The sequence below is a fragment of the Polaribacter sp. P097 genome, assembly GCF_036864555.1.
Classification (GTDB): domain Bacteria; phylum Bacteroidota; class Bacteroidia; order Flavobacteriales; family Flavobacteriaceae; genus Polaribacter.
The window spans coordinates 634388-973275 of sequence record NZ_JAZETJ010000002.1 but is presented as its reverse complement, the minus strand read 5'-3'; the positions used below and the strand labels follow the sequence as shown (position 1 = coordinate 973275).

310 protein-coding genes, 4 tRNA genes, 1 other RNA gene, 1 pseudogene and 1 riboswitch (1 of these 317 cut by a window edge) are annotated in these 338888 nt (G+C 30.2%); of the genes and pseudogenes, 130 read left to right on the top strand and 186 right to left on the bottom strand.

Annotated features, from left to right (window positions below):
• A partial coding sequence (locus V7R38_RS11730; protein WP_334058645.1) for a T9SS type A sorting domain-containing protein occupies positions 1 to 573 on the top strand: 573 nt, incomplete at its 5' end.
• Positions 574 to 649: 76 nt separating this feature from the next.
• On the opposite strand, the gene V7R38_RS11725 is transcribed toward V7R38_RS11730, so the two are convergent.
• From V7R38_RS11725 to V7R38_RS11700, 6 genes and pseudogenes are all read right to left on the bottom strand, one after another.
• Positions 650 to 1054, bottom strand: a complete 405-nt coding sequence (locus V7R38_RS11725; RefSeq protein WP_334058643.1) for a response regulator — start codon at positions 1052 to 1054, stop codon at positions 650 to 652.
• 15 nt (positions 1055 to 1069) lie between these two features.
• The gene (locus tag V7R38_RS13160; RefSeq protein ID WP_438825603.1) at positions 1070 to 2689 is read right to left on the bottom strand and encodes an HWE histidine kinase domain-containing protein; all 1620 of its coding nucleotides are present in this window, start codon (positions 2687 to 2689) and stop codon (positions 1070 to 1072) included.
• A gap of 18 nt (positions 2690 to 2707) precedes the next feature.
• Positions 2708 to 2857: pseudogene (locus V7R38_RS13155) on the bottom strand (GAF domain-containing protein); the annotation flags it as partial.
• Positions 2858 to 2868: 11 nt separating this feature from the next.
• Positions 2869 to 3621 (bottom strand): hypothetical protein, encoded by a 753-nt coding sequence (locus tag V7R38_RS11710; RefSeq protein WP_334058641.1) that lies wholly within the window; start codon positions 3619 to 3621, stop codon positions 2869 to 2871.
• The gene (locus V7R38_RS11705; protein ID WP_334058639.1) at positions 3581 to 4150 is read right to left on the bottom strand and encodes a hypothetical protein; all 570 of its coding nucleotides are present in this window, start codon (positions 4148 to 4150) and stop codon (positions 3581 to 3583) included. The genes V7R38_RS11710 and V7R38_RS11705 overlap by 41 nt, the downstream gene beginning before the upstream one ends.
• Before the next feature lie 188 nt (positions 4151 to 4338).
• Positions 4339 to 4412: transfer RNA gene (locus tag V7R38_RS11700), tRNA-Met, on the bottom strand.
• Positions 4413 to 4520: 108 nt separating this feature from the next.
• Here V7R38_RS11700 and V7R38_RS11695 point away from each other — a divergent pair.
• On the top strand, positions 4521 to 4904 hold the full coding sequence (locus V7R38_RS11695) for an START-like domain-containing protein (RefSeq protein WP_015479822.1): 384 nt from the start codon (positions 4521 to 4523) through the stop codon (positions 4902 to 4904).
• Positions 4905 to 5006: 102 nt separating this feature from the next.
• Positions 5007 to 5840, top strand: coding sequence for an aminotransferase class IV (locus tag V7R38_RS11690; RefSeq protein WP_334058636.1), 834 nt, complete (start codon positions 5007 to 5009; stop codon positions 5838 to 5840).
• On the opposite strand, the gene V7R38_RS11685 is transcribed toward V7R38_RS11690, so the two are convergent.
• The 5 genes from V7R38_RS11685 to V7R38_RS11665 all read right to left on the bottom strand — a co-directional run bounded on the left by V7R38_RS11685 (position 5837) and on the right by V7R38_RS11665 (position 10316).
• Positions 5837 to 6394 carry a YqgE/AlgH family protein gene (locus tag V7R38_RS11685; protein ID WP_015479824.1) on the bottom strand — a complete coding sequence of 186 codons (558 nt, stop codon included), beginning with the start codon at positions 6392 to 6394 and terminating at the stop codon, positions 5837 to 5839. The genes V7R38_RS11690 and V7R38_RS11685 overlap by 4 nt on opposite strands.
• 76 nt (positions 6395 to 6470) lie before the next feature.
• Positions 6471 to 6743 carry an HU family DNA-binding protein gene (locus V7R38_RS11680; protein WP_015479825.1) on the bottom strand — a complete coding sequence of 91 codons (273 nt, stop codon included), beginning with the start codon at positions 6741 to 6743 and terminating at the stop codon, positions 6471 to 6473.
• Between the two features lie 186 nt (positions 6744 to 6929).
• The gene (fmt, locus tag V7R38_RS11675) at positions 6930 to 7874 is read right to left on the bottom strand and encodes a methionyl-tRNA formyltransferase (RefSeq protein ID WP_334058632.1); all 945 of its coding nucleotides are present in this window, start codon (positions 7872 to 7874) and stop codon (positions 6930 to 6932) included.
• 4 nt (positions 7875 to 7878) lie between these two features.
• Positions 7879 to 9771 carry a RecQ family ATP-dependent DNA helicase gene (locus V7R38_RS11670; protein ID WP_334058630.1) on the bottom strand — a complete coding sequence of 631 codons (1893 nt, stop codon included), beginning with the start codon at positions 9769 to 9771 and terminating at the stop codon, positions 7879 to 7881.
• Positions 9768 to 10316, bottom strand: coding sequence for an ATP-binding protein (locus tag V7R38_RS11665; protein WP_334058628.1), 549 nt, complete (start codon positions 10314 to 10316; stop codon positions 9768 to 9770). Before V7R38_RS11665 ends, V7R38_RS11670 begins: the two co-directional genes overlap by 4 nt.
• Positions 10317 to 10455: 139 nt before the next feature.
• Here V7R38_RS11665 and V7R38_RS11660 point away from each other — a divergent pair, with 139 nt between their 5' ends.
• Genes V7R38_RS11660 through V7R38_RS11640 form a run of 5 tightly spaced genes read left to right on the top strand, consistent with a single transcriptional unit; the run spans position 10456 to position 15522 of the window.
• Positions 10456 to 10737: a DUF493 family protein gene (locus V7R38_RS11660; RefSeq protein WP_334058626.1), complete on the top strand. Its 282-nt coding sequence runs from the start codon at positions 10456 to 10458 to the stop codon at positions 10735 to 10737.
• 4 nt (positions 10738 to 10741) lie between these two features.
• Positions 10742 to 12376 (top strand): peptidylprolyl isomerase, encoded by a 1635-nt coding sequence (locus V7R38_RS11655; protein WP_334058624.1) that lies wholly within the window; start codon positions 10742 to 10744, stop codon positions 12374 to 12376.
• A complete protein-coding gene (locus V7R38_RS11650) occupies positions 12376 to 13224 on the top strand; it encodes a hypothetical protein (protein WP_334058622.1) in 849 nt (282 codons plus the stop codon). Before V7R38_RS11655 ends, V7R38_RS11650 begins: the two co-directional genes overlap by 1 nt.
• A complete protein-coding gene (locus V7R38_RS11645) occupies positions 13190 to 14569 on the top strand; it encodes a peptidylprolyl isomerase (protein WP_334058620.1) in 1380 nt (459 codons plus the stop codon). The genes V7R38_RS11650 and V7R38_RS11645 overlap by 35 nt, the downstream gene beginning before the upstream one ends.
• On the top strand, positions 14569 to 15522 hold the full coding sequence (locus V7R38_RS11640; RefSeq protein ID WP_334058618.1) for an AAA family ATPase: 954 nt from the start codon (positions 14569 to 14571) through the stop codon (positions 15520 to 15522). The genes V7R38_RS11645 and V7R38_RS11640 overlap by 1 nt, the downstream gene beginning before the upstream one ends.
• On the opposite strand, the gene V7R38_RS11635 is transcribed toward V7R38_RS11640, so the two are convergent.
• From V7R38_RS11635 to V7R38_RS11625, 3 genes are read right to left on the bottom strand one after another with little or no spacing between them, the layout of a single operon-like run.
• Positions 15519 to 16076, bottom strand: coding sequence for an RsmD family RNA methyltransferase (locus V7R38_RS11635; RefSeq protein WP_015479834.1), 558 nt, complete (start codon positions 16074 to 16076; stop codon positions 15519 to 15521). The genes V7R38_RS11640 and V7R38_RS11635 overlap by 4 nt on opposite strands.
• A complete protein-coding gene (locus tag V7R38_RS11630; RefSeq protein WP_334058615.1) occupies positions 16076 to 16906 on the bottom strand; it encodes a DUF3822 family protein in 831 nt (276 codons plus the stop codon). The genes V7R38_RS11635 and V7R38_RS11630 overlap by 1 nt, the downstream gene beginning before the upstream one ends.
• Positions 16878 to 17609 (bottom strand): hypothetical protein, encoded by a 732-nt coding sequence (locus V7R38_RS11625; RefSeq protein ID WP_334058613.1) that lies wholly within the window; start codon positions 17607 to 17609, stop codon positions 16878 to 16880. The genes V7R38_RS11630 and V7R38_RS11625 overlap by 29 nt, the downstream gene beginning before the upstream one ends.
• Positions 17610 to 17712: 103 nt before the next feature.
• On the opposite strand from V7R38_RS11625, the gene V7R38_RS11620 reads away from it, so the two are divergent.
• The gene (locus V7R38_RS11620; RefSeq protein ID WP_334058611.1) at positions 17713 to 19137 is read left to right on the top strand and encodes an ATP-dependent DNA helicase; all 1425 of its coding nucleotides are present in this window, start codon (positions 17713 to 17715) and stop codon (positions 19135 to 19137) included.
• Here the strand turns inward: V7R38_RS11620 and V7R38_RS11615 are convergent.
• Complete coding sequence (locus V7R38_RS11615; RefSeq protein ID WP_334058609.1) at positions 19134 to 20084, bottom strand: lipid A deacylase LpxR family protein; 951 nt, start codon at positions 20082 to 20084, stop codon at positions 19134 to 19136. The genes V7R38_RS11620 and V7R38_RS11615 overlap by 4 nt on opposite strands.
• 102 nt (positions 20085 to 20186) lie before the next feature.
• Between V7R38_RS11615 and ppk2 (V7R38_RS11610) the strand changes: the two genes are divergently transcribed.
• From ppk2 (V7R38_RS11610) to V7R38_RS11595, 4 genes are read left to right on the top strand one after another with little or no spacing between them, the layout of a single operon-like run.
• Positions 20187 to 21038: a polyphosphate kinase 2 gene (gene ppk2 / locus V7R38_RS11610; RefSeq protein ID WP_015479839.1), complete on the top strand. Its 852-nt coding sequence runs from the start codon at positions 20187 to 20189 to the stop codon at positions 21036 to 21038.
• Positions 21039 to 21044: 6 nt separating this feature from the next.
• Positions 21045 to 21830 carry a polyphosphate kinase 2 gene (ppk2, locus tag V7R38_RS11605; protein ID WP_015479840.1) on the top strand — a complete coding sequence of 262 codons (786 nt, stop codon included), beginning with the start codon at positions 21045 to 21047 and terminating at the stop codon, positions 21828 to 21830.
• Between the two features lie 54 nt (positions 21831 to 21884).
• Positions 21885 to 26615, top strand: a complete 4731-nt coding sequence (locus V7R38_RS11600) for an Ig-like domain-containing protein (protein WP_334058604.1) — start codon at positions 21885 to 21887, stop codon at positions 26613 to 26615.
• Entirely contained in the window at positions 26615 to 27568 is a 954-nt protein-coding gene (locus V7R38_RS11595; protein ID WP_334058602.1) for a PorP/SprF family type IX secretion system membrane protein, read from the top strand. Before V7R38_RS11600 ends, V7R38_RS11595 begins: the two co-directional genes overlap by 1 nt.
• Here V7R38_RS11595 and V7R38_RS11590 read toward each other — a convergent pair.
• On the bottom strand, positions 27565 to 28200 hold the full coding sequence (locus V7R38_RS11590) for a hypothetical protein (RefSeq protein WP_334058600.1): 636 nt from the start codon (positions 28198 to 28200) through the stop codon (positions 27565 to 27567). The two genes, V7R38_RS11595 and V7R38_RS11590, sit on opposite strands and share 4 nt — an antisense overlap.
• Positions 28201 to 28263: 63 nt before the next feature.
• Here V7R38_RS11590 and V7R38_RS11585 point away from each other — a divergent pair, with 63 nt between their 5' ends.
• Both V7R38_RS11585 and V7R38_RS11580 read left to right on the top strand, forming a co-directional pair.
• Positions 28264 to 28809 carry a Smr/MutS family protein gene (locus V7R38_RS11585; protein WP_334058598.1) on the top strand — a complete coding sequence of 182 codons (546 nt, stop codon included), beginning with the start codon at positions 28264 to 28266 and terminating at the stop codon, positions 28807 to 28809.
• 15 nt (positions 28810 to 28824) lie between these two features.
• On the top strand, positions 28825 to 29958 hold the full coding sequence (locus V7R38_RS11580) for a cysteine desulfurase family protein (protein WP_334058596.1): 1134 nt from the start codon (positions 28825 to 28827) through the stop codon (positions 29956 to 29958).
• A gap of 33 nt (positions 29959 to 29991) precedes the next feature.
• On the opposite strand, the gene V7R38_RS11575 is transcribed toward V7R38_RS11580, so the two are convergent.
• The 5 genes from V7R38_RS11575 to V7R38_RS11555 all read right to left on the bottom strand — a co-directional run bounded on the left by V7R38_RS11575 (position 29992) and on the right by V7R38_RS11555 (position 40208).
• Entirely contained in the window at positions 29992 to 32760 is a 2769-nt protein-coding gene (locus V7R38_RS11575; RefSeq protein ID WP_334058594.1) for an alpha-amylase family glycosyl hydrolase, read from the bottom strand.
• Between the two features lie 63 nt (positions 32761 to 32823).
• Positions 32824 to 34503 carry a SusE domain-containing protein gene (locus V7R38_RS11570; RefSeq protein ID WP_334058592.1) on the bottom strand — a complete coding sequence of 560 codons (1680 nt, stop codon included), beginning with the start codon at positions 34501 to 34503 and terminating at the stop codon, positions 32824 to 32826.
• A gap of 24 nt (positions 34504 to 34527) precedes the next feature.
• Positions 34528 to 35655 (bottom strand): SusE domain-containing protein, encoded by a 1128-nt coding sequence (locus tag V7R38_RS11565; RefSeq protein WP_334058590.1) that lies wholly within the window; start codon positions 35653 to 35655, stop codon positions 34528 to 34530.
• Between the two features lie 18 nt (positions 35656 to 35673).
• Positions 35674 to 37287, bottom strand: a complete 1614-nt coding sequence (locus V7R38_RS11560) for a RagB/SusD family nutrient uptake outer membrane protein (RefSeq protein ID WP_444359185.1) — start codon at positions 37285 to 37287, stop codon at positions 35674 to 35676.
• Between the two features lie 14 nt (positions 37288 to 37301).
• Positions 37302 to 40208 carry a SusC/RagA family TonB-linked outer membrane protein gene (locus V7R38_RS11555; RefSeq protein WP_334058588.1) on the bottom strand — a complete coding sequence of 969 codons (2907 nt, stop codon included), beginning with the start codon at positions 40206 to 40208 and terminating at the stop codon, positions 37302 to 37304.
• 198 nt (positions 40209 to 40406) lie between these two features.
• On the opposite strand from V7R38_RS11555, the gene V7R38_RS11550 reads away from it, so the two are divergent.
• The 10 genes from V7R38_RS11550 to V7R38_RS11505 all read left to right on the top strand — a co-directional run bounded on the left by V7R38_RS11550 (position 40407) and on the right by V7R38_RS11505 (position 56593).
• Positions 40407 to 41426, top strand: a complete 1020-nt coding sequence (locus V7R38_RS11550; RefSeq protein ID WP_015479851.1) for a LacI family DNA-binding transcriptional regulator — start codon at positions 40407 to 40409, stop codon at positions 41424 to 41426.
• Positions 41427 to 41609: 183 nt separating this feature from the next.
• The gene (locus V7R38_RS11545; protein ID WP_334058586.1) at positions 41610 to 42962 is read left to right on the top strand and encodes an MFS transporter; all 1353 of its coding nucleotides are present in this window, start codon (positions 41610 to 41612) and stop codon (positions 42960 to 42962) included.
• Positions 42963 to 43616, top strand: a complete 654-nt coding sequence (gene pgmB, locus V7R38_RS11540) for a beta-phosphoglucomutase (RefSeq protein WP_334058584.1) — start codon at positions 42963 to 42965, stop codon at positions 43614 to 43616.
• A gap of 59 nt (positions 43617 to 43675) precedes the next feature.
• Positions 43676 to 45982: a glycoside hydrolase family 65 protein gene (locus V7R38_RS11535; protein WP_334058582.1), complete on the top strand. Its 2307-nt coding sequence runs from the start codon at positions 43676 to 43678 to the stop codon at positions 45980 to 45982.
• A 10-nt stretch (positions 45983 to 45992) separates the two neighbouring features.
• Positions 45993 to 47621 carry a sulfatase family protein gene (locus V7R38_RS11530; protein WP_015479855.1) on the top strand — a complete coding sequence of 543 codons (1629 nt, stop codon included), beginning with the start codon at positions 45993 to 45995 and terminating at the stop codon, positions 47619 to 47621.
• An 18-nt stretch (positions 47622 to 47639) separates the two neighbouring features.
• Positions 47640 to 49568, top strand: coding sequence for a glycoside hydrolase family 13 protein (locus V7R38_RS11525; RefSeq protein WP_334058578.1), 1929 nt, complete (start codon positions 47640 to 47642; stop codon positions 49566 to 49568).
• 43 nt (positions 49569 to 49611) lie between these two features.
• Entirely contained in the window at positions 49612 to 50559 is a 948-nt protein-coding gene (locus V7R38_RS11520) for an alpha/beta hydrolase (protein ID WP_334058577.1), read from the top strand.
• 52 nt (positions 50560 to 50611) lie between these two features.
• Complete coding sequence (locus V7R38_RS11515; RefSeq protein ID WP_334058576.1) at positions 50612 to 53041, top strand: TIM-barrel domain-containing protein; 2430 nt, start codon at positions 50612 to 50614, stop codon at positions 53039 to 53041.
• A 9-nt stretch (positions 53042 to 53050) separates the two neighbouring features.
• A complete protein-coding gene (locus V7R38_RS11510) occupies positions 53051 to 54934 on the top strand; it encodes an alpha-amylase family glycosyl hydrolase (protein WP_334058574.1) in 1884 nt (627 codons plus the stop codon).
• A gap of 9 nt (positions 54935 to 54943) precedes the next feature.
• Positions 54944 to 56593 (top strand): alpha-amylase family glycosyl hydrolase, encoded by a 1650-nt coding sequence (locus V7R38_RS11505; protein WP_334058571.1) that lies wholly within the window; start codon positions 54944 to 54946, stop codon positions 56591 to 56593.
• Between the two features lie 165 nt (positions 56594 to 56758).
• On the opposite strand, the gene V7R38_RS11500 is transcribed toward V7R38_RS11505, so the two are convergent.
• Complete coding sequence (locus V7R38_RS11500) at positions 56759 to 56947, bottom strand: hypothetical protein (protein ID WP_041383244.1); 189 nt, start codon at positions 56945 to 56947, stop codon at positions 56759 to 56761.
• 182 nt (positions 56948 to 57129) lie between these two features.
• Here V7R38_RS11500 and V7R38_RS11495 point away from each other — a divergent pair, with 182 nt between their 5' ends.
• From V7R38_RS11495 to V7R38_RS11450, 10 genes are all read left to right on the top strand, one after another.
• Positions 57130 to 59931, top strand: a complete 2802-nt coding sequence (locus V7R38_RS11495; RefSeq protein ID WP_334058568.1) for a helix-turn-helix and ligand-binding sensor domain-containing protein — start codon at positions 57130 to 57132, stop codon at positions 59929 to 59931.
• Between the two features lie 220 nt (positions 59932 to 60151).
• Positions 60152 to 63196: a SusC/RagA family TonB-linked outer membrane protein gene (locus tag V7R38_RS11490; RefSeq protein ID WP_334058566.1), complete on the top strand. Its 3045-nt coding sequence runs from the start codon at positions 60152 to 60154 to the stop codon at positions 63194 to 63196.
• A gap of 11 nt (positions 63197 to 63207) precedes the next feature.
• Entirely contained in the window at positions 63208 to 64686 is a 1479-nt protein-coding gene (locus V7R38_RS11485; protein WP_334058563.1) for a RagB/SusD family nutrient uptake outer membrane protein, read from the top strand.
• 12 nt (positions 64687 to 64698) lie between these two features.
• On the top strand, positions 64699 to 66750 hold the full coding sequence (locus tag V7R38_RS11480) for a PKD domain protein (RefSeq protein WP_334058561.1): 2052 nt from the start codon (positions 64699 to 64701) through the stop codon (positions 66748 to 66750).
• 15 nt (positions 66751 to 66765) lie between these two features.
• Positions 66766 to 67686, top strand: a complete 921-nt coding sequence (locus tag V7R38_RS11475) for a glucan endo-1,3-beta-D-glucosidase (protein ID WP_334058559.1) — start codon at positions 66766 to 66768, stop codon at positions 67684 to 67686.
• 98 nt (positions 67687 to 67784) lie between these two features.
• Positions 67785 to 69113, top strand: a complete 1329-nt coding sequence (locus tag V7R38_RS11470) for a glycoside hydrolase family 2 TIM barrel-domain containing protein (protein WP_334058557.1) — start codon at positions 67785 to 67787, stop codon at positions 69111 to 69113.
• 34 nt (positions 69114 to 69147) lie between these two features.
• On the top strand, positions 69148 to 72573 hold the full coding sequence (locus V7R38_RS11465; protein ID WP_334058555.1) for a hypothetical protein: 3426 nt from the start codon (positions 69148 to 69150) through the stop codon (positions 72571 to 72573).
• A 4-nt stretch (positions 72574 to 72577) separates the two neighbouring features.
• Entirely contained in the window at positions 72578 to 73870 is a 1293-nt protein-coding gene (locus V7R38_RS11460) for a glycosyl hydrolase family 17 protein (RefSeq protein WP_334058554.1), read from the top strand.
• Between the two features lie 6 nt (positions 73871 to 73876).
• Positions 73877 to 75373: a glycoside hydrolase family 30 protein gene (locus tag V7R38_RS11455; protein WP_334058552.1), complete on the top strand. Its 1497-nt coding sequence runs from the start codon at positions 73877 to 73879 to the stop codon at positions 75371 to 75373.
• Between the two features lie 11 nt (positions 75374 to 75384).
• The gene (locus V7R38_RS11450) at positions 75385 to 76818 is read left to right on the top strand and encodes an MFS transporter (protein ID WP_334058550.1); all 1434 of its coding nucleotides are present in this window, start codon (positions 75385 to 75387) and stop codon (positions 76816 to 76818) included.
• Positions 76819 to 76890: 72 nt separating this feature from the next.
• Here the strand turns inward: V7R38_RS11450 and V7R38_RS11445 are convergent, their stop codons facing one another.
• The 9 genes from V7R38_RS11445 to V7R38_RS11405 form a co-directional block, all read right to left on the bottom strand.
• The gene (locus V7R38_RS11445; RefSeq protein ID WP_015479871.1) at positions 76891 to 77595 is read right to left on the bottom strand and encodes a DUF4369 domain-containing protein; all 705 of its coding nucleotides are present in this window, start codon (positions 77593 to 77595) and stop codon (positions 76891 to 76893) included.
• 39 nt (positions 77596 to 77634) lie between these two features.
• On the bottom strand, positions 77635 to 78942 hold the full coding sequence (locus tag V7R38_RS11440) for a DUF819 family protein (protein WP_334058547.1): 1308 nt from the start codon (positions 78940 to 78942) through the stop codon (positions 77635 to 77637).
• Positions 78939 to 79604: a DUF2490 domain-containing protein gene (locus tag V7R38_RS11435; RefSeq protein ID WP_334058545.1), complete on the bottom strand. Its 666-nt coding sequence runs from the start codon at positions 79602 to 79604 to the stop codon at positions 78939 to 78941. The genes V7R38_RS11440 and V7R38_RS11435 overlap by 4 nt, the downstream gene beginning before the upstream one ends.
• 1 nt (position 79605) lies before the next feature.
• Complete coding sequence (locus V7R38_RS11430) at positions 79606 to 82785, bottom strand: WD40/YVTN/BNR-like repeat-containing protein (RefSeq protein WP_334058543.1); 3180 nt, start codon at positions 82783 to 82785, stop codon at positions 79606 to 79608.
• 102 nt (positions 82786 to 82887) lie between these two features.
• Positions 82888 to 83052: a hypothetical protein gene (locus V7R38_RS11425; protein ID WP_015479875.1), complete on the bottom strand. Its 165-nt coding sequence runs from the start codon at positions 83050 to 83052 to the stop codon at positions 82888 to 82890.
• Between the two features lie 16 nt (positions 83053 to 83068).
• Entirely contained in the window at positions 83069 to 83980 is a 912-nt protein-coding gene (locus tag V7R38_RS11420; RefSeq protein ID WP_334058542.1) for an alpha/beta hydrolase family protein, read from the bottom strand.
• A gap of 1 nt (position 83981) precedes the next feature.
• Positions 83982 to 84479 carry a hypothetical protein gene (locus V7R38_RS11415; protein WP_334058540.1) on the bottom strand — a complete coding sequence of 166 codons (498 nt, stop codon included), beginning with the start codon at positions 84477 to 84479 and terminating at the stop codon, positions 83982 to 83984.
• Positions 84480 to 84638 carry a DUF4177 domain-containing protein gene (locus tag V7R38_RS11410; RefSeq protein WP_015479878.1) on the bottom strand — a complete coding sequence of 53 codons (159 nt, stop codon included), beginning with the start codon at positions 84636 to 84638 and terminating at the stop codon, positions 84480 to 84482.
• Between the two features lie 163 nt (positions 84639 to 84801).
• On the bottom strand, positions 84802 to 85662 hold the full coding sequence (locus V7R38_RS11405) for an SPFH domain-containing protein (RefSeq protein ID WP_334058537.1): 861 nt from the start codon (positions 85660 to 85662) through the stop codon (positions 84802 to 84804).
• A 121-nt stretch (positions 85663 to 85783) separates the two neighbouring features.
• Between V7R38_RS11405 and V7R38_RS11400 the strand changes: the two genes are divergently transcribed.
• From V7R38_RS11400 to V7R38_RS11390, 3 genes are all read left to right on the top strand, one after another.
• Positions 85784 to 86566, top strand: a complete 783-nt coding sequence (locus V7R38_RS11400) for a S1/P1 nuclease (RefSeq protein WP_334058535.1) — start codon at positions 85784 to 85786, stop codon at positions 86564 to 86566.
• Between the two features lie 83 nt (positions 86567 to 86649).
• Positions 86650 to 87186, top strand: a complete 537-nt coding sequence (locus tag V7R38_RS11395; protein ID WP_334058533.1) for a TlpA disulfide reductase family protein — start codon at positions 86650 to 86652, stop codon at positions 87184 to 87186.
• Between the two features lie 3 nt (positions 87187 to 87189).
• Positions 87190 to 87798, top strand: coding sequence for a thioredoxin family protein (locus V7R38_RS11390; protein WP_334058531.1), 609 nt, complete (start codon positions 87190 to 87192; stop codon positions 87796 to 87798).
• 56 nt (positions 87799 to 87854) lie between these two features.
• Here V7R38_RS11390 and V7R38_RS11385 read toward each other — a convergent pair whose 3' ends face one another.
• The 8 genes from V7R38_RS11385 to V7R38_RS11350 form a co-directional block, all read right to left on the bottom strand.
• Entirely contained in the window at positions 87855 to 89051 is a 1197-nt protein-coding gene (locus V7R38_RS11385) for a hypothetical protein (RefSeq protein WP_334058529.1), read from the bottom strand.
• 77 nt (positions 89052 to 89128) lie between these two features.
• Entirely contained in the window at positions 89129 to 90907 is a 1779-nt protein-coding gene (locus V7R38_RS11380) for an AMP-dependent synthetase/ligase (RefSeq protein ID WP_334058527.1), read from the bottom strand.
• A 76-nt stretch (positions 90908 to 90983) separates the two neighbouring features.
• Positions 90984 to 92747: an AMP-dependent synthetase/ligase gene (locus tag V7R38_RS11375; RefSeq protein ID WP_334058659.1), complete on the bottom strand. Its 1764-nt coding sequence runs from the start codon at positions 92745 to 92747 to the stop codon at positions 90984 to 90986.
• Positions 92748 to 92789: 42 nt separating this feature from the next.
• The gene (locus tag V7R38_RS11370; RefSeq protein WP_015479886.1) at positions 92790 to 93509 is read right to left on the bottom strand and encodes a YebC/PmpR family DNA-binding transcriptional regulator; all 720 of its coding nucleotides are present in this window, start codon (positions 93507 to 93509) and stop codon (positions 92790 to 92792) included.
• A gap of 138 nt (positions 93510 to 93647) precedes the next feature.
• A complete protein-coding gene (locus V7R38_RS11365; protein ID WP_334058524.1) occupies positions 93648 to 94835 on the bottom strand; it encodes an acetate/propionate family kinase in 1188 nt (395 codons plus the stop codon).
• A 2-nt stretch (positions 94836 to 94837) separates the two neighbouring features.
• Positions 94838 to 96931, bottom strand: a complete 2094-nt coding sequence (gene pta, locus V7R38_RS11360; RefSeq protein WP_334058522.1) for a phosphate acetyltransferase — start codon at positions 96929 to 96931, stop codon at positions 94838 to 94840.
• A gap of 93 nt (positions 96932 to 97024) precedes the next feature.
• Positions 97025 to 98668, bottom strand: coding sequence for an acyl-CoA carboxylase subunit beta (locus V7R38_RS11355; RefSeq protein WP_334058519.1), 1644 nt, complete (start codon positions 98666 to 98668; stop codon positions 97025 to 97027).
• Between the two features lie 37 nt (positions 98669 to 98705).
• On the bottom strand, positions 98706 to 100190 hold the full coding sequence (locus tag V7R38_RS11350; RefSeq protein ID WP_334058517.1) for a helix-turn-helix domain-containing protein: 1485 nt from the start codon (positions 100188 to 100190) through the stop codon (positions 98706 to 98708).
• A gap of 127 nt (positions 100191 to 100317) precedes the next feature.
• Here V7R38_RS11350 and aceB point away from each other — a divergent pair, with 127 nt between their 5' ends.
• Positions 100318 to 101913: a malate synthase A gene (gene aceB / locus V7R38_RS11345; protein WP_334058515.1), complete on the top strand. Its 1596-nt coding sequence runs from the start codon at positions 100318 to 100320 to the stop codon at positions 101911 to 101913.
• 84 nt (positions 101914 to 101997) lie between these two features.
• Entirely contained in the window at positions 101998 to 103629 is a 1632-nt protein-coding gene (locus V7R38_RS11340; protein WP_334058513.1) for an isocitrate lyase, read from the top strand.
• Positions 103630 to 103697: 68 nt separating this feature from the next.
• On the opposite strand, the gene V7R38_RS11335 is transcribed toward V7R38_RS11340, so the two are convergent.
• From V7R38_RS11335 to V7R38_RS11325, 3 genes are all read right to left on the bottom strand, one after another.
• Entirely contained in the window at positions 103698 to 104543 is an 846-nt protein-coding gene (locus V7R38_RS11335; RefSeq protein WP_334058512.1) for an ABC transporter permease, read from the bottom strand.
• Between the two features lie 19 nt (positions 104544 to 104562).
• Complete coding sequence (locus V7R38_RS11330) at positions 104563 to 105462, bottom strand: ABC transporter ATP-binding protein (RefSeq protein WP_334058510.1); 900 nt, start codon at positions 105460 to 105462, stop codon at positions 104563 to 104565.
• A gap of 89 nt (positions 105463 to 105551) precedes the next feature.
• Complete coding sequence (locus V7R38_RS11325; RefSeq protein WP_334058508.1) at positions 105552 to 106052, bottom strand: IS1096 element passenger TnpR family protein; 501 nt, start codon at positions 106050 to 106052, stop codon at positions 105552 to 105554.
• Positions 106053 to 106122: 70 nt separating this feature from the next.
• On the opposite strand from V7R38_RS11325, the gene V7R38_RS11320 reads away from it, so the two are divergent.
• The 3 genes from V7R38_RS11320 to V7R38_RS11310 are packed head-to-tail and all read left to right on the top strand — an operon-like array spanning position 106123 to position 108456.
• The gene (locus V7R38_RS11320) at positions 106123 to 106539 is read left to right on the top strand and encodes a PaaI family thioesterase (RefSeq protein ID WP_334058506.1); all 417 of its coding nucleotides are present in this window, start codon (positions 106123 to 106125) and stop codon (positions 106537 to 106539) included.
• A gap of 1 nt (position 106540) precedes the next feature.
• Entirely contained in the window at positions 106541 to 107392 is an 852-nt protein-coding gene (locus tag V7R38_RS11315) for an alpha/beta fold hydrolase (RefSeq protein WP_334058505.1), read from the top strand.
• A complete protein-coding gene (locus V7R38_RS11310) occupies positions 107389 to 108456 on the top strand; it encodes a chorismate-binding protein (protein WP_334058503.1) in 1068 nt (355 codons plus the stop codon). The genes V7R38_RS11315 and V7R38_RS11310 overlap by 4 nt, the downstream gene beginning before the upstream one ends.
• 87 nt (positions 108457 to 108543) lie before the next feature.
• Here the strand turns inward: V7R38_RS11310 and V7R38_RS11305 are convergent, their stop codons facing one another.
• Together V7R38_RS11305 and V7R38_RS11300 are read right to left on the bottom strand one after the other, a co-directional pair.
• Positions 108544 to 108909, bottom strand: a complete 366-nt coding sequence (locus V7R38_RS11305; protein WP_015479900.1) for a PUR family DNA/RNA-binding protein — start codon at positions 108907 to 108909, stop codon at positions 108544 to 108546.
• A 78-nt stretch (positions 108910 to 108987) separates the two neighbouring features.
• Complete coding sequence (locus V7R38_RS11300; RefSeq protein ID WP_334058501.1) at positions 108988 to 110742, bottom strand: ABC transporter ATP-binding protein; 1755 nt, start codon at positions 110740 to 110742, stop codon at positions 108988 to 108990.
• Positions 110743 to 110886: 144 nt separating this feature from the next.
• On the opposite strand from V7R38_RS11300, the gene nusB reads away from it, so the two are divergent.
• From nusB to V7R38_RS11260, 8 genes are all read left to right on the top strand, one after another.
• On the top strand, positions 110887 to 111825 hold the full coding sequence (gene nusB, locus V7R38_RS11295; protein WP_334058499.1) for a transcription antitermination factor NusB: 939 nt from the start codon (positions 110887 to 110889) through the stop codon (positions 111823 to 111825).
• A 50-nt stretch (positions 111826 to 111875) separates the two neighbouring features.
• Positions 111876 to 112337, top strand: a complete 462-nt coding sequence (locus V7R38_RS11290) for a DUF1573 domain-containing protein (RefSeq protein ID WP_015479903.1) — start codon at positions 111876 to 111878, stop codon at positions 112335 to 112337.
• 12 nt (positions 112338 to 112349) lie between these two features.
• On the top strand, positions 112350 to 112643 hold the full coding sequence (yajC, locus tag V7R38_RS11285) for a preprotein translocase subunit YajC (protein WP_334058497.1): 294 nt from the start codon (positions 112350 to 112352) through the stop codon (positions 112641 to 112643).
• A 100-nt stretch (positions 112644 to 112743) separates the two neighbouring features.
• Positions 112744 to 113682 carry a CdaR family protein gene (locus tag V7R38_RS11280; protein WP_334058495.1) on the top strand — a complete coding sequence of 313 codons (939 nt, stop codon included), beginning with the start codon at positions 112744 to 112746 and terminating at the stop codon, positions 113680 to 113682.
• Between the two features lies 1 nt (position 113683).
• The gene (gene coaE / locus V7R38_RS11275) at positions 113684 to 114274 is read left to right on the top strand and encodes a dephospho-CoA kinase (RefSeq protein ID WP_334058493.1); all 591 of its coding nucleotides are present in this window, start codon (positions 113684 to 113686) and stop codon (positions 114272 to 114274) included.
• Positions 114275 to 114386: 112 nt separating this feature from the next.
• Positions 114387 to 115955 carry a sensor histidine kinase gene (locus tag V7R38_RS11270; RefSeq protein ID WP_438825598.1) on the top strand — a complete coding sequence of 523 codons (1569 nt, stop codon included), beginning with the start codon at positions 114387 to 114389 and terminating at the stop codon, positions 115953 to 115955.
• A gap of 10 nt (positions 115956 to 115965) precedes the next feature.
• On the top strand, positions 115966 to 116667 hold the full coding sequence (locus tag V7R38_RS11265; RefSeq protein WP_015479908.1) for a response regulator transcription factor: 702 nt from the start codon (positions 115966 to 115968) through the stop codon (positions 116665 to 116667).
• A gap of 70 nt (positions 116668 to 116737) precedes the next feature.
• Positions 116738 to 117358, top strand: coding sequence for an L-threonylcarbamoyladenylate synthase (locus V7R38_RS11260; protein ID WP_015479909.1), 621 nt, complete (start codon positions 116738 to 116740; stop codon positions 117356 to 117358).
• A gap of 2 nt (positions 117359 to 117360) precedes the next feature.
• On the opposite strand, the gene V7R38_RS11255 is transcribed toward V7R38_RS11260, so the two are convergent.
• Positions 117361 to 118359 (bottom strand): glycosyltransferase family 2 protein, encoded by a 999-nt coding sequence (locus tag V7R38_RS11255; protein ID WP_334058488.1) that lies wholly within the window; start codon positions 118357 to 118359, stop codon positions 117361 to 117363.
• Between the two features lie 46 nt (positions 118360 to 118405).
• Positions 118406 to 118849, bottom strand: coding sequence for a type I restriction enzyme HsdR N-terminal domain-containing protein (locus V7R38_RS11250; RefSeq protein ID WP_334058486.1), 444 nt, complete (start codon positions 118847 to 118849; stop codon positions 118406 to 118408).
• A gap of 17 nt (positions 118850 to 118866) precedes the next feature.
• On the opposite strand from V7R38_RS11250, the gene holA reads away from it, so the two are divergent.
• Entirely contained in the window at positions 118867 to 119868 is a 1002-nt protein-coding gene (holA, locus tag V7R38_RS11245; protein WP_334058484.1) for a DNA polymerase III subunit delta, read from the top strand.
• A gap of 156 nt (positions 119869 to 120024) precedes the next feature.
• Here the strand turns inward: holA and V7R38_RS11240 are convergent, their stop codons facing one another.
• The 5 genes from V7R38_RS11240 to rlmH form a co-directional block, all read right to left on the bottom strand.
• Complete coding sequence (locus V7R38_RS11240) at positions 120025 to 121071, bottom strand: M28 family metallopeptidase (RefSeq protein ID WP_334058482.1); 1047 nt, start codon at positions 121069 to 121071, stop codon at positions 120025 to 120027.
• 67 nt (positions 121072 to 121138) lie between these two features.
• Positions 121139 to 121936, bottom strand: coding sequence for an ABC transporter ATP-binding protein (locus V7R38_RS11235; protein ID WP_334058481.1), 798 nt, complete (start codon positions 121934 to 121936; stop codon positions 121139 to 121141).
• 2 nt (positions 121937 to 121938) lie between these two features.
• Positions 121939 to 122967, bottom strand: coding sequence for a FecCD family ABC transporter permease (locus tag V7R38_RS11230; protein WP_334058479.1), 1029 nt, complete (start codon positions 122965 to 122967; stop codon positions 121939 to 121941).
• A 28-nt stretch (positions 122968 to 122995) separates the two neighbouring features.
• Positions 122996 to 123571 (bottom strand): non-canonical purine NTP diphosphatase, encoded by a 576-nt coding sequence (locus V7R38_RS11225; protein WP_334058477.1) that lies wholly within the window; start codon positions 123569 to 123571, stop codon positions 122996 to 122998.
• Between the two features lie 70 nt (positions 123572 to 123641).
• Complete coding sequence (gene rlmH, locus V7R38_RS11220; protein WP_015479918.1) at positions 123642 to 124115, bottom strand: 23S rRNA (pseudouridine(1915)-N(3))-methyltransferase RlmH; 474 nt, start codon at positions 124113 to 124115, stop codon at positions 123642 to 123644.
• Between the two features lie 59 nt (positions 124116 to 124174).
• Between rlmH and nadC the strand changes: the two genes are divergently transcribed.
• The 5 genes from nadC (at position 124175) to folE (ending at position 128833) form a co-directional block, all read left to right on the top strand.
• The gene (nadC, locus tag V7R38_RS11215; protein WP_334058474.1) at positions 124175 to 125032 is read left to right on the top strand and encodes a carboxylating nicotinate-nucleotide diphosphorylase; all 858 of its coding nucleotides are present in this window, start codon (positions 124175 to 124177) and stop codon (positions 125030 to 125032) included.
• Between the two features lie 8 nt (positions 125033 to 125040).
• Entirely contained in the window at positions 125041 to 125610 is a 570-nt protein-coding gene (locus tag V7R38_RS11210) for a pentapeptide repeat-containing protein (protein WP_334058472.1), read from the top strand.
• 6 nt (positions 125611 to 125616) lie between these two features.
• Positions 125617 to 126561 (top strand): YihY/virulence factor BrkB family protein, encoded by a 945-nt coding sequence (locus tag V7R38_RS11205; protein WP_334058470.1) that lies wholly within the window; start codon positions 125617 to 125619, stop codon positions 126559 to 126561.
• A gap of 100 nt (positions 126562 to 126661) precedes the next feature.
• The gene (hisS, locus tag V7R38_RS11200) at positions 126662 to 128026 is read left to right on the top strand and encodes a histidine--tRNA ligase (protein WP_334058469.1); all 1365 of its coding nucleotides are present in this window, start codon (positions 126662 to 126664) and stop codon (positions 128024 to 128026) included.
• Positions 128027 to 128164: 138 nt separating this feature from the next.
• Positions 128165 to 128833: a GTP cyclohydrolase I FolE gene (gene folE, locus V7R38_RS11195; protein ID WP_015479923.1), complete on the top strand. Its 669-nt coding sequence runs from the start codon at positions 128165 to 128167 to the stop codon at positions 128831 to 128833.
• Positions 128834 to 128888: 55 nt separating this feature from the next.
• On the opposite strand, the gene V7R38_RS11190 is transcribed toward folE, so the two are convergent.
• Positions 128889 to 129293 (bottom strand): hypothetical protein, encoded by a 405-nt coding sequence (locus tag V7R38_RS11190; protein ID WP_334058468.1) that lies wholly within the window; start codon positions 129291 to 129293, stop codon positions 128889 to 128891.
• Positions 129294 to 129426: 133 nt separating this feature from the next.
• On the opposite strand from V7R38_RS11190, the gene V7R38_RS11185 reads away from it, so the two are divergent.
• From V7R38_RS11185 to V7R38_RS11170, 4 genes are all read left to right on the top strand, one after another.
• Entirely contained in the window at positions 129427 to 129960 is a 534-nt protein-coding gene (locus tag V7R38_RS11185; RefSeq protein ID WP_334058467.1) for an RNA polymerase sigma factor, read from the top strand.
• Positions 129957 to 130568 (top strand): HEAT repeat domain-containing protein, encoded by a 612-nt coding sequence (locus V7R38_RS11180; RefSeq protein WP_334058466.1) that lies wholly within the window; start codon positions 129957 to 129959, stop codon positions 130566 to 130568. Before V7R38_RS11185 ends, V7R38_RS11180 begins: the two co-directional genes overlap by 4 nt.
• 4 nt (positions 130569 to 130572) lie before the next feature.
• On the top strand, positions 130573 to 131511 hold the full coding sequence (locus V7R38_RS11175; protein ID WP_334058464.1) for a hypothetical protein: 939 nt from the start codon (positions 130573 to 130575) through the stop codon (positions 131509 to 131511).
• A gap of 181 nt (positions 131512 to 131692) precedes the next feature.
• The gene (locus tag V7R38_RS11170; protein ID WP_334058463.1) at positions 131693 to 136435 is read left to right on the top strand and encodes a glycosyl hydrolase; all 4743 of its coding nucleotides are present in this window, start codon (positions 131693 to 131695) and stop codon (positions 136433 to 136435) included.
• Positions 136436 to 136522: 87 nt separating this feature from the next.
• Here the strand turns inward: V7R38_RS11170 and secA are convergent, their stop codons facing one another.
• From secA to V7R38_RS11150, 4 genes are all read right to left on the bottom strand, one after another.
• On the bottom strand, positions 136523 to 139861 hold the full coding sequence (gene secA, locus V7R38_RS11165; RefSeq protein ID WP_334058462.1) for a preprotein translocase subunit SecA: 3339 nt from the start codon (positions 139859 to 139861) through the stop codon (positions 136523 to 136525).
• A 141-nt stretch (positions 139862 to 140002) separates the two neighbouring features.
• Positions 140003 to 140224, bottom strand: a complete 222-nt coding sequence (locus tag V7R38_RS11160) for a DUF2795 domain-containing protein (RefSeq protein WP_015479930.1) — start codon at positions 140222 to 140224, stop codon at positions 140003 to 140005.
• 90 nt (positions 140225 to 140314) lie between these two features.
• Positions 140315 to 140890: a cob(I)yrinic acid a,c-diamide adenosyltransferase gene (locus V7R38_RS11155; RefSeq protein WP_334058459.1), complete on the bottom strand. Its 576-nt coding sequence runs from the start codon at positions 140888 to 140890 to the stop codon at positions 140315 to 140317.
• A gap of 58 nt (positions 140891 to 140948) precedes the next feature.
• Positions 140949 to 141431: a hypothetical protein gene (locus V7R38_RS11150; RefSeq protein WP_334058457.1), complete on the bottom strand. Its 483-nt coding sequence runs from the start codon at positions 141429 to 141431 to the stop codon at positions 140949 to 140951.
• A 79-nt stretch (positions 141432 to 141510) separates the two neighbouring features.
• On the opposite strand from V7R38_RS11150, the gene V7R38_RS11145 reads away from it, so the two are divergent.
• Both V7R38_RS11145 and V7R38_RS11140 read left to right on the top strand, forming a co-directional pair.
• A complete protein-coding gene (locus tag V7R38_RS11145; RefSeq protein ID WP_334058455.1) occupies positions 141511 to 142017 on the top strand; it encodes a DinB family protein in 507 nt (168 codons plus the stop codon).
• Between the two features lie 24 nt (positions 142018 to 142041).
• Complete coding sequence (locus tag V7R38_RS11140) at positions 142042 to 142266, top strand: hypothetical protein (protein WP_334058453.1); 225 nt, start codon at positions 142042 to 142044, stop codon at positions 142264 to 142266.
• Positions 142267 to 142325: 59 nt separating this feature from the next.
• Here V7R38_RS11140 and V7R38_RS11135 read toward each other — a convergent pair whose 3' ends face one another.
• Positions 142326 to 142670 (bottom strand): hypothetical protein, encoded by a 345-nt coding sequence (locus V7R38_RS11135; protein ID WP_334058451.1) that lies wholly within the window; start codon positions 142668 to 142670, stop codon positions 142326 to 142328.
• Between the two features lie 155 nt (positions 142671 to 142825).
• Entirely contained in the window at positions 142826 to 145030 is a 2205-nt protein-coding gene (locus V7R38_RS11130) for an endonuclease MutS2 (RefSeq protein WP_334058449.1), read from the bottom strand.
• Between the two features lie 37 nt (positions 145031 to 145067).
• Here V7R38_RS11130 and V7R38_RS11125 point away from each other — a divergent pair, with 37 nt between their 5' ends.
• The gene (locus V7R38_RS11125) at positions 145068 to 145733 is read left to right on the top strand and encodes a uracil-DNA glycosylase (RefSeq protein WP_334058447.1); all 666 of its coding nucleotides are present in this window, start codon (positions 145068 to 145070) and stop codon (positions 145731 to 145733) included.
• Here V7R38_RS11125 and V7R38_RS11120 read toward each other — a convergent pair.
• The 12 genes from V7R38_RS11120 to rlmD form a co-directional block, all read right to left on the bottom strand.
• Positions 145717 to 146730 (bottom strand): glycosyltransferase family protein, encoded by a 1014-nt coding sequence (locus V7R38_RS11120; RefSeq protein WP_334058445.1) that lies wholly within the window; start codon positions 146728 to 146730, stop codon positions 145717 to 145719. The genes V7R38_RS11125 and V7R38_RS11120 overlap by 17 nt on opposite strands.
• Positions 146727 to 147605 (bottom strand): UDP-2,3-diacylglucosamine diphosphatase, encoded by an 879-nt coding sequence (locus tag V7R38_RS11115; protein WP_334058443.1) that lies wholly within the window; start codon positions 147603 to 147605, stop codon positions 146727 to 146729. Before V7R38_RS11115 ends, V7R38_RS11120 begins: the two co-directional genes overlap by 4 nt.
• Positions 147606 to 147867: 262 nt before the next feature.
• On the bottom strand, positions 147868 to 148005 hold the full coding sequence (locus V7R38_RS11110) for a hypothetical protein (protein WP_015479940.1): 138 nt from the start codon (positions 148003 to 148005) through the stop codon (positions 147868 to 147870).
• A 17-nt stretch (positions 148006 to 148022) separates the two neighbouring features.
• Entirely contained in the window at positions 148023 to 148883 is an 861-nt protein-coding gene (locus tag V7R38_RS11105; protein WP_334058441.1) for a substrate-binding domain-containing protein, read from the bottom strand.
• Positions 148884 to 149753: a nucleoside phosphorylase gene (locus tag V7R38_RS11100; protein ID WP_334058439.1), complete on the bottom strand. Its 870-nt coding sequence runs from the start codon at positions 149751 to 149753 to the stop codon at positions 148884 to 148886.
• Complete coding sequence (locus V7R38_RS11095; RefSeq protein WP_334058437.1) at positions 149754 to 150695, bottom strand: DUF1835 domain-containing protein; 942 nt, start codon at positions 150693 to 150695, stop codon at positions 149754 to 149756. It abuts the gene before it with no gap.
• 41 nt (positions 150696 to 150736) lie between these two features.
• Positions 150737 to 151060, bottom strand: a complete 324-nt coding sequence (locus tag V7R38_RS11090; RefSeq protein WP_334058435.1) for a translation initiation factor — start codon at positions 151058 to 151060, stop codon at positions 150737 to 150739.
• A 33-nt stretch (positions 151061 to 151093) separates the two neighbouring features.
• Complete coding sequence (locus V7R38_RS11085; protein ID WP_334058433.1) at positions 151094 to 152041, bottom strand: isopenicillin N synthase family dioxygenase; 948 nt, start codon at positions 152039 to 152041, stop codon at positions 151094 to 151096.
• Between the two features lie 121 nt (positions 152042 to 152162).
• Positions 152163 to 152867 (bottom strand): DUF6048 family protein, encoded by a 705-nt coding sequence (locus tag V7R38_RS11080; protein ID WP_334058431.1) that lies wholly within the window; start codon positions 152865 to 152867, stop codon positions 152163 to 152165.
• Positions 152848 to 153303 (bottom strand): DUF6452 family protein, encoded by a 456-nt coding sequence (locus V7R38_RS11075; RefSeq protein WP_334058429.1) that lies wholly within the window; start codon positions 153301 to 153303, stop codon positions 152848 to 152850. The genes V7R38_RS11080 and V7R38_RS11075 overlap by 20 nt, the downstream gene beginning before the upstream one ends.
• 1 nt (position 153304) lies before the next feature.
• A complete protein-coding gene (locus V7R38_RS11070; RefSeq protein WP_015479948.1) occupies positions 153305 to 153595 on the bottom strand; it encodes a 4a-hydroxytetrahydrobiopterin dehydratase in 291 nt (96 codons plus the stop codon).
• Positions 153596 to 153662: 67 nt separating this feature from the next.
• Positions 153663 to 155114: a 23S rRNA (uracil(1939)-C(5))-methyltransferase RlmD gene (gene rlmD / locus V7R38_RS11065; protein ID WP_334058427.1), complete on the bottom strand. Its 1452-nt coding sequence runs from the start codon at positions 155112 to 155114 to the stop codon at positions 153663 to 153665.
• A 182-nt stretch (positions 155115 to 155296) separates the two neighbouring features.
• Here rlmD and rocD point away from each other — a divergent pair, with 182 nt between their 5' ends.
• Together rocD and V7R38_RS11055 are read left to right on the top strand one after the other, a co-directional pair.
• Complete coding sequence (gene rocD, locus V7R38_RS11060; RefSeq protein ID WP_334058425.1) at positions 155297 to 156577, top strand: ornithine--oxo-acid transaminase; 1281 nt, start codon at positions 155297 to 155299, stop codon at positions 156575 to 156577.
• 87 nt (positions 156578 to 156664) lie between these two features.
• Positions 156665 to 157117 carry a DUF5362 family protein gene (locus V7R38_RS11055; protein ID WP_334058423.1) on the top strand — a complete coding sequence of 151 codons (453 nt, stop codon included), beginning with the start codon at positions 156665 to 156667 and terminating at the stop codon, positions 157115 to 157117.
• A gap of 3 nt (positions 157118 to 157120) precedes the next feature.
• Here the strand turns inward: V7R38_RS11055 and V7R38_RS11050 are convergent, their stop codons facing one another.
• The 4 genes from V7R38_RS11050 to V7R38_RS11035 form a co-directional block, all read right to left on the bottom strand.
• The gene (locus V7R38_RS11050) at positions 157121 to 159727 is read right to left on the bottom strand and encodes an AsmA-like C-terminal region-containing protein (RefSeq protein WP_334058421.1); all 2607 of its coding nucleotides are present in this window, start codon (positions 159725 to 159727) and stop codon (positions 157121 to 157123) included.
• Between the two features lie 132 nt (positions 159728 to 159859).
• On the bottom strand, positions 159860 to 160177 hold the full coding sequence (locus V7R38_RS11045; protein ID WP_015479953.1) for a CCC motif membrane protein: 318 nt from the start codon (positions 160175 to 160177) through the stop codon (positions 159860 to 159862).
• Between the two features lie 9 nt (positions 160178 to 160186).
• Positions 160187 to 160474, bottom strand: a complete 288-nt coding sequence (locus tag V7R38_RS11040; protein ID WP_015479954.1) for a DUF2752 domain-containing protein — start codon at positions 160472 to 160474, stop codon at positions 160187 to 160189.
• Positions 160475 to 160477: 3 nt separating this feature from the next.
• Positions 160478 to 160801: a YbaB/EbfC family nucleoid-associated protein gene (locus V7R38_RS11035; RefSeq protein ID WP_015479955.1), complete on the bottom strand. Its 324-nt coding sequence runs from the start codon at positions 160799 to 160801 to the stop codon at positions 160478 to 160480.
• A 120-nt stretch (positions 160802 to 160921) separates the two neighbouring features.
• Between V7R38_RS11035 and V7R38_RS11030 the strand changes: the two genes are divergently transcribed.
• From V7R38_RS11030 to V7R38_RS11020, 3 genes are all read left to right on the top strand, one after another.
• Positions 160922 to 163021 carry a S9 family peptidase gene (locus V7R38_RS11030; RefSeq protein WP_334058415.1) on the top strand — a complete coding sequence of 700 codons (2100 nt, stop codon included), beginning with the start codon at positions 160922 to 160924 and terminating at the stop codon, positions 163019 to 163021.
• A 66-nt stretch (positions 163022 to 163087) separates the two neighbouring features.
• Complete coding sequence (locus tag V7R38_RS11025) at positions 163088 to 164086, top strand: PLP-dependent cysteine synthase family protein (protein WP_334058413.1); 999 nt, start codon at positions 163088 to 163090, stop codon at positions 164084 to 164086.
• Positions 164087 to 164172: 86 nt separating this feature from the next.
• Positions 164173 to 165420, top strand: a complete 1248-nt coding sequence (locus V7R38_RS11020; RefSeq protein ID WP_015479958.1) for an aminotransferase class I/II-fold pyridoxal phosphate-dependent enzyme — start codon at positions 164173 to 164175, stop codon at positions 165418 to 165420.
• Positions 165421 to 165544: 124 nt separating this feature from the next.
• On the opposite strand, the gene V7R38_RS11015 is transcribed toward V7R38_RS11020, so the two are convergent.
• Together V7R38_RS11015 and V7R38_RS11010 are read right to left on the bottom strand one after the other, a co-directional pair.
• Positions 165545 to 166417: an NmrA family NAD(P)-binding protein gene (locus V7R38_RS11015; RefSeq protein ID WP_334058410.1), complete on the bottom strand. Its 873-nt coding sequence runs from the start codon at positions 166415 to 166417 to the stop codon at positions 165545 to 165547.
• 37 nt (positions 166418 to 166454) lie between these two features.
• A complete protein-coding gene (locus tag V7R38_RS11010; RefSeq protein WP_334058408.1) occupies positions 166455 to 166925 on the bottom strand; it encodes a cupin domain-containing protein in 471 nt (156 codons plus the stop codon).
• A 285-nt stretch (positions 166926 to 167210) separates the two neighbouring features.
• Between V7R38_RS11010 and V7R38_RS11005 the strand changes: the two genes are divergently transcribed.
• Positions 167211 to 167543, top strand: a complete 333-nt coding sequence (locus tag V7R38_RS11005) for a winged helix-turn-helix transcriptional regulator (protein WP_015479961.1) — start codon at positions 167211 to 167213, stop codon at positions 167541 to 167543.
• Positions 167544 to 167572: 29 nt separating this feature from the next.
• On the opposite strand, the gene V7R38_RS11000 is transcribed toward V7R38_RS11005, so the two are convergent.
• The 22 genes from V7R38_RS11000 to V7R38_RS10900 all read right to left on the bottom strand — a co-directional run bounded on the left by V7R38_RS11000 (position 167573) and on the right by V7R38_RS10900 (position 185799).
• On the bottom strand, positions 167573 to 168109 hold the full coding sequence (locus V7R38_RS11000) for a hypothetical protein (RefSeq protein WP_334058405.1): 537 nt from the start codon (positions 168107 to 168109) through the stop codon (positions 167573 to 167575).
• A gap of 1 nt (position 168110) precedes the next feature.
• Complete coding sequence (locus V7R38_RS10995; RefSeq protein WP_334058403.1) at positions 168111 to 169022, bottom strand: helix-turn-helix domain-containing protein; 912 nt, start codon at positions 169020 to 169022, stop codon at positions 168111 to 168113.
• Positions 169023 to 169031: 9 nt separating this feature from the next.
• Positions 169032 to 169982, bottom strand: coding sequence for an SDR family NAD(P)-dependent oxidoreductase (locus V7R38_RS10990; RefSeq protein ID WP_334058401.1), 951 nt, complete (start codon positions 169980 to 169982; stop codon positions 169032 to 169034).
• A gap of 206 nt (positions 169983 to 170188) precedes the next feature.
• Positions 170189 to 170659, bottom strand: coding sequence for a hypothetical protein (locus V7R38_RS10985; protein WP_334058399.1), 471 nt, complete (start codon positions 170657 to 170659; stop codon positions 170189 to 170191).
• A 200-nt stretch (positions 170660 to 170859) separates the two neighbouring features.
• Positions 170860 to 171711, bottom strand: coding sequence for a DUF4437 domain-containing protein (locus V7R38_RS10980; protein ID WP_334058397.1), 852 nt, complete (start codon positions 171709 to 171711; stop codon positions 170860 to 170862).
• Between the two features lie 11 nt (positions 171712 to 171722).
• Complete coding sequence (gene nfsB / locus V7R38_RS10975; protein ID WP_334058395.1) at positions 171723 to 172382, bottom strand: oxygen-insensitive NAD(P)H nitroreductase; 660 nt, start codon at positions 172380 to 172382, stop codon at positions 171723 to 171725.
• Positions 172383 to 172763: 381 nt separating this feature from the next.
• Positions 172764 to 173201 carry a cupin domain-containing protein gene (locus tag V7R38_RS10970; protein ID WP_334058393.1) on the bottom strand — a complete coding sequence of 146 codons (438 nt, stop codon included), beginning with the start codon at positions 173199 to 173201 and terminating at the stop codon, positions 172764 to 172766.
• A gap of 139 nt (positions 173202 to 173340) precedes the next feature.
• Positions 173341 to 173469, bottom strand: coding sequence for a YdeI/OmpD-associated family protein (locus V7R38_RS13150; RefSeq protein WP_438825602.1), 129 nt, complete (start codon positions 173467 to 173469; stop codon positions 173341 to 173343).
• Positions 173430 to 173915 carry a YdeI/OmpD-associated family protein gene (locus V7R38_RS10965; protein WP_334058391.1) on the bottom strand — a complete coding sequence of 162 codons (486 nt, stop codon included), beginning with the start codon at positions 173913 to 173915 and terminating at the stop codon, positions 173430 to 173432. The genes V7R38_RS13150 and V7R38_RS10965 overlap by 40 nt, the downstream gene beginning before the upstream one ends.
• 153 nt (positions 173916 to 174068) lie before the next feature.
• Positions 174069 to 174485, bottom strand: a complete 417-nt coding sequence (locus tag V7R38_RS10960) for a hypothetical protein (protein WP_334058389.1) — start codon at positions 174483 to 174485, stop codon at positions 174069 to 174071.
• 49 nt (positions 174486 to 174534) lie between these two features.
• Positions 174535 to 174948 carry a hypothetical protein gene (locus tag V7R38_RS10955; RefSeq protein WP_334058387.1) on the bottom strand — a complete coding sequence of 138 codons (414 nt, stop codon included), beginning with the start codon at positions 174946 to 174948 and terminating at the stop codon, positions 174535 to 174537.
• Between the two features lie 157 nt (positions 174949 to 175105).
• Positions 175106 to 175618 (bottom strand): hypothetical protein, encoded by a 513-nt coding sequence (locus tag V7R38_RS10950; RefSeq protein ID WP_334058385.1) that lies wholly within the window; start codon positions 175616 to 175618, stop codon positions 175106 to 175108.
• 119 nt (positions 175619 to 175737) lie between these two features.
• Positions 175738 to 176379 (bottom strand): hypothetical protein, encoded by a 642-nt coding sequence (locus tag V7R38_RS10945; protein WP_334058383.1) that lies wholly within the window; start codon positions 176377 to 176379, stop codon positions 175738 to 175740.
• Between the two features lie 164 nt (positions 176380 to 176543).
• Positions 176544 to 177338, bottom strand: a complete 795-nt coding sequence (locus tag V7R38_RS10940) for a cation transporter (RefSeq protein WP_334058382.1) — start codon at positions 177336 to 177338, stop codon at positions 176544 to 176546.
• A 171-nt stretch (positions 177339 to 177509) separates the two neighbouring features.
• Positions 177510 to 178196, bottom strand: a complete 687-nt coding sequence (locus tag V7R38_RS10935) for a hypothetical protein (RefSeq protein WP_334058381.1) — start codon at positions 178194 to 178196, stop codon at positions 177510 to 177512.
• A 289-nt stretch (positions 178197 to 178485) separates the two neighbouring features.
• A complete protein-coding gene (locus V7R38_RS10930; protein ID WP_334058380.1) occupies positions 178486 to 179139 on the bottom strand; it encodes a hypothetical protein in 654 nt (217 codons plus the stop codon).
• Positions 179140 to 179373: 234 nt separating this feature from the next.
• Positions 179374 to 180090: a hypothetical protein gene (locus V7R38_RS10925; protein WP_334058378.1), complete on the bottom strand. Its 717-nt coding sequence runs from the start codon at positions 180088 to 180090 to the stop codon at positions 179374 to 179376.
• Between the two features lie 56 nt (positions 180091 to 180146).
• Entirely contained in the window at positions 180147 to 180638 is a 492-nt protein-coding gene (locus V7R38_RS10920; protein ID WP_334058377.1) for a hypothetical protein, read from the bottom strand.
• A gap of 336 nt (positions 180639 to 180974) precedes the next feature.
• Entirely contained in the window at positions 180975 to 181484 is a 510-nt protein-coding gene (locus tag V7R38_RS10915; RefSeq protein ID WP_334058375.1) for a hypothetical protein, read from the bottom strand.
• 325 nt (positions 181485 to 181809) lie between these two features.
• Positions 181810 to 182043, bottom strand: coding sequence for a hypothetical protein (locus tag V7R38_RS10910; RefSeq protein WP_015479997.1), 234 nt, complete (start codon positions 182041 to 182043; stop codon positions 181810 to 181812).
• 79 nt (positions 182044 to 182122) lie between these two features.
• The gene (xerA, locus tag V7R38_RS10905; protein WP_334058372.1) at positions 182123 to 183280 is read right to left on the bottom strand and encodes a site-specific tyrosine recombinase/integron integrase; all 1158 of its coding nucleotides are present in this window, start codon (positions 183278 to 183280) and stop codon (positions 182123 to 182125) included.
• 287 nt (positions 183281 to 183567) lie between these two features.
• Positions 183568 to 185799 (bottom strand): TonB-dependent receptor family protein, encoded by a 2232-nt coding sequence (locus V7R38_RS10900; RefSeq protein ID WP_334058370.1) that lies wholly within the window; start codon positions 185797 to 185799, stop codon positions 183568 to 183570.
• A gap of 226 nt (positions 185800 to 186025) precedes the next feature.
• On the opposite strand from V7R38_RS10900, the gene guaB reads away from it, so the two are divergent.
• Positions 186026 to 187501 carry an IMP dehydrogenase gene (gene guaB, locus V7R38_RS10895; RefSeq protein ID WP_334058368.1) on the top strand — a complete coding sequence of 492 codons (1476 nt, stop codon included), beginning with the start codon at positions 186026 to 186028 and terminating at the stop codon, positions 187499 to 187501.
• 268 nt (positions 187502 to 187769) lie between these two features.
• Here guaB and V7R38_RS10890 read toward each other — a convergent pair whose 3' ends face one another.
• The 3 genes from V7R38_RS10890 to V7R38_RS10880 form a co-directional block, all read right to left on the bottom strand.
• Positions 187770 to 188576 carry a carboxypeptidase-like regulatory domain-containing protein gene (locus V7R38_RS10890; RefSeq protein WP_334058366.1) on the bottom strand — a complete coding sequence of 269 codons (807 nt, stop codon included), beginning with the start codon at positions 188574 to 188576 and terminating at the stop codon, positions 187770 to 187772.
• A gap of 74 nt (positions 188577 to 188650) precedes the next feature.
• Positions 188651 to 188734 (bottom strand) — tRNA-Leu (locus tag V7R38_RS10885).
• A 51-nt stretch (positions 188735 to 188785) separates the two neighbouring features.
• Positions 188786 to 188858 (bottom strand) — tRNA-Lys (locus V7R38_RS10880).
• A 92-nt stretch (positions 188859 to 188950) separates the two neighbouring features.
• On the opposite strand from V7R38_RS10880, the gene V7R38_RS10875 reads away from it, so the two are divergent.
• Entirely contained in the window at positions 188951 to 189472 is a 522-nt protein-coding gene (locus V7R38_RS10875; protein ID WP_334058364.1) for a shikimate kinase, read from the top strand.
• Here the strand turns inward: V7R38_RS10875 and V7R38_RS10870 are convergent.
• Positions 189464 to 189967, bottom strand: coding sequence for a phosphoribosyltransferase domain-containing protein (locus V7R38_RS10870; protein WP_334058362.1), 504 nt, complete (start codon positions 189965 to 189967; stop codon positions 189464 to 189466). The two genes, V7R38_RS10875 and V7R38_RS10870, sit on opposite strands and share 9 nt — an antisense overlap.
• On the bottom strand, positions 189967 to 190341 hold the full coding sequence (locus V7R38_RS10865; RefSeq protein ID WP_334058360.1) for an RNA-binding S4 domain-containing protein: 375 nt from the start codon (positions 190339 to 190341) through the stop codon (positions 189967 to 189969). The genes V7R38_RS10870 and V7R38_RS10865 overlap by 1 nt, the downstream gene beginning before the upstream one ends.
• A gap of 79 nt (positions 190342 to 190420) precedes the next feature.
• Here V7R38_RS10865 and V7R38_RS10860 point away from each other — a divergent pair, with 79 nt between their 5' ends.
• On the top strand, positions 190421 to 191338 hold the full coding sequence (locus V7R38_RS10860; RefSeq protein WP_334058358.1) for an FKBP-type peptidyl-prolyl cis-trans isomerase: 918 nt from the start codon (positions 190421 to 190423) through the stop codon (positions 191336 to 191338).
• Between the two features lie 85 nt (positions 191339 to 191423).
• On the opposite strand, the gene folD is transcribed toward V7R38_RS10860, so the two are convergent.
• From folD to V7R38_RS10830, 6 genes are all read right to left on the bottom strand, one after another.
• Positions 191424 to 192302, bottom strand: coding sequence for a bifunctional methylenetetrahydrofolate dehydrogenase/methenyltetrahydrofolate cyclohydrolase FolD (folD, locus tag V7R38_RS10855; protein WP_015480006.1), 879 nt, complete (start codon positions 192300 to 192302; stop codon positions 191424 to 191426).
• 34 nt (positions 192303 to 192336) lie between these two features.
• Positions 192337 to 193665, bottom strand: coding sequence for a signal recognition particle protein (gene ffh / locus V7R38_RS10850; RefSeq protein ID WP_015480007.1), 1329 nt, complete (start codon positions 193663 to 193665; stop codon positions 192337 to 192339).
• Positions 193666 to 193731: 66 nt separating this feature from the next.
• On the bottom strand, positions 193732 to 194169 hold the full coding sequence (locus V7R38_RS10845) for a hypothetical protein (RefSeq protein WP_334058355.1): 438 nt from the start codon (positions 194167 to 194169) through the stop codon (positions 193732 to 193734).
• Entirely contained in the window at positions 194170 to 194694 is a 525-nt protein-coding gene (locus tag V7R38_RS10840; protein WP_015480009.1) for a DinB family protein, read from the bottom strand.
• A 139-nt stretch (positions 194695 to 194833) separates the two neighbouring features.
• A complete protein-coding gene (gene msrB, locus V7R38_RS10835) occupies positions 194834 to 195316 on the bottom strand; it encodes a peptide-methionine (R)-S-oxide reductase MsrB (RefSeq protein WP_015480010.1) in 483 nt (160 codons plus the stop codon).
• Complete coding sequence (locus tag V7R38_RS10830; RefSeq protein ID WP_334058352.1) at positions 195313 to 196188, bottom strand: alpha/beta hydrolase family protein; 876 nt, start codon at positions 196186 to 196188, stop codon at positions 195313 to 195315. Before V7R38_RS10830 ends, msrB begins: the two co-directional genes overlap by 4 nt.
• A gap of 100 nt (positions 196189 to 196288) precedes the next feature.
• On the opposite strand from V7R38_RS10830, the gene V7R38_RS10825 reads away from it, so the two are divergent.
• Together V7R38_RS10825 and V7R38_RS10820 are read left to right on the top strand one after the other, a co-directional pair.
• Entirely contained in the window at positions 196289 to 197104 is an 816-nt protein-coding gene (locus tag V7R38_RS10825; protein WP_334058350.1) for a M48 family metallopeptidase, read from the top strand.
• 77 nt (positions 197105 to 197181) lie between these two features.
• Positions 197182 to 198477 (top strand): MFS transporter, encoded by a 1296-nt coding sequence (locus V7R38_RS10820; RefSeq protein WP_334058348.1) that lies wholly within the window; start codon positions 197182 to 197184, stop codon positions 198475 to 198477.
• Here V7R38_RS10820 and V7R38_RS10815 read toward each other — a convergent pair.
• From V7R38_RS10815 to V7R38_RS10780, 8 genes are all read right to left on the bottom strand, one after another.
• Positions 198470 to 199237 carry a CDP-alcohol phosphatidyltransferase family protein gene (locus V7R38_RS10815; RefSeq protein WP_334058346.1) on the bottom strand — a complete coding sequence of 256 codons (768 nt, stop codon included), beginning with the start codon at positions 199235 to 199237 and terminating at the stop codon, positions 198470 to 198472. The two genes, V7R38_RS10820 and V7R38_RS10815, sit on opposite strands and share 8 nt — an antisense overlap.
• A 136-nt stretch (positions 199238 to 199373) precedes the next feature.
• The gene (locus tag V7R38_RS10810; RefSeq protein WP_015480015.1) at positions 199374 to 199916 is read right to left on the bottom strand and encodes a hypothetical protein; all 543 of its coding nucleotides are present in this window, start codon (positions 199914 to 199916) and stop codon (positions 199374 to 199376) included.
• Positions 199917 to 199928: 12 nt separating this feature from the next.
• Positions 199929 to 202295 (bottom strand): TonB-dependent receptor, encoded by a 2367-nt coding sequence (locus V7R38_RS10805; RefSeq protein ID WP_334058343.1) that lies wholly within the window; start codon positions 202293 to 202295, stop codon positions 199929 to 199931.
• 62 nt (positions 202296 to 202357) lie between these two features.
• Positions 202358 to 202642: a hypothetical protein gene (locus tag V7R38_RS10800; protein ID WP_334058342.1), complete on the bottom strand. Its 285-nt coding sequence runs from the start codon at positions 202640 to 202642 to the stop codon at positions 202358 to 202360.
• 37 nt (positions 202643 to 202679) lie between these two features.
• Positions 202680 to 203447 carry a TerC family protein gene (locus V7R38_RS10795; protein WP_334058340.1) on the bottom strand — a complete coding sequence of 256 codons (768 nt, stop codon included), beginning with the start codon at positions 203445 to 203447 and terminating at the stop codon, positions 202680 to 202682.
• Complete coding sequence (locus V7R38_RS10790) at positions 203448 to 203819, bottom strand: hypothetical protein (RefSeq protein ID WP_015480019.1); 372 nt, start codon at positions 203817 to 203819, stop codon at positions 203448 to 203450. It abuts the gene before it with no gap.
• Positions 203819 to 205162, bottom strand: coding sequence for an adenylosuccinate lyase (purB, locus tag V7R38_RS10785; protein ID WP_334058337.1), 1344 nt, complete (start codon positions 205160 to 205162; stop codon positions 203819 to 203821). Before purB ends, V7R38_RS10790 begins: the two co-directional genes overlap by 1 nt.
• 42 nt (positions 205163 to 205204) lie before the next feature.
• The gene (locus V7R38_RS10780) at positions 205205 to 205792 is read right to left on the bottom strand and encodes an adenylosuccinate lyase (protein ID WP_334058335.1); all 588 of its coding nucleotides are present in this window, start codon (positions 205790 to 205792) and stop codon (positions 205205 to 205207) included.
• A gap of 41 nt (positions 205793 to 205833) precedes the next feature.
• Here V7R38_RS10780 and V7R38_RS10775 point away from each other — a divergent pair, with 41 nt between their 5' ends.
• The 7 genes from V7R38_RS10775 to V7R38_RS10745 all read left to right on the top strand — a co-directional run bounded on the left by V7R38_RS10775 (position 205834) and on the right by V7R38_RS10745 (position 210864).
• A complete protein-coding gene (locus tag V7R38_RS10775; RefSeq protein ID WP_334058333.1) occupies positions 205834 to 206550 on the top strand; it encodes a toxin-antitoxin system YwqK family antitoxin in 717 nt (238 codons plus the stop codon).
• 2 nt (positions 206551 to 206552) lie between these two features.
• Entirely contained in the window at positions 206553 to 207263 is a 711-nt protein-coding gene (locus V7R38_RS10770) for a hypothetical protein (protein ID WP_334058332.1), read from the top strand.
• Between the two features lie 67 nt (positions 207264 to 207330).
• Positions 207331 to 208518 carry a tRNA 2-thiouridine(34) synthase MnmA gene (gene mnmA / locus V7R38_RS10765; RefSeq protein WP_334058330.1) on the top strand — a complete coding sequence of 396 codons (1188 nt, stop codon included), beginning with the start codon at positions 207331 to 207333 and terminating at the stop codon, positions 208516 to 208518.
• 18 nt (positions 208519 to 208536) lie between these two features.
• The gene (locus tag V7R38_RS10760) at positions 208537 to 209331 is read left to right on the top strand and encodes a toxin-antitoxin system YwqK family antitoxin (protein WP_334058328.1); all 795 of its coding nucleotides are present in this window, start codon (positions 208537 to 208539) and stop codon (positions 209329 to 209331) included.
• Between the two features lie 2 nt (positions 209332 to 209333).
• The gene (locus tag V7R38_RS10755) at positions 209334 to 210275 is read left to right on the top strand and encodes an NAD(P)H-dependent flavin oxidoreductase (protein ID WP_334058326.1); all 942 of its coding nucleotides are present in this window, start codon (positions 209334 to 209336) and stop codon (positions 210273 to 210275) included.
• Positions 210276 to 210390: 115 nt separating this feature from the next.
• Positions 210391 to 210582, top strand: a complete 192-nt coding sequence (locus V7R38_RS10750) for a cold-shock protein (RefSeq protein WP_015480027.1) — start codon at positions 210391 to 210393, stop codon at positions 210580 to 210582.
• Positions 210583 to 210666: 84 nt separating this feature from the next.
• The gene (locus V7R38_RS10745; protein WP_334058322.1) at positions 210667 to 210864 is read left to right on the top strand and encodes a YwbE family protein; all 198 of its coding nucleotides are present in this window, start codon (positions 210667 to 210669) and stop codon (positions 210862 to 210864) included.
• A gap of 3 nt (positions 210865 to 210867) precedes the next feature.
• On the opposite strand, the gene V7R38_RS10740 is transcribed toward V7R38_RS10745, so the two are convergent.
• The 3 genes from V7R38_RS10740 to mtaB are packed head-to-tail and all read right to left on the bottom strand — an operon-like array spanning position 210868 to position 213819.
• Complete coding sequence (locus V7R38_RS10740) at positions 210868 to 211770, bottom strand: lytic transglycosylase domain-containing protein (protein ID WP_334058320.1); 903 nt, start codon at positions 211768 to 211770, stop codon at positions 210868 to 210870.
• A 43-nt stretch (positions 211771 to 211813) separates the two neighbouring features.
• Entirely contained in the window at positions 211814 to 212479 is a 666-nt protein-coding gene (locus tag V7R38_RS10735) for an alpha/beta hydrolase (RefSeq protein WP_334058318.1), read from the bottom strand.
• A gap of 5 nt (positions 212480 to 212484) precedes the next feature.
• The gene (gene mtaB / locus V7R38_RS10730) at positions 212485 to 213819 is read right to left on the bottom strand and encodes a tRNA (N(6)-L-threonylcarbamoyladenosine(37)-C(2))-methylthiotransferase MtaB (RefSeq protein WP_334058316.1); all 1335 of its coding nucleotides are present in this window, start codon (positions 213817 to 213819) and stop codon (positions 212485 to 212487) included.
• A gap of 39 nt (positions 213820 to 213858) precedes the next feature.
• Between mtaB and V7R38_RS10725 the strand changes: the two genes are divergently transcribed.
• The 3 genes from V7R38_RS10725 to V7R38_RS10715 are packed head-to-tail and all read left to right on the top strand — an operon-like array spanning position 213859 to position 215207.
• On the top strand, positions 213859 to 214356 hold the full coding sequence (locus tag V7R38_RS10725; protein ID WP_334058314.1) for a GNAT family N-acetyltransferase: 498 nt from the start codon (positions 213859 to 213861) through the stop codon (positions 214354 to 214356).
• On the top strand, positions 214353 to 214670 hold the full coding sequence (locus V7R38_RS10720) for an antibiotic biosynthesis monooxygenase family protein (protein ID WP_334058311.1): 318 nt from the start codon (positions 214353 to 214355) through the stop codon (positions 214668 to 214670). The genes V7R38_RS10725 and V7R38_RS10720 overlap by 4 nt, the downstream gene beginning before the upstream one ends.
• A gap of 3 nt (positions 214671 to 214673) precedes the next feature.
• Positions 214674 to 215207 (top strand): DUF4442 domain-containing protein, encoded by a 534-nt coding sequence (locus V7R38_RS10715; RefSeq protein ID WP_334058309.1) that lies wholly within the window; start codon positions 214674 to 214676, stop codon positions 215205 to 215207.
• Here the strand turns inward: V7R38_RS10715 and V7R38_RS10710 are convergent.
• The 8 genes from V7R38_RS10710 to V7R38_RS10675 all read right to left on the bottom strand — a co-directional run bounded on the left by V7R38_RS10710 (position 215188) and on the right by V7R38_RS10675 (position 222549).
• Positions 215188 to 216330: a geranylgeranyl reductase family protein gene (locus V7R38_RS10710; RefSeq protein ID WP_334058307.1), complete on the bottom strand. Its 1143-nt coding sequence runs from the start codon at positions 216328 to 216330 to the stop codon at positions 215188 to 215190. The two genes, V7R38_RS10715 and V7R38_RS10710, sit on opposite strands and share 20 nt — an antisense overlap.
• Positions 216331 to 216357: 27 nt before the next feature.
• Entirely contained in the window at positions 216358 to 217368 is a 1011-nt protein-coding gene (locus V7R38_RS10705) for an endonuclease/exonuclease/phosphatase family protein (RefSeq protein WP_334058305.1), read from the bottom strand.
• A 9-nt stretch (positions 217369 to 217377) separates the two neighbouring features.
• On the bottom strand, positions 217378 to 218235 hold the full coding sequence (locus tag V7R38_RS10700; RefSeq protein WP_334058303.1) for a rhomboid family intramembrane serine protease: 858 nt from the start codon (positions 218233 to 218235) through the stop codon (positions 217378 to 217380).
• A complete protein-coding gene (locus tag V7R38_RS10695) occupies positions 218235 to 218966 on the bottom strand; it encodes a rhomboid family intramembrane serine protease (RefSeq protein ID WP_334058301.1) in 732 nt (243 codons plus the stop codon). The genes V7R38_RS10700 and V7R38_RS10695 overlap by 1 nt, the downstream gene beginning before the upstream one ends.
• Positions 218967 to 218968: 2 nt before the next feature.
• Entirely contained in the window at positions 218969 to 220783 is a 1815-nt protein-coding gene (mutL, locus tag V7R38_RS10690) for a DNA mismatch repair endonuclease MutL (RefSeq protein ID WP_334058299.1), read from the bottom strand.
• Positions 220783 to 221058 (bottom strand): hypothetical protein, encoded by a 276-nt coding sequence (locus V7R38_RS10685; RefSeq protein ID WP_015480041.1) that lies wholly within the window; start codon positions 221056 to 221058, stop codon positions 220783 to 220785. Before V7R38_RS10685 ends, mutL begins: the two co-directional genes overlap by 1 nt.
• 144 nt (positions 221059 to 221202) lie before the next feature.
• Positions 221203 to 221709: a 6,7-dimethyl-8-ribityllumazine synthase gene (gene ribH / locus V7R38_RS10680; RefSeq protein ID WP_334058295.1), complete on the bottom strand. Its 507-nt coding sequence runs from the start codon at positions 221707 to 221709 to the stop codon at positions 221203 to 221205.
• 72 nt (positions 221710 to 221781) lie between these two features.
• Complete coding sequence (locus V7R38_RS10675; RefSeq protein ID WP_334058293.1) at positions 221782 to 222549, bottom strand: tetratricopeptide repeat protein; 768 nt, start codon at positions 222547 to 222549, stop codon at positions 221782 to 221784.
• A gap of 114 nt (positions 222550 to 222663) precedes the next feature.
• Here V7R38_RS10675 and recF point away from each other — a divergent pair, with 114 nt between their 5' ends.
• On the top strand, positions 222664 to 223743 hold the full coding sequence (gene recF, locus V7R38_RS10670; RefSeq protein ID WP_334058291.1) for a DNA replication/repair protein RecF: 1080 nt from the start codon (positions 222664 to 222666) through the stop codon (positions 223741 to 223743).
• Positions 223744 to 223768: 25 nt separating this feature from the next.
• Entirely contained in the window at positions 223769 to 224065 is a 297-nt protein-coding gene (locus V7R38_RS10665) for a DUF721 domain-containing protein (protein ID WP_334058289.1), read from the top strand.
• Positions 224066 to 224254: 189 nt separating this feature from the next.
• Here V7R38_RS10665 and V7R38_RS10660 read toward each other — a convergent pair whose 3' ends face one another.
• A complete protein-coding gene (locus V7R38_RS10660) occupies positions 224255 to 224674 on the bottom strand; it encodes a nucleoside-diphosphate kinase (protein ID WP_015480046.1) in 420 nt (139 codons plus the stop codon).
• 51 nt (positions 224675 to 224725) lie between these two features.
• The gene (locus V7R38_RS10655; RefSeq protein WP_334058286.1) at positions 224726 to 225754 is read right to left on the bottom strand and encodes an alkaline phosphatase D family protein; all 1029 of its coding nucleotides are present in this window, start codon (positions 225752 to 225754) and stop codon (positions 224726 to 224728) included.
• A gap of 87 nt (positions 225755 to 225841) precedes the next feature.
• Between V7R38_RS10655 and V7R38_RS10650 the strand changes: the two genes are divergently transcribed.
• The 5 genes from V7R38_RS10650 to V7R38_RS10630 are packed head-to-tail and all read left to right on the top strand — an operon-like array spanning position 225842 to position 229842.
• The gene (locus V7R38_RS10650; protein WP_334058284.1) at positions 225842 to 226870 is read left to right on the top strand and encodes a DHH family phosphoesterase; all 1029 of its coding nucleotides are present in this window, start codon (positions 225842 to 225844) and stop codon (positions 226868 to 226870) included.
• Entirely contained in the window at positions 226860 to 227396 is a 537-nt protein-coding gene (gene gldI, locus V7R38_RS10645; RefSeq protein ID WP_334058283.1) for a gliding motility-associated peptidyl-prolyl isomerase GldI, read from the top strand. The genes V7R38_RS10650 and gldI overlap by 11 nt, the downstream gene beginning before the upstream one ends.
• A 6-nt stretch (positions 227397 to 227402) precedes the next feature.
• Positions 227403 to 228110, top strand: a complete 708-nt coding sequence (locus tag V7R38_RS10640; RefSeq protein WP_334058282.1) for an FKBP-type peptidyl-prolyl cis-trans isomerase — start codon at positions 227403 to 227405, stop codon at positions 228108 to 228110.
• Positions 228111 to 229268: a peptidylprolyl isomerase gene (locus V7R38_RS10635; RefSeq protein WP_334058281.1), complete on the top strand. Its 1158-nt coding sequence runs from the start codon at positions 228111 to 228113 to the stop codon at positions 229266 to 229268. It begins immediately after the preceding gene.
• Between the two features lies 1 nt (position 229269).
• On the top strand, positions 229270 to 229842 hold the full coding sequence (locus tag V7R38_RS10630) for a phosphatase PAP2 family protein (RefSeq protein WP_334058280.1): 573 nt from the start codon (positions 229270 to 229272) through the stop codon (positions 229840 to 229842).
• Here the strand turns inward: V7R38_RS10630 and V7R38_RS10625 are convergent, their stop codons facing one another.
• Together V7R38_RS10625 and V7R38_RS10620 are read right to left on the bottom strand one after the other, a co-directional pair.
• On the bottom strand, positions 229843 to 231504 hold the full coding sequence (locus tag V7R38_RS10625; RefSeq protein WP_334058277.1) for an ArnT family glycosyltransferase: 1662 nt from the start codon (positions 231502 to 231504) through the stop codon (positions 229843 to 229845). It abuts the gene before it with no gap.
• Between the two features lie 13 nt (positions 231505 to 231517).
• Positions 231518 to 232741 carry a peroxiredoxin family protein gene (locus tag V7R38_RS10620; protein WP_334058275.1) on the bottom strand — a complete coding sequence of 408 codons (1224 nt, stop codon included), beginning with the start codon at positions 232739 to 232741 and terminating at the stop codon, positions 231518 to 231520.
• Positions 232742 to 232849: 108 nt separating this feature from the next.
• On the opposite strand from V7R38_RS10620, the gene pheT reads away from it, so the two are divergent.
• The 3 genes from pheT to V7R38_RS10605 are packed head-to-tail and all read left to right on the top strand — an operon-like array spanning position 232850 to position 236980.
• On the top strand, positions 232850 to 235276 hold the full coding sequence (gene pheT / locus V7R38_RS10615) for a phenylalanine--tRNA ligase subunit beta (protein WP_334058273.1): 2427 nt from the start codon (positions 232850 to 232852) through the stop codon (positions 235274 to 235276).
• A gap of 43 nt (positions 235277 to 235319) precedes the next feature.
• Entirely contained in the window at positions 235320 to 236354 is a 1035-nt protein-coding gene (locus tag V7R38_RS10610; RefSeq protein ID WP_334058270.1) for a quinone-dependent dihydroorotate dehydrogenase, read from the top strand.
• A gap of 11 nt (positions 236355 to 236365) precedes the next feature.
• Entirely contained in the window at positions 236366 to 236980 is a 615-nt protein-coding gene (locus V7R38_RS10605) for a LysE family translocator (protein ID WP_334058268.1), read from the top strand.
• A 47-nt stretch (positions 236981 to 237027) separates the two neighbouring features.
• Here the strand turns inward: V7R38_RS10605 and V7R38_RS10600 are convergent, their stop codons facing one another.
• The 4 genes from V7R38_RS10600 to V7R38_RS10585 form a co-directional block, all read right to left on the bottom strand.
• Positions 237028 to 237546, bottom strand: coding sequence for an OmpH family outer membrane protein (locus V7R38_RS10600; RefSeq protein ID WP_334058266.1), 519 nt, complete (start codon positions 237544 to 237546; stop codon positions 237028 to 237030).
• Between the two features lie 91 nt (positions 237547 to 237637).
• A complete protein-coding gene (locus tag V7R38_RS10595) occupies positions 237638 to 238894 on the bottom strand; it encodes a DUF2254 domain-containing protein (protein WP_334058264.1) in 1257 nt (418 codons plus the stop codon).
• Positions 238884 to 239810: a tRNA (adenosine(37)-N6)-dimethylallyltransferase MiaA gene (gene miaA / locus V7R38_RS10590; protein WP_334058262.1), complete on the bottom strand. Its 927-nt coding sequence runs from the start codon at positions 239808 to 239810 to the stop codon at positions 238884 to 238886. Before miaA ends, V7R38_RS10595 begins: the two co-directional genes overlap by 11 nt.
• The gene (locus V7R38_RS10585) at positions 239807 to 240634 is read right to left on the bottom strand and encodes an ion transporter (RefSeq protein ID WP_334058260.1); all 828 of its coding nucleotides are present in this window, start codon (positions 240632 to 240634) and stop codon (positions 239807 to 239809) included. Before V7R38_RS10585 ends, miaA begins: the two co-directional genes overlap by 4 nt.
• 189 nt (positions 240635 to 240823) lie before the next feature.
• Here V7R38_RS10585 and V7R38_RS10580 point away from each other — a divergent pair, with 189 nt between their 5' ends.
• The 4 genes from V7R38_RS10580 (at position 240824) to V7R38_RS10565 (ending at position 245799) form a co-directional block, all read left to right on the top strand.
• Positions 240824 to 241474, top strand: a complete 651-nt coding sequence (locus tag V7R38_RS10580) for a DUF4331 family protein (RefSeq protein ID WP_334058258.1) — start codon at positions 240824 to 240826, stop codon at positions 241472 to 241474.
• A gap of 26 nt (positions 241475 to 241500) precedes the next feature.
• A complete protein-coding gene (locus V7R38_RS10575; RefSeq protein ID WP_015480063.1) occupies positions 241501 to 242052 on the top strand; it encodes a DUF4331 family protein in 552 nt (183 codons plus the stop codon).
• A gap of 202 nt (positions 242053 to 242254) precedes the next feature.
• A complete protein-coding gene (locus tag V7R38_RS10570; protein ID WP_334058254.1) occupies positions 242255 to 243550 on the top strand; it encodes a tetratricopeptide repeat protein in 1296 nt (431 codons plus the stop codon).
• 20 nt (positions 243551 to 243570) lie between these two features.
• Positions 243571 to 245799: a TonB-dependent receptor gene (locus tag V7R38_RS10565; RefSeq protein WP_334058252.1), complete on the top strand. Its 2229-nt coding sequence runs from the start codon at positions 243571 to 243573 to the stop codon at positions 245797 to 245799.
• A gap of 175 nt (positions 245800 to 245974) precedes the next feature.
• On the opposite strand, the gene V7R38_RS10560 is transcribed toward V7R38_RS10565, so the two are convergent.
• The 12 genes from V7R38_RS10560 to V7R38_RS10505 all read right to left on the bottom strand — a co-directional run bounded on the left by V7R38_RS10560 (position 245975) and on the right by V7R38_RS10505 (position 259955).
• Positions 245975 to 246685: an acetolactate decarboxylase gene (locus V7R38_RS10560; protein ID WP_334058251.1), complete on the bottom strand. Its 711-nt coding sequence runs from the start codon at positions 246683 to 246685 to the stop codon at positions 245975 to 245977.
• A gap of 13 nt (positions 246686 to 246698) precedes the next feature.
• Positions 246699 to 247370 carry an Lcl C-terminal domain-containing protein gene (locus V7R38_RS10555; RefSeq protein WP_334058250.1) on the bottom strand — a complete coding sequence of 224 codons (672 nt, stop codon included), beginning with the start codon at positions 247368 to 247370 and terminating at the stop codon, positions 246699 to 246701.
• 74 nt (positions 247371 to 247444) lie between these two features.
• The gene (locus V7R38_RS10550) at positions 247445 to 248227 is read right to left on the bottom strand and encodes an anti-sigma factor (RefSeq protein ID WP_334058248.1); all 783 of its coding nucleotides are present in this window, start codon (positions 248225 to 248227) and stop codon (positions 247445 to 247447) included.
• A gap of 3 nt (positions 248228 to 248230) precedes the next feature.
• Positions 248231 to 248761 (bottom strand): RNA polymerase sigma factor, encoded by a 531-nt coding sequence (locus tag V7R38_RS10545; RefSeq protein WP_334058246.1) that lies wholly within the window; start codon positions 248759 to 248761, stop codon positions 248231 to 248233.
• 45 nt (positions 248762 to 248806) lie between these two features.
• Complete coding sequence (locus V7R38_RS10540) at positions 248807 to 252196, bottom strand: caspase family protein (protein WP_334058244.1); 3390 nt, start codon at positions 252194 to 252196, stop codon at positions 248807 to 248809.
• Positions 252197 to 252203: 7 nt separating this feature from the next.
• Entirely contained in the window at positions 252204 to 253673 is a 1470-nt protein-coding gene (locus tag V7R38_RS10535) for a C1 family peptidase (protein ID WP_334058243.1), read from the bottom strand.
• 102 nt (positions 253674 to 253775) lie between these two features.
• Positions 253776 to 254855, bottom strand: coding sequence for an exonuclease domain-containing protein (locus V7R38_RS10530; RefSeq protein ID WP_015480073.1), 1080 nt, complete (start codon positions 254853 to 254855; stop codon positions 253776 to 253778).
• 27 nt (positions 254856 to 254882) lie between these two features.
• Positions 254883 to 255551, bottom strand: coding sequence for a YggS family pyridoxal phosphate-dependent enzyme (locus V7R38_RS10525; protein ID WP_334058241.1), 669 nt, complete (start codon positions 255549 to 255551; stop codon positions 254883 to 254885).
• 2 nt (positions 255552 to 255553) lie between these two features.
• Positions 255554 to 256789, bottom strand: coding sequence for a DUF1015 domain-containing protein (locus V7R38_RS10520; RefSeq protein WP_334058239.1), 1236 nt, complete (start codon positions 256787 to 256789; stop codon positions 255554 to 255556).
• Positions 256790 to 256817: 28 nt separating this feature from the next.
• Positions 256818 to 257768 carry a D-2-hydroxyacid dehydrogenase gene (locus V7R38_RS10515; RefSeq protein ID WP_334058237.1) on the bottom strand — a complete coding sequence of 317 codons (951 nt, stop codon included), beginning with the start codon at positions 257766 to 257768 and terminating at the stop codon, positions 256818 to 256820.
• A gap of 57 nt (positions 257769 to 257825) precedes the next feature.
• Positions 257826 to 258890, bottom strand: a complete 1065-nt coding sequence (gene serC, locus V7R38_RS10510) for a 3-phosphoserine/phosphohydroxythreonine transaminase (protein WP_334058236.1) — start codon at positions 258888 to 258890, stop codon at positions 257826 to 257828.
• 3 nt (positions 258891 to 258893) lie between these two features.
• The gene (locus V7R38_RS10505) at positions 258894 to 259955 is read right to left on the bottom strand and encodes an acyl-CoA reductase (RefSeq protein WP_334058234.1); all 1062 of its coding nucleotides are present in this window, start codon (positions 259953 to 259955) and stop codon (positions 258894 to 258896) included.
• A gap of 69 nt (positions 259956 to 260024) precedes the next feature.
• Between V7R38_RS10505 and V7R38_RS10500 the strand changes: the two genes are divergently transcribed.
• Positions 260025 to 260375, top strand: coding sequence for a 4Fe-4S dicluster domain-containing protein (locus V7R38_RS10500; protein ID WP_015480079.1), 351 nt, complete (start codon positions 260025 to 260027; stop codon positions 260373 to 260375).
• 53 nt (positions 260376 to 260428) lie between these two features.
• Here the strand turns inward: V7R38_RS10500 and V7R38_RS10495 are convergent, their stop codons facing one another.
• Positions 260429 to 261940: a carboxypeptidase-like regulatory domain-containing protein gene (locus V7R38_RS10495; RefSeq protein ID WP_334058231.1), complete on the bottom strand. Its 1512-nt coding sequence runs from the start codon at positions 261938 to 261940 to the stop codon at positions 260429 to 260431.
• A gap of 156 nt (positions 261941 to 262096) precedes the next feature.
• Between V7R38_RS10495 and ychF the strand changes: the two genes are divergently transcribed.
• Both ychF and V7R38_RS10485 read left to right on the top strand, forming a co-directional pair.
• Complete coding sequence (gene ychF, locus V7R38_RS10490; RefSeq protein WP_015480081.1) at positions 262097 to 263188, top strand: redox-regulated ATPase YchF; 1092 nt, start codon at positions 262097 to 262099, stop codon at positions 263186 to 263188.
• Positions 263189 to 263299: 111 nt separating this feature from the next.
• Positions 263300 to 263473, top strand: coding sequence for a hypothetical protein (locus V7R38_RS10485; protein ID WP_334058228.1), 174 nt, complete (start codon positions 263300 to 263302; stop codon positions 263471 to 263473).
• A 133-nt stretch (positions 263474 to 263606) separates the two neighbouring features.
• Here V7R38_RS10485 and gcvT read toward each other — a convergent pair whose 3' ends face one another.
• Positions 263607 to 264692, bottom strand: coding sequence for a glycine cleavage system aminomethyltransferase GcvT (gcvT, locus tag V7R38_RS10480; RefSeq protein WP_334058226.1), 1086 nt, complete (start codon positions 264690 to 264692; stop codon positions 263607 to 263609).
• Between the two features lie 132 nt (positions 264693 to 264824).
• Between gcvT and V7R38_RS10475 the strand changes: the two genes are divergently transcribed.
• Entirely contained in the window at positions 264825 to 266447 is a 1623-nt protein-coding gene (locus tag V7R38_RS10475; RefSeq protein ID WP_334058224.1) for an aminopeptidase P N-terminal domain-containing protein, read from the top strand.
• On the top strand, positions 266440 to 266661 hold the full coding sequence (locus V7R38_RS10470; protein ID WP_334058222.1) for a VF530 family protein: 222 nt from the start codon (positions 266440 to 266442) through the stop codon (positions 266659 to 266661). The genes V7R38_RS10475 and V7R38_RS10470 overlap by 8 nt, the downstream gene beginning before the upstream one ends.
• Positions 266662 to 266786: 125 nt before the next feature.
• Here the strand turns inward: V7R38_RS10470 and V7R38_RS10465 are convergent, their stop codons facing one another.
• From V7R38_RS10465 to lysA, 7 genes are all read right to left on the bottom strand, one after another.
• A complete protein-coding gene (locus V7R38_RS10465; protein ID WP_334058220.1) occupies positions 266787 to 269102 on the bottom strand; it encodes a type IA DNA topoisomerase in 2316 nt (771 codons plus the stop codon).
• A 48-nt stretch (positions 269103 to 269150) separates the two neighbouring features.
• On the bottom strand, positions 269151 to 270029 hold the full coding sequence (locus V7R38_RS10460) for a GIY-YIG nuclease family protein (RefSeq protein WP_334058218.1): 879 nt from the start codon (positions 270027 to 270029) through the stop codon (positions 269151 to 269153).
• Positions 270030 to 270043: 14 nt separating this feature from the next.
• On the bottom strand, positions 270044 to 270187 hold the full coding sequence (locus V7R38_RS10455) for a hypothetical protein (RefSeq protein WP_334058216.1): 144 nt from the start codon (positions 270185 to 270187) through the stop codon (positions 270044 to 270046).
• 21 nt (positions 270188 to 270208) lie between these two features.
• Entirely contained in the window at positions 270209 to 272332 is a 2124-nt protein-coding gene (locus V7R38_RS10450) for a Tex family protein (RefSeq protein ID WP_334058214.1), read from the bottom strand.
• Between the two features lie 82 nt (positions 272333 to 272414).
• Positions 272415 to 272930, bottom strand: coding sequence for a GNAT family N-acetyltransferase (locus V7R38_RS10445; RefSeq protein ID WP_334058212.1), 516 nt, complete (start codon positions 272928 to 272930; stop codon positions 272415 to 272417).
• A gap of 12 nt (positions 272931 to 272942) precedes the next feature.
• Entirely contained in the window at positions 272943 to 273554 is a 612-nt protein-coding gene (locus V7R38_RS10440; protein ID WP_334058210.1) for a fumarylacetoacetate hydrolase family protein, read from the bottom strand.
• Positions 273555 to 273645: 91 nt separating this feature from the next.
• Positions 273646 to 274890 carry a diaminopimelate decarboxylase gene (gene lysA / locus V7R38_RS10435; RefSeq protein ID WP_334058208.1) on the bottom strand — a complete coding sequence of 415 codons (1245 nt, stop codon included), beginning with the start codon at positions 274888 to 274890 and terminating at the stop codon, positions 273646 to 273648.
• 266 nt (positions 274891 to 275156) lie between these two features.
• Between lysA and V7R38_RS10430 the strand changes: the two genes are divergently transcribed.
• A complete protein-coding gene (locus tag V7R38_RS10430) occupies positions 275157 to 277016 on the top strand; it encodes a DNA topoisomerase IV subunit B (protein ID WP_015480092.1) in 1860 nt (619 codons plus the stop codon).
• Between the two features lie 3 nt (positions 277017 to 277019).
• Positions 277020 to 279758: a DNA gyrase/topoisomerase IV subunit A gene (locus tag V7R38_RS10425; protein WP_334058205.1), complete on the top strand. Its 2739-nt coding sequence runs from the start codon at positions 277020 to 277022 to the stop codon at positions 279756 to 279758.
• A 15-nt stretch (positions 279759 to 279773) separates the two neighbouring features.
• Here V7R38_RS10425 and V7R38_RS10420 read toward each other — a convergent pair whose 3' ends face one another.
• Together V7R38_RS10420 and guaC are read right to left on the bottom strand one after the other, a co-directional pair.
• Positions 279774 to 280901 (bottom strand): ABC transporter substrate-binding protein, encoded by a 1128-nt coding sequence (locus V7R38_RS10420; protein WP_334058203.1) that lies wholly within the window; start codon positions 280899 to 280901, stop codon positions 279774 to 279776.
• Entirely contained in the window at positions 280901 to 281938 is a 1038-nt protein-coding gene (guaC, locus tag V7R38_RS10415) for a GMP reductase (protein ID WP_334058201.1), read from the bottom strand. The genes V7R38_RS10420 and guaC overlap by 1 nt, the downstream gene beginning before the upstream one ends.
• A gap of 76 nt (positions 281939 to 282014) precedes the next feature.
• Positions 282015 to 282210, top strand: a riboswitch (cobalamin riboswitch).
• Positions 282211 to 282293: 83 nt separating this feature from the next.
• Between guaC and V7R38_RS10410 the strand changes: the two genes are divergently transcribed.
• The gene (locus V7R38_RS10410; RefSeq protein WP_334058199.1) at positions 282294 to 284198 is read left to right on the top strand and encodes a TonB-dependent receptor plug domain-containing protein; all 1905 of its coding nucleotides are present in this window, start codon (positions 282294 to 282296) and stop codon (positions 284196 to 284198) included.
• A 241-nt stretch (positions 284199 to 284439) separates the two neighbouring features.
• Here V7R38_RS10410 and V7R38_RS10405 read toward each other — a convergent pair whose 3' ends face one another.
• A complete protein-coding gene (locus V7R38_RS10405; protein ID WP_334058197.1) occupies positions 284440 to 284952 on the bottom strand; it encodes a DUF7935 family protein in 513 nt (170 codons plus the stop codon).
• A gap of 363 nt (positions 284953 to 285315) precedes the next feature.
• Between V7R38_RS10405 and V7R38_RS10400 the strand changes: the two genes are divergently transcribed.
• From V7R38_RS10400 to V7R38_RS10365, 8 genes are all read left to right on the top strand, one after another.
• Positions 285316 to 287640 (top strand): ATP-dependent helicase, encoded by a 2325-nt coding sequence (locus tag V7R38_RS10400; RefSeq protein ID WP_334058195.1) that lies wholly within the window; start codon positions 285316 to 285318, stop codon positions 287638 to 287640.
• 136 nt (positions 287641 to 287776) lie between these two features.
• Positions 287777 to 288427, top strand: coding sequence for a DUF4290 domain-containing protein (locus V7R38_RS10395; protein WP_334058193.1), 651 nt, complete (start codon positions 287777 to 287779; stop codon positions 288425 to 288427).
• 3 nt (positions 288428 to 288430) lie between these two features.
• On the top strand, positions 288431 to 289738 hold the full coding sequence (gene murA / locus V7R38_RS10390) for a UDP-N-acetylglucosamine 1-carboxyvinyltransferase (protein WP_334058191.1): 1308 nt from the start codon (positions 288431 to 288433) through the stop codon (positions 289736 to 289738).
• 87 nt (positions 289739 to 289825) lie between these two features.
• Complete coding sequence (locus V7R38_RS10385) at positions 289826 to 290377, top strand: NUMOD4 domain-containing protein (protein WP_015480101.1); 552 nt, start codon at positions 289826 to 289828, stop codon at positions 290375 to 290377.
• Between the two features lie 84 nt (positions 290378 to 290461).
• Positions 290462 to 291010 (top strand): nucleotide exchange factor GrpE, encoded by a 549-nt coding sequence (locus V7R38_RS10380; RefSeq protein ID WP_334058188.1) that lies wholly within the window; start codon positions 290462 to 290464, stop codon positions 291008 to 291010.
• A 56-nt stretch (positions 291011 to 291066) separates the two neighbouring features.
• Positions 291067 to 292200 carry a molecular chaperone DnaJ gene (gene dnaJ, locus V7R38_RS10375; RefSeq protein ID WP_015480103.1) on the top strand — a complete coding sequence of 378 codons (1134 nt, stop codon included), beginning with the start codon at positions 291067 to 291069 and terminating at the stop codon, positions 292198 to 292200.
• A gap of 194 nt (positions 292201 to 292394) precedes the next feature.
• Positions 292395 to 292701: RNase P RNA component class A (gene rnpB, locus V7R38_RS10370), an RNA gene on the top strand.
• Between the two features lie 170 nt (positions 292702 to 292871).
• Positions 292872 to 295139 carry an aconitate hydratase gene (locus V7R38_RS10365; protein ID WP_334058186.1) on the top strand — a complete coding sequence of 756 codons (2268 nt, stop codon included), beginning with the start codon at positions 292872 to 292874 and terminating at the stop codon, positions 295137 to 295139.
• Between the two features lie 45 nt (positions 295140 to 295184).
• On the opposite strand, the gene V7R38_RS10360 is transcribed toward V7R38_RS10365, so the two are convergent.
• Positions 295185 to 296351: an MFS transporter gene (locus V7R38_RS10360; RefSeq protein ID WP_334058184.1), complete on the bottom strand. Its 1167-nt coding sequence runs from the start codon at positions 296349 to 296351 to the stop codon at positions 295185 to 295187.
• Positions 296352 to 296433: 82 nt separating this feature from the next.
• On the opposite strand from V7R38_RS10360, the gene V7R38_RS10355 reads away from it, so the two are divergent.
• The 3 genes from V7R38_RS10355 to V7R38_RS10345 all read left to right on the top strand — a co-directional run bounded on the left by V7R38_RS10355 (position 296434) and on the right by V7R38_RS10345 (position 300948).
• Positions 296434 to 297291 carry a hydroxymethylglutaryl-CoA lyase gene (locus V7R38_RS10355; protein WP_334058182.1) on the top strand — a complete coding sequence of 286 codons (858 nt, stop codon included), beginning with the start codon at positions 296434 to 296436 and terminating at the stop codon, positions 297289 to 297291.
• Between the two features lie 167 nt (positions 297292 to 297458).
• A complete protein-coding gene (locus tag V7R38_RS10350) occupies positions 297459 to 299342 on the top strand; it encodes a CHRD domain-containing protein (protein WP_334058180.1) in 1884 nt (627 codons plus the stop codon).
• Between the two features lie 100 nt (positions 299343 to 299442).
• The gene (locus V7R38_RS10345; protein ID WP_334058178.1) at positions 299443 to 300948 is read left to right on the top strand and encodes a bifunctional metallophosphatase/5'-nucleotidase; all 1506 of its coding nucleotides are present in this window, start codon (positions 299443 to 299445) and stop codon (positions 300946 to 300948) included.
• Positions 300949 to 300997: 49 nt separating this feature from the next.
• Here V7R38_RS10345 and V7R38_RS10340 read toward each other — a convergent pair whose 3' ends face one another.
• Both V7R38_RS10340 and V7R38_RS10335 read right to left on the bottom strand, forming a co-directional pair.
• The gene (locus V7R38_RS10340; RefSeq protein WP_334058176.1) at positions 300998 to 302818 is read right to left on the bottom strand and encodes a DEAD/DEAH box helicase; all 1821 of its coding nucleotides are present in this window, start codon (positions 302816 to 302818) and stop codon (positions 300998 to 301000) included.
• A gap of 142 nt (positions 302819 to 302960) precedes the next feature.
• Positions 302961 to 304352: a hypothetical protein gene (locus tag V7R38_RS10335; protein WP_334058175.1), complete on the bottom strand. Its 1392-nt coding sequence runs from the start codon at positions 304350 to 304352 to the stop codon at positions 302961 to 302963.
• A gap of 182 nt (positions 304353 to 304534) precedes the next feature.
• On the opposite strand from V7R38_RS10335, the gene V7R38_RS10330 reads away from it, so the two are divergent.
• Positions 304535 to 306154: an ABC-F family ATP-binding cassette domain-containing protein gene (locus tag V7R38_RS10330; protein WP_334058173.1), complete on the top strand. Its 1620-nt coding sequence runs from the start codon at positions 304535 to 304537 to the stop codon at positions 306152 to 306154.
• Between the two features lie 95 nt (positions 306155 to 306249).
• On the opposite strand, the gene V7R38_RS10325 is transcribed toward V7R38_RS10330, so the two are convergent.
• Entirely contained in the window at positions 306250 to 307191 is a 942-nt protein-coding gene (locus V7R38_RS10325) for a hydrogen peroxide-inducible genes activator (protein ID WP_334058171.1), read from the bottom strand.
• A gap of 99 nt (positions 307192 to 307290) precedes the next feature.
• Here V7R38_RS10325 and V7R38_RS10320 point away from each other — a divergent pair, with 99 nt between their 5' ends.
• Entirely contained in the window at positions 307291 to 307764 is a 474-nt protein-coding gene (locus tag V7R38_RS10320; RefSeq protein ID WP_334058169.1) for a Dps family protein, read from the top strand.
• A gap of 48 nt (positions 307765 to 307812) precedes the next feature.
• Here V7R38_RS10320 and V7R38_RS10315 read toward each other — a convergent pair whose 3' ends face one another.
• The 3 genes from V7R38_RS10315 to V7R38_RS10305 form a co-directional block, all read right to left on the bottom strand.
• A complete protein-coding gene (locus V7R38_RS10315; protein WP_334058167.1) occupies positions 307813 to 308367 on the bottom strand; it encodes an acyloxyacyl hydrolase in 555 nt (184 codons plus the stop codon).
• Between the two features lie 86 nt (positions 308368 to 308453).
• The gene (locus tag V7R38_RS10310; RefSeq protein ID WP_334058166.1) at positions 308454 to 309341 is read right to left on the bottom strand and encodes a 3-hydroxybutyryl-CoA dehydrogenase; all 888 of its coding nucleotides are present in this window, start codon (positions 309339 to 309341) and stop codon (positions 308454 to 308456) included.
• Between the two features lie 17 nt (positions 309342 to 309358).
• Positions 309359 to 310342: a Gfo/Idh/MocA family protein gene (locus V7R38_RS10305; RefSeq protein WP_334058164.1), complete on the bottom strand. Its 984-nt coding sequence runs from the start codon at positions 310340 to 310342 to the stop codon at positions 309359 to 309361.
• A gap of 175 nt (positions 310343 to 310517) precedes the next feature.
• Here V7R38_RS10305 and V7R38_RS10300 point away from each other — a divergent pair, with 175 nt between their 5' ends.
• On the top strand, positions 310518 to 311159 hold the full coding sequence (locus V7R38_RS10300) for a protein-L-isoaspartate(D-aspartate) O-methyltransferase (RefSeq protein ID WP_334058163.1): 642 nt from the start codon (positions 310518 to 310520) through the stop codon (positions 311157 to 311159).
• Here V7R38_RS10300 and V7R38_RS10295 read toward each other — a convergent pair whose 3' ends face one another.
• From V7R38_RS10295 to V7R38_RS10285, 3 genes are read right to left on the bottom strand one after another with little or no spacing between them, the layout of a single operon-like run.
• A complete protein-coding gene (locus tag V7R38_RS10295; RefSeq protein ID WP_015480119.1) occupies positions 311160 to 311582 on the bottom strand; it encodes a DUF2147 domain-containing protein in 423 nt (140 codons plus the stop codon).
• A gap of 19 nt (positions 311583 to 311601) precedes the next feature.
• On the bottom strand, positions 311602 to 312126 hold the full coding sequence (locus V7R38_RS10290; protein WP_334058160.1) for a KdsC family phosphatase: 525 nt from the start codon (positions 312124 to 312126) through the stop codon (positions 311602 to 311604).
• On the bottom strand, positions 312116 to 312811 hold the full coding sequence (locus V7R38_RS10285; protein WP_334058158.1) for a Rossmann-like and DUF2520 domain-containing protein: 696 nt from the start codon (positions 312809 to 312811) through the stop codon (positions 312116 to 312118). The genes V7R38_RS10290 and V7R38_RS10285 overlap by 11 nt, the downstream gene beginning before the upstream one ends.
• A gap of 72 nt (positions 312812 to 312883) precedes the next feature.
• Between V7R38_RS10285 and V7R38_RS10280 the strand changes: the two genes are divergently transcribed.
• The 3 genes from V7R38_RS10280 to V7R38_RS10270 all read left to right on the top strand — a co-directional run bounded on the left by V7R38_RS10280 (position 312884) and on the right by V7R38_RS10270 (position 314882).
• Positions 312884 to 314041 carry a trans-sulfuration enzyme family protein gene (locus V7R38_RS10280; protein ID WP_334058156.1) on the top strand — a complete coding sequence of 386 codons (1158 nt, stop codon included), beginning with the start codon at positions 312884 to 312886 and terminating at the stop codon, positions 314039 to 314041.
• Entirely contained in the window at positions 314038 to 314754 is a 717-nt protein-coding gene (bshB1, locus tag V7R38_RS10275; RefSeq protein WP_334058154.1) for a bacillithiol biosynthesis deacetylase BshB1, read from the top strand. Before V7R38_RS10280 ends, bshB1 begins: the two co-directional genes overlap by 4 nt.
• Positions 314755 to 314806: 52 nt before the next feature.
• A tRNA-His gene (locus tag V7R38_RS10270) sits at positions 314807 to 314882 on the top strand.
• Positions 314883 to 315094: 212 nt separating this feature from the next.
• Here the strand turns inward: V7R38_RS10270 and V7R38_RS10265 are convergent.
• The 8 genes from V7R38_RS10265 to uvrA all read right to left on the bottom strand — a co-directional run bounded on the left by V7R38_RS10265 (position 315095) and on the right by uvrA (position 325206).
• Positions 315095 to 315472 (bottom strand): helix-turn-helix domain-containing protein, encoded by a 378-nt coding sequence (locus V7R38_RS10265; RefSeq protein WP_015480124.1) that lies wholly within the window; start codon positions 315470 to 315472, stop codon positions 315095 to 315097.
• Positions 315473 to 315534: 62 nt separating this feature from the next.
• Entirely contained in the window at positions 315535 to 316284 is a 750-nt protein-coding gene (locus tag V7R38_RS10260) for a LytR/AlgR family response regulator transcription factor (protein WP_334058151.1), read from the bottom strand.
• The gene (locus V7R38_RS10255) at positions 316284 to 318257 is read right to left on the bottom strand and encodes a sensor histidine kinase (protein ID WP_334058149.1); all 1974 of its coding nucleotides are present in this window, start codon (positions 318255 to 318257) and stop codon (positions 316284 to 316286) included. Before V7R38_RS10255 ends, V7R38_RS10260 begins: the two co-directional genes overlap by 1 nt.
• A 73-nt stretch (positions 318258 to 318330) precedes the next feature.
• Positions 318331 to 319419, bottom strand: coding sequence for a hypothetical protein (locus V7R38_RS10250; protein WP_334058148.1), 1089 nt, complete (start codon positions 319417 to 319419; stop codon positions 318331 to 318333).
• Between the two features lie 63 nt (positions 319420 to 319482).
• Positions 319483 to 319650: a hypothetical protein gene (locus tag V7R38_RS10245; RefSeq protein ID WP_334058146.1), complete on the bottom strand. Its 168-nt coding sequence runs from the start codon at positions 319648 to 319650 to the stop codon at positions 319483 to 319485.
• A 46-nt stretch (positions 319651 to 319696) separates the two neighbouring features.
• Complete coding sequence (locus V7R38_RS10240) at positions 319697 to 321619, bottom strand: sensor histidine kinase (protein WP_334058144.1); 1923 nt, start codon at positions 321617 to 321619, stop codon at positions 319697 to 319699.
• Entirely contained in the window at positions 321616 to 322317 is a 702-nt protein-coding gene (locus V7R38_RS10235) for a response regulator (protein WP_334058142.1), read from the bottom strand. The genes V7R38_RS10240 and V7R38_RS10235 overlap by 4 nt, the downstream gene beginning before the upstream one ends.
• A gap of 96 nt (positions 322318 to 322413) precedes the next feature.
• Complete coding sequence (gene uvrA / locus V7R38_RS10230; RefSeq protein WP_334058140.1) at positions 322414 to 325206, bottom strand: excinuclease ABC subunit UvrA; 2793 nt, start codon at positions 325204 to 325206, stop codon at positions 322414 to 322416.
• A gap of 215 nt (positions 325207 to 325421) precedes the next feature.
• On the opposite strand from uvrA, the gene V7R38_RS10225 reads away from it, so the two are divergent.
• Together V7R38_RS10225 and V7R38_RS10220 are read left to right on the top strand one after the other, a co-directional pair.
• A complete protein-coding gene (locus tag V7R38_RS10225) occupies positions 325422 to 326009 on the top strand; it encodes an RNA polymerase sigma factor (protein WP_015480131.1) in 588 nt (195 codons plus the stop codon).
• Positions 326010 to 326330: 321 nt separating this feature from the next.
• Positions 326331 to 326954 (top strand): SDR family oxidoreductase, encoded by a 624-nt coding sequence (locus V7R38_RS10220; protein ID WP_334058138.1) that lies wholly within the window; start codon positions 326331 to 326333, stop codon positions 326952 to 326954.
• A gap of 32 nt (positions 326955 to 326986) precedes the next feature.
• On the opposite strand, the gene V7R38_RS10215 is transcribed toward V7R38_RS10220, so the two are convergent.
• Complete coding sequence (locus V7R38_RS10215; RefSeq protein WP_334058136.1) at positions 326987 to 327649, bottom strand: endonuclease III domain-containing protein; 663 nt, start codon at positions 327647 to 327649, stop codon at positions 326987 to 326989.
• Positions 327650 to 327773: 124 nt separating this feature from the next.
• Here V7R38_RS10215 and bcp point away from each other — a divergent pair, with 124 nt between their 5' ends.
• On the top strand, positions 327774 to 328226 hold the full coding sequence (gene bcp, locus V7R38_RS10210) for a thioredoxin-dependent thiol peroxidase (RefSeq protein ID WP_334058134.1): 453 nt from the start codon (positions 327774 to 327776) through the stop codon (positions 328224 to 328226).
• Positions 328227 to 328286: 60 nt separating this feature from the next.
• Here bcp and V7R38_RS10205 read toward each other — a convergent pair whose 3' ends face one another.
• The 4 genes from V7R38_RS10205 to smpB all read right to left on the bottom strand — a co-directional run bounded on the left by V7R38_RS10205 (position 328287) and on the right by smpB (position 331038).
• On the bottom strand, positions 328287 to 328889 hold the full coding sequence (locus V7R38_RS10205; protein ID WP_334058132.1) for a porin family protein: 603 nt from the start codon (positions 328887 to 328889) through the stop codon (positions 328287 to 328289).
• 49 nt (positions 328890 to 328938) lie between these two features.
• Positions 328939 to 329892 (bottom strand): transketolase family protein, encoded by a 954-nt coding sequence (locus tag V7R38_RS10200; RefSeq protein ID WP_334058130.1) that lies wholly within the window; start codon positions 329890 to 329892, stop codon positions 328939 to 328941.
• 113 nt (positions 329893 to 330005) lie between these two features.
• Positions 330006 to 330584, bottom strand: a complete 579-nt coding sequence (locus V7R38_RS10195) for a Maf-like protein (RefSeq protein ID WP_334058128.1) — start codon at positions 330582 to 330584, stop codon at positions 330006 to 330008.
• Complete coding sequence (gene smpB, locus V7R38_RS10190) at positions 330577 to 331038, bottom strand: SsrA-binding protein SmpB (protein ID WP_334058126.1); 462 nt, start codon at positions 331036 to 331038, stop codon at positions 330577 to 330579. The genes V7R38_RS10195 and smpB overlap by 8 nt, the downstream gene beginning before the upstream one ends.
• Positions 331039 to 331143: 105 nt before the next feature.
• Here smpB and V7R38_RS10185 point away from each other — a divergent pair, with 105 nt between their 5' ends.
• Positions 331144 to 331878 carry a DUF6503 family protein gene (locus V7R38_RS10185; RefSeq protein ID WP_334058123.1) on the top strand — a complete coding sequence of 245 codons (735 nt, stop codon included), beginning with the start codon at positions 331144 to 331146 and terminating at the stop codon, positions 331876 to 331878.
• A 41-nt stretch (positions 331879 to 331919) separates the two neighbouring features.
• On the opposite strand, the gene V7R38_RS10180 is transcribed toward V7R38_RS10185, so the two are convergent.
• Both V7R38_RS10180 and clpB read right to left on the bottom strand, forming a co-directional pair.
• A complete protein-coding gene (locus V7R38_RS10180; RefSeq protein ID WP_334058121.1) occupies positions 331920 to 332417 on the bottom strand; it encodes a SixA phosphatase family protein in 498 nt (165 codons plus the stop codon).
• Positions 332418 to 332504: 87 nt separating this feature from the next.
• Positions 332505 to 335111 carry an ATP-dependent chaperone ClpB gene (clpB, locus tag V7R38_RS10175; protein WP_334058119.1) on the bottom strand — a complete coding sequence of 869 codons (2607 nt, stop codon included), beginning with the start codon at positions 335109 to 335111 and terminating at the stop codon, positions 332505 to 332507.
• Positions 335112 to 335275: 164 nt separating this feature from the next.
• On the opposite strand from clpB, the gene ytxJ reads away from it, so the two are divergent.
• Together ytxJ and V7R38_RS10165 are read left to right on the top strand one after the other, a co-directional pair.
• Positions 335276 to 335677: a bacillithiol system redox-active protein YtxJ gene (ytxJ, locus tag V7R38_RS10170; RefSeq protein ID WP_334058117.1), complete on the top strand. Its 402-nt coding sequence runs from the start codon at positions 335276 to 335278 to the stop codon at positions 335675 to 335677.
• Positions 335678 to 335735: 58 nt separating this feature from the next.
• Positions 335736 to 337286: a DEAD/DEAH box helicase gene (locus V7R38_RS10165; RefSeq protein ID WP_334058115.1), complete on the top strand. Its 1551-nt coding sequence runs from the start codon at positions 335736 to 335738 to the stop codon at positions 337284 to 337286.
• Positions 337287 to 337484: 198 nt separating this feature from the next.
• Here the strand turns inward: V7R38_RS10165 and V7R38_RS10160 are convergent, their stop codons facing one another.
• Positions 337485 to 338888, bottom strand: the 3' portion of a protein-coding gene (locus tag V7R38_RS10160; RefSeq protein WP_334058113.1) for a M1 family metallopeptidase. 798 nt of this gene lie beyond the right edge of the window; only the last 1404 of its 2202 coding nucleotides appear in the window; the start codon falls outside the window, past its right edge; the stop codon is at positions 337485 to 337487.

The window sequence follows — 338888 nt, the reverse complement described above, 5'->3', positions numbered from 1 at the left end:
AATGTATCAGTTGTAAGATTTAGTGTGTCAAATAGTATTGACGTATTAAGTAACGATGTTTTTGGATCTGATGGTCCAAGTTTAACACATCCATTAACTTTATCTAATGGTAGATCTACTGGAGTTTCTTCAGGAGGTAGATTCATTAGTGTAAATGGTAACAATACAATATCTTACTCACCAGGAAGTTTAATGTCAGATTCATTTGAATATACAATTACTGATAAGAATGGAGATGCAACTACAGGTACTGTTTATATTACAACTACAGCAAATAGAGAGGTGCCAAATAGTGTAACTATTGGAGATACTGAAATTTTTGTAGATAACTTCTTAAGTTATCCAAATCCTTCAGAAGGAAATGTAAACACAACTTTATTAAGTAGTGTAAATACAAAAGCAACAATGTTATTATTTGATGCTACAGGTAAAGTAGTTTCAAGTTCAACATTAGAATTACAAGAAGGATTAAATCAATTTGACTTTAACTTCAAAGTAAAAGCAGGATTGCTATTCATGAAAATTGTAAGTGCAGAAAAAGATTTTGGAACTAGTAAAATAGTTTTTAAATAGTAAATTAAAAGTCAACTAACTAAAAAGAGGAAAATCGTAAGATTTTCCTCTTTTTTAATTATCAGTAATTTAGATATTACTTGGGTATAGATGAACCTGCTTCTTCTATTTTTTCTAAAAGTTTATCAATATCAAAAGGTTTGCTTAAAAAGTAATTTGCACCTAAATTAAAAACAACAGTTTCAGTACTTACTGTTTTTCTATTATGATTGTACCCTGTTATTGCTACTATTTTTATATCAGGAAAACTTCTTCTTATTGGTCCTATAATTCGTATTCCATTATCAGATATTAAGCTGCCAAAATCATTTTTATGATATAAATCTACAACAACTATATCTGGTATTTCATCATTAATACTCACTAAACCTTCTGAACCAGTTGTTACTAAATTAACCGAATATTTGTTTGTTTTTGTTAGTGCTTCCTTCCATTCTTCAGCTAATATAAAATCATCTTCTATAATTAAAACGCGTAACATATTTATAAGTGTAATTTAATTGGTTAGTTTGTCTAAAATTTTAAATAATTGCTCATCTGATAGCGGTTTTATAAAAACAGGTGCATCAGGAAAAGATTTGTTTTGTAGAAATGTATCTCCATATCCCGTTAAATAATGAAAAGGAATACTCTTAGATTTACAAATTTGTGCAACTTTTAAAGAAGTTTCTTTTTTTAAGTTGACGTCTAAGAAAGCAAAATCATAAGTTTTATTTCTTAACGAATTTAAAGCTGCTTTTTGGTTAGAAAAAATATTTACTACAGAAGGTATTCTATTTTCAATAAGCTCTTTAAATTGATTGGCTATTATAAAATCGTCTTCAAGAACTAAAATATTTAAATCTTTAATTTCGGCTGATTTTTCATCATCTTTTAGTTTGATTTGTTCAGTAGCAAACATTTCTGTTTTTTCTCTTAAAATTGCATCCAAAGGTATTTGTATGGTTACCTCCAAACCAGATTCTTTAAAATTCATCAAAGAGCTTCCTCCAAACTCATAGCCAATAGCATTTTCAATAATTGTTCGTCCAAATCCTTTTCTATCAGGTTCTTCTACTTTTGGTCCATTTTCTTCTTTCCAAAATATAAAAAGATCATTCTTATTAGATTGCCAAGAAATGGTAAGTTTACCAGAATGTGTAGATAAGCAACCGTATTTGGCTGAATTTGTTGTTAATTCATGAAAGACCAAAACAATAATTGGTGCTACACTAGACGAAAGTTCTACAGTTTCTCCTTTAATTTCATAGTTTTTACCACTATGATCAAATGGAGCGAGTTCCTTTTCTAAGATATTTGTTAAATCTACACTACCAAAACTACTTTCGGTTAGCATGTTGTTTACATCAGCCAAGGCCGTAATTCTTTTTTCTAAGGCTATTACATAACTCTCAATAGATTTTTCTGTATTAGCAGTTTGTTTAGATACCGATTTTACCAATGCTAGTATGTTTCTAACTCTATGGTTTAATTCCTTAACTAAAATTTTTAATCGTTCATTTTCGGAAACAGCTTTATTTTCTTTATCAATTTCAAGAGCAATATATTTTTTAAAAGTATCTAGGGCATTCTTTGCTACAAATAAGTCTTGTGTAGTCCAAACATCAGAATCTTCAGAATTACTTTCAATATACTCATTAAAAGAACTTCTTGGATGTAGTCTAACTTTCTCTTTTTCAAAAACTAATTCTTTCTTTGGGCTTCCTGCCCATTGAATCTTTTTTGAGATTTTGTCTCTAAAGAATAATAAATTTATTTCAGGAAATTGAGAATTCAATTGCATAGAAATTAAACCACGAGTATTTTTAATTCCCTCAGAAACCAATTCACTTATATTGGTGTAATGTTGAATTTCATCTGCTTTTGCATTTACTTTTTCTACAATGGTTGTAATTGCAAATAATTCTGGACAATCACCCAAGGTTTTTATTTCTTTATCAATAACATAAGCAACACCATCACAAGGTATAAGCTTAAAAAGATTTTCTGCCTGTGAATCCCAAAATTTGTCTAGTTTAAAAGAATTACTATTTATGGCCACAAGCTCATTCCCATTTTCTAAAATATCTTTAATAGTTTTTTGAGCTTTAGACCTTGTTTGATGTTCTAGAACCATATTAATAGTTTGGCCTAAAATATCTGCAGAATAAGTTTCTTGAGGAGATAATTCTTTGATAGTGTTATGATGATGTGCGAATAATCCCCATAATTTATTATTGATAATAATAGGGATTGTCATAGAACTCTGTACTCCCATATTCCTTAAATATTGATTGTGCACAGGTGCTGCTGCTCTTAAAAAACTATAAGTAAGGTTAAGTTTATCTTCATTTTTTTATTAATTAAAATTTTAGAACCTTCATCACTAGTATTTTTAATATATCTAATAGGGTTTTTTAAGAATAATTCTCTTGCTTTTGGTGGAATATCAAACGCAGGAAATCTGAGGCCTAGAAAAGAATTCATAGAAGTAGAAACAGCTTCTGCAATTACCTCGCCAGAATTATCAGGCAAAAATTTATATGCCATAACTCTGTCAAAACCTGTAATTTTTTGCAGAGATTGCACAGCGTTTTTCAAAATATCTTCAATATTTTCATGACCATGTGTTCTTGCTAATGCCCATTTTATATTGTTATTGATATTTATGTATTTGAAATCTTCACCTGTAGGCATTAATTCTAATACCACAGAATTTTCGGTTCTAAAAAGAGAAATATCAATAGATTTATCTCCTTCACTTGTAACCTTGATGTGTTCTCTTTGAAACTTTGTAGAATTGTGTGATGCTATATTTAAAATATCGTGAACATCATCTTTATTAAAAACCTCTCTTATGGATTTTGATAAAGCTGCTTTCGCATCTAACTTTAGAATTGTATCTAAATTTTTGGATGCGTGAGTAACCATAAGAGAGTCAAAGTCAAAAGCTAGTAATACACCATGACTTTGAACACTTTCAATCCACTCAATAGGTTCGTTATTACAATTTTCTAAAGCTTGTTTCTCAAGCGCTTTCGATGCTTTTATGTTTTCTTTTGTACTCAAGATTTGCGTATTTATTAATTGTAGAAAATGCCTCATTAGCTCCTTCAATAACTTCTTTTTCAATTAGATTGTCATTGCTCAATAAACATCCTAGAGATTTCATTTGAGACTTAGAGGTATTAATAAGTTCAGTAATGTAATGTGAGTGTATTGGCGGGTTATGTTCTAAAGCCATTTTTCGAAGCAATCTGGCACCCATAGCAGAGCCAGCAAAAACATAAAAAACACCAATAGCAAAAGAATTACTATTTAATTCTTTATTTGGCTTAGCAGTTTCAATATCAGTATCAAAATCTTTTAAATCTTTTTGAAGCGAAGAAATTAAACTGCTATTAAACGTTTTTAATAATAGTTGTTTTTCTAATTCTTGGAATAATTTCTGATATTTAATTCTAGAATTTAAAATTGATTTGTAGAATACTTCTAGTTTAGAATTAGAAATACCTTCACTAAAATTAAACGCATTTTCTACTTTTCCGTGCTTCTCTTTAGTTTCTTCATACAGCTTCTTACGAAGTTCAGTTTTCATATATAATGTTTGAGAATACTTTACTAATATAAAGCTAACTTGTAGTATATCAAACAGTCACGTTTAGATTTTTTCTATGTTATTAAGTAGATTATTGGTTTAATGTATTACTATTTTATAATTAGGAAAAGTAAAGCACAAAAAAAACGAATTGTGAAACACAATTCGTTTTAATTCTATTTATTTTGTAGCGAAGACGGGATTTGAACCCGTGACCTCAGGGTTATGAATCCTGCGCTCTAACCAACTGAGCTACCTCGCCATTGACTTTGAGGATGCAAATATAATCGATTTTTACATACTGGCAAGTGGAGGTTTTAATTTTTTTTCTTCAAATTAATACCTATCTTGTGCATTAACTTTTTATATAATGGATAAAGTAAAATACGAAATAGAAATTCCTGTTCATGCATCTCCAAACATGCTATATCAGTATATTTCATCACCATCTAATTTACAAGAATGGTTTGCAGATACCGTGAATTCTAGAGGTAAAATTTATACATTTAGTTGGGATGGTACAGAAGAACAGGCAGAATTGGTAACAAAAAAGTCCGAAGAAAGAATTCGATTTAAGTGGTTAGAGAGCGAAGATGATGATAGTTTTTTCGAAATTAAAATTCAAGTTGATCCGTTAACCAAAGACGTTTCTTTAATTATTACAGATTTTGCAGATGATGAAGATGAAGTTGAGGAAGCGAAACAACTATGGGAGAATCAAATAGATGAATTAAAGCATACTATAGGAGCTTAATTCATATGATAATATTATATTTTAAAACTCAACCTGAAAGGTTGAGTTTTTTTATATTTTCTTTTTTAAAAGCCTTAATTTTGCATTTCTAAAAGAAGGAAAATGGTTAATTTGAATGGAGAATTGTTATTAGAGGAAAATTTTAAACTATCTAATCTAAATAGAGGTTTTAAATATGGAGATGCAATTTTTGAAACTATTAAAGTAGCTAATAATAAAGTAATATTTTGGGAAGATCATTATTTCAGATTAATGGCTTCTATGAGAATGTTAAGAATGAAAATTCCCTTAAAATTTACCTTAGAATATTTAGAACAAGAAATTTTAAAAACTGCTGAGGCTAATAAATTAAGTTCTTTATGTAGAATTAGACTTAATGTGTTTCGTAAAGATGGTGGTTTTTATACACCAAAAACCAATGAAATAGATTTTTCAATTGAGGCAAATCAAATTACTTACAGTACCCAAGAAAATTATAAAATAGACGTTTTTAAAGATTTCTATAATTATTCTGGCATGTTGTCTACTGTTAAGATCAATAATAGAATGATTAATACTTTAGCTAGTATTTATGCGAATGAAAATGATCTAGACAATTGTGTTTTAATTAATGAAAGAAAAGGAGTAGTAGAAGTTGCTAACGGAAATATTTTTGTTTTAAAAAATAACATAGTTAAAACACCTAGTTTAGAAGAGGGTTGTATTAAAGGGGTAGTTAGAAAGAAAATAATTGAAATGCTAACCAAGAATCCGGATTATACTATTGAAGAAACAAGTATTTCTCCATTTGAAATTCAAAAGGCAGATGAAGTTTTTATAACGAATGCAATTATAGGAATTCAACCTGTTACAAATTATAAGAAGAAATCTTTTCAAACAGAATTTGGTACAAAGTTGTCTAAAAGTTTAAAAGTATTGGAGGTTACCTCAAATTAATTAAGAGAAACGTCATTAGGTGCATTAGCCCATAACTTGTAATCTCCTCCTTTTTCTAGTAATTTTTTACGCCAGAACGTATCCTCGTTTTCTGAAAATATATTTTGGATATTGTTTTCAGAGATGAACCAAGAATTGATGTTGATTTCGTCTTTAAGTTGGTTCTTTCCCCAACCAGAGTAACCTAAGAAAAAGCGAATATCAGTAGATGACAATTCTCCTGAATTCAGCAACTGCTTTAAGGAATCGAAATTTCCTCCCCAAAAAATACCATCACTAATAGCAATACTATCTGGAATAAGTTCTGGAACTTTATGTACAAAGTACAGGTTATCTTGCTCTACAGGGCCTCCTTGATAAACTGTGAAGTTTGAGTCAATATCTGGAATTAGGTCTTTTAAAACATAGTCTAAAGGCCTGTTTAAAATAAAACCTACAGAATTATTTTCTGTGTACTCTGTAATTAAAATAATAGCCCTATTAAAAGAGCTGTCATTTAATATAGAGGGTTCTGCAATTAATAATCTACCTTTAAGTGGTTCTAAATGCGACATAAGTAAATGTAACGAAATTTGAGCAAAAAAAAAACTCTCTAAAAAAGAGAGTTTTATTTGTAATTTATTCTGTAAACTAGTTTACAGCATCACTTAATCCAGCTCCAGCTTTAAACTTAGCTACATTTTTAGCAGCGATTTGGATTGTTTTACCAGTTTGAGGGTTTCTACCACTTCTTGCAGCTCTATGAGAAACTGAAAAAGTTCCAAAACCTACTAAAGCAACTTTATCTCCACCTTTTAAAGCAGAAGTTACATTATCTGTAAAAGATTCTAATGCTGCTTTTGCTGCTACTTTAGAAATTCCTGCGTCTGCAGCCATTGCGTCGATTAAATCTGACTTGTTCATAATAAATAGATTTTTAAAAATTAATTGTTTATTTTTTGCTATTAAGCTTAACAAATATATACGTATTAAGGGCCTACGCAAATTACCACCCCTAAAAAGTAGGTATTTGTTAATAAATACATCTAAAATGTTAATAAAGGCAGTTAGGAAATTACAAAATCTCTATAAACCTTATCAATAAAGGGGTTAAAGCATTTTAGCGTTTTCAGAAAAAACAAAACCATTTAATAGACTTTTTGAATCTAGTTTTTTCTTACCTGCAATTTTAATTTCGTCTATAATAATGAACCCTTTTTTTACAGCAACTTTTAATTCGTTTTTTGAACTTATAATTTTACCAAATTCAAAACTATGCTCCTCAGTTACTTTACGAACTTTATAAAGTTTAGTTTTCAATTGCTCTTCATTATTGTTTATTACTGTCCAAGCTGCAGGAAATGGATTTAGCCCTCTAATTTGATTGTAAATTTCAGTAATTGACTTGCTCCAATCAATTCTTGTATTCTTAGGAAATAATTTGGGCGCTTGTTTTTCTTCTAAATCTGGTTGTTTTTTCGTCTTAATATCACCTTCTGAAATCGCATTTACTGTTTTGGCTACTAAGTCAGCTCCTAAATACATTAATTTATCATGCAAGGTACCTACAGTTTCATCTTCGGTAATATTAATTTCTTCTTGAAGAATGATTTCTCCAGTGTCTATCTTTTCATCAATAAAAAAGGTAGTAACTCCAGTTTTATTTTCGCCATTAATAATAGCCCAATGAATAGGTGCAGCACCTCTATATTCAGGCAACAGAGAAGCATGTAAATTAAATGTACCAAATTTAGGCAGTTGCCAAACCGATTTAGGTAGCATTCTAAACGCAACAACTATTTGTAAATCTACCTCTAATGAATTAATTTCATTTAAAAAAGACTCATCTTTTAAATTAGTAGGTTGTAATACCTTTAAGTTTTCTGATATGGCATACTTTTTAACAGCAGATTCATTTAGTTTTCTTCCTCTTCCTGCAGGTTTATCAGCAGCTGTTATTACACCAACAATATTATAATTATGGTCTACTAAATGTTTTAAAATTGTAACTGCAAAATCTGGAGTACCCATAAAAACAATTCGTAAATCTTTCATAATTTTATTTTAGTTGATATTTATTTTGATGGTTAATTTTGATAATATTTTCAGAAATTAACTCACGCAAATGTATTAAAATGTCTTTTTCATTTGCGCTAATAAATTGATTAATTTCCTGAGAAGTTAAACTATATTTTGATTTTAGGAGTGTAATTATTTCTTCTGAAATGTTTAATTTTTTATTTCTTTTTTCTGATAAACAGACATCACAAACTCCACATTTTTTAGTTGATTTTTCTTCAAAATAATTTAATAATTGAATGCTTCTGCAGATCGTATTATTGGAAATGAAGGATAAAAAATCCTTCGATTTTTTTTCTTTTTGAGTTAAATATTTTGATATATTTTTTGAAATAGAGTTAATGGTTTTGTCATCTTCTCTAGGTACTAAAAATTGAATTTCTAAATCAGTTTCTACTTGGTTGTAATCTACCAAATCATCTTGTTGTAAACGTTGTAATTGCTCTTTTACCTGTCCAGATGTCATGTTGTTTTTCTTTGCTATTGCAAATTCATCTATTTTAACTTCTTGTTCAAATAACCCTGAATAAGTTCTTAATAATGAGTTTATAAAGTTTTTAGTATAGATATTTCTTATGGCGTAAGAAAGTACATTTTTACTAGATGTTTTAAAAAATAATGTAGATTTTTGATTATAAGTATTCGATAAAATTATAATACCATTATTGGCAAGAATTTTTAAAATAGTGTCTACTTTGATAGGTGTAAATTTATATAATTTTGAAAATTCTAACAGGTTAAAACTATAAAAATCTTCTGTTATTTCACCTAAAGAAATTGTAAAATATTGATATAATTTTCGATGAACTTCTTTTATTTCTTTTAGACTTGGAATTGATTTTTTTACAGTTTCATTAAACACTAAAATATCACTATCGTTTTTAAGTAATACTGCAAATGATTTTTTTTCATTTCTTCCTGCTCTTCCAGATTCTTGGATGTAGTTTTCAATAGAAAATGGTAAATCAAAATGAATTACAATGCCAACATTAGATTTGTCAATTCCCATTCCAAATGCATTTGTTGCCACTATAATTGGAGTAGATTCAGAAAGCCAATTTTTAAAAGCTAAATCTTTATCTTTCGTAGAAAGTCCTCCATGATAAAAACTACTTTTAAAGTTATTGGCATTTAGAAAAGTTGCAATGTCTTTTGTTTTTCGTCTAGAATTTACATAAACAATTGCTGGTGTTTTTGTTTTGGTGAAGATTTGAAGAAGTTTACCCAATTTGTCTTGCACATCAAAAACTTGGTAAGCTAGGTTCTTTCTGTAAAAAGATTTTTTAAAAACTTTTGGATGTTGCAACTCTAAATTCAGAGCAATATCATTAATAATTTTATTGTTAGCAGTTGCTGTTAATGCAATAAAATTAGCATTCGGAATTATAGTTTTTAGAATGTTGATGTTTCTGTAGGAAGGTCTAAAATCATGTCCCCATTCAGAAATACAATGCGCTTCATCAATGGCAACTAGGTTTACATTCAGTTCTTTTATTTTTTGTTGAATTAATAGTGATTGCAATCTTTCAGGAGAAATATATAGAAACTTATAACTACCAAACTTAATATTATCAAACAAAGTAATAATTTCATTGTTGGAAGATCCAGATTTAATTGTGGCTGCTTTAATGTTTCTTTTTTTAAGGTTGGCAACTTGATCGTTCATTAAAGCGATCAAAGGAGAGATAACAATACAAACGCCTTCCATCTGCAATGCAGGTACTTGAAAACAAATAGATTTTCCACCTCCAGTTGGTAGTAATGCAATTACATCTTCTTTTTGAAGAACTGCATTTATAATTTGGTCTTGTGGTTCTCTAAAACTTGTGTAGTTCCAGTATTTTTTTAATATTTCTAAAGCTGTATTTATCATTCACAAGAAAGTGAATTAATAATAAAATCAGTTCTATCTTTTATCGATCCAAAAGGTACATTAATCAACTTATAGTTTAACGCTGTATAAGCTTCCTTTAGAAATTTGTCTATTTTAATTGACTCTTCAAAAGACTCATATCTTTCATTATCAGTAGTATGGATGTCTTTCCATGGAGCGAAATGAAAGATGAGATCATAGGTATACTCTAAACACTTATCTGTAAAATAGGAAGGATAATCAGTTTTAAAATAATCTAGATAGGCCTTTACATCAGGAATCCCTCTATCAAAAAAGACCAAATTTTCGCTACTATTTTGCGCTTCTAAAAATTGATTTTCTCTACCTTCTAATAATTTTTTGCTAAACAATAGTGGCTCTGTTAAAAAGAGTTGATCTATACCATCTTTTTGGGCTTGCAAAGTTACAGCCCTAGAAACTTCTTCTAAGCAAAAATAGCCGCTTGCTTTTAAAGCATTCAAAACACTTGTTTTACCAGTACCTGGCCCACCAATTAGAACAATTTTTAGTTGATTATTTTTCAAAAATTTTAGCTTAGAATTATTATTTTTGATTTTAAGAATACTGCATAATTTACAAAAATAAATCATTAGCATTATAAATCTAATTTTTAACGTAATTTTGTGGCCTACTATTTGTAAATAGTGCATAAACATTACAATGATGAGCGATAAAAAAGCATTCTATATAAAATTAAAAGGTCAGTTAGAAGATACAACAGAGTTTCCTTCAGATTATATGTACAAATTTATTGTGCCTGCAGATGGTAATCAGCAAAAAGAGGTGCAAGAAGTTTTTGATAATAAAGGAGCTGTAATCAAAACTAAAAAATCAAAAACAGGAAAATATATCAGCATTTCTATAGTTTTAAAATTAAGCAGTGCAGATGAGGTTATTAGTTATTACAAAAAAGTAGAAGAAGTAGAAGGTATTATATCATTATAAATTTATGAAAAAGCTAATCTTATTATTTTTTATTGTCTTTACAACAGCGAGCATAGCACAGAAGAAAGATAAAGTTTTAATTACTATTGGTGATGAGAAAATAATGGTATCTGAATTTAAAAGGGTTTACGAAAAAAATTTAGATGCTATAGATAATGAAGAAGCAAAAGATTTAGAAAAAAACCTTGACTTATTTATTAACTATAAGCTTAAGGTTAAAGAGGCTTATGATATTAAGTTAGATACCTTATCATCTTATGTAAAAGAGATGAAGACCTACAGGAATCAGCTTGCTGCACCTTACATGCAAGATTCAGCTTATGTGAGTGTACTTGTTAAAGATGCTTATTTTAGAACTAAGAATGAGGTAAAAGCCAAACACATTTTAATAAGAACGCCTAAAGTAGCCACACCTAAAGATACTTTAGAGGCTTATCAAAAAATAATGAAAATTAGAGATAGAATTTTAAAAGGCGAAGATTTTGAGAAAGTAGCAGAAGAGGTTTCAGAGGATGAATCTGCTAGGGCAAATGCTAAATCAGGTAGAGCAGGTAATAAAGGTAACTTAGGTTATTTTTCTGCTTTTAAAATGGTATATCCTTTTGAAAACGCTGCTTACACTACAAAAATTGATGAAGTTTCTATGCCTTTTAGAACTAGGTTTGGTTATCATATTTTAAAGGTTGACGGACTAAGACCTTCAAAAGGAGAGGTAGAAGTAGCTCATATTTTAATTACAGATAAAACTGCTAAAGGAGAAGAAATTATAAACACTGTTTACAATCGTTTAGAAAAGGATGAGCAATTTAAAATGTTAGCTCGTAAATATTCAGATGATACAGGCTCTAAATCTAAAGGAGGTAAATTAAGAAGGTTTGGTTCTGGAGTTATGGTTCAGCCTTTTGATGAAGTTGCTTTTAGTTTAACAAAAGAAGGTGAGTATTCTAAACCTTTTAGAACGCGATTTGGTTGGCATATTGTTCAGTTAATTAAAAAGCACCCAGTAAAATCTTTTGAGGAAATGAAAAAAGAGCTTACTAGTAAAATTAGATCTAGTGATCGATTACAGCTTTCTGAAAAAGCAGTTGTAAATAGATTAAAAAAAGAATATAAGATTAAAGAATTCGATAATGCTAAAAGCATTTTTAATAATCTAAAATTAAGAAGCATACCAAGTGATTCTCTACAATTACCAATTCTAAAAATAAATGAGAAAAACTATACTCAGTCTGATTTTGTAAACTATATAAAAAGAAGAAATAATAAGCCAGTTTTTGATTTGTTTAACGATTTTAAAAGTCAAGAAATTTTAGAATATTATAAAAGTAACTTAGAGAAAACAGAACCAGATTTTGCACATATATTGCAAGAGTATGAAGATGGTTTGTTGCTATTCGAATTAATGCAACAAAAAATTTGGGATAAAGCTTCTAAAGATACTTTAGGGCTTAAAAATTTTTACAAAAAGAATTTAACAAAGTACAATAACAAAGAACTAAATAAAATTAAAGGAGAGGTTATGAATGATTATCAAAATCATTTAGAACAACTCTGGATTGCAGATTTAAGAAATAAAACTGCAATTGAAGTCAACAAAAAACAACTTAAAAAACTCATTAAATATTACAAAAAGGAGTAATGAATAGAGGTCTAATTTTTATCGGAATTTTATTGCTTTTCGCTTCTTGTGATTATTTAACTGTGCAAGAAAAAGAAAGTACAGCTTCAGAAATTGTTGCTATTGTAAATACCGAAAAATTATTTAGAGAAGATATAAGAAAGTTTTTGCCCAAAAACATTAGCAAAGAAGATAGCTTAGTTTTGGTAAAGGGCTATATAAACGATTGGGCCATAAAACAACTATTACTTAAAAATGCAGAAAGTAATAGTTCTTTAGACGAAGTAAATAATATAGATGCTTTAGTAAGAGACTATAAAGAGAGTTTATTAATTAATAATTACAAAGAAAGATTAATAAAACAACAATTAGATACTACAATAGTAGACGAAGAAATAGAAGGTTTTTACGAGAAAAATAAAGAGAATTTTAAACTGAATGAAGAGTTATTAAAAATTAAATACCTTCATTTAGATGATAAAATTATCAATAAGAAGGAACTTACCAAGCTATTTAAGTCAGATGATATTGAAGATTTAGAAGAATTAGAAAAACAACAGTTAAGCTTTAAAAATTATCAGTTTAATGACTCTATTTGGACACCTTTAGATAAGGTTTTGTTAAAACTGCCATTTTCTAAAGAAAATCTGTTAAATAAAACTAAATTCCTTGAAAAACAAGACTCATTAGGTTTATATTTGGTGACCATAAAAGATGTTTTAGTGAGAAATGATACAGCACCATTAAGCTATATTAAGCCTACAATAAAACAAATGATTTTACACAGACGTAAAATCGAATTAATAAGAGATATAGAAAAAATTTTAGTACAAGATGCAACAAAGAACAACAATCTTAAAATTTATTAAATCAGCAATACTAGTCGCGTTTTTTGGCTTAGTTAGCACATATACATCAGCTCAAATTAAGATTGATGGAGTAGCTGTTGTAATTGGTAAAAACATTGTTTTAGATTCAGATATAGAAAAATTTAAGCAAGAAGTAGAAGTAAGATCAGAAGGAAAAATTAAAATTTCTGATTGTGAAATGTTAGAAGAGTTAATGCAACAAAAATTACTTGCACACCATGCAGTAATTGATAGTGTAACAGTTTCTGACGAAGAAATTTCGAGCAGAGTAGAAAGAAGTGTTGCTTTTTTTACAGAACAATTTGGCTCTGTAGATAAAGTGATAAAAGCTTACGGATTTAATGATTTAGATGATTTAAAAAAAGAACTTTATTCTGTTCAGTCAGAAAATGTGTTGATAGAAAAAGAGCAGTTAAAAATTACAGATAAAATAGATGTAACTCCAGAAGAAGTACGTTTGTATTATGTAGGTTTAAAAGAGGATGGTGAATTGCCAGAGTTTTCAGCAGAAATAGAATTGGCACAATTGGTCATTAAAGCAAAGCCAACAGAAGAAGAAAATCAACGAATTATTAATAAGTTGAATGAACTTAAAAAAGAAATTGAAGATGGGGCTAACTTTAAAATGAAGGCCATTATAAACTCAGATGATCCTGGTGTAACAAGTAATGGTGGTAGATATGAGGTTACTAAAGAATCTCAATTTATCAAAGAATTTAAAGAAATGGCTTTTTCTTTAGATGTTGGTCAGGTTTCAAAACCTTTTAAATCAGATTTTGGTTATCACTTAATGCAATTGCATGAAATTAAAGGTAATATGAGAATTGCGTCTCATATATTAATGCAACCAAATGTTCCTGAATCATTATTAACAGAAACTAAAGAAAAAGCGATAAAAATTGCTAATGACATTAAACTTGGTAAAATAACATTTACAGAAGCAGTTAGAAAATATTCTGATGATGAAGACACCAAAAATGATGATGGTTTATTAATGAATCCTTACACAGGTGAAAATACTTGGGATTTAACAAGAATGGATCCTGCATTATATGCAAGAGTAGCAGAATTGCAAAAAGGGGAACTATCTGATGTTTATTTTGATGAAAATAGAAGTGGTGAAAAGATGTATAAGTTTATCATAATGAGAGATAGAACTAATACGCACACTGCAGATTTAGTAAACGATTATGTAAAAGTGCAAGAATTAGCTTTGGCTAAGAAAAAAGAAGAGGCTATTACAAAATGGGCTAAAGAAAAAATTTCAGACACTTACATCAAAATGTCTGATGAGCATAGAAAATGTACTTTTGAAAAAAATTGGAAAAAAGAAACAGGTAGATAATGTCTGACGTTAAAGCTGTAAACGATTTAGTCGTAAAATACAATACATTAAAATCTGAAATTAGTAAGGTAATTGTTGGTCAAGAAGATGCTGTAAACTTTACCTTATTGTCTATATTTTGTGGTGGCCATTCTTTATTGATTGGTGTGCCAGGCTTGGCAAAAACCTTATTGGTAAATACAGTATCTAATGTTTTAGGTTTAAACTTTAAAAGAATTCAATTTACTCCAGATTTAATGCCTTCAGATATTTTAGGTAGTGAAATCTTAGATGAAAACAGACATTTTAAATTTATAAAAGGCCCAATATTCTCGAACATCATTTTGGCTGATGAAATTAATAGAACTCCGCCAAAAACACAGGCAGCACTTTTAGAGGCAATGCAAGAACGTTCTGTAACTGTATCTAATAATCATTATAAGTTAGAGTTGCCATTCTTTGTATTGGCTACTCAAAACCCTATAGAGCAAGAAGGTACTTACCCATTACCAGAAGCACAATTAGATAGATTCATGTTTTCTATTCATTTAGAATATCCTTCTTTTAAAGAAGAGGTACATGTTGTAAAAGCAACTACCAGTAATGTTTCTACAAGTGTAAATGCAATTTTATCGAGCGAAGAAATTATTGCTATTCAAGAATTGGTTCGTAAAATTCCAGTTACAGACAATGTAATAGAATATGCAGTAGGTTTGGTGGGTAAAACAAGGCCAAAATCTGATGCTGCTACAGAATTGGTTCAGAAATATTTAGATTGGGGAGCTGGTCCAAGAGCATCACAAAATTTAATTTTAGCAGCCAAAGCACATGCAGCTATAAATGGTAAATACTCTCCAGATATTGAAGATGTTAAAGCAGTTGCTGTTCCAATTTTATCTCATAGAATTGTAAAAAACTATAAAGCAGAAGCAGAAGGTATTACAATACAAGCTATTATAAAATCTTTGCTTTAATCTTCCTCTTCTAAAGCAGGATTTTCAAAGAAACTGAATACATTTCCTCCATATCTCTTATCATATGCATGATTATTGTGCGATGAAATATCTGTATGTTTGGAATGTTCTACAATTAAAACACCCTCTTCTTTTAATAATTCGTTTTTGAATATCAAGTCTACAATTTCTAAGAACTTTTCAGTAGTAAAATCATAAGGAGGATCTGCAAATATTATATCTGCTTGTAAGGTAGTTTTATCTAGAAATTTGTACACATCACTTTTATAGGTGTTAATGTTTAAATCTAGCTCTTTAGCAGTGTTGTAAATATAACGAATGCAGTTATGGTTTGCATCTATAGCATAAATGTTTTTAGTGCCTCTAGAAGCGAACTCGTAACTAATATTTCCAGTTCCAGAAAATAAATCAATTACATCAATACTATCAAAATAATAAGTATTGTTAAGCACATTAAACAAACCCTCTTTTGCCATATCTGTTGTAGGACGAACAGGTAAGTTTTTAGGCGCTTTTAAACGTCTTCCTTTTAATTTTCCTGATATTATTCTCATTATCCTAGTAAAATATAGTTAGTATGATGTGCCAGTTCTAAATTCTTAAAAATAGCATTAGTGTTTTTCACGAAGTCTACATTTCTTACATATTGATATGTAATTTTAAATAGCTCATCATCTTTTGCAATGATTCCACTAAAAAGAAGTTTAAATTCTTCTGGATTTAACGCTAATTGCTCAGCAGTAAATAAGATGTAGTAGATGAAATCTTCTTTAGTTTTAAAGTGAAATGAATTTAAAAACACAAGGTTATTATTGTGCAATACAATTACATCAAAATAATGTCTGGAAACATTTACATACATTATTTTATCTTCTGAATTAGGCAGCTTTAAAAGCTTTTCTAATAAAACCGTTTGATGATGTTGGTATTCAAATTCACCAAAACTATTAAATAAATAGTTATTGATATTTACATAAGGAATGTAAACATTATTGATTCCTAAAGATTCTATTTTATCAAAGGCAATAAAATCATTCTTATAGGTTTTTATTGATAGGTTTAAATAAGAAGCTAAAGCGCTTTCATCAAAATATTCATTGGGTACAATAGTAGATAAGTGATTTTCATGAATTACTTCAATAGAATCAAAATCATATTGTAAATGCTTATTTTCTTGAAAAATACGTTTTATATTTTCTAATAAACTTTGAGGCGTTTTTAAAGTTTCTTCAAAGTTGTAATTAGATAAATATAAAGACTCCTTAGTGTCTGTATTTCTTATACAAAAAGAAAATCCATCCAAACTAAATTGGATGGATAATGCTAAATTTTTTGTATTCAGTAAAGCTTTTGTACTATTCTTTATCTGCAATTTTTCTGTCATATGATGGTGGCCAATTACCTCCAGTAGTTACTTCTTCTAAAGAACCTACAGAAACATACTCACCTTTAATTTGATCTGTTTCAATCGCTTCTAGTTCTTGTTTTACTAAAGACTCATTCATACCTTCTAAAATTCCTCTTTTAGGAGTTCTAGCTCTGAATGTTGGTTGCATTAAACCAGGTACTTTTTCTACTTCACCAATTTCTAGTTCAAATTCAGTGTTAGGTACACCTGGTACATTAAACATTGTTTTATAGTCTCTATTTCTAAAGTACTTAATTACTGGCTCGTAACCAATAGTATCAGTAACTCTTTTTTCTTCATCTACAATAATACCACCACCTTTATTAACTTGCTCTACAATAGTTTTAGTTTCAGTTAACGCTAATTGTGCAGTATCTATAAACTGTATTAAACCAGCTTTATCTTTAGTGTACTTACCATAAACTTCATAATATTTTACCTCAGCATCTCTAATAATTTTTAAGCTATTAACAACTTTAGCATACTTTACTACTTTTTGTTCATTAAATTTAATTGGCTCCATTATTCCACCATAAATTTGAAAGCCTAAGAAAATTGCTAAGGCTAAAAGTAAAATAGAAGGAATCCATCTTAAGTTTAGAGGTAAAAATTTAACGATTACATAAGCTACTAGAACTGCTACTAACACAGCTCCTAAAATCATTAGTATTAAATTCATTATAAATTTGTTTTTAATAGTATTAACGCAAATCTACAATTTTTTTTCAATGATAAAAATTTTTCTTTATAAAGAAATGTATCTTTGATATTTTAAGATTTATATGATAAAAAACCCTGCTAAATTCAGTAAAGAGCTACATCAAAAGTTTCCTCATACACCAACAAATAAACAGGGTGAATTGCTTAATTTACTAAGCAATTTTATCTTTAATGAGGATAAGAATACCTTGTTTTTATTAAAAGGTTATGCAGGTACTGGTAAAACAACTACTATAAGTACGTTTGTAAATTCTTTATGGTCTGCACAAAAGAAATCTGTTTTGTTGGCGCCTACAGGTAGAGCTGCTAAAGTAATTTCTGTTTACTCAAAAAGACCTGCCTATACTATTCATAAAAAAATATATTTTCCTAAAAAGCAGGCTAATGGTGGTGTAGATTTTGTTTTGCAACAAAACAAGCATAGAAATACCATTTTTATTGTAGATGAATCTTCGATGATTCCAGACTCTAGACAGAATCAAAAGCTTTTTGAAAACGGCTCTTTGTTAGATGACCTAATAAATTATGTAGACAAAGGGCATCAGTGTAAATTAATATTTATTGGAGATACAGCTCAATTGCCTCCTGTAAAGCTTACCTTAAGTCCTGCTTTAGATGCAGATACTTTATCTATCGATTATCAAAAAAATGTAATTGAGATAGAGTTAGATGAAGTTATGCGTCAGCATGAAAACTCTGGAATTTTAGCAAATGCAACACAATTAAGGTTTTTAATTCAGAATGATGGTTTAGATTTTAAGTTTGATTTAGATTATCCAGACATTATAAGATTAGAGGATGGTTATGATATAGAGGATGCACTAGTTTTAGCATATGAAAATGATGGAGTAGAAGATACTGCCTTTATTGTACGTTCTAATAAAAGAGCAAATCAATATAACCAACAAATTCGAATGAATATTAGGGGTCAAGAAAATGAAATTTCTGCTGGTGATTTTGTGATGGTTGTAAAGAATAATTACTTCTGGTTAAAAGAATCTTCGGATGCTGGATTTATTGCAAATGGTGATATTTGTCAGGTTCTAAAAATCCTGTCAATAAAAGAGTTGTATGGTTTTAAATTTGCTGAGGTAGAATTAAGAATGATAGATTACCCTAACATGGCTCCTTTTGAAACGGTTTTGTTATTGGACACCATTTCTAGTGAAAGCCCTTCATTAACGTATGAAGAATCGAATAAGTTATATCAAGCTGTTAAGGAAGATTATGCAGATGAAAAATCGAAGTACAAGCAGTTTTTAGCTATTAAAAAGAACATATATTTTAATGCTTTACAGGTAAAGTTCTCTTATGCAATGACGTGTCATAAATCTCAAGGAGGACAGTGGAAAACTGTATTTATTGAGCAGCCTTATTTGCCAAATGGAGTTTCTAAAGAATATTTTAGATGGTTGTATACAGCTGTTACAAGAACTCAAGAAAAACTATACTTAATAGGTTTTAAAGATGAGTTTTTTTTAGATTAACGAATTAAATAACTTACGATTATCGTTCCATATTTATTACCATAAGTATATCTTAAATCTTCAGATTTACTAGTATTATAGTTAAAAGCATAGCCAAAATTAAAACGATTTGCGGTAAACTTTAGACCAACCTCCATATCAAAAACAACAGGAATCAATTCTTTAGTGACCTCACTACCTTTGTTTAAAAAGCTACCCTGTAAAGTAGCATCATAAAGTGCATACCTAACCATTGGTTTTATATAAAAGAAAGATTCGCCCTCTCTTTTATAAATAGTATTCTTGTTATTTAGGTTTGTGTTGTAAGCTATGGTATTCATTAAATCTTGAAGAGGTATAAAACCTAATCTTAGATTTAAACCAGCTGAGATATCTGTATAAATAGTTCCTATTTGTGCTTTTGTTTCTAAATTTAAGTCAAAAGTTTTGCTTTCGTTAGTGGCTAATCTCTGAATGTAAGATGCTCCTAAATTGAAACCTAATGCATTTTGAATTTGGTGTTTCCAGCCTTCAGCTTTCTGAAATCCGTAAATATTATGAATAAACTCTTGCAATTCTTGGCCATATGCATTTGGTCCTACAATACCAATTTGAACTCCGTAGTTTAAAATTTTATTTTCTTTGTATACATTTTTTATTGAAAATCCTCCATATAAATAGCCTGCAAAGGGTCTATCATGATCGCTAGTATCTGTTACAATAGCTTTATATGGTGTAAACATTTCATGACCCAATTGCCATTCAAATATTTTCTTGGCAAGTTTATCATTAGAAGTGTTTTTAATATATCTGTAATTTAAAAACATTCCATTTGTATAATATCGATCTCTTTTAAAAGAAACATAAAGGTCATTGTCTGTAACAAAACTAAATTCCTTAGAAAACTTATCTTGAGAAAAAATGAGAAATGGAATTAAGAAGAAGGCAATTGCAAAAGCGTTTTTCATAGGTTACAAATATAATTTTTACTATTTAAAATGATAAATATTTAACACGATAATAAAAAAAAGGTTTTATTTTTAGGGTTCTTAATTTTAAAGAAAAGATCTATGGGAAGATTAACGGAAGAAGATTTCGAAACCATTAGCACTAGCGAAGATTTATTAAAGCTAATAAAAGAAAAGAATGTTTCGTTTTCTAAGGTTAAAAAAACGCTTTCTTATAACGAGGAGTTACGTCTGTTACAAATAGAATTGGTTAAATTACAAAACTACATTTCTTTAAATAATAAAAGAGTTGCCATAATTTTTGAAGGAAGAGATGCAGCAGGTAAGGGTGGTAATATTCGTAGGTTTATGGAGCATTTAAACCCAAGATCTACTAGGTTAGTGGCTTTAAATAAACCTACAGAAGTAGAAAAAGGGCAATGGTATTTTCAAAGATATATTAAAGAACTTCCAAATCCTGGTGAGATTGTGTTTTTTGATAGAAGCTGGTACAATAGAGCAGTAGTAGAGCCTGTAATGGGTTTTTGTACAGAAAGTCAGTACAAGCAATTTTTAGTTCAAGTTCCTGAGTTTGAGCATATGATGTATGAAGATGGTGTAATTATTATCAAATTTTGGCTATCAATCACAAAAGAAGAGCAAGGAAAACGATTTGAAGGGAGAAAAGAAAATCCTTTAAAAAGATGGAAATTTAGTCCTGTAGATAGACAAGGTCAAATTTTGTGGGATAAATACACACATTATAAAGAAGAAATGTTTTCTAAAACCCATACTTCTTATAGTCCATGGGTTATTATAAAAACGAACGACAAAATGTCTGCTAGATTAGAGGCAATGAGACACGTACTTTCACAATTTGATTATGAAGGAAAATCAGAGGCAGGTACAGCAGTAAATCCAGATCCTAACATTGTAATGCGTTATTACAGATCTAGTATTCATAAAATAGATTAAAAGAGTATGAGTCATAAATTATCAGAATCAGATTTAAAAAAATTAAATTCTAAAAAGGGTTTACTTGCACTCTTATCTAAACAACCATTGAGTGTTGAAAAAGCCTTGAGATATGTCACCTATCAGAAAAAATTAAAAAAGCTTCAAGTAGAATTAATTAGAATGCAAACTTGGGCTATAAATAATGATGAAAGAATTATTGTAGTTTTTCAGGGAAGAGATGCAGCAGGAAAAGGTGGTGCTATTCGAAGAATTACAGAAAGAATTAATCCACGTTTTATGCGTATTGTGGCTTTACCAAAACCTACTAAAGATGAGCAGAGTCAATGGTATTTTCAAAGATATGTAGAGCAGTTGCCTAAAGCAGGAGAAATGGTTTTCTTTGATAGAAGTTGGTACAATAGAGCAGTAGTAGAGCCTGTAAATGGTTTTTGTACTTTAGAAGAGTACAATACTTTTATGAATCAGGTAAATGATTTTGAAAGAATGATTTTAGAATCGGGCATTCACTTGGTTAAAATATACATGTCAATTTCTAAAAAGGAACAAGCTAAGCGTTTTGCAGATATTAAGAGCGATCCTTTAAAACAATGGAAAATGACTAAATTAGATGAGAAGGCTCAAGATCTTTGGGATCAATACACAGAATACAAAAATGCCATGTTCGAAAAAACCAATACAGTTTTATCTCCTTGGAAAATTATAAGAGCAAATAGAAAGACAGAAGCAAGAATAAATGTCATTAATCATGTTTTAAAAAGTATTCCCTATGATAAAAATTTAGAAATTTAGTACATACTATTTTCTATAAAAATGAGTTATACTTTAGACCTTGAGTAAAGTTTTATGAAAAAAAACCAATCTAAATTACTTTTTTTTTTCTTATTCTTAGTACAATTTGCATGGGCTCAAACAGCTCCAGAAGCAAATAATGATAGCAATACAACAGAGCAAAACACTAATTTAACGGTCTCATCTCCAGGTTTATTAAGTAATGATACAGATCCAAATGGAGATACATTATTAGTAACTCAATTTGTAATTAATGGCACAAGCTATAACGCAAATGAAACTGTATCAATTGCAGAAGGTGATTTAACAATCAATGCTGATGGAAGTTATAATTACGAACCTGCACAAGATTTTTTAGGTAATTTTCCTACGGTTACGTATACCATTTCAGACGGAGTTGAAACAGATTCTGCTAATTTAAATATCACTGTAATTTTACCTCCAATAGCGCCAGAAGCTAACGATGATACTTACGAAACTGAAGTAAATACACCTTTAAATATATCATCTCCAGGAGTTTTACAGAATGATACAGATGCAAATGGAGATACATTATTAGTAACTGAATTTGTAATTAATGGTACAACCTATAATGCAACTGAAACTGCAGCAATTGCAGAAGGTGATTTAACCATAAATGCTAACGGAAGCTTAAACTTAAATCCGACTTTTAATTATGTAGGAGATTTACCAACCATAATTTATAGAATTTCAGATGGCTCACTTATAAGCGCAGCAAACATAACTATAGCTGTCGTTTTTCCGCCAACAGCACCAATTCCTATGGATGATTATGATACTGTAGAAATCAATACTACATTAAATGTTGCTGCTCCAGGTGTTTTAGCGAACGATACAGATATTAATAATGATGTTCTAACAGTAACAGAATTTGTTATAAATGGTATAGGATATCCTGCAGGTACTGTCGCTGTTTTTGCAGAAGGTAATTTTACTATAAATGCTGATGGTAGTTATCAATTTGTGCCAACACCAAACTATTTTGGAGATGTGCCTGTAATTACTTACAGAATTACAGATGGTACTTTTCAAGGACAAGCATTATTATTTTTTACAGTTGAACGTGTTACAGATTTATTAAATATTGCCAGTTTTAATAGTTGTAACCAAGGCTATACAGTAGATGGTACTTATAAAGTTCGTTATACCATGGTTTTGGAAAATACGAGTACAGCAAGAGATTATAACGAGTCTAGCTTATTAAGAAATATAGATATAGTTTCAGATTTACAAGGTACATTTGGAACGGGTTGTATAGTTGAAGTATCCGAATTTAATATTGAGAATAATACCTTTACTAGAGATTTTGTAAACGATGGTGCTTACCCTAGAGAGTTTACAAATGCAGCTATGAATGGAAGTTTTTTAAACAGTACATCTACTTCTGTTTTTAACCAGAATGCTATTGATAATCTAACTTTATACCCTAGACAAAATGTAACTGTTAGTTATTGTGTTACTATAGATCCTTTTTGTGATGGTAGATCAAATCCGACTCCTACAGGTGCTGGACTCGATTTTACCAACGATATTAACATTACAACAAATAGAGGTAATGATTCTGAATCTCTTACCTTAACCGATTTTCATACTACAGAAGCTATTGTTGCAGCAGGTTTATTTATTCCTGAATTTAATGATTCTTTAGATCCACCAGGTGTTATTAATTCAGATGGTACCTATGATTATATAAATTCTGTAATTATTACAAACGAAGGTACAGCTACTGCAAACAATATTAACTACAACATGGGTTTAGGTAATTTTATTGATAATGGAATTACCTTCACAGAACTTAGAATTCAACAAGCTTCAGGCCCAATTGTTACCATCAATCCTAATTATAATGGTGACACAGATACATTTTTATTAGCACCAAATAATTCATTAGCTCCAGGAGAGGTAGTAGTATTAGAATTATTTTATCTGATAGAACCATATGCATCCACTAGATATAGCTTTTTTTATCAAAATGGTAGGTCTTTTACTCAAGGAGCAGATGATAATTACGATGAAACAACTGCTGCAAGAAAAAGATCGGATTCTTATGTAACTTGGTCAGATAATTTAGGAGATCATTTAGATAGGTACTATGTAGTAGGTTCGCCTACAGAAATCCCATCATCAGCCAATCAATGTGAATGTGTTACAAGCAGCATGCGTTTTCTGTTTGATACAGATACTGATGTATCAAAAACAATTACCTCAGTAAATGAAATGCCAAATGATATTTTAGAACATGAAGAGGTTACTTTCGAAATTACTTTTGAGAATAGTAGTGAAGCTGTTCAATTAACCAATTTACAATTGGTAGATGATTTAACCAATAGTTGTGGAGGTAATATTGTATCTGTAAATCCACCAATAATTTCAAGTTCTACAGCTACTACAAACCCTACACTAAATGCCAATTTTAATGGTGTTTCAGATACTGATATTTTTATAGGTACAGATGGTGTTCTTATGGCAGACGAAACGATTACTGTACAATTTTCAGTAGTATATTCAGAAGCTTGTATTGGCGATAATATTGCTACATTTTCTGCAAGAGATCCTTTAGGTTCAGCTTCAACCTCTAGTGCAACCATTACTGTTGATGCTTCTACAGATTCAGATGGAGATTCTATTATAAATTCTATAGATTTAGATGATGATAATGATACTATTCCAGATACTGAAGAGTATAATGGCCTAGACCCTTTGCAAGATGATGATGCCGATTTTATACCTAATTATAGAGATACAGATTTTGATGTAGATGCAAACGCAGATGGAATTGTAGATCTTTTTGATTTTGATAATGATGGTGTACCTAATCACTTAGATTTAGATTCTGATAACGATGGAATTTTAGATATCAACGAAGCAGGAAATGCAACTGAAGATACCAATAACGATGGTGCAACAGACAATAATGTTGGTGCAAACGGATTAGATAATTCTCTAGAAAGCGATGATTCTGCAACAGCAACTATCAACTATACACTTTTAAATTCTGATACCGATATTAACTTTAATTATCTAGATATAGATTCTGATGGAGATGGAATTGTAGATAATATAGAAGCGCAATTAACCACAAATTACATCACCTTAAATGGTGTTGTAAATAATTTGGGTATAGATACTGCATATCCAAATGGTTTAAATCCCATTGATACAGAAAATGATGGAATAGCAGATTATTTAGATCTAAATTCAGATGATGACATTCGTGAAGATATCATTGAAGGATGGGATACTGATGCAGATGGAACAGCTGAAACTATTGCTTCTAATTCAGATGCTGATAATGATGGCTTAGATGATGCTTTTGATACTGATGATACTATAGTAAATCCTACCAATAATCAAAAACCACTTAGCTTTCCAAATGAAGATAATATAGATACTGAAGAAAGAGATTGGAGAGAAATAATTGCTATAGAAATATTAATTTCTGATGTAACAGAAACCGAAGGAAATATCTTTGATTTTGTGTTGACTTTGGTTACTAAAAGAGACAATTCTGTTTTAATAGAAAGTGCATCTCCAATAGTAATCAATTTTTCTACTGCAGATGGTATAGCAACAACAACTCAATTTGAAGTTGCTACAGCACCTTTTGATTTTACACCTGTAAATAATGTCGATTTTACAATTCCACCATTTACAAACACAACACAGTTTTCTGTAACTTCTTTAGAAGATAACATTGCTGAATTATCAGAATTATTTTCTTTGAATGGAGCTGTAACTTCCAACAATACAGATAATACTACAATTACAGGAATTGGAACTATTCTAGATAATGATGATCCTCCTTCAATTACCATGAACGATTCTAGAGAAGATGAAGGCATAGATTTGGTTCATACCATTACGATTAGCAATCCATCCTCAACACCCATTGCTATTAATATCAATACTAATGATGATTTAGCCATAAGTCCAGATGATTATACTGCGATTTCAGATGTTGTAGTGATTGAAGGTACAGTAGATCCTAACAATGCAAATACGCAAGTCTCCTTCTCAATAAGTTCTAACCTAGATAATTTAAATGAGTTAGATGAAGAAAGTTTAGCTGTTATAGGTGTAGTTACAAGTAATAATGTAGGTGTACAAGATTTATCAAAGGTGGCAATTATTGTTGATGTTGATCCAAATCCGTTTATAGAAATTACAAACCCTATAGTAGAAGAAGGGAATGTATTAGAATTTACCATCACTTTGCGAAATGCAAACGATGAACCTATGCAAAATTATTTACCAATCAATATCATTTTAGAAACGATAGATGATACTACTTTTGCAACAGAAGATTATGAACCTATAAATATTTTAACGAGCATACCTGCTTTTACATCAACAATAAGCCAAAATGTAATTACTGTAGATGATCGATTAAATGAAGAAACAGAACAACTGTTTTTACAAACAACCACTAATTTAGATAACATCGCAAATACAACTATGCCAAGAGGTGTAGGTACTATTAAAGATAATGATTATCCTAATTTGTTTTCTCCAAATGGAGATGGAGTAAGTGATGTTTTCAAAATTTCTGGAATCGTAGAAGATTATCCAAATTTTAGGTTGGTTATCGTAAATCGATTAGGAAATGAAGTGTATAACTACAGCAATAATGGAAATGTAAATCCTTCTTGGTGGGATGGAACTTTCAACGGAAACCCTGTTTCTACAGGAGTATATTTTTATACCTTAGATTATAATGATGGTGTTACCAAACCAAAATCTAACTTTATACAGCTAATAAGATAATGAGTAATGTAAAATTATTTATCGGAAAAATAAAATGCCAAAAGCAACCGTTTTTGAGTGTTCTGTTTTTGCTTATTAGTTCTTTTTGTCTTTCTCAACAACTGCCCAATTACACACAATATTTGTATAACATGCAAATTATAAATCCTGCTTATGTTGGTACAAGAGCAGAGTTAAGTATGTCTGCTTTGTCTAGAGAACAGTGGGTTGGCTTAGAAGGTGCACCAACTACAAGAACGTTTTCTGTAAACGGACGTACTAGAAGAGGTCTGGGTATAGGAGCTACCTTTGTAAATGATCAAATTGGTTTATCTACTACTAATAATGTAAATGTAGATGTTTCTTACACCTTAATAACATCGAAATACAGCAGATTGTCTTTCGGTTTAAAAGGGGGTGTCACTTTTTTTGATAACAATTTGGCTAACGCAATTACGCCAGATAATGAAATAAATGCATCCATTTCAGGCAACTATCCTAATGTTGGTTTTGGTGCCTTCTTTTACAATAGAAAGTTTTATGCAGGTTTATCTATGCCTTATATTTTAGAAACACCACAATTTTATATAGAAGAAAATTTTTCTGAGGCAAGGCTGGCTACAAATGCAAATTACTTTTTAACTACAGGTTATCTGTTCGAATTGAGGGAAGGCGTAATTTTTAAACCATCTACAATGATTAGGTACACAGCTAACTTACCTTTATCGATAGATTTAAATGCTAATATTTTCTATAAAGATAAAATTGAAGCAGGCTTGTCTTATCGTCATCAAAATTCTTTAAGTGCTTTGTTTGCCTTAATAATCAAAGAGAAGTTTAGAGTAGGGTATACTTATGACCACAGGTTTGAAGCTTTTGGAGGTAATTTTAGTACACACGAATTCATTCTTCATATAGATATCAATCTTAAAAGAAACACAAGGTGGTTGTTAAGTAATAAGTGTTATTTCTAAGAAATAATTTCTTTTACTGCAGCAAAAATATAACCAATTTCTGTAGCTACTTTTTCACTTATTGCCAAATAGTTAGCTTCTTGTTCATCTGTACCATCAGAAGATTTTAGCTCATTTAAAGGTAAATAATAACACTGAATTGCATTCGATATTAAAGGGCAATGTTCTTCAGCTTTCTTGCTAGTAGTAATGGCTATAAATGGCTCTTTATTTGCTGAATTATCATACAATTTAGAAAAAACAATAATTGAATTTCTAGAATCACTGTAAGAAATACTATATTTTGGATTTTGATGTGCAAAGTCTTCTAATTGAAAACTAAAACCAGTTTTCTGTAAGGTTTTAATTGTATTTCTATGAAAAGAAGATACCTCTAAACCACCAGAAAATGAATGTATATTCAGTCCATAATGATGTGCAGCTAAAAAAGCCCATGCTTGGCAAAGTTGACTTTCTCTAGAGTTGTCTGAACATATAAAATTAAGATTAACAATCTCATTTTTAGTATATTCTTTGGCCATAGACTCTGCAATTTGAAGCAATAAATTTCTTCTACCTTCTAAGAAATTATTTTTCTTGGTGGCATTGATAAAGAAACTTTTTGCAGAAATATTAGAAGTCCTCAACATCATTAATTATTTTTACTGCAAAAATAAGACTTACCATTATTTTTCGAAATTAAGATACAGTTAAGAATGCGTTTAGAAATTGGAAACAAAGTGGCTGTTTTAGATGATGTTTTAAAAGGCATTGTTGTTGCTGTTGATGGTAATTCTATAACCATTGAGACTGAAGATGGAATGCCATTTAAGTTTGCTGAAAACGAGTTGGTTAAAATAGAAGAAGATCAGTACGAATTGTCCAAATTTTCAGACATTAATAATCCACTTTTAAAAGAGAAAATTAGCGATTCAAAATCTAAAAAAAGCCTTTTTACAAAGACTAAAAATGAGGTGATTTTAGAAGTAGATTTACATATAAATCAACTTGTAAAATCTACTAGAGGATTAGATAATTATGATATGCTAAACCTACAGTTATCTACTGCAAAAAGAAAAATTGAGTACGCAATTTCTAAAAGAATTTCTAAAATAGTTTTTATTCATGGAGTAGGAGAAGGTGTTTTAAGGGCAGAACTTACTAGCCTTTTAAACAGATATCCTGTAAAATATTACGATGCTTCCTACAAAAAATATGGCTTAGGAGCTACAGAAGTTTATATCTATCAAAACGTGAATTAATTGTACTTTTGCAGTATGAATGCCATTTATTTAGACAATGCTGCTACAACCAAAATAGATGACGAGGTTTTACAAACGATGCATAAAAGTATGCAAGATGTTTTTGGGAATCCTTCTTCTACACACCAATTTGGTAGAAAAGCAAAATCGGCAGTAGAAACTGCTAGAAAAAATATTGCAAAATATTTAAACGTAACTGCTAGCGAAATTGTTTTTACTGCAGGAGGTACAGAAGCAGATAATCTAATCTTAAAAAATGCGGTGCTAAATTTAGGGGTAAAGACTATAATTACTTCTAAAATAGAGCATCATGCAGTTTTACATACTTGTGAGTTTTTAGAAAAGTCAGAAAATATTTGTTTAGAATTTGTTGATGTTAATGCAGATGGTACAATCGATTTAAATCATTTAGAGCAATTAATATCTAATGCTTCAACAAAGGTTCTTGTGAGTCTTATGCATATTAATAACGAAATTGGTACTATTTTACCGCTAAAAAAAGTTAGCTTACTTTGTAAGACTTACAATGCTTATTTTCATTCAGATACTGTACAAACTATTGGTCATTTTGCTTTAGATTTAGCTGAGGTAGAGATAGATTTCATTGCAGCAAGTGCACATAAATTTCATGGGCCAAAAGGTGTTGGTTTTGCTTATTTTAAAAAAGGATCTGGAATTTTACCTATGTTTCATGGTGGAAATCAAGAAAGAGGAGCAAGGTCTAGTACAGAAAACGTACACAGTATTTTAGGTATGCAGAAAGCAATGGAAATTGCTTACACAAATTTAGAGAATGATAAAAAACACATTATAGAATTAAAGCAATTTTTTGTTGATGGATTAAAAAATATCTCAAAAAATATTAGTTTTAATGGTGATTCTAATGAAGCTGAAAAATGTACTTATACTATTTTAAATGTGCGTTTTCCTATACAGAATGATATGTTGTTATTTAGTTTAGATATGTCAGGAATTGCAGTTTCAGGAGGTTCTGCTTGTCAAAGTGGAAGTAATAAAGGATCTCATGTTTTGGCAGAAATACTTTCTGATAAAGATGCAGATAATACTTCAGTGCGTTTTTCTTTCTCAAAATTTACTACAAAAGATGAGTTAGAGATTACCCTAAAAAAAATAGAAGAGCTACTATAAAGCAGCTCTTCTAAGGTTAAAAAGAATTTTAAATTAATTGATAATCAATTTCTTTAAAATTTTGCCCTCAACATTTTGAGACATTACAATATACAAACCTTTTTCTAAATCATTGATAGAAAACGCGTTATTTGGTTCAAAATTTCCAGTAAATTCTTTGATTTGCTTTCCATTAACATCAAAAATTAAAACTTTTGTTGCTGATACAGATAGACTAAAAGCTTCCTTTGCAGGATTTGGATATAATGAAACTGAATCATCAAAAAATAGATTTTCGGTAGATAAAACTGCTGCTTTATTACCATAAACCTTAAATTCTCCTGGAGCTAAGCTTATTAAATTATTGGTATTGCTAACATTTAAAGTTGCATTATCATCTAACAAATCATACCAAATACCTGTTTGTTGAAATACAGGATTGATATTCTGTGTAGTTAAACCAAAATTACCAACCACAGTAATGTATTGCATATCTGAAGCAGATGCATCAGAAAGTTGAATTTTTTTCAATCCATTTGAATTCGAAGCATCAATAGTAAAATCTGAAGTTTTGAAAACATCGTATTTTAATTTTAACTGAATTAACTTACTCCAAGTATTGTAGATAGATTTGCGATTTTCATCATCAAAATAGTTCCATAAAATAGGTTTGTTTCCAGTTCTTCCATTTTGGTTGATGCTGATATCATACCCTAACTCACCAAATTGCCAAATCATTTTAGGACCAGGTACTGTAAAGTAAAAAGCACCTGATAACTCCATTCTTTCTAAGGCAGTTGTAGTGGTTTTTATATTATAAGAACCATTAGAATACCCATTGGTTATTGCAGCATAGGTAAGTCTTTCTTCATCATGACTCTCCATATAACTAACGTTTGCAGGTACAGACCAACCTCTGTTTTTGTAAGAAATCCAATCAAAATTAGAAGCACCACTAGTATTGTTTCCAATAGTAGCATTGGTGTAACTTCCATGATGATTTCCCCAAACCATAATTCCTTTTCCTTCATTAAGTCTATAGTTAATCCATTTTGTTTCCTCAGAATTTTGACCTAAATGTTCAAAAATGATGTAAAAATCTGGATCAATTTCCCATTGATAATCTGCATACTCTTTTAACACTTCAACTCTATCTGCTTGTTCAGAGTTTGTACAACCTTCATCTGAGCTAGAGCAATTTTGTGTAAAACCTTTAGTTAAATCCCATCTGAAACCATCAATTTTGTACTCTTCAATTAGGTATTGAGTTGTTCTTTTTACATAGTCTTTTACACCTTGTTTTTGATGATTAAAATCGTTAAAAACACTATAACTATGTGTAGCTACTACATTAAAAAATGGGCTGTCTGCACTTGCTTGTCCTTGAGTACCTCCATTATCTGTATTGTACATTCTATAAAATGGATGCTGACCTGTTGCATGGTTATATACCACATCTAAAATTACAGCAATTCCTCTTTTATGACATTCATCTACCAATTGTTTAAAAGCAGTTCTAGAACCATAATATTTGTCTATTGCCATGTGAAAAGAAGGATTGTATCCCCAAGAAAGATTACCATCAAACTCGTTTATTGGCATAAATTCAATTGCATTAATACCTAAACCTTGTAAGTAATCTAGCCTTGCTTTCACAGCATCAAAACTATGTAGGTTATCAAAATCTCTAATAAGTAATTCGTAAATTACTAAGTCTGTTTTAGCTGGCTTCGTAAAATTAGTAGTTTGCCAAACATAATCTGTTTCGCCAGTCTTAAAAAATGTTACAGCATCTGTTGTTTTGTTAGAAGGGTAAGAAGGTAAATTAGGATAGGTTGTACTATCAATATAAATATCTTCTGAAGGATCTAAAATTTGCGTAGAATAAGGATCTGCAATTCGTATTTTAGCATCTACCAAATATTGATACATATGATTTGTATCTGGATTTAAGCCTGTTAGTTCTATCCAAAAACGATCTTTACTGCTGTCTTTTTTTAGTAAATAATTATTGTCTATTTCCCAATTATTAAAATCACCAATTACGTGCACAAATTCTTTATTTGGTGCATATAAAACCAATGTAGCTTTAGTATTTTCAGTAGGATTAATAGTTAAACCATCTTTTATATTTAATGGTAATGCAGCTTCTGTAACTGTTGGTTTTACAACCACATTAAATTCTTTGGTTTGAATATTACCATTATTGTTTGCTTCTAATACAAAATCTGTATTTTCTGTAGGCGTTAATGAAAAACTATAATTTGTATTATTCATTTGTTGATCTATAGAAACACCATTTGCTTTTAAATTAAAGTTAGCTTGTAAAGAGGTTGTGGCTGTAATTTGAAAATTGGTTCCACTATCTAAAATGGTTGTAGTTTCTGAAGGTGCAGTTAAATTAATTTGAAACTTTCCAACATCATACAATTGATCTTGAGATTTTTTATCTCCATCACCATTCTTTGCTTTTACCAAAAAACCGATTCTACCTATACCAGTTCTATTATAGAAATTTGCAGGAGTAAAGCTAATCGAATAAGTGCCATCACCATTATTGGTTAATTTTTGAGCTTCATTAGAGTTTGTCCAAGTACCATTTGTTGGAGAATCTGCAATGTTCTCAAAATTTGAATCGAAAGACCAAGCCCATAAATAAATATCTGAAACACCCCAAGTAGCAGGATTTACATTAGCTACAGTAATTGTAATTTCTTCGTTTTCTTCAAATGTTGCTGGGCTAACAGAGAAGTTAGCATTTTGAACTTGCGCAAATGCAAAAGATGAAATAAAAAAGAATAAAATGTATATATTTTTTTTCATAAGAATTTGATTAAAAAATAAGAGCTACCTAAAAAGATAGCTCCTAAAATTTTTAAAAGAATATTAATTCTTGGTATATGTTGGTGCATCTGGATCTGAAAAATCTAATACAAACGTATAAGTACCAGCAGTGGTATTTAAGTTACCACCATTTAATTCTAATACTCCATCACCATCAGAATCTCCATAATTAGTTCCCCAATCATTGTTAGCTCTGAATTTATATTCACCATCAATTAAAGTAACGTTTTCTAAAATCCAAACATCATTAAAAGGCTTAGACCAGTCTCTTCTAAACTGTGCATCTGCAGTAGCACCCCAATCATTATAAGCACCACCTACTAGACCCCAAACATTTGTTACAGGCTCTAAAGTGTATGTTAAATCATTTAGATTTACAGTAGCAAAATAAGTACCAGCTGTTGCAGCAATATTTGCTCCTCCAGGATCTAAAGTTCCATCTACACCATCATCACCCCAATTGGTTCCCCAATCGTTGTTTAATCTGAACTTCATTTCACCATCAGTTAAAGTAACCAAACCTCTAAAAACATCTGAATAAGGATCGTATTCTAGCATTAAATCTGGAGTAGCACCCCAATCATTAGCAGCAGAACCAACGATACCTAAAGAGAAATTCTCAATAGAATAGGTCATGTTATTTAAATCTAAGCCAATTTTATAAGAACCAGCAGAAACAGCAATGTTTGCTCCATTAGAGGTAACTGAACCTCCAGTTGCGCTATCACTACCTAAGTTGTTGCTCCAATCGTTATTTTCTCTAAACTTAAATTCACCATCAACTAAATTTACATAGGCTACTAACTCACCATCTACATCTGTTTTAAAGAATGGTAAATCTGGAGTAGCACCCCAGTCATTAGCAGCAGAGCCTACTATACCCCAAGTGGTTGATAAGTCTAAAACTGTTAAATAGGTAGTTACATTAATAGTTACAGTTTCAGTAGTTCTTTCTAAAACAGTACCTGATGCAGCATCAGTAATAACAGATCTTAATCTCATTTCTAAATCTCCAGCAGCATCTACAGCAATACCAGATTGGATAGCAACACTATTAAGTTGTGAATTAGTTAATGAAATAGCATTCATATTACGTACAGAACCAACCTCTATAACATCTGCAAAAGACGTATTTGGAGCTGCAGCTTCTAATGTGTAATCAATATCAATAGATAAAGTTGAATCTAAAATAGGGTCATCCCAAGTTACGTTTACGGCCTCTAAATCATTGTTATCTAAAGTTAAAACAAACGAATCTCCATCAGAAATACTAGCAAACGCTGGTGCATCTACTGGATAAGTTGTTACTAATAATAAGATAGAGTTAGAAGTATTACCACCTGATTGTACTCTCATATAAACTGCAACATCTCTAAAATTAGTAACGCCAGCATTATTTATGGCATCATTAAAATCACTAACAGTCATAGAGAAATTGCTGTTTGTAGTAGTTCCTAATGTTATAGGGCTTGTAAACTCAGCATCTGTAGCCATTTCTACAGTGTAATCTGACCCTGCTTTTAATTCATCTTGCCAAGAAATAGTAAAGGCAGGATTACTTGGAAGTGCAAAGTTTAAAAACACACTACTAATACCTGGTGTATCTAATGTAAATGCAGCTTCTGGGCTTGTTAATGTTAAGCTATCTTCAACTTCACAAGAACCTAAAAGTAAGGTTAATGAAAGTAGGAGGTAACTTACTCTTTTTAAATATTTTTTCATTTTATATTTTTTAAGATTTGTTTATTATAAGTTTAAAGGAATTAAAATATAACGTCCTGTTAAGTCATTAAACCAAACGTCGTAATCATCCTCTACAATAACAGGTATTGCACTACCTCCATTTGTAGCTACTCCAGAAAATGAAGATTCGCTACCCCAATTTGCACCACTATCTGTTACAAAAGAAACTTCTCCAGGAGTAAGTCTTACACTATTTGCATACCATAAGTGCCCATCAAAAGATAATTGGTTCATTGCTATGTTTGCTGTACTAGAACCTTGTAATGTTAAAGATCCAGGACTTGTAATTCCTGATACATCAAAACTATCAAAGCTAAAAGTGTTGCTAGCAAAATTTATTTTAAAAGTATAGAAACCTTCAGGTATTCCATCTCCTCCTGCATAAGGAAAACGTTCTGGGTCAGAACCACTTCCTAAGTTAGCACCAACATCTCCAGATGATGTTCCATCAGGATTTTTAGAAGCACTATCTGTACCATATTGTGGTTGCCATAAACCTTTGGTTGATAACACTTTGAAATGTCCATTTTCTGCAAATTTTCCAGTATAATAGTAAACATTACTATCACTAGCATCTCTAAAAAGAGCTGGGTTGTTGTTATTGTTTTCCCAACCTGGAGCAGTTGCATCACCTACTAAATAAAAGTCATTAAATGTGTAGTTAAAGTAAGGATACACATTAAACTGAATTGTATTTGAAACAGCACTTTCTGAGTTTTGAGAACCTAAAGTTGAAATTACACGTGTATACAATGGTGCCCACTCAAAAGGGTTTAACCCTGCATTACCTGCTGCTGAATTTACTTCGTTTACAGATAAGGTAACCGCTGTTCTACCTGTAACAGTAGCAGCTACAACTGGTGAAGTAAATGCTTCATCCATAGAAAACTCTATGTTGTAATTAATAGAGGCTTGTTGTCCATAATCTGCTTCCATCCAATTTAGAGTTAAAGCAGGATTGTTTGTGTTTACAGCATCTAATTCAAGTTCTGTAAAACCAAGCTCTGCCAAAGTTGGTGGAGTTGGATTTGTTATGGTAAATAATTCAGAATTATCATCACATGAATTAAAGATTAACATAAATAATCCAATAAACGTAATTGCTGAAAATCTTTTTATATTTTTCATCATTTGTAATTTATTTAATAGTTAGTACCCAGGGTTCTGAGTTAAATTTGGATTAGAAGCTAAACTTGCAGATGGAATAGGGTATAAGTTTAAGTTACTTGGTAAAGCAATTCCGTTTGTACCATTACCTTTCCAAACCCAATTATATGCACCTCCAGTAAATAAACCATATCTAACTAAATCTTGTCTTCTATGAGCTTCCCAATGCAATTCTCTAGATCTTTCATCTAAAATAAAATCTAAAGTAATGTCAGAGATTGTTAAATTATTCTGAGGATTATTTGCTCTACTTCTTAATGAGTTGATGTAAGCTGCAACATCTGCATCATTTGCACCAGAACCACCTCTTAAATGAGCTTCTGCATACATTAAATACACATCTGCTAATCTAAATAATGGGAAATCTGTATCTACAAATGTTTGATCTACACCAAAACTTCCTGTTGAAGTTGCATTAGAGTATTTCTCTAAAATGTATCCTTGATCTCTATCTGAAATATCTGTAATTTCTATATCTCTACCAGAAGAAATAATAGTATTTCTAGTATCGTTATTAAAAATACTTGGCTCAAAAAGTAAAGCTAATTGCTTTCTTACTCTTAGAGCTCCACCCCAACCACCAGCACTAACTCCTAAAGGAGCTCCATTGGCTTCAATGCTTCCAACAGAACCGTTAATCATAACAGTAGTTGGACCAAAATTTTGTGTGAAAGTTCCATCAGAAATTAGAGGGAAAATAATTTCATTAGCAGCTGAGTTTGTGTTGTTATCTGCCATAAAATTGTGCAAATAATTAGAGGCTAATGTATAGCCACCACCAATAATTTTATTACAGTAATCAATACACTCTGTATATTTAGCTTGACCAATATATACTTCTGCATTTAAATAGATTTTTGCTAAAATCATCCAAGCAACTCCTTTACTTGCTCTTCCATGCTCTACAGCCATAGGGTCAGCTAAATCTGCTTCAATAGCAGTTAATTCCTGCTCTATAAAATCAAATAATTGAGCTCTATCGTACACAACAGATTGTTGGTTTATAGCATCGTCTTCAGTTAAGAAGTTTGCTTGACCAAAAAGATCCATCATGTAGTAATAAGACATTGCTCTTAATAATCTTGCTTCTGCTCTGTATGATGTAATTTCTGCTCTTGTTGCTGCAGAAACATTTCTTTCGTCTAATTTTGCATCTGTAGTTTCTCTTAAGAAATTATTTGCGAATGCAATAGTTACGTGACTTCTACCAAACATTCCTAAAATGATAGGATCATCTGCATTCCAAATATTTCTTTGAATTTCACGTGTTCCTGGGTCATTTTCATAAGACCAAATCATTTGATCTGCAGATAATGTTTGTAGGTATAATAAAACTCTACCAAACTGACTTGTACCAGCATCTAAACCATCTATATTAGAAGAACCTGGGCCATCTACACCTGTTAAAGATAGGTTTGCATAAACACCTGCAAGTAATTCTTTGTAGGCAGTTTCATTGGCAAAGAAATCTTCTCCTAATAAATCTTGATCATCTTGAGGAGTAATATCTAAATCACTAGTACAAGAAGATAGCGCAATTACTAACACCAAAAGGAAGGTTGTAATTTTGTCTATTTTTAAAATTCTTTTCATCATTAATTCTTTATTAATTAAAATTTAATATTTGCACCTACCAAGAATGTTCTTGGTCTAGGGTAATTTGTGTTATCTATACCATTACCAGCTAATTCAGGATCTAAACCAGAATAGTTTGTAACTGTAAAAACATTTTGCATACCAGCCCATAAACGAATGCTATTTGATGCAAATTTTTTGATAGGTCTATCAAAAGTATATCCTAATGTTATATTGTCCATTCTTAAGAATGAAGCATTTTCTAAATAATAATCAGAAATAATAACGTCTGATGTACTGTTAAAGTTAGTGTCTAATACTGATGTTGGTATATTACCTAATACAGCATTGTCTTGTAATAAATCGTATTGAGCTAAACTTGAATTAACATTGTTGTAAACATAATTACCAACACTTGCTCTTAAGTTAAAGGCTAAATCGAAATTTTTATAATTGAAGTTAGACTGGAAACCAAAAGTAAAATCTGCTTGAGGGTTACCTTTTAAGTATCTGTCTTGTGTATTTATAATTCCATCTCCATTTAAATCTGCATAAGCACCCTCAATTGGGTTACCTGCATTATCATATAATTGTTTGAAAACATAGAATGAGTTTGGTGCAAAACCTTCTCTAAATAATTGAATAAAGTTTCCTGTACCACCTGCAATACCACCAACTGTAATATCTTGACCTAAAGCTAATTCTTTAATTTCTCTATCTAAATAAGTAGCATTGAAGTTAAAGTTCCAGTTCATGTCTTCAGTTCTTACTAAATCTGCATTTAAAGAGAATTCAAGACCATTTACTTGTAAATCACCAATGTTTTGTAAAACTCTGTTTGTAAAGTTAGATCCATCAGCAACTGGTGCATCAGAAATCAAATTTGTAGAGTTTTTCTGGAATGCGTTAATAGAACCTGTAAATTTATTGTCAAATAAACCAAAATCTACACCTACTTCTATAGTAGCAACATCTTCCCAACGTAAATTACTTCTTTCAGAAGGAATTGTAGATTGAATTGGGTTACCTCCAAAAATATAACCTGATCCTTGGTTTCCAAAACGATATCTATCTAAATATAAATCTCCACTAATACCTTCTTGCTGACCATTTAAACCATAACTGGCTCTTAATTTTAAATCAGAAAATACTTTGCTGTCTTTTAAGAAATCTTCATCGCTAATTCTCCAAGCTAAAGCAGCTCCTCCAAAATCTCCCCATCTGTTTTCTGGACCAAATCTAGAAGTACCATCTCTTCTATAGTTTAACGTTAATAAGTACTTTTCGTTAAACGTAAAGTTTGTTCTACCTATAAAACCGATTAAAACTACTGGTGTGTTTGTATATGTTGTAAAACCTGCATCATTAGGGTTTCTTAAATTTCCTGTATTGTTACCTGAACCATTAAAAGATTGATAGTTGTAACCAACCATTGCATCTAGTTTAACTTTACCAAAAGTATTGGTGTAGTTTAAGTAAGCATCTAAGTTTTCGTTATTAAATTCATTCAAAAACGTACCTTCTGCACCTACAAATAGATCTGTATAATTTGCAGGGCTATTTAATGGGTTAAAGAAAGAACCTTCTTCTGTAGATTTGTCAAAACCAACTAAAAAAGTAGCAGTTACTTCTGGTAAGAAATGTAATTTATAATCTACTTTAAAGTTACCAAATTGTCTGAAAGTGTTAGATGTGTTGTTGTTTTGTAGTAAAGCAGCAACAGGATTTCTAGTACCATTTTCAATTAATATTCCTCCAGGAGTTCTGTTAATGTGCTGATAAAAACCTCCAAAAGGAGAGCTAGAATCATAAACAGGTTGTGTAGGATCGTATCTTAAAGCAGCATTTATTTGACCTGCATCTGCAGATCTTGAGTTTACAAATGCTCTATTATAGTTTAAACTTACTTTTAAATGATCATCAAAAAATGATGGATTCATAGATAAAGAAACGTTAGCTCTATCAAACTGAGACGTTAAAATATTACCTTCAATTTCTGAAAAGTTAACAGATAGTCTTGTAGGTATTCTATTAAATACTTGACCTCTAACACTTAAATTATGTTGTGTAGATACAGATTTCTGTAAAACTTCGTCTTGCCAATTTGTATTAGCTGAACCTAATAAACCAACATCTTGTGGTCTTTGTTGTGCAATGATGTTTCTAAATTCATCTGCACTAAACACATTTATTCTGTCTTTTATTTCACCAAAAGCAACTTGAAAATCGTAATCTAAAGAATAATCACTTCTACCTTTTTTAGTAGTAATGATAATAACTCCGTTTGCACCTCTTGAACCATAAATTGCAGTTGCAGAAGCATCTTTTAGTACTGAGAAAGACTCAATATCATTTGGGTTAATACTAGATAAGTTAATTCCTGATAATGGTAAACCATCAATAACGATTAACGGATCATTAGAAGCATTTAAAGAAGAACCTCCACGAATTCTTATCTGAGAACCAGAACCTGGTGCACCACTAGTTGTAATGTTTACACCTGCAACTCTACCACTTAATAAGTTTTCTGGAGTAACAATGTTACCTTTTGTAAACTCTTTGGCTGTAATTGCCTCTACAGAACCTGTAGCGTCTTTAACAGTAGTTGTACCATAACCAACAACTACAATTTCTTCTAATTGTTCAGATGATTCCTCTAATAGTACTGTTAAATTAAAATTAGTACCTAATGTAACTTCTTTGTTGGCATACCCTAAATATCTAAACACAAGTACATCACCTGTATTTACTCTTTCAATACTAAAGTTCCCATCAAAATCGGTTTCTGTACCTCTTGTTGTTCCTTTAACTACCACACTAACACCAGGTAATATTTCTCCTGATGATTGTTCTTTTACAACACCTCTTACAGTTTGCTGCGCAAACGTTGCAAAAGACGTGGATAAAAGAATTCCAATTAACAATAATTTAAATTTTTTCATGTATAATTTGTTAAATAATAACTGTAAATTTGATTTGCTTAACAATAAATTTACATTCCACATAGTAAATATAGGTGACATGAGTTCATTTCTAATATATTTTAACTTACGAAAACGGTTTCGTGTTGACAACTTTTTTTATCTAAAAATCGTTAGATTAGCAATAAATAGATAACTATTATTTCTTATTAATAAAGAATGAAGCAAAAAATTACCATAAAGACAATTGCAAAGGAATTAGGGGTGAGTACATCTACTGTATCTAAGGCTTTAAAAGATAGTCATGAGATAAGTAAGGATACAAAAGATAAAATTCAGGCTTATGCTAATTTATACAATTACAAACCCAATCATTTAGCGCTACAATTAAGAAATCAAAAAACGAAAGTTATTGGAGTAATTTTGCCTAAAATTGTGCACCATTTCTTTTCGACAGTTATTAGTGGTATAGAAGATGGAGCCAATAAAAAAGGCTATAATATCATGGTTTGTTTTTCTAACGAATCTTACAAAAAAGAAGTAGAAACTTTAAAGGTTTTGTCTAATGGAAGTGTAGATGGTATTATACTATCTGTTGCAGGTGAAACCTTAGAAAATAAGGATTTTAATCATTTTAAAGGCTTGGTCTCAGAAGAGATTCCGTTTGTTTTATTTGATAGAGTAGTAGACGAAATTTTATGTGATAAAGTAGTGGTTGACGATGTTGGTGCAGGTTATAAAGCTACCCAACACTTATTAGAAAATGGCAGAAAAAATATTGCTTTAATTACTACTCCAAATCATGTGAATGTAGGTGCTTTAAGGAGGCAAGGTTATGAGAAAGCATTGATTGAGAATTATATTAAAACTGACAAAGATATTATTGTAGAGGTTGATGAAAAGCTTCCTTTAAAACCACAAATAGAAAAAGTGTTCGAAAAAGACATTGATGGTGTTTTTGCTGTAAATGAAATATATGCTGCAAATGCAATGAGAGTGGCCAAGGAGAAAGGTAAAACTGTACCTAAAGACATCTCTATAATTGGTTTTACAGATGGTTTAATTTCTGAATATTCTTCACCATCAATTACTACCATTGCTCAACATGGATTTACTATGGGGCAACAAGCTGTAGATTTATTAATTCAACGAATTGAAAATGAAACCACAGATTTTAAACCGAAAAAAATAGTGATTTCAAGCGATTTGAAACTCAGAGAATCTACGAAAACGTTATAGTAGTGTTTTTTAGCAATTTTTTACTACGAAATCGTCGTCGTAAAATAATAGTGCTATTTTTATCAACTATGTAAAAAAAACATATATTTGTTGCCATATTAAGATTTATCAATAAATTTCATTCCACACTTTTAATAATTGATAAGTCTAAAAACTTGTCGTAACTAATTAATAATTACGATAATGCAAAAGCGTAAACTAAGCTTCTGGCAAATTTGGAACATGAGTTTCGGATTTCTAGGAATACAAATGGGCTTTGCCCTCCAAAATGCTAACGCCAGTAGAATTTTACAAATCTTTGGTGCAGATGTACATGAACTTTCTTGGTTTTGGATTATTGCTCCTTTAATGGGCTTAATTGTGCAACCAATAATTGGTCATTACAGTGATAAAACTTGGAGTAAATTCGGTAGAAGAAAACCATATTTTTTAGTTGGAGCAATTCTGGCTTCTATAGGTTTAATTTTAATGCCACAAGCAGATTTATTTATTGCGTTTTTACCAGCTTTATGGGTTGGCGCAGGAATGCTAATGATTATGGATGCTTCTTTCAATATTGCAATGGAGCCTTTTAGAGCGCTTGTTGGCGATAATTTACGAACAGATCAAAGAACTTTGGGATTTAGTGTACAGACTGCTTTAATTGGTTTTGGAGCTGTTGCTGGGTCTTGGTTACCTTATGCACTTACAAATTGGTTTGGAGTTTCTAACGAAACTTCTTCTGGAGTTGTGCCACAGAATCTAATATGGTCTTTTGTAATTGGTGCTGTAATTTTAATGATATCAATTTTAATTACCATTTTTACAACTAAAGAATATTCACCAGAAGAATTGGCGAATTTTGATGATAATGCTTCTACCAATATTGAAATAGAAGAAGAGAGTTCTAGTTTAATGGATATTTTTGAAGATTTCAAAAAAATGCCAACTACAATGCGTCAATTAAGTTGGGTGCAATTCTTTTCTTGGTTTGGCCTTTTTGGAATGTGGGTTTTTGCAACACCAGCAATAGCACAACATATTTACGGTTTACCTTACACAGATAGCAGTAGTAAAACTTATCAAAATGCAGGAGATTGGGTAGGTATCCTTTTTGGAATTTACAACCTTGTATCTGCGTTTTATGCCTTTGCTTTACCATTTATTGCTAAGAAGATTGGTAGAAAAAGAACACATTCTCTATCTTTAATTATAGGAGGTTTAGGGCTTTTATCAATTTACTTTATGCCAAATGAAAACTGGCTAATTATTTCTATGATTGGAGTAGGTATTGCTTGGGCTAGTATTTTAGCTATGCCTTACGCAATTTTGGCAGGTTCAATATCTGCTAAGAAAATGGGAGTTTACATGGGGATTTTTAATTTCTTTATTGTAATTCCGCAAATTATTAACGCCTTAATTGGTGGTCCATTAGTAAAATACGCTTATAATAATCAAGCAATTTATGCGCTACTTATTAGCGGAATTAGTTTCTTATTAGCAGCAGCTTTAGTCTACAAAGTAAAAGATGTAGATGATATAGTAAATACAAATTAAATGAAAAAAGGATTTATTTTCGATTTAGATGGTGTAATCGTAGACACTGCAAAATACCACTATTTGGCGTGGAAAAAATTAGCCAATGATTTAGGTTTTGAATTTACCAAAGAGCAAAACGAATTGTTTAAGGGCGTTAGTAGAAAGCGCTGTTTAGAAATTTTATTAGAAATTGGTAATAGAGAAGCTACTCAAAAAGAATTTGATACTTGGATGATCGAAAAAAATATAGATTATTTAAAATATATAGAAAATATGGATGCATCAGAGATTTTACCAGATGTACCTAAAGTATTAGAATACTTAAAAGAAAATAATATACCAATTGCCTTAGGTTCTGCAAGTAAAAATGCAAGACCTATTTTAGACAAAGTAGGCTTATTGCCTTATTTTGATGCAATTGTAGATGGTAATAATGTTACCAAAGCTAAACCAAACCCAGAAGTGTTTTTACTAGCTGCAACTCAATTGAATGTAAAAACAGAAGATTGTGTGGTATTTGAAGACGCAGTTGCTGGCATACAAGCAGCAAACGCAGCTAAAATGCTAAGTATTGGTATTGGAGATAAAAATGTGCTGAATGAAGCAAATCATAATTTTAATGATTTTACAGAAATGAGCATCCAATTTTTAAAAGAAATAATAGAAAAATAAAAAGTTTTAAGAGTCTACATTATTATAATACAGTCTCTTTCCCTCTAAAAATAAAGAAAATGAATCAAGATTATATACAACCAAATGCATGGTCTATTCTTGAAGAAGGATTTAATGCAGAAAGAGTAAAATCTTCAGAAAGCTTGTTCAGTATTGGAAATGGAGCAATGGGTCAGCGTGCAAATTTCGAAGAAAAATATACAGGGCCAACGTTTCAAGGTAGTTATATTGCAGGAGTTTATTATCCAGATAAAACCAGAGTTGGTTGGTGGAAAAACGGATATCCAGAGTATTTTGCCAAAGTATTGAATGCACCAAATTGGATTGGTATCAATGTAAAGATTAATAATGAAGATTTAGATTTGCATACCTGTAAGTCTGTTTCAAAATTTAAGAGAGAACTCAACATGAAAGAAGGTTGGTTAGCTAGAAGTTTTGAAGCTGAACTACAAAATGGAATAAAAATTAAAGTTGATGCAAAACGTTTTCTAAGTTTAGAGTTAGATGAGGTTGGTGTAATTAGTTATAACATAACTTTATTAAATTCTGATGCTACAATTACATACACACCTTATTTAGATGCAAGCATTACTAATGAAGACACCAATTGGGATGACCAATTTTGGGATGTTTTAAAAGTAACTCAAAACAATCAACAATCATTCATAGAAGCAAAAACGATGAAAACTAATTTTCATACGTGTACTTTTATGCAATCAAGATTATTTATCAACCAAGAAGAAGTTTTAATTGATTGTGATAATTCTCAAACTGAAAAGGAAGCATTTTGTAATTATACACAAGAGGTTAAAGAAAATCAAACCTTTACAATCCATAAATTTGGAGGTTATGTTGTAGATAGAAATCATGATAAAGATGCATTAGTTTCAGCAGCAAAAAAAGCTTTAGATAAGGCAGTTAGTTTTGGTTTTGAAGCTTTGTTAGAAACTCAGAAAAATTCTTGGGCTAAAATTTGGCATACTTCAGATATTACTATTGAAGGCGATGTGAAAGCACAGCAAGGAATCCGTTTTAATATTTTTCAATTAAATCAAACTTATTTAGGTACAGATGCTTCTTTAAATATTGGGCCTAAAGGATTTACAGGAGAAAAATATGGAGGTAGTACCTATTGGGATACAGAAGCTTACTGTATACCATTTTATATGGCTACTAAAGACCAATCTGTGGCTAGAACATTATTAGAATACAGGTATAATCATTTAGAAAAAGCCATAGAAAATGCTGAGAAATTAGGTTTTACTAATGGTGCTGCATTATACCCAATGGTTACCATGAATGGTGAAGAGTGTCATAATGAGTGGGAGATTACCTTTGAAGAAATTCACAGAAATGGGGCTATCGCATTTGCCATTTATAATTATTTTAGATACACTAATGATTATTCTTATATTCCAGAAAAAGGATTAGAGGTTTTAATTGGTATTGCACGTTTCTGGCATCAAAGAGTAAACTTCTCTATGGATAAGAAGAAGTTTGTAATGTTAGGTGTTACAGGACCAAATGAGTACGAAAATAACATCAATAATAACTGGTATACAAATTATATTGCAAAGTGGTGTATAGAGTATGCTTTAGAAAATATAGAAACTGTAAAAATTGATCATATTTCTGATTATATCAGAATTAAAGAAAAAACCAATTTTACAGATGAAGAGCTAACTTCTTGGAGAAACGTTGCAGAGAATATGTACTTTCCTTACTCAGAAAAACACCAAGTATATCTTCAGCAAGATGGTTTCTTAGATAAAGAATTAATTACAGTAGAAGATTTAGATAAAAGTCAAAGACCTATAAACCAGAAATGGAGTTGGGATAGAATTTTACGCTCACCATACATCAAGCAAGCAGATACTTTGCAAGGTTTTTACATGTTCGAAGATCATTTTTCGAAAGAAGAATTAGAACGTCATTTTGATTTTTATGAACCTTTTACAGTTCACGAAAGTTCACTTTCACCTTGTGTTCACAGTATTCAGGCTGCTAAATTAGACAGAATGGATCAAGCCTATACTTTTTACTTAAGAACTTCTCGTTTAGATTTAGACGATTATAATCACGAAGTAGAAGAAGGATTACATATAACTTCAATGGCAGGTACTTGGATGAGTATTGTAGAAGGTTTTGCTGGAATGCGAATTGTAGATAATACACTATCATTTGCGCCAAAAATACCTAAACAATGGCAGTCATTTTCCTTTAAAGTAAACTTTAGAAATCAGGTTATTGAGGTAAACGTTAAGCAAGGAGAAACCTACTTTGAAGTTGAAGGTAATTCAGACGTAAATATTTTAGTAAATGGAGAGATTACTAAGGTATCACCAAATAACTTACAAACTGCATAAATTTTAAACAATGAAACCCATCAGAAACATTTTTTTTCTCATTGTAATTATAGTTTTATATTCTTGCATCAATCAAGAAAATTCTAAAAGTGTTTCTGAAGTTTCAGTTTTTAAAAAACCGAATTTCTTATTTATCATTACAGATGATCATGCTTACCAAGCTTTAAGTGCTTATGACAATAAGTTAATTAACACACCTCATATAGATAGATTAGCTAATGAGGGGATGTTATTTAAAAAAGCATTTGTTACAAACTCAATCTGTTCTCCAAGCAGAGCAGTGGCTTTAACCGGCAAATTTAGCCACCTTAATAGTGTTAGAGACAATCTTGATGTTTTTGACACACTTCAAGTTACGTTCCCAAAATTGCTTCAAAAAAATGGTTATGAAACAGCTATTTATGGAAAATGGCATCTAAAGTCTAAACCAAAAGGTTTTGATTTTTGGGAAGTTTTACCTGATCAAGGTCATTATTATCATCCAAATTTATTAACTAAAAATGGAATAAAATCTACTAAAGGTTATGTAACAGATGTAATTACGGATAGAGCAATTAATTATTTAGATTCGATAAGAAATATAGAAAAACCTTTTATGTTAATGTATAATCATAAAGCTCCTCATAGACAATGGTGGCCTTCTATGCATGATTTAGAGGATTTTAAATATCGTAAAATTCCTGTTCCAGAAACACTTTTTGATGATTATAAAACAAAAAGTAAAGCCTCTTTTGATGCTGAAATGAGAATTTCTGATCATATGGCTTTAAGTGCTGACAATAAAATTGATCCTAAAATATTAAAGAAATTAAACTACAATGAATTTTTAGATTGGTACGAATCTAGTTATATAGAAAGATTTAATAGATTAAATGCTGACGAACAAAAACAATGGAAAACAGTTTACGGACCAATAAATAAAGAGTTTGAAAAACTTAAACCTAAAAGCAAGGCTTTAACACTTTGGAAATACCAAAGATATCTTGAAGATTATTTGGGAGTTATAAAAAGTGTTGATAGGAATATAGGTAGAGTTTTAGATTATTTAGATAAAAATAATTTAGCTAAAAACACAATGGTTATTTATACATCAGATCAAGGTTTTTTTCTTGGTGAACATGGCTGGTTTGATAAGCGTTTTATGTATGAAGAATCTTTTAGAACTCCACTTTTAATAAAGTTTCCAAATAAAATTAAACCAAAATCTATTAATTATGATTTAGTTCAGAATATAGATTTTGCACCAACAATATTAGATGTTGCTAGAGTTGATATACCAAAAGAAATGCAAGGTAAAAGTTTAGTGCCTTTGTTTAAAAATAACAACTCGAATTGGAGAGACGCTTTATACTACCATTATTACGAATATCCAGGAATTCATATGGTAAAAAGACATTATGGCGTAAGAACAAATAGATACAAACTCATCAAATTTTATTATGATGTTGAAGCATGGGAAATGTATGATTTACAAGAGGATCCAAATGAAATGAAAAATATATATGGAGATTCTAATTATAAAGAGATTCAATTAGAATTACATAAAAAGCTTGAAGAATTAAGAGTTAAATACAAAGATTCTGATAGTTTAAATCAGAATTTTATTGAAAGCGATTTAAAACGTTTAAAAACATTATAAATATAAAAATCTACTCATATGAAAAAAATAATTTTCTTTTTAGGACTTGTTTTTATGATTTCCTGTAATACTTCTGAAGATAATATAAAAGTTACTCCAGCAGAAGTAAAAAATCAATTTTTGAATAGAGTGGAACCAACAAATTGGTGGGTTGGTATGAAGAATACAAAACTTCAATTGTTAGTGCATCATCCAAATATTTCTGAATATAATGCAGAAATTAATTATGCAGGAGTAACCATCAAGAATGCTACAAAAACTACAAAAAGTAATAATTACCTTTTTTTAGATTTAGAAATTTCAGAAACAACAACAGCTGGAAAATTTGACATCACATTTAAAAAAGAAAATTCTGAAACTTTAACACATACCTATGAGTTAAAATCTAGAGAAAAATCAGCAGATTCTTATAAAGGTTTTGATAGTTCTGATGCTATTTATTTAATTACCCCAGATCGTTATACAAATGCTGATGAATCTAATGATCGAATCCCAAATCTAAAAGACCAATCTTTAGACAGAACAGATGGTTACAAAAGGCATGGAGGAGATTTACAAGGTATTACAAATGGCGTAGATTATATTTCAGACTTAGGTTTTACAGCTATTTGGCCAACTCCTGTTTTAACCAATGATATGCCAAGAGGCTCTTACCATGGTTATGCAATTACAGATTACTATCAAGTAGATCCGCGTTTTGGAAATTTAGAAGATTATAAAAATCTATCTAAAAAATTACGAGAAAAGGATATGAAATTGATCATGGATCAAGTTGCAAATCATTGTGGTTTAGAACATTGGTGGATGAAAGATTTACCTTTTAATGATTGGGTGAATGACCAAGCATATTATGAGAAAAACAAAGAGAATTGGACTCAAAAAATCGTAAACAGATCCAATCATAGACGAACTACAAATCAAGATTTATACGCTTCAAAAGCAGATAATAAAGGAAATAATGAAGGTTGGTTTGTTTCTGGAATGCCAGATTTAAATCAAAGAAATCCGTTTATGGCGAATTATATTATTCAAAATAGTATTTGGTGGATAGAGATTTTAGGACTAGGAGGGATTAGACAAGATACTTATCCGTACCCAGATAAAAAATTTATGGCAAATTGGGCTGGTGCAATTATGAACGAATACCCTAATTTTTCGATTGTTGGAGAAGAATGGAGCTACAATCCATTATTAGTTGGTTATTGGCAAACTGGTTCAAAAAACAAGGATGGTTATGAATCTAATTTAAAATCAACTATGGATTTTCCAATGCAGAAAGCAATCATAGATGGTATTAATGAGGAGGAATCTTGGGGAACAGGATTGGTAAAAATCTACGAAGGTTTAGCAAATGATTTTCATTATGCTACCCCTAAAGATATTATGGTTTTTTTAGATAATCATGATGAAGGAAGAATGTTTACAGCTTTAAATGAGGATGCTACAAAAGCAAAAATGGCGTTAAGTTATATGCTAATGATGCCAAGAATTCCTCAAATTTATTACGGAACAGAAATATTAATGGATGATACTGCTAATCATGGAGATCATGGATTAATTAGAACTGATTTTCCTGGAGGTTGGAAAGGTGATACAGTAAATGCTTTTACAGGTGAAGGTTTATCATCGGATAAAAAAGAAATGCAATCTTTTGTAAAATCAGTTTTAAATTATAGAAAAGATAGTAAAGCAATTCAAGAAGGTAGAACATTGCATTTTGCACCCTTAAATGGTACATATTTTCTTTTTAGAATATCAAATTCAGAAACTGTTGTTCATATTATCAATAAAAATAACGAACCAGTTGTTATAGATTTGAATCGTTTTAAAGAAGTTGGTTTAACTAATAAAACATTAAAAAATATTGTAACTGGAGATGATTTTATTTGGCAAGATCAATTAGAATTAGCACAAAAAGGAAGTCTTATTTTAACTACAAAGAATTAGTTTTAATATAAAACCTCAATAAAAAAGAATTAAATCCAATCCAATGAAAAAAGTCGTATTTATTTTGATATTTCTAATATCAATTTCATGTAAATCTCAAGATCAAACAAAAGCTGTAATTAAGGTATATCAGTTAGAAAATGCTGTTTTAGCTGGTGGTAAATTATTGAGAATAGATTCTTTTCCATCTAAATTTATAACTCCAAGACCTGTAGATGTTTGGTTGCCAGATAATTATTCATCAAACAAAAAATATGCAGTTTTATACATGCATGATGGTCAAAATTTATTTGATGAAACTACCACTTGGAATAAGCAAGAATGGAAAATAGATGAAGTAGCAACCAAATTAATGAAAGATGGTGTTTCTAGAGATTTTATAGTGGTTGGTGTTCATAATATTCCAAAAATTAGATGGCAAGATTTGTTTCCTGAAAAAGCAATGAATTTTGTGCCAAAGGAAGAAAAAGAGGCTTTATATGCAGAAGCGAAAAAAAATAATTTTAGTGTAGATTTAAATGGTGACGATTATCTAAGATTCATCGTTAAAGAATTAAAACCTTATATAGATCAAACCTATGCTGTGCATACAGATAAACAGAATACGTTTGTAATGGGTTCATCTATGGGCGGTTTAATGAGTATGTATGCAATTGCTGAGTATCCAGAAATTTTTGAAGGTGCAGCCTGTGTTTCTACACATTGGGTAGGTGCTTCACCAAGTAAAACAAACCCATTGCCTGATGCTATTTTTAAATATTTAGAAGAAAATACTCCAAGCTCAGAAAAGCATAGAATGTATTTTGATTATGGTAATAAGACTTTAGATCAATTTTATCCTCAATATGCATCAAGAGTAGATAGTATTTTTCTAAAAGCGGCTTACAAAAAAAATAATTTTAAAAATTTGTTTTTTGAAGGCACAGATCACTCAGAAAATTCATGGCAGAAAAGAGTAGATATTCCTTTAACATTCTTACTTAAGAAATAGTTTAATATCACTACTAACATTTTAATTTTTAAGTAATACAACACTAATAATTATGAAAATATACAGGTTTCTAATTTTCTTTTTTTTAGGATCATTTGTTGCATTTTCTCAGAACCCCAATAGGGTTTATAAGTCACACAATGAAGAAAATGATGTTTTTACTGTAATAACCAATGATGGGAAATATTCTTTTGAATTCTATACGAATTCTATTTTAGAGACTACGTTTATTCCAAATACTGATAAGGTAATTAAAGATAGTCACGCAGTTGTATTAAAGCCAAAGAAAGTTAAAACAACTTATAAATATGTGGGTGATACCATTTCTTATTCTAGCAAATCAATAAGTATTCAAGTTGTAACAGAACCTTTTCAAATTATTTACAAAGACAATAAGAATAAAGTAATTACATCAGAGAAAAGAGGTTATTTTAACTCTAAGCATATTCCTTTAGAAATGGTTAAAGGAAATATTAAGTATGATACCTCAGACAAAATCGAATTTAATTTAACTGAGGACGAAGTTTTATTTGGTGGTGGAGCTAGAGCCTTAGGCATGAATAGAAGAGGTAATCGATTACCACTATACAATAGAGCTCAGTATGGTTATCAAAATCATGCACCACTTATGAATTATACAATGCCAATTGTTATTTCATCAAATAAATACATGTTTCATTTTGATAATGCACCTATTGGTTATTTAGATTTAGACAGCAAAAAAGACAATACTTTAACTTACGAAACTATTTCTGGTAGAAAAACGTATCAATTAATTGTTGGTGATTCTTGGGGAAATCTAATAGAAAATTATACAAATTTAACAGGGAAGCAACCTTTACCTCCAAGATGGACTTTAGGTAACTTTTCAAGCAGATTTGGTTATCATTCACAGAAAGAAACAGAAGCAACTATTGCTAAGTTTAAAGAAGATTCAATTCCTGTTGATGCTGTGATTCTTGATTTGTATTGGTTTGGAAAAACCATACAAGGTACAATGGGTAATTTAGAAGCATACAAAGATTCTTTTCCAGATTTAGAGGGTATGATTTCACGGTTTAAATCAAAAGGAATTAAAACAGTATTAATTACAGAGCCATTTGTATTGTCAACTTCAAAAAAATGGAAAGAGGCTGATGAAAAACAAGTTCTAGCCAAAGATACTATTGGAAATTCGGCTAAATATGATTTTTATTTCGGGAATACTGGTATTGTAGATTTATATAAAAAAGAGGGTAGAGATTGGTTTTGGAATATTTATAAAAACATATACGATTTAGGAGTTAAAGGTATTTGGGGAGATTTAGGTGAACCAGAGGTATTACCTTCTTGGGTTAATTTTGGGAATCAGAAAAAAGCTGATGAAATTCATAATATTTATGGACATGATTGGGCTAAATTGATTTTTGAGAACTATCAGAAAGATTATCCAAATGAAAGACCATTTATTTTAATGAGAGCAGGTTTTTCTGGCTCACAACGTTTTGGAATGATTCCTTGGTCTGGAGATGTTAGCAGAAGTTGGGGTGGTTTACAATCTCAGCCAGAAATTGCGCTACAAATGGGTATGCAAGGTTTAGGTTACATGCACTCAGATTTAGGAGGTTTTGCAGGCGCTAATTTAGATGATAACTTATATGTAAGGTGGTTGCAATATGGAGTTTTTCAGCCAATTTACAGACCTCATGCACAAGAAGATGTGCCAAGTGAACCTGTTTTTAGAAGTGATTATGCTAAGAAATACGCTAAAAGAGCAATAGAATTACGTTATAAAATGTTGCCTTACAATTACCATTTAGCTTTTGAAAATAATCAAAAAGGAACCCCTTTAATGCGACCTATATTTTTTGAAGAGGATAAAAAGGAGTTAATGGCTAATTCAGAAACTTATTTATGGGGAAAAGACTTTTTAATATCACCTATTTTAAAAGACTCTGTGAAATCTAAAGAAATTTATTTTCCAAAAACAGCAAATTGGTTTAATTTTTATTTCGATAAAGATAAGGTAGTTGGTGGCCAAACAAAATCTGTAAAAGTCAAGAATAAAGCCATTCCAACCTATGTTAGAGGTGGCGTAATTATACCAATGACGAAGGTAGTACAAACTACAGATGTTTATAAAGGTGATGTTCTAGAGCTGCATTATTGGTTTGATGCAACTGTAAAAAAATCTACAAGATCAATGTACAATGATGATGGCTTAACTGCAAATGCATTCGAGAAAGGGCAATATGAATTGTTAGATTTTGAAGTTGATATAGATAATAGATTTATTGAAATAGATTTAGAAGCATCTTTTGGAGACAATTGGAATCCCAAAGAAAAAGAAATTGAATTAGTAGTTCATAATATCGATTGGAATCCTAAGAAAATAAAAGTTGATGGTAAAAGAGTAAAAATCTCATCAGAAGAGAATCAACTTAGAATTCCAGTTCAATGGAATCCAAAAAAGGAAAAAGAAATAAAAATAACACTAAAATAAAAATCAACCATGAATAAAATACATAGCATTTTAGTGGTTTGTATCATATCATTAATTGTGGGCTGTACCACTAATAAAAAGGAGGATAAAAAAGTAATGCAAGTAACTTCTAATAGAAAAACAGTTGTTTATCAGGTATTTACGAGGTTATTTGGTAATACAAATACCAATAACAAACCTTGGGGTACAATTGAAGAAAATGGAGTAGGTAAATTCAATGATTTTACAGACAAAGCACTTCAAGAAATAAAAGATTTAGGTGTAACTCATATTTGGTATACAGGTGTTCCTCATCATGGGGTTATAACAGATTATACTAAATATGGCATTTCAAATGATGATCCTGATGTGGTTAAAGGTAGAGCTGGTTCACCTTATGCAGTAAAAGATTATTACAATGTAAATCCAGATTTGGCTGAAAATGTAGAAAACAGATTAGAAGAATTTGAAGATTTAATAGAAAGATCTCATAAAGCAAATTTAAAAGTAATTATAGATATTGTACCTAATCATGTTGCACGTAATTACCAAAGTTTAAGTAACCCTGAAGGTATAAAAGACTTTGGTGCAGATGATGACACTTCTGTTGAATATGCATTGAATAACAATTTTTATTATGTGCCAAACATACCTTTTGAAGTACCAGATTTTATAGACGATTACAAACCTTTAGGAGGTGATACTAATGCTTTAAGTGATGGTAAATTTGAAGAAAATCCTGCAAAATGGACAGGAAATGGAGCTAGAACGCCTAAACCAGGTTTTTACGATTGGTATGAAACTGTTAAAGTAAATTATGGTGTTACTCCTGCAGGAGAAAAGCAATTTGATGAATTACCCACTGGTTTTGAAAATGAAAATTATGAAACTCACTATAATTTTTGGAAAGATAAAAATGTACCAGATTCATGGGTGAAATTTAGAGATATTGCTTTGTATTGGACAGATAAAGGAGTTGATGGTTTTCGTTTTGATATGGCAGAAATGGTTCCTGTAGAATTTTGGAGTTATATGAATTCAGCTATAAAAACTAAAAATCCTGAGGCTTATTTATTAGCAGAAGTTTATCAACCACATTTGTATAGAGATTATATAAAGAAAGGTAAAATGGATTATTTGTACGATAAAGTTCAGTTGTATGATACCATTAAACACATTATGCAAGGTCATGGATTAACAGATAATATTCCACAAATTCAAGAAGATCTTAAAGATATAGAACATCATATGTTGCATTTTTTAGAAAATCATGATGAACAAAGAATTGCAAGTCCAGAGTTTGCAGGGAATGCATTAAAAGGAAAACCAGCAATGGTAGTTTCTGCAACAATTTCTACCTCACCAACTATGATTTACTTTGGTCAAGAATTTGGTGAAGATGGTTCTGAAAACGCAGGTTTTGGTGCACCATCTAGAACATCAATTTTTGATTATGTTGGTGTGCCTAGTTTACAAAGATGGGTAAATAATAAAAAATTCGATGGAGGTCAATCTACAGAAGAAGAATTGGCTTTAAGAGATTTTTACAAACGCCTATTAAATTTTACAATCAATAGTGATGCACTTATGGGTGAGTATCAAGATATTCATCAATTTAATAGAGAACATACAGAGTGGTATAATGATAAAGTGCTGTCTTACGTGCGTTATAAAGGCGATGAAAAACTTATTGTTGTATCCAATTTTAATGCAGATAATACTTATGGTTTTGAGTTGGCTGTTCCTAAAAACATTATAGAAAAATGGAATTTAACTGAAGGTGAATACCATTTAGAAGATCAGCTTTATAAAACGTACACAACTACTCTTAAAGTTACTGAGAATGAAGCTAGAGTAAGGGTTGATGTAAAACCATTAGAATCATTTATACTTAGAGTAAATACCAAAAAATAATTCCATTTTATGAAAAATTTATTAATCATTCTTTCGCTTTTCTTCATTTTTAGTTGTCAAGAAAAATCAGAATCAAAAAAGATTGCAAAATCAGATACTCAAGAGTTTGTTTGGGAAGGAGCAAACGTTTATTTCTTACTAACAGATCGTTTTAATAATGGCGATGTTTCAAATGATTTAAATTTTGACAGAACCCAAGAAACAGGTAAACTTCGTGGTTTTGAAGGTGGAGATATTAAAGGTATTACCCAAAAAATCAAAGATGGTTATTTTACAGATTTAGGTATCAATGCTATTTGGATGACACCAGTTGTTGAGCAAATTCATGGAGGTACAGATGAAGGTACAGGTATGTCTTATGGCTATCATGGGTATTGGGCTAAAGATTGGACAAATATTGATCCTAATTATGGTACTAAAGAAGATTTGAAAGAGCTAGTAGATTTAGCGCATAAAAACGGAATTAGAATTTTATTAGATGCAGTTATTAATCATACAGGTCCTGTAACAGAAAAAGATCCTGTTTGGCCCTCAAGCTGGGTTAGAACAGAGCCTCAATGTGAGTATAGTAACTACGAAAATACAATAACTTGTACCTTGGTTAAGAATTTACCAGATATTAGAACAGAGAGTAATGAAAATGTAGAATTGCCTCCTCAACTAGTAGCAAAATGGAAAGCAGAAGGTAGATACGAACAAGAAGTAAAGGAGTTGGATGCGTATTTTAAAAGAACAGGTCATCCAAAAGCACCACGTTTTTATATAATGAAATGGCTTACAGATTATATTACTGAGTTTGGTATAGATGGATATAGAGTAGACACTGTTAAGCATACAGAAGAATTTGTGTGGCAAGAATTTAAGCAAGAATGCGATTTTGCCTTTGAAGAATTTAAAAAGAACAATCCAGATAAGGTTTTAGATGATACTAACTTTTATTTAGTAGGAGAAGTTTATAATTATGCCATTTCTCATGGAAAAGCTTTTGATTTTGGCGATAAAAAAGTGAATTATTTTGATAATGCGTTTAATAGCTTAATCAATTTTGAGATTAAATGGAATGCAAAACAAATGGAAGCGAATAAAGTATTTAAAAAATACGATTCGCTGCTAAATACAAGTTTAAAAGGCTATGGCGTTTTAAATTATATGACATCTCATGATGATGGTCAGCCTTTTGATAAAGACCGTTCACAACCTTATAAAACTGCCAATATGCTGCTGTTAACACCAGGAACTTCTCAGGTGTATTATGGAGATGAATCTGCAAGAGACTTAACTATAGAAGGCACAGTTGGTGATGCTACCTTACGTTCTTTTATGAATTGGAATGATATCGATAAAAATGAAGACACCAAAAAGGTTTTAAATCATTGGCAGAAGTTAGGACAATTTAGAGCAAATCATATGGCTGTTGGTGCAGGTAGGCATCAATTAATTTCTAACGAGAATGGTTTGGTATTTTCAAGAGTAAGAAATGAAGATAAGGTTGTTATAGGTTTACATTTAACAAATAAGAATATTTCTGTTGATGTTTCAAATTTATATGAAGATGGAGATAAGATTAGCGATTTTTATTCAAATAAAGTTTTTGAAGTAAATAACGGAATGTTAGAAATTACAACAGACAACGATATTTTTCTGCTAGAAAAGAAATAATAGAAATACTAGAAAACAAAAGAGCGACTATCTAATTTTAGACAGTCGCTTTTTTAGTATATAAAAAGTAATTAGTTTTTTCTTACTCTATCAAACTCTCTTATCATAAAAAAGGCCCACAGAATAACGCAAACCCCTACAAAAAGAGAAAAGTATAACACTATATCATCTGCGCTCATTCTTAATAAGTTTTAGGTAAATTAAAACACCTAATAATGTTGGAGCCCAAAGCCCCAAAAAGATTCCATGTAATTTATCACCAGTTAAAAAAAGATACTCTGCAACTATAATTATTAGTAAGCATAACAACAGCATCAATAAGTTTGCTCTACCTATATTCTTAATAAAATTCATTCAATATATTAATCTGCTATAAAATTAAGTAATTAAATGAGATGACATAATAAATTAGAGATTAATAATATTGATACTTACATTATCAATAATTATTCTATGCAATTCTATTCCTATACATTTTTAATGATGAACTATACATTATAATAAATTCACTAAATTCGTAACCAAACAAAACTATTATGTCAAAAATTTTAAGAATTTTTATTATTTCTATATTTTTTGCTTCTTTTAATAGTTATGCTCAAGAAATTCCGCCTATAAATATTTTTACACCAGAAAATTACGGAGCAGAAAATCAGAATTGGGCAATTTCTCAAAGTGCCAATAAATATATTTATGTAGCTAACAATAAAGGTTTATTAGAGTTTAATGGAGCTTCTTGGCAGTTGTATGCTTCTCCAAATGAAACCATTATGCGTTCTGTAAAATGTCATGATAATTTGATTTATACAGGTTTGTATATGGATTTTGGTTTTTGGCAGAAAGATGAATTTGGGCAATTACAATATTCTTCTATTGTAGAAGACAACAAAATCACCATGTTAGAAGATGAGCAAATTTGGGAAATTTGTGAGTTAGATGGTTGGATGATTTTTAAATCGCTCGAAAGAATTTACCTATACAACATTGAAACTGGAGAATATAAAATAATAAATGCAACTGATAGTATTTTAAAAATTTCAAGGGTAGAAAACAGAATTTATTTTCAAGAATTAGGCAAAGGTATTTTTGTAATTGAAAATGGCCAGCCAAAATTAATTGCAGATAATATCATTCTTAAAGAAAGTAGGGTAGTAGAAATTTTAAAGAAAGAAGATGGTTTATTTTTCGTGACTCAAAAAGATGGCTTTTATTATTTAGAGAAAGATGTGCTTAAAAAATGGTCTACAAGTTCAGATGCACTGTTAACCTCTAAAACAATTTATAGTGCAAAACAATTAGAAAATGGTAATTTAATTCTGGGTACAATTTCTAGCGGAATTATTAAAATTGATAAAGCTGGTAATCTGTTGTATCATATTACTCAAGATGTTGGCTTAAGTAACAATACAGTACTATCTACTTTTGAAGATGTAGATAATAATATCTGGCTTGGTTTAGATAATGGTATAAACTCTATCAACTTAAAATCTCCTTTCAGACAGTACTTAAAAAATGAAAACTTTTGGGGTACAATTTATGCTTCCATCATTCATAAAGATTACCTGTATATTGGCACAAATCAAGGTTTGTATTCGAAAAAGAAGGACTCTAGAGATCCCTTCATGCTTGTCGAAAATACACAAGGTCAAGTATGGAGTTTACAGGAATTCAATGAAACACTATTCTGTAATCATGATTCAGGAACCTTTGTTATTAAAATTAACAAAGCTAAAATGATTGAAGGAACATTTGGTTCTTGGAGATTAAAACAAGTAGATGAAACCAAGCTCATATTAGGGAATTACGAGGGTTTATATGTTATTCAATACGATAAAGGAAATTGGCTTCTAAAGAATAAAATTCAAGGATTTTCAAATTCTAGTAGGTACTTTGAGCTGGTTGATAAGGATCGAATATTTGTTAACCATGAATACAAGGGGGTTTTTAAATTAAATGTAGATGAGAGTTTAGAGAAGATTAATAAAATAGTAAAAGATAATTCTGTAGAAAAGGGGATTCATTCTAGTTTAATAAAATATAATAATTCCATTCTTTACTCAAGTAAAAACGGAGTTTATAAATATGATAAGAAACAAGATAAATTTCTAAGAGATTCAATTTATAGCCAGTTAATACCAAAAGGTAAATTTTTATCTGCAAAATTAATTAATGATAAGGCTAACAATAAACTTTGGTCTTTTACAAAAGATGATATCAGATACCTAATTCCTGGAAAATTTAGTAATCAACCAGATTTAGAAATAATATCTGCAAAAGGTTCTTTATTTAAAGGTGCTTCTGGTTTTGAAAATTTATTAAACTTAAAAGATAAAGTTTATTTAGTAGGTACAACAGAAGGGTATTTAATCATCGATTTAAACTTGGTAAAAGAACCTTCTAAGTTCTATATAGCTATAAATAAAATTTTAAACAATGAAATAGATGCTCCACAGGAGTTAGTAACGTTGTCAGAAAATCAAACATTCAATAAAAAACAAAATAGTTTTCAGTTTTTCTACAGTGTTCCTAATTATAGTAAAAGTTCTTCAGTAAAGTATCAATACAAATTAGAGGGTTTAAATACAAAATGGAGTTCACTTTCAGATAGTAATAATTTTCTTTTCAAAAATTTAGATGCAGGTGATTATAATTTTAAGGTCAGAGCTTCAATAGATGGTAAATTGAGTGAAAATATAGCAAGCTATTCTTTCGAAGTTTTAAAGCCTTGGTATTTTTCAAATGCATTGATTTTATTTTATGTTATTCTATTTTTAATTTTTCTTTATGTGCTGCATTTATTCTCTAAAAGATACTACAAAAAGCAAAGAGAAGAGCTTATAGAAAAGGCTAGAATTGAGTTAGAACTGAAAGAATTAGAATCTTCTCAGAAAATTATTAAGCTAAACAATGATAAGTTAAGAAGTAATATAGAGAGCAAAAATAGAGAGTTGGCTACATCTACAATGAGTATTATTAAAAAGAACGAATTCTTAAATACTATTAAACAAGAACTTACTGCTAATGGAAATTCAGGAATTCCAAAGGTTATAAAATTTATAGATAAAAACCTAAACAATACAGACGATTGGAAAATGTTTCAAGAAGCGTTTAATAATGCCGATAAAAAGTTTCTGAAAAAGATAAAGGCAAAACATCCTGAGTTAACTCCAAATGATTTAAGACTGTGTGCTTACCTTAGATTAAACCTATCATCTAAAGAGATTGCACCTCTTTTAAATATATCTCCAAGAAGTGTAGAGGTGAAACGTTATCGACTTCGAAAAAAGATCAATTTGCCTCATGATGCAAACTTAACAAACTATATTCTGGAAATATAATACCTATATATAACTAAAAAGAGACACAACATTACCACAACATTTTAAATTATACTGGTTTTGAGAGTGTTAAAATTACTTTTTTAAAAATCCATTTTCTTAAGTATAGCAGCTGTTTGATGCGATGTATGTTTTTTGTTGAGGTTTATTTTACGATAATAACAAATTATTAACCCTAATTTTACAAAAAACATAATTATAAATAACTAAATTTTTGTTTATGAGTAAAAAGATAATATTGTTACTCCTTTTCTTATCACCGTTTTTGATGCAGTCGCAAACGATGAGTGTGAGAGGTGTTGTAAAAGATGCTTCGAATGGTGATGTTTTGCCAGGTGTAAGTATAAGTATTAAAGGAACCACTATAGGTACGCAAACAGATTTTGATGGTGTATATAGTCTTGCTAACGTAAAAAGCGGAGCAGTTTTAGTTTATAATTATTTAGGCTATGAGGTAAAAGAAGTTGTAGTAAATCAAGAAACAATAGATGTTTTCTTATCTCAAGCTACAGAATCTTTAGATGAGATTGTAGTAATAGGGTATGGTACTCAAAGTAAAAAAGAAGTTACTGGTGCAGTATCTGTAGTTTCTAGTGCTACTATTGAAGATTTAAATCCTACAAGAATTGAGCAAGCTTTACAAGGGCAAGTTGCAGGTGTAAATATTACACAATCTTCAGGTTCACCAGGTGCTGGTTCTAACATTCGAATTAGAGGGGTTTCTACAAATGGAGACAGTAGACCTTTAATTCTTTTAGATGGTAGGGTTATAGAAGATTTAAGTGTGGTGAATCCATCAGATATTGAATCTATAAATATTTTAAAAGATGCGTCTGCAGGTATTTACGGTGTTCGTGCTGCAAACGGAGTTATATTGGTAAAAACTAAGTCAGGAAGAAAAAATACAGATTTCCAATCTATATTAAATATTTCTGCAGGATTTCAAAATACAACAAGAGAAATCCCTCTTTTAAATGCAACAGAATATGCTTTGCTAGCTAATGAAGCTTATGCTGCAAATGGTGAAGCTTTGCCATTTGCTACTGTAAGTGGTTTGGGGCAAGGTACAGATTGGCAAAATGCTGTGTTTGAAACAGCACCAATTTATAGTATAGACTACACCTTAAATAAAGGTACAGAAAAATCTACGTATTCTTTAGGGCTTTCAGTTACCAGTCAAGATGGTATTGTAGGTGGTAGTAAAGCTAACTTCAACAGAAGAAATATTCGTTTTAATTTTGATACTGACTTAACAGATAATCTAAAATTTACTTCTTCTACTATTTACACAAATACAAATAAGAAGAATTTAATAGAAAATGCTTTAGGATCTATCTTATTTAATGCTTTAAATATGCCACCAACTACTTCTGTTAGAGATAGTAGTGGTAATTTTTCTTTGCCTCCAGCAATTGGTACAGGTATAGAAGTAGCAAACCCATTAGCGCAAATAGACAATGCGAATAATAGAACTTGGGTAAATAAAATTTCTGGTAGTTATGGTTTAAGCTATAAGTTTTTAAATTATTTCACAGCAGAAACTAGATATCAAGCAAATTATGCAGTTTCTACTGCAAATACTTATAATAAGGTAGCTAATTTTGGTAACAACAATGTATTTAATGTTGATTTAGGAACGTTTACAGATTTTAGCCAAAGCTTTTTTGATTATACTTTCGATGCTTTTATCAATTACGAAAGGGTATACAATGATGTACATAGTGTAAAAGCGATGATTGGTACTTCTGTGTTTAAAACTACTGGTAGATTCCAAACCATTTTAACAAGTAATGCAGAAGGAGATGATTTGAATAGCGTAATTATTGGAACTCCTGTTTTAAATGGAGATGGTTTAGAAATTTTTAGAAACAATAATAATGGAGATAATTTAGTGTATGATAGTAGATTATTATCATACTTTACAAGATTACAATATGCTTATGATAGCAAATACTTATTCTCTGCAGTTTTAAGAAGAGATGGTTCTACTAATTTTGGTCCGAAAAACAAATTTGGATTCTTCCCAACAGCATCTTTAGGTTGGGTAGCTTCAGAAGAAGATTTCTTACAAGATTCAGATATTATTAGTTTCTTAAAGTTGAGAGCAAGTTATGGTATTATTGGTAATGATAGAATACCAGGATTTAGATTTGTTTCTGTATTAAATGGAGAAGCAGAGTATGTTTTTGATAATCAATTAGCACAAGGTATTGCATTAGGGCCAATTGCAAATCCAGAAATTAAATGGGAGGAGCAAAAGCCTTTAGATATTGGAGTTGATTTAGAATTATTTGATAAAGTAAACATTACTATGGATTACTTTAAGAAAACAACAGAAGACTTATTAGTTTCTGCACAAACATCAGGTATTATTGGTGTTGCAGCTCCAGGTTCTTCAGTGCCTGTTGTAAATGCAGGTACAGTTGTAAACTCAGGTTTTGAATTTGCAATTGGCTATAGAGAATCAATTTCTGAAGACTTCGATTTTAACGTAAATTACAACTTTACAACATTAGATAACAATGTAACTTTTGTAGGTAATTCAACAGGAATTATAGAAGGAGGTTCATTTGGTGTAGGTCAAGATCCACCTTCAAGAATGGAGGCAGGTTTTCCAATTGGTTATTTCTACGGTTATCAAACAGATGGTTTATTCCAAACACAAGCAGATGTTAATGCACACGCAACACAAACAAATGCTGCACCTGGAGATTTAAGATTTGTAGATGTAAATGGTGATGGAGTTATTGATGCTGATGATAGAACTTATATAGGAGATCCTATTGCAGATGTAACAATGGGTTTAAACTTATCATTCAATTATAAAAATTTCGATTTTAATGCTTATGCATTCGCTTCATTAGGAAACGAAATTGTAAGGAACTACGAAAGAACACTACCATTAACTAACAGAGCCACTTATTTCTTAGATAGATGGACAGGTCCTGGAACAAGTAATACAGTACCAAGAGTTACAACAGGTGCTACTGGTAACAACTTATTCTCAGATTTCTTTGTAGAAGATGGTTCATTTTTAAGATTACAAAGTGTACAATTAGGATATAGTGTAGGAGATGCAGCTTTAGAAAAACTACAGTTCAATAAACTTAGATTCTATGTTTCTGCTAGTAACTTATTTACACTTACTAAATACAAAGGTTATGATCCAACAACATCAAATGGAGCTCCAATTGGTGGTGGTATAGATCAAGGTTTTTACCCAAGTCCAAGAACATTTTTATTCGGAATGAATGTTAACTTTTAATTAGATATAAGATGAAAACAATAAACATAAAAAAATATTTAGTCGCAATTTTATTTCTAGCAGTAACTATTTCTTGTAGTGATGATTTTGTAGATGTACAACCTACAGGAGATAATTCAGAAGATTTCTTTAATTCAGAAGAAGATTATCAAAATGCCTTAATTGGTGCTTATGATATGTTACAATCAAGCTACTTAAATGTAATGTTAGGTGAAATTGCTTCAGACAATACCTTAGCAGGTGGTGAGAGTGCTACAGACGTTTTAGGTATTCAGGAAGTAGATGATATGGTTCATACTCCACAAAACGTGCAGTTAAGAGATATCTGGAGCTGGATGTATGCAGGAGTTAACAGAGCAAACTATATCTTAGAATTTAAAGATAAAACTGATTTTGTTGGTAAGGAGCAAGTAATAGCAGAAGCTACATTTTTAAGAGCTTACTATTATTTTGAATTAGTGAAGTGGTTTGGAGATGTGCCTTTATCAGTAGATAAAAGAATCGAGTTTGGAGAGCAATTTACAATTGATAGAACTCCAAAAGCAGAAATTTATACGCAATTAGAAGCAGATTTAACTTTTGCTGCTGCAAATTTACCTTACGTGCAAACTCAAGCAGGCAGGGTAACTAAAGGAGCTGCACAAGCTTTATTAGGTAAAATCTATTTATTTCAACAAAAATACGATGAAGCTGCTACTGTTTTAGACGATTTAATTTTAAATGGTCCATATGATTTAGTAACAGATTACAATACCATTTTTGAAGAAGCTGGAGAAAACAATATAGAATCAGTATTCGAAGTTCAGTATTTTGAAGGTCAAGGAGCAGGTTTTGGCTGTTTACAGTGTTCAGAAGGTAATGTAGCAGTAGGTTTTAGCGGAATTAGAAACTACACAGGTCCAGAGTTTTCATCAGGATTTAGCTTTAACGTGCCAGTTCAAGAAGCTTATGATGCATTTGAAGCAGGAGATTTAAGAAGAGATGTTGCCATTTTAGATATTAATGCTTGGGCAGCTTCTACAGGAGCTACTTTTGGTGAAGGATATGAGCATACAGGATATTTTAATAGAAAGTATTTACCAAGAACTAGAAGTTCTAACGCTCAAGGAGATAGAAACTTAACAAATCCAAACAACTATAGAGCAATTCGTTTTGCAGATGTATTGTTAATGGCAGCAGAAGCTTTTAATAGAAGCTCTACTCCAGATGATACTAAAGCGCAAGCTTACTTAAACAGAGTAAGAGAAAGAGCTTTTGGAAACGCTACTAGAAATATTGTTGCAACAGGAGATAACCTGTACAATAATATTTTAGAGGAAAGAAGAACTGAATTAGTGGGTGAAGGTCATAGATTTTTTGATTTGGTAAGAACAGGTAGAGCTGCACAATCAATAAACGGATTCGTAACTGGCAAGCATGAAGTTTTTCCAATACCAGCAATTGAAATTCAATTGGCAGGAGATCGTTGGTCACAAAATCCTAATTATTAAAAAATTACAAGAATGAAAAAAATGAAAAATATTTATAAATTCTTCTTTCTATTATTGGTGGTTGTTGCCTGTGAAGAAGATTTAAGAGACACGTCTTTTGCAGATAATATGGCTCCTCCAACAGAGGTTACTGCTAGTTATGCAATTACACAAGACAATACAGGTTCTGTAACAATTACTCCAACAGCACAAGGAGCTGTTAGTTTCGAGGTTTTCTTTGGTGATAATTCAGATTCAGCCACATTAAGTCAAGGAGAAAGTGTAGAACACATTTATGCAGAAGGTACATATCAAGTAGTTATAGCAGCTTCTAACTTAGCAGGAGATGTGGTAGAAACAGTTCAACAATTAGTAGTTTCATTTCAAGCACCTCAAAATTTAGTGGTGGTTTTAGAAAATGATGTTGCAGTTTCTAAACAAGTTAATATTACAGCTACTGCAGATTTTGCTGCGATGTTCGAATTTAATTCTGGTGAAACAGGTGTTTCTCAACCAGTAGTTACAGGTAACATAGGCGAGACTATTTCTTACGTTTATGCTGCTCCAGGAACATATTCTGTTGTAGTTACAGCAAAAGGTGGTGCAATTGCAACTACAGATTTTGCAGTAGATTTCGAAGTAACAGAAATTCTTGCACCAACAGAAGCAGCACCTGTTGCTCCTGCAAGAAATGATTCAGATGTTGTATCTATTTTTAGTGATGTTTATACAGATGTAACTTTAAATGAGTTACCAACAACTTGGTCTGCAGGTAATTTTGAGGCAATTTCTATTGCTTCAGATAATGTTTGGAAACTTACAGCCTTAGACTTTTTAGGAATAGTTACAAACTACGATAATGGAATTGATCTTTCTGGAATGGAAATGATGCACATTGATTATTGGGTTCCAGAAGGAACTACTAATGAATTGTTCGTAAAGATTGTAAATACAGTTGATGGAGGTGAAGATATTGAGTCTTTAGGAACTACAGTTGGTGGATCTTGGCAAAGTGTAGATATTGACATGACTGGTTTTGATGGTGGTAACCTTGCTAACAAAGAAAAAATTACACAAATCTTAATTGATTCAGATGGAATTTCTGGTAATGTTTATGTAGATAACTTTTATTTCTACAAAGCACCTTCTAGCATTGTAACTTCATCTGTACAAGATTTTGAAGGTAATGCACCAACATTTACAGTATTTGGTAATATTGCAGCAACAGAAGTTATTGCAAATCCAGATGCTTCAGGTATTAATACATCTGCAAATGTAGCTAAGCTTACAAAAACTTCTGGTTCAGAAATTTGGGCAGGTACTTTCTTTGAAACAACTACACCTTTAGATTTTAATAATTACAGTAAAATAAGTGTAAAAACATGGTCTCCAAAAACAGGAGCTCAAGTTAAATTAAAACTAGAAAATGCAGATGCATCTATTACTCACGAAGTAGATATGAATACTACAGTTTCTAATACTTGGGAAGAGTTATTATATGACTTTAGTGCTGCACCAGCTGCAGATTATGTAAGAGTAGTAATATTCTTCGATTTTGGAAATGCAGGTGATGACTCTGTGTATTATTATGATGATATTAATTTAGTAGACGATTCTGGTGTTTCTGCAGGGTTAACTTTTCAAGACTTTGAAGGTACTGCACCAACATTTACAGTATTTGGTAATATTGCAGCAACAGAGGTTATTGCAAACCCAGATGCTTCAGGTGTTAATACAACAGCAAATGTAGCTAAGCTTACAAAAACTTCTGGTTCAGAAATTTGGGCAGGTACTTTCTTTGAAGTTGGTTCAGCTTTAGATTTAGATAACTATTCTTCTATAAGCGTAAAAACTTGGTCTCCAAAAGCAGGTGCTCAAGTAAAACTTAAGTTAGAAAATGCAGATGCATCTATTACCCATGAAGTTGATTTAAACACTACTGTGGCTAGTTCTTGGGAAGAGCTAACTTACGATTTTAGTGGAGCTCCAGCAGGTGATTATGTAAGAGTAGTTATTTTCTTCGATTTTGGAAATGCAGGAGATGATTCTGTTTACTATTATGATGAATTACAATTAAAGAATTAATTAAATAATTTAATTATGAAAAACATAAAAAATATATTCTTAAAAACATTTTTACTTTCTATGATTGTAACTTTCATAGGATGTCAAGAAGATGAATATTCTTTTGGTGAGATTATAGCACCAACTAATATTCAGATTACTGCAGAAATTGTTGGTGCAGATGCTGCTAATCCTAATGGAGATGGAAGTGGTGTAGTAAACTTTTCAGCATCAGCAGACAATGCAGTTTCTTATAAATATTCTTATGATGGTGTAGAAGTAGTTGCATTATCAGGTGAAACTTCAATAAGCTTTAGTGAGTTAGGTTTAAATACTTATACAGTTACTGTTGTTGCAACAGGTACTGCAGGTATTGCAACTTCAAAATCTATAGATGTAGAAGTTTTATCAACTTATGCACCACCTGTAGAATTAAAAACTAAATTATTTGGTTTTGACCCTGCAGATCCAACTGCGGTTACTTCTAGAACTTGGAAAGTTCATGCTGCTAAAGCTAAACATTTTGGTTTAGGTCCTGTAGCAGGTAGTACTATTGCAGAATGGTATGGAGCAGGTCCAGATGAAAAAACAGGTGTTGGTATGTATGATGATAGAATTACGTTTTCTTCAGATGGTACTTTTTCTTACGTAACAAACGGAACTATTTTTGGTAGAGATCCTTACATCGTAAATGATTTAGGCCCAAATATTTCAGGTACTCCAAATGGTGCAGATATTGAAAACTATGCATTTTTAGATTATACAGAAACGTATGCATTAACAGCTCCTGGAGGTGTAGAAACTATTAGCATTTCTGGAAACGGATTTATAGGTTATTACACTGGTGGTAGTCATAATTACGAAATTTTTGATAGAGGAACTCCAAATGAATTGGTTTTAAGAACAACTGATGGAAATGCAGAGTTCGATTGGTGGTTCATTATCACTTTAGAATAATATTTTGAATTAATTAATTGAAAGTTCGAAACCAGTAAAAGAATTTTTTTGCTGGTTTCATTTTTTAAAACTTTAATGAATAACAATTATTTATTTTCGTGAAGACATCAACTAAGTATTTATTAATCTTTCTTATTTGTCTGTTTGCGTATCAAACTAATGCACAAAAGCAAACAGAGGTTTCAATTGTTTCTAATGATATAGGAATGAAATTAAAAGTGAATGGAAAAGATTTTATGATTAATGGTATGAACTGGGATTATATTCCTATTGGTACTAATTATTCATTTAGCTTATGGAATCAATCAGACGATTTTATAAAAAAAGCCTTAGAAAGTGAAATGTCTTTATTACAGGATATGGGGGTAAATGCAATTCGTGTTTACACAGGAATTCAGCCTAAATGGATTTCTTATATCTATAAAACATATGGTATTTATACAATGCTAAACCATTCTTTTGGTAGGTATGGAGTAACTATAAACGAAGTTTATAAACCAGTTACAGACTACAGAGATAAAGCTACTAAAGAATTACTGTTGCAAGAAGTATCTAGCCTTGCAAACGAATATAAAAATACAGAAGGCTTATTACTTTATCTTTTAGGTAATGAAAATAATTACGGATTATTTTGGGCAGGTGCAGAAACAGAAGACTTTCCTGATGATGCAGAAATGAAAAAAGTGATGGGTGAAAAACGAGGTAGACCTATGTACAAACTTTTCAATGAAGCTGCATTGTTAATGAAACAAATAGATAAAAATCATCCAGTAGCCATGTGCAATGGAGATCTTTTATTTGTGGATATTATAGCAGATGAGTGCCCAGATGTAGATATCTATGGTACAAATATGTACAGAGGAAAATCGTTTGGAGATGCTTTTGAAGAAGTGAAAAATAAATTGAACAAGCCAATTCTGTTTACAGAATTTGGTGTAGATGCTTTTAATGCACTTGAGAAAAAAGAAGATCAACAAATGCAATCTTTTTATGTTTTAGAAAACTGGAAAGAAATTTATGCAAATGCTTATGGTTTAGGAAAATCGGGAAATTCTATTGGAGGGTTCACTTTTCAATTTAGTGATGGTTGGTGGAAACTTGGTCAAACTATCAATTTAGATAAGCATGATGAAGAAGCAAATTGGACAAATAATGGCTATACATTAGATACTAAAAATAATAGTCCAAATATGAATGAGGAATGGTTTGGAATTGCTGCCAAAGGTTCTTCTAATGAGGAAGGTTTGTATCAATTATACCCAAGAGCAGCCTACTATGTATTGCAGCAAGCACATCAAATTAATCCTTTTAGTAAAGGAATATCAGTAAAAAAAATAGAGCGTAAGATTTGTAAAATAAATCAAAAGAAAGCGCTTAAAAAAGGCTTAGCGAATAAAAAGCTTTTAGAAATTACACAAAAACAATAAACAACCAATATAAAAATATATTTATACTAATTATATGAATACAGATTTAAACCCTCAAGTTAAAGGTGAATTAGTAACCTTAGCCAACGAATCTTATTACAAAATTTCTAATAGTCACACAATGCGTCCTTTTTTTATGACGATTGTTTCAGACTCAAATCATTGGATGTTTATTTCAAGTAATGGTGGTCTTACTGCTGGTAGAAAAAATGCAGAATATGCACTTTTTCCTTATTATACAGATGATAAGATTACAGATTTAGCAGAAACTACAGGTTGTAAAAGTATATTTCATATTACTAAAAATGGTAAGAAAAACTTGTGGGAACCATTTTCTGAGAGACAAGCAGGAATCTACAATATCAAAAGAAATATTTACAAAAACATTTACGGTAACAAAGTTATTTTTGAAGAAATAAACGAGGATTTAGAAGTTTCATTCAAATATGAATGGAACTCAAGTGATGAATTTGGTTTTGTAAGAAAAGCAACTTTTGCAAATAATTCTTCAGATAATTTAGAAGTTTCTTTATTAGATGGTGTACAAGATGTTATACCTTATGGAGTAGGTTCAGATATTCAAGGTATTCGTAGTAATTTAGTCGATGCTTATAAAAAATGCGAACTAGAAAAAGATTCTGGTTTAGGTATTTTTAGTTTAAGTGCTATAATTGTAGATAAAGCAGAACCTAGTGAAGCCTTAAAAGCAAATTTAATTTGGTCTTTAGGGTTAGAGAATCCGAAACACTTATTGTGTTCATTACAATTAAACAATTTTAGAAGAGGTATTGACCTTAAAGAAGAGATAGATGTTAAGGCAGAAAAAGGTGCTTACTTATTAAATAGTTCAATTTCTGTTACTGGAAACTCAGAAAAATCTTGGTTATTGGTTGCAAACGTAAACCAAACTGTTTCTGATGTTGTTCGGATTTCTGAGCTGATTAAAAGTGATAAAGATGTAACTGATATCTTACAGCAAAGCATTAATTCAGGTACAGAAAATTTGATAAAATTAGCTGCAGCTTCAGACGGATTGCAACTATCTAATGATGCTCTTGTGAATACAAGACATTTTTCGAATACGCTTTTCAATATAATGAGAGGTGGGATTTTTGATGACAATTATACCATCGAAAAAGATGATTTTGTAACCTATCTAACAAAAGCAAACAAGCCATTAAGTGAACTTAAAGCTGATTTATTAGCCAATTTACCTGAAACTTTTTCATTACAACATATTAAAGAATTAGCAGATAATGATGCTAACAAAGATTTTAAAAGACTTTGTTTAGAATACTTACCATTAAAATTTAGTAGAAGACATGGTGACCCAAGTAGACCTTGGAACAGGTTTTCAATCAACACCAAAAGTGAAATAGATGGTTCTAAGGTTTTAGACTATGAAGGTAACTGGAGAGATATTTTCCAAAACTGGGAAGCATTAGCACATTCTTACCCTCAGTTTATTGAGAGTATGATTCATAAGTTTTTAAACGCAACTACTTTTGAGGGGTACAATCCTTACAGAGTTACTAAAGATGGTTTTGATTGGGAGGTAATTGAAGAGAATGATCCTTGGTCTTACATAGGTTATTGGGGAGATCACCAAATTATCTATCTATTAAAATTCTTAGAATTTATAGAAAAACATTATCCATCTAAATTAGCATCACTATTTAACGATGATATATTTGTTTATGCTAACGTTCCATATAAAATAAAATCGTTTAGCGATATTTTAAAGAATCCAAAAGATACTATTGATTTTGATCATAGATTAAACGAAAAAATAGAAGAAAGAAGAGCAGAAATAGGTGCAGATGGTTCTCTTTTAAGAGATAAAAATAATCAGCCTTATAAAGTGAATCTAATAGAAAAACTATTAGTAACAATATTAGCAAAGGTTTCAAACTTTATACCTGAAGGAGGTATTTGGTTAAACACACAAAGACCAGAATGGAATGATGCCAATAATGCTTTAGTAGGTAATGGTGTATCTATGGTAACTTTATTCTACTTAAGAAGGTTCATCAATTTCTTTGAGGGTGTTTTAAGTGATGCCACATCTAATGAAGTTCAAATTTCTGAAGAAGTTGCAACCTTATTTAACGAAGTGGTTTCTACACTAATTAATAATCAGAGCATATTAGATTCAAGTGTTTCTGATATGGATAGAAAAAGAGTTTTAGATGGCTTAGGAAATCCTGCTAGTGATTATCGCTTAAAAGTGTATAAAGACGGTTTTTCTACAGAAAAAACAACGCTATCTAAAAATGATTTAGCACATTTCTTAAAAATAACAAATGAGTACTTAGAGCATAGCATTAGAGCGAATAAGAGGAGCGATAATATGTATCATGCTTATAATTTAATGACGTTAGAAAATGATAAAGAGGTTTCTATATCTTATTTATCTGAAATGTTAGAAGGGCAAGTTTCTGTATTGAGTTCTGGTTATTTATCTCCAAAACAAGCGCTAGATTTATTAGATGGTTTAAAGGCATCTGCTTTGTTTAGAGATGATCAATACAGTTATATTTTATATCCAAATAAAGAGTTACCAAGATTTACAAAAAAGAATAACATACCAAATAACAAAGTGGATAACTCTGAGTTATTGCAAACTTTGGTTAATGATAATAATAAAGAAGTTATAGAAAAAGATGCTTTAGGTAATTATCATTTTAATGGTAATTTCAATAATGCAGATAGTTTAAAAGAAGCTTTTAAAAATTTACCAGAGTCATATCAAGAATTGGTGGTTAAAGAGCAAGATTATGTTTTAGGCGTTTTTGAAGAAATTTTCGATCACAAAAGTTTTACAGGTAGATCAGGAACCTTCTTTGGCTACGAAGGTTTAGGCTCAATTTATTGGCACATGGTTTCTAAATTGCTTTTAGCTGTTCAAGAAAACTGTTTACTAGCTATTAATTCTAATGAAGATGAAAAAGTAATTGGAAGATTGTTAGATCATTATTATGAAATAAATGCAGGGATTGGTGTTCATAAATCTCCAGATTTATATGGTGCTTTTCCTACAGATGCTTATTCACATACTCCAGCAAATAAAGGAGCTCAACAACCAGGAATGACAGGTCAAGTAAAAGAAGATTTGTTAAGTAGATTTGGTGAATTGGGTGTTTTTGTGAACGATGGTAAAATTGTATTTAAACCAAGATTATTAAAAGAATCTGAGTTTTTAACAGAAGCAAAAACGTTTAATTATATTTCAGTAGCAAATACAGAAGAAGCTATAGAGGTAAGGAAAAATCAATTGTGTTTTACTTACTGTCAAGTACCAATTTTGTATACAATTTCGGAAGAAGAAAAAATTGAAATCACTTTTGTTTCTGGAGATAAAAAAGTCTTTAATGCTTTAGCTTTAGATGAGGCTACAAGTAATGAATTGTTTAATAGAACAAATAAAGTACAACAAATAGAAGTATTTATTACAAAATAATTGAATGAAGAATAGCTTATTTACATATGTTTTTTGTGGTCTTATTTTGATATTATCTTCTTGTAAAAACGAAGTAAGATCGAAAGAGAGTTCAGGTTTACAACAAAAAAAAGAAGTAAACCTTAAAGCTAAAGATATTTTGGGTAACCCTAAATATTTAGCAATTTCTTATGGGGGCTATAGAGCTAAATCAAGAACAATTCAACCAACAATTACACAATTAAAAGAAGATTTGAAATTGTTGCATGCAATGGGTATTCGAATAATAAGAACCTACAATTTACAAACTCAATACCCTCATGCATCTATTGTATTAGAAGCTATTCATCAACTAAAAAAAGAGGATGATTCGTTTGAAATGTATGTAATGTTGGGTGCTTGGATAGATTGCTTAAATGCTTGGACAGACAAAGCTCCAAATCACAATGAAGAAAGTCCGCAAAACGAAGGTGAAATAGAAAGAGCTGTAGTTTTGGCAAATAAATATCCAGACATTGTTAAAATTATAGCAGTAGGTAATGAAGCTATGGTTAATTGGGCTGCAAGCTATTATGTGCAACCAAAAGTAATTTTAAAGTGGGTAAATCATTTGCAACAATTAAAGAAAGATGGTAAACTTTCTAAAGATTTATGGATTACTTCTTCTGATGATTTTTCTTCTTGGGGTGGTGGTCCTGATAGCTACAGAACTGAAGACTTAAGGCAATTAATTAGAGCTGTAGACTATGTTTCTATGCATACCTATCCTTATCATAACACCCATTATAATTCAGATTTTTGGACTACTCCAGAAGCCGATAAAAAATTATCTAAACAAGAAATTGTAGATAAAGCCATGGTTCGTGCTTTAAATTTTGCAAAAAATCAATACCAAAATGTGTCTGAATACGTAAAATCAATCGATTCTACAAAGACAATTCATATAGGAGAATCTGGCTGGGCAACAGTTTCTAATGGCCATTATGGATTTAATGGTTCTAGAGCTACAGATGAATACAAGCAAGGTTTGTATTATAAAAGTATGCGTGATTGGACCAATAAAAACCAAATATCATGTTTTTATTTCGAAGCTTTTGACGAACAATGGAAAGATGCTAAAAATGAAAATGGTTCAGAAAATCATTTTGGGTTATTCACCTTAAAAGGGGAGGCAAAATATCCAATTTGGGATTTAGTAGATGAAGGAATCTTTGCCAATTTAAAAAGAGATGGTCATCCTATTAAAAAAACGTTTAATGGCAATATAGATATGCTTTTGTCAACTGTGAATTTACCGAACACAGATTATAAAAAATAGTAGAATATGAAATTTAGTAAAAATGTTTGCCTCTTGTTATTTGCTATAAGTCTATTAGGCTGCAATAATGACTCTAAGGTGTTAGATGTTCAAGTTTTTGAAACATCAGTAGCTGGAAATAATTTAGTAGCATTAGAAACTTTATCAGACAATACTTCAGATAATCGATTTCAGGTGACCCTGAAACCAAATCAAACTAAACAAACTATTACAGGTTTTGGTGGTTCTTTTACAGAAGCGTCAGCTTATCTCTTGAATAGCTTAAGCAAAAAGAATAGAGATTCTATTATTGAAGCTTATTTTGGTGAATCAGGAGCAAAGTATTCTTTGACAAGAACTCATATGAATTCGTCTGATTTTTCATTATCTAACTATTCTTATGCTCCAGTAGAAAATGATATGGAGTTAGAGCATTTTAGCATTCAGGAAGATTTAGATGATATAATTCCGATGATTAAAGATGCCATGAAAGTATCTAAAGACGGATTCAAGATTTTATCTTCTCCTTGGACAGCATCACCTTGGATGAAGAACAATAAGGAATATGTAGGAGGTAAATTATTACCAGAATATCATGACACTTGGGCTTTATTCTTTTCAAAATATGTATCAGCTTATAAAGAAGTAGGAATTGATATTTGGGGGTTTACTGTTGAAAATGAGCCTTTAGGGAATGGTAATAACTGGGAAAGTATGCACTACACTCCAGATGAAATGACCAATTTTGTGCAAAATCATTTAGGACCACAATTAAGAAAAGATTATCCTGAGGTAAAAATTTTGGGATATGATCAAAATAGAGAACATTTAAAAGAGTGGGTAGACTCACAGTACAAAAACGAAGAAACCTCTTCTTATTTTGATGGTACAGCTATTCACTGGTATGCAAGTACCTATCATTATTATCCAGATGAGTTACAGTATGCTCATCAAAAAGCACCAAATAAATACTTAATTCAATCAGAAGCCTGTGTAGATTCTGAAATTCCAAAATGGAAAGATGATGCTTGGTATTGGTCTAAAGAAGCTACAGATTGGGGTTGGGATTGGGCTCCTGAAAAAGACAAACCAATGCATCCTAAATACGCGCCAGTTAACAGATATGCAAGAGATATTATTGGTTGTTTAAATAACTATGTTGATGGTTGGATAGATTGGAACATGGTTCTAAACAAACAAGGAGGTCCAAACTGGTTTAAGAATTGGTGTGTTGCACCAATTATTGTTGATGAAAATGCTGATGAAATTTATTTTACACCTTTATATTATGTAATGACTCACTTTTCAAGATATATAAGGCCAGAAGCGAAAATTTTTGAGGTAACTCATTCAGATAAAGATTTAATGATTACTGCTGCTAAAAATACAGATGGTTCTATTGCAGTTGTTGTTTTTAATGAAAAACAAAAAGATAAAAAGATAAGTTTAATGCTAAATAATAAAAGTATTAACATAGATATAAAAGGGCAATCGTTGCAAACAATTGTTATTTCACAATCATAAAAAAAATAAGTATGTCTAATCAAACAGCACAAATAAGAAGCAAGAAAGTTCCAATGGGTCAAAAGATTGCATTTGGGGTGGGTATGTTTGCCAACCAAATGTTTCCTGCAATTCTAGGTATTTTTATGGTAATTCTGGTAGAAGATTTGAAGTTTACTGGTTTAATGTGGGCTATGATTTATTTATTCCCAAGATTATTCGATGCTATTACAGATCCAATAATGGGTTTTATTTCCGATAATACAAAATCAAAATGGGGTAGAAGAAGGCAGTATGTTTTAATTGGAGGTATTATTATGGGAGTTGCCTATATTTTTATGTGGCAATTGTTTAAAGAAAACTCACTGCAATATAACTTTTGGTACTTTTTTCTTTGGTCTGTAGTATTCTATTTAGGGCTTACTTTTTTTAGTGTGCCTTATGTAGCTATGGGTTATGAAATGAGTGATGATTTTCATGAAAGAACAAGTATAATGGCTATTGCTCAATGGATTGGTCAATGGGCTTGGGTAATTGCACCTTGGTTTTGGGTATTTATGTATGACCCTGATTGGTTTCCTTCTGCAGAAGTTGCTGTAAGAGAACTAGCAGTTTGGGTGGCTATACCTTGTGCTCTTTGCGCAATTGTACCTGCTGTTTTTATAAAAAGTGAATCTACTCTAGACAAAGATTACGAACCATTAAACTTTTCGAATATTGGTGGTAGTTTAAAGAAAATATTACAAAGCTTTGTAGAGGCATTTAAAATTAAAGAATTTAGAAAACTGTGTGGAGCTACCTTTTTCATTTATAATGCATTTATGGCAGTTTCATCACTTACATTTTTTGTAATTGTTTACAAATTATTTAATGGTAATGCAGGCGATTCTGGTATTTGGGTTTCATTGTTTGGTTGTCTTGGAGCTTTAGGAACTACCTTCTTAGTGATTCCTATAATTACGAAGATGTCTAAAATGTTTGGCAAGAAAAAAGCTTTTTTAATTGCACAAGGAATTTCAATATTTGGTTATGTACTTCTTTACTTTTTATTTGTGCCAGGTAAACCTTGGTTATATATTGTTGCATTGCCCTTTTTCTCTTTTGGAATTGGTAGTTTATTTACAATAATGATGTCTATGACTGCAGACATTATAGATGTAGATGAATTAAACACAGGCTTAAGAAGAGAAGGTATCTTTGGAGCAATTTATTGGTGGATGGTAAAAGTAGGATTTGCAATTGCAGGTGCTTTTAGTGGCTTAATTATTTGGATTGTAGGCTTTAATTCAGAATTACCTACCACAGATCAAGTAGGAGCAGTTGATGGCTTACATGCTTTCTTTTGTGTGCTTCCAGTGTTAGGAACATTAGTTGCTATGTATATTATGAAAGATTATGATATAGATGAAGAAAAGGCAAACGAAATTAGAGCCCAGTTAGAAGCTAGAAAGGCCAAGCTAGATTAAATTGCAAAATTATATAAAACAAAAAAAACGAGCTAATTGCTCGTTTTTTTTGCTTTGAAATATCTTAAAATTCTATTGTGCTTCGTTTTTCTTGATGTTATCTAAATACTCTTGAAAACGCTTACCATATTCAGATTCTTTAATTCTTGGAGTAAGTGATGCATTTACAGTATCTAACATTTTTAAGCTAGCATCATACATTTCTGTTAATGCTAAATAAGGAGCTACTTCATAATCGGCATTTGTAATAGCAAAGTTTGTGGTGTACAAAACTCTTCTTTTTACCAATCTGTTGTAGTCATTCTCTAACTTCTCAATCAATTCTTGATCATTGGCTCTTTTGGCATCAAAATCCTTTTTAATAAATTCCAAACGCTCTGTTTGAAATCTACTTCTAACTTTATTAAATTGATCCAAAACCTCTTGATTTTTAGAACCTGTAATTTCTGGGTATAACCCAAATTCATCAACATTATCGTTAATAGTTATAGTGCCTTGTTCACCAAAAAATAAAATTCTTTTGTCAGTAGTATTACCATCAAAAGTTAAATAATATAATACAGGTGAATTTACATCATCTGTTAATCTAAAGGTATCAGAACCATTTAAAGCTACAGAATCTACAGAAACTAAAACTGTATCCTGCATTTTCTGTAAATAAAGTTTCCCCTTTTTTAAACCTTTTATTTGACCTTGAACAATCATGTTGCCATCTTTTTTAGATGAACAAGAATATAGTACGATTGCTAGTACTAAAACAGCTAAAACTCTTTTCATTTATCTCTTAAATTTACGATTGCAAATATGCTTAATTTTTTATAAAGTTGATGATAATTCCATTAAAATAGTACAAGCAATTGCGCCAATTGTACCAATTGCATAACCAAACACAGCTAGTAATACACCAACTGTTGCTAAAGAAGGATGAAATGCCTGTGCAACAATTGGGGCAGAAGCTGCACCACCAACATTTGCCTGGCTTCCAACTGCCAAAAAGAAGTATGGAGCTTTAATAATTTTAGCTACTATAATTAAAAGTACTGCATGAATGGTCATCCACACTAAGCCAATTACCATTAATCCTGGGTTCTCTAAAGCTTGATTTAAATCCATTTTCATACCAATAGTGGCCACTAAAATGTAAATAAAAACACTACCTAATTTACTAGCACCTGCACCTTCGTAGTTTTTGGCTTTGGTGTACGATAGTAGTATAGCAACAATTGTAGATACGCTTATTAACCAAAAGAAGCTAGAACCTAAGAAAGAGAAAATATTTCTCCATGTTTGCGATTCTATAGAAGCTACAAAATTCGAGAAGAATTCAGCCAGATATTTGGAACAAAAATGACCAAAACCTACAGTTCCAAATCCGATAGCTAGCATTATCATTAAGTCTGTTAAACTTGGATTTCTTTTTACTTTTTCAGAGAAATGAATTACTTTTTGCTTTAAATCTTCAATGGCAGAAGTATCTGCTTTTAACCATTTATCAATTTTGTCTTTTTTACCAATACCTATTAATAAAATAGCCATCCAAACATTGGCAACCACAATATCTACAATTACCATTCCTCCATATTTAGAAGGATTATATTGATAAATTTCTAACATTGCTGTTTGGTTCGCTCCACCACCAATCCAACTTCCTGCTAAAGTTGATAAGCCTCTCCAAACTGCATCAAAATCTGCACCACCAACTGTTTCAGGAGAGAAAATAGAGATTAATAGAATAGCTATAGGACCACCAATAATAATACCTACAGTACCTGTAAAAAACATAATTAATGCTTTAGAACCCAAGTTAAAAATGGCTTTTAAATCTATACTCAAAGTCATTAAAACAAGAGCTGCAGGTAATAAAAATCTACTTGCCACATAATACAATTGAGATTTATTTTTAATGATTTCTCCTACTTCGTTTTCGGTTTCCCATTCAGGAGCTATAACTCTAAAAGTTGTAAAAAGAGCAGGTATAAAATAGGCCATGAATAAACCTGGAACAATTTTATAAAATTTACTCCAAAAGCCAGTTTTGATGTTTTCTGTGTAAAAAACAAAACCTAATGAAAGCATAAGAATACCAAAAACAATGGCATCATTTGTAAAAATTGGTTCTATCATTTTTTATTCTTTAGATGATTTGTGTTTAAAATAATTCCGAATTGTAATCTATGAAAACCCTCATCAGGTAATTTCTGATAAAAATAGCCCAACTTAAGTTTTAGTTGTTGATTAATTTGATGTAAAAATCCTGCACCTGTCCAGTTTTGAACAAATCGTTTTGATTTATCAATATTTAAAAACAGTTCATTAAATGCATAAACAGACCAACTTTTTGTAATAGGATAATTGGCATTCAAATCGTAACGAAACCAGTGACTTGATGTTGAATTAAAAAATCGATGTTCAAAGCGCAAACGATGCCTTAGTTTGATATTGTTAAGTTTGCCTTTTAAGTTTAGGTCTTCGTACAATCTATGCTCTTCTAAATTGTTAGAATAAACCTTAAACTCAGTATTTGTATTAACATAGCTATAACCAACAGTAAAATTTATTTTTGGGTTTATGGTATAATTTATACCTAGTCTATAAATTTCTTGCTGAAATTCTCCTAAAACTTCATAATACCTATAATGAGCCATAGTTATAATAGCAATTTTATCTGCTATTTTATGAGAACCATTATACATGTACCAAGCACCTAGTTGCTGATCTGATTGCTGCGCTTTTGTTAAAGTGGCACTTAAAACAAAAACGCAGAGTAAAACTTTTTTTAAGCTCATTCTAATTGACCGCAAAAATTTTGGTGTCTTTAAATGGAGAAATTTTTATGTTTTCAACAGATTTCTTGTACTCCATCCAATCATTATTAAAGAAAGTATTGGTTTCTGCGACTGCCTTTTTAAATTCTTCTACAAACTGATTCATAAGAACAGTTTCTGTAGAAGTTTGCTCACCAAATCTAGATCTTATATATCTACTTGCTTGCCCAAATCTTTGGTTAACTGTAATTTCCGGATTTCTTGTAATACCTTGTCTTTTGTCAATTTTACCAAGATATAACGCAATTAATTCATCTATCTTCTTATCGATTTCTTTAGATGCTTTAATTTCGTTTTTAAATTTGGTTTTATCCTCTTTTGTTAAATCAGATTTTATTGAAGCAACTGTATTTTTACTTTCAACCAATTGTTTTACAACAGCAGCAATTTTAGCTTGATATTGTTCTAGCTCTTTACTGGCATTGTATTTTTGATTTATTGCTTCATCAGATATTTTTAACCTAGGATCGTATGCCACAATAATATCTTGTTCAGACGTTTCATCACCATAAGTCATTTTTAGTTTATAAACTCCTGGTTTTACAGTAACTCCTCCTGGTTCTCTTGTAGATTTACGAATTCTTCTAGAAGCTCTTGCAACACCTTTTTCACGCAAATACCAAGTCGTTTTATGTATCCCTGATTCTTTAGGAGCTTTAAATTTTAGGGTTCTAATTTTTGTTAATCCATTAAAAACTTCTAGCGTAATTGAGTCCTTCTTTACTTTCGATGTTTTATCTGTTTTTTCGTTTTTACTTTCATCAGTCTTTTTATCATCTATCTTTACGTAGTAAGAAAGTATTGCACCACCTTTTCTGTTTTCTCCTTGGTACATTGCATCTGCACCAAATCTACTTCCTGTAGGCTGTTGGCTGGCACTTTGATAAGCAACTGGAGGTGCAAATAATTGAATGTTCTTATTCAGACTATTTTTATCAGCCATTGCTCTTAAAGGTTTAATATCATCTAAAACCCACGCAGCTCTACCAAAAGTACCAATAACCAAATCATGTTCTCTTGGGTGAATTACCAAATCCTTTACTGGAACTGTAGGAAAACCATTCGTCCATTTTGTCCATTTATCACCTGCATTTAGTGATACATAAAGACCATCATCTGTACCTAAAAATAATAGATTTTTGTTTTCAGGATCTTCTACAATACATAAAGTATAGCTTTGCACGTCATTTTCATCTACAATACGTTCCCAAGTTTTTCCATAGTTTTTAGTTCTGTATGCATAAGGAGTATAGTTGAATCTTCTATAATCATTGGCTACTAACAATGCTTCTCCTTTGTTTTTATTTGATGCTTTTATTTGAGTTATCCAACTAAATTCTGGTAAGCCTTTAATGTTTTTGGCAACATTGGTCCAATTAGCACCACCATCTTTGGTGATATGCACTTGACCATCATCTGTAGCAGCCCATAAAACATCTTTTTCTAAAGAAGTAGGTTCAATTACTAAAATGGTACAGTGATTTTCTGCACCTGTAGCATCCATAGTTAAGCCTCCACTTTCAGATTGCTTTAATTTTTCTGGATTATTTGTAGTTAAGTCTGGTGAAATTACTTCCCAAGTTAAACCTTTATCAGTTGATTTGTGAACAAATTGACTTCCAAAATAAAGCGTGTTATTATCAAAAGGATCCATATTTATAGCTGCATTCCAATTGAAACGTAATTTTATATTTGGATCTTTATGTGTTGGTTTTACTGAATAGTTGTTACCTGTAATATGATCGTATCTTACTACAGATCCTTGCTGACTCATAGACCAACCATATCTTGAATCATCTTTGTCTGGCACTACATCAAAGCCATCTCCAAAAGAAATTTCTTGCCAATAAGAATTTCTAATTCCTTGTGCTTTCCATACATAGGCAGGACCTCTCCAAGAACCATTATCTTGCATTCCTCCATAAACATTATAAGGAAACTCATTATCTACATTTATATGATAGAATTGAGCTACAGGAATATTACCAATAAATCTCCAAGATTTACCACCATCTTTAGTAATATTTAAACCACCATCATTACCATCAATCATGAATTTACCATTGCTTGGGTGAATCCACCATGCATGATGATCTGGATGCACACCATTATCTACACCATAAGCTGGCATTAACTGTTTAAAGTTTTTACCACCATCATTAGATACATTCACATAAGTAAAAACGCTATAAACTCTATTCTCGTTTTGAGGGTCTACGTAAATCTCTGAATAATAAAAAGGTCGGTTACCTATACCAGGTTTGTCATTTACTTTCGTCCATTTAAAGCCACCATCTTCACTTTTATACAAAGCGTTCTTTTTAGCTTCTACTAAGGCATAGATTACTTCTGGATTATTTGGTGCAATAGCTACACCAATTCTTCCTAATTCGCCTTTTGGAAAACCTTCTTTATCTGTAATTTTTTTCCAATTATCTCCTCCATCATGAGTTATGTATAATCCAGAACCTTCACCTCCAGATTTAAAAAACCAAGGATCACGTTTGTGCTCCCACATAGCAGCAATAATTTTATTAGGATTTTTAGGATCCATAATTAAATCTGCAGCACCAGTTTTATCATTGTTGTATAAAATCTGTTTCCAAGTTTTTCCACCATCTGTAGTCTTGTAAACACCACGTTCTTTATGTTCTCCCCAAGGAGAGCCAATAGCACCCACATAAACAATATCTGGATTTGTTGGGTGAATTATAACTCTATGTATGTGTCTGGTTTTTTCTAAACCCATAGCTTGCCATGTTTTACCAGCATCTAAAGATTTGTAAATACCAAAACCACCATTTAAACTATTTCTTGGGTTACCTTCTCCTGTACCAGCCCAAATTACACTAGGGTTAGATTGTTGAATGGCAACTGCTCCTATAGAAGCTGTAAGTTCATTTTCGAAAATTGGCTCCCATTTAATTCCACCAGAAGTAGATTTCCAAATACCACCAGAAGCAGTACCTACATACATAATTTCTGGATTTGACTCTACAACATCTATAGAGGTTACACGACCAGACATACCACCTGGACCAATATTTCTTGGTTTCATGTTTTTAACCAAATCCATTGAGAATTCTTGTGAAAAGAGTAGAGTAGTAGCACTCAAAAATAAAATTGTTAGTAAATTTTTCATTCGGAAAAGTTTGTTGAATTTATTGAATTGGGAACAAGATACAAAATAGAAAACGCTCAATAAAAATTGAGCGTTCATTTTAACAAAATTGAATTTATAAATTTATTCGTCCTTTTTTTTAGGTGCCCTATTTGCGTCTTTTAATGCTTGCATAAGCATCCATTCTATTTGACCATTCGTAGAGCGAAATTCATCAGCAGCCCATTTTTCTATGGCTTTAATCATATCTTCATTAACTCGCAATGCGAAAGCTTTCTTTTTTGCCATTCTATATACTAATTCTTTATTTCTTGATGAATGCTACTATTGTATTTATTAAGTCTTCTGAAATAGGATAATCTGCACTCATATAAGATTTTAAATTGTCCTCATCTTTCTCAATATTCTTTAGTACGTGATTCATGTTTTTAATAATCACCAACCCAGCTTCAGGCTTAGCTTCTTTTAAAGCTTTTGCATCTACTATTGGCACTTGTATATCTTTATCACCATTAATGATGAGTGTAGGTATTTTTACCTTTGTAATTTCTTCAATAGGGTTTAAGGCAATCCATGATGCTAAAAATGGTTGATTTTGTTTTGCAAACAGTGGCATTAAATTAGGATCTACTTCTTTGATTGAGCCAGTTTCTTTTAATTCTTTCACGTATTCTGCTGTTAACTTGCCAAACTCTGCACTTTGTGCACTAATTTGTCTAACTAAAGTTTTATCTATAGTTTCACCTGCACCAGCTATAGAAATATATTTGGCCACATTATCTAAAGAAAGCATCGCAATTAAAGAGCCTTGACTATGGCCTGCCAAAATGATTTCAGAAAAACGATTATCCTCTTTAAAATGATTGATTACTTCTTTTAAATCGCTTACAAAATCTGAGAAATAGATACCATCTTCTTGAATAAATTTTGCATTTTGCGGATTTGAAGTTCGTTTATCATAACTAAAAAAGGCAATTCCTTTTTGTTTGATTTCTTCTCTAAACTGTTGAATATAATTTGGAGTATTTCCATTTCTATTCACACCTCCTGAACCATGTACCCAAATTATTAAAGGTTCATTTACAGAACTATAGCTTAAAGTTCCAGGTAATTGAATGGCCATGTTATTTATAGTAATGTCCTCAGATTTTACTTGACCAAAAAGTGAGGTAATACTATAAATTATTAAGCTGATGATTAGTAAAGTTTGTTTCATTTTATAATTTCTTAGTATAAGTTTCGATAACGCTTGTGGCTTCTTGTTTTTTCTGAGTGCCAATGAGTATTTTTTTTCCAGTTTTCAATTCTAATTGAATGCCAATATCCCCAGAAACATTAATGGCAATTCCTTTAGATTTATTCCATAAAAATCCACCTTTTAAACCCCAGCCTCCATAATCTCCTATAGGATCATATATTCTAACATAAACTTTTTCGATTTCTTGCCAAGTAATTCGTTTTGTTTTAAAGTGAAAAGGGAAAAAGCGATAATGAATGCCAACTTCGTCTATTCTAGTGATTAATTTAAAGAAAAAGATAGGAACAATACTGGCAATTAATACCCCAACTACGCCTAAAAATCCGCCCACAGTAAATTCTGAATTTTCTTTCAAGAATTCTCTAGTGATTAACACCAAGGGCACTACAAGGCTAAAGCCCATAAGTACAATTAGCCAAGTTTGTGTAAAACGTTGTTCTTCTTTAAAAACTTTCATTTATCTATTTTTATCTCTTTCAAAAACGACACTTGTCCATCCTTGAGAAATTTCTACTACTCTCCAACCTTCTCTGGCATATTGATTTAGTATATCTTCAAAATTTTGAAATCTATTTCTAAAACCCAATTTTGGTTGAATTACTCTGTATTCTTTCATTATTTAGTTTTTTTATTTTGAGTGGCATCATATGCAATACCAAGAGCAAGCCCTAAACTTATTCCAATAGCGATATTACCAAATATAACACCAAAGGCTGTACCAATGGCTATACCTATAGCAAGCCCTGAATTACTTTTATTATTTTTCTTATTATCCAGTATTAATGACTTAAGGTTCCTGCATTTACTACAGGAGATGCTTCTTTATCTCCACATAAAATTACTAATAAGTTACTAACCATTGCTGCTTTACGTTCTTCATCTAACTCTACAATATCTTTTTTATTCAGCTCGTCTAAAGCCATTTCTACCATTTCTACAGCACCTTGTACAATTTTATGTCTTGCAGCTACAATAGCAGTTGCTTGTTGTCTTTTTAACATTGCAGATGCTATTTCATTAGCATAAGCCAAATAACCAATTCTAGCTTCTAAAACCTCAATACCAGCAATGGTTAAACGTTCGTCTATTTCTTTTTCTAATGCCTCAGACACTTCATTTACACTAGATCTAAGAGTTATGTCCTCATCATGACCTTCGTCTGCAAAATTATCATAAGGATACATACTAGCTAATTTACGAACAGCTGCATCCGTTTGAACACGAACAAAATTTTCATAATTATCAACATCAAAAGCAGCTTTGTAAGTATTTGTAACTCTCCATACTAAAATTGTAGAAATCATTACAGGGTTACCTAACTTATCATTCACTTTTAAACGCTCACTATCAAAGTTGCTTGCTCTTAAAGATATCTTCTTTTTGGTGTAGAAAGGATTGGCCCAATACAAACCATTTGCTTTTATGGTACCAACGTACTTACCAAAAAGTACTACTACTTTAGAAGTATTTGGGTTTACTAGAATAAAACCAAATAATCCAAAAAAACTTAAAACACTAACAATAATATATAAAGGTTGTTCTTGTTGAATGCCAAGTACTATACTTCCTACAAATAGGGTAAGTACAATTACTAACATTAAATAACCATTTGCTGGCTTAATAATTTTTTCTGCTGTCATGATTGATTTTTTTTTGATATTAAAATGATATCATAAAGATATATAAAAGTTTTCTTATTTACCAAATATTTACGTAATTAATTTTTTACTTTAGCTAAAACTTAATCTAAAAGAGAATAAAATGAATATCAAAGTATTAGCTCTTATTTCTTTATTATTTGTAGCATCAACCCCTAAAGAAGATGTATATTTCTGGGGAAAAACTGGTCATAGAGTTACTGGCAAAATAGCTGAGAAACATTTAACTAAAAAAGCGAAACGAAAAATAGATAAGCTTTTAAAAGGGCAAAGTTTGGCTTTTGTGTCAACTTTTGCAGATGAAATTAAATCAGACAGAGCTTACAGAGCTTATTCTCCTTGGCATTATGTGAATATGGGGTTAACTGAAACTTATGAAAAATCAGCAAAAAATCCGAAAGGAGACTTGGTTACAGGTATTGCAAAGTGTATAGAAGTTCTTGAAGATAATGCTAGCTCAGAAGCAGACAAAAATTTTCATTTAAAAATGTTAGTTCATTTTATAGGAGATTTACATCAACCTCTACATATTGGTCGTAAAGAAGATAAAGGAGGTAATGATGTGCAAGTACAATGGTTTGGTAGAGGTACTAATTTACATAGTGTTTGGGATAGTAAAATGATAGATGATTATCAAATGAGTTATACAGATCTTGCTGATAATGCAGAGGAATTATCTAAAAAACAAATTGAGGTTATAGAGCAAGGTTCTGTGGTAGATTGGGTAAATGAAGTGCATCAAATTACAGATGATGTTTACAATTCAGCAAAAGTTGGAGAAAATTTAAGATATCGATATTCTTATGATCACTTTGCAACCGTAAGACAACAATTACAAAAAGGTGGAATTCGTTTGGCAAAAATTTTAAATGATATTTTTGATTAAAGTTGTCATTACAGAAGTTAAACATCTGTTAATGTAGTTTTTAAATATCGTTAAAGTTTCTGAAATTCTTAATTTTATCCATTATGAAAAAATACCTACTGGTTCTATTATCTATTTTAGCTTTGGTTTCTTGTAAAGAAAATGTTACTTCCAAGAAAGCTTCTGAAGTGTCAAATGTTGAGCCTTCATCACAAATAACTGAGGTTAAAACATATAATTATGCACAACTAAAACCACTTTTAGAAAAGAACGATGAAAAAACATATGTTGTTAACTTTTGGGCAACTTGGTGTGCACCTTGTGTAAAAGAATTACCATATTTCGAAAAGATTAATGAAGAATATAAAGATCAAAATGTTGAGGTAATTTTAGTGAGTTTAGATTTTCCTAAGCAAGTTGAAAAGAAGTTAATTCCGTTTATTAATAGAAAAAAGCTTCAATCTGAAGTAATTCTTCTAGATGATACTAACGAAAATGTATGGATTAATGCTATTGATGAAAGCTGGAGTGGGGCTATACCAGCAACTTTAATTTATAATAAAAAACAAAGGAAGTTTTACGAACAATCTTTTGAATACGAGAATTTAGAAAACGAATTAAAATCATTTTTAAATATATAAACTATGAAAACCATAAAAACAATTTTTGCATTAGTTGCAGTAGTAATGTTGGCAAGTGCGTTTACTTTAAAATCTTCATCTAGTTATAAAGTAGGTGATACTATAGCAGATTTTTCATTAATGAATATTGATGATAAAATGGTCTCTCTATCAGATTATAAAGATGCAAAAGGTTTTATTATTATTTTTACATGCAACACATGTCCTTATTCTGTTGCAAATGAAGACAGAATAATAGCTTTAAATGCAAAGTATGCATCTATAGGGTTTCCTGTAATTGCAATAAATCCTAATGATCCTGATGTAGTACCAGATGATAGTTTTGCAGCAATGAAGGTAAGAGCAGCTCAAAAAGGATTTAAATTTCCTTACTTGCTAGATAAAGGCCAGAAGGTATATCCTAAATTTGGAGCTACAAAAACACCTCATGTTTATATTGTTAGTAAGCCTAAAATGAAAGTAGAGTACATTGGTGCTATCGATGACAGTTCTAGAAATCCAGATGCTGTTAACGAGAAATATGTAGAAAATGCTGTAGATGCTTTACTAGCTGGAAAAAAGATAGAGAAGATTGAAACGAAAGCTATTGGATGTTCAATTAAGACAAAATAAAATATAAGTATTAAATAAAAAAAATCCTTGGTAATTTTACCAAGGATTTTTTTGTGTTATACAGTTTGTCTTTTTGTCACAAAGAATTCGATTAGAGCTCCTTTTGAGCTTTTGTATGGAATAATGGTGGTGCAAACTAAATTAGCATCTAACTTTAAGCCTCTTTTTTTAATATTTCCAGACCAGGTTTTCCCTGCATTTAAGGTATTCCAAATAGTGTCAAATTCTTCTGAACTAATCTCTAAATTAAGTTCAGAAAAAAGTTTATTCATTAGCTCATTGTCAGTCACATTTTCTTTAAAACGAAATAATTCATTTGTATACTTAATTTCCTTTTTAGCCTTTATTACTGAGTTGTTGATGGTATATGTATATTTTTTAAAAGTAGCATCATTGCTTTTTCTTAATTTACGCTCTATATTAAAGCTTAATATGTAAGCATACATAGATACCAAAATTAAAGTTCCTGTAAATACCCCAAAATTTGCATCAAATAAGTCTAAGTAAATTCCAATAAACATCATATTTACTAGAATTGCAGTAAAAAATAGTGTTTTTGGTAAAAGTTCAATTACAGTTTTACTTAAGCCATATCTTGCTTTAACTACGTTTAAATAGAATGATCCATAGTTATACATGGCTAAGAATATAGAAAAAAGGCAAAATAACACAGCTGTATGTATTGCCATTGAGCTAAATAATGTTGTTTTTTCTTCTAAAGGAATTGTAAGAACGTAAGATACAATTGCTAAAATAGATATGGAGAAAATTATAACATTGGCAGCTCTACCAATAAATTGTAGTTTTTTGTTTGCAGTACTAAATCCTAAAAAACCAATACCAATTAGTATACTACATATGGCTGTTGCAGGAGACATCATACCACTATTAACAATAGATAAATTATCTTTTACAAATAAATTATCTATACCCATATTAAGTGTAAAGGCATATTCTAATAAGGTAATTGAGCCAATTAAAATGCTTAGAATAGAAAAAACAACAAAAATGTTTTGAAGTGCTTTTTTATCTGAAAGTATAATTGCAGTATTAATGCTTGCCAAGAAAAAAACCAAAGCAGTGTTAAACTTCATTGTAGCACCTCCTGGTAAAATACTTAACATTTGAAGATTTCCTGTAAACCAAGAAATCATAACCCCAACACTTACAATTAATGCCAGAGAAGTTAATAAAATTTGAAAACCTTTACTTGTGTACTCTTTATGCTCTGAAATGTCTGCAGTATGAAACATATCGCTTGATTTTTAAGTTAGTTGATTTTTTTCAGGGGGTTTTCTACTAATTCTAAATCTGTTATAACTTAAAGGTACTAATTATATATCTTATCGTACAAATCTTTGTAAATGTTTTTTATAACTTCTCTCTTCATTTTCATGGTAGGTGTTAAATGTCCACCATCAATAGACCACTCATCAGGAGTTAATTCAAATCGTTTGATACGTTCCCATTTACCAAAATGCTCATTACACTTGTCAATAGTTCTTTGGTATTTAGCAATAACTTTTTCATTAGATACTAACTCTTCATTATTGCTAAATGAAATTCCTTTACTCTTAGCCCAGTCTGAAAGGTATTCGAAGTTCGGTTGAATAATAGCTGCTGGCATTTTTTCATTTTCACCAACTACCATTACTTGTTCTATTAAAAGAGATTGTTTTAGTTCACCTTCTAATAATGGTGGTATTACATATTTACCTCCAGAAGTTTTGAACATTTCTTTGGTTCTACCCGTTATTTTTAAATAACCTTCACTATCTAACTCACCTTTATCTCCTGTATGAAAATAACCATCTCTTAAAACCTCTGCAGTTTTATCTGGTTGTTTGTAGTAACCTTGCATAACATTAGGTCCTTTAACAAGAATTTCACCATTTCCTGCAATTTTTACTTCAACTCTATTGATTACTTTACCTACAGTACCTACTTTAAAACCTCTTTCTCCACCTTGATTTACAAAGTTTACAGAAATTACAGGCGATGTTTCAGTTAAACCATAACCTTCCATAATAGGCATTTCTGCTGCTGCAAAGATTCTAGTTAATCTTGGTTGTAAAGCAGCACTTCCAGAAACCATTAATTTTAATTCTCCACCTAAGGCTTCTTGCCATTTAGAAAAGATTAATTTTCTAGCCAAACCTAATTGTTTTTCATACCACCAACCATTGGCTCCATAAGGTTCATAACGCAAACCTAGTTTAACAGCCCAGAAAAATAAACTTTTCTTTACTCCAGATAAATCTTCTCCTTTTAGAATAATTTTATCATATATTTTTTCATACAATCTAGGTACAGCTGTCATTACATTAGGCTTAATTTCTTGAGCGTTCTCTGTCAATTTTTCTAAGCTCTCTGCAAAATAAATTTCAGTTCCACAAAGTTGGTATAAATATAAAATCATGCGTTCGAAAACGTGACAAACAGGTAAAAAACTCAAGGCTTTATCTTCGCCCTTTTCTAAAGGCACTCTTTCTTCACTAGTTAATACGTTAGAAACAATATTACTATGAGATAGCATAACACCTTTTGGTCTTCCTGTTGTTCCAGAAGTGTAAATTAGCGTAGCTAAATCTCCAGGCTTTACATCTTTTTTTCTAGCTTCAACTTCTGGTTGATTGCTATCATCTTTTCCTAATTCTAAAACTTCGGTCCAGCTTTTTTCACCCTTAATATCATCAAAAGTATACACCTCTTTTAACTTGGTGTTACCTTTAATTTTATTTAATTTTTCGATAATAGTTTCATCTGAAACAAAACAATAAGTAGCTTCTGAGTGATTTAAAACATACTCATAATCTTCTTTTGAAATTGTTGGATAAATTGGCACAGTTTGCGCACCAAGTTGCAAAGTACCTATATCACAAACATTCCATTCTGTTCTGTTTGTGGTAGATATAATTGCTATTTTTTCGTTAGGATTAATTCCTAATTTTAATAGACCTCTACTAAGTTGATTTGCTTTGTTTATGTACTCTTGGCTGGAAAGTGATTCCCATTTACCATTGTATTTTGTATTTAATGCTTTCTTAAGATTGTACTTTTCTAGTTGAAAATAAGGAAAATCAAAAATCCTCGAAATTTCTGTTGGCATATATTCTAATTTGTATATCGTAAATCTAATGAAATATCCTTGATTTTACAAATAGTTATTTTTTTATAGCTCAAAATTATTGATTGTATATTTTTTGATACAGGTTATTGTATTTATCGCGAATATTATTTCTTTTAATCTTTAAAGTTGGGGTTAACAATCCATCATCTATAGTCCATTCATCAGGTGTTAATTCAAATTTTTTAATTTTTTCCCATTTACCAAATCTGTTATTGTAAAAATCGATTTCTTTTTGAATTCTTGCTATCACCTTTTCATTGCTATGATAGTTTTCAATTTTTAATTGATGACGTTTTGCCCATTCAGCAATAAATTCAAAATTCAGCTGAATAATGGCTGCTGGCATTTTTTCGTTTTCGCCAACTACCATAATTTGTTCTATAAATCGTGATTGTTTAAACTCGCTTTCTAAAACAGCAGGAGCAATATATTTACCACCAGATGTTTTGAACATCTCTTTTTTTCTTCCTGTGATAGATAGAAATCCTTGCTCATCAATTTCACCAATATCACCTGTATGTAAATAATTGTCAATAATGGTTTGATTTGTTAACTCTTTGTTTTTAAAATAACCTTGCATTATGTTATCGCCCTTCATTAAAATTTCACCATCATTAGCAATTTTAACTTCTATACCTTTTAAAGGTTTACCAACAGAACCAATTTTTAATCCCTTGTCTCTTTCATCATTTAAGGTTCCTGCAGGAGAAGATTCTGTCATTCCATAACCTTCAAAAACAGGTATGCCTGCAGCAGTAAAAACTCTAATTAATTTGGGTTGTAAAGGTGCGCTTCCAGAAATCATAAATTGTAAATTATTACCTAGAGCTTCTTTCCATTTTTTAAATATAATTTTCCTTGCTATTTTTAGTTTAAAATGATAGAAAGATCCGTTTAAATGATAGGGCTTATAATTTTCACCCAATTCTAAAGCCCAAAAAAATAAGCTCTTTTTTAAGCCTTTAAGATTACTGCCTTTATCTACTATTTTATCGTAAATTTTTTCTAAAAGTCTTGGAACAACAGCCAAGTAATCTGGTTTTACTTCTTTTATGGTGTCACCAATTTGCTCTATGCTTTCTGCAAAATAGACTTGTACGCTCATGTACAAATTGTAGTAAAAAGCAGATCGTTCAAAAATATGGCAAATAGGCAAGTAGCTTATAATTTTATTATTTCCTCTTTGTAAGTTGAGTCTTTGTTCTATGGCAAAAACAGTAAAAACAATATTTTTATGCGATAACATAACTCCTTTAGGTGTGCCTGTAGTTCCTGATGTGTAAATGATTGTAGCTAAATCATCAGGTTTTATAGATGCTTTTAGTTCATCAATTTTAAGGCGATGATCAGTATTTTTACCTAATTCTAAAAAAGAACTCCAGCCATAATCTGTGGCTAACTCTTCTAATGAAAATACATTTTTTAGCTGAGTTTTATCAATAACAGATTTTACTTTTTCATAAAGTTCGTTGCTAGATACAAAACAATATTTAGAGTCTGAATGGTTTAAAATATAAGCATAATCATTTTCGGAAAGTGTTGCATAAAGAGGTACGTTTTGAGCGCCAATTTGTAAAATACCAATATCTAAAATATGCCAATTAGGATTGTTGTTTTCGGTAATTACAGCAATTTTATCGTTCGGTTTTATGCCTAAGGCTAGCAGTGAGCTACTTGCATTGTTTGCTTGCTGTATAAAGGTTTTGGTAGAAATTGGTTCCCAATCTCCTTTATTTTTAAAGTTTAAGCAATTATCTAAAGGATTGTTCTCTCGTTGATAGTAAGCAAAGTCGAAAATTCGAGTAATAGCATCAGGCATTTCAAAAAAATTTCCTGACAAGTTACTAAATTTGTTCGAAGTCTAAGATTCCTCCATAGAATGGTAAACAGAGTTTACATCATCATCTTCTTCTAATTTCTCTAAAAGCTTTTCCACATCTGCTTTTTGATCTTCATTCAATTTTACTGTAGTAGTTGGAATTCTTTCAAAACCAGAAGATAAAATTTCGATATTATTGTCTTCAAAATAACTTTGTAAAGCTCCAAACTGTTCAAAAGGAGCATAAATAATTACACCTTCTTCGTCATCAAAAACTTCTTCAACTTCAAAATCGATTAATTCAAGTTCAAGTTCTTCCATATCAATGGTAATGTCTTCTTTTTTGATAGTGAAGTTACAGGTATGGTCGAACATAAAAGATACAGAACCAGATGTTCCTAAATTTCCATCACACTTATTAAAAGCGGCTCTAACATTAGCAACAGTTCTGTTGTTGTTGTCTGTAGCTGTTTCAATAAGAACAGCAATTCCATGAGGTGCATAACCTTCAAACAACACTTCTTTATAGTCTGCAGTATCTTTGTCTGACGCTTTTTTTATTGCACGTTCAACATTGTCTTTAGGCATGTTTGCAGCTTTCGCATTTTGAATAACTGCTCTTAATCTTGAGTTTGTATCTGGGTTAGGACCTGCTTCTTTTACAGCCATAACAATGTCTTTACCAATTCTGGTAAATGTTTTTGCCATTGCTGACCAACGTTTCATTTTTCTTGCTTTCCTAAACTCAAATGCTCTACCCATTTCTGTTGATTTTTTTAATGCTCACAAATGTAAAAATTAGCAAATTGATTTGCAATTTTTTAATGTAAGGATTTCTAGTTCTCCTATTATAGTAACAATGTACTTTTAGAAGTTAAAAGTATTATGTTCAATTTCAATTTAGGCCAATAATTGATAAGCTTGTTTCGCGATTTCGATTTCTTCATTAGTTGGAATAACTAAGATTTTAACTTTTGCTTTTTTTGATTGAATTTCCCTTACCTCTTTAGATCTAATGTTATTTTGATCAGCATCTAAATCAATACCAAAGACTGATAAATTTTTACAAGCAAGCGCTCTCATTACAGCAGAATTTTCTCCAATTCCTGCAGTAAAAATTAGAGCATCAACACCATTTAATACAGAAATATAACTACCTATATATTTTCTAATTCTATAGCCAGCAAAAGCTAAAGCATTTTGGCAATCTTCATTTCCTTTATCTGCTTGTTCAGAGATTTCTCTTAAATCAGAAAAGCCTGTTAAGCCCATCATTCCAGATTCTTTATTTAGTAAGCTTGCTACTTCGTCTGCAGTTTTGTTCAGTTTGTTCATCATATAGAAAATTACAGATTGATCTATATCTCCAGAACGTGTTCCCATTATTAAGCCATTCATAGGGCCAAATCCTAATGAATTCTCTATACTTTTACCATCTTTTATTGCAGACATACTGCAACCATTTCCTAAATGAATGGTAATTAATTTTTTAGAATTTTCAGTACCCAAATACGCTCTTGCTTTCTCAGAAACATATTTATGGCTGGTGCCATGAAAACCATAAGCTCTTATGTTATGCGTTTCTAAATATTCATTTTTTATTGCATATTGATAGGCCTCTTTAGGCATAGTTTGATGAAATGCAGTATCGAAAATGGCAATCTGTTTTGCTTTAGTAAATATGGTTTCTGCAATTTCTATACCTGTTAAATTTGCTGGATTATGCAAAGGTGCAAGGCTAAACAGTTCTCTAATGTTATCTTTAACTTCTTGATTTACTATGGTGGTTTTATTAAATTTATTTCCTCCATGAACCACTCTGTGACCTACAGCTTCAATTTCATCTACAGAATTAATTACACCTATTTTAGCATCTAAAAGGGTGTTAGCTATTTTTTTTAATCCTGTTTTGTGATCTAAAACTGGTAAAGTTTCAGAGTATTCATTATTCTGAATTTCATGTGTAAAAATAGCATCATCCATACCAATTCTCTCCACTAAACCTACACATTCTACTTGTTCAGATGGCATCTCTATTACCTGGTATTTCAAGGAAGATGAACCTGCATTTAAAACCAAAATTTTCATAATTATCCTTGTTCTGCTTGAATAGCCGTTAATAAAACAGTATTAAAAATATCATCTACAGTACAGCCTCTACTTAAATCGTTTACGGGCTTATTTAAACCTTGTAACATAGGGCCAATTGCTAAAGCACCAGTTTCTCTTTGAATGGCTTTGTAAGTGTTATTACCAGTATTTAAATCAGGGAAAATTAATACAGATGCTTGCCCAGCAACAGCTGAATCTGGCATTTTAGTTTTTGCAACAGACATGTCTACAGCTGCATCATATTGTATTGGACCCTCTATCTTTAAGCTTGGTTGTTTTGTTTTTACAATTTCAGTAGCTTTTCTAACCTTTTCTACTTCTTCACCTTTTCCAGAACTACCAGATGAATAAGATAACATTGCAACTTTTGCTTCTATACCAAAGGCTTCTGCAGATTGTGCAGATGAAATTGCAATTTCGGCTAATTGTTCTGCATTCGGATTTGGGTTAACAGCACAATCACCCATAACAGAAACTCTATCTGACAAACACATAAAAAATACAGAAGAAACTACAGATACACCTGGTTTGGTTTTTATGATTTGTAAGGCAGGTTTTATAGTGTGCATAGTTGTGTGTACAGCTCCAGAAACCATACCATCTGCTAAACCATTTAGAATCATAAGTGTTCCAAAATAAGATACATCTCTTGTTAAATCTTTTGCTGTGGTTTCTGTCATTCCTTTATGTTTTCTAGCCTCATAAAGTGTTTTACCAAAAGCATCATTATGAATAGAATCTTCAGGATTTAAAACTTGAATTTGTTCGAGATCAATCTGAATTCCTAATTGATTACACTTGGCCTGAATTTCCCTTTTATCTCCTAATAAAGTTAAATCAACAATATTTAAAAGTTGTAATCTAGCTGCAGCTCTAATAATTCTTTCGTCATTTCCTTCTGGCAATACAATATGCTTTTTATGTGCTCTTGCGCTTTGCAGTAAATTGTATTGAAACATGCTTGGCGTTAATCTTTCAGAATTAAAATTAGAAAGCGTATTTGTTAATCCTGTTGCGTTTACATGCGCATCAAAAGTGTCTAAAGCTAATAAAATCTTTTTTCTGTTAGTTGCATAAATTTTAGGTTTTACAGCACCTATTTTGTTTGATATGCCAAATGTGCCTCCTTTTACAGAAATAATTGGAATGGTAGATTGTACTCCTTCAATCAGCTTGATAATTGAATCTTCAGGAATTAAGCCACCAGTTAAAATGATTCCAGAGATATTTGGGTAATTGCTAGATGCATTTGCTTGTAAAGCACCTAAGATAATATCTGCTCTATCTCCAGGAGTTATAACAAGTGCATTGTTTTTAATGTGAGTAAGGTAATTTCTTAGTTGCATTGCTCCAGTACTGAAACTTCCAATAGCATTGTCTAAAAATTGTTCACCAAATAAAACTTTACCCTCTAACTCTTCTACAACTTCTTTTACTGTTGGGTAAGCTAAAAAATCTACTTTCGGAATTACATCAATTTGTATATCTCCAGCAATTGATTTTGCTAGTTGATCTTTTACATACTCAATTTCGTCAGTTTCTGTTTTATTCGCAATTAAACCAATAACATCCACTTCCTTCTGAATGAACGAGTTGTAGGTTAGTTGCATTGTATTGATAAAATCCTTTTTCTTTTTACCATTTCCTGCACCAACAATTAAAACAGGAATTCCTAAATTTTTGGCAACCATTAAATTCACGTCAATTTCAGTAAAACCACCTTCACCTGAAAAATCTGTTCCTTCTACTAAAACATAATCGAATCTTTGTTCTAAGCTTTTGTATTTGCCAATTATTTTATGAATTATTTCATCTTCTTTTCCTTCGCTTAACAACTCTACAACTTCACTTTGTTCGTAAACATGGCAATCATTGTAATCTAGGTCTAAATTAAAAAAGTTAATAGCCGTGTTTGTGTGGTTATCAAAACTATCGGTTTTGCTTTTGTTGATAATTGGTCGGAAATATCCCACTTTTGTAGATTTAGTGAGCATCATTCTTAAAACGCCAAGTGATATTAAAGATTTACCACTATTGGGTTCTATGGTTGTAACGTAAATTGCTTTACTCATTTTGTGTAATTTGTGCTGCAAAAATAAAGCAAAAAAAAATGACTAATTCTGATATTAGTCATTTATTCTTTATGAAAATATAATTGGAATTGATTACACCTGTAAAACACCCATATTGAATTTTTTCTCAATAGGAGCGTGGTTTGCAGCTTCAATTCCCATAGAAATCCAAGTTCTTGTATCAAGAGGATTTATAACTGCGTCTGTCCATATTCTTGCAGCAGCATAATAAGGAGAAATCTGTTTGTCATATCTCGATTTTATTTCTTCGAACAATTCAGCTTCTTTTTCTGGTGTTATTTCTTCACCTTTCTTTTTTAGTGATGCTGTTTCTATTTGCAATAAGACTTTTGCTGCAGAATTACCACTCATTACAGCAAGTTCAGCACTTGGCCAAGCTACAATTAAATTAGGATCGTAAGCCTTGCCACACATTGCATAATTTCCTGCTCCATAAGAATTACCAATAACAATAGTGAATTTTGGTACAACAGAATTACTCACTGCATTTACCATTTTTGCACCATCTTTAATAATTCCTCCATGTTCAGATTTTGAACCCACCATAAAACCTGTAACATCTTGCAAGAATACCAATGGTATTTTTTTCTGATTACAATTGGCGATAAAACGTGTGGCTTTATCAGCAGAATCATTATAAATAACTCCACCAAATTGCATTTCAGTTGGTTTGGTTTTAGATGCTGTAGTTTTTACTAATTTTCTTTGATTAGCAACAATACCAACAGCCCAACCATCAATTCTTGCATAACCAGTTAAAATGGTTTGTCCATAACCCTCTTTATATTGTTCAAATTCAGATTTGTCTACCAAACGCTTAATGATTTCTAACATATCATATTGCGCATTTCTTTCTTTTGGTAATATTCCGAAAATATCATCTTGATTTTCTTTAGGCTCAAAAGATTCAGTTTTGCTAAAACCTGCTTTATCAAAATCACCAATTTTGTCTACGATGAATTTAATTTTATCTAATGCATCTTTGTCATCTTTAGCCTTGTAATCAGTAACTCCAGATATTTCACAGTGAGTTGTTGCACCTCCTAAAGTTTCATTATCTATACTTTCTCCAATTGCAGCTTTTACTAAATAACTACCTGCAAGAAAAATACTAGCAGTTTTATCTACAATTAAAGCCTCATCACTCATAATTGGTAAATAAGCACCACCTGCAACACAGCTACCCATTACTGCAGAAATTTGTGTGATGCCCATAGAACTCATAACTGCATTGTTTCTAAAAATTCTTCCAAAATGTTCTTTATCTGGAAAAATTTCATCTTGCATTGGTAGGTAAACTCCTGCAGAATCTACTAAGTAAATAATGGGTAGTTTATTTTCTATAGATATTTCTTGTGCTCTTAAATTCTTTTTACCTGTTATTGGAAACCAAGCACCAGCTTTAACTGTAGCATCATTGGCAACTACAATGCATTGTTTTCCTTTAATGTAACCAATTTTAACAATAACACCTCCTGAAGGGCATCCTCCATGTTCTTGGTACATGTCTTCACCTGCAAAAGCACCTATCTCAATCGATTTAGTATTGCTGTCTAATAAATAATCAACTCGTTCACGAGCAGTCATTTTTCCTTTTGCATGAAGTTTATCAATTCTTTTTTGACCACCACCTAATTTTACGTGGGCAAAACGTTTTTTTAAATCTGAAACTAAAAGTTTATTGTAATCTTCGTTCTTATTGAAGTTAATATCCATAAATTTCTAAAATTTTATCCTGCTAAATTAATGATTTTTAACTGTACGATTTTATAATTTCATTAACAGTTTTTGCAATTTCTTCGTACTTTTCTTTTTTGATTAATCGACTTGGAGAGGCAACTCGATCTGAACAATTTTGTACAGAACAAGTTTCGCAAGTTACACCCACAATTTGTTTCGGAAATGTGTTTTCTTTTAAGAAATTAATTTTCTTTTTTAATTGAGGGGATAGTAACACACCAATAGTTACACTTCTGCTAATGTTCTTTTTAAACGGATCTTGTGCTGCTGAGGATAGCACTAGATATTCATTTTTTTGATTTACATAAGAAGATATTTGTACGCCAAAAGTAGATCTATCTTTTTTAGAGGTTTCTAAGGCTTTTATTGTTTTTATTGATGCCCATCTTCTGCAATAATGCTCGTTATTTCTATTAGCATGAGGTGCTTGTTGTTGGGTAATGTGCAATTCTTTATTTAGTCTATATTCTTTAGAGTTATTAAAATGCGTAAAGCGTAAAAAGAATAGATTTTTAATATTGAAATACTTTGGAAGTATATTTGTTAATCGCTGATAGAATGTTTCTTGACTACAATTAAAACTTTTAATAATTTGATGCAGTTTTAAAGAGTTCCATTCCTCCTGAGCAAAGAAATTGGTTAATTTTTCAGTAAGATTTTTTCTCGGAATTATTAAAGCTCCAGCAAAATAAGAAGCTATAAAATTATTAAGAACTTGATCAAAACTTTCAAAGTTTATCCAAGGAAAAGTATATAAACGCTCTTCAATTTTTAAAAAATTGTAAGCTAATTCTTTTGCGTAAATAAAGGTTTTTTGTTCTTCGGATATTTTAGGGTCTATTAACAATATTTTTTTAGACGGAATGTAAATGTTACGTAAGCCTTCTAGATGTTTGTGTTTTTTTAACTCTGAAGTGTCAATCTCGTAATTAAATTCTTCAACTAAAATTTCTTCTAAATCCTTGGATTTTATTCGTTGAGACAAATTAATGTGATAAGCTTTTGCAAACTTCTCCACATCACTTTCTATATCATCAAAGTAATTATTGTGTGCTTCTTGGTAAGAACGCAAAGAGGCTAAGAAAAAGCTTTCTCTAGTTAAATTATAGTTCTGAGCAATTTTTATAATGGTGCTAATGAATGCGTTAACTTTAGCTGGTGCATTTGCTATAATATCAATAAGAACATTTTCTTTGATGCCAAATAAATCTAAAGGAATTTCTTTTAGAATTTTTGATTGTAAAATCTCTCCAATAGGGGCTAAATTTTTATCAAGTTTTAGTGATACTAAATTGTCATAAGAAACCTCTAAACTTTCAGAAAGTAAAAGAATTTTGTCGGTTTTTGGATATTTTTTTCCTTTCTCTATTTCATTTAAATAAGATTTAGATAAGCCAGAAAGCTTGGCCAAACCAAAAAGAGATAAGTTTCTCTCTGTCCTTATCTGTTTTAGTTTTAATCCAAAAATTAACCTTATGTATTCGTCTTCAATTGTCATAAATTCAAAGATATATAAAATTAGCGAAATCAAATAAAGTTTAATTTTATATAAATTTAGCGAACGTTCGCTTGTAGAGTTTAAAATTTATTTATATCATTGCAAAGTAAGTTTTAAATAAATAGTTATGTATGAACAAGTAATTTCTAGAACAATTGAGTTTGAAGGTTTCGAAACTGAAACGTACAAATCAATCTTAACCCCAGAAGCGCAAGCCTTTTTGATTAAACTTCATGATAAGTTTAATGATCAGAGGTTAAAACTGTTAGAAGACAGAAAAATTGAACAGGCATATTTTAATGCTGGTAATTATCCAACGTTTCCAAAAGAAACAGAATCTATTAGAAACTCTAATTGGTTGTGTGCTTCTTTGCCAAAAGATTTATTAGATAGACGTGTTGAGATTACAGGTCCTGTAGATCGTAAAATGGTAATTAATGCACTCAATTCTGGTGCTAAAACTTTTATGGCAGATTTTGAGGATAGCAATTCTCCTAGTATTCAGAATAATTTAAACGGTCAAATTAATCTAAGGGATGCAAATTGTAAAACCATAAGTTTTTATAATGAGAAAAAGAATAAAAGGTATCAATTAAATGATGAAACTGCCACTTTATTGGTTAGGCCTAGAGGTTTGCATTTGAATGAAAAACACTTTAAAATTGAAGGAGAGTCAATGTCTGGTTCATTAGTAGATTTTGGATTGTACTTTCTTCATAATATTAAAACATTGCAAGAACAAGGTTCTGCAACTTACTTCTACCTGCCAAAATTAGAACATTATTTAGAAGCTCGTTTTTGGAATGATGTTTTTGTATTTGCCCAAGACGAACTAAATATTCCACAGAAAACGATTAAAGCTACAGTTCTGGTAGAGACAATTACAGCTAGTTTTCAGCTAGATGAAATAATTTATGAATTAAGAAACCACATGGCTGGTTTAAATTGTGGTAGATGGGATTATATTTTTTCTTACATCAAAAAGTTTAGAAATCATGCCAATTTTATGGTGCCTAACAGAGATCAAGTTACAATGAGTTCACCTTTTATGAAGGCGTATTCTCTAAGAGTTATACAAAGATGTCATAAAAGAGGAGTTCATGCAATGGGTGGAATGGCTGCTCAGATTCCAATAAAGAATGATGAAATGGCCAATCAAGTTGCCTTTAGAAAAGTTATAAATGATAAGGAGTTAGAGGTAAAAAATGGTCATGATGGAACTTGGGTTGCACATCCTGGTTTGGTTAGTGTTGCTATGGCTGTTTTTAACGAAAATATGCCAACAAAGAATCAGATTCACGTAAAAAGAAATGATCTAAATATTTCTGAAGTAGATCTTGTAGAAATGCCTCAAGGAAGCATTACAGAAGAAGGAATTAGAAAAAACATTAACGTTGGTATTTTGTATATAGAAAGCTGGTTAAGAGGAAATGGCGCTGCTGCAATCTATAATTTAATGGAGGATGCAGCAACTGCTGAGATTTCTAGAACACAAGTGTGGCTTTGGTTACATAACAACATCAAGATTGATGGAAGTCAAGTTTTTAATACAGAGATGTATCAACAGTTAAAAACGGAAGAATTAGAAAAAATTAAAACTTTAGTGGGAGAAAATTCATTTAACAATGGTAAATTTTCTTTGGCTACAGAATTATTTGATGAATTGGTTTTATCGAAAGAATACAAAGAATTTTTAACCTTAGACGCTTATCAATATATTTAAAAAAAATGTCTCGCAACTACTGCAATAGTTAACGAGACCTAATTACTAAAATCGCAAAAACTTTAATAATCAAAAAACAAAATTATGAAAAATTTATCACAACCTAATTACAGCTCTGCATTAGAAACAGTTCAAAATTTAAAGAAGAAGTTTGGTGGATCTTGGCAATCAATTAATGCAGAGAATGCTGCAAGAATGGTTACGCAAAATCAATTTAAAACAGGTTTAGATATTGCAAAATATACAGCAAGTATTATGAGAAAAGATATGGCTGAATATGATGCAGATTCAAGCAAGTACACTCAATCTTTAGGTTGCTGGCATGGCTTTGTTGCTCAACAAAAAATGATATCTGTAAAGAAACATCATAAAACAACAAGTAAAAGATATTTATACTTATCTGGATGGATGGTTGCTGCTTTACGCTCTGAATTTGGGCCATTACCAGATCAATCCATGCATGAAAAAACTGCTGTTCCAGCCTTAATTGAAGAAATCTATGATTTTTTAAGACAAGCAGATGCTATTGAACTGAATGATTTATTCAGACGTTTAGAAAATGGTGAAGATGTGCAGTCTGAGATTGATAATTTCGAGTCTCATATTGTGCCAATTATTGCAGATATAGATGCTGGTTTTGGTAATGAAGAGGCAACTTATTTATTGGCAAAAAAAATGATTCAAGCTGGTGCTTGTGCATTACAAATAGAAAACCAAGTTTCTGATGCCAAACAATGTGGGCATCAAGATGGAAAAGTGACTGTGCCTCATGAAGATTTTATTGCAAAATTAAATGCAATTCGATATGCATTTATAGAATTGGGAGTGGAGGAAGGAGTAATAGTTGCTAGAACAGACTCTGAGGGTGCAGGTTTAACCCAGAAGTTACCTGTGAGCCAAGAACCAGGAGATTTAGCGTCACAATATTTAGCATTTGTAGATGCTGAAGAAATAACTTTGAATGAAGCTAAAGAAGATGAGGTTTTAATGAAAAGAGGAGGTAAGTTGCTAAGGCCAATTCGTTTAGCTAATGGTTTGTATAAATTTAAAGATGGATCTAATATAGATAGAGTAGTTTTAGACTGCATTACAAGCTTACAAAATGGGGCAGATCTTCTTTGGATAGAAACACCAACGCCTAATGTAGCGCAAATTGCTTCTATGGTAAACAGGGTTAAAAAAGTGGTTCCAGATGCTAAATTGGTTTATAATAATTCGCCTTCGTTTAATTGGACGTTAAACTTTAGAAAACAAGTGTATGAAGAAATGGCATCTACAGGTTTAGATATTTTACATTATGATAAAGAAAACTTAATGGATGAGAAATATGATGGTTCTTATCTTTGTAAACGAGCAGATGAAAAAATTAGAACGTTTCAAATGGATAGTTCAAGAGAAGCAGGTATTTTTCATCATTTAATTACATTGCCTACATATCATACAACAGCATTGCATATGAATGATTTAACAGAGGGTTATTTTGGTGAGCAAGGTATGTTGGCTTATGTAAAAGGAGTTCAAAGACAAGAAATAAGAAAAGGTGTTTCTTGTGTAAAACATCAAAGAATGGCTGGTTCTGATTTGGGTGATGATCATAAAACTTTTTTTGCTGGAGATAAAGCATTAAAGGCAGGTGGTACAAAGAATACGTCAAATCAATTTGAATCTGGTAAGGCAAATAAAAAAGCCAAAATAGAAGTATCTAAAGTGGCTTAGGTTAAGTAGTATTTTGAAAAAGAAAATTGTAAAATCTCTTTGAATTCGCGTTCAAAGAGATTTTTATTTTATAAATCTCTCTTTAATAATAATCTATAAGATAAGTAAATGAAGATAAAAGTCCATATTGAAACTATAAGCACGTTAGAAACTTCTACAGCATAACTTTTTGTAAATATTTCACCCATAGTATTTGCAGCAGATCTGACTGCGCCCAATCTAGAAAAAGGCTCTTTAATTAAATTAGCCATAGCTTCTAAAGGTAAAAATTGCATAATAGCATCTACTTTTTCGCCTGTATTTTCTGCACTTTGAAATTGCCAGTACAAATAACCTTTAAACATGCTTTCTATAATTAACCACACAAACATTGCACCAACAGCAAAAGCAGATCTTTTAACTAAAATCCCTAAGAATAAACCAAAAGAGAAAAAGCCAACAAGCTTTACAAAAAAGGCTAATAAGTAATCCAGATCAGAAACAATAATTGAAAATTCATCAAAATCTGAATAAACGAGACCTAGAATTAAAGAAACAATAAATACAAATAGGGTAGAAATAAGCGCAAAAGCAATTACTGTATAAAATTTAGAAAGAATAAATTCCTTTTTACTTAAACCATCTATCAAGTTTTGTTTTAAAGTTTTATAGCTGTATTCGTTAGACATCATTGATACTATCACCAACAATAAAAAGAATTTTAAAATTGCAGCTATGTAAGTGTTAAAGTGCCAGATGTAAGGAAAATTAAAAATACCAGCATCTGCTAAATGTAATTTAAAATCGCCAAACTCAAATTTAATTGCGGCTATTAAAGCGATTGAAGTTAAAAGTCCGAAGTAAATTATAGACAATACTTTACTGGCTTTATTATATCTTAATTTATGAAATTCTATAGTAAGAAGTCTTAACATGACTGTGTTTTTTAGTTGATTAGTTGTTTTTTGTTAAATCTAAAAATTGTTGCTCTAAACTTGGTTTACGTTTTACCAAATGGCTTAAAACCAATCCGTTTTTAAACAACAAACTGTTTATTTCAGAAGCAGAAATTTCATCATTTAGCGTAGCAATAATTTGATCTTGTTCTTTTGTCACTTTTAATATTGCCTCATGATTTTCTAATAAAGAAATTAATTTCTCTTCATCAGTATCTACTTTCAATTCAAATAAACCTTTAGAAGCGGTCATTTCATCAACCCTACCAGAATATAATTTTACTCCTTTTCTAATTACAACTACATGGCTACAAACTTTTTCTACTTCGTCTAACAGGTGCGATGCTAATAAAATAGTAGTGCCATTGGCAGCAATTTTTTTTATAATTTCTCTAATTTCATGAATTCCTTGAGGATCTAAACCATTTGTAGGTTCATCTAAAATTAAAATTTCAGGATCGTTTAACAATGCAGATGCAATTGCCAAACGTTGTTTCATACCTAAAGAAAACGTACTAAACTTGCTGTTTCTTCTCTCAAAAAGATTAACCGTTTGTAATTTCTCATCTATTTTTTCTGTAGATATTCCTTTTATTCTACAGATTAATGATAGATTTTGAGTGGCTGTCATGTATGGGTAAAAATTAGGTCGCTCAATTATAGCACCTACTTTTTTTAAAGCTTCATGTGTAGATAATTTGCCATCAAACCAAGAAAACTCTCCAGAAGTTCGGTTAACAACATTTAAAATGATGCCTAAAGTGGTAGATTTTCCACTTCCATTTGGGCCAAGAATTCCGTAAACATTACCTTTTTGAATATCAAAAGATAAATCGTTTACGGCATGAACTTTGCCATATTTTTTGTCAAGATTTTTGAGTGATAAGATAGTTTCCAATGCAATTGATTTAGTCAGTTATAAAAAGTAAGACGACTAAAGTACAATTTTGTTACGAAAACTTTTAAAGTGCTCTCTAAGAAAAACCGTTAATAATCATTATAATCAAAGTCATCATAATGCCCGAATTCGTCATCTAAATCATCTTCATCTTGAAATTCATTACCCATTTTATCTGCAACAAATTCCTTTTCTGGAGCCTCATTAGGTATTTCACCAACTTCTAAAATAGTCTGTGGCAAATCTTCTCTTTTGTCATTATTTATTTCTACAACGTCAACATAGAATGTCCACATATTTAGAAAGTCGTACACATAAATAAGTTTATTGTTTTCTTTTGGTAAAGTTTCGTTTAAGATACAGGTTTGCATAGAGATTGCTTCACCTGCTTCTGCCATATTAAATAGCGGAATTTCTTCACCTTGATTCCATTCATCATCAGTTCTGTAAAAAGAAGCCATTTCTTGCCCTTCAAAACCAAAAGCTTTAGCAATTGTGTAGTGTAAACTTTCTAGATTAATTGTATCATCAACCAAAACAGTTCTTAAAACATCTTCTTTTGTGTCTAAAATAATTCTTATTTTGTACATAAACTTACATCATTTTCAGTGGCAAAAATACGACAATTTATACGTATTTTTACATCACAAATACTTAGAAATGGATACAGAAAGTCTTTTAGCTGCTTTTAATGCGCGTAATAAAAATACGTTAATGGAAACACTTGATATTGAATATGTTGCTATTGGCGATGATTTTTTGACTGCTAAAATGCCTGTTTCACCAAAAGTACATCAACCTTATGGGCAATTGCATGGAGGTGCAACGGCTGCTTTAGCAGAAACTGTGGGTAGTGCAGCATCTAATTTTTTTATTGATAATAAAAATCAGTTTATAAACGGAATTCAACTCTCTATAAATCATATAAAAAGTAAAAGAGAAGGTACTGTTTTTGCAACTGCAAAAAATATTCATAAGGGAAAAAGCACGCATTTATGGGAAGTTACCATTGTAGATGAAAATGATAATTTAATTTCTGTTGCTAAAATGACAAACATTGTTTTAGCGAGAAAGTAGTATGAAAAAATTAAAGAAATTTTTAAAATACTTCTTTATCTTGTTTGGCTTGGGCCTAGTTTTAGGCTATTTTTCGTTTTATTATTTTACAAAACCTAAGTCTGATAATCAAATTCTAACAGCGTTTTCTGAGTTAAATATTCAGCCACAATTAACCTATGAAGATTTTAAGGGATTTTCTTATCGTAAAATTAAAATTACAAATGGTAAGAATTTACCAACCATGGTTTTTGTGCATGGCACAATTGGCTCTTCTGTAGATTTTATTGGTTATATGAGCGATCCTGTTTTGGCTAAAAAGGCTAATTTTATTAGTTATGATAGAGTTGGCTACAATTATAAAGATGAGAATGAAACTCAAGAATCGATTGCTTTTGAAAGAGATTTATTGCAAAATATAACCAAAGATTTAGAACCAAAAGAAACAATTGTGGTTGGGTATTCTTATGGAGGCCCAATTGCATTGGCAGATACCAACAATTATAAAAAAACAATTCTTATTGCGCCAGCAGTGTATCATAAGGTAGAGCCACAATTTTGGTTTATAAATATTTATAAATGGCAACTTACAAGATGGTTGGTTCCTAGAGTATGGAAACAAGCAGGTAAAGAAAAGTTGTCTCATGTAGAAGATTTACAAAATTTTGATGATAATTGGACAGCTAATAAGAATGCATTACTTAGCATTCATGGTACAGCAGATGTAATTGTACCTTTCTCTAATTCTGAATATTTAGAGAAGCAATTTCCGAAAAATCAGTTTGATTTAGTAAAAATTCCTGGTGGAAGACACTTTCTAATTTGGGAAGATTTTGATATTATAAAAGAAGAATTCTTAAAAAGTTTAAATTGATTATTTTTAATAAAATACAAGAATATTTTACAAGTAATATGCCATTTGTGGCCTACAGTAAGCCAAATGAAAATTTGTTATCTGCTTTTTTTATGCAGAATGATGATTTGCAATTGATTGAAAATTTTGAAGTGTCAGGTTTTGTATTTGCGCCTTTTAATGAAGTTGATGATGCTGTTCTGTTTCCTATTGAAGAAGCTGAATTCTTAAGTGAAAATATAAATTTCAATCTACTAGAAACTCAAAATAAATCTATCTTAGAAAGCGATTACCTTGATGAAACTAGAGATACTCATATTGCAATAGTAGAAAAGGCGATTCATAAAATAGAAAATACGGATCTAGAAAAAATTGTTATTTCTAGAGAAGAGCTAGTTCGTATTTCTAATTTTGATTTATTAACGGTTTATAGATCTTTATTAAAAAAATATCAAAACGCTTTTGTATATGTATGGTTTCACCCTAAAGTTGGTTTATGGTTGGGTGCAACTCCTGAAACTTTGTTACATGTGGAAGAAAATCATTTTAAAACCATGTCTTTGGCAGGTACACAATTGTATCAAGAAAATGTAGCACCTGTTTGGAAATCTAAAGAATTGGAAGAGCAGCAACTTGTTACTTATTTTATCAAAAGTCAATTGAGTACTATTTCATCAAATTTAAAAATTGATGATACAGAAACTATTAAAGCAGGTAATTTATTGCATTTAAGAACTAAAGTAGAAGGGAAGCTCAAAAGTAATTCTAGTTTAGAGGTTTTAATTAGAGCCATTCATCCAACTCCTGCTGTATGCGGTTTACCAAGAAAAGAGGCTAAAGAATTTATACTTAAAAACGAAGGTTATAATAGAACCTATTATACTGGATTTTTAGGGGAACTAAATTTGGTAAAACCAGCTAATTCTAATGAGAAAACGCAACTTTATGTAAATTTAAGATGCATGTCTGTAAAAAATGATGTTGCAACAATTTATGTAGGAGGTGGAATTACAAAAGATAGTATTGCAGAAAAGGAATTTGAAGAAACAGTTTCTAAAAGTAAAACCATGAAAACTGTTTTGTAAAAATACAAAACCGTAACTAATAAAAGTTACGGTTTTGCAAGTGTAAAATTGAATTTGAATTAAAATCGTTTAAAAAGAGTTCTCTTTTTAAATATCGTCGAAAGAAACATCAGTAAAACTCTTTGCAGAGGTAGTTTCTTCTTTATTTGAATTATCTTCTTTCTTAAAGTCTTTCTGATGACGTTCAGAAATTACTTCATCTCCTTTTTCTGCAACAATATAATCTGTTGCTTTTTTTAACATCTCATGAAAATCTGAGAAATCTTCTTTGTAAAGATATATTTTGTGTTTTTGATAATGGAAAGAGCCATCATCATGTGTAAACTTTTTACTTTCAGTTACTGTTAGATAATAATCATCTGCTTTGGTTGCTCTTACATCAAAAAAATACGTTCTTCTACCAGCTCTAAGTACTTGTGAAAAAATTTCTTCTTGTTCAACTCTCTCTGCCATAATCTTTAAAATAGTTGTTATCTTCTAATTGTTGTTGTTACAAATCTAATAAAATATTTTACTTAGCAATGATAAACATTAATTTTCTTTTTCTAAAAGTTGCTGTTCATAAAGGTCTTTGTAGTAGCCTTCTGTTTCTATTAGTTGATTATGAGTTCCTTGTTGTGAAATTTTACCATCATCTAAAACTATAATTTTATCAGCATTTTTTGCAGATGAAACTCTATGGCTTATAATAAAGGTTGTTTTATTCTTTGAAATCTTTTCTAAATTAGACAGTATTTTTTCTTCAGTTTCAGTATCTACAGCAGATAAACAGTCATCAAAAATTAAAATCTTCGGATTCTTTATAATCGCTCTAGCAATAGAAACTCTTTGTTTTTGTCCTCCAGATAAAGTTACCCCACGTTCACCTAAAATAGTGTCATAACCATTTGTAAATTCTACAATATTATCATGCACAACTGCATTTTTTGCAGCTTCAATAATTTCTTCTTTACTTGCTTCTTCTTTACCAAATTTAATGTTGTTACCAATAGTATCTGAAAACAAGAATGGATCTTGAGGTACAAAACCAATTTGGTTTCTAATGTCATTAAGATTGGCATCTATAATTGGTTTATCATCCATTAAAATAACTCCATCTGTAACATCATATAATCTAGAAATTAGTTCTATTATAGTAGATTTACCAGAGCCTGTTTTACCTAAAATAGCTAAGGTTTCACCTGCGTTTACAGTTAAATCTATATTTTTTAAGGCTGTAATATTTGTGTCTTCATAAGTGAAAGAAACATTTTGAAATGTTACTTTTCCATTAATAGGAGTTGGGCTTTCATTCTTATTCTGAATAGCTGGAACTTCATCTAAAAATTCATTAATTCTAGCTTGCGATGCTTCTGCTTGTTGCACCATTGATGTAACCCAACCAACCACAGCAACTGGCCAAGTTAAAATGTTTACATACATTATAAATTCAATGATTACTCCAGACTGAATTTCGCCATTTATGTAGCGTAAACCTCCAACATAAATTACAATCAAATTACTAATACCAATTAGTAAAATCATTAAAGGAAAAAAAAGCGCATTTGCTTTTTGTAAATCGATGTTCTTCTCTTTACTTTCATCAGCAATTTCGTCAAAATCTCTAATGATTGAGCGTTCTATTCCATAAGATTTTACTACATCAATTCCAGAAAAGAATTCTTGATTAAAGGTGGTAAGTTTCGATAGGTATTGCTGAACAATTGTACTTCTTTTATGAATTACTTTAGATAAAATAAAGATTGAAATTGACAGTAAAGGAAAAGGAATTAGTGTATATAAAGTAAGTTGCTTATCAACCTGAATCATTTGAGTAAAACCAACAGCAAAAAGCACAATCATGTTCATAGTGTACATAATTGCTGGCCCTACATACATTCTTACTTTAGAAACATCTTCGCTAATTCTATTCATTAAATCACCAGTTCTGTTTTGTTTGTAAAAACTCAACGATAATTTTTGATATTGTTGGTAAATCTCATTTTTTAAATCAAACTCAATTAACCTAGAAGTAACAATTATGGTTTGTCTCATTAAAAAAGTGAAAAATCCACTTAATAAAGCTACACCTATTATTATAAGAACATTCATTAAAAGCTCATGTTTAACAGCAGCTAAATCTTTAACTGTGTTGTCTAAATAATCTTCTACTATATTAAAAGAGTTACCAATAATTCTAGGTACTTGTAATGCAAGTAGTTTAGAAAGTATGGTAATAAGCAAACCTATTATAATTCGCCATTTATATTTCGAAAAGTATTTATTAAGATATTGTAATGCTTTCAATGAAAATATATTAAAAAGAAAGCACGAAGATACGAGTTTCAAAAAGATAAATTTTCTTAAAAAAGAATTAAAAAGAGAGTTGTTAAAAGTAAAATAATACTACTTTTGCAGAGCAACCAAAGCAAATTATTTAAGTTCTTTACAATGATTAACAGAAGACATATTCGAGTTAAAGTAATGCAATCTGTATATGCCATGCAACAGTCTCATAATGATGATATGGTAAGAGAAGAAAAGTTTTTAAAACACAGTATTTTAAAAATTTTCGATTTATATGTTTTAAACATACAGCTGCTTGTAGAAGTGCAAAAATTAGCCTCAAAAAAGATTGAGTTGTCTAAAAAGAAAATTTTAGCAACTTCAGATGATCTCAAACCAAACACAAAATTTATTGACAATAAAGTAATTAATTCCATTGCAGAAAGCATAAGCATGGAAAGTTATTTAGAAGTGAATAAACTAAACAATTGGTCTTTAGATGACGAGTATGTAAAAATTATTTTTGATGAACTTCAAAAAAGTGATTTATACAAAAATTACTTAGAAAATAAAGAAGACTCGTTTAAAGTTGATAAAACTTTTGTGCACGATTTTTATAAAGAAATAATAGCTCCAAACGAAAAGTTGGCAGATTATTATGAAGATAAAATGATTTCTTGGGTAGATGATATTCCTTTTGTGAATACTTGGGTTTTAAAAACTTTAAGTAAGCAAAAAGAGTCTAAAAGTTTTATTTTAGGCAATTTATACAAAGATAAAGACGATGAAGATTTTGTTGCAGATTTGTTTAGAAAAACAATGTTAAAGCACAAAACTTACGAACAAGATATTACAGACAAAACTCCTAATTGGGAAACAGATAGAATTGCTGATATTGATATGATCTTAATAAAAATGGCAATTACAGAATTTGTAAATTTTCCATCAATACCTGTAAGAGTAACTATTAATGAATACATAGAAATAGCAAAAGATTATTCTACAACCAAGAGTAGTTATTTTATAAACGGAGTTTTAGATAAAATTTCTAAAGAGTTTACAAAAGATAAAAGAATCGTAAAAATAGGAAGAGGTTTATTATAAATTTGTAAACTCCATTTTTTATTCATTATTTTTACAAAAATTAATATAACATGAAAAGATCAACAATTTTAATAGCGTTTTTAGCAACATCAATGGCTTTTATTTCTTGTGGGAATAACAGTAATGCATCATCTAAAATTAATAAGGATAACTTGGAAAATGCAAAAAACAGAGATGTAGAAATTAAAGACACAGCAGCATCAGTAACTTTTGACGAAACTGAATATGATTTTGGTACTGTAACAGAAGGTGAAATTGTAGAAACTGTTTTTAAATTAACAAACTCTGGTAACACAGATTTAGTAATTACAGATGCACAAGTAACTTGTGGTTGTACAGTTCCTGTTTGGCCTAAAAAACCAATTAAACCAGGAGCAACAGAAGAAATTCAAGTAAGATTTAATACAAATGGTAAAAGTAATAGACAACAAAAGAATATTACTTTAATTACAAATACTGAATCTGGAAGAGAAATATTAACGCTTAAAGGTATGGTTACCCCAAAAGCATAATTACATTTATAAATGGATTCAGGAAGTTTAGCAAGTATGTTGCCATTTTTGGCAATGATTTTAGTCTTATATTTTTTTATGATAAGACCACAAATGAAACGTCAAAAGAAAGAAAAAGCATTTCAAGCAGAAATTAAAAAAGGAGCAAGAGTAATTACTGCTAGTGGTATTCATGGTAAAATTGTAGAAATTAATGCTATAGATAATACTATAACATTAGAAACAGGAGCAGGTAAAATTAAATTTGAACGTTCAGCAATTTCTATGGAATTAAGTAAAAAAATAATAGCACCAGCTAAAAAATAAAACTTACTTAGAAAATATTGAAGTGAGCTTTTTCTTTTAAGAGAAAGCTCACTTTTTTGTTAGCAGGCTTTTTGTTAGATTGCAGTAAAATAAGAGAGTATTGAAAACTTCTAAAAAAATACCTAAAACATTTTTCGTTTTTGTTGTAATATCATTCTTTATTTGGTTGTTAATAACCTTTTCTAAAGAATATGTTACAGAGGTTACTTTACCAGTACAATATTCAAATATTCCTCAGAATAAATTGCTTCAAAAAGCACCTATAAAAGAGCTAAATTTATCTATAAAAGCAACAGGATTTAAAATTGCTATTACAGAATTACGCAAGAAAATGATTACTATAGATGCTTCGAAATTGCAGCAAAAGAAAGTAAATCAATATTACATTCTAACTAGAAATCAATTTTTAAATATTCAAAAGCAGCTAATGAATGGCGTTGATTTGCAAGAAATTGAGAAAGATACTATCAATTTAAATATAGATGAATTGGCATCTAAATACGTTGCTCTTAAGCCAAATTTAGAGCTAGAATATCATATTGGTTATGATTTGTTGAATGAAGTTTCAATTCAGCCAGATTCAATTCTAATTTCTGGTCCTTCATCTCAAATAGAAAGTATAAGTCAATTAGAATTAGAGAACTTAATCTTAACTGATATTAAATCAGATTTTAGCCATGAGTTGTCAATACTTAAGCCAAAAGATTTAGAAAACATAAAACTAACCACTTCAACTGTCACCATTAATGGTAGTGTAGATAAGTTTACAGAGGGTACCATAAACGTGCCTTTCACCATTAATAATTTACCAGATAATGTAAATGTGACAATATTAAATGAAGAAATACAAATAGTATTTGTTGTGGCATTGTCTAATTTTAATGAAGTATCTAAATCTTCATTTAAGGTTGAGTGCGATTATGAAATGTCTGCCAATAACGATTTAAGTTATTTGATACCAAAGATTACCCTTAAACCAAGTTTTGTAAGAAGTGTAAAACTCTATCCTTCTAAAATTGATTTCCTAATTCAGAAATAGCATGAAAATAGTTGGTTTAACAGGGGGTATTGGAAGTGGTAAAACTACTGTTGCAAAATTATTTGCTGAATTCAATAATGTTGCAGTTTATATAGCTGATGTTGAAGCCAAGAAATTAATGAACAGCTCTGCAGTTATTAAAGAAAAAGTAGAACTTGAATTTGGTAAAGAATCTTATAAAAACAATGAGTTAGACAGAACTTATATTTCAAATATTGTATTTAAAGATAAATCGAAACTTCAAGTCTTAAATAAAATTGTGCATCCAGAGGTTAGGAAGCATTTTCAAGATTTTATTAAAAAACAAACAAATAAAGCATTCATAATTTATGAAGCTGCTATTTTATTTGAAAGCAAAAGTAATCTATTGTGCGATTTTATAATTACGGTTTATGTAGATTTAGAAACTAAAATTGAGCGAGTTATTTCTAGAGACAACACCACTAAAATAGAGGTGTTAAATCGTATGAAAAATCAGTTAAATGATACTCCAAAAATACTACAATCTAACTATGTGATTTTCAATAAAAACATTCAAGAGACAAAACTTCAAGTCGAAAAAATCCACAATATTTTAACAGAAAAAGCATAATAGGTTTTATTATTATCAGTGATTTTGTTAAATTGTTCTTAAAATTGAACTAAATCTGTTAATCAACGTTAAAATCGAGATTTTCAATTTTTTAAAAACTTAACTTTGATTTATGGGCAAAAAAATGTTTGTTCTTATCGTAATTTTAATGAGCATTTCCTTGATAGGAATTATTGCTGTGCAACTCTATTGGATAGATAATGCTGTAAAGAGTAAAAAGCAACAATTTAGCAACGATGTTAAGATTTCTTTAATTAGAGTTGCTGAGAGAATTAATGAAAAAGAGCAAGATTTAATTGACAGAAAAATAGAGGGAATGATTGAAAATATTGGTTTGGCAAATGCAGCACAAATCAAGAATTATTTCTTTCAAGAAATAGATACTACCTCAAAACAAACCTTTTCTCTTGGAGCTACCTATTTAGAAGAAAATTTTAAGCTTCCAGTAGAAGAGTTTTTAGATAATGATAGTATTATTTTAAAGCGTATTTCTGGTAAAAAGGATTTTTTCCAAACAAAAACTTTTTCGGGTATAGATAGCAAATCAACATCAGAAGGTTTAAGAACTTCGTTTACCAAACGTTATACAAACTTAGAAAAAGAGTACAATTACGAGACTTTTAGAAGTTTATTTGAGAAAAAACCAATTAACCAGAGAGTAAGTAATAGAGAGTTAAATGCTACTATAAAAGACGAATTAAACAAGAAAAATATTTTTTTAGATTTTAAGTATGGTGTTTATGGTGTAGATGGTTTAGCAACAAAGTTAAAGTCTGGTTATTATACAATTGATAAGAAAGATAGTTATAGACATCCTTTGTTTTTTGATTCAGACAACCTGCCAATTCACTATTTATACGTAACATTTCCTACAGAAGATAAACACATTCTTTCAGGAATTTCGGGTATTTTACTGCTATCTCTGTTTTTTATTTTTATTATTATAATAGCTTTTTCAAGTTCATTATACCAATTAATAAAACAAAAGAAAATATCAGAAATTAAAACGGATTTCATTAATAATATGACTCACGAGTTTAAGACGCCAATTGCAACAATTAACTTGGCAATAGACTCTATCAAAAATCCAAAAATAATAGCAGATCAAGAAAAAGTAATTCGTTATGTAAATATGATTCGTGATGAAAATAAACGAATGCATACACAAGTAGAAAATGTGTTACGAATTTCTAGATTAGAAAAGAATCAATTGGAGATTAGTAAGGAAACTATAGATATTCACGACATAATAGAAGATGCTATTAGTCATGTTCATTTGCTAATTAATGATAGAGGAGGAAGTGTAGAAACACATTTTGAAGCCTTAACTCCAGAGATTATTGGTAATGAGTTTCATTTAACTAATGTGGTTGTAAACATGTTAGAAAATGCAATAAAATATACAGAAGGTGCACCAAAAATTGATGTTTATACAGAAAGCACCAATAAGTTTTTCATCTTTAAAATAAAAGATGAAGGAATAGGAATGACAAAGAGTGTTCAAAAGAATGTTTTTGATAAATTTTATAGAGAGCAAAAGGGTAACATACATGATGTAAAAGGTCATGGTTTAGGCTTAGCTTATGTAAAAGAAATTGTTGATAAACATCATGGAACAGTTTTTGTAGAAAGTGAAAAAGGAAAAGGAAGCATATTTACAGTAAAATTACCTTTAATTTAAAAGTTTAAAAATGGGAAGTAAAAAGATTTTGTTAGTAGAAGACGATCCAAATTTTGGAACGGTTTTAAAAGACTATTTAGCGTTAAACGATTATAACGTTACACATGCCAAAGATGGTATAGAAGGCTTAATCATGTTTAAAAACAGTGATTATGATTTATGTATTTTAGATGTTATGATGCCAAGAAAAGATGGTTTTTCTTTAGCACAAGACATTAGATCTACAAATAAAGAAGTGCCAATTATATTTTTAACCGCTAAAACATTAAAAGAAGATGTTTTAAAAGGTTACTCGGTTGGTGCAGATGATTATTTAAATAAACCTTTTGACTCTGAGGTTTTATTGCACAAGATTAAAGCAATTTTACAAAGAAAAGAATCAGATAAATCTACAGAATCAGAACAATTTGAATTTAATATTGGTTCATTCTTTTTCAATTCTAAATTAAGACATTTATCTGTTGGTGAAGATGGTGAACCAAGTAAATTATCGCCAAAAGAAAGTAAATTATTACGAATGTTGGCAATTCACAAAAACGATTTAATGCCAAGAGAATTGGCTTTAACTAAGATTTGGAGAGATGATAACTACTTCACTTCTAGAAGTATGGATGTTTATATCGCAAAACTTCGTAAATATTTAAAAGAAGACGATCAGGTTGAAATTTTAAACATTCATGGAGAAGGATTTAGATTAGTAGATAAATCTTAAAACGATTACCTTCCCTTAAATATATAACTCAACTTATTTTTTAAGTTGAGTTTTTTTGTATTTTTATACTATGGCTGATTTTATTCGAATTTATAACGAAAACCCTAATCCTAAAGAAATCCAAAAAGCGGTTAAGGTTTTAAAAAACGGAGGTTTAATAATCTATCCAACAGATACTGTTTATGGTTTGGGATGTGATATTACAAATACAAAAGCCTTAGAAAAAATAGCTTTGATTAAAGGTATAAAGTTAGATAAGGCAAATTTTTCTTTTGTTTGTAATGATTTAAGTCACCTTTCAGATTACGTAAAACAATTAGATTCGCCAACCTTTAAGTTACTCAAAAGAGCTTTGCCTGGGCCTTATACCTTCATTTTACCAGGAAGTAATAATTTGCCAAAAGTCTTTAAGAAAAGAAAAACAGTTGGTATCCGAATTCCTGATAACAATATTGCTAGAACATTAGTTGAGGCATTAGGTAACCCAATTGTATCTTCATCTATTAGAGATGATGATGATATTTTAGAGTATACTACAGATCCAGAATTGATTTACGAAAAATGGAATAATTTGGTAGATTTAGTAATTGATGGTGGTTATGGAGATAATCAAGCATCAACAATTATTGATTTAACAGATAATGTACCAGAAGTAATTAGAGAAGGTAAAGGGAGTTTAGATGTACTTTAAACTTATTTTAATTGATTAAATTTTTTTCTGCCTAACACAAAGTATTGCCAAACAATGCTTGTATGCAAATTGTAATCTTGTCTTTTACTTAGTTGTTTTCTCTTACCTAAAAATTTTATGAAATTTCTATAAAAGCTAAAGTGTGCTTTTAAAATGGCTAGAGTATGCACTGGCTTTAATTCAATTATAAATTTTATACCTGCAATTCCATCTAACACTAATCTCGAAAATATAACAAACAGAAACCATTTTTTAGGGACATTTTTTACCACATTCAGCAAGCTATTTCTAAAATTTAAAAATGTTTTTCTAGGATTAGTCTCTTGTAAAGTTGCACCTCCAACATGATAAACAGTAGAAGTACCTAAGTATTTTATAGTAAAACCTAAGTTTTGCGTTCTCCAGCACAAATCAATTTCTTCTTGATGTGCAAAATAATCTTCATCAAAGCCATTTAGTTGATGAAAAACTTCAGCCCTAATAAAAAAACAAGCACCAGAAGCCCAAAAAATATCTGCAATATCATCAAATTGATTTTGGTCTGTTTCTAAATTATTAAAAACACGCCCTCTGCAATAAGGATATCCAAATAAATCTATAAAACCACCTGCAGCTCCTGCATATTCAAATTTTGTTTTATTCTTAAAATCTAAAATTTTCGGTTGAACAATGGCTGTGTTTTTGTTTTTTTGAAACTCATTAGTGATTGGTTTTAGCCAATTTTGGGTAACTTCAATATCAGAATTTACCAAGCCATAAATATCAGCATCAACAGAAAGTAAGGCATCATTATAACCTTTGGCATAACCACCATTTACTTTGTTTTCAATAATTTTTACGGTAGGATAAAATTGTTGAATAAATGAAATAGAATCGTCTGTAGATGCATTATCTGCAACATAAACTTCTGCTTCTGGTAAGCTGAAATTTACAACTGATGGTAAAAACTCTTCTAAAAGTTGTTTACCATTCCAATTTAATATAACAATCGCTGTTTTCAAGGTTGCGAATTTACATTATATAACTGAGTTTTTTAATAAAGTTTTCTTAATTGTAATTAGGAATGTCTTTTAAAAAAACATAATTTTCATTCTCAAAATCCATTTTACAATAAAAATGATGTAAACCATTGGTAACAATTAAGTAGTTTGCTTTAAGCTTTAAATTATAACTCGCAATTTGATCAAAAGTATCTTGTGTAATTTTAATCGATGGTGCTTTGCATTCTACTATAATATCAGGATTTCCTAAATTATCGAAAATTAAGATATCTGTTCTTTTTCTGCGGTTATTTATTACCAACTGCTTTTCTAAAGCTATTAAACTTACTGGATATTGTTTTTCTTGAATTAAATACTGCACATAGTGCTGACGAACCCATTCTTCTTGAGTTAATACAAAGTATTTTTTTCTCAAATTATCAAAAATAAGCACCTTATTTTCGCTATTTTTGAGCTTAAAATTATACTTAGGCAGATTGAGTTTTTGCATCAATCAAAAGTAAGAAAATGAACGAAATTAGAACCATTGTTTCAGATATTAAAAAAGGCGATATAAAGCCCATTTATTTTTTAATGGGTGAAGAACCTTATTACATAGATAAAATTTCTGATTTTATTGAAGAGAATGTTTTAGATGAATCTGAAAAAGGTTTTAATCTGCAGGTAATGTATGGTAGAGATGCAACAATTGAGGATATTGTTTCGTCTGCTAAACGCTATCCAATGATGGCTGAAAGGCAAGTACTAATTGTTAAAGAGGCACAAGATTTAAGCAGGTCTATTGAAAAATTGGTTGTTTATGCAAGCAATCCTCAGCCAACTACAGTTTTGGTTATTAATTATAAATACAAAAAGTTAGACAAGCGTAAAAAACTACACAAAGCCATTGCTAAAATTGGCTTGGTTTACGAAAGTAAAAAGCTATATGATAATAAAGTAGCAGATTGGATACGTAGAGTTTTAAGTGGAAAAAAATATCAGATAGAGCCAAAAGCAGCTCAAATGCTTGTAGAATTTTTAGGTACAGATTTAAGCAAAATTGCTAATGAATTAGATAAGTTAACTTTAATCTTGCCTCAAGAAACCATAATAAACGATACACATATCGAAGAAAATATTGGGATCTCTAAAGACTTTAATAATTTTGAGTTATTAAAAGCTATTGGAGATAAAAATGTAGTAAAGGCAAATAGAATTATCAATTACTTTGTAGAGAACCCTAAGAATAATCCTACAATAATGACCATTTCTTTACTAAATAATTTTTTTACAAAATTATTGCTATTTCATGGTTTACAAAACAAATCTAAAGATGCTGTTTCTAAAGCGCTTGGAGTTAATATTTATTTTGTAGAAGATTATTTTTCGGCTTCAAGAAATTATCCAATGCGAAAAGTAGCGCAAGTTATAGCCATGTTAAGAGATGCAGATGTAAAAAGTAAAGGAGTAGGAGCAAACTTAACGCAAGGTGATATTTTAAAAGAATTGATATTTAAAATTTTACACTAATATGATAAGATGTAATATATCTTTTCGAAAGATATAACTGATGTTATTTTAGAAAGAATCAATCAACTTACAAAATAGACCAAATTTAGAGTAGAGCACAAATAAAAAAAAGCCTGATAAAATTATCAGGCTTTTTTATGTTTTAAGAAAAAACGTTTATTTAGTTTCCTCTTTTTTAGCTTTGTCAGCTATAATTCTGGTTTCTTTATTAGCAACTTCCCAAGCAGTATGAAAAACTAAACGTGCTCTGTTTTCTAATAACTCATAGTTAATTTTGTCTGGAGTATCAGTTGGTTTATGGTAATCAACATGAGTTCCATTAAAATAAAAGATAATTGGCACATTGTTTTTTACAAAGTTATAATGATCTGATCTGTAGTAAAAACGGTTAGGATCGTTCTCATCATTATATTTATAATCTAAGTTGATGTTGGTATATTTATCGTTCATAGCTTCAGAAATAGTATGTAATTCTGTACTTAACTTATCTGAACCAATTAAATATACATAGTTAGGATCTGCTTTGTGTCTGCTATCAGTTCTACCAATCATATCAATATTTAAATCACAAACTGTATTTTCTAAAGGAAAAATAGGATCTACATCTGTGTAGTATTTAGAACCTAAAAGTCCTTTTTCTTCTCCAGTTACGTGTAAAAATAAAATAGATCTTTTTGGACCTTTACCAGCTTTTGCAGCCATTTGAAATGCTTCAGCAATTTCTAACATTGCAACAGTACCAGAACCATCATCATCTGCACCATTATAAACTTGACCATTTTTAACTCCTTCATGATCTAAATGTGCAGAAATTACTACGATTTCTTCTGGTTTTTCAGAGCCTTCGATAAAAGCAACTACATTTTCAGAATCTTTAAAAGTTCCTCTTCTTGTGTTTTTATTAATCCACTCTGCAGGTACTTCTTGAAAATAATCATCTCCACCAATTGGACTCACAATACCTTGACTTACATAAAAGTTTTTTAAGTATTCCACAGCCATTTTTTGACCAGGCTCTCCAGTTTCTCTACCTTGAAATTCATCTGAGGCATAAGTAAAAAGGTGATTACCTAAATCTTTAGCTGTAATTGTTGCTGCGTATTTTGCTGCTTGATCTACATTTGCATCTTCTTTAGATGCTTCTTTGCTAGTACTGCAAGCCATAAAAGCGATTGCACCTGCAACATAAAGTATTTTTTTCATCGATTAAATTTAATTAATTTCTAAGATTAGTATTCAAAAATAACAAAAAGTTACAGCTTTATCAAAATTAGTTCCTTTTAATAACAAACTGTTTAAAATTCGAGTTGTATTTTATGATCTGATTAGGAAATAAATTATCCAAAGCCTGAGTTTTATTTAGTTCGTCAACAGATCCTGAAAGTACTTCATTATCTTTAAATAATACAATTGAATCAGAAAATTGAAGAGCTAAATTCACTTGATGTGTAGAAATTATAATAGTTTTTGATGTTTCATCAACTAATTTTTTGAGAAGTGTGAAAATCTTTAATGTATGATGCAGATCTAAATGTGCTGTTGGCTCATCTAAAATAATGATATCTGTATCTTGTGCTAAAGCTCTTGCAATTAAAACGCGTTGTAATTGACCATCACTTAATTCGTAGAAATATTTTTGTTGAAGATGTTCAATCTCGGTTTGTTTTATAGCTGTCGAAATTTTTTCGTTATCAATCTCAGATAATTTATCAATCCAATTCGTATAAGGTTGTCTCCCCAAAGCAACAAGCTCATAAACTGTTAGCTGACTTTCAGGTAAACGCTCTGTAAGCACTAAACTTAATAGCTTCGATATTTCTTTATTTGAATACAATTCTATTTTTTTCTCATTGATCAAAACCGAACCATTTAAAGGGTTTTGTACTTTTGCTACGGTTCTTAAAAAAGTAGATTTACCTATTCCATTCCTACCTAAAACTGTAATTAAATTTTTCTGTTTTAATTCTAAGCTGATGTCTTTTGCTACAACAATTTTACTTTTTCTGGTTTGGTAACCAATACTTAAGTTTTCGGTTCTTAAAACGATATTTTCTTGCTTTTTATTCATGCTTAAATAAAAATTTTCTTTTTTCGAATTAATAACCAGATTACAACAGGGGCACCAAATAAAGAAGTAATAGCGTTTATTGGTAGCGTAAATTCACTTGTAGGTAATTGAGCAATTGCATCACAAATAAGCAATATAATTCCACCTAATAAAGCAACAGAAGGTATTAAGATTTTATGATTAGAAGTTGTAAAAAGCAATTTAGCAATATGAGGTACAGCTAGACCAACAAAAGCAATTGGTCCTGAAAAGGCAGTAATTACACCAGCTAAAATACTTGTGATTAATAAAATAATATTTCTATTTCTTTTAATGTTAATACCTAAACTTTTTGCATAATTTTCTCCCAGCAAAAAACTATTTAGAGGTTTAATAATGGTTAAGCTACCTAACATACCAATACCATAAATAGACGCAAATACAGAAATTTCTGTCCAACTTAAATTTCCTAAACTACCAAAGCTCCAAAATAAATATTGTTGAATTTGTTCAGCTTGAGAAAAGTAGGCAAGAACACTAATTAAGGCCGATGTTAAACTGCCAAACATTAAACCAATAATAAGTATTGACATAATGTTTCTAACTTTATTTGCTGCTACAATTACAGCTGTTAACACTAAAAAAGCTCCTAAACTCGCTGCAATTGGTAAAGACCAACTAGACAAGTTAGGTGATATTAGAATGCCTCCTAAAAAAGAAGATCCTAAAATTAAAAGAGCAACGCCTAAACTTGCCCCAGAAGAAATACCTAAAACAAATGGGCCTGCTAAAGGATTTCTAAATAAAGTTTGCATTAGTAAACCACAGATTGATAAACCAGAACCAACTAAAATAGCAGTAATTGCTTTTGGTAATCTATAATTTAAAATAATGGTAGTCCAACTTTCTTTAGTAGGTAATCCACCAAAAAGAGTTGTAAATATATCTTCTATAGGAATTGAAACTGAGCCTAGACTTACATTTACAAAGAACAATAACAGCAAAAGCCATGATAATATTATAAAATGTAGTGTGTAGTTTTTGGTTTGCATCAATACCTAATAATAAATTGATATTCGTTTAATAATTTTTCAAAAAGTCAACAAGTTTTTGCACAGCAATACCCCTATGAGAAATTTTGTTTTTTTCGGCAGCACTCATAGTTGAAAAAGATTCATTGTAATTGGTTGGTTTAAAGATAGGGTCATACCCAAAACCTTTATCACCTTGTTTACTATGTGAAATTTCACCTGTACAAATTCCTTCAAATAAAAACTGTTTATCGTCTAAATTTAAACAGATTGCTGTTCTAAACTGAGCATTTCTGTTTGATTTATTTTTTAGCTCATCAAGTAATTTTTGCATGTTTCGCTCAGCGCTTCTAGGTTCACCAGCAAATCTTGCAGAATAAACACCAGGTTTACCATCTAAAGCTTCTACTTCTAAACCAGTATCATCAGCAAAACAATTGTAACCGTAATTTTTGGTAATGTAATCTGCCTTTAGTTTAGCATTACCTTGTAAAGTGTTTTCGGTTTCGTCCACTTCTTCATTGCAATTAATGTCTTTTAAGCTTAATAATTCAATTGAGCTTGGCAACATTTCTTGCACTTCTTTTAATTTATTTAAATTGTTGGTGGCAAAAACGAGTTTCATTTATTTATTGAAAGTATTAGAGAAACAAAGTTACAAAGTTTTTGCTCCTTTTTAAGAAGATTAATAAGGTCTACTCATGATGATAGGGTTCATTCTTTAAAATGGTGAAACCTCTATACAATTGTTCAACAATAAAAAGACGAATCATTTGGTGAGAAAACGTCATCTTAGAAAGCGATATTTTACCTTGTGCTTTTTGATATACAGCATCAGAAAATCCATAAGGACCGCCAATAACTAAAACCAATTGTTTCAAACCAGCATTCATCTTCTTTTGTAAATATTTAGAAAACTCGATAGAAGTAAAATGCTTTCCTTTATCATCTAACAAAACCAAAACATCTGTATTTTGTAGTTTCTTTAAAATTTGTTCGCCCTCTTTTTCTTTCTGCTGAAGTTCGCTTAAATTTTTAACATTTTTAATGTCTGGTATAATATCTAACTCAAACTTTATATAGTGTTTTAAACGGTTTTGATACTCATCTATCAATAATGATAATTGTTTATTATCTGTTTTTCCTATCGCTAAAAGTTTAATTTTCATGTGTCAAAATTACGAATTATGACGTTTGAATTACTATTTTTACATCACAATTAAATGATATGATTACAGAAGCACAAATTAAAAACGAGTTAGACTTAATTATAAAAAATGCTATTAGAGAAGATATAGGTGATGGAGATCATACCTCACTTTCTTGTATTCCTGTAGATGCAGAAGGCAAAGCAAAGTTATTGGTTAAAGATACAGGAGTTATTGCTGGTGTAGAATTTGCAAAACAGGTTTTTTCTTATGTTGATGCAGATTTGCAAGTAGAAACTTTTATTACGGATGGTGAAAATGTAAAATTTGGCGATATTGTTTTACATGTTTCTGGTAAATCTAGATCTATTTTAATGGCAGAACGTTTGGTGTTAAATGCCATGCAAAGAATGTCTGCAATAGCAACTAAAACTGCATTTTTTGCTAACCTGTTAAAAGGCACAGGTACTAAAGTTTTAGATACCAGAAAAACAACACCAGGAATTAGAGCTTTAGAAAAATGGGCAGTGAAAATTGGTGGAGGAGAAAATCATAGATTTGCCTTGTATGATATGGTTATGATAAAAGACAATCATATAGATTTTGCTGGTGGAATTACAGCTGCAATAACTAAAACTAAAATATACTTAGCTGAAAAAAACTTAGATATTAAAATTATTGTAGAGGCTAGAAGTTTAAAAGAAATTGAGGAAATTTTATCGAATGAAGGTGTTTATCGAATTCTTATTGACAATTTTAATTATGAAGATACTAGAAAAGCAGTTGCATTAATTGGCGATAAATGTTTAACAGAATCTTCAGGAGGAATTAATGAAGATACGATTAGAAAATATGCAGAATGTGGAGTAGATTTTATTTCTTCAGGTGCTTTAACACACTCGGTTTATAATTTGGATTTGAGCTTAAAAGCCCTTTAAAATAAGTGATGTTAGACTTTTTTGATAATGAAACTTTTACAAAAGTTGATTTTACGAAAACTAAAATCAGCAAAGGAGAATATGATAATTGTACATTTACGAATTGTAATTTTGAAAGTGTACATGCCTCAAACATTCAATTTGTGGAATGCGATTTTATAGATTGTAATTTTAGCAATACAATTGTCACCAATACTGCATTTAAAGAAATCTCATTTTTAAATTGCAAAATGATTGGTGTAAAATTCAATGAATGTGATCCTTTTTTGCTTCAATTTAGTTTTAAAGATTGTCAACTAAATTTTAGTTCTTTTTATCAATTAAAGATTCCGAATACTAAATTTATCAATTGTAATTTAGAGGAAGTAGATTTTACTGAGAGTATTTTAAGTAATGCATTCTTTGATAAATGCAATTTAAAAAACACCACTTTTGATAGATCTAATTTAGAAAAATCTGATTTTAGAACGTCTGCAAATTTTAGTTTTAGTTTGGAAGAAAACCAAGTAAAAGGTGCAAAATTTAGTAAAGAAAATCTTGTTGGTCTTTTATCAAAATATAAAATTGTTATAGATTAGTGGTATATGTCTAAAATTGCCGAAGATAAATTTGATAAAATTCCTGTGGTTAACTCTTTAGTTAAGCTAGGAAAAAAAATTAAAGTGCCAGGTTTAAATGGCATGTCTTTGTACGATGTTTTAGAAATGTATTTGATAGGCATTGTGGAAGGAGCTTTAACTACAAGAGCAAGTGGAATTGCTTACAGCTTTTTCATGGCTATTTTTCCTTTTCTTTTATTCATTTTAACCTTAATACCTTATGTACCTATAGATGGTGCTCAAGAAGGTTTACTTTCTATTATTAGTGATGTTTTGCCACCCAAAACTTTTGATGCTGTTGATACAGTTATTATTGATATTATCAACAATCAATATGGAGGTTTGCTATCTTTTGGTTTTATAGGATCTATTTTTTTAATGACTAATGGTGTAAATGCAATTTTTGGTGGATTTGAATTTTCGTATCACGTAAAAGAAATTCGTAATATTTTTAGAGCCTACTTTATAGCCATGTTTGTGTCTTTTGTAATTGTGGCTTTTCTATTAATAACAGTGGTTATAATCATCTTTTTTGAATTGATTTTAAAAGATTATGTAACCCTAGCTTGGTTAGAAGATAATTTAATTTGGATTCAATTAGTACGTGGTTCCATTTTCTTAGCCATGATATTTATTACAGTTTCTATGCTTTATCATTATGGAGTAAAAGAAGGTAAATACTCTAGATTCTTTTCTCCAGGAGCTGTTTTTACAACAGTTTTATCAGTATTGTCATTTTACCTTTTTGGCTTTTATGTTACTGAATTTGCAAAGTACAATGAGTTGTATGGCTCTATAGGAACCTTGTTAATTTTAATGCTATTTATTTGGCTAAATGCCATTATTCTTCTTTTAGGTTTCGAGTTAAACGCATCTATTTATTCTTTGCGTGTTCGAAATAAAAGCAAAGCTAGCCCTGAAAATTTGTAAGATTTTCACGATATTTGCACTTGCAAAAAAGTATCCATAAACAATACTTAGATTTTTTATTTACAAACAATGAATAACTAAATATTGATAACTGAATTATATGAAACCAAGCATTCCAAAAGGAACTAGAGATTTTTCACCAACAGAAGTAGCCAATCGTTCTTATATCATGAACACTATTAAAACTACTTTTGAAACTTTCGGATTTCAGCCCATAGAAACTCCGAGTTTTGAAAACTCATCAACTTTAATGGGTAAATATGGTGAAGAAGGTGATAGGCTTATTTTCAAAATTTTAAATTCTGGAGACTTTCTTAAGAAGGCAGATGCACAATTATTGGCAGATAAAGAAAGTACAAAGGTAACTTCACAGATTTCTGAAAAAGCTTTAAGGTATGATCTTACTGTACCTTTTGCAAGGTATGTAGTTCAGCATCAAAATGAAATCACGTTTCCTTTTAAACGTTATCAAGTGCAGCCTGTTTGGAGAGCAGATCGTCCTCAAAAAGGTCGTTTTAGAGAGTTTTATCAGTGTGATGCAGATGTAGTAGGTAGTAAATCTTTATGGCAAGAATCAGAGTTTATACAATTGTATGATACTGTTTTTACCAAATTAGGTTTAACAGAAACTACTATAAAAATTAATAATAGAAAAATCTTATCTGGAATTGCAGAAGTAATTGGGGCTCAAGATAAACTGATTGATTTTACTGTTGCTTTAGATAAGTTAGATAAAATTGGGCAAGCTAAAGTAGAAGAAGAAATGCTCGCAAAAGGTATTTCTGAAGAAGCTATTCAAAAAGTCCAACCTTTATTTAATTTTAAGGGTTCTAATTTAGAAAATTTATATGCTTTAGACCTTATGTTAGCTACTTCAGAGGAGGGATTGCAGGGTGTTAAAGAATTAAGATTTGTAATAAATGCAACTACAGAATTAGGCCTGCAATCTGCAAATTTAGAGGTAGATGTAACTTTAGCTAGAGGTTTAAATTATTACACAGGAGCAATTTTTGAAGTTTCAGCACCAAAAGGCGTGAAAATGGGTTCTATTGGAGGAGGAGGAAGATATGATGATTTAACTGGTATTTTCGGAATGAAAGATGTTTCTGGAGTAGGAATTTCTTTTGGTTTAGATCGAATTTATTTAGTGCTGGAAGAACTGGGTTTATTCAAATCTGTAGATTTACCTAAGCCTAAAGTATTGTTTATTAATTTTGGAGATGCTGAAGGTTTGTATTGCATGAAAGCCATTTCTGAACTTAGAAAATACAATATTAAAGCAGAATTATATCCAGATGCTGCTAAGATGAAAAAGCAGATGACCTATGCTAATAACAGAGCAATAGAATATGTGGTTTTAGCAGGTTCTCAAGAAGTAGCACAAGAACTGTTTACATTAAAAAATATGATTACTGGAGAACAACAACATTGTTCTAAATCAGAATTGGTAAATAAATTGCAATAAAGATTTCTTTTAAGAGGCAGTAGTTGTCAATAATTATACATCAATAATGATTATTGATACAAAAGAGGATAAAATACGTTGCAAACACGTAAATTTGCAAAATAATTACGTTTCAATAAGTTTGAATTAAATACCATAATGAACGAAGAAAGAATTGAAGAAATAGGAGAAAACCACGTAGGTACTTCTGCAAAAACTCCATTAAGAGCAGATGCTTTTGATATTTCTGATGATGAAAAAATAAAGAGAATTGAAGAAAGTGTTAAAGATATTTTAAACACTTTAGGTATGGATTTAACAGATGATAGTTTGCAAGGAACTCCGAAAAGAGTGGCTAAGGCTTTTGTAAATGAAATCTTTATGGGTTTAAATCCGAAACACAAACCAAAGGCATCTACATTTGATAATAATTATAATTATGGTGAAATGTTGGTAGAAAAAAACATTGTGGTTTATTCTACTTGCGAGCATCATTTATTACCTATCATTGGTAGAGCACATGTTGCTTATATATCAGATGGTAAAGTAATTGGTTTATCTAAAATGAATAGAATTGTTGAGTACTTTGCAAAAAGACCTCAAGTTCAAGAGCGTTTAACAATGCAAGTTGTACAAGCAATGCAAGAAGCACTCGGTACAGATGATGTAGCTTGTGTTATTGATGCAAAACATTTATGTGTAAATTCAAGAGGAATTAAAGATATTGAAAGCTCTACAGTAACTGCTGAGTTTGGTGGTAAGTTTAAAAATAAAGAAACAAAAAGAGAGTTTTTAGATTATTTAAAACTAGAAACAGAATTTGATTGATTTAACCATAATCATTATTAAAAAAAAGAGCTTGTATATTTATACAAGCTCTTTTTTATTGGGCAATTTTATATTTTAATTGAAGCTTACCTATTTCATTTTGAAAATCAGATTCAATTTTTGCAAGCTCAATTTGATGCTTAGCTTTTATCTCATTTATAAGTAATTCGTATTTAAGTAGTGTTTTATTTACTGCTTCTGCATACTTATTTTTATTTATATATAATTTTATTTCATTAGAACCATATTTGGTTTCTAGATCAATCAATTCTTGTTTCATTTCAAAACTTAATTTTTCATTCTCCTTTGTTGTTGAATGATTTAAAGCTGTGGACTTTGTCTTTAACCTATATTCTAAAACATTGTATTCCTTTTTAAATTTTAATAAAGCCATTTTATTAGTTTGACTAAAAACAGATAGCGATATAAAAAATAATATTGTTGTAGTTAATACTTTCATTTAAATAGATTTTTTATAAAAATAAGAATTTGATTGACGATTTAAACTATTTTTAGAATTAATCTATATTTTTTGCGACACTTTTAAAATTTTCACGTTCTTATAGTGTAAACAAAATCAACCAACTAATTTTTTGAATACCAAACAACTCATACAAGAATGTAAATCTAACAATTACCAAGCCCAAATTCAGGTTTATAATGCTTATAAAAATATGATGTTTGGAGCAGCAGTAAGAATTTTAAAGAGTAGAGAAGAAGCCGAAGATATAGTTCAAGATTGTTTTATAAAAGCATTCGAAAAAATATCTCATTTAAAAGAGGATGCAAATTTAGGTGCTTGGTTAAAAAGAATTGTAATTAATAAATCTATTGATGTTTCTAAAGCAAAACACAAATTCATAGTATCTGACGAATACGATGCTTTAGAAAAAGAAGTAGAAGAAATTAATGATAATTTAGAGCAAACTCCATCAATAAAATTTGTTAAAGAATGTATGGCTAGTTTAAAAGATAAATACAGTATTGTGCTTTCTCTTTATTTGATAGAAGAGTATACTCATAAGGAGATTGCAGAAATGCTAAATACCAAAGAAAGTACTATTAGAAATCAATTTAGAAGAGGAAAACAACAACTATTAAAATTGATTAAAAAACAAGGTTTATGAAATTAGAAGATTTTATTAAAGACAATAAAAGCTCCTTTTCAAATGAGCAAATGTCTAAAAAAGCTGATGCGAATTTTGAGGAAATGTTAAAACAAAAATTACATCAACCTAAAAAAAGTAGAGTTGTGTATTTAAGATATATGTCTGTAGCTGCCTGTCTTGCAATCATATTTTCTTTTGCGTTTTGGTTTACAAACAAAGACTCAATTTCTAAAGAAGAACAACAATTATTGGCAAACTTAGATGCAGATTCAGCAGGAAAACGTTTAGAAGGTGTTTATGCTTTTAATGATGAATATCAAAAAGAAGATACTAGAATAATAAACAGACTAATTCAAATTTTGCATCAAGATGAAAATGCAAATGTAAAAATTGCAACGATTGATGGTTTATTGCAATTTCCAAAAAATGAAAAAATAAGAAAGAATTTAATAACTGCTCTAGAGAATGAAGATAAACCTTTGGTGCAAATTAAATTAATAAAAGCATTGAGTATTTTAAGAGAAAATCGTGCACAAAAACCTCTTGAAAAAATCATTAATAGTAAACAAACGTATCCTATAGTTAAAAATAATGCAACATTAGCTATGGCAAATATTAATAAATAATATCATGAAAAATATAAAATTAATTTTTACAGTAATATTTCTAATTGGGTTTAGTGCGTTGAATGCACAAGAGAAAAAAATAAAGTTTAATAAAGGAACTTTAAGAATTTGTTCCTCTAAACAGTTTCAGATAGAGGGTTATGATGGAGATGAAGTTGTTATTAAAAGTTTACATGAAAAAAGAGAAGAAAACTCACCTTGGGTTGTAAGGGGATATGCTAAATCAAAAAATTTAGCGAAAGTAAGTTCTACAACTATTAAAGGAAAAGACTCTTTGTCCTCCTCAAATTTTGTATTTTTTAATATAGATAATGATAGAAAAAAGGGACTTAAGAAGTTAGGTAAAAAGAATCAAAATGCTGATTTGGGTATTTATTTTACTATAGAGGAAAGAGATGGAGAACTGCTTTTCAAAGACCAAAATCAAGTTCGTTTTATTATGGCAAGCAATGAAAGATATTTGGTGAAAATTCCAAACACAATAAAACTAAATTGGTCTACAAATAATTGTAGTGAAGAATCTAAGAATAGTCAAGTTCGATTTTTTAATTCAAAAGCCTCAAGTTTATCATATTTTAAAGGAGAGGTAGAAATAACATCTACCCTTAATAATATGAAATTGAAAGATGTTTCTGGTCCTGTTACTGTAAATACAATTGGAGGAAATGTTACTATCGAATTTGAAAAAGAATATCCTAAAGGTATCTTTTCTATATACAGTAATAACGGATTTATAGATGTTCAAATTCCTAATAAGTCTAGTTTACTTATAGATGCTATTGGTAAATCTGTTTATAGTGATGTAGATTTTAAGGTGTTAGAAGAAAAAGAAATGGATGATTTTGGTCATATAAATACTAGAATGAAATTAAAATATAACACAGGTATGTATAAGATGAAATTAAATAGTGGTTATGGAACTGTTTATTTAAGAAAACTATAGTTTAATTAAGTTATAACAAAAAAACCGTTTAGATATTTCTAAACGGTTTTTTGTTTTTTATAAAAGCATTAAGAATACGTTTAAAATTATGGTTTGTATGGTTTTTGTATGGCTTAATATTTTCCATTATACAAACTATTCAGTTAGCTTTACAAATAGCGTATTCATTTAATTTATTCTTATGTTAAAATATTTTCTTAGTGCACTAATTATTTTTATTAGTTTTTCAATAAACTGTCAAACAACACAAGTTGGTAGTGGTAGTTATACAAATTCACATCCTGGAACAGATGAAGCAGGTAGAAATGGTTTTCCTTCAGGTACACCACAATTGTCTGGTAATGCTATAGGTAAACCAGTTCCAACAAATGACTGGTGGTCTAAGTTAGTTAAAGAGAATCATGCAGATAATTTATTCAATTATCCAATGACAATGAAAACTACAAATACAGGTTTAATTGTTACATATATTCCTTGGGGAGTTATTGGAGATTCTGCTCCCATAGAAGTTAGTCTTCAAGGTTTGTCTACAGATAAAACCACAGTTTCTGATTATTCAGATTGGACAGTTACAATGAATTGGAAAGATACAGACAATGAAATGAATGTAACTTCAGGAATTGGTATGCCATTTTTATATTACGAAAAAGATGCAGATGATGTTGTGGAAATAAAAGTGAATTCAGGTTCAGCAACTGTTAATAATGAAGTGTTAATTATAGAAAACGCATCTGGAGATGAAGATTTTGTATTCTATGCACCAATTGGTAGTGTATGGAATCAATCAGGTGCAACCTATACATCAACCTTAAATGGTAAAACGTACTGGTCAATGGCAATGTTACCACAAAATACCAGTAATGTAAATGATGTAGTTGAAAATCTAAAAAAGTATGCTTACGTTTTTCCAACAAATACTGCTACAAATTGGAGTTTTGATGAAGCAACATCTAAAGTGGCTACAACTTTCACAGTTACCACAGATGTTAAAGAAGGATCTAACTCAAATATGTTACTAGGCTTATTGCCTCATCAATGGTATAATACAAGTACTAATTCTCCTGTGCCAAGTTCTTATACTTATGCATCTGTAAGAGGTGAGTTAAAAATGTTAGAAGGGAACAGCTTTACAGTAGAAAATACATTTAAAGGAATTTTACCAACAATACCTTATTTAGCAAATTACAGCACAGGATTTAGTCCTGCTGAGCTAGAGAGTAAAATTTCTCAAATTGAAAATGATGGTTTAGCAACTTGGACGGATTCTTACAATGAAGGTCAAGTTATGAATCGTTTAATTCAAACAGCTAGAATTGCTGATCAAACAGGAAATACAGCTGCAAGAGATAAAATGATAGCCACTGTTAAAGAGCGTTTAGAAGATTGGTTAAGTTATGAGTCTGGAGAAAAGGCATTTTTGTTTTATTATAATGATACTTGGTCTGCTTTATTAGGTTATCCTTCAGGTCATGGCCAAGACACAAACATCAATGATCATCATTTTCACTGGGGATATTTTATTCATGCTGCTGCTTTTATGGAACAGTTTGAACCTGGTTGGGCTTCACAATGGGGGCCAATGATAAATACTTTAATAAAAGATGCAGCTTCAACAGATAGAAGTGATTCCTTATTTCCATTTTTAAGAAATTTCAGTCCCTATGCAGGCCATAGTTGGGCCAATGGCTTTGCAACTTTTCCTCAAGGAAATGATCAAGAATCAACTTCAGAAAGTATGCAATTTGGATCGTCTTTAATTCATTGGGGAACAATCACAGAGAACGATGCAATAAGAGATTTAGGAATATATATTTATACCACAGAACAAACAGCCGTAGAAGAATATTGGTTTGATGTTTATGAACGTAATTTTCAATCATCACAACAATACAGTTTAGTATCTAGAGTTTGGGGTAATTCTTATGATAATGGTACTTTTTGGACAGCAGATATTGAAGCAGCTTATGGCATTGAGATGTATCCCATTCATGGAGGTTCTTTTTACCTAGGGCATAATCAACAATATGCACAGAAATTATGGGCGGAAATCGAAGCAAATACAGTTGTTTTAAATAATCAAGAACATCCAAATTTATGGTACGATACTTATTGGAAATATTTGTCAATGTCAAACCCACAAAAAGCAGTCGATTTATATAATGACTATCCAGAAAGAAGCTTAAAATTTGGTATTTCTGATGCCCAAACTTATCATTGGCTACATTCTGTTAATGCAATGGGTGTTGTAGATGCTACAATTACAGCAAATTATCCTATTGCAGCAGTGTTTAAGCAAAATGGAGAAACAACATACGTTGCGCATAATTATTCTGATACAGAAATTACGGTTTCTTTTTCAGACGGATTTCAATTAACGGTTCCTGCAAATCAAATGAAAACAAATAGAGATTTAGATGTCTCTGGAGTTTTATCATCAGATTTTGCCCAAGCTTTTCCAAATGGTAGTGTAAATTTAACAGCCACTGTTTCTGGAAGTGGAATTACTAAGGTTGAGTTTTTTGATGGAACAACCTCTATAGGTGAAGACGCATCAGCTCCATACGAACTTAAAGCAGCTAATTTAGGATTGGGTGTTCATGGTTTTTATGCTAAGGTTTATGTAAATAATCAATTTAGTGTTACCAATATTGTTGAAGTACAAATAGGGGAACAAGTACCTTATTTAGGCACTCCTAATAGTATTCCTGGTGAAATTGAAGCAGGCTTTTATGATAAGTTTGAAGGTGGAATTGGGCAAGGCATTACTTATGTTGATACGTCTGTAGGAAATAATGGAGATTTTAGAACAGAAGAAAATATAGATGCCATTTCTGTGAACGGAGAAGGAGCAACGATAGGTTGGATTACTGCAGGAGAATGGATGGAGTATACAGTTGATGCACAAACTGCTGGAGTTTATGATCTAAGTTTTAGATATACATCTGGTAATGAAAGTGGAGGAGGTCCTTTTTATTTTGAAATTGATGGCACTAAAATAAGTCCAGATATATCTGTGGGTTATACTTCAGATTGGGATGCTTGGCAAACTAAGAATGTTTCTGATATTCAGTTAACTAAAGGTGAAAATGTGTTGAGATTATTTATAGAAAATGGTGAGTTCAATTTAGGTAAAATGACATTTAGTTATAAAGAGGCATTGCCTTTTGTTCCTCCAGTTGCTAATGCAGGTACAAACGTTTCTGTGATACTACCTGATTCAACTGCAATGCTAGATGGTTCTGCAAGTAATGATCCTGAAGGACAAAATATAACTTATAATTGGGAGCAAATTTATGGGCCTTCAACGATCATTTTTGATAACAATACAATTGCTTCACCAACTATTTCTAATTTGGTAGAAGGTATTTATAAATGCAAATTATCTGTAGATGATGGAACTTATCAAGATTCTGATGAGGTTTTGGTAATAGTTTCAAATAATGGAAATGTAAATCCAACTATTTCAATTACAGCACCAAGTAATAATGCTGCTTTTAAAGAAGGAGAACAAATTACTATTTCAGCATCTGCTAGTGATTTAGATGGTACAATTGCTTTAGTAGAGTATTTTAGTGGTACTACAAAGTTGGGTGAAGTTTCTAACTCACCTTATAATTTTGTTTGGGATAATGCAAGTATTGGTTCACATCAAATTAAAGCTGTAGCTACCGATAATTCTGGGGCAACAACTACATCAGAAGAAATTTCAATTACAGTATCTGAAGAACAAAAATGTGAAGAGGTTTCCTCTGAAGCAAGTCAAGGAAGTTTTTCACAAGGATATCGTGTGTCTTTTGAAACCATAGGAACTTCGGTTAAAATTCAATTTGAGTTGTTAGATACAGATAAAAATGGTGTCGTAGCTTATTTATGGAAACAAACTCCATTTACAGAATCTCAGATGAATCAAGAATCAGGGAATATATTTTCTAGTACAGTTGGTGGTTTATCAATAGGTGAAACTATTAGTTATGCCTGTAAATTTGCTTATGCAGGTGGCTTATCTGCTACTAAATATTTTAATTATGTTGTTGGGAATAGTTGTTCAGGTAGTAATTCTGATACAACTCCTCCAGATAATTTTACAGCAAGTATTGGCAATGTGAGTGCATCAACAGTAGAAATTTTGTTAAATGCAACAGATGATTCAGGAAAAGTAATTTATGACGTTACTTTTGGCAATAATACTGAATCTATAAATAGTGATTCAGGAGTTCAAAAATCAATAGTGATAAGTGGTTTAACAGCAGATACTTTATATGATTTTAGTGTTTCTGCAAAAGATTTATCTGGAAATGAGGCTGCTAATAATTCAATAAGCTTACAAGCAACCACGTTAGAAAACACAAATTCTGAATGTTCAGGAACAGAAAGTGAAGCAATACAAGGTGAGTTTTCTTTAGGTTATACTTATGAATTTATCACAAATGGCTCAGAAGTTACTTTTACTTTTGAATTGTTAGATACTGATAAAACAGGAGTTGTGGCTTATTTATGGAAGCAATCTCCATTTTCCGAAACTCAAATGAGTGCTGAATCTGGTAATCGATTTTCAACAACTGTAAGCGGATTTTCAGTAGGTGAATCTATTAGCTATGCTTGTAAATTTGCTTTTGCTGGTGGTTTAGCAGTTACTAAATATTTTAATTATACTGTTGGTGAAAGTTGTTCTTTAAGTACTGCAGAAAATGTTTTAAAATCTGCTTTAAAGATGTATCCTAATCCTGTGATTAATGAATTAAATATTGTTTCACAAGATGTTGCACTTTCAAAAATAGAAATCTACTCAGTAATTGGTAAACGATTAAAGGTTTACAAAAAAGAATTAAATAAAATAAATCTCGAAGACCTTTCTAGTGGGTTGTATTTAATAAAAGTATATGCTGATGGCCTTAGTTATACTGCTAAGTTTATCAAAAAATAGGTAAAACATCTAGTTACTGCATTATATAAAAAAAACCGTTTAGAGATTTCTAAACGGTTTTTTTAAATGTATAATAGTTTGGTTAAATTAATTTACCAAAACCCATTCACCTTTTTGAATTAAAGGAATTGCTTGTTTAAATTTCACAACCTTTTCTTCTCCACTCATTACATTTTTAATGGTAACGCGTTCATTTCTACCAATTTTTGGTTGTTCTCTCACAACAGTTTCTACAGGTTCTGAAGATTGCTGACGAGAATTTTGAATGGCTTGTTCTGTGGTATTTTGCACATCAGCTTTACTAGTACTTAAGTTTTCTCTTTTTTGCTGACGAGCTTCAGATATCTGATTTCTATCTTGTGCAGGTAATTCACCTTTGAATAAGAAAGATAAAACCTCTCTATTAATCTCGTCTACAGTTCTCTTGAACAATTCAAAAGCTTCAAACTTATAGATTAATAAAGGATCTTTTTGCTCATAAGATGCGTTCTGTACAGATTGTTTTAAATCATCCATTTTACGTAAATGATCCTTCCAGTTTTCATCTATAATAGCAAGCGTAATATTCTTTTCGAAATCTGTAACCAAACTTTTACCTTCAGTTTCGTATGCTTCTTTTAAATTGGTAACAACTTGTAAAGATTTAATTCCGTCTGTAAAAGGTACTACAATACGTTCGTATCTATCACCTTCATTTTCGTAAACATCTTTAATTACAGGGTATGCCAATACTGCATTTCTTTCAATCTTGTCTTTGTAATGTTTAGTTACAATATCATACAATTGATCTGTAATTTCTTTTTCTGATAACTTGTTAAACTCATCTTCAGAAATAGGTGAAGTCATAGAAGAAAAACGAATTAATTCAAATTCGAAATTCTGAAAATCTTTAACTCCTTTATTTTTTTGAACAATAGATTCGCATGTATCGTAAATCATGTTTGCAATATCTACTTGCAAACGTTTACCATCTAACGCATTTCTTCTTCTTTTATAAACAAACTCACGTTGAGCGTTCATGATATCATCATATTCTAACAAACGCTTACGAATACCAAAGTTGTTTTCTTCTACCTTTTTCTGAGCTCTCTCAATAGATTTAGAAATCATAGAATGCTGAATTACTTCACCTTCTTTAAGGCCCATTCTATCCATCATTTTAGCAATTCTATCTGAACCAAATAAACGCATTAAATTATCGTCTAAAGCGACGTAGAATTGAGAAGAACCAACATCTCCCTGTCTTCCTGCACGTCCTCTAAGCTGTCTATCAACACGTCTAGAATCATGTCTTTCTGTACCAATAATAGCTAAACCACCAGCCTCTTTTACTTCTTGAGATAGTTTAATATCCGTTCCACGACCAGCCATGTTTGTTGCAATAGTAACAACACCAGGTTTACCTGCTTCTGCTACAACATCTGCTTCACGCTTGTGTAATTTTGCATTTAAAATATTATGTGGAATTTTACGCATTTGTAACATTCTACCTAGTAATTCAGAAATTTCTACTGATGTTGTACCTACTAAAACAGGTCTTTTTTCAGCAACTAATTTTACGATATCGTCTATAACTGCGTTGTATTTTTCACGAGCAGTTTTATAAACTAAATCATCTTTATCATCTCTTGCAATTGGCTTATTTGTAGGAATTTCTACAACATCTAATTTATAGATTTCCCAAAATTCACCAGCTTCTGTAATGGCTGTACCTGTCATTCCAGAAAGTTTTCTATACATTCTAAAATAGTTCTGTAGAGTTACAGTTGCAAAAGTTTGTGTAGCATCTTCAATTTTTACATTTTCTTTAGCTTCAATTGCTTGGTGTAAACCATCAGAATAACGACGACCATCCATGATACGTCCTGTTTGTTCATCAACAATCATCACCTTGTTTTCCATCACTACATACTCAACATCCTTTTCAAAAACAGTATAGGCTTTTAAAAGTTGATTCATGGTATGAATACGTTCGCTCTTAATACTAAAGTCTTTATACAAGTCTTCTTTTAAAACTGCTTTTTCTTCTGCAGTTTTTTCAAGTGCATCAATTTCACCAACTTTTACACCAATATCTGGTAATACAAAGAAGGTGTCATTATTTGTTTTTTCTGATAAATGTGCAATTCCTTTATCAGTTAAATCAATTTGATTGTTTTTTTCCTCTACAACAAAATATAAATCTTGATCTATTTCTGGCATCAGCTTATTATTATCTTGCATGTAGGTATTCTCTGTCTTTTGCAGAATTTGTTTAATACCTTCTTGAGATAAAAATTTAATTAATGCCTTGTTTTTTGGTAAACCTCTGTGAACTCTTAGTAACAATTTACCACCTTCTTTTTCATCGCCTTCTGCTAATAATTTCTTAGCTTCTGCTAGTACTTTTACCAAGTTTTGCTTTTGTAAAGACACTAAATCTGATACTAAAGGTTTTAGCTCGTTAAATTCATGTACATCGCCTTTTGGTACAGGACCTGAGATAATTAAAGGTGTTCTTGCATCATCAATTAATACAGAATCTACCTCATCTATAATTGCATAATTTGGCGCTCTTTGTACCAAATCGTCTTTAGAGCTAGCCATATTGTCTCTCAAATAATCGAAACCAAATTCATTATTTGTACCATAAGTAATATCTGCATTATAGGCTTTTCTACGTGCATCTGAATTTGGTTGATGAAAATCGATACAATCTGTAGATAAACCATGAAATTCAAAAATAGGAGCCATCCAAGCTCTATCACGTTTTGCCAAGTAATCATTTACGGTTACTACATGAACTCCATTACCAGTTAAGGCATTTAAGTAAACAGGTAGTGTAGAAACTAACGTTTTACCTTCACCTGTCATCATTTCTGCAATTTTACCTTGATGTAAAACAGAACCACCAATTAATTGCACATCATAATGAATCATATCCCAAGTTACAGGCTTACCTGCAGCATCCCAAGAATTGGCCCAATACGCTTTATCATCTTCTAGAGAAACATTGTCTTTTTGTGCAGATAGTTCTCTATCAAAAGGAGTTGCAGTAACCTCTAATTCTTCGTTTTCTACAAAACGTTTTGCAGTTTCTTTAATAACAGCAAATGCCTCTGGCATAATATCTGCCAAAACTTTTTCTGATATCGTATAAGCTTCGTCTTTTAATGCATCTATTTCTGCATAAATATCTTCTTGTCTGTCTATATCTGCAGCTTTAGCCTCTGCCTCTAAAACAGTAATTTTATCATCTAAGGTTTTTGTAGCTTCTTTTATTTTTTCTTTGAATGCTAAAGTTTTTGCTCGTAGCTCATCATGAGAAAGATTGGCAATCTCTGCTTCAAATTTCTTAACATTGTCTACAATTGGCTGTAATAATTTTAAATCTTTCTCTTGCTTATCACCAACAAAGAGCTTTATTACTGAATCTAATATACCCATTATCAAATTTTTTTATCAGTTAAAATTAACTGTATTATGTGTTTTACATCAATAAAATTCTATTTGATTTTTTTCTACGCAAAAGCAGAAAAGAAAACAAAAAAAAAGCCTCTTTAGAGACTTTTTATATTTTTATTGAGTTTAGTATTCGTCCTCATTCCAAAGATAATCATCTTCAGTTGGATAATCTGGCCAAATTTCTATAATTGAATCATAAGCATCACCTTCATCTTCAATGTCCTGTAGATTTTCAACAACTTCTAAAGGAGCTCCAGTTCTAATAGCGTAATCTATTAATTCGTCTTTGGTTGCTGGCCAAGGTGCATCTGCTAAATAAGATGCTAATTCTAACGTCCAATACATTTCTTATTGTTTAATTTTTGTGCAAAAATAATTTTTTTGCTGAATTATGCAAGTCTTTTTTAAGAAATATAACATCAATAAAAAAAGAACTTAATTATTTTTGGTAGGAATCCATTTAATTTCGTCTACCTGTAGTTGTTTAGACAACATTCGTGCCAACACAAAAAGGTAGTCAGAAAGTCGGTTTAAGTATTTTAAAATGTCAGAATTTATAGTTTCTTCGTCATTTAACTCAACACACAAACGTTCTGCTCTTCTACAAACACATCTTGCTACGTGACAGAATGACACAGCCTGATGTCCTCCAGGTAAAATAAAATGCGTCATTTGAGGAAGCTCAGCATCCATAGCATCAATCTTGTTTTCTAAATATTGAATAGAGTTTACATTTACCTTAGGTATATTTAAACGTTCTTTTCCAGATTTTAACGTTTCTTTTTCTGGTGGAGTAGCTAACATAGCTCCTAAAGTGAACAATTCGTTCTGAATATTTAATAAAGTTTCTTTAGTGGCTTCATTTATATCTTGATCTTTAATTAAACCAATATAAGCGTTTAATTCATCTACAGTTCCATAACTATCAATTCTTAAATTGTATTTTTTAACTCTTGTACCACCAAAAAGTGCAGTTGTACCTTCATCACCAGTTTTAGTATATATTTTCATGAATTGTTTGTGTTATTTACAAAGCATCAAAGTTACGAACTTTATGGGTTTAGATATGTTAAACTCTTATTATAAAATGCTCCTTGGCTTGTTCAGGTCTTAAGAAAATTAATCCGTAGAAATAAGTGTTTACAGTAACTATATTTTTTGTTTCTTTAATGAAGTTTAACCAAGTTGATGTATTCTGTTTTTTTTTGTATATATCTGTAATTATGATAATTAAGTCTTTTTTTAAGTCCATAAACTGTAGTTCATCCACATTTATGAAAACTATTTTAAAGTTATCATTTTCTGTATTTTTAACTTTATCACTTGCAAAGTAAATTTGCTCAACTTCGAAATAATTGATAATTTTTGAAAGTATTTTTACTTTTTTCTTACTTAATTTTTGAAGCTCTACATTCTGCTCAATTAAACTAGATTTTTGTGATTTTTTGTAAAGACCTTTAGTTACAAAGTTGTAAACAAAAGGAGAATGAACTCCATGTTGATTGGTAGATTGAATTAAAAATTTTAAATAAGAGAAGAATGGATATAACATTAATCTTATTGGTTTACAAAATATTTAAGTTTTGCAAAAATGACTAAATTCGTTGTATTAAACTATAAAATAGCAAGAAATGGTTCCTAAAAATGAGTATGCACCTTATTTTGAACAGTATTTACAATTAGTAAATCAAGAAAAAAGTATAGTAGAAAATTTAGTAGCATCACAAAATGATTTTGAGCAGACACTAAGTAATATTGATGCCTCAAAACATAATTTTGCATATGATAAAGGTAAGTGGACCTTAAAAGAATTGATACAACACACCATAGATACTGAACGCGTTTTTATTTATAGAGCCTTATGTTTTGCTAGAAATGATAAAACAGATTTACCAGGTTTTGATCAAGATATATTTACACAAAATGACAATGCTAACCAAAGGGAATTTGATGAGTTATTGAACGAAATGAAGGTGGTTAGAGAAAGTTCTATTGCACTTTTTCAGAGTTTTTCTGATGAAGCATTTCAAAGAATTGGTGTAGCTTCTAATAATACGATGTCTGTTAGAGCTTTAGGTTATTTATTTTCTGGACATCAAATACATCATTTAAACATAGTTAAAGAAAGATATTTGTAACTTTGTGGTATATATTTTTATAAAATGGAATTACCTAAATTTTTATTAGCAGATAACAGCAAGTACCCAGAAGATATTTTTGTGCTGCATACAGAGTTTCCTAGATTTATGATTAATCTAAAGGATGATGAAGTAGAATGGTTTGAAGATTTAACAGGAGAAAATGAAGAAGATATTGCTACAGAATTGGCTGTTTTAATGGATAAAGCAGGCGAATTCTATGATGAGGAAATGAAAATTTACGAATAAAAAAAAGCCCAATTTAGTTACTTAAAACTAATATTGGGCTCCAACTAACCAACCAGTTGTTATTTTAATTTCAATTTTACAGGAACTTTGTAAACTTCTCCCTGTTTTGCGCCTACAGCGTTTAATTTTTTATAGTTTAATTTATTCTTTACGTAAGTATTAAACTCAGTTTGATTGCAATCAACAGTTAAAATGACAATTTCATTGTCTTTGTTAATCATAAATGAAACTTCAACTTTTTCTGCTTTTTTAAATTCGATTGGAATTTTTTTACCAAGCATAGAAACTATTTCAGTTCTAATTTCTTTGGTTACTTTAGAAGGGTTTTTCTCTGAGGCTGATGTAGCAATTACGGTTGATAAGCTAAGAGCAATAATGGCGATGATTGATTTTAAATTTCTCATAATAAGTGTGTTAAGTTAAACGTATATCAATAAGACTTGAGAATTTTAAAAACGTTTCAGCAAAAAGTGCACTTTAATAATTTCTTAACATCATTTAACTGAAATTAAGAGTTATACTAAGTTTTATTAAGAAAGTTTAAGAGATGAGTTGCTAGCTATTTAGCCTTTTCTACCAACTCAATTTTATTAAGTGTAGTTTTTGTAGTAAAAACGCCATAATTAATGGTAACGTTTTTTCTGTCTATTTTATCTATGGTACCAACTGAGTTAGAATCTATGATTCTTACTCTATCATTTAGTTTGTAAACGTATTCAGATTTTGCTTTTGCAATTTTAGCTTCTTCTTTTTTCTTTTCTTTTCTAACCTCAACTACTTTTTCTAAAACCTCTTTTTCTACCTTTTTAATTACTTCTTGAATTTGTTTTTCTACAACTTTGGCTTTTTGTTTCTGAGATTTTGTCTTTGGCTTAATTGGGTTTTTCTTGGCATGTTTTACTTTTTCATCTGCAACCCATTTATTAAAGCTCGCATTTAATTGCTTTTTATTATTGGTCTGAAAGTATTTATTTAATAGCTCATTAACCTTTCTACCCAGAGAAAGCATTTTTTGATTTTTATCGTAAAGTTCTTGAAAACCAGATAACTTTTCTTGAATTCTCAATTCTTTCTCCTGCAAACTTTCTAGATGTTCTTTACCTTTTTCTTTTTGGTTTTCTAAACTATCAGAAGTTTTTTGTAAACGATTTCTTTCTTTCTGTAATTTAGAAATGGTTTTATCTAAACGTACTTTTTCTGTTTCAACGCGTTTTTTAGCTTTATTGATTAAGCTAAATGGTATACCGTTTTTCTGTGCAACTTCAAAAGTGAAAGAACTACCTGCTTGACCTATAAAAAGCTTGTATAAAGGCTCTAAAGTGCGCTCATTAAACTGCATGTTTGCATTGGTTACATTATCTAATTCATTGGCTAGAACCTTAAGGTTAGAGTAGTGGGTTGTAATAATTCCGAATGCTTTTTTATTATAAAATTCTTCTAAGAAAATCTCGGCTAAAGCTCCACCTAATTCAGGATCAGACCCTGTACCAAATTCATCAATTAAGAACAATGTATTTTCATTACATTTTCTTAGAAAGTATCGCATGTTTTTTAAGCGATAGCTGTATGTACTTAACTGGTTTTCTATAGATTGATTATCACCAATATCAGTTAAAACAGTATCAAAAATATAAGTTTCACTTCGTTCATCAACAGGAATTAAAATTCCACTTTGTACCATGATTTGAAGTAAACCTATGGTTTTTAGAGTAATACTTTTACCACCTGCATTTGGTCCTGAGATTACAATGATTTGCTGTTGCTCATCTAAATGAATGGTTTGGGCTACCGTTTTTAATTTTTGTTCCTTATTCTTTTTCCATAAAACAGGATGATAAGCATCTTTAAAAAAGATTTTCTTTTCCTTAGAAATTTTAGGCAGAATTGCATCCATATCTTGAGCATATTTAGCTTTTGCACCAACTGCATCTAAATGAATTAAAAATTCTAAATACTCTTCTAGCAAAGACACCATTGGTCTGATTGTATCTGCTAAAGCTCTTAAAATTTTAATTACCTCTTGTTTTTCTTCGTAAACTAAATTTTGATATTCTCTGCTGTAACCCAAAGTAGCTTGAGGAGCAATATATACAATTCCACCAGATTTTGAAGACCCTAATAAACTACCAGCAACTTTTCTTCTATGCATGGCAGAAACAGCCAAAACTCTTTGATTGTCTACAATAGTTTCTTTAATATCATCTAAATAACCTGCAGCAACTGCCTTAGATAAAGCTGAAGAAAAACTAGAACCAATTTTACCTCGAACATTGTTGATATCTCTTCTAATTTGTTTTAGCGCTGAAGAAGCATTGTTCTTAACTTCACCAGAAATATCAATTATTCGTTTAATTTCATCATCTACGTAAGTTGTAAATTCAATTCCTTGAGTTAATTTATAAAATGTAGGAAATAGAACTTGAAATTTTTTAAAAAACTTAATTTGTTCGTTAACTGTGAGTGATGTAGCTGCAATTTTTAAAAAAGCATCTGTTTCAATAAAACTATTTTCAATAGCCAACCTTTTTATGCTTTCAGAAATATTATCAAAACCATGATTCGGAATTCTATTTTCGTTCTGAAATGAAGATAGGTATTCATCTACCAAATGCAATTCTTTAAATAAGTATTTTCTACTATAAATTGGTTTGGTTTCTAGTACTCTTTGTTTTCCTAAACCAGAAATACAAAACTCTGAAATGTGTTGTAATACTGTAGAAAATTCTAAATCTTGAAGTGTTTTTTCTGATATATTTTTGCTCAAAATGGTATCTTTGACTTTATTACAAAAATAAGAAACAATGCAGGTAAAAATAGCTGAACCTTGGAAAAATATTTTAAATCAAGAATTTGAGAAAACCTATTTTAAAGAGTTGGCTAATTTTGTGAAAAACGAGTATACCAACTTTACTTGCTATCCAAAAGGTAATGATATTTTTGCTGCATTTGATTATTGCGATTTTAACGATTTAAAAGTAGTTATTATTGGGCAAGACCCTTATCATGGGCCAAATCAGGCAAATGGTTTGTGTTTTTCTGTTAAAGATGGCATTACTCACCCACCTTCATTAATAAACATTTTTAAAGAAATTACTACAGATTTAAATGTTGATTATCCTAAAAGTGGCAATTTAGAAAGATTGGCAAAGCAAGGTGTTCTCTTATTAAATGCTACCTTAACAGTTAGAGCACATGAACCTGGTAGTCATCAAAAAAAGGGTTGGGAAACTTTTACAGATGAAGTTATACAACAAATTTCTAAAGAGAAGGAAAATGTAATTTTTCTATTGTGGGGTGGTTTTGCAAAGAAAAAGGCAAAATTGATTGACAAAAAGAAGCATCACATTTTAGAGTCAGGGCATCCATCACCCTTAAGTGCAAATAGAGGATATTGGTTTGGCAACAAACACTTTTCTAAAACCAACGAAATCTTAACTTCTTTAAATAAATCTAAGATAGAATGGTAGGCAAAATGGTTTCATTGTAATAAGGCAACAGAATTGATTCTATAATATCTTCTGTAGTATCTCTATATTCGATGTTTTTTACGGGTTCTGAGCTTAACCATTTGGCAATTATTGGAATTCTTTTTTTATTTAATTTTTTAAGAACTGGCACACCCATTTGTTGTAGAGCTAATGCATTGCATTTTTGCTCATATTGATTTTTCATAGGTATAACCATTAAACGTTTGCCTAAATACAAAGCTTCTGCTGGTGTTTCAAAACCAGCACCACATAAAACTCCGTTAGAAGATGCCATACTTTTTATAAAGTCAAATTCATTTACAGGATAAATAGTAATATTCTTTTTAAATATTAAACTTGTGGTTTCTCTAGAAAAAATATGCCATTTAACAATCGGAATCTGTGAAAGGATTTTGGCAATTTTATCGTGATTATATGCTGGTAAATACACAGTATAATGCCCTTTGTTAGATACTTTGGCGTTTCTAATTTTCTTTCTTATTATTGGAGTAAATATTGATGAATTGAAACTTGTAAAATGAAAACCAAACTTATTTTTAGAGGGTGCATAATATTTTAAAATCCATTTTTCTATCAAATGCTTATTATATTTTGGAGATGCATCATTCAAAACTGCATTTTGATGACTCAATGAAACCAGTTTACAGTTATTTAATTTTGCAGCCCAAGCAGAAACAGGCTCAAAATCATTCAGAATTAAATCATATTCTTTAAGAGAAAGACTTTTTACTTCCTTAAAGAATCTTCTTAAATTCATTTTTTTATAGCTGTTCCAAAAATCAATACCCCCTTTTTTACCATGGGTAAAGTTTAATCCGAAAAATTTATATTTAATTGGATGATCTAGTTTTATTTCACAGTCATTCCCACTAATTAATAAATCTAGTTCGCCTTTTGCTTTTAAAAAGGGTATAATTTCTTGAGCTCTTGTGATATGGCCATTTCCTGTGCCTTGTATTGCATAAAGTATTTTCATATTGTTGGTTTTTTTGTGCCTTGAATATCAAATTCTTTTAACAGTTCGTTAAATAATATATTATGATCTTTTTTCTTTTTCTTTTTTTTCTTTTTTGAAGTAAGTTCTAGGCCTTTAGCTAATTCATCTTTCTGATATTCATACAAAGTCCATTCATTGTTATTGTATTCTAGAGCCGTTAAATTCTCTATCCAATCTCCAGAATTTAAATACAAAGTCTCACCCTTATTATTTTCTATTTTTCTTATTTCTGGTTGATGAATATGACCACAAACCACAAAATCGTAATTATTATCAATAGCTATGTCTGAGGCTGTTTTCTCAAAATCATTTACAAATTTTATTGCGCCTTTTACACTGTTTTTGATTTTTTTAGAAAGAGATAACTTTCCATATCCTAATAGTTTACTACACCAATTAAAAAAGGTGTTTAGAATAATTAGCAAATCGTAACCTTTACCACCTAATTTTGCCAACCATTTTGAGTGTTTCATGGTAACATCAAACACATCACCATGAAAAATCCAGGCTTTTTTGTTGTCTAGATTTAAAACCAATTTGTTTACTATTTCTAAATTACCAAGCTTAAAACCTTTAAATTTTCGAAGCATTTCATCATGATTACCTGTTATGTAATACACTTCTGTTTTTTTGGTTAGTAAAGAAGTAATATGCTTTAAAACATTCATATGACTTTTTGGAAAGTACCTTTTATTAAATTGCCATATATCTATAATATCGCCATTTAACACTAATGTTTTTGGTTGGATGGTTTTTAAATAGTTTAATAATTCTTTTGCTCTACAACCATAAGTACCTAAATGTACATCTGAAATTACTACTAATTCTACTTGACGTTTTTTGATTTTTGCCATTCTTTGATGTTAAATAAAATGCAATGGAAATAGGATTATTTTAGAAGTTAATATTGTTAAAAACAATGCTTAAAACTAATTTCCTTTGCTTTGGTTTAACCAAATATAAAATGGTAATGTGTTGTTATTGTGAAGTTAAAATGATTATTGAGTAAGCTAAACTTTATGAAATTGTATAATAAATGTTTCATAAATATTAAGCAAAGAGAAATCCACTTAGAGAAGTGGATTTATTGAATTTGAAATTAAGAAACAAAAAGATTTAAACTAAATCTTTCTGCTTTACGATTGTTTGGGTAGTTACATCATCAGCCAAACCACATGAACTCGATGTGCTTCTGCAAGAAGAAAAACAAATTATTCCTAAAATACAAACTGCAATAAATACTACTTTTTTCATTCTATTTTATTTACGATTTAAAGGTACATATTTTTTATGAAATCACTAGAATTTTTCTTCTTTTCAATAACGTTAAAGGTTATCATTTTATTTTGAATGCGAGTTATTAAATTTTTTGTGATAGGTTTTTGGCTATTCCAATGAGTAATTTTTAGCCATTTTTGAATGTCTTCTAGTTTCTGCTTGTATCTCTTAGCCAATGTTTTATCTATATTTGGAATGGCTTTGAAATAGCTTGTTTTAGCATTAATTATTTTTAAAACTTTTTGAACTTCTTCAAAATTATTCTCTAAAATTTCATCTCTAACTGCAATTACAAAACAAGGCCAAGGTGTAGGGCAGTCATCAATTCTTCTAAAAACACCCTCATCTACCAAAGGTTTTGTGGTGAAATGTTCCCACATAAAATAATCGGCTTCTCCATTTGTTAAAGCTTCAATACCACCTTCTAAATTTTTAATTACTTTAAATTTGAGCTTTGATACATCCCAACCTTGGTTGTAGGCATTTACAATGGCCATTAAGTGAGAGCCAGAACCATACCTACTAATTGCAATAGTAGCATGTTCTAAATCAGCTATGGTTTTAAATTTAGATTTTGCACCCACATGAATACCCCAAACTAATGGTGATTTCACAAATGTTTGTACAATCTTAGAAGGATTTCCATTAGAAATATCCTTTATAATTCCTTCTGTTAATACAATTGCAATATCTACAGTGCCTTCTCTAAGTGCTTTACACATTTGACCTGTGCCTCCAGGATAATCTTGCCAACGTAAATTTATGTTGTGTTCTGTATACTCTTTATTTTTAAGGGTTAAATACCATGGATAATTGAAATGTTCAGGTACTCCACCAACTTTTAAATTCGTCATTTATTCAACTATTTTATCTAAGGTATAAACAATTAAATCCGCTACAACTTGTGCAGGTTTTTTACTAAAAGTACCATTTGCTCTATTTGCAATAATGGCATTCATAGATACAGCTTTATGGCCTAAAAGTTTAGAAAGCCCATAAATAGCAGAAGTTTCCATTTCTAAATTGGTAATTCTATTTCCTTCAAAATTAAAACTATCAATTTTACTATTTAAATTGGCATCTTGTAATCCAAGTCTTAAAACTCTTCCTTGAGGACCATAAAAACCACCTGCAGTTGCTGTAATTCCTGTAAAAATACCATCAGAAATTATTTTTTGAGCAAGTTCTTTGCTATTAGAAACTACTAAAGGTGCTGCTTTTTTAGGGCTCCAATTGGTTTGTTTTATAAAAGCATTCTCAATTTCTTGATGTGCTATTTCGTCTATTTGGTATGCTTGTAACATTCCATTTAAATCTATAGCATGAGAGCTCAATAAAAAAGAATCTACAGGAATGTCAGCTTGTAAAGAACCAGAAGTACCAATTCTTATAATATTTAAAGCTGTATGATTTTCTTTTATCTCTCTTGTTTTAAAGTCGATATTTACCAGAGCATCTAATTCATTTAAAACAATATCAATATTATCTGGCCCAATACCTGTAGACTGTACAGATAAACGTTTGCCTTTATAAAAACCAGTAGTTGTTTTAAATTCTCTTTTTTGGGTTGTAAATTCAATACTATCGAAATGTTGTGTAATTTGATCTACTCTGTCTTGGTCTCCAACAAAAATTAGATCATTTGAAATATGTTCTGGTCTTAAATTAAGATGATAAATACTTCCATCAGGATTTAAGATTAATTCAGATTCTTTTATAGGCATTTAAGAGGTAATTTGTAATAGCTTGTTTGCTTTGTTGTAATGCAAAAAGCTATATTTTTTAGTACCACCAAGATAAGAATTGTCATTTCTTAAATGGGCGTAATAATTTATTTGATTTTCTAAAACCTGTTTTCCTTTTTTGCTTATTTTAATTGGATTAAAAGAGGAAAAAAGACTTTTTAATTCATTAATGCTATTCGCATATTGGATATCACCAAAACCATAATCGTTTTGTTTTAATAGTTCACCTACTAATTTATCTTTAGATTTAGGTAACTTTTTGGCTGCAGTATTAAGAATTCTATTTTCAACTTCATTTAATCCATTTTCAACAGAAGGAAAACGTTTTAAATGCATTCCTATAGCTGATGCTAAATATTGAAAAGGAGAGTTGCTTTTTATTTTATAGAATGTTTCTAATCTTAAAGGAGAATCTGAACAATACAATTGCCAAATATAATCTGCATAGGCAATATCATCATCTGTGAGTGAAATTCTTTTAGTAAAATGATTCTGTATTTGATTTTCATTTAAATCTACTAATGAAAACATCTTTTTTGATTTACCAACTTTACCACTGCAAACTAAAGAAATATGATAACCCTTTCTATAACGTTTTAACCAACTTAAAACTGCAATCATATTAATTTGACAGAACAAATCGTACTCAAACCATAACACAATTTCGGTATGATCTTTTTTGTTACAAAGCGCTCTATATTCTTTGAGGGTATAATCAATAAATTTTTTCTTACTTACATTATATGATGATTTTAGAAATTGAAATCTGTTTTTCCAAAAAGATTCACTTCCCACATCTGTAGTAGTCTTACCTTCACAAAGCATTTCTCTCCAAGTAATAAATTCACCCGAAAATTGTAAACTTTTTAGATAATTTGTTGTGCTATCACCATTGGTAATATGTAAAATTGATGCCCCCATAATTTAATAACAAAGAATTTTAATTTTTGTTGTAGGTATTTTTAACCTCCAACTCGTTTTACATTAAATCCTTTTTCTTTTAACATAGCCATTATTTTGTCTCTATAATCACCCTGAATGATAATTTTATCATCTTTAAAACTACCACCTACGGAAAATTTCTTTTTAATTTCTTTAGCTAATTGTTTAAAGTCTAATGTTGCACCAGTATAACCATCTAAAATGGTTATTGGCTTTCCTTTTCTTTTTTCGTACTTGCAAAGTATTGGGTCTTCTTGCAACCAAATATTTGACTTTTCTTTTGGAGGATCAGGGGTTTCTTTATGTTCTGGAAATAAGTTTTTTAGTTGATCTTTTAAATCCATGTTTCAATGATTATCAGCGTAAATTACTGAAATTTATTTTTTAAGTCCTAATTCTTTTAAACGCTCATCTAAAAACTCACCAGCTGTAATATCTTCGAATTTTTTAGGATTATCTTCATCAATGCAATTTTCTAAAACATCTAATTTCATATCTGAAACAGGGTGCATAAAAAACGGAATTGAATAACGTGAAGTACCCCATAATTCTTTAGGAGGATTTGTTACTCTATGAATTGTTGATTTTAATTTATTATTACTGTGTCTAGATAGCATATCACCAACATTTATCATCAATTCATCTGGCTCAGCCATTGCATCTATCCATTCACCTTCATGATTTTGCACTTGTAAGCCTTTACCTTGTGCACCCATTAAAAGTGTAATTAAATTAATATCTCCATGTGCAGCAGCTCTTTCAGCTCCTTTTGGTTCAGTTTCTATAGGTGGATAATGAATTGGTCTTAAAATACTATTACCATTTTTTATATAATTGTCAAAATACGTTTCTTCTAAACCTAAGTGCAAAGCTAAAGATCTTAACACGTACTTTGCAGTTTTCTCTAACATTTGGTAAGTTTCTTTACCAATTTTATTAAAGTTTTCTAATTCTTCTACAACTACATTTTCTGGATATTCATTGGCGTATTTAGAGTCTTTGTCTACATACTGACCAAAATGCCAAAACTCTTTTAAATCGCCTTCTTTTTTACCTTTAGCAGATTCTTTACCAAAAGATACATAACCTCTTTGACCACCAATTCCTGGAATTTCGTATTTTTCTTTAACCTCTGTAGGTAAATCGAAAAAGTTTTTAATTTCTTTATAAAGATTGTCTACTAAATTATCATCTAGAAAATGACCTTTAAGAGCTACAAAACCTATATTTTCATATGCATGACCAATTTCATCAATAAATTTTTTCTTGCGTGATTCATCATCAGATAAAAAATCGGATAAATTAACGCTTGGTATTTTATTCATTCTATTTTATTTTTACTAAAAAGAGATTTTAAAGTTACAAAAAAAGTTAATAAGTATGCATGAATGCAACTATAACAATTTTGAATGTATTATTTGTGATGTTTACTTTTTAAAATGGAAATTATTTTTTTGAAAACGGAATTAAATAGCTAATAGTATAGTTAAATCCGAAGCCAGTTCCACTATCAAAGATTCTATTAAATCCTGGTGCATATAAAGTTTTAAAACCTTCTTGCTCTTTTACACTTATCATAATTTTATAGCTAAGGCTAAAACCAACAAATAAATTGTTAAAGGTTTCTACTTTTGCACCTACCATAAATTCAGACCAGTGAGCATTTAAATCTGCAGTTGTATTGGGTGTAAAAGTATCTTCAGGAAAATATTCATTGCTAATATTAGGTGTATAACTATTTAGAGTTTGTTCAAATAAACTAAAGCCATATCTAAATCCTACAAAAATTTCGTTATTCATATCTAACCAATTTTCGTAAGCGTTGTAATTAAATCCTAAACGCATATAACTACCTTTTGCTCTAGAGTTGCTGTAATCTTCTTGGCTAGTTTCATCTTCATAACCAAGTTCTGCAGCAATGTAAAATCGTTTAGAAATTCTGTAATCTCCTACAAATTCTAAACCTGAGTTATAAAAACCGTCTACTGCAGATTTAATAGGTTTGCTGATATCTAAGCCCAAACGTAAGCCGTACGCAGTTTTGTAAGTAATAGAGTCTTTCTCTAAGTCCGTTTGTAAGGGTTCCGTTTCTTGGGCAAAACCACTTACAAAAACAAAAAATAAAAATAGGCTAATGGTATATTTGTACATGAGCTTCATTTTGGTTTTCTATGGTGGTTAAATTGCTTGGTTCAAAATCGGTTATCCAAGTATTGTCTGATGTAAAATTAACATCATTAAAAATTACTTTAAAACCACAAGATCTTGATACAAAATCGTTTTCTGTGGTATATTGAATCGTAAACTGATTTACAATGTTGTTTTTAGAAAAATTATACACTGTTTCTGTAGCTGCTGAATTTAAAGGTATAAAAAGTGAGTCTAAACTAGCGTTTATAAATAGACTGTCTTTACCTTCTGCCCAAACATATAAATTATCTACTGTTTTTACAGATTCTCTATTGGTAGTGTCATAAAAACGTAAAATTAGTTTAGGTGTTACAGGGTTCTGAGTACAAAAATCATCTTTTTCGCAACTCAGAAATGTAAAAATTATTAAGCTTAAAAAAACAAATGTTTTTCTCATATTATTCTTCTACTTCTACAATTTTGTTGATGGCTTCTAACAGTTTAAAATCTAATTCAGTAACGCCATCAGCATCATGAGTAGTTAAAGTAATATCTAAAGTATTGTAAACATTAGACCATTCTGGATGATGATTTAACGCTTCACATTCAAATGCAATTCTATTCATGGCAGACATACAATCTTTAAAGTTTTCAAATTCAAAATCGGTATGCAAAGCGTCTTCGTAAAATTCCCAATCTGGATAGTTTTCTAATCTTGAGTAAATTTCTTTTTCAGTAAGTTTTATCATGATGTTATTTTTAATTGCTAAAATAAAATGATTTTATGTAAATATCTGTTAAACAAATTAAGTATTTCTATCTTTCAAACAAAACTACAGTTTCTATATGTGCAGTATGAGGAAATTGATCTACCAAGCTAATTTTTTTAATTTCATAGCCAGCCTCTCTTAACAATTCTGTATCTCTTGCTTGTGTTGCTGGGTTGCAAGATACATAAACCATTCTGTCAGCATTTAAATTTATAATTTTTTGCAAAGTTTTTGGCATAATTCCAGCTCTTGCAGGATCTAAAATAATTGTTTTAATTTTATCTTGATATTCAGGATGCTGAGTTAAAAACTTACCAACATCTGCAGCATAAAATTGTAAACCTTCAATATTATTTCTTTTTGCATTTTCTTTAGCATCTTCAATTGCAGAAGCAACAATATCTACGCCAACAATTTTAGCATTTTCACTTTTAGAAGCTACTATTTGACCAATTGTACCTGTACCACAAAATAAATCCATAACAACTGTGTTGTCTACTTTAGATTTATCTTCTAAAACATAATCTACTACTTTAGAGTATAGTTTTTCTGCAGATTTAGGATTTGTCTGAAAAAAGCTTTTCATGCTAATTTCAAAATTAAGGCCTAAAAGCTCCTCAACGATTTTATCTTTACCATACACCAATTCTATACTTCCAGATGTTGCAATGGTTCTATCACCAACTTCGTCGTTAATAGTATGTAACAAACCAGCCACTCTATCTCCAAAAAGATCCACTAAAAAGCTGGCAAATTTATTCAGATCGAATTTTGGTAAATCATAAGAAGTAGTCACTAAATTGAATAACAGTTCATTGGTTTTGAATGATTTTCTAACTACGAAATACCTAAAAAAACCTTCTTTTCTTGGTCCATGCCAAGGAGCTAAACCTGTATCAAAACAATATTTACGGATGGTTTTTAAATGGTCTTCAAATTCTTTATCAAATAAACCCGAATCTTTTTCTAGATTATCTCCCATCCACCAAACTCCACGTCTTTTAAAACCAAGAGTAAACTCATCTTTATCTCTTTTTGCAACTCTATCATAACCAATTGCAGAAAAACCATATTCCATTTTATTTCTGTAATGAAATACGTTTGGTGATGTTATAAATTCATCAAATAAATCTTCTATGTTTTCGACTTTACCAATTCTTTTAAAAAGAGATAGTGTGCTTTCTTTTTTATATTGATGTTGTAATTCAATTGGCAATTGAATGTAAGGTGCTCCAGGTATGTCTTGAAAAGGTACTTCTACCTCATTTTCAGAAGGAACTAAAACATCAATTAATTTGGCTTCAGCATATTTTTTACTCGATTTTTTAATCTGTGCTTTTACCAATTGACCAGGCAATGTATTTGGCACAAAAACAACAAAACTACCTTCTTCAGAATGAATTCTTGCTATTCCTTTTCCTCCAAAAGCATAATCTTCAATTTTAAGCTCTAAAACCTGATTTCTCTTTACAAATTTGTTTCGTTCTCTTCTTGGCATTCTATATTATTTGGATTGCAAAATTAGGAAAATTGAACACTATTTAGATTAATTTCTTATTTTTGTTTTTCTTCGAGGATGATTTCTTTCCCACGCTGAATTTCTGGTCAAAATTATTAAGACTTCAGAAGGATAAAGGTAGAACAGGAATGTTTTTAGTATAAACATTTAAATAAATTAAAATGGCTGTTTTAGACAAGTTAACATCGCAACAAGCGATTGAATTAGAAAACAAATATGGTGCTCATAATTATCATCCACTACCTGTAGTTTTAAGTAGAGGAGAAGGTGTACATGTTTGGGATGTAGAGGGTAAAAAGTATTACGATTTTCTTTCTGCGTATTCTGCAGTAAACCAAGGGCATTGTCATCCTAAAATTGTAGATGCAATGACCAATCAAGCCAAAACATTAAGCTTAACATCTAGAGCATTTTATAATGATATGCTTGGTAGATACGAAAAATTTGCCTCAGAATATTTTGGTTTCGATAAATTGTTACCAATGAATACTGGTGCAGAAGCTGTAGAAACGGCTTTAAAAATTGCAAGAAAATGGGCGTATGAAGTGAAAGGAATTGATGAGAATAAAGCAGAAATTATTGTCTGCGAAAATAATTTTCATGGTAGAACAACAACTATAATTTCTTTTTCTAACGATCCTGTTGCAAGAAAAAACTTTGGTCCTTATACTAAAGGATTTTTAAAAATTGAATATGATAATCTTCAAGAATTGCAAGAAGCGCTTGAAAGTAGTAATAACATAGCAGCATTTTTGGTAGAACCTATTCAAGGTGAAGCTGGTGTATATGTACCATCTGAAGGTTATTTGGCTGCAGCTAAAAAAATGTGTGAAGATCATAATGTATTATTCATTGCAGATGAAGTACAAACAGGTATTGCAAGAACTGGTAGGTTATTAGCAACTTGTGGTAATTGTACTTGTGAAGATAAAAACTGTTCTGGAACACCAGAAGTAAAACCAGATATCTTAATATTAGGTAAAGCATTAAGTGGTGGTGCTTATCCTGTTTCTGCTGTTTTAGCAAATGATGCTATAATGAATGTAATTAGACCTGGAAATCATGGTTCTACATTTGGTGGTAATCCTATTGCTGCAGCTGTAGCAATGGCTGCATTAGAAGTAGTTGCTGATGAAAGATTAGCAATTAATGCAGATAAATTAGGGAATATTTTTAGATCAGAATTAACCGAGTTTTGTAAAGAAAACGATTTGGTAAAATCAGTTAGAGGTAAAGGTTTGTTAAATGCTATTTTAATTAACGATACAGAAGATAGCTCTACAGCTTGGGATATTTGTATTAAATTAAGAGATAATGGTTTATTAGCCAAGCCAACTCATGGTAATATTATTCGTTTTGCTCCACCTTTGGTAATGAATGAAGAGCAATTAAGAGAATGCATACAAATTATAAAAACTACTATTTCTGAATTTGTGAAATAGAGAAAAGTAATTTCTTGATAAAGCCATGATTTTAAATTTTTAAATCATGGCTTTTTTTTATTTTTGTTAGAAACTAAATTTATTTTTATGAAAGCTCATAACCCAATTACCCAATTAGAACAATTAGTTTTAACTTCTGATGCTAAACGATTTTTAAAGGAAACTGCAGGTTGGGCTTTCTTTTTAGCCATATTAGGAATTATAGGTATTGCGTTTATGTTAATAGTTGGTTTAGCTTCCTTTTTTGCTTTGGATGCAATGCCTGAGGCAACTCAAGCTCAATTACCTTTTGATATGGGTTTAGCAATGGGTATCTTTTATTTGGTGATGGCCTTATTGTATATTTTTCCTGTATACTATTTATTTCAGTTTTCTAATAAACTAAAAAAAGCATTAGCAAGTAAAAACGATGAAGTTTTGGCCAATGCTTTTGAGATGTTAAAGTCCCATTATAAGTACATAGGAGTGCTATTTATTATTGTAATATCACTGAATATACTAAGTGTAATTGCAGTAGCTTTAGGCGCTTTTGCAATTTAATATCTAATTACTTTTAGTTGTATCCTTTTTTCTGTTAAAAAAGCTTTTTAAGGTATTCTTAATTTTATCTTTTGTATCGTCTTTGTCAGTAGTTTTGATAGAGTCTGTTTTATCTGAATTAGTGTTCAATAAATCTTTCAATTTATCTTTACCTTGATTTAATAAGCTCTGTTTTTGTTTTTCTACCAACTCTTTTACCAAATTAGAAGTGGCAGTTTTTAAATTTGTAGAAAAATTAGGACTAGTAAAATTACCTGTAATTGTAGCTTTTACAGGAATACTTTTAATTTCTGCAGCATCTTTAGGATTCAATTTTGCAATAATACTAGTTACATCAGAACCCAAATATTTTACTGGTACATCAAAATTTACTTTATAATCAATGCTGTTTTCGAAAGTATGATTACCATAAATTTCAATACCTACATCTTTATATTTTAAAGGAATTGGTTTTATGTTTACCACACCATTATCAAAAGAGAAATAGGCATTTATACCATCTAAATCTAAACGTTCTGCATCTAAGAAAGATACATTATTACTTAGTACTTGCAGTAGTTTTGAGTTTTCTGCAGTAAGCTTCGGATTTATTAATTTACCAAATAAATTACCTGTAATCGTTTTTAAACTAGGTGCCATATTTTCATCTAACACTCCAGATACATTGACTTTCGAATTAATTTTACCACCAACAGTATTTGCAATTGGAGCAATAGACTCTAACATTTCTAAACTAGAGAAAGACTCTTTAATATTTAATTCTTTTAAATCTAAATCAACCTTAAAGGTAGAAGCATTGTTTTTGGTAGAAACATTACCATTAAAACCAATTTTTCCGCCAAAAACGTCAGAATTTAGGTTTTGTAAATTAATAGTTTCGTCTTTTACATAGATGATACCTGAAACATTTTTTAAATTGATATTATCATAAGTTACACTATTGGCACTTGCAATAAATTTACAATCTAAAAAGGCAGGAATTTTAAGTGTAGATGAATTTGTTGATTTCGAATTTTGTTCAGTAGTTGGTTCAGATAAAAAATCGGCAACTTTAAAATTGTTCGAACTTAAATTAAAATTACCTTTTAAAACTTCATCATTAAATAAAAAGCCATAGAAATTATTTAAATTTCCGCTGATGTTTAAATCTGAACTACCTGTTTTTGCTTTAAATTCATTAAGTTGAATTGTATTCGTGTTAAAATTCAAAGCGGTTTTACTGATTAAAAAAGGGTTTGCAACATCTGCAGCATCATATTTAAAATCACTTACAATAATAGCACCCGAATTTTTAATATTCTTGTAGACCCCTTTTTCAATAGAATTCATATCAAAACTGGTAGATACATTTGCATTTACAATTCCTGCTAAATCTTGCTCTAACTGCACAGGATAAACTTGACTTAATTTGGCAAGATTCACAGTTCCTTTTGCATTTAAGTTAACAGTTGGGTTTGTAGTTAAATTAGCAATATTACCATTTGCAGCAAAAGTATCATCATCAATTTTAAAGGTAAGTTTGTTAACATCTACATAGGTATCATTAGCCAAACCAGTATTATTTATGATTTTAGCATCAATGTTAATTTGATTTACAGCATTTGGTAAATCATTGTATTTAAACATTGCATTTTTAGATGAAAATAAAATATTGAAAGTTGGAATGGTTTCATCAGACAACGTTCCTTTTACAACTCCATTTAAATCAAAATTACCTTCTGTTTTTATGCTTGCTAAATTACCTGAATATTGTTGAGATAAAAGCGCTATTAAATTTTTGAAGTCTGAAGTTGGTGTTTTAAATTGTAAATCGTAAAGTTGATTTTCATCAATCAACTGAATAAAACCATCGAACTCTAAAGGCAACTGGTTTATAAAACCTTTATTTTCTTTAAAAGTATATTTTGTGTTCTTTAAATCTATACCAATTATGGCATCTAAGGTAATATTTACATCTGATAAATAATTTACCTTATTATAATCTAAACTTAGTAATGCTGTAGTTTCTGTGTCTAAATCTAAAATGTCTTGTGCAAAATTTCCTTGTCCTGAATGATTTATCTCTGATACCCTTAATTTTATATCTGAAATTTCATCAACATAATTAAATGTCATGTTCTCTAATTCATAGTCTTCTATATCTAAAGCTATAGAATTTTGTGTTGAATCTGCTTCTACATTGCTTTGAATAGCAATGTCATAATTGTTGTTATTCTCATTGTTGATGTAAATATTAACAAAACCGTCTTTGGTATTTATACTTTGTAATTTTAAAGCTTCATCTGCACCCTTAAATAATTCAGTAATTTTCATACTTAAATTCAGTTCATTTGCAGCATATAAAGTATCACCTAGAAAAGGAGCTTTATTAATCACTGCAATTTCTTTTACACTCAAACTAGCTAAAGGGAAATTGGTAAAAAAACTTAAATCTGTTTCAGTAAAAGAAACAGTAGCATTAATATTTTTGTTAATAGCATTGGTAACCATTTTTTCTATTTTGCCTTTAAAAATAAAAGGAGCTGTAAATAGTATAATTAATACTGTTAAAATAGATATTGAACCCCATTTTAAAACTTTTTTTCCTGTAGATGTTTTCTTAGCTGCCATTGATTTTGTTTAAGTAGTACAAAGTTACTTTAATGTTGCTATGAGATTTGTTCATATCATGTTAAATATAACTCAAAACAAAAAATCCAGCTTTATTAAAAAGCTGGATTGCATTGTAAAAAACAATAATTTCTATTGCTGATATTGTTGCATTTTTTCTTCGAATTCTAACATAAAGGTATCCCAATCTGTAGTAGCTAAACCATATAAGCTGTATAAGAAGTAAACTCCGTTAATACCTAAAGCAATTAATGCAAAAGTTTTTGCTTTGCTCATAGCTTGTATGTCATCTGCTTCATATTCTTCTGGATTTAACTCAGCCTCTTTTAATTTTTTATTGGCTATAAGGTAAGAAGGTAAGGCTAATAAAATACCTAAACCCAAACATATACAGCATACTAAACTGATAGAAGATAAAACATAAATTAAGGTAGTGTTTAGTTTTTTCATGTAAATTTTTTAAATACTAATTTTAATTAGATAGTTGATAATGATAATTGTTAAGTTTATGTACGCTAATCTACCAATAATTTTATTAGCATTTTTTATCTTTTTAAAAAAATTAAAAATTGCAAAACTAATTAGTAAAATAAGTGTAAAAATTGCAGGATACATTTTAAAAGCATCAAAAAAGTTACCATTTAAAAATAATAGAAAAGAACGTTGCAAACCACAGCCCAAACATTCTATATCTAAAAATGTTTTGCTAAAGCAAGGCAACATGTAACTTTCTAAATCCTGAAACATCTTTTATTTAAACATATCCATTCCTGGAATATTAGGCATACCACTTTTAGCTGCTATAGCCATTTCGTTTTCATTAATTGTAGAAGCTCTTTCTATAGCTTTATTTAAAGTGATAATTAAATAATCTTCTAACTCTTCTGCATCATTTAGCAAAGAATCATCTATAGAAATAGACTTTATAGTTCTATTTGCGGTAAGTGTTACTTTAATTTTGTTGTCGGCCGAATTTTCATCAACCAAAACAGTATCTAGTCTTTTTTTTGTTTCCTCTACTTTTTGTTGAGCCTCTTTTAATTTGCCCATCATTCCTGTAATATCTCCAAACATTTTTTCGTTTTATTGATTTGAAAACAAATTTAATAAATCGATTCGAATTAAAATCAAACGAAAATCTTTAAAAGGCATATAATTAAGTCTTATTTTTGCTTTCGCCAAAAATTACTAGAAATGAAAAGCAACAATGCTAAACATCCTATTGCAGAGAAAAAGCCTACAAAATTAGAGAAACATGGAGATGTTAGAGTAGATAATTATTTTTGGATGCGTTTGTCAGATGAACAGAAATTAGCACCTATAAAAGATGAACAAACTCAGAAAGTAACTAGTTATTTAGAGGAAGAGAATGCTTATTATAAAGAGGTAACTAGTTACACCAAAGATTTTCAAGAAAATTTATTTCAAGAAATGAAAGGTAGAATTAAAGAAGATGATTCATCTGTTCCCTATAAAAACAATGGTTATTTTTATAATACAAGGTATGAAGTAGGTAAACAATATCCTATCTACAGTAGAAAAAAAGGTAGCTTAGAAGCTAAAGAAGAAATAATTTTTGATGTTAATCAAATGGCTGAAGGTTTTGAATATTTTCAGTTGGGAGGTTTAAACGTTTCTCCAAATAATAAGTTGGCAGTTTTTGCTACAGACACTGTTAGTAGAAGACAGTATTTTTTAAGAGTTAAAAATTTGGAAACTGGCCAAATTTACGATGATATTATAGAAAATACCACTGGTGGTTCTGTTTGGGCAAATGATAACAAAACCATTTTTTATACAAAGAAAAATCCGGTTACTTTAAGAAGTGAAAAAATTTTCAGACATGTTTTAGGCACACGAACTTCAGAAGATGTTGAGGTGTATCATGAAAAAGATGACACGTTTGGAACGTATGTAACCAAGTCTAAGTCTAAGAAATTTATCATCATAAGTTCTTTTGCAACAATGACTACAGAATCAAGATATTTGGATGCAGATAATCCAACAGGAGAATTTACCATAGTACAGCCAAGAATAAAGAATTTAGAGTATAATGTATCTCATTACAAAGATCATTTTTACTTTTTAACTAATAAAGATGATGCTACCAATTTCAAGTTGATGAAAACGCCTGTTCATCAAACAACTGTTGAGTATTGGGTTGATGTAATTCCTCATAGAAAAGAAACATTATTAGAAGATTTCTCTATTTATAGTGATTATTTAGTGCTTGAAGAAAGAACTAATGGTTTAAATAAAATACGCATTAAACGTTGGGACAACTCAGTAGATTATTACTTGCCTTTTGATGAGGAAACCTATTCTGCAGGTGTGTATGGGAATCCTGAATTTGATACAGAAATTATAAGGTATTCTTACAATTCATTTACTACTCCAAGTTCTGTTATCGACTTTAATATGGCAACTAAAGCCAAAGAAATTAAAAAGCAACAAGAGGTTTTAGGAGGTAAGTTTAAACAAAAAAATTATAGAAGTGAGCGAGTTTGGGCAACTGCAAGAGATGGAAAAAAAGTGGCCATTTCTTTAGTATATCATAAAGATACCAAGTTAAACGAAAATACACCTTTGTTACAGTATGCTTATGGTTCTTATGGTTATACAATTCCAGATAGTTTTTCTACAACTCGATTAAGCTTATTAGATAGAGGTTTTGTGTATGCATTAGCACATATTAGAGGAAGTGAATATTTAGGAAGAGATTGGTATGATGATGGTAAAATGCTAAATAAGAAAAATACTTTTTACGATTTTATAGATTGCTCTCAATTTTTAATTGATCATAAATATACTTCAGCCAAGCATTTATATGCAATGGGTGGTTCTGCAGGTGGTTTGTTAATGGGTGCAATTGTAAATATGAAGCCAGAAATTTATAACGGAATTATAGCTGCTGTGCCATTTGTAGATGTTGTTTCTACGATGTTAGATGATAGTATACCTTTAACGACTGGCGAGTATGATGAATGGGGAAATCCGAATGAAAAAGAGTTTTATGATTACATAAAATCTTATTCACCTTATGATAATGTTGAAGCTAAAGAATATCCTCATATGTTGGTTACCACAGGTTTTCACGATTCTCAAGTTCAATATTGGGAGCCAGCAAAATGGGTTGCAAAATTAAGAGAGTTAAAAACAGATAATAATCTTTTGTTTTTAGATACAAATATGGAAACTGGTCATGGAGGAGCATCAGGTCGTTTTGAAGCTTTAAAAGAAACAGCTAAAGATTACACATTCATTTTAGCACTAGAAAATAAGCTCGAAAATTAAAAAGTTCGTGCATTTTTTGTAATTCAAATAGGAAATGTACTTTTGCACTCGATTGAAATGACAAGAATGACAAGAAATCAAGGCATAAAAGATTCTATCTTAGATTTAGTTGGGCAAACTCCACTTGTAAAATTACATAGAGTTACCAAAGACTTAAAAGGATCTTATTTCGCAAAATTAGAAGCTTTTAATCCAGGTTTATCTCAAAAGGATAGAATTGCCTTACACATTGTAGAAAACGCAGAGAAGAAAGGTATTTTAACCAAAGGTGCAACTATAGTAGAAACTACTTCAGGTAATACAGGTTATAGTTTGGCTATGATTGGTTTAGTTAAAGGGTACAAATGTATTTTGGCTGTCTCAGATAAATCATCACAAGATAAAATTGATTTGTTAAAAACAATGGGAGCAGAGGTACATGTTTGTCCTGCAAACGTGCCTGCAGATGACCCAAGATCTTATTACGAAGTTGCCAAAAGAATTCATTTAGAAACTCCCAATTCTGTTTATATCAATCAATATTTTAATGAATTAAATAGCGAAGCTCATTACAAAACTACTGGGCCAGAAATCTGGAAACAGACAGATGGTAAAATTACACACTTAGTTGTAGCAAGTGGTACTGGAGGTACAATTTCTGGAACAGGTCAATACTTAAAAGAGCAAAACCCAAATATTAAAATTTTGGGAGTAGATGCTGTAGGTTCTGTTCTAAAAAAGTATCATGAAACAGGCGAATTAGATTTAAATGAGGTATCACCTTATAAAATTGAAGGTTTAGGTAAAAATTTAATTCCTACTGCTACCAATTTTGATGTAATTGATATTTACGAAAAAGTAACAGACAAAGAAGCCGCTTTTGCTGCAAGAGATATTGTACAACAAGAAGGTATTTTTTGCGGATATACTTGTGGTGCTGTTTTACAGGCAGCAAAACAATATAATGCGCAAGATTATTTTACAGAAGATAGTATTGTGGTGTTAATATTTCCTGATCATGGTTCTAGATACATGAACAAGATTTATAACGCAGATTGGATGAAAAACCAAGGTTTTTTAGAATAATTGAATGAAATTTGTTCAAAACTTCACTAATTGCTTTAACTCTATTTTTTTGCTAACTTTGCAAACTTGAAAAAATAGTAGATAAAATGACGACAGATTTATTCGATAGAATTAAAAAAGACAAAGGTCCTTTAGGAAAATGGGCAGATCAAGCAGAAGGTTATTATGTTTTTCCTAAGTTAGAAGGTCCTATTTCTAATAGAATGTCTTTTAATGGTAAAAAAGTAGTTACTTGGAGTATTAACGATTATTTGGGTTTAGCAAATCATCCAGAAGTGCTAAAAGTTGATGGTGAGGCTGCTTTAGAGCATGGAATGGCTTATCCTATGGGCGCAAGAATGATGTCTGGTCATACACCTTTACACGAACAATTAGAAGAAGAATGTGCTGCTTTTGTAGAAAAAGAAAAAGCATATTTATTAAACTTTGGTTATCAAGGTATCATGTCTGCAATTGATGCATTGGTTTCTAAAAACGATATTATTGTTTATGATATAGATACTCATGCTTGTATTATTGATGGTGTTCGTTTACATGCAGGTAAGCGTTTTGTATATCGTCATAATGATATGGAGAGTTTTGAGAAAAACATTAAGCGTGCTGCAAAAATGGCAGAAAAAACAGGTGGAGGAATTTTAGTTATTTCTGAAGGTGTTTTTGGAATGAGAGGTGAGCAAGGACGTTTAAAAGAAATTGTAGCTTTTAAAAAGGACTATAATTTTAGATTATTAGTAGATGATGCTCATGGTTTTGGAACACTTGGTGAAGGTGGAAAAGGAACTGGTTTTGAGCAAGGTGTACAAGATGAAATAGATGTATATTTTGCAACATTTGCAAAATCTATGGCAGGTATTGGAGCATTCTTAGCAGGAGATAAAGATGTAATTCAGTTTTTACAATACAACTTACGATCTCAAATGTTTGCTAAATCATTACCAATGGCAATGGTTAAAGGTGCATTAAAGCGTTTAGATATGATGCGTACAATGCCAGAATTAAAAGAGAAATTGTGGGAAAACACAAATGCTTTACAATCTGGTTTAAGAAATGCTGGTTTCGATTTAGGAACTACGCAAACTTGTATTACACCTGTATTTTTAAAAGGTGATATTCCAGAGGCAATGGCTATGGTTAATGATTTACGTGAAAACCATGGAATCTTTTGCTCAATAGTAGTTTACCCAGTAATACCTAAAGGATTAATTATTTTAAGATTAATACCAACAGCTACACATACTCAAGAAGATATTGATGAAACTATCACTGCTTTTTCTGCAATTAGAGAAAATTTAGAAAATGGAACTTACAAAAAGATTGCAGCTTCTATGATGTAATTTTTTTTGAAATACTTTAAAAAAAGCCAAACAATCATGTTTGGCTTTTTTTATTTTATTTTTTGGGTTTATAGCTATTATTATCTAATTATAAACCTCATTTCATTGAATTTAGTTTAGGTAATTATTTATCTAATAAAACCTTTTCCCTTTCAATAAAAGTTTTTAAATCAGTTGGATTTTTACCCGTCAATTTTTTATAACTACTTGATATTTTTGGTTCTTTCTGAAACCTAGGTAAGTAGTGTAATAATAGCATGACTATTATCATTCCTCTAGGCAAACCTTGTTGTTTTTTAATTCTGTAAAAATGAAAGGGACTAACATTTCGATATTTAATAGGATGTGTTATAACACTATTAATTATGCTAGTAACCGTTTCAAAACTTTTATTTTCTAAACCCGTAATTTCAAATATTTGATTTTTATAATGATCAAATTGGTTAAGCAAAATAGCAGCAGCCTCAGCAATATTTTTAATATCTACCCAATTGAACTTTGCATTTCCAGAAGGTAAAATAATTTCTCGATTATTTTGAATATCTGCAAGTAGAGTAGTGGTTAGGTTTTGCATAAAATAGCTTGGTCTTATAAAGACATAGTCTAGTTTATTATTAATGATTAATTGCTCTATTTTATGGTGTGGAATTACTTTACTTTTTTCAACTCCTTGCACAGATAAAAAAACTATTTTATTTACCTTCTTTTCTTTTATTTTGGTAAGAAAAGGTTTAAAATATTTATCTACGTTGGCAATGTTTGGAGGTCTTAATAAAAAGACTTTTTCAATTCCATTTAAGGCATTAACAACGGTTTCTGGGTTCGTGAAATCAAAATGAGTGTATTCTAAACCTGAATACTTATGGAATTTTGCTTTGGCTCTATCAATATCTCTAACTCCAGCAACAATATTTTTTGGCGATTCTAATTGGGATAAAAAACCAATTAACTCAAAGCCAATATTGCCTGTAGCACCAGTAATTAAAATTTTGGACATTGCTGATTTTCACTTTTTATTGTTTGCTAATCGTTATTTAATCTTCCAATTGTTTTGCAATTTGATCATAGTATTCTTGAGTTACTTTATCTGTCCAAATAGTTGGTTCAGCACCATATATAGCTAAATAAGAAACATTCTTATTTTTAGAAGAGGTATGCCAATGTTCTGTATCTTTTTTACACTCAATTACATCACCTTTTTTTATGATAATAGGCTTCTTACCTTTCTCTTGATAATATCCTTTACCTTCTACAACAATAATTATTTGCTTAGTTTTATGCTTATGCCAATCTAAAGTTGAATTGGCTTTAAAAGTTGCTTTTGTAATATTTTGATTAAAATCCTGGTCAGCTTTAACCAAAAAATTAAGCCATGCAGACCCTAAATGATGAGTATTAGGAGCTTTAATACCTTTTTCTAAATAAGAAATTGATTTAGAATTTGTTTGCTGGGCAATTGAGAAAAATGGAATTAAGCTTAGTATGATAATGTAGAGATACTTCATGTTTTTAATTTTAAGGACTTACAATTTAATAAAAAGTTTGTTAAAGCTATTTATTTCTTTTTAAATCAGTGTAATTATACTCGATTTCATAAAAATAAAATACCATTACAAATAAATATAGTTTAGCTGTAATGTATAAATATTGTCTACTTTTCAAAGAAACTACTATCTAATTAACTGTATTTCTTGTAATTGTATCTTTGAAATTTACTATATAAATTATAGTTTCCTATTTAAGTATAGTGTTTTATATTTGCATTATAGTAATATAATTATCAATTAAATATGCATAAATTTAGAGGTAAAGAATATCCTTGCTGCGCAAGTCTTACAATGGGGCTAATTGGAGGTAAATGGAAAACAGTGATTTTATATCATTTAATGAATAAAACATTACGTTACAATGAATTAAGAAAAGAAATGCCTACTGTTACTGAGCGAACTTTAAGTCTACAATTAAAAGCATTAGAAGAAGATGGCCTTATTAAAAGAAAGGTGTATACTAAAAAACCACCTCTAAAAGTAGAATATTCACTAACCGAATTTGGTAATACCTTAATACCTTTAGTGCAATCTATTGCTAATTGGGGAGATTTAGTGGCAGAGAAGTATGCTTAAACTTTTTAAATGGACACTGAAATTAAAAACTAATCATAGCTTAAAACAGATTTCTTTACAGTCTTCACTTTAGCATCTATCAATTTTAATTCTTTATTATAGTCTGCAATTCTAGCATAGGCAGTGCCATCTATCAATAGAATTACAATTAACATAGCCATTGATGTAATACTAATGGCTTTCCAAGTTGGAGTTTGAACCAATAAAAGAACCAAAGCAGCTATAATAATAAGAATTGGTATTACCTTAAATACCACTTTATATTCCTTTAAAGTGGCTTCTGTACGTTCCATTTCTGATTGATAAAAGGAAGTTGCATTTTCGTGAAACGCTTTTTCAAATGCTGTTATTCTTGATTTATTTGTGTAAAATAAACCAAGGCCAATCGTCATTAAAAGTAAACCAGCTACAAGACTGGGTATAAAATAGGCTTTCGCCAATTCTGTTTTACTCAGCTGCCAAAAACCGATACTTGCTACTAAAAATAGCAATGCAAATACTATGAAAAATCGTGTTGAAAATACTTCAGATTTTGCCCAATCTGTAGCTAACTTTAATAATTCCATTTTAATTCAATTTAAATTTTTCTCTATATTCTGTAGGACTAACACCTTCCTTCTTTTTGAATAATCTAGAAAAATAGGGTGGATACTCAAAACCCAATTCATAAGCTACTTCAGCAATACTTTTATTAGGTTCTAATAAAATATTTTTTGCTTCGTTAATTAAATGCAGTTGCAAATGTTCTGTGGTAGTTTTACCAGTCTCTTTTTTTAGAGTATCACTCAAATAACGCTTAGAAACAGACATTAAACTAGCAATGTCTTCAATACTTGGAATTCCGTTTTTTTCTAATTTCCCTGTTGCAAAATAGTCTTCTAAATTAGCGTTAAATCGTTCTAATAAATTATTAGATATTTCTTTTCTGTGCAAAAACTGTCTTTCATAAAATCGATTTGCATATTTTAAAAGTGTACTCAATTGCGATATAATAATGTCTTTACTAAACGCATCTTGATTATTTTGATATTCAATTTCTATGTTTTCTACGATGCTTTCCAATTGCTTTTCTTCTTTAGGAGATAGGTGTAAAGCCTCATTTACAGTGTAAGAAAAGAATCCATATTTTTTAATTTGTTGCGCTAATTCTGTACCTTTTACAAAGTCTTCATGAAAATTAATAGAAAAACCTTTTTGTTCAAAAACTACGCTGCTATCCCATTGCAAAACTTGCCTTGGAGCAATAAGAATTAAAACTCCATTTGTAAAGTCATATTTGGTTCGTCCGTAATTTAAATCACCCTCAATATATTTTTTAAAACTGATGGTGTAACAATCATTAGTAATTGGTGGTGAACTTTCTCTAGGACAAGGTAAATACCCATCTTCCTTTGAATTAAATACACTTAACATAGGATGTTCGGGTTGAGGTAATCCTAAATAACTTAAAAATGATGATAAGGTTTTAAAATGTTGCATACTACAAATTTAAATATTCCATTTTATACCTGTTTCTTTTTCAGAAAGTTCCCATAATTTTTTAGCAACAGTTTTGTCTTTTGCATGAGGCTCTAATTTGTGTGCACCAACAGGCCCAACCCAATTGCTTCTACCTGTAGGACCATAAAACAAGGTTTGATCTAAATTAGGTTCAAGAGCACACATTAGTTGAGGATAAGCACCTTTTACTGCAGATTGCGTTAATGGAGATAGTTTCATTAAATTAAAGATTATTTTCATTACAAAGCCACCACTTGTATTTATTAAGTTAGTTCTAGAAGACCCTGGATGACATGCATAGGCTTTAACATCCAATTTCCCTGCTTCTTTTAATCGATCTTGTAATTCATAAACAGCCATAATTTGCGCCAATTTACTTTGACTGTATGCATTGTTTGGAGTATAATCTTTATCCCAATTTAAATCATCAAATTTGATTGTTTTAATACCCATATCATAGCCCATACTTCCAACAGTTACAATTCTTCCTTTCGATTTTTCTATTAGAGGAAATAGTAATGCCTGAAGTGTCCAGTTACCAAAGTAGTTGGTTCCCATTTGACTTTCCCAACCATCTGTAGTTAACGTTTGTTTAGGAACTTGAGCAATGGCAGCATTACAGATAAGAGCGTCTATTTTTGGTACAGAACTTAGTACTTCTTCAGCCGCTTTTATTACAGATGCTTGTTCTGCTAAATCCATATTAATGGCCAAAACATCTATATGCTTACCAATTTCTTCTTTTAATGTTAAAATAGTTTCTAAGGCTTTTCTCGCATTTCGATTTAGCATAACCACCTTAGCGTTTTTAGATAGTAAAATTTTGGCAGCTTCAAAACCTGTACCACTTGTTGTACCAGTTATAACATAAGTTTTCCCACTTAAATCTTCTACTCTTTCTGGTGTCCAGCCTTTATTACCAAATTGATTTGCGCTCATTTTTATTGATGTTTATTATGAGTAACAAAGATCGGTTTAAAGCAAACAAAACCTCTTATACAGATTTTCGAATGTTGAATACTTTTTGGTAAAATGTATGTACAATGATGTTTTATCTGCTGAAAAGCAGCTAAATCTGAAGAATGAATTAAAGCAATCTGTAATTATTGTGGATGATTATCAACAGAAATAATTGTAGATTATCGTTAATCTGTAACTGTGATTATCTCGAATTTCCAGCCTTTATCAACTTTGTGGTTTTTATTAAAGTTAGGAGATTTAATACCTGCATAAACCATTCCTGCTGCTGGAATTGTAAGCCAAAAGGCAGAGGAGTCTACTAAAACTCCAATAAGAACGCTTAAGCCAATGGTTACAGAGCCAAGATAAATAAAAAAGCCTGAGGTGAAGAGGGTAGTAAAAAGAGGATTTCTTTTTAGTGATTCTATATCAACTAAATTAAATTGCAGACCATTAATTGTTATTGTATTGTTGTCAGTTATGGTAAAACGTCCTTTAATTGTTTCACCATCAAATGTTTTAAGTTTAATTCTCTTGTTCTCTTTTATAACTTTTACTTTATTGGTAGTTGTATTGGTGATTTTTATCGCTTGGTTTTGTGCAACAAATTGGTTGAAGCAAAATAAACTGATTACTATTAAAACAAAATTTTTCATATTAGGTTAATTTAAAAGAATAAGATTGTTAATGTACATATTTTAAATACTTTAGAGTACTAAAATATGTTTATTTTTTCTATTAACTTGGCCATTTTATGTGCTATGATTTTCAGTTTTAAACGAAGAAAGCAGAAAAGAACAAAATTTTATTTTTATTCTTTTCTGCCATATATTACTTTAATTGATGTAAACTGGATTTACTTTATTTCAATTACGTTATTAGTTCTAATGTAAATTAATGCTTCTTCTTTCGTTGAAATTTGGTGAATGCTATTCCCTGTAGATTCAAAGTAACTTCCATGATCTAGATTTGTCATAGAATTTGCTTTAGGCATTTTATAATCAATATTTCCTGTTATAATTACTCCATAAAGAATAGTTCCTTTACTGTAAATGTCACCTTTAAAATTTTTAGGTAACTTTACAAAAAGGGCACGAATATCATTTGAGTTTTTCCATAAAAAACTAATTCTGGCCTGATTGTTAGTTGAAATCCAATTTGTTTGAGAATGATCTAGCCAAACAATATTAGAAGCATCTATATTAATTGGACGTTCTCCATTATTAAAAGCTTCAGTTACTGGTTTTACTAAATAAGGTCCGTTGTCAATTTCAATATAAGCCATAGTTTCTTCTCCTTTTGCAGAAGTAATATGAGGTTCTCCAGCAGGTTGCGTCCAAAATGAGCCAACAGGCATCCACATGTTTTCTGCCTTAGGGTCATCATTATGTATTAATCCATTCATTACAATTGCACGATACGTTACATTGTGAATATGGGGTGGAGATGAAAAACCGTCTTTAAATTTCCCAATATATCCAGTTGGAACCTCTGCTTTTCTATTACCCCAAATGGTGCCAGCTAAAGGACTTTTATCACCTCTTGCTGGATTCATTTGTTCCCAAATAATATCAGAACTTAAGCCAACTTTATTTGTTGGGTTTTCTATAATTTTAGTCTTAATATTTTCGCCTACATTTTCTTTTGATTCATTACAAGAAAATAGTAAACTTACAATTAGACATAAGTATAAGATTGACTTTCTCATTATTATCTCAATTAGATTAGGGTTATTATCTCATTTTCTGATAACCTTGATTTTGGTGTTTTTTCGGTAGAATTGAAATCAGATATAGCTCTATAACCTATAGAAACTGCAACTAAAGATGTATAACCCTTTTCTCTTAAACCAAATTCCTCGTCTAACGCTTTTACATCTATACCTTCCATTGGTGTAGCATCAATTCCTAGAGAGGCCACTCCTAATAAAAAGCTACCTATATTTAAATAAACTTGCTTTTCCATCCAATGATTTAGATCTTTCAAGTCATATTTATGAATTCCTGCAAATGCTTTTACAGCACCTAAAAAACCGTTCTTAACATCTTCATTAGGAAATCTTCCGCTTTCATCTTCTGTATCTGCAATATGTTGATAATAGTTTTCATCAGCATCAACTTTAGAACAAAAAACTACAACTGCTGATGCATTTAATATTTTAGGCTCATTAAAATGAAAGAAGCCTTGTGTCCCTTTTGCCACTCGTTCTTTACCTTCTTTTGTTTCAGCAATTATAAAATGCCAAGGTTGAAGGTTTACACTTGAAGGACTCATTCTTAATAAGTTTTTTACTTCCTTCATCTCTGATTCAGATATTTTTTTATTTGGATCAAATTCTTTGGTAGTGTATCTCCAGTTTAGTGTTGCTTTTAAATTCATATTATATTGTTTTAAAATTAAGCTAACATTTTTATAGTGACAAAAGTAAGTATAGTATATTGTATTTCCAAGAACGGTCAAAAATGATAGTATTTAAGTAATGAAAATAAATGAATCAATAATGCATAATTTTTAAGAAAATATACTTCTTAGTTGTTCAAATTTATCTTTTCAGATTGTAAATATGAAGTGGAAAGCTGAGGTTATAATTTTAATCTTTAGGGTAAGATAGGTTGATATTAAAAAGGTTAAAGTTCGAAAGTAGAACTAACTAAAGGTACTCTAAAGGATTTTGTAAAACTTAAATACGTTTGATCAATACATCAAATGAATGCTTTTATTTTAAGAGCTAAAGGTGTTTTAATACAATAAGTTTTTTTGTTACAAGAATTTAATTTTATGCTCATTGCCAATTTTTGCCTTTTCTTCTACACTAGAATCCAATCCAATTTCATTCATTTTAGTAAAGAATTCTTCAAAGTTTTTTCCAGGAATAACATAATTCAAAACTCTTACAGTTTCACTTCCAAGTGTTTTAATTCCATGTTGAATTCCACGTGGCAAATAGATGATATCACCTTTTTTTCCTTGAATTGTCTTTTCTCCTATAACTAATTCAACCTTACCTTCTAACACGTGAAATATTTCATCTTCTAACTCATGAATATGAAGTGGAACACTACTTCCTTTTGGCATTATTCCTTCTACAAGATAAACGTCTCCATCAGTTTCTTTAGAATTTAGTATTACATTTCTTAATCCGCCTAAAAAGCTGTTAGATTGGTTTTCGGTTGATACTATTTTTGGTATTCTTTTCATAGTTTTATTGTTCTAGTAAATCAGATAAAATGGTATAGCATTTTATTTTTGAAAAAGCATTAAGTCATTATCAGTAGTAATATTTAAACTCTAGTAGGATAAATGATCCCTTAAAACAACTATTGTAAACGGATTTGGTTTAACTACCTTTTAATTTTTGACCTTTAGCTGATAGTTCAACAAGCTGATTTATCCTTTTTTGTCTTGTTTTTTCTGTCTTTGCTATTTTCAGCCAACGTAAAACAAACCTTTTACTTGAATCATTAATTGTATTAAAAAAATCAAATGCCTCAGTTTTTGCATTAGCGCCATTTTTAAATCTTTTGGTATGATCAAATTATCAACGTCATCCATAAAATTCCACATACCATTTAATTTCGAATCTGCAATTGATTTTAACCCTGATTCGTGCATTTTATCTTCGTCAATTAGTTTTTCAACTCTTTCTTTATATGACTTTGCCCAATGTTCTACTTTTCGCCTAGAAATTAGTTGCATTGTTCTTTTATCATCTAGTTTTCTTCTAATACAATCTATCCATCCAAAGCAAAGTAATTCGTCTAAAACATCCCATCTTGATACATATTTTGGTTCGCTTTTCTTGAATGTTATCAACCAAAAACTGTTGGTATTCAAATAATTTTGAGTCAACCAATTTCTTAGATCTTCTGAAGATTCAATTTCAATCTTCTCAAATTTGTCAGTTGCTATCATTTTGGAATTTGTTTAAAAACTTAAATATTTATTATTTTATAGATTGATTTTGTTTTAAAGTTAACAAATTAATTGTATATAAAAAGTTCGTATGGACTTTCTTAAGTAGACTAGAACTAGCAATTTTTTATACACGTTGTTGTGTGTAGTTTTTTAGCATCCTGGACAACTTATTGCCATTGGTTCAATTATTTTAATCAATTGAGTTTTCTTAGGTTTTTTTGGTAATTTCCATCCATCTTTTTCAGTCCAATATTTTTTTCTTTTTTCAATATTTTCAATCCTTTTTTTTGCTTCGTGTTTCCAAAAAGAATTAGGATAATCTTTTATTAAAAACTCATAATCTGAAATTATTTCATTCGATGAGTTTTTAAATTCAAACAATACTATTTTTTCATAAGTTTTAAAAGGTTTTAGAAATTCAGCATTCAAAGACTTTAAACTGTCTGATAGTATTTTATTTTGATTTTCAATATTAGAAATTCTACTTTCTAAATCTTTTAGTTTCCTAGAATCATTACAAGAAGTAAAGACCAAAATAGTAATTATAGTCGCGAATACGTTTTTCATTTTCTTGCCTTTTTTTTAATTTAACACAACTTTGTTATATTTAGTTTTTTTATTTGTTAAACTTATTAATTAATTCCAGAATTCTTATTCGAATTAATTCAGATTTTTTATTATAAACAAACATTTTTTCATCATTTGAAATAAAGCCTATTTCATTCATGGATTCATTTAGTGGTTTCCAGATATTTTTGATTTGTATGTCAAACTGTTTAATCCATTTATTTTGTTCAATTTCTATATTTTTTACGTTAGTTTTTTTAACAACAATTAGGTCGTTGTATATAACTTTCATTAAACTATCTAATTTCATTGTATATTCAAGTTCAGTTTCAAGCATAAATTCACCAGAATCAAGTTTAAATTGATGATTTTTATCTAATTTCTTTAGTATTAAATCGTATTTGCCTTGTTGAGCAGAACAGTTCATTATTATAGTTGTAAAGAATAATAGAAATATTTTCATTCGTTTTTTGGTAACGTTTATCTATAAGAATAGTTGCGTGTTTGTATGCGAGGATTTTCCGAAGGAAAATCAGACGTTACAAAGACGCAACGACCTTTGATTAAGCACTAAACCGCAATTATTTTTATACGTTTTTATAACCTGTGATTTTTTCATATTACTCATATTCGACTGGAAGAAATTCTTTTTCAGGAATTTTTACATTATCACAGGGATTGTCAATAAATCTAAAATATTTTTCATGATCTTTTCTAGTAATCATCATTTTCCCTTTCCTTAATTTCTCCGAACTACTTTTAGGTTGTAATTCCCATTTCAATAAGTACAAATTATTTTTTGAATCAATAATTTTCAAAATTGACTTAATTGAATAAAATTCGTGAGAACCTGAAAATTCAATTTCATTTTTTGTTTTTAAGATTTTAATAAAATCAATTTTTAAAGTATCTGGACTTTCTTGGCTTAAATTGTAAATGATATTATTTTTTGTAATACCAATAAAATTATTATTTCCTTCACAAAAATCATAAATCAGATATCCTTTATCATCTCTTTCTAACTTAATCCAAGTTCCTAAAACTTCTGATTTTTCTTTCCAGACATTATCTGTTTTGTTCGAACAAGAAAATAATATTATTAAAATTAAAGTTATCGAAGCAATCTTTTTCATAGCATTGGTTACAACGTGATTGTATATGGTTTGTTGCGTGGTTTAAACACCTAATTTAGCAAATAGAAACCGAATAGAAAGTCCGCGAGGACTTTCGTAAGTAGGCTTAAACCAAGCAATTAATTTTGTACGGTGTTGGCAAAAGTTTTTTCCTTATTCTCAAGTAGGTTAATTATCTGTTCAATGTCATATTCCCCTTTTGTCAAATAGTAGTTTCCGTTTTCATCAATGAGAGCGAAACTTCCACAATTATAGTGTATTGGAAAAAAAGTTTTCTCTACAATATTTCCATTATCAACTATCCATTCCAGTTTTCGACCATATTTTTTAGTTCCTTCTATTGATTTATAAACAAAAAATTGGCTAACATTTTCATTCCGACTTATTTTTTTAAGATATCTCCTATATTTTTCCCGTAAATAGGAACTTCCAGGTCCTGAATTACATCTGTCAGGGCCAGGGAAATAATTAATTACAATTATTCCATTTTTAATAATCTCATTTCCTGAAAACTTAGATAAATTTGCTTTAATAGCATCAAATGTTTGCTTAGGTATTTTGCCTTTCTTGACTCTTAAGACTTTTACATTCACAATTAAAGTATCCAAATCAAACCTAAGATTGTAGTTGGATTCTTTGCTTGGTTTATTGAATTCAGATTCAGAAATATTTTTTAAATCATCATTTAAATAAATCTCTTTCGTTTGTCCAAAAGAGTTATTAAGAGAAATTAATAAGAAAAGTAATATTATTCTTTTCATCTTGATTATCAGATTTTTACCAACGGTTTTGTATATGATACGTGGCGTGGTTTAGCACGTAATTTAGCAAATAAAAACCGAATAGAAAATCCGCGAGGATTTTCGTAAGTAGGCTCTCACTAGCAATGGATTATATACGTTGTTGTAAGTAGTGCTTTTTTCATTCACTTACTTAATTTCAAAATCCGAAACGCTCCTTGAATTACCAAAATAAAAACGATTGTTCCGATAATTAAATCAGGTTTACTCGAACTCAACCAATTTACCAAAATTCCAGCAATTATTACTCCTAAATTGATAATCACGTCATTTGATGTAAAAATCATACTCGCTTTCATATGAGCCTCTTCTTTGCTTTTTGACTTTTGCAAAATGTAAAGACAAATTCCGTTTGCGATAAGAGCAAATATCGAAACGATAATCATTGTCGAAAAATCGGGAAGTTTCTCGTCTCCAAAAAATCTTCTTAAAACTTCCATAAATCCAATAATCGCAAGTGTTATTTGAAAATATCCAGCAAGTTTTGCAATCCGCTTTTTCTTAACTATAGTTCCTCCAACCGCAAACAAACTAATTCCGTACACGAAACTGTCGGCAAGCATATCCAAACTGTCTGCAACAAGTCCCATTGATTTTGAGATAATTCCTGTTGTCATTTCGATAATGAAAAAAGCAAAATTGATTGCAAGTACAGACCAAAGTAGCTTTTTTTGGTTTGCGTTTTCTTTAAATTCCGTTTGGTCGGTTTGTTCCGTTGAGATTTTTTTTCCACCTAAATTCAATTCGATAACGGACTTTTCGATTTGGTCAATTTCTCCGCTGTGAAAAACGGTCAATTTTCGATTCGGAATATCAAAGTCCAAATTCGCAATGCTTGAAATTCCGTCCAATTTCATTCGGATAAGATTTTCTTCTGAAGGACAGTCCATTTTGGTAATTTCAAATATTGTTTTATTCACTTGGTTTCTGGGTTTTTCGGCATTACTTACAACGTTTTTGTGAATGGTTAGTTGCGTGTTTCAGCAACTAATTTAGTAAACAAAAACGAACGCGAGAAAATTCCGAAGGAATTTTCCAAGTAGGCAAAGACCAAAGCAATTAATTATACACGGTGTTGTACAACGTTATTTTTAATATTCGATTTTTCTTTCCCATACAAAACCTAATTCACCCTTCGAATACCTTTTTTTAGTTATCCAATTTCCTTGTTTGTCATAATTGTATTCCCAATTATTCCAATGCTTTTGTGTTCCATCTTTATCGTACCAATATTGTGTTAAGATATTGTTTCGCTTATCATAAGTAGAAATAAATTTTGTGTAATCTCCATTAGATTTAAATAATTCGGATTCAACTTCATTTCCATTTGCATCATACTTGTAAGTTCTAGTGTCTTTTACAGTTCCATCTGAATTATATTTTATTTTTTTTATTATCTCATTTTTAGAATTATATTCTAATTCTGTTTTAAAGACTTTATCTGATTTAGGATTACCTCCAATTCTTGATGTTACATTTCCGTTTGTATCATATTCATTTTTTTGTAAATAAACCAATTCATTTTCGGTGTTATAATTTTTAAACTCTGTAACATTTCCGTTATTGTCAATTGTTGTAGTATAATATTTTTTCAAGTCCCCTTTTGAATCGAAGATTGTTCCTTTTATTGGATTTCCACTTTCGTCTTTTTGAATTTTGGTAACTTCATAAATATTGCCTTTGCCATCATATTGACCATACTCAATTATTTTTTCATTATCATCATAAACATCATATCTTTCGAGATGGTCATTTGTAAATACAGAGTCTCGTGGCATTTCTGCAGTCCTTTTTGCGCTGTATGATGCCTGAATAGTTTTCTTAATTTTTGGACTTTCTTCCGCACTTTGAGCACGAATAATAGAAGTTGAGCAAATTAATGCTAATGTCAGTAAAAGTATGTTTTTCGTTTTCATTTTTTAATGTTGTACAACGTTGTTGTATAAGAATAGTTGCGTGTTTTAAGCAATAAAGTTAGCAAATAAATCACAGATAGAAAGTCCGTGAGGACTTTCGTAAACTGGCTAAAACTAGCAATTAATTTTATCCGGTGTTGTACACCGTTTTTTACTTATTAAATTTCCAATAGTCCACAACAACATCTAATTCAATCCATTTGATTTTAAGAGAATCTTGAGAGGCTTTTAAAATCATTCCATTTTCATAAAAATCACTTCCTCTGATTTTAATCAAATTTCCATTGATTTTATATTCGGAATGTTCAAAAAAGTCAACTAAATAAAACTCATTTTCGGTAATTCGAAAATCTGCATCTCCACCTTTCGTTGAATCCCAAATTCCGTATAGTAAAGTAGAATCAATATCAGCATTTTGAGATTCAGTTGATTCTTCTCCATAATCAAGATAAAATTCAAACATTTGCCTCACAGTCTGAGTGTCCATTTTTTCTTTCTCTTTGTCGATTTGTTTTACTAATTCATTTCCGTCAAAATAGTATTCGCTATTTATAATCGTATCAGTTCCAGTTTCATTAAATTTTACAATTCTAGCAAAAGTTAAACTGTCTTTTTTTAAGTAAAATTCATAATTCGCTAGGGACTGATTTGGTTGTCCAACTTCTGCTATTACTCTATAAAATTCTCCATTGTTGTCAGTCAGTTTATAGATTGATATTCCACCTACAATTTCGCCATCCAAATTCTCCATGTTAAATTCATTAATCGATTCCGATAAATCTTTTCGATTCTCAATTTCGCTCACGTAGTTTTCTATTTCAGCTAATGTTTTATCATTCCTACAGCTAATTAGAAATCCGAATATTATTGATATGTAAAATGCTTTTCTCAAATGGTGTACAACGTGTTTGTGTTATGGAAAGTTGCGATTTTGTGCCATCGTTATTTTCCGAAGGAAAATATAAGATTGCAAAAAAGCAACTAAATTTAATTAAGCTAAAAATAGCAATTTTTTATACACGGTGTTGGTAGCCGTTTTTTATATTTTTCCTTTAACTAATTCATAACCGTTTTTGATTAATTCTGGATAAATAAAATACCAATGTTGTTTACCATAAATCAGCACGTTTTTTTTTGTTTTTAATTTTAAAACGCTATTAGTTATATATGTATCCCGTATGACATTTGTAATGGTAAAGCTTTTATTTTTATATTCAGTTTTGCATTTATATTTTTTGTTTAAAGGTGTTTCAATATCACATTCTGTTAATTTTATTAATCCATATTTTTTCTCGTATATATCTATAAGTTCATTAATTGGAATATCCAAGATCTCATCATATCTTTTTAACCCCATTAAAGAATAATCTTGATATATATAATTTTTTTTATTAGTGTAGGAAGGAAGTGATTTATTATCTCTATCCAGAGTTATATGAAAACCAATAAATTTTCTCAATTTTTTATAATAATTCTTTTGAACTAAACTATCTATATCTTTAGACATTGCAATACTTTCATAATATATCGAGTATTTATCTTTTCTCAAAGAATCTATTACCTTTTCAATACTTGTATAGTAATCTTTTTTACCAATATGTATCATTGGCAAAAAAACTATTGTACTGCTAGAATTCTTATTTTCAAGAACTTTAATATCTTTTTGAATAGATTCTTTAGATATTACACTCAACAAAGCTCCTTGACAACTAAATAATAATAATAATAATAGAAGTAATAAAAATGATTTTTTCATATATTTTCAAAATTTAAATTCTGGGATGTTTGGCAAAACATCCCAGAAATATTTAATTATAATGGAAGAATAGCATCAACAGCCCTAATAACTGTGTCAACCCAGCAATTAGCCTTACAAGCACCTCTACCTTTTATTTTATCCCCTTCTTTATCAGTGTATTTGTCTTTACACCATTCAATACAACCTGTATGATTATCAGGTGGGCCATCATCTCCTTTTTTACTTGTTTTGTTGTCAAAATTACCATAAATTTCTTTTTGAATGAATTGATCTAGTTCTTCTCGCGTAATATTTAAATCTTCATATAAGTTGTTGCTAAATTCATAATCAACGACCTCATCTAAACTATCATTGTATAAAACAGTTACATTATAAACTGAATTAACTGAAGATTTGCGACTCTTTGTAGCATTAAGTTTAAAACTTTCTTTATATTCAATTAAATTTGAATTTTCTGATGTAGTAACTTCCTCACTACAAGAATTTAAAAGTCCAAAAGAAATCATAACTACAGAAGTTAAGATTAAAATTTTTAATTTTTTCATTTCTTTTTATTTTATGATTAACCAACTTGTGTTAAATCGGTTCGGGAATTATTCCCATTTGTGGTATCCAATCAATTCAACTATTTTGTTTACTATAAATGTTCAAATCTCTATAAGTGAGTGGCTCTTGTTGTTTCAATTTACAACTTTTCTTTTTTATGAACATCTAATTTTAACGCAATATTTTCGTCAAATGGCTACCAACGTATTTGTATAAGATGTGTAGCGTAAAATTAGATAAAAATTAATTAATAATAACAGACAAAGAAATGAACAGAAATATTCCAAATAAACAGAAAAAAAGCTATACATTTTATACGGTGTTGGCTACAGTATTTAATTTTCCATTGTGGTGGTTCTCAAATTATGTTCACGATTCTCCTTCTCATTTAAGTTTTTCAAATCTATTTTTTTGGTTTGTATTGTGTCCTTTATTGGTGGTTCTATTTGTTTGGTACTTTTTTCGATTTCTTTTTTGGGTTTTAAATCCGATTCTTTTATGAAATTAGACCATATTAAAATACCTAAAGTTGCAATAGGAAATAAATATTTAAACAAAATTTCTTTAATGTTTTTCCAATATATGTTTTTAAAACCTCCCAAATTTTCTAAATCCGTTATTTGTGGCTCGAAAAATTTAAAACTATATGAATTACCTCTAATAAGTTCAGTTCCCATTTTTAACTGTTCTTTTCTAATTATAGCAATCAATCTTAAAAATTCCTTTTCAGATGTATTACTTAGTTTTTTAGAAAGATGTTTAAATGTAACTATTTGCACTCTATCTTCTTTGTGTTTACAAATAGATAATAGCAAGTCAATTTTTATAGCTTGTTTTAAAGTCATTTTTCAAAAGTGTGATTGGTATATTGTAGCCAACGTTTTTGTGTATGAAAAGTTGCGGTTTTGTGAACGAGGAATTTCCAACGGAAATTCAGAAGTTCGCAAAAAAGCAACCAATTTTAAATTAAGCTAAAAATAGCAATTTTTTATAAACGGTGTTGCCATTTCGTTTTTTTTTCAGGTTGTGATTATTCCTCCAAATTCAGTTTTCTAATTTTCTGTTTTATAGTTAATTCATTGAGTGTTTTGTTTCATTCTATTTTCAATTCCGACAAAGTGAGCAATTCCACATTTTGATAAATTCCTTCCTGAGTTGATATTAAAACAGTTAGATTTCATTTTTTGTCTTTTTTAATTTTAATTTCAATTCTTCAATTTCTCTATTTTTGTCTTTAATTTCCATTCTATAATAATATAAGCCTGTAATTAAGTAAATGATTACAAGAACATTTCTCAAACCACTACTATTCCATTCAAGTGATTCATTAAACTTACTTACAATTAGAGAAATTCCGAATAAAATAATTGAAATGTCAGAAATAATTTTTAAACCTTTTTTCATTCTTACAATTTTTCTTTTTTATTTCGTTCCGCCAATGAATGGCAACTAGTTATATGTTTATAAAATTACTCTTTTTTCATTAAATTTTACGGGATAACGTCACTTTTTTATGATCATTATCTGAAGATGCTACCTTTTGTAAAGCAACATCTAATGGATTCTGTATTTGCATTAAATCTTTTCTTTTAACATGCGTGTAAATCATTGTCGTTTCTGGCCTTGAATGCCCTAATAATGATTGTATATATCTTATATCAACACCATTTTCTAACAAATGGGTAGCATAACTATGCCTTAAAGTATGAGGCGTTACAGCTCTATGAATTCCTGCTTTTTTACAACTTTTCTTTAAAAAAGCCCTAACAGAGCTGGCACTGTACTTTTCACCTTTTATACCCTCAACAAAAAATTCTTTAGGTTCATAAGAAAAGTAGTAATTCTTTAATAAAGGCATAAAACTTTCGGCTAAACTAACATACCTATCTTTTCTACCTTTGCCACTCTTAACAATCAATTGTTTTCTTTCTAAATGAAAGTCTTTTAGTTTTAAGTTTATTAACTCGCTAATTCGTAAACCACAAGAATAGAGTAGGGCTATAATTGCTCTATGCTTTAAATTTGTTGTTACACTTATAATGCGTAAAACTTCTTCTTGAGATAGCACTGATGGTAGTTTCTTAGATTTTTTAGGTCGGGTTAATTCTATATCATTAATTTTAGTTGATGGATAATAGGTAGTAAAGATTTTTAAAGCGCTAATAAATTGTCTTTGAGAACTTACAGAGTAATTACGTTCTATAAACACCTTTTCTATAAAAAGTTCAACATCTCTATTATCCAAATCGCTCCAAGCCTTCTTGGAATGAAAATTAATAAAATCTGCAATAAAAAAAGTATAAGTTTTAAGCGTGCTTTCACTGTATCTTTTACCTTTCATATAAAGATAAAATCCATTCAAGAGTTTCTTTTCGGGTTCGCTCAAATTACGAGTAAACAATTGTTTTTTAGACAACTTAGAGGTGTCTAATTCAGCAATGTTTTTAAATAAGTTTTCTAAAATAGTTAAGTTTTCTGGGCTTGCTGAAATATACCAACAGGCCAGACTTTTACTCCAATAAATATGTGGTGTACATTTTAATGTATTGATAAGCTGCTGATGATAATCGAACTGAATTAATATTTTTAATTCTTTTCGATGAGTTTTATGTACAAGTATTACTTTGGGTAAGTTTGACAATTTTTCTTTTTTTAGCAGTCTAAATATAAGAAAAAAAATGATTATTTAATTGATTTTAAAAGTTTGATTTTCAGTATTTAAAAATGTGTTAATTTGCATGCGGACGTAACTTTGATTGTGTCCTGATTCAATTTGAGTTGCATCAGCATGCGATTAAAGTTGCGTCAGGGCTCATTTTTGAAAGCTATTTTATATAGTTCAAAATGAGCTGAAGAATAGTTTTTAGAAATAAAAAAACTCGATCAACATTTGTTAATCGAGTTTTATATAAATGTCTTGTAAATTTTTTAGAATCTAAACTCTAAACCTGCATACGCTCCAAAAGGATGCCCAGGTCTTAAGCCTGCAGGAACTCTAGAAACTGCATAAGTTTCATCTAGCAAGTTAATAATATTTGCAGTTAAATTTAAGTTTTTAGTTACATAGTACTTACCTGATACATCAACAATGAAGTTAGAATCTACACGTTCTGAATCTGCAATGGCTCCAGATCCTGCTAAGGTTCTAAACTCCCCATTGAAACGTCCATTAAAGTTTAATTCAAATTTGGTGTGTTCTAAAGAAAAGCCAACATTAAACTGGTGCTTTGGTATGTATGGCAATTCATCACCTACAGTTACTGTACCCCATAAATCATTAGAACTACCAAAACTGTTTTGAAACTCGGTATTTGTATATGTGTAGCCAAAAGATAATGGTAAAGACAAGGCAGCATTTGCTTTTGCAAAATTATAGTTTACCAATAATTCTAATCCGTTTACATTAACCTCACCAGCATTAAATTGATCTAAGGAACCTGTACCACCTGTTGCAGCCAAATCGCTTCCTAATAAATTAGAATAATCGTTAAAGAAACCAACTACTTCACCAGAAATACCCAAGAAATTAAAACGAGTTCCTAATTCATAGTTAATACTTTCTTCTGGCTTTTGACCATCTTGATTTCCTGGAGGTGAAAATCCTTTGTGAATTCCTCCAAAAATTGAGAAGTCATTACTAAATTTATAGTTAGTACCAATTCCAGGTATAAAAACGTCTACATTGTTTTCTCTTTCAGATAAATTTACACCTGTTCTATCAACATCACTTTTACCATAATCTTGTCTTTTTAAAGAGATGTTTTCATAACGTAAACCTGGGGTAAATGTCCAGTTGTTGTACTTTAATCTATAAGTGATAAAAGAAGCAAAGGCATTTGCACTAGATATTCTGTTGGCATCTGTACCAGGTATGCCTGCAGTTGTCAATGCTAAATCTCCAGTATTAGAGATACTATATTGGTCTACCCATTGAAAACGATCTTCTTCATCATAATGAAAACGAACACCAAATTCAATATCATGAAAAGCATCACCATTATACCAGTGATAATCAAATTTTGACTGTATACCTTGTGAGTAGTATGCTCTGTTATTTGCTTTAACACCAATGGCATCTGCTCCAGAATTTACACTTCCGTTTACAATAGCAAAATGATCTGATAGTGTATTAGGGGCTTCTAAAATGTTTGCAATAGATTGTTTATCGCCATTAAAAGTAATATCGTTTAATTTATACCAATTTCTAGAAAAGTTGTTACGATAAGCTGTTGTGGTTAAACGAACATTATTCGAAAAATCAGCTTTATGTGTTATAGCATATTGAGTATGATCTGTGGTCATTTTATCTTCATTAGAAGATGCATACCTAGAAAACGGATTGGCATTAAAATCTGCTTCCGTTAATCCTAAATACGTTTCATTACCTACTTCATCTGAGTACTGAAATTTAAACTCTAAAGATTGTTTAACGCTTGCATTAGGAAATAGATTTACAGAGAATTTTGCAACAACATCATTCTTGTCAAAACCTGTATCTTTTCCACTTGGTAAAGTTTTAAATCCATCTGAACCATAGTTTAAATATTCTACCATATACCCAAAAGTGTTGTTTCCTCCACCCACTTTTGCATGCAATTGTTGTGAGTTAAAACTACCATAGCTCGCTCTAATTTTTCCTCCAAATTCAGTCGGAATTTGAGATGAAATCATATTAATAGCTCCACCAGTTGTAAATGGTCCATATTGCACTTGACTACTACCTTTTAATACTTCTACAGCTTCCATTCTTGCAATTGTAGGAAAATAATAGGCAGAAGAAGCACTATAGGGTGCAGGTGCTATTAAAATACCATCTTCCATAATTGTAATTTTAGAACTACGTTCTGGAGAGGTACCTCTTAAACTAATATTTGGTCTTAAACCAAAACCATCTTCTTCATAAATAGAAACACCAGGTACTGTTCTTAACGCTCTATTTACATCTGTAAAACTAAATTTCTGTAATTCTTTTGGTGATAAATAATAAGCAGAACCTGTTCTGTTTTTTGCTACATATTTGTTACCAAAAATTGCAGTAGTAGAAATGATAACTTCGTCTAATTGTTGAATAGAATCTAAAGTCTTTGCTACTGCTTTCTTTTCTTGAGCGTTGATTGTTAACGTGATAAGTAATAAAATTAATACTGCTACCTTCTTCATTTTATTTAGATTAAGTATAAATAGTTTTTAAATCGGATGCAAATGTACAACCTCATAACAGTTTTTCCAAAGCTTATTTAGAATAAATTAAAATAAAATATCAGAATTATTCAAATTGATGAGAAAAGGCCTGAGAATCAAAAGAAAACGAATAAAGCATAAAATTAAATTAGTTTACAATCATTATATATCGTAAATTTGCTCGCAATTATATCTTAATTGCCACATGATCGCACACGAAAACAAAATTTTAGGAGAAGGTCTTACTTATGATGACGTACTTCTAGTTCCAGCATTCTCAGAAGTCTTACCTAGAGAAGTTAGTATTCAAACAAAATTTACTAGAAACATTACTATTAATGTACCAATTGTATCTGCTGCTATGGATACTGTAACAGAATCTTCTTTGGCCATAGCCATAGCAAGAGAAGGTGGTATTGGTGTTTTACATAAGAATATGACTACAGAGCAACAAGCTCAAGAAGTTCGTAAAGTAAAACGTGCAGAAAGTGGTATGATTCTAGATCCTGTAACACTTCAAATGGATGCTACTGTTTTAGATGCAAAATTAAGCATGAAAGAACACAGTATTGGTGGTATACCTATTGTTGATAAAGAAGGTACATTAAAAGGTATAGTTACCAACAGAGATTTACGATTCGAGCATAAAAATAAAAGACCTATAGTAGAAGTAATGACCAGTGAAAACTTGGTTACTGCAGATGTTGGTACGTCTTTAAAAGATGCTGAGAAAATTTTGCAAAACTATAAGATTGAGAAGCTTTTAATTGTTGATGCAGATTATAAATTAAAAGGATTAATCACCTTTAGAGATATTACTAAAGTTACACAAAAGCCAATTGCCAATAAAGATTCTTTTGGTAGATTAAGAGTAGCTGCTGCTTTAGGAGTTACTGCAGATGCTGTAGATAGAGCTTCTGCTTTAGTAAAAGCGGGTGTAGATGCTGTAATTATAGATACAGCTCATGGGCATACAGCTGGAGTGGTTAAAGTATTAAAAGCGGTTAAGGATAAATTTCCTGATTTAGATGTTGTTGTTGGTAATATTGCAACTGCAGAAGCAGCTAAATATTTAGTAGAGGCTGGTGCAGATGCTGTAAAAGTAGGTATTGGTCCTGGTTCTATTTGTACAACAAGAGTTGTGGCAGGAGTTGGGTTTCCTCAATTTTCTGCGGTTTTAGAGGTGGCAAACGCTATAAAAGGCAGTGGTGTTCCTGTGATTGCAGATGGTGGAATTCGTTATACAGGTGATATTCCTAAAGCAATTGCTGCAGGTGCAGATTGTGTAATGTTAGGCTCATTGCTAGCTGGTACAAAAGAATCTCCAGGAGAAACAATTATTTACGAAGGAAGAAAATTCAAATCATACAGAGGTATGGGGTCTGTGGAAGCTATGAAACAAGGTTCTAAAGATAGATATTTCCAAGATGTTGAAGATGATATTAAAAAATTAGTACCAGAAGGTATTGTAGGTAGAGTACCTTATAAAGGCGAATTATTTGAGAGTATTCACCAATTTATAGGTGGTTTGCGAGCTGGTATGGGATATTGTGGAGCTAAAAATATAGAAACGTTAAAAGAAACAGGTAGATTTGTAAGAATCACAGCTAGTGGAATTAATGAAAGCCATCCTCATGATGTAGCTATTACAAAAGAAGCACCTAATTATAGTAGGAGGTAAGCTAACTCAATTAGATATATTTAAAACTTTTCTTGATGATGTATTCATTAAGAAAAGTTTTTTTATTGCTAAAATTCTGTTAATCCAAAAATTTCTTGTAACAAACTTTAAAACAAAACGTCATATAAATGATTGCAATAAGCGGTTTAAATTGTAGTTATAATTTTATAGCACAACCACCTTATATACCAATCATATTAGTTAGTTTTTAATAGTTTGTTAAGAGTCAGTGGCATTTAATGCTTCTGGCTCTTTTCAATTAAGTTTTTTAGTTCTTTTTAGTGGGAATTTTATCTCTTTCTATCTTACCTTTTTTCAAGGCTTTGTAGTTTTCATAACAGTCTAAAACCGCTTCAATCATTTGTAAGTCAGAGGCTTTTCTAATAAAATATTCAGAGTAGTTACAATCTGTAAGCAATTCACTCAACTCTTGTCTGTCCATATCAAGGTATTCCATCATAACCTCTCTATCAAACTTACCAGATAACATTTTTCTTAAATCATCTTCCTTTTTAAGCTTTTGTAACTTTTTAAGTTGTTTTGGTTTTTTACCAAACAGATTGTACAAATAATCTACTGGTTGAAATAGGGCAGCTAAAGGTGAAGAAAAGTCTCTTTTCTGTGGCTTACCAACCTCATAAGTTTGTCTTAACCCATTTATATGAATTCTTGTAAATCTATCTTTAGGTACTTGTTTTACATCAATTTCTAAAACTCCTATTAATTTGGTAGACTTTATAACAACTTCCTTAATTTCTTGAGGCTTTTCGTACAAAGCAATCTCTAGCTCATTACCTTTTAATAAATCATTAGTTATTTTCAGTTTTATAGATGAAAATCCAAGATAAGAAACAAGAATTGTATCATTAACACTTGTAGGTAATTCAAAAAAACCTTTATCATTAGTGATGGTTCCTTGTACTGTATTTAAATTTAATACATGAGCAGCACTTAAAGCATCATTGGTATCAGCATGAATAATCTGACCTTTAAGAATGGTTTTTTGAATACTGTCATTTTGAGAAAATGCATTTAGCGTGAATACAAAACTCAATAAAAAGATAATTTTTCGCATAAAAACAAAATTAAGTATTAAACGCGGTATAAAGGTTAATATTTTGTGAAGAAGTAGAAAAAAGAGGCAAAAAGTGCGCACGAGAAGATTCGAACTTCCACAAACTTACGTTTACAGCCCCCTCAAGGCTGCGCGTCTACCAGTTTCGCCACGTGCGCTTTGTATTTGGAAAACAAAAAAGTTAAGCAAATGCTTAACTTTTTCTCTTGTGACCGGGCTGGGGCTCGAACCCAGGACCCTCTCCTTAAAAGGGAGATGCTCTACCAACTGAGCTACCAGGTCAAAAATTAACAGGTGCAAATATACTATCAATCTTTGAAATTGAAATAGAAAAAGCATAAATTTTTATCGATATTTGTAGAAAATTACAAATTATGAAAATTGTCTTGTTAGGTTATATGGCTTCAGGTAAATCTAGTATTGGTAAAAGATTGGCTAAATCTTTAAATATCAGTTTTATAGATTTAGATGATTATATTATTGAAAAAGAAAATTCATCTATCGATGAAATTTTTAGCTCTAAAGGAGAAATTTATTTTAGAAAAATAGAACATGTTTACTTAAGAGAAATTCTAGATAACGAAAAAAACTTTATTCTAGCTTTAGGTGGGGGCACTCCTTGTTATGCAAATAATATGGATCTTATAAATAACAGTGCAGCAACATCTATTTACTTGCAGGGCAATGTGCCAACTTTGGTGGAAAGATTAATTAAAAAGAAAGCAAAAAGACCTTTGGTTGCCTCTTTATCTGATGAACAAATACCAGAATTTGTAGCGAAACATCTTTTTGAAAGGAGGGCGTTTTATGAACAGGCAGAAATGATTTTTAAAATAGATCAAAAATCAAAGAAAGCAGTTGCCAAAGAAATTGAAGGTGTGTTGCTACTACATTAAATAAGCCTTAGCTTCGAGATCAGAAAAATCTACTTGAATATGTTCTTTAATAGAGGTTGATAGAGATACCCCTTTAAAATCTGCTTTTACAGGGTATTTTTTATGATTTCTGTTTACTAGAACCGCAGTTTTAAATCGCTTTAAAGGCACGTCTAAAAAATGCTTTACACCATATATTAAGGTGGTTCCTGAGTTTAGAACATCATCAACTAAAACTAGCGATTTATTTTTATAATCTTCTACTTTTAAAGAAGTTGTAATTGGTTCTAATGGTTTTTTCTTATTGATAGTAACTTCACAAATGGTAACCTTTAAATTAGAAATTTCGGTTAGTGTAGCTACTAATTTTTCTGCAAAAATATATCCATTACCAATAATACCTGCTATAATAACTTCAGTTTCATTACTATTGCTTTCAAAAATTTGATATGCAATTCGCTTTATTTTTTGATTAATTTGTACGTTGTCTAAAATTATATTGCTCTCAGTTGTCATTATTCTTCAGTATTATCTGTAAAACCTTCTATATCTCTTCTATCTTTTTTAGTTGGTCTGCCTGTACCTTTTTTACGGTAATAATCTTTTGAGTACTTTAATAACTCATTTTTCTGAAACTCTTCTTTAGGAGTTACGTCTTTTCGATACAGATCTACCAATTTTGCACCAACTCTACTCTCAGGTAAATCTAAAACTTTTATTTGATAATTGATTTGATTTTTTCGAACTCTTATAAGTTCATTACCAAACACCTCTTTAGAGGGTTTAATATTCGCATCATTAATCTTTACTTGCCCTTTTTTACAAGCATTTGTAGCCAAACTTCTTGTCTTAAAAAGTCGAATACACCATAAGTATTTATCAATTCTCATAAAAAAAGTTAAAATATAGGTTTTGTCTTTTTACAAAGGTATAAAAATGGTAAATTGCGCGCTCAAATTTAAGCTATAAATGATAAAATTTAGAAATATAATTGTAGTTCTTGTACTATCAGTTTTAATATATGCATGTGGAGATGATGGTTTTTTAGTGAATCCGTTTGCAGATGTAAACCATATAGAACTTGCAAAAACAGATAACGACTCTATTGTAAAGTTTTTGCAGAACCATTATTATGATAAAGATTTAGATTCTGTAAAGCCTTTAGTAGATGGTGAAACAGCAATGATAAACGATGTTTCTAGTTTAAGAACTTTAGATATTACAGAAAACACTATTGATTATAAGTTATATGTTTATATAGCAAGACAAGGTGATTCTGGTGCAGATCCTGATAAAGGTTTTCCAACTAGTGTAGATTCTGTTTTTGTAAAATATGATGGAAGAACAATGGGAGGTACTACTTTTTCTGAAACTAGCTTTGACAGCAATATCTCCGGTATTTGGTTTACCCTAGTGAACGTAATTAGAGGTTGGTCTTATGGTTTTACACAGGCAAAAGGAGGTGAACTAAAGAAAGACGCAAATGGAGGTCCTTTTAATGGGCCTGTAACCTATTTAAATGGGGCAAAAGGTGTTTTATTTATTCCTTCTGGTTTGGCTTATCCATCATCTAACGTAAACAATCAAACAAATTCACTGGTAGATACAAATTTAATGTTCTATTTTGATTTATTAACTATTGTACCAGATACTGATCATGACAATGATGGTGTACCATCAATAACTGAAGATGTGGATGGAGATGGAATTGTTACTAACGATGATACAGATGAAGATGGTTTTCCTAACTATTTTGATGTTGATGATGATGGTGATGGTGTTTTTACTATAGATGAAGATGCTAACAATGATGGAGACCCAACTAACGATTTTAGTGATCCTAATAACCCTGATTTACCAGATTATTTAAATCCGGACATTAATTAGAATTTTTCTAATTGAATCCAATAAAAAAGCGCTTTTCATGATGATGAAAAGCGCTTTTTTTATGTTTGTACTTTTTTAATTAAGCTTATTTACTTTTACGTTTACAAGCCAATAAAGTATTCTTTAATAACATTGCAATAGTCATTGGGCCAACTCCACCTGGAACAGGAGTAATAAATTCAGACTTTTCAGCAACTTCATCAAAAGCAACATCACCAATTAATCTAAATCCTCTTTTTTTACTTGAATCTGCAATTCTAGTAATTCCAACATCAATTACAGTTACATTATCTTTTACCATATCTGCTTTAACAAATTCTGGTATACCAATAGCTGCAATAATAATGTCTGCCTGTAAGGTGATTTCTTTTAAGTTTTTAGTTCTACTATGACACATAGTAACAGTAGCGTTACCTACTTTTCTTTTTTGCGATAATAGAATACTCATAGGGCTACCTACAATATGACTTCTTCCTAAAACAACTACATGTTTTCCTGAAGTTTCTACATTATACCTTTCTAACAATTCTAAAATTCCGAATGGAGTAGCAGAAATAAAGGTTGGCAAGTTTAAAGCCATTTTACCAACATTTGTTGGATGAAAACCATCTACATCTTTATCAGGATGAACAGCCATAATAACTTTTTGCTCATCTATATGTTTTGGTAATGGTAGTTGTACTATAAACCCATCAATATCATTATCTACATTAAGAACCGCAATTTCATTTAATAAGTCTTCTTCAGAAATATCTTCTGGTAATCGTATTAAAGTAGATTCAAAACCTACACGTTCGCAAGCCTTTACTTTTGCATTTACATAGGTTATACTTGCACCATCATTACCTACAATAATTGCAGCTAAATGAGGTGTTTTATGGCCTTTATCTTTTAAATCTGTTACTTCTAAGGCTATTTCTTCTTTAATATCTGCAGAAGTTTTTTTGCCATCTAATAATATCATGTGTTGTGTTGTTGGTGTTGTTTTGTTGTATTTGTTAACGCATTCCTTGCATCATTTGCATCATTTTTTTGCCTCCACCACCTTGCATCATTTTCATCATTTTACTCATTTGATTGAATTGCTTCATTAGCTGGTTTACTTCTTGAATAGATGTACCAGAACCTTTTGCAATTCTTTTCTTTCTACTCGCATTTATAGTTGATGGTGTGCTTCTTTCTTTTGGAGTCATAGAATGTATAATTGCTTCAATTCCTTTAAAAGCATCATCGTCTATATCTACATCTTTCATGGCTTTACCTGCACCAGGAATCATACCTACCAAATCTTTCATGCTACCCATCTTTTTGATTTGCTGAATCTGATTTAAGAAATCATCAAAGCCAAACTGATTTTTAGCAATCTTCTTTTGTAGTTTTCTAGCCTCTTCTTCATCATATTGGTCTTGTGCTCTTTCTACTAAAGAAATAACATCTCCCATTCCCAAAATACGATCAGCCATCCTGTCTGGATAGAATACATCAATAGCTTCCATCTTTTCACCTGTACCAATAAATTTAATTGGTTTATTTACTACAGATTTAATAGATAGTGCAGCACCACCTCTAGTATCACCATCTAATTTGGTTAAAACAACTCCATCAAAATTTAAGATATCGTTAAAAGCTTTAGCAGTGTTAACAGCATCTTGCCCAGTCATAGAATCTACAACAAATAAGGTTTCTTGAGGTGTAATTGCTTTATGAATGTTAGAAATCTCTGTCATCATTTCTTGATCTACAGCCAAACGTCCTGCAGTATCAATTATTACAACATTTTTTCCATTTGCTTTTGCGTGTTTAATTGCATTTTGAGAAATTTCAACAGGATTATTGTTGCCAACTTCTGCATAAACTTCAACGCCAATTTGTTCACCAACTACTTGTAATTGGTTTATGGCTGCAGGTCTATAAACATCACAACCAACAAGTAAAACTTGTTTAGATTTTTTTGTTTTTAAATAGTTGGCTAATTTTCCTGAAAACGTAGTTTTACCAGAACCTTGTAAACCAGACATTAAAATTACAGTGGGTGAACCACCTAAATTTACACCAACAGTTTCACCACCCATTAATTTGGTTAGTTCGTCTTTAACCAATTTTACCATTAACTGTCCAGGGTTTAATGTAGTTAATACATCTTGCCCAATTGCTTCAGTCTGTACTTTTTTTGTAAACTCTTTGGCTATTTTAAAGTTAACATCGGCATCTAATAATGCTCTTCTAACTTCTTTTAAAGTTTCTGCAACATTAATTTCTGTAATTTGGCCATGACCTTTTAGGGTGTGTAAGGCTTTATCTAATTTATCACTTAAATTATTAAACATAATTTGTATTCGTTTTTTGGAAACACAAATTTACAAATTACTGTTCGCTTATAAAAATTTAAAAACCTAATCTCTCTTTAAAAAAAGACTAGCTAAAAAGTTGATTAAATGAATGAAAATAGATACAAGAAATAGAAAAAATGAGATTAGAAACAAGCTGTTTAAATCGAAACCTAAGAGGGTTTCCGTTTGTAAGTTTCCTGTTTCATCTAAATTAAAAATGGCGTACAAATAGGGTAGAAGCGCAATTATTTGAAGTAAAATATGTAAAATAGTTAATATATTTTGAGGTGATTTATTTGCCCAGTTTAATGCTAAATAATTTAACCCAATTAAACCAAAATAGACTGCAGAAACATAACACCAAAAATCTACATTGATTAAATAATATATGTAAGAAATACTAACATCAATAGGAACATTTCGTTTTACAAACCCAAGAATTAAAAAAACTGGGATTAAATAAAAAAAGAAGAGATGGGGTTTGGTAATAAATTTTTTCAACTAGTAATATAATTTTAAGGAATCTAAATGGTGTTCTGTGTGATGTGCTGTCCACATAATTATTTCTCTAACAGTCATTTTACCCATTAGAGGATGAGGGAGTATTAAGGTGTCTAAGTTCTTTTCGCTAATTTTTTTGGTTTTGTATTGCAATTTCTTTTGCTGAATTTGATATCGAGTTAACAAACGATCTCTTTGTTTTAAGCTTGGTGTCTTTAAATCTTTATTAAATTTTGCAGCTCTTTCTTTATTGGCTAGTAACTTCTCTTGATATTTGTTTGCTACAGTTTCGTAATCTCTGCTTTCTCTATTGGCAACACCAAATTTATATTTAATGAAAAATCGCGGATAACTTAAAGCATTGTTCAATAATTGAATGCTATTTACCAGATGTAAAATATGCTGACCAACAGTCCATTTACCTTCTGGAGCTTCCATCCAGATCGCTCTTGGTTGTTCTTTTAACCACTCAAAAAGTTCTGCATGTTTCTGTTCTAACAAGTCTGCAATGTCAACTTTATCCATCCTTCCAATATTAGTTACTAAAAGTATGAAAATTAATTAGATTCAGCATTATGATCAAGAATTTCAATCTCTAAATTCAAAAAAAACTCATTAGATAGAAATATCTAGTGAGTTTTAAAATTCGTGAAGTACAAAAACCTTATTCTTTTGGTATAAAGTTTAAAGCTACTCCATTAATACAATGACGCTTTCCTGTTGTTTTAGCTGGGCCATCATCAAAAGAATGCCCTAAATGACCACCACATGTGTTGCACTTTAATTCTGTTCTGGCATAACCAATTTTATAATCTACATCTAACTCAACATTGCCTTTTATTGCTCTATCAAAGGAAGGCCAACCTGTACCAGAATCAAACTTATGTTCTGATTTGTATAAAGGAGTTTTACATGCTGCACATACAAATGTGCCCTCTTTGTAGTTCTTGTTTAAAGGACTTGTGAAAGGTCTTTCTGTGCCTGCTTCTCTTAAAACATAATATTCTTGAGGAGATAAAAGTTTTTTCCACTCAGCATTTGTTTTTTCAACTTTATACGTTTTTTTATCTTTCTTTTTTGATTCTTGCGCATTTCCTGCACAACTAATAATTAAAACGAATAGAAATAAACTTGCTATTTTTTTCATGTGTGTTCTTTTATAAATTTTACAATTCTTAATGATATATTGTTATTCCTTAAAATTTTTGTGTGACCTAATCCATTAGTGATTAAAAGTGCACCCTTTTGTAAACTTTGACGAATATTTATGGCACAACTTACAGCTACATCTCCATCTAAAACATCATGAACAATAAAAGAAGGAATACTTACTTTTTTTGCAGTTATACTTGTTGAATTGTCATCTAAACGAATGCCTAATTTTTTCTCAAATAGCGCTATAAATTTATTAGCAAACGAAGTATTCAATCCTATGTTTTTAATGAAGTTATAAAATATATCTGATACTTTGTCTGCAGCACCAATAGTTACTAAACATTTAAAAGCATTACAATCGGCTTGTACGTTCATCAAAACCATACCTCCAAAAGAATGTCCAATAGCAGCATCAAATGGTCCAAATTCTTTTTGAATACCCTTTACGCAATCTATATATTCAATTAAGTTTGTTGAATTACCTGAGGATGAACCATGTGCAGGTGCATCAAAAGAAATTACCATATAACCTTGTTCTAGTAAATGATTGGCAATCATAAAAAGTTGGGTAGATCTACCTGACCAGCCATGAGCAAGCAAAACTTTCTTATCTGAAAAACCATAGGAAATAATTTGAATGGTTTTATCGATTTCCTTACAATAAAATTTCTTTTTTTGAGAACTGGCTAACATGCCTAATTCTCTTTCTGGCCTTGAAAATTGAATAGGAGTTGCAAATAACTTACTTATAACAAAAAGAGTTAATCTAGTAGATATTGCATTTAAGAATTTTATACCAATCTTTACAATCTTTGGAATGGCCAAATTAGATGAAAATTTTGGTTGTTTAAAAAACTGTTTCATGAATTACAAAATCAAATAGGTTCTTTTAATTTTCAATACAGCACAAATATTGGTTAATTAATTAATAAATTGCAGTCATTAACCGAAAAAATATTGAACAATGAAGAAAATAATGACTTTAGTACTTACCGTTTTTCTATTTGTAGAATGTAGTACAGTGCCAATTACAGGTAGAAAAAGAGTAAACTTTGTAAGTGACTCTCAGGTATTACCAGCAAGTTTTGCACAGTACAATACATTTTTAGAAGAGAATAAACTATCTACTAACAGAGCTATGAGCAACCAAGTACAAAGTGTTGGTGTAAAAATTTCTGAGGCCGTAGATCGTTTTATGCGTGCTAATAATATGGTAGAAGAAGCTAATGCATATAAATGGGAATTTAACTTGGTAGAAGACAATACAGTAAATGCTTGGTGTTTGCCAGGTGGAAAAGTAGTTTTTTATACAGGCATTATGCCAATATGTGATAATGAAGATGGAGTAGCTGCAGTAATGGGGCATGAGGTGGCACATGCATTTGCAAAACATGGCCAGGAAAGAATGTCTCAAGGTCAATTGCAACAAATTGGTGGTTTAGCAGTAGCTTTAGGAACATCTAGTCAAAACCCAGAAACACAACAATTATGGAACACAGCTTTTGGTATTGGTTCTGGATTGGGAATGTTAAAATTTAGTAGAACTCATGAAGAAGAAGCAGATAGATTGGGCTTAGTGTTTATGATTATGGCTGGTTATGATGGTACAGAAGCTGCAGAAGTTTGGGTTAGAATGAGCCAAAGAGCTGGAGGAGGAAGTCAAGGACCAGAAATTTTAAGTACACACCCACACAATGCATCTAGAATACAAGATTTAAGATCGTATTTACCAACTGCTAGAAAATTAGCAGCACAATACAACACTCCTGTAAAAAGTTAAGAATTGTAAGAAATAAAATTTCTATATTGTAACCGCTCAAAATTTGTTTTGAGCGGTTTTTTTATAAAATAAAATATATGTTTAAAAAAGGTGATCAAAAACTGATAAATGCTTGGGCATTTTATGATTGGGCAAACTCAGTATATTCTTTGGTAATTAGTACAGCTGTGTTTCCTTTATACTATAGTGCAGTTACAGAAGGTGAAACCGTTTCTTTTTTAGGCATGGACTGGGATCATCCAGATAGTTTATACAGTTATGCATTGTCATTTTCGTTTCTAGTGGTCGCTTTTATTTCTCCAATTTTATCAGGTATTGCAGATTATACAGGAAGCAAAAAGAAATTTATGAAATTCTTCTGCTTTCTAGGGAGTTTATCTGTAATGAGCTTGTACTTTTTTGATGGTTTAGATACAGTATGGATTGGTATTGTATTCACAATTTTAGCCAGTATTGGTTTTTGGGCAAGTTTGGTTTTCTACAATGCATATTTGCCTGAAGTAGCTCACCCAGAACAACAAGATAGAGCAAGTGCTAAAGGATTTATGTATGGTTATGTGGGGTCTATCATTTTGTTGATTATCAATTTAATAATGATTCAAAAGCCAGATTTATTTGGTATTTCTGCTTCTTTAGCTTCTAGACTTTCTTTTGTTATGGTAGGTTTATGGTGGTTGGGTTTTGCTCAAATCACTTTTAAAAGATTACCTGATGATATTTATAACAAAAAACCAGAGAAAGACTACATATGGAAAGGTTTTAGAGAGTTAAAAATAGTCTCTAAAGAAATTGTGAATTATCCAACCTTAAAACGTTTTTTAATCTCTTTTTTCTTGTTAAGTGTAGGTGTACAAACTATTATTTTATTGGCAACCATTTTTGGTTCAACAGAATTAGGTTTGGCTACTATCGATTTAATTGTAACCGTACTTTTAATTCAAATTGTAGCCATTTTAGGTGCTTTTTTATTTTCTAGATTGTCTGAAAGTAAAGGTAATTTCTTCGCACTTAAGGTTACTATTGTTATTTGGATGGTAGTATGTTTCTGCGCTTTTCTTTTGCACAAAGATTTGCCAAATGTTTCTATTTACTTTTATTCTTTAGGAGCAATTTTAGGGTTGGTTTTAGGAGCAATTCAATCATTAACAAGATCTACTTATTCTAAATTGTTACCAGAAACAGAAGATCATGCAACCTATTTTAGTTTTTACGATGTAACAGAAAAGATTGCGATTGTATTAGGAACCTTTGTATATGGTTTGCTTTACGCAATTACAGATTCTATGCAATGGTCTGTATTATGTTTGGCGTTTTTCTTTTTAGCGTCCTTTATTATTTTAAGTACATTAAAACGTACTAAATATGTTAGCTAAAAAATAATCTTCGAATTAAGATATACACAAAGATTAAACCAGTATAAATGATAAAAAAAGGAATTATAATTTCTTTTAAATCTAATACTAGCAATGTACTAATAATAAGTAGCTGAAAGCCTAAACCAAAAGTAGAAATGCAAGACATTAACCAATTTGGTAATGGTTTTCCATTGGGTGCATTTCTATCTAAAGCATAAATGATTTCATCAAAAATTCCATATAATTTCTTGTAGATATTGAATAAGATATTTACCGATTTCTGAGTTTCACCTTTTAAGGCTTTAGGTGTAGTATCTTCAAAAACTCTACTAGTTGTATCACCATTAAAACGATTTCTCAAAATTACATAATAATAATTGTATAAAGTACCCTGCAATTGAATACCAAAAAAGGCCAATAAAGCGAATACAATGTTGATGTTCGTTAATTGCCAAATGGTTATAATAATGATAAAATTAAGAATAATATCTGCTATAGAATCAAAAAAACGACCTGTATAAGAAGGGGTATTTTTAATTCTAGCAAGTTCGCCATCTGCTGCATCTAAAATAGATTTAAATATGATAAAAAAAGCAGCAACAAAATAATAACTTTCAAATATGAAATACACACCTAAAAGTCCAGAAACTATAAAAGCAATGGTTACTTCAATAGGAGTTATGTTAGTGTTTTTTAGTGATTTGGCAATCATTTTGGCAACAGGTCTGCCATAATCAGATAAATCTAGAAATTGATATTCTTTAGGTAATTTAGACATAAAATGCTTTTGAAATGAGCATTTTTATTTTCTGCGAAGAATAAAACAGCACAATATTGGCGGCAAATTTAAAGAAATTAAATAGAAAAAGTCTGAAATATTTAATATTTCAGACTTTTTCAAATATATAGTTTTGTTATTGTACTGTAATAGGAAAGGTAACTTCTACATCTGTACTACCTCCAGCACCAACAGAAGTTCCATCATTTGGTTTTGTTGGTTCGTGCTTTAAAATAATAGTTAAAGAACCAGAGCTAGCTGCACCTGTTACTAAAGTAGTTTCAATTCCTATAGGATTTGTACCATCTGTATCTGTTTTAGTTACAGTTAAACCAGCAGTGTTTGTATAGAAAAACTCGTGCTCATCACCTTCAGCTCTTACTTCTAGGGTAATATCTTCTGCAGGAGATTCAGTTCTGTTTAACAATTGAATGGTTCCTGTATAAGAGGTGTTTGCAGTTAAAGTACCAGAAGTAATTGTTGGTGCATTACCTGTATCACCATCTAAATCTTCCCATTCTAAAACTACAGAATTAGTTCCGTCTGTTAATGTATACAATACTGTTGTAATTAATTCTTCATCACTTCCATGGTCATGATCATCATCATGATCGTCTCCACAACTTGTAAGTACTAATGTTGATATAAATAATACTGCTAATAATTTAATCGTCTTCATTTTGTTTAAATTTTAGTAATTAATTTTAATTTTTAAATTCAAATTTCTTCCTAAGTCATCAGCAAAATAACGTAGTCTGTTTAAATTTTCTCTATAGCTTACATTAAATAGATTATCGACATTAAAACCTACTTCCATACTTCCTTTCTTAAAAGGATAAAAAACAGCAGAAGAGCTAAAGCCAAAAAGTGTGTAACTTGGTGGAGTAGAACTAATGTCTACAAAAACTTGTTGCTGTGTTACTGGATCTAAGGTTGTAAAATTATAATCTGGAAATCTATTTTGTTGTAAAACCGTTTTTTGATTTACACCAATTTTTAATTGATGAAAATCGTTGTTACTATACATAATACTATTGCTAAAATTGGCAGAAGGCATATGAATTAAAGGGTTGTCATTGGTTAAGTCATCACCTTGTAATAAACTTAAACCTCCTTTATAATCGAAATGACTTGCTAATTTTTTGTTGATATCAATATCAACTCCAAAAATTCTAGCATCTACTTGGTTGTATTCCCAAACAGGAAAGGCACCTCTAATGGTAGTTCTAATTCCTGTAGGTATCAACTGTATAAAACCATCAATTTGTTTGTAATATGGACTAATAGAAAAGCCGAAATTTTCGTTATTCTTTTCTAGAGATAGTATAAACTTATTGGCAGTTTCTTTATTGATTGTTAAAAAACCAATTTCAATTCTTGCTGCACTATGATGCAAACCACCACTGAATAACTCAGATGGATTAGGCATTCTTTGTGCTAAGCCATAATTGAATAAAAAAGAGTAATCTTCACCAAATCTTTTAGAGTATCCTAAATTGGTAGAAAAATTATTGAATGTAAATTCAGGTCTTGTTAAAAGCTCTAAACCATCTACAATGCCTGTATCAAATTCAGGAAATAGCACATCGTAATTCAAGGCAGTCCAATCAGACTCAACATACCATTTTCTAGCTTTTATTCTAGAATAATCATATCGAACTCCAGCACTAAATTCTGAAGTTTCGTTAATGTCAACATCTAATATAGCATACGTACCAACCTCATATTTATTGTAATCTGGTATTAACGTATTTGCGCCTGTATTTACAATGGCATCATTGTTTTGGTATCTTACTAAAAAACCTGTATTAATCTTTAAATTATCAAATTTATTGATTTCTAAATTTGGTTGAATACTTGCAGTAAACAACTGTAAATCTATAACTGGTCTGTCTCTTAAATCTCCTCTACGTAAATCAAACTCTTTTCTTCTATTTAATTGAGCATCTAACTGTAAGCTTAATTTGCCTAAGTTTTTAAAGCGTTTAAAGGCTTCTACTTTTGCTAAATGATGAAAAATGTTTTGTCTAGGAAAATTAATGTCGTAAGAAAAATCTTCTACAATTCTAGGTTCTTTATTGTTAATAGCTTCTACTAAGTCATTAACATTACCAATATGAGAAGATCTTAAAATACCTATTTTATTATTTACAAAACTATAGTAGGCATCAAACCCTTTTTCATAACTGTTAAATCCAGTTCTAAAAGATGCATTGATATTTTCTAAACCTGTATTAGTCAAATAATAATCTGGTGCTTTAAAATCTCCAAACCTCTTATAATTAGCTTGTAGTTTTGTATAATACCCAGAATTAAATGTTTTAATAATTTCTGAGGTTACATTACCACCAAAACCATTAGAATTTATAGACGTAGTTGTGATACCAAATAAACTATCTTTAATAGCATATTTTTTAGGTCTAATTAAAATTAAACCTCCAACTGCATCACTACCATATCTTAGAGAGTTTGCGCCCTTAATAACATCAATTCTATCACTAGAGTTAATGTCAATATTTGGTGCATGTTCATCTCCCCATTCTTGGTCAAACATACGTACACTATTATTTATAATCAATAATCTACTACTGTGTAAACCGTGAATCATTGGTTTTACTATGGAGTTACCCGTATTTAAAGAAGAAACACCACTTAATGTATTTAAAGCATCACCTAAAGATTTGTCTGTAAAATTCGAAATCACTTCTTTTTTAAGTGATTTTTCAATACTAGTAACTTCTGTTTTCGTGTTAGTTTTTACAACAACTTCTTTAAGTTCTTCTAAATGATGTTCTAAAGATATTTCTTTAAAGGTGTTTTTAGTTAAGTTAATAACCAACCTTTTTGTTTCGCAAGCAACATGTTTTATTTCTAGTGTTAGTTTACCTTCACATAAATTATTAAATACAAATTCACCTTCTAAATTTGAGGTTGTGAATTTATTTAAATTAATAATCTGAATAGAAGCACCAACAATAAGACTGTTGTCGTGAAAATCAGTTATTTTACCGCTAAAAGAGTAATTACAATCTTGTGCATTTGCTTGGTATATAACCATGCAAAGGGCACAAAAAATAAATAGTTTACGCATATTTGTTTTCTATATTCTAAATGAGTTTTTTAAGCTAGAATATGCAGAGGTGGCCCTCTTAAAGAAAACGATAATTGCTGATAGTTTTTTAAGAAATTATAAGGTGTACTATTGTTAGTTTTAACAATAGGTTGTGTTTGTAAAGTGTAGCTGCTTAAGGCTAAATAAGGGGTGCTTTGTTTTATAAGATTTAAATTACAATCAAAATCTTTTTCATGCAAATGCTGTACTACTTTAGAGCTACAAACTGCATGCTCATGATTCAATAATTCATGTGCCGAATTTATAGCCAATGGTAATAAAAATATTACCATTAATAAAGTACCTATATGTGCTTTTAACTTGCTGATATTAGCTTTTTTTTCTAATTCTTAAATTAAGCATTTCTACTCCTAACGAAAATGCGATTGCAAAATACAAATATCCTTTAGGAATTGCACCTACTGTTTTGTTAAAAAATTCTGTATGAGACAAGTGAGCACCTTCTGTAATCAGCATAAAGCCTATTAAAATTAAAAAGGATAAGGCCAACATTTGAATTGTAGGATTTCTATTTACAAATTTATTGATAGGTTGTGCAAACATCATCATTATAAGTATAGAAACAATTACAGCAATTACCATAATTATTAAAGCACCATCAACACCATTGGTCATACCAACTGCAGTTAAAATACTATCGAAAGAAAAGACAATATCAATTAAAATAATTTGAAAAATAACACTTTTAAAAGAGATTACTTTTGGTGATTTTATAACTTGCTCTTCATTGGTGTCTTCCATTTTTTGACGGATTTCATTGGTACTTTTGTACAAAAGAAAAATTCCTCCTAAAAATAAAATAAGACTCTGACCTGTTAAACCTGTTTTAAACCATCCAGCATCAATTGTCCAAAAAGGATCTTTCAAAGCAATTAGATAGGAAACACTAAACAACAAAGCAATTCTAGTTATCATAGCCAATGCTAGCCCTACTAAAGTTGCTTTTCTAACTTGATTTTCGGGTAATTTATTAGCAGAAATAGATATAAAAATAATATTGTCAATACCTAATACAATTTCTAAAAAAGTTAGTGTTAATAATGAAACCCAAGTTTCAGCTTGCAAAAATATCTCCATTTATTTTACTTTATAAATTGTACCTTTTTTGGTAAATTTAGAAAAACCAATTTTAACAGTAAAATCATAAGAATCTTCTCTAATTTTATTAATCTGAATGTACATTGGGTCTTTCTGTAAGCTATTCTTAGGATTGATATATTTTAACGTGTAAAAGAAGTTATTTTTCCACTCAATAGATAAAGTATCTATATTGTTACCATACTTACTAATCTGAATACTATCTTTTCTAATGATTGTTTCTTTTACAAAATTATCTCCAGCAGGAATTTCGAAAACACCTTCCTTAAATTTGTCTGAATTGTCTTTAAATTCAGAATTGCAAGAACTCAGTAGTAAAACTCCGAAAAGAAAATAAAGTAAATTTCTCATTAGATACCTGTATAATTTGATGGTGTAATAGCTTTTAGTTCTTTTTTAATAGCATCAGAAACTTCTAAAGTATCAATAAAATTAGCAATAGAATTTTGATTGATTTTTTCATTAGTTCTTGTTAAACCTTTTAAAGCCTCATAAGGATTTGGGTATGCCTCTCTTCTTAAAATGGTTTGTATTGCTTCTGCAACTACAGCCCAATTATTCTCTAGGTCTTGCTCAAACTTTTCTTTGTTTAATAAAAGTTTATTTAAACCTTTTAAGGTAGAAGTAAAAGCAATTATAGTATGTCCAAAAGGTACACCAACGTTTCTTAAAACAGTACTGTCTGTTAAATCACGTTGCAAACGAGATATTGGTAATTTAGCTGATAAATGCTCAAAAATAGCATTGGCAATACCTAAGTTTCCTTCAGAATTCTCAAAATCAATCGGATTTACTTTGTGTGGCATTGCAGACGAACCAACTTCTCCCTTTTTAATTTTTTGTTTAAAATAATCCATAGAAACATACGTCCAGAAATCTCTGTCTAAGTCTATGATGATTGTGTTTATCCTTTTTATGGTGTCAAATAGCGCAGCTAAATGATCATAATGTTCAATTTGTGTAGTAGGAAATGAATGTTGTAAACCTAATTTTTCTTGTACAAAATCAGTTCCAAATTGTTTCCAATCTGTAGTTGGATATGCTACTTTATGTGCATTGAAATTACCAGTTGCACCACCAAATTTAGCAGCACTTGGTATATCGTTCAATAAATTAAATTGTTCTTTTAAACGTACTACAAAAACATCGATTTCTTTACCCAATCTAGTAGGTGAAGCTGGCTGACCATGTGTTCTTGCCAACATAGAAATGTCTTTCCACTCAATTACTAATTCTTGTAATTTTTCTAGTACTTCTAGATAATGAGGTACAAAAACATCATTCATTGCTTCTTTAATAGATAAAGGTACTGCAGTGTTGTTGATGTCTTGAGAAGTTAATCCAAAATGAATAAACTCTTTGTATTTCTGGAGGTTTAAAACATCAAACTGTTCTTTGATAAAGTACTCTACAGCCTTAACATCATGATTGGTAACCTTTTCAATGTCCTTAATTTTTTGAGCATCTTCAGCAGTAAAATCGATATAAATTTTACGTAAATCGTCAAATAAATCAGTATTGAAATCTTCTAATTGTGCTAAAGGAATTTCGCATAAAGCAATAAAATATTCAATTTCTACGCGAACTCTATATTTGATTAATGCTTCCTCAGAAAAGTAATTAGAAAGTTTGGCTATTTTATTTCTGTAACGTCCATCAATAGGAGAGATGGCATTTAATTGAGTTAAGTTCATTTTATGATGTTATTAAATGCAAAAATAAGGATTTAAAGAGATTTATAATCTAGATTTTTGATGTTTTTCAATCAAATTTAAAATGTGTTTTCCTCTGGCTTTTGTGCCTTTGCTTTCATGAATTATTTTAGTTTCTATCAAGTGTTTTAATTCTGGATGAACCCAATCATTTTCTAAGCCAAATAAATACAAAGTATTCATGGTATAGGCTCTCACAGCAATTTTTTGAGGGGTAATTAACCAATCAAAACCTGTTTCTATTATTGCTTGAATGTGTTCGTTTTTAAGTTTGCTTTTAAACTCATTATCTCTTTTACTGTAGTATGCATTAGCCAAATGCTCACAAATTTTTGCACAAGGTCTTATGGCACTATCAAAGGTTAAGTTTTTTAAGTTTTCTGTAAAAAAGGTTAAGTGTGGAATCATCCAACTGAGCTGATGATGTGTGCAAATCCATTCTAAAACCCATGCAGCTTTTACAGAAATTGGCTCATCAACTTGAAAGGTAACTTGTAATAAAGGCTCAAATAATTCTTTATTTTCGAGTACAATATTTGCAACCCTTTGTCTGTTGTCTTTACCAGCATTCCCTAAGTTTTGAAGTTCTTCTGTAATTTTTAGAATGCTCATTTTAATTAGAAAATTATATATTTACTTTAAATAGAAATTTCATGCTAAAGATAAAAAGACTTGGTTTTGTAATGGTGTTTTTCGCTTGCTTTTTTTTAAGTGAAAACTTTTATGGGCAAAAAATAAATCAGTTTGATGCCAATAAAAAACGAACTGGAGTTTGGAAAAAATATTATCCGAACAAAAGAATACGTTATCAAGGTCAATTTAAAGAGGGCAAAGAAGTTGGTATTTTTAAATATTATGATATTTCTGATTCTAGATATCCAATCATCATTAAAAAGTTTAACGAAGAAAATGACTCTGTAGCAGTTTTATTTTATAGTATTTCTGGTAAAAAACAGAGTGAAGGTGTTTTTGTAAATAAAAAACGAGTAGGTAAATGGGTTTATTATTTTGATCAGGACAATATTATGTCTACCGAATTTTATGCGGATGGTAAATTGGATGGAAAAGTCATTAATTACTATCCTAATGGAAAAGCCACAGAAATTACACATTATAAAATGGGGCTGAAGGATGGATTGTCTCAAAAATTTTCTAGTGCAGGAATCTTAATAGAGGAGGTAAATTATAAGAATGATAAGGAAAATGGAATAGCCAAATATTTTGAATTGAATGGAAATTTAAAAGAAACTGGTGAATATAAAAACGGAAAACGAGTAGGTGAGTGGGAGTTCTATTTAGATGGTGAAATAGCTTCTGATGAAGATAATAAAAAGAAAAAAACGTTTACTAAACCCAAAAAAAACAAATAGCTATGAAATATTTTTTAACACTTGTATTAACAATTTTATTGTTTTCTTGTAATGAAAAAAATACGCATCAAAATGATAATATAGAAGGTCTTTGGCTTGTTAAAAAAGTAAATATGGACAATCAAGATTTGACTCCAATTGCAAAATGGATGCGTTTCAATGCTGATTCTACTCTAAGCTCAGGAAATGGCTGGTTACAACATACAGTAGGTTCTTGGAGCGTTTCTGCTAGCAATGAATTATCATTAACAAATACCTACGGAATTAAAGATAATGCAGAACCATTTAAAGTAAAGTTTTTGAATGGAAAAATGATTTGGAATAGAGTAGAAGAAGGTAACCCTATTGAAGTTGTTCTTGAAAGAACTGATAAATTACCAACTTCAGAGGCAAATAAATTATATGGTTTATGGAAATTTAATTCTATAACAGAAGATGATAAAGATGTTTCAGAAACTTTGAATCCGTCTAAAAATGCAATGCTTTTTTTAAGGTGGGACAATACCTATGAACTTCGTAATTATCCTAAAGGAATTAAATATGGTATTTTTAAAACACATGGTCATAGATTACAATTAGATATGGTGAGTTATAGTAAGAAGCCAGAATTTCAATTTTACAACTATAATTTAAAAGATACTACGTTAGTATTAAAATCTACAAATAGTAAAAAAGAAGTCAAACTAACAAGAATTCATCAATTTTTACAATAAATCCATCAATTCTTTCAATTTATAGTTCACTTACAAAGTCGTAACTTTGCAACCTCAAAATTAAAAAATGAAACGAGTAGTTGTTGGTCTTTCTGGTGGAGTAGATTCTAGTGTTACAGCACATTTACTTAAAGAACAAGGGTATGAAGTTATTGGCCTATTTATGAAAAATTGGCACGATGATTCTGTTACCATTTCTAATGAATGTCCGTGGTTAGAAGATAGTAATGATGCAATGATTGTTGCAGAAAAATTAGGTATTCCTTTTCAAGCGGTAGATTTAAGTGCACAATACAAAGAGCGTATTGTAGATTATATGTTTGCAGAATATGAAAAAGGTAGAACTCCAAATCCAGATGTTCTTTGTAATAGAGAAATTAAGTTTGATGTTTTTATGGATATCGCCTTAAAATTGGGTGCAGATTATGTAGCTACAGGTCATTATTGTAGAAAAGCAGAAGAAATTATTGATGATAAACCCGTGTACAAATTGTTAGCAGGTAAAGATAATAATAAAGATCAATCTTATTTCTTATGTCAATTATCTCAACAACAATTAGCAAAAGCACTTTTTCCAATAGGTGAATTAACAAAACCTGAGGTTAGAGAAATTGCAAAAGAAGCAGACTTAATTACTGCAGAAAAGAAAGACTCACAAGGTTTGTGTTTTATTGGTAAAGTAAGATTGCCTGAATTTTTACAACAAAAGCTACAACCTAAAAAAGGAGATATTGTTACAATACCCTCAGATTTTTCAGATTATATAACAGAACTTCCAAGTTTTGCCAGTAAAGAAGAAGAGTTAAAACATTTAGCAACAAAATTTACCTATAATAAAACTGATGGTAAAGTGGTTGGAACTCATCAAGGAGCACATTACTTTACCAAAGGTCAACGTAAAGGCTTAAACGTTGGTGGTACAAAAGAGGCTTTGTATGTGATTGAAACAGATGTAAATACTAATATTATTTTTACAGGAGAAGGTAAACAGCACCCAGGTTTGTACAGAAATGTACTATTTGTGGCGAATGAAGAAATTCATTGGATTCGTGAGGATTTAACTTTAAAATTTGGTGAAACAATGCAAGTTGAAGCAAGAATTAGGTACAGACAAGTTTTGGAACAAGCAACATTATATAAAGTAGATTCAGGTTTGTATGTAGAATTCGAGAATAAACAATCTGCAATACAAGAAGGTCAATTTGTGGCTTGGTATAAAAATGAAGAATTGTTAGGTTCAGGTGTAATTTCTTAAATTTACCAAAAACCTTGTATGAAAAAAGAATCGCTAATTCTATTTTTATTTATTTCATTTTTTAGTTTTTCTCAAAACAAAGAAATAATTACATATTATAATTCAAAGGGGCAAATTACCAAAGAAGCTTTAAAAGCAGTCATCATTCAAAAAGTTTCAAAAGAGAATGATTCTCTATGGCTATTTAGAAGATTTAGAAGAAATAATCAATTGGCAATTTATTGGTATTCCAAAACTAAAGATTCTCAGAATAAGATTGGTCAAATGGTTACTTTTGATTTGAATGATAGTATATCAAGTATTAAATATTTTAATAACCAAGGTTTAGAAAACGGAAAATTTTCCTCGTGGTTTGACAATCGAAATAAGAAATCTGAAGGGCGATATGTTAATGGCAAAAAAGAAGGACTTTGGAGACGATATTATTATTCAGGTGAATTATCTGCAAAAGCTATGTTTAAGAATGATTCATTAATTAATGAGAGATTTTATACCAAGGATGGTGCAGTAAAGGAAAAAGATAAAAATTGTTGTAGGAAGAAGCCAGAATTTAAAGGAGGAATTAAGAAATACAGGAAAATAGTTCAGAAATTTCTGAAAACTTTAGATTATAAAATTAAAGGAAGTATAACTGTTAATTATACTATTGGTGTAGATGGGAAACTAACTAATGTTAGAATTTATGATGTTTTACCATTAGATTTAAAAAATAAAATAATTGATTTTTTTAATAATATAGAAGGTTGGCAACCTGGTTTTATTGGTGGAAGAGAAGTGCCTATTCAAAATTCGTTTACCATTCATTTTAAATAAATATGAAAAACAAAATCACTCAACTTTTTAATATAAAATACCCAATTATTCAAGGAGGAATGATTTGGGTTTCTGGTTACAAATTAGCAGCTGCAGTATCTAATGAAGGTGGTTTAGGTTTAATTGGTGCAGGTTCTATGTATCCAGAAGTTTTAAGAGAACACATTCAAAAATGTAAAAAAGCAACAGGCAAACCATTTGGTGTTAATGTGCCTATGTTATATCCGCAAATTGATGAAATCATGGATATCATTATTGAAGAAGGTGTTAAAATTGTATTTACTTCAGCAGGAAATCCGAAAACGTGGACATCGCATTTAAAAGAAAAAGGAATTACAGTCGTACACGTTGTGAGCTCTGTAAAATTTGCCTTAAAAGCGCAAAATGCTGGCGTAGATGCTGTAGTTTGTGAAGGTTTTGAGGCTGGAGGTCATAATGGACGTGAAGAAACAACTACGTTTGCACTAATTCCTATGGTGAAAGAACAACTAGAAATACCTGTTATAGCAGCAGGTGGCATTGGTTCTGGTAAAGGAATGTTAGCAGCTATGGTTTTAGGTGCAGATGCTGTACAAATAGGCAGTAGGTTTGCAGCAACAGAAGAATCTTCTGCTCATGCTAACTTTAAAGAGAGTATTGTTGCTGTAAAAGATGGGGATACTCATTTAACTTTAAAGGAATTGGCTCCTGTGCGTTTAATTAAAAATAAGTTCTTCGAGGAAGTCCAAGAATTATATCAGAAAAAACCATCTATAGACGATTTAAAAGAATTATTAGGTAGAGCAAGAGCTAAAAAAGGAATGTTTGAAGGAGATTTAGACAATGGAGAGCTAGAAATAGGTCAAATTGCAGGTTTAATTCATGATATAAAACCGGCAAAAGAGGTTTTAGAAGATATAATAACAGAATTTGAAAAAGTTAAAGCTAACGTGAGTAGGCTGTAACATGATTTTTAAAAGATTCTCTATCTTTAACACCTTTCTAACTTAATTGGCACTATCTTTGCAACCAATATAAACGTTGCTAGGAATTAATTTAGCAGCACATAATTTTTTTATAATGAATAAAGGTACCGTAAAATTTTTCAATGAGTCTAAAGGATTTGGATTTATCACTGAAGAAGGAACAAACAAAGAACATTTTGTACATGTGTCAGGATTAGTTGACGAAATTCGTGAGAACGATGAAGTTGAGTTTGACTTACAAGATGGAAGAAAAGGATTAAACGCAGTAAACGTAAGAGTATTATAATATATATTTATTACTAGTTAAATTTTTATCTAAAAGCCTCGCATTTTGCGAGGCTTTTTTTATTTTAGTTTTTCAAGAATTATTATGATTGACGGTAGACAAAGAAAAAATATTAAAATCGGTTTATTTGTAGAAATAGTGCAAAAGCCACATCAAAGATCTGGAGAATTAACTAAGGGAGAAGTAGCTAAAATTTTAACCAAATCAATACAACATCCTCATGGAATTAAAGTTCAATTAAAATCTGGTTTGGTAGGTAGAGTCAAAAATATATTAGCCTAACAATTATCTAATAGGTATCTTAATTTGATATAGTTTTCTACTCTTATTGTTTAAATGATTCTCTCTTAACCAAGGATTATACTTTTTAAACTCCTTATAATTTAAACCATAGTTTTTGGCAAACCTTGCAATGTTTGTAATTGCAGTATCAACTTCGATTTCTCTTGTTTTTTCTAAAGTATATAAATCACTTTCATCAAAAACAAAACCATACTTTCTAGGGTTTGAGATTACTTCTTTTAAAGCCAATATTCTAAAAATATAACGTTCAGTTTCATCTGGTAATAAAGCATCATAATAATTGTCTACTTGCTGAGTTTCTAATCTACTAGCCACTCCATAATTACCTGCGTTGTAAGCTGCTGCTGCAAGCGTCCAAGAGCCCAATCTTTCTTTTGATTTTTTCAAATACTCAGCTGCTACTTTTGTAGATTTTTCTATATGATAACGTTCATCAACATTCTTGTTAATTTCTAAACCATATTCTTTTCCAGTAGTTTTCATAAAATGCCACATTCCTGCTGCACCAACAGAAGAAGTTTCATCAATTAAGCCACTTTCTGCTAAAGCCAAAAACTTAAAGTCGTCAGGTAAACCGTACTTTTCTAATAAGGGCTCTAGAATAGGAAAATATTGATTGGCCCTTTTTATCAATAATAAACCATTAGATTGCCAATAGGTATTTACCAATAATTCTCTATCCATTCGTTCTCTAACATCAGGAATTTCAATTGGTACTCTTTCACCTGCTAAGTTTAAATTTGCAGGTAATTCAAGTGCTTGAATTTTGTAATTTTTGTGTGTATTCGTAATTGATTGTACTTCGTTTTCATGAATAGCATTCATAAATAATACAGTCACTAGAACAATACTAGCTAAGGTTAAAAGGCGAAATGATTTTTTCATGCGAAATTTTAATTTTACTTTAAAAATAAATAAAAAAATGACTCTATGCAGTTAAAGTTTCGTGAATTATTTTAGTAATTTCTTTAGCTTTAATAATAATCATAGAATGGTTGGCATTCTCTATTCTAATGCAGTTTGATATACTTTTGATAGGGAAGATTTCGTCTTTAGTACCATGAATGTGAACTATACCATCTATAACATCTGTATGATTCCAGTTTATGGCATTATGAATAGACCATTTAATGTACTTTTCACCTCTAACAGATAAATATTTGTTATAAAGTTTGGCCTTCTTTTCTAAGGTTTTTCCCACAAAGAATTTAGAGTAATCCTCAAAATTGGTAACCAATTGTGTAGGAAATAATTTGTAGATTTTACTTTTACTAGCTAATACAAATCGTTTTGGTAACTCTTCTGATGACTTTACACTTGAGATGATAATCAATCTTTGAACAGCAATTAGTTTACTTATTTCTTGAACAATAATACCACCAAATGAAACTCCGACTAAAACAGGATTTTCATGTTTAATTTCTTTAGATAAGCGTAAAGCATAATTGCTAATTTCTTCTTCTAAATCTAAAGGTTCAATCCAAGATAAATAATGACACTCATATATTTCTGGATTTAAAGCTAAGTTTTCAAAAATTTCTGGGCCAGCTGCTAAGCCAGGCATAAAATAAATATGAATTTTAGCCTTATCCATGTTAATTAAATATTTACAGTTTGTTCAACAAAATCAAATCGAACTAAACCATCTTCATCAATTTTAGTAAGTTCTATAGTGTGTAGCGTATTTACTAACTCAGGATTCCAGGGCGATTTAACTTTTACATAGTTTTCAGTAAAACCATTAATATAACCTTCTTTATTTTCATTTTCAAATAAAACAGTTAACGTATTTCCTAACTGAGATTCATAGAAAGCCCTTCTTTTTTTAGCTGATAAGCCTCGTAACATTTTACTACGTTTTGCTCTAGTTTTTTTAGGTACAACACCATCAAAATCTACAGCCTCAGTATTTGGTCTTTCAGAATAGGTAAATACATGTAAGTAAGAGATATCTAAATCATTCAGATAATTATAGGTTTCTAAAAATAATTCATCTGTTTCTCCAGGAAAACCTACTATTACATCAACACCAATACAGGCATTAGGCATTACTTCCTTAATTTTATTTACTCTATTTGTGTAAGTATTTTTTAAATACCTACGTTTCATTTTTTTCAATAATTCATCACTTCCAGATTGCAATGGAATATGAAAATGAGGAACAAAAGAGTTTGATTTAGATACAAAATCTATGGTTTCATCTTTAAGAAGATTTGGTTCTATAGATGAAATGCGTAACCTATGAATACCTTTTACAAGATCTAACTCTTTCACCAATTCTAAAAAGGTATGTTCGTGCTTTTTATTACCAAACTCACCTTTTCCATAATCACCAATATTTACACCAGTTAATACAATTTCTTTAATACCTTTAGAAGATATTTCTTTGGCATTATTTATTACATTTTGTAAGGTATCACTTCTAGAAATTCCTCTAGCTAAAGGTATTGTACAATAAGTACATTTGTAGTCACAACCATCTTGAACTTTAAGAAAAGCACGAGTTCTATCACCTATCGAATAAGAACCTACATAAAAATCTGCATCTACAATTTCGCAAGAATGTACTTCTCCTAAATCATTTTTACTTAAATCATTTAAGTAACTAGTTACATTAAATTTTTCTGTAGCACCCAATACCAAATCTACACCATCAACAGCCGCTAATTCTTCTGGTTTTAATTGTGCATAACAACCTACTGCAATTAAAAAAGCATTTTCATTTTTCTTTAGTGCGTTTTTTACAATAGATTTAAATCTTTTGTCTGCATTGTCTGTTACAGAACATGTATTAATTACATAAATGTCTGCAACTTCTTCAAAATCAACTTTTTCAAAACCTTCATTCACAAAATTTCTTGCAATAGTTGAGGTTTCAGAAAAATTTAATTTACACCCTAAAGTATAAAAAGCGACTTTTTTATCTGACATCATTCCTTTACTTTTATCGTGGGCAAATTTACAATAATATTGATGATTTTTGAAACTGAAAGGTTACGAATAAGATATCTTACTTTAAAAGATTTAAATTCTTTTCATAAAATGCAAAGTAATCCTAAAGTAATGCAATTTGCTGATGGTGAGGTTGATACTTTTGAAGGTCTTAGAAAAGAGTTAATTACTCTCATCAATAAATATGAAATAGAAAATAACGACTTCTGGATTTACGCTATAGAACGCAAAATAGATGAAAAATTTTTAGGTACATTGGCTTTGGTGAAAGATGGTGATGATGATGAAATCGGATATCGATTTTTAGAAGAATTTTGGAACAAGGGTTATGGAAAAGAAGTTTGCAAAGCTACTTTAGAGTATTGCAAACACAAAGGAATGCAGCAATTAGTAGCATATTGTATAGATGCAAATGTAGCATCTGCTAAAATATTAAAAGGTTTAAATTTTGATTCAGTTGAGAAACTTACCTTTGATAATCAGCAGTTTTCAGAAACTAAATATAAAATTCAATTATGATTGTAGATCATCTTAAACCACCCTATTATGCTGTAATATTTACAACAATTATGAGCGATAATACAAAGGGCTATGCAGAAACTTCTAAAAGAATAGAAGCTTTAGCGAAACAACAAGAAGGTTATTTAGGTTTGGAATTTGCAAGAAATGAATTAGGAATAACAGTTTCTTATTGGCAGAGTATAGAGGCCATTCAAAATTGGAAAAATAACATAGAACATACAGAAGCAAGAACTTTAGGCAGAGAACAATGGTACAAGCAATACCAATTGAGAATTTGTAAAGTTGAACGTGAATATGGTTTTAAGAAATAATTAATGTACGCACAGATTCAAAAAGTTTTAGAGAAGTTTATGAGTAAAGCTAGTATTTATAAATACGGTTTTAACTTATCACCAATGTATAGAAGATCTACAGGAAGAATTGTAGAGGTTTCTGATGATCTTTTAAAAGTAAAGATTAAGATAAAATTGAGTTATAAGAATAGCAACTATGTAGGTTCTATTTTTGGTGGAAGTTTATTTTCGGCTACTGATCCTATTTTTATGATTCAGCTTTTAAACATTTTAGATAATAATTATGTGGTTTGGGATAAAGCTGCATCTATTAAATTTAAAAGGCCAGCAAAAGAAACTTGCTATGTAGATTTTATTTTTACACAAGAAGAAATAGCTGAAATTAAAGCAGATATTGCAATTAAAAAAGAAATTGATTTAGTCAAAAACATCAAATTAACCAACAAAGATAAAAGTGTTGTTTTTGCTGAAGTTTCTAAAACTATTTATATAGCAGATAAATCTTATTATAAGGAAAAACGGAAAAATAAAAAGCTTAAAAAACCTTCTGTTTAATTCTGGTTTTTAATTTTTCTGCAACGTTTGTTGGGAAAGGTCTATCTCCATGTAAAATATCAACCATTATGTTATTGAAATATTGGCCATATTTATCAAGCAAATAATTTCTTACAGGATTATTGTGATAGAAAAACTTAGAAAGTAAAGCTCCAGATTTTAGCTCTGGCAATAGTTTAATATTTAGTTTCTCTACATAGCGTTTTTCAGCTAACTTTGAATCTAAATTACTTTCAATAATTGCTTCAGCTACATATTTACCACTTAAAATAGCGTTTGAGATTCCTTCTGCTGTTATAGGTTCTGCAAAACCAGCAGAATCGCCTATTAAAAAGACATTATTTTTCACAAAACCATCTGTTCTTGGTGCAATCGGAATTTGAAAACCATGTGCATCTTCTTTTACAATTGAAGTTATGCCTAATGTTTTTAAGTAGGTTTGGTAATATTCTTTAAGATTTATTTTACCTTTTTTAGTGGTTAAAACTCCTAATGATAAATGATTTTTCTTAGGGAAACTCCAAGCATAGCCATAAGGAACAGCGTCTATATCAAAACGAACATTTTTACTTAGTCTTTCAAAGTCTTCACTAGAAACTTCGACTTCATATTCTAAAGCAGGAATTAATTTACGAGTATCTTTTGTCCAACCAGCCATTTTTGCAGTAGGACTTAAAACTCCATCTGCAGCAATAATAAAATCAGCAGAAATATCTTGCTGTGATGTTTTTAAAATTGATTTGCCATCAATAGTAACAATACTTTCTAATTTGTGATTCTCTAATAAAGTAACTCCAAATTCTTTGGCTTTTTTCACAATTAAATGATCAAAAGAATCACGCATAATCATTGTAATTATGGGTTTATCTTTTTCTGATAGATAACATTTTTCACGATTATTAAAGTAGGTTTCAACTTTTAGAAATTCGCGTTCTACAACCGAAGAAATATTAAAAGGCATGTCTTTTTTACCTCTGTTTACAAAACCACCACCACAAGTTTTATATCTTGGTAATGTTTCTTTTTCTATGATAACTGTTGCAATACCCGCTTTTCCTAAATGAAAAGCAGTTGATGCTCCTGAAGGTCCACTACCTATAATAGCCACTGTAAAATGTTTCATAGCACTAAATATTTTACGAATTTATAATTACCAATTGATGCGAGCTTGTATTGGAAAATGATCGGAATTTTTCTCGTTAAATGAGGTAAACTGATTAATAATTGCATTTTCATCCGTTAAAATAAAATCTATTCTTAATGGAAATGCGTAATTATATGTTTTTCCAAAGCCTTTACCAGCTTCGATATAAGCGTCTTTTTTATTGTTTGATATTTGATTGTAAACCCAAGAATAAGCAGTATTGTTAAAGTCTCCAGAAACAATTTTTTTACCTTTCCAATTGGCTTCATGTAGCAAGAACTCTTCTGTTTGTTCTGCTTGCTTTTTAAATCCTGCTCTTAATCTTGCCAATAATTTCTCTGAATTTTCTTGACCAAAATTCTCTGCTTCTGCATTTAATTCTAAAGATTGTAAATGTAAATTATAAATACGAATAGTGTCTTTACCTTTTAAAACATCAGCAAAAATAATATTATTAGATGTGTCTGTTAATTCTAAAGAACCTTTGTTTATAATTTTATAGTTAGAGTAAATTGCCAAACCTATATTTGAATTGGTATTTTTAAGTTTGATGTATTTGTAAGGATAATCAAATGATGGATTATCGCTATTATGAAATTCTTGTAATAGTAAAATATCTGGTTCTTTAGCAGATACAAACTCACTTATTTTATTAGGTATACCCTCTTCCTCAATCCATTGCCAATGATTAAACATTCTTACATTGTATGACATGATTTTTAAATCGGTGTTCAATGAAGATTTGCTTTCATCAAATTTGTATAATGGTGAAGTTACAAAATAACCAATGCCTAAAATTATGGCAGATAGTAACAATTGCTTTTTTAATTGAAGTAACCAATAGATTACAAAAAAGGCATTAACTAGAATTAAAACAGGTACTAACAAGCTTAAAATGGCAAAGCTAGAAAGTGATTTTGGAGAAACATAAGGCAATAAATAAGAGAGTAGGAGTGCAGTTGCTAACAAGGAGTTTAGCAAATAAATAATTTTATTTATGAATGATAAATTCTTCACGAATGTTATTTACTTTTTTCCTTGCTTGAATAGAAATTCCTTTTCAGCCTTTGTTAATGTGTCATAACCAGATTTACTAATTTTATCTAAAATAGCATCAACTTGCTTTTGAGTTAAATCTGTATTTTGCGAGTTTGTTTTTCTTGTTTTGTTCTTATTTTTATGAACTGTTCTTAATGGTTTTTCTTTCTTTTTGAATAAAGATGACAAATAATCAAATAGCTTAATTTCTTTATTACTAGCTTGGTTTACGTATAAAAATCCAAATAGTGCACCACCTAAATGTGCAAAATGACCACCTGCATTGTTACCAATTAAACTAATAATGTCTAAACCAATCCAAAAGGCAGCTAAATGCCAAAGTTTTACAAAACCAATAAAACGTAATTTTATTTGATAGTTAGGTATGTAAGTTGCAATACCAATAAAAATGGCAGATATACCTGCAGATGCACCTACTAAAACAGAATTATCACCTTCAAAAAGCGGAAAATAGTTTTGACTGAATAGATACAAAACACCTCCAAAAAAGGTACCTAACAAATAAAAAGTAAGCAACTGCTTTTGAGTAAAATACTCTAAAAAAAGGTTACCAATATAATAGATAACTATTAAGTTCATTAGAATATGCAGAAAATCGGCATGCAAAAAACCATAGGAAAGTAGTGTCCAAGGTTTGGTAAAAAGTGCATTAATAGAGTTGTCTAAAGCAAACCAATTAACAATAAAGTTTGTTGAATTTGCATATAAACCCTGAAGCACATTTATTAAAATGGTAATTACAAATACAGCAATATTTATGTAGATTAGTTTCTCTACAATATTACCTTGTTTGTACCTTAATTTTAATTTATTTAAAATGCTCATTAGCTAATTTTAAATTGATTTCTTTTCCAATAATAGGCAATTATAAACCCAATTAAAGCACCTCCTATGTGTGCAAAGTGTGCAATGTTACCTACAGAATACTTGGTCATTCCAAAAAATAAATCACCTAAAATCATAATTGGTATAAAGTATTTTGCAGCAATTGGTACTGGAAAAAAGATTAACGCAAGCTTAGCATCTTTAAAATATAAACCAAAGGCTACTAAAACGCCATAAACTGCTCCAGAAGCACCAACTGCAGGTGTATTGTATAAAGATGTGATTTTATTAAATTGTTCTTGAGTTATAGCATTTACCACTCTTGGATCATTTGTAGAACCAGATTTTAGAATAGATAAAATTTCAGAATCACTCAAACCAGCGTTTACAAACAATTCGAAAATTCCATTAAATTGATAAAAGTTAACCAATGTATAAATAATACCAGCTCCTAAACCAGCAGAAAAGTAAAAGAACAAAAACTTTTTCTTACCCCACATTTGCTCTAAAGGTGTTCCAAAAGCCCATAAGCCATACATGTTAAATAAAATATGTGCAAAACTGCCATGCATAAATAAATGCGTCACATATTGCCACAAACCAAAATTATCATTCATTGGAAAGTGTAAAGCCAACATATTTGTAAAATCTAATTGTAAAAGTTGTGGTGCAACAAATACAATTACATTAATAATAATTAGGTGTTTTATGGCATCTGTAAGTCTATTCATACTTAGCTATTAAATAAATGATCTATTTCATTTAATGTTAATGTTTTAAAAGTAGATTTCCCAAAAGGCGAAATACTAGGCTCTTTACAAGAGAACAAGTTATTCACTAGACTTTCTTGTTCTTTCTCTGCTAATTGAGTACCAGTTTTAATAGATAATGTTTTTGCAAAAGATTTAGCCATAATATCAAAATGACTAAAACTAGTATCTGGTACTTCTAAATTCATATCATTTAATAATTCTTCTAGAATTATAGTAATTTTACTTTCAGTAACAGAAACAGGAATCCCTTTAATAGTTACACTATCCTTTGTAAATTCATCAAAAGAAAAACCAGCATTTTCTAATTCTGATTTAATGGTATAAATCATTTCAATTTCTGCAGATGAAAACGAAATTTTTACAGGAAACAATAATTGCTGACTGTTCGCTTCTTTAACTGTAATACTTTCTAAAAACTCTTCATATAAAATGCGTTGATGAGCCAAAGATTGATGTATTAAAACTACACCAGATTTTATTAAACTCATTACATATTTACGTTGAATTTGAAATGTTTTTTGCGTTTTTACTTCTTGCTGATCTGTAAATAATTCATCTTGTTTCTGCTCATCTAAAGTTGCTACAGAAGAGTATAAGGTTTCCCAATCTTGAGATTTCTGCTCTCGCTTATAAGGAAAATGTATTTCTTTCTGTTTTATTTCATTGAAAGGGTTAAAATCTGGATCTACAGTAATCTTTGGAGTACTACTTTTTACACTATTTACATTTTGATGATATGAAGTATCTAAATTAGCATCTCTATTAAAATCTAAAACAGGTGCAACATTGTATTGCCCTAAGCTATGTTTTACTGTAGCTCTTAACATCGCATACAATGCCTTTTCATTATCGAATTTTATTTCGGTTTTTGTAGGATGTATGTTGATATCTATAGTATTTGCAGGTACTTTTAAATATAAAAAATACGAAGGATGTGATCCCTGTTCTAATAAACCATCAAAAGCATTTACAACTGCATGATTTAAGTAAGAACTTTTTATAAAACGATCATTAACAAAAAAAAATTGTTCTCCTCTTTTGCGTTTGGCAAATTCTGGCTTGGCTACAAAGCCCTTAATATCTAAAATATCTGTTTGTTCATTTATAGGAACTAATTTTTCGTTCATTTTAGCCCCAAAAACAGCAACAATTCGTTGTCTTAAATTACTGCTTTTTAAATGATAAACTTCGTTGTTATTATGGTGTAATAAAAATGCAATGGAAGGATGAGCCAATGCAACTCTTTGAAATTCATCTATTACATGCCTTGTTTCTACAGTGTCTGACTTTAAGAAATTTCTACGTGCAGGAATGTTGTAAAATAGATTTTTAACGGCAATACTAGCACCTTTTCCTGTAGATATAAAATCTTGAGAAATTACTGTACTTCCTTCAATTTTAAGGCAAGTACCTAACTCTTCATTTTCTTGTTTTGTTTTCAACTCTACATGTGCAATTGCAGCAATCGATGCTAAAGCTTCACCTCTAAACCCTTTTGTACATAAGTTAAATAAGTCTTCTGCCTTTTGAATTTTAGAAGTAGCATGTCTTTCAAAGCACATTCTAGCATCTGTAGCACTCATTCCTTTACCATCATCAATAACCTGAATTAAGGTTTTACCAGCATCTTTTAATAATAATTTTATACTAGTTGCACCTGCATCTATGGCATTTTCTAACAGTTCTTTTACAACAGAAGCAGGTCTTTGCACTACTTCTCCTGCAGCAATTTGATTTGCTACATGATCTGGTAAAAGTTGAATGATGTCTGACATTATTTAGAGAAGAATATTGATAAATCAAAATCGATGATATACAAGAAACCAAAAACTAAGATTAAAATTATATAAATAATAGTCTTGTTAGTGCCCTTGTCTGATGTTTTTAAGTCATTAATAGCATCAGTAAACTTCGATTTTAATCCTTTATTTTTACCTGTGGTAGTTCTAAATTTATCTAATTTGTGCTCAATTTTAAAAGGACTTCCTTCGCCTTTATAATATCGAGGTTGATAATCAAATTTTTTATTTGTTCTTTTTAAAAATCCCATAGTTTATAGTAAAAATTGATAAAATTACACTTCACAAAAGCAATTATTATACCAATTTAAAGGATTTCAAATTTAAAGAAATTAAAGGAATACATCAAGTATTGATGTTAAAACCTTTCTTAAAATATACGAATAGAATTAGGTTTAAAAACCAATACTTTCAGAACTACGTTCTAAGCTTTTAATGGCTGCCATTTTAACTGCTGCAACTGCACACTCAATACCTTTGTTGCCTAATTTACCTCCAGATCTGTCTAAAGATTGTTGTTTAGTATTGTCTGTTAAAACACAAAATATAACTGGTACATCATATTTTACATTTAAATCTATAATTCCTTGGGTAACACCTTCACACACAAAATCGAAGTGTTTTGTTTCTCCTTGAATTACATTTCCAATGGCAATAATAGCATCTAGTTTTTCAGCTTGAATCATTTTTTTACATCCGTAAACCAATTCAAAACTTCCAGGTACATCCCAAGAAATAATATTATTCTCAGTAGCTCCACAATCTATTAATGTTTCTATTGCACCTTCTTTTAAATTCTGTGTAATTTCAGGATTCCATTCTGAAACAACAATCCCAAATCGAAAATTCTTCGCATTTGGGATTGTAGCTTTATCGTAATAAGATAAATTGGTTGTAGCCATAATTTTATTTATTCAGTTTACAGTTTATCAATTGCAGTAGAAATAACTACTGAAAGTTAAAAAACTATTTGCTTAATTTTGAGCATATTTTGCTGCATTGATAAATTTATCAATGTCTTTACCTTGGTCTGAAGTTGGGTATTTTTCTTTTATTACAGAAAACATACTTTCAGCCTTATCATAATCTTTTAACAACATTGCAGTTTGTGCTCCTTTGTATAAGAATAAAGGTGTAGTAAATTCATTACTTTCTACATTAGCTGCTTTTTCATAATACTCTAAAGCATCTTCTTGTTGGTCTATATCAGAAAAGGCATCTCCAATAGCACCTAAAGAAACTGCGTTTAAAACAGCGTTATCAGAATCAAATTTACTTAAATAATCAATTGCTTTATCATACTGTTTCATTTGCAAATAAGAAACACCAGCATAATAATTTGCTAAATTTCCAGCATCTGTATTACTATAAGCATCTGCAATATCTAAGAAACCATAGTTACCATCTGCACCTTCTAAACCTAAATTTAATAAAGAATCGATACCTGAACCTGCTGTTGCAGCTTCATCAAAATATTTTCTTGGAAAAGCCAATTCATTAGAAGCTTCTAATTCATTTGGTTCTACTATGTATTTATTGTATCCTAAAAAGGCTAAAAATACTACCACAATTGTAATTAAAGCACCAAATAAAACTTTACTGTTTTTTTCTATCCATTGCTCAGATTTAGATGCAGTCTCGTCTAAAGTGTTAAAAACTTCAGCAGTTGTGCTGTCCATTTCTTCTGCCTGTTGTTCAGCTTTTTTACCTTCTGGTTTGTATTTTTTCTTGTATGTTGCCATATTTCCTTAAAAATTAGTGGCGACAAAAATAGTTTTTTTAATTGGATTTTAAAAGCGGTTATTTCGCAAAATTTTCAATAATTTGCAGTCAGTTTTTAATATGATTTTTTCTACATGTATTTACAGCAACTTTCGTTAGTTAATTTTAAAAATATAGCTTCGCAATCATTTGATTTTCAAGAGAAAATAAATTGTTTTGTGGGTAATAATGGAGTAGGGAAAACAAATGTTTTAGATGCCATTTATTATTTATCTTTTACAAAAAGTTACTTTAATTCAGTTGCTGTTCAGAATATAAAGCATAATGAGTCCTTTTTTATGATAGAAGGAAATTATCTTTTAAATGATAGAAAAGAAACCATTGTTTGTAGTTTAAAAAAAGGACAAAAAAAAATATTAAAAAGAAATGGTAAAACATATGATCGATTTTCTGATCATATAGGGCAGTTTCCTATTGTTATAATTTCTCCTGCAGATAGAGATTTAGTAACTGAAGGAAGTGATTTAAGAAGAAAATTTATTGATGGTGTAATTTCTCAGCAAAATAAATCTTACCTAAAAGATTTAATAGGCTATAATAAGGTCTTAACTCAAAGAAATGCTTTGTTAAAATATTTTGCGGCTAACAGAACTTTTGATGCACTCAATTTAAGTGTTTATGATGGGCGGTTAAGCGATTATGGTACTAAAATCTTTGAAGTTAGAAGGCAATTTTTAGAAGAATTTATTCCAATTTTTAATGAAAAATATAAGGTTATTTCTGGTGATAAGGAAAATGTAAATCTCAATTACAAAAGTCAGTTACACGATTTTTCTATGCCAGATTTACTTCAAAAATCTTTAGAAAAAGATAAGATTTTACAATACAGTACTTCTGGAATTCATAAAGATGACCTAAATTTTGAAATAGGAGATTATCCTATTAAAAAATTTGGTTCTCAAGGTCAGCAGAAATCGTATTTAATTGCTTTAAAATTAGCACAATTTGAGTTTATAAAACAGCAAGCTAAAATAACTCCAATTTTATTATTGGATGATATTTTTGACAAGCTAGATGAAAATAGAGTTGCTCAAATTATTAATTTAGTTAATAATGATGAATTTGGACAGATCTTTATTACAGATACTCATGCAGAAAGAACGGAGAATATTTTAAAAGAAGGAGATAAACAATATCAAATTTTTAAACTTTAAGTTTCAATAAGAAAAAGTATAAGAAATGGCTAAAAGAGAGAACGATTCTTTTTCAATAGAAGATTTAATGCAAAACTTTATCAAGGAAAATAACCTAAGTAAAGGAATGCAGAAAATAAAAGTAGAAGAGACCTGGACAAAAATGATGGGGCCAGGAGTTGCAAACCATACAACTTCTGTAAAACTGCAAAATAAAACCTTAATTGTACAGCTAAAATCTTCAGTACTAAGAGAAGAATTAAGTTATGGTAAGGAGAAAATTATCAAACTAATGAATGAAGAATTGGGTAGTTCTGTAATTTCTAAATTGATGTTGGTTTAGTTAATAAGGATAGTACTTCATATCAAACCTACCTTCGGAAACATCAAATAAAAACAACTTGAAAGCAGTGGTAAAAAATTAAGAAGAAAATAATTTTTGCTTTTCTCTATTAGCTTTTTATTTAAATGATAAAAAAAACTCATAACAGTTAAGTTATGAGTTTTTATATTTTAAAAAGAATATCTATTCTTAGAATTGCTCTCTACCAGAAAAATGGAAGTTACTTTCAATTTCTGCATTTTCATCAGAATCTGAACCATGTACTGCATTTTCTCCCATAGAAGTTGCATATAACTTTCTAATCGTACCTTCAGCAGCATCAGCAGGATTTGTAGCACCAATTAAGGTTCTAAAATCATCTACAGCGTTATCTTTTTCTAAGATTGCAGCTACAATTGGTCCACGTGTCATAAATTCTACTAACTCTCCAAAAAACGGACGCTCATTATGCACAGCATAAAAAGTTTCAGCATCTGCTTTTGTCATTTGAGTTTTCTTTAAAGCTACGATTCTAAAACCTGCAGCATTTATTTTTTCTAAGATTGCACCTGTATGTCCGTTTTCTACAGCATCAGGTTTAAGCATTGTAAATGTTCTGTTTGTTGCCATTTTATTTTATAAAATTTTTGCAAAAGTACGTCTTTTAATGTGATTTGCAAGTTAATATGATTGTTTCATTTTTTGAATCAGTTTATTGTTTCTTCCTCTCATTTCTAAATCGATAAAATTCTTTTCGAAATTAAAGTTTAACACCCCAAAACTAATTTCATTTACAACCTTTAGTTTTCTAAATTTATTAGGTTCTCCTGAGTAACTGGTGTAAGAATGAGTTAACCCACTAGAAGTAAAATCGGTAAGTTTAAATGGTAAATTAGGTACTTCTGTTTGTGAAAATTCAGAAATATGCCTGTCTCCAGACAAGATTAATACGCCTTTTGCTTTAGATTTAATAATGGTTTCTTTCAATTTTTCTACTTCATGAGGAAAATTACCCCAAGTTTCAAAACCATGTTCAGAGGATAAAACTTGAATACTGCTCACAATAATATTAAAATCTGCAGTCGATGAATTTAGCTCTTGCTCTAACCAAGACCATTGTGATTTGCCTAAAATTGTTCCTTCACCTTTTTTATTTGGCACATATCTTCTTTTGCCCTTAGCTCTAGTAAGTGCAGTTCTAAAATAACGAGTATCTAATAAAATTACATTGATACTTCCTTTTGAAGTTTTAAATAATTTAGAATAGTAAATGCCTTCTTGATTTCTTCGTTCACTAGTTTTAGCAACACCTAAAAAATCTAAAAACAATTGTTGTGCCTCGTTTTTCTTTGGGAATTCTGTTCCACCATCATTCACTCCATAATCATGATCATCCCAAGTTGCTAAAACTGGTATTTTGGTTCTAAGAGATTTATATCCATTTTGATTTAATTGTGTCTCATAATCACTTTTCATTTTATCCATATTTTCGGTATCCGAATAAATGATGTCTCCACCCCAAATCCATAAATTTGGATTATTTTTTTCTATTTCTTGCCATAAAACATTGGTTTTGTTCTGTTTATTGCAAGATCCAAAAGCAATAGTAAAATCGTGGTTTGTAGTTTGTTTAGCTAGGTCATTTTGTTTTTTTATATTGCAGTTAGAAAACAACAAACTCGACACAATTAGAACGAAATAATTTCTCATAAAAAAGAGTTAAATAAACAGTTAAATTTTTCAAATGTACTCGAAAATTTAATTAACCAATGTTAATAAATTGTATCTTCGCAACCTATGATTTTAAAAGGATTTGATGAGTTAAAAAAGTTTTTAGAAACTCCTAAAAACATTGTAATTGTAGGCCATAGAAATCCTGATGGAGATGCTGTAGGTTCTACATTAGCTTTAGGCCATTATTTAAGTAAAAAAGGGCACAATTCTACTGTTGTTATGCCTAATGATTATCCCGATTTTTTACACTGGTTGCCCGGTTCTGATAAAACATACAGATTCGATTGGCAAAACAAACAATCTCAAAGAGCAATTCAAAAATCTGATATTATATTCTTGTTAGATTTTAATGCGTTTCATAGAGTAGGCTCTAACATGCAAAAAACGTTAGAGGAATATTCTAATGATTTTGCTATGATAGATCATCATCAACAGCCAGATGATGTAAAATATATGTATTCTGATGTTAGTATTTGTTCTACAGCACAAATGGTATACCAATTTATTGATATGAATAAAGATGTAGACCTAATTGATAAAAACATTGCTACCTGTTTGTATACAGGTATTATGACAGATACAGGTTCATTCAGGTTTAGATCTACAACAAGTACAACGCACAGAATCATTGCTGATCTAATTGATAAGGGTGCAGAAAATGACAGAATACACAATAATGTTTATGATGCAAATTCATATAATAGACTATTATTATTAGGTCAGGCATTAAGTAATTTGCAAATTTTACCTTCTTATAAAACAGCTTATATTACATTAACAGACGAAGAAAAGAAACGCTTTGATTTTCAAAAAGGAGATACAGAAGGAGTTGTAAATTATGCTTTGTCTTTAAAAGGAATTATTTTTGCGGCAATTTTTATTGAAGATAAAGAACAAAATATTATAAAAATTTCTTTTAGATCTAAAGGAAAGTTTTCTGTAAATCAATTTGCAAGAAACCATTTTGAGGGTGGAGGACATGATAATGCTGCAGGAGGTAAATCGCACTTATCTATGGAAGAAACTGTAACAAAATTCTCATCGCTTTTAGAGAATTATAAATCAGACTTAGAGTCGTCTTATGAAGTATAAAGTACTCCTTTTTTCATTGGTGGTTTTTATGTTTTCGTGTTCAAAAATTGAACCTAGAAAGCCAATTAATCCTAAACCATCAACAACACTTTATTTTGAGGCAATGCAGCAAAATAAAATATTAAATAAAAAAACAGATTTACTTATTAAGCAACTTATTCAAAAGGATTCTACGCAAAATTACATACAATCTTCAGATGGTTTTTGGTATACTTACAATAACAAAATAGAAGAAGATAAACCAACACCTAAACAAGGAGATGAAATTACATTATCTTACTCCATTTCTGACCTTAATGATTCAATCATTTACAGTAAAGAGGAGTTGGGTATAAAAAATTATAAAGTAGATAAAGAAGATTTTATAACTGGCCTTCAAAAAGGAATAAAATTGATGAAAGAAGGCGAAACAATAACATTTATATTACCTGCTTACAGTGCATTTGGTATAACAGGCGATAACAATAAAATTGGTTTAAACCAATCAATAAAGAGTACAGTAACATTAATCAACATAAATAAATAGAAAATAATGAAAGCAATTAAAAGTTTAGCGTTAGTAGCAGGATTAGCTACTATGGTTTCTTGCAACAATCAAAAAGCAGATGTAAAATCTTTAGAAACAGAATTAGATTCAGCTAGTTATGCTTTAGGTATGGATATGGCTATTAAAATTAAATCTAATTTTAGCGAAGCTAAAACAGATATGTTTTTACAGGGCTACAGAAATGGAATGGATTCAACAAATATGTTGATGAAAGAAGAAGAAATTGGTAGTTTCTTAAGAACTTTTTTCCAAAAGCAACAATTAGAAAAAGCAGAAAATGAAGCATTAAAGAAATTTGGTGAAGTTAAAGTTGCAGGTGAGCAATTTTTAGCTGAAAATAAAGGTAAAGATGGTGTAATTACTACAGAAAGTGGTTTACAGTATATGATTTTAAAAGAAGGTGAAGGTGATGTTATAGACCCAACAAGTAAAGTAAAATTACATTATCATGGAACTACAATCGATGGTAAAGTTTTTGATAGTACAGTTGATAGAAATCAGCCATATGAAACAAAGGCAAATGTATTTATACCTGGTTTTAACGAAGGTTTAGCTATGATGAAAGTCGGTTCTAAATACAAATTCTTTATTCCACAAGAATTGGCTTATGGAGCACAACAAAGAGGTGAATTAATCAAACCATTTTCTACTTTAGTTTTTGAAGTGGAGATTTTAGAAATTTTAGAAGACTAAATGAAGAAAGGAATATATAGCGTACTATTTTTAATACTACTTTTTAGTTGTAAGCCAGCCGAATATAAAGATCTAAATGATGGTCTTTATGCTGAAATTCAAACTAATAAAGGTGATATTTTAATAGAACTTTACGCAAAAGATGTTCCTATGACTGTGGCTAATTTTGTGGCTTTATCTGAAGGTACAAACAATAGAGTAGCAGACTCTTTACAAGGTAAAAGATTCTACGATGGAATTAGATTTCATAGGGTTGTAGATAATTTTATCATTCAAGGAGGAGACCCTACAGAAACAGGAAGAGGAACTGCAGGTTATAGATTTGGAGACGAGTTTACTAGAGATAAAGAAGGTGCTTTAAAGTACAAGCACGATGATGCTGGTATTTTATCAATGGCAAATGGAGGTCCGAATTCCAATGGTAGTCAGTTTTTTATTACACATAAACCAATTCCACATTTAGATGGTAAGCATAGCGTTTTTGGTAAAACTATAGTAAACTCCAAACAATTAGCAGCTTTAAAAAAGAAGTTTACAGATTCTCTTGCCTTACAAAAAGCAATAGATTCTGTAAGAATGGGTGTTGTAAATAGCATTCAAAGATTAGATACTATAGAAACTATCAAAATTATTAGAATTGGTTCTGAAGCTAAATCTTTTGATGAAGCAGAAATTTTTGATACTAAATTATCTCAATTTGCAGAAAGCGAAGAAGATCGTTTAAAAAAGGAGAAAGATATTGAAACTGCCAGATATTCTAAATACTTAGCAGATAAAGATGCTTTTCTTGCAAAAATGGATGAATCTAAAGCCACTAAAACAGATTCAGGTTTACGCATTTTGAAGTTGAAGAGTAATCCTTCAGGGAAAAAGGTAGTAGATAATAAGCCAATTCAAGCACATTTTACATTGTATACTGCAGATGGTAAGAAAATTCAAACTACGGAAGAAAATAGTAAACCATTTGTTTTTCAGTTAGATGATGAAGAAAGACCTATGATTACAGGTTTTAAAGAAGGAGTTAAAAACTTAAGAGTAGGAGAAAAGGTAAGGCTTTTTATTCCTTATTACATTGGATTTGGGGAAGCCAAATATGGACCTTTTCCTGCCAAATCAGATTTAGTTTTTGAAGTAGAAATCTTAGAAATAGGCAAATAATTTGTTCGAAACAATATTACAGATAGACAAGCAAGTTCTTGTTTTTTTAAATAATTTAGGAACAGAACAATGGGATCCATTTTGGAGAGCAGTTACAAAGCAGTTCAATTGGATTCCATTATTTGCTACTATCATTTTTTTAGTAATCAAAGCTTTTGGATGGAAACGTGGTGGATTCATTATTCTAAGCATGATAATTTTAGTTGCGTTTTCAGATCAATTTACCAATTTAGTTAAAAATTTTATTGAAAGGTTAAGACCGAATAACGATCCTCAAATAAAGGACTTGCTAAGAATTGTAAATGGTTATAGTCCTGGAGGTTATAGTTTTATGTCTGGCCATGCAACAACATCTACCTTTTTTACAGTTTACACAATGCTTTTATTAAGAGATAAATATCAAAAATATATATACTTAATGCTGATTTTTCCTGTAGTATTCTCTTATTCTAGACTCTACTTAGGTGTTCATTTTCCTATTGATATTTTAACAGGAATAACTATTGGAATCATTTTTGCTAATTTATATTTTAAATTGTACAAAAAAGTAGATCAAAAGTTATTTAAAGTCTAATTAAAGAATTTCTACCAAGTATCTAGTTTCTAATGCCTCTTTTCTAGTTTCTTTATTTACGAATTTCAAATTGAGCTTACTTACTTGAAAGTTATCAATTTTTTTTACAATCCTAAAATTTACATTATTTCTAATAAATAAATCATATTCAGTTTGATTAACGTAAAAAATACGTCCTTTTTCTTGATTTATTTTTAAAGTATCAACTCTTTTAAATCCACTATCTAAATAATATTCAAAAGCAAAATGTTTGTTTCTATTGTCTATTAAACTACCTTTTTTCTTATAATTTTCATTTACAAATCTAGCAGCAGATACTCCACCTTGATATTCTAAAATTGTTGGATAAAAATGCGTAAATAAAAAGGAATACAAATTTAAAAACAGTAAAATAGTACTTAAAAAGATAAAACTAGTTTTATTTATTTTTGATTTGATAATTCTATAAAATGCAATTATAGATACTATTAAGGTTATTAAAAAGAATGCATTAAAATGTGGTTTTAGTAAATACCAAATAGCTGCAATTAAAAGTATAGCAACAGCATTTTGAAACCAATTAATAAATTTGAAACCTTTGAATAGGTGTATTTTTCCTGTTTCTATTTTATAAATTAAATCAGCAACCACAACAGCCATAAAAGGAAAAATAATATTGGTATAATGTGCTAATTGAAATTTACTCAGCGAAAAAATAAATAAGGCAGACAAGCTTATAAAAATAGTATAGAACTCTTCTTTAGCATTTACTTTTTTGAGATTCTTTTTAATTTTAAAAAAAGCAGCTATGTAATAAAGAATTCCCCAAGGTAAAAAAGCCCATAAAATGGTATGTAGAAAAAAGAAAACATCACCTGAACCTTTTATTGGTGCTGTATTAAAAAAGCGTCCAAACTGGCTATCCCAAAAGAAAAATTTAAGACCAGAAGTGTTTTTAGAACCAAAGATTATTTTATCTGGTTGCGTATCAAATTGTATGTATAAGGTATAAAGTTCAGGCAGGATAAAAATAAAAATCAATACTATTGCTAATAACCAAATAGGATTGAATATTTCGTTCCATTTTCGTTTCACAATTAATTCTCCTCCCAAACCAATCATTAAGGGTATTATTGCAAATATACCTTTGGTCATAATTGCAAAAGCAGCAAATAAACAAGCAAAGATTAAATGCTTTATGTGTTTTGTTTTTAAGTACTTATCTATAAAATAAATGGTACTTATCATAAAAGCAGTTAAATAAGGTTCTGCTCTTACATCAAAATTAGAAATAATACTGTGTGTTGCTGTAGCCAATATTAAGGCTGCGTAAATCGCTGTTTTTATATTGTAATTTTCCTTAGTAAATCTATAGGTAAAAAAGATTCCAGAAAAAAATATTAAAACTGCAGGTAGTTTATAAGCAAAATTGGAAACACCAAAAAGTTTAAAAGATAGAGCAGTAATCCAAAATGGTAAATGTGGTTTATCTAACCAATCATGTCCTAAAGAATAAAGGTTTATAAAGTCATTATTTGTATAAATAGTCTTAGAAATACTGGCATAAAGAGCAGCATCAGGATCTATTAAGTCTAATGGCATACCAAACAAGGTAACAACTAAAATCAATAAAAATACTAGTAAGAATATTCTATTCTCTGATACTTGGAATTTTTTAAACATTTGCGTAATGCTTTTATTTCGTTTGTTTTTCTTCTAAAAGGGCATTTACAAAATTCTCAAATTCTTCTGTAAATTCTTTGTATTTATCTCCAGTTACAGGACCATTAAAACCTGTGTGTATTTTTCTAACTTTTCTATTGCTGTCTAAAAATAAGGTAGTTGGGTACGAAATTAAGTGGTTTAGCATTGGTAATTTTTGTTGCGCCAAATCTTTATTGGCTGCATTGCCAAACTGAGCTAATAGTACTGGGTATTCAATACCCAATTTTTCTTTTAAGCGATTAATTCTATCATAAGCCTTTAATCTAGTTTTAGCAACTTCGAAGGCTAGAGAAATTACTTGTACATCTTCATTCGGATTTTCTTTTAAATAATGTACAAGAAACTTGCTTTCATCCAAACAATTAGGGCACCAAGTTCCCATAATTTGTATGATGATGATTTTGTTTTGAAATTCAGGATCACTTAAAGAAACCACTCTTCCTCTAGTATCTGGAAAAGAAAAGTCGAAAAACTCATAACCTTCTTTTATGTAGGTTAATTCTTCTTCGTTAGGTAATTCATAGTCAGGATTTAATTTTGCAGTAAAAGGCTCTTTCCAATGATTGTCTGAATAGAAAAAACCATTTAACGTAGAATCTGTGGCTTTTGCTTTAAATAAAAAAGCATGTGCACCATCAAAAGTGGAAAGTCTTAAAGTATCACCATCCATAACTCCTTCTAGATAACGATAGTCTCCAGAAGTAGTTCTGAAGGTTCCTGTAACAGTACTTTCTTTTTGTTCAAAAATTCCTTTTGCAATATATTTATCAACTTCAGAATCGGAACTAAAAACAGTTTCCCAATTTCCTGTTACAGAAACAGCGGCTTTCTTTTTGACAGAAAAACGGGCTGAATCTTTAACCGCTTTAAAAGGAACAATTCTATCCAAACTAGGTTTATGAAAATTACCAATTAAACCATAATCATTTAATTTAGCTAAAATATATCCTTCAAAAACAGGGGTTTGAATTCTAACAGAATCATTGCTATAAGAGATTTCATCTACTTTAATTTTTTCATCGGCATTAAAAATAGTGAGTAAAGTATCATTTTCTACCTCAAATAAAAACGGAATTTCTTCATCATCCTGAATTTGTAAAAAACCTCGGTAATTTCCTTTTTCTAATGTTTTTGTTTTCTTGGAAGTACAAGAAAAACATATTAAAAATCCTATTAAGACTACTAGTAATCGCATTTATTAATTTTAAAAGAAGGTCAAATTTACAATAAAATACTTACATCAATATTTAATAAAATAGCTAAAAAAGATTAATTTAGCCGCTGAAAAAATCAAGAGGAAAACATGAAGATATCTTACAATTGGTTACAACAATTTCTACAAATAGATTGGGATGCAGTCAAAACAGGTGAGTTGTTAACTGATTTAGGTTTAGAAGTAGAAGGTATAGAAACCAAAGAATCTATTAAAGGTAGTTTAAAGGGTATAGTTGTAGGTAAAGTTTTAACTTGTATACAACACCCAAATGCAGACAGATTAAAAGTTACTACAGTAGATTTAGGAGATGGAAAACCTGTACAAATAGTATGTGGAGCTCCTAATGTTGCAGCTGGTCAAAAAGTACCTGTAGCTACTATTGGTACTTTATTGTATGATGATAAAGGAGAAAGTTTCAAAATTAAAAAAGGTAAGATTAGAGGTGAAGAGAGCCATGGAATGATTTGTGCTGAAGACGAGTTAGGTTTAGGTAGCAGTCATGATGGTATAATGGTTTTAGATGAAGAAATTAAAGAAGGTACTCTAGGTGCAGATGTTTTTAACGTAGAAACAGATTATGTTTTCGAAATAGGATTAACGCCAAACAGATCTGATGCCATGAGTCATTATGGTGTTGCCAGAGATCTAAAAGCAGGCCTAATACAACAAGACACAAAACTAGAATTAATTTCACCTTCTGTTAGTGATTTTCATGTTGATGAAAGAACGTTGCGTTTTGATGTTGAAGTAGAAGATAAAGATTTAGTGCCTCGTTATTGTGGAATTACAATTACAGATGTAACTGTAAAAGATTCTCCAGAGTGGATTCAAAATAGGTTAAAAGCAATAGGTTTAACACCAAAAAACAATATTGTAGACATTACAAATTACGTGTTGCACGAACTTGGGCAACCTTTACATGCTTTTGATGCGCAAAAGATTAAAGGAAATAAGGTACTTGTAAAAACTTTAGAAGAAGGTACAAAATTTACCACATTAGATGAAGTAGAAAGAACTCTTTCTGCAGATGATATAATGATTTGTGATGCAGAAGAAAATCCACTTTGTATTGGTGGTGTTTTTGGTGGATTAAATTCTGGAGTTACAGAGCATACAAATTCTATTTTCTTAGAATCAGCTTATTTTAACCCTGTTTCTGTTAGAAAAACTGCAAAAAGACATGCATTAAATACAGACGCATCTTTCCGTTTTGAAAGAGGGATAGATATCAATATTACTGAATATGCTTTAAAAAGAGCAGCATTATTGATTGAAGAATACGCAGGAGGTAAATTAGCCTCAGATATTTCAGATTTTTATCCTGTAAAATTAGAAGACTTTCAAGTTTTCTTGTCTTATGACAATGCATATCGATTAATTGGTCAAGAAATTCCGAAAGAAACTATTAAGAATATTTTAGCCTCTTTAGAAATTAAAATTAATAGTGAAACTGAAGGAGGTTTAGGGCTAACCATACCATCTTACAGAACGGATGTACAAAGAGAAGCAGATATTATAGAAGAAATTTTAAGAGTGTATGGCTATAATAATATTGAGTTTTCTCATAAATTAAACACTTCTATTTCTTTTGATTCTAATAAAGAAACCAAAATAGAAAATGTAGTTGCAGAACAATTAAGTGCTTTAGGTTTTAATGAAACTATGGCAAATTCGCTTACTAAAGCAGATTATACAAAACTATCAGATAATATAAATGAGGAGGCTAATGTTGCAATGTTAAATCCTTTAAGTAATGATTTAGGTGTTTTGCGTCAATCATTATTATTCAGTGGTTTAGAGTCAATTTCTTATAATTTAAATCGAAAAAATAACGCTCTAAAGTTTTATGAGTTTGGTAAAACATATCATAAATATTCAGAGAAGTATCAAGAAGACAAACATCTTACGCTTTTTGTTACAGGAAACAGAACTAAAGATTCTTGGAATGCGAGTGTTGCAAAATCAGATTTCTTTTATTTAAAAGGTGTGTTAACTTCTGTATTTGAAAGATTAGGTATTGCTAAATTGAAAAGTACACCAACTAAAAATGATGTGTTTTCAGAAGGTTTATCTTTTAGTTTAGGTAAAATTAAGTTAGCTGATTTTGGTGTAATCAAAAGAAGTATTTTAAAAGAATTTGGTATTAAGCAAGAGGTTTTATTCGCAGATTTAAACTGGGAAAACATTTTGCAATTGGCAAGTAAAAAGTCAATCAAGGTTTATGAACTTTCTAAATTTCCTTCTGTAAAAAGAGATTTAGCTTTATTGTTAAATAATAAAACCGAATTTAAAGAAGTATACAATTTGGCTTTTCAATCAGAAAGAAAATTGTTGAAAGAAGTAGATTTATTTGATGTTTATGAAGGTGATAAATTACCTGAAGGTAAAAAATCATATGCTGTTAGTTTTTTATTGCAAGACGAAAACAAAACTTTAGAAGACAAACAGATAGATAAAATAATGCAAAAATTGCAAGCAAGCTTCGAAAAGAATTTAGAAGCTGTATTAAGATAATTTCAAAGCTCCATTTATGGAGCTTTTTTTATATTTGTAAACTATGTATAAAGCAATCATAAGACCTATATTTTTTCTTTTTGATCCAGAAAAAATTCATTATTTCACTTTTTCTTTAATTCGCACGCTATCTAAAATTCCTGGAGTTCCAGCTATTTTTAGAGGCATGTATCAAGTAAATGATAAGAAATTAGAAAGAAATTTATTTGGCTTAACTTTTAAAAACCCTGTGGGTTTAGCTGCTGGTTTTGATAAAAATGCGGTGCTATATAATGAATTAGCCAATTTTGGTTTTGGTTTTATAGAAATAGGTACTGTAACTCCAAAGGGTCAAGAAGGTAATCCTAAGAAAAGATTATTTCGTTTAAAAGATGATCAAGGAATAATTAATAGAATGGGGTTTAACAATGAAGGATTACAAGCTGCCATTCAAAAACTAAAAGGAAATGCAGGTAAATTAATTATTGGAGGAAATATTGGTAAAAACACACAGACCTTACCTGAAAATTATACAGCAGACTATATTGAATGTTTTAATGGCTTGCATCCTCATGTAGATTATTTTGTGCTGAATGTTAGTTGTCCTAATGTTGGTAGCCATGCAAAATTAAATGATAAAGATTATTTGATTGAATTAATAACTGCTTGTCAAAAACTGAATAATACTAAAGAAGTACAAAAACCTATTTTATTAAAAATTGCTCCAGATTTAAATGACATACAGTTAGATGAAATTATAGCCTTAGTTGCTGAAACTAAAATTGATGGTGTAATTGCTTCTAATACATCTACAACCAGAGCTAATTTAAAGGCATCTGAAGAACGTTTAAAAGAGATTGGTAATGGAGGTGTAAGTGGACAGCCAATTAAAAATCAGAGTACAAAAGTAATTCGTTATTTGGCAGAAAACTCTAATAAATCATTTCCAATAATAGGAGTAGGAGGTATACATTCTGCAGAAGATGCTTTAGAAAAAATTGAAGCTGGTGCAGATCTTGTACAAATTTATACAGGATTTATTTACGAAGGTCCAAGCTTAATCAATAAAATAAATAAGGCTATTTTAAAGACTGCTTAAACTCTTTTCTAGTGATTGAAACTTTACTGTCTTTTGCTTTGGCAACATCAATCTTGGCAATTTCTCCTGGACCAGATAATATTTTTGTGCTGACTCAAAGTATTGTAAATGGTAAAAAATACGGTTTAGCTACTGTATTTGGCTTAATTACTGGTTGCTTGGTACATACTACTTTACTCGCATTTGGAGTTTCTTTGATTATTAGAGAATCAGAAACTCTTTTTTTCATTATCAAGTTATTTGGTGCTTTTTATTTATTGTATTTGGCTTATAAAGTTTTTAAATCTGATGCAACTATTTTATTAAGTGATAAAAATGTTGCTCAAAAAACTACCAAGCAATTATTTAAACAAGGATTTATAATGAATGTTTTAAATCCTAAAGTATCAATTTTCTTTTTGGCTTTTTTTCCTGGCTTTTTGTTTTCAGATGATCTTTCATCAGTAGTGCAATTTTATATTTTAGGTTTTATTTTTATGTTCGTTTCTTTAATTATTTTTTCTTCAATAGCCATTCTTGCAGGAGTAATTTCTAACAAAATAAAAGAAAATTCGAAAATAGGAGTGTACTTAAAATGGTTGCAAATTGTAGTTTTTGTAAGTATTTCAATATTTATATTGATATAAAAAAAGCCTCACATATGTGAAGCTTTATTTTATTCAAGTGGTAATTTTTATTCTTTCACTTCAGGCTCTTTAATCCCTAGTTTTGCCATTACCTTTTTAGTAATGTCATAATTGTCATCTATATAAGCATATTGATTACCAGCTATGGTAAGTATTAAAGTAAAACCTTCTGCTTTTGCAATTTCATCAATGGCAGTGTTTAATTTTTTATATAATGGTCTCATTAACTCATCTTGTTTCAACTGCATTAACTTATTTCCATTTTCTTGATATTTCTTAATATCTTGTTCTAAGGCTGTTAGTTCTTGAATTAAGGTTTTCTTCATTAATTCACCCATTTCCTTCTCTTTTTCTCTAAAGTCTGCAACTCTTGTTTGATAGTCTTTCATTTTAATAGAAAATAAAGAATCTAATCTTGAACCATAAGATTGAGATCTTTCTATTACCACTTTTGCTTCAGGCATAAGGTTAATAATATAATCGCTATCAATTGTTCCTGTTTTAGATTGTGCAACAGAAATAGTACTAATTAAAGTAATAAATAAAAAGGTAATTTTGAATTTCATATTGGTGATTTTAGTGAGGCAAAGATATAAAAGAGAATGACTTACGAAAACGTGAATCCCTTAAAAAAAGTTAAAGTTTATTTGTTTAAATTTAAAGTAATTTATTGTAATCATATTCATTTTCAATTGATGATTTAGCGTCTTTTAAAAGATTTTCTATTTCAGTATCTACAATCTCTTTTTTCTGATCATCATTCGTATAATTTTTTAAATCTTTTAGAAAGCTTAAAATTTTAGTTACAATAATTACATCATGTTTGGTATACGTTCTTAAAGAAGCCATAACTCTATAAAGCAGTTCTTTAAAAGAAACGATATCTAATAAAACTACACAATTGTCTTCTTCAAAAATAAAATCGTTTTCCTGTTTTTGAATTCTTAATTTAAAAAGCTCATGTAAGTAGTCTATTGCATTCATTGCAGTTCCTGGGTCATTGATTCCTGGAGACATGGCTTTTAAAGCTATTTCTTTTAGGTGTTTAAAGGCTATTAAATAGTTGTCTTCTATAAATTCATCATTAGAAAAATCGAAAGCTTTGTAAATTTTATCAATAGTATCTTCACTTAATTCTTTCTCAGTTTTAAATAGAATTTCACCTTTGTAACAAATGGCGCCTTTTTTTGAAATTACATGTAATTTACAGTCTTCTTCTAGCGCTACTTTTTTTAATAGTTGAATTGACACATCTTGAAAGTAAGCTGTGGTTTTGGTTTCGAAGGAATTCCAATTTTCTGAATCTGCAAATTCAAACGTTCTATTTTCTTCTAGCTTTAATAATTTCTGTAATTTTTTCTTGGCAGTAGTACCAATTCTATTCATGATAAACTCAATTTGAATTTCTTGAGAAATGGAATGAATAAAGTAAATAAAGGCGCCTAAAGAAAAGACCATTAAAACGATGCTCCATAAAACTGAAAAACCTGGTACTTGATATTTGCTTCCTGTGGGTTCTATAAAAACAAGAATAAAAATGCAGTACAAAATTGTAGCAATGTAAATACCTAATATAATTTGATGTTTTCTATTTGATATTAAACCAGGTAAAAGTCTAGGAGAAAAATTACTAGATGCTTGATTTAATAAAATCATTACCATAGAAAAACTAAAAACCATAATCGATATAAGGCCACCAATAAATGAACTTAAAATAACTCTGGCAGTTTCTGTATCATTAATTACCAATTCTGGTAAAAACTCTATTAAATATTTAGAAATACCCCTATTTTCTGCGTACATCATGAGATAAGCAAACAGAGCACCAGCAATAGAAATAATGGTAGGAAAGAAGGCTATTTTATCTTTTAGATGATAAATCCTTCTAAAAATCTGTATAAACTTATCTTTCATTTTTTATTTCTTCTTCAATAGTTGCTATTATTTTACTGCTACTCTCATTAAAATCAAACCAAATGGTATTTGGATCTTTTTTGAACCAAGTCAATTGTCTTTTGGCAAATCTTCTTGTATTTTTTTTAATTTCAGAAATGGCAAAATCCTTTGTAAATGTGCCATCAAAATAATTAAATAATTCTCTATAACCCACAGTTTGCAGTGCATTTAGGTCTTTATGCTCATACAGTTTTTTGGCTTCATCAATTAAACCATTATTTATCATAATGTCTACTCGTTGATTAATTCGATCGTAAATCAAAGCTCTATCTGCAGTTAAACCAATTTTAATACTTTTAAAATTACGTTTTGCTTTTGGTTTGTTTTTGAACGAAGAATAGGTTTTGTTGGTACCAATACAAATTTCTAAAGCCCTCATTACTCTATGAGGATTTTCTAATTCTATGTTATTATAGGTCTCTATATCTAATTCCTTTAGCTTTTGTTGCAATGAGGAAATTCCGTTTTCTTCTAATTCTTTGGTGAGGTCTACTCTAATTGTAGGGGCTACTTCAGGAAAATAATCCAAACCTTTTAAAACGGCATCAACATACAAACCACTTCCACCAACCATTATTTGGGTATTATTCTCTTTAAATAAGTTGTTCAGTTTTTGCAAAGCATCTCGTTCAAATTCACCAACGTTATAAGGTTCAAAAATACTTCTATCTTGTATAAAATGATGTTTGGCTTCAGCAAGTTCTTCTTGATCGGGCACAGCTGTTCCAATTTCCATTTCTTTAAAAAACTGTCTTGAGTCACAAGATAAAATATCACTCTTAAAATGGTTGGCTAATTTTATGCTTAGTGCAGTTTTACCAATAGCTGTTGGTCCAACTATGGTAATTAAAGTATTGTTTGCTTGTGTTATCATGGATTTAAAATGCTACCACAATTATAACAGAAAACCGCTTTTTCTCTATGCTTTTCTTTTAAACAATTTGGGCAAGATTGCGTGCTGGTATTGTGTTCTTCTGGTGTTTTGGTCATTTCAGAACTTACAATTCCTGTAGGTATTGCAATAATAGAGTACCCTAAAATCATTATAACACTAGAAATTAATTGGCCTAAAGGAGTTTGGGGTGCTATGTCTCCAAAACCAACTGTGGTGAGAGTTACTATAGCCCAGTAAATACTTTTAGGTATGTTATTGAAACCATTTTCTGCACCTTCTATCATATACATTACTGTTCCTAAAATGATACAGACAATTAAAACAAAAAATAAGAAAACCGCAATTTTTGCTTTGCTGGCTCTAAGTGCTAACAATAATTTATTACTTGCACCTATATATCTTGCCAATTTTAAGATTCTAAAAACTCTTAATAACCTAAGAGCTCTTAAAGCTACTAAACCTTGAGAACCTGCATATATTAGCGATAAGTAAATTGGTATGGTTGATAAAAAATCTATAATACCAAAAAAGCTAAAAATATATTTGGTGGGTTTATTGATTGATATGATTCTAAAAATATACTCTAAACTAAAAAGAATGGTAATTATCCATTCACCTATTATAAGCGTATCATGATATTTAGCGTCGAAGCTATCTACACTTTCTAGCATTACAAGAATAATACTTGCTAAAATGGCTATTAGTAAAATAACATCAAACAATTTACCTTCACGTGTATCAGCCTCATAAATTATTTCATGAAGTTTATGTTTCCAGTTGCTTTTTTCAGGTTTTATTTCCAATTGAGTTTAAAATTTCTACTACAATACTACAAATATTTAATGAGTTTATAATTTTTTTACCTCAATTTTCTCTTTGTTTATAAGGATTTTGAAAAAAAAATAAAAAAAAATGAACTTTTTTAAAACCGTACTTTAAAATTCCTCGTAAGTATTAGTGAGATTCAATTATAAATAACTAAAACTCACACAATGAAAAAAACAAAAATTTTAGTAGGAGCCATTTTCGTAGCGATTATAGGTTTAATTACAGTTGCAGCAGATCATATTGATGCACCAGCAGCTGCAGGTACAAGTGCAGACATTACAGATTTCTATGCTTTTCAAGGAGAAGACACAGATAATTTAGTATTTGTTGCGAATGTTCAAGGATTATTAAGTCCTTCAGCAACAGGTTCAGCATCTTTTGATGAAAATGTAATGGTAGAATTCAATATTGATATTGATAATGACAATGTCGAGAATTTGGTAATTCAAGCAATACCAAAAGATGGTAAGATGTATTTCTTTGGGCCTTATCCTCCTCAAACAACAGGATTAAATAGTACTATTAATGAAATGGCTACAAAATCGTCAGTAGATATTACTGCTTATGGTTCTAGTGCTGTAGTTAGTAATGAAAATGGTATGAAGTTTTTTGCAGGGCCAAGAGATGATCCTTTTTTTATGGACTTTGCTAGATATGGAGAAATTATTGGTGGTAATGCACCAGGTTTTAATAATCCAGGAGCAGATACTTTTGCAGGTACTAATGTATTATCTATTGTAGTAGAAGTGCCAAAAAGTCAAATAGGAAGAACAGGTACAATTAATACTTGGGTAGAAGCAAAAGCAAGACAATAATTAACACAAACTTTAAAAATAATATCATGAAAATAAATATTCAAAAATATATAGCAATTTTAGCACTATCACTTATTGTAATTAGTTGTGATAATGATTCAGATGACTTAACCATAGATAGCGATTTCGCAGGAACTTTTGTTCAAAAGGATCAAATGGGTAGACCAGCAGTAAATACTGTATTTGTTTCATCATCTAGTAAAGATGCATTTAATACTACAATTCCTTCTCAGCAAGGAGCAATGTTTCAATCTATGTTTGAAGCGAACTTAACTGGTTTAAGTCCTGCTTTTTCTAACCCTGGAGACACAAATGCATTAGGTTTAACTGCATCAGCATTTACGGGTTTATTAGCAACAGATGTATTAAACGTTTCTTTAGATGGTAAAACTACCTTTTTTGACGGTACAAATGTTTTAACAGGTAGAGCTCTAGCAGATGACGTAATTACAGTAGAATTATTGTTGATTTTTGGTGGGGAAGACTTTACTGAAAACCCAACACTTTCTGATGACAATGTTGATGCGAATGATAAAGACTTTTCAACGTCTTTTCCTTACCTAGCTTCACCTTGGTAAAAATATAAATAGCGAAAGCTATTACACTACTGGCGTATGTTGGGGGATGTACGTCAGTATTTTAAGAAATTTACAAAATACCCTAAAAACCCCTAGTTTAAAATTTATTTTAAACCAAAAACCCTTAAAATATACAGGTGTAAAATCCCTATTATTGCACCTGTTTTTTTAAAAAAATCCAAACTAAAACAAACTACAAATCATGAAATATTTCCAACTTATTTTATTATTTGTAACTATTTCTACAACAATTAGTTGCAATACAAGTAAAACCAAACAAATAACAAACTCACAAGATTATCAAGCGTATTTAAATATTGAAGAAAATACATCTTTAAACTTGGTACAAAAAGATTTAGAATTTTGGACTGATAAAATTAACAGTACTCCAAATCAATATCCATATTATTCTAAAATGGCATCTGCCAATTCTCAAATTTTTAAATTAACAGGAGACATAGATCAACTAAAAAAAGCAGAAGAGCATTTAACTATTGCTAACGCTAAAACAAATTTTAATAATGCTGGTTATTTAAGAGCATTAGCAAGAAATTATATTTCTCAACATCGTTTTAAACAAGCTTTAGATTTATTAATAAAAGCAGAACAAAATGGTGAACATCTAAATAGAACTCAATTTATGTTGGTTGATGTTTATTTAGAACTAGGAGAAATGGATAAGGTAGAAAGCTACTTATCAAAATTAAAAAACTTTAATGATTTCGATTATTTAATCAGACTATCTAAATACAATGATCATTTAGGAAATTTAGACAACGCAATTTTATATTTAGAAAATGCTTTAGAAATTGCAGAGAATTCTAATAATCAAAATCTTATTCAATGGAATTATACCAATTTAGCAGATTATTATGGTCATGCAGGTAGAATAGAAGATTCTTACAATGCTTATTTAAAAGCCTTGGCTATAAACCCAAATAACAGCTATGCAAAAAAAGGTATTGCTTGGATTGTATATTCTTATGAAAGAAATCCAGAGGAAGCCTTAAACATTTTAGATGCAATATCTAAAGAGAATACCTCTCCAGATTACTTCTTGTTAAAATCAGAAATTGCAGGTTTTATGGGAAATATTGTCGAAAAAGAAAAACTTGAGCAACACTATTTAAGTTCGGTTGCGAACGAGAAATATGGTGCCATGTATGCAAAATATAACGTTTTGTTATTTGCAGACAAAGCCGATAAAAAACTAGAAGCAATTAATGTAGCTAAACAAGAGGTTATGGAGAGACCTACAGCACAATCTTACGATTTATTAGCTTGGTCTTATTACAAAAATGGAAATGTTGAAAAGGCTTTAGAAATCAGTAATGAATATGTTATTGGTAAAACCTTTGAACCAGAAGCATTATTACATACCGCTTATATTTTAAAGGCAAATGGTAATAAAACAGAGGCAAAAAAAATCAAAGAAGAATTATTAGGTGCTATTTATGAATTAGGGCCTGCTTCTGAAAGTGAAATAAAAAATATATAATCGATTTTAAGTTAAATAGCATGAAACAGTTAACAGTAATTTTTGTTGTGTTTGCCTTTAGTTTACAATCGGTTGCGCAAAGTTTAAAAGGTAAAATTGTAGATCAATTTAATGAGCCTTTAGAAAATGTATATGTAGTAAATGAAGCTACAAATACGCATACACATAGTAGTGAAAATGGTAATTTTACCATAGAAAAAACAACAGTAAATGATGTAATTCAAATAAGCATTCTTGGGTTTGAAAAGAAAAATATAATAGTTACACAAGAAGACCTAAATAATGGGATTTTAATAAAATTAGAAACAAGAGTTTTTCAATTAGAAGAATTGGTTTTACGTAAAGAAATTAACGCTTTACAAACAATAACAAAAATAGATTTACAAGTAAACCCTGTTAATAATTCACAAGAAATTCTAAGAAAAGTTCCTGGTTTGTTTATTGGACAACATGCAGGAGGAGGAAAAGCTGAACAAATTTTCTTAAGAGGTTTTGATATTGATCATGGTACAGACATAACATTATCTGTAGATGGTATGCCAATTAATATGGTGTCTCATGCACATGGTCAAGGATATTCAGATTTACATTTTGTTATTCCAGAAACTATTAAAAATATCGACTTTGGTAAAGGACCCTATTATGCGAATCAAGGAGATTTTAATACTGCAGGTTATGTAAATTTTGCCACTAAAACAGCAATAAAAGATAATATGATATCTGTTGGTTATGGAGATTTTAACTCTTTTAGAACAGTAGCTATGTTTAATCTTTTAGAAAACTCTAAAAAAGATGATTCTTATGTTGCTATGGAATATATAGAAACAGATGGACCATTTGAGTCTCCGCAAAACTTTAACAGGCTAAACCTGTTTGCAAAGTATAATACTTTTTTAAGTGATGGAGATAGAGTAACGTTAACTGCTTCTCATTTTACAAGTCAATGGGATGCTTCTGGTCAAATACCAGAAAGAGAAGTTGCTAACGGAAATATAACAAGGTTTGGAGCAATAGATGATACAGAAGGAGGATTTACATCTAGATCTAACATCAATATTCAATTGCAAAAAACATTAGCTAATAATTCAATTTTAGAAGCAAATGCATTTTACTCAAACTACAATTTTGAGTTGTATTCTAACTTTACTTTCTTTTTGGAAAATCCTGTAGATGGAGATCAAATAAAACAATTTGAAGATAGAAATATATTTGGAATGAATGCTAAAATTATTACTGAGAAAAACTATGGTGATATAGAAGCTAAATTTACAAAAGGAGGAGGGTTACGTTTTGATAATATTACTGATAATGAATTATCTAGTACGAAGAATAGACAAGAAATATTAAATAGAATTCAGTTTGGAGATGTGCAGCAAACTAATGCTTATGCCTTTATAAATTCTGAATTTGAAATTGGTAAATTTAAAATATCACCAGCTTTAAGGTTTGATTATTTTAAGTTTTTGTACAACGACAATTTAAGTACAACTTATGAAACTCTTAGTAAAACTAAGGCAATTGTTAATCCTAAATTAAATTTTTTATACACGCAGAATAACAATTTACAATGGTTTTTAAAGTCAGGTATAGGGTTTCATTCAAATGATGCAAGAGTTGTATTGCAAGATAATGCAGACAAGGTTTTACCTAGAGCTTATGGTGCAGATTTTGGAAACATTTGGAAACCAACAAAAAACATAGTGTTAAACACAGCAGTTTGGTATCTATTTTCAGAAGAAGAATTTGTTTATGTAGGTGATGCTGGTATTGTGGAACCTTCAGGAAAATCAGAACGTTATGGTTTAGATTTAGGAGTTAGATATCAAATCACAGATAATATTTATTTTGATACTGATGCTACTATTACAAAAGCAAGAAGTTTAGAAGCCAATGCAGGCCAAGACTATATTCCTTTAGCTCCTAATTTTACGTTGGCAGGTGGTTTAGCATTTAACAATTTAGGAAATTTCTCTGGAGGATTAAGATATAGATACTTAGCAGATAGAGCTGCAAACGAAGATAATAGTATTGTTGCAGAGGGTTATTTTGTGAGTGATTTAAATATTAACTATAATCTTAAAAACATCACATTTGGAGTAGCTGTAGAGAATTTATTCGATGTAGCATGGAATGAAACTCAGTTTGCCACAGAAAGCAGATTGCAAAACGAAGCAAATTCTGTAGAAGAAATACATTTTACACCTGGTACACCATTTTTTGCGAAAGCAACAATAACGTATCGATTTTAAAAATATATTGTTTGGTTAGTTTTAGTTGAATTGAAGTGCTTATAGCATTGTTACAATAAGTGCTTCTTTTCACTAAAACAATATCAACTTAAAAGTAAAACTATTGTTTGGTTAGTTTTAGTTGGATGAAATGTCTATTACAGTCTTGTAATAGGCATTTCTATTTTAGTAAACTTTAGTTTTTAGGCAAATAGAGTTGAATTTTATCGAACTTCACATCATCTAAATGACCCAGTTTTTGCTCATCATCTGTAATTAAATGCATGTGAAGATACGAATCATGATGAGTAAAAATTCCTTGATGATTTTCCGAATAAAAACCTACAATTGTGCAATCTTCATCAAAAATTTTATAATTAACTTGCCCTTGATGTGCCTCTTTGGGAGAGCTAACCTTGCTACCTTTTGGTAAATTTTGAATATGAATAGTTGCTTTGCTAACTTTACCTTTTAACTTAAAAGCAAATGGTTTATTAAGATCTTTGGAATTATCAGTTATAAAATTTTGTAGTTGAACAATTGATTGTATTTCTATAGGTAAATCAACTATTTTCCAATCCTTTACATTTGAATAAACAAAAAAGGGAGCAGAAATGGTGTTGTTTTTTTCAACACTCATTGTAGTGTCTGATGTTACTCTAGAAACATAAGTTTGTCCATCATTTATTAAAAGCTCTCCAGATAAATAGCTTACAGGACCTAAACCATATAGACCTTGCGTATTTTTAATTGTATCTAGTTGAATAGATGGGCCTAACTTACCTTTCCACATTACATCTTTCATTTGCCCAACAATGTAAAATTCATTTTCCGTTTTTACTGAAGGTTTACAGCTAGATATAATTATAAGTAAAATTAATACTGGAAAAGTTTTAATACGATTCATTTTTAAGGCAAGTTTAATCTTCAATACTTCTAACTGGTCTTACATGATTGTAACTAACAGGATTTACACGAGCTTTTTCTATAGGACCAACATTACCATTTAAAAAGAAAACAGCCATTGCGTTATTAGGGTCTGAATTTTGGGTTTCTGAGCTCCAATAAAAATCATCACTAAAATCACCTACCTTTAATTCCGCATACAATTTAGTTCTAATTTCACCTAATTCTTGCAAATCTGGTAAATACCAATCTGTAAAATCATTTACTTCGTAAGTGGAGCAGTAGTCTATTGCTTCTGGCCAATTTAATGTTTCAGGAGAATCTGTTTTTGCTGTAACTTTAATGGTTTTAGTTACCGTATTTAATTTAAAGATAATTCCATCTTGATATAGTTTTCCGTAAACACTATCTATAGGAATGTTTGCATCTAACAAATCAAAAGGAGAAACACCATCATCTAAATATTTTTGAGTAAACGCCACATCTAAATCTTTGCAATCTTCTCCAAAATAACCATCATCACAAAGACAATCACAATCTACAACAGAAGCATTTTCTTCGCAGACTAATAGGGAACAAGTATCAATTTCTTCTGTAGTTTCGTCTTCAGAACTAGAGCCAGAACAAGAAAAAAACAGAAAAGAAATGGCAAGAATACCAATTAATAAATATGTATATTTTTTCATTTTTTATAGGTAACTATAAGATTTGCAAAAATATAACAAATTTTTGTTTGGATGAAATTTAGAAATTTAATGGTTTAAGGTGCAACTGCTCCTAAAGTATATAGTTGCTCTAAGTTAGGAGATTCACTACCTCCTGCAGGTTCTAAAGTAATACCAAATGCTTCAGATTCGTTTGCGTTGTCAATTGTAAAAATCTTGTTAGCATCAGCAGTAAAAGAGTCTAAAGTACCCAAACTTGTAGGAGTTAAAGGGCTCAATTTTAAAGACCAAACTTGGTATACCTTACCTTTAGGTGGTTCAGGTAAACCCTTAGCATCTAAATAAATAGAGTTTGTTTTCTTGTCCCAATATACTTTTGCATAAGCTTCAGGAAACACAGTTTGCCCATCTAAAGGAACAGAAACAATATCTTTATCTCTAAATACTTCAATTAATTTTTCTGCAGCAGCTAAACTTGTTGATGCACTATCTATTTGCGCTTCTAACGTTTGTTTTTCTAAAGCTAATTGCTCTTTTAATTGATTATTCTGTAATACAGATAATATTAAAGTAGAGCCTAAAATAACAGCAGCAGCCCAACCCATATAAGTTTTCCAATTCGATTTTGGTTTCGTTAATGGTATTACTTTTGGTTCGTTACTAGCTAACTTATCCTTAATATCTTCAAATGAATATTTAGCATCTTTTTTAGCAAAAGCAGTAAGTTGTACAATCGCTTTTTCAATCGATTCTACCTCTGCTAATAACTCAGGATTTTCTAAAATTGCATTGTGCACTTCCTCATTTTCCTTTTCAGAAAGCGAGCCTGCAACATACAGTTCTAAAATTCCAGATGCTATGTAATCTTTATTATTCATTTTTTATACGCCTAACATTGAACGCAATTCGCCAATGCAAGATCTATTTCTTGTTTTAATTGTACCAAGAGGCATGCTTAATTCTTCTGATGCTTCTTTTTGTGTAAAGCCTTTAAAGTATAAGAGTTCTATTACTGATTTACAGGTTTCTCCTAATTTGCTTACAAATGCTTTTAAACCTATTGTATTTGTAGAACTATCTAAACTTGAACTGCTCTCTAATATATCTACGAAAAAATCGGCATTAAGGTTTTGTTTAGACTGTTTAAATTTTTTAGAACGTGTATAATCTATAGCTGCATTTCTAGCTATATTAAGTAACCACGTGAAAAAACGGCCTTTTTTAGCAGAGTAGGTATCTGCTTTGTTCCAGGCTTTTATAAAAACATCTTGGGTAATTTCTTGAGCAACATCATCATTCTTAACAATATTATTTACAACACCAGAAATACTATCACAGTATAAACTGTATAGTTTTTCATAGGCCTTTACGTCCTTTTTCTGAAATTGTAATATAAGTTGGTCTTGTTCCATAAATTATTACCGAGAGCTAAAATAGAATAAAAATATCTAATTAAATTATATTTTTTTTATAAAAATAAAATCTCCTCCTTCATCTCCAGTTCTGCTAATAGGCGCGTATTGTGGTTGGTTATCTCCAGTAGTATTATTAATTACAGGATCTTCTATCATGTTAAATAATTGACCTGCAGACAAGTACTTTTGTGTATTCTGATTTAATCTCTTTAAAAGATATTTCATAAACACACTTTCATTAGGCACTGTTGTTAAAGTTCCGCTTGTAATTGCTTTTCTACTTGGTAACTCATATTTTTTCTGAACAGCTTTAGAGGCAGTTTTGTAAGACCTATTTGTAGTTAAAATGCTACCACTAAAACAGGCATCAGAAATAAGTAGCGTATGTTTAGAAGGTATAGCTTTAATATAAGTTACAATACTTGTGTTTAAGATGATGTTCTCTTCGAACTCCATATTAGCATTAGAAGGCATCCAATAGCCCTTTTCTGTAGTTTTATCATAATTTCCATGACCTGCATAAAAAATAACTAAATTATCATTGTTACCAACTTTTCTACTTAGTTTAATGAATTCTCTATTGATTTGGTTTTCAGTAGGGTTTTTAAGTACTGTTACATTTTCTTTAGCAAAACTATAGTTATTAGTTAACACATCTGCTAGTGCTTGTGCGTCTTTAGTAGGTTCACCTTTTAAACTTTGAATGGTGGTGTCTGTATAATCGCTAACCCCAATTATTAATGCATAATATTTTCCAAAACCAATATCTAAATCTTTTTTAGTAGAATTATCTGTAATTACATCTTGATCTATGTTTGGTGAAGATCTTTTAATTACAAACGTTTTTGTTGATGATGCTTGCTTTAAGTCTGTTGCTTTTACAATTAAATCGTTCTTACCATATTTTAAAGGAACATTTGCAACGAAAGAACCATTTTCTTGTACGTTAGCCTCAATACCATTTACGCTTATTTCATAAATACCATCTGCATCTGTGGCTTTTCCTTTAACTAAAATTCTTTTAGCTTGTACTACTTTAAAACCTCTTTTTAAATCTACATTAGGTTCAGAAATAGTAACTACTGGTGGGTTATTGTAGCTTAAAGATTGATAATCTGCCTTTAAATAATCTACTGCAATTTTTCTATCATAATAGATAGTGTAACCGAATTTGTTACCAAAAAAGGGCTCAAAAGGTGCTTCATTTACATATTGATCGTTAATATAGAAACGTAACAAAGCTCCTGATTTAACTATTTTAATTTTGTTAGCTTTATTTTCTCCTTGTACAATTGCAGATGAATTTGTTAACGGAATAATTTCTTTGTACTCATCATTATCAAATTTTCTGTATTTGTAACTTCCATTTCCTGATAGTAGAAACGAAAATTCATTTGCTGAATTTTTTCTACCAAATGTAAGGCCATACCAACCATCAGAAGTATTTTTTTCGTTGATGGCTGTTTCTATAATAAAATCTTTACTGGTGTTTAAATTTAAGTCTCTGCTTATAAAAATTCCGCCTTTTGTTTTTCTAGATAAAAGTAATTGACCATTTTTTAGTGCTACAGCATAATCTGTGGCATCATCTAAATTCCAATTATTATTGTTGTTATTAAAATTATCTACAAGAGGTACCTCAAGCATTTTTGCTTTCTTAGTGGTGTTTTTTGAGTTATTAGACTTGGTACTTATAGTTAAATAATCTACAGATACCTTTTGCTTATAGTAAATAGCAAACCCCAAGTAAGTGCCATAAAAAGGCTCAAAATCTATTTTAGTCAAGAAATTATTATTGATGTAAAACTTATAATAATCGCCTTCTTTTTTAAGTTTTAAAACGTTTATACCCTTTTTAACACTAGAAGATTTTACCCATTTAATAATATCTTCATTTTTATTATTAACAGTTCTAGTTATCTTATAATAACCAGTATTTGTAATTAGAAAATTAAAGTAGTTGGTGCCTTTTTTACCCCAAGTTATTCCAAAAGGCGAATTATTATCACCTGATAAATGTTCTAATTTAGTTTCAATTTCAAAATCTTTTTCAGTATCAAAAGACTTATTTAAATTGGTTAACCATCCTTTTTCATCTCGCTTATGATTTAAATAATATTTGCCATTTGAAACTGTTAATTCTACATTCTCTGAGTTAGTTGTAGACCATTCATTTGAATTGTCATTAAAGTTTTCTGCAAGTACTCCTGTAAAATTGCCTTCTTTTTTATAATTGCTATTACCATCATCTTTTAAATACGCGATGCTTAAATAACCAACTTTTATTTTTTGTCTGTCATAAACAATAAAGCCAACTCTTTTACCAAAATATTCAGGGCTATACTCTGTATAAACTAAATTAGAATTGATGTAGTATTTTAAGTTATTACTTTCTTGTCTTACCTCTAAATAGTTGTATTGCCCCATTCCGTTTTTAATGTAACTACTTTCTGTCCAGTTTTTTACATAGGTTGTCTCGCCATTTTTAACTTTTTTAATATTGTAAGAACCGTCTGCAGATATAAAAAACTGATTTTGATTATCGTTATTTAATCTACCAAATAGAATTCCGAAACCATTGTTGGTAACTCCACTTATTTTTTTGATTTGAGCTGAAATTTTAAAATCTCTTTTGGTATCAATTTCTTTTTCTATACTTGAAGACCAACCACCAAAATCTCTTTTATGGCTTAAATGATAATCACCTTCTTTAATTTCAAAAGTTCTATCAGCATCATCTACAATAGCCCAATTGTTATTATTATTGTTATAGCCTTCAAATAAAATAGTCTTCCCTTTTTTAGTAACTGTGTTTTTTTTAGCAGCTGCGCTTTTAGCCCTAATGTAGTCTATAGAAATTTTTTGATTTTTATATAAAGCAATTGCCATTTTTTTACCTACAAATGCCTTATGAGTTGTTGAGAAAGCGTATTTATTATTTATATAAAAGGTTACAGTATTTCCCTTTTTAGTTATTCTAAGAATATTTGTACTGTAATTGCCAGCGTTAACAATGCTAGATTTGGTCCAACCTTTTAAAGTAGAGTAAGAGCCATTTATTGATTGTGCTATTCTGAAATAACCATTAGTAGCAATACCAAACTCTTTGTAATTGTTTGCGTCTTTATAATCGTATTTAAAGGCGATACCTGAGTTTTCTGAACCCGAAATTTTTTGAATTTTAGTTTCTATGTCAAAATCTTTAGAACTATCTAAATCAAAAGCAGCAGTTGTTATTTGCCAGCTTTTTTCTGTTCTTTTATGTTCAAAATAATATTTACCATTGTAAATACTTAGTTCTGTATTAGAGGTGTTTTCTTCTGGCCAAGAAGTACCACCATCAAAATTTTCTTCATAAACATAATTGGTTTGAGAAAAGATGGAAAGACTTATAAAATAGAAGAATAGAAATATGGATTTTAAAGTTTTCATGGCGATTTTATTGGTGATTGACTTCAATAAAAATAGGAATAATTTTTGAAGTTGCATTTTTTGAGCTGGCATTAAAAGCAATTTTGTCATGATTAAACTTAATATCTGACCCTTTGTACATCTTGCCTGATAACACTTTTTTAACTCTTGACACAAAATCTTCAGAACCGTATTTTACTTTAGTTACAATACTATTTATGTTTAATTTTTCTTTACTGTATAAAACACATAAAATATCTCTACCAGGTTTATTATCAAACTCTATAAAGTAATCTTCATTAGGTAACGCAATTTCACTATTAGAATAATTAAAGAAATCGCTATAACTTCCAAATGGATATAATTTATTTACGGATTTATCTGCAGAACCATAACCTAATAAATAGACATAACCTCTTTGTTTACTGTTTAGATAAATACGAAACTGTGTGCCAGAAGTATATGATTCCTTTACTCTATAGGTAGTTTTAGAGGCTTTAACAATGTTGAAATTTCTAGATGCACCTTCAGTTAAATTTACTGGCATATTCTTACCAGAGCTTAATCTAAGCTGTAATTCACCTCCTAATTTATTTGATGCAACAATATTTTTATTCTTATCTATTGTTGGGTTTGGAGTATTAAATTGATCTATTATAACATAATTCTCTCTTGCTTGAGCTTTATAATCTTCATATTTAATCCAAAAGAAACCCTTGTTGCCCCACCAAGAACCCCAAGAATTCATAATTTCGAAAGCACCTCCATATTTATTATCATCATAACCAACTACAACCAGGGCATGTCCTTTATTTCCAGGATTTTTCTTGTAAACATAAGTGTCTGGTTCAAATATTATTTTTCCATAACCAAACAAACCAAATAAAACAGGATGGTTTTTAGAAATTGCTTTTTTAACATTATTTACAAGATTTGCGTTGTAACCTCTATCATTTAATTTTTCGAAATGACTAATTTTATGAGCACTTGCTTTACTCACCAGATAATTTGTAGGTTTAGTAGAGCAGTTATTTACATTATATGGAAAGTCTGAATTTTTAACCACTCCAAATTTCTTAAGAACCAAGGCAGCACTAGTAAGGCTTGAGCCTGTTTCACAATTTACATCTAAACTATTGTCTCTTTTTCTTGGGTTTTTTATGGAATTGTAAATAAATGCTGGAGAAAACGTGTTTGCATCTATTTTAGTTTTATTATTCTCCCAACCATTTTTTACAGCATAAGAGATGGTTCTGGCTCCATGTGCACTTGCCCAACCAACACAGGATGACTGTGAACCTTGACTTTTTGGAGTAGGGCAGTAGGCTTTTAAACTATAAGAAGTGGGCATGGCTTTAAAACTTCTAGTAATTAGTGGAACTGTTGTTGCAATGCTGGAATAATCTTCATCTGATGCTGGTTCTAGGCCAGTAGCAAATTGAGAAAAAGCGTTAATTGAGGTGAAAAATAGAAACGAAATAAGAAGTAATTGTTTCATTTGTAAAGTTTTATGGTTGCTTAACAAAGTTATCTAATTAATGCAAATAAAAAAATACGTCAATTGACGTATTTTTTTATAAAGTGTTTCTAAGCTAATATTTTATAATCGTATTATCTTTTTTACTTTATTTCTGTTTAGGTAATTTTTTATTATGGTTTTTGCAATTTGTTTTTCCTCTATAGGTGTTAAGACAGATTTTAGTATGTCTAAATTATTTTCTTGATAAGCCAAGTTTGTGTAACCATAACTATCAACTTGATTGTTTTCTATAAGAATTACAGCATGTTCTTCAACTTCTCTGCCTTTATCAATAAGTAAAAAATCATCATTGTTAAAGTCGTCAAAAACATGTTTAAACTTCTTCTTAAAGTTAAATTTTGGAGTTAACGCTTCTAATTCTAAGTAGTATTTTAAGCGCGTAAAAAGTTCGTTTCCTGTTTTGTCAAAAGAAACAGATGTAGCTCTTTCTTGTACTCTAACAGAACGTCTTGACGTTTTTATAAAAAGGTTATTTATTTCTGCTTTTATATTTTTTCCTTTACCAATATAAATTACTTTACCATTAGCATCATGAATATAATATACGCCTAATACAGCAGGAATTTCTTCTATTAAGTTCTTTAATTTTTGCTTTTCTAGTCGTTTATCAAAATACTTTATGGCATTCTGAATAATTGTTTTTTTATGGTCTTTCTCAAGTAAAAGTTTAAATAATTTTACAGTAGCTAAAGCATCTCCTGTGGCTCTGTGTCTATCAGAAATTGGAATTCCTAAAGATTTGGTAAGTTTTCCTAAACTATAAGAGGGTTGATCTAAAATTAGAGCCTGACTCAATTCTACAGTACACAAAGTATTTCTTTCAAAATCAAAACCAAGTCTATCAAATTCTGTTCTTAGAATTCTATAATCGAATGCTGAGTTGTGTGCAACAATAATACAGTTCTTGGTAATTTCTACAATTCTCTTTGCAACCTCGTAGAACTTGGGTGCATTTTTAAGCATTTTGTTATTAATACCTGTAAGTCTAACAACAAATTCTTGAATTGGTTTTTCTGGATTTATTAGAGAAATAAATTGATCAACTATTTCTTGACCATCATATTTGTAAATCGCAATTTCTGTAATGCCTTCTTCATTAAATTTACCTCCAGTAGTTTCAATATCTAAAATTGCGTACAAAATTCTCTTTTTCTTTTGTCGAAATTACTAATTATAATTCCTACTGCCAAATATTGCACTTCCAACTCTAATCATAGTGCTACCATTTTTAATGGCTAGAGCATAATCTCCACTCATTCCCATAGAAAGAATTTGTAAATTACAGTTAGGTAAATTTAGTTGTTCTTTCTGTTTATCAAAAAAGGTTTTAAGTGATGAAAACTCATTATTTAATTGATTTTCATCTGAAGTAAAAGTAGCCATGCCCATAAAACCAGCTACGTTAATATTTTCTAAAGCAGCAAACTCATCAGAATTTAAGATGGTTTCAATTTCTGAAAAAGATAAACCAAATTTAGAATCTTCTTCTGCTATTTTTGCTTGTAATAAGCAATTGATTGTTCGATTGTGTTTTTTTGCTTCTTTATCTATAACTTTAAGTGTTTTTAATTTATCTACACCATGAATCAAATCTACAAAATGAGCCATGTACTTTACCTTATTGCTCTGTAAATGCCCAATCATGTGCCATTGAATATCTTTTGGTAAAACATTATATTTGTCTACCATTTCCTGAATTTTATTCTCTCCAAATACTCGCTGTCCTGCATCATATGCTTCTTGCAAGTCTGCTACAGGTTTTGTTTTTGAGACAGCAACTAAGGTTACATCTTCTGGTAAAGTCGCTTTTATTTTTTGTAGGTTTTTTTCAATCATTTTTATAATTCGTAAATGGTTAAAGCACTTCTAAGTTTCGGTTCAATAAAGGTAGTTTTGGGTGGCATTAATAAACCAGCATCTACTATGTTTTTAAGCTCATGAATTGTTGCAGGTAACATGCCAAAAGATACTTTAAATTCTCCTGTGTCTACTTTTGTTTTCAATTCTAAACTGCCAGTTTTGTTTTGTGAATACACAATTTTAGAATCGTTTCTAATATCTTTTATGCCTAAAATTGGATTTAAAACAGTAGTAAATAAAATTTGTGCATCTAAACTACTCAAAGCATCTGTAATTTTATAAGCTGATTTTTTTAAATTTAGCGCATAAAATTCACCATCTAAATACATGCTAAATTGATTTTTTTCTGATGGTTTAAAAATTTCTTGATGCTTTTTTTGAATCTTGAAAACTTTAGCTAATTCATCTAAAAATTCTTTGGATGACAATCCATTTAAATCTCTAATGAATCTATTGAACTCATAAATAGCTAGCTGATTATCGGGTAATAAATAACTCATAAAATAATTATAAGCTTCATTGCCTGTATGGTTTTTGTTTTCTGCTGCTAACTTTTTCGCTAATAAACAAGAAGACGTGGTTCTATGATGACCATCTGCAATGTATAAAGTAGAGATGCTTTTAAATGCTTCTGTAATTTGACGAATTTCTTCTTTATCATTTACTACCCAAAGAAAGTGCGTATTCTTATCTGTAGTTGCAAACTCGTATTCAGGTCTTTCTTTTTTATGCTTTTTTATGATATCTTCTATTACCTTATTTTCAGGATAGGTAAGTAAAACAGGTTCTGCATTAAACCCAGTTTTTTTTAAATATTTCTCAAAAAGAACTTCCCTTTTTTGAAGAGTATCTTCGTGTTTTTTAATTACATTATTATGGTAATCTTCTGCTGAAGTTGCAGAAACAATACCACAATAAGAATTGGTTGGAGTATTATTTTGATAAATATAAAAAGCAGGATTATCATCTTTCGAGAAGTAATTACTACTTTTAAATTCGTTATATTTTTTTTGTACTAATTGAAATCTTTGTTCACTAGAAACTTCTTGATGGTATTTGTAATCTGGATTTAAAATATGCAAAAAGCTAAAAGGATTAAAGTTTAGTTTAGCACCTAATTCTGCAGGAGTATAAGCTTCATAAGATTTTGAAGAAACCAAAGCAGCTTTATCTCTACTAGGCCTTACAGCTTTAAACGGTTTTACAATTGCCATTAATATCTTTTAGTTTATAAGAAGATGTTTAGTTTAATAATTTTATAATTTGATTCGCCAATTCTAAACCAGCTCTTTCTTGTGCCTCTTTTGTTGATGAACCAATATTGGGAGAAAGTGAAATTTCTGGATTCATTAAAAGTTGAACAGCAGGTGTAGGCTCAGTTTCAAAAACATCTAAACCAGCATATTGTACTTTTCCACTTTCTATGGCACTTACTAAATCAACCTCATTTAAAATTCCGCCTTTGGCAGTGTTAATAAAGCCAACACCATCTTTCATTTTTTCAAATTCTGTTGATGTAATAATATAATCTTCGTGGTTTGTTAAATGCAAAGAAATAAAGTCTGATTCTTTTAGAACATCATCTATAGCAGCTGTATGAATAGTAAAATCTACTTTTTGATTATTATAAAAATCTAAAGTGATGGTTGCTTCTTCAACAAAATCATCATAAGCCATTACATGCATACCTAAACCAATAGCAATTTTTGCTACTTCTTGGCCAACTTTATCAAAGCCTAAAATACCAATGGTTTTTCCTCTTAATTCTGTACCTGAAGCATAGGCTTTATTTAGGTCGTTAAATCGCATATCACCTTCTAAAGGCATTTCTCTATTAGACGAATGTAAAAAACGAGCCATACCAAACAAATGTGCAAATACCAATTCTGCCACTGAACCTGCAGAAGCGTTCTTAGGATTAATAACGTGCAAACCATTATCAATTGCAAAATCAACATCAATATTATCCATATTAACACTTGAATTTCCAATCAATTTTAAAGAAGGACAAGCTTCTATTAATTCTTGTCTAATCTGTGTGTTTTTATTTACTAAAACTGCATCTATATTATTATCGTTTATAAAATTTTCTAGCTGATTTTGAGCAACTTTAGTAATATTTACTTCAAAACCTGCTTTTTCTAAGGCTTCAATTCCTTTTAATGTAATTCCGTCGTTTGCTAATATGATCATTATCTCTCTACAAATTCAATTTCCGAAAATCTATCGTTAAAGATTTTCTAAGTATAGTTAATTATTACGTTCTAGTTCTTGCATTACATCTACCAAAGCTTGCACACTATATAAAGGTAATGCATTGTACATGCTTGCTCTGTAGCCACCTACAGATCTATGGCCATGTAAACCATTAATATTTGCATCTTGCCACATTTTATCGAATTTTTCTGATAAAGATTCATCAGTTAATACAAATGTTGCATTCATAATACTTCTGTCTTCTTTAGCTACAATACCTTTAAATAAAGGATTTCTGTCTATCTCTGCATACAAAAGTTCTGCTTTTTTCTCATTTACCTTTTCTATAAACGGAATTCCACCTAAATCTTTTAACCACTGTAAAGTAAGCATAGAAACATACACAGGAAAAACGGCTGGCGTATTAAACATGCTTTCTTTTTCTAAGTGTACTTGATAATTTAGCATAGAAGGGATGTGCCTATTTACCTTACCAAGTATTTCCTCTTTAATTATAACTAAAGTAGTTCCTGCAGGGCCCATATTTTTTTGAGCACCAGCATAAATTAAATCAAACTTTTCAAAATCTAGTTGACGCGAAAAGATATCTGAACTCATGTCACAAACCATAGGAACATCGGTTTCTGGGAAACTTTTCATTTGAGTACCAGCTACTGTATTGTTACTTGTACAATGAAAATAATCTGCATCTTTGGGTATTGAATATTCTTTAGGTATGTAGCTAAAACCTTTATCTTTAGATGATGCTACTTCTATAATTTCACCAAATTCCTTAGCTTCTTTTATAGCTTTAGTAGACCATGTACCTGTGTTTAAATAAGCCGCTTTTTTGTTGAGTAAGTTGTAAGCTACCATTAAGAATTCCATACTTGCACCTCCATGTAAAAACAATGCTTTGTAACCTTTGTTTTCTAATCCTAATAGTTCTAAAGCTAAACTTTTTGCCTTTTCAATTACGTTTACAAATGGTTTACTTCTGTGAGATATTTCTATTAATGATAAATTATCATCATTAAAATTTAGAATAGCTTCAGATGCTTTTTGTAAAACTTCTTCAGGCAAAATACAAGGACCAGCACTAAAATTGTGTTTTTTCATACTCTATAATTTAGATAGGAATTCTAATGTGTTCATACCATCTGCATAATCTGTTAATTTTGGGTGTTGTGTTTGCCCAAAAGCAACTTCATTTTCTATAAAATCTTTAGCAACAATACATTGAATTTTTTCTTTGTCTTCATGTAACTTGATTTTTAAATCAATCTCATTATCATAATATTCGTAAAAAATGGTTGCAATAGGAGAGGAGTAGCTTTCATCTTCCTTTATCATTAAAAAACCATTTTCTAATAATTCAAATTCGCTCATTAAATAAACAGCCTTATTGTAATCGTAATTATTGGCGTATTTAGCATTATTTATAATGTCTTTTCTAGAGTACATACCATTAAAAAAGGCATCAAAATTATAATCTTTTGGAACATACAGTTTAGATACAGATCTACAGCCTAGTCCAAAATACTGAAAAACATCATTCGCTAAACCAACATAATCATCATCAGTTTCATTGCCTGTTATTACTGCAACAGAGTTTCTACTTTTTCTTATAATACTTGGTTTATTTTTAAAGTAATACTCAAAATATCTAGCTGTATTGTTACTGCCTGTTGCAATAACTGCATCAAAGTTGGTTAATTTTTCTTCTGTAAAAGTGATTTTATTCTTAAAATCTTCATGAACATACTCTAAGTATTTAGCTAAAAAAGGTATTAAATGCTTATCGTTAGAAGATTGCTTTATAACAACTTTATACCCAGAAATTAATACCGATAAAAAGTCGTGAAAACCAACTAAGGGTATATTACCAGCCATTATTATAGCAACTTGTTTTTCTGATTTTTGCCCGGGATTTACATCTTTAGTAAAATCCTTTAAGTTTTCTGTAGTTAGTGCTTCTGCCCAACTTTGTAGCGCAAATAAAATATTGTCTTTTGTAAACCAAGAATTGTTTTCTTGAGCTAATTTAATTTGATGCTGGAAGCCATCAAAAAATAAATCATTATGCTCAATATTTTGTTTTTTCTCAATTTTATTTGGAGAAAACTGACTTAAAAAGTCACCTAATTTTGCGAATGCAGTAATTCTGTTTTGAATACTAGTCATTTATTTGGTTGTCTATTATTTTGGCTTTATTTTTGCAACTGCAAAGGTACAAAAACAGAAAAGAAAATTATGGCAATTATAATAACAGATGAGTGTATAAATTGTGGGGCTTGTGAGCCTGAATGTCCTAATACTGCAATTTATGAAGGTGCAGATGATTGGAAATATGCAGATGGTACAGACTTAAGTGGAAATATTGTATTACCAAATGGAAAATCGGCAAACGCAGATGAAGACCAAGAACCTGTTTCTGATGAAATTTATTATATAGTTGCAGATAAATGTACTGAGTGTAAAGGATTTCATGAAGAACCACAGTGTGCTGCAGTTTGTCCTGTAGATTGTTGTGTGCCTGATGAAGATAATGTTGAAACAGAAGAAGTTTTGCTTGAAAAACAGGCATTTATGCATAATTCATAAAAACTTTAGAATAAGATAATAAGAAAAGCCTCTATTAATTTAGAGGCTTTTTTTTAGTTATATTTTTTAAGATATTCAGTAATTAACTGTCGATTCTTCCAACTAGTCTTGTCGTAATCTGCTTTAGAGAGGTAATTGTATTTTATGTTAGATTGGCCCTTTGCAACTTTTTCAACAGCCGTTTTTGGTATTTCACTAACATTTGTCAAGTAAACTTCTCTTATTTCTTGAGTATCAAGTTCTATTTTTATATCGAACTTTACCTTGCTCTTTTTACTCGAATTTTCTTTAAATTTTATAGGTCTATGAACATAAACATAGGCACTCTTAGTTTCTTTAAAATAAGAATTGAACACTTTATTTTCTTTATTTTCTTTATTTTTTTCATAATAAAGCGTAACCTTATTTACATCTTCAGAGACTTTTATGCCTAAGAGCCATTTTAAGTTTAAGTTTTGTCCTTTTTTGCCTTCTGCAAATTGATATTCTATTTTAGAGATGGTAAAATCTATAGGATTAATAAACATTTGACCTTTGTACTTTGATTTCGATTTTCTAGGCGTAAAATTTAAAACATACATCATTTCTGAGCCTAAAAAAGCATTGCTGGCTAAAGAATGCTTATAGTATCTGTTATTGAGAAAATTTTGCTGTTTTTTAAAATAGAAGAATCTGCTTTTATATTTTGCGCTAGTAAATGCACTAGTAGCAGTAAAAGAATTAAAAGTATTAATTAAGTGAAGAGAATCTGCATCTTGAACTACTTCCTTTATAGATAGGGAATCTTCAATTTTAAATAATCCAGAACTTATTTTATAGGTTTTATGTTTATTCAAATTTTTAAGGATGATATGCTGTAAATCCTTTTGAGCTTGCTCAATAGTAATTTGTTTATTGTTTTTCATGGATTTAAACCCTTGAACAGTATCGATTTTATCAACATTGTAAAATTTTTCTATCTTATCTGAATACACTTTTTTAGTTTTAAATTTTCCATAAAATTCATTGGAAAAAACAGGGTCGCTATTTTGAAGATTATTGGCATATGCTGCCAATTCTTTCTCTGCTATTTTCTTGTTTTTTCTATTTAATAAAGCACTTTTGTCTAAGTCTAATTCTAATTTTTTAAAATTGATGATACTATTTTCTCTCACATAAAAATTACTTATAGTTGGTCCAGAAATATAATTCTTCTTCATGCTCCTTAGTGTTTTGGTTACTATAGAGTCTACAGTGATTTTTTTAAGATTTAATTGAATTTCAGAGAGTTCATTTACTTTTTCTTCTAAGTAAATAGTGTAATTTTTTGAAGTAAATTTTTGTTTGCTTATAACAACTGTTTTGTAATTAAGGTTTGTAAAAGTAATTGTATTTACATTAGAAATGTCTAATTTAAAAATGCCTAATTCATTTGTGGTAGTGCCGTTTTTTAAGTTTGTAATTATAGCAACATTGTTAATGGGTTTGCTAGAGTTTTTGCTAAGAACTTTTCCAGTAATAAACTGGGCATGGATACTCCAATTGGCAATAAAAATCAATAAAATGGTTTGTAATGTTTTTCTCATGGTTTAGTTGAATTTTTGAGAAAAATAAATCAATTTTAGTTTTGCAAATAAAAGTAAGTTTAAGTTTAACAAAGTATTATATTTGCATTCTTAAAATTTAAGAATACTTAACTTAATTTAAGTTAAATACCGTTCTTTAAACTGTAAATTTTATTTATGAAAGCTGGAATTGTAGGATTACCAAACGTAGGAAAATCGACATTATTTAACTGTTTATCTAATGCAAAAGCGCAAAGTGCAAACTTTCCTTTTTGTACTATAGAACCAAACTTAGGAGTGGTAAATGTACCAGATACTAGAATTGAGAAGTTAGAAGAATTGGTAAATCCAGAAAAGGTGGTGCCAGCTACTGTAGAAATTGTAGATATTGCAGGTTTAGTAAAAGGTGCAAGTAAGGGTGAAGGTTTAGGAAATCAATTCTTAGCAAATATTAGAGAAACAGATGCTATTTTACATGTTTTGCGTTGTTTTGATAATGACAATATTATTCACGTTGATAACTCAATAGATCCTGTTAGAGATAAAGAAACTATTGATATTGAACTACAATTAAAAGATTTAGAAACGGTTCAAAAACGTTTAGAGCGTGTAAAAAGAACTGCAAAAACAGGTAACAAAGAAGCACAGGCTGAATTGGTTGTTTTGCAGAAAATAGAAGACACTTTATTACAAGGTAAATCTGTAAGAGCTTTAGATTTTAACGAAAAAGAAATAGAGTTTGTACAATCTTTACAATTTATTACAGCTAAGCCTGTTTTATACGTTTGTAATGTTGACGAAAACTCAGCAGTTTCTGGTAATGAATATGTAGATAAAGTAAGAGAAGCTGTGAAAGAAGAAGATGCAGAAGTTATTGTGCTAGCTGTTGGCACTGAAGCAGATATTACTGAATTAGACGACTATGAAGAACGTCAAATGTTTTTAGCTGATATTGGTTTAGAAGAAGCAGGAGTATCACGTTTAATACGTTCTGCCTACAAATTATTAAACTTACAAACTTACTTTACTGCAGGTGTAAAAGAAGTTAGGGCCTGGACAATTCCTATTGGTTCAACTGCTCCTCAAGCTGCAGGAGTTATTCATACAGATTTCGAAAAAGGATTCATTAGAGCAGAAACTATTGCTTATGAAGATTACGTTGCTTATGGTTCTGAAGCCAAAGTAAAAGAAGCTGGTAAAATGAGAGTAGAAGGTAAGGATTATATAGTTAAAGACGGAGATGTTATGCATTTTAGATTTAATGTATAATTGCTTAACTATCTAAAAAAACCATTTAACTATTAAATTATACCATTCACATAATAAGTAAAAGACAACATTCTTTAATTGTTTAGTTTTGAAGTGTTAAAACGTACAATTATGATGTTTCTTTTATTTAAAGTTATTCTGTTAAATACTTTCGTTTTTGGGTTGTTGAAATATGCAATGTCAATTTTAGTATTCTTTTTAATTTTTGCAGGAGCAAATACGCTTTTAGAAAAAGCTAAAGAAAATAGAGAACTTAAGAACGAATTACTAATAAATAAACATTAAAGATATTCGAAATAGAATGCTTGTGGAAACACAAGTAGTGTTTGATAGCACTACCCCTACTTATTATTAAGTATCAAAACCTCAATGATCCCTAGTTATTGAGGTTTTGTCATTCTTATATTTTACTAAGTTTTTACTTTTTGTAAAAAGGAAGTTTTACAACAGTAGCAGGAATTGCTTTCTTACGAATTTGAATTAAAATTTGTGAACCTACTTTTGCAGATGCTGTTGGTACATATCCTAAACCAATACCTTTACTCAAATTTGGACTCATAGTTCCAGAAGTAACATTACCAATCTTAGCACCTTCATCATTTACAATATCATAACCTTGTCTTGGTATACCTCTTTCATTTAGTATAAAAGCAACCAATTTTCTTGATGGTTTTTCTTCTTTTTGTTTTGCTAAAGCCTCAGAGTTTACAAAATCTTTGGTAAATTTAGTAATCCAACCTAAACCAGCTTCAATTGGTGAGGTAGTATCATCTATATCATTACCATATAAACAATACCCCATTTCTAAACGTAAGGTATCTCTTGCAGCTAAACCAATTGGTTTGATACCAAATTCTGCTCCAGCTAAAAATACACGATTCCAAATTTGTTCTACTTCTGAGTTTTTACAATAAATCTCAAAGCCACCTGAACCAGTATATCCTGTTGCAGAGATAATTACATTCTCTATACCAGCAAAATCACCTACTTTAAATTTATAAAAAGGTATATCAGCCAAATCTAAAGAAGAAAGCGATTGCATTGCTTCTACAGCTTTAGGCCCTTGAATGGCTAACAAAGAATAATCATCAGATAAATCTCTTAAATCAGCACCAAATTCTTCATTGTACTTAGAAATCCAATTCCAATCCTTCTCAATATTAGAAGCATTAACAACTAATAAATATTGATCTTCTTTAATTCTATAACAAATTAAATCATCTACAATTCCGTTTTCTGTGTTTGGGAAACAACTGTATTGTGCATCACCAATTTCTAATTTAGAAGCATCGTTAGAAGTAACCTTTTGTATTAAGGCTAAAGCATTCTTTCCAGACACTAAAAATTCACCCATATGACTTACGTCAAAAACTCCCACAGATTCTCTTACAGTTAAGTGTTCTGCAGTTACGCCTTCGTATTGAACTGGCATGTTAAAGCCAGCAAAAGGCACCATTTTTGCTCCCAATTTCTCATGAACTTGATGTAAAGCAATATTTTTCATTTGTAGATTTCTTTAATTTTTGGCTAAATTATTGAAAAATCAGCAATAACCAAGCACTAAATTTGTGTTAATATTTGTACTTAAAAAAGAATTAATCTTACATTTGAGACTGTAACCAATAAATATTATTTAATGAAGGTTTTTAAAATATTCATCATACTATGTGTCACTTTTTCATTAGACGCATTTTCTCAAGCTCCAGCAGATTTTTTGTCTAAAGATTTCCATAAAAATCGAAGAGAAGTTCTACGTTCTAAAATGCCTAAAAATTCAGTAGCTGTTGTGTTCGCAAATCCTTTAAGAAACAGAGCTAATGATGTAGATTATGTGTTTCATCAAGATCCTAATTTTTACTATTTAACAGGTTATAGAGAACCAAATGGAGTATTAGTCTTGTTTTCTGAAAATCAAACAGATGCTGAAGGTAATACTTATAACGAAATATTATATGTACAAAAGCGAGATGCCAGAGCAGAACAATGGAATGGAAAACGTTTAGGAATTGAAGGCGCTAAAAATGAATTAGGCTTTGATATCGCTTTTAATGCATCAGAATTTTTAAACTCAGATATCAACTTTAAAGGGTTTGATAAAGTTTACATAGAAAAATTTAATGATGATTATAGAAATTTAAGTGGCGCAGATATTTTTGATTTAGTTAAATCATTTAAAATCAAGGCTGAGTACAATCCTGATGCTTATTTATCTAGAATGAAAGAATATGTGTACAGCAATATTGCACAAGCTCCTGTTGAGAGTAGTGCTAACGTTATCAATATTATAGATCGTTTAGCAACAAGATCTGAAGATATTAAGAATGATGAATTATTAAAGGCTTACAAATCTGCAGAAACTGATGCAGTAAGAAAAGAGGTACAACAAAAAATTTCTTTGGCTTTAAAACCAAGTACGAATATTGATTTAAATTTTTTACCAGGAACTCTAGCTACAATGCGTGAAGTTAAGACTCAAGAAGAAGTTAAGTTATTAACAAAAGCTATTAGAATATCAGCAGTTGGTCAAATAGAGGTTATGAAAGCTATGAAGTCACACATGTCTGAAACTGAGTTACAAGGTATTCATGAATTTGTATATAAAAAATATGGTGCTGAGTATGAAGGTTATCCATCTATAGTTGGTGCAGGTAATAATGGTTGTATTTTACATTACATAGAAAATAATAAAACTAAGGTTGGTAACGATTTAGTTTTGATGGATCTTGGTGCAGAGTATAGAGGTTTTACAGCAGATGTAACACGTACAATTCCTGCTAATGGAAAGTTTACAGAAGAACAAAAACAAATTTATGATTTGGTATACGAAGCACAAGAGGCAGGTATTGCATTGTATACTATTGGTACAAAAATGAGTGCACCAAATCAAGCAGCTAGAAAAATTGTAAATGAGGGCTTATTTAAACTTGGTATTATTAAATCTGTAGATGAAAGACACAACTATTTTCCTCATGGAACTTCACACCACATAGGTTTAGATGTGCATGATCCAGGAAACTACAACACGTTCGAAGAAAATATGATTGTTACTATGGAGCCTGGAATTTACATTCCTGATGGTAGTCCTTGTAATAAAAAATGGTGGGGAATTGGTATACGTATAGAAGATGATATTTTAGTAACCAAAAATGGGCCAGTTAATTTGTCTGGAGAAGCACCAAGAACTACAGAAGCTATAGAAACAATGATGGCTAAAAAGTCTGTTTTAGATGAATTTATATTACCCAATTTAGATGAGTAAAGAGCAACCAAACAATCCATTACATGGTATAAAATTGGCTACAATTCTAGAGGAATTGTATTTAGAATATGGTTGGGAAGAATTGGCTTATGCCTTAAATATTAATGCATTTAAGAACAATCCTACTTATAAATCTTCTTTAAAATTTTTAAGAACCACACCTTGGGCCAGAGAAAAAGTAGAAAAATTTTACTTAAAAAATATGATTGATTAATTTTTAGAAGCTATTTCCAGCTTTCACTACTCGCTTTTTTAAGCTGAATAAGTTCAGCTTAAAAAGAGCTCAAACAAACCGTTCAATCTGGGCTAAACGTATTTACAAACATTTAGCATTAATCTTTAGCTAGATATAATTTTTAAAACTAATTCTTTCGTCAATGGTTTACCATTGGCGATTTTTTTTATGTTTTCGAAGGTAAACACAAAATCACAACCAGATTTGTAGTTAGAACAGCCATAAGCAGATTTACCTTTTAAAACGGTTCCTTCCTTACATTTTGGGCATGAAATTGCATCTTTATTTGCAGTTGTTTGAGTAGTAGCCACAGGTTTTATCTTAGGTTCAAGTTTTAGGTTAAAACTACCATCAAAACGAATTAGGCCTTCAACTTTTTCATCATTTAAAACAAAACCTTTAAGATTGGTTGTGCAACCTTTATCTATAAGCCTTATAATTTGGTTTTCAGACACTTTTTTATCATAAATAACAAACGGAATTTTAAAATCGCAATTGTTTTTGTATTCAGAACAACCATAAGCAGAGGAACCTTTCAATAGCTTACCTTGTTTACATTTTGGGCAGGTTTTGCCCATTACTTGCTTTTTTGTTTTGCTTTTAGTCTTGGCTGCAGGTAAAGTAGCTTTTTGAGTTTCTGATGAAATTCTTTTTTTAACTTTATTAGAACGCACTTCATAAACCAATTCATCAACCATTTTTTTCATATTGTTAATGAATGTTCCTGCATTGAATTCACCTCGTTCAATTTCTTTTAAACGTTTTTCCCATCTACCAGTTAATTCAGCAGATTTTAATAGTTCATTATCGATAATGTTAATTAGATCAATACCAGTTTGTGTTGGTAAAACTAATTTCTTTTTACGTTCTATGTATTTTCTTCTAAATAGAGTTTCTATAATACTGGCTCTTGTAGATGGTCTACCAATTCCATTTTCTTTCATCAGCTCACGCATTTCATCATCATCTACCTGTTTGCCTGCAGTTTCCATGGCTCTTAGTAAACTTGCCTCTGTAAAATTTCTTGGTGGTTTTGTCTCTTTTTCTAAAAAAGAAGGCTCATGTTTACCCTTTTCACCTTTAACAAATGAAGGTAATGTAGCAGTTGCATTCAATTCCTTTTTGATTGAAGATTCTTTGGTCTCAAAAACAACTCGCCAACCTTTATTAATAATTTCTTTACCAGTAGTTTTAAAAGGCACTTCTGCAGCCTTACCCATTACTGAAGTATTAGATACATCAGAATCTGGATAAAAAACAGCGATAAACCTTTTGGTAATAATATCATAAACTTGTTGCTGATTGTATTGCAAATTACCTTGAATTCCTGTTGGAATTATAGCATGATGATCGGTTACCTTTTTGTCGTCAAAAACACGTTTGGTTTTCTTTATTTTCTTACCTAAAAGAGGTTGAGTTAACTCACTATAATTGGTTAATTTTGATAAAATTCCGTGAATTTTTGGGTATAAATCATTAGGTAAAAAAGTAGTATCCACTCTTGGGTATGTTACTACTTTCATTTCGTATAACTTCTGCACAATTTTTAGAGTTTCATCTGCAGAAAAACCAAATTTATTATTACAATATACTTGTAAACCTGTTAAGTCGAAAAGTTTAGGAGCGTATTCTTTACCTTTCTTTTTAGTAACCGAAACAATTTCAAAATCAGATTGAGCAACTTTGTCTGCCAATACTTGACCATCTTCCTTTTTTAGAAAACGACCATCTTCATAATTAAAAAGCGTATTTCTATAAGTAGTTTGCAGCTCCCAATAAGGTTGTGGCTTAAAATTCTGAATTTCATGATACCTATTCACTAACATTGCTAGAGTTGGAGTTTGCACTCTACCTACAGATAGCACTTGCTTGTAACCTCCAAATTTTACGGTGTATAAACGTGTAGCATTTAAACCCAAAAGCCAATCACCTATAGCTCTAGAGTACCCTGCATAATACAAATTATCATATTTGTCTGCTGATTCTAAATTATTAAAACCATCTTTTATAGCTTCTTCAGTTAAAGATGAAATCCATAAACGTTGTACTTTGCCTTTGTAATTACATTGATTGATAACCCATCTTTGTATGAGTTCTCCTTCAGTTCCTGCATCACCACAATTGATGACAACATCTGCTTTTTCAAATAAAGACTTGACAATGTTAAACTGTTTTTTAATTCCAGAATCACCTGTAACTTTCGTGTCAAAACGTTCAGGTAACATGGGTAAGTTGTTCAAATCCCAACTTTTCCAATGTGGTTTGTAATCTTTAGGTTCTAAAAGCGTACATAAATGACCAAAGGTATAAGTTACAGCATAACCATTACCTTCATAAAAACCATCACGTTTTGTTTTGGCTCCTAGAATATTAGCAATCTCTCTTGCTACACTTGGTTTTTCGGCTATACAGACTTTCATTAATTATATTTTCGATTTCGAAAGTAAGGAAAATGTCAAGTTTATATTTTAATTGTTAATATTTTCTTGAACTTCTTTAAAAGTTTGTCCATTTTGGGTTATCCATTCTGTAAATCCATTTGAATTTCTTCCCAAAACCATATTAGATGCAGCACTTGGACTATTAAATATAGTATCTTCTGTGAAAATAAGTTTATCTAAGTTTTCTCTCATAATACTTGTTTCTAATAATTTTCTTCTCATATTTCTATAAGTTTCAGTACAAGATTTAGATAAGTTTTTCTTAGCTTCACTGCCCTTAGAAACTATATAGCCTTGATCAGTTTCTTGCATTATTGCTTTGAAAGTCTTTGTTTTTATGAAGTAAGTTTCGTGAATAGATTTTTCATTAGAAATAATATTTTTATCACTTTCTTTTACAGTTGATGATATTAAAAACTTGAAACCCATAACAGGTAAAATTAATTTTATCTGTTCTAAAAAATACTCCATATCAGATATATCTGCTTCGTGTAAAGTAGGTAAACTTGGAGAATTGCCATTATCAATTTGAGCGGTTTTGGCTTCTATAGCTATCTGCACTAATCTTGATTCCAAATATCTTATTTGGGTTTTTGTCAGTAATTCATCTTTACTTACAAAGAAAATTAATTCTTTAAAATCTTTATTTGGGTCACTTAGGTGTTGTTTTAATCTTACTTTTATATTTTCTGCTTCTCCAATGTAAATTTTTTCATCAAAAGCATCATCAGTAGGATCGCCTTTTAAACAGTAAACTCCAGGGTTATTAAATTCACTTCTATTGATTATTTTATTAATTGATGATCTTGGACTATAAATAGCCTTACCAACCCAATTACCTATTTCACTTAACCTTGGACCATAAGCAGTGCCATCAATCATATAGACAGTTAATTTCTTTCCCATTTTCCTGTTTTATTTTATTTTATTTTCTCAAGCTTTTTTTTAGCATCTTCCCAAGAGACTTTTTTCTTTTTATTTAAGTCATTAAGTTCTTGTTGAATTTCATTCTTTTGGAAATCACTTAAATCGTCCCAAGAATCTGTTTTCTCTTTTTTAGTCATAATTTAAAGATAATTAAAATTTTACTTTACCAAAGCCAATTGAATTCTTTTGCGATGAACATCTACCTCTAAAACCTTAACTACTATCTGTTGTTGTAAAGCCACAATTGTATTCACATCATTTACATAACTATCAGATAAATTGGAAACGTGAATTAAACCACTTTCTTTAATACCTATGTCTACAAAGCATCCAAAGTTGGTAATATTATTTACAATACCTGGTAAGAGTTGACCAATTCTTAAATCAGCAATGGTTTTGATATTTTTGTCAAAAGAAAATACCTTAGCTTTTGCTCTTGGATCTAAACCTGGTTTTTCTAATTCGTTAATAATGTCTTTTAAAGTAGGCAAACCAGTGGTTTCTGTGATATACTTTTCTAGATTAATTTGCTGAATCAATTCTTTATTCCCAATAATTTCTTCTACCTTTTTATTCGTATCCTTGGCCATTTTATCGACTAAAAAATAACTTTCAGGGTGCACAGCAGAATTATCTAAAGGGTTTTTACCATGTTTGATTCTTAAAAAACCAGCAGCTTGTTCAAAAGCTTTTCCACCTAATCTTGGTACTTTTTTAATATCATTTCTAGAAGTAAAAGCACCATTTTCATTTCGATATTTTATAATATTTTCCGCCAATTTTGGTCCAATTCCAGAAACGTAACTTAATAAAGATTCACTTGCAGTATTTATATTTACACCAACTGTATTTACACAGCTTTCAACTGTAGTATCTAACGATCTTTTAAGTTTAGTCTGATCTACATCATGCTGATATTGGCCAACTCCAATCGATTTTGCATCAATTTTAACCAATTCAGCCAAAGGATCTTGCAAACGTCTACCAATAGATACTGAACCACGAACTGTAACATCGTAATTAGGGAATTCTTCTCTCGCAATTTTGGAAGCAGAATAAATTGAAGCACCAGCTTCACTAACTACAAAAACATCTACAGATTTTTTAAACTGTATCTTTTTTATAAACTGTTCAGTTTCTCTAGAAGCAGTTCCATTACCAATTGCAATGGCTTCAATTTTATGAGCATCAACCAAAAAACTAATTTTCTTAATGGCTTCTAGTTTTTTATTTTGAGGTTCGTGAGGAAAAATAGTCTCATTATGTTCTAAATCACCTTGCGCATTTAAACAGACCACTTTACAACCAGATCTAAAACCTGGATCTATTGCTAAAACTCTTTTTTCTCCTAAAGGAGTGCCTAAAAGCAATTGCTTTAGGTTTTTAGCAAAAACTAAAATGGCACTTTCATCTGCTTTTTCTTTGGCATTTGATAAAGCTTCGTTGGCTAAAGAAGGCAACAATAATCTTTTGTATGCATCTTTAATAGCCAACTCAATTTGTGCTGCACACTCATTTTGAGAACGAATAATTCTATTTTCAATTCTTTGCAATAATCTTTCTGAATCAATTTCTATTTTAACTCTGATAAAACCTTCGTTTTCAGCTCTTAAAATTGCCAATAATCTGTGAGATGGAATTCGATTTAATGATTCGCTCCAATCAAAATAATCTTTAAATTTTTGTGCTTTCTCATCTTCTTTTTTAGCTTTAATCACTTTAGATGAAATCGTTGCAAAACGTTCTAATTCTCTTCTTATATTGTTTCGAATATCTGTTCTTTCATTAATCCACTCTGCAATAATAAAACGTGCACCTTCTAAAGCATCATCTATAGAATTAACATCATTTTTAATGTATTTTGATGCTGTATAGTCTAAATCATTAACACGTTGACTCATTATCATCTTGGCCAAAGGTTCTAGGCCTTGTAAACGTGCAGTTTCTGCTTTGGTTTTTCGTTTTTTCTTATAAGGTAAATACAAGTCTTCTAAAGTAATTAAATCTTTAGATGTATGTATTTTATTAGTAAGTTCTGTAGTTAAAATATTTTGCTCTTCTAAGGCTTTTAAAATTGTTTTTTTACGTTTTTCTAGAGCTTCAAATTCTTCTTTAAACTTTACAATTTCTCCTATTTGCACTTCATCTAAGTTGCCAGTCATTTCTTTTCTGTATCTAGAAATAAAAGGAATTGTAGCATCTTCATTTAACAATGAAATAGTGTTTTCTACAGATTTTGAATTTAGTTGTGTTTGTTGAATTATATATTGGTGTAGTTGCATTTGCTACTTAAGTTTATTGGAAAAAAATCCTCATAAAACCGAATTTATGAGGATGTAAATATACTTTTAAAATTGATAGTTTTTAAGAAATAACCTTCTCAAAAGCCAATCGTTTGGCATTGTAACTTGTGTAAATAATGCCACAATATTTATAGCCTAACTTTTTAATTAAAGATTGCATTCCAACATTATTTTCATGGGTATCAATCTTTAAACTTTTGATACTTTGATTTTTAAGCTGTTGATGAAATTCATCAAATAAAAAGGTAGCTAAACCTAACTTTCTGTATTCTTTTTTAATGGCCATTCTATGAACTACTCCATAAACTTCGTCTTCCGAGATTAACCAGTTACCTTCAAGTATTTGTTTGTAAGTAGGTTCTTTTCTTAATGTAAACATGGAAGCTGCCATAATTGTGTCATCATCATTCACAACCACAAAACATTCACCTTTTTCAATATCGTTTTCAACTTGCTCAGCATTAGGATATCCATTTTGCCACTGGTCAATATTTTGAGAAGCTAAATAGGTTTTAGCATCATTGATGATAACCATAATTTGTGCAACATCATGCAAGGTAGAACGTCTAATTTTCATTTGTAAATGAGTTTATATCATTTTAAAATCTAGTAATAATTCTCCATTTACAGAACATTGTAAATGATCACCTTTAAAAATTTCTCCTTTTCCTAAAGCAGGAGTTCCTGTAAAAATTAAGTCTCCTGGTTGTAAGGTCATGTATTCAGAAATAAAAGAAATAATATCAGCAAAATCGTTAATCATATATGCTGTATTGCTTTTTTGTTTTTCTTCTCCATTAATTTTTAAATCAAAATCAATGTTAGCTAAATCATAATTAGAAACAGGTTTAAATTTAGAAATTGGTGCTGCTCCATCAAAACCTTTTGCAAACTCCCAAGGATGTTTTGTTTCTCTTGCATTGGTTAAGATGTCTTTTGCTGTGTAGTCGATACCAATTGCAATTTCTGAAATGTAAGAATTGGCTTCTTCTTTGGTGATGTTCTTGCCTTCTTTAACAATTTTTACAACCAATTCAACTTCGTAAATTAGTTCATTGGTTATACTACTTGGGTAAGGGACATCACAATTTACAGCTAAGCTAGATTCTGGTTTTGAGAAAATAAATTTTTTACCTTTCTTTTTTTCTGGAATGTCTTTTAAGTCTGTAACGTAATTGCTTCCTATACCTAGAATTTTCATGATTTGGTTGATTTTATTGAGAGTAAATGTAAAAAAATATCCACTAAAATTTTTGATTTCTTAGTGGATTTGTAGTGATTAATAGTTATTGTTAGGCTGTTACTTCAGCTTTTTGAACTTCTTTTTTTGTTGGAAGTTCTACATTTTCCTGATTGTTTAAAATATCTTGAATCGTTTGTCTTTTTCGAATAAGGTAATCTTTACCATCTACAAGCATTACTTCTGCAGGTAAATAACGAGAATTGTAGTTAGAAGCCATAGAAAAGCAGTATGCACCAGCATTATGAAAACATAGTACATCTTCTTCAGATATTTCTGCAATTCTTCTATTAGAAGCAAAGGTGTCTGTTTCACAAATATAACCTACAACTGAGTAGTAACGATCTCTTCCTTCAGGATTTGAGATGTTTGTAATATGATGATAAGAATCATACATCATAGGTCTTACTAGATGATTAAAACCAGAATCTACATGAGCAAAAACTGTAGATGTAGTTTGCTTAACCACATTAACTTTAGCTAAGAAAACTCCTGCTTCTGACACTAAAAATTTACCAGGTTCAAACATTAGTGTAATGTCTTTGCCATAATCTGCACAGAATTCGTTGAATCTTTCTGATAATTGAATACCTAATTGCTCAATGTCTGTAGAAATGTCTCCCTCTTTGTAAGGAACTTTAAATCCGCTTCCAAAATCTATAAAGTCAATATTCTTGAATTGACGAGCAACATCAAACAAAATATCTGAAGCACGTAAAAAAGTATCAATATCTAAAATATCAGATCCTGTATGCATATGAATTCCGTTGATGTTCATACCTGTATTTTCAACAACACGTTTTATGTGTGGAACTTGATGAATTGAAATTCCGAATTTAGAATCTATATGTCCAACAGAAATTTTAGAATTTCCTCCAGCCATAATGTGTGGATTTATACGAACACAAACTGGAATTTCTGGATGTTTTTGTCCAAAAATTTCAAGAATAGATAGGTTGTCAATATTTATTTGTACACCTAATTTTGCAACTTCTTCAATTTCTTGAAGAGAAACACCATTTGGCGTGTAAATAATATTTTTAGGATTGATTCCTGTAGTTAAACCCAACTGCACTTCTTGATAAGAAACTGTATCTAAACCAGCACCTAAATTTTTAAAGAACTTTAAAATATTTACGTTAGATAAAGCTTTAACAGCGTAATTTAATTTTAAATTTTTAACGTTACTAAATGCGTTGGTTAATCTATTGTATTGAGAAGCAATTTTGTCTGTATCGTAAACATACAAAGGGCTTCCGTATTTATTTGCTAATTCTATAAGTTGAGTGTTTTCCACAATTCATCATTTTAATTCGGCTCAAAAGTAAGTAAATTCAGACACCAAGCCCTATTTGTTTAAAAATACAACATATTGTTTTTTTTTGTGATTTTTAATGTTTTGATTGATGAAAATTTCGCTTCAATTATATAATTTTATTTGCTCATATTTAGCTCAAAAAATCGTTGAAATCCTGTTAATAACTAATTAATTTAGGTATTTTATTTTTAGGATGTTAATCCTATATTGCAAGTACTTCAATCCTAATAATAGTAAGCGATTACATGAGTAAAGAAACAAAATATACAGAAGATAATATTAGATCATTAGACTGGAAAGAGCATATTAGAATGCGTCCAGGAATGTATATTGGAAAATTGGGTGATGGTTCTTCTGCAGATGATGGTATTTATATTCTTGTAAAAGAAGTTTTAGACAACTCTATTGATGAGTATGTGATGGGTGCAGGTAAAACCATCGAAATTTCTATACATGGCAGTAAAGTTACTGTTCGTGATTATGGACGTGGAATTCCATTAGGTAAGGTAGTAGATGTAGTTTCTAAAATGAATACTGGTGGTAAGTATGATTCTAAAGCCTTTAAAAAATCTGTTGGTTTAAATGGAGTTGGTACAAAAGCTGTAAATGCACTATCATCTTATTTTAGAGTAGAGTCTTCACGTGAAGGAAAATCAGCTTCAGCAGAATTTAGTCAAGGTAATTTAGAGAATGAAGAATTTTTAGAGGAAACTTCGCGTAGAAAAGGTACTAAGGTTTCCTTTATTCCAGATGAAACTATATTCAAAAACTACAAATTTAGAAATGAGTATGTAGCTAAAATGCTTAAAAATTATGTCTACCTAAATCCAGGTTTAACCATAATTTTTAATGGTGAAAAGTTTTTTTCTAAAAATGGTTTAAAAGATTTATTAGAGGATAATAATAATACAGATGATATGCTGTATCCTATCATCCATCTTAAAGGAGATGATATAGAAATTGCTGTAACTCATAGTAAAACGCAGTACTCAGAAGAATACTATTCGTTTGTAAATGGGCAACATACAACTCAGGGAGGTACACATCAATCTGCTTTTAGAGAAGCTATTGTAAAAACTGTACGTGAATTTTATGGCAAAAGTTTTGAAGCCTCAGATATACGTAAATCTATAATTGCTGCAATTGCAATTAAAGTGATGGAGCCTGTTTTTGAAAGTCAGACTAAAACAAAATTGGGTTCTACAGAAATGGGAGGAGAGTTGCCAACAGTAAGAACTTATATCAATGATTTTGTTAAAACAAAACTTGATAATTATCTGCATAAAAATCCTGAAGTAGCAGACAAGCTTTTAAAGAAAATAGTTCAGGCAGAAAAAGAACGAAAGGAGTTATCAGGTATTCGAAAATTAGCTAGAGATAGAGCTAAAAAGGCTAGTTTGCATAACAAGAAATTACGTGACTGTAGAATACATTTGGGCGATATTAAAAAAGAAAATTATTTAGAGACAACTCTCTTTATTACAGAGGGTGATTCTGCATCAGGTTCAATCACTAAATCCAGGAATGTAAATACGCAAGCTGTATTTAGCTTAAAAGGTAAGCCATTAAATTCTTACGGATTAAGTAAGAAAATCGTATATGAAAATGAGGAGTTTAATCTTTTACAGGCAGCTTTGAATATAGAAGATGGTTTAGAAGATTTACGATATAATAACATTGTAATTGCAACAGATGCAGATGTTGATGGAATGCACATTCGTTTGTTATTAATCACCTTCTTCCTTCAGTTTTTTCCTGAGCTAATTAAAGAAGGGCACCTATATATTCTAGAAACGCCTTTGTTTAGAGTTCGTAATAAAAAACAGACTTTCTATTGTTATTCAGATGAGGAAAAAAGAGAAGCTATAGAAAAGTTAAAAGGAAAACCAGAAATAACTCGATTTAAAGGTTTGGGTGAAATATCACCTAACGAATTTGTGCATTTTATTGGTGATGATATACGTTTAGATCCTGTTATGTTAGATAAAGAAATGTCTATAGAACAGATGTTGCAATTTTATATGGGTAAAAATACACCAGACAGACAAAAATTTATCATCAATAATTTAAAGGTTGAATTAGATTACATAGAAGAGGAAGTTTAGAACATGAGCGAAGAAATTAACGAAAACGAACACGAAGAAGAGTTGACGAATCTAGATTCTAATACAGATTCGCCTCAAGAAGAAACCATTACCAAGGTTACAGGAATGTACAAAGAGTGGTTTTTAGATTACGCTTCTTATGTAATTTTAGAAAGAGCTGTGCCTTCTTTAGAAGATGGTTTAAAACCTGTTCAGCGTAGAATAATGCATTCTATGAAAGATCTGGATGATGGTAGATACAACAAAGTTGCAAATATTGTTGGGCACACTATGCAATATCATCCACATGGAGATGCTTCTATTGCAGATGCTATGGTTCAGATTGGTCAGAAAGAATTGCTTATTGATATGCAAGGAAACTGGGGTAATATTTTAACTGGAGATCGAGCTGCAGCATCAAGATATATAGAAGCACGTTTGTCTAAATTTGCTTTAGACGTAGTTTTCAATCCGAAGACAACTGAATGGAAATTGTCTTATGATGGTCGTAGAAAAGAGCCTATAGACTTACCAGTAAAGTTTCCCTTATTACTAGCTCAGGGTGCAGAAGGAATTGCAGTAGGTTTATCAACGAAAATTTTACCTCATAATTTTAATGAGTTGATAGATGCTTCTATAAAATATTTAAAAGGCAGAAGCTTTAAACTTGTTCCTGATTTTTTAACAGGTGGTATTGCAGATTTTACCAATTATAATGATGGTAAAAGAGGAGGTAAGGTTCGAATTAGAGCTAAAATTTCTCAGCTTGATAAGAAAACCTTAGTAATTACAGAAATACCTTTTTCTACAACAACATCTTCTTTAATCGATAGTATTTTAAAAGCCAATGATAAAGGTAAAATTAAGATTAAAAAGATAGAAGATAATACTGCAGCAGAAGTAGAAATTTTGGTGCATTTACCACCAAACGTTTCTCCAGACAAATCTATAGATGCTTTGTATGCTTTTACAAATTGTGAAACGTCAATATCACCTTTAGCTTGTACTATTAAAGATAATACTCCTGTTTTTACTGGTGTTTCAGATATGCTAAAGCATTCTACAGATTTAACAGTAGAATTGTTAAAACGTGAGTTAGAAATTCAGTTAAATGAGCTAGAAGAACAATGGCACTTTTCATCTTTAGAACGAATTTTTATTGAAAATAGAATTTATAGAGATATAGAAGAAGAGGAAACCTGGGAAGGCGTAATTGAAGCAATTGATAAAGGATTAAAACCACACATAAAACATTTAAAACGTGCCATAACTGTTGATGATATTACACGTTTAACAGAAATTAGAATTAAGAAAATATCAAAGTTCGATATTGATAAGGCCAAACAATTTATAGAAAGTTTAGAAGAAAAAATTGCGGGTGTAAAACATCATTTAGCAAATCTAATCGAATTTGCAATTGCCTATTTTAAAAGATTAAAAGACACTTATGGCAAAGGAAAAGAGCGTAAAACAGAAATACGAATCTTTGATGATATTGTAGCATCTAAAGTGGCTATGAACAATGCTAAATTATATGTAAACAGAGCAGAAGGTTTTATTGGTACTTCTTTAAAACGAGATGAATTTGTTACTGATTGTTCAGATATTGATGATATTATCGTCTTTAGAAAAGATGGTGTAATGTTGGTAACCAAAGTAGATGCTAAAACTTTTGTTGGTAAAGACATTATTCACATTGCTGTCTTTAAAAAGAAGGACAAACGTACTGTATATAATATGATGTACAGAGATGGAAAGAGTGGCCCAAGTTACATGAAACGTTTTAACGTGACTTCAGTTACTAGAGATAAGGAGTATAATTTGGCTAATGGAAGCAAAGGCTCTGTAGTACATTATTTTTCTGCAAATCCAAATGGAGAAGCAGAGGTTGTTACTATAAATCTAAGAGCTGTAGGTAGTGTAAAAAAATTAAAATGGGATATAGATTTTGCAGATTTAGCTGTGAAAGGTAGAGGTGTTCGTGGAAATACGATTACCAAATATGCCATTAAAAGTGTCGATTTTAAATCTGAAGGAGTATCTACATTAAAACCCAGAAAAATTTGGTTTGATGATGCTGTGCAGCGTTTAAATGTAGACAATAGAGGAGAGCTTTTAGGTGAATTTAGAGCAGAAGATAAATTGCTTATTATTACTCAAAGTGGCAAAGCAAAAGCGGTTAAGCCAGATTTAGCAATGCATTTTGAAGATGATATGATTGTTTTAGAAAAATGGAAACCAGCTAAACCTATATCAGCAGTTTATTTTGATGGAGATAAAGAACGTTATTATGTGAAACGTTTTGTTATAGAAACGCCTGAAAAAGAAGAGGAGTTTATTTCAGATCATCCAAAAAGTCAATTAGAGATTGTTGCCACAGATCATAGACCAATTGCAGAAATACAATTTTCTAAAAGAAGTTTAGAAAATGAAAAACTTAACTTTGAAGAGTTTATAGCAGTAAAAGGAATTAAAGCTTTAGGGAACCAATTAACAACAGATAAGATTAAGAATATTAATTTATTAGAATCTTTACATTATGAAGAACCAGAAGAAGCTAAATCTGAGGAAATAGAGGTAGTTGATGAAGAGGTTTTAGAAGAAAAATTACCATTAGAAATTTCTGAATCTGATATTAAGAAACCAGTGGCTGATGAACTTTCTGCAGAAGAAAAGGCCAAGCTAGCCTTACAAAAATCTATTGCTAAGAAAAAAGCAGAACAGAAGAAATTAGATGATGAAAATCAAACAAAATTATTTTAAAGAATAAAGAGTAATCTATTTCATTTTTTCAAAAAACGTTAACTTATAATCTGGTAATAATTCAGGATTTGTAATTTTAATAAGGTCTTTCAATACCAAATCTGGTCTTGTAGGTGCAAGTTCGTAAAAAATGATACCACCTGTTGCTCCTTTTTTAGTAGATGGTGTATAAATTTCATCATTCTTAAAAGCATTAAATTCCTTGTAAATTTCATTGTTTTTTAACATCTGCTCTTTTGATGAAAAATAACCAGGAGCAATCCAAAAATTAGCTGCTGCTCCTTTGTCAAACACACTTTCAAAACTTAAAGACAAACTTCCTTTTCCTTCTGTATTTTGCCATAGATAATTTAGGTTTGCATCTTTTAAAAATTGAGCAACAAAACTTTCACCAGCAGGTAAATTCCAAACATCTTTATTCATAATTGCGCCTGAGAGAATGGTTGGTTTATTCTTAAGGTTTTTTACCAAAGCTTTAGCCTCTAGATAATTCTTTTCTATGCTTTTAAAAATACTATCAGCCTCTTTTTCTTTATTGTAAAGCACTCCAAAAAACTTGATCCACTCAGCTCTTCCTAAAGGAGTTTCCTCTAGCCAATCTCCATTATAAATAACAGGAATTCCGGATTTTTCAATTGTGGTTAGCGATTTATCTGCTGAGTTAACACTATAGCCAACAACTAATTGTGGCTGTAAATCCAATAAAATCTCGGTATTTAAAGAAGATTCTTTACCAATTTCTACAATTTTACCATCATCAATTAATTGTCTTGTCTTTTTAGAAGAAACATATTTTGAGTAGGGGAACCCAACTATTGATGCTTGTTCATTCAAAAGCTCAACCATTGGTATATGAGTGGTTGAGGTCACCACCATTCTTTCTATAGGAACTTGAATAGAATTTGCGCTTTTATTTTTTGGATTTGTATCCTTAGAGATAACAAACTCAAATGTTTTATTTGCATTCTGGAATGGAGCATTTACTAGTAGTTTCTTTACACCATTTTCTATTTTAACTTCAAAGCCTTTTGCGTATTTTAAAGTTAATGCTGTTTTTGAAGTTGAGGTATTTTGTTTTACTTCCTTTTTACAAGCAATTAAACAACTAACCACAAATAAAACTTGTAGAATTTTTCTTTTCATTAAGAATAAACTTGATTTTCTTGCTCTTGAACTCTAATAAATGTAGTTCTTTTCGTAAGCTCTTTTAATTTATTAGCACCTACATAAGTACAGGTAGATCTAATTCCTCCTAAAATATCAATAATTGTATTTTCTACATCACCTTTGAACGGAACTTCTACGATTTTACCTTCAGAAGCTCTATAATTTGCGACTCCTCCTGAATATTTATTCATTGCAGTTTCTGAGCTCATTCCATAAAATGCTTTATATTTTTCGCCATTTTTTTCTATAGTATCGCCACCACTTTCTGAATGACCAGCTAACATACCACCTAACATTACAAAGTCTGCACTTCCACCAAAAGCTTTAGATAAATCACCAGGAATTTTACAACCACCATCAGAAATAATATGTCCACCCATTCCATGAGCAGCATCTGCACATTCAATAATTGCAGATAATTGAGGATAGCCTACTCCAGTTTTAACGCGAGTTGTACATACTGATCCTGGGCCAATACCAACCTTAATAATATCTGAACCAGCTAATAATAATTCCTCTACCATTTCGCCTGTTACTACATTTCCTGCAATAATTACTTTTTTAGGATGTTCTGAACGCATGTGTTTTACAAATTCTACAAAGTGTTCTGAATAACCATTAGCAACGTCAATACAGATAAAATTTATTTGAGGAAATTCTTCTAAAACTTGCTTTACTTTAATAGAGTCCTCTTTTCCTGTACCTGTGCTAATTGCAATATTATTTAATATTTCTTTTGGACTGTTTTTAGCAAAACTTCTCCAATCTTCAATGCTATAATGTTTGTGAATGGCTGTAAATAATTTGTGTTTTGCAAGTTCAGTTGCCATTTCAAAAGTACCAACAGTATCCATATTTGCAGCGATTATTGGTACACCTGTCCAAGTAATATCACTATGTAAAAATTTAAAATTTCTTTCTAGGCTAACTTGTGATCTAGATTTTAGAGTAGATCTTTTTGGCCTTATCATTACATCCTTAAAACCTAGTTTTAATTCGTTTTCTATTCTCATCTATCATTTTTAAAATAAGGTTTAAAGATATATAATTTGTTTGGCTTTTAATTAGATTATAATTAATAAAGCGCATATATTTGCCCCGATTTTTGGTTTTAATGTAAAAATCATTTTACATTAAATTAAAAGGGAATCTGGTTAAAATCCAGAACTGTACCCGCAACTGTAAGCTATAAAGCTTGTAACTAATTCTTTAGCCACTGACTATTTGTTGGGAAGGTTTGTTACAAGACGCAAGTCAGGAGACCTGCCTTTAATCATGAGTTAAAAACTTTCGGGATAAAAGTTTATGTACTATTTTTTTCTGTACACGAAATTTACCTGATTTATTGTAAATCAAATTTATTAAAAAATGAAAAAACAATTATTAATTGTTAGTGTATTGGCATGTAGTTTTGTCAGTACAAAAGTATTTTCTCAAGAAAAGAAAGAGAAAGTAGAAGCTTTAGATGAAGTAGTGGTAACTGCTACAAAGTTTGCAACCAATAAAAAAAATGTTGGTAAAGTAGTTTATCAAATTACACAAGAAACTATTGAAAATAGTCAAGGTAAAACCATTTTAGACTTATTGAACGATGTTCCTGGAGTTGAAATTAATGGTAATTTTAGTACAAAAGGGCAAAATTTAGGGTATTACATTAGAGGTGGACGAAATAGACAAGTTGCCATTTTGTTAGATGGTGTTAATGTAAATGACCCTAGTTCTTTTAATGGTGATTTTGATTTACGTCAAATAGATATCAATCAAGTTGAGAAAATTGAGGTTTTAAAAGGTGCATCCTCTACCTTATATGGAACGGGAGCTGCAACTGGGGTGATAAATATTATTCTTAAAAAAGCGTCGAAGAAAGGTTTTAGAGGATCTTTTAGTTCATCTATTGGCTCTAACAGTTCAAGTGAGAACAATAGCTTATCTGCAGAAGAGTTTTCTACGAGTTTTAATTTTAATGGTACTTTAGGTAAGTTAGATTACCTTTTAGCTTTAAATGCGAATGGTTCTTCTGGTTTATCTGCAGCAGAAAGTACAACAGCCACAGCATTTGAAGAAGATAATTTTGCTAGACAAAATGTTTTAGTAAAACTTAATTATGCATTGAGTGATCATTTTAAATTAGGATTATTAACAAGTTATGATGAGTTTTCTACAGATTTTGATGGTTTTGATTTTGATCCTGTAACTTTTGAGAGTATACCTGCAGATAGAGATAATAACTTAAACAGCGTTCAAAAGAGAGTAGGTGTGAATGCAGATTATACCTATGCTAAAGGTTCTTTAAAAATTAGAACTTTTCTTACTGATATAGATAGAACTGAAACACCTTCTGAGAACTTTTTTAATGGTGAAGTGTATGGTTTTGATATTTACAACAACTACATTTTCAATGAGGAGTTTTTATTTTTAGCAGGTATAACTTCTCAATATCAAGACATGACTCAAAGAACATCTTTTAGTACTATAGAAGAAGGTTCAGGAAAACAACATTTTTATGATCCTTATTTATCTGTAAATTATATGTCTGAAAAAGGTTTAAATGTAAATGTGGGTGGTCGTTTAAATATTCATAGTGAGTATGGAAATAACTTTGTTTATAACATTAATCCTTCTTATAATTTTAGAATTAATGAACATAATATCAAGGTATTTGCTTCTTACAGTACAGCTTTTATTACACCAACTTTATCTGAAATTTTTACAAAATTACCTAGTATAGATGAGTTGTTACCTGAAGAAACAACAACTGTAGAAGGTGGATTTGTTATAGCTTTGGGTGATAAATTAACCTTTAATGGTACCTATTTTTATAGAGAAGAAACAAATAAAATTGGGTATGATCCAAACACGTTTCAAACCATAAACGATTTAGGAACTTTTTCTGCTAAAGGATTTGAAACTGAAGTAATATATAATGTTACAAATAGTTTTAAGTTATTGGCGAATTACACTTATATAGATCGTGATGAAAATTTACTTTTGAAAATACCTCAAAATAAATTCTTTATTAAGGCCAATTATAATTTAGGTAAAAATACCTTTACTTCATTTAGCTATAGATGGGTAGATGAAACTCAAGATTTTGGAAACGTAGCTTTAGACTCTTACAATTTATTCGATTTCTTTATCAATCATAGCATCCTAGAAAATAAAGTTACTTTTTATGGAAGCTTAACCAATATCTTGAATGAAGATTTTCAAGAAATTGCAGGGTTTACTACTAGAGGAAGAAATTATAATTTAGGAGTGAAGATCCAATTATAGGAGTGGTTTATTTAATTTATTGATAATAAGTGAGTTAAAATTAACAAGCATTTATGATAAAAAAATCAATTAGTGAATTAAATTTATTATATTTATACTGTAATTAAATACAACTATCTGTAAATAAATGAGTTAAAAGTTAAAGATAATTGACTTTTTTTAAAAATATATTGATGATAATTTAATGTCCCCCAATTTTTATTATTGTATGAAAAAGCCTTCTTTTAGAAGGCTTTTCTTATTAAATTAGTTTAGCAACTTCACTTTTAATAATAGCTGTTGCAGTTTCGATAACAGAAGATTTTTTACCATATTCAATTAAAATATTTTCTCTAAAATCTTGTGCTGAGTTAGATTCGTTTGCAATTAATTGTAAGTTTTTTATGATGGCTGTTTTTGTAGCGATAATTGCTTGCCAACTTTGCAGGGAAACATAAAGTTGTTGGACAAAATTATGCTCTAGCTCTTGTTCTATGTTTGCAATTAAAAGTTGAAGATAATCATTAGTATTATTAGAGATAGGTGCAACTCTAACCACTAGTTTTATGGGATTTATTCTATCACAAAATAATAACATTCTTTCATAAGCCTGCAATTTAATAGGTAAAGCTTCTTTCTTTTTATCGGAAATTAAGTCTAATTGTTTTTCTTTATTATTCTGATTAAGAAAACCTGTAAACATAAAATAGGCAACAAATCCAGTTACTGCTGCAGGTAGAATGTAGGCGATACTTTCAAATATTTTATCTTCCATGTACTAAAATAAATTTTTAAAATATAAATAGGTAATTCTAATAATATCAGCTAAACCAATGTCCAGCAAGGTTATTATTAAAATCGATTTATTTATTTTATGTCTATTAATGTTTTTTAAACTCCAAATCTTAATATTGATTTTACTGTTAATAGAAAAACTAAGCTTTAAAAAACATCATTTAAAACAAAAGTAGATACAAAAAAACAAAAATATTCGGGTATTGTAACGAATTTTAATTTAATCGGATTTTCAGGCGAATTTTATTTTCATAAAATGTGAATAAAAACCAATGATCTTGCTTTATAAAAACGATTAGTTTCGCTAATTTCACACTTTCAAAAATTCTTTCAAAACAAACTATTGAATACCTATTTAGATTCTTTAAACGAACCTCAAAAACAAGCAGTATTGCAAAAAGATGGTCCTATGATTATCATTGCAGGTGCAGGTTCTGGAAAAACAAGAGTATTAACATATAGAATTGCACATTTAATGCAATCTGGAGTAGATGCTTTTAATATTTTGTCTTTAACATTTACCAACAAAGCAGCTCGTGAAATGAAAGAGAGAATTGCTGGTGTTGTTGGGCAAAGTGAAGCTAAAAATCTTTGGATGGGTACTTTTCACTCGGTTTTTGCTAGAATTTTAAGATCAGAGGCAGACAAGCTTGGTTTTCCATCAAACTTTACAATTTACGATACGCAAGATTCAGTTCGATTAATGGGTACCATTATTAAAGAAATGAATTTAGATAAAGAGCGCTATAAACCCAAGCAAATTTTGGGTAGAATCTCATCGTTCAAAAATAGTTTAATTACAGTAAGAGCCTATTTTAATAATTCTGATTTGCAAGAAGCAGATATGCATGCAAGCAGACCAAAAGTTGGTGATATTTATAGAGAATATGTAGATAGGTGCTTCAAATCTGGAGCTATGGATTTTGATGATTTACTATTGAGAACCAATGAATTGTTAGCACGCTTTCCAGATGTTCTAGCTAAATATCAAGATCGTTTTCGTTATATAATGGTAGATGAGTATCAAGATACAAACCATTCACAATACATCATTGTTAGAGCTTTAGCAGATCGTTTTCAGAATATTTGTGTGGTGGGTGATGATTCTCAGAGTATTTATAGTTTTAGGGGCGCAAACATTCAAAACATTCTTAATTTTCAAAAAGATTATCCAGATGTTAAGACCTTTAAACTAGAGCAAAATTACAGATCTACAAAGAACATTGTAAACGCTGCAAATTCTGTAATTGCAAGAAATAAAACCAAATTAGATAAAGAAGTTTGGACAAGTAATGATGCAGGAGATTCTATAAATGTAATGCGTACCATTTCTGATGGTGAAGAAGGCAGATTTGTGGCTCAATCTATTTGGGAAAATATGATGAACCATCAATTAACTCCAGACAATTTTTGCGTACTATACAGAACAAATTCGCAGTCTAGAGCCATTGAAGACGCTTTAAGAAAAAAGAATATCGATTATACTATTTATGGTGGTATCTCTTTTTATCAGAGAAAAGAAATTAAAGACATTTTGTCTTATCTAAGAATTCTTATCAATCCAAATGATGAGGAAGCTTTAAAACGAATTATTAATTATCCTGCAAGAGGAATTGGAGCTACAACTATAGATCGATTAACGATTGCAGCAAATCATTATAAAAAATCAATTTTTGAAATTATAAAGTATATTGATAAAATTGATATTAAGATTAATTCTGGAACTAAAAATAAGTTACAGAATTTTATGAATATGATTCTTAGGCTTCAAATAGAGGCACAAACCAAAAATGCATTCGAAATCGCAGAAGTTGTTGTTAAAGAAACTAGATTAATTAAAGATTTAGAAAAAGATGGCACTCCAGAAGCTGTAAGTAAAGTAGAGAATGTGCAAGAACTTCTAAACGGAATTAAAGACTTTATAACAGATAAAATTGAGGAAGGTGAAGATGCCTCTTTAACTACTTTCTTAGAAGATGTAGCTTTGGCAACAGATTTCGATTCGAAAAAAGATAATGATAAGCCAAGTGTTTCATTAATGACCATTCATCAATCTAAAGGTTTAGAGTATTTGTATGTTTATATTGTTGGTTTAGAAGAAAATTTGTTTCCTTCTGCAATGAGTATGAATACAAGAAGTGAGCTAGAGGAAGAACGTAGGTTATTTTATGTTGCATTAACAAGAGCCGAAAAAGTGGCGTATTTAAGCTATGCACAAACACGTTACAGATGGGGTAAATTGGTAGATGCTGAGCCAAGTAGATTTTTAGAGGAAATAGATGATCAATATCTGCATTATATTGCTCCTAAAATGCCTGAACCGTCTATCAACAGATTTGTAGATAAAAGTTTGTTTGATGATGCTCCAAAAGGAATCCGTTTTCAGAAACCAATTCAACGTAAAAAAATGGAGCGAGATTTGGCAAAGAAGAAAGAAATTATCATTCCTAAAAACCTTAAAAAAGTGTCGCAAGCATCTACATCAAAAACCAATTTATTTGATGGTAATGTTGCTGTTGGTAATATTGTAGAACATAACAGGTTTGGTGCAGGAGAAGTAATTGCTTTAGAAGGTAAAGGCCCAAATCAAAAAGCAGAAATTAAGTTCAGTACAGTTGGTAAAAAGAAATTATTATTACAATTTGCCAAATTAAAAGTGATTGGTTAAAAAATAAACCATAAATAAAAATAAAGTGTTATTTTGCAACGTTTAAGAACTACAACAGTATAAGTTAGCAAATCGAAAACTTTCATTACTTAAAATGAAATTTATATTCGGTAATACACTTCACAAAAATAGATAAATGACATTCGATTTAGAATATAATTCAGAAAGAACATTAATGATTATTCCAGAGTATGGAAGACATATACAAAAACTTGTAAATCATTGTGTTGCTTTAGAAACCAAAGAAGAACGTAATAAAATGGCATTGGCAATTGTTGATGTTATGGGTAATTTACAACCGCATTTAAGAGATGTTCCAGATTTTAAACATAAACTATGGGATCAGCTTTTTATCATGTCTAAATTTAATTTAGATGTAGATTCACCTTATCCAATTCCGTCAAAAGAAGAATTGCAAGAAAAGCCAGAAGGTTTGGCTTATCCAAAATCAGCTTCTAGATATCGTTATTATGGTAACAATATTCAAACCATGATAGATGTTGCTTTAAGTTGGGAAGATGGAGATAAAAAAGAAGCATTGGTGTACACCATAGCCAATCATATGAAAAAATGTTATTTAAATTGGAATAAAGATACTGTAGATGATGCAGTAATTTTTAAACATTTATATGATTTATCCGATAAAAAAATCGATTTAAGAGGTTCTGAAGAAGAACTTTCTGAAAGTAAAAACTTGCTTAAGAAAAGAAATTCACAAGGACAAAATCATTCTAAAAGCAATCATAAAAAGTCTCACAGCAATAATAAAGGTAGAAAAAGATATTAAGCCATGGCATCATTTAAAATAGAAGGTGGTCATAAATTAAATGGAACCATCACACCTCAAGGAGCTAAGAACGAGGTTTTACAAATATTATGTGCTGTTTTATTAACGCCAGAAAAGGTTACTGTAAATAATGTTCCAGACATTATAGACGTTAACAAATTAATCTTCATTTTAGGAGAATTAGGTGTTAAAATAGAAAAGTTAGGTAGTAATTCATATTCTTTTCAAGCAGACGAATTAAAATTAGAATATTTAGAGTCTGAGAACTTTAAGAAAGATGGTAGTTCTTTAAGAGGTTCAATAATGATTGTTGGCCCTTTATTGGCGCGATTTGGTAAAGGTTATATACCAAGACCAGGAGGAGATAAAATTGGGCGTAGAAGATTAGATACCCATTTTGAAGGTTTTATAAGATTAGGAGCAAAATTTAGATATAATAAAGAAGAACATTTTTATGGTGTAGAAGCAGATGAGCTTTTTGGTACAGACATGCTTTTAGATGAAGCTTCAGTTACTGGTACTGCAAATATTTTAATGGCTTCAGTTTTAGCAACAGGCACCACAACAATTTACAATGCTGCTTGTGAACCATACATACAGCAATTATGTAAAATGCTAAATTCTATGGGCGCTAACATAACAGGTGTTGGTTCTAATTTATTGGTAATAAATGGTGTAGATTCTCTAGGAGGATGTGAACATAGAGTATTACCAGACATGATAGAAATTGGTTCTTGGATTGGTGTAGCTGTAATGACAAAATCTGAATTAACTATTAAAGACGTTAGTTGGGAGAATTTAGGGCAAATTCCAAATGTATTCAGAAAACTAGGAATTCAATTTGAGAAAAGAGGAGATGATATTTATATACCAGAACAAGATTCTTATGAGATTCAAAATTATATAGATGGTTCTGTATTAACAGTAGCAGATGCACCTTGGCCTGGCTTTACACCAGATTTATTAAGTATAGTATTGGTAATTGCAACACAAGCAAAAGGTACAGTGTTAATACATCAAAAAATGTTTGAAAGTAGACTGTTTTTTGTAGATAAATTAATTGATATGGGAGCCAAAGTAATTTTGTGCGATCCTCATAGAGCCACTGTAATAGGGCATAATTTTCAAAGTGCTTTAAAAGCAACAACAATGACATCTCCAGATATTAGAGCTGGTATATCATTATTGATTGCAGCATTATCAGCCAAAGGTACTAGTACCATTCATAACATAGAACAAATAGACAGAGGTTATGAAAATATTGAAGCTAGATTAAAATCGATAGGCGCAAAAATAGAAAGAGTAGCTTAAAAAAATAAAATTCTTATTGCTAAGAAAAAGTTTCGAAAGAAGAAGAAGAGTAAATTTTGAATACCCCATAATTTAACTTTTTTAAACATGATTAGAAACTTGTATAATGAAGAATGGAAAGACATTCAGTTTGATGAAAAAATAGCCGTAAACGAGAAATATCAAATCTCTAATTATGGCAGGGTAATTAATTGTAATACAGAGGTTCCTTACCTTAGAAACAAAACCTTTATTAATGGTTATGAAACCATTTCTCTAAAACAAGAGGTGAACAAAAAATCTACAAGTAGATATGTCCACAAGCTGGTTGCTCAGCATTTTATTGACAAAGAAAATGAAGAACAACGTTATGTAATTCATTTAGATTACGATAAAAAAAATAATGAGGTTAGTAACCTTAAATGGGCTACAAAAAGAGAAAAAGAACTGCATCAATTTAACAACCCAACTTGGGAAAGTGTGGTTAAAAAAAGAAGTAGAAATATAGGTAAACTTAGCGAAGGAAAAGTAAAAATCATTAAGCGTCAATTAAAGAATAATAGAACTAGAATTTCTATGATTGCTAAACGATTTGGAGTATCAGATATGCAAATTCATCGCATAAAAACAGGAGAGAATTGGTCTCATGTTAAAATTTAAAATAAATAGTGTCAAATTGGCACTATTTTTTTATTGGCAATGTTTTTGCCAATAAATTGTAGACAATTTAACGATTACAAAGAAATGAGTAAGAAAGAAAATATACAGGAAGAAGAAATAAAAAACGAGCAAGAAAATTCGCAAGTTGAAGAAAATCAAGATATTGAAACAAAAGAAGCTAAAAAAGAACCAACTGCAGAAGAGTTGATTCAGGCAGAAAAAGATAAGTTTTTAAGACTTTTTGCAGAGTTTGAAAACTATAAAAAGCGTACTTCAAGAGAAAGAATTGAATTATTTAAAACAGCAGGACAAGAATTAATGACATCTTTACTGCCAATTGTAGATGATTTTGAGCGTGCTTTAACACATATTGAAGATGATAAAGAAGCAGAAGAGTTAAGAAAGGGCGTACTTTTAATTTACAATAAGTTCTATAATACTTTAGAACAAAAAGGATTATCAAGAATTGAAACAAATTCTGGAGATACATTTGACGCTGAAATTCATGAAGCAATAACACAAATTCCAGCACCATCAGTTGATATGAAGGGTAAGGTAATAGACTGTGTTGAAAAAGGTTATAAATTAGGAGATAAGGTTATTCGTTACCCTAAAGTTGTAATAGGACAATAATTATTGACGAATTCTTTACAAGTTAGTTATAACTGTAAATTACAAACCATAAGAAAATGGCAAAACAAGATTTTTACGAAATATTAGGTATATCAAAATCTGCAACTCAAGCAGAAATTAAAAAAGCCTATAGAAAAATGGCGATTAAATATCATCCAGATAAAAATCCAGATGATAAAGTTGCTGAAGAGAACTTTAAAAAAGCGGCAGAAGCTTATGAAGTTTTGAGTGATGAGAATAAAAAAGCAAGATATGATCAATATGGTCATGCAGCTTTCGATGGCCCTCAAGGTGGAGGAGGCTTTGGAGGTGGAGGCATGAATATGGATGACATATTTAGCCAATTTGGAGACATCTTTGGAGGTGGAGGCTTTAGTGGTGGTTTTGGTGGCTTTGGTGGTGGAGGCCAAAGGCAAGCTAGAGTTAAAGGAAGTAACATGAGAATTCGTGTTAAACTTACTTTAGAAGAAATTGCTAAAGGAATTGAGAAGAAAGTAAAAGTTAGAAGAAAAATTCAAGCAGATGGTGTAAAATATAAGACTTGTGATACATGTAATGGTTCAGGTCAAGTAATGCGAGTTACAAATACTATTTTGGGTAGAATGCAAACTGCTACTACTTGTACTACTTGTTCTGGTGCTGGAGAAATTATTAGCAGTAAACCAAATGGAGCAGACGCACAAGGTTTAGTGGTAAAAGAAGAAACAGTTTCTATCAACATTCCTGCTGGTGTAACAGAAGGAGTGCAGTTAAAAGTAGGTGGTAAGGGAAATGAAGCACCTGGTAAGAATTCTATTGCAGGAGATTTGTTAGTTTTAATAGAGGAAATTCCACACGAAAAATTAAAAAGAGAAGGCACAAATATTCACTATGATCTATATGTAAACTTTTCTGAAGCAGTTTTAGGAACAAGCAAAGAAGTTGAAACGGTTACAGGTAAGGTTAAAATTAAAATAGACTCTGGTACTCAATCAGGTAAAATTTTAAGATTAAAAGGTAAAGGTTTACCAAGTATTGAGAGATATGGAACAGGAGATTTCTTAATTCATATTAATGTATGGACACCTCAAGAATTGAACAAAGAACAAAGAGAATTTTTTGAAAAAATGTCTGAGGATGAAAACTTTTCACCAAATCCAAATACATCAGACAAATCGTTTTTTGAAAAGGTAAAAGACATGTTTTCTTAAAAAAATATTAAAATGATAATACTGAGTTAATTAATTCGATTTATCATAATAAATTATATTTTAAAATGTAGTATCTTTACAGTGTTATTGGGCAACCAATAACACTTTTTCTTTTTCATAGCAATTTTTCCCACTCAAATTTTTAATTTGAGTGGGTTTTGTTTTGAAGGATAAAATATAACATAATCATATTTTAAGCAGACTTATCTTATCGCTTTAAAAATTTTAAAGAGGAAAGTCCGGACACCAAAGAGTATTCATAGCGGATAACATCCGTCCAACGTAAGTTGAGGACAAGTGCAACAGAAAGCAAGTACAGTTAGGCTGTAGTGAAACCAGGTAAACTCTATGAGGTGCAATGTCATGTATATTAGAGCTTGAGGGCTACTCGCTCGATTCTAAAGGGTAGGCAGATAGATTTTAAAAGTAATTTTAAAACTAGATAAATGATAAGAACCAATTATATTGGAACAGAATTCGGCTTACGAGTCTGCTTTTTATGATTAATTCAAAGAAATGCTGTTTTTCAGCGTTTTTTTTTGGAATTATACCCCAATTTTGAGCAAATAGCATTTTTTTATTTATTAATTACTGCAATCTATTATTTATTTTTCAAAATTGATTTTATTACCTTAAATTTGTCATACTAAATTTAAAAATCACAACTAAATATGGCATTTGATATTGACATGATCAAACAGGTTTACGCGAATATGACAGAACGTGTAGACGCTGCTCGTAAAATTACAGGTAAACCACTTACGCTAGCAGAAAAGATTTTGTATTCTCACTTATGGGAAGGCAATCCTACAAAAGAATTAGAAAGAGGTAAAGATTATGTAGATTTTGCTCCAGATAGAATTGCATGTCAAGATGCAACTGCTCAAATGGCATTATTACAGTTTATGCAAGCAGGTAAAGCTAAAGTAGCTGTGCCAACTACTGTACATTGTGATCACTTAATACAAGCTAAAGAAGGTGCTGCAACAGATTTAAAGCACGCGAATAATACAAGTAGTGAAGTTTTTAATTTTTTAGAATCAGTTTCTAATAAATACGGAATTGGATTTTGGAAACCAGGAGCAGGTATTATTCACCAAGTAGTTTTAGAAAACTATGCATTTCCTGGAGGAATGATGATTGGTACAGATTCACATACAGTAAATGCTGGTGGATTAGGAATGGTAGCTATTGGAGTTGGAGGTGCAGATGCAGTAGATGTAATGGCTGGTATGGCTTGGGAATTAAAATTCCCAAAATTAATTGGTGTTAAGTTAACTGGTAAATTATCTGGTTGGACAGCTCCTAAAGATGTAATCTTAAAAGTTGCAGAGATATTAACTGTAAAAGGTGGTACAGGTGCAATCGTTGAATATTTTGGGCCAGGTGCAACTTCTATGTCTTGTACAGGTAAAGGGACTATTTGTAACATGGGTGCAGAAATAGGTGCAACCACATCTACTTTTGGTTATGACGAATCTATGGAGCGTTATTTAAGAGCTACAGATAGAGAAGATGTTGCAAATGCAGCAAATGAAATTAAAGATTATTTAACTGCAGATTCTGAAGTTTATGAGAATCCAGAACAATATTTTGATCAAGTAATTGAAATTAATTTATCTGAATTAGGACCTTTATTAAACGGACCTTTTACACCAGATTTATCTACTCCAGTAGGTACAGCAATGACAGATAAAGCTAATGCAAATGATTGGCCTTTAGCTGTTGAGTGGGGATTAATTGGTTCTTGTACTAACTCTTCTTATGAAGATTTATCTAGAGCCTCTTCTATTGCGCAACAAGCTATCGATAAAGGTCTTAAAATTAAGGCTGAATTAGGTATAAACCCTGGTTCTGAGCAAGTTAGATATACTGCAGAGAGAGATGGTATTTTAGGCATTTTTGAAAACTTAGATGCTAAAATCTTTACAAATGCCTGTGGACCATGTATTGGGCAATGGGCAAGATATTCAGATCCAAAAAATGCACCAAAAAATAGTATAGTTCACTCTTTCAATAGAAACTTTGCTAAAAGAGCAGATGGTAATCCAAATACGCATGCATTTGTTGCATCACCAGAATTAACAGCAGCAATTGCAGTTGCAGGTCGTTTAGATTTTAATCCTTTAACGGATAAATTAATCAACGAAAATGGTGAAGAAGTTATGTTTGATGAGCCAACAGGTTGGGAATTACCTCCTAAAGGTTTTGATGTAAAAGATAATGGTTACTTAGCACCTGATGAAGATGGCAGTGGAGTAGTGGTTTCTGTAAATGATGATTCAGAAAGATTACAATTATTAACACCTTTTACTCCTTTAGGCAGTACAATTAATGGTGCTAAATTGTTAATTAAAGCATTTGGTAAATGTACTACAGACCATATTTCTATGGCTGGACCTTGGTTACGTTTTAGAGGACATTTAGATAATATTGCAAATAACACATTAATTGGTGCTGTAAACGCATTCAATAAGAAAACAAATTTTGTGAAAAATCAATTAACAGGTGAGTATGATGCTGTTCCTGCTGTACAAAGAGAGTACAAGAAGGAAGGTATTAAAACTGTTGTTGTTGGAGATCATAATTATGGTGAAGGTTCATCTAGAGAGCATGCAGCTATGCAACCAAGACATTTAGGTGTTGCAGCAGTGATTGTAAAATCTTTTGCTAGAATTCATGAAACTAACTTGAAAAAGCAAGGAATGTTAGGTTTAACGTTTGCTAATGAAGCTGATTATGATTTAATTAAAGAAGATGATACATTCAACTTTGTTGATTTAAATGAGTTTGCTCCAGACAAACAATTGACTTTAGAGATTGTGCATAAAGATGGTAGTTCTGATACTATCAAATTAAATCACACATATAACAAAGCTCAAATTGATTGGTATAATGAAGGTTCTGCTTTAAATTTAATTAAAAAGCAAAACGCATAAGCAATTAAATTATTTATAAACTCCTGAAGAAATTCAGGAGTTTTTTTATGCTCTTTTTTTAAGAGCTATTATTCCCAATAAAGGTCCTATTCCTAGAAGCATATAAATAAAATTAGATTGAAAAGCCAAACTCAGTTTGGTGAAAATCAAGATACTTATAATGGTTATTGCATAACCTATAGAATTAACTATGGTTAAGGCAGTTCCTTTGTTTTTTGCATTTGCGTTATTCGCAACCAAGGTTGAAAACATGGGTGAATCTCCAATCACTAAAAAACTCCATATCATTAGATAACTAATAAATGCGGTTTGATTCTCTAGCAAAAAAGCAAAAGGAGCAATTAAACAGCATGTAAAAGATCCTGTTAAAAAAATAAATGCAGTTTTTTTTACACCTATTTTATTTGAAATATAGCCAGTAAATATACAGGATATGCTACCTATACCTATAATTACAAAGGAGAGTAATGAAATATCAATATTTAGGTTAGCATACAATTGATTATAAGAAACTAATAATACAGGAACTAAGGCCCAAAAAGTATACAGCTCCCACATATGACCAAAATAACCAAAGGAGGCTTGCTTAAATTTTGGTTGCTTAAAAACAGAAGAGATAATTGAAAGGTCAAAACTGTTAGATTTTTTTCTAAAAGGGCCATCTTTAACAAAAAGAATCAATAATAAACCACCAGAAATAGATAATACAGATGTAGTTGTAATAACAAATCTCCAAGAAGTTGTAACGAATAAATCTTTTATTAAATGGGGTAGAGCAGTACCTAAAACCAGTGCCCCAACAAGATATCCTAGAGATTTGCCTAGACCTTTATCATAATAATCAGTGGCAATCTTCATTCCTACAGGATAAATACCAGCAAGAAAAAAACCTGTTAAAAATCTAAAAATCAGGAGATAAGGTAATTCAGAAGTTTTAAGTACAAAGCAATAATTAAATAGTGCAGCACAAATTGCACTAATAAAAAATACTTTAGATGGTGAAAAACGATCACTTATTGTAAATAACGCAAATAATAAAGTTCCTATAATAAAACCAAACTGTACAGCAGATGTTAGGTAACCAATTGCAGTTGCTTCTAAATGATATTCTTTTATGACAGCATTCATGACTCCATTTGTAGCAAACCATAAAGAGGTACAACAAAACTGAGAAATTACAATAATGGGAAGTATGTATTTTGGTGTTTTCATTGGTTTACGAAATTAGCATAAATTAAAGAATATTCAAGGCTAAAAATTTCTATTCATCATTACTTTATCTATATTTGAATTGATGAAAAATGTCAAGATAATAGAATGTCCTAGAGATGCAATGCAGGGAATAAAATCTCACTTTATTTCCACTGATAGAAAGGCTTTGTACATAAATTCTTTATTAAAAGTTGGTTTTGATACTATCGATTTTGGAAGTTTTGTTTCGCCAAAAGCAATACCTCAAATGAGGGATACTGCAGATGTTTTAGCTAAACTTGATTTGAGTAAAACCAAGAGTAAATTACTTGCAATTATTGCCAATTACAGAGGGGCTGAAGATGCTGTTCAATTTGAGGAGATTGATTATTTAGGTTATCCATTTTCAATTTCTGAGAATTTTCAGATGAGAAACACACATAAAACTATTGATGAGTCAATAATTACTCTTGACAAAATTTTAAATCTAGCTGATAAATCTAAAAAAGAAGTTGTTGCGTATTTATCTATGGGATTTGGGAATCCTTATGGAGATCCATGGAATGTAGATATTGTTGCTAGTTGGACAGAGAAACTTTCAAGGATGGGAGTTCAAATTTTATCCCTTTCAGATACAGTTGGTACATCTACACCAGATGTAATTGATTATCTATTTTCTAATTTAATTCCACAATATCCAAAGATTGAATTTGGTGCTCATTTACATACAACTCCAGACAAATGGTTTGAAAAAGTAGACGCTGCTTTTAAGGCAGGTTGTTTACGTTTTGATGGAGCCATAAAAGGCTATGGTGGTTGTCCTATGGCTAAGGATGAACTTACAGGTAATATGCCAACCGAAAAATTATTAAGCTATTTTACTACTGAAAAGGCCGAAACTAATGTAAAACCAATGAGTTTTGAAAGTGCATATAACAAGGCTTTAGAAGTTTTTAATTAGATTTTTTTTCTTATCCGTTTATTTTTAAACTAGTCTATTCTATTTTTTTTCTCAATTCTTAATGTTCTGTTAAATTCCGAATACAGCACATAATTTAATTGGATAGCGTTAATGTTAGGTTATATTTTGTCTAACTTTACTGAAAATAAAATAAACAAAATAGAATTATGAAAAAATTTAAATTACTTTTTTTATTCGTCTTAACAAGTTTGGTAATCACAAGCTGTAATGACGATGATGATTTAATGGTTCCTGAACCTTCTGGAAACACTGTTGTGTACCAATTGGGTTCTAAAGATGTAGATGGTATTTTAGGTAAAGCCACATTTGTAGAAAACACAGATGCTTCTGTAACAGTTGTGTTAGATATAGAAGGTACACCATCAGATGGTTTACATCCAGCTCATATCCATTTTAATACAGCAGCAGAAGGTGGAGATATCGCTTTAACTTTTACTCCAGTAGATGGTAACTCAGGTTTAAGTGCAACTACTTTTACTACATTAAACGATGGTACTGCAATTTCTTATGCAGAATTACTAGATTTTGATGGTTATATAAATGTACACTTAAGTGCTGATGAATTAGGTACTGTTGTAGCACAAGGAGACATTGGTCAAAACGCATTAACAGGTACATCTATGATGTATGATTTAGGTGAGAAAGATGTTAATGGTATTTCAGGTAATATTACTTTTTCAGAAAGAAATAATGGTGAAACTTTAGCAGTTATAGAATTAGATGGTACACCAGCAGGTGGTTCTCATCCAGCACACATCCATGCAAATACAGCTGCAGAAGGTGGAGATATTCTTTATACTTTTAATCCAGTAAGTGGAGATACAGGAGTTAGTGTTACAAGTTTAAGTTCTTTAATGTTTTCTGCAATAGCAGATATTGATGCTTATGTTAACGTTCACTTAAGTATGGATAACTTAGGAACAATTGTTGCGCAAGGAGATATAGGACAAAATGATTTAACTGGTACTACTAAAGTTTATGATTTAGGAGAAAAAGATGTTGCAGGAATTTCAGGAGACGTAACTTTTTCAGAAAGAGTAAATGGTGAAGCTTTAGCAGTAATTAATATTGCAAATACTCCAGCAGGAGGTATGCACCCAGCACATATTCATGCTAATACAGCAGCAGAAACTGGTGCAATTCTATTTACTTTTAATGTAGTAGATGGTGATACAGGAATGAGCGCTACAAATGTAGATACTTATACTTATGCAGATATTTTAGACTTAGATGCTTATGTAAACGTGCACTTAAGTGCAACTGCTTTAGGAACAATTGTTTCTCAAGGAGATATAGGGCAGAATGATTTAACAGGATCTACAATCGTGTATGATTTAGGAGAAAAAGATGTTGTAGGAATTTCTGGAGACGTAACTTTTTCAGAAAGAGTAAATGGTGAAGCTTTAGCAGTAATTAATATTGCAAATACTCCAGCAGGAGGTATGCACCCAGCTCATATTCATGAAAATACAGCAGCAGAAACTGGTGGAATATTATTTACTTTTAATGTTGTTGATGGTGATACTGGAATGAGTGCAACTAATGTTGATACTATAGCTTACAGTGAAATTGAAGCTTTAGACGCTTATGTAAATGTACATTTAAGTGCAGATAACCTAGGTACAATTGTAGCTCAAGGAGATATAGGTAGAAATGATTTAACTGGTGATTCTAAAATGTACACTTTAGCTGAAAAAGATGTGGCTGGAATTATGGGTACTGCAACTTTTTACAAAAGAGTAGATGGTAGTGCTTTAGCAGTTTTAGATATTGTAAATACAGTAGCTGGTGAAATGCACCCTTCTCATATTCATGAAAATGACGCAGCAACTGGTGGTCCAATTGCATTTTCTTTCAATCCTGTAAATGGTGATACTGGAATGAGTATGACTCAGGTTGAAGAATTAGACGATGACACAGCAATTACATATGATGAGATTTTAACTTTTGATGGATATATTAATGTTCACTTAAGTGCAACTCAATTAGGTACTGTAGTAGCTCAAGGAAATATTGGTTCTAATGAATAATTAGAGTTCTTATAATAAATTTAAAACCCATCAATTAATTGATGGGTTTTTTGATTTATGTTGTTATTTTTGAATAAAGATTTAAGTAAAGAAATTCAGGATGAAAATTACCATTAGAATCATAATTGCTCTTACAATTTTAATATTAGGTTCTTGCAAAAAGGATGATAATAAAATAGCATTTACCTTTTTACAGTTAAATGATGTTTATGAAATAGCTCCAATTCAAGGAGGTGAATTTGGAGGGTTAGCTAGAGTAGAAACTGTTCATAAAGACCTTTTAAAAGAAAACTCCAATACTATGCTTTTAATGGCAGGTGATTTTTTAAATCCTTCTTTAATAGGTACTTTAAAATTAGATGGCCAAAGAATTCGAGGTAAACAAATGATAGATGTAATGAATGCTATGAATTTCGATCTGGTAACTTTTGGAAATCATGAGTTTGACTTGTCTCAAAAAGATTTACAAAAAAGATTGAATGAAAGTAATTTTCCATGGGTTTCTGCTAATGTTAAGTTGATTAACGAACAAGAAACCACGCCATTTTATAAAATAATCAATAATAGTAAAGAATATATTCCTGAGACTTATATAAAAGAATTTACTGACGAAGATGGTACAAAAATCAAAATAGGTTTTGTAAGCGTATGTATTCCTTCAAACCCTAAAGCGTATGTGAAATACGAAAACATGTTCAATAAAGTAAGAGAATCATATACCAATTTAAAAGATTCTGTTGATGTTGTTTTTGGTTTAACCCATGTTAAAATTGTAAACGATAAAAGAATTTCGAAATTACTACCAGAAATACCATTAATTATGGGGGGTCATGAGCATACAAACATGCGAATTGAAACGGAAAATGGAATCATAACAAAAGCAGACGCAAATGCTAAAACCGTTTATATTCATAGAGTAGAGTATGATAAGATTACAAAGAAAGTCAATATAAAGTCTGAGTTAAAAGAAATTAATGCTTCTATAAAGGAAGATGAAAAAGTAGCTAAGGTTGTTTCTAAATGGCAAACGATTTTAGAAAAAGAAATTAAGGAGGTTTTGAAAAACCCTAATGAAATAATTTATAAAACTAAAATTCCTTTAGATGGTAGAGATACACCTATAAGAAGTAAACAAACTAATTTGGGTAAAATTATTACAACATCCATGTCTTATGCTTTTAATGATAAAGTAGATTGTGCCCTTGTAAATGGAGGTTCTATACGAATTGATGATCAACTAATGGGAGATATAACTCCTGTTGATATTTTTAGAGTTTTGCCTTTTGGTGGTGCAATTGTAAAAGTTGAAATTAAAGGACGATTACTAAAAAGGGTATTAGATTATGGAGAATTGGCCTCTGGTACAGGCGCTTATTTACATAGATATAATGTAAATAGGGTAGAAGGTAATTGGTTTATAAATAACAAGAAATTAGATCTTACAAAAACGTATACTGTTGCTTTTTCAGATTATTTATTAAAGGGTTTTGACATTCCTTTTTTATCTAATGAAAACAAAGAGGTGTTTTCTGTTTATCATCCTAAAGAAGATGAAGTTGCCTACGATATTCGAAAGGCAGTAGTAGATTATTTAAAAACAAAGTAGTTATAAAGTAAAAAGCTCAAGATATTCATCTTGAGCTTTTTTTATTTATTTAAGAATTTCTTCTTTTTCTTCCAAATCCTCCAGGTTTTCTGTCAGATCTGCTAGATGAAGAAGATCTTCTATCACCTCTATCACTTCTATTTCTTCCTCCACCATTATCAGAACTTCTTCTAGATGATGAACCTTCAGCACTTCTTCTTCGTCCAAAACCTCCATCTTTTTTACCAAAAGATTTCTTTTTTCCTCTTCTTCCTCCTCCTGAACGGTCTTTTTTAGTAATTTCTACGTTTACAGATCTACCATCAAAATCTGGCTGATTAGAAGCGAAAGCATCTAATGTTTCACTCTCAAAATTCTTATCAATTTCAAAGAAAGAAAACGTATCTAGAATATCTATAGCTCCAATTTCTATCTTATCACCAATATTCTGGTCGTTAATTAAACCAATCAATTTGGCAGGATTCAAACTGTCTTTTCTACCAATGTTGATGAAAAAACGAGTCATATTATCTGCAGTTGCTCTAGCTCTAGAATTCTCTCTACCTAAATCATTCAAGTCTTTAGAGTTTTCATAGTAAGCCAACATTGTGTTGAACTCTAAAGAAACAAACTTTTGTATTAATTCTTCTCTGTCTAAATCTTTTAACTTATCGTAAATGCTAGGTAAAAACTCTTTAATTTCAGACTCATTAACCTTTGTATCATTTACTTTATCAATTAAATTCATTAATTGATTTTCTACAATTTCTTTTCCTGTAGGTACTTTACCTTCAACAAATTTTTGTTTTATGATACGTTCTATAACACGTAATTTCCCTTTTTCTCTATTATTTACTAAAACAATAGATACACCTTTGTTACCAGCTCTACCAGTTCTACCACTTCTATGTGTGTAATTTTCTATTTGATCTGGTAATTTATGGTTAATTACATGAGTTAATTCAGTTACATCTAAACCACGTGCTGCAACATCAGTCGCCACTAAAATTTGAATGGTTTTCTTTCTGAATTTCCCCATAACAGAATCTCTCTGTGCTTGAGATAAATCTCCATGTAGAGAATCTGCATTATAGCCATCCTTAATTAAATTATCTGCAACTTCTTGAGTTTCTCTTCGAGTTCTACAGAAGATAATTGCATAAATATCAGGATTTAAATCTGCTATTCTCTTTAATGCAGGGTAACGTGTTCTTTCTGTTACTGCATAATATTCATGACTAACGTTTTCTGAACCAGAATTCTTTTCTCCAGAAGTTACTTCTACAGGAGTAGTCATATAATTTCTAGCAATAGCTTCTACTTCTCTAGGAAACGTTGCAGAAAATAGTAAGGTTTGTTTGGTTTCTGGTGTAGCTTCTAAAACTTTGTCTAGTTCTTCCTTAAAGCCCATGTTTAGCATTTCGTCAGCTTCATCTAAAACCAGCCATCTAACATTGCCTAACTTTAATGCTCTTCTGTTAATTAAATCTACAGTTCTACCTGGAGTACCTACAACAATTTGAGATCCTTTCTTTAAAGATCTTATTTGATCTTCCATGCTAGAACCACCATAAACCGTTGTTACTTTTACATTTTTTAAATATTTGCAAAAATCTTTAATATTATTACCAATCTGAACTGCAAGTTCTCTTGTTGGCGATAATATAATGGCTTGAACATTGTTATTATCTTCTTCTAAAAGTTCTAAAATAGGTAAACTAAATGCTGCAGTTTTACCTGTACCTGTTTGAGCAAATGCTTTTAAATCTGTATCAGAAGATATTATTTGTGGAATTGCTTTTTCTTGAATAACAGTTGGTTTTTCGTAACCTAAATCTGTTAATGCTTTGATGATAGGTGCTTTTAGCCCTATTTCTTTAAATGTTGACATTTCTGTGATTTTGTAGATTCACAGAACGCCCACCTGTAAATCTGATTATAAATTCGACCTGATTTTAAATGAGTTACACTCAAAAATAAAATCGTGCAAATGTACTACAAATAAAATGAACTGAAGAAGAATGTAGGTTTTATTACTTTTTATTCAAATTCTCTAGGTAAGGAATAAGATTATTAGAGTATAAAGAGGCATAGCCATTTACCACTTTTCCATTATGATCTACTAAAATAGTTCTAGTCATTTTACTACTTAGAAATGTTTGTGCTAAATTATCTTTATTAATGTAAAATTGATTTTTAATATCTAATTTTTCAATTTTATCTTCATCTTTACCATCTGTCTTAATAACATGAAAATTAATTTCCGGAAATTTTTCTGACAAATAAATTACTCTAGATGATAAATAAGATTTTGACACATATTCAGGATTCCAAAAAAGTAAAAAAGAATTTTTATTCTTGATTAGTTTGTGAATAGAATGATCTGCATTTGTATAATCTGTAATTTCGAAATTTGGCAACTCGTTTCCTAAGGTAATTACCTTAGAATCATTTAACAAACTTTGTATCTGGGTTTTATCCTTTTCATTGGTAGATGATTTTAAGAATAAATCAAAAGCTTCTAAATTAATCTGATCTGAAGATTTATTGTAAAAATGACTTACCAAAGTTTGTTTTAAAAAGGCATTCTTTGTGTTTTGAGATTTTATTCTATCGTCTATAATATTTAATAAATCTAATGTAAAATCTGGAGTATACTTATTTCTCATAGGTTTATGACCTTGAGCATAAGTTTCATTATACAAATAGTTTCTGATGTACCTTGAGTAAGGAGGAAAATACATCATTGTATCTTTATTAATATCTATATTTTTTCTATAATCATAAAAAGTGGCATCAACTTCTGGGAAGCTTCCATCTTCAGCATATTTAGAATAAATGATAGGATATCTTTCAAATCTAGAATAAATAGGAAAGGTGAGGGCTACTTTTAAAACTTCATTAAACCCTTCTGTTTCATTTGGGTGTTCTAAAATATAGTCATTATAAGTAACTAACTTTATGGCCAACAATGAATCTGTAACCTTTTTAAATACTTCTGGTTGTTGCTTATTTAATTTATAAAAATTCTTTTTTTCTTTCTCATCTTCTAAAAAACAGTCAATTAAGATATTGTTTCTCTCAGCACCTTTACCCGCAAATACTAAAGTCTCATCAAAGTCCCAAGTGTTTAAACGCAACATTAAACTATCTGTAGGTTCAATATAAATGTATTGGTTTTCATTACCATGAACAAAATAATACAAACCTTCGTTTGCCTCTTTTAACTCGCCAATAAATTTTTGATTTTCGTCTAAAAGAAAAGTATCAATTACCTGCTCCATTGAATAAAGGATTACTTTATTCGATTTCGGATTAATAATCTTACCTCCAAAATAAGTGGTTTTTTCTTTAACTTCTGTATCACAGCTAGTTAAAAAACCTATTGTAAGTATTTGTAATAAAATTAATATTTTATTATTCATATAATGTTGTGGGTATAACTCATACAAAAATAAGTATTCATTAGAGTTGCTCTTGTTAATACGTTGTTAAAAATATTCTAAAAATTTAGATTAAAATTTTAACGATTTACCTTAAAAACACCTAGTATATCTGCCTTAAAACAAATCAATTTACTACTTTTGCAAAAAATTAAAATAGAGTTATGTTATCAGTTTCTAATTTATCTGTTCAGTTTGGAAAACGTGTTTTGTTTGATGAAGTAAATACCAAATTTCAAACAGGAAATTGTTATGGAATTATAGGCGCCAATGGTGCAGGTAAATCTACATTTTTAAAAATAATTTCTGGTAAGATGGATCCTACTTCTGGTCAGGTTCATTTAGAGGCAGGTAAAAGAATGTCTGTACTTACTCAAGATCACTATGCCTATGATGAGTACCCTGTTTTAGAAACTGTGGTTATGGGTAACAAGGATCTTTTTAAAATTAAAAAAGAGATTGATGCCCTGTATGCAGATTATACCGATGAAAATGCAGAAAAAATTGGTGAACTTCAAATAGTTTTTGAAGAAATGAATGGTTGGAATGCAGATTCTGATGCAGCTGCAATGCTATCTAACCTTGGTATAGCTGAAGATTTGCACTATACTTTAATGAAAGATTTAGATGGTAAGCAAAAAGTACGTGTCTTAATTGCACAAGCACTTTTTGGTAATCCAGATGTTTTAATTATGGATGAGCCTACCAACGATTTGGATTTTGAAACCATTGCTTGGTTAGAAAACTTTATTGCAAATTTTGACAATTGTGTAATTGTGGTTTCGCACGATAGACACTTTTTAGATGCAGTTTGTACACATATTTCTGATATTGATTTTGGTAAGATTAATCATTATTCTGGTAACTATACATTTTGGTACGAATCTAGCCAATTAGCTGCGAAACAAAGAGCACAACAAAACAAAAAAGCAGAAGACAAAAAGAAAGAATTAGAAGAGTTTATTCGTAGATTTTCTGCAAACGTAGCAAAATCAAAACAAGCTACTTCTCGTAAAAAAATGATTGATAAATTAAACGTAGAAGATATTAAACCTTCTAGTAGACGTTATCCAGCAATTATTTTTGATAGAGATAGAGAAGCAGGAGACCAAATATTAAATGTAGAAGGCTTAAGTAAATCTTTTGAAGGTGAGAAATTGTTTGATAATATTCACATCAACTTAAATAAAGGAGATAAAGTTGCTATTATTTCTAAAAACTCAAGAGCAATTACTGCATTTTATCAAATTATTTCAGGTAATGAACCTGCAGATTCAGGTAAATATTCTTGGGGTGTAACTACTACACAATCTTATTTGCCACTAGACAACTCAGAATATTTTCAGAATGGAGATTTAAATTTGGTAGATTGGTTAAGACAATACGCACAAACAGAAGAAGAAAGAGAAGAAGTATATTTAAGAGGCTTTTTAGGTAAAATGATTTTTTCTGGTGAAGAAGCTTTAAAGAAAAGTAATGTACTTTCTGGAGGAGAAAAAGTTAGATGTATGCTTTCTAAAATGATGATGAAAAGAGCCAACATTTTAATGCTAGATGAGCCAACAAATCACTTAGACTTAGAATCTATTCAAGCATTAAACAATTCTTTAATAAATTTTAAAGGAACCATTTTATTCTCTACACATGATCATGAGTTTGCACAAACTGTGGCTAACAGAATTATAGAATTAACTCCTAAAGGAGCTATTGATAGATATGCTACTTTTGATGATTATTTATCTGATCCAAAAATTAAAGAATTAAGAGAAACAATGTATTCTTAATAGGATATAATTGTTACAAATAGTAAAAACCCATTATATAAACTAAAAGTTTAAATAGTGGGTTTTTAAATACTGTAATACAGGTTGTTGTAAAATTATTTCTTCTGTAAAGGACTTATTATTTTTACATCAGAAAATGAAATTGCTCCTCTAACAACGCCATCAATAGTTTTCTTCAAAGCTTCTATTAATTGCATTTTTAATTGTGATTTATGATAGATTAAACTTACTTCTCTTGCAGGTGGTGGACTATTAAATTCACGTAAAAATTTCTTGTCTGAATCATTCAAATCTAATGTATGTAAATAAGGTAATAAAGTCATTCCTAAACCTTCTTTAGATAATTTTATCAACGTATCAAAACTTCCACTTTGTAATTGAAATCCTTTTTTATTATCGATTTTATGCGCTCTACAAAGATTTATAATATTGTCTTTAAAACAGTGTCCATCTTCTAATAAAAGAATATCCTCCATTTCTAATTCATTCGCATCAATATTCTTGTTATTAAAAAGCCTGTGATTCTGTGGAATTAAACCTACAAAAGGTTCATAATATAATGGCTTTTCTTTTATAGCCTCATTCTCTAATGGAGTAGCAGCAATGGCAGCATCTATATGTCCATCTGTTAACTTTCTAATAATTTCTTCTGTAGTTAGTTCTTCTATAATAATTTTAACCTTAGGGTATTTTTTGGTAAAATTATTTAAGAACATTGGTAATAAGGTTGGCATAATAGTAGGTATAATTCCTAGTTTGAATTCGCCACCAATAAATCCTTTCTGCTGATGAACAATATCTAAAATTCTGTTACTTTCATCGACAATAACTTTAGCCTGTTCAACAATTTTTTTACCTACCTCTGTAAGTTCAATTGGTTTTTTAGATCTATTAAATATTCGAACATCTAGTTCATCTTCAAGCTTTTGAATCTGCATACTTAATGTAGGCTGAGTCACAAAACTGTGTTCTGCAGCTACTGTGAAATTTTGATATTCTGCTACAGATAAAACGTATTTAAGTTGAGTAATAGTCATTAATAAGAATTTCTGATAAAGATATTAAATCTATCAATATTGATTATAGTTTAAGTGACTTATTTTTAATAAATTTGAGTAAATAACAAAAGAATAATTATGAATAAGAATATATTAGGATTAGACAAATCAGACTCTAAAGAATCAGTAGAAAAATTAAATGGTTTGTTAGCAAACTTTCAAATTTACTACCAAAATTTAAGAGGTTTACACTGGAATATTAAAGGTAAAAACTTTTTCGATTTACATGTAAAATTTGAGGAATTATATACGGATAGCCAAGTAAAGATTGATGAAATTGCAGAAAGAATTTTAACGTTGCAAGGCAGACCTTTACATACGTTTACAGATTATATTGCAAATAGCAGTGTACCTGTAGGTAAAGATATTTCTCAAGATGTAGAAGCTGTAGAATTAGTAGTAACTTCTTTGTCTGAATTGTTGAAAATTGAAAGAGAAATTTTAGATTTATCTGATAAGTCTGATGATGAAGGAACAAACGCAATGATGAGCGATTTGATTTCTGAACAAGAAAAAACGATTTGGATGTTAAATTCTTGGTTGGGGAAATAGATCTAATTGAATGATAAAATAAAAAAGAGGACTTAATAGTCCTCTTTTTTATTTTATAGAAAATGAATATCCTACTTGAAAACCTAATAGATTGTAGCCATCATTAGGTTTTTGAAAATTTAAATTCGAAACATGGCCAATATGAGAACCAACATAAAGAAATTGTTCATTAAAAATTTCATAATTAAGACCTAAAGTAAAATTTTCTAAGAATGTAAAGCCTTCTGCCAAACGTTCTGTTCTAGTGTCAATATAAGAAAAACCTAAACTTACAGAGGCTTGTACATCTAATTTACTCATTAATTGTTTACTTGCAGAAAATCCGAATTCTAAAGCATATAAATTCATGTTTTTCTTTTTAGTAAACTCGTCAATTTTAATTATATAATTTTCTTGATCTGGAGTTACATAAAAACCATTTATGAGTTGATGCTCTAAAAATTGTACCTGAGGCTGCACAATCAACTCAAAATTTAAAGACTTCCAATTTCCTAAATTATAGAATACTTGTCCTTTAAAAATTTTTGCTGTGTATGTATAATCTGGATCATCATGAAAAAATTGTTCATTAGAACCAAAAGCATATAAAAAGCCTACTTTCATAGGCTTTAGTTTACTATTATAATTCTGAGCTACTGTTTTTATCGATAGAACTAGAATTAAAAAAAGTAGAAAATATTTTCTCATAATTAGCTAAACATTTTAGCTACTTTTTCAGCTTTTCTACTTTCTGAGTAATCATAAAAACCTTCTCCTGATTTTACACCCAATTTTCCAGCCATTACCATATTTACTAATAATGGGCAAGGAGCGTATTTAGGGTTTTTGAATCCATCATACATTACATTTAAAATAGATAAACAAACGTCTAAACCAATAAAATCAGCCAATTGTAAAGGACCCATTGGGTGTGCCATTCCTAATTTCATTACTGTATCTATTTCTGCAACACCTGCAACACCATTATATAATGTTTCTATAGATTCGTTTATCATTGGCATTAATATTCTATTTGCAACAAAACCAGGATAATCATTAACTTCTACAGGAACTTTGTTAATTTTTTCACTTAAGTCTACTATGAATTCAGTTACTTCATCAGAAGTATTATAACCTCTAATAATCTCTACCAATTTCATAATTGGGACAGGATTCATAAAGTGCATACCTATTACTTTATCTGCTCTGTTTGTTTCTGCAGCAATTTGAGTAATTGAAATAGATGAAGTATTTGTAGCTAAAATGGTGTCTTCAGGACAAACTTCATCTAACTCTCTAAAAATTTTAGATTTTAAAGCTACATTTTCTGTTGCTGCTTCTATTACTAAACTAGCATATTTTACACCTTCTTTAATAGAAGTATAAGTTGTTATGTTTCCTAAGGTTTTATTTTTATCATCTTCAGAGATTTTTTCTTTTGCAACCATTCTATCTAAATTTTTAGATATAGTTGCCAAACCTTTTTCTAAGGCTTTTTCAGAAACATCAATCAATTGAACATTATAATCGAATTGTGCAAAAGTATGCGCAATTCCATTACCCATTGTTCCAGCACCAATTACAGCTATATTTTTCATATTATATATTTATTTATTTAATTTTTTAAGTCTTCTTCTGTTTTAAAACAATCTATTACCCATTGTGCAATTCGTAAAGCTTCTGTACCATTATGCAAAGAAACTATTGGAGTAGTATCATTTAAAATGGCATCAGCAAAAGTTTCTAATTCGTCTAAAATTGCATTGCTGCTAGCTACCTCTGGGTTTTCAAAATAAATTTGTTTTTCTACACCTTCATCATTTTTAAGCACCATTGCAAATTCATCTAAATCTTCTGGAGCATCTTGAATTCTAACAATTTCTGATTCCTTACTTAAAAAGTTTACAGAGATATAAGCATCCTTTTGAAAGAAACGCGTTTTACGCATATTTTTCATAGAAATTCTACTTGCAGTAAGATTAGCAACACAGCCGTTTTCAAACTCAATTCTAGCATTTGCAATATCAGGAGTTTCTGAGATTACAGAAATACCACTAGCATGTACATTTTTTACTTTAGAATTTACTGAAGATAAAATGATATCAATATCATGTATCATTAAATCTAAAACTACAGGTACATCAGTTCCTCTAGGATTAAATTCGGCCAACCTATGTGTTTCTATAAACATAGGATTATTGATTTTATCTTTTACTGCTTTAAAAGCAGGATTAAAACGCTCTACATGACCTACTTGACCTTTTACATGATATTGGCTAGCTAAAGTTTTAATAGCTTCTGCTTCTAATACGGTTTTAGCAATAGGCTTTTCAATAAAAATATGTCTTCCTTTTTTAATGGCCTTTTCAGCACAATCAAAATGAGAAAGGGTAGGTGTTACAATATCAACAACATCTACAGCATCAATTAAATCATCTATAGAATTATATGAAGTGTAGCCAAATTGTTCAGCAACATTTTTTGCATTTTCTTCTGATGGATCATAGAAACCAATCAAATCATACTTTGAAGATTCTTTTAACAAACGAAGATGAATTTTTCCTAAATGGCCAGCACCTAAAACTCCAACTTTAAGCATATAGATAAATTTAAAATTTTATTAATGAATGTGATACTAAAGAATAATTTTAGCACTTTATTTTTAGCTAATATGCTGATTTTTAAATCTTAAATTAGCCGAAAACAAAGATACAATTTTATAAGAGTTTATTTAGAAATATTACTATTTTTAGGCTTTAGAAAGCAACCATTCATTGAAAGATACAGCAAAACATCAAGGACTTAGAAATCAACTTGTAAAAGTTTTAGAAGCTAAAGGAATACATGATAAAAATGTATTAAAAGCCATTAGTAAAATTCCAAGACATTTGTTTATAGATTCTAGTTTTGAGGCTCATGCTTATCAAGACAAAGCATTTCCTATAGCAGCAGAACAAACTATTTCTCAACCTTATACTGTAGCGTTTCAATCACAAACTTTAGAAATAAAACCTACAGATAAAATTTTAGAAATAGGTACAGGTTCTGGATATCAAACAGCTGTTTTATTGGAGTTTAAAGCAGAAGTTTATACTATTGAAAGACAGCATGAACTCTTTAAAAGAACATCTTCTTTTTTACCCAAAATAAATTACAAACCGAAAAGATTTATTTTTGGTGATGGGTATAAAGGTTTGCAAGAACAAGCACCATTTGATAAAATTATAGTAACTGCTGGTGCACCTTTTGTGCCTAAACCATTATTGGCACAGCTAAAAGTAGGAGGTAAGCTATTAATACCTGTTGGTGATAAAACCCAAATAATGACTTTATTTACTAGAAAATCTAATAAAGAATTCGAAAAATTAGAATTGGGTGATTTTGCTTTTGTACCAATGTTAGAAGAAAAGAACTAATTACTCAGCTCTTTCCCAATATTTTGTTTTTCCAAAAAGCGATACACCAATAAACCCTCTAATTTTTAACTTATTGTCTTTCACTAATTTTATATAACACTTATATACTTTACCATTTCTAGGATCTAAGATTTCTCCTCCAGACCATTCATCTTCATCTTTTTCTAATCCCGTTAAAATATCTAAGCCTAATATTTTTTTGTTTTTATTTTCTCCTTCGCATGCAGTACAAACAGAATTCTGTCTTGCAGGATCCATAATTTTTACAACTTTTGCATATGCTTTATTGTCTTTTTTATAGATTTCAATAACTGAATCTACTTCACCAGTTTCTTCATTGGTACTGTTCCATTTTCCAAAAATGGTTTGTGCATTTATCGTAAACGCAAATAATAGGGTAGCTACTGTTAATAGTTTTCTCATTTTTTTATAGTTTTTATTGTTAAGCTTCTGCATCAAAATAATCATTCCATTTTCCTTGTACTTTTAGTACTTGTTCTATAATATCTCTAACACAACCCTCTCCACCTTTTATATTAGAAATATATTTAGAAGCATTTTGAATCTCTGGTACTGCATCATTTGGGCAACTGGCCAAACCTACTTTTTGCATAACAGGTAGATCAGGAATATCATCACCCATATACAACACATTTTCTGCAGATAAATTATACTTTTCTACAATTTCATTGTATTGTTTAATCTTATCGTGAGCACCTAAATAAATGTCTTCAATACCCAAAGCTGCTAATCTACTTCTTACAGCTTCATTAGTTCCTCCAGAAATTATACAAACCTTAAACCCTTTGTTTAACGCTATTTTCATGGCATAACCATCTTTAACATTCATATGTCTAACCAATTCTCCACTTGGCATTATGGTTAACATTCCATTGGTTAATACACCATCTACATCAAAAATAAAAGTTGAAATTTTAGGCAATAATTGTTTATAACTAAGCTCCATTTTGGATTGATTTTGTTAAGAGTTGATAAATTTCTTTTTGATTATTATCAAGCAAATTTAAATGATTTTTTATTGTTTGATGGTCTTTACGAATAGCAGGACCTGTTTGTGCATCTTTGGGAGCTAAACTTTTTATTTTTTCTGATGTTTCTTCTATTAAGGGATATAAAATCTCGAAAGGAATTTGATGTTTCTCACAAATATCATTTCCAATAGAGTACATATAATTGGTAAAATTATTTACAAAAACAGCTGCTATATGTAATTTTTCACGTTGATTAGAATCAATTTTATAAATGTTTTTTCCAATAAGGCTAGCTAGTTTTTCTAGTAATTTATAATTTTTGGTATTGTCTGCTTCTAGGCAAAAAGGAACTTTAGAAAAATTGACAGGTTTGTTTTTTGTAAATGTTTGCAACATATAAAAAACACCTTTACTATTTTTATTTTGAAGCTCGCCAATACTGCAAGCACCAGAGGTGTGCACCAAGAAATCGTTGTTAATTTTCTTTGAAACTTCAGCAATAGCATCATCAGAGACTGCTAAAATTGTAATATCTGCAGAAGGTATATTTTCTAACTTTCTAGAGTTGATTTTAGTAAGTTGTATTTCATCAACTTTACCAAATGCTTCATTTAAATGATTTGCAACATTTCCATCTCCAACAATTAAAACTGATATCATATTACGAAGATATTGAAATTTTAAGACAACATGTTTTTAAGATTTGTTAATTTAGCAACTATAAATCATTTTATGAAAAACTCAAATAAATTAGGTATAAATACAACCTGCGTTCATGTTGGAGAAGTGAAAGATGAACAGTTCAAAGGTGCAGTATCACCTATGTATATGTCTACATCTTATGCTTTTGATGGAGTAGATGTTAAACGATATCCACGTTATTATAATACTCCAAATCAAGAAATGCTTTTTAAAAAAATAGCAGCATTAGAAAATACAGAAGCTGGATTAATTTTTAGCTCTGGAATGGCTGCAATTTCATCAGCAATGCTAGCCTTCTTAAAAAAGGGAGATCATGTAATAGTGCAGCAAGTTATTTATGGAGGTACTTATAACTTTATCGTTTCTGAGTTTGATAAATATGGAATAGAATATTCTTTTACTGAATCTGATAAGTCAGAAGATTTTAAAGCCTTAATTAAAGAAAATACAAAAGTACTATACATAGAAACTCCATCAAATCCATTATTGGGGATTACAGATATGCAAGCTATTAGCAACATCGCTAAAGAAAATAATATTTTAACGATGATCGATAATACTTTTGCTTCACCTATAAATCAAAATCCTTATGATTTTGGTATTGATATTGTAATTCACTCTGCAACTAAATATATGGGAGGTCATTCAGATATTTCTGCAGGTGCTATTGCTGCAAGTGAAGAACACATAGAACAAATTTGGAAAACAGCAATTAATTTTGGCGGTAATTTAAGCGATCAAACAGTTTGGTTGTTAGAACGAAGTTTAAAAACTCTAAATCTTAGAGTTAAGGAACAAACTAGAAATGCGCAGCAAATGGCTGAGTATTTAGAAAATAGTCCAAATATTGATTCTGTATATTATCCTGGTTTAAAAAGTCATCCTCAGTATGATTTGGCGAAAAAACAAATGAAAGGTTTTGGAGCTATGTTGTCTTTTGAGTTAAAAGAAGGTATAGATGCTATGAAGTTTCAAAACAACTTGGCCTTAATAAAACCTTCTATGAGTTTAGCTGGTTTAGAGAGTACAACTGTAAGTCCTACTCAAACTACTCATGCACTTTTAAGTGAAGAAGAACGCTTAGAAAGAGGAATAAAAGATGGTTTAATACGTTTTTCAGTGGGTATTGAAGAGGCAGAAGATTTAATTGCGGATATAGAACAAGCCATAGAAAAGGCAAAATCATGAAGTTAGATATTTTAGCATTTGGTGCTCATCCAGATGATGTTGAGTTAGGTTGTGGAGCTACTTTAGCTAAAGAAATCTCTTTAGGTAAAAAAGTAGGAATTGTAGATTTAACAAGAGGTGAACTAGGTACAAGAGGTTCAGCTGAATTAAGAGATAAAGAAGCTCAAAAGTCAGCAGAAATTCTTGGAGTAGAAGTGCGTGAGAACCTAGCATTTGCTGATGGTTTTTTTACAAACGATAAAGATCATCAATTAGCAATAATACAGTTGATTCGCAAATATCAACCAAAAATTGTTCTTTGTAACGCAATTGATGATAGACATATTGATCATGGAAAAGGTAGTAAATTAGTTTCTGATGCTTGCTTTTTAAGTGGATTAGCAAAAATAGCAACACATCATAATAACGAAGTTCAACAAGAATGGAGGCCAGAAAATGTTTATCATTATATACAATGGAAAAATATTGAGCCAGATTTCGTGGTAGATGTAAGTGGTTTTATTGATTTAAAAGTAAAATCGGTTTTGGCATATTCTTCGCAATTCTTTGATCCTGAAAGTGATGAGCCAGAAACACCTATAACCAGCAAAAATTTTATTGATAGTGTTACCTATAGAGCAAGAGATTTAGGAAGGTTAATTGGTGTAGAACATGCAGAGGGCTTTACTACAGAACGTTATGTGGCAGTAGAAAATTTAGATAAAATTTTTTAATTTTTTCTTTTAAAAAAAGTAAAAAGAAGTATATTTGCACTCGCAAGCAAATGGTGGTTGTAGCTCAGTTGGTTAGAGCGTCGGTTTGTGGTACCGAAAGTCGTGGGTTCGAGCCCCATCTTCCACCCAGAATAAAAAAAGCCTTCTCTTTTGAGAAGGCTTTTTTACTTTTAGGGGTATTCTTAGGGGTATTCTTAGGGGTATTCTTAGGGGTACTAGGGGTAAGGGGTCAATTAAGGGTATTTAATAAAAAAGCTTATCAAATATTGAAGGTCCTTTTCAATAATATGATGTTTAGGGAACATCACCTTAAAGAGTTAATTCTATTCTTCAAGCAGAACTAGGGGTTAGCTTGTTTAACAGACTCTTCAATATCTGATAATCTTTGAAGAATATCTGTAGATAATTCTTCAACTTGCTTTTTTACTATTTCTTTAATATGAAATTCAATAGGGGATTGAACTTCTGTATTATTAGGGGTATAGCTTTTAGCTTCTTCTTTCTTTAATCCAGTAAGCAGCCACATTGGATCAACATCTTTTATGTTGTCAATGATTGCGAGTAATATTGTTTCGTTTGGTTTCTTTGTGTAATTAACTACTGCACTTACCAATTGTTGAGAAACTCCAATGAGTTCCGAAAACTGTCTTTGGTTTAGTTTAGAGTCTTTAAAAACCTTTATTACTCTGTCCGCTCTTTGTCTATTTTCATCTTTCATATCTGGGGGCACTACAAATGTAGTAATTATTTACCACAAACAATGATTATTTTTAAATTATTTTATATTTTTTTTAAAACTTCCAGTATTTCCGCCTTTTTACGAGAAGAAATAGGAATCGTTTTGCTATCAGTTAGTATTAAATAGCCTCCATCTGCCTTAATATACTCTTTAATAAATGCTTTATTTACTAAATGACTTTGATGGACTCTTAAGAAACCTAGTGATGATAGTAGATTAGCGTAATATTTTAATGTCTTAGAAACAACTATTCTAGAACCATTTTCTAAATAAAACGTAGTGTAATTGTTATCTGATTGACATCTTATAATGTCATTAATATCTACTAATTGTATCTTATCAACCGTGTTTAAAGAAATTTTACTCGGTTTGTGGTGAGGGTTGTTAATTATCTCTTTTAATACATTTAACTGAGGTTTTTGAGGAGAAATTTGTTTTTTAGCCTTGTTTATGGCTGTTTCTAATTCTTCAATAGAGTAGGGCTTCAATAGATAGTCTATAGCAGCAAATTTAAAAGCTTTTAAAGCATAGTCTTCACTTGCAGTAATAAAGATAACCTTTGAACCTATTGAAGGTACTAACTCTAATATATCAAAGCCAGTGCCATCTCCAAGCATAATATCAAGGAATAGTATATCTGGTTTAAGCGTTTGAAGCTGTTTGGCTGCAGACACAACACTAGAAGCTTTACCAATAATCTCTATATCTTTATGATAAGTTTTAATATCACTACATATAAGGTCTAAAGCATCCTTATTATCGTCTACCACAAATGATGTAAACTTATTCATTAGTACTCTGTTTTTAATGGTAACTGAAAGAAAACTCTTGTTCCTGTTGTGTTTTCTTTAGTTTTAATAGTTGTAATATTAAATTTATTTAATGTCGAAAGATACTGAATTCTTTCTTTAGTAACCTTTAAAGCTAAAGAATTATTATTTGTGGTAGACTTATTTTTTAAGGATTTGTCTATACCTATTCCATTATCTTCTATAGTAATTTCCAGAAAATTATTAATTAATCTAATTGCTATTGTAAGTAAGCCTTCTTTATCATTAGTAAAACCATGTGCTATGGCATTTTCTATAAATGGTTGTAATAACATAGATGGGAAGAGTATTTCATCACTATCTATATTGCTTAATTGCAGATCTATAGTATAATTAAAGGTTTTTGAACTCATTCTTTGCTCTAATTCAATGTAATTCACAATTGTGGTTAATTCCTCTTTAAGTGTAATTTCTTCTTTTCTGGAGTTGTTTAAGACGCTTCTAAGCAAGATTGCAAATTGATTTATAGTTCTGTTTAATTCATTTACATTGCCCTTATTACCAAGAGATTTAATACCATTCAATACATTAAATATAAAATGAGGATTCATTTGTAGCTGAAGTGCCTGTTGTTCTAGCGTTAATAGATGGTTTTTTAGCTTTAATTCATTTACTTCCTTATTATGTCTTCTATTTAGGTTTTTTAAGTATAAATCAAGTGTTAGGTAACCAGCCGTTAATAGAAGTACTGCAACTATTAGGTAAAATTCATCCTTTTTATAAAAGGGTGTAGCAATTTCAAAATTTAAAACCTGAATTGGGCTCTTTAACTCATCTATCTTAGATTGTACTTTTAGCTTGTATTTACCAAAATTTAAATTAGGCAACTGTAGTTCATTATTGCTAGTCCAATTAGAAGGAGTTCCGTTTAAAGTATATTGGTATTTTACTTTATTGGGATTTTCCAGATCTATAGTTTTGTATATAAATGAGATGTTATTTTGGTCAGGATTTAGTACTATAGATTTTTTCGATTGTAATAAATTGTTGGTTGAATTGCCATTGACATAAAAATCTTCAAAATATAAAATTATTTCTTTAATTTTTTTATATAATTGATATCCAGTTATGTAGGTTCCTTTATTTAAAGTGTTGATTAATGTTAGGTTCTCAGATTTTATAACTGAATTGATCTGATTAGTATTTAGGTTATTGTATTTGCTAATGGTTTTTACAAACGAAAATGTTTCTAAATCACGAATATCAATACCATCTGTAAACGAAGAAATCCATAAATTTTGATTAATTATAGCTAAGTCCGAAATGTTTTTTAATGAGGTAAAACTCTTTTCAATTTTATCATTTTCTAAAACAATAATTTCGTTTTTAGAAGTTGCAGCTACAAATTTATTCTTAGATTTTACAATTGTGGTAATATCATCTTTTAAAATTTGTTTGATACTATTTGGGTTTTTGAGGTTATCAATTTTCCACAATCCACTGTTTGAAGAGATGTAAAAATTACCGGCATTAAAAAATATATCTCTAATAATAGAAAAATCTAAAACAGAATTAATTTCAATTGGTGCAAGGTTATTATCTTTAAATTGAAAAACACCTTCTGTAGTAGAAACATAAATAATTTTATCTTTTTCATAAAAGTTTAATATTTCTCGAGATTTTATAAAAGTCTGTTTGTTGTTTCTAATTATAGTTAATCCATTTTTATGACCTAATAACTTCAACCATTTTGAAGTAAATAATGCTGTCGTTTCTAAATTACTTATCTCGCTAAAAAATAACCCATCAAATTTAACAACACCTTTATCTGTAGCAAACCAAACATACCCAATATCATCTATTGAACTTGCATTTATTGTGTTACTTGGCAAGCCGTTATTTATTGTGTAATTGGTAAAATTGAATTGTTGAGCATTGCTTTTGTTTAAATAAAAGCAGCAGATTAGTAGAATTAGGTAAAATCTCTTTGTCATATTTTAATAGTAAAACGCCATTAATCAAAAGCTTTGTTAATGACGTTTATAAAACTACAATTTCTATTCCATTTTATTTCATTGCGTATAATCTTTTATTATTTGTATCTGGTTCTATATGTTGTAGCTCTCCATAAGGTTTAATTAAAGGTTTTAAAACTGTAATTACTGTAGATTTTCCTTTGATGGTTAATACACTATTTTTTACTTTATAAGACCATCTAAACTTTTCTAGTGGAATGTTTAATTCTTTAAAAGCTTCATATAGTTCTGCTCTTTGCTCAATAAAGTCCATAATTTCTTCTTGAATTTCGAAAGTAGGTACTTCATCATCTGAGTTATGATAATCTAACTCAAACTTTACAGGCACTGTTTGTTGCGTGTAATAAGCCTCTCCAATATATCTTTCTGTTTCATTATAAATTGCTTCATACCAATCTATATCTTTTTCATTCGGATATTTTTTTGCCAATTCTTTAGATAAATCTACTTTTCCAGGTGAATTTGCAGTTGGATAAAATACATAATAAGGCTTTGCTAAAAAATGATTTGAAAACTCACCGTTAAAAATTGAGTAATAAGTAGAGGCAATAACTTTAGGTGAATCTTGAGCGCTAAATGTATTTTTAAGAGCATCCATCAAATTTTTATTAGTACCTAAACCATTTGCATGAAATATTATTTTAGATCTAGATGTAATTGCGTTTTCAAGTATTGGTAGTTTACCCTCTTTAAGTTTCATTTTTAAACTCTCTTCAGTAACAGGTTCCCCATTTACAACCGTTTCTAGTGATAAACCTTTAAACGGATTGCTTTTATTTACAATATGAATTTCACCATAAGATAAATCATCTGCATTTGTGTTCAGCCAATTTATAATCTCTTCTATAGAATAGGTACCATTTACAATTTCTACTTTTTGTTGTTCGAAGTAATTTCTGGCATTAGCATAATACGTATCAGAGCTTGAATCATCACCAGTAATAAAAACTACAGGTTCTCTTAATACAACATCTTCATCTATGCTAAAATCGGTTTCTTCTTGAATAATTTCTGTTGATGCAATAATTTCTGGTTCAGCCTTGTTATCACATTTTAGGCTCAAGGTGGCCATAACAATTAGCGATAATAAAATACTTGCTTTTTTAATTGGAGTGTTCATCTTTCTATTTTTTAAATGTTAATACACCGTAAAAATAGGAGGGATGTTTACTTAAAAATTTTGCTAATTAGAATTCGTAAGTAGTAAGTTAGAATTCGTTAAAGAAAATGCAATGCTAGTTGTTGGAAATAAAAAGTTGGGGGAAGGCATATTTTTTTCTAGCATTGCACTTAACTCCTTGTAAATGTACGCTATAAGTAGGTTGTCTAGAGAGATTTGTTGTGACTTCATGAATATTTGTTGTAAAGTAAACAAAAATGCCGTTTTTGTTTAACGGTTATTTGTTAAACCTGTTACAAAAGTTAAAAGAAACTGTTGTTCCGTTTTCAGAATTTATTGTTGCATCTGCTCCTAATTGATTTGCCAATCTCTGTATAAGAACCAAGCCAATAGATTTAGACTTGTCTACTTCATTAACATCAAAACCCACACCATTGTCTTTAAATTCGAAGTATACTTGGTTATCATTTTCATGAATTTTTATTCTTATTTCATTATTTGTAGAAGAATTAAAAGCATGTTTGTAAGAATTTGTAATTAATTCGTTTACAATTAAGCCTAAAGCTTGATTTTGTTCTAAATGAATGTATAAATTCTCTTGAATATCAATGGTAAATTTTACTTGCTCTAAAGCACCATAGACTCTTTTTAAATCTTTTACAATAGTACCTATAAAATTAGTGAGTGAAATTTTAGAAATAGTTTCATTCTTCAATAAATCTTGGTGTAAACTTGCTATTGTAGATATTCTATTGATACTATATTGAAATGTAGTTTTAAGATCTTCTTCAGGCAATTTATTCATTTGCATTTTTAAAATACTAATGATTAATTGTAGATTGTTCTTAACCCTATGATTTAATTCACTGTAAAGCACTCCTTTTTCTGTTAAAGCTTTTTTAATTTCTTCATTTTTGATAGCAATAAGATTATATTGTTTCTTCTCTTTTACAAAGAAATAATAGAGTAGAAGTATCATTAAAATGGCAATAACTAAGAACAAAATAATAATTTGATTGCGTTTTTGTTTACGCTCATTAGTCCTTTGAATATTAAAATTTTCTTCTTCTTTTTGAACAAGTTTTATTGGGTATTCTAAAAGATTTAATAAGCTATTATTCTTTTCTTGATTAAGTTTAAAATTGATTGCATTAGAAAAATCTGAGTATTTTTCTGAATAAAAGGTAGCTGAATCTAAATTTTTCTTTTTGGTATAATAGGTAGCCAAAAGCTGATATCTGTCTCCAATGTTAGCATTAAAATCTAAGCTATCTATATATTTTTTACCCAAATCAGTTTGATTTGTATTTAAATAACAGAAAGCCATATTTCTATAAAAATCATTTTGAAAACCCCAATTTCCTTCTTTTATATGTTTTCTGGCAGATTTTGCTTCTTGAAAGAAATACATTTTTGCTGCACTGTAATCCTTCTTGTATAAATAGTACTCGCCAATGTTACCCTTAACAACTCCCGTTAAAACTTCTATATCTCTATTATGTTTAAACGAGTCTGCTTTCTTCATCGTTTTTAATAAATCGAGTGATTTCCAGAAATAATGAAATGCAGAGTCGTATTCGTTATTTCTTTTGTAAAAAACACCAAAGTCGTTTAAAGATTGCGCATTTTTAAAGCTGATGCTATCTTCATGATAATCTCTATGCTTTTTTAAAAGTCTTATAGCCAATCCTGGTTGCCCTAAAAATGAGTATATATTAGATAAGTTTGCCTTGTCAGGGCAGGTTTCTAGCATTTCACTATTTACATAGAACATTTCGAATATCTTATTTTCTGCTAGAAAATTTCCATTCATTCTTCTTAACAACTTACACAGATAAAATTTATCGATCTCATTTTTTGATTTAAAATATAAATCATAGGCCAAATTATTCGCAATTTCAAATTTCTTTAAGTTACTATAAATTGCAATTCTGTAGAGTTCTAGTAAAAAAACGTTCGTATTTAGACTTCTAAATTTCTTTACTTCTTTGTCAAAATAATTATCCCATTCTTCTAAGGTTTTAAACTGGGTGTAGTCTTCTATCTTATTAAATAGTATTAATTTTTTATCTATATCTTTTTCTGACAAAAATTGCTGGTAGTATTCTTCTTGACTTAAATTAGGGTCTACTTGGCAAAATCCAATAGTTGCATTAAATACTAATAGAAAAAATAACAAGGATTTTGAGAGATTCGTCATGAGGTAATATCATCTAAAATTTCGATATATTGATTAGAAATAGGTATAGTTACTTCATTTAGCATAATCGTTTTTTTATTGAATGCACTAATATAATTAGTATTTACAATATAGGATTTATGGCACCTCTTAAAGTAATCTGGTAATTGTGGTAAAAAGCTTTTTAAAGTTGCTCTTTGTAAGTGCATACTACCATCTTCACAATGCAATTCTAAATAAATATTATCCGATTTTATATACATTACATTATTAAGCACAATTTTATGTTGAAAATTATTCTTCTTTACAAAAATGATGTCTTGTGCATTTTCAGCCAATTTAGAGTCATGATTGCTAATGGCAATTTCTATAGCTGCTTTTAAATTATTTTGATGAAAAGGTTTTACTAAATAACCTGCAGGTGTAGTTTTTGAAGCAAGCTCTATGGTATCTGTATCTGCATTAGAGGTTAAAAAGATGAAAGGTATTTGATAATTTTCATTTATAAAATGAGCTAAATCTATTCCAGTTTCTTTAGAGGATATTTTAATATCAATAAATACTAAATCGACTTTTATATTTTTTAGAACAATTAAAGCATCATTGTATGAAATAACATTACCAACAATTTCATGACCTAAACTCTCAATAGTAAATTGCAAATCGTCTGCAATAATAACGTTGTCCTCTACTATTAAGATATTAATTTTGCTTCTCATAATCACATCTATTATAAATAACCTCAATTTTTAAGATTAGATATTCTTAATTTATTCAGGGGCATAGTATGTAAAAAAAACAAGTTATCTGTTCAATTAAAAATCTAATTTTTCAGCTAGATATTTAGCTGTATAAGATTTTTTATTTGTGGCTAATTTTTCAGGAGTTCCTTCAAAAATAAGTTCGCCACCATTTTTGCCACCTTCTAAACCAAGATCAATAATATAGTCTGCACACTTAATTAATTCCATGTTGTGCTCAATAACAAGAATTGAATGACCTTTTTCTATAAGTGCATTAAAAGATTTTAATAATTTTTTAATGTCGTGAAAATGTAAACCTGTTGTGGGTTCATCAAAGATAAACAATGCTTTGTCTTTTGTAGTACCTTTTACTAAAAATGATGCCAATTTTATTCTTTGTGCTTCTCCTCCAGAAAGTGTAGAGCTAGATTGCCCTAAAGTTACATAGCCTAAACCTACGTCTTGCAAGGGTTTTAGTTTTTTAGCAATTTTGGGTACTAAGTTTTCTGTAAAGAAGGCTACAGCATCATCTATGGTTAAATTTAAGATGTCATCTATAGATTTATTATCAAAAATTACTTCTAAAACATCCTTTTTAAAGCGTTTACCATTACAAACATCACATTCTAAATGAACATCTGCCATAAATTGCATTTCAATAGTAACTTCACCTTCACCTTTGCAGGTTTCACAACGACCACCTTCTACATTAAAAGAAAAATGTTTGGGCTTAAAATTTCTAATTTTAGATAATTTCTGATTGGCAAAAAGCGCTCTAATATCATCATAAGCCTTAATATAGGTAACAGGATTAGATCTTGATGAACGCCCAATGGGGTTTTGGTCTATAAACTCAATATTTTTTAAAGTGTCAAAATCGCCAGTAATTTCTGTGTGCTGCCCAATTTTATCTCCATAACCAACTAGCTTTTTCTGCATTGCAGGATATAAAATCTTTTTAACCAATGTACTTTTTCCAGAACCAGAAACTCCAGTTATTACAGCCAAGCTATTTAAAGGAAAAGTTACATCAACATTTTTTAGATTGTGTTCTCTTGCTCCTTTAATTTGAATTTTGTGTTTTGATGTTCTACGTTTTGTAGGGACTTCAATTTTTAAGTCTTCATTTAAATATTGAGCAGTTAAAGATTTAGATTGTAAAATTTCGCTAAAAGAACCTTCAGCTACTACATTTCCTCCAAAAGTACCTGCTTCAGGGCCAATGTCTATAATGTAATCTGCTTCTTTCATAATATCTTCATCATGTTCTACAACCACTACAGTATTTCCTAAATCTCTTAAGTTTTTTAAAACGCCAATTAAACGTTCTGTGTCTTTAGGGTGCAAACCAATACTAGGTTCATCTAGAATATACATAGAACCTACAAGTGAACTTCCTAAAGATGTAGCCAAATTTATTCGCTGACTTTCACCACCAGAAAGTGTGTTAGATGTTCTGTTTATGGTTAGGTATGATAACCCAACATCCGTTAAAAATTTTAGCCTATTATTTATTTCAGTTAATAAACGCTTACCAATTTTTTCTTGATATTTATCGAGTTTAAGATTCTTGAAAAACACTGCTAATTCATCTAAAGGCAATGAAACCAAATCAGAAATGGTGTTTTCATTTATCTTAACGTAATCTGCCTCTTTTCTTAAACGTTTGCCATTACAAGTTGTACATTTCGTTTTACCTCGATAACGTGAGAGCATTACTCTGTTTTGAATCTTGTAGCTTTTTTCTTCTAATACTGAAAAGAAATGATGAATTCCGTTAAAAGATCTATTACCATTCCAAACCAATTCTTTTTGTTTTTCTGTTAATTGAAACCACGGTTTATGAACAGGAATATCAAATTTATAGGCAACAGAAATTAAATCTTCTTTATAATGAACATAAGAAGGAGTTCTAAAAGGAAAAATAGCATCATCAAAAATAGATAAACCAGTGTTTGGTATTACTAAATCTTCATCTATACCAATTACATTTCCATAACCTTCGCAAGTTGGGCAAGCACCATAAGGATTGTTAAAACTGAATAAATGCGTATTTGGTTCTAGAAAAGAAATACCATCTAATTCAAATTTATTACTAAATTCAGTAATTTTTTTATTCTTTAAGTTTTCGATGAAACAAATTCCACTTCCTTCAAAAAATGCAGTTTGTATGGCATCTGCTAATCTGTTATAAAAATCTTCATCATCTTTCGTAACAATTCTATCCACTACCAAAAATAATGATTCATTATTATACTTTTCTTGAGGAAACTCAGAAATTCGATGTACTGTGTCATTCCATTTTAAACGCGCATAACCTTGCTGTTCTAAAACTTGCAATACAGTTTTAAGATCTCTATTTTCATTTATTTCAATTGGAGCCAGCAATAAAAGTTTTGTACCAACTTCAATTTTTTGAATAAATTTTACAACATCTGTTACTGTATCCTTTTTTACTTCATTGCCAGAAATAGGAGAGTAGGTCTTTCCTATTCTTGCATATAATAATTTTATGTAATCGTAAATTTCGGTTGATGTACCTACTGTAGATCTTGGGTTGGTAGAATTCACCTTTTGCTCAATTGCAATTGCTGGTGCAATACCTTTTATGTAATCTACTTTAGGTTTGTCTAGTTTTCCTAAAAATTGACGAGCGTAAGAACTTAAACTCTCTACATATCTTCTTTGACCTTCTGCATATAAAGTGTCGAAAGCTAAAGATGATTTACCTGAACCAGATAAACCTGTAATTACAACAAGTTTGTTTCTTGGTATAACAACATCAATATTTTTTAAGTTGTGCAGTTTTGCACCTTTAATAATTATATTTTCCTTCGGATTTACAGTAGAAATATCAGTCTTCATTCAGTATAATAATAAACTATAAAAATACCACTTATTTTAAAGAAACTAAAAAAGATTGGCATTGTGTTTGCTAATTTGTTTGGTAAATAGAAAATAAATTTTATATTTACGAACTTAATATTCACAAAATTAGACGCATATAGTTAAAAACTACTTTTAAAATTATTAACAAAATAATGTTTTGATGAACCACTTGTTCATCTAAAAAAGTAGTTATGGTGCGAAAAAACAAAATTTCCGACAGTACTTTAGTAAGCGATTATATAAAAGGTAATGAAGCTTCTTTAGGAATTCTTATCAACAGACATCAACAAAGGTTATTTAGCTTTATCTATAGTAAAGTACAAGATAGAGATATTACAGAAGATGTTTTTCAAGACACGTTTATTAAAGTAATTAGAACTTTAAAAAAGGGCAATTATAATGAAGAAGGTAAATTTTTGCCTTGGGTGATGCGAATTGCTCATAATTTAGTGATTGATCATTTTAGAAAATCTAACAGAATGCCATCTTTTAAGAATACAGATGAGTTTGATATTTTTTCTGTTTTAGGTGATGGAAATTTAAATGCCGAAAAACAATTGATACAAGAACAAATTTTTTCTGATGTAAGAGAACTTGTAAGTGAGTTACCAGAAGAACAGAAAGAAGTACTTGTAATGCGCATGTATAAAGACATGAGCTTTAAAGAAATAAGTGAAAATACAGGTGTTAGTATTAATACAGCACTGGGTAGAATGCGTTATGCATTAATTAATATGCGTAAGTTAATTGAAAAACATAAAATTATTTTAGTGAATTAACAATATATGTAAAAAAGCATCGTTAATAGTTTTATAACCAAGAGACTAAATAAAATATATGATGCAACTTTACTCTAGTAAGCCATCTGATTTACAGATGCAACCTAAAAAAGAAACAGTTCAATTTTTGATTAATTTTTCCAAATCGCTAACAATTGTAAAAACCAAATCAAAAGACTTCATTGAATTGAATTTGAATTAAGAGTGGAAAAAGCTTCAACATTGTTGGGGCTTTTTTTACGTCTTATAATTTTATCATTTCAATCAAACTATAAATGAAATGAGTCAATAACAACAACTAATACTTTATAATTTTACAATATGGAAAATGTATTAGTAGCAGGTGCCAATGGTACCACAGGAAAAAAAATAGTAACACTTTTAGAATCTTCACAATATTTTAAACCAGTAGCAATGGTTAGAAAAGAAGAGCAAGAAACACAATTTAAGAACAGAAATATTAAAACTGTACTTGGAGATTTAGAGAAGGATGTCTCTCATACAGTAAAAAATATTGATAAAGTAATTTTTGCAGCTGGTTCTGGTGGTAAAAAAGTTAAGGAAGTAGATGAAAATGGAGCTAAAAAATTGATTAAAGAATCAGAAAAAGAAAATATTAAAAAGTTTGTAATGTTGAGTTCTATGGGAGCTGACAACCCTGAAGAAGCAGAAGAATTGCAAGAATATTTAAAAGCTAAACACAATGCAGATGAATATTTAAAAAGTAGTAATTTATCTTATTCAATTGTAAGACCAGGATCATTAACAGACGATAAAGGTTCAGGAAAAATTGAATTGGAAAGAAAACTAAACAAACAAGGAGAAATTAGTAGAGAAGATGTAGCTCAAACTTTAGTTAGAGTATTGCATGATTCTGCAGAAGTAAATGAAACCTTTGAAATTATTAAAGGAGAAACTTTAATTGGTAAAGCAATACCTAATTAATTATTGTCTTTTTATAAAGTAAAAAACACCTGTTAAGGTGTTTTTTTTGTTTTATAATATTCGTTTAAAACTGTTTTTCTACCTATGGTTTTGGTGATAATATCATTGTTTAAATTCCAACCACGAGCAGGAGAGTAATCTCTGCCATACCAAATAATTTGTAAGTGCAAATCATTCCATAATTCTTTAGGAAAAAGGCGTTTCGCATCTTTCTCTGTTTGGTTTACGTTTTTACCATTAGATAAATTCCATCTGTACATTAATCGATGAATATGAGTATCTACAGGAAAAGCGGGCACACCAAAAGCCTGACTCATAACTACACTTGCAGTTTTATGACCAACTGCAGGTAATTCCTCTAAACCTTCAAAAGATTTTGGAACTTCACCATTATATTTTTCTATCAAAATTTTAGATAAGCCATAAATACCTTTAGATTTCATGGGAGATAAACCACAAGGTCTAATAATTTCTTTTATTTGTTCCTGGGTCATTTTAACCATATCAAAAGGGTTATCTGCCTTTTCAAATAAAAACGGAGTAACTTTATTTACTCTTACATCTGTACATTGTGCAGAAAGTAAAACTGCAACTAATAAAGTATAAGGGTCTTTATGGTCTAAAGGAACTGGAATTTCAGGATACAAATTTTGTAAGGTTTCAATTACAAAATTTACTTTTTCTGATTTAGTCATACATGGTTATTTGATAAAGTGTAAAGTTAAAAGTTTCTAAAGATTTATAAGTTGCAAAGTAAAAAGTTTTTAGTATCGATTTTACTTTATAACTTTCCACTTTATTAATGCTAAAACAAAAGTAATGACATCATTAAAAGTAGGGGATAATGCTCCTCAATTTGAAGCAAAAGACCAAGAAGGAAATACCATTAAATTAGCTGATTATGCAGGTAAAAAATTGGTGCTTTTCTTTTATCCAAAAGCGAGTACTCCAGGTTGTACTGCAGAAGCTTGTAATCTAAGTGATAATTATGAAACCTTTTTAAGTAAAGGTTATGATGTTTTAGGTGTAAGTGCAGATTCTGCCAAAAGACAACAGAATTTTATCAATAAGAATGAATTAAAATTTCCTTTATTGGCAGATGAAGATAAATCTGTAATAAATGCATTCGGTGTCTGGGGCCCTAAAAAATTTATGGGTAGAGAGTATGATGGAATTCATAGAACCACTTTTATTATAGACGAAGAGGGTAAAATAGAAGAAGTTATTTCTAAAGTAAAAACTAAAGCGCATTCAGAGCAAATACTTGGATAAGCTACAAAAAAAAAAGGAAGCAATTAGCTTCCTCTTTTTTTTTTATCAATTTTGAATTGATTATAGTTGTAATGATAAACCAAAAATAATTTGATTAGTTCTGTTGTCTACTGTAATATTTGTGTTATTGTCTGTAAATCTTGCTTCAGAATCAGATAAACCTCTTTCCCAACGAACATCTAATCCTACTTTACCAAATTCAACACCAAACCCCATTTGCATACCTACTGAGAATTTATCAAAATCATCTGATGATAAATCAGAGAAGCTAAAATTATCTTCAATTATATATTGAAAAGATGGACCTATAAATACATTACCAAAACCTAGAACTTTTTTACCTAATAAAACAGGCACATCTAATTTTTTAAAGTCATAATCAGTTGCAGCACTTTTGTAAGTATACTCACTTTTTACTTGAGTATAAACAAGTTCTGGTCTTAGATATAAGCCTAAAATTGGTAGTTTACCTCTAAACCAAACACCTGCATGAAAACCAGATTTAGAATCGGCTCCATTTATAATGTCATTTCCTGCAGATGATAAAGTTAAATCTCCATTGTTATTGTAGTTAATACCTCCTTTAATACCAAAATTAATTTGAGCATTAGAAACTTGACTTAACCCTAAGGCTAAAAAAACTACTAAAATTACTTTTTTCATAATATATTTATTTAGTTATTAATTGAATAAATCTTTATAATAAACGTATTTATTTTCTAGAAATTACTTTTTTAACAGCTTTTACTACTGCATCTGCATCTAAACCGTATTTTGCCATTAATTGAGCAGGTGTTCCAGATTCACCAAATGTATCGTTGGTTGCTACAAATTCTTGTGGTGTAGGTGTGTTTAAAGCTAGTGTTCTTGCAACACTTTCACCCAAACCTCCTAATTTGTTATGCTCTTCTGCAGTTACAATACAACCAGTTTTAGCAATAGATTTCAAAATAATTTCTTCGTCTAAAGGCTTGATTGTGTGTATATTAATAACTTCTGCAGATATTCCTTCTGCTTCTAACTGTTCTGCTGCTTGTAAAGATTCCCACACTAAATGGCCAGTTGCAACAATGGTTACGTCTGTACCTTCAGTTAACTGAATACCTTTACCTATTTCAAATTTTGCGTCATCAGGCATAAATACAGGTACTTTTGGTCTTCCAAAACGCAAGTAAACAGGTCCTTCAAAATCAGCAATTGCCAATGTAGCAGCTTTGGTTTGGTTGTAATCACAAGGATTAATAACTGTCATTCCTGGTAACATTTTCATTAAACCAATATCTTCTAATATTTGGTGTGTAGCTCCATCTTCACCTAAAGTAACTCCTGCATGAGATGCACATACTTTTACATTTTTACCAGAATAAGCAACAGATTGTCTTATTTGATCATAAACTCTACCAGTAGAAAAGTTAGCAAATGTACCTGTAAATGGTATTTTACCACCTATTGTTAAACCAGCAGCAATACCAATCATGTTTGCTTCTGCAATACCTACTTGAAAAAAACGTTCTGGATTTTCTTTAATAAATTGATCCATCTTTAAAGAACCAATTAAATCTGCACATAAAGCAACTACGTTTGGATTTGTTCTACCTAACTCAGTTAGACCATCTCCAAAGCCTGAACGTGTATCTTTTTTTTCTGTGTATGTATATTTTTTCATTATAAATATATTATTGTAAAAATTTTGGTAAAAATAAACTTTTATTTTTCTTTAGACTTGTTATTTTAAAGATAAGAAAGAAGACTTTTTAACAGTTTGTGAGGAAGTTTAAATTACAGGTTCATTAATTCATCATACAATTTATGAACAGGCAAACCAACTACATTAAAATAGCTTCCTTCAATTTTGTAAATTCCTATAAAACCTATCCATTCTTGAATGCCATAAGCACCTGCTTTATCAAAAGGTTTGTAGTTTTTTATGTAGTAATTAATTTCGTCATCAGAAAGAGCTTTGAACGTAACTGTGGTTACATCGTTTATAATTTTCTGACTATTTTTTGTTTTGATGCTAATAGAGGTAATAACTTCATGAGTGGTGTTTGATAACTCTTTTAGCATTTGAAAAGCGTCATCTTCATTTTTTGGTTTACCTAATGCTTTCTCATTTAACCAAACTATAGTATCAGAAGTAATTAAAACATCATTTTCTTTTAATACTGCAAAAGCTTTAGATTTTAAATCTGCTAAGTAATCTGTTATTTCTGAACCTTTTAATTCTAAAGGATAAACTTCATCCACAGGTTTCAAGTCAATTTTAAAATCGATATCTAAATCCTTAAAAAACTGCTGTCTTCTAGGTGAGCCTGAAGCTAAAATGATGTTGTAATTTTGAAGTTTTTCTCTAAGCATTGAAGCTTTTCTTAATTCTTGCTAAATCTCTTTTATTATCTCTATCTTTAATAACATTTCGCTTATCATGGGTTTGTTTACCTTTTGCAAGTGCAATTTCTAGCTTTGCAAACCCTCTTTCATTTATAAATAGTTTTAAGGGTACTATTGTATTTCCTTTAGCTTCAACATCCTTTTTTAAACTTTTTAATTCACGCTTGTTTAAAAGTAAACGTCTTTCGCTTTTTGGCTTGTGATTAAAGTGATTACCATACATATATTCTTTGATATACATATTTACAATAAACAATTCTCCACGTTCATTAAATTCACAGAAACTTTCAGTAATTCTAGCCTGACTTTGTCTTATTGATTTAATTTCTGTTCCAGTTAATTGAATTCCAGCAACATATTTGTCTAAAATTTCAAATTCGAAACGTGCTTTTTTATTCTGAATGTTTATTTTTTTCTGCAATTCTAAGTCTACTTTTTAATTTATACAAAGATACATTATTAGATTAGAGAAAGAAATGTAAATTTGACGTTTCATAAGTACTAATTTTCATAAGAAATTAATTTCATGCGTTTTTTATCTTTTCTTTTTATCGTTTTCTTGGTGTCTTGTAAATCTGAAAAAGTGGAGTTATCTGCTCAAGAAATTATTGATAAAAGTATTATTGCTTCTGGAGCAGATAAGGTTGCTAACTCTGAAATATCTTTTCGTTTTAGAGATAAAAAATACAGAGCAGTTCGTAAAAACGGAATTTTTAAACTGTACAGAAGTTTTAAGCAAGATTCGTTAGATATAGATGAGTCTATTTCGAATACTGCCTACGAAAGGTTAATCAATAAAAAACCTACAAAGGTTATAGATTCTATGATAACGACTTATAGTAACTCTATAAATTCTGTCCATTATTTTTCTGTGTTACCTTTTAGTTTAAATGATAAAGCAGTTTACAAAAGGTTATTACCTTCTAGAACTGTTAAAGGTATTCCTTACTATAAAGTAGAAATTACTTTTGATGAAAATGGAGGAGGAGAAGACTTTAATGATGTTTTTATCTATTGGATAAACCAAGAGAATTTTCTGATAGATTACTTGGCTTATGCCTATGAAACAAATGGAGGAGGAAAAAGATTTCGTGTATTAAAAGAGCAATGTTCTGTTAAAGGAATTCGTTTTGTAGATTACTATAATTACAAACCAATAGCTATAGATTCTAAATTAATAGATTTAGATATTGCATTAGAAAACAACGAGTTGCAAAAGGTATCTGAAATAATACTTGAAGATATAGAAGTTGATTATTAACCTCTAAAAATCAATTTTTTATAAATTATTTTGTTGAAAAATTATTCAACCTTTTTTGATTCGCTTGTTACATCATCTCCTTTAATGGTAACTATAAATAACGTAGCATTATCATCATCAGATAAACTCTCATATTTGTTTTCGCCTAAAATTTTGTTTACAAAAGCAGGTGTAGTATTACTATGGCCAACTATTAAAATCGATTTTCCTTTGGTGTTTTTTTGAAAAACAGAGTCATACATATTACTTGGGTCATAGGTGTCTACCTTTAAATTTTTACTTAAGGCAGTTGGAGTAGCAGTTTGTATGGTTCTATTGTAATTGGTAGAATAGACAGCATCAATTGTTATGTCTTTAAAATACTCAGACCAATTCTGAGCTCTTTTTTCACCTTCTATATTTAAGTTCGGATTTCTATCTCTAGGATTTATTCTTTCTTTTTCTGAATGACGAATTAAGTAATAAGTTGTGGTTTCATCTGGTGTACAGCTAAAAAATAGCGTGAAAGAAAATATAAAAAGTAGAAAAAATTTCTTCATAATAGATAGGTTTGCTGCTAATATACTTAAAAAAGAAAAGTGATGTTTTTTCAAACATCACTTTTTACAAATTAATCTAATACACTATTAATTTTCAACTAAATCAGATTGATTTCTAAAAACTAATTTATCATCAAATGCATCTAATAAAATAATACTATCTGTTGTAATTCTACCTGCCAAAATTTCTTTAGAAAGTTGATTCAACACTTCTTTCTGAATAACTCTTTTTACAGGTCTAGCTCCAAATTCTGGTTGAAATCCTTTTTGGGCTAAATATGTAATCGCTTCATCTGTAGCGTCTAAAGTAATTTCTTGCTTGCCAATCATCTTCTTTAGTTGATCTATTTGTAATTTTACAATTTCAAATATATCTGCTTTATTTAAAGGTGTGAACATAATAACATCATCTATTCTGTTTAAAAATTCAGGTCTTACAGACTTCTTTAATAAACCTAAAACTTCAATTTTGGCCAATTCAGTTACAGCATCTAAATCTGCTTTAGGATCAGAGAATTTTTCTTGTATAATATGACTTCCCATATTTGATGTCATGATAATTATTGCATTTTTGAAATCTGCAACTCTACCTTTATTATCTGTTAATCTACCTTCGTCTAAAACTTGTAGAAGTACATTAAAAGTGTCTGGATGTGCTTTTTCAATTTCATCTAAAAGCACTACAGAGTATGGTTTTCTTCTAACAGCCTCAGTTAATTGTCCTCCTTCATCATAACCAACATAACCAGGAGGTGCACCAACTAATCTACTCACAGAATGACGTTCTTGATACTCGCTCATATCTATTCTTGTCATCGCATTTTCATCATCAAAAAGATATTCAGCTAAAGCTTTTGCTAACTCAGTTTTACCAACTCCTGTTGTACCTAAGAATAAAAAACTTCCTATAGGTTTGTTAGGGTTTTGTAAGCCTGCTTTAGATCTTCTAACTGCATCAGAAATAGCTACAATTGCTTCTTCCTGGCCAACAACTCTTTTGTGTAATTGATCTTCTAATTTCAGAAGCTTTTCGCGTTCAGATTGTATCATTTTAGTAACAGGAATTCCAGTCCATTTTGCTACAACCTCTGCAATATCATCTAAAGTCACTTCTTCTTTAATTAAAGATTTTTCATTCTGATTTTCTTGCAAAACCTTTTGATAAGCTTCTAAATCTTCTTGTGCTTTTTTAATTTTACCATATCTAATTTCAGCAACTTTTCCATAATCTCCTTCACGTTCTGCTTTTTCAGCTTCAGATTTAAAATCTTCAATAGCGGCCTTGGTATTTTGAATATTATCTACAACCTCTTTTTCAGACTTCCATTTTGCATTAATTTCATTACGCTCTTCTTTTAAATTAGCTAAATCTGAGCGTAAAGATTTTAATTTTACTTCGTCTTTTTCACGTTTAATGGCTTCAATCTCTATCTCTAACTGCATTACTTTTCTATCTAACACATCTAATTCTTCTGGTTTAGAGTTGATTTCCATTCGTAATTTAGATGCAGCCTCATCCATTAAATCTATGGCTTTATCTGGTAAAAAACGGTTGGTAATATATCTTTGAGATAATTCTACAGCACCAATAATGGCTTCATCTTTAATGCGAACTTTATGGTGTGTTTCGTACTTTTCTTTAATTCCTCTAAGAATAGAAATAGCACTTTCTGTATCTGGCTCATTTACCTGTACTTTTTGAAATCTACGTTCTAACGCTTTGTCTTTTTCAAAATATTTTTGATATTCATCTAAAGTCGTGGCACCTATTGCACGCAATTCTCCTCTAGCTAAAGCAGGTTTTAAAATATTTGCAGCATCCATTGCACCTTGTCCACCTCCAGCACCAACTAAAGTATGAATTTCGTCAACGAATAAAACAATGTCACCTTCAGAAGTTGTAACCTCTTTAATTACTGCTTTTAAACGCTCTTCAAATTCACCTTTATATTTTGCACCAGCAATTAATGCGCCCATATCTAAAGAAAAAATTAATTTATCTTTTAGGTTTTCTGGTACATCACCATCTACAATTCTATGAGCTAAACCTTCTGCAATTGCTGTTTTACCAGTACCTGGTTCACCAACTAAAATAGGGTTATTCTTAGTTCTTCGAGATAAAATTTGAAGAAGTCTTCTAATTTCTTCATCTCTACCAATAACAGGATCTAACTTGTTCTCTTGAGCAAGTTGATTCAAATTTTTAGCATATTTATTCAAAGAATTGTAAGTTTCTTCCTGGTTTTGCGAAGTCACATTTTCTCCTTTTCTTAACTCTTCAATGGCTGCTTTTAAATCTTTTTCATGAACTCCTTGGTCTTTTAAAACCTGGGCAATTTTACTTTTAGACTTAAAAATTGCTAAAATTAAGTGTTCTATAGAAACATAATCATCTTTCATATTTTTAGCAATGATTGATGCTTCATTTAAACTAGTTCCAGCTTCTCTGGATAACATTAATTCTGCTCCTGAAACTTTAGGTAAACTCTCTAATTGCTTATCTAAAATTTGTGTAACTAAGCCAATATTAATATTCAATTTCTTCAATAGAAAAGGTAATACATTTTCATCTACCTGAATTAAGGCTTTAAAAATATGCTCATTTTCTATTTGATTATGACCATAACCTTGCGCAATTTGTTGCGCCATTTGAATGGTCTCTTGTGATTTTGTTGTATAGTTATTAAAATTCATTTTCAATTTTTATTTTCAATTTTCATAGTGTTTATAGCAATAGTAGTACCATCATAAATTTAGTTAAAAAAAACAGTCATTTTGTCTTTAAAATGCTTGCTATTACTGACTTTTTGACTGGTTTTGTTTTGTATATTTGTGCTTCGAATTTATAAATACGAGCTATGGGTTTATTTAATAATATGTTTGGAGGTAATGATAAAGGTAATTCTAAACCTGAAAAAAAGTCACATTTAAATTGGATTCCTTTAACCGATTTGAATCAATTAGAAGAAATTAAGCATCTTTCAAAAACAGAATCAGTTTTAATTTTTAAGCATTCTACTAGATGTGGAATTAGTAGTATGGTAATTAAACAATTTGAAAAGCTTTTTAAAGAGGAACATGAAAGTTTAAAGGTTTACTATTTAGATTTATTAAGATATCGAAACATTTCTGATGAGGTTGGTTATACGTTTCAAGTTATGCATCAATCACCACAACTAATTGTGGTTAAAAATGAAGTTTCTGTATTTAATGCCTCTCATTATGACATTACTTTAACGGATTTAACCAAATTTGTATAGGTAAACTTGCATTAAACCTTAATTAAGTCTTATTTTTGTATCTTAAATTTTTAAAATTTTGGCAGAAAACAGTACTTCAGAAAAGATTGTAGGTAAAGAACTATATGGTTATCAAAAAGATGCACTTCAAGAAATATTTCAAAGATTTGAAAGCGCACCAAAAGACTATCATTTATTATATCAATTACCAACAGGAGGTGGAAAAACTGTAATTTTCTCAGAAATTGTAAGACGTTACATTAAAACTTTTAAAAAGAAAGTTTTAGTACTTACCCATAGAATTGAATTAAGTAAACAAACTTCTAGAATGTTAAAGGAGTTTGGTGTACGTAATAAAATTATCAATTCTACAGCAAAACTTGATGATCAGCATGATTTTGAATGTTTTGTTGCAATGGTTGAAACTTTAAAGAACCGTTTAAACGATGAAAAACTAGATATCTCTGATATTGGTTTAGTAATTGTTGATGAGGCGCATTACAATTCTTTCACAAAAATATTTAAGTTTTTTAACGACTCTTTTATTTTGGGAGTTACAGCAACACCATTAAGTTCTAACATTAAATTACCAATGTATGAGAACTATCAAGAATTGTTTGTAGGTGAGTCTATACAAGATTTAATAGATAATGGTTATTTAGCTAGAGCTAACATGTACTCTTATAATGTAGGATTAACATCTTTAGAGGTTGGTGCAAATGGAGATTATACCGTAAAATCTTCTGAAGATTTGTATACCAATACAGATATGTTAACCAAGTTAGTTTCTGCTTATGAAGAAACAGCAAAGGGTAAAAAGACTTTAATATTTAACAATGGTATTAATACGTCTATACAAGTGTTTCATGCGTTTAAAAAAGCAGGATACCCAATTGCACATTTAGACAATACCAATACCAAAAAAGAAAGAGAGTTAATTCTTAGATGGTTTCATAAAACACCAAATGCTATAATTACTTCTGTAAGTATCTTAACAACAGGTTTTGATGAACCAAGTATAGAGGCTATTATTTTAAATAGAGCTACAAAATCGTTAACCTTATATTATCAGATGATTGGTCGTGGTTCACGTATTTTTGGTGATAAGAATACCTTTGATGTTGTAGATTTAGGAAACAATTTCTACAGATTTGGACCCTGGGGAGCAGATTTAGATTGGCAAAAAATGTTTAGAGCTCCAGATTACTATTTAAATGCCATTCTTTCTGATGAAGAAATAGAAAGTACTTTTAGATATGAATTACCTGCAGATATTAAAAAGGAGTTTGCAAAATCTGAAGACACTTATTTTGATATGAAAGCTGTTTACATAGATACTATTAGATCTGGTGAATCTTCTAAGCGAGTTTTAGAGAAATCTATAGCTCATCATGCCAAAATGTGTATAGAAAATAGTGAAGACGTTTTTGATGCATTAATTTTAGCTAAAATGCTAGGAGAGGAGATAGATGATAGAATAAATAGGTATGCAAAATGTATTTCAAAAAGTACGCACAACTTTGTAACCTGGTTAAAAGATGATTACAGAAAAAAGCTAAATTCTTATCTAAGAGAAAATTTTGATGAGGAGTATGAGAAGATTTTTGGTCATCCACCAATTGAAGAATAAAATAAAAAAAACGCTGATTATTCAGCGTTTTTTTATGCCATTTTTTTAGCTATTTATCTATCATAAATTATGGCAACCATTATTTCTTAACTATTGCTATTCAAGTTTTATTTCTATCCTTTAAAGTTAGAAAATACCTTTAAATAAAAAACCTCGCAAATTGCGAGGTTTTTCTGTGTTCAAATAACAAAAAGTTTCTTATCCTTTTGTCTTATTTTTAAACTGATCAAATTTATCAGCTTCTGGCTTAGGCCAGCTGTTATTAGAAGTATCAACATCTGCAGTTTCCATATCTGGATCTACTTTGATACTTTTAATTTCTTGTGTAGAAGAGAATACTCTCTTTACAGTATTGTCATCTCTCATCCAGATTTGAGCTGGGAAAGTTTCTCTTTTAGTAGAACCATCAGCATACGTTAATTCAACGATTAATGGCATTACTAAACCTCCTGGTTTTTCAAACTCAACAGAGTAAATGTAAGAAGGTACTTCTATACCATTTGCATATTGATCCATAGCATTTGGGTTTGCATCTTCTTTTTTATCTGTAATGTAAACTAAAGGTCCTAAATTATCAAAATACTGCTTGTATTGTGCTTTTAACTTAGTAACTCTTTCACTTGGCTTATCTGTTAAATATAAAGGCTTAACTTCTTTAATACCTATGTCTGTAACATCTGTAGTATAGAACCATCCTCTCCAGAACCAATCTAAATCCATACCTGAAGCATCTTCCATAGATCTAAAGAAATCTTCTGGTGTTGGGTGTTTAAACATCCATCTTTGAGAATATGTTCTAAAGGCATGATCAAATAATTCTGGTCCCATAATTGTTTTACGTAACATGTATAAACCAGCAGCTGGCTTAGAGTATGCATTTGGTCCGAATTGTTTTACGTAATCTCCTTGAGACATAATAGGAGAGATGTTAGACTGATCTCCACCCATATATCTTGTGATATCTTTTGCTGGATTAGAAGCAAATAATTCTGCATCATAAACATCTTCAGCTAAAATTTCTACGAAAGAATTTAATCCTTCATCCATCCAAGTCCATTGTCTTTCATCAGAATTAACAATCATTGGGAAGAAGTTATGACCAACTTCGTGTATAATTACACCTAACATTCCTTTTTTAGTTCTGTCTGAATAAGTTCCATTAGGATTTGGACGACCAAAATTGAAACAAATCATTGGGTACTCCATTCCTTGTCTTTCTGAATGTACAGAAACAGCTTTAGGATAAGGATAATCGAAAGTTAACTTTGAATACTCTATTAAAGTTGTAGCTACAGCTCTTGTTGAGTGCTCTTCCCATAATGGGTTACCTTCTTTAGGATATAATGATGTAGCCATAATTGTGTTACCATTTACGTTTACAGCCATTGCATCCCAAATATATTTTCTTGATGTTGCAAATGCGAAATCTCTAACTTTTTCAGCTTTGAACTTCCAAGTTTTAGTTCCTGTTGCACGTCCTTTTTCTGCTTTTTCAGCTTCTTCTTGTGTTACAATTAAAACTGGGTTATCAAAACTTTTTCTAGCTTTAGCATAACGTTTACGCTGAGTTCTTGTTAGAACATCTTTTTCGTTTTGTAACGT

Coding starts and splice junctions, on each gene's coding strand:
- V7R38_RS11725 (WP_334058643.1), bottom strand. CDS start 1,054: ATGTTACGCGTTTTAATTATAGAAGATGATTTTATATTAGCTGAAGAA.
- V7R38_RS13160 (WP_438825603.1), bottom strand. CDS start 2,689: ATGGTTCTAGAACATCAAACAAGGTCTAAAGCTCAAAAAACTATTAAA.
- V7R38_RS11705 (WP_334058639.1), bottom strand. CDS start 4,150: ATGAAAACTGAACTTCGTAAGAAGCTGTATGAAGAAACTAAAGAGAAG.
- V7R38_RS11695 (WP_015479822.1), top strand. CDS start 4,521: ATGGATAAAGTAAAATACGAAATAGAAATTCCTGTTCATGCATCTCCA.
- V7R38_RS11690 (WP_334058636.1), top strand. CDS start 5,007: ATGGTTAATTTGAATGGAGAATTGTTATTAGAGGAAAATTTTAAACTA.
- V7R38_RS11685 (WP_015479824.1), bottom strand. CDS start 6,394: ATGTCGCATTTAGAACCACTTAAAGGTAGATTATTAATTGCAGAACCC.
- V7R38_RS11680 (WP_015479825.1), bottom strand. CDS start 6,743: ATGAACAAGTCAGATTTAATCGACGCAATGGCTGCAGACGCAGGAATT.
- fmt (WP_334058632.1), bottom strand. CDS start 7,874: ATGAAAGATTTACGAATTGTTTTTATGGGTACTCCAGATTTTGCAGTT.
- V7R38_RS11670 (WP_334058630.1), bottom strand. CDS start 9,771: ATGATAAATACAGCTTTAGAAATATTAAAAAAATACTGGAACTACACA.
- V7R38_RS11660 (WP_334058626.1), top strand. CDS start 10,456: ATGAGCGATAAAAAAGCATTCTATATAAAATTAAAAGGTCAGTTAGAA.
- V7R38_RS11655 (WP_334058624.1), top strand. CDS start 10,742: ATGAAAAAGCTAATCTTATTATTTTTTATTGTCTTTACAACAGCGAGC.
- V7R38_RS11650 (WP_334058622.1), top strand. CDS start 12,376: ATGAATAGAGGTCTAATTTTTATCGGAATTTTATTGCTTTTCGCTTCT.
- V7R38_RS11645 (WP_334058620.1), top strand. CDS start 13,190: ATGCAACAAAGAACAACAATCTTAAAATTTATTAAATCAGCAATACTA.
- V7R38_RS11640 (WP_334058618.1), top strand. CDS start 14,569: ATGTCTGACGTTAAAGCTGTAAACGATTTAGTCGTAAAATACAATACA.
- V7R38_RS11635 (WP_015479834.1), bottom strand. CDS start 16,076: ATGAGAATAATATCAGGAAAATTAAAAGGAAGACGTTTAAAAGCGCCT.
- V7R38_RS11630 (WP_334058615.1), bottom strand. CDS start 16,906: ATGACAGAAAAATTGCAGATAAAGAATAGTACAAAAGCTTTACTGAAT.
- V7R38_RS11625 (WP_334058613.1), bottom strand. CDS start 17,609: ATGAATTTAATACTAATGATTTTAGGAGCTGTGTTAGTAGCAGTTCTA.
- V7R38_RS11620 (WP_334058611.1), top strand. CDS start 17,713: ATGATAAAAAACCCTGCTAAATTCAGTAAAGAGCTACATCAAAAGTTT.
- V7R38_RS11615 (WP_334058609.1), bottom strand. CDS start 20,084: ATGAAAAACGCTTTTGCAATTGCCTTCTTCTTAATTCCATTTCTCATT.
- ppk2 (WP_015479839.1), top strand. CDS start 20,187: ATGGGAAGATTAACGGAAGAAGATTTCGAAACCATTAGCACTAGCGAA.
- ppk2 (WP_015479840.1), top strand. CDS start 21,045: ATGAGTCATAAATTATCAGAATCAGATTTAAAAAAATTAAATTCTAAA.
- V7R38_RS11600 (WP_334058604.1), top strand. CDS start 21,885: ATGAAAAAAAACCAATCTAAATTACTTTTTTTTTTCTTATTCTTAGTA.
- V7R38_RS11595 (WP_334058602.1), top strand. CDS start 26,615: ATGAGTAATGTAAAATTATTTATCGGAAAAATAAAATGCCAAAAGCAA.
- V7R38_RS11590 (WP_334058600.1), bottom strand. CDS start 28,200: ATGATGTTGAGGACTTCTAATATTTCTGCAAAAAGTTTCTTTATCAAT.
- V7R38_RS11585 (WP_334058598.1), top strand. CDS start 28,264: ATGCGTTTAGAAATTGGAAACAAAGTGGCTGTTTTAGATGATGTTTTA.
- V7R38_RS11580 (WP_334058596.1), top strand. CDS start 28,825: ATGAATGCCATTTATTTAGACAATGCTGCTACAACCAAAATAGATGAC.
- V7R38_RS11575 (WP_334058594.1), bottom strand. CDS start 32,760: ATGAAAAAAAATATATACATTTTATTCTTTTTTATTTCATCTTTTGCA.
- V7R38_RS11570 (WP_334058592.1), bottom strand. CDS start 34,503: ATGAAAAAATATTTAAAAAGAGTAAGTTACCTCCTACTTTCATTAACC.
- V7R38_RS11565 (WP_334058590.1), bottom strand. CDS start 35,655: ATGATGAAAAATATAAAAAGATTTTCAGCAATTACGTTTATTGGATTA.
- V7R38_RS11560 (WP_444359185.1), bottom strand. CDS start 37,287: ATGATGAAAAGAATTTTAAAAATAGACAAAATTACAACCTTCCTTTTG.
- V7R38_RS11555 (WP_334058588.1), bottom strand. CDS start 40,208: ATGAAAAAATTTAAATTATTGTTAATTGGAATTCTTTTATCCACGTCT.
- V7R38_RS11550 (WP_015479851.1), top strand. CDS start 40,407: ATGAAGCAAAAAATTACCATAAAGACAATTGCAAAGGAATTAGGGGTG.
- V7R38_RS11545 (WP_334058586.1), top strand. CDS start 41,610: ATGCAAAAGCGTAAACTAAGCTTCTGGCAAATTTGGAACATGAGTTTC.
- pgmB (WP_334058584.1), top strand. CDS start 42,963: ATGAAAAAAGGATTTATTTTCGATTTAGATGGTGTAATCGTAGACACT.
- V7R38_RS11535 (WP_334058582.1), top strand. CDS start 43,676: ATGAATCAAGATTATATACAACCAAATGCATGGTCTATTCTTGAAGAA.
- V7R38_RS11530 (WP_015479855.1), top strand. CDS start 45,993: ATGAAACCCATCAGAAACATTTTTTTTCTCATTGTAATTATAGTTTTA.
- V7R38_RS11525 (WP_334058578.1), top strand. CDS start 47,640: ATGAAAAAAATAATTTTCTTTTTAGGACTTGTTTTTATGATTTCCTGT.
- V7R38_RS11520 (WP_334058577.1), top strand. CDS start 49,612: ATGAAAAAAGTCGTATTTATTTTGATATTTCTAATATCAATTTCATGT.
- V7R38_RS11515 (WP_334058576.1), top strand. CDS start 50,612: ATGAAAATATACAGGTTTCTAATTTTCTTTTTTTTAGGATCATTTGTT.
- V7R38_RS11510 (WP_334058574.1), top strand. CDS start 53,051: ATGAATAAAATACATAGCATTTTAGTGGTTTGTATCATATCATTAATT.
- V7R38_RS11505 (WP_334058571.1), top strand. CDS start 54,944: ATGAAAAATTTATTAATCATTCTTTCGCTTTTCTTCATTTTTAGTTGT.
- V7R38_RS11500 (WP_041383244.1), bottom strand. CDS start 56,947: ATGAATTTTATTAAGAATATAGGTAGAGCAAACTTATTGATGCTGTTG.
- V7R38_RS11495 (WP_334058568.1), top strand. CDS start 57,130: ATGTCAAAAATTTTAAGAATTTTTATTATTTCTATATTTTTTGCTTCT.
- V7R38_RS11490 (WP_334058566.1), top strand. CDS start 60,152: ATGAGTAAAAAGATAATATTGTTACTCCTTTTCTTATCACCGTTTTTG.
- V7R38_RS11485 (WP_334058563.1), top strand. CDS start 63,208: ATGAAAACAATAAACATAAAAAAATATTTAGTCGCAATTTTATTTCTA.
- V7R38_RS11480 (WP_334058561.1), top strand. CDS start 64,699: ATGAAAAAAATGAAAAATATTTATAAATTCTTCTTTCTATTATTGGTG.
- V7R38_RS11475 (WP_334058559.1), top strand. CDS start 66,766: ATGAAAAACATAAAAAATATATTCTTAAAAACATTTTTACTTTCTATG.
- V7R38_RS11465 (WP_334058555.1), top strand. CDS start 69,148: ATGAATACAGATTTAAACCCTCAAGTTAAAGGTGAATTAGTAACCTTA.
- V7R38_RS11460 (WP_334058554.1), top strand. CDS start 72,578: ATGAAGAATAGCTTATTTACATATGTTTTTTGTGGTCTTATTTTGATA.
- V7R38_RS11455 (WP_334058552.1), top strand. CDS start 73,877: ATGAAATTTAGTAAAAATGTTTGCCTCTTGTTATTTGCTATAAGTCTA.
- V7R38_RS11450 (WP_334058550.1), top strand. CDS start 75,385: ATGTCTAATCAAACAGCACAAATAAGAAGCAAGAAAGTTCCAATGGGT.
- V7R38_RS11445 (WP_015479871.1), bottom strand. CDS start 77,595: ATGAAAAGAGTTTTAGCTGTTTTAGTACTAGCAATCGTACTATATTCT.
- V7R38_RS11440 (WP_334058547.1), bottom strand. CDS start 78,942: ATGATAGAACCAATTTTTACAAATGATGCCATTGTTTTTGGTATTCTT.
- V7R38_RS11435 (WP_334058545.1), bottom strand. CDS start 79,604: ATGAGCTTAAAAAAAGTTTTACTCTGCGTTTTTGTTTTAAGTGCCACT.
- V7R38_RS11430 (WP_334058543.1), bottom strand. CDS start 82,785: ATGAAAAATTTACTAACAATTTTATTTTTGAGTGCTACTACTCTACTC.
- V7R38_RS11425 (WP_015479875.1), bottom strand. CDS start 83,052: ATGGCAAAAAAGAAAGCTTTCGCATTGCGAGTTAATGAAGATATGATT.
- V7R38_RS11420 (WP_334058542.1), bottom strand. CDS start 83,980: ATGAAACAAACTTTACTAATCATCAGCTTAATAATTTATAGTATTACC.
- V7R38_RS11415 (WP_334058540.1), bottom strand. CDS start 84,479: ATGAAAGTTTTTAAAGAAGAACAACGTTTTACACAAACTTGGCTAATT.
- V7R38_RS11410 (WP_015479878.1), bottom strand. CDS start 84,638: ATGAAAGAATACAGAGTAATTCAACCAAAATTGGGTTTTAGAAATAGA.
- V7R38_RS11405 (WP_334058537.1), bottom strand. CDS start 85,662: ATGACAGCAGAAAAAATTATTAAGCCAGCAAATGGTTATTTAATGTTA.
- V7R38_RS11400 (WP_334058535.1), top strand. CDS start 85,784: ATGAATATCAAAGTATTAGCTCTTATTTCTTTATTATTTGTAGCATCA.
- V7R38_RS11395 (WP_334058533.1), top strand. CDS start 86,650: ATGAAAAAATACCTACTGGTTCTATTATCTATTTTAGCTTTGGTTTCT.
- V7R38_RS11390 (WP_334058531.1), top strand. CDS start 87,190: ATGAAAACCATAAAAACAATTTTTGCATTAGTTGCAGTAGTAATGTTG.
- V7R38_RS11385 (WP_334058529.1), bottom strand. CDS start 89,051: ATGTTTCATACTGCAGACATTTCAGAGCATAAAGAGTACACAAGTAAA.
- V7R38_RS11380 (WP_334058527.1), bottom strand. CDS start 90,907: ATGCCAACAGAAATTTCGAGGATTTTTGATTTTCCTTATTTTCAACTA.
- V7R38_RS11375 (WP_334058659.1), bottom strand. CDS start 92,747: ATGCCTGATGCTATTACTCGAATTTTCGACTTTGCTTACTATCAACGA.
- V7R38_RS11370 (WP_015479886.1), bottom strand. CDS start 93,509: ATGGGTAGAGCATTTGAGTTTAGGAAAGCAAGAAAAATGAAACGTTGG.
- V7R38_RS11365 (WP_334058524.1), bottom strand. CDS start 94,835: ATGAAAATTTTGGTTTTAAATGCAGGTTCATCTTCCTTGAAATACCAG.
- pta (WP_334058522.1), bottom strand. CDS start 96,931: ATGAGTAAAGCAATTTACGTTACAACCATAGAACCCAATAGTGGTAAA.
- V7R38_RS11355 (WP_334058519.1), bottom strand. CDS start 98,668: ATGGATATTAACTTCAATAAGAACGAAGATTACAATAAACTTTTAGTT.
- V7R38_RS11350 (WP_334058517.1), bottom strand. CDS start 100,190: ATGACAATTGAAGACGAATACATAAGGTTAATTTTTGGATTAAAACTA.
- aceB (WP_334058515.1), top strand. CDS start 100,318: ATGTATGAACAAGTAATTTCTAGAACAATTGAGTTTGAAGGTTTCGAA.
- V7R38_RS11340 (WP_334058513.1), top strand. CDS start 101,998: ATGAAAAATTTATCACAACCTAATTACAGCTCTGCATTAGAAACAGTT.
- V7R38_RS11335 (WP_334058512.1), bottom strand. CDS start 104,543: ATGTTAAGACTTCTTACTATAGAATTTCATAAATTAAGATATAATAAA.
- V7R38_RS11325 (WP_334058508.1), bottom strand. CDS start 106,052: ATGTACAAAATAAGAATTATTTTAGACACAAAAGAAGATGTTTTAAGA.
- V7R38_RS11320 (WP_334058506.1), top strand. CDS start 106,123: ATGGATACAGAAAGTCTTTTAGCTGCTTTTAATGCGCGTAATAAAAAT.
- V7R38_RS11315 (WP_334058505.1), top strand. CDS start 106,541: ATGAAAAAATTAAAGAAATTTTTAAAATACTTCTTTATCTTGTTTGGC.
- V7R38_RS11305 (WP_015479900.1), bottom strand. CDS start 108,909: ATGGCAGAGAGAGTTGAACAAGAAGAAATTTTTTCACAAGTACTTAGA.
- nusB (WP_334058499.1), top strand. CDS start 110,887: ATGATTAACAGAAGACATATTCGAGTTAAAGTAATGCAATCTGTATAT.
- V7R38_RS11290 (WP_015479903.1), top strand. CDS start 111,876: ATGAAAAGATCAACAATTTTAATAGCGTTTTTAGCAACATCAATGGCT.
- yajC (WP_334058497.1), top strand. CDS start 112,350: ATGGATTCAGGAAGTTTAGCAAGTATGTTGCCATTTTTGGCAATGATT.
- coaE (WP_334058493.1), top strand. CDS start 113,684: ATGAAAATAGTTGGTTTAACAGGGGGTATTGGAAGTGGTAAAACTACT.
- V7R38_RS11270 (WP_438825598.1), top strand. CDS start 114,387: ATGGGCAAAAAAATGTTTGTTCTTATCGTAATTTTAATGAGCATTTCC.
- V7R38_RS11265 (WP_015479908.1), top strand. CDS start 115,966: ATGGGAAGTAAAAAGATTTTGTTAGTAGAAGACGATCCAAATTTTGGA.
- V7R38_RS11260 (WP_015479909.1), top strand. CDS start 116,738: ATGGCTGATTTTATTCGAATTTATAACGAAAACCCTAATCCTAAAGAA.
- V7R38_RS11250 (WP_334058486.1), bottom strand. CDS start 118,849: ATGCAAAAACTCAATCTGCCTAAGTATAATTTTAAGCTCAAAAATAGC.
- holA (WP_334058484.1), top strand. CDS start 118,867: ATGAACGAAATTAGAACCATTGTTTCAGATATTAAAAAAGGCGATATA.
- V7R38_RS11240 (WP_334058482.1), bottom strand. CDS start 121,071: ATGAAAAAAATACTTTATGTTGCAGGTGCAATCGCTTTTATGGCTTGC.
- V7R38_RS11235 (WP_334058481.1), bottom strand. CDS start 121,936: ATGAATAAAAAGCAAGAAAATATCGTTTTAAGAACCGAAAACTTAAGT.
- V7R38_RS11230 (WP_334058479.1), bottom strand. CDS start 122,967: ATGCAAACCAAAAACTACACACTACATTTTATAATATTATCATGGCTT.
- V7R38_RS11225 (WP_334058477.1), bottom strand. CDS start 123,571: ATGAAACTCGTTTTTGCCACCAACAATTTAAATAAATTAAAAGAAGTG.
- rlmH (WP_015479918.1), bottom strand. CDS start 124,115: ATGAAAATTAAACTTTTAGCGATAGGAAAAACAGATAATAAACAATTA.
- nadC (WP_334058474.1), top strand. CDS start 124,175: ATGATTACAGAAGCACAAATTAAAAACGAGTTAGACTTAATTATAAAA.
- V7R38_RS11210 (WP_334058472.1), top strand. CDS start 125,041: ATGTTAGACTTTTTTGATAATGAAACTTTTACAAAAGTTGATTTTACG.
- V7R38_RS11205 (WP_334058470.1), top strand. CDS start 125,617: ATGTCTAAAATTGCCGAAGATAAATTTGATAAAATTCCTGTGGTTAAC.
- hisS (WP_334058469.1), top strand. CDS start 126,662: ATGAAACCAAGCATTCCAAAAGGAACTAGAGATTTTTCACCAACAGAA.
- folE (WP_015479923.1), top strand. CDS start 128,165: ATGAACGAAGAAAGAATTGAAGAAATAGGAGAAAACCACGTAGGTACT.
- V7R38_RS11190 (WP_334058468.1), bottom strand. CDS start 129,293: ATGAAAGTATTAACTACAACAATATTATTTTTTATATCGCTATCTGTT.
- V7R38_RS11180 (WP_334058466.1), top strand. CDS start 129,957: ATGAAATTAGAAGATTTTATTAAAGACAATAAAAGCTCCTTTTCAAAT.
- V7R38_RS11175 (WP_334058464.1), top strand. CDS start 130,573: ATGAAAAATATAAAATTAATTTTTACAGTAATATTTCTAATTGGGTTT.
- V7R38_RS11170 (WP_334058463.1), top strand. CDS start 131,693: ATGTTAAAATATTTTCTTAGTGCACTAATTATTTTTATTAGTTTTTCA.
- secA (WP_334058462.1), bottom strand. CDS start 139,861: ATGGGTATATTAGATTCAGTAATAAAGCTCTTTGTTGGTGATAAGCAA.
- V7R38_RS11160 (WP_015479930.1), bottom strand. CDS start 140,224: ATGTATTGGACGTTAGAATTAGCATCTTATTTAGCAGATGCACCTTGG.
- V7R38_RS11155 (WP_334058459.1), bottom strand. CDS start 140,890: ATGAAAATATATACTAAAACTGGTGATGAAGGTACAACTGCACTTTTT.
- V7R38_RS11150 (WP_334058457.1), bottom strand. CDS start 141,431: ATGTTATATCCATTCTTCTCTTATTTAAAATTTTTAATTCAATCTACC.
- V7R38_RS11145 (WP_334058455.1), top strand. CDS start 141,511: ATGGTTCCTAAAAATGAGTATGCACCTTATTTTGAACAGTATTTACAA.
- V7R38_RS11140 (WP_334058453.1), top strand. CDS start 142,042: ATGGAATTACCTAAATTTTTATTAGCAGATAACAGCAAGTACCCAGAA.
- V7R38_RS11135 (WP_334058451.1), bottom strand. CDS start 142,670: ATGAGAAATTTAAAATCAATCATCGCCATTATTGCTCTTAGCTTATCA.
- V7R38_RS11125 (WP_334058447.1), top strand. CDS start 145,068: ATGCAGGTAAAAATAGCTGAACCTTGGAAAAATATTTTAAATCAAGAA.
- V7R38_RS11120 (WP_334058445.1), bottom strand. CDS start 146,730: ATGAAAATACTTTATGCAATACAAGGCACAGGAAATGGCCATATCACA.
- V7R38_RS11115 (WP_334058443.1), bottom strand. CDS start 147,605: ATGGCAAAAATCAAAAAACGTCAAGTAGAATTAGTAGTAATTTCAGAT.
- V7R38_RS11110 (WP_015479940.1), bottom strand. CDS start 148,005: ATGAAAAAAGTAGTATTTATTGCAGTTTGTATTTTAGGAATAATTTGT.
- V7R38_RS11105 (WP_334058441.1), bottom strand. CDS start 148,883: ATGACGAATTTAAAAGTTGGTGGAGTACCTGAACATTTCAATTATCCA.
- V7R38_RS11100 (WP_334058439.1), bottom strand. CDS start 149,753: ATGCCTATAAAAGAATCTGAATTAATCTTAAATCCTGATGGAAGTATT.
- V7R38_RS11095 (WP_334058437.1), bottom strand. CDS start 150,695: ATGGGGGCATCAATTTTACATATTACCAATGGTGATAGCACAACAAAT.
- V7R38_RS11090 (WP_334058435.1), bottom strand. CDS start 151,060: ATGGATTTAAAAGATCAACTAAAAAACTTATTTCCAGAACATAAAGAA.
- V7R38_RS11085 (WP_334058433.1), bottom strand. CDS start 152,041: ATGAATAAAATACCAAGCGTTAATTTATCCGATTTTTTATCTGATGAT.
- V7R38_RS11080 (WP_334058431.1), bottom strand. CDS start 152,867: ATGTACAAATATACCATTAGCCTATTTTTATTTTTTGTTTTTGTAAGT.
- V7R38_RS11075 (WP_334058429.1), bottom strand. CDS start 153,303: ATGAGAAAAACATTTGTTTTTTTAAGCTTAATAATTTTTACATTTCTG.
- V7R38_RS11070 (WP_015479948.1), bottom strand. CDS start 153,595: ATGATAAAACTTACTGAAAAAGAAATTTACTCAAGATTAGAAAACTAT.
- rlmD (WP_334058427.1), bottom strand. CDS start 155,114: ATGCCAAGAAGAGAACGAAACAAATTTGTAAAGAGAAATCAGGTTTTA.
- rocD (WP_334058425.1), top strand. CDS start 155,297: ATGGCTGTTTTAGACAAGTTAACATCGCAACAAGCGATTGAATTAGAA.
- V7R38_RS11055 (WP_334058423.1), top strand. CDS start 156,665: ATGAAAGCTCATAACCCAATTACCCAATTAGAACAATTAGTTTTAACT.
- V7R38_RS11050 (WP_334058421.1), bottom strand. CDS start 159,727: ATGGCAGCTAAGAAAACATCTACAGGAAAAAAAGTTTTAAAATGGGGT.
- V7R38_RS11045 (WP_015479953.1), bottom strand. CDS start 160,177: ATGAAAAAACTAAACACTACCTTAATTTATGTTTTATCTTCTATCAGT.
- V7R38_RS11040 (WP_015479954.1), bottom strand. CDS start 160,474: ATGTTTCAGGATTTAGAAAGTTACATGTTGCCTTGCTTTAGCAAAACA.
- V7R38_RS11035 (WP_015479955.1), bottom strand. CDS start 160,801: ATGTTTGGAGATATTACAGGAATGATGGGCAAATTAAAAGAGGCTCAA.
- V7R38_RS11030 (WP_334058415.1), top strand. CDS start 160,922: ATGAAAAGCAACAATGCTAAACATCCTATTGCAGAGAAAAAGCCTACA.
- V7R38_RS11025 (WP_334058413.1), top strand. CDS start 163,088: ATGACAAGAAATCAAGGCATAAAAGATTCTATCTTAGATTTAGTTGGG.
- V7R38_RS11020 (WP_015479958.1), top strand. CDS start 164,173: ATGACGACAGATTTATTCGATAGAATTAAAAAAGACAAAGGTCCTTTA.
- V7R38_RS11015 (WP_334058410.1), bottom strand. CDS start 166,417: ATGTCCAAAATTTTAATTACTGGTGCTACAGGCAATATTGGCTTTGAG.
- V7R38_RS11010 (WP_334058408.1), bottom strand. CDS start 166,925: ATGAAGTATCTCTACATTATCATACTAAGCTTAATTCCATTTTTCTCA.
- V7R38_RS11005 (WP_015479961.1), top strand. CDS start 167,211: ATGCATAAATTTAGAGGTAAAGAATATCCTTGCTGCGCAAGTCTTACA.
- V7R38_RS11000 (WP_334058405.1), bottom strand. CDS start 168,109: ATGGAATTATTAAAGTTAGCTACAGATTGGGCAAAATCTGAAGTATTT.
- V7R38_RS10995 (WP_334058403.1), bottom strand. CDS start 169,022: ATGCAACATTTTAAAACCTTATCATCATTTTTAAGTTATTTAGGATTA.
- V7R38_RS10990 (WP_334058401.1), bottom strand. CDS start 169,982: ATGAGCGCAAATCAATTTGGTAATAAAGGCTGGACACCAGAAAGAGTA.
- V7R38_RS10985 (WP_334058399.1), bottom strand. CDS start 170,659: ATGAAAAATTTTGTTTTAATAGTAATCAGTTTATTTTGCTTCAACCAA.
- V7R38_RS10980 (WP_334058397.1), bottom strand. CDS start 171,711: ATGAGAAAGTCAATCTTATACTTATGTCTAATTGTAAGTTTACTATTT.
- nfsB (WP_334058395.1), bottom strand. CDS start 172,382: ATGAATTTAAAAGCAACACTAAACTGGAGATACACTACCAAAGAATTT.
- V7R38_RS10970 (WP_334058393.1), bottom strand. CDS start 173,201: ATGAAAAGAATACCAAAAATAGTATCAACCGAAAACCAATCTAACAGC.
- V7R38_RS10965 (WP_334058391.1), bottom strand. CDS start 173,915: ATGATAGCAACTGACAAATTTGAGAAGATTGAAATTGAATCTTCAGAA.
- V7R38_RS10960 (WP_334058389.1), bottom strand. CDS start 174,485: ATGAAAAACGTATTCGCGACTATAATTACTATTTTGGTCTTTACTTCT.
- V7R38_RS10955 (WP_334058387.1), bottom strand. CDS start 174,948: ATGAAAATATTTCTATTATTCTTTACAACTATAATAATGAACTGTTCT.
- V7R38_RS10950 (WP_334058385.1), bottom strand. CDS start 175,618: ATGAAAAAGATTGCTTCGATAACTTTAATTTTAATAATATTATTTTCT.
- V7R38_RS10945 (WP_334058383.1), bottom strand. CDS start 176,379: ATGAAAAGAATAATATTACTTTTCTTATTAATTTCTCTTAATAACTCT.
- V7R38_RS10935 (WP_334058381.1), bottom strand. CDS start 178,196: ATGCCACGAGACTCTGTATTTACAAATGACCATCTCGAAAGATATGAT.
- V7R38_RS10925 (WP_334058378.1), bottom strand. CDS start 180,090: ATGAAAAAATCATTTTTATTACTTCTATTATTATTATTATTATTTAGT.
- V7R38_RS10920 (WP_334058377.1), bottom strand. CDS start 180,638: ATGAAAAAATTAAAAATTTTAATCTTAACTTCTGTAGTTATGATTTCT.
- V7R38_RS10915 (WP_334058375.1), bottom strand. CDS start 181,484: ATGACTTTAAAACAAGCTATAAAAATTGACTTGCTATTATCTATTTGT.
- V7R38_RS10910 (WP_015479997.1), bottom strand. CDS start 182,043: ATGAAAAAAGGTTTAAAAATTATTTCTGACATTTCAATTATTTTATTC.
- V7R38_RS10900 (WP_334058370.1), bottom strand. CDS start 185,799: ATGAAGAAGGTAGCAGTATTAATTTTATTACTTATCACGTTAACAATC.
- guaB (WP_334058368.1), top strand. CDS start 186,026: ATGATCGCACACGAAAACAAAATTTTAGGAGAAGGTCTTACTTATGAT.
- V7R38_RS10890 (WP_334058366.1), bottom strand. CDS start 188,576: ATGCGAAAAATTATCTTTTTATTGAGTTTTGTATTCACGCTAAATGCA.
- V7R38_RS10875 (WP_334058364.1), top strand. CDS start 188,951: ATGAAAATTGTCTTGTTAGGTTATATGGCTTCAGGTAAATCTAGTATT.
- V7R38_RS10870 (WP_334058362.1), bottom strand. CDS start 189,967: ATGACAACTGAGAGCAATATAATTTTAGACAACGTACAAATTAATCAA.
- V7R38_RS10865 (WP_334058360.1), bottom strand. CDS start 190,341: ATGAGAATTGATAAATACTTATGGTGTATTCGACTTTTTAAGACAAGA.
- V7R38_RS10860 (WP_334058358.1), top strand. CDS start 190,421: ATGATAAAATTTAGAAATATAATTGTAGTTCTTGTACTATCAGTTTTA.
- folD (WP_015480006.1), bottom strand. CDS start 192,302: ATGATATTATTAGATGGCAAAAAAACTTCTGCAGATATTAAAGAAGAA.
- ffh (WP_015480007.1), bottom strand. CDS start 193,665: ATGTTTAATAATTTAAGTGATAAATTAGATAAAGCCTTACACACCCTA.
- V7R38_RS10840 (WP_015480009.1), bottom strand. CDS start 194,694: ATGGATAAAGTTGACATTGCAGACTTGTTAGAACAGAAACATGCAGAA.
- msrB (WP_015480010.1), bottom strand. CDS start 195,316: ATGAAAAAAATAGCAAGTTTATTTCTATTCGTTTTAATTATTAGTTGT.
- V7R38_RS10830 (WP_334058352.1), bottom strand. CDS start 196,188: ATGAAACAGTTTTTTAAACAACCAAAATTTTCATCTAATTTGGCCATT.
- V7R38_RS10825 (WP_334058350.1), top strand. CDS start 196,289: ATGAAGAAAATAATGACTTTAGTACTTACCGTTTTTCTATTTGTAGAA.
- V7R38_RS10820 (WP_334058348.1), top strand. CDS start 197,182: ATGTTTAAAAAAGGTGATCAAAAACTGATAAATGCTTGGGCATTTTAT.
- V7R38_RS10815 (WP_334058346.1), bottom strand. CDS start 199,237: ATGTCTAAATTACCTAAAGAATATCAATTTCTAGATTTATCTGATTAT.
- V7R38_RS10810 (WP_015480015.1), bottom strand. CDS start 199,916: ATGAAGACGATTAAATTATTAGCAGTATTATTTATATCAACATTAGTA.
- V7R38_RS10805 (WP_334058343.1), bottom strand. CDS start 202,295: ATGGTTATATACCAAGCAAATGCACAAGATTGTAATTACTCTTTTAGC.
- V7R38_RS10800 (WP_334058342.1), bottom strand. CDS start 202,642: ATGGTAATATTTTTATTACCATTGGCTATAAATTCGGCACATGAATTA.
- V7R38_RS10795 (WP_334058340.1), bottom strand. CDS start 203,447: ATGGAGATATTTTTGCAAGCTGAAACTTGGGTTTCATTATTAACACTA.
- V7R38_RS10790 (WP_015480019.1), bottom strand. CDS start 203,819: ATGAGAAATTTACTTTATTTTCTTTTCGGAGTTTTACTACTGAGTTCT.
- purB (WP_334058337.1), bottom strand. CDS start 205,162: ATGAACTTAACTCAATTAAATGCCATCTCTCCTATTGATGGACGTTAC.
- V7R38_RS10780 (WP_334058335.1), bottom strand. CDS start 205,792: ATGAGCATTCTAAAAATTACAGAAGAACTTCAAAACTTAGGGAATGCT.
- V7R38_RS10775 (WP_334058333.1), top strand. CDS start 205,834: ATGCTAAAGATAAAAAGACTTGGTTTTGTAATGGTGTTTTTCGCTTGC.
- V7R38_RS10770 (WP_334058332.1), top strand. CDS start 206,553: ATGAAATATTTTTTAACACTTGTATTAACAATTTTATTGTTTTCTTGT.
- mnmA (WP_334058330.1), top strand. CDS start 207,331: ATGAAACGAGTAGTTGTTGGTCTTTCTGGTGGAGTAGATTCTAGTGTT.
- V7R38_RS10760 (WP_334058328.1), top strand. CDS start 208,537: ATGAAAAAAGAATCGCTAATTCTATTTTTATTTATTTCATTTTTTAGT.
- V7R38_RS10755 (WP_334058326.1), top strand. CDS start 209,334: ATGAAAAACAAAATCACTCAACTTTTTAATATAAAATACCCAATTATT.
- V7R38_RS10750 (WP_015480027.1), top strand. CDS start 210,391: ATGAATAAAGGTACCGTAAAATTTTTCAATGAGTCTAAAGGATTTGGA.
- V7R38_RS10745 (WP_334058322.1), top strand. CDS start 210,667: ATGATTGACGGTAGACAAAGAAAAAATATTAAAATCGGTTTATTTGTA.
- V7R38_RS10740 (WP_334058320.1), bottom strand. CDS start 211,770: ATGAAAAAATCATTTCGCCTTTTAACCTTAGCTAGTATTGTTCTAGTG.
- V7R38_RS10735 (WP_334058318.1), bottom strand. CDS start 212,479: ATGGATAAGGCTAAAATTCATATTTATTTTATGCCTGGCTTAGCAGCT.
- mtaB (WP_334058316.1), bottom strand. CDS start 213,819: ATGATGTCAGATAAAAAAGTCGCTTTTTATACTTTAGGGTGTAAATTA.
- V7R38_RS10725 (WP_334058314.1), top strand. CDS start 213,859: ATGATTTTTGAAACTGAAAGGTTACGAATAAGATATCTTACTTTAAAA.
- V7R38_RS10720 (WP_334058311.1), top strand. CDS start 214,353: ATGATTGTAGATCATCTTAAACCACCCTATTATGCTGTAATATTTACA.
- V7R38_RS10715 (WP_334058309.1), top strand. CDS start 214,674: ATGTACGCACAGATTCAAAAAGTTTTAGAGAAGTTTATGAGTAAAGCT.
- V7R38_RS10710 (WP_334058307.1), bottom strand. CDS start 216,330: ATGAAACATTTTACAGTGGCTATTATAGGTAGTGGACCTTCAGGAGCA.
- V7R38_RS10700 (WP_334058303.1), bottom strand. CDS start 218,235: ATGAGCATTTTAAATAAATTAAAATTAAGGTACAAACAAGGTAATATT.
- V7R38_RS10695 (WP_334058301.1), bottom strand. CDS start 218,966: ATGAATAGACTTACAGATGCCATAAAACACCTAATTATTATTAATGTA.
- mutL (WP_334058299.1), bottom strand. CDS start 220,783: ATGTCAGACATCATTCAACTTTTACCAGATCATGTAGCAAATCAAATT.
- V7R38_RS10685 (WP_015480041.1), bottom strand. CDS start 221,058: ATGGGATTTTTAAAAAGAACAAATAAAAAATTTGATTATCAACCTCGA.
- ribH (WP_334058295.1), bottom strand. CDS start 221,709: ATGGCTACAACCAATTTATCTTATTACGATAAAGCTACAATCCCAAAT.
- V7R38_RS10675 (WP_334058293.1), bottom strand. CDS start 222,549: ATGGCAACATACAAGAAAAAATACAAACCAGAAGGTAAAAAAGCTGAA.
- recF (WP_334058291.1), top strand. CDS start 222,664: ATGTATTTACAGCAACTTTCGTTAGTTAATTTTAAAAATATAGCTTCG.
- V7R38_RS10665 (WP_334058289.1), top strand. CDS start 223,769: ATGGCTAAAAGAGAGAACGATTCTTTTTCAATAGAAGATTTAATGCAA.
- V7R38_RS10660 (WP_015480046.1), bottom strand. CDS start 224,674: ATGGCAACAAACAGAACATTTACAATGCTTAAACCTGATGCTGTAGAA.
- V7R38_RS10655 (WP_334058286.1), bottom strand. CDS start 225,754: ATGAGAAATTATTTCGTTCTAATTGTGTCGAGTTTGTTGTTTTCTAAC.
- V7R38_RS10650 (WP_334058284.1), top strand. CDS start 225,842: ATGATTTTAAAAGGATTTGATGAGTTAAAAAAGTTTTTAGAAACTCCT.
- gldI (WP_334058283.1), top strand. CDS start 226,860: ATGAAGTATAAAGTACTCCTTTTTTCATTGGTGGTTTTTATGTTTTCG.
- V7R38_RS10640 (WP_334058282.1), top strand. CDS start 227,403: ATGAAAGCAATTAAAAGTTTAGCGTTAGTAGCAGGATTAGCTACTATG.
- V7R38_RS10635 (WP_334058281.1), top strand. CDS start 228,111: ATGAAGAAAGGAATATATAGCGTACTATTTTTAATACTACTTTTTAGT.
- V7R38_RS10625 (WP_334058277.1), bottom strand. CDS start 231,504: ATGTTTAAAAAATTCCAAGTATCAGAGAATAGAATATTCTTACTAGTA.
- V7R38_RS10620 (WP_334058275.1), bottom strand. CDS start 232,741: ATGCGATTACTAGTAGTCTTAATAGGATTTTTAATATGTTTTTCTTGT.
- pheT (WP_334058273.1), top strand. CDS start 232,850: ATGAAGATATCTTACAATTGGTTACAACAATTTCTACAAATAGATTGG.
- V7R38_RS10610 (WP_334058270.1), top strand. CDS start 235,320: ATGTATAAAGCAATCATAAGACCTATATTTTTTCTTTTTGATCCAGAA.
- V7R38_RS10600 (WP_334058266.1), bottom strand. CDS start 237,546: ATGAAATTCAAAATTACCTTTTTATTTATTACTTTAATTAGTACTATT.
- V7R38_RS10595 (WP_334058264.1), bottom strand. CDS start 238,894: ATGAAAGATAAGTTTATACAGATTTTTAGAAGGATTTATCATCTAAAA.
- miaA (WP_334058262.1), bottom strand. CDS start 239,810: ATGATAACACAAGCAAACAATACTTTAATTACCATAGTTGGACCAACA.
- V7R38_RS10580 (WP_334058258.1), top strand. CDS start 240,824: ATGAAAAAAACAAAAATTTTAGTAGGAGCCATTTTCGTAGCGATTATA.
- V7R38_RS10575 (WP_015480063.1), top strand. CDS start 241,501: ATGAAAATAAATATTCAAAAATATATAGCAATTTTAGCACTATCACTT.
- V7R38_RS10570 (WP_334058254.1), top strand. CDS start 242,255: ATGAAATATTTCCAACTTATTTTATTATTTGTAACTATTTCTACAACA.
- V7R38_RS10565 (WP_334058252.1), top strand. CDS start 243,571: ATGAAACAGTTAACAGTAATTTTTGTTGTGTTTGCCTTTAGTTTACAA.
- V7R38_RS10560 (WP_334058251.1), bottom strand. CDS start 246,685: ATGAATCGTATTAAAACTTTTCCAGTATTAATTTTACTTATAATTATA.
- V7R38_RS10555 (WP_334058250.1), bottom strand. CDS start 247,370: ATGAAAAAATATACATATTTATTAATTGGTATTCTTGCCATTTCTTTT.
- V7R38_RS10550 (WP_334058248.1), bottom strand. CDS start 248,227: ATGAATAATAAAGATTACATAGCATCTGGAATTTTAGAACTGTATGTT.
- V7R38_RS10545 (WP_334058246.1), bottom strand. CDS start 248,761: ATGGAACAAGACCAACTTATATTACAATTTCAGAAAAAGGACGTAAAG.
- V7R38_RS10540 (WP_334058244.1), bottom strand. CDS start 252,196: ATGAAAACTTTAAAATCCATATTTCTATTCTTCTATTTTATAAGTCTT.
- V7R38_RS10535 (WP_334058243.1), bottom strand. CDS start 253,673: ATGAAACAATTACTTCTTATTTCGTTTCTATTTTTCACCTCAATTAAC.
- V7R38_RS10525 (WP_334058241.1), bottom strand. CDS start 255,551: ATGATTGAAAAAAACCTACAAAAAATAAAAGCGACTTTACCAGAAGAT.
- V7R38_RS10520 (WP_334058239.1), bottom strand. CDS start 256,789: ATGGCAATTGTAAAACCGTTTAAAGCTGTAAGGCCTAGTAGAGATAAA.
- V7R38_RS10515 (WP_334058237.1), bottom strand. CDS start 257,768: ATGATCATATTAGCAAACGACGGAATTACATTAAAAGGAATTGAAGCC.
- serC (WP_334058236.1), bottom strand. CDS start 258,890: ATGAAAAAACACAATTTTAGTGCTGGTCCTTGTATTTTGCCTGAAGAA.
- V7R38_RS10505 (WP_334058234.1), bottom strand. CDS start 259,955: ATGACTAGTATTCAAAACAGAATTACTGCATTCGCAAAATTAGGTGAC.
- V7R38_RS10500 (WP_015480079.1), top strand. CDS start 260,025: ATGGCAATTATAATAACAGATGAGTGTATAAATTGTGGGGCTTGTGAG.
- V7R38_RS10495 (WP_334058231.1), bottom strand. CDS start 261,940: ATGAGAAAAACATTACAAACCATTTTATTGATTTTTATTGCCAATTGG.
- ychF (WP_015480081.1), top strand. CDS start 262,097: ATGAAAGCTGGAATTGTAGGATTACCAAACGTAGGAAAATCGACATTA.
- V7R38_RS10485 (WP_334058228.1), top strand. CDS start 263,300: ATGATGTTTCTTTTATTTAAAGTTATTCTGTTAAATACTTTCGTTTTT.
- gcvT (WP_334058226.1), bottom strand. CDS start 264,692: ATGAAAAATATTGCTTTACATCAAGTTCATGAGAAATTGGGAGCAAAA.
- V7R38_RS10475 (WP_334058224.1), top strand. CDS start 264,825: ATGAAGGTTTTTAAAATATTCATCATACTATGTGTCACTTTTTCATTA.
- V7R38_RS10470 (WP_334058222.1), top strand. CDS start 266,440: ATGAGTAAAGAGCAACCAAACAATCCATTACATGGTATAAAATTGGCT.
- V7R38_RS10465 (WP_334058220.1), bottom strand. CDS start 269,102: ATGAAAGTCTGTATAGCCGAAAAACCAAGTGTAGCAAGAGAGATTGCT.
- V7R38_RS10460 (WP_334058218.1), bottom strand. CDS start 270,029: ATGGGAAAGAAATTAACTGTCTATATGATTGATGGCACTGCTTATGGT.
- V7R38_RS10455 (WP_334058216.1), bottom strand. CDS start 270,187: ATGACTAAAAAAGAGAAAACAGATTCTTGGGACGATTTAAGTGATTTC.
- V7R38_RS10450 (WP_334058214.1), bottom strand. CDS start 272,332: ATGCAACTACACCAATATATAATTCAACAAACACAACTAAATTCAAAA.
- V7R38_RS10445 (WP_334058212.1), bottom strand. CDS start 272,930: ATGAAAATTAGACGTTCTACCTTGCATGATGTTGCACAAATTATGGTT.
- V7R38_RS10440 (WP_334058210.1), bottom strand. CDS start 273,554: ATGAAAATTCTAGGTATAGGAAGCAATTACGTTACAGACTTAAAAGAC.
- V7R38_RS10430 (WP_015480092.1), top strand. CDS start 275,157: ATGAGTAAAGAAACAAAATATACAGAAGATAATATTAGATCATTAGAC.
- V7R38_RS10425 (WP_334058205.1), top strand. CDS start 277,020: ATGAGCGAAGAAATTAACGAAAACGAACACGAAGAAGAGTTGACGAAT.
- V7R38_RS10420 (WP_334058203.1), bottom strand. CDS start 280,901: ATGAAAAGAAAAATTCTACAAGTTTTATTTGTGGTTAGTTGTTTAATT.
- guaC (WP_334058201.1), bottom strand. CDS start 281,938: ATGAGAATAGAAAACGAATTAAAACTAGGTTTTAAGGATGTAATGATA.
- V7R38_RS10410 (WP_334058199.1), top strand. CDS start 282,294: ATGAAAAAACAATTATTAATTGTTAGTGTATTGGCATGTAGTTTTGTC.
- V7R38_RS10405 (WP_334058197.1), bottom strand. CDS start 284,952: ATGGAAGATAAAATATTTGAAAGTATCGCCTACATTCTACCTGCAGCA.
- V7R38_RS10395 (WP_334058193.1), top strand. CDS start 287,777: ATGACATTCGATTTAGAATATAATTCAGAAAGAACATTAATGATTATT.
- murA (WP_334058191.1), top strand. CDS start 288,431: ATGGCATCATTTAAAATAGAAGGTGGTCATAAATTAAATGGAACCATC.
- V7R38_RS10385 (WP_015480101.1), top strand. CDS start 289,826: ATGATTAGAAACTTGTATAATGAAGAATGGAAAGACATTCAGTTTGAT.
- V7R38_RS10380 (WP_334058188.1), top strand. CDS start 290,462: ATGAGTAAGAAAGAAAATATACAGGAAGAAGAAATAAAAAACGAGCAA.
- dnaJ (WP_015480103.1), top strand. CDS start 291,067: ATGGCAAAACAAGATTTTTACGAAATATTAGGTATATCAAAATCTGCA.
- V7R38_RS10365 (WP_334058186.1), top strand. CDS start 292,872: ATGGCATTTGATATTGACATGATCAAACAGGTTTACGCGAATATGACA.
- V7R38_RS10360 (WP_334058184.1), bottom strand. CDS start 296,351: ATGAAAACACCAAAATACATACTTCCCATTATTGTAATTTCTCAGTTT.
- V7R38_RS10355 (WP_334058182.1), top strand. CDS start 296,434: ATGAAAAATGTCAAGATAATAGAATGTCCTAGAGATGCAATGCAGGGA.
- V7R38_RS10350 (WP_334058180.1), top strand. CDS start 297,459: ATGAAAAAATTTAAATTACTTTTTTTATTCGTCTTAACAAGTTTGGTA.
- V7R38_RS10345 (WP_334058178.1), top strand. CDS start 299,443: ATGAAAATTACCATTAGAATCATAATTGCTCTTACAATTTTAATATTA.
- V7R38_RS10340 (WP_334058176.1), bottom strand. CDS start 302,818: ATGTCAACATTTAAAGAAATAGGGCTAAAAGCACCTATCATCAAAGCA.
- V7R38_RS10335 (WP_334058175.1), bottom strand. CDS start 304,352: ATGAATAATAAAATATTAATTTTATTACAAATACTTACAATAGGTTTT.
- V7R38_RS10330 (WP_334058173.1), top strand. CDS start 304,535: ATGTTATCAGTTTCTAATTTATCTGTTCAGTTTGGAAAACGTGTTTTG.
- V7R38_RS10325 (WP_334058171.1), bottom strand. CDS start 307,191: ATGACTATTACTCAACTTAAATACGTTTTATCTGTAGCAGAATATCAA.
- V7R38_RS10320 (WP_334058169.1), top strand. CDS start 307,291: ATGAATAAGAATATATTAGGATTAGACAAATCAGACTCTAAAGAATCA.
- V7R38_RS10315 (WP_334058167.1), bottom strand. CDS start 308,367: ATGAAAGTAGGCTTTTTATATGCTTTTGGTTCTAATGAACAATTTTTT.
- V7R38_RS10310 (WP_334058166.1), bottom strand. CDS start 309,341: ATGAAAAATATAGCTGTAATTGGTGCTGGAACAATGGGTAATGGAATT.
- V7R38_RS10305 (WP_334058164.1), bottom strand. CDS start 310,342: ATGCTTAAAGTTGGAGTTTTAGGTGCTGGCCATTTAGGAAAAATTCAT.
- V7R38_RS10295 (WP_015480119.1), bottom strand. CDS start 311,582: ATGAGAAAACTATTAACAGTAGCTACCCTATTATTTGCGTTTACGATA.
- V7R38_RS10290 (WP_334058160.1), bottom strand. CDS start 312,126: ATGGAGCTTAGTTATAAACAATTATTGCCTAAAATTTCAACTTTTATT.
- V7R38_RS10285 (WP_334058158.1), bottom strand. CDS start 312,811: ATGATATCAGTTTTAATTGTTGGAGATGGAAATGTTGCAAATCATTTA.
- V7R38_RS10280 (WP_334058156.1), top strand. CDS start 312,884: ATGAAAAACTCAAATAAATTAGGTATAAATACAACCTGCGTTCATGTT.
- bshB1 (WP_334058154.1), top strand. CDS start 314,038: ATGAAGTTAGATATTTTAGCATTTGGTGCTCATCCAGATGATGTTGAG.
- V7R38_RS10265 (WP_015480124.1), bottom strand. CDS start 315,472: ATGAAAGATGAAAATAGACAAAGAGCGGACAGAGTAATAAAGGTTTTT.
- V7R38_RS10260 (WP_334058151.1), bottom strand. CDS start 316,284: ATGAATAAGTTTACATCATTTGTGGTAGACGATAATAAGGATGCTTTA.
- V7R38_RS10255 (WP_334058149.1), bottom strand. CDS start 318,257: ATGACAAAGAGATTTTACCTAATTCTACTAATCTGCTGCTTTTATTTA.
- V7R38_RS10250 (WP_334058148.1), bottom strand. CDS start 319,419: ATGAACACTCCAATTAAAAAAGCAAGTATTTTATTATCGCTAATTGTT.
- V7R38_RS10245 (WP_334058146.1), bottom strand. CDS start 319,650: ATGAAGTCACAACAAATCTCTCTAGACAACCTACTTATAGCGTACATT.
- V7R38_RS10240 (WP_334058144.1), bottom strand. CDS start 321,619: ATGACGAATCTCTCAAAATCCTTGTTATTTTTTCTATTAGTATTTAAT.
- V7R38_RS10235 (WP_334058142.1), bottom strand. CDS start 322,317: ATGAGAAGCAAAATTAATATCTTAATAGTAGAGGACAACGTTATTATT.
- uvrA (WP_334058140.1), bottom strand. CDS start 325,206: ATGAAGACTGATATTTCTACTGTAAATCCGAAGGAAAATATAATTATT.
- V7R38_RS10225 (WP_015480131.1), top strand. CDS start 325,422: ATGGTGCGAAAAAACAAAATTTCCGACAGTACTTTAGTAAGCGATTAT.
- V7R38_RS10220 (WP_334058138.1), top strand. CDS start 326,331: ATGGAAAATGTATTAGTAGCAGGTGCCAATGGTACCACAGGAAAAAAA.
- V7R38_RS10215 (WP_334058136.1), bottom strand. CDS start 327,649: ATGACTAAATCAGAAAAAGTAAATTTTGTAATTGAAACCTTACAAAAT.
- bcp (WP_334058134.1), top strand. CDS start 327,774: ATGACATCATTAAAAGTAGGGGATAATGCTCCTCAATTTGAAGCAAAA.
- V7R38_RS10205 (WP_334058132.1), bottom strand. CDS start 328,889: ATGAAAAAAGTAATTTTAGTAGTTTTTTTAGCCTTAGGGTTAAGTCAA.
- V7R38_RS10200 (WP_334058130.1), bottom strand. CDS start 329,892: ATGAAAAAATATACATACACAGAAAAAAAAGATACACGTTCAGGCTTT.
- V7R38_RS10195 (WP_334058128.1), bottom strand. CDS start 330,584: ATGCTTAGAGAAAAACTTCAAAATTACAACATCATTTTAGCTTCAGGC.
- V7R38_RS10185 (WP_334058123.1), top strand. CDS start 331,144: ATGCGTTTTTTATCTTTTCTTTTTATCGTTTTCTTGGTGTCTTGTAAA.
- V7R38_RS10180 (WP_334058121.1), bottom strand. CDS start 332,417: ATGAAGAAATTTTTTCTACTTTTTATATTTTCTTTCACGCTATTTTTT.
- clpB (WP_334058119.1), bottom strand. CDS start 335,111: ATGAATTTTAATAACTATACAACAAAATCACAAGAGACCATTCAAATG.
- ytxJ (WP_334058117.1), top strand. CDS start 335,276: ATGGGTTTATTTAATAATATGTTTGGAGGTAATGATAAAGGTAATTCT.